The sequence below is a fragment of the Actinomadura macrotermitis genome, from assembly GCF_009604375.1.
Taxonomy (GTDB): domain Bacteria; phylum Actinomycetota; class Actinomycetes; order Streptosporangiales; family Streptosporangiaceae; genus Spirillospora; species Spirillospora macrotermitis.
The window spans coordinates 1,351,015-1,798,761 of the sequence record NZ_WEGH01000001.1; the positions used below are offsets into that span (position 1 = coordinate 1,351,015).

Consider the following 447,747-nt stretch of genomic DNA (forward strand, 5'->3'; position numbering starts at 1 on the left):
CCGGCGTGCCGAACAGGTAGAGGATCAGGTTGTCCTCCAGGGTGATCCGGCCGAAGTCCATCGCGACGGTCGTGGTGGCCTTGGCGTCCACGCCCGCGGTGTCGTCCACGCCGACGCTGCGGTCGGTGAGCACCTCCTCGGTGCGCAGCGGCCGGATCTCGCTGATCGCCCCCACCATCGTGGTCTTGCCGACCCCGAAGCCCCCCGCGATCAGGATCTTGGCGGTGACGGGGCGGTCCATGACCGCGCCGGCGCCGCGGTCAGAGTGCGCGTAGTCCATGCAGCAGCTTCCTCAGCACTAGCTCGTCGGGGGCGTCGCCGGCCGGGGTCGGCTTCAGCGCCCGCACCAGGTTCTCGTCGCGCAGGTCGTCGACGAGCACACGCACCACCCCGATCGGCAGGTCCACCTCCGACGCCAGGTCGGCGAAGGTGATCGGGCGGCGGCAGAGCGCCAGCAGCCGGCGGTGCTCGGGGCCGAGCCGCGCCCGCCGGCGCTCGGGCACGCCGGTCGCCTCCAGCACCACGATGAGGTCCAGGGAGTCGCCGCGCGGCCTGGTCCGGCCGCGGGTCAGGGTGTAGGGACGGACGACCGGGCCCGCCTCCCCGTCCAGCCATCGGTCCTTGGCCGTCATCGCGCGCTCACCCCGCCAGCCGCTCGGCCAGCTGCGCCAGCTCGTAGGCGATGGTGCCCGCGTCGCCGTCCGCGCGGCTGAGGACGGCGATCGTCTCCTCCCCGGCGGGCACCATGAACAGCAGCACGGTGTCCAGCTCGATGACGCTCTGCAGGACCTCGCCGCCGCCGAACCGGTGGCACGCGCCCCGGGCCAGGCCCTGCACGCCCGACACCAGCGCCGACAGCCGCTCCGCCGCCTCCTGCGCGAGCGCCGCGGTCGAGGCCACGACGATCCCCTCCCGGGACAGCACGATCGCGCCGTCCACCGAGTCCACCCGTTCGGCCATGCCGTCGAGCAGCCGTTCCACCTCACCGGCCGTGCGCGTCTCGGTCATCTCTCGTCCTGGTCCGCCGTCGTGTCGGGTTCCGTACCGTTCGCGGTGTCCTCGGCGCGGCCGCGCCGCCAGCCGCTCTGCATCGACGCCATGACCGACCGCGCCTGCTCCGGCGAGCGCCCCGCGCCCGGGCGGGGCGCCTCCCCCGCCGCGGCGGGCGGGTCCGGGGCGAACCGGCCGGAGCCGTCGGCGTGGTCGCGCAGCTGCGGCGCCAGGTGCGCGCGGCGGACGCGGCGCGGCATCCCGGCGTGGGTGCCGGCGGGCGCGGCGGCGGGCTCGGGCGGATGCGCCGTCGGGGCCACCGGGGCCGGGACGGGCACCGGCACGGGCACCGGCGCGGGCACCGGCACGGGCGGCGGGAAGGGCTCGAAGGCGGCGGAGTGCGGGGCGGGCACCGGCTGGGGGTCCGGTTCGGTGGCGGGCGCCGGTTCCGCGGCGGCCCGCTCGGCGGCGTCGGCCTGGTCCGCGGTGACCACCACCGCGTGCGGCATCAGCACGATCGTCTTCAGCCCGCCGTAGGCGTTGGGGACGAGCGACACCCGGATGCCGTGCTTGTGCGCGAGGTGACCGACGACGAACAGGCCGAGCTGGTCGCCGCCCGACAGGTCGAACCGCGGCGGCCGGGCGAGCCGCTCGTTGACCTCGGCGAGCCGCTCGTCGCTCATGCCGAGCCCGCGGTCCTGGATCTCCACCACGAAGCCGTTGCCGACCAGCCCCGCGTTGATCTCCACGTGGGTGTTCGGCGGGGAGAAGGCGACGGCGTTCTCCACCAGCTCGGCGATCAGGTGGATGATGTCGGCGACGGCGCCGCCGACGATCGCCTCCTCGGCGTCGGTGACCACCTCGACGCGGGCGTAGTCCTCGATCTCGCCGATCGCGCCGCGCAGCACGTCCACCACCCGGACCGGCCGGCGCCAGCCGCGGCCCGGCGTCGCGCCGGACAAGATGATCAGGCCCTCGGCGTGCCGCCGCATGCGGGTGGTCAGGTGGTCGATGCGGAACAGGTCCTCCAGCGCCTCGGGGTCGGCGGCCTTGCGCTCCAGCGTGTCCAGCATCGCCAGCTGGCGGTGCAGCAGCGACTGGTTGCGCCGGGCCAGGTTCTGGAACACCTGGTTGACGGCCTTGCGCAGGTCGGCCTGGCCGACGGCCGCGGAGATCGCCGTGCGCTGCACGGTCGAGAACGCCTCGGCGACGTCGGCCACCTCGGTGGTCCGGCCGACCCGCAGCGGCGGCGCCGCCTGCGTGGGGCACACGTCCTCGCCGCGGCTCAGCCGCTCCACGATCTGCGGCAGCCGCACCTGCGCCAGGTCGCGCGCCGCCGTCCGCAGCCCGTTCAGCTCCCGGCTGACGCGGCGGCCGAACCGCAGCATCAGGAACGCCGACAGCAGGACCGCGACGAGCCCGAGGCCGCCGACCAGGCCGAGCCGCAGCAGGATCGCGTCGCCGCCGGCCTTGCTCTTCGCGCCGAGGACGTTGCGGGTCTGCACCAGCGCCTGCGCGAGCCCGCCGATGTAGGTCTCCGACGTCGTCCGCCACTCGGCGGGGTCGACCCGGACGGTGACGGCGCCGTGCCGGCCGGTCGGCGCCGTCACGATGCGGTCCTCCAGCGCCCGGAACCGCTGGTAGTCCGGGGAGGCCAGCACCCGCTCGTACAGCGCGCGCAGCCGCGGCTCGAACTCGTTGAGGGACTCCTCCACCAGCAGCCGCTGCTCGAACACGTTCCGGGCGAACGCCAGCCGCTCGTCCGGCGCCATCCGCCCGTTCTGGATCAGCGCGCCGCCGACGAGCGTGGCCTCGCGCGCGGCGAGCTCCTGCGCGAACGACATCTCGATGAGGTGGTTGGCCTGCTGGTACACGGCCGCGTCCTTGACCACGATCATCAGCGAGACGAAGTCCATGTGCGCGTCGATGACGTCGTTGTAGGAGCCGAACGCGGTGAGCTTGGTGATCGTCCCGCCGTCGATGCCCTGCCGGACCGCCCGCATCTGGCCGATCTTGCTCACCAGCACGTCCAGCCGGTCCTTCATCGGCCCGGTGAGGGTGTCGCGCAGCTCGCTGGAGCGGGCCGCCTTCAGCAGCCGGTCGACCATGCCGTCGGTGCGGCGGCGCTGCGCGTCCATGGCGGTGCGCGGGATGCGGCCGCGGCCGCTCAGCCACGTCACCGACTCCAGCCGCTCCTGGCCGACCTGGACCAGCACCGGGGTCGCGGCGTCGCCGTAGATCCGGTTCATGGTGTCGAGGTTGCGCTTCTGCAGGGCGTCGGTGACCGTGCTCTGCGCCGCGAACGCCCACAGCGCGACCAGCGAGACGAGCGGGACCGCGAGCAGGCCGAAGAGGGTGAAGCGGATCGACCGGCGGCGCGACCGCGGCGGGCCGGGCTCCTCGTCCGCGGGGTCGGACGGGCGCACGGGCACTTCGTTCATGTGGCGTCTCTCAGTCGGTCATGCCGGTCATGCCGGACGGAACCCCGCGTTACGGTAGCGCTTTGGGCCGCACCGGGCCGTGCGCTCGACCGCGCTTCCCGCCCTTCCGGCGGCCGCTGGCGGACCTTTGGCCACATCTGGCCGGACCCCGGGCGCCCGCGGCGGCCCGTCCCCGCCGCCGCGCCGAAATGATCGGTGCCGGGACCGGACCGACGGGACGAAGGAGACGCACGTGACGACGCAGCGCGCCGAGCCGGCCGGCCGGCTCGACTGGCTGATCAACGGGCTCGTGGAGCGCGTGCCCGAGGTGAGGATGGCCGTCGTGCAGTCCGCCGACGGCCTGCTCATGGGCGCCTCGGCCGGCCTCGCCCGCGCCGACGCCGAGTACCTGTCCGCGCTGGCGGCCGGCCTGCAGAGCCTCGCCCAGGGCGCCCGCCGGCAGCTGGGCGGCGGCGAGGTCCACCAGACCATCATCGAGATGCGGGACGCGTTCCTGTTCGTCACCGCCGCCGGCGACGGGGCGTCCCTGACCGTGCTCAGCGACGCCGGCGCCGACCCGGGCACGATCAGCTACGAGATGGCCGTGCTGGTGAAGCGGGTGGGCGAGCACCTGTTCTCCCGCCCCCGCCCCACCGCTCCCTAGCCGGGCCGGCCCGTGCCGTGGGCGACCTCCAGCGGCGGCACCATCGTCGCCGGGTCGGCGCCGCCGAACCACAGGCCGATCATGAAGGCGGCGGTGGCCTCCAGCTGCCCCGCCCGGGCCAGGCCGCCGCCGTTCAGCGGCGCGCAGCCGAGGTCGCGCACCAGCCGCTCCACCGCGCCGACCGCCGCCGCGTCGTCGCCGCAGAGCGGCACGCCGAGCGGCCGGCCGCCGAACACCGGCGGGGTGAGCCGCCAGACGTCCACGTGGCAGAGGTTGAACGCCTTGACCACGTGCGCGCCGGGCGCCGCCGCGGCGATCCGCCCGGCCGCCGACGGGCCGTCACCGGTGTGCAGCGTCCAGTCGGGCGGGCCGGTGGGGTTGGTGCAGTCGATCAGCACCTTGCCCTCCAGCGCGCCCGCCGCGCGCACCGTGTCCAGCGCGCCCGCGTAGTGGACGGCCAGGAGCAGCACGTCGCCGAACGCGGCGGCGTCGTCCAGGCCGCCCGCCGCCGCGCCGATCCGTTCCGCCAGCGCCGCGGCCCGCTCCGGCCGCCGCGCGCCCACCATCACCTCGTGCCCGGCGCGCACCCACTGCGTGCCCAGGGCGTCCGCCATGTTCCCGGCGCCGAGAATCCCGATCCGCATACCTGCCTCCTTCGGTTACGGTCAGGACGTTAGGCATTCCGTTAGGCACCTTTAAGTGCGTATTGGAGGGGCTATGTTCATCGCCGACTGCCCCGCACGGCTCGGTTTCGACCTGCTCGCGGGGAACTGGACGAGCGTCGTCCTGTACGCGCTGCGCGGGGGGCCGCGGCGCCCCGGCGACCTGCGCGAGGAGATCGGCGGCATCAGCCAGAAGGTGCTCACCGAGACGCTGCGGCGCCTGGAGGCCAGCGGCCTGGTGGCCCGGCACCGGTACGCCGAGGCGCCGCCGCGCGTGGAGTACGAGCTGACCGAGCCGGGCCGGGCCCTGCTGGAGCCGATCCTCGCGCTCGGCCGCTGGACCGAGCGCTACGGCGAGCAGGTCCTGGCCGCGCAGGAGCGCGCCGAGCTCAGCGCCCGGTGAACTTGGCCTTGCCGGGGCCCTCCTCGACGAAGCTCTTCATCGCGTTCTTCTGGTCCTCGGTGGCGAACAGGGCCGCGAACTGGACCCGCTCGATCTCCAGGCCGGTGGCCAGGTCGACCTCCAGGCCGTTGTCGATGGCCTGCTTGGCGGCGCGCAGCGCGACGGCCGGGCCGCCGACGAACGTGGCCGCCCACTTCTTCGCCTCGGCGTAGACGTCGGCGTCGGGGACGACCCGGTCCACCAGCCCGATCAGCAGCGCCTCGGCCGACCTGACGTGCCGCCCCGAGAAGATCAGGTCCTTGGCCTTGGCCGGGCCGATCAGCCGGGCCAGGCGCTGGGTGCCGCCCGCGCCGGGGATGATGCCGAGCTGGATCTCCGGCTGCCCCACCTTGGCGCCCTCGCCGGCCACCCGGAAGTCGGCGGTGAGCGCCACCTCCAGGCCGCCGCCGAGCGCGTACCCGGTGATCGCCGCGATGACGGGCTTGGGGATCGCGGCGAGGGCCTTGGTGAAGTCCTGCAGCAGCCGCGAGTGCCCCGCCGACATCTCGGCATAGGACATCGGGGCCATCTCCTTGATGTCGGCGCCCGCCGCGAAGACCCGCTCGCCGCCGTACAGGACGACCGCGCCCACGGTGTCGTCCTCGCCCACCTGCCGCGCCGCCTCGATCAGCTCCCGCTGCATCTGCGCGTCGAGCGCGTTCATCTTCGGCCGGTCCAGCCGGATCGTCGCGACGCCGTCCTCTACTTCGACCCGCACGAACTCGCCCACGAAAGCCTCCTCAAAGCAGGAACAACGACTCCCGAGACTAACGAGCCCGATCAGGGGCGCCGGCCCTGGCCGGGCGGCGCCCAGACGGGGCGGCCGAGCGGGGCCGGCTTCGGCCTGCGCAGCGCGACGACCGCGGTCAGGCCGCCCGCCACGACGGGCACGACCAGGACCGACACCCAGTTCACCAGCGTGTAGACGTGGTACTGAGTGATCGAAATGCGGAAAGCGTTCGCGATCCCCTGACCGCTGAACCCGGTGAGGTGACCGGACGTCAGCGAACCCGCCCGCTCGGCGACGAGCGCCACGAGGGCGGCGGCGACGGGCGCGGCGGGCCCCTTGGCCTTGGCGATCAGGAAGACCGCGGCCATGGCCGCGCCGAGGACGACCGCGCAGACCAGCCTGGCGGCATCGAGCACCAGGATGAGGCCGCCGGCCGCCGAGCTCACCGCGTGCGACAGCACGGCGAGCACGAACGCGAGGGCGACGGTGACGGCGCCGCCGATGAGCGACGCGGCGACCAGACGGCCCGGCGAGCCGGACGCGGGGGTTGCGGCGGGGGGCTGGTGCATGGGGTCATTCAACACTTCGCCCGTCATTCCGGGCGACCCGTCCGGCGCGGTCAGTTCGTGGCGATGCCGGCGACGATGTTGACGGTCATGGCGAGGATGACCGTTCCGAAGGCGTAGGACAGCAGCGTGTGGCGCAGCACCACCGCGCGGATCTCGGTGCTGGAGACGTTCGTGTCCGACACCTGGTAGGCCATGCCCAGGTTGTAGCTGAAGTAGAAGAAGTCGCGGTACGACGGCGGGTCGTCGCTGTTGAAGTCGATCCCGCCCACGGGATGCCGGTAGTAGAGGTAGGCGTAGCGGACGGCGTACATCAGATGCAGCATCGCCCAGCTCATGAAGATGGCGAGCAGGCCGGCCACCACGGCCGGTTTGCGGTCATGCTGGTCGTGGATCAGGAGCACCGTGATGATCGCGGCGAGGCTCACCAGCGCCTCCAGGACGACGATCGTCTCCTCGAGGAGCGGCTTGAAGTCGTCGCGGCGCGCGTGGGCCCGGGTGCGCTCGGCGGTCATCGGCCAGAACAGCAGCACGCCGCCGAGGGCGAACACCCCCGCCTGCGCGGCGATCCCGGACAGCAGCCCCAGGGCGGGGTCCACCGTCAGGCCGACCACCAGGAAGACGACGACGCCGAGCAGGACGGCGACCGCCCGCCGGGCCCGCACGGACGGGAGCATCATCGCGGCGTCGCCCGCCGCGCGGGCCCGGGGCGTCCGGTCACCGAACACGAGTGCGCCATCGGAACCGCTCCACTTCTGTCCGGCGAACGATCAATGCGGGCACGGCCAGGATAAGTCGGCCGATCGGCGCCCCGCCGAATGCCCCTCTGGTGTGTTCCGTTTCGCCGCACCCCCGTTTCTGCATATCGCCATGAATAACCTCAATCGCCATTCCGGGGAGCGGGTACCGCGACCGCGCCGCACTGTCGGAGGGCACTGGTAGCTTCGGATGCCGTCGGTTCACTGGGGGGAGTCCACGTCATGCTCGTCGCGCACGCCACCTGGCACGGCGGCGCCCTCTGCCTGTGGGCCGAACGCACCGGCCCCCGCACCCCCGACGCCGACGCGCACCCCTTCGCCACCTGCGACTTCACCGGCACCTCCTACGAGCCGCTGCTCGGCGGCGCCTTCCGCGTCACGCTGCCGCTCGCGCTGCCGACGCACGGCGACCACCCGCAGCCGTCGGCCGAGCTCGGCCCCGAGCCCTACGACGGCCCGGTGGAGCTGCGCGTCTGGCGGGTGCCCGCGCTCGTCTTGGACCCCTTCGCCGCGATGGCGCTGCTGCAGGCCGCCGAGCACAGCGGCGACGTCATCGCGGGCACCGACCTGCGCTACCTCTGCCTGCTCGCCGACGAGGCCGCGCACCTGGCCCGGCGCGGGCAGGTGCTGCCCGCCCTGGTGCGCGAGGACGGCGACCTCGTCGCCCGCTGGCGGCCCGTGCTGGACGACCCGGCCCGGCTGCGCGCCCTCGTCCAGGCCATGCCCGCCGCCTGCCGCGCCGCCGAGGGCGGCCGGCCCGCCGCGGCGGTGCTGCGCGAGGCGCTGGACGGCCTCGTCGACACCGCGGTGCGCGGCGTCGTCCCGCACCCGCTGCTGCCCGAGCGCAAGGGCCGCGCCCCCGAGCGGCTCCCCCTCGCCGAGCGCTGGGTGGCGGCCCTCACCGGCCCGGACGCCGCCGTCCCCCGCGAGCCCCGCGACGACCCCGACGAGCTGATCGCCGAGCTGGACGCCTGGGCCGCCGCGTCCCGCCGCCCCGCCGGCCCGCTGCGCGTCTGCTTCCGCCTCGCCGAGCCCGGCGCCGAGGAGTTCGGCGAGACCGAGACCGAGGAGGCCGAGGACGGCGACCTGTGGCGGGTGGAGTTCGCCCTGCAGGGCACCGACGACCCGAGCCTCTACGTCCCGGCCGCCATGATGTGGGCGGGCGAGGCGCCCTCCGTCGAGAACGCCGAGGAGACGCTGCTGACGGGCCTCGGCCGGGCGCTGCGCCTGTTCCCCGACATGGCCCCCGCCCTGGACACCGCCACCCCGCACGAGCTGCCGCTCGACACCGCCGGGGCGTTCCGCTTCCTGCGGCAGGCCGCGCCGATGCTGGCGGCGGCCGGGTTCGGCGTGCTGCTCCCCCAGTGGGCCGGCAAGGCCAGGCTCGGCATGCGCTTCACCACCCGCGCCGACCCCGACGAGGGCGCGGGCGCCGCCGCGTCGTCGGGCTTCGACCTCAAGGGCATGGTCCGCTTCCGCTGGGACCTGGCGATCGGCGACGAGACCGTCGACGAGGAGGAGCTGGCCGAGCTGGCCCGGCTGAAGACGCCGCTGGTCCGGCTGCGCGGCCAGTGGGTCGAGCTCGACGAGGAGCAGCTCGAGGCGGCCCTGGACTTCCTGCGCCGCCCCCGCACCGGCACGATGACCGCCGCCCAGGCCATCCGCGCCGTCATCCACGCCGGCGAGAAGGCCCTCCCCCTCACCGATGTCGATGCCGACGGCGTCTTCGGCGACCTGCTCTCCGGCCGCGCCGACCGCGCCCTCACCCCGCTCGCCACGCCCGAGGACCTGGACGCCCGGCTGCGCCCCTACCAGGAGCGCGGCCTGGCCTGGCTGGCGTTCATGGACGGTCTGGGGCTCGGTGCCCTGCTCGCCGACGACATGGGGCTCGGTAAGACGATCTCGGTCCTGTCCCTTCTGCTGCATGAGCGGGAGAACGGCGCGGCGCCCGATCCCACCCTCGCCGTCCTGCCGATGTCGCTGGTGGGGAACTGGCAGCGGGAGGCCGCCCGGTTCGCGCCGAAGCTGCGCGTCTACGTGCACCACGGCACCGGGCGGCACCGCGACGACGACCTGGTCGCGGCGGCGCGGAGCGCCGACCTGGTCCTCACCACCTACGGCACCGCCGCGCGCGACGCCGAGATGCTCGCGCGCGTCGGCTGGGGCCGGGTCGTCTGCGACGAGGCGCAGGCCCTGAAGAACAGCGGGACGCGGCAGGCGCGGGCGGTGCGGAGCATCCCGGCGCGGACCCGGATCGCGATGACCGGCACGCCGGTGGAGAACCACCTGACCGAGCTGTGGTCGATCATGGAGTTCGCCAATCCCGGGCTGCTCGGCCCGCGCGCGCAGTTCCGGGAGCGGTTCGCGGTGCCGATCGAGCGCGAGGGCGACGAGCGGGCCGCGATGGCGCTGAAGCGGGCGACGCAGCCGTTCGTGCTGCGCCGCCTGAAGACCGACCGGTCGATCATCTCGGACCTGCCGGAGAAGCAGGAGATCAAGGTCTACTGCAACCTGACCACCGAGCAGGCGTCGCTGTACCGGGCGACGCTGGACGACATGCTCGCCCAGATCGCCGAGGCCGACGACAAGCAGCGGCGCGGCCTGGTCCTGTCGACCATGGCCAAGCTGAAGCAGGTCTGCAACCATCCGGCGCACCTGCTGAAGGACGGCTCTCGGCTGCCCGGCCGGTCGGGGAAGCTGGAGCGGCTGGAGGAGATCTGCGCCGAGGTGACCGGGCAGGGCGAGAAGGCGCTGGTGTTCACCCAGTACGCCGAGTTCGGCTCGATGCTCCAGCCCTACCTGGCGGCGCGGCTGGAGCGGCCCGTCCTGTGGCTGCACGGCGGCACGTCCAAGCAGGCCCGCGACGACCTGGTGCAGCACTTCCAGAGCGACCCCGGGCCGGCGGTGTTCCTGCTGTCGCTGAAGGCGGCCGGGACGGGCCTCACGCTGACCGCCGCCAACCACGTCGTGCACCTGGACCGGTGGTGGAACCCGGCGGTGGAGGACCAGGCGACCGACCGGGCGTTCCGCATCGGGCAGACCAGGAACGTGCAGGTCCGCAAGTTCATCTGCGTCGGCACGATGGAGGAGCGGGTGGACGAGATGATCGAGCGCAAGAAGGCCCTCGCCGAGTCGATCGTCGGCACCGGCGAGGAGTGGCTGGCCGACCTGTCGGTGGCCGAGCTGCGCGACGTGCTGCGGCTGTCGCCGGAGGCGGTGAGCGAATGACGATGGAGCACTGGTGGTCGCGGCGGTTCCTCGGCATGGTCGGGTCGTTCGCCGACCCGGAACGGCTGCGCGACCGGCAGGGCGCGATCACCGAGCTGCGCGTCGCGCCCTACGAGGTGACGGCCAAGGTCCGCGACGGCGGCGAGCGGCACGAGGTGGCGATCGGCATCGACGCCATCGGCGAGGAGGGCTGGCGGGTCGCCGAGGCCGCGCTGGCGGCCAAGGCGGTGTTCCGGGCGCGGCTGCTGGCCGGGGAGATGCCGCCGGAGATCGAGCTGGTGTTCGCCGAGTCGGGGCTGTCGCTGTTCCCGGCGTCGGCGGGCGCGCTGCACCTGATGTGCAGCTGCGACGACTGGGGCGACCCGTGCCCGCACGGCGCGACGGTGCTGCACGAGCTGGCGCGGGCGTTCGACAACGACCCGTTCCTGATCCTGGAGTGGAACGGCCGGCCCCGCGACCTGCTGCTGACCGCGCTGCGGCGCGCTCCCGAGGCGGCGCCCGACCCGTTCGAGGTCGAGGAGGAGCCGCTCACCGCCGACGGGTTCTGGACGCCGCCGTCCGGCCTGGCCCGGCTGCGCGAGCGGCCCGCCGCGCCGCCGGTGCCGCCCGGCTTCGTGCTGGAGCTGGCGACGCCGCCGCCGGTGAAGGTCCGCCGCCGCGACCTGGTCGACGTCCTCGCCCCGGCCTACGAGGCGCTGGCGGAGGAGTGATCGGTCAGCCGTAGTGGCGGCCGGTGCAGCCGACGTCGCCCGCGATGGTGGCGCAGACACCGAGCAGCCCGACGATCTGGGTGTAGTCATCGGTGGTGAACTCGGTGGTGCGCGGCCCGACGAGCTCCACGCCCGGGATGACCGCGCAGGACTGGGCGATGGCGGTGGCGTTCCACTCCACGCGCAGCGTGTAGGGCGGGTCGACCTCGCACGTCCGCCAGTTCGCCACCTCGCTCAGCGCGTCCCGGCCCGCCTCGTAGATCATCTGCTGGGCCCGGGCCGGCGGGACGAGCGCGGCGGCGTACCGGTCGCTGCCGGTCTTCACCGCGACCGCCGGCACGTCGCCGAGCACCTCGCGCGCCTCGGCGCAGGCCGCCGCGTCGCCGGTGACGAGCGCGACGGGCACGCCGAGCGTCCCGGCATAGGCCGCCATCAGCAGGATCTCCCCGGCGATCCGGCCGTTGAGGTGCACGTTGTGGATCTCGCGGCCCATCCAGGTGTGGTTCAGCACGCCGCGCGCCGTCCCGGCCCGCGCGTGGTAGCCGACGTACACGGCGGCGTCGAAGGAGGCGTCCAGCCCCTCGGCCATCCGCATCGGCTTGTAGGGTCCGCGCACCAGCGTGCAGCGCGGGTCGATCAGGTCGGCCCGCAGGTTGCGGCCGCCGCCGTGCGCGTCGGCGACGACGACCTCGGCGGCGCTCGCGTCGAAGGCGGCCCGGATCGCGGCGTTCGCGTCGCCGGTCATCAGCTCGCAGCCGCGCTCGTAGCCCCTGCCGCCCGCGCGCATCTCCTCGGGATCGGTGAGCCCGGAGACCCCCTCCATGTCGACCGAGACGAAGATCTTCACGGCGGCTCTCCTACCCGCGCCCGCCCCGCCCCAAAAACCTCTTTCCCGGACGCAACGCCCGGCGGGGTCCTGGCGGTAGTACCGGCGTAGGACACACGAGGGAGCGCGGATGGCGGACCGGACCGATTTCGGGGAGTACGCGGCACAGCGCTCGTCCCGGTTGCTGCGCACCGCGTACCTGCTGTGCCGGGACCGGGCGACCGCCGAGGACCTGGTGCAGACGGCGCTGACCAAGGCGTGGCTGACATGGCACCGCATCGGCGACGACCCCGACCCCTACGTCTACCGGATCCTGGTCAACACCCACGCGTCGTGGTGGCGCCGCCGGTGGCGCCGCGAGGTCCCGACCGAACGGATGCCGGACGCGCCCGCCGCGGCCGGGACCGGCGTCGAGGACCGCGACGCGCTCTGGCAGGCCCTCGCCAAGCTCGGCCGCCGCGAACGCGCCGCCGTGGTGCTGCGCTACTACGCCGACCTGGAGCACGCCGCGATCGCCGACGTGCTCGGCTGCTCGCCGGTGACGGTGCGCAGCCAGATCAGCCGGGCCCTCGCCAAGCTGCGCGTCGACCCCACGCTCGTCCCGGTTCGAGAGGAGAGCTGAGCCATGCCGTTCACCGAGGAGGACCTGCGGGAGACGCTGGCCGCGCACAGCGCGGGCGAGCACGTCCCGCCGTCGCTGGCCCCGGCCGCCGTCGCGCGGCGCGCCCGGACGGTCCGGCGGCGGCGCCGGGTCGCGGGCGGCGCGCTGACGGCGGCGGCCGTCGCCGCGATCGTGGCCGTGCCGAGCCTGGCGGGACCGGCCGGGCCGCAGCGCGCGCCCGTGCTCGCCGCACCGGCCGCGACGCTCGATCCGACCATCTTCCAGACACCTGGCATCGAACTCATGATCCTCCGGGACCCGGCCGACATCGCCAAGGAGTCCCAGTACGTGGTCACCGGAACGGTGGAGGGCTTCGCGCCCCGCTCCCCGGTCTCCGCCAAGGACGTGTCCGTGGTGATGCGCGTCCGCGTGGAGACCTGGGTGAAGGGCCGTCCCACCCCGGACGGGCGCCTCTACGTCGGTGTGGGCGGAGGCGACCGGAGCAAGACGCCCGAACGCTTCGCCCGCGCGGTCCCCGCCGGAAGCCGCCTCATGCTGTTCCTCCCCAAGTCCCGCACCCAACTGCTCGACGTCGACACGGGCCATCTCCTCCTTCCGATAGGCGGCTCCCAGAGCACCTACTTCGAGAAGGCGGACGGCCACCTGGTCGGCACGAACGGCGCTGAGCCCTCACCCGCGTTCGATCCCGGCGGCAGGTGGACCCTCCCCCTGCTCATCGCGGCCATTCGGCCAGAGCAGTGTGGGAGCACGCCCCTCATGGACAAGGAGAGGTGCCTTCGTGCTCTTCTCATCCAGTCGAGCGCGTTGCAGGACTGCGTCAACATCGCCACCGGCAAGGCGGATCACAGATCCGCTGCTCAGCTGCGCCGGCTGCTGAGCGCTTGTGCCCGCAAGGGCGGTTGACCAGGCCCCTTACCAAGAGGACAGGCGCGCGCTACGGTGACCTCGATCTTGGAGGTCCCCCCGATGCGCCGTCTTCTCGCCGCAGGCAGTGCCCTGCTCTCCAGCACCCTCGTGCTCTCCCCCGCCGCCGCGCAGGCCGCCGCGCCGAAACCCGGCACGGTCACCTCGGTGACGCCGCTGCCCGCGAACCTGTGGCTGCCCGGCACCGGCTCCGCCCAGCGGGTCACCTACACCACGACCGGCCCGGACGGGAAGGCCGCGCCGAGCACCGGCGCGGTGTTCGTCCCGAAGGGAACGCCGCCGCGCGGCGGGTGGCCGGTGCTGTCGTGGACGCACGGGACGGTCGGCATCGGCGACGCGTGCGCGCCGTCCACCGCCGGCCGCTCCGAGCGTGACATCACCTACCTGACCAAGTGGATGGCGCAGGGGTACGCGATCGTCGCGTCCGACTACGCCGGTCTCGGCACGCCCGGCGTGCACCCCTACCTCGATGGGAAGACCGCCGCGTACTCGGCGGTCGACATGGTGCGGGCGGCGCGCGGCCTGAACCGGTCGCTGGCGTCCAAGTGGGTGGTGATCGGGCAGTCGCAGGGCGGCCAGGCCGCGCTGTTCACCGCGAACCTGGCCACCAGGTACGCGCCCGAGCTGGACTTCCGGGGCGCGGTCGCGACCGGCCCGCCGTCCAATCTGGAGGGGATCGTCTCGCTCGCCGGTCCCTACATCCCCAAGCTGCCGCTCGCCGATCTGACCGGGTACACGGCCTACATCCTGGCCGGCCTGAAGGCCGCGCGGCCGGGGCTCGGCGTGGACGGCTACCTGACGCCGCTCGGCCGGCAGGTCGTCAAGGACGCCGAGACGCTCTGCTACGCCGACATGGTGAAGCGCACCGAGGGCATCGGCATCGGGCAGCTGCTCGCCAGGCCGCTGTTCGACGCGAAGTTCTTCGACCAGCTCCGCAGCGTCATGCAGGTGCCGGTGAAGGGCTACGACCGGCCGTTCTACATCGCGCAGGGCATGGTCGACACGACGGTGCCGATCCCGCTGACGCTGAAGCTCGTCGCCGACCTGAAGGCGAACCGGCAGCCGGTGACGTTCAAGGCGTACCCGGGCGCCGGGCACAGCGAGAACATGGCGGCCTCGCTGCCCGACACCACCAGGTTCGTCGCGGCCCTGTTCACGCGGTAGATCCCGCGCTCCGCGAGAGCCCGCCGGCCCCTGGCCGGCGGGCTCTTCGCTTGTGCCCCCACAACAGGATGTAGTACAACTACTATCAACAACAGCAGACATACGGAGGACGGTAGTGAGTGTCCAACGATAAGGAACAGGTCCACAACAGGATCGCGGTGCTGAGAGCCGAGCGCGGTGTCTCCCGCCGCGCCCTGGCCGACGCCCTCGGCGTCCACTACCAGACGATCGGCTACCTCGAACGCGGCGAGTACAGCCCGAGCCTGCACCTCGCCCTGCGCATCGCGGAGCACTTCGAGGTGCCCGTCGAGGTCGTCTTCTCCCTCACCCCCTTCCCCCGGCTCGGCAGCACGACTTGAAGGAGACCCCCATGGACACCGCCACCAAGAAGCAGGAACGCGACCGCAAGGCGATCGAGCGCAGCAACAGGCCCACGCGCTACGGCACCCGGAAGGGGCGCCGGATGCTCGCCCGCGCCGGCTTCGCCTGCCTCGCGCTGCTGTGGGCCGACGCCGCCGTGTCCTGGGCGCTCGCGCCGAGCGACGCCGCGATGTACACCAACCTCGCGGCGATCCTCATCGCCTTCCCGGTCGGGTTCTGGGTGTTCGGCAACCTCGTCCCGGCGACCCGGGGCACGGTCGGGCTCGCCGAGCACCTGCTGGACGAGCGGCAGGTGTCGGAGCGGCTGCGCGCGCACGCCATCGCGCACCGGCTCGGCCTCGGGCTGCTCGTGGTCGTCTTCGCCACCGTCATGAGCGCGATGCCCGGCGAGGGCCGCGCGTCGCACGTCGCGGGCGCGGCGGTCCTGCTGCTGTTCTTCGCCCTGCTGTTCTCGGTCGCCCTGCTCCCCTACCTGATCATCGCCTGGCGGCTCCCCGACTCCCCGCCCGAGGACGAGGAGTAGGGGAGCGCCTCAGCGCAGGTTCCCGTTGGTCATGCCCTGCGGGGCGGGCGGCAGGGCGACCAGCCCCAGCTCGGCCTGCCCCGCGAGGCCGGGGTCGCTCGGCACGACCCGGACGCTGTAGCCGAACGGGCCGCTGCGCGCCAGCGGGATCTCGCCCGCGTAGCGCAGCCGCCCGTCCTCGGCCTGCTCGGCCGCCGCCAGCTCCAGGTAGGACGGGGCGATGAACGCGTCGGCGGCGTCCACCCGCCCGTACACCGCCTCGACCGCCACGTCGCCGGGGTCCAGGCCGCCGAGGTCGACGACCACCCGGACCGCCAGCCGCGCCCCGACGTGCAGGGTCTCCTCGCCGGTGGACTCCACGTGCTCGACCGCGACGCCCGGCCAGGCCTTGCGGACCCGCTCCTTCCAGGCCGCCAGCCGCCGGGCGCCGCTGTACCCGCCCGCCGCCATCGCCCGCGCGGACGCGGCCGCCGGCACGTAGTACTCCTGGACGTAGTCGCGCAGCATCCGGCTCGCCAGCACCTTCGGGCCGAGCGTGGCGATGGTGTGCTTGACCATCTCCAGCCAGCGCCGCGGCGGCCCGCCGTCGCGGTCGTAGAACATCACCGCGACGTGGTCCTCGATGAGCTCGTACAGCGCGGCGGCCTCCAGCGCGTCGCGGCGCTCGGGGGCGGCCAGACCGTCGGCGGAGGGGATCGCCCAGCCGTTCTGCCCGTCGAACCACTCGTCCCACCAGCCGTCGCGGATGGACAGGTTCAGGCCGCCGTTCAGCGCCGCCTTCATCCCCGACGTCCCGCACGCCTCCAGCGGCCGCAGCGGGTTGTTCATCCACACGTCGCAGCCCTGCACCATGCACTGGCCGAGCGCCATGTCGTAGTCGGGCAGGAACACGATGCGCTGCCGCACGTCCTCGCCGTCGGCGAACCGGACGATCTCCTGGATCAGCCGCTTGCCGCCCTCGTCGGCCGGGTGCGCCTTGCCCGCGATGACGATCTGCACCGGCCGCTCGGGGTCCAGCAGGATCGCGCGCAGCCGCTCGGGGTCGCGCATCATCAGCGTGAGCCGCTTGTAGGACGGGACGCGCCGGGCGAACCCGATGGTGAGCACGTCCGGGTCGAGCGCGTCGTCGATCCACGACATCTCGGCGTCGCTGGCGCCGCGCTGGCGCCACGACGCGCGCAGCCGCCGCCGCGCCTCGGCGACCAGCCGCGCCCGCAGGGTGCGCCGCACCCGCCAGATGTCGCCCTCGGGGACGTCGCGCACGCCCTCCCAGCCCTGCGCGGACTCCAGCACCGACGGCACCCGGCGCGCCGCCAGCTCCAGCACCTCGCGGGCCACCCACGTCCCGGCGTGCACGCCGTTGGTGACCGACCCGATCGGCACCTCGGCGGTGTCGAAGCCGCCCCACAGGCCGCCGAACATCTCCCGGCTGACCTCGCCGTGCAGCCGGCTGACGCCGTTGACGCGCTGGGCGAGGCGCATGCCCATGACGGCCATGTTGAACACGGTGCGGTCGCCGCCGGGGTAGTCCTCGGCGCCGAGCTCCAGGACCCGGTCGGCGGGGATGCCCTTCTCCTCGTTGACGCCGCCGAAGTACTTGCGGACCAGCTCCCGGGGGAAGCGGTCGATGCCGGCCGGGACGGGGGTGTGCGTGGTGAACACCGTCCCGGCGCGGTTGGCCTCCAGCGCCTCGTCGAAGGTCAGCCCGGCCTCGGCGACCAGCTCGCGGATGCGTTCCAGGCCGAGGAACCCCGCGTGGCCCTCGTTGGTGTGGAACACCTCGGGGGCGGCGTGGCCGGTGATGCGGCAGTACGCGCGGATGGCGCGGACGCCGCCGATGCCGAGCAGCATCTCCTGGAGCAACCGGTGGTCGCCGCCGCCGCCGTACAGCCGGTCGGTGATGTCGCGGGCGGCCTGGTCGTTGTCCTCCACGTCGGAGTCCAGCAGCAGCTGCGGCACCCGCCCGACGCGCACCAGCCAGACCTGGGCGTGCAGGTCGCGGCCCTGCGGCAGGCCGATGGAGACGCGCACGGGCGTGCCGTCCTCCTCGCGCAGCAGGGTGAGCGGCAGGCCGTTCGGGTCGATCGGCGGGTAGCGTTCCAGCTGCCACCCGTCGGGCGACAGCGACTGGGTGAAGTAGCCGTGCCGGTACAGCAGCCCGACGCCGATGATCGGCACGCCGAGGTCGCTCGCGGTCTTCAGGTGGTCGCCCGCCAGGATGCCGAGGCCCCCGGAGTACTGCGGCAGCGACGTGGTGATCCCGTACTCGGGCGAGAAGTAGGCGATGGCCCGCGGCGCGTCGGGCAGCGACTGGTACCAGCGGTCGGCGGTCAGGTAGTCCTGCAGCTCGTCGGCGGCGTCGTGCAGCATCCGCAGGAAGCGGCGGTCGGAGGCCAGCCGGCGCAGCCGGTCGGGCGCGACCTCGCCGAGCAGCCGGACCGGGTCGTGGCCGACCGCCTCCCACAGGGCCGGATCGACCGAGCGGAACAGGTCGAGCGTCTCGTGGTGCCAGGACCAGCGCAGATTGAGGATCAGCTCCTCGAGCCGGCGCAGCGGTTCGGGAAGGACGGTACGTACGGTGAATCGTCGAATTGCCTTCACGCCCCGCCACGCTAAACGCTACGCACCCCAGGGCGCGACCTCGTACAGGACACCGTCACCTAAAGGACCGGTCTGTCTTCGGCACGCGCGGCCCGCAGCGCGCGCAGTCCGCGCAGGCCGGCGGCGGTGGCGGCGCCGAGGGCGATGCCGGCGGAGTTGTAGACGCAGTCGCCCGGATCGCACTCGCGGCCGGGGTCGAGCGTCTGCAGCAGCTCCACCGCCACGAAGATCCCGGCGAGGACGGCGGGCGCGGCGACCGCGCGGCGGGTCGCCAGGACCGCCAGCAGCCCGCACGGCACCCACAGCGCGACGTTCATGACGTCCTCCAGGCCGCGCGTCCCGAAGATCGAGACGGCCCAGGCGGCGTCGGACAGCGGATGCGCGACGCACACCGCGAGCCGCTCCCCCACGCCCGGTGCGACGGTCATCGGCAGCGTCATGCCGAGCACCAGCGCGGTCCAGGCGAGCAGCGCGAGCGTCGGCAGCGGCGCCCAGCCGGTGCGGCGGACCAGCGGCCGCCAGACCGCCAGGCCCGCGACGGCGACGAGCAGCAGCCACAGGGCGAGGGCGCGGACCGCCTCGAACGGCACATGGTGCGGCATGCCTGGGAAGACGCGCGGACCGCGCCAAGGGTTCGTCAGGAACGTGGCCGGAGCGGGTCAGCGCGGACCGGCCGGCCCGCCGGTGGATCAAGGTGGGCCGAAACCGGTCAACCCGGGTGAACCTCCCGATCTGGCAGCCGTTCGGTAGCGGAGATGTAGCCCAAAGTTTGGTGTGTCCACAAGGCAGTAAAGCGCGGATCGCGGGCATGGACGGTTTTGGGAATCACGAGCGGGTAGGGGATGGCGCATGCGAGACGGGTCCAAATCTTCCCTGAAGGCGGGTATGACGGAGATTGGCCGTATTCCTGTGCTGGACGTGGAGCCGCGGCCGAGCGGCGGGCGCTGGCCCGCCAAGGCCGTCCCGGGCGAGACCTTCCAGGTCAGCGCGACGGTATTCCGCGAAGGACACGAGATGCTCGGCGCCGCCGTGGTGCTGCGCGACCCGGACGGCGAGGTCGGGCCGCCCGTCCGGATGACCGAGATCGTCCCGGGCATGGACCGGCTCGCCGCCGACGTCACCCCGACCGCCACCGGCCGCTGGCACTTCCGGGTCGAGGCGTGGGGCGACCCGATCGCGCACTGGCGGCACGACGCGGAGATCAAGATCCCGCGCGGCCAGGACGTGGAGCTGATGCTCGCCGAGGGCTCGCTGCTGTTCGCCCGCGCCGCCGAGGGCCTGCCCGCCCACGACCGGCCCGCCTACACCCGCCTGGCCAAGCTGATGGCCGACCGTACCGTCCCCGCCGCGAAGCGGCTGGCCGCCGCGAGCACCCCCGACATCCGCGCCTTCGAGGAGCGCTACCCGCTGCGCGACCTGCTCACCGTCACCGACTGGTACCCGCTGACGGTGGAACGCGAGCGCGCGCTGTACGGGTCCTGGTACGAGTTCTTCCCCCGCTCCGAGGGGGCGTCCGTCGACCCGATGGGCCGGCGCGGCCCGATGTCGGGAACGTTCCGCACCGCGATGAAGCGGCTGCCCGCCGTCGCCGACATGGGGTTCGACGTCGTCTACCTGCCGCCGATCCACCCGATCGGCCGCACCTTCCGCAAGGGCCCGAACAACACCCTGGAGGCCGGCCCCTACGACCCCGGCTCGCCGTGGGCGATCGGCTCCCCCGACGGCGGCCACGACGCCGTCCACCCCGACCTCGGCACCATCGAGGACTTCGACGCCTTCGTCGCCTACGCCGGCGACCACGGGCTGGAGGTCGCCCTCGACCTCGCCCTGCAGTGCTCCCCCGACCACCCCTGGGTCGCCGCGCACCCCGAGTGGTTCACCACCCGCGCCGACGGCACCATCGCCTACGCCGAGAACCCGCCGAAGAAGTATCAGGACATCTACCCCCTGAACTTCGACAACGACCCCGAGGGCATCTACCAGGAGGTGCTGCGGGTCGTCCGGCACTGGATGGACCACGGCGTGCGGATCTTCCGGGTGGACAACCCGCACACCAAGCCCGTCGCGTTCTGGGAGCGGCTGCTCGGCGAGATCGCCCGGACCGACCCCGACGTGCTGTTCCTGGCCGAGGCCTTCACCCGCCCGGCGATGATGCACACCCTCGCCAAGATCGGCTTCCACCAGTCCTACACCTACTTCACCTGGAAGAACTCCCGCGCCGACCTGGAGGAGTACTTCACCGAGCTGTCCGGGCCCGCCGCCGCGTACATGCGGCCGAACGCCTTCGTCAACACCCCCGACATCCTCAACGAGTACCTGGTGCACGGCGGCCGCCCGGCGTTCGAGATCCGGGCGGTGCTGGCCGCGCTGCTGTCGCCCAGCTGGGGCGTCTACTCCGGCTACGAGCTGATCGAGAACACGCCCGTCCGTCCCGGCAGTGAGGAGTACCGCGACTCCGAGAAGTACCAGTACCGGCCGCGCGACTGGGAGGCCGCCGAGCGCGAGGGCCGCAGCATCGCCCCGCTCATCACCCGGCTGAACGGCCTGCGCCGCGCACACCCCGCGCTGCAGCGGCTGCGCGACCTGCACTTCCACCACGCCGACCAGGACGAGATCGTCTGCTTCTCCAAGCGGGTGCTGGACGACGTCGTCCTCGCCGTGGTGACCCTCAACCCGCACCAAGCCCGCGAGGCCACCGTCCACCTGGACCTGCCCGCCCTCGGCCTCGCCCCGGACGCCGAGTTCGCCGTCACCGACGAACTGTCCGGCGAGGAGTACACCTGGCGGCAGGCCAACTACGTGCGTCTCGATCCCCACGTACAGCCGGCCCACATCTTCACGCTGCGGAGAAACCCCAGTTGAGCGACACGCACGAGTCCCAGGACCCCGAGCAGACAGGCGCCGACACCACCCCGCCCACCTCCGAGCAGGCCGCCGCCGCGGCCTCCGACCGGCACTTCGCGCGCGCCCCCGGCCAGACCAGCCCCTACTCCGCGCCGGGCGTGCTGCCGCGCGGCGAGCCGATCCCCGAGATCCCGCCGGACGTGGTCCCGACGCCCTCTGGGCCGATCCCCGACTCCTTCGATCCGGAGACGCCGCGTGATCCGCATTGGTTCAAGACGGCGGTGTTCTATGAGGTGTCGGTACGGGGGTTCGCCGATTCCAACGGCGACGGCAACGGGGACCTGCGCGGGCTGATCTCCAAACTCGACCACCTGCAATGGCTCGGCATCGATTGCCTGTGGCTGCTGCCGATCTACCAGTCGCCCCTGCGTGACGGCGGCTACGACATCAGCGAATACACCAAGGTCCTGCCCGACTTCGGCGAACTCGGCGACTTCGTCGAACTCATCGAAGAAGCCCACGCTCGCGGCATCCGCGTCATCGCCGACCTGGTCATGAACCACACCTCTGATCAGCACCCCTGGTTCCAGGCCTCGCGCACCGACCCCGAAGGCCCGTTCGGGGACTTCTACATGTGGTCCGACACCGACACCAAGTACCCCGACGCCCGCATCATCTTCGTCGACACCGAGCAGTCCAACTGGGCCTACGACCCGGTGCGCGGGCAGTACTACTGGCACCGGTTCTTCTCCCACCAGCCCGACTTGAACTATGACAATCCCGCGGTGCAGGACGCCCTGCTGGAGGTGCTGCGGTTCTGGCTCGACCTGGGCATCGACGGGTTCCGCCTGGACGCGGTCCCCTACCTGTACGCGCGTGAGGGCACCAACTGCGAGAACCTGCCCGAGACCCACGCCTACCTCAAACGCGTGCGTGCCGAGGTCGACCGCCTCTACCCCGACCGCGTCCTGCTGGCCGAGGCCAACCAGTGGCCCGCCGACGTCGTCGACTACTTCGGCGATCCGGCCGCCGGCGGCGACGAGTGCCACATGGCGTTCCACTTCCCTGTCATGCCGCGGATCTTCATGGCGGTGCGGCGCGAACAGCGCTACCCCATCTCGGAGATCATGGCGCAGACACCCAAGATCCCCGCGAACTGCCAGTGGGGCATCTTCTTGCGTAACCATGACGAGCTCACGCTCGAGATGGTCACCGACGAAGAGCGCGACTACATGTACACCGAGTACGCCAAAGACCCCCGCATGAAGGCCAACATCGGCATCCGCCGCCGCCTCGCGCCCCTGCTGGACAACGACCGCAACCAACTCGAACTCTTCACCGCCTTGCTGCTGTCACTCCCCGGGTCGCCGGTGATGTACTACGGCGACGAGATCGGCATGGGCGACAACATCTGGCTCGGCGACCGCGACGGCGTCCGCACCCCCATGCAATGGACCCCCGACCGCAACGCCGGCTTCTCCACCTGCGACCCCGGACGCCTCTACCTGCCCGTCATCATGGACCCCATCTACGGGTACCAGGCCGTCAACGTCGAAGCCCAGCGCGACAACCCCGGGTCGCTGCTGCACTGGACCCGCAAAATGATCGAGATCCGCCAACGCCACCCCGTCTTCGGCGTCGGCGAATACGTCGAACTCTCCGCCTCCAACCCCTCGGTCCTGGCGTTCGTCCGCGAGATCGCCGAAGGCGAGTCCAACCACTGGGGCGGCATGGACACCATCCTGTGCGTCAACAACCTGTCCCGCTTCCCCCAGCCCGTCGAACTCGACCTGCGCCGCTTCCACGGCTCCACCCCCATCGAGTGCATGGGCGGGGTGCAGTTCCCCGCCATCGGCGAACTGCCCTACCTGCTCACCCTTCCCGGACACGGCTTCTACTGGTTCCTGCTCCCCCCGCCTCCGGACACCGGCGATGAGGTGATGTGACCGTGCACTCCCTGGCCGACCTGCTGCTGAGCTGGCTGCCGCAGCAACGATGGTTCGCCGGCAAGGACCGCCCGGTCGACGGGGTGTCGGTCGTCTCCGCCACCGAGCTGCGGGCGGGCGATCCGGGCCTGCGCCATCTGGTCCTGGAGGTCCGCCAGGGGCCGGTCGCCGACCGGTACCAGCTGTTCGCCGGCGTGCGGAGCGAGCTGCCCGACCGGGTGCGGCCGGGCCTGATCGGGCGGGTGCCGCTGGACGGCGGGCCGGTGCACGTCTACGACGCGATCCACGACCCGGAGCTGACCGGCCTGCTGCTGGCGGCGATCGAGAGCGGGGCGGAGGTGGGGCCGCTGCGCTTCCACCGCGTCCCCGGCGTGCCGATCGACGTGACGCTGCCGGGGGCGCCGACGTCGGCCGAGCAGAGCAACAGCTCGCTGATCTTCGGCGACGCGCACATCTGCAAGCTGTTCCGGCGGCTCTCGGCGGGCGTGAACCCCGATCTGGAGGTCAACCTCGCGCTGACCCGGCGCGGCAGCGCGCACGTCCCGGCCGTGCACGGCTGGTTCGAGCTGGTGGGGGACGACGGCGAGCCGGTCACGCTCGGGCTGCTGTCGGAGTTCGTGCCGGGCGCGACCGACGGCTGGCAGCTCGCCGTCACCAGCGTCCGCGACTGGTTCGCCCAGCCGCAGGAGCCGGGCGTGTTCCCCGACCCCGCGCTGGCGGGCGGCGACTTCGGGGGCGAGGCGGAGCGGCTCGGCGCGGCCACCGCGGAGGTGCACCGCGACCTGGCGGCGGAGTTCGGCGTGAGCGAGGTGCGGCCGCAGGACCTGGCCGGCCTGGTCCACGCCATGCGCGCCCAGCTGGCCGAGGTCGCCGAGGGCGTCCCGGATCTGAAGCCGTACGTCCCGGCGATCGGCGCGGCGTTCGACGCGCTGTCGGGGCTGACCGGCCCGCTGCCGTTCCAGCGGGTGCACGGCGACTACCACCTCGGCCAGGTGCTGCGCTCGGGCACCGGCTGGGTGCTGCTGGACTTCGAGGGCGAGCCGGCCCGCACGCCGCAGGAGCGCGTCGCGCCGGGGCATCCGCTGCGCGACGTCGCCGGGATGCTGCGCTCGTTCGAGTACGCGGCGCGTTTCCTGCACGCCGACGAGAACTACGTGACGCCGGACGCCGCGCACGCGCTGGAGGCGCGCTCGGAGGCGTGGGCCGAGCGGAACCGCCGGGCGTTCTGCCGCGGCTACGCGCAGGCGGGCGGGACGGACCCGGCCGCGCACGCGACGCTGCTGCGCGCCCTGGAGCTCGACAAGGCGGTCTACGAGATCCGGTACGAGGCCGGCAACCGCCCGTCGTGGCTGCCGGTTCCACTGCGGTCTCTGGCGCATCTCACCAGACGATAAAGATCACCCAAAACCACGCACGCCGGTACGGGACTGTCAAGCGAAGTGCACCTCCCTATATGCCGGAATTGATTGGATTTTACCTATCAATGCCGTGGATGAGAGTGATAGGTGTTGAAAGAAGTGACTGGTGATGAAAACATCAGAGCTTGAAGATCACGCTACGACCTGCAAGGACATGGCCGGAAGTGGCCACATCAGCTGCGATGTCTTGCCGGATTTATGGCCCGATGCCCGGCCAAGCGGTCCGTGATGGACCCCTTACCCGCCGGCGCGGTACGGGGGGCGTAGGCGAGCCTGCGCAACTTATGGGAGCCATAAGGCAAGAGGTCCAAACATGATGGGCTGACCCGACATCTAACGGGTCAAGACGTCAACGAATTACGGGGACTCCCATGCACACTCCTGATTCCTCCGTGCGTGTCGACGGCATGCTGAGGGCGGCCCCCCTCACACGCCCCGGCGCACTGCCCGCGATCGGCGGCCGGACCCGCCGATGGCCCACCGTCACCGCGGTCATCCCGACCCTGAACGAGGCCGAGAACCTGCGCTGGCTGATGCCGCGGCTGACCGCGGTGGACGAGATCGTCATCGTCGACGGCCGGTCCACCGACGGCACGGTCGAGTACGTGCTGTCGGTGCGCCCCGACGCCAAGATCATCAGCGAGCCGCCCACCGGCAAGGGCACCGCGATGCGGCAGGGGATGGCCGCGGCGACCGGCGAGATGATCATCATGCTGGACGCCGACGGCAGCATGGACCCGGCCGAGTTCGACTCCTTCCTGGCGCTGCTGTGCCGCGGCTACGACTTCGTCAAGGGCACCCGGTACGGCTGCGGGGGCGGCTCCGACGACCTCACCGGCCTGCGCCGGCTCGGCAACTCGGCCCTCACCTGGCTGGCCAACCGGCTCTACCGGCAGCGCTGGTCGGACCTGTGCTACGGCTACGTGGCCATGCGCCGCGACGCCGTCGGCCGGCTCGCGCTGCGCTCGACCGGGTTCGAGATCGAGACCGAGATGTGCGTCAACGCGGTGCGCGCGGGGCTGCGCATCGCCGAGGTCGCCAGCCACGAGACCGAGCGCCGCTTCGGCGAGTCCAACCTCAACACCTGGCGGGACGGCTGGCGGGTGCTGCGCACCATGGTCCGGCTGCGCTTCCAGGGCAGGCTGGAGCCGGCGCCGGACGCGGTGGACGTCACCGACGTCACCGTCGTGCACGGCCTGGTCCCGGCCGACCCGGTCCAGCTGGGCTGGCAGTCCGCGGCGTACGGCAGGACCGGCACCGAGTGAAGATCACCGTCACCCGCCCGCGCGACCTCGGCGAGGCCGAGATCAAGCGATGGCGCGATCTGCAGCTGACCGGCCGCGACCTGGGCAACCCGTTCCTGGCGCCGGAGTTCGCCCTCGGGGTGGACCGGTTCCGTGAGGGCGTGCGGGTCGCGGTCGTGGAGGACGCCTCCGGCATCGCCGGCTTCTTCCCCTTCGAGCGGGGCCCGCTCGGCGTCGGCCACCCGGTCGGGTTCGGCCTCACCGACCTGCAGGGCATCGTCGCGGACGACGACCTGCGGCTGGACGCGCGCACCCTGCTGCGGTCCTGCGGGCTCGCGGTCTGGGACTTCGACCACCTGATCGCCCGGCAGGCCCTGTTCGCCCCGTTCCACACCGCGCGGCGGGTGGAGCCGGTGATGGAGCTGGGCGAGGGGTTCGCCGCGTTCGAGGCGCACCTGAAGGAGGCCGCGCCGAAGACCCACAAGACCATCCGCTACAAGGAGCGCAAGCTCGGCCGCGACGTCGGGGAGCTGCGGTACGAGTTCGCCTCCGCCGACACCGCCGACCTGCGCCGGCTCATGGACTGGAAGTCCGACCAGTACAACCGGACCGGCCGCACCGACCGGTTCGCGCGGCCCTGGATCGTCCGGCTGGTGCGGCACTTCCACGAGACCGGCTTCGGCGTGCTGAGCGTGCTGTGGGCGGGCGAGGAGCCGGTGTCGGCGCACTTCGGGCTGCGCAGCGGGCCCGTCATGGCCGGCTGGTTCCCCGCCTACGACACCCGGTTCGGCAAGTACTCCCCCGGCATGATCGGGCACCTGCGGCTCGCCGAGGGCTGCGCCGCCAACGGGGTCGAGGAGATCGCGATGGGGCGCGGCGGCAAGGAGTTCAAGGAGGGGTTCAAGGGGCGCGAGATCCCCATCGCCGAGGGCCGGGTCGCCCGCCGCGCGCCGGGCGCGGCGCTGCACTGGGCGCGGACCACGCCGCTGAACCGGGCCCGCGCGGCGGTCCTGGACAACCCGGAGCTGTACAAGAGGGCCGACCGGGTGCTGAAGACCTACGCCCGGCTGAGGGGGCGGGTGTCGTGAGCGCGCTCCGGATCTCCGTCGTCATCTGCGCCTACACCGAGGAGCGGTGGGACGACGTGCACGCGGCCGTCGCCTCGGTGCGCGGCCAGGAGCACCCGGCCGAAGAGATCATCGTGGTCGTCGACCACAACCCGGCGCTGCACGCCCGGCTGAAGCGGTCGCTGGCCGACGCGGTCGTGGTGGAGAACCGCGAGGGCCGCGGCCTGTCGGGCGGCAAGAACACCGGCGTGGCGGTGGCGCGCGGCGACGTGGTCGCCTTCCTCGACGACGACGCGGTCGCCGCGCCCGGCTGGCTCGCCGGGATGGCCCGGCACTACGCCGACCCGCGGGTGGCCGGCGTCGGCGGGCTGACGCTGCCGCTCTGGCCCGGCTCCACCACCTCGGCCGAGCTGGTCGCCGCCCCGGTCCCCGCGGCCACCGGCACCCGGCCGGGCTGGTTCCCCGAGGAGTTCGACTGGACGGTCGGCTGCACCTACCGGGGCCTGCACCCGGGGCCGGTGCGCAACGTGATGGGCGGCAACGCCTCGTTCCGGCGGGAGATGTTCCCGCTCGCGGGCGGCTTCGACTCCCGCATCGGCCGCACCTTCCACAAGCGTCCCCTCGGCTGCGAGGAGACCGAGTTCTGCATCCGGCTGCGGCAGCGCTGCCCTGACGCCGAGCTGCTGTACGACGACGAGGCCGTCATCTGGCACCGGGTGCCGCCGCTGCGCGCGCGCTTCGCCTACTTCCGGCAGCGCTGCTACGCCGAGGGCCTGTCCAAGGCCCTGGTGACCGCGAGCGTCGGCTCCGCCGACGGGCTGTCCAGCGAGCGCACCCACGCGCTGGTCACGCTGCCGCGCGGCGCGCTGCGCGGCGTCACCGACGGCCTGAAGGGCGACCTGGCCGGCTTCGGCCGCGCCGGGGCCATCGTGCTCGGCCTGGCCTGGACGGCCTGGGGCTACGCCACCGGCCTGTACACCGCCCGCCTCCAGGCGCGCCGCGCCCGCCGCGCCGTCGCGGGCCAGGGAGCGGCATGACCCTGCGCAGCACCCCCTGGACCGGCGCCCTTCCGGTGCTGATGTACCACTCGATCAGCGAGCGGCCGCCGAAGGAGACGGCGGCGCTCGCGGTCACCCCCCGCGCCTTCGCCGCCCAGATGCGGCTGCTGAAGGAGCGCGGGCGCACGCCCGTCCCGTTCTCGGCCCTGTCTCCCACCACGGGGACTTCCACCGCCGGTCTCCCCGAGCGGCCCGTGGTGATCACCTTCGACGACGGGTACGCCGACTTCCACCGGCACGCGCTGCCGGTGCTGGACGACCTCGGCTTCACCGCGACGGTGTTCGTCACCACCGGCTGGCTCGCCGACGCCGGCCCGGACGCGGCGGGCCGCCCGCTGGACGCGATGCTGACCTGGTCGCAGGTGCGCGAGGCGGCGGCGCACGGCATCGAGCTCGGCGGGCACAGCCACAGCCACCCGCAGCTGGACCAGCTCGGCGACGCGGCGCTGCGCGACGAGCTCGCCCGCAACAAGGAGCTGCTGGAGGACCGGCTGGGCCGGGCCGTCACGACCATGGCCTACCCGTTCGGCTACTCCAGCGCGCGGGTGCGGCGGGCGGTGCGCGCGGCCGGCTACGACACCGCCTGCGCGGTCGCCAACCGGCTCGCCCCGGCGGGCACGGGCGCGCGGGCCGGCGACGTGCTGGCGATCCCGCGGCTGACCGTCGGCCCCCGGACCACCCCGGAGCTGTTCGCGCGGGTCGTCGAGGGCGCGGGCGTCCCGCGGGCCTACCTGCGCGAGCGCGCCTTCACCAAGGGCTACGCCGTGGTGCGGCGGGCCCGGTACGGCGCGCGGAAGGCGGCCCGCCGTGTCTGACCCGACGCTGGCCTCGCCGCCCGCCGGCGCGGCGCCCGGCTGGCTGCGCCGCGAGCTGTCCAACCCGCTGTTCCGCAACGCCTACGCGCTGATGCTGAACGGCGGCATCACCACCGCGCTCGGCGCCGCGTTCTGGCTGGTCGGGCCGTTCTTCTACGGCCCGGCCGACTACGGCCGCAACACCGCGATGAACCAGGCGATCATGTTCGTCGGCGGTGTGACCATGCTGAACTTCCTGCTGATCCGGTTCATCCCCGAGACGGCGCGCAGCACCCGCCGGCTGGTGCTGTCGTGCTACGCGCTCGGCGTCGCCGCCGCCGCCGTGGTCGGCGTCCTGTTCCTGGTGACGCTGAACGTGTGGGGGAAGGACTGGTCGAACTTCGACCGGCTGCGCGGGTTCGGCCCCGGTGCGCTGTTCGTGGCGATGGCGGTGGCGTGGAACCTGTGGAACGCGATGGAGGGCGTCTTCACCGGGCTGCGCCACGCGGGCTGGGTGCCGGTCGTCAACACCGTCTGGTCGCTGACCCGGCTCGGCCTGGTGATGGCGCTGGCCGGGGCGTTCCCGCACAACGGCATCGTGCTGGCCTGGTACGTGCCGGTGATGGTGCTGCTCGTCCCGGTGAACGCGCTGATCTTCGGGCGGATGATCCCCGGGCACGCCGCGGCCAACCGCGGCCGCGGCCACCGCTCCACCAAGAAGGAGATCGCCGCCTACCTGCGCACCGGCTACCTCGGCGGCGCGCTGCAGTTCGCCACCGTCAGCCTGGTGCCGCTGGTGGTCGCCACGCACCTGACGCCCTCGACCAACGCCTACTTCCAGATGGCGTGGGTGCCCGGCATGATGCTGGACCTGCTCGCGCTCACCCTGTCGTTCTCCCTCACCGTCGAGGGCTCCTTCGACCGGGACACCCTGGCCGAGTCGACGCGGGCGGCGCTGCGGCGCACCGTCATGCTGCTGGTGCCGGTGACGGTGCTGGTGGTCGCCGCCGCCCCGATCGGCCTGAGGATCTACGGCCACGGCTACGAGGCCGGCGCGCCGCTGCTGCAGGTGCTGGCCCTGGCGGTGCTGCCGAAGGCGGTGATCGAGCTGTACATCGGCGCGCTGCGGGTGCGCAACCGGACCCGGCTGATCGCGCTGCTGCAGGGGGTCCGGCTCGCGGGCGTCCTCGGGCTGGTCGTGCTGCTGATCGACCCGGCCCACCTGTACACGATCGGGGTGGCCGTGCTGGCGGTGAACGTGGCGGTCGCCGCCGCGATCTGGCCGGGACTGCGCCGGACCATCCGGCCCGAACGGCCCGCCGGCGGGTCTTCCACCGGCGACGGAGAGCGGGATATCTCTTGAGTGTGACGCTTCGCCAGGCACGCCAGCCGGAGGAGGGGGCCCCGCGGGGCGCCGGAGCCGCCCCGCCCGCCGTCCCGGGGACCGGGCGGCCGGTCCTGCTCGGCCTCACCGCGGCGATGCTGATCGGCACCGCGCTGTTCTGGCTGCCGCTCGGCGGCGTCGACATGGACGCGATCGGCGGCCACGGGCTGATCGCGGTGCTGCCGGTGGCGACGCTGCTCGGCGCGGCGGTGCTGGTGCTGACGTTCATGGCGACGCTGGCGCTGCCCCGGCCGCACCGGCTGCTGCTGAGCGTGCAGATCGGCATCCTGATCATGTCGCTGCACGGGGTGACGCTCGCGCTGGAGCCGGTCGCGCGGTTCTCCACCGTCTGGCAGACCGCCGGGTTCATCGAGTACGTCGAGCGCACCCACACCGTGAGCTGGTTCCTGGACGCCCGGTTCAGCACGCCCGGCTTCTTCGCCTTCGCCGCGTTCGTCCTGAAGGCGGTCGGGCAGCACGACATCGAGCCGGTGCTGCGCTGGGCGCCGCCGGTCACCAACCTGATGTACCTGCTGCCCTACATCCTCATCCTGCGGGTGCTGCGCGCGACGTGGCGGGCCAAGTGGTTCGCGGCGTGGCTGTTCATCGCGGCCAACTGGGTCGGGCAGGACTACCTGTCCCCGCAGGCGTTCGCCTACCTGCTCTACCTGTACTTCCTGGCGATCCTGGTCAACTGGTTCCGCCACCACGACGAGACGACCCGGCGCGCCGGGCGGCGCCGCGGCAGGGAGCCCGCGGAGCGCTCGGGCGTCCTGTGGCGCCTGTACGACTGGCTGTTCGCGGCCAAGGACCCCGGCGAGCTGCCCGCGCCGAAGGTGTCGCTGCGCGACCAGCGGATCCTTTTGTTCCTGCTGTTCGCGCTGCTGCTGGTCGGCACCGCGGCGCACCAGCTCACCCCGTTCCTGATGACCGCGGCCTGCGGCGGCCTGGTGCTGATGCGCCGGTGCAGCCTGCGCGGCATGCCGATCATCGCCGGGGTGGTGTACGCGGCGTGGGTCAGCTTCATGACCGTCGGGTACTGGGCCGGCCGCAAGAACGAGATCTTCGGCGGGCTCGGCAAGATCCTCACCAACTTCCAGCAGAGCACCGGCGGCCGGATCGGCAACGTCGACGGGGACACCCAGCAGATCCAGTACCTGCGCATCCTGATCGCGGCCGTGATCGTGGTGCTGGCGGTCGCCGGGCTGCTGCGGCGCCGCGCCCGCGGCATCGACGACCGGGTCGCGCTGGTGCTGATGCTGGTGCCGTTCGCCTCGCTCGGCCTGCAGAACTACGGCGGCGAGATCGGGCTGCGCATCTACTTCTTCATGCTGCCCGCGGCGTGCCTGCTGATCGCCTACCTGTTCTTCCCGGCGCCGTTCGACGCGCCCGCCGTGCGCGCGCCCCGGGTGCGGCCGTCCGGGCTCGCCCGGCTGCGCACCGGCACCCGCCGGCACTGGCCCGCGGTCGCCGCCGCGTCGGTGTTCGCGCTGCTGATGGCGGGCGGGTTCCTGACCGTCCGCTACGGCAACGAGAAGTACGAGCAGGTCCGCCGCAGCGACGTCAAGGCGTTCGACGTCATGCTGGACAACTACAAGACCGGCGTCGTCGGGGTGGTGTGGCTGAGCGCGGAGGACCCCAACCTGGCGGGCGGCACCCCGGTGATGCCCTGGTCCTACCGGGAGTGGGAGCGGTTCAACTACACGGCCGTGATCGCCGACCGCAACAACCCCGGGAACATCGCGCAGATCGTGCAGACGCTGAAGGAGCAGGGGCCGGGCGGCTTCTTCGTCACCACCCGCAGCCACGAGGACTTCCAGGTGCTGAACTCGGGCCTGGCGGCCGACTACGGCGTCCGGCTGCGGCGGGCGCTGGCGTCCTCTCCGGAGATCGCCACGGTGTTCGCCGACCGCGACGCCGCCGTCTACCGGCTGAAGGCGCCGCCCGCCGACCCGGTGCTGCCGACGCCGAAGCCGACCGGGCTCGGCCTGCGCTCCTCGCCGTGGACGCCGGCGGGCCTGATCTACCTGCCGGTGCTGCTGATGGTCCTGCTCGCCCGCGAGCTGCGGCGGCTGCGGCTGTTCGCCGGGTCCCCCGGCACCGCCCTGTCTCCCGCCGACGTGCGGCGGCGCCTGCTGCCCCTGACCGTGCTGGCGTTCCCGCTGCTGATCGCGGTCGTCGCGGTGGTCATAGAGAGGTTCGTCTTCATCAAATGACGCTGCTGCTGGCCCTGCTGCTGTTCGCCGCCCCGGGCGCGGCGTGCTGGATCCTGGTGCGCGCGCTGGACCCGGTCGGCCGCCTGGTCGTCGCCGCCGCCGGGAGCGTGGTGCTGGTCGCGGGCACCGCCCAGGCGATGCTGATGCTGGGCGCCTGGTCGCCCGGCACCGGCCTGGTCGCGGTGCTCGGGCTGAGCGCCGCGCTGGCCGCGCTCGGGTACGCGCACCGCCGCCGCAACCCCGCCGAGGAGCCCGCCGAGGCGGCGGCCGGGCCGGCGCCGGCGAACGTCACCCGCGCCGACATCCCCGTCCGCCGCCGCGAGGACGACGACGATGAGTGGCTGTACCGCGACTGAATTCTCACCCCTGCGGCGGCCGGTACCGGTCAGTGCGACAGGTCGATCGCGTAGTCCAGCACGACCCGGTCGGCGGGGATGACGATGTCGCGGCAGACCTCCAGCACCTCGGCCCCCGACAGCATGCGGCGGGTGACGGCGAACACCGGCACGCCGCCGGCCATGTTCAGGGTCTCGGCCTCCTCGGGCGTCGGCATCCGCGAGCGCACCGCCTCCTCCACCCGCGTCGGCGGGCGGCCGAGGAAGCTGAGCTGGGCCAGGGTGCCGCCGGGCCACGGCTCGCGGGCGGGATCGCTGACCGGGGTGTCGCCGACCAGGTCCCACGGCAGGTAGTTGACCGAGATCTGCTGCGGCTCGCCGCGCGAGTAGAAGACGAAGCGGCGGCGCAGCAGCTCGGTGCCGGCGGGCAGCTCGAACAGCTCGGCGAGCTCGCCGGTGGCGCGGGTACGGGTGAACTCCTTGTCCAGCCGGTACTCGTTCCAGCCGATCCCGTGGTCACGGGTGAACGTGGTGGCCGGCGCGGCGGGCGCGGCCGGCCGGGCGAAGGCGCGGTAGCGGTCCATCGCCACCCGGCGGGCGGGCGGCGTGACCCGCACGACGGTGCCGCCGCCCCGCCGCGTCTCGACCAGGCCCTCCCCGCGCAGCAGCGCGATCGCCTGCCGGACGACGATGCCCGACACCCCGTGCTCCGCGCCGAGCTCGGTCATCGTCGGCAGCCGCGCGCCCGGCGGGTGCACGCCGCCGCGGATCTGCTCGCGCAGGGCGTCGGCGATCCGCAGGTAGGCCGGGCGGTCCGGCACCGGCGCCACCTCCTTTCCCCCCGCTGCTCCCCCGCACCGATGCCTCCCGGGCGCTATCCCGAGGGGGACGGTCCGCTTACGGACAGCTTGACACTTCTTTGACCGCGTAAGACTTTTGTATACAGAAGTGCCGCCTCGGGGAAGGGACGACCTTGATGGGCGACTTCGCGGATCAGAAGACGGCCATCGAGCGGGAGTTCCCCGGCTGGCTGGTCTGGCGCAGTGACGCCGGGCGCTGGTACGCCACCCGGAGCGGCGACCTCACCGACGCGCAACTCCAGGCCGGATATGCGATGACGGTGGCGTCCGACGACGCGGACGGGCTCCGCGGGCTCCTGCGCGACCAGTCCCGGCGCGACGCGGAGGACCGGTGAGGCGGGGACGCCGGGGCCGGTGCGGCCCGGCCCGAGCACGGGGGCGGGCCGGGCTTGAAGGGCCCGGGACGGAAGGGACCTGTGTCGCTCAGGTGACACAGGAATGGAGGACCGGTCGGCGGGGTCGGGGTTACCCCGGTGGCCAGCCGGACGTGTCCGCACGGGCGGCGCAGCCGACGCGACCCCTGGCGAACAGTCGCGCCGCCCGTGCGGACGCAACATCCGGCAGCTGATCCTTTTCTGCCGGATTTGCGGCCTCGGAGCCGCTTTTCCCAACTGTCCCATTCCGGCCATTTATCCCACGGGTCGCCCGCCGTCCCGGACGTTACCCCCACCTGCGGGGACGGGTAGGAGAAGACAGCACGGCCAATTGTCCTCTCCGGCGAACCGGGACGCTGTTCCCGGCGTTCTAACCAAGTGCCGGCACCACCGCCCGGCACTCGTCGGCCGGCCCCTTCCTGGAGGCCTCTTTTGCAAGCGCAGCAGCGGACCCGCGCGTCCCGCCCGTTCCCCGCCTCCCTGTTCGGCAACCGGCAGGGCCGGCACGGCCGCCCGCGGCGGCGCCTGTTCCTCGTCGCGCTCGGTGCGGCCCTGGCCGGCGTGCTGACCGCCACCGGCGTCATCGCGGCGACCGGCTGGCGGCCCGGCGGCTCCGGCGGCGTCGCCGCGCCCGCCGCCCCGGCGACCGTGGTCGCGCCGAACGCGCCGGCCGGCTGGCCCTCCTGGGGCTTCACCCACACCCAGAACACCGTGGACCGCGAGGGCGGCCCCGCGGGCGCGCTCGCCGCGCTGACCGCGGCGCCGATGCCGCAGGTGACGCCGATCATGGGCTGGGGGGTGGACAACCCCGAGCCCAAGCCCGGCGAGTTCGACTGGGCCTCGCTGGACCGCCGGATGGAGGTGATCCGCCAGACCAGGGGGACGCCGATCGTCACGCTGTGCTGCGGCCCGGACTGGATGAAGGGCGGCGCGGCCGGCCGCACCGACTGGAGCAGGCTGGAGCTGGCGCCCGAGCCCGCGCACTTCGGCGACTACGCGAACCTGGCCGCCGCCGTCGCCAAGCGCTACCCGGACGTGAAGTACTACACCGTCTGGAACGAGTTCAAGGGCTTCTGGAACCAGCCGGCCAACCGCTGGGACTACGAGGGCTACACCGACCTCTACAACAAGGTGTACACGGCGCTGAAGAAGGTCGACCCCGACATCAAGGTCGGCGGCCCGTACATGGTGATGAACAGCAACGCGCCCGGCACCCGCCGCGACGGCCCGCCCTCGGAGCTGAGCGGCCCGTGGGGCGAGATGGACCAGCGCAACCTGGACGCGGTCAAGTACTGGTACGACCACAAGAAGGGCGCCGACTTCATCGCGGTCGACGGGCACGCCCTGCCCAACCAGCGCGACTACAAGATGGACGCGTTCGCGGCCCTGCGCAAATTCTCCGACACCACCCGCTGGCTGCGCGGCCTGGACGACAGGCTGCCCGTCTGGTGGGCCGAGTGGTACGTCGAACCGGACCCCTCGGCCTGGACCGACGAGCAGCGCGGCGCGGTCCAGGCGGCCGCGATGATGGAGTTCGTCAAGGGCGGCGCCGCCAGCGCGTTCTACTGGAGCCCGCAGACCGCCACCACCGGCACCTGCCCCGGCTGCCTGTGGACCGGGACGGCCGCGGGCGGCAGCGCCACGCCGACGCTGGTCAACCTGCAGAACTTCGACCGGTGGTTCCCGCCGGGGACGCGCCTGGAGGACGTGAAGTCGTCCAACGCCGCCGTCCGGGTGCTGGCGCAGAAGAAGCAGATGGTCGTGGTGAACACGACCGCGCAGCCGGCGGGCACCCGGATCGAGGGGCAGCCCCTCACGCTGGGGCCGTACGAGGTCAAGTGGCTCGGCCGCTGATGCGGGCGGCCCAGGAAAGAAGGCGGGACACCGTGGCCCTCAACTCCGCGCCTCCCTCGGGGAAGGCGGGCATCGACCTGGTGAGCATGGCGTTCTGGGACCGCCCGCCCGAGCAGCGGCTGGCCGACTTCGCCCGGCTGCGCGAGCTCGGCGAGCCGGTGTACTTCGCCGAGCCGCGGGTGCCGTTCGTCCGGTCCGGCACGGGCTTCTACGCCCTGGTCCGGCACGCCGACGTGGTGGCGGCGAGCCGCAACGCCAAGGTGTTCTCCAGCGAGCCCGCCGCGACGTCGCCGGAGCCGCCGCCGTGGCTGGCCAAGGTGTTCGGCACCCCGATGGTGAACATGGACGACCCCCGGCACGCCCGGCTGCGCCGGATCGTGTTCCGCGCGTTCACCCCCAAGATGCTCGCCAAGATCGAGGGCGACATCCAGGCGACCGCGACCCGGATCGTCGACGACGTGCTCGCCGAGGGCCCGCGCGACTTCGTCGCCCAGGTCGCGGCCCGGCTGCCGATCCACGTGATCTGCGCGATGATGGGCATCCCCGAGCGGGCCCGTCCCTACGTGCTGTCGCGCATCGACGCGATGACCGAGTACTCGGGGGTGCGCGGCTCGCTGGCCAGCCCGCGCACGCTGCGGCTGCTGTACGGCAACCTCAAGGCGATCGTGGACCTGCACCGGCTGGTCGCCCGGCTCGGCGAGGCGCGCCGCCGCGACCCGTCCGACGACCTGGTGTCGGCGCTGGTCAACGCCAACCCCGACGGCGAGCGGCTGTCGGTGAAGGAGCTCGGCTCGTTCTTCGACCTGCTGCTGGTCGCCGGCAACGAGACCACCCGCAACGCGCTCGCGCACGGCCTGAAGCTGTTCACCGACCACCCCGATCAGCGGGACCTGCTGCTCGGCGACTACGACGCGCGGATCGGCGGCGCGATCGAGGAGATCGTCCGGTACGTGTCGCCCATCATCCAGTTCCGCCGCACGCTCACCGAGGACCATGAGCTCGGCGGGCACCGGTTCCGGGCCGGCGACAAGGTGGTGCTGTTCTACCCGGCCGCCAACCGCGACCCCGAGGTGTTCGCCGACCCCGACGTCTTCGACATCACCCGCTCGCCGAACCCGCACGTCGGCTTCGGCGGGCCCGGCCCGCACCTGTGCCTCGGCGCGAACCTGGCCCGGATGGAACTGAAGATCATGTTCCGGGAGCTGTACACCCGGCTGCCCGGCCTGCGCGCGGACGGCGAGCCGGAGTACCTGCTGTCCGGCTTCGACAACGGCATCACCCGGCTGCCGTTCACCTACACCGGCTGAGCCCCTCGCCCGCCGGGGTCTTCCAAGCGTCAGCCCTTTTAACCCAGGGACTTCACAACAGAGGTGATATGCGCGGATCTCCGGGCAGTGATAGGAGGGTCCGGATCCCCGCAGAAGGAGGCCATGTACCCATGGCACGGGTGACGCGCGCTGAGATCGAGCAGCTCGTCGGTGGCGACCATCACGACCCGCACGCCGTCCTCGGGGCGCACCCGGGACGCGACGGCATCGTCGTACGGGCCCTGCGCCCGCTCGCGGAACGGGTCGAGGTGGTGCTGCCGAACGGGGAGCGGCACCGGCTGCGGCACTTCCACGAGGGCGTGTTCGCCGCGACGCTGCCCGCCGAGGCCTCCCTCGCCGGCGACAGCACCGAGGACGCGCCGCTGGCCGTCCCCGACTACCGGCTCGCGGTGACCTACGGCGACGGCGTCGAGCTCGTCCAGGACGACCCCTACCGCTACCTGCCGACGCTCGGCGACCTGGACCTGCACCTGATCGGCGAGGGCCGGCACGAGGAGCTGTGGCAGGCCCTCGGCGCCCGGGTGCGCGGCTACGCCTCGGCGTTCGGGCCGGTCACCGGCACCGCGTTCGCGGTGTGGGCGCCGACCGCGCGCGGCGTGCGGGTCATCGGCGACTTCAACCACTGGGACGGCCGCGCCCACCCGATGCGCTCGCTCGGCTCCACCGGCGTCTGGGAGCTGTTCGTGCCGGGCGTCGGCGACGGCGACACCTACAAGTTCGAGATCCTCGGCGCCGACGGGCAGTGGCGGGCCAAGGCCGACCCGATGGCCCAGTACACCGAGGTGCCGCCGCGAACCGCCTCGCGGGTGTTCACCTCCGCCTACGAGTGGGGCGACGGCGCGTGGATGGACCTGCGCAAGGACCGGCAGTGGGTGCACGAGCCGATGAGCGTGTACGAGGTGCACCTGGGGTCGTGGAAGCAGGGCCTCGGCTACCGCGAGCTCGCCGAGGAGCTGCCCGCCTACGTCAAGGAGATGGGCTTCACCCACGTGGAGTTCATGCCGGTCGCCGAGCACCCCTACGGGCCGTCCTGGGGCTACCAGGTGACCTCCTACTACGCGCCGACCTCCCGGTTCGGCGACCCCGACGACTTCCGGCACCTGGTCGACCGGCTGCACCAGGCCGGCATCGGCGTCATCGTCGACTGGGTGCCCGCGCACTTCCCCAAGGACGAGTGGGCCCTCGCCCGGTTCGACGGGACCGCCCTGTACGAGCACAGCGACCCCCGGCTCGGCGAGCACCCCGACTGGGGCACGCACGTGTTCAACTACGGCCGCTCGGAGGTCCGCAACTTCCTGGTCGCCAACGCCTGCTACTGGCTGGAGGAGTTCCACATCGACGGGCTGCGGGTGGACGCCGTCGCCTCGATGCTCTACCTGGACTACTCGCGCGAAGAGGGCGAGTGGACGCCGAACATCTACGGCGGCCGGGAGAACCTGGACGCGATCTCGTTCCTGCAGGAGATGAACGCGACCGTCTACAAGCGCGACCCGGGCGTCATGACGATCGCCGAGGAGTCGACGGCGTGGCCGGGCGTCACCCGCCCCACCCATCTCGGCGGGCTCGGCTTCGGCTTCAAGTGGAACATGGGCTGGATGCACGACACGCTCAGCTACCTCCAGCACGAGCCGGTCTTCCGCCACTACCACCACGGCGAGCTGACGTTCTCCCTGATCTACGCGTTCTCGGAGAACTACGTGCTGCCGCTGTCGCACGACGAGGTGGTGCACCTGAAGGGGTCGCTGCTCGGCAAGATGCCCGGCGACACCTGGCAGAAGTTCGCCGGGCTGCGGGTGCTGCTCGCCTACATGTGGTCCCATCCGGGCAAGCAGCTGCTGTTCATGGGCAGCGAGTTCGGGCAGGGCGCCGAGTGGGCGGAGTCGCGGCCGCTGGACTGGTGGCTGCTGGACAACGCCGCCGAGGGCGCGCACCACCTGGGCGTGCAGAAGTTCGTCCGCGACATGAACCACACCTACCGCAACGAGCCGGCGCTGTGGACGCGCGACAACGAGCCCGAGGGGTTCCGCTGGATCGACGCCAACGACGCCGGCGGGAACGTGCTGTCGTACCTGCGGTACGGGATGCAGCCGACCGCCGGGAGCTCGACCGAGCCGCCGGTGATGGCGTGCGTGGTCAACTTCTCCGGCGGGCCGCACGAGGACTACCGGGTGGGGCTGCCGTTCGCCGGCCCCTGGCGGGAGGTGCTGAACACCGACGCCTTCGAGTACGGCGGCAGCGGCGTCGGCAACCTCGGCCGGGTCGAGGCGGTCGAGGAGCCGCACCACGCGATGCCGGCGTCGGCGGTGATGCGGGTGCCGCCGCTCGGGGCGGTCTGGCTGGTCCCCGAACGCGAGCCCGAATAGGGTGACGGGGTGACCTCCCAGCACCTGAAGATCGTCCCCGGTTCGTTCGTCCTCGAGCACCTGCCGAACGCCACCCTGCCCGAGGACGACGAGTGGGTCGCGCTGGTGCGGGCCCCCGAGGGCCTCACCGTCGTGCGGGAGGCGCCCCCCTTCGGCGGCGCCGAGGAGTGGACCGGCTTCTACGGCGCCGAGAGCGCCCACGGCCTGGACGTGCCGGGGATGCTCGCGGCGCTGCTGACCCCGCTGGCCGAGGCGGGCATCTCGGTGTTCGTCGCCTCGACCTTCCACGCCGACCTGGTGCTGGTGCCGACGCGCAAGGCGGCCGACGCCGCCGCCGCGCTGAAGGCGGCGGGGCACCGGGTCAGCGAGCCGGCCTAGGCAGCCGGTCCAGCAGCAGGCGGGGGCCGGTGACGGCCGCGCCCGCCGCCTCGCAGCGCGCGCGCAGCTCCCGGTCGGCGGTCACCACCACGGGCACGGTGCCGGGGGCGGCGTCGGTGACCAGTTCGACGATGCGGTCGTCGCCGCTGCCGGGAGCCGCCACGACCCGCATCCCGTCCGCCGGCTCGTCCGCGACGGACCGGGCCGCGCCCTCCACGACCAGGACGACCTCGGGGAAGACCCGCTCGTAGGGCGCCCCGGGCAGCCCGACGAGGCCGTCCCGGAGGACGGCGAGATCGTCCCGCAGCCGGGCGTTGGCGCCGGCGCGGTCCTTCCACCAGCCGTCCGCGCGCGCTCCGACGACGTTGGCGGCGTCCACGACCAGCTCCACCCGCACCAGGGCGTCGCGGAGCAGCGGCCAGCTGCGGGCGAACGGCGCGAACAGCTTGCGGTCCTCGACCCGCTCGACCGGCACCCACGCGGCCCGGCGCGTCTCGCGGGACGCGGCGCGCACCTCGGTCATCGCCTCGGCCGCGGCGATGACCGAGGTGAAGGACCAGCCGCCGTGGTCCTCGGTGCGGGCGCCGAGGACCCGCACCGTGCCGGTGTCGAGGGTGGACTCCTCCTCGGTCTCGCGGAGCGCGCCGGCCACCGGGTCCTCGTGGCTGTGGATCGCGCCGCCGAACATGCCCCAGGTGCCGCCGCCGAGCCCCCACCACGCGCGCTGCTGCAGCAGGACGTGCACGTCCCCGTCCGGCCCGCGGTGGAACGGCAGCAGACCCGCCGCGCCGAACCTCCCCCAGTGCGTGTGCCCCTGCCCGCAGCGCGCCCAGCCGTCTCCGTCTCCCATGCGAGCGACGATATCGACCGGCCCCGGCCAGTACGGTGGACTCGTCGTTCGGGGGGATGGCACGCGAGTCCGATCGGAGCTCCACGATGTCCGCTGCGCCGCTCGACCACGCCGATCCCCGGCGGATCGGCCGCTACCGGCTGCTCGGGCGGCTCGGCGAGGGCGGCCAGGGCGTGGTCTACCTCGGCGAGGACCCGGCCGGGACGCCGGTCGCGGTGAAGGTGCTGAAGACCACCGACGCCACCGCCCGCGCCCGGTTCGCCCGGGAGATGCAGTCGGCCCGGCAGGTCGCGCCGTTCTGCACCGCCGCCGTCCTGGACTCCTCTGCCGACGGCCCGAACCCGTACGTGGTCAGCGAGTTCATCGACGGCCCCTCGCTGGCGCAGCGGGTCGCCGAGCGGGGGCCGCTGCGCGGCGGCGAGCTGCAGCGCCTAGCGGTCAACACCGCCAGCGCCCTCGCCGCCATCCACGGCGCGGGCATCGTGCACCGCGACCTGAAGCCCGCCAACGTGCTGCTCGGCCCCGACGGGCCGCGCGTGGTGGACTTCGGCATCGCGCGGGCGATCGACGCCGAGACGCACACGCAGCTGGTCGGCACGCCGTCCTACTTCGCGCCGGAGTGGCTGGAGGGGCGGCCGCCGTCGCAGGCGTCGGACGTGTTCGCGTGGGCGGGCACGATCGTCTACGCCGCGACCGGGCGGCCGCCGTTCGGGCCCGCCGACACCGTCCCGGCGATCATGTACCGGATCGCCAACGCCGAGCCCGACCTCACCGGCGTCCCGCCCGCGCTCGCGGGGCTGCTCGCCGAGTGCCTGGCCAAGGACCCGGCGCGGCGGCCGACGGCCCGCGACCTGATGGTCCGGCTGGTGGACCCGGGCGCCCCGGCCGCCTCGGCCGCGCCGCCGCCCTACACCCCGACCGCGCCGATCCTCCCCGCCGCGGCCAAGCCGGCCGCTCCGGTCCGGCGCCGTTCGCTGGGCACCCTGATCGCGCTGGCCGTCATCGTCGCGCTCGCGGTGGGGTTCACCATGTGGCCCGACGGCGACGACAAGCCCGGCTCCGGCGGCGGAGGGCCGGCGTCCCCGCCCGCCTCGTCGTCCACGGCGTCCGTACCGGCCGCGGGCCGGCAGGCCGGTGGCGGCGGGACGGTCCCGGCGGCGTTCGCCGGCACCTGGAAGGGCACCATCACCCAGACCGGCGGGGTCACCGTCTCGGGCACCAGCCAGACCACCGCGACGGTGACGCTGCCGTCCGGCGGGACGGCGGGCAGCGTCGACTACCCCTCCTGGGGCTGCTCGTTCGGGCTGCAGGTCGTCTCCGTCGCCGGGGACGCCATGCAGGTCCGCGAGACCGGCGACACCAAGGCCGGGACGACCGGCTACTGCGTCGGCGGCGCGGTGACGCTCACCCTGCGCAACGGGGCCCTGGACTACCACGCCGGCGACGGCGCGTCCGGGATCACCAACGGCACGCTGCGCAGGTCGTGAGGAAGGGCACGTCGCCGCCCCGGCCCGGACCGAATAGCATTCGGGGCGATATCCGTCCGACCGCGGGGAGAGTCAGTTGAGCGTCGAGGCCGAGGCCGCCGAGCTGTGGAACACCCTGTCCGGCGCCGAGCTGATCCAGGCGATCGCCGACGGCCGCTTCCCCGAGATCTCCGACGTCAACACCCACATCGGCCAGGTGCTGGTCACCGCCGAGCCCGGCCGGGTGGAGATCTCCTGGACGCCGGACGAGAAGCTGTGCAACCCCGGCGGGACCGTGCACGGCGGCTACATCGCGATGATCCTCGACAACGCGGTCTGCCTGGCCGGCGCCAGCACCTGCGAGCGCTTCATGCCGATGCTCACGCTGAACCTGAACGTCGACTACCTGCGCAGCGTCCTGGCGGGGCAGACCTACACGGTGACGGGCACCTGCGTGCACCCCGGGCGGACCCGGATGGTGTCCAACGCGGTCATCACCGACGCCGCCGGGCGCCCGGCGGCGCAGGCGTCGGCGAGCGTCCTGCCCAACAAGGCCTTCGCGCGCTGACCGCATAGGCTGGGCTCCATGGTGGATCCTGGTTCGGTCGTCAACGTCATCAAACAGGCCCGCGAGCGTCGCACCGCCCCGCTGATCCTGGAGCTCGACCTCGCCGACGGCATCGTGGAGACCCCGCCCGCCGACCCGGTCGCGGCCCTTTTGTCCATGCGCCGCACCCACCTGCGCGACGTGCTGGACGGCCTGCGCCGCGCCCGCTCCGACAGCCGGGTGAAGGCCGTGGTCGTCAAGGTCACCGGCGGCGTCGGGCTCGCCATGACCCAGGAGCTGCGCGCGGCCGTCCAGGCCGTCCGCGACGCCGGCAAGTACACCGTCGCCTGGGCCGAGACGTTCGGCGAGGGCGGCCGCGGGAGCGTGCCGTACTACCTGGCCACCGGCTTCGACAAGATCTGGCTGCAGCCGTCGGGCGAGGTCGGGCTGACCGGCGTGGCGCTGGAGGAGCCGTTCCTGGCGGGCGCGCTGGAGAAGGCCGGCGTCCAGCCGCGCTTCGCCAAGCGGCACGAGTACAAGACGATGGCCAACACCTTCATGGAGAAGGGCTACACCCCCGAGCACGAGGAGTCGTCCCGGCGCCTGGTGGCCTCCCTCGGCGAGCAGCTCACCGCCGGCATCGCCGCGGCCCGCGGGCTAACCGAGGAGCGGGTGCGCGAGCTGACCGACCGCGGCCCGCTGCTGGCCGCCGAGGCGCTGGAGGCCGGCCTCGTCGACGCCCTCGGCTACCGCGACGAGGTCTACGCCGAGCTGCGCGCGAAGGCCGGCCCGGGCGCGCAGCTGCGGTTCGTCACCCGCTACAGCCGCACCACGGGCCTGGCCAAGAAGCTGCCCAAGCCCGGCCACCAGGACACCGTCGCGCTGATCAACGGGCAGGGCGCGATCCGGCTCGGCCGCAGCGGCCGCGGCGGGCCGCTGCCCGCGCAGGGCCCGGCGATGGGCTCCGACACCATCGGCGCGGCGTTCCGCGCGGCCGTCCGCGACGACCGCGTCAAGGCGATCGTGTTCCGGGTGAACAGCCCCGGCGGCTCGGCCGTCGCCTCCGACGCGATCTGGCGCGAGGTCGTGCTGGCCCGCGAGGCGGGCAAGCCGGTCATCGTGTCGATGGGCAACGTCGCCGCCTCCGGCGGCTACTACGTGGCGATGGCGGCCGACACGATCGTCGCGCAGCCGGGCACCATCACCGGGTCCATCGGCGTCGTCGTCGGCAAGCCGGTGGTGTCGGGGCTGCTGGAGCGGCTCGGCATCGGGATGGGGCACGTCGCCGACGGCGACCACGCCCGGATGTTCTCCATCACCGAGGACTTCAGCGACTCCGAATGGGAGCGCATCAACGCCTCGCTCGACAGCATCTACGCCGACTTCACCGGCAAGGCCGCCGAAGGCCGCGGCCTGTCGCGCGAGCGCGTCCACGAGCTGGCCCGCGGCCGGGTCTGGACCGGCGCCGACGCCCGCGACAACGGCCTGGTCGACGAGCTCGGCGGCCTGGACCACGCGCTCGACCTGGCCCGCAAGAAGGCCGGCCTCGCCGCCGACGCGCCGGTCCGCACCTACCCGCACGCCTCGCCGCTGGACCGGCTGCGGCCGCCGGAGTCCAGCGAGGACCGCACGGCGGCGTCCGCCCGCTTCGACGGCTGGGGCTCGCTCGGCGGCGTCGCGGCCCGGCTCGGGCTGCCCGCGGCCGGCCCGCTCACCCTGCCCGGCTCCTGGGAGATCCGCTGAACACCGACTTCACCGAGGCGCTCGCCGGGTTCGCGACGGGGGTGGTGGTGCTGACCGTCCGCGACGGCCGCGACGACCTCGGCACCACCGTCACCTCGTTCATGTCGGTGTCGCTGGAGCCGCCGATGGTGCTGGCGGGCGTCGCCACCGGCTCCTACCTCAGCGAGGTGCTCGGCCGCCGGGACCGGTGGGCCGCGACCGTCCTGTCCAGCGAGCAGAAGGCCATCGCGGGACGGTTCGCGGCGGCGGGCCGCCCCGGCGCGAACCTGCTGCTGGCGAGCGCGCCGCACCACCGCGGCCCGCTCTCGGACGCGCTGATCCCCGACGACGGCCTGGCCGCGCTGGAGTGCCGGACGCGGCAGCGGATCGAGGCGGGCGACCACACGCTGTTCGTCGCCGAGGTCGAGTCGGCCGACTACATCGCGCGGCGCCGCACCCCGCTGATCCGCGTCAACCGCCGCTACCTCTGAAGCTCGCGCGGCAGCCGCTCCAGCAGGCCGCGCAGGTCGTCGGCGTGCTCCTCCTCCTGCGCGAGCAGCTGCTCGAAGACGCGCTTGGTGGTGGGGTCGCCGTCGCCGAGCCACTGCACGATCTCGGTGTAGGAGGCGATCGCGACCCGCTCCGCGACCAGGTCCTCCTTGATCATCTCGACCAGGTCGAGGCTGTCGTCGTAGTCGGCGTGCGACCGGGCCGTCAGCGTCTCGGGGTTGAAGTCGGGCTCCCCGCCGAGCTGCACGATCCGCTGCGCCAGCTTGTCGGCGTGCTCCTGCTCCTCGGCGGCGTGCTCGGCGAACTCGGCGGCGACGGTCTCGGAGTAGATGCCGGTCGCGGTGTAGTAGTGCCGCTTGTACCGCAGCACGCACACGAGCTCGGTGGCCAGCGCCTCGTTGCACACCTGGATCACCCGGTCCAGGTCGGCGCCGTACGCCTCGGTGATCGGCCCCTTGTCGATCTCCTGGCGGGCCCGCTCGCGCAACGTCTTGATGTCGGTCAGGAACTCGGCCATGAATACCCCTCTCTCATATGCAGGGGCCACGTTCCCGCCGAAGCCACCTTCACACCTCGCGTTGCCCGGCCTTCCACACCGCTGAGACCAACGGCACACCGGGCCGGTAAGCCAGGTGAATGTGCGAGGCGGCGTCCAGCACAAGCACGTCAGCGCGCGCGCCGGGCCCGAGCCGACCCACATCGGTACGCCGCAGCGCCCGCGCGCCCCCAGCCGTAGCCGCCCACACGGCCTCCGCAGGCGTCATCCCCATATCCCGAACCGCCACCGCGATACAGAACGCCATGCTGGAGCTGTAACAGGACCCAGGATTGCAGTCGCTAGCCAGGGCGACACTCGCCCCCGCATCAAGCAACCGCCGAGCGTCCGGATAAGGCTGCCGGGTAGAGAACTCCACCCCAGGCAAAAGCGTCGCGACAGTCTCAGAAGATGCGAGCGCATCCACATCAGCATCACTCAAAAAGGTGCAGTGATCGGCCGAAGCAGCCCCCAACTCCACCGCAAGCCGAACCCCCGGCCCCTCCCCCAACTGGTTGGCATGCAGGCGCGGCATCAGCCCAGCCCGCATCCCCGCCTCCAACACCTCACGGGCCTGATCGCCATCAAAGGCGCCCCGCTCACAGAAGACATCGACCCACCGAGCATGCGGCGCACACACAGCCAGCATCTCGGTAGAAACCACCCGCACATACTCCTGCGCCCTCCCCACGTACTCAGGAGGCACCACATGAGCCCCAAGGAAGGTCACCTCATCAACAACCTCGGCCGCAATCCGAACGGCCCGCTCTTCTTCCTCCACCGTGAGCCCGTAACCCGACTTGCACTCCACGGTCGTGGTCCCCTGCCGAGCCATCTCCCGAACAAGCCGCCGCAGATTCCCCCGCAGCTCCTCATCGGAAGCGGCCCGAGTCTTGGCCACAGTCGTCCGAATCCCGCCGGCCTCGTAGGACCGCCCGCTCATCCGCGCCGCGAACTCCTCGGCCCGCTCCCCCGCGAACACCAGATGCGCATGCGAGTCGACGAACCCAGGCAGCACGGCCCGCCCGCCCGCATCGAACTCTTCATCAGCCGCCGGCGCGTCCCCACTAGGACCAACCCAGGCGACCTCACTGCCATCCACCACAAGCGCCGCATCCCGCAGCACACCGAGAGGCCCCTCACCGCCCCCCGGCTCGTTGGTGACCAACTCCCCGATGTTCCTGATAACAGTGCTCACCCGCCCAGGATCGCACTGCGCCCAGCAGCCCCCAGCGCCCCCACACCCACCACCGTCTCAAATCCGAGACGGTGTATCGTCCGCCCCGGAGGCGGCAGGGCGCCTGGTGGCCCTCCCGGTCTTCAAAACCGATGGTCCCGAGCACCTCGGGACGGCGGGTTCGATTCCCGTCCGCCTCCGCCACCAGCGGAAACGCCGCTCCCCTGGCCCAGCCGCCCCGCCCACGAACGATCACCGGCGCTCTCATGGGAGCAATAGGGGAACACGCGGTCAAGATCCCGTTCCGGTGCCGTCCTCCGCCGAGCCGAGAAGCGCGACGATCTGCTCCGCCGCGGTCTCGTGGGATTTGGCCGCTGCGGTGGGCGGACAGGATGCCCCATGCAACAACGGGCACCTCGACTGCGAGTCCGCGGTCTCGGGCCCGATCCGCGAGAGGGTATCCAGCACGTGGCGACCATCCGCTGCTCCGCCTTGTCGACCACCAGAGGTCGCTGGACATCCCCGCCGCCACCCCGGACGCCGGTCGGGTCCTGCGCGATGACCAGGGCCGGCTGCGGAAGGCCCACCGGGTCTTCATCAACGGCGAGCTCGCGCAGGTCGATAACAGCACACCCCTGACCGGCAATGACGATGTCGAGTTTCTGACCGCCGTCGGCGTCCGCGGCGCTGCCGGCGTGAACCGCAGCCGCGCAACGCCCAGGCGACCGTGGTTCAGCCCGTCATAGAGCGAGCCGTGGCCATGCGGTAGGGGCTGTAATTTTCAGGGCTTGATGCCGTCTGATCGTCAGTGGTGTTCGTTGTGTGTGTCCTGACGGCGAATGAGTCACCCGCCTCGGCCCTTGTCGAGTGTTCTTCAGGTGGGTTTTCGAGCGATCACGACTCCGTTGGCGCCGGGGGCTTCGAAGTGCTCGACGCGGATTTGGGTGAAGCCGGTGTCTTTCAGCCAACTGCCGTACTCGGCTGCGGTGTAGTTGCGTCCCCAGGTCTCGACGAGCATCGTCAGGCTCATCAGGGCCGCGTCGGCGGGGCCGTCCTTGGCGTCGTTGACCAGCAGTTCGCTGATGAGGATCTGCCCGCCGGGGGCCAGGGCCCGGTAGCACTTGGCCAGCAGCTTCCTGCAGTCGTCCTCGGACCAGTCGTGGAGGATCATCGACAGCAGGCAGGCGTCGTACCCGCCGGGGAGCCGGGGCTCGGCGAAGAAGTCTCCGGAGATGAGTTCGATCCGTTCGGTGAGCCCGGCCTTGTCGATGACCGGACGGGTCAGGTCGCACACGAACGGCAGGTCGTAGATCGTGGTGGTCAGTTCGGGGTGGCGGCGGCACAGTTCGATGGCGTAGGCGGCTCCGCCGCCGCCTATGTCCAGCAGGTTCCTGACGCCACCGAGGTCCACCGAGTCGGCCAGGACACCGGCGGTGAAGACCGACAGCGAGTGCATCGCCTGCCAGAAGAAGTCGACCATGTCCGGGTCGCCGGGGTCGAACAGGCTGCTGCGTTCGTCAGGGTTCCAGGCGGTGGGCCGGTCGGTGCGCAGTGCGTCCATCAACCGCATCCAGCCGGGGTAGTCGTGGACGTCGACGCCCGTGACCCAGCCGCCGAAGTAGTAGCGCTTGCCCTTGACCAGGAACTCCTCGGACAGCGCGGAGTTGCCGTAGCGGCCGGCGTCGGCGTCCAGGAGGCCGAGGGAGGCGCAGGCGGTCACGAGCGTCTCGGTGGGGCGCGGCCGCAGGGCGAGCCGGTCGCCGATGGCCTGGAGGGTGAGCGGCCCGGTGGCCGACAGCTGAGTGAACAGTTCCAGCTCGCAGGCCGCGGCCAGGGTCTTGGAGGCCCACAGGCCGGAGACGATCTGCATGAGCGGTCGGGGCGTGAGCGGCTGGGGGGTGTCCATGGCGTCTCGTCTCCCTGGCTGCTGTCGGGGGTCGGTGCCGCCCGGTCCCGGGTTCGCGCGTCCTTTCGGGACCGGGCGCGGTGATCAGGGCGTCAGAAGGGCTTGTCCTTGGGGTCGGGCCAGACCAGGGCGGCCCGCCGGGCCCGCATCCGCTCCTCGTCCCGGTGGAACTCCACCCACTGGTCCACCAGCTCGTCGGGATGGCCGAACAGCCGGTTCATCGTGCGGATGCTGGCGAGCTCGTCCTCGTGGAGCACTCCGTCGGCGGCACACGCGCGGACGGCGTCGTGGATGATGCCGCGCGAGCAGGCGTTCGCCGCCTGGCTGCCGCTCAGGACGTCCTGGAGCGTGTCGCCGGCCTGGTACTCCTCCAGCTTTTCGGCCAGGCCGTCGGTGCAGCCGAAGGCGGCGAAGTAGCCGACGATCCATTCCCGCTCGGCCGGAGCGATCACGCCGTCTCCCTTGGCGCAGATCATCAGCGCCTTGGCGTACGCCTCGAAGTCGTCGATCGACGGTTTCGAGTCGAAGGACCAGTCCTTTTTGAAGAGCCACAGGGCTCCCTTTTCCCGGGTGTCCATCCCGATCTCCCTTCCGTATTGCTGTGTCGTCCGTCTCCCCGGCCCTCGGGACGGGCCGCGGAGACCGCGTCGTGCGTCCGGGCCGTCCTCGCCAGGGAACGGCCGGGCGTTTCAGTGATCTTCTATTCGTGGAAGCGGCACCATGTTCATGAAGGAGACGATGAGCCACCCGGCGCGTCCGTGTTCCAGGACCGCCTGTGCGTGCATCGTGTTCCCCGGGTTTCCGCCGAGGCCGAGCGCCGGCGAGCCGTCCAGGGTCAGCAGCGTCGAATCCACCTGCGAGACGGCCAGGCGCGGCGCACAATGCCTGACCCGCCGGACGGTCATCACCAGCCGGGTGCCGATGTAGACGGTCGCGAAGAGCCGGTCGTGTGCGGCGGCGATGGCGGCCCGGCCGGCGAGCCGGTCACCGCGTACGGAGGTGAAGTCGGCGTCGGGGGCGAAAGCGCGTGCGAAACGGTCCGCGTCCGCCTGCGCCCACGCCTTTTGCATCGCCGAGAACACCTCGCCCAGTCCGGCGTCGTTCATGGCTCGGCCCAGAAGCGAACATCAATGGCCGGACAGCAGGTCGCATCGATAGCGGGTGGCGGAGCCCATGCGCCGATGGCGTACTGGAATCCGCACCCTGAACGCTCTATGTAACAGATCATGTTGATCGGCCAGCCTGTGCTTCCGAACATGTAGACATCCATTGGTGTCGGTGCCTGGCTGAGGCGCAGTCCGCGCTCGTGAGGCGGGCCGATGCGATGCCAGTCCGGGTGCATGTGGATGGAGCCGAGGATGTCCCATCCCTGTTCCTCGGCCTCCCGGTGGATGCGCAGCAGGTCCTGTGGATCGGCCCAGAAACCCCGGTGCTCGTTCTCGTAGGCCATGCCGAAACGAGGGACGATCCCCGAGCGGAACTCCGCGGCGGCCGCCGGGTCGGTGGCCCGTACGCTCCGCCCCGGAGCGATCTGCCGGATCAGGGCCACGTCCTCGATGGCCTCTCCGACAAGGACGGCGAAGCATGACAGCGGCGTGCTGGGGGTGCACAGCTCATAGGTCCGCATCGCCGCGGTGAGGAACGGCCGCAGCACATGGTGGGCGACGACGGCCGTGCGGCAGTTCAGACTTCGACCGGTGATCGTCTCCGTCATCACTTCCCCTGACTCTCAGTAGCAACACTGCCGCATAGAGTGAGCAAGCTCAAGGCAAAGCTCACCTGTACCGGGGGTGCGACAACAGAGCCCTCGGCGCTACGTTTCCGCCGACCACACAGGGGCACGGCTCAATCGCACAGAGTGGCGGAACTGCGGTATGCCGCGAACGTCCGCATGGCGTCGAGGTGTGCCGTCCCTCAAAGCCGGGAGATCTCTTCGTTCGCGCCCGCGTCTCCGCTCACCAGCCGATCCAGGGAGGCATCACATGCCCCGGCCGACCATCCGGCACCTCGCCCTCTACGCCCGCGACCCCCAGGCTCTGGCGCGGTTCTACCGCGAGCACTTCGCCATGGACGTCATCCTCACCGACCCGGAGGGCAACCATTTCCTGGGCGACGGCTACCTGACGCTCGCCCTGCTGAAACTGCAGATGGCCGGCGAGGCCCCCGTCGGGATGAACCACTTCGGCTTCCACATATCCGACGCCGCCCGAACATGCGCGGAGCTGTCCGACGCCGGGCTCGAGCAGCCCGCGCTCCGCGCCTCGAAACGCCCCTTCGCCGAGTACCGGGCGATCGACCCCGAAGGCAACTGGTTCGACCTGTCCGAACACGGATACGGCATTCCCTGACCGCCATGATGCCGCAGGGCGTCGCCGTGGGCCGCGACGCGGACGCCCTGCAGCAGGTCGGCGGGTTCGGTGTCCTTCACCATGAAGCCGCACGCGCCGGCGCGCAGCGCGTTGAAGACGTACTCGTCGAGCCCGTAGTTGGTGAGGATCACGACGTGGACGCCGGACAGCCGTTCGTCGGCGGCGATGAGCCGGGTCGCCTCGATGCCGTCCAGCACCGGCATCTGCACGTCGAGCAGGACGACGTCGGGCCGGTGCTCGCGAGCGAGGGCGACACCCTGCTCGCCGTCGGCACCTTGCCCGTGTGGTGCGGGAACGGACCGAACTGGACCAGGGTGGAGCGCAGAGGCCCAGGTGGTCATCTTTAGCGCTCTGACCAGCCGGAACAGCACTGTGGCGGATGGCGGCGGACGGTGCTGTGGTGGTGCGTCGGACTCTAGAACCGCCGCTCTCATGGAACACGCAGTCAAGATCCCCTTTCGGTACCGTCCTCCACCGAGCCGACGGCGGCAGGCCGATCTCGTTGTTGAAGGAGCGGTCGTGCGCCACGGTCGGGGCGGGCCGCTGCGGGACTGGAACAGCAGGTCCTTTCGTGGACCTGCCGGTCGAGCCGGTGAGGGCGATCAGGGTGGTACTGGTCAGCCGGGCCGCGACGGCCTTGGCCACCAGGACCACTGATCGGCGGGCCGCCGCGTGGATGCCGGAACACCACCCCGAGGGGTTCGCGCGGCTGGGGCGTCGAGGGCGGAGAGCGTGCCGGTGGAGACGCCCGGCGAATGTGCGGACCCATGAACGAGCGGGGCGGTAACCTCCGCCGCTTCCGTTCGTTGATCATGGTGTAGGTGGTCGGGTGACAGGAGGTGTCCATGGCGGACGTGCGGGCGACGGTGTGGGGAGATGGCGCGGTCTCGGCGGTGTTCGTCCATGGGATCTTCAGCTGGGGTTCCGACGAGCTGTACGGGTTCGGCAACCAGCGGCCGCTGGCGGAGGAGTTCCGGCTGGTGATGATGGACCGGCGCGGCCACGGGGCGAGCCCGGACATCGAGGGCGGCGATTACGAGGTGGACGCCGACGACATCATCGCCCTGCTCGGGGACGGGGCCCATCTGGTGGCGCACTCCTACGGCGGTGCGGGCGCGATGCTCGCCGCCGCGCGCCGACCGGACCTGGTGTGGTCGCTGACGTTGATCCAGCCCGGCACCCTGCGGCCCGCGGCCGGGCATCCGGTGGTGGACCAGGCGCTGGAACGCGCCCGCGCCGGCACCGCCGGCCTGCCGGCCGAGATGACCCCGGAAGAGTATCTGCGGGCGTCCACCGAGGGCATCGGGATGCCGGTGCCGCCGGCTACGCCGGAGCGGCTGCGGGCGGTGCGCACCGCGATGCGCGAACGGCCCTGCTGGGACGCCGACATCCCGCTGGACCCGCTCGCCGAGGCGCCCTGGCCCAAGCTGATGATCTCAGGAACCTGGGAGGACGCCCCGGAGCTGTACCGCCGCTATGCGGGCGAGCCGTTGATCGCCGCCGCGGAGTTCATCGCCGACCGGATCGGCGCGCGGTATTTGAGGGTGCCCGGTTACTATCCGCAGGTCCAGCAGCCCGGCCTGGTCAACGATGCGCTGCGGGCGCTGTGGCGGGAAGCCCGCCCCGAGCAAAAGTAAGCTCGACGACCCCTCTCCCGGAGAATGCGGCAAAGCCCTCGGCCCAGGCCGAGCGCGCGGAAGGGCCGTTAGGAGCGAAGCAGCCGGGTGTGCTGTTCACGACGGGGGCATCGGCACCGCCTGCCTGGGCCGGTGAGCACGATCCGCGCCCGCCGCACCTTCCTTGCCGCCGAGCGAGGCTTTGCCGAGAACCTGGCCCGGCACTCGTTGGGGAAGTCGAACGCGACCTGGCGTGGAAGAAGCTGCCGGAGGTCGCCACCGCCGTGCAGCTCGCTCCGCGGTGGCTGCAGGTCGACGATGCCTTCAAGGCAGCCTGTGACGGCGGATGGTGTCGTGGTGGGGCTTCGGACTTCGAAACCCGGTGGTCCCGAGCATCTCGGGACAGCGGGTTCGATTCCCGTCCGCCTCCCGCCACCAGCGGAAATGCCGCTCCCCCGGCCCAGCGACCCCACCCAGGAACGATCACCGGCGCTCTCATGGGAACAATATGGGAACACGCGGTCAAGATCCCGTTCCGGTGCCGTCCTCCGCCGAACTGAGAAGCGCAACGATCCGCTCCGCCGCGGCCTCGTGCACCACCTTGGGGACGTGCGCGTGATCGCCGTGGTCAGCGTTCGAGCCGATCCATCATGACCTTGATGCCGAGCCGCTCTCCAACGCCGGCGAGGCCGCCGTGCCGCCCCTCATACGGCTTGGTCACAGGCAGCCCGGCCACCACGCGCAGTCGGCGAAAAAGCGCGCCGTCCAGCCAGAGGGGGCGCCCTTCCTCCCGGCAGATCGCCTACTTATGGTCTTTGTACACCTCCCCACAGTGAAGCACTCTTATTGCTATGGTTTCTGATGCACATAGCCAAGCCTAACTGGATAGCCGGCTCCCATAGCGCACAGGACCGGCCATTCGGTTTGAATACCGGTTCACGGCTGTCAGGCGACGGGATGGCAGAGGCGGGCGCGAATCAGGTCCGGTCTGCCGACGATGCTCCGCGGCTTCCGGTCACGTCGGGCCGGGCCGGCAGAAGCAGTTGCGGGAACTCCTGGTACAGGGTGGTGGGGCGTGACAACGGGCGCCGGGCCTTGACGTCGTAACGGACGCACAACTCCTTTCCGCACACCAGGACCAGATGTGGTTCGCCCACGAGGGGCTCGACCACCGACAGGGGAACGACATTGATGATTCCCTCGAGCATTTCCAGGGGAATCCCAGGGAACACCTCCGAGAAGGGGTCGGATCTCCGGACGATCGGCACGGCCTTCCGGCCGATGTCGACACTGAAAACCCTCAATCCTTGACTGAAAATGCCCCCGACGGCGGACACGATGTAGGCGCTACTCTTGGAAATTTCGAAGGCGGCCATCGGCCTGCTGTGCTCAAACTTATCTTCAACCTCCTCCGAGACGAATTTCCAGTAGCCGGAAGGGTGCCGCGCTATTCTCTCATACTTCATCGCTTCACCCAGCTTGCCCGCCTCCGCTCGAGCGGCAGTGCCGGAAGAAGTGACCAGCCACTCGTATTCACCGTCGGCGATGGGCCCGATGATATCCCCCCACTTGTCAGGAAGCCCATGCGGCGGTGGAGAACTTGAAACGTTCGGCGAAGGCGGCGGGGAAACGATGACGGGCCCAGACCCGTTCGACTCCACCTTCAGATATGAAGTGGTCTCTCGCGCCTTCTTGTATGCAACAGGATCCTTTCTGTACTGCTCCAGTTCCTCCTGGAACGATCTACGAATGTTTTTGAGTGGATTGTAGACGACGAGAAGCGCAGAGGTCCGCCTAAAGGGGAGTCGATAGATCTCGACGACATATCCCGGATGCGCTATTTTTTCCGGCTTATTGCTTCCCAGGGGAATCCATGTCCCTTTCAGTGCGGCAACTCCATTCTTTTTTCCGTCGGAATAAGGGATGAGGAGCAGCGAGTCACCGGGAAGCGGGAGGGAGGTGTGCGCCTTGGGGTCGTGATCATGTTTGTAGGCGTAGCGTCTAAGGGCATGATCCGTCGGCGAGGTGACCCAAAGGGCCTGTCCGTAGGTCGGCTCGGTGCGCAACTCGAACCCGGTGGCTCCACAGAGGAATATTCCATCATTCTTGATGTAGTAGTCAGTATACGGCTCAATGCTGATTTCGCGGGCCCCTCCTATCATCCGCGTGGCCTCGGTGACGTTCAGCGTATGGGCCTTGACGTCACCGTCCACCACATGGACTTGCGCGTCGAGGAAATGGACGGCCTTCTGCCCCTTCACCGGGGCGTAAGTCAGCGTCAGTCGGAAGGCGGTGTCGTGGTTCAGTGGCGGACTCTGGAAGCCGGTGTGGCCGGTCAGCGGGATGGCGCGGCCATCGTAAGCGAGCTCTACCGTGGCCGGTGAGGTCGGCAGAGTGGTGGTCGACCACGCCAGCTTGACTCTCTCGCCACGGCGCACGACCGGCTTTTCGGCACGGAAGTCGGAGATGGTCATGTTTTCCTCGAACTTACCCAGCATGTAGCGTGCAGTATTATTAGTCCATTGCTTCGCCCCTTCCTGCTCGTGAACTTTTTCAGTGATGTGCACCTCGGTCACGCCGACCACAGGGGTTACCTCGATGTCGGTGATGGTGAGCATCATTGTTTCATTGGGCAGTATGCGGACCTGGTCGCTTTGGCGCTCCCACGCGTACATACAGATGATGGAACCGGTCTTTTTCCCCTCTTTTTCTTCTTCTACTTCCCTGTAGACGCGCTTCCATCCTGGGAGCTCGTTCTGCCGGCAGTTCTCCGGAGGTCTCGGCGACAGGTCGCCTGCCTTGCCGCCGGCCCACAGGGCGACAAAGACCTGCTCGCAGTCGATGGCCTCCGTCGAGGCATTGGTGATCACCACGCTGAGGGTGGCCTGCGGCGATTCTCCGCCCATGGCGACCTGCAGGGGTTCGGGCAGGGTGGTCAGAGAGTGACTCAGCATGAGAGTGGTCGGCTCATGGCCGTCCGGCGGAGGCGGCTGCTGGTCGTCCTGGCCCTCTTCTGGACGGGAAGCGACGAGCAGGGCGGGACAGGCGCTTTCCTCGGTGTAGGCGTACATCGTTGAGTCCTTCGTTCGATCGCGGAAGCCGCTTGGTCACAGATCGCTTGCGGGGTGGGCGGGTGCGGACGTGGTGGCTCCGGTGAGCCGGAGCCTGCCGGTGCGCAGGGACGCCGGCGCGTCGCCGAGCCGGGCGAGGGCGTCGGTGGGCAGCAGTGCCAGCGGGGACGGCGAGTCGGGGTCGTGCCCGCTCCAACTCCAGGTGCCTTGCTCGATGACCGGCAGCGGCAGCGGGAAGGTCGTCGTCCTGCCAGATCGTTCATTGCCGGAAGCGAGGTTGAGGCACTGCTGGGTGCCCAGTGCCCACCGGATACGGAACACGGCCTCCATGCGTTGCGTGGCCTCGGCAACCAAGCGCTGGTCGAGTGCCAGCTCGGCCGCCGGCAGGATCGGCGTGGTGGCGTGCACGGCCGCCCAGGGGTCGGCCAGAAGGGTGACGCACCGCTGTTCACCGACACGGATGGACACCGGGCCGCCAGAGCTCTCCTGTTGCCGCACGTACTCGTGGTCAGCGCCCTGGGCCGGTTTGTGCACGGCGTGGAAAACGGCGTAGTCGGTGGAGATCTGCTGCGCCGATGAGGTGGTGCAGTCGCCGGTGAAGTAACCGATCAGGCCGTCGCTCAGCGAGTCGTCGTCTCCCAGCAGCACCGGCCAGGATCGCTTCAGGTGAGGGGGTTCCTGGCGGGAGGACAGCTGGTCGGCGACCGGTGGCACGGTCGGCCAGCCCTGCATCTCCAGGTGCAGGCGGGCGCGCACCAGCACCAGCGGCCGCCCGATCAGCCGCAGCAGCGGACGTCCCTGCTCGGGCACGGCGGGGTCGATGGTCACCAACGCCTCGTTGATGGTGGCGCGCAGCGCCTTGAAACGCTGCAGGCCGGCCGCGCGTGCTGCCTGGTCCAGCCGCTGGTGGGCGAGCGGCCCCCCGGTAGAGGTCAGGGCACGCAAGAAACCGGCCATATGCCGAAGTTCCGCGGAAGGGCTGGCGAGTTCCTCGAGCGGTGACCCGGGTTCTGGGAGCCAGGAGACGGCACCGTCGACGACGCCCACCGAGCCTGCCAGCGAGCCGTCGGCGGTGTAGGCGAGCAGCGTTCCTTCCAGATGGCTGGGAAGCAACCAGCCGCACGCCGGGGAGACCGCATCGTCGTCACTGTTCGACGTGCTCAGCACCGCGGTGTCATCGGCCGGGTCGACCAGGTCGAACCGCAGGCGGGCCGGCTGGGGCAGCCGGGGCGCCAGGCTGACCAGACGGCTGGTGCGGTGCGACCCCTCGGTCTTCGGGGGGATCACCGCCGGCGCCCGGACCAGCGGCGGATCATGTTTGTTGTCATCGTCGATGACGGTCAGGATGCGTCCGAAACGGTCGACGATGTGCAGGGCCGTGATCCAGAACCGCCCGCCGCGCAGGGGCCGGAAATCCTTGCGGACATGTTCGCTGATATGGCTGCTGGGCGCCTTGGACCAGTTCTTGTCCAGCCTCGCGGCGACCTGCCCGGGTGGGCTGCGCCGCAGCTCGGTCCGGTAGCCGACCAGCTGGTCGCTGAAGCCGTTGAGCGCTTGGGACAGCACGTCGCTGTCCCCCTGCCGCAGCAGCTGGTCGGCCAGGTCGTTCAGAGCAGACGAGGTGCCCGACGCCCCAGCCGCCGATCCGTTGATCGCGTCATGGCGGTCGGTATGGGAGCCGTCGGCGAGGACGCGCAGGCGGGAGGCAAGATTGAGCACCGCTTGCGGTGACAGCACCACGCGGCCCTTGAGCGTGACCTCGTTGTCGCCCCCGTAGTGCTCGTCGCGGCACACATTCTGGTACTTGGCCTCCCAGTACATGAACAAGGGAGTCCAGGGTTGCCGCCAGTTACCGGCGTAGACCCGCGGGGCGGGTGCATCCTCCGAGAGGACATCGCGATCGAGCCGGGCGAACTCCTTCCACAGTGCGTCGAAAAGGTCCTCCAGTTGCAGTCGCTTCGCCAGGCCGGTGAAACTCCGCATGACCGGGTCGTCCTGGCGGACCTTCGATCGGCCGGATTCCGTCTGCTGCTGACCGTCGCGCACGTCTTGGAGACGTCGGCAGGGCAGCGGTGCCCATTTGTCCTGCATCAGGTGGCCGAGCCCGGCGCCGCGGATCACCAGGACCGGGTCAGCGGCCCGATGGAACGGCTCATGGGCAAGGGCCTCGACGGTCCGTTCCGGTAGCCGGTCTTCCTCTGTGGCCTCACCTGACTGCGAAAGCTCTCGTGACAGCTCCTCGCAGCATTTCTTGACCTGGTCGGCGCTGTGATCGACCTTGGCCTGCTGCTCCTGCACCTGCTTGTCCAGCCGATCGTAGGTCGCCTTGATGTCACCGACTGGGGATTTGCCCTGTTGCCAACCGCCTCTGCCTCCTCTGCCTCCTCTGCCTCGCTGCGGGACGGGAGTGCCGGTGGCGTTTCTGTCCAGTTCCTGCTCCAACCACCACAGCGAGTACAGCCGTTCTTGCATGGTGGCCAAGTCCCAGCTCAGCCGGTCGTGGTGTTCCTGGGCCTTGTTCAGATTTTTCAGCAGCTCGCGTTCTCGATCCGACAGCGGCGGCGGGTCGGGGACATCGACCAGTGACTGGTACGGGCCGGGCTGCTGGGCGGGGTCCTCGGTGGTGATGCCCCACAAGGTGCCGCCCGGTACCGGTTCGAAACGAGCCTGTCGCGTGAGCCGCCGGACACGGGACACACCGTCGGGCTGGTCCAGTTCGTCCAGCAGCCCGTACTGAAGCGACTCCAGCATCCGGCACAGCGCCGCCCGCTCGGCAGAAGCACCGTCGTTCCCGGCATGCGGTTCCGAGGCGTCCTGGTGAGGCGCCGGCCTGCCGCCGGAAGCACGCAACTGGGCATCGACCATGGCGACCACCGCTTCGGCCGAGGTGTCGCCCACCGCAACGGCGACCTTCGCGGAGGCCGGCTTGTCGTCGTCCGTTTCTTCGATTTTGAGATCGTCGGTTTTTTCACCGGTCTTCCAGCCGACCCGCAACACGGTGCCGTAGAACACTGACCGGGTCGGCTTTCCGTCGCCCGTGGGCGCGAACGATCCCTCTGCACCGGGCGCACCGACCTGCCACCTCAGCCGTTCCAGCAGATCCCCCTCTTCCTGGCAGGCGCTCAGCGGGTCGCTCTCGGGATCGGAGTACCAGCCCACGACCAGGTAGCTGAGATTCACTCTCGTACCGGGTTCGGCAGCGGCAGCCTCAGGCAGGGCATTCAGCTCCGCGGCTCTGTCATGCAGGGAGAACACGCCACGGCAATAGCGCTGGAACAGCGAGAAAGTCGACACCCCTGGCCCCACGGCCGTCAGTTGGCATTGCTGTGAGTCCTTGAATTGCCGCCATTTGTCGTCGGTCAGGGCGAACCTGCGCCCGATGCGGTAGCGGCCCGTGGGCTGCAGCACGCCGACGCCCTCCCGCCCCGGACCGGGGACCACTGTCGGCCACGGATAAGGCGCGCTGTCCTGTCTGTAGTGAGCCGGAGGGTGCTTTTCAAAGGTCCAGATTGCATCGCTGTGGACGATCCATCCGGCGGTGGCCTGGCGCTGGTCATCGGTGTCGGTGTCGTCGCCGCTGTAGCGAATGACCACCCAGCGGTTGGGAACCTCACGAAAGGTGATCTCGCCGGTGTCGGGGTTCTGCTCTCCGTGGCGCAGCGCTTCGGGCAACTCCCAATGCAGATGCACTCCGTCCTCTTCTACGGCATCTGCCCCCGCTCCTCCCAAAGGGCCCAGCTTGGCCCAGGATTCGGGCGTGAGGTGCGCGGCGCGGCCGAAGTCCAGATCGGAGACGTTGAAGGGCCGGGCCCGAGTATGGGAGTTGACCACCAGGGCCTTGAGCCGCATCGGTACCACCAGAGGCTCTGGCCTCGGCGTGAGCGTGTCGGACATCTTCTTCCTTAGGCGTAGCGGGCGGTGGACGACGGATCAGCTGCGGCCCTGCGGAGGCCGATCCTGGGGACGGGCGACGCGGGCTCGATACGGGGCGCGGACCATCTGCAGGGCCAGTCCCGCGGGTCCGAACCCTTCACCGAGCTCGGACCGAAGCGCCGCCGCCAAGGCGTCGATGTCGATGACTCCGTAGGTGGGACAGGCGTCGTCAGCGCGCCGAAACGACACCTTCACTTCCTCCCCCCTGTCCGACTTCTCCGGAGCGTTACCGATACCGTCGGCGCCTTTGCCGTGTGCGTCGCCGGAATCATCGGATTTGCCGAGAAGGCGCCGTACCTTGACCTTGCCGAGGGATGTGATCCCCATATGCAGGCCGTGGAAGGGTTCGGTGATGGTGAGCGTGGACGGCAGCCGGTCGAACAGGACCATCAGCACGTTGTCGGCGCGCGTGGTGCGGTAGGGCCAGGCGGGAACGGACTCGTCCTGCGCCGTCCGGTGGTCGTGTTCACAGGAGGCGTCCGGGACGTGCGAGCCGCCGGGGTCCTCGACGGTGATCTGCACGGTCGGCCAGGCCGCGGCCAGCGTCGAGCGGATGAGCAGTCCGCAGACCGCCGCGGGACAGCCGGCGCGCGAGCGGTCGTACCATCCGCGCAGCCGAACGATCAGCCGGGAGTCGATCGCCGAGCAGGTCCCGATGCTCAGCGCCCCGTCCGTCAGCGCCTCCAGCCACGCACCGTCGACATGGAAGAAGCGCAGGCTTTCCTCCGGCAGCATCCGAGGATGCGGGACCAGGTAGTCGTAGGGGACCATCTCCAGCCGCCGCAACCGATCCAGCCAACGGCCGATGGCCTCCCGCTCTTCGTCGCAGGAGAGTGGCTGCTCCTCCGCCCCGGACGCATACCACCAGGCGGCGGGGTCGGCCATGGCACTGCGCAGCGTCCCGGTGCGCGGCTGGCTGAAGGAGATGGGCTCGGGGCCGGTGTCCGAAGAGGCGGACGGACTGGCGCCCGAGACCCGCATCGCCTTCTGGATGCCCGCGGACCAGTCCGGGTCAGCGGTCAGCTTCTCCTGGAACCAGGCCCGGTGCGGCATGGCCTCGGCCGTCGCGCCACCGGGCCGACCGGCACCGCGGTCATCGCCTGGATCGTCGTCCGCCCTTCGACGGCCCAGATGCCCGGTGTCGTCGGCGTGGCCGTGTTCCGGCCCGGCCGGCGCCGGAGCCGAGAAGAAGGCGGCCGGGTCGATGACCTCGCGGCTCTGGGCGAACTGCGCGCACTCCGCGCGGCAGGCGTCCAGGTAGCCGGCGACCGCTGTGGCGAATTCCTCGTCGGCCAGCGCCAGGCCACGTCCCAGCGTCCATGCGGCCGCGTAACCGACCATGTCGAGTTCGTCACTGCGCCGCCGATAGTCCAGCGCATTGGTCTCGCATTCGAAACTCTTCCCTTGCCGGGCTTGCCCCTCCTCGGCGTAGGGGATCAGTGGGCCCCGATACCACGTCACCTCTGTCCGGGGCGCCCGATCGTGAGTGTCGTCATAGTGCATCAGCGGGACATAACCCTGGGCCAGCCGGCGTCGCACATGCTGTACTACCTGGTTTTTGACGGCAGCCGGAACACCGGGGACGTCCTGCGGCATCGGTGCTGTGTCGACCGGAGGTCCCTGGAGCAGCAGCGATGCGGCATCGCCGCCTGCAGGTAGGGCGAGCAAGCCCTCGACAACACCTTCGAATGAAGGCTTGGAGTCGGGCACGGACGTGAAGGACCACGAGTAGAGCGACACCAGATGCACCGGCTTGTCGCCTGGCGGCGGGCATTTACCGGTGTCCTCGCCGATGCCGGCGAGGAGCTTTTCGTGCCCTTCCAGCGAGACGAGATGGGCGACGTACCTGCCGGCCCGGCCCTCGCCGGCGCGTGGCAGACGATTGGCCATGACGAAGGCGTATTCCTGATCCCGCCGCAACTCCTGGCCCTTCGGCCCGGCACCGGCCGCCTCTGATCCGCTTTCCCAGCCGCTGTCGTTGAGCGGGCTTCGGACATGGGCCAGAAAGCGCAACTCCTCGACCCGAGGCGCCAGGGTCCTGAGTCGCGACGCCGGCAAAGAGACGGTGGCGACAGTCGTCTTCGCCTCTTCCGCGGAGCAGGTCAGCTTCAGGCCGTTCAGTTTCATGAACTGCTCGACCGTACAGGTATCGGTACAACCCAGCGCTTGAGGATCGTTGCGAAGGTCGCCTTCGGCGAATACCAGGAGTGCCATCCAGGGCGTGACTTCACAGTCCTTCGCGGAGAACTTATCGGAAATCCTGCTATGGATATCGAGCCGCCGCTCCCAGGGCAGGACACGGCGTTCAAGCGCCACATGGGGAAGCAGGTCACCGTAAGCGCCGGTCGTTCCTGGAGGCGGGTAGGCGCCGTGCACCTCCTGCGGGCCCAGGGTGAAGCGCGCTCCCACGACCTCAAAATGCTGGGTGCGCGTCCTGAAGTAATCCTTGCTGTCCGCAAGTTTTCCAGCGCTCTTCTTGCTCTGCTCCAGCTTGTGTTCCACGGTGATTTTGTAGGTGCCGGCGGTCTTCGCCGGAATGAGATTGTCGACGAAGGTCAACCAGGGGTCGTCTTCTCCGGTCATCTCCACCCTCCCTGCGGGCGCCTGTGTCCTGTCGCTGTTCACTGGCTCATCTCCTGGACGTGAGCGGTTCGTTCAGTGGGCCTGAGCCGGGACCGGAGGTGGCCCGGCCGGCGGCGGACAGGTCGCGGGTGGGACGGGAGACGACGCCAGAGCGGTCAGATGACGGCACAAAGAACTGCGGAACGGCTCGCCGACGTCGGGACTGCGCTCTTCGCCCGTCGGTTCTCCGCCCCTGCCTGCCTGCGATGTGCGGAAAAGCGGGTTGATCCAGTGCTTCTTCGTCTGGAGATTCAATTCCGACAACTGAACCGAGTAGCAGCGCCCCTTGGGGACGGGGGCTGCCATCGTCACCCGCATCCCCATCCAGGCTTTCTCCAGCGGGGCATCAGGATCGGGCCGACGCATACGGTCCAGATCGGGCTTGCCCCATAGTGCGCGCGGCACCGGCCGGTACACCGCTTCGGCGAACCACTGCTTGCCGTTCTCCGACGTCTCGGTCAGCGCTGCCGCATCATCGGCCCAGTAGATCTGCTCGTCGGCGTGGTCGGCGTGGTCGGCGTGGTCGGCGTGATCGGCGTTCTGAGGATGCGGCTTCAGCGTGATGGTGTGGATCGACTGCGCGTTGCAAAGGCCCATCGGCCGGATGTTCAGGCCGCTGTCCGTGTTGCCGCCCGGAGCAACGCCCACGCATCCTTCGCTCCCGGTCAGCGGTACGGCCGAGCCCGTGGTGAAGCTGAACCCGTCGGTGCTGACCCGCCAAGGCATGCTCTGGTCAGCGGAGCCGGTGCCGGCCCCGGCCGCGTTGGAAGAAGCAGCGCCGGCCCCGGCCGACGGCAGCAGCAGGCCGTCGGTGGCAGCGATCTGCAACGCGGCATCGGGCAACTGCTTTCGCATCTCGGCCCAGCTCAGCGGCGGAGGCGGCGCGAGTACCCGGTCGTCGCCGAGCTTGACGGTGACCGTGAACGGGCCGATGTCCAGATGGGCCCGTCCCGCGATCGGAGGCCCCCACAGCTCCAGCCTGGCGCCGAGTTCGATGCGCAGCGCCTCACAGAAGCCGAGGATGCACGCGGTGTAGGAGGCGCCGACGGTGACGGCGATGCGGGCCTCGAAGAACAGCGGCGCCCACCGCACGAACACGTCGAACGACGCGGTCATCCAGGCCCGCACCCCGCCGGCGTCATAGACGATCTCCAAACGCCCGCCCAGCATGCCCGCATCGGGGGTGAGGGCCAGGTACATCCCGCCACGCACCACCACCGCGTCGCCGATCTTCCATTCCAGCCCCAGCCGCGGCACCTGCGGATAGTGGTCGGGGGCCGTGAAGTCGGGGTGGTAGCCGCCCAGCGTGTACACGAAGTCGCCCTCATGCCGGCTTCCCGGCAGCCACAGCGACAACGCCGCCCCGCCGGTGAGCCTGCAGTCCTCGTGGCCGATCCAGGAGTCCTCCGACAGCACCGAGGAGATCGCCAACATCCGCTCGGAATGCTGGTAGATCGCACGGAAACCCAGCTTGACCTTGGCGTAAGGCCTTCCGGACGTGGGGTACTCGGCGGCGCAACGGCCCAGTAGCGCCACCACGATGTCGCCGCCGAACTGCACCAGGAGCATGGCCTTGATCTGGACGAGTTCCGCGACCTCCATGCCCAGACCCGCAGCGAGCCAGATCTGCCCGCTGGCCGGCCTGAGCCAGGGGGCTTCGCCTTCGGTCAGGTCCTTGAGCACCTTCGTCGGCTCCAGCGCGCCCTTGCCGCCGGCCTTTCCGGGCTTGTCTCCGTCCTTGCCCTCCTTGCCGCCTTTGCGGGCCTTTTGTTCACCGTGGGCCGCGGGCTTCTTGGCCTTGGGCTTCTTCTTCTTGCTGCGCAGATCCTCGCTACCGGCCACACCGGCCATGAAGGGGAACTCCAGAACCTCGTCCAGCTCCGGCGGCCGGACGGCGCTGTTGTAACCAAACCCGGCGCAAAGACTGCTCAGGTTGATGGGTGGCACGATGGGAATCGTGGCCTGCAGCTCACCGAAGACGAACAATGAGGGAAAGGTCGCGCTCTTCCCCTTGGCCTTCTGGTAGGACGCCACGGCCATCAGGCCCCATTTGGTGGCCTTGATGAGCACCAGCCCCTGGTAACCCCATTCGACCTGCTCGTTCTCCCGTTGCTGGACCAGGGCACCGGCCAGCACCAGCGGGTCCCGGTCATAGGCGACCCCCAGGCCGTCCAGGCTCACCGAGTCGAACTTCAGCCCCTGCGCGCCGACCTTGCAGGTGATGCCCAGCCCGGCGGTGTCCAGGGTGAACCCCGCGACGACCAGCGCGGCGTCCATGACGACGGCCAGCCGCCCTGGCGTGTACCGCAGGTCGACGCGCCGCACATGCAGCGGTCCGACGGTGTGCTCGACCTGTGCGCTCGGCGCCTCGTCCTTGCCCTGTCCGCTCTCGTCCGCGCTCTTTCCGCCATCCGGGGTGGGATCGGCGAAAGCGCCCGCGGCACCGGTCCCCGCCCCGACGGCCGCCGCGCCCGTTGCCGAGGGCTTGCGGCGTCGCCAGCGCAGCGGGACCTGGCGGTCGGTCTTGCCGAGGGTCAGGTGCGCCACCAGGGTGAGCCCACCGGTGATCTTGATCTTTTCCGGCAACGGCACCGCGCCGCTCGGGGCCGGGGCCGCCTGGCCCTTGGAGTTCTGCTCGGGGCCGGTCTCCTTGGCCGGAGTCTCGGCGTAGTGCCCCGGTTCTCGATGGGCCGCCGCCAAGGCCGCGCCGCCGTCGGCGCCGGCCGGTTCGGCGAGAGCGGAGAGACGACGGCTGCCTTCGTCCGGGCTCTCGTCTCCCGGCTCCGCGGAAGAGCCGGTACCGAAGAGAGCGTTCATCGCCTCGATGTCCTGCTGGGACAGCGAGGCGGACGAGGCGATCATATGCGCGCCGGTGAAGGCCACATCGAGGTCGGCAGGCAGCAGGTTCTGCAGGAAGGCGAACTTCGACAGCCGCGCCTGATCAGCGGGTACCAGCAAACGAAACGCGAACACGTATCGTTTCTTGCCTTTTTTCTCCTTCCCCTTCCCCTTCTTTTTGGGGGCCGCCTCCCATCTTTCGCCTTGATCTTCTTCAGACCCGCCCTTCTCCTTTTTCTCTGCTTTACCGCCCAGGACGAATATCGTCCAGATGCCCCGCAGGGAGGTGTCGTCCTTCGGCGCCGCATCCGGCCACACGGCGACCTGGGACTTCTTCGCATCGAACAGCAGGCAGAACCCGCCCGTCACCAACGGCAGGGAGACCGGAATGCTGTCCGTCAGCGGACGGTCCTGTTCGTCGCGCCCAAGCCCCTCTTTGATGCCCAGCACCTGGGCGATGTCTGCCGTCGTCAGGTCGCCGCCCTTGGGAACCGCGCAATGGAATGTGAACCGGGTCTTTTCGGCTCCGCCGTCCAGAGTCGCGATCAACGACAATTTCACACGCTTTGCGGTACCCAAGGCCTGCCCGCCGGACGGGGCGGTGCCGAGGTCGGTCCGCGCGGTAAGGCGGTACTTCTTGTCCTTCCGGCGTTCATACGCCAGGCAGAGACAGGTGATGCCCAGCGAGGTCAGGAAGGCGAACCGTGCGGCCCTGGTCGAACGTCCGGACTCGTCGTCCAGGTCCAGGGAGATCGCCAGCTCGACGCCGTCGACCCCGGCCGCATCGTCGATCTTGGCAACTCCGTCGCCATCCCCTTGACCTTGGCTTTTGTTTTCCGTGCCACCAGGATCCGCGGCCTCGCCCTTCGAGTCTCCCTTCTCTTCCTCCTTCTCGGAGGATTCAGGGAGAAAGGTGAGGGTCGCATCGAACTCGCGTTCCGCCAGTTTCAGCTTACCGCTGACGCACAGACGCTCCTTATCTATCTTCGCACCGGTCAACGGGGGCACCAATTGCTGGTTCGCCTGACCAGATGCCCACCGCGCAAGTTCCTCCACACTCACAAGTTCGGCGAGGGTGTTCAGCTCCGGCGGGATCTTAAAGGTCGCACCGTCCTGCATGACCCCAAGGACATCACGGACTCTCTTGACCGTCACCTGGGACTTCTTGCTCTCGCTGGGCTTCTCACCCATAGCAGACCACATCTCAGATCGCTGCGGAAATAAATGGCCTCGCCGATGGCGCGCCCTCTCCCTCACATCACAGCAACCGATATTTAAAGACGCATACCGGTGGGCCCAAGAAAGGAGCAAAAAAGACCGCCAAGCTCATCGGCCTCGGCCAACGCCAAGACGGCGACGCCGCCGCAGATCCAAGGCATCTCGCCGCCGTACTCCCACACGGCCTGGCCTGCGCCGCTACGCTCCCTGTCTCCGCCTGGCGCTGTCGGCGAGAACCCCGGGCCCGGTCAGTCGAAGAAGCGGGGCTATGAGAGCGGCCGAACACGTCATCGGGTAGTGGATGCTTCCGATCCGGCGCAGGCGCGCTTGGAGGGAGCTGTCATAGGCGTGCTGCTCGTTGGACAAGACCGGCCATGGCCACAATTGGGGCCGGTCCTTCCATGCGTGGGCCGCTAGAACCCCCCTGCGTTTGGAGGAGCAGCGGCGCGCCGGGCGAGCAGGCGCAGAGAATCCACATCGTCGCCAGGTCCGTGACGTAGGCGCGTGCCGGCCTAGGCAGGCCGGCACGCGGCTTGGAAAGTACAGCCGAAGCGACCGGGATGTTGTGGCGTTCCCTGGCGCCCGCCCTGGGCCGAGTCGGTGCTTCGCGGTCTTGTTTCCGCATGTGGGTCGCACCGCCCGGCTGTTCGGTCAGATGTCGGGCATCTTGTCCAGCAGCCAGCGGACGCTGTTGTCGCCGCCCAGTTGCGGGAAGTGGGGGATGGCCTCGTCGCACAGCTTGATGAGGTGCTGTTTCTTGTCCTTGGAGGGCAGTTTTACGTATTCGAAGGTCGGGGCGATCTGGAGCTTGCGGTCGGCCAGCGGGCCGGTCTTGAAGGGGGTGGCCACCATGATCTCGGCGATGTTGGCCAGCAGCCCCTGCATGGCGGAGACGAACTGCCGCTCGTATCCGTAGCGCTTACTGCGCTTTCCCCGGACGACGTCGGTCGAGGGGGTGGTGTAGAGGACGTCGATCAGGTGGAGCACGTAGCAGTACGCCGCGTTGAACAGCTTGTTGATGCTGGTGGCCGCTTTGTCGTCGATGTACTGGGCGCCTTTGGGGTCGGTGGGGACCTTCCAGGTCGGGCCGATCGGTTCGATCCCGTCGGCGATGCGCTGGAACTTGGTGTAGTGCGGCAGCTCGTCCAGGCCGGGCCTGGGGTTGAGAGGGTCGATCGGCACCGACGGGTTGATCTGCTCGGCCCCCTCCCCTTGGTCGATGATCATCTTCAGTGCCTGGTGGGCGGTCTTCAGGTCCTCGACCAGGAGGGTGTCCCCGCCGCCGTCCTTGTTCCAGTAGGCGGCGGTGTACTGCAGGTCGGGGCGGTTGCCGTTCCACAGGGCCTCGCCGTACTGGTCGTTGAGCTTTTCCAGGCCCGCGCAGATGGACTTGTAGAACTCGCCGATGGTGGAGTACTGACCCTTGCGGGGTGGTGCGCCCTCGCCCTTTGCGGGGTGGGGGCGTTCGAACTCCATGAAGACCTTTCTGACGAGTGCCCTGTCACAGCGGCTCAGCCGCAGCAGCAGCGGCGGGTGGCGGTGCAGCATGTACTCGGGGTAGTCGGGCAGGAAGTCCTCGTCGTAGAACTTCACCTTGTCGCCGAAGCCCAGCGCCACCAGGATGTTGCGCACCAGGCACAGGTGGAGCATCTCCTCGATGACGATGCTGCGGATCAGGCGCTGGGCTCCCATGCCGGGGTCCCAGCGGGAGTGTCCCTGGCCGCCGATGGAGTACAGGGCGTACAGGTACATGGGAATGGTCTGGGTCTCCACGGCCGCGGCCTGGATGAGGTGGTTGCACAGGTCGTCCTTGGTGGTGACGCCCTCGGTGGCGTCCACCGGGTTGGCGGTCAGGATCGTCGGCAGGAACGAGCCGCCGTCGGAAGCGGGAGCGTCGTTGCTCACGGTGTGGTCTCCTTGAGGGCGCTGGATGCGGGCGGGTTCTTCTGTTCCGCGGCGGACGGTGCAACCCAGCCGCGAGCGGCCCAGTCGCGCAGATGGCGGTGGGCCTGGCCGAGGTCGATCGGGCCGGCGGCTGCCGCGTGTTCGAGGGACTCCCCTTGCGTCAGAGCGTCCAGCAGGGCGAAGGCGTCGGCGGGGAGCGGTGTGGTGATGACGCGGTAGTCGCGCCGGAACAGCACCAGGTAGGCCGGTTCGGGCGTGGGCGGCGGCGGGCGCAGGTCCCGGCGGACGTCGGCGTGGTAGCGGTGCACCGGCGCGCAGGCCCGCAGCAGCCGCAGGCAGGGTGCTGCCGTCGCCGACAGGGTTCCGGCGGGCGGCACCGGCGCCGGCGGTCCTGCTCGGCCTTCCAGGCCGGGGCCGTCGGTGACCTGTGCGAAGGCGTGTTCGTACCGCACCAGGTCGATCATGATGTCGATCCATGGCTCGCGTGCCGATGCGCGGTCGGGGCGGCGGGCGTCGAGGTGGTCGGCGAACCCCTCGCCCAGCCGCGCCAAGGTGTAGGTGCGGGACGGCCGCGCGTCCAGGTAGTCGGCGGCGAACTCGTCGAACAGCTGTGCGCCGAGCAGGTTCCGCAGCGCCGGGTACTGGTGGCGCATCGTCTCCAGCAGCCGTTCGCGGTAGCCGTGCCGGTAGATGTCCAGGCGCCGCTCGGCGCTGAGCGGCGGTGCGTCCGCCAGCATCGCGGCGGCCGCCTCGGCGGGTCCGGCGGGGGCGACGATGGCGTCGCGCAGCCAGCGCTGGGCCGCCGCCAGCGATGGCGCCCGGTCAGGGACGGCGGGGCGGGCGGCCGCGATGGACACCGCCGAGGCCGTTGTGTCGCTCCGGCCGGTGTCGGAGGCGGGCGTGCCGAGGTACCAGCGGGCCTTGTGGAGTTCGGCGAGCAGCTCGGGGAACGGGGGGAGGCGGTCGTCCCACTCCAGGAGCGTCGGAACGGGGCCGCTGAGGGCGGTGGCGAGCCGGTACAGGCGCCACACCGGCGGGGCGACGGGCCGGTCATGGGTGTCGATCAGGTGGGTCCCCTTGTCGGCGGAGCCCGCCAGGTGGATCTGCGCGATCCGGTCGTGGGGCAGCGCCCGGATGTACTCCTCGGGGTCGAAGCCGTGGTTGGTCGCGGAGACGAAGACGTTGTTGACGTCCAGCAGCAGCCGGCATCCGGTCTCCTCGCACAGCCGCGCCAGGAACTCCCATTCGGGCATCGTCGAGTGGGCGAAGGCGGCGTAGGTGCTGGGGTTCTCCAGCACCAGCGGCCGTTCCAGGACGTCTTGGACGACGCGGACGCGCCGGGCCAGGTGCCGCAGGGACCGCTCGGTGAACGGGATCGGCAGCAGCTCGTGGGTGTTCACCCCGGCCACGCCCGTGAAGCACACGTGGTCCGACACCCACCGCGCCCCGATCGAGCCGGCCAGGCTCCGCAGCCGGTGCAGGTAGTCCATGTCCAGCGGATCGGTGCCGCCGACCGACATCGAGACCCCGTGCATCACCACCGGGTACCGCTCGGCGATCCGGTCCAGGGCGTGCCGCGGGTAGCCGCCGGAGTCCATGAAGTTCTCGGAGATGATCTCGAACCACTCCACCGGCGGCCACGCCGACAGCACGTGCGGCAGGTGCGAGGAACGCAGCCCCAACCCCAGCCCCAGCCCGGAGCCCGCCGCCGCGCCGAGTCGGTCCTCGGTGCACGAGGGGGCGGCCGTCACTTCTTCTTCAGCTCCTCGACACGGCCGGGCTCGTACGAGGGGACCAGGTCGTCGGGGTACCCCTCGCCCGGCGACGGGCCGAACGGGACGCCCGCCTCGTACATGCGCTGCTCGAACACCTTGCGGGCGCGCTTCCACACGCTGGTGCCCCGGAAGGGCCCGGCCGCGTGCACCCGGCTGATGTTGATCGGGCTGGCGCAGCTGCCGGAGTAGCGGCAGTGCTGGGCGCCGGGGATGGCCTGCTCGGCCTCGTGGCCGGTGTAGCCGCAGCCGCCCTGGCCACGGCACTCGTTGGCGCCGTGGCACTCGTGGAAGACCGTGGCGCACTGGCCGGTGCCGGCCATCCAGCCGGTGCCGTCGCGCCCGAGGCCGGCGCAGGCGTTCAGCCCCATGCACACGTGCAGCTCATGGGCCTTGGGATCCCGTCCCGGCGTGGTGCGATGCGGACGCTTCTCCCACACCTTCGCGCGGGCTTTCTCGCCTTGCTCGCCGCCCTGGATGAACGATTCGGTGTCCTCGGTGAACATCCGCTCGCCCTGGCCCTGCGATGAGGTCATCGGCCTGCCTTCCATCGTGCCGTCATGAGTCGTCGGGACGCGGACCCGCGCCGTGGCGGGGCTCAGAAGGGGACGCAGTAGGTCCCGGTGACGCTTTCGGGCAGGTCCGCGTGCCCGGCCGGGTAGTAGTCCGGCGGCCGTTTCGTGCACTTCAGCTTGGGACCGGAGCCTGCCTTCGGCTTGATCAGGAAGGTGCCGTCGATCGGCCCCTTGCGGGGAGCGTTGCTCGGCGTGGCGGTGCAGTTCAGCCAGCCCATCCCCCTGTGCTTGTTCCCGGTGAAAGTGCGGTCGCAGGTGTAGGTGTAGGCGGGAGCGGGCGCGGCGTAAGCGGGCGCCGTCATGGCGGTCATGACGGCGGCGCCCGCGACGGCGGCCATCCGTGGCAGGAGCATCTTGCGTCCCTCGCGTTCCTTGAGTCAGGGTCATCCAGCAAAGTTCCCGACTCTATGCAGTCGAAGAGTTACGCATAGTAATGAAAGGGTGTCGCCAAGAGGTGATGAGTTGCCCTGCCGGCCAGCAGACCAAGAGGCGTGAAGCGCCCGGAACAACCACCGAACGGACCGCTCGCTTCTCGCCCGGTGTCCCGCTCCGGGCAGCGGCGGTGGAAGACGCTGTGGCCGGGCAAGAGGGCACGCCCGTGACATCACCGTGTGCTCTGGCGCTCGGCCGGGCATCGGGCGCTCTGCGCCCGGTCGCTGGAACGCTGCCCACCGTGGGTGGCCGGCGCATCGGCCGGCGGGGCATCCGTGGCTGCCCTAGGCCGGCATTTGCCTGGCGCGCCACACGCGCCCGTCACCACGTGGCCTTAGAGCCGGCATGCGGGGTCATTCACAAGTACGCAAAGCGGTGTAGCCCTGGCCGGGGAAGGCGGTGTACTTGGCGCCGCCGGTGAAGAAGTAGGTGACGTGTTCGGCGGGACGGCTGGATGTGGTGACCGCTTCGGGCACGCCCAGGATCTCGGGGGCGTTCAGAGCGAACGGCAGGGCCTTGTAACTGTGGACCAGGCCGGTGGCGAGCTGGGCGTCGGTGGGTTCCCAGCCTTCGGGCATGCCGGCCTTCAGCGCGATCCGGGTGTCGTCCCGGTAGATGGGCCCGTATCCGGGGTCGGCGATGGCCTCGTCGAGGTAGGCGCAGGCCCGGCGATAGGCAGGGGCGTCCGCCCAGTCGCCGAACTCGCTGACCCGGACGCCCGGATCGCCCGCCCGGCGCAGGGCGCGTTCGATCCGGTGCTTCATCTGCCGCACGTCGGCCTTGGCCTTCTTGCGCGCCCGGTGCTCGGGACGGCCCTGGCCCAGATAGGTGGCCGCCGTCATCTCCAGGTCCGACATCACCACGTCCACGCCCTGGAACCGGCGGGCCGCCCAGCCGAACATCACCGCCAGGCGGACGGTGGAGAAGTAGGGATTGCCGGGACTGACCTGGATCACCAGATGGCGGCCCCGGGCCAGGAGCTGAGCCGAACGCTCCCCGCACGGCTCCACCTCGACCTCGCTCCCGCTGCCGGGCGGGGACTCGGCACCGATCTCGTCGGGTTCGGACGTGCTCGGCACGGATGCGGCGTGGTGCACGGTGGACTCCTTGTCATGTCGTCCGGCCGCTCCGCCTCTGGCAGGCGCGGCGCGCAGGGCGGGTTCGTCCTGCAGCGCCGGCTGTTGCGCCACAGCCGCTCGCACGCGGCGCCCTCGCGCTTTCGGTATCGGTCGGAGCACGCCGATCAGCGTGCCGGCGCTGGATGAGCCGCCGGGGCAGAGCACCGCTGCGGCGACCAGGACGCACCGAAGGGCAGGGCTTTTCCGGCGATCACCATGATCGGGTCTCCCTACGCCGATGAGCACTGGCTGTGCCCCTGTCATATCCGCACGCGTCCGCTCGATCACACTAGGTGAGTAGATCGTGTGAAGATCTTCGCTTCCGCGGTGACCTGTGGATATGCCCGTCGGCGGGCCACCGCTCGGGCGGGGGTGCGCAGGTCATCGGGTTCGCGCGGGATGTGCGGGCCGGTGATGCACTTGGACGGTGGCCAGGCGGGCGGTACACCCGGCTTGAAGCCGGGTGTATCGGATCAGGCCCGAGCGGTCGAAGCCCTTGGTCGCGGCGCCACTGGGGCACGCGGCCCCGGGTGAAGGCAGGGACGCGGCTCGGCGGTGATGGGCCCGCCGGAGGGCGGCGGGCCCATCACCTTGTTCGAGCGGCGTTCGGTCACAGGCGGTTCGCCGTCGTCAGTTCTGTGCGCTCAGCTTGATGGTGAGGGGGTTGTCCTTGCCGCCGACGAGGGCGTTGATGATCGGGGTGTCGAAGAGGCAGCCCCATGACACCTCGGGGATCTGGTACTTGGCGGTGAGGGTGCCGCCGGTGGCCGGGTCGAAGGCGCCCTGCGAGGTGAGGTGGAGCTGCGCGGGCTTGGTCGTCTTGCAGTCCGGCAGCGGGATGGGGATGCCGAAGTGCCCGGTCTCCAGGATCTGGATGTCGACCGCGCCGGTGATGTCGGCCGTGCCGGACTTGAGGGTGCCGGTGAAGGCGCCGGCCTGGGTGATCTTGACCTTGATGTTGGTGGGCAGGACCCCGAACAGGTTGAAGTTGCTGCGCGCCTCCGGCACGGAGATCTTGACCGCGGAGACCTCGCCGGTCTCCAGGTCCGCGTCGACCTTGGCGGTGGTGGGCGTGAAGGCGATGTCGGCGCCCAGTCCGGTGATCTTGGTCTGGGCCGTGCCGCTGTAGTCGTACTCGCGCGGGGCGGCGTGGGCGGGCTGGCACATCATCGCCAGCAGGGCGGTGGTGGCGAGCGCGCCGGTCAGGACCGTGCTTCGGTTCGGCATGGGTGAAGTCCTCCATGGCGGGGGGTGAGTGGCGTGCGGCGCCTTCGCACGCCGTTGGCGAACCACAGTCTGTACCACACAGTGTTTCGTTCACTAGGAGACGACTGAGCAACTCGGGATCGGAGGTTGGTCGCGCGGTGACAAGCCCGCGCTCAGGGCCCGGCGTGTTCGCCCAGCAGGGCCCGGTAGCGGTCGCTGGTGTCGAGGAGTTCGTCGTGGCCGCCGGTGGCGACGATGCGGCCCTCGTCCAGGACGAGGACGAGGTCCGCCGCGCGGATGGTCGACATCCGGTGGGCGATGACCAGCAGCGCGCACTCGCCGGCGGTCTCCCGGATCGAGCGGCGCAGCGCCTCCTCGCTCGCCGCGTCCAGGTGGGCCGTCGGCTCGTCGAGCAGCAGCAGCTCGGGGCGGGCGAGCAGGGAGCGGGCGATCGCGATCCGCTGGCGTTCGCCGCCGGACAGCGCCATGCCGTGCTCGCCGGCGTCGGTGTCCAGGCCGTGCGGCAGCCGGGACAGCAGCTCGGTGAGGTGGGCCAGTTCGACGACCCGTGCCAGCTCCTCCGGGCCGGCCTCCGGGGCGGCGTAGGTGAGGTTCTCGCGCAGCGTCCCGTACATCACCGGGGTGTGCTGCTCCACCAGGCCGACGCGGGTGCGGTGCTCGGAGCGGCCGACGGCGGGCAGGTCGCGGCCGTCCAGGAGGATGCGGCCGCTGTCGGGGTCGTAGAAGCGCTCGATGAGCGCGAAGACGGTGGACTTGCCGGCGCCGGAGTGGCCGACCAGCGCCACGTGGGTCTTCGGCGGCACCTCGAAGCTCAGCCCGCGCAGGACGGGGCGGTGCGGCTCGTAGCGGAACCACACGTCGCGGAACTCCAGCAGCGGCGGCGCGGGCACCGGGGAGGCGGGCCGGGGAGCGGCGTCCCGCTCGGTGGGGATGGCCATCACTTCGGTGACCCGGCGGTACGCGCCCACGCCCTGCTGCATGGTGCTGAGGGACTGGAACAGCATGCCGACCGGCCCCACCAGGTAGATCATGTAGAGCAGGAACGCGGCGAGGTCGGCCAGCGAGCCCTTCCCGCCCGCGACGCGCAGCCCGCCGATGAGCAGGACGACGATGAACGACCCCTTGACGGCCAGCTGGATCGCCGGCGTCACCACCGCGTCGAGCCTGGCCATCCGGAGGCTGCCCTCGTACGCCGACCGGGCCCCGGCCGCGATGCGGTCGGTCTCGCGGTCCTCGGCGCGGCTGGCCCGGACGGTGCGGATCGCGGTGAGCGCCCGTTCCAGGTCGGCGGTCATGGCGCCGGCCGCCCGCTGGGCGTCCAGCGAGGCGACCCCGATGCCCCGCAGCACCACGGCCACGATCACCGCGGCGAGAGCCACCATGGCCAGCACGACCAGGAACAGCAGCCAGTCGAGCCACAGCATCAGCGCCACCACCCCGGCCAGGGTGATGGCGCCGGTCAGCGCGTCGGTGAGGCCCTCGGCGATGAGCAGCCGCAGGGTGGTGCTGTCGGTGCCGGTGCGCGAGAGGAGGTCGCCGACGCGGTGCCGGTCGTACGCGGCCATCGGCAGCCGCAGCAGGTGCCTGACGAGGCGCAGCCGGATGCCGAGGACGATGCCCTCGCCGGCCCGGGCCACGATGTACTGGGCGAGCCCCTGCACGATGACCTGGGCGGCGAACAGGCCGATCAGCAGCGCGATGACGGGCCCGGGCGAGGCCGATCCGATCACCCGCCTCACCAGCAGCGGCTGGACCAGGCTCAGCGCGGTGGCGGCCAGCGTCAGCAGCACCGCGAGGGCGACCCACCTGCGGTGCCCGCGCAGCAGCCGCAGGATGTCGCGCGGGCCGGCGCTCACCGGTCCGGGCGTACGGCCGGCACGGTCACCAGCGGCCGGAAGTAGTCGGGCGGATAGTCCTCGCCGACCGGCACCCCCTCCGCCTCCACCCAGGCGTGCGCGCCGAAGGGCGGCAGGCGCCGCGCGCCCACGCACCAGGTGGGCCACCGGCCGTGCAGGCGGCACAGCAGGGCCGTGGCCAGGGACCGGGGCAGGCATCCCTCCCTGCCGCCGCACGCCAGGCTGACCGCGACCACGTCGTCGCGGGCCGCCCGGGTCTGCGCCACGGTCGCCGGGCGGGCGCCGCGGCGCAGGGCGTCCAGTACGGCGCGGATGCGGCGGGGACGCTGGGTGGCCAGCAGCCGCGCGGCGCCCACGACGACCCGCACCAGGATCCGGCGCCGGAACGGCACCGAGCGCGGACGGTGGTAGATGGCCTCCGGTGTGCTCATCGGGCCTTCCCCAGTCGCCACCGGCGCGGGCCGCGCCGTCCCGCACCCTCCTCCTCGGCGAGCCCCGCCGCGCACAGTTCACCGACCAGGTCCCGCACGTCCTGCCGGGCGCTCGCGCCGTCCACCGCGTACTCGTCGGTGAGCGACCGTACGGCGTCGTCGTCCGTGCCGCCGTTCAACAGGGTCCGCAGGATGATCGCGGCACTGGGATTGAGGGTCCAGTACTGGTCGTGGTCCTCGTCGAGAAGGGCGATTCCGTATTCGGTGTCGGCGGTGAACACGCCGTCGCGCAGTTTGAGCGTCATGATCGGTCTCCCTCAGGCGGGGATGGCGGCGGCCTCCTGTGCGCGCAGCCACACTTCGCATGCCACGGTCTGGAACAGCGCGTCGAACTGCAGGTCCGGGGGCAGCGGCCGGGAGCACACCTCCCGCAGCGCGTCCGCGTCGATCAAGCCCATGCGGGCCAGCCGCGAGTCCTCGCACAGGGCCAGCAGCTCGCCCCGCTGCTCCCGCAGCCCTGTCTCCACCGCGTGGTCGCCGCTGTCCTTGGTGTGGCGGGTGAGGGACTCGCCGGGGACGATCCCGCGCATCGCCTCGACGATGAGCGGCTTGTACCGCCAAGGGGTGATCCTGTCCTGCGGCCGCACCGCCAGGCCGGCCTCGACCACGCGGTCGTCGTAGTACGGGGCGGCGACGGCGAGCCCGAGCGGGGCGGTCATCTGGCCGAGCTGCCGCACCATGCGGGCCGAGCCGCCCATGGCCTCCAGCTCGACGTGCTGTCCGCGCGTCCCGGCCAGCGGCTCGGCGGTCCGGGCCGCGGCGCGGATCAGTTCCCGCACCGCCCGCACCGTGTCCGGTGTCACCCACGGGGGCAGGCGCGGCGGTGTGCCCCAGCCCAGGGTGGGCGTCTCCAAGGGGGGCGGCGGGTCGGTGAGCCCGTCGCCGGCCCGGGCGAGCCACGCCCGGTAGGTGCTGCCGTCCCGCAGCTGCCGGAGCGTCTCCCGGTACGGCCACGGGCGCTGGGCGGCGAAGCCGCGCACGCGTTGCCACGCGACCCGGGGGTGCGTGCGCATCAGCGTGTGCAGGTGCGCGGGCGAGCCGGCGAGCAGCTCGTCCCCGCCGAAGCCGGTCAGGTGCAGCGTGGAGCCCTGTGCCGTGGCCAGCCGGGGGATGGCCAGCCAGCGGTCGCGCTGGGCGGCGACCGGGCTCGGCTCGTCGAGGTGGTCGCCGGTCTCCCGCATGCCCGCGTACACGGGCGGCACCTGGTCGCCGGGCATGACGTGGTGCTCGACCTCGTTCCCGAGCCCGGCGACCGTGCGGCGGGCCCAGGCCGCGTCCTCGCCCATGGGGTCGAGACCGTCGGAGGTGTAGGCGATGACCCGCCTGCCATTCCGGGCGGCAAGGGAGCACAGCGAGGTCGAGTCCAGCCCGCCCAGGTCGCAGCTCACCACGTCCCGCCCCTGCAGACGGGCCTCGACCGCGGCGGACAGCGCCTCCCGCAGCGCGGGTGCGCCCTCGGCCATCGGCACCACCGGCTCGGGGGCGGTCCACCACGCGACGGTCCGGGGCCGGCCGGCCTGGTCGAGCACCAGGTAGTGGGCGGGCCGGAGAGCCGTCACCGGACGCCAGACCGGCTCGCCGGTCACCGGATGCATCCCGAACGTGTTCAGCAGGTGGACCGCGAGCCGCTGCTCGTCGACGTCCGCCTCCAGCAGGCCGGCCAGCACGTCGGCCCGGTCGGCGGCCACGGTGACGTCGCCGACGCGGGCATGGAACAGCCTGCGGAGGCCGGTGACGGTCCCCTGCGCGCGTACGCATCCGGCGACCGAGGCGGCGAGGTGCGCGCTCCCGGTCAGGGACCTCGCCAGCGCGTCCAGGCCGGCGATCGTGTCCGTCCGGCGGGCGGCCGCGGCGAGCCGCTCGGCGGTGACCGCGTGCTCCCCCACGACCGCGATCTTCACCCGGCCCGCCTCGCCCACGGCGAGCGTGCCGGGAGACCAGTGGCCCAGCAGCCAGGGCCGGCCCGACGGGTGGGCGATCTCCTGGACCTCTTGCGCGCGGCCGCGCAGCGCGGCGCCGGCGGGGGCCGCCGCGGCGCAGTCCGGCAGGACGACGAACCAGTCGGCCATGACCGTCCTCTCCTGGCGCCCGGAATCAGAAGACGGGGGCTGCGGAAACCGCTACCGCAACCCGCCGTCTCAGGGGCTTGCTCACAGGCTGAACCGGAGGGCGAGGAGCCTTTCGGGGCCTCTGTTGGTGCCCAGGCCGGTCCTGCGGAAGCTACCTGCCGCGGTAAGCGTCGGACGCTCGTAAACACGCATGGTGTACACCTCCTTCCGTGCCTTGGGTGAACTCCCGTTACCTCAAGAGTTCATGCCCAGCACATCTATATCCAGCCTAGGCCTAATTTCCGTTACCACAATTCGGCTCCCTTCAAATGTTCCATGCAAGACCTTTAATCACTCTATGAAGTCGGCGGTTCTCCCCTTCGGACGGCAGGCCGCCCAGCGAGCGGACTTCCCGATGAGGCTGCGGCCTCGGCCCCGCAACTACCGGATCGGCCAGGACACCGGCGCGGCGCCACCAACGACGGACCGGCAGCGGCCGCCGTACGCTTCTGTGCCCACGACAGTCCCCGGCCGCGCCCGACTTTTAGAACGGTTCCACGATTACGGACGGCCGCCGGAATCTCCGGTGGAATTGTCATGGTACGAAGGAATGCGGTCCCGACGAGCAGGACACTGCGAGCCGCGGGACGCCTGCGCCAGCCCCGCGCCCGGAGCCTGCCCGCCGCCGTACCCACGGGGCGGCGGGCGGCCTCGGCGGGCACCCGACCGGACGGGCATCCGCGAAAGATCGTTCCGGAGCATATTTGATCAATGGTCCGTCGACATCGACATAGCGGCTGGGAAACCACTCTGATAACAATTCGGGAGCCGGGGGTGTCCTCATGCCGTCCGCTGCTGGATGCTGCTGGCGTGAGTGCGACCCCGGAAGTGCGGACATCGCCGGCCGACCGCACGATCCGGCACCTGAAAGGCTGGCCGGCCCTGCGGCTGTGCCGGGCCGACTGCGGCACCGGCAGGGCGTTCACGCTCGGCAGCGAGCAGATCCTGCATCTGCACGGACCGCACGAGGCCGAGCTCTACCTCACCGCGCCGATCGTGCAGCGCATCAACGGTGCTCTCGGAGAGTGCGCCATGGTCACGACGCGGCAGGGCAGCGGGTGGGTGCGGTTCCGGCTGGAGAGCGAGACCGACGTCGCGCTGCTGGTCTCCTTGGTCAGCGTGGCCATCAAGGCCAACACCGCGGCGGCGTCCTCCCCGTCCCGCCGGATAGCGCCCTGCTCACTGGGTATCCCTACATCGCGAAGAGAATGACACCGCGAACACCCAGGGAAAAGGGGATTCCGCCATGGCTCAGGCAGGGGAGCCCGAGGTGCGCGAGCAGCAGGCCATGAAGGAAGTGACCCGCCGTCTCACCACCACCTTCGCCGATTCCCACCCGCCCGAACAGGTGACCCACACCATCGATGCGGTCTACCACCGCTTCGACGAGCGCCCCATCCGCGACTTCGTGCCGATTCTGGTCGAACGGCTCACCCGCGAACGGCTCACCGCGTCGCGGCACTGAGCCCCTCGGTACCGGCGCCCTTCCGTGATCGCGCGGTCTCGGTACCGCACGTGGCCGCGCGATCACTCCCCCTTCCGTTCCGCTCAACGGCCTGACGAACCGCGGACCGGGAACGCAGGGGTGGTCGTAAGGTTGGCGGCGTGGAGGAGGCTACGGGCGATCTGGGTGACGTCACTCGCAAGCTCGCGAACATTCAGGCGATCACCGAGTCGTTCGCGTCCCTGGACGTCGACGAGTTCCTGAACGCCCTGCTGGAGCGGGTCCGCCACGTGCTCGACGTGGACACCGCGGTGGTGCTGCTGCTGGACGAGCAGTCGCAGATGCTGGTGGCGACCGCGGCCAAGGGCATCGAGGAAGAGGTCAACCAGGCCGCGCACGTGCCGGTGGGGCAGGGGTTCGCCGGGCAGGTGGCGGCCGAGCTGCGGCCGGTGTACATCGCCGACGTCGCCAGCGCCGGGGTGTTCAACCCGCTGCTGGTGCAGCGCGGGCTGCACTCGCTGCTGGGGGTGCCGCTGATCGCGGAGAACGCGCTGGTGGGGGTGCTGCACGTCGGGACGCTGAGCCCGCGGCGGTTCACCGCCGAGGAGGTCGAGCTGCTGCAGCTGGCCGCCGCCCGCGTCGCGCTGGCGGTGCAGTCCCTGCTGCACCGCGCCGAGCGGGCCGGTGCGCTGGAGCTGCAGCGCAGCCTGGTGCCCGCCGCGCCGCCGGCCGTGCCCGGCCTGGAGCTGGCCGCCCGGTACCGGGCCGGGGCGGCCGCCGTCGGCGGGGACTGGTACGACGCGTTCACCCTGCCGTCGGGCGAGGTCGGCATCGTCATCGGCGACGTGGTGGGGCACGGGCTGAAGGCCGCGGTGGTGATGGGCCGGATGCGCAGCGCCCTGCGCGCGTACGCGCTGGAGACCACCGACCCGGCCGACGTCCTGGAGCGGCTGGACCGCAAGATCCAGCACTTCGAGCCGGACGCGACCGCGACCGTGCTGTACGCGGTCTACGACCCGGGCACCGGCCGGATGCGCATCGCCTCGGCCGGCCACTGCCCGCCCGTGCTGGCCCTGCCGGGCGAGGAGGCCAGGCTGTTCGACATCAAGGGCGGCGTCCTGCTCGGGTTCAGCGCCGAACACCGCAGGTCCACCACCCTCGCCCTGCAGCCGGGCGCCGCGTTGTGCTTCTACACCGACGGCCTGGTGGAACGGCGCGACAGCACCATCATCGCCGGCATCGGCCGCCTGTGCCGGGCCGCCTACGCCGGCGAACCCGAGGCGGTCAGCGCGGCCATCATGGCCGAGCTGATCGGCCGGACGCCTGCCGACGACGACGTCGCCCTGCTGGTCATGCGCCGCAAGCCCTGAGGTGATCGGTGAGGAAACGGGCGATCTCGCCGTAGGCCTTGAGCTCGTTGTCGCGGTTGGTGAAGCCGTGGCCCTCGTCGGGGAAGACGTCGTAGCGGACCTGGACACCCCGTTCGCGCAGGCGGGAGACGAGCTGGTCGGATTCGCTGCGGGGCACCCGCGGATCGCGGGCGCCCTGGAGGACGAACAGCGGCGCCGTGATCGCGCCGGCGTGGGTGACCGGGGAGCGCCGCAGGAGGAACTCGGCGTCGGTGTCGGGGTCGCCGAGGACGGTGCGCACGAGTGTCTTCCAGGTCGGCGGCGCGCCCTTGGCGAGGGTGACCAGGTTGGTGGGCCCGCAGATGGAGACGCAGGCGGCCCACGGGTAGGGCAGTCGGGCGACGCAGGAGAGCGCGGCGAAGCCGCCGTAGGAGCCGCCCATCGCGGCGATCCGGCCGGCGTCCAGGCCCGGGCGGGTGCGTAGATGGCGGACGGCGTGGTCGAGGTCGTCCAGGTCGATGCCGCCCCAGTCGCGGTAGATGAGCTTCTGGTGCGCGATGCCGTAGCCGGTGGAGCCGGCGATGTTCGGCGCGAAGACCGCGATGCCCTGGTTCAGCAGGTGCTGGTAGAGGCCCGAACGCAGGTAGCCGGGGCGTTCCTGGCCTTCGGGGCCGCCGTGGATCGACAGCACCACCGGGTGGGGGCCGGGGCCGCCGGGCCGGTAGAGCAGGGCGTGGACCTCCCTGCCTCCGGACGCCGGGTAAGTGATCGACTCGGGTTCGACGGGGTCGATCACGCGCAGCGCGGGCGGACGGGCGTCGGTGAGGTAGCGGAAGCCCCCGGCGAGGTCGACGGCGGCCAGCTCGGTGGGGCGGGTGGCCGCGTCGATCAGCAGGACCGCTCCCCCGCCGTCGGGCGCCAGGGCCAGCGCGGTGATGACGCCCGGCGGCACGCCGGGGTGGATCACCGTGACGCCGTCGCGGCGCAGGTGCAGCACCGACCGCCCGGCCTCGTTGACCGCCCAGGCGAGCGTGTCGCCGGCGGCCTCCAGGAGCTCGACGTCCCAGTCGTACCGGGCCACCACCTCCAGGCCGTCCCGGTCCAGCGGCTGGAAGGCGGCGGCGGTGAACTCGCTCCACACGTTGGTGAGCAGGTAGAAGCCGCCGGAATCCGGCGCCCAGCCGCGCGGGGCGAAGATGCCCTGCCCGTGGCGGGCGGTGACGCAGCGCGCTTCGGAGGCCGGGTCGGTGAGGTCGACGAGGTAGGCGGCGACGTCGGTGTTGGAGGTGGAACCGGCGGCCAGCAGCCACCGTCCGTCCGGTGAGATGCCGGTGGGCTCGAACACCACGCCGTCCGGTGGGCTGATCCGCCGCTCGGTGCCCTCGTCCAGGTCCCGGACGAGGAGGTCCTGGACGGCCGGGTCCCGGTCGTTGGCGGCATAGGCCAGATACCGGCCGGTGGCGTCGAAGGGCGCGGCGGCCAGGATCCGCTGGCAGTCAGGGCCGCCGCCGATCTCGACGGGCTCAGCTCCGTCGGCCGCGGCGCGGTAGATCCGGTACTGCTCGTCGCCTTCAAGGTCGGCGGTGAAGACCAGGTCCTTGCCGTCGGGCGTCCAGGCGATCTGCCGGACGGCCCGTCCGGGCAGCTCGGCCACCCGCTGCGCCGGGCCGCCGGCGGCCGGCATCGTCCAGAGCCCGAAGTGGCCGCCGGCGTTGCCGGAGTAGGCCACCGTGCCCGCGTCCGGCGAGAGGGCGAGGGCCGGCTGGAAGCGTTGCCGGGGAACGAAGTCCAGGTACGTGTGCCGCGCCACGGCCTCCATCGACCCTCCAGCCACCGTCGGTGATGATGCGCAGCTGGAGGGTAACAACCCCTGCATGATCGAAGCCGGGGATCGCGGTCAGTGCCAGTCGCTGATGCGCACGTCGTTGGGGCTGGGCTCCCCCTTGCCGGTTTCCACGAGCCGCTTGAGGCTCATCAGGAAGGTCGCCCACTTGGTGCTGCAGTGGTTCATGAACTCGACCTGCTCGCGCCAGCCCTCGTGCTTGAACAGCACGATCGTGTAGTCGCCCTCCTGGTGCAGGTCCCACTGCACGGTGGTGCCGACCCACTCCGGCGGGCCGTCCACGATGTCCCAGCGGACGCGCCGGCCCGCGTCGAGCTCGGCGACCTTCATGTCGAAGCCGCCCTGGGGGAACCGGAACTGGATCACGCCGCCGGGCGAGGTGTCGCCCGTGGTGTTCTCGGTCCACCAGCCCGACAGGCCGTCCAGGGTGGTGATCGCGTCGTACACCTGCTGCGGCGCGGCCTGCTCGACGCCGATGCGGTGCAGGATGTCTGCCATTTCGGTGTTCCTCTCTACTGCTGTGATTCGCGCTGGATGGTCTCGGCGATGCGCTTGATGCGCCGGAGGCGGCCGTCCCAGGCCTCGCCGACCGCGGTGAGCTGGGCGACGGCGCGCGCGAGCCGCTCCTGGTCGACGCGGTACCGCTTCTCGCGGCCGGCGGCGGTGGCGTGCACCAGGCCGGCCCGGTCCAGGACGGCCAGGTGCTTGGCCACCGCCTGGCGGGTCACCGGCAGGTGCTCGCTGAGGCCGGTCGCGGTCCCGCCGCCCTCGTTCAGGAGCAGGTCGAGCAGCCGGCGCCGGGTCGGGTCGCCGACCGCCGACCACAGGTCGTCGTCCACCAGCACGCTCATGCGGCGGCCTTGGGGGCGTACACCTGCAGCCGGGGCAGGTAGAAGTCCCAGCCGGTGACGTGGTCGGCGTACTCGGCGGCGGTCTTCGCCTCGTCCCAGCCGCGCTCGCGGAAGCCGCTCTCGGTCATCCGCAGGAGCGTGCCGGTCCCGGCGGGCTCCAGTTCGAAGACGACCAGGAACGAGTTGCCCGGCGCGGCGGTCTCCCCCTCCTCGTGGGTCCACCGGAAGGAGAACAGCCGCGGCGGGGCGGCGTCGACGACGGTGAACCGCATCCAGGTGTCACCGAAGCCGATCCGCCCCGACCCTCCCGGCACGACCGGGTACTCCGCCTCGTCCGGCCACCACTCGCGCAGGTGCTCGGGGCTGCTCACCACGTCGAAGACGACCTCGGGTGAGGCGTCGATGTGGATCTCCCGCTCGATCGTTCCGTGCTCCATGCTCGCCACCTTCGTGCAACGTTCGGTTGCGCATCACGCTAGCCGACCCGGCAGGCATGCGCAACCATCGGTTGCATATCAAGGGGCGGCGGCGGCCGTCAGCCGGACTCCGGGCGCGGCCAGGGGCGGCCGCTGAGGCGCTCGATGTCGGTGTTGAAGCGCCGCAGGTAGGCGGCGAAGGTGGCGATGTCCTCGTCGGACCAGTCGGCCGTGACCCGGTCCAGGCCCTGGACGATGCTCTCGCGCTCGTCGTCGAGCATCCGCGCGCCCTTGTCGGTGATGCGGAACTTGCGGGCGATGCCGCCGTCCGGGTCGGGGATGCGCTCGACGAACCCGGCGCGCATCGCGGCGGCGGTCTGCCGGTTGAGGGTGGAGGCGTCGAGCCCGAAGGCGTCGCTCAGCTCGCCGATCGACATCGGGCCCTGGACGCGGATGCGGCTGAGCAGGACGTAGGTGCTGCGCTCCAGCACCCCGGGCCGGCGGCGCAGGAACTCGTGGCGGCTGAGCAGCATCTGCTCGTACTCGACCTCGTTCGTGGGCCTGACCATGCGCCTTGCGCCTCCTGTTCCCGCCGGGCCTGCACCGCCCCCATCCTCGCAGAGGGCGCCGCCCGGCCCGGGGACGTGCATCGAGCACATTGTGTGCATCATGCATTTCAAGTGTACGATGCACAGATCCATCCGGCCGCCGGCGCACAAGGACCCCTCTCATGACCGTCCCCCCACCCTCCACCAGGGCGAACGGCGTGGTCGCCACGCTCGCCCTGGCCGGCATCACCGCCGCGATCATGCAGACGCTGGTCACCCCGCTGCTGGCCGAACTGCCGCGCATCCTGCACACCACCCCCGGCAACTCCGCCTGGGTCATCACCGTCACCCTGCTGGTGGCGGCCGTCTGCGTGCCGGTCTTCGGCCGCCTGGGCGACCTGGTGGGCAAGCGCCGCATGCTCCTGGTCTGCGCGGTGCCGCTGGTCGCGGGCTCGGTGGTGTGCGCGCTGTCGTCCTCGGTCGTGCCGATGATCGTTGGGCGCGGCCTGCAGGGGATGGGCATGGGCATGGTGCCGCTCGGCATCGCCCTGCTGCGCGACGTGGTCCCGCAGGAGCGGCTCAGCTCCGCCATCGCGCTGGTCAGCGCGTCCATGGGCATCGGCGGCGGCCTCGGCCTGCCGATCGCCGCGGGGATCGCCGAGTACACCAGCTGGCGCGCGCTGTTCTGGGGGTCGGCCGGCCTGGCCGCGGTGGTCGCGGCGCTGATCTGGTTCCTGATCCCGGACGTGCCGGCCGGCGCCAGGGGGCAGCGCTTCGACGCGCCCGGCGCGCTCGGCCTCGGCGCCGGGCTGGTCTGCCTGCTGCTCGCGGTCTCCAAGGGCGCCGAGTGGGGCTGGACCTCGGCGACCACGCTCGGCCTGTTCGCCGCCGCCGTGGTGGTCCTGGCGGCCTGGGGCGTGTGGGAGGTGCGCAGCGACGAGCCGATCATCGACCTGCGCACCACGGCCCGCCCCCGGGTGCTGCTCACCAACCTCGCCTCGGTGTTCGTCGGCTTCGGCATGTACGCCTCGATGCTGGTGGTGCCGCAGCTGCTGATGTTCCCCGAGGCCACCGGCTACGGCCTCGGCCAGTCGATGCTCGCGGCGGGCCTGTGGCTGGCGCCCGGCGGCATCATGATGATGATCGTCTCCCCGCTGGGCGGGAAGCTCACCAACGCCCGCGGCCCGAAGTTCACCCTGGTCTGCGGCGCCCTGGTGCTGGCGGCCGGCTACGGCGCGGCGCTGGCGCTGCTCGGCTCGGCGTGGGGCCTGATGCTCGCCATCATGATCGCCAACAGCGGGGTGGGCCTCGCCTACGGCGCGATGCCCGCGCTGATCATGAGCTCGGTCCCGCTGCACGAGACCGCCGCCGCCAACGGCTTCAACGCGCTCATGCGGTCGCTCGGCACCTCGGTCGGCGCGGCCGTCGTCGGCGCGGTGCTGTCCCAGCTGACCGTCACCATGGGCGGCCACACCCTCACCTCCGAGGAGGGCTTCCGGGCCGGGCTGATGGTCGGCGGCGGCGTCGCGCTGCTGTCCGCGCTGATCGCCCTCGCCATCCCGGCCGCCCGCGACGCCGCCGCCCGGCAGGCCGCGGCCCCCGCGCCCGAGCAGGCCGCGGTCGAGGGCTGACCGGCGTCCCCGGGGCCCGGCCCTTGAAAGCGGGGGAAGCGGTAGGCGAAGATCGGCTTCGTGAAGCCCCCCAAGCACGTCGGCGGCCTGCTCGCCTGCGCCGTCCTGTCCGCCGCGTCGCTGTCGGCCTGCGCGGGCGCGCAGGACGGCTCGCTGCTCGGCAAGCCGACCCTGAAGGTCGGCGTCCGGCCCGACCTGCCCGGGCTCGGCCTGCGCCGCCCCGACGGCACCTTCGAGGGGTTCGACATCGACGTGGCCCGCTACATCGCGGGCCGGCTCGGGCGCAAGGTCGAGTTCGTCGCGGTGCCGGCCGCCGACCGCATCCCGGTGCTGCTGGACGGCCGCGCCGACATGGTGCTGGCCACCCTGTCGGTCACCCCCGAGCGCAAGACCAAGATCGCCTTCGCCGGGCCGTACTACAACTCCTACCAGGACGTGCTGGTGCGCGCCGGCGAGCGCGGCGTGCGCGGGGTCCGCGACCTGAAGGGCCGCCGGTTCTGCGCCGTGGCGGGCTCGGACACCACCCAGCGGCTGCTCGCGCTGCGCGGGATGACCGCGACGCTCGTCCCGGCCGCGACCTACGACGAGTGCATGACCAAGATCCAGTCGGGGCAGGTCGCGGCCATCTCCACCAACGACGTGATCCTGGCCGGCCTCAGCCGGCGCGCGGGCGGCGGCTACCGGCTGCTCGACGCCCGCATCAGCGAGCAGAACACCGGCATCGGCATCCGCCGCGGCGACCCCGACGGCTGCGAGGCGCTGAACCGCGCCATCACCCGCATGTACCAGGACGGCACGGCGGCGGGGCTGGTGCGCAAGTGGTTCGGCGGCACCGGGCTCGACCGCGCCGAGATCCAGGTCCCCCAGTTCGAGGGCTGCCTCTGACCCGGCGGGTCAGTCCTCGCGGGTGACGGCGGCGATGGCGTCGTTCAGTGCGGCGGCGACGTCGGGGACCAGCAGGTGCCGCCCGTCGCGGACGATCTCGCGGCCCGACACCACCACGTCGCGGACGTCGGCGGCGGTCGCGGCGAACACCGCCGCCTCGGCCGCGTGGTCAGCACCCGCGCCGGCCGTGCGGACGCTGCCCAGGTCGACCGTCACCAGGTCGGCGTAGGCGCCCGGCTCCAGCCGGCCCGCCTCGGGCCAGCCGAGGCCGTAGTGGCCCGCCGAGGTCGCCGCGGTGAGCAGCTCACCGGCGGTCCAGTGGCCGCGCTCGCGGGTGCGCAGCCGCTCGTCCAGCTCGACGGCGCGCGCCTCCTCGAACAGGTCGATCACCGCGTGCTGGTCCGAGCCGAGGCAGACCGGCGACCCGGCGGCGGCGAGGTCGCGGGCCGGGCCGATGCCGTCGGCCAGGTCGCGCTCGGTGGTCGGGCACATGCACACGCCGGTCATGGTGCCGCCGAGCAGGTCGATGTCGGCGGCGGTGAGGTGGGTGGCGTGCACCGCGACGGTGCGGGCGCCGAGCGCGCCGCACTCGGCCAGCAGCCGCGCCGGCGTCATCGCGTAGGCGTCCTCGCAGGCCTGGTTCTCGGCGGGCTGCTCCGACAGGTGGACGTGCAGCGGCGCCTGGCGCTCCTTGGCCCAGGACGCGACGGCGCAGATCTGCTCGCGCGGCACCGCGCGCACCGAGTGGATCGCGGCGCCGACGCGGGCGTGCGGGCGCTCGCGCTTGCCGGTCTCCTCGTACAGGTCGTCGACGCGGCGGGCCCAGTTCCCGGCCGAGCCGTCGCCGAACCGCAGCTGCGGGCCGGCCAGCGGCGTGCCGATGCCGCCGGTCAGGTAGCAGGTGTCCAGGAGGGTGATCCGGATGCCGGCGTCGGCGGCGGCGGCGATCAGCGCCTCGCCCATGGCGTTCGGGTCGTCGTAAGGGTCGCCGCCCGGCCGGTGGTGCAGGTAGTGGAACTCCCCGACGCAGCTGATCCCGGCGAGCGCCATCTCGGCGTACACGGCGGTGGCGAGGGCGCGGTAGGAGTCGGGGTCCAGGCGGGCCGCGACCTTGTACATCTGCTCGCGCCAGGTCCAGAACGTGCCGTGATCCGCTTGCACGCGGCCGCGCAGGGCGCGGTGGAAGGCGTGCGAGTGCGCGTTGGCCAGGCCCGGCAGGGCCAGGCCGCGCAGCCGCACCGCGTCCGGCGGGGCCGGCACGCCGGGGACGATCCGGGTGAAGCGCTCTCCGTCGGCCTCGATCAGGACGTCCCGGGCCAGGCCGTCCCCGAGCCAGGCCAGCTCGGCATGCCATCGCATAGTGGTCCCCTACCCTCGGGCCAGGTCGTCCAGTACAGCGGCGAGGGCCTCGACGCCGGCCAGGCAGTCGTCCGGCTCGGCGTGCTCGGCGGGGGCGTGCGAGACGCCCGTCGGGTTGCGGACGAACAGCATCGCGGTCGGCACCCGCGCCGCCAGGATGCCCGCGTCGTGCCCGGCGCCGGTCGGCAGGACGGGCGCGTCCGGCAGCACCTTCAGCAGCCGCTCGCGCAGCCCGGTGTCGAACGACACGACCTCGGTGTAGGACTCCTCGGCCAGCTCCACGGCCACGCCGTGCGCCCCGGCGGCGGCGCGGGCGGCCCGGCCGATCTCCTCGACGGTGCGCCGGACGGCGTCGTCGATCGGGCCGCGGCTGTCCAGCCACGCGGTGACCCGCGAGGGGATGGCGTTGACGCCGTTCGGGGTGACCGCGACCTTGCCGATGGTGGCGAGGGCGGCGTTGCGGTCGGCGGCCTGCCGGGCGGCCAGCACGGTGATCGCGAACGGCAGCATCGGGTCGCGGCGGTCGCGGATCAGCGTGGTGCCGGCGTGGTTGCCCTCGCCGGTGAAGTCCAGCCGCCAGCGGCCGTGCGGGACGATCGAGCTGGCCACGCCGACCGGCTGCTGCAGCGCCCGGCCCTGCTCGACGTGCAGCTCGACGTAGCAGCCGATCCGCGCGAGCAGGCCCTCGTCGGGGCCGATCCGGTCGGGGTCCATGCCGTGCGCGACCAGGACCTCGGCGAAGGAGCGGCCGTCGCCGTCGCGCAGGCCGCGGGCCCGCTCGGGGGCGATCGCGCCGGCCAGGAGCCGGGAGCCGAGGCAGGCGACGCCGAACCGGGCGCCCTCCTCCTCCGCGAACGCCGCGACGCCGATCGGGCGGGCCGGGACGTACCCGCGCTCGCGCAGCAGGTCGATCGCGGCGAACGCCGACACCACGCCGAGCGGCCCGTCGAACGCGCCGCCGCCGGGCACCGAGTCCAGGTGGCTGCCGGTGAGGACGGCATCCTCTCGGGAGCCGTCCGCGGGCAGCCACCAGGCGTACAGGTTGCCGTTGGCGTCCCGCTCGATCTCCAGATCGCGGCGGGCCGCCTCGTCGAGGAACCATGCGCGGCACTCCAGCTCCGGCGGGGTCCAGGCGAACCGGTGGTAACCGCCCGCGGCGTCCCGGCCGATCGGGAGCAGCTCCGCCCACATCTCCTCGAACGACATCAGCCCTCCGACATCGGGATGCGCACGCCGCGCTCGGCGGCGACGCGGTTGGCGATCTCGTAGCCGGCGTCGGCGTGCCGCATGACGCCGGTGCCCGGGTCGTTGGTCAGCACCCGCTGCAGCTTCTCGCCCGCGAGCGGGGTGCCGTCGACCAGGCAGACCTGGCCGGCGTGGATGGAGCGGCCGATGCCGACGCCGCCGCCGTGGTGGATCGACACCCAGGTGGCGCCGGAGGCGGTGTTCAGCAGCGCGTTCAGCAGCGGCCAGTCGGCGATGGCGTCCGAGCCGTCGGCCATCGCCTCGGTCTCGCGGTAGGGCGAGGCGACCGAGCCGGAGTCCAGGTGGTCGCGGCCGAGGACCAGCGGCGCGCTGATCTCGCCGCGCGCGACCAGGTCGTTGAAGACCGCGCCGGCCTTGTCGCGCTCGCCGTAGCCGAGCCAGCAGATCCGCGACGGCAGGCCCTGGAAGTGCACCTTCTCCCCCGCCATCTTGATCCAGCGGGTGAGCGGCTCGTTGTCGGGGAACAGCTCCATGATCGCCCGGTCGGTGCGCGCGATGTCCCTGGGGTCGCCCGACAGCGCCGCCCAGCGGAACGGGCCCTTGCCCTCGCAGAACAGCGGCCGGATGTAGGCGGGGACGAAGCCGGGGAAGTCGAACGCGCGGGCGTACCCGGCGAGCTCGGCCTCGCCGCGGATGGAGTTGCCGTAGTCGAAGACCTCGGCGCCGGCGTCCTGGAACCCGACCATGGCCTCCACGTGCGTCGCCATCGACTCGCGGGCGCGGGTGATGAAGCCGTCGCGGTCCTTGTCGCGGGCGGCGGCCATGTCCTCGAACGCGATGCCCGACGGCAGGTACATCGTCGGGTCGTGCGCGCTGGTCTGGTCGGTGACGATGTCGATCGGCGCGCCCCGGCGCAGCAGCTCGGGGAACACGTCGGCGGCGTTGCCGAGCAGGCCGATCGACAGCGGGCGGCGGGCGGCCTTGGCCTCCTCGGCCAGGCGCAGCGCCTCGTCCAGGGAGTCGGCGCGCACGTCGCAGTAGCGGTGCTCGACGCGGCGGTCGATGCGCGAGGGGTCGCACTCGACGCAGATCGCGACGCCGCCGTTCATGGTGACGGCGAGCGGCTGCGCGCCGCCCATGCCGCCGAGGCCGGCGGTCAGCGTGATCGTCCCGGCCAGGTCGCCGCCGAACCGCTTGGCCGCGACGGCGGCGAAGGTCTCGTAGGTGCCCTGGAGAATGCCCTGGGTGCCGATGTAGATCCACGAGCCGGCGGTCATCTGCCCGTACATGGTGAGGCCCTCGGCCTCCAGCCGGCGGAACTCCGGCCAGGTCGCCCACTGCGGCACCAGGTTGGAGTTGGCGATCAGCACCCGCGGCGCCCACTCGTGGGTGCGGAAGATGCCGACGGGCTTGCCGGACTGCACCAGCAGCGTCTCGTCGCCCTCGATGTCCTTCAGCGAGCGCACGATGCCGTCGAACGCGGCCCAGTTGCGCGCGGCCTTGCCGGTGCCGCCGTAGACGACGAGGTCGTCGGGGTGCTCGGCCACCTCGGGGTCGAGGTTGTTCATGAGCATCCGCAGGGCGGCCTCCTGCGGCCAGCCCTTGGTGTTCAGCTCGGTGCCGCGCGGGGCGCGCACGGGGCGGGGAGCGGACATGCCGGTTCTCCTCAGGATGGGAAGGGTCAGGACAGCGGGCCGGTGACGGCCTCGGCGGCGGTGAGCAGCGAGCCGTCGCGCACCAGTTCGGTGGCCGCCTCGATCTCGGGCGCCAGGAAGCGGTCCGGGCCGGGCCCGGGGACGCGCTCGCGCAGCGCGGCGACGACGGCGCCGGTGGCCGGGCCGGGGTTCAGCGGGGTGCGCAGGTCCAGCGCCCGCGCGGCGGTGACGAGCTCGACCGCGACGACCTGGGCGAGGCCCTCGACGCTGCGGCGCAGCTTGCGCGCGGCGTTCCAGCCCATCGACACGTGGTCCTCCTGCATCGCCGAACTCGGGATCGAGTCGGCCGAGGCGGGGGCGGCGCGGCGCTTGAGGTCCGACACGATCGCGGCCTGGGTGTACTGGGCGATCATGAGGCCGGAGTCGACGCCGGGGTCGTCGGCCAGGAACGGCGGCAGGCCGGCCGAGCGGGCCTTGTCCAGCATCCGGTCGGTGCGCCGCTCGGACATCGAGGCGACGTCGGCGGCGGGGATGGCCAGGAAGTCCAGCACGTAGGCGACGGGCGCGCCGTGGAAGTTGCCGTTGGACTCCACCCGGCCGTCGGGCAGCACCACCGGGTTGTCGACGGCCGAGGCCAGCTCGCGGGCGGCGACGAGCTCGGCGTGCGCGAGGGTGTCGCGGGCGGCGCCGTGCACCTGCGGGGCGCAGCGCAGCGAGTAGGCGTCCTGCACCCGGGTGCAGTCGGGGCCGCGGTGCGACTCCATCACCGCCGAGCCGGCCAGCAGCGCCCGCAGGTTCGCCGCGGACGCGGCCTGGCCCGGGTGCGGGCGCAGGTCCTGCAGGTCGGCGGCGAAGACGCGGTCGGTGCCGAGCAGCGCCTCGACCGACATGGCGGCGGCGAGGTCGGCGTGCTTCAGCAGCCCGCGCAGGTCGTGCATGGCGAGGACCAGCATGCCGAGCATGCCGTCGGTGCCGTTCAGCAGCGCGAGGCCCTCCTTGGCGCGCAGCGTGACCGGCTCGATGCCGGCCTCGGCGAGCGCGTCCGCGGCGTCGCGCAGCTCGCCCGTGGCGTCGCGCACCGGGCCCTCGCCGATCAGCGCGAGCGCGACGTGCGCGAGCGGCGCCAGGTCGCCCGAGCAGCCGAGGCTGCCGTGCTCGTGCACGATCGGGGTGATGCCGGCGTTCAGCAGCGCGGCCAGCGTCCGCGCGGTGACCGGCTGCACGCCGGTGCGGCCGGTGGCCAGGGTGCGCAGCCGCAGCAGCATCAGGGCGCGCACGACCTCGCGCTCGACCTCGGGGCCGGACCCGGCGGCGTGGGAGCGGACGATGTTCAGCTGCAGCTGCGCCCGCAGCTCCGGCGCGATGTGCCGGGTGGCGAGCGCGCCGAACCCGGTGGACACGCCGTAGACGGGCGTCGGCCGCTCGGCCAGCTCCTCGATGTGCGCGCGGGAGGCGGTCATCGCGGCGACCGCCTCGTCGCTGAGCGCCACCCGCGTCCCGTGCCGGGCCACCGCGACGACCTGATCGAAGGTCAGCGCTTCCGGCCCGACCGCGATGTCCTTGTCCCCCATGCCGAAACTCATACCCATCATCAGACCGCGGCGATCTGCGCGGCGGGAGGCCCCGCACCCGCGTTGTGTCTCGGATACGAGACAATGGCCGGCATGAGCCAGGTCCCCGCCGCACGGCGCGCCCTCGCGGTGCTGACGTTGCTGGCGGGGTCGGCGGGCCCGCTGCCGGCCTCATCGATCGCCCGGTCGCTCGGGCTGCCGCGCTCCAGCACCTACCACCTGCTGGCCGAGATGGCCGCGGACGGCTTCGTGGTCTACCTGCCCGAGGAGCGGCGCTGGGGCCTCGGCGTCGCGGCGTTCGAGATCGGCTCGGCCTACCTGCGGCACGGCCCGATCGAGCGGCTCGCCCGGCCGCTGCTGCGCCGCCTGGTCGACCGGGTCGGCGAGATCGCCCAGCTCGGCGTGCTGCACGGCGCCGAGACGCTGTACCTGCTGAAGGAGCAGCCGCCCCGGCACGCCACCGTGGTCACCGACGTCGGCGTGCGGATGCCCGCCCAGCTCACCGCGAGCGGCCGGTCGATGCTCGCGCAGCTGCCGCCCGCGCAGGTGCGGGCGCTGTTCCCCGGGCCGCTGGTGGACCGCACCGGGCAGGGCCCGGCGACGCTCAGCGCGCTGCGCCGCGAGCTGGCCGGCGACGCTCGGCGCGGCTGGTCGGTGGAGGACGGCCTGGTCACCGAGGGGTTCGCCAGCATCGCGGCGTGCGCGTTCGACCACACCGGGCACCCCGCCGCGGCCATCACCGTGACCTTCCGCCGGGACCGCTGGCCCGCCGAGACCTGGCCGCGGCTGGCCGGCCCGGTGCGCCGGGCCGCCGCCGATCTCACCGGGCGGCTCGGCGGTCATCCGCCGGTCATCTCTTCCTGAGCGTTCCGTCTCGGCGGCATCGCGCCGGGTTTGCCGGGCCGCCCGCCGGAAGACGATCAATGGTGGACCCGCATCGATCGGCAGACAGGCGGACACCCTTGGTGCACAGACTCATGAGGATCGGCATCGTGACGGCCTGCGCCGCGTCCCTGGTGACGGTCGTCCCCGGCGCCGCGTCGCCGGCCGCGGCCTACTGCTTCAAGGGCATCGGCCGGTGGAAGGGGGACCGCTACACCCTGCACGTCCGCCGCGACATCCCGCGCGGCTGGCGCTCGTCCGTCCGCAACGCGATGCGGCAGTGGAGCGGGATCAAGGGGTCCAAACTGCGCTACGCCGGGCCGCGTTTCGCCAGCACCGCCCGCTCCCCGGCATTCCAGATCTTCCGGGCGAACTTCGCCGACGCCGGGCTTCCCGACGTGCCCGGCATCGCGTTCGGCACGGACACGCCGCGGCACACCAGCAGCTCGGTCGCGCTGAACACCCGGTTCCACTGGAACACCAAAGGAAGGATGAGCCAGCGCGCGCGCAGGACCGACGTGTGGACGATCGCCGTCCACGAGATGGGCCACTCCTCGGGGCTCGCCCATCCCTACGCGTCCGGCGGCTGCGGCCGTCCTACGGCCGCGGAGAAGGCCGGCGTCATGTACGTGAACTGGACCAGGAAGCGCTACCCCAACGCCGACGACAGGGCCGGGATAGCGCGGCGTTACTGACACAGGGGGCAGACAGCCAGCATGAAGGGCATCATCATCGGCACCGGTGCGGCGGCGGCACTCGCCGTCGGCGCGGGCTACACGGCGATCGCGGACGAGGGCCGGGACCGGCCCGCGGCGGCGGCGCAGCGGCAGGAGCGGACCGTCACCACGCTGAGCGGCTACGAGCTCGACGCCGACGTCAAGAGCGCCGCCGCGTTCAGCGGCAACGACCTGATCTTCGACGGCACCGTCGCCGGCCCGGCCGAGCAGCCGCGCCGCGTGGTGCGCCGGCTGCCGAGCGGCGGCACCATCGACTACGTCTACACGCCCGTCCCGGTCCGGGTGGACCGGGTGCGCAAGGGCAAGGGCATCGCCCCCGGCCAGGTCGTGCGGGTGCGCGCGCTCGGCGGGACGTCGGGGTCGCACAGCACCTTCAGCAGCCTCGGCCCGCGCGCGGCGGAGTTCGGCAACGGCCTCAGGGTCACGCTGTTCACCCAGCCGCAGCTGGACGCCGGGGACGGGCAGCCAGCGATCACGCCGAACTTCAGCTTCGGCTACACGGCCGACCAGAAGACCGTCTACAACCTGGGCGGCGAGCACCGCAAGACGACGACCGCCCAGCACTTCCAGCAGGCGCTGCGCCGGGTCCGCTGACCGCACCCGCCGAGGCCCGCACCCCGCGACCGGGGTGCGGGCCTTTTTCTTCCCGGATGGCCGCAGTAGGCCACCGGTCCGCAGGTCCCCGGACGACCTACATGATCATCTGCCAGGAAGGACACGGCTCACCCGTCCCACAAGTTCACCTATGTCTCTTTAACCAGGGTTGACCCTTTTGTAACCGCGCCTTCAAGATCGTTCTGCACTGTTCCCACGCACAGAGGCAGGCATCCAGGGATCATGAAGACGCTCATGAAGATCGGCCTCGCGGCGGCCGTGGCCGCCGGCCCGCTGGTCGTCGTCTCGGCCGCGACGCCCGCCGCCGCCTACTGCTTCAACGGCATCGGCCGCTGGTACTACAACGGTTACACCCTCCACGCCCGCACCAGCATCCCCTCGAGCTGGAACGGCTCCATCAAGAGCGCGATGAAGCAGTGGAGCGGCATCAGGGGCTCCTCGCTGCGCTACTACGGGCCCCAGTTCCGCAGCAACGTCCCCAACCCCGAGTTCCAGATCGACCGCGGCAACTTCCAGCGCCTCGGCCTGCCGGACGTGCCGGGCATCGCCGTCGGCTCGACCACCCAGCGCCACCGCTCGACCGCGGTCATGCTGAACTCGCAGTTCCGCTGGTACACCAACGGCACGATGAACCAGAGCCAGCGCAAGGTGGACGTCTGGACCATCGCCGTGCACGAGATGGGACACGCCTCGGGCCTCGCCCACCCCTACCCGAGCAGCGGCTGCGGGCAGCCGACCCAGGCGGAGAAGGCCGGCGTCATGTACGTGACGTGGAAGAAGAAGCGCTACCCCAACTCCGACGACAAAGCCGGCATCGCGCGGCGATACTGAGAGCGAGGGCAGGTCATCATCATGAAGCGGATCATCATCGGCGCCGGAGCCGCGGGCGTCCTGGCCCTCGGCATCGGCTACGTCGCGAAGGACGACGGCGGCACGGCCGTCCCCGCGGCCGCGCAGGCCCCCCGGCCCGCCGCCGGCGACGCCGTCACCACGCTCAGCGGCTACGAGCTGAGCACCGACGTCAAGAGCGCGACGGCCTACACCGGCAACGAGCTGATCTTCACCGGCACCGTCGCCGGGCCGGCCGAGCAGCCGCGCCGCGTGGCGCGCACGCTGCCGGGCGGCTCGAAGATCGACTACGTGTACACCCCGATCCCGGTCCGGGTGGAATCCGTCCGCAAGGGCACCGGGATCAAGGCCGGCCAGATCGTCCGGGTGCGGGCGCTCGGCGGCTCGGTCGGCGGCCACGCCACGGTCAGCGAGCTCGGCCCGCAGGCCAGCGACTTCCGCAGCGGCCTCAAGGTGACGCTGTTCACCCAGCCGCTGCTGGACGCCGGTGACGGGCTGAAGGCCGTCACCCCGAACTTCAGCTTCGGCTACGCGCCGCGGCAGGCGGGCGTGTACGCGCTCGGCGGCCACGACCGCCAGGCCACCGGCGTGAAGGCGTTCCAGCAGGCCCTGACCCAGGCCAAGTAACGACCGAAGGCCCGCGCCATCCTCTTCTGGAGGGGCGCGGGCCCTCGCGCGTCCGCCAAGGATCAGGCACGCCGGCCCTGCCGGAACGACGCCGCTTCCTCGATCATCCGCACCGCCCGCTCCAGCTCGTTCGCCGGGCACAGCGACTCGCCCGTACCGACCTGGTAGAAGCACCACAGACCGCCCTGCCTGTCGTACCGGCAGCCCACCGACAGCGCCTTGAGAAACGCCCGCCGCCGGACGGGGATCACATTCAGGACGAGTTCCTGCTCGATCACCCCGAAGCCCGTGGTGAAGCCTGGGACGCGGCCGAGCCGGACCTGCAGATGGGACAGGTACGTCACCCGCTCGCGCTGCGGCATCGGGACCCGCAGGTCGGGCCGCACCACGTCCTCCGGCGGCGGGGCCGCCAGATGCCCGCCAGACCGGCCGCTGTGCCTGCCGGGCATTATGCCGTCGGGTTGATCACGCGGCGGATGGCGGCGGCGGCCTCGCCGGGGTGGACGGGCAGCTCCTCGCTCCACGACCACACGGCGCGGACCTCACCACCCCGGCGGACGACATTGATCTCCTCGTTGAACCGCGGCAGTACGCCGATGGCGCAGAGGAACGGACGCCCCTCACCCGTCCGGCGGATCATGACCCGCTCGCCCAGGGCTGTCAGCTCCACCGCGATGCCCTGAAGGAGCGCCTCCTCCGCGCCGTAGCCGGACCCGCCCGCCGGGGCCGGGTCGAGCGCGGGCGCGGGACGTGCCGGGATGTCGAAGCTCATGGTCTGATCTCCATCGCTGAGGTTCGGCCGATCGGGCTTCAACCATCTGGTCCGGCGGTTACAGTCGCCATAGCTTCACCTCCACAAGTCACCGGACGCCTACACAACGTCATGTGCGGGCGGTGGGAGGCCCCCATGACGACGATCGACCCGGCAGAGTCGGCCCGTGCGTACCTCGCGTATCACCTCAAGCGGCTGCGGGACGAACGCCAGTGGTCACAGCCCACGCTCGGGAGCAAGATCCACATCTCCGGCAGCCTCATCAGCGGCATCGAGACCATGCAGCGCCGCCCCACCCGCAAGGGCCTCCAGGCACTCGACCGGGCGTTCGGACTGGACCAGTTCTTCGCACCGCTGTACCCGCGCATCCTGGAGGAGACAGGTTTGCCGGCGGGGTTCCCCGAGTACGCCGACGCAGAGGCCGAAGCGGGGATGATCAGGATCTACCAGAACTTCGTGGTTGCCGGTCTGTTTCAGACCTCGGAATACGCGCAGGCCGTCCTGGCCGCCGGCGAGCAGCCGGGCAAGCTGGAGAAGCTGGTCAATACCCGACTGGAGCGCCAGGCGTTGCTGAATCGGGAAGATCCACCCGTGATCATCGCCCTGCTTGACGCCTCAACGCTCCGCCGCCCGTTCGGTGGCCGCGAAGTCATGCGAGGACAGTTTGAACGGCTGCTGGAGCTGGCCGCGCTGCCTCACGTTTACATCCATATCGTCCCCGAGAACGCCGAACTTTGCCCCGAAGGGGCGTTCACTTTGCTGTCCTCGCCTGGGGAGCCGGACGTAAGCTACGCGGAGATGGCAGGCGGTTGGGGGCAACTGATCGACGACGCTGATTACGTCGCCAAGCTTGGCATATTGTTCGAGCTGATCCGTTCTAAAGCACTCACCGCTGAAGACTCTGTCATCGCTATCCGCAAGGTGTTGGAGGAACCCTCGTGAACATGGACAGCACGACTTTCACCCAGTGGCGTAAGAGCAGTTACAGCGGCGGCGACAGTGGGCAGTGCGTGGAGATCGCACAGGTCACCGCGCTGATCGGTCTCCGAGACAGCAAAAACCCTGACTCGGGCCACCTGGCCTTGGACCGCGCCACCTTCGCCACCCTCATCGACCACGTGAAGGCCGGCGCACTCGACCTCTGACCACCTCCGGCCCCAGGGTGTGGTTCCTCGACGAACCCGGGAACGACCCCACGAGGAACCACATCCGGGAGGCATGGCATGGAAGAACCGGGAGGCAGGGCGTGGAGGAACGCGGACTCGTCTGGCGCAAGAGCAGCCACAGCGGCGGCAGCTCCGGTCAATGCGTGGAGGTCACACGCAGCTCCGCGCTGATCAACCTCCGAGACAGCAAGAAGCCCGACGCCGGACACCTGACCCTGGCCCACACCACCTTCGCCACCCTCATCGACCACATGAAAGCCGGAGCCCTCGACCTGTGATCACCCAATGGCGTAAGAGCAGCCACAGCCAGGGCGGGGCCCAAGGCGAGTGTGTCGAGCTTTCGACCAACATCGTCGACACCACCCTGATCCAGGACTCCAAGAATCCGGGTTCCCACCTGTCGCTGGACCGATCCGGGCTGGCGGCTCTCCTCCAGGAGATCAAGGCGGGCATGCTGGACCTCTGACCGCCTCTGGCCGGAGGAGTGCGGTTCCTCGGCGAAGCCGGGAACTACTCGCCGAGGAACCACACAGGAGGCGGTATGGAGAAGCACGATCTCATCTGGCGCAAGAGCAGCCACAGCGGCGGCAACTCCGGACAGTGCGTGGAGATCGCACAGTCCCCCACGCTGATCGGCATCCGAGACAGCAAGAACCCCGACGCCGGACACCTGGCACTGGACCACACCACCTTCGCCGCCCTCATCGACCACCTGAAGGCCAGCGCACTCGACCTCTGACCGCCTCCGGCCCGGCGGCCCCGGCCGGTCCTTCCGCCGGAGGCGTCGCGGGCCTTCGCGTGTCAATCCCCCGGGCTCCGGGGTGCGTCATTCCTGCACTTACCTTGTCGCCACAGCATGCCACGGATCGTTTACTTTCAGTAATCACCGGTGAGCATTCCGGCAAGAACCGTGCTGCAGGAAGGACATCTCATGGGCGGACGCGTCATCGACATCCACGCCAACCAGGGCTGGCAGGACACCGGGTTCGCGCTACCGGCGCATCAGGCCGACACGGGGTGGATCCTGAGGTCCGAGGGCGCCTGGTGCTTCAACACCGGCGCCCGGGACTTCGCCACCCGCGACGCCAATGCCCGCAAGCCCAACGACACCCGGTTCTTCGACGCCGCCACCTCCGGCCGCACCGAGTACCCCTACCACGGGGAGGGTGGCCAGGTGGGGCAGCTGATCGGGCGTTGGGGCACCAGCGGGCAGCCTTTCGTGGTCGGCACGCACGCCAACCTGGAGGACACCGGCCACGCCGGAGGCGGGACGCTGTGGCTGAGGATCAACGACGACGACAAGGGGCTGCGCGACAACGACGGGCACCTGACCGTCACCATCGCCACCTACGACCGCACCCGGCGCACCCAGTGGAACACCGTCGAGAAGCGGTGGGAGTACTCCGACGACCACTCGCCCGTCAGGTGAACTCCAGCATCGGCCACCGGCCGGGCGCGGGCGCCCGGCACGGCTGAGGTCCCGCGGCCCTGCCGGGAAGGCAGGGCCGCGGAACCTCGGGTGCGAGCGCGGGGGCAAGGGCCAGGACGGCCTTGGGTCACACCGCCTTCGCCGGTCTCAGGGGCAGCTGACCAGGAGGATGGAGGTGACGTTGCAGGACGCGGAGGCGGTGTCGTTGGCGGCGTTGGGATCGGTGGGCGCGCTGGTGGTGCGCACGCCGGTGACCGTCACCTTGCCGGCCGACAGCAGCGACAGCGGTACCCGGAAGGTCTTGTCGACGGCCGCGCCGTTGGCGATGGCGCCGTAGTCGCAGGTGACCGTCGCCCCGGCCGTGGTGCAGCCGGACGCCAGGTCGGTCGCGGTCGCGCCCGGCGGGAGGGTGGCGGTCAGGGCGGCGGAGGTGACCGCGCCGGGGCCGGTGTTGCGGGCGGTCAGGGTGTAGAGCAGGTTGGGCACCAGAATGCCGAGCTTGGGCGATGCGGTCAGGCCCACGGCGATGTCGGCGGGCGGAGCGACGATGCTCAGCGGCGGGCCCTGCTGCGTGCCGGCGTTCCCCTGGCCCGAGGTCAGGAACTGGTAGCGGACGGCGAAGCTCTGCGGCGGTGTGCCGGGATCGACCTGCAGCGTGATCGAGGCGCTGAAGGGGGCGCCGGGAGCGAGGTTGCCGACGGAGACGAAGTACCCGAGGCCGGCCAGTTCGGTGCAGGTGGTGGGGCAGTTGCTGATCGAGGTGATCTCGTCCAGGCCGCCGCCTCCGGTCTTGTAGAAGCCGATGCGCACGTTGGTGTAGGAGGCGTCCGCGGTTCCCGACGCGGTGATCGTGAAGGTGTCGCCCGGGGCGACCGACGACGGGGTCACCGTCACCGACATGCCGGGATAGGCCCAGGCCGGCGTGATCCCGGCCCAGGCGAACGCCAGGATCATCGCCAGGAGAACGGCGCAGGCCCGGTACGACCGGATACCTAATATCGCCATTAACGTGTCCTTTCTGTGGGTTGCCACGGGTAAGTGTGTGTCCACCGAGAGTCCGCACCTATGGCCTGGAAGCGAGATCATTACTCCCAGCCGGTTGCGGCCACCGACCGGTAATGATCATGGCCGGGTAGGGTGGGGGCATGGCCTGACGCCTGCCCTCTGCCCGGGCACCTCCGCGATCTCCTTCGTTCATCGCACCTGAGAGTGAGCCGACGAAGGAGGATCTCCGTGACCAGAACGATCGATGTCCCGGACGCGTTCGCGGCGTCCTATGGCGGGAACGGCGCCGAGGCGCGTGCGTGGATCGCCGGGCTGCCCCGGCTGGGCGGCGAGTTCCTGGACCGCTGGGAGCTGCGGCCCGACGGCCCGCCCGCCTACGGCATGGCCTCGCTGGTCCTGCCCGTGCTCCGCTCCGACGGGTCCCCCGCCGTCCTGAAGCTCCAGCAGCGGCGGGAGGAGACCATCGGCATCGCCACCGGCCTGCGGGCATGGGACGGCGACGGCATGGTCCGCCTGCTCGACCATGACGAGGACAGCACCACGCAGCTGCTGGAGCGGCTGGACGCGGCCCGGTCCCTGTCCTCGGTGGCCGACGACGCCGTGGCCGTGCAGATCCTGGCCGAACTGATGGCGCGGCTGACCTCGGTCCCCGCCCCGGAGGGCCTGCGGCGGCTGTCCGACATCGCCGCCGCGATGCTGGACCAGGTTCCGCAGCTGGTGCCGGCACTGCACGACCCCGGCGAACGGCGTCTCGTGCGTACCTGCGCGTCCGCCATGGCCGAGTTGGTCGATGCACCCGGCGACCGGCTGCTGCACTGGGATCTGCACTACGACAACGTCCTCGCCGGTGAGCGGGAACCTTGGCTGGCGATCGACCCTGAACCGCTGGCCGGCGACCCCGGGTTCGAGCTGCTGCCCGCGCTGGTCAACCGGTGGGACGAGGCGGAGGCCACCGGCGATGCGGCCCGCGCGGTGCTCCGGCGCTTCGACCTGCTGACCGAGGTCCTCGGCCTCGACCGCGAGCGGGCGACCGGCTGGACCCTCGGCCGCGTGCTGCAGAACGCCCTGTGGGACATCGAAGACGGCGAGGCGGCGCTGGGCCCCGCCCAGGTCGTCATCACAACGGCCCTGCTGGGCCGGTAGTAGACGCGCGAAGGCCCGCGGCCCACCGGGAGGCGGGGCGCGGGCCTTCGGGCGTCAGTGCCGGATCAGGCCAGGCCGGCCTTCTTCAGCCAGGTGGCGGCCACGTCCTTCGGGTCGGCCTTGTCGACCGACATCGAGGTGTTCATGTCCAGCAGGTCCTGCGTCGTCAGCTTCGCCGAGATCGCGTTCAGCACCTCCTGGGCCTTGGCGTCGACCTTGGACTTGTAGATCAGCGGCGTCACGTTCTGCGCCGGGAAGACGAACTTGGGGTCCTCCAGCGCCACGAACTTGTTGCGGGTGATCGCGGCGTCGGTGCTGAACAGGTTCGCGGCCTGGACAGAGCCCTGCTTCAGGCGCGCCACGGTGATCGGGCCGGCGGTGTCCAGGGACTTGAACTCCTTGAACTCCACCCCGTACTTCTCCTTGATGCCGACCAGGCCGGACTGGCGGGTCTTGAACTCCGACGGCCCGCCGATGGTGAGCTGCCCGGCCACCGGCTTGAGGTCGGCGATGGTCTTCAGCTTGTACTTGGTCGCGGTCTCCTGGGTGACCACGACCGCGTCCTTGTCCTCGGCCTGCGCCGAGTTCAGGATGCTCAGCGCCGCCGGCAGCTTGGACTTCAGGGCCTCGTTCACCTGGTCGGTGGTGGTGGCCGTGGCCTTCTTGTCGATGTGCAGCAGCAGGTTGCCGTTGTAGTCGGGCACGACCGAGAGCTGGCCCTCGGAGATGGCCTTGAAGTAGGCCTCCCGGGTGCCGGCCATCTTGACGTCGGAGGAGATGCCCTTGGCCTTCAGCGCCTGGGCGTAGACCTCGCCGAGCGCCTGGCTCTCGGGGAAGTCCGCAGTGCCGATCACCAGGCCGCCGCCACCGCCGCTGCTCTTCTTCAGCGGGTCGCCCCCGCCGTCCTTGCTGTCGCCGCACGCGGACAGGGCCAGCACGCCGGCGAGCAGCAGCGCCGCGCCACGGGTCATACGAAGCATCCGTCAGATTCCTTTCGAAAAAACCGATAAGCCGGTGTCAGGAGCCCGCCGTCCGCCGCAGGCCCGGGGAGACGGCCGTGCGCGACAGCAGGCTGAACAGGAACTGGATGAGGAAGGCCAGCAGGATCACCAGGATCGCGCCGCCCGCGGTGGTGTCGTACTCCTGGCGCTTCAGGCCGTCGATGATGAACCGGCCGAGGCCGCCGAGGCCGACGAACGCCGCGATCGCCGCGGTCGACACGATCTGGATCGCGGCGGTGCGCAGCCCGAGCAGGACCAGCGGCAGCGCCAGCGGCGTCTCCACCCGCCACAGCACCTGCCGGCCGGTCATCCCCATGCCCTCGGCGGCGTCGCGCAGCTCCGGCTCGACCTGCTGGACGCCGGTGTAGGCGTTCACCAGGACCGGCGGGACCGCCAGCACCACCAGCGGGATCAAGATCGGCACCAGGTCGCTGGCGCTCAGCGTGACCACCAGCGTCAGCAGGCCGAGCGTCGGCAGCGCGCGGGCGCCGTTGGCCGACAGCAGCACCGACAGGCCGAGCCCCGACGACGCGCGGCCGCGCACGTGCCCGAGCAGCAGGCCGAGCGGCAGCGCGATCACCACGGTGATCGCGAAGGCGAGGGCGGAGTAGTACAGGTGCTCCAGCAGCCGGTGCGGGATGCCGTCGGGCCCGTGCCACTGCGCGGACTCCCCGAACCAGCGCAGCGCGTTCCAGATCGCGTTCACAGCGCGCCCTTTCCGGTCGGTGCGGCATCGGCGTGCGCGGGCGCGGCGACCTCGCGCGCGGCCTCCCGGGCGGCGCGGCGCCCGGCCCGGCCGCCTCCGCCGCGTGCCCGGGTCCACGGGGTGAGCAGCCGCTGCAGCACGACCAGCAGCACGTCCGCGACGAGCGCGAGCGCGATGGTGAGGACGATGCCGGCCAGGATCGGAGTGAGGAAGTCGCGGTTCAGGCCGTCGGTGAACAGCTGGCCGAGGCCGCCGACGCCGATCAGCGCGCCGACGCTGACCAGGCTGATGTTGGAGACCGTGGTGACCCGCAGGCCCGCCATGACGACCGGCAGCGCGATCGGCAGCTCCACCTGGACCAGCCGGCGCAGCGTGCCGAAGCCCATCGCGACAGCCGACAGCCGCACGTGCTCGGGCACCGACCGCAGCCCGTCCACCACCGCCGGGAGCAGCACCGACAGGGTGTACATGGTCAGCGGGATCATCACGGTGGTGCGGGTCAGCCCGGTGAACGGGATGAGCACGATGAACAGCGCGATCGCCGGCAGCGCGTACAGGGCGCTGGTGAGGCCGGTGACCGGCGCGTACAGCCGCCGCCACCGCACGCAGGCCAGACCGGCCGGCAGCGCGATCGCCAGGCCGATCAGGATCGGCACCACCGACATGAGCACGTGGTCGGACAGCAGCGAGCCGATCTCGTCGGTGTTGCGGTCCAGCCAGTTCCAGTTGATGAGCGGCTCGCCGTCGTCGCCGAACGCGAGCGGGCTCACCGGTCGGCCGCCTGGGGGCCGGCGACCGGGCGCTCGGCGGCGGCCTCGGCGTCCAGCTCCTGGGTGAAGCGCAGCCGGCGGATGCCGCGCTCGCCGCCGAGGAAGTCGCGGACGAAGTCGTTGGCCGGGGCGTCCAGCAGCTCGTCGGGCGTCGCGTACTGGGCGAGCTTCCCGCCGACCTGGAACACCGCGATGCGGTTGCCGAGCTTGATCGCCTCGTCGATGTCGTGGGTGACGAACACGATCGTCTTCTCCACCTCGCTCTGCAGCCGCAGGAACTCCTCCTGCAGGCTGGCGCGCACGATGGGGTCGACGGCGCTGAACGGCTCGTCCATCAGCAGGATCGGCGGGTCGGCCGCGAGCGCGCGGGCGACGCCGACGCGCTGCTGCTGGCCGCCCGACAGCTGCGCCGGGTAACGCTTGGCGAGCCCCTGGTCGAGGCCGACGCGCTCCATCAGCTCGTAGGCGTGCGCGCGGGCCTTCTTCTTGTCCTGGCCGAGCAGGAACGGCACGGTGGCGATGTTGTCGACGATCGTGCGGTGCGGGAACAGGCCTGCCTGCTGGATGACGTAGCCGATGCCGCGGCGCAGCGTGGGCGGGTCGACGTCGCGGATGTTCTTCCCGTCCACGCTGATGGTGCCCGAGGTGGCCTCGACCATCCTGTTGACCATCCGCAGCGTGGTGGTCTTGCCGCAGCCCGACGGGCCGACCAGCACGGTCAGGCTGCCCGCGGGGATCTCCAGGTCCAGCTCGTCGACGGCCACGGTGCCGTCGGGGTAGCGCTTGGTCACGCCCTCGAAGGTGATCAAACGATTCACGTCCTCATCGGGCGTCGTGGCAACGCCTTCGGTCCGCTCTGACAGGTGATGATCGGTCAGGTGATGATCGGTTACGGCTTCTACCCAACAGTAGACATCCGACACTCTCCCGCCGACCGGCGGACCCGCCGGGATGCCTCATCCTGATCATAACTACCGGAATACTCAGGAAAGTAGCGTGTCGCCGTGGAGCACAGCCGAATCGTTATCGACGGCACCGGTCTGGACTGCGGTCTGGTGGCCCGTGCGGCGCGCACGGACGTGATGATCGCCATATCCCCCGCCGGGCTGGACCGGGCCCGCGCGGCGGCGGAGACGGCCCGCGCGGTGGCCGCCGAGCGGCCGGTGTACGGGCGCACCACCGGCGTCGGCGCGAACCGGATGGTGAACGTGGAGTGGGAGGACGCCGACGCGCACGGCCTGCGGCTGCTGCGCAGCCACGCCGCCGGGGCCGGGCCGCTGGTCGCGCCCGAGATCGTGCGGGCGATGCTGACGGTCCGGCTGAACCAGCTCGCCGCCGGCGGCTCGGGCGTCGACCCGGGCGTGCTGCAGCCGCTCGCCGACGCGCTGAACCTCGGGCTGCTGCCGCCCGTCCCGGTGTACGGCGCGATCGGCACCGGCGACCTGACCGCGCTCGCCTCCACCGCGCTCTGCCTGCTCGGCGAGCGGGCCTGGCTGGGCGGCGTGGACGACGGGCCCGCGCGCGGCCCCGGCTTCCGGCTGCGCTCCTCCGACGCGCTGGCCTTCATCAGCTCCAACGCCGCCACCCTCGGCGAGGCCGCGCTCGCCGCCGCTGACCTGCGCACGCTGGTCGCCGCGTCCACCGCCGTCGCGGCGCTGTCGCTGCTGGCGGTGCGCGGCTCGGAGGAGCCCTACGTCCCGGCCGTGCACGACGCCTGCCCGCACCCGGGCCAGCAGGAGGTCGCCGCGGCCATGCGCGCGCTGCTGGCCTTCGACCACCCCGCCCCTGGCCGGATCCAGGACCCCTACGGCTACCGGGCGTTCCCGCAGGTGCACGGGCCGGCGCTGGAGGCCGCCCGGTACGCCGAGGGCGTGGTCACCCGGGAGATCAACGCCCGCGCGGAGAACCCGCTGGTCGACGTGGCGGGCCGCACGGTGTGGCACAACGGCAACTTCCACACCGCCTACGTCGGCCTCGCCCTGGACGCCGCGCGGGCCGCGCTGTTCCAGACGATGGCGCTGTCGGCGGCCCGGCTCGGCACGCTCACCGAGCCGTCCTTCACCGGCCTGTACCCGTTCCAGGCGGCCACCGAGGCGTCCTCGGGGATCATGATCCTGGAGTACGTGGCGCACTCGGCGCTCGCCGACGTGCGGCGGCTGGCCACCCCCGCGGCGCTCGGCAGCGCGGTGCTGTCGCGCGGCGTGGAGGAGCACGCGGGCTTCTCCACCCAGGCGGCGCGGGCCACCACCGACGCGCTCGCGGCGTACCGGATCGGCCTCGGCTGCGAGCTGGTCGCGGCGGTGCGGGCGCTGCGGCTGCAGGGCCGCGCCCCGGCGGGCGGGCCGCTGAAGGACGGCTACGACCTGGCGGCGCAGGTGCTGGACGAGCGGGTGGAGGACCGCCCGCTCGACGCCGACATCGCGGCGGCCGCCGACCTGCTGCCCCGCCTCGCCGAGCTGATCGGGGAGCCGGACCCGGCCCCCTGACCGCGCTCGCGTGCCCATGCGGCCCGCCCGCTCAGAGCCGGCCGGTGGAGTCGCGGACGCACAGGGAGGGCTCGCGCACGACCCGGCGTTTGCGCGGTTTGCCGTCGATGACGTCGACGACCAGGCGGACCGCGGAGTGCACGATGCCGTCGATGTCCCAGTCGACGGTGGTGAGCGGCGGCGTCAGCAGCGCCGACATCGGGTGGTTGTCGTAGCCGCAGACGGCCACATCGCCGGGGGTGGCCAGGCCGAGCTCGCGGGTGGCGGCGTACACGCCGTAGGCGATGACGTCGGAGAAGCAGAACACCGCCGAGGGGCGGTCGGAGCGGTCCAGCACCCCCAGCGCGGCGGCGGTGGCGCCGGCCAGCGACTGCGGCGCGACGGCGACGTCGACGCGCAGGCCGAGCCGCTCGGCCTCGGCCTCCACGTGCACGTCGGCGGGCCGGTCGGGGGTGCCGGCGCGGGTCGGGGTGAGCACCCCGACGCGGCGGTGCCCGAGGTCGCGCAGGTGCTCCAGGGCGAGGGTGACGCCGCGCCGGTTGTCGAAGACGACCTCGCCCTGCGCCTGGCCGCCGTGCAGGCCGTCGCCGATCGACACGACCGGGACGGACTCGGCCAGCTCGGCCCACAGCGGCGCGGACGGGTCGAGCGGCTGCACGATCAGGCCGTCGACCCGCTGGTCGCGCAGCCGGCGGGCGAGGGCCAGCTCGCGCTCGGGGTCGCCGCCGGCGTCGACCAGCAGCGCGTACCGGCCGCGGGCGAGCAGCGCGCGGCCGATGCCGACGGCCAGCGACTGCTGCCAGTAGTCCTCCAGCGAGCCGCAGAGCAGCCCGACCATGTCGGTGCGGCCGCTGGCCAGGGCGCGCGCGATCGGGTGCGCCTCGTAGCCGAGCTCCTCGGCCGCGGCGCGGACCCGCTCCTGGGTCTCCTCGCTGGTCTGGATGCCGCGCAGCGCGTACGACACCGCGGCAGGCGACAGCCCCGTCGCCTGCGCGACCTCCCGGATGGTCGTGCGCTTACGCCTGTCCGCCACGCCCCCAACCTTACGGGCCGCCGCTGACGATTCCAGGGCCCGTACTTGACGGCGCGTCGTCTGAACCGGTTCACTGAAGCGGTTAACTGATGCGGTTCAGCAAAAGGGAGGGAGACCCGTGCCCGGCGTCGACGTGCACCAGCACCTGTGGAGCACGCCGTTCACCGAGGCGCTGCGCGCCCGCACGGAATTTCCTTACCTGCGCGGCTGGACGCTCCATCTGGAGGGCGAGCCGCCCTACGAGGTGGACCCCGCCGACCACGACGCCGACCGGCGCGCCGCGCTCGCCCGCGCCGACGGCCTGGACCGCGCCCTGGTCTCCCTGTCCACCCCGCTCGGCATCGAGTGGCTGCCGCCGGACGAGGCGCGCCCCCTGCTGGACGCCTACCACCGGGGCGCCGCCGCGCTGCCCGCGCCGTTCGGCGCCTGGGCCGCCGCGAACGTCCACACGGTCGACGCGGACGCCGTCGCCGCCGACCTCGACCTCGGCTTCGCCGGCCTGCAGCTCCCCGCGTCCGCGCTGACCGACCCGGCCGGCTACGAGCGCTGCGCGCCGCTCCTCTCCCTGCTCGAGGAGCGCGGCCTGCCGCTCTTCCTGCACCCGGGGCCGGCGCCGGCCGTGCCGGGCGTCCCGGCGTGGTGGGCGGCGCTCGTCCCCTACGCGCAGCAGATGCACGCCGCCTGGTTCGCCTTCCGCGCGTTCGGCCGTCCCCGCCATCCTCACCTGCGCATATGCTTCGCCATGCTGGCCGGGCTCGCCCCCCTGCACGGCGAACGGCTCTCCGCGCGCGGCGGCGGGCGGGGCGAGATCGACCCGGCCGCGTTCGTCGAGACCTCCTCCTACGGCCCGCGCGCCGCCGACGCCGCCGTCCGCGCGCTCGGCGTCGACGTGGTCGTCCACGGCACCGACCGGCCCTACGCGGGCCCCCGCGACCTCGGCCTCGGCGAGGCCGCCGCCCACGCGTTCCGCGTGGCCAACCCGTACCGCCTGCTCACCGGAAAGGAGCGAAGCAATGCCGCCTGAGACCCTCACCCCTGGTGCCACGACGTGTCTGGCCGAGCTGCCCGCGCGCGCGCTCGACAAACGCGAACTGCGCGAGCTGGTGGACGCCCTGGCCGACGAACCGGGCCTGTGGCGGCAGCACGTCGCCTTCTCCGACGACGAGCGGCACTACGCCTCGCTCTACCGCGACGAGCACGTGGACGTGTGGCTGCTCTGCTGGACGCCGCAGAACGACACCGGCTGGCACGACCACGACATCTCCTCGGGCGCCGTCCGGGTCGTCGCGGGCGAGCTGGCCGAGTGCAACCCGCGCATCGGCGGCGAGCACGCCGAGACCCGGATCGGCGAGGGCGCCTCGTTCTGCTTCGGCCCCGACCACATCCACCGGCTCGTCGGATCGGCCCCGGCGAGCGTGTCGATCCACGCCTACTCGCCGCCGCTGTGGCGGCTCGGCCAGTACTCCATCAGCGACGGCGGCGTGATGCGCCGGCTGTCGGTCAGCTACGCCGACGAGCTGCGCCCCGTCGACGAGCCCGCGACGGCGACCACCGCCGCGAACCCGGCGGCGAGCCCGCGCAGCAACCCCGCCTCGTAGTAGGCGTCGGTCACCAGGCGCACCGACGCGTAAGCGGCGGCGGCGCCCACCACGGCGGCGAGCGTGAGGCGTCCGGCCGGAAGGCCCGGCGCCTCACGCACCGCCGCCGCTGCGGCGGCCCCGGCGACCAGCAGCCCGGCGGCGGCGGCGACCGCCGGGTGCCCGAACGTCACGCCGTAGCGGATCGCCAGCGCCGGGACGAAGAAGAAGGCCAGCCCCCACCGCAGCCCGCCCGCGATCACCTCTGTGGCCGCCGTCGCCCGTCCGCGCACCGGCAGGCACCGCGACCAGGCTCACCGCGACCGACGCGACCACCACGGCCGTGACCACCCACGCGATCACGTGAGCCCGGCCGGCGGTCCGGGGATCGGCACGCCCATCACTGATGCCCCTTCCCGTTCCTAGAGGACGGCGAGATCGCTCGCCTTGACCGCCGTGAGGGCGAGCAGCACCGCGAGCAGGGCCACGCCCGCCGCCGCCTGGACCAGGACCCGGTACCTGCCGGGGGCGTAGGCGAACGCCAGGGCGATCACGCCACCGGCCAGGAAGCCGCCCAGGTGGCCCTGCCAGGAGGTGAACCCGGCCGAGACGACCAGCCAGACCAGCGACAGGATCGTCAGCTGGTTGGCCTCGGTCATGTCGTGGCCGAGGCGGCGGCTGAACACCCAGTAGGCGGCGGTGAGGCCGAAGACGGCGCCGGACGCGCCGAGGGCGCCGGTGTGCGGGGAGACGAGGAAGGCCAGCACCGAGCCGCCGAGCGCCGCCAGCAGGTAGAGGGCGGCGAAGCGGGTGCGGCCGAGCATCTCCTCCAGCGGGCGGCCGAGGCGCCAGATCCACCACATGTTGAGCGCGATGTGCAGCACCCCGAAGCCCTGGCCGGGCGGCTGGTGCAGGAAGGCCGAGGTGAGCAGCCGGTCCCATTCGCCGTGCGCGATGCCGACCAGGTGGTAGCCGGGGTCGGTGGTGGCGCTCGGGACGTAGTACCCGCCGTCGGGGCCGACCATGCCCGAGCCCAGGCCGTCGAAGCGCTCCAGCAGGGACGGCCTGGCCAGCTCGGCGAGGTAGGCCAGCACGTTCAGCGCGATCAGGACGTAGGTGACCCACGGCGTCACCGTGACGCGCCCGCCGAAGACCGACCGCGCCTGCCGGACGCCCTTGTTGCCCTCCCGCACGCATTCGGCGCACTGCTGGCCGACGGCCGCGTCCCGCATGCAGTCCGCGCAGATGTACCGGTCGCACCGGACACAGCGGACATAGGTCTCGCGTTTGGGGTGGCGGTAGCAGGCGGGAGCGGCCTCCTGCTGAGGGACGGGGTCGACAGCGGTCATGGTGGTCTCCGGCGGGCGCGCTCGTCAGGGGGCGGCCGATCTTAACCGGAGCTTAAGAGCCGGGCTTAATCGAAGCTTAAGAATCGGTCAGCACCAGCGGCTTGCCCGACGCGTCCGCGGCGACTGCCCAGACCTTGCCCGTGCCCGGGACGACGGCCAGCCGGTGCGGCCGGGCGCCCGTCGGGACCGTCGCCGCCTCCCACACGCCGTCGACGTAGCGGTAGGGCCGCCCCGCCGCAGGTTCGGCGCCGCTCAGCGCCCACAGGGTGCCGTCGCCGGCCGGCGCCAGGTCCAGCACGTCCTCGCCCGCGACGGGGACCGTCATCCTGGTCCAGGCGCCGTCCTTCAGGTGCACGAGCGCGCCCGGGCCGATCAGCCACGCCTCGCCGGGGCCGCCCGGCACGACGGCGGTGAAGTTCACGGTGCTCGGCCGCATGTCCTCCGGCACGGGGATCTCATGCCAGGCGGCACCGTCCCAGTGGGCGAGGGTGGGGTAGCCGAAGCCGCCGGTCCGGTAGCCGGTGCCCACCGCGTAGGCGTCGTCGGCGGCGCGGCCCTGCAGGTCGATGAGGTTGGCGAAGGTGCCGGGCAGTGAGGCCTCCTGCCAGGCGTTCCCGCTGCGGCGGTACAGCGGGGCGGCGAGTCCCTCGACCCGGGCCCAGGCCCCGGCGGCGCTCGCCCGGAACCACGTGTAGGTGTGCCCGGCGGGTGCGGCGACGGGCTGGAACGCCGTGCCGTCGAAACGGAAGACCTGCGGGGTCGAGTTCCCGCTGGCGGCCCAGGTCTCCGTGGCCGTGCCGCCGACCGCGACCACGGCGCCCTGGCCCTGCCAGCCGTTGATCGGGTACTCCTTCCAGGCCGAGCCGGTCCACTGGCGGATCACCGGGTTGCCGTTGCTGCCCACGGCGCACGGCGTCCACGGCACCCAGACGGCGCAGAACGCGCCCTGGCGGCCGGCGGCCCACACCTTGGCGGGCGAGACGGCGTCGACGTCGTACAGGTCCGCGTTCGGCCAGAGGAACGGCAGCGCGACCGGGTGGAGGGAGGCGGGGGCGGCGTGGGCGGGGGCGGGGGCGGCGAGGAGGGCGCACGCGGCTGCGGCCGCTGCGGCGGCGAGGCGTTTCATGGTCATCACTATGCCAATGAACGACGTTGTCTGCCAGTGGTCACTGGCATGATCCGGCGCGCGGGTCACGGTCGCGCAACCGGGGCGGATCAGTAAAATCGGCCGATCGTTCTCCCCGAAACGGTGGTTCACCATGCGCTTTCGCCGTGCCCTGCTGCTCGCCGGCCTGGCCTGCCTGACCCTGGCCGGGTGCGAGGCGGCGGGCGGCCCGGCGACCGCGCGCAAGGCGCCCGTGCCGGTCCGGCCCGCCGCCGCCGGGCCGCCGCTGGTGATGTTCCTCGGCGACTCCTACACCGTCGGCGAGCGCGGCGCGCTGCCGGAGAACACCTACGCCTCGGCGACGGCGCGGCTGCTCGGCTGGCAGGTCGTGGTCGGCGGCCGGGGCGGCACCGGGTTCGTGGCGACCGGGCTGCGCGGGCAGACGTTCGGGGCGATGTTCGAGAGCCAGCTCGGCTGGCGGCCCGCGCCCGACCTGCTGGTGGTGTCGGGCGGCCACAACGACGCGCGGTACCCGGCGGCGCGGGCCGGCGCGGGGGCCCGCGAGCTGCTGGGCCGGGCCGGGCAGCGCTGGCCCGGCACCCGGCAGGTGCTGATCGGGCCGCTGTGGGGCAACGAGCGCCCGTCCGCCGCCGTGCTCGCCGTCCGCGACGCGCTGCGGGGCGTCGCCGGCGAGCTGCGCGTCCCGTTCGTCGACCCGATCGCCGAGCGGTGGATCACCGGTGACCACCGCGACGGCACCGGCAACGCCCGGCGCTACATCAAGCCCGACGGGGTGCACCCGACCGTGCCGGGCCACCGGTACCTGGCCTCCCGGCTGGCCCAGGACCTGCGCCGGCTCGGCCTGGCGCACCCCCTCCGCACGCGTTAGGCGGGACGGGCCAGCGTGAGCGAGAAGTCGCCCGCCTCGTCGGTCCAGAACTCCGCGAGCGCGAGCCCGGCGGCGCCGAGCTCGGCCTCCATCCGCTCGCGCCGGAACTTGGCCGAGATCTCGGTGCGCGTCTCCTCCCCGGCGGCGAACTCCACCTCCAGGTCCAGGCCGCCGATCCGCACCCGCTGGTCGCGGGCCGAGCGCAGCCGCATCTCGATCCACTCCTCGGCCTCGTTCCAGACCGCGACGTGCGCGAAGGCGGCCACGTCGAAGTCGGCGTCCAGCTCCCGGTTGATCACGTGCAGGACGTTGCGGTTGAACTCGGCGGTGACCCCGGCGGCGTCGTCGTAGGCGCGCACCAGCCGGCCGGCGTCCTTGACCAGGTCGGCGCCGAGCAGCAGCGCGTCGTCCGGCGCCATGGTGGCGCGCAGCCCGCCGAGGAAGCCGATCCGCTCGGCGGGCGGCATGTTGCCGAGCGTCCCGCCGAGGAAGGCGATCAGCCGCCGCTCGCCGGCGGGCAGCTGGTGCAGGTGCCGCTCGTAGTCGGCGACGACCGGGTGGACGGTGAGGCCCGGATGGTCGGCGGCGATCCCGGCGGCGGCGCCCTCCAGGAAGTCGCCGCTGACGTCCACCGGCACGTAGGTGCGCAGGGTGCCCGCGAGGGCGTCCAGCAGCAGCCGGGTCTTCTCCCCCGAGCCGGCGCCGAGCTCCAGCAGCGTCCGGGCGCCGGTGACCGCGGCGATCTCGGGCGCGCGGGCGGCGAGGATCTCGCGTTCGCGGCGGGTCGGGTAGTACTCCTCCAGCGCGGTGATCTGCTCGAACAGCTCGCTGCCGCGCTCGTCGTAGAACCATTTGGGCGGGAGCGTCTTCGGTGTCGCGGTGAGGCCGTCGTGCACGTCCAGGCGCAGCGCCTTGGCCAGGTCGTCCGGTGTCAGGAAGCGGTCCATGCGGGTTCCCCTCAGAGCGGTGTGATCTGGACGCCGGCGGCGGGCGCGGCGGTGACCAGCGAGCGGTCGGGCACGGCCCGCCAGCCGGGGCCGTCGTCCAGGGGCTCGGACGCGAGCGTGATCGCGTCCGGGCTCTCCCGGACGAACAGCGAGTCGCCCCAGGTGGTGGCGGCGAGCGCGGTCCCGTCGGCGGCGAGCAGGTTGTAGCGGCCGGGCGCCAGGCCGGTGATCGCCTGGACGACGGCGGCCAGGCCGTCGCCGAGGCCGCCGCCCTCGCGCCAGTGCCGGGCGGCGAGCGCGAACAGCAGCGCCGAGTCGACGGGCGCGCGGGCGTCCGGGATGTCCGCCAGGTCGCCGGCCAGCTCGCGCAGCTTGCCCTCGATCCCGCCGAATCCGGTGACCTTGCCGTTGTGGCTGAACAGGCGGGCGCCGGCGCGGAACGGCTGGGCGCACGACTCGTCCACCGGGAAGCCCGACGTCGCCGACCGGACCGCCGCGACCGCGCAGGACGCCCGGACGGCCCCGGCGATCTCCCGGAACGACTGGTCGGTCCACAGCGGCTGCGCCCGCCGGAACCGGATCGGCTCGGGCGCCTCCCCGTACCAGCCGACGCCGAACCCGTCCGCGTTGAGCAGGTTGCCCTGCGTCATGCGGGGCGCGTACGTCTGGTGCTCCAGGGAGTGGTCGCCGCCGTAGATCAGCTCGTGCAGTGTGCGCGCGGGGCCGAGGTAGCCGACGTGGCGGCACATCAGGCGGCGTCCCTGGCACAGCGGAAACCGGAGAAGATCTGGCGGCGGATGGGGTAGTCCCAGTTGCGGAAGGTGTTGCGCACCGCCAGCGGGTGGGTCGCCCAGGAGCCGCCCCGCAGAACCTTGTACTCCGGCCCGAAGAAGACTTCCGAGTACTCCTTGTAGGGGAAGGAGCGGAAACCGGGGTAGCCGTGGAAGTCCGAGGACGTCCACTCCCACACGTCGCCGACCATACGGCGCACCCCGTATGCGGACGCGCCCGAGGCGTACGCCCCCTTCACCGAGGGGCGGTGTGCGCGCTGCCCGAGGTTCGCGTGGTCTTCCGCGTAGTCGTCTCCCCAGGGGTAGCGGCGCGCGTGCTGCGCGTCCGGCCCCCAGCTCGCGGCCTTCTCCCACTCGGCCTCGGTGGGCAGCCGCTTGCCCGCCCAGCGGGCGTAGGCGTCGGCCTCGTACCAGCACACGTGCTGGACGGCCTCGGCGAGCGGAATCGGCTCGACGTGCCCGAAACGCCGCCGCACCCACTGCTCCCCCTCGCGCGTCCAGAACGCGGGCGCGCGCTTGCCGCCGGACTGGCGCCACTCCCAGCCCTTGGGGTCCCACCAGCGCGGGTCGTCGTAGCCACCCGCTTCCATGAACGCCAGGTATTCGGCGTTGCTGACGGGTTCGGTGTCGATGTAGTAGGCAGGCAGGTCCACCAGGTGCCTGGGGCGCTCGTTGTCGTAGGACCAGTGGTCGTCGGAAGTGCCCATGACGAACGGCCCGGCACCGATCAGCACCTCGGACGCCGCCGCCGGGGCGATGTGGCCGGCCGGCTCCGGCGGGTCGAGCAGGGCGGGCCCGTCCTTGCGGAGCTGGTGTGTGGCGAGCATGGTCTCGTCGTGCATGTGCTCGTGCTGCAGGACCATCCCGTACACGAAGCCGCCGCCGGTCAGCCGGTCCGGACCGTCGAAGCGAACCTTGTCCAGGGAGTCCAGGACCTTGGCACGGACGGTGGCGATGTAGGTGGCCGCCTCCGCCGGGGGCAGCAGCGGCAGCGTGGGGCGGGTAGCCCGGGGGTGTTCGAACGCGTCGTACAGCCCGTCGATCTCGGGCCGCATCGGCGCGGTCCCGGCGGCGGCGCGCAGCAACCACAGTTCTTCGTAGTTGCCGATGTGCGCCAGGTCCCAGACGAGCGGGGACATCAGCGGCGAGACCTGGGCGGTGAGGCGGGTGTCGTCGAGCACGCCGGTGGTGAGGCCGTGGCTGCGGTCGCGGGCCGCGCCGAGCTCTCCGGCGATGCGTTCCTTCAGCGCGTGCTCGTCCAGCGTGTTCAGCGGGGCCATGCGGTGTTCTCCTCGCTCGGCAGGTCGTCGGCGGGGCAGCGCCCGCGTTCGACGTAGCGGGCGGCGTACTCGGCCACCAGCGGGACCAGCCCGGCGGCGCCGAGCCGGGGCAGCGCGTCCAGCGCCGCGGCGAAGCAGGCGCGGGCCGCGGCGGCCAGGGGCGGATCGGTGAGGGCGTCGCGGGCGGCCTCGGCCCAGCGGCCGGCGACCGGTTCGACGGCGGCGTCCGCGGCGGCCGCGGCCGCCGGGTCCTCCAGCAGGGCGGTGGCGACGGCGACCGGCACCGGCCAGTACCGGCCGGGCAGCGCGTCGATCATCCGCAGCTCCAGCCAGCCGCGCGGCCGCACCGGCGGGAACAGCGTGGACAGGTGGTAGTCCAGGTCGGACAGGGTCGGCTCGCCCTTGTCCAGCCACTCGGCGAAGGTCATGCCGGGATCGGCGAGCCACTCCCCGGCGGCGGTACGGATCACCATGACGCGGGCGTCCAGCGCGTACCGGGCCCACTCCTCGGCGGGGTCGCCGCCGTCGTGGACCGGGCCCGTGGTGACAGGTGCCGTGCGGCAGGGGTCCAGTTCGGTCCAGACGCCCTGCCTGGACGAGCGCAGGCCGGTCCGGCGGCCCGCGCACAGCGGCGAGTTGGCGAACGCGGCGACCAGCACCGGGCCGAGCGCGTGGGTGCGCCGCCAGCGCCGGGCGGCGTCGGCCGCGTCGGCGCCGATGTCCAGGCAGACCTGCACCGAGGCCGTCGAGCACATCATGGCGAGCCCGGCACCGGCGAAGCCGGTGGCGTCGAAGTAGTCGCGCATGCACCCGTAGCGCGGATGCTCGGCCTGGAACAGGGGCCGCCGCAGCGGGTCGGCGCCGTGTCCGACCAGGTCCAGGCCGGCCGGGACGAGGGCGGCCCGCACGTGCGCGATGTCGGCGGCGAGCCCCTCGTGCAGGGCCGCGAGGCCCGTGGGGAACGGCGCGGAGCTGAGCTCCAGCTGCCCGCCCGGCTCGTAGCTGATCCGGCTGCCGCACGGCGGCGGCCCGGCGGCCTCGACGAGCGCGCGCACCCGGGCGCCGGGCGGGTGGGCGGCCGGGTCGTCGGCGCAGGTGACGAACCACTCGGTCTCCGCGCCGACCGTGCCGGGCGGGCCGTTCTTGAAGCAGACGCCGTGCAGGTACTGGTGGACGTCGTCCACGGTGAGCCGGGTCATCCGGGGCCGCCTTTCGAGATCGACAACAAGTTCGAATCCTTCCCTGCTGAACCGGATCAGCAATCCAACCAATTCCTGAAATTTGTCTACGTCTGAGCGAACACCGACCATGCGGCGCAGCACCCCGTTCCGTGCACTAGAGTCCCGGTCACCCCCTTTTGTCCGGAGGTCACATGCGCGCAGACCTGGGCTCCCTTTACGCCGCGCACGCCGATCGTCTTTACGCTCACTGCTGGTCGCTGCTCGGCGACGAGCAGGCCGCCGCCGCCGTCACCGACACCTTCGCCGCCGCCGTCCGGCATCCGCCGCGCGGCGACAGCGTGCTCTGGCTCTACGCGCTGTCGCGTTCGGCCTGCACCGAGCGCGGCGCCTTCGACGAGCCCGTGTTCACCGCGGGCGACGACCCACTGCTGCGCGCGGCCGCCACGCTGCGCGCCGACCACCGTGAGGCGCTGCTGCTGTGGGCGGGCGAATGGCTGGAGGTGCCCGACATCGCGCGGGTCCTCGGCATCGCGCCCGACACCGCACGGCAGCTGCTGCACGCCGCCCGCGCCCGCCTGGAACGCGGCGTGCTGGACACGCTGATGCGCAGCACCACCGGCGGCGACCTGGAACTGATCGAGGCGTTCGAGAAGGGCCGGCTGCACCAGCTGCTCGCCCACCGCGCGCCCGCGCAGGCCCCCGGGACGCTGCGCGACCGGATCCTCGCGCTCGCCGAGGAGGGCGCCGTCCAGCCCCTGGCGACGCTCGCCGCGCCGGCCCCGCCGCTGGTGGTCGTCGGCGCGCCCGCCGCCACGGACCGGCCGCGCCGCGGCCTGGCCAGGGGCATCGCGGTCATCGCGGGCGCGGCGGCCTCGGTCGCCGCCGCGATCGGGATGCTGGTGTCGTGGCCGGCCGCGCGGGGCGTCGGCGTCAGCTCGGTGACCCCGTCGTCGTCGGACGGCGTGCACGGCGACCCCGCCCTCACGGGCACCTCGGCGGCGCCGCTCGGCGACAGCGCCGTCCCGACCAAGTCCGGGGAGGCGCCGACCACGCAGTACGACCAGTCCCCGGCGCCGGCGACCTCTCCGCAGCCGGTCGCCCAGCCGACGCAGGGCGGCGGTGGCGGTGGGAAGCAGCCGTCCGGCAAGCCGGAGCACGGCAGGAAGCCCGCCGAGACGACGCCGCCTCCCTCGGCGACGAACCCGCCGCCGAGCACTCCCCCGCCCACCACGGACCCGGCGCCGGAGCCGACTCCGCCGCCGCCGACCACCGAGGAGCCGTCGACCCCGCCGCCGGCGCCGACGCCGGCCGAGCCGCCCGCCGAGACGCCCGAGCCGACGTCCAACCCGACGCCCTCCCCCGGCGGCTAGCCGGGTTCTGGCGCGAGCGCCCCGCGGCGCTCGCGCCAGAGCAGCAGGCCGCCGACCAGGCCGCCGCTCACCATGGCGACGACGTGGCCGACGGCGGCGACCTCCAGCGTGCCGATGCCCTCGAACAGCACCGGCGCGAGCCCGCACCACCCGGCGAGGGCGAGCAGCCGCGGCAGCCGCCCCGGCCCGTACAGGACCGCCGCGACCAGCGCGGCCGACAGCACGTAGGACGGGCCGACGTCGGGGATGGTGCGGACCGAGGCCGACAGCAGCCCCGCCTCCAGCCGCACCAGCGCGACGCCCTGGCTGACCAGGGTGCCGAGCACGTGCGCGACCGCGATCAGCAGCACCGCGCGCAGGTTCCCGAACCGGCGCGCGACCGGGAACAGCCCGACCGCGGCGAGCGCCAGCAGCACCGGCTGGGCGCTCTCGGCGACGAAGGCCGAGACGACCATCGTGCCGACCGGGTTGACGGCGAGGTTGGCCAGGTTGGTGCTCGCCCAGCCGACCAGCGCCCGCTCCCCCTCGGGGGACAGGACGCAGACCTGCACCACCGCCATGGCGGCGAAGAGACCGAGGAACGTGAGGGGCGTCGCGTAGCGCCGGAGGAAGCCGTCCATCACCGCGAAGGCTAGGACATCCGGCGGGCGGTACGCCCGGAGATCCATGGAAATCCGCCTCGGGTCAGGCGGGCACCGCGTCGACCGGGGACTGGCCGCGCCGCACCAGCAGCGCCGCCGCGATCGCGATGGCCGACACCACGCCCGCGACGGTCAGCGCGGACTGGAAGCCGTCCATGAACGCCTGGTGGCTGCCGTCGGTGATCGCGGCGGCGGTGCGCGCGGACGTTCCGGGCGGGACGGGCGCGACGCCCTGCGCGACCAGCCCGGCCTGCCCCGACAGCGGCCCGGCCGCCCGCTCGGGCACGCCCGCCTCGGTCAGCCGGCCGAACAGCACGTCGCCGACCCGGCCCGACAGCAGCGTGCCGAGCACGGCGGTGCCGAGGACCCCGCCGACCTGGGAGGCGGTCTGCTGGAGGCCGCCCGCGACGCCCGCCAGGTGCTCGGGCGCGTTGCCGACGATCGCCTCGGTCCCGGCGACCAGCACCATCCCGAACGCCAGCCCGATCAGCACGAACCACGGCCAGATCTGCAGGTAGGGGGCGTCCACCCCGATCCGGGCGAGGCCGAACATGGCGGCGGCGGTGAACACCATGCCGATGACCAGCGGGACGCGCGGGCCGAACCGGCTGGTCAGCGCCCCGGCGATGGGCGAGGCGACGATGAACACCGCGGTCATCGGCAGCATCCGCACGCCCGCCTGCACCGGGCTCATCCCGTGCACCTGCTGCAGGTAGAGGGTGACGAAGAAGATCGTGCCGAACATGCCGAAGAACGCCAGCACGATCAGCCCGGTGGCGGCCGACAGCGACACCGACCGGAACAGCCCGAGCGGCAGCAGCGGGTGCGCGGCGCGCAGCTCGTTCACCGCGAAGGCGGCGAACAGCACCACCGCGACGGCGAACGACACCAGCGGGACGGCGGCGCCGAAGCCGTGCTCGCCCGCCTTGATCAGGCCCCAGACCAGGGCGAACAGGGCACCGGTCAGCAGGGCGACGCCGGGCAGGTCGAACGACCCGGCGGCCTGCTCGTCGCGGGACTCGCGGATCACCCAGAGGCCGACCAGCAGCGCGACCAGGCCGAGCGGCGCGTTGAGGAAGAACACCGACTCCCAGCTGACGTTCTCCACCAGCAGCCCGGCCACGATCGGGCCGCCCGCGATGGAGATACCGACGGTGGCGCCCCACACGCCGATCGCGGTGTTCAGCCGCTCGGCGGGGAAGGTGCTGCGCAGGATGGCCAGGCTGGCCGGTTGCAGGAGGGCCCCCGCGAACCCCTGCACCACGCGCCAGAAGATGACCATCCCGAGGCCGCCGGACAGGCCGATGAGCAGCGAGGCGATGGCGAAGCCGACCACGCCGGCCAGGAAGGTGCGGCGCCGCCCGAACCGGTCGGCGATCTTGCCGGCCGGGATGAGGGTGACCGCGAGCGCGAGCAGGTAGGCGTTGGTGACCCACTGCAGGCCCGACAGGGAGGCGCCGAGGTCCTTGGCGATGGCGGGGTTGGCGATGGAGACGACGGTGGCGTCCAGGCCGACCATCATCACGCCGAGCGCGACGGCGACCAGGGTCAGCCAGGGATGGCCGTGCCCGGCGCGGGCGGGCCGTACGGGCGGGGCGCCGGGCTCCAGGAGCCCGGCGCTCGGGGACTGCGACATGGTGCGTCCTCCGGGACGAGGGAAGTGGAGCCCTAAAAGTGTCATGCCATGACACTTGTCGTCAAGCGACTCTCGTCATCGCGCGACGGTTGGCACGCGGTGGCTTCCCGGTTACACTTCGCCCATGACCGCGACCGACGCCCTCCCCGCGGGCCGGCGCGAACGCAAGAAGCAGCAGACCCGCGAGGCGCTCATCGACGCCGCGTTCCGCCTCTTCGCCGACAAGGGCTTCGACGCCACCACCGTCGAGGAGATCGCCGACGCGGTGGACGTGTCCTCACGCACCTTCTTCCGCTACTTCGCCTCCAAAGAGGACGTCGCGCTCACCTTCCAGGAGGAGCAGCACCGGGCGGTGCTGGCCGCCCTGGCCGCCCGCCCCGCCGACGAGCCGATCATGACGGCGCTGCGCCGCACCGTGGTCGGCATCGCGCGGGCCTGCGAGCGCGGCGAACTCGGCTTCGACCCGTCCCGCTTCCAGTGCATGATGGAGCTGATGTCGCGCAGCGACACGCTGCTGGCGGGCAGCCTGGAGCACGCCCAGCGCAAGCAGGCCGCCGTCGTCGCGGCGATCGCCGACCGGATGGGCGTGGACCCGGCCGCCGACCTGCGGCCGCACGTCATCGGCGCGGTGATCCACAGCGCCTTCCGCGCCGCCTCCGACATCCTCGCCACGCCCGAGATGGGCTACACGACGCTGTCCGAGGCGGCCGACGCGGTCTTCGCCATCCTCGAAGAGGGCTTCGACACCCCGCGGTGATCCCCGGCGCTCAGCGCGGCGGGCCGGCCAGCCCCAGCTCGTAGGCGATGATCACCAGGTGCACGCGGTCGCGGGCGTCCAGCTTGGCGAACAGCCGCGCCACGTGCGCCTTGGCCGTCGCCGCGCTGATGCACAGCTCCGCGGCGATCTCGCCGTTGGACAGGCCGCGGCCGACCAGCGCCAGCACCTCACGCTCGCGCTCGGTGATGCCCGGGACCGGACGCCGCGCCGGCGCCGGCTCGGGCCGGGCGGCGAACTCGGCGATCAGGCGGCCGGTGACGCTCGGCGCGATCAGCCCGTCGCCGGCGGCGACGACCCGGATGCCGGCCAGGATCTCCTCCAGCGCCATGTCCTTGACCAGGAAGCCGCTCGCGCCCGCGCGCAGCGCGCCGTAGACGTACTCGTCGTCGTCGAAGGTGGTGAGGACCAGCACCCGCGCCGCCCCCGCCTCCGCGGTGATCCGCCGGGTGGCCTCGATGCCGTCCATGCCGGGCATCCGGATGTCCATCACGACCACGTCGGGCCGCGTCTCGCGCGCCAGCCGGACCGCCTCGGCGCCCGTCCCGGCCTCCCCGGCGAGCTCCAGGCCGGGGGTGTCGGCGATGAGCACGCGCAGGCCGGCGCGGATGAGGGGCTGGTCGTCCACCAGCGCGACGCGGATCACCGCGGCACCGGCAGCCGCGCCGCCACCCGGAAGCCGCCGCCGGGCCGCGGCCCGGCGGCGAAGTCGCCGTGCAGCAGGCCGACCCGCTCGCGCATGCCGACGATCCCGTAGCCGGCGCCGCCCGGCCCGCCGCCGCTCCCCTCGTCCAGGACCTCCACGGCCAGCTCCCCCGCGCGCTGCTCGATCGTCACCCGGCACTCGGGCACCCCGGCGTGCCGCACCACGTTCGTGACCGCCTCCTGCACGATGCGGAACGCCGACTGCTCGATCTCGGCGGGCAGCGGCCGCCGCTCGCCGCGCCAGCGCACCTCCACCCGCACCCCCGCGCCCGCCGTCGCCTCGGCCAGCCGCGCCACGTCGGCCAGGCCCGGCGCGGAGCCGAGCGGGACGGGCCCGGCCTGGCGCAGCGCGCCGAGCATCCGGCGCAGCCCGGCCAGGGTCTCCCGGCTGGTCGCCTCGATCGCGCTCAGCGCGTTGCGCGCCTCGGCCGGCTGGGTCTCGATCACCCGGCTGCCGACCCCGGCCTGGATCGCGATGATCCCGATGCTGTGCGCGACCATGTCGTGCAGCTCGCGGGCGATCCGCAGCCGCTCCTCGGTGACGGCCTGCGCGGCGGCCCGGTCGCGCAGCTGCCCGGCGTGCTCGCGGCGCTCGCGGGCCGAGTCGCCGGCCGTCCAGGCCACCAGGACGCCCAGCACGATGATCACGACCGTGCGGGAGAGGCCGGCCGGGCCGGAGATGTAGGCGAACGCGGCGACGAGCTGCACCGCGGCCGTCAGCGCGGCGGCGGCGGCCGAGGTCCGGCGCGGCCGGGTCGCCGCGATGAGGGCGACCGCCAGGTCGTCCATCAGGATCATCACGTAGCCGACGCCCCACGAGGTGACGGTCACCGCCCCGCCGGCCCAGCAGGCGAGCATCAGCGCGAGGGCGGGCAGCGGCCGGCGGAGCAGCAGGCCGACGGGCAGCAGCATGAGCAGCAGCACCATGAGCAGGCCCCAGCCGTCGCGGTCGCCCTTGACCAGCTGCGCCAGCGCGGCCAGGAGCAGCGGGAACGCCAGGGCGCCGCACCAGCGCAGGGCCGTCCGCACGACCGGCGGCAGCGAACGCGGCATAACGGACATGCGGCGATCGTAGCCACATGATCACCCCGGCACATCGGCCCGCGGGCGTACGCCCCAGGGCCACTGTCGCGCCGGGGATTGCCGCCGCCGGCCCGATGCCCCGCGAGGGGCGCTCACGACAACGTTGACCGCCCTGCCCCCATGGACGGAACGATGCCGTGAGACGTTCGCCCTTCCCCGCTGTTTATGGACTGCTGGCCGCCCAGATCGTGGCCGTGCTGCTGTTCGCCGCCTTCTGGGATTCCTTGGATTTCCGCATTTACCGGCTTGGCGGGGATGCGGTCACTCAGGGCGCGGACCTCTATCTGAAACGGCACGCCGGTCTCTGGTACACCAACACGCCCTTCGCGGCCACGCTGTTCATTCCTCTCGCGGAACTGCCGCTCGCCGTCGCGCGTGTCCTGTGGCAGTCGGCGTCGGTCGGGGCGTTCGCCTGGGCCTGCGCGATGGCGCTCAAGCTCGCAGGTCACCGCCCATCGAGGCGGGTGATCGCCACCACTGTGGCCCTCGGCCTCCTGCTTCAGCCCATGTGGCAGTCCATCTTTCTGGGGCAGGTGAACCCTTTCCTGCTGGCTCTCGTGCTCACCGATATCCGGCGCGTTTCCCTGAACCGAGCCGCGGGCATCGGAATCGGCATCGCCGCAGCCATCAAGCTGACCCCGGGCATCTTCATCGTCATGCTTTTGGTGACGCGGCGCTTCAAGGACGCGTTCATAGCCGGCGGCACTTTCGCCCTCTGCACCTCCATCGCCTACCTCATCGCGCCGGAAGCGTCCCGTGTCTATTGGAAGGGCACCTTCTGCGACACCTCACGTGTGGGCGTCACCTACATCAGCAACCAGTCCCCGTTCGCCGCGGCGGCCCGCATCCTCGGTAGTGCGAACGACGTGCCCGGCTGGTTCTTCGCCGTGCCGTTGGCGCTCGGGCTCGCCGGTCTGGCCGTCGCGGCACTGTGGGCGCGCCGGAACGACTGGCTGGCCGCTGCGGCGGTGACGGGGACAACGGGACTGCTGGTCTCCCCGATCTCCTGGGCGCACCACTGGCTGTGGGTCGTGCCGGCGCTGCTCGTGCTCGTCCGGAACGGCGCCCGCGTCCCGGCGGCGGGTGCGTACCTGCTCTTCGCCCTGTCGCCGCTGTGGTGGACGCCGCACGGCGGCCACCGGCTGCAGTTCGGGTTCCACGGGCCGCTGACGCTCGTCGCCAACTGCTACCTGGTGGCCGGGCTCGCGTTCCTCGCCTATATGGCCGCCGCCCTGCGCGGACCGGCCGGACGCGGTCAGGTGGTGCGGCGGGAGCGGGACAGGGACAGGCCGCCGAGGATCACGGCGACCAGCCCCAGCATCAGGGCGAAGATACCGCCGCCCAGGCCGTTGCCGGTGCCGAGGCCGCCGTCGGCGGTGACCACGACGAGCCCGCCGGCGACCATGGCGACCACGCCCGCGCCGAGGGCCGCGACGGCTCCGTTCCGGCCGAAGCGGGCGGCGCGGGCCAGGGCGAGGCCGCCGGCGACCACGCCGGCCAGCCCCGACAGCGCGGCCACGATGGCCCCGATCCGGCCGGGGCCCATGGAGTAGGCGTCGGCGGCGAGCAGGAACGTGTCTGGCATGAGGGGCTCCTTCGGGTACGGCGGGGTGTGACGTGATCATGTCCGCCGGGCCCGCCTCCGGTCGTCCGCCCGGGGCGGGTGATCCGCCCTCCCGCCGGCGCCGCACCCGGCTACCGCGAACGCGGCACGGGCCGCGCGAGTACCGCGGCCGCGGTAGCCGGCCGGTCGTCCGCGCGCAGGAGCCGCCCGCGCCGCCGTCCGGCTAGGGTGCGCGCATGGGCAGCGGACAGATCGGCATGAAAGACTGGGCGATCGCCGTCGCCGTGGCGACGGTCCTGCTGGTCACCGGGCTGTCCGAGCAGGGCTTCGACCCGCTCGGCTGCGCGCTGCTGGCGGCCGGCGGCCTGGCGCTGGCCGCGCGCCGCCTCGCCCCGGTCCCCGTCCTCGCCGCCACCGGGCTGTGCACGGTGGGCTACCAGGCGGCCGGGTTCGACGTGCCCGCCGTCGCGTTCCTGTTCGCGGTGTACGCGGCCGTGCGGGCCGGGCACCGCGCCGTCACGGTGGCGGCGAGCGTGGCCATGCTGGCGGCGCTGCCCCTCGCGGCCGTGATCTCGGGCCTGCACGACACCGGCCGGGCGCTCGCGCAGGCCCGTGGCGCCCTGGAGATCGCCTGGCTCGTCGCCGCCGGCGCCGCGGGCGAGGCGCTGCGGCAGGCCGAGCGGCGCGCCGACGAGGCCGAGCGCACCCGGGAGGAGACCGCGCGGCGCCGCGCCGACGAGGAGCGGCTGCGCATCGCGCGCGAGCTGCACGACTCGCTCACCCACCAGATCTCGATCGTCAAGGTGCAGGCCGAGGTCGCGGTGCACGTGGCGCGCCGGCGCGGCGAGCAGGTGCCCGAGGCGCTGCTGGCGATCCAGGAGGCCGGGCGGGAGGCGGCCCGGGAGCTGCGCGCGACCCTGGAGGCGCTGCGCGACGACGGCACCGCCCCGCCGCGCGGGCTCGAGCACGTCCCCGAGCTGGTGGAGCGGGCCCGCGCCATCGGCCTGGACGCGACGCTGACGATCGAGGGGCGGCGGCAGGGCGTGCCGGCCGCGGTGGGCCGGACCGTCTACCGGATCGTCCAGGAGGCGCTCACCAACGTCGCCCGGCACGCGGGCGCCGCCTCCGCGTCGGTCCGGATCGACTGCCGCCCCGACGCCCTGGCGGTCCGCGTCGACGACGACGGCGCGGCCGGGCCGGGCACCGCGCCGCCCGGCGTCGGGCTGCTCGGCATGCGCGAGCGCGTCACCGCCCTCGGCGGCCGGCTGCACGCCGGGCCGCGCGGCGAGGGCGGCTTCACCGTCCAGGCCGAGCTCCCCGTGGAGCCGGCGCCGTGATCCGCGTCCTGCTGGTCGACGACCAGCCGCTGCTGCGCAGCGGGTTCCGCGCCCTGCTGGACCTCGAGGACGACATCGAGGTGGTCGCCGAGGCCGCCGACGGGGCGCAGGGCCTCGCCCTCGCCCGCGCGCACCTGCCCGACATCGCCCTCGTCGACATCCAGATGCCGGTCATGGACGGCATCGAGACGACCCGGCGCATCGCCGCGGACCCGGCCCTGGCCGGGGTGCACGTCGTCATCCTCACCAACTACGGCATGGACGAGCACGTCCTGGACGCGCTGCGCGCCGGCGCCGCCGGGTTCCTGGTCAAGGACATCCTGCCCGAGGACTTCCTGCACGCCGTGCGGGTCGCCGCGCGCGGCGACGCGCTGCTGGCGCCGTCGATCACCCGCCGGCTCATCGACCGGTTCGTCACCCAGCCGGTCCGCACCGGCCGCGGGCCGGAGGGGCTGACCGGCCGCGAACGCGAGGCCGTCGTCCTGGTCGCGCAGGGCCTGTCCAACGACCAGATCGCCGCCCGCATGGCGATCACCCCGCTGACCGCCAAGACCCACGTCAACCGGGCCATGGCCAAGCTCGGCGTCCGCGACCGCGCCCAGCTCGTCGTGCTCGCCTACGAGTCGGGCCTGGTGGTCCCCGCGCCGCGGAACAGTCCTTGACCATGTGATCCGTGTGGCCTTGGCGGCGAGAGGGCATCCGTCCTGGTGACGCGAGACGACCGGTAAGGCATGGGGCGTGGACTCAGAGCGACTTATCTCACGGCTGCCGTTGCGGCCCAGGCTGCGTCAGGTGTCCGTGCTCTGCGCGCTGGCGGTGTGCGCGGTGCTGGTCGCCCACCTCGGCGACCCCACCAGCGGCCACTGGCACGAGAAGGTGCTGTGCTGGAGCGGGGCGGTGGTCTTCCTGGTCGCCGCGCTCACCGCGACGGTCCGGCTCGGCAACGAGATGCGCCGGATCACGCTGCCCACCCTCGGCGACTCCCACGCGGCGCTGGTGCGCCTGACGATCGTGCTCACCGGCGGGCTGCTCACCGTGACCATGACGTTCAGCCTGCTGCGGGTGCCCATCGGCCAGCTGGTCCTCGGCGGCGCGGTCACCGGCGTGCTCCTCGGCATCGCCGGCCAGCAGACGCTGGCCAACATCTTCGCCGGGATCATGATCTTGTACGCGCACCCGTTCGACATCGGCGACCGGGTGAACGTCCGGTCCGGGCCGCTCGGCGGCGAGCTGGAGGGGACCGTGCACGGGATCGGCATCCTCTACGTGGAGATCGACAGCGCCGACGGCCGGTTCTCGGTCCCCAACTCCCTCATCCAGAAGGCCGCGGTGGCGCGGATCGAGGACGCCTCCGGCTGAGGGGTCACCACGGGACGTCCGGCGCGCCCTTGAGGATCCGGCGCGAGCCGGCGAAGTTGCCCAGCACCACCCCCACCCCGATCGCGGCCGTGGTGATCAGCGCGCCGCCCAGCGCGTGGCCCGCGCCGCCGACGCCGGACGCGTAGCGGACCAGGCCGATGTAGACGTCGGGCCCGGGCAGCAGCGCACCGGTGACGCCGGGGATGACCAGCGCCGTCGAGGGCACCAGCAGCCGCGTCCCGGCCCAGGTCGCGACCGCCCCGAGGACGACCGCGGCCAGCAGCACCGACAGCGGCGCGCTCTGCCCGAGCACGTCGCGGGCCACGTTGTTGACCGCCGCGGCCAGCAGCCCTGCCGCGACGCCGGCCGGGACGAGCCGGACCGCGCCGCCGTTGGCCAGCGTGTTGCCGGCCGCCCCCACCGCCGCCGCCAGCAGCCCGAGGAGCAGCGGCAGCGAGGCGAACTTCACCCCGTAGGCGACCTGCTCGAAGGCGGTGCCGGTCAGGATCAACCCGCCGGCGATCGCCACCCCGGCCACCAGCGCGCCGATCGCCATGATCACGCCGACCATGCGGCTGGCCGCGATCGAGTCGAACCCGGCGACGGCGTCCTCGACCAGCGACACCACCGACAGGATCGGCAGCATCAGCACCAGGTTGGCCGTCATCAGCCCCGCCACGGTCCGGCCCGACCCGCCGAGCAGGTAGCACACCAGGCCGGACACCACCACCAGCGCGGCCTGGAACATCGTGATGTAGAAGCCGGGCAGCCCGCCGCGCCGCAGCGCCGCGCCCGACCGGTCGACCAGCACCAGCACCGCCGCCGCCAGCACGGCGCCCACCGCCGTCCCGCCCGCCTGCAGGCTGATCATCGCCGCCAGCAGCGCGCTGCCGGCCACCCGCACCCACCAGGGCCACCGCCGCGCGTCCTCATCGATGCGGTCGATGCGGTCCTCGGCCTCGGCCACCCCGATCCGCTCCGTGGCGATGTCGGTGACGAGCCGGTGCAGCAGGCTCATCCGCACCAGGTCCTTGTCGTCGCCGGACTGCGTCGGCTGCAGCATCACCAGCGGCCGGTCCCGCTCCACGGCGTTCTGCAGGTGGATGCACCGCGCCGCCAGGTCGATCGTCAGCCCGGGCATCCCGAACCGCCGGGCGACCACGTCGAGCGCCATCACCACGGTCCGCGTCTCGGCGCCCGCCGCCAGCATCTCGTCCCCGAGCCGCGCCGCGAGCCGCATCACCCGCGCGGCCTCCCCCTCGTCCAGCGCCCCGTCCTCAGCCCCCATGCGCCGCCTCCCCCGATCCCCCACAGTGATCAAGGCCGTACCCTCGCCCGGCCCCCGCCGAACGAGCATCCTCGGCGCAGCCCGGAGTGCCGGGCAAGGTCAGACGGCACCTTGAGGAATGTGTGGCCGTTCCTGTGAACGGCTTCGGCGCCGAGCGCCGAGGACCGGATTTCGTGCGTCTACAGACGGTCGGTGGACAGCGGCATGAAGAACACCGAGCCGGGACAGGGGGTCAGGGTGAACTGCGTGGAACCATGCCGCCAGGCGCGGGCGTATGTGCGGGGCTGCCGACGCCGGTGGCGCGCAAGACCCGAGCCTGCCTGAAATCCCCGCCGGGCAGCGTTCCCACAGGCCAGTGTGCCGTCATGGACTTAGGGGATGAGGATTTCAGGCAAGCATCGTTGAAATGCTCGGTCAGGGTTTGACGCAGATTCCCTTCCCGTTCTTCTTGAATGCCTTGGCGAGGCTGCGGGCGGACAGGGTCGCCGACGGAGGGGTGTACCGCGGGGGGAACTTGATGACCACGCGGCCCACGGCCTGGTAGGCGCGCTTGCTCTTCACACAGGCGAGGTCGCCGCCGGTCCGGGCCTTGCCCCAGCCGCTGCCCGTACTCGCCTTGCCCGCCCGGTGGCCATCGATCATCACGGAACTGACCGTGACGCGCGTCGCGCCGGCACCCGTGCCGGTGCAGGTGACCGACAGGTGTGCGTTGATCTTCCGCTTCTTCGAGCTCGCCCCGGGATGCGGAGCGTCATAGGGCTTGCCGCCCTTGAACGAGCCCCTGCAGGTGATCACCGAGGCGGCGCTGCTCTGGATGCCGGCCGCGGTCGACCGGGCCGTGAAAGTGAAGGCCTGATCGTCATCCAGGCTTGCGGCGACGGGCCTGGCCGGAGAGGCGGTCTCGGCGTGAACGGGTGCCGGAGAGAACGAGATCGCGCTGATCGCGAGGGCTGCGGAAAAGCAGGTCATCCTCGATAGCGTCTTCATTTTTCCTCCTGCTGTGTCGGACAGTCAGGGGGAAAGTATCAGGAGTTGATCACATTCTCAACCGGCTAGACCGAGTGCCATGAGGGGCGATGGAAATTATCACGGGCACATCGGTTCGCTTTGACAGATCCAGCCTTCCCGAAGCAACTCCCACCACCTCGCCGCGGAACGGGGGCGCGATAGCCGACATGGCCGCGGGCACGCATCATCGTATCGGCAAAGAGACCAATGGACGAGATGATTTTCGGCAATCACCCGTCCCATAGGGCTTTGTCGCAGGTCAGGCCGCCGGATATTCCGAGAATGCGATCGACCCTGGGGCGATATAGGTTTGTCCCATGCTCGAACGCATCACCCCGGATCAGCTCGCCTGGTTCGCCGCCTGGGTCGCCGTCTCGGCCGAACAGGCTGACGGCCCTCCGCTGCCGGCGGCCTACGACCATACGATCGCGGTGCTTCACCCCGGTGCCGAACCGGCCACCAGCGACCTGACCGCGCCCTTCCATGGGCCGTCCTCAACCGAAGGACACCCGTCGGACAGGCAGAAGACCGTCCTCGACCGGATCCTCCTCACCACCACCGGCCCCGGCGCCCCGGCCTGCCTGGCGTCCTATGACGCCGACCCCGGCTCCGGCACGGAACTCCTCATCACTTCCACCGGTCCCGGTCCGGCGTCGCCGCCGGAAGACGCCGTGTCCGCCGACAGCCCCGGCGACATCGCCGAGCGGGTAAGCGGGCACATCACCTACCTCCTGGTCGCCGGCCCCCTCCAGGACCTGGTGTACACCGCATGGGAGGCCCGCTGGGACTACGAACAGCCTGTGACGATGCTCTGGCCCGCCGACCGCACCTGGTGCCTGTCAAGCGACCCCGACCTCTCGTACACCGTGCTCGGCTGCGACCGTACGCTCGCCGCCCGCCTCCTCGCCGAGCCCGTCCTACGCGCACGACAGATGTGATCCGACGATCGCACCTCGTTTCCCGGGCTCCACGGGCCGGACCGGCAGACGGCACGGCCGGATCACATGGCGGCGTTGGCGTGCAGGCCGGCATCGACGCCGGAACCCCGAGGAACCGCGCACCGAGATCGCCGAGTTCGAGCGGGAACAGCCGGTGCGGAACTGATGGCGGCCAAGGCGAAACACCACCACTGCGGCCTGCCGACTGGGCCGGCGTACCAGATCCTGATCCCAAGTGAGCAGGCAGGAACTTCAGCCTTTCCGTGAAAGCCGTTCTGTCGGTGGCGGGTGCCACGGTGGCCTGACCGACGCGGAAGGGGCCAGCGTGGAGAAGCTGTTCGACGGCGTAGTGCATGTGAGCTATGGCCAGATCTATGTGCAGAGCGCCGACGATTTCGAGATGGACCTCCATGAAGATCTCGCTGGGCAGCAGAACGGCCTGTGCGGGGCCGCGACACCGGGGCGGCTGTTCCTGATCACCAGCACGCACACCGGGAGCATCGCCTTCACTGTCGAACTGCACGACGGCCCGCCGCCGCTCGATCCGAGCTGGGAAGACGTGGTGGAAGCGTCCTTCGCACCGACCAATGACGATGTCGCCCTGGTGCAGTGGGCCGGTGAGGACGCATGGGAACTGGACCTGGAGGCCACGGACTATCGCGTCCGTTATTGCGCGCATGGGATGGATGAGGCTCATGGCGCCGATATCCGCTTCGACGGCCGGCCACAGCCTGACCGCTACCTCCTCCAGTTCTGGCCCGCGCCCTCGGCCCCGGATCAGGTCCTGAAACAGACGAGCGAGGCCGCCGCGTACTGGCACAGGGTGGCCCGGGAGCTGCCTCCGCCGCCGACTCCCGAAGATCGGGCGGCCGCTGCCGAGCAGGCGCGGCTGGAGGAGGAACGCGCCCAACGGCTGCGGGCAGAGGAGGCGGAGGTGGCGGACTGGGGCGGGCGCTTACCCAGTGAGCGGCTACGGCGGATACCGGGCAACGTCTACGGTCTGGTCGAACTGGACCACGGCCTGGCCGAGGCGCTGGCCGCTGCCGGGTCTGATCTGCAGCGCCGGGTTGCGTGCTGGGCCGCGCGGCGGGCCTGTGACGAGGCCGGGCTGGCGCGGATCGACTGGATCGCCGCGGCCCTGGAAGCCGCCGATGCCGGCCGGAGCCTGCCCGCGCCGTTCGATGACGAAGAACGGGCTTGGGACAGGTTGTTCGCCGATGAGCGCGTGCCGTCCACGGGGGTGACGCTTCCAGAAACCACCATCGACGACTTCTCGCAGCAGGCGGCGGCGCTCCCTGCGGTGTGGGCGGCAGTCGAAGCCGATCCGCTGCACGGGGCCGTCGACGCGCTGTTCGCGGCGGCGGCCGCCTTCGGGGCGGACGGCTACCGCCGTCTATTCAGCGAGGCGCGCGCGGCGTTCTCTCTGTGAGCCGCCCGGTGGCCCCGGCCTGCGCCGAGGCACCGGATGACGGTCAGCGGTGGGTGATCCACCAGATGAGGGCGCCGCCCGCGCCGGTGCCGGCCGCGTAGGCCAGGCCGCGCACGGCGGCGAAGAGGGCTGCGTGCATCAACCGCCGACCCGTCCGCTTGAGTCTGCGGGTCCGGTCGGGCCGCTGAGGGGTCAGGACGGTCATCGTCTCTCCTTGTCCGGCCGCCGGGCGGGTGCGCCGGCGTGCAGGGAGAGCGTGCGACCACGGGCTGTTCAGGTTCGAGGAGATCGCGTTCACTTGGCGAAGCTGTTCGTCTGCGCCGGTCGTCGCTCATGGTGTGTGCTGGTTTGTGAACGAAGATGAACAGAGATGCCTGGTCGGGGGGAAAGGGCGTGAGGGTGGCGCAGATCGATCCGGCGCAGATCCGCACCCGGCAGGAGCTGGTGGAGCAGCTGGGGCTGCTGTTCGTCCGGGATGGGTGGAGCCACCACCGGCTCGCGGAGGCGGCGGACGGACTGAGCCCGGCGACGGTGCGCAAGGCCGTCAGTGATGTGACCGCTTTGCCTCGGCCCAGCACGTTGAAGGCACTTGCCAAGGCGTTCGGGAGGGATGCGGGGCCTTGGCTGGAGGCGCGGGACCGTATCCAGCGTCTGGAGAAGAACAGCTCTGCGCCGGAGGGAACCGGTTCGGCGCCACGGGTGCAGGTCGGGGTGGTGCCACGGGCCGCCGACTGCTTCCAGCGGCGCGAGGCCGCGTCCAAGCTGGAGAAGATGGCCGCCGGCGGCGGCACGGTGGTGCTCTGCCAGGTGCTCGCCGGGATGGGAGGCGTCGGCAAGACCCAGCTCGCCGCCGCATACGCCCGCGAACAGCAAGTGGACGTGCTGGTGTGGGTGACCGCGTCCTCGACCGTGGAGATCGTGGCCGCTTATGCGGACGCCGCAACCGCGCTGGGCCTGCCGGCCGTCCCCGGCGACCAGAAGCAGGAGGCGCGGCGCTTCCTGGAGTGGGCGGCCACCACCGACGACCGCTGGCTGATCGTGCTGGACGACGTGCAGGAACCCGGTGACCTGCGCGGCTGGTGGCCGCCGGACAGCGGGAACGGCCGGGTCGTGGTGACCACCCGCCGTCGTGACGCCGTGCTCAGCGGGCAGGGACGGCGGCTGATCGACGTCGAGCTGTTCACCCCGGATGAGGCTCGCGCCTACCTGACCGCCAAGCTCGCCGTGCACGGTCTGGACGATGACAGCGCGCAGGTGGACGGGCTCGCCGAGGACGTCGGGTGGCTGCCGCTGGCGTTGGCGCAGGCGGCGGCCTACATGGTGGACGCGGGCCTTGACTGTGCCGGCTACCGGGCGCGGCTGGCCGATCGACGCCGTGAGCTACCGGACGTCCTTCCTGAGCCTGGGTGCCTACCGGACGACCATCAGGCAGTGGTCGCAGCGGCCTGGTCGCTGTCCATCGAGCGAGCCGACCGGGCCCGTCCTGCGGGGCTGGCCCGGCCGTTGCTGTGGCTCTGCTCGATGCTGGACCCGAACGGCATCCCGGCTGTTGTGCTGACCAGTGAAGCCGCGTTGACCTATCTCGCCGAGCACCGGCCCAGCGAACAGGAAGTCGAGAGCGATCTGGTGTGGGACGCACTGCGTGTCCTGCATCGGTTCAGTCTTATCGACCACACCCCTGAGGCCTTCGCGCAGGAAGTGCGCGTGCACAACCTCGTCCAACGCGCCACTCGAGAAAGCCTCACTCCGGAACAACGCGCCGCCACCGTGCAGGCCGCTGCCGATGCATTGCTGGAGGTGTGGCCGGAGGTGGAACGTGGACAGCTTGCTCCGATCTTGCGCGCCAATACCATGCCCCTGCGGCATGCTGCTGGCTCCTTGCTTTGGCAGGGGGAAATGCATGGGGTGCTGTTCTGCGCGGTTGAGAGCCTTGGTGCAGCTGGGCAGCCAAGTGGCGCCGCAACCGAATGCATCGAATTGCTGACCATTTGCGATCAACTACTCGGCTCTGCTCACTCTGACACGCTGGACATCCGCCACAACCTCGCGTACTGGCGCGGGGAGGCAGGCGACCCCGCAGGCGCCACCGACGCCTTCCAAGGACTCCTCACCGACCGCCTTCGCATCCTGGGCCCCGATCACCCCGACACCCTCACCACCCGCGGCAACCTGGCGCGCTGGCGCGGGGAGGCAGGCGACCCCGCAGGTGCCGCCGACGCGCTCCAAGAACTGCTCACCGACCGCCTTCGCATCCTGGGCCCCGACCACCCCGACACCCTCGCCACCCGCAGCAACCTCGCGTACTGGCGCGGGGGATCAGGCGACCCCGCAGGTGCCGCCGACGCGCTCCAAGAACTGCTCACCGACCACCTTCGCATCCTGGGCCCCGACCACCCCGACACCCTCGCCACCCGCCACAACCTCGCGTACTGGCGCGGGGGATCAGGCGACCCCGCAGGTGCCGCCGACGCCTTCCAAGAACTGCTCACCGACCACCTTCGCATCCTGGGCCCCGATCACCCCGACACCCTCACCACCCGCAGCAACCTGGCGCGCTGGCGCGGGGAGGCAGGCGACCCCGCAGGTGCCGCCGACGCCTTCCAAGAACTGCTCACCGACCGCCTTCGCATCCTGGGCCCCGACCACCCCCACACCCTCACCACCCGCAGCAACCTCGCGTACTGGCGCGGGGGATCAGGCGACCCCGCAGGTGCCGCCGACGCCTTCCAAGAACTGCTCACCGACCGCCTTCGCATCCTGGGCCCCGACCACCCCGACACCCTCACCACCCGCAACAACCTCGCGTACTGGCGCGGATACGCGGGCGATCCCGCAGTCGCGGTGGAAGCGTTCGCGGAGCTACTGGTCGACTGCCAGCGGGTGCTCGGCTCCGAGCACCCGCTCATCAGCAGCGTGCAAGACAATCTGTCCTACTGGCGGAAGCAGGCGGACCCCTCGTAACCGTTTGTACGATCTTGTGGCATGTCTGTGAATCGCCGTTCCGTGCCCGAGTCCGCCGTGCGCAAGGCGCTGGACGCCGTCCCCGACGAGCTCGACCGGACGGTGAAGCTCGCCCAGTACGGCGGCCCCTACAGCATCGAGCTGATCAGCGACATGCTGCTGGAGTACGTCGCGGCCCTCTCGGTGACCGACGATCCGGGGATCGAGCGGCGTGACACCTGGAAGGCGCTGCGCAGCGCCGCCGAGCTGGCCGCCGAGTACGTCCAGGCGTGCGCCACGCCGGTGGGCGAGGAGGCCCGGGGGTGGGTGGAGTACCTCGGGGTCGGGTTCGGGTTCACCGTCGAGGACGAGGAGACCATCTTCGCGAGCGACTGGGCGCACGCCTTCCACCTGGCGTTGATCTGCCGGGACGAGCGGAAGCTGAAGCGCCTCTCCTACTCCTACCTGCACCCCGACGATGATGCGCAGGCGAAGGCGCTTTTGGCTTACCAGGCGGGCGCCCCGCTGGACGACGGTTTCCAGGCCATGGTGGACGCGGCCGTGCAGCGATGGCAGGCGGACACGACGCGGGTGAAGGACCTGCTGCCCTGGGAGCTGCTCGGTCTCGCCGCTCTCGCCCACGATCGGGGTGAGCCCCTGGAGATCGACGGGCTGCCCGAGCGGCTTGTGACCGGCGCGGGTCCGAAGAAGGCGGAGGCGGCCGGGCCGGTGCCCCGTCACCCGTTCGAGGCGGAGTTCGCCGAAAGGTGGCTGGGGAGCAGCGCCGAGCTCGATCAGGGCTCGATCAAGAAGTGCTTCCGGCCCGAGGTCATCGTCTCCATGCGCGGCTCGGCCTTCCATCACTTCCTTCAGGACCGGCTGATGACCTTCCGGTTCCGGTCCGTGCTCGACCCGGCCGCCGAGGACGTGCGGCAGTGGACGGAGCTGGTGCTGGCCGGCCAGGCCTACGTCGCCTACTTCCGGCTGGAGCGGGAGACGCGCGGCACGGAAGTCGAGATCGCGCTCGGCGACCACACGCAGGTGCTCACCGCCAGTGGCTCGCGGATCAGCTCGCCCGCCTGGGAGTACCGCACCGCCGTCGCGGTCGCGCTCGCCACGCGGGACCGGGCGACCCTCGACTTCCTCGCCGGGCTGGACGAGGGCGTGCTCCGGTCCGGACACGACCTTCCGGACACGTTGGAGTACGCCCTCGCTCTGCGCGCCCTTCTGGCCGGCGAGGACCCGCGTCCCCATGTGGATCGGGCTCTTGCCAAGGGCGGCGACGAGCACTGGGAGTGCCTGCGCGACCCCTACGTGCGGCTCCTGGACCGGCTTGTCGCGGATGACCCGGAAGGCTTCGACACCGTCCTGGCCGAGGCGCTGAACCTCTACCGCGACTACTACCCGTCCAACGACGTCGACATCGACTCGATGTTCTCCTTCGACGCCCTCGGCCTCGCCTGCCTTGCGCACGACCGGGGCTGGCCCGTCGCGGTCGAGTCGGACTTCCTGCCCCGGCGCCTGGTGGAGGGCGCCTGGCTCGGCACTCCCCCGGACCTCAGCCGGTACTGAGCACCAGGCCGCTCGTCGGGACGCCCGTGCCCGCCGTGACCAGGACGTTCCGCACGTCCGCGACCTGGTTCGCGGCGGTGCCCCGGATCTGGCGCACTCCTTCTGTGATGCCGTTCATCCCGTGGATGTAGGCCTCGCCGAGCTGGCCTCCGTGCGGGTTGACCGGCAGGTGGCCGTCCAGCTCGATGCCGCCGTCCTTGATGAAGTCGCGCGCCTCGCCGCGTCCGCAGAAGCCCAGCTCCTCGAGCTGCACCAGGACGAACGGCGTGAAGTGGTCGTAGAGGATCGCGGTCTGGACGTCGGCGGCGGTCAGGCCCGACTGCCGCCACAGCGTGTCGCCCACGTTGCCCATGGCGGGCAGGGCGGCCAGGTCGCCCGAGTAGTACCCGAACATCATCATCTGGTCGGGCCCGGTGCCCTGCGCGGCCGCCTGGATCACGGCGGGCGGGTGCGGCAGGTCGCGGGCCCGCTCCGCGCTGGTGACGACGACGGCCACGCCGCCGTCGGACTCCTGGCAGCAGTCCAGCAGGTGCAGCGGGTCGACGATCCAGCGGGACGCCTGGTGCTCCTCCAGGGTGATCGGCCGGCCGTGGAACCAGGCGGCGGGGTTGGTCGCGGCGTGGCGGCGCATCGCGACGGCGACGCGGCCGAAGTCCTCGCTGGTCGCGCCGTACTCGTGCATGTAGCGGCGGGCGTGCATGGCGACCCAGGCCGCCGGTGTCGCGAACCCGTACGGCAGGTGCCAGGAGAACTCCAGGCCGGTCGAGTCGGCGCGTGAGGACGGGCTGGCCTGCCCGAACCGGTGCCCGGAGCGCTCGTTGAACGCCCGGTAGCAGACGACGACGTCGGCCTGGCCCGTCGCGACGGCCATCGCGGCGTGCGCGACGGTCCCGCAGGCCGCGCCGCCGCCGTAGTCGACGCGGGAGAAGAACCGCAGCGCCGGGATGCCGAGCTCGCGCTGGACGGCGATCTCGGAGTTGACGTCGGCGGTGAAGGTGACCAGGCCGTCCACGTCGGCGGGGGCGAGGCCGGCGTCGCGGATCGCGGCCAGGCACGCCTCGGCGGCGAGCCGCAGCTCGGAGCGGCCGGACTCCTTGGAGAACTCGGTGGCGCCGATCCCGGCGATCGCGGCCCTGCCGGAGAGCGTCATGCGTCCTCCTTGAATCGGACGGTGGCGGTGACGTGGTCGCCGAGGCTCACCGCGCCGCGCACCGTGAGGGTGTGCTCGTCCACGCGCTCGCCGGTGAGGGTGAGGGTGTCGCCCGCGTAGGCGGGGACGCCGAGCCGCACCGCGATGCCCGCCAGGGTCGCGCCCGGGACGGTCTCCAGGGCGTGGCGCTGCACGAGGCCCATGGTGGTGAGGATGTTGAGGAAGATGTCCTTGGAGCCCTGCGCGCGGGCGAGGGCGGTGTCGTGGTGCACCGGGGTGAAGTCGCGGGTGGCGAGCGCCGACGCGATCACGAAGGTGGGGGTGAGCGGGATCGGCCGGCCCTCGGGTTCGGGCGGCTCCTCCACGACGGGGTCCGGGGCGTCCGCCGGGGTCCACTGCGGCAGGACGAGCTCGTCGTCCATCCGCTCGAAGACCAGCCGGACCGGCATGCCGATCCCCACGTCGTCCGGCGGGCATCCGTTGACGTTGCCGACGACGCGGACGCCCTCGGCCAGCTCGACCACCGCGACGACGTAGGGCGGCGTGCGGCCCGGCACCGGCGGGTGGTGGTGCACGACGTAGGAGTGGACGACGCCCCGGCCCGAGGCCACGATGAAGTCGCGGTTCACCGAGTGGCAGGACGGGCACATCGGCCCCGGCGGGTGCCGGAGCGTTCCACAGTCCGCGCACCGCTGGATCCGCAGCTCACCGGCGTTGACGCCGTCCCAGTAGAACTGCGTGTCGCGTCCGATCGCGGGCTGCATCGGGTACTTGCCGCTTTTCTTCGGGGCGGCGGCGGAGCGCTTGCGCGGCTGGAACTTCAGCACCCGGAACAGCATCTCGGCGACGCGCTCGTCGTTCTCGTCGTACCAGGACTGGTACCAGGTGACGAAGTAGCCCTCGCCCATCGCGGTCTTCTTCGGCCCGGCGACGCCCCCGAACCGCATGGTGGAGGTGAGCCGCTCGCCGATCTTCACATAGCGGTCGTAGGTCTGCTCGCAGTTGGTCGCGACGACGCCGGTGTAGCCGCTGGCGTTCAGCAGCCGGAGGGGTTCGTCGGCGATCGAGCCCTGCTTGGGGACGCCGAGCCCCGGCATCGACCAGACCTGGATCATCGCGGGCGGCGCGACGTCGTCCCAGGTCCCGGTGTCGCCGAGGGCCTGCGTCCAGTTGCGGATCATGGCCGCGTTCACCGGGTCCGGGCACGGCGCGGCGGGCTGCTCGCCGAGCGCGGTGAGGCGTTCGGCGAGCGCGGTCAGCTCGTGGTGCACCAGGTCTCCTTAACGCGGGGCGCGGGGCAGGCCGAGGCCGATCATCGCGATCAGCTCGCGCTGGATCTCGTTGACGCCGCCGCCGAAGGTCAGCACGACGGCGCCCTTGACGCCGTGGTCGAGGCGCTCGACGAAGTCCGCGGTCGCCGGGTCGCCCGGGTCGCCGTAGCGGGCGAGGACGTCGCCGACGATCCGGCCGACGTCCTGCATCCGCTCCGAGCCGTAGATCTTGGTGGCGGACGCGTCGGCGGCGCCCAGCCAGCCGAGGTCCATGTTCGCCGCGACCTGCCAGTTGAGGAACTCGTTGACGCGCAGGTAGGCGTACACCTGCGCGACCGCGCGCCGCACGGCCGGCTCCTCGATCAGCGGCCGGCCGTCGCGGCCGGCGGCGGTGCGCGCCCATTTCTCGAACCGGTCGTAGGTGTGGCCGATGTTGCCGGCCGGGCCGAGCGTGACGCGCTCGTGGTTGAGCTGGTTGACGATCAGGTCCCAGCCCTTGTTCTCCTCGCCGACGACCATGTCCACCGGGACGCGCACGTCGCTGTAGTAGGTGGAGTTGGTGTGGTGGCGGCCGTCCATCGTCACGATCGGCGTCCAGGAGAAGCCCGGGTCGGCGCAGTCGACGATGAGCATCGTGATGCCCTTGTGCTTCTTGGCGTCGGGGTCGGTGCGGGCGGCGAGCCAGATGTAGTCGGAGTAGTGCGCCCCCGACGTGAAGATCTTCTGGCCGTTGACGACGTAGTGGTCGCCGTCCTTGACGGCCGTGGTGCGCAGCGACGCCAGGTCGGTGCCGGCGCCGGGCTCGCTGTAGCCGATGGCGAAGTGGCACTCCCCGGCCAGGATCCGCGGCAGGAAGAACGCCTTCTGCTCGTCGGTGCCGTACTGCAGGATCGTCGGCGCGACCGAGTTCAGCGTGATGATCGGGTAGGGCACCTCGGCGCGGGCGATCTCGTTGGCGAAGATCTGCTGCTCCATCGGGCCGTAGCCGCGCCCGCCGTACTCCTTCGGCCAGGCGACGCCGAGCATGCCGTCACGGCCGAGGCGCTTGCAGTGCGCCATGTAGTGCTCGCCGAACGGGTCGCCCGCGATCTGCGCGCGCTGCTCGGCGGTCAGGCAGGCGCGGAAGTACTCGCGCAGCTCGGCGCGCAGCTTCTTCTGCTCGTCGGTCAGGTCGATGAACATCACGCCTCCTGCGCGACGAGGGTGCCGAGGGTGTCGAGCTGCTGCTCCGCGCCGCCGAGCAGGTGCCCGGCCTGTTTGGCCCAGGCGAAGTAGCGGTGCAGGGGGTAGGTGACGTCCAGGCCGATACCGCCGTGCAGGTGCTGGCAGGTGTACAGGGCCTTGACGACGGCGTCGGCGGCGTTGAACGCGGCGATCGTGAGGACCTCGTCGACGTCGTCCCAGCCTTCGGCGAGGCGCCAGGCGCCCGCCCAGACGGCCACGTCCAGCGCGCGCTTGGCGATGTAGACGTCGCCGATGTTCATGGTGACGGCCTGGAACTGCGCGAGCGGCCGGTCGAACTGCTCGCGGGTCTTGACGTATTCGGTGGTGAGTTTCAGCGCGCCCTCGATGACGCCGGAGGACAGCGCGACCGCGCCCGCGACGGCCGAGCGGCGCAGGGTGTCCCAGGCGCCGTCGCCGAGCAGCGCGTCCGGGCCGACGCGCACGTCGTTCAGCTCCACGCGCGAAAGGGGCTCGGTCGTCGCCGACGGCTGCGGCGTGAGGGTCGTCGCGCCGGGCTCGACGAGGAAGACGCGGACGGCTCCGTCCAGCACGGCCGGGACCAGGATGCGCTCGGCCTCGGCGGCGTAGGGGACGAAGGTCTTCACACCGTTCAGGACGTGGCCGTCGCCGTCCGCGCGGGCGGTGGCGCGGACCTCGCCCGCCGGACCGGGCTCCCGGTAGGCGCCCGTGAAGATCGCCTCGCCTTCGGTGAGCGGCGCGAGCAGCGCGATCTGCGCGTCGGTGCCGTGCGCGGCGATCGGCGCGGCGGCCAGCGCCAGCGACGCGTATGCCGGGACGGGCGCGACGTGCGCGCCGATCTCGCGCAGGATCACCGTCAGCTCGACCGGGCCGAGGCCCGCCCCGCCGGCCCGCTCGGGCAGCACCGCGCCGAGCAGCCCGGCCTGCGCGAGGGCCTTCCAGACCGCGCCGTCGTAGCCGGCGCCGCCCTTCTCGAAGGCCTCCAGGCGCTGCGGGGCGGCCTCGCGCGCGAGCAGGCCGGCGGCGAGACCCTGCAGCTCACGCTGCGCCTCGTCGAGGTTGAAGTCCACTCATCCGCTCCCTTCCAGGAGGTGCAGGCGGCCGCGCCGCGCGAACTCCTCGCGCAGGCGGGCCGCGTCGCCAGGGGTCATGCGGCGGTAGGCCAGGTCGCGGCCGGGCCGCCACCACACGGGGTCGCCGGTGCGCCAGCCGTCGCGCGCCAGCCGGCGTTTGAGGATCTTGTTGGACGCGGTCGCGGGCAGCTCCGCGGCGACCCGCACGTACCGGGGCGGCCACTTGGCGCCGAGGCCGGGCAGGGCGCGCAGGTGCGCGGCGAACGCCTCGGGGTCGAAGGAGTCGGCGGCCAGGGCGAGCATCACCTGGTCGCCGGACGCGGCGTCGGGCACCCCGTAGACGGCGAGCTGGCGGACGCCGGGCAGGCCCGCCAGGGCGCGCTCCACCTGGACGGCGCCGAAGTTCTCGCCGTCCACGCGGAGCCGGTCGGCGGTGCGGCCGACGAAGAACGCGTACCCGTTCTCGTCGGCGTAGGCGTGGTCGCCGCTCCAGAACATGCCGTCGCGCAGGCGGTCGGGGGCGTCCTCGTTGTAGTAGCCGTCGAACAGGCCGGGGCCCGCGGTGCCGACGAGCTCGCCGACGGCCTCGTCGGGGTTGAGCAGGCGGCCCGCGTCGTCGAACCGGGCGGGCGGGCACTCCGCGCCGGTGTCGGGGTTCAGCACGCGGACGCCGTCGGTCAGCCTGCCGAGCGCGCCGGGCGGGCCGGACGGGTCCGGGGAGAAGGCGATGGCGGTCTCGGAGGAGCCGTAGGCGTCGATGACGTAGCAGCCGAAGCGCTCCTTGAACGCGGCCTGCTCGGCGGGGGCGGCCTCGTTACCGAAGGCGATCTTCAGGGGGTTGTCGGCGTCGTCCGGTTTCGCCGGAGTGGCCAGCGCGTAGGACAGGGCCTTGCCGACGTAGTGCAGGTAGGTGCAGCCGTGCGCGCGGACGTCCGGGAGCAGGCCGGAGGCGGAGAACTTCGAGCGGACGACGAGGGTGGCGCCGGCGGCGAGCGCGGGCGCGTACGCCGCCATGATCGCGCCGGAGTGGAACAGCGGCATCGGGCAGTAGACGACGTCATCGGCCTTCAGCAGCCGGCCCGCCAGGTTCTCCCCGGGGACGACGACCTTGCGGTGCGTGACCCGGACGGCGCGCGGGCGGCCGGAGGTGCCCGACGTGAAGATCAGCATGAGCAGCGTGGCGTCGGTGATGCCCGAGATGTCGGGCAGCGGCGCCTGGCCGGGCAGCGCGTATCCGGGGCCGTCGATGTCGATCACGGTGCCCAGCCCCTCGGCCAGGCCGGCGTGGCAGGCCTGGGTCAGGACCAGGTCGCAGTCGGCGCGGGCGGCGTCCTCGGCCAGCTCGGCGGCACTGCGGGTCGGGTTCAGCGCGACGATCACGTCACCCGACAGGGCCGCCCCGCCGATGAGGAACACCAGCTCGGGGACGTTGTCGAGCAGGACGCCGGCGTGCACGGGCCGGCCGCCGGCGCGGCGGGCGGTGAGCCAGGCGGCGCGGCGGGCGCACTCGGCCACGACCTCGGCCCAGCTCCACGAGCGGCCGTCGCCGGCGTGGACCAGCCCGGTCCGCCCGTCGGCCGCGCGGGCCGCCAGCAGCCTGCCCACCGTCATCGGCGACCACCTCCCGGCGGCAAAACTAGAACAGATTCTAGTCTGTGTCCAGGGGCGTGATCACCGCCGGAAGGACCCCGGTTCGCCACGGATGTCAGGGTTCACTGACCGGCCGCCGCAAACCCTCGCGCACGCAATCAGATAACACGTTCTCACCGGCCCTGTAAGCTGTCCCGCAAGCGGGCGCGACGGCCCGCGCGACCGTTGAGGGGACCGACCGTGACCGCAGAGCCGACAGCGACCGAGGACAAGCCGTCCGGCGCGCGGTCCCGCAGCCAGCACCAGCGGCGCAAGCGCATCGTGCAGGCGGCCGCCGCGCTCGCCTCGCGCGGCGGCGTGGAGGCCATGCAGATGCGCACGGTCGCCGAGCGCGCGGGCGTCGCGCTCGGCACCCTGTACCGGTACTTCCCGTCCAAGATGGACCTGGTCGTCGCGGTCGTCAGCGAGGAGCTGGACCTGCTGGAGGGCAGCATCGAGCGCCGCCCGCCGCGCACCGACGCGCCGCCGCAGCGCGCGGTCGACGTGCTGATGCGCGCCACCCGCGGCCTGATGCGCGAGCCGGAGCTGGCCGAGGCGCTGATCCGCTCGCTGCTGCTGTCGGACGTCAAGACCGACTTCGGCGACCGGATGACCGGCCTGCTGCTGCGCGCCTCCGTCGGCCCCGACAGCGAGGTGCCCGCGGGCGACCGGCGGCGGGTGCTGGCCAAGGCACTGTCCAGCGTGTGGACGATGGAGATGATCGAGATGCTCCGCGGCCACGCCACCGCCGAGGAGATCCAGGTCCGCCTGGAGACCGCCGCCGCCCGCCTCCTCGCCGACTTCTGACCGTGCTGACGGCCCTGCGGGGCGCGGCTCCGAGGTGGGCGCACCCCGCAGGGGCGTCGTTCTAGGGACGTTGGCCAGGGCGGTCGACCACCGCCACCTTGGTGCGGGCGGCGATGAGCTGGATCGTGCCCTTCTTGACCGTCGAGGTGCCGTCCATGCCCGTGCTCGTGTGGTCCTTGATCGCGATGGAGCGCTCGCCGACGTAGGCGTAGGTCCTGGCGTCCAGCAGCACCTCCTCGCGGAGCCAGCCCTCGGTGACCCGGCCGACCGCGATCGCCGGGTGCCCGAGTGCGTCCACCCGGCCGGGGACGAGCTTGACGCCGGGTATCAGGGCGATCGCCTTGAACACCAGCGACAGCCGCCGCGCCGGCACCTCGTGCTCGCGCACCATGGCGTTCAGCCGGCCGAACACCTCGCCCTGCACGACCGGGTCGCGTTCGTCCTCCCTACCGCCGGGGACCTGGCCGTAGGCCCAGTGCAGCATGGTGCGGCCGTCGGTCACGTCCGCCGGAACCGGGTCGCTCAGCGGCCTGGTCGTGAGCCTGCCCGCATCCTCCTCCGCCGCCTCCTTCCCGTCGGCCCGCCACCACGAGCGAACCACCCGGGTCCGTAGTCCGTCTGTAGGCCGCTCCACACGCGCCTTGTGGGCGGTGCCGGGGTAGCGGTCGGTGACCTCGGTGTAGATCCACTGCTCGGGGCGGGCGGCGGTGCCCTGAGCGGCGAGCGCCGCGCGGTCCAGCGCCTCGGCGGCGTTGGCGACGGGGCCGGGCGGGATGCCCGGGATGACCGGGCGGGGGCGGCCGTGCCCGTCCGAGCCGCCGGTCTGCACCACCGTCACGCCCGCGACGGCCGCGGCGGCGACCGCGCCGACGACGGCGACGCGCAGGCCGAGCCGGCGCCGCCGCCGGGCGGGCGCGGGTGCGAGCGCGGCCGTCCCGGCGGCGCGGGCGAGGAGGGCGGCGCGGGCGGCGTCGTGCGCGGCGCGCGACGGCGGCGCCGGGGCCTCCCAGGCGTCGTGCAGGATGTCCAGGTCGTTCATCGGTCGAGGTCCTCTCCGAGTGAGGTGGGGTCGGTGTCGCCCAGCGCGGCGCGGATCTTCTTGCGGGCCCGGTGCAGCCGCGACCGCGCCGTCCCGGCGGGGACGCCGAGCGCCTCGCCCGCCTCCTGCACCGACAGCTGCGCCCAGGCGACGAGCAGCAGCACGTCCCGGTCACCGTCCGCGATACCCGCCAGCGCCCGCGCCAGCGGGCCGCGCACGGCGCGGGCGTCGAGCCGCCCGGCGACCCCGTCGGCGTGGCCCTCGGTGACCTCGTCCGCGCCGGACCGGGCGAGCGCCCGGTACAGGCGGACCTCGGCGCGGTGGTGGCGCGCGACGAGGTTGGACGCGATCCCGTACAGCCAGGGCCGGGCGTCGGGGCGGGCGGTGTCGTAGCGGTCGCGCCGGTCGAACGCGATCAGGAACGTCTCGGCCGCCACGTCGTCGGCGAGCGCCGGGCCGAGCCGGCGCGCCGCGTACCCGTGGACCGCGGTGTAGTGGCGGTCGAAGAGGGCGGCGAACGCCTCGGGCTCGCGCCGGGACCGGCCGATGACGCCGGCGTCGCTCTCCCGGCCGGCGGCGGGGGGCCGGGTCACCGCGGCCATGTTCGGTTTCGTGTCATCTGCGTGCCTTCCGCATGCGGTGGGGGTCGTTGTTGGTTCGCCGTTTCCCCACGGCGCGTTCGCACCGCATTAGCCTTGGAGGGACCCCAGCTTTGGGAACGAGGAGGGTGCGCCAGTGACCGAGCAGGAGCCGTTCATCAGCGACGGCGTCATCATCGAGTTCATCGACGGCAAGGACGTGCCGGTGGACCACAAGGACTTCGGTGAGCGCGCCGTCGTCATGCGCGACGCCAAGAACGAGGACGGGCCGATCCTCTACTTCACCGAGGCCGAGTGGGACGCCTTCGTCGCCGGCGTCAAGGACGGCGAGTTCGACGACCTCCTGGAGGAGGAGCCCCCCGCCACGGTGTGAACCGCCCACGATCTTGTTGAGCGCGCGCGTTACCGGCCCGGGGTGAGGCGAGCCTCACCCCGGGCCGATGTCGCTACGGCGCCTCAGCTCACCTTGGCCTTGGTGGAGTCGCCCAGCAGGGTGAGCTGCCCGTCGTGGACCTGGTAGGCGTAGCTGACGCCCTCGGTCAGCTCGCCGGTGTCGGTGAAGCGCAGGCGCTGGGTGACGCCCGGGATGTCGACCTTGGCCAGGCAGGCCTCGATCTGGGCGCTGGTGCGGGCGCCCTTGCGCAGGGCCTCCAGCACGGCCTTCGCCGCGTCGTAGGCCTCGGCGGTGTAGATGGCCGGCTCCTTGCCGTCGTGGGCCTTGGCGTAGCGGGCGGCGAACGCGGCGTAGGCGGGCACGGCGCCGCCCGACGAGCCGGGCTGCAGGCAGGAGCAGGTCAGCAGGGTCCCTTCGGCCGCCTGCGGGCCGGCCTCCTTGGCCAGGGCCGGGTCCAGGGCGAGGTCGCTCAGGTAGAAGCGGGCGGTGATCCCGGCGGTGCGGGCGGCCTTGATGAGCCGGCCGGCGGTGGTGGCCAGGCCGCCGACGAAGACGGTGTCGGCGCCGCGCATCTTGGGGACGAGGGCGGTCTCGCCCTCCTTCAGGGAGGCGGTCGTGACGGTGGCGCCGCGGGCCTCCAGGGCGGCCTTGAAGTAGTTGGCGTCGGTCCGGCCCTCGTCGGAGTCGTCGCCGATGGCGAGGGCCTTCTTGGCGCCGGTGCGCAGTGCGAGGTCGCCGAGCGCGCCGGCGGCGACGCGGCTGTTTGGCACCGTGCCGTGCCAGTACTTCCAGCCGTTGCGCGACAGGTTGCCGCCCGCCGCCGCCGGTGAGACGGCGGGGATGCGCGCCTTTTCCAGGATCGGCATCGCCTTCATGGTCTCCCCGGTCAGGGTGGGGCCGATGACGGCGGCGGTGTTCTGGGCCACCGCCGCCTGCGCCACCGGCTCGGCGCCCTCGGGTGTGCTGTGGGTGTCGAGCGCCACCAGTTCCGCCTTCAGCGGGCGGCCTTCGCGGTTGTACTCGTCGACGGCGAACCGGACGCCCGCCAGCATCGGCTCCCCGAAGGCGGCGAGGTCGCCGGTGATCGGGCCCATGTAGGCGATCTTGACGGTGCCCCGGGCGCCGGAGGCGGCGGCGCCGGGCGAGTCCGTCAGGAACCGGGGCACCACGAAGACGGCCGCCGCCACCACGGCGATCACGGCGACCGCCGCCAGGGCGGTCACGGCGGCCCCGGTCAGGCCGAGCGCGGCGGCGCCGGCGAGCACGAGGCGCCGCCGGCGGCTGCCGAGCTGGGACGGCACGCGGTTGAACAGCGACTTGCCGAACACCCCCTGCCTGCCGAGCACCAGGGTGTGCCCGTGCGCCAGCGGGTCGGCCGTCCCCGGGTCGGCGCCGATCATGGCGAGCAGCCGGCCCACCGCGTCGGCGCTGGTCGGGCGGCGGGCCGGGTCCTTGGCCAGGCAGGCGGCGACGAGGGCGGCGAGCGGGCCGGGCAGCGCCGACACGTCGGCCTCGGACTTGAGGATGCGGTGGATGATCGCGGGGATCGAGTCGCCCTCGAACGGCAGCCGCCCGGTGGCGGCGAACAGCAGCGTCCCGGCCCAGGCGAACATGTCGGCGGCCGGGCCGACGGCGGTGCCGGCGAGCTGCTCGGGCGCCATGTAGGCCGGGGTGCCGACGACCTGGCTGGTCATGGTGAGCGCCTCGGAGTCCAGGGCGCGCGCGATGCCGAAGTCGATGACGCGCGGGCCGCCGGGGCCGACCAGCACGTTCGGCGGCTTGAAGTCGCGGTGCACGATCCCGGCGCGGTGGATGGCCGCGAGCGCGGTCGCGGTGCCGAGCGCGAGCCGCATGAGGGACCCCTCGTCGAGAGGCCCCTCCTCGCGCACCAGCCTGATCAGCGAGGGGCCGTCGACGAACTCGCTGACGATGTAGGGGGTGTCGCCGTCGATGTCGGCGTCCAGCACCTGCGCGGTGCAGAACCCCGAGACGCGCTCGGCGACCTCCAGCTCGCGGACGAACCGGGCGCGCGCCTCGGCGGACCGGCTGAGCCGGGCGTGCAGGATCTTGACCGCGACGCGCCGGCCGTCCGGGGCGCGGCCCTCGTAGACCGCGCCCTGGCCGCCCTCGCCGAGCCGCCCGGTCAGCGCGTACGGCCCGACCTGCTCGGGATCTTCGGGCAGTAACCGGTCGGCCATCGTTCCTCCGCGGGGGCGAGGATCACAGTTGTCGCCCCTTAGACGCGCCCTGGAACGGTTTCGTTGGCTCCTCAGGTCAGTTCGCGCCAGCGGACGGTGAGGGCCTCCTCACCCGCGGGGGTGAGGTCGCCGAGCAGGCGGAGCCGGGCGAGGCCGCCGTCGGGGTGCAGGTCGAGGCGGACGTGGGTGACCTCGGGCGCGTCCGCCAGGCGGAAGCGGTGGCGGCCGTCGGGCTGGACGCGGGTGCGCGGCAGCAGCCCGGTCCACGCGGCGGCGTCGTCCAGGCGCGCGGTGCGGGCGTCGATGCCGGACAGGGCCACCTGGCCGGGGGCGTTGAACTTCAGGTTGGAGGTGTCGAACTCGGCGAGGCGGATCACGCCGGGCGCGGCGAGGCGGATCAGGGCCCATTCGTTGCCCGGCTCGCGGCGGCGCGCGGTCTCCCAGCCCTCGGCCTGGTTGCGGGCCAGGCCGGGGAACAGCATGTTGTCGGGCCGGGAGTAGAACATGTTCGAGCATTCCAGGACGCGGGCGCCGTTCTCCAGCGCCGCGAGGTCGACGGTCAGCCCGGTGAGCAGGCGCGGGTCGGGGACGACCTCGCCGTGCACGCGCAGCCGGGCGATGCCGCCGTCGGGGAACATGTTCAGCCGGACGTGCGTGAAGCGCCGGGCGATGTCGACGGGGAAGGCGTGCGCGGAGTCGCCCTTCAGCGGGCTCTTCGGGACGATCTCCACCCAGTCGGCCGTCTCCAGCTCGGCCGCCGACGGGTGGCCGTCCACATGGCAGGCCTCGACGGAGGCGTGCGGCGGGTAGTTGCCCTTGAACCAGGCGGTGTCGATGACGACGCCGCGGATCACGCCGGGCAGCCCGAGCCGGACCAGCGCCCAGTCGTGGCCGAGCTCGCCGGACGCGTCCGGGCGGCGGCGCGCGGTCTCCCACCCGTCGTACTCCTGGCCCTTGGTGCCGAAGGTCTCGGGATGGAAGGCCGGCGCCCACGGGTTGATCAGGTTCTCCTTCTCCTCGAAGGACTCGTCGCTGGCGGCGAGCACCGAGCCGCCGAGGGCGCGGCCGGCCAGGTCGGGGAAGGCGGCGAAGTCGGTCATGCGGGGTCTCCGTTCAGGGGCGGGTCAGCAGGGCGCCGCGCGGGACGTCGTCGACGATCTCGCCGCGCAGCCAGGTGGCCTGCACGAGGCCGGTGAGCGCGCGGCCGGCGTAGGGGGTGACGGGGTTGCGGTGCCGCAGGCCGGCGGCGTCGACCAGGTAGGCCTCGTCGGCGGCGAAGGCGGTGAGGTCGGCGTCGGCGCCGAGCGCGATGCGGCCCTTGCGGCCGGTCAGGCCGGCGAGGGCGGCGGGGCCCTCGGCCATCCAGCGCACCACGTCGGACAGGGCGTGGCCGCGGGCGCGGGCCGCGGTCCACACCGCCGACAGGCCGAGCTGGAGGGAGGAGATCCCGCCCCAGGCGGTGGCGAAGTCGCCCCGCTTGAGGTCGGGCGTGCAGGGCGAGTGGTCGGTGACGACGCAGGAGATCACGCCGTCGGCGAGGCCCCGCCACAGTTCGTCGCGGTTGCCGGCGTCGCGGATCGGCGGGCAGCACTTGTAGGCGGTCGAGGCGGGGCCGGGGACGTCCTCGGCGGCGAGGGCGAGGTAGTGCGGGCAGGTCTCGGCGGTGATCCGCAGGCCGCGCGCCCGCGCCTCGGCGAGCGGCTTCAGGCAGTCGGCGGCCGACAGGTGCAGGATGTGCGCGCGGACGCCGGTCTCCTCGGCGATCCGGATGACCTGCTCGACGGCGAGCCGCTCGGCTGACGGCGGCCGGGACGCCAGGAAGGCCGGGTAGTCGCCGGTTTCAGGTGTGGTGAGCGCGCCGGGGTCTTCGGCGTGCACGATGACCAGGCCGTCGAAGGAGGCGATCTCGCGGAACGCCGCGTACTGCTCTTTCTCCGACAACGGTGGGAACTCCGGCACGCCCGAGTCGGCGGTGAAGCATTTGAAACCGAACACGCCCGCGTCGTGCAGGGGCCGCAGCGCGGGCACGTTGCCGGGGATCGCGCCGCCCCAGAAGCCGACGTCGACGAACACCTTGTCACGTGCGACATCCCGCTTCACCCGCAGGTTCTCCGGCAGGGTCGTCGGCGGCAGCGAGTTCAGCGGCATGTCGATCAGGGTGGTGACGCCCCCGGCGGCGGCGGCGCGGGTCGCGGTGTCGAACCCCTCCCACTCGGTGCGGCCCGGCTCGTTGATGTGGACGTGGGTGTCCACCAGGCCGGGCAGCAGCGCGATGTCGCCGAGGTCGACCTCGGCGGCGGCGGGCAGCCGCGCGTCCGCGTCCTCGATGGCGGCGACGCGCCCGTCGCGGACGCCGACGGCGGCGGGCCGCTCCCCGTAGGGCAGCACCGCCCTGCGGGATCGGATCACCAGGTCGTAACGGTCGCTCACGCCACCCCTCCCACGGGTTCGGCCAGCCAGTCCCGGCCGATCTGTTCGGCCAGTCGTTCGAGCAGCGGCCCGGCCTCGGCCATGCACCGCCCGAGGTCGGGTTCGATGTCGGTGAGGGCGTAGGCGCGCTGCAGCCGGGCCTTGCGCAGCTGCTCGCCGGTGAGGGAGCGGCGCCCGGCGACGGCGACGGCGGGCACGCCCGCGCGGGCGGCGGCGCGGGCGACGCCGACCGGGGCCTTGCCGCGCAGCGACTGGCGGTCCAGCGAGCCCTCGCCGGTGATCACCAGCCGGGCGCCGGCCGCCTGCCCGGCGAAGCCGAGCAGCTCCAGCAGGTAGGCGATGCCGGGCCGGACGGCGGCGCCGAGGAAGGCCAGCGCGCCGTACCCGGCGCCGCCCGCCGCGCCCGCGCCCGGCCGCTTGGCGGCGTAGACGCCGAGGTCGCGGCGGACGACGGTGTCCAGCCGGGCGAGGCCGCTCTCCAGGATCCGCACCTCGGCCGGGGAGGCGCCCTTCTGCGGCGCGAACACCGCCGCGGCGCCGTCGGGGCCGAGCAGCGGGCTGTCCACGTCGCTCGCCACGACGAACTCCACGCCGGGCGGGCGGCGGCCCGGTTCGATCCGGGCCAGGGTGCGCAGCGCCGCGCCGCCGGGCGGCAGCTCGTCCCCGGCGACGTCCAGGAAGCGGAAGCCGAGCGCGGCGGCGAGGCCGGTGCCGCCGTCGGTGCAGGCGCTGCCGCCGAGCCCGAGGACGATCCGGGACGCGCCGCCGCGCACCGCCGCGTCGATCAGCTCGCCGGTGCCGCGGCTGGTCGCGGTGAGCGGCGCGGGCTCGCCGCCGGGCAGCCGGCGCAGCCCGGACGCCTCGGCCAGCTCGATCACCGCGGTGCCGCCGCGGACCGCGTAGCAGGCGGTGACCGGATCGCCGGCCGGCCCGGTGACGATCGTGCTCAGCCGGGCGAAGCCGGCCGCGACGGCCGCGTCGACCGTGCCGTCGCCGCCGTCGGCGACCGGCAGGGCGACGATGGGCAGGCCGGGGACGGCGCGGCGCAGCCCGGCCGCGAGGTGCGCGGCGACCTCGCCGGCGGTCAGCGACCCCTTGAACTTGTCGGGCGCGATGACGACGTGCCCCTGCCTGTCCATGTCTTCCCCCTTGCCTAGGAGACGGGCTCGAACTCGCGGATCGCGTCGATCCGCACGCCGTTGGCGGTGTCCGCCTCCCGCTCGATCATGATCTCGACGAGGACGGGACGCGAGGTCCGGCCCGCCTCCTTGCGCGCCCACTCCAGCGCCGGCCGGATCCCGCCGGGCTCCACCACCCGGGTGCCGGCGCACCCGTACGCCTCCATGATCTTGACGTTGTCGGTGCCGGCCTCGTCGTAGTGGATGTCGACCTGGTAGTTCATGGCGTACCCGCCGTGGTCGGCGGCCTGCCGGATCAACCCCAGGTACTCGTTGTTGATCATGATGAGCACGAACGGGATGTCGTACTGCGCGGCGACCGCCAGCTCCTCCACCAGGAACTGGAAGCCGTAGTCGCCGACGATCCCGACGACCTCGGCGTCCGGCTCGGTCCTGGCCAGGGCGGTCTTCACCCCGATCGCGGCCGGGATCTCCCAGCCGAGCGGGCCGGCCTGCCCGCACACCTGGTAGTGGCGGGGCCGGAACGCCTTCTGGTGCTGGCCGCCCCAGATCTGGTAGAGCCCGATCGCGGTGACGAAGTAGGTGTCGGCCGAGTAGAACTCGTTGATCTCCTTGTAGATGCGCGGCGCCTTGATCGGGACGTTGTCGAAATCCTCGCGCCGCGTCAGCGTCGCCTTCAGCTCCCGCACCCGGGAGACCCAGGCGCCGGCCTCGCGACGGACGCCGCGGGCGCGGGCCAGGTCCAGGATCGCGCGCAGGAACAGCCGGGTGTCGGAGACGACGCCGAGGTCGGGGCCGAAGACCTTGCCGATCTGGGTCGGCTCGATGTCGACGTGGATGAACCTGCGGTCGCCGCGGTAGACGTCCAGGTCGCCGGTGTGCCGGTCGCCGAACCGGGCGCCGAGGGCCAGCACCAGGTCCGACTCCAGGAACGAGGCGTTGCCGTAGCGCTGCGAGGTCTGCACGCCGGTCATGCCCGCGTACAGCGGGTGGTCCTCGTCCAGCGCGCCCTTGCCCATCAGGGTGGCCTGCACCGGGACCTGCAGCAGCTCGGCGAGCTCGCGCAGCTCGGCGTGCGCGTCCGCGATGATGACGCCGCCGCCCGCCAGGATCAGCGGCCGCTCGGCCGCCAGCAGCAGGTCCAGGGCGCGCTCGACGCGCGGCGGGTGCGGCTCGACGGGGACGACCGGCAGCGGCGCGTCGATCGAGGCGTCCCACTCGATCTCCTGCTTCTGCACGTCGATCGGCAGGTCGATCAGCACCGGTCCCGGCCGGCCCGAGCGCGCGATCCGGAACGCCTCGCGGAAGACCCACGGGACCTGCGCGGCCTCCTTGACCTGCACCGCCCACTTGGTGACGGGCTCGGCGACGCCGACGATGTCGACCGCCTGGAACGCCTCCTGGTGCAGCTTGGCGGTGGCGGCCTGCCCGGTGATGCAGATGATCGGGACCGAGTCGGCCTGCGCGGTGTACAGCCCGGTGATCATGTTGGTGCCGGCCGGGCCGGAGGTGCCGACCGCCACGCCGACGCCGCCGGTCGTGCGCGACCAGCCGTCGGCCATGTGGGTGGCGCCCTCCTCGTGCCGGACGATCAGGTGCGCGATGCCGCCGTCCTGCTCCATCGCCTTGTACAGCGGCAGGATCGCGGCGCCGGGGCACCCGTAGACGATGTCGACGCCCTCGGACTTGAGGATCTCCACCACCGCCTGCATGACGGGAATCTTCGCCATGATGAAATATCCCTTCTGGGGCGGACGGCCGGTCTCCGGTTCGGAGTTGGCGCTCGGCTGGAAGCCGGCCGTCCGTTCTGGTGCGGAAAGCTAGGAGGCGCGGCCGGACAGGTCCTCGACGACCTTCAGCAGCGCGGAGTGGTCGAGCGCGCCGTGCCCTTGCGCGCGGGCGGCGGCGACGAGCTGGGCGACCATGCCGGTGAGCGGCAGGGACACCCCGGCGGTGCGGGCCGCGGCGGTCGCGATGCCCATGTCCTTGTGGTGCAGGTCGATGCGGAACCCCGGCTCGAACCGGCGGGCGAGCATCGAGCCGCGCTTGAGCTCCAGGATGCGGCTGGCGGCCAGCCCCCCGGCGATCACGTCGAGGCCGGCCCCGGCGTCCACGCCCGCGGCCTCCATCAGCACGATCGCCTCGGCGACCAGGCCGTAGGTGCCGCCGACGATGAGCTGGTTGGCGGCCTTGACGTACTGGCCGGCGCCGTTGCCGCCGACCCGCTCGAAGGTCTTGCCGACGGCCGCGAAGACCGGCCTGGCCGCCTCGAAGTCCGCCTCCGCGCCGCCGACCATGATGGACAGCACCGCGTCGACGGCGCCCTTCTCACCGCCGCTGACCGGCGCGTCCAGCACCCGCAGGCCGCGCTCGCGGCCCGCCTCGGCGACCCTGATCGAGGTCTCCGGGCGGATGGTGGAGAAGTCGATGTAGAGGGCGCCGGGCCCGGCGGCGTCCAGCAGGCCGCCGAACACCACCTCCTCGACGTGCTCGTCCTGCGGCAGCATCGTGATGACGATCTCGGCGCCGGCGACGGCGCCCGCGACGTCCCCGGCCGCCGAGCCGCCCGCCGCGACCAGCGCGTCCAGGCCCTTCGGCGCGACGTCGTAGCCGGTGACCTCGTGCCCGGCGCGGACCAGGTGGGCGGCCATGGGCGCGCCCATGATGCCGAGGCCGATGAATGCGATCTTGCTCATGTGAACGTCTCCATCCAGGCGAACTCCTGGCCGGACGGGCCCTGCGGCGTGTACTCCAGGGCGGTCCAGCCGGCGTAGCCGGTCTCGTCGAGCACGCCGAACAGCGCGCCGAAGTCGATGCCGCCGGTGCCGGGGCGGCCCCGGCCGGGGGCGTCGGCGATCTGCACGTGGCCGATGTCGGCGGCGTGCGCGCGCACGGCCTTGACCAGGTCCTCGCCGTTGCCGGCGAGGTGGAAGCTGTCGAACAGGAACCTGACGTTGGGCTCGCCGACCCGGCGGAGGACGGTGACCGCGTCGGCGGCCGTCTCCAGCGGGTAGGCGCCGTTCAGGCCGCGGGTGAGCGGCTCGATCAGCAGCGTGCCGCCGAACTCGGCGACCCGGCGGGCGGCGTAGCCGAGGTTCTCGGCGGCCGCCTCGTCCTGTTCATCGGCCGTGAGCCCGTCCAGGCGCTGCCCGTACAGGGCGTTGAACATACGGACGCCGGTGCGTTCGGCGATCAGGCAGGTCACTTCGAGGCTCTGCCGGAACTCGCCGCCGCGGGCGGGGTCGGACAGAATGCCGCGCTCCCCCGCCGCCATGTCACCGGCGTACAGGTTCAGGCCGATCAGCTGGACGCCCGCGTCCTCGATGGCCTGGCAGAACGCGTCCACCTCGGCATCGGAGGGCACCGGGACGCCGTTCCACGGCCACCAGAACTCGACCGCCCCGAACCCGGCGTCGCGGGCGGCGGAAGGCCGCTCCAGCAGCGGCAGCTCGGCGAACAGCAGCGAGCAGTTGACGGCGTACTTCCGCTTCATGCGGCTTTCTCCCTGGCGTCTAGGTAGGCCTGCCAGCTGCCATGTTCGGTGATGTCGGTCAGCCGGGCGAAGGACGCCCCGGGCCGGCGGAGCAGCATGGCGAGCGCGGACGACCCGTCGGCCAGCTCGACCACGCCGAGCTCCAGCTCGGGCGGCTCGGCGGGCAGCAGCCGGTCGCGCAGGACGTCCATCGGGACGTCGTACACCTCCCCGGCGACCTCGGCGCCGCCGTGCGCGACCGGCGACAGCGCCGGGCACTGCCCCGCGACGGAGTAGAAGCGGTAGCGGGGCGCGGTCGTCGTCGCGGCGACGAGCGGCGCGCCGTCCAGCAGGTGGTGCAGCGGTCCCCCGCGCATCGCCCCGCCGTTGAGAAAGATCAGTGGCATCGATTCCTCCAGGGCTCAGGCCACGACGGCCTGGTGGTCATGGTGGATCGGCCCGTGGGTCTGCCCGAGGGGCAGCGCGGTACCTCCGCGGCGTGCGGCGACGAACTCCGCCGCGATCGCCACGGCCGTCTCCTCGGGGGTGCGGGCCCCGAGGTCGAGCCCGATCGGGGAGCGCAGCCGCGCCAGTTCCCGATCGGCCAGCCCGGCCGCGCGCAGCCGGGCGAGTCTGTCGTGGTGCGTGCGCCGCGAGCCCATGGCGCCGACGTAGGCGACGGGCAGGCGGAGCGCGACCTCCAGGAGGGGGACGTCGAACTTGGCGTCGTGGGTGAGCACGCAGACGACGGTCCGGCCGTCCACGGCGCCGCGTTCGGCCTCGTTGTCCAGGTAGCGGTGCGGCCAGTCGACCACGACCTCGTCGGCGCCGGGGAAGCGCGCCGGCGTCGCGAAGACGGGCCGGGCGTCGCACACGGTGACGCGGTAGCCGAGGAAGGCCCCGATGCGGGCGACGGCCGCCGCGTGGTCGATGGCGCCGAAGACCAGCAGCCGGGGCGCGGGGGCGAAGGACTGCACGAACACGTCCAGGTCGTCCTCGCAGCGCACCGAGATGGAGCCGGTGCGGCCGGCGTCGAGCATGGCGCGGGTCTCGCCGATGACGACGGAGTCGACGTCGGCGCGGCCGGTGGTGCCCTCGTGGCGGTCCGGCCGGACCACCAGCAGCCCGTCGCCGGGCGGCAGCACGTGCGCGAACGCCACGTGCTCGTCGCGTGAGACCGCCGCCAGGCCCGCGTCCGGGACGGGTCCGGGCCGGACGACCACCTCGATCGTCCCGCCGCAGGTCAGCCCCACCGCGAAGGCGTCGCTATCCGAGTAACCGAAGGACTCGCGCGCCGCCTCACCGGTGCGCAGGGCCTCGCGGCACAGCTCGTACACGGCGCCCTCGACGCAGCCGCCGGACACGCTGCCGACGGCCTCGCCGTCCGCCGACACCGCCATGGCGGCGCCGGGCAGGCGCGGGGCGCTGCCTCCGACGGCGACGACGGTGGCGACGGCGTAGCCGGTTCCGGACTCGTGCCAGGCGCGGAGCCGGGCGGCGATCTCACGCATGCGACCTCCTATTTGATGCCCAGCGCCTCTTCGATCGGGTGCAGCGCGAAGTAGGCGATGAAGACCAGGGACAGCGGCCAGAGCAGCCAGTGGATCTCGGCGAACCTGCCGCGGGCGAGTTTCAGCAGGGTGTAGGCGAGCACGCCGGCCGCGACGCCGACGGTGATGGAGTAGGTGAACGGCATGAGGACGATGGTGAGGAACGCCGGCACGGCGATCTCCAGGTCCTCCCAGTCGATCTTGCGGGCGTGCGTCATCATCAGCGCGCCGACCAGCACCAGCGCGGGCGCGGCGGCGCCGACCGGGACGACCCCGGCCAGCGGCGTCAGGAAGATCAGCGCGGTGAGCAGCGCGCCGGTGACCACGCTGGCCAGGCCGGTGCGGGCGCCCTCGGCGACGCCGGCGGCCGACTCCACCACGGCGGTGTTGGCCGAGCCGTTGACGCCGCCGCCGATGATGGCACCGAAGCCGTCCACGGTGAGGATCTTCGACAGGCCGGGCAGCCGACCGTTCTCGTCGGTCATCTTCGCTTCCTCGCAGACGCCGAGGATGGTGCCCATGGCGTCGAAGAAGCCCGACAGCACGAGGGTGAACAGCACGACCGTCGCGGTGACCACGCCGGCCCTGCCGAAGCCGCCGAACAGGTCGACCTGGAACAGCAGCCCGAAGTCGGGCGTCGCGACGATCTTGTCCGGCAGCGTCGGCGCGACCGGCCCCCAGGACTTGGGGTCGATCGTCGCGGTCTCGTTGACCACGATCGCGAAGACCGTGGCGGCCACGATGCCGATCAGCATGGCGCCCGGCACCCGGCGCACGAACAGCACCAGGGTGACGACGAGACCGGCGCAGAACACCAGCACCGGCCAGCCGGCCAGCTTGCCGAACACGCCGAGCGTGACGGGGGTGGCCGCGGCGGCGTGGTGGCCGACGAACCCGGCGTCCACCAGGCCGATCAGCGCGATGAACGCGCCGATGCCGACGCCGATCGCCTGCTTGAGCGCCAGCGGGATGGCGTCCATGATCAGCTGCCGGATACCGGTGAGCGCGAACAGCACGATCACCACGCCCTCCAGCACCACCAGGCCCATCGCCTGCGGCCAGGTCATGTGCGGCGCGGCCTGGAAGACCACGATCGGGGTGACGCCGAGGCCGGCGGCCATGGCGAGCGGCGCGTTGCCGACCAGGCCCATCAGGACGGTGGACAGGCCGGCCGACAGCGCGACCATGGTGGTCAGCTGCGCCGGGTCGAGCCTGGCGCCGGTGACGTCCTTGGCGTCACCGATGATCAGCGGGATCAGCACCACCAGGTAGGCCATCGCCACGAAGGTGGTGAGGCCGCCGCGGATCTCGCGCGGCACGGTGGTGCCGCGCCCGGACAGGTCGAAGAAGCGGTCCAGCGCGGACCGGGGGGCGGCCGGTGCGGCCGGCTCGGGACGGGGTGACTTGGGGGGCGGGGCCTGGGTCTCGGTCACGGTTCGTGCCCTTCTGAAGGCGTGATCGACCCGCGTGCGGCGCCGGTGGCGCCGCCCGTCGTCTCGATCGGTGCGGTTGTGGGGTCCGTCCCCGCCGTCCCCCAACGGCGGGGCTGCCCCTGTTGATCAACAGCTGCCGGAACCTCGCGTGTCGGCCGGTCAGGCCACGATGTGCTCCGGTCGTACCGGCACCCGGGTGAGCGCCCTGCCGGTGGCGTCGCGGACGGCCGCGACGATCGCCGGGGTGGAGGAGAGCGTGGGTGGCTCTCCGGCGCCCCGCAGCCCGTATGGGGCGTCAGGGTCGGGGTTCTCGACGATGTCCAGCCGCATCGGCGGCATGTCGAGGATGGTCGGGATGAGGTAGTCGGTGAAGGAGGGGTTGCGGACCAGGCCGCCGGAGACGACGATCTCCTCCATCACCGCCAGGCCGAGGCCCTGCGCGGAGCCGCCATGGATCTGGCCCTCCAGCGACAGCCGGTTGAGGATCTTGCCGACGTCCTGGACGGCGGCCAGCTCCACCACCTTGACCAGGCCGAGGTCGACGTCGACGTCCACCACGGCGCGGTGCACGCAGATCGCCAGCTGGGTGTGGCTGGCGCCCTGCCCGGTGACCGGGTCCATGCCGGTGGTCGGCCGGTGGTGGTACTCGCGGGTCTCCTCGATGACCTCGTCGCCGAGGACCTCCTCGATGGTGGCCAGCACCCCCTGCGACCGCGAGACGATCTTGCCGCCGACCACGTTCAGGTCGCCGAAGGAGCGCAGCCAGCGGCCCAGCTTGCGCTCGGCCATGGCCAGCAGCCTGGCGCGGACCGCCTCGCAGGCCGTCTTGACGGCGCCGCCGGTCATGTACGACTGGCGGGAGGCGCTGGAGGAGCCGGCGTCGCCGACGGTGTTGTCGGCGGGCGCGATGGTGACGCGCTGGACGCCGAGCTCGGTGCGGGCGATCTGCGCCTTGAGGGTGACCAGGCCCTGCCCGACCTCGGCGGCGGCGGTGTGCACCAGCGCGGTGGCCTCGCCGCCGATCACCTCCAGCCGGACGCGGGCGGTGGAGTAGTCGTCGAAGCCCTCGGAAAAGCAGATGTTCTTGATGCCGACGCCGTAGCCGACGCCGCGCACCACGCCCTCGCCGTGGGTGGTCTGGGACGCGCCGCCCGGCAGGTCGCGGATGTCGGAGGCGTCCAGCTCCGCCGGCATCGGCATCGCCTCCAGCCGGGTCAGCATCTCCGCCAGCGGCGCGGGCGACTCGATGACCTGGCCGGTGGCGAGTTTGGAGCCCTGGCTGACGGCGTTGCGGCGCCGCACCTCGACCGGGCTGATCCCGCAGGCGGCGGCAAGCTTGTCCATCATCGATTCGTAGGCGAAGCACGCCTGGACCGCGCCGAAGCCGCGCATCGCGCCGCACGGCGGGTTGTTGGTGTAGACGCCGTACGCGTCGATCCTGATGTTGGGGATCTCGTAGGGGCCGACGCCGAGCGAGGCGGCGTTGCCGGTGACGTTGAGCGTCGCCGAGGTGTAGGCGCCGCCGTCCAGGACGATCTCGACGTCGGCGTACAGGATCCTGCCGTCGGCGGTCGCGCCGTACTCGTAGCGCATGTCGGCGGGGTGCCGGTGCACGTGCCCGAAGAACGACTCGTACCGGTTGTAGGACATCTTGACGGGCTTGCCGGTGTGCAGCGCGAGCAGGCCCGCGTGGATCTGCATCGACAGGTCCTCGCGGCCGCCGAACGCGCCGCCGACGCCGGCCAGCGTCATGCGGATCTGCTCCTCGGCCAGGCCGAGGCAGGGCGCGATCTGCTTGAGGTCGTTGTGCATCCACTGGGTGGACACGTACATGTCCAGGCCGCCGGCCTCGTTCGGCACGGCGAGGCCGGACTCGGGGCCGAGGAACGCCTGGTCCTGGATGCCGACCTGGTACTCGCCCGACACCACGACGTCGGCCCGCGCGCGCGCCGCCTCGACGTCGCCGACGCGGACCGGCTGGTGGCGGGCGATACCGCCGCGCTCCTGCACCTTCAGGTTCGCCGGGTCGGCGATCACGGCGCGGGGGTCGGTGATGGGCGTCAGCACCTCCCACTCGATCGCGATGCGCTCCAGGGCGCGGCGGGCGATCTCGGGATGGTCGGCGGCGACGAGCGCGATCGGCTCGCCCTGGTGGCGGACCTCGCCGAAGGCCAGGACGGGCTGGTCCTCGGTGTGGTCCAGGCCGTACACCTTGCGGCCGGGCACGTCCTCGTGGGTGAGGACGGCGTGCACGCCGGGCGTGGCGAGGGCCGGGCCGATGTCGACGGACAGGATCCTGGCGCGGGGGTGCGGGCTGCGCAGGGTGGCGCCCCACAGCATCCCGTCCATCCACAGGTCCGAGGAGTAGGCGAACTCGCCGGTCACCTTCAGCGTGCCGTCGGGGCGCAGCGGGCTGTCGCCGACGCCGCCCTGGCCGGGGGCCGCGACATGGCCCGGGCTCTTGATCGGGGTCGCCATCTACAGGACCTCCTCCGCGAGCTTCATCAGACGGCGGTGCGCGGCGGCGCCGCGGCGGCCGACCTCGTCCTGGGGGACGGTGACCAGGGCGTCGTCCTGCACCACGGTGCGGCCGCCGACCAGCAGGGTCTTCAGCGGCGGGGTCTGGCCGAAGGCGAACGCGACGACCGGGTCGTCGATCGCGGCGTAGAAGCCGTCGACCTTCCAGAGCGCGATGTCGGCGAGCTTGCCGACCTCGATGGTGCCGATCTCGTCCTGGCGGCCGAGGCAGCGGGCGCCGCCGAGGGTGCCGGCCTCCAGGGCCTGGCGGGCGGTCAGCGCGGTCGGGCCGTAGCGCGCGCGCTGCATGTACACCGCTTGGCGGATCTCGCCGACGAGCGGCACCATCTCGGCCGACGCCGAGCCGTCCACGCCGAGGCCGACGGGGGCGCCGGCCCGCATCAGGTCGGAGACGCGGGCGATGCCGGCGCCGAGCCGGGCGTTGGAGCTCGGGCAGTGCGCGGTGCCGGTCTGGGTCTCGGCCAGGCGCTTGATGTCGGTGTCGTGCAGGTGGACGCAGTGCGCCAGCCACACGTCGGGGCCGAGCCAGCCGATGGTGTCCATGTACTCGACCGGCGTCATGCCGAACTGCGCGAGGGTGTGCTCCTCCTCGTCCAGGGTCTCGGCGAGGTGGGTGTGCAGGCGGACGCCCTTGGCGCGGGCCAGCTCGGCGGACTTCACGAGCAGGTCCTTGCTGACCGAGAACGGCGAGCAGGGGGCGACGGCGACGCGCAGCATCGAGCCGAACGAGGCGTCGTGGTAGCGGTCGATCACGTCCGCGGTCTCGGCGAGGATCGTGTCCAGATCCTCGACGACCTCGTCCGGCGGCAGCCCGCCCTGCGACTGGCCGCGGTCCATCGAGCCCCGGCAGGGGTTGAAGCGGATGCCGAGCTCGGCGGCGGCGTCGACCTCGGCGGCGAACAGGTCGCCGCGGCCCTTGGGGAAGATGTAGTGGTGGTCCGAAGCGGTGGTGCAGCCCGACTTCAGGAGCCAGCCGAGCCCGGCGCTCGCGGCGCCCGACACGACCTCGGCGTCCATCTTCGACCACGGCCGGTACAGCGTCACCAGCCACTCGAACAGCGTGTTGTCGCTGGCCAGGCCCTGGCTCGCCCACTGGTACAGGTGGTGGTGGGTGTTGACCAGGCCGGGCGTGGCCAGGCAGCCGGTGCCGTCGATGCGCTCCGCGCCCTCGATGTGCGGGGCGGGGCCGGCGCCCACCGCGGTGATCTTGTCGCCGGTGATGACGATGTGGCCGCCGGGGTACTCGGCGCCGGCCACCGTGGCCACGTGGGCGTTCTCAATGATCCGAACGGTCATCGCGCTGCCTCCGCCTTGCGCCGGGCGGCGAGCCGGACGGCGTCCAGGATCTTCTCGTAGCCGGTGCACCGGCACAGGTTGCCCGCGAGCGCCTCGCGGATCTCGGCGTCGCTCGGGTCGGGGACCCGCGCGATCAGGTCGTGCGACTGGACGATCAGGCCCGGCGTGCAGAACCCGCACTGGACCGCGCCCGCCTCCACGAACGCCTCCTGGACCGGGTCGAGCTTCTCGTCCACCCCGGACGAGCCCTCCGCCAGGCCCTCTACGGTGCGCACCTCGCGGCCTTCGGCCTGCCCGGCGGCGACCAGGCAGGAACACGCCGGGACGCCGTCCAGGTAGACGGTGCACGAGCCGCATTCGCCCTGCTCACAGGCGTTCTTGGAGCCGGGCAGCCCCATCCGCTCGCGCAGCATGTACAGGAGGCTCTCGCCCTCCCACACGTCGTCCACGGTCTCGCGCGAGCCGTTCACGGTGAAGTTCACGCGCATGGCTAGGACGCCTCCTTACGGCTCTTGCCCATGTAGTCGTTCCAGGCCCAGGTGAGGGTGCGGCGGGCCATCACCGACAGGGCGTGCCTGCGGTAGTCGGCGGTGCCGCGCACGTCGTCGATGGGCGAGGCGGCCTCCTTGACCAGCTCGCCGAAGCGCTGCGCGGCCGAGACCGCGAGCGGCGTGCGGTTCTCCCAGTCCAGCTCGGCGGCCAGGAACTCCTCGGCGGCGGTGGCGCGGCGCGGCGTCGGCGCGGCCGAGCCGACGCCGGTGCCGACGCGGCGCTCGGCCGGGTGCAGCGCGATCGCGAACGAGCAGACCGCGATGACCATGGCGTTCCGGGTGCCGATCTTGGAGAAGTACTGCGGGCCGGGCGCCGGGTCGGTCCAGAACGCGCGGATCAGCTCGTCCGGCTCCAGCGCGTTGCGCTTCACACCCAGGTAGAACTCGGTGGCCGGGATCATCCGGACGCCCCGGGCGGCCGACTCGACCTCGATCACCGCGTCGCCGGCCAGCAGCGGCGGGTGGCTGTCGCCGGCGGGCGAGGCCGCGCCGAGGTTGCCGCCGACCGAGCCGCGGTTGCGGATCTGCGGCGAGCCGACGGTGCGCGACGCCTGGGCCAGGCCGGGCAGCCGGTCCCCCAGCTCGGAGATCACCCGGACGTAGGGGACGCCCGCGCCGACGCGCAGCCGCCCGTCCACGGTGTCCCATTCGGCCAGCTCGCGGACCGGGTTCAGGTCCAGCAGCGCGTCCGGCCGGTGCACGTCGAAGTTGATCTCGACCATCACGTCGGTGCCGCCCTGGATGGGCAGCGCGCCGGGATGCTCGGCCCGGGCGGCGAGCGCGTCCGCCCAGCTCATGGGGCGCAGGAAGTCCATGTCTTCTACATTCCCTCTAATTCCAGGCGGCCGGCGCGTCGGGGGCGTCATCGGTGAGGACGCTGCCCTCGATCAGCCCGTAGGGGCGGTCGGCCGCGAAGAAGACCTCGTTGTCGTTGTCCATGCCGAACGGCGACAGGTCCACCGCGAAGTGGTGCTTGTTCGGCATCACCATGCGCACTTCGCAGACCTCGCGGCGCTCGTTCAGCACGCGGCGGCCCATCTGGTAGAGCGTCTGCTGCAGCGAGAGGCTGTGGGTCTCGGCGAACGCCTCCAGGAGGCAGCGGCGGGCGTCGCGGTAGGAGCGGCCCCAGGACGAGTCGGTGCCCCGGTGCCGCCACTGCGCGGTGACGGCGGTCGCCAGCACCCGGTCGTCGGTCGGGGCGAGGGTGGTGTACTCGTCCTCGATGTAGCCGTGGAACTCGCTGCCGGTCGAGTTGAGCACGACCAGGTCCGTCAGCCCCGACACGACCGACTCGGCGCCGCCGGTCCCGTCGCTGTGGACCAGCGCGGTGCGGACCTCGCCGCCGTTGCGGACGAAGGAGTGCTGCCGGTGGCGCAGGCCGAGGTGCGGGCCCTCCTCGACCGGGATGCGGTCCCAGGAGTACTCCTCGATCTCCACCCGGGCGTGGTGGATCGTCGGCTGGGAGTCCACGAAGTGCCGGGCGAGCAGCAGCCCGAACTCCTCGATCTCCCCGATGCCGTACTTCTTGGCGAAGGCGAACACCGTGTTCTTCTGCGTGTCGGTGGGGAGCACCGGCGCGTTGTCGCCGCGCAGATGGACCTGCTCCATCTCGCCCGACAGGGAGACGCCGACGTTCAGGTCCTTGATGTGGTGGACCCCGCCGTCCTTGGTGACGCGGACGACGCGCGTCTCCGCCTTCCCGTAGCGGTTGGGACCGAGCACGATGGCCATCTGGGGTTAGCTCCCTCGGTAGGTGGAGTAGGCGAACGGGCTGAGCAGCAGCGGCACGTGGTGGTGCCGGGCCGGGTCGGCGACGGTGAAGGCCACCGCCACCTCGGGGTAGAAATCGGACAGCCCGGCGGTGTCGAAGGTGAGCCGGTAGGTCCCGGCGGGCAGCGGGCCGGCGCCCGGCCAGTCCTTGATCCGCCCGTCGGCGTCGGTCCTGGCCGCGGCCAGCGGGTGCCAGGCGCCGGCGTCGTCCCGGCGGTCCAGGCGGACGGCCAGGTCCGGCGCGGGCAGGCCGCGCGCGGCGTCGAGCACGTGCGTGGAGAGCGACATTCAGCCTTCCTCCGTCAGTTTCGCCAGCCGGATGTCCACGATCTTGGCCAGTTCGGCGCGGACCACACCCCGCTCGGTCTCGGCGTCGTTGTCCAAACGCCTGGTCAAAGCCGCGAGCATCTCGCCGGCGCCGAGGCCGGTCGCGCAGATCAGGTAGACGTGCCCGAACCGCTCCTCGTAGGCCTTGTTGCCCTCCAGCAGGGCCCGGCGGGTCGCCTCGCCCGCGTCGTCGACGCCGGCCTGCTCGCGCCGCGACCAGGCGGCCTCGCGGTCTTGGCCCGCGGCCCGCTCCCCGATCCGGGGGTGGGCGGCCAGGGCCTCCGCCACGTCGCTCCAGTCCAGTTCGGCCAGGGCCCGCGCCGAGGCCGCGCGCAGGCCGGCCAGGTCGCCGTAGGGCCGGCCCGCGGCGACCGCGGCGGCCCAGCGGCGGGAGGCGCAGCAGGTCAGCAGCTCGTTCTCGGCGTTCACCGCGGAGAGCGCGTTCAGCCGTTCCATCGTCACCTCCTCGTCGGTGGTTCTTGCAGTACACCCGCCGGGACCGGGCACGGTCGAGAGACAGGAAGTCCGAACTGTGCGCCTCCGTTCCGGCCGGTTTTCGTGTGTTGCTCCAAGAGGGACCGCGGCCCCCGCTCTTGTAACCTCCCCGTTCATGAGGCTGCGATCGCTGCTCGCCCTGCCCGGCCTGCGGCTGGAGCCCGTCCTCGGCGAGGACGGGCTGGACCGCGCGGTCCGCTGGGTCGTCACCACCGACATGCCCGATCCCGGCCGCTACCTGAGCGGCGGGGAGCTGGTGCTGACCGGGCTGGTGTGGCGCTCGGGCCCGGCGGACTCCGAGATCTTCGTCGGCGCCCTCGCCAAGGCCGGGGTGTCGGCGCTGGCCGCCTGGGACGCCGCCGCCGGGACCATCCCCGCCGACCTGGTGGAGGCGTGCCGGCGGCACCGCATCCCGCTGTTCCGGGTGCCCGAGGACGTGGCGTTCGCGACCGTCACCGAGACCGTCGTGCGGCATCTGTCCACCGCCCGCGCCGCCGACCTGTCCGCGGTGCTGGACCGGCACCGGCAGCTGGTCGCCGGGGTCACCGAGGGCGCCGGGCTCGGGCCCGTCCTGGAGCTGGTCGGCGGCGACCTCGGCATGCGCTGCTGGGTGCTCACCCCGGCCGGCCGCGTCGTCGCCGGCGGCCACCCGCTGCCCGCCGGGACCACCCCGGCCGCGCTCGCCCGCGCGTTCCTGACCGCGCCCCGGCTGCCGCACCGGCTCGCCGGGCCCGGCCTGTCGGTCTTCCCGGTGGCGCCCGACACCACCTCGCGCGTCGCCGACTGGTTCATCGCCTGCGAGGGCGACTGGGAGGAGTGGCCGCCCGAGCGGCGCGCGCTCACCGGCGAGCTCGCCGCGATCGTCGCGCTGGAGCGGGCCCGGCTGGACGACCGGCTGAGCGTCGAGGGCCGGCTCGCCCAGGAGCTGGTGCGGCTGGTGGTGTCGGCGGCGGGCGCCGAAGAGGTCGTGCCCCGGCTGGAGCTGACCGGCCTGGACGCCCGCGAGGCGTTCGTCGCCGTCGCCGCCGTCGCCCGCGGCTCGCTGCGCCCCGGCGAGCTGCGGGTGCTGCTGCGCGAGGCGCTGCCGGGGCCGCGCCCGGTCGTCGGGCTGCTGGAGGACGAGGCGATCGCGCTGATCCCGGCGCCCCGCGAGTCCGCGCACGACGTGGCGGGCGACGTCCACCGGGCGCTGCTCGCGCTCGCGCCCGGCCTGGCCGGCAGCGGCCTGGCCGTCGGCGTCAGCGACGTGGTGGAGGCGGGCGGGCTGCGCGGCGCGGTCGAGGAGGCCCGCTACGCCCGCCGGCTCGCCACCGGCCGCGCCGACCCGGTCTGCGTCGTCGGGCACGACGAGCTCGCCACCCACGTGCTGCTGCTGGCCAGCGTGCCCGACGACGTCAGGCAGATGTTCAAGGTGCGGCTGCTGGACCCGCTGCGCACCTACGACGAGGTCCACAAGGCCGACCTCATCCGCACCCTGGAGACCTTCCTGCAGAACTCCGGGTCATGGACGCGCTGCGCCGAGCAGCTGCACCTGCACGTCAACTCCGTCCGCTACCGCATCCAGCGGATCGAGGAGCTGACCGGCCGGAACCTGTCCCGGCTGGAGGACCGGGTGGACTTCTTCCTGGCCCTCCGCCTCGGCTGATCACTGCGGGACCGAGGCCACCAGATCGCCCCACTCGGGGTACAGGGCGATCTTCTTCTCGACCAGCTCCGCGATCTTCTCGGCGAGCCGGGGATCGGGGTCGTCGGAGAACCGGACATGGGTCAGCCGGGCGAAGTGCGGCAGGATCTCGGGGTCGCCGGCCAGGTGCACCGGCTCGTGCAGGTAGCGCTCCAGCGCCGCCAGGCCGGGGATGGCGACGGTGTAGGCGTGGGACAGGCCGTCCACCGGGCCGCCGATGAGCGGCCCGACGGTCGAGAACACCACGGACTCCACGTTCGCCGTGCGCCGCATCAGCTCCAGGACGCGGTCGCGGGTGGGCTCGTCGGTCCCGGGCCGGAACCCGAACCGCAGCACCAGAACGATCATGTTTCCTCCTTTGCCGGTGTACATGACCGTAGATCCGGGGTGCTGGACGGCCAATGCTCCACAATCCGCTTTCGATGTGCGATCGTCCATCCATGGACGTGCTCAGCGATGTGATCACGGTGCTGCGGACCGGCGCCCCGCAGTCGGGGCGCTTCGAGCGGGCGGCGCCGTGGAGCGAGCGGTTCCGGCTGCCGCCCGGCGCGTCCGGGTTCGAGGTCGTCCTGGAGGGGGCCTACACCCTCACCCCCGGCGGCGGCGCGCCCGTGGCGATGCGCACCGGCGACGTGGCGTTCCTGCCGCGCCCCGGCGAGTACGAGATCACCGCGCCGTCCGGGCCCGGCAGCGTCGTGCTGTGCGGCGCGTACCTGCTCGGCGCGGACCGGGGGCACCCGCTGCTGGAGGAGCTGCCGGACGTCGTCCACCTGCCCGCCCGGCCCGGCCGGCATCCCCGGCTGCGCGCGACCGTCGAGCTCCTCGGGACCGAGCTGGAGCGCCCCGGGCCGGGCGCGGCCGCGATCGTGCCTTCCTTGCTGGATACCCTGCTGCTCTACATCCTGCGCGGCTGGCTGGAGCAGGCGCCCGCCTGCCCGGACGGGCCCTACCGCTGGGCGGCGGCGCTGGCCGACCCCGCGATCGGCGCGGCGCTGGACGCGATCCACGACGCGCCCGCGCGCCCGTGGACCGTCCAGGAGCTCGGCGCGCGGGCGGGCCTGTCCCGCTCGGCGTTCGCGCAGCGCTTCACCGCCCTCGTCGGGCGGCCGCCGCTGGCGTACCTGACGTGGTGGCGGCTGACGACGGCGGCGCGGCTGCTGCGCTCCTCCGACGCGCCGCTGAACGCGGTCGCCGAACGCGTCGGCTACGGCTCGGAGTACGCGTTCGCGCACGCCTTCAAGCGCGAGTTCGCCGTCTCGCCCGGCCGGTACCGGGCCGGTTTGGAGGATCGTGTGGACTTCGCCGCGGCGGCCCCGCCCGGCTGAGGAGCATCCTCCAGAGTTGCCGCCGCGTCCTTGACCGGCCCGGGGCGGGCGCACGTACGGTCGCCTCACCTTTGGAGGTGACCCGAGTGACCAGCCGACCGACCCTGACGACCGAGTCCGGCGCCCCCGTCGCGGACAACCAGAACAGCCAGTCCGCGGGGCCCGGCGGGCCGCTGCTCATCCAGGACCAGCAGCTCATCGAGAAGCTGGCCAGGTTCAACCGCGAGCGCATCCCCGAACGCGTCGTCCACGCCCGTGGCGCGGGGGCGTACGGGTACCTGGAGGTGACCGACGACGTCACGTCCTTCACGCACGCCGCGTTCCTGGCCGAGGTCGGCAGGCGCACCGAGGTGTTCCTGCGCTTCTCCACCGTCGCCGACAGCCTGGGCGGCGCGGACGCCGTCCGCGACCCGCGCGGCTTCGCGGTGAAGTTCTACACCGAGGAGGGCAACTACGACCTCGTCGGCAACAACACCCCGGTGTTCTTCATCAAGGACCCGCTGAAGTTCCCCGACTTCATCCACTCGCAGAAGCGCGACCCGTTCACCGGCGTCCAGGAGCCCGACAACGTCTGGGACTTCTGGAGCCGCTCCCCCGAGGCGACGCACCAGGTCACCTGGCTGATGGGCGACCGCGGCATCCCGGCCTCCTACCGGCACATGCACGGGTTCGGGTCGCACACCTACCAGTGGGTCAACGCCGAGGGCCGCGCGCACTGGGTGAAGTACCACTTCAAGTCCGACCAGGGCATCCGCTGCCTGACCTCGGAGGAGGCGGCCGAGCTCGCGGGCCGGGACGGCGACTCGCACCAGCAGGACCTGCACCGGGCCATCGAGCGGGGCCTGTTCCCGTCGTGGACGCTGTACGTGCAGCTCATGCCGGTCGAGGACGCGGCGGGCTACCGGTTCAACCCGTTCGACCTGACGAAGGTGTGGCCGCACGCGGACTACCCGCTGCAGCGCGTCGGCAGGCTCGTCCTGGACCGCAATCCGGACAACATCTTCGCGGAGGTCGAGCAGAGCGCGTTCTCGCCGAACAACTTCGTGCCGGGCATCGGGCCCTCTCCGGACAAGATGCTGCAGGGCCGCCTGTTCGCCTACGGGGACGCGCACCGCTACCGGCTCGGCGTCAACCACACGCAACTGCCGGTGAACGCGCCGCACGCCACGACCGCCGTCAACAACGGACGGGACGGCGCGATGCGCTTCGACGGCAACGGCGGCCGGGCCAAGAACTACGAGCCCGACGGGTTCGGCGGGCCGGTCCAGACGGGGCGTCCCCTCGCCGCGGGGATCGAGGTCGCGGGGGCGACGGGCAACCACGCGCCCGTGCTGCACCGCGACGACGACCACTTCTCGCAGGCCGGGGCGCTGTTCCGCCTGATGGGACCGGCCGAGCAGGCCCGCCTGGTCGCCAACATCGCGGGCGGCCTGTCGCGGGTGTCCGACGACGCCATCGTGGACCGCATGGTCGCCCACTTCCGCGCGGCCGACCCGGCCTACGGCCACGCCGTCGAAGTGGCGGTCAAGGAACTCCGCGCCTGACCCGGACGGCTCCGCCCTATCCGGGTGGGGCCGTCCGCCGCCGGACATCGACGGTCAGCTTCTCCAGCAGGCCCGCGAGCGCGTCCCGCTCCGCCGGGGACAGCCCCGCGACCAGGGACGCCTCGCGGCCGAGGACCGAGTCGACCGACCGCTCGATGAGCGCGTGCCCCTCGTCGGTCAGCGTCACCGCGACGCTCTTCGGCCCGGTGCCGCCGGGGCCGCGCCGCACCAGGCCCGCGCGCTCGGCGCGGGCCACCCGCTGGGAGATCGCGCCGGCCGTCACCAGCGTGCGGCCGGCCAGCTCGCGGGTGCCCAGCCGGTAGGGCGGGCCGGAGCGGCGCAGCACCGAGAGCAGGTCGAGCGTGGCCGCGTCGATCCCGGCGGCGCGCAGGACGCGGGCGCGGTCGTCGGCGAACATCTTGGCCAGCCGCCAGATGGGCGTCACGATCTCGATGGAGTCGGTGGGCGTGCCGGGACGCTCGCGCTGCCAGGCCGCCGCGATCTCGGCGGGGCTGGTCGGGATGTCGGCCATGGTGGTCCTCTGCTACGTTTAGACCTAAACATAGCAGCCGACGGGAGGAACCATGGGCAGGAACGTACTCGTCACCGGCGGGACCGGCGGTATCGGCCGGGCCGTCGCCGCCCGCTTCGCCGCCGACGGCGCCGACGTCGTCATCACCGGCCGCCGCTTCGAGACCGTCGGGCCGGCCGCCGCGGAGCTGGGCGTGCGCGGGCTGGCCTGCGACGCCTCACGGCCCGAGCAGGTCGCCGCCCTGGCCGCGGAACTGGACGGGCCGCTCGACGTGCTCGTCAACGCCGCCGGCGGCCTGCCCGCCGACGCGCCCGCCGGAACGCCGCCGCTGGAGGCGCTCGCCCGGCAGTGGGAGTCCAGCGTTTCCGGCAATGTGCTCACCGCGGTCCTGACCACGGCCGCGGTCCGCGACCGGCTCGCCCCGGGCGGCGCGGTCGTCAGCATCGGGTCGATCGGCGCTGAACGGCGCGGCGGGTCCTACGGCGCCGCCAAGGCCGCGCTCGCCGCCTGGAACACCGGCCTCGCCGCCGAACTGGGCCCGCAGGACGTCACCTGCAACGTCATCTCCTCCGGCTACGTCGCCGGGACCGGCTTCTTCGGCGACGGGATGACCGAGGAACGCCACCGGGCCCTGGTGGAGGAGACGCTGCTCAAGCGGCCGGGCACCCCGGACGACATCGCCCAGACCATCTTCTTCCTCGCGTCCCCCGGGGCCCGGCACATCACCGGCCAGACCATCCACGTGAACGGCGGGGCCTTCACGACCCGCTGACGCCGCTCGCGGGCTCAGGGGTCCGGGGGCGGAGGCCGTCGAACACCAGGTTCAGGATGACTTCGACCTGTTCGGGCGCGGTTGGACGGGTTCCCAGCAGCAGGCGGTAGTAGAGCGGGGCGTAGATGAGCTCCACGACGTCATCCAGATCGGCGTCGGCGCGGATCTGCCCCTGCTGCTGCGCCCGCTCCAGCCGGCGCCGGCAATCCTGGACGCGAGGGGTGACCAGCGTGTCCAGGATGGCCTGCGCCGCCGCCGGATCGGACTGCGCGGCGCCGATGACCTCCCGGTAGGTCGAGGACTCCGTCGTGCGGAAGTACTCCGCGACGGCGACCATCTGGGTACGCAGGTCGGCGTAGATGTCGCCGGTGTCGGGGAACCCGACGCTCGTCGCGCCCAGCCGATTGATCGCCTCGACCAGCACCGCGGTCTTGGACGGCCACCAGCGGTAGATCGTCTGCTTGCCCACCCCGGCTTCCTTGGCGATCGCGTCGACGCTGGTCTTGGCGAAGCCCTGCTCCAGGCACAGCTTCAGCGCGGCGTCGAGGATCGCCTTGTGGGAGCGCTCGCTCCGGTAGCGGGGATTCGCCGACTGGGTGGTCATGTTCCGCGAGTCTAACCGAAACGAGACGACTCGTCTTGACCGGGCGCGGTGCCGGGCCTAGCCTCGATGGAAACGAGACGTCTTGTCTCGTCACCGTCGGAGGTGCACGATGTCCCAGCAGATGTCCCGCCGCCACGCGCTGGCCGCGGGCCTCGCCGCCGGCACGGCGGCGCTCGGCGCCACCGCGATCGGCGCGGCCCCCGCCATGGCCGCCCCGCGCGGACGCGGCAGCGGAAACCCCTTCCTCGAAGGCGCGTTCGCGCCGGTCCCGTTCGAGGTGACCGAGTTCGACCTGCCGGTCACCGGCACCGTCCCCAAGGAGCTGACCGGCCGTCTGCTGCGCAACGGCCCCAACGTGCTCGGGCTGGAGGACCCGCGCGCCCACCACTGGCTGGTCGGCGACGGCATGGTCCACGGCGTCCGGCTCCGCGACGGTAAGGCCGAGTGGTACCGCAGCCGCTGGGTCCGCGCGAAGGGCACCGCCGAGAAGCTCGGCGAGCCGGTGCGCGGCGTCCCCGCCGAGACCGACTACGCCTCGAACATCAACGTGATCGGGTTCCGCGGCAAGACCCTCGCGCTACAGGAGGGCACCGCCCGCCCGCAGGAGCTCACCGACGAGCTCTACACGGTCGGGCCGTGCGACTTCGACGGCACCTGGGCCGGGACCATGTCGGCCCACACCAAGCTCGACCCGGACAGCGGCGAACTGCACTCGGTGAGCTACGACGAGAGCACCGACCACGTCCAGTACGTCGTGATCAGCGCGGCCGGCAAGGTGACGTCCACCCGCAAGATCCCCATGGGCGGGACGCTCCTGATGCACGACTTCGCCCTCACCGAGAAGTACGTCGTCCTCTACGACCAGCCGATCCTGTTCGACCTGGACGCCATGAAGCACGGGCAGAAGATCCCCTGGGTCTGGGACACCAAGCGCCCCAGCCGGGTCGGCTACTTCCCGCGCGCCGGCGGACCGGTCACCTGGATCAGCGTGCCGCCGTCCTACATCTCGCACACGCTCAACTCCTACGACGACGGCGGCGCCATCGTGGTCGACTTCGTGGAGTTCCCCGCACCGTTCAGCGCCGACCGGCTGTCGTCCAGCGCGCCGCCCTCGCTGGTGCGCTGGACGATCGACCGGGCCCGCGGCACCGTCCGCCGCACTCAACTCGACGACCGGCCGCAGGAGTTCCCCCGCGTCCCCGACGCGCGGGTCGGCCGCAAGCACCGGTACGGCTACACCGCCGCGACCGCCGACTTCCTGAAGGCCTACGGGCACGGCTCGACGCCCGACTCGGCGTTCAGCAACGGCCTGGTCAAGCACGACCTGGCCACCGGGCGGTCGCAGTTCCACCGGTTCCCCGAGCACGCCAGCGCGAGCGAGGCGGTCTTCGTCCCGCGCTCAGGCGCCCGCGCCGAGGACGACGGCTACGTCCTGTCCTATGTGCACAACCCGGACCGGAACGCCTCGGACCTGGTGATCCTGTCGGCGCAGGACTTCACCGGCAAGCCGGTCGCCCGGATCCACCTGCCGAGCCGCATCCCGCTCGGGCTGCACGGAAGCTGGATCGCCGACGCCTGATCAGAGGCCGGGCGGCGGGCCGAGGATCTCGATGCCGTGCAGGGCGGCCGCGTGGCCGAGGGCGGCGGGGTCGACGGGTTCGGGTTCGGGAAGGGCCCGGCTCGAAGCGGGATGGCCTGCGGTCGCGACGAAGTCCTCGAAGCCGCCGGGCGTGGTGATCTGGAGGACGTGCAGGGGTTCGCCGGGCCCGACGAGGAAGGTGTGCGGCAGCCCGGCGGGCAGGAGGACGAAGTCACCGGGGGCGGCGTGGAGGATCTCGCCGTCGCAGTGGAAGTCGGCGCTGCCGGACAGGAGGTGGAACAGCTCGTCCTCCTCCTTGTGGCGGTGCAGCGGCGGGGCGAAGCCGGGCGGGTTCAGGAACTCGACCACGCTGACCCGTCGGGACGCGGCCTTGATGGTGACGAGGCTGCCCAGGAACGCGAAGGCCTCACCCTCGTCGGGTCCGAGCAAGTAGGGGCGTACGGACATGTCCGCCCTCTTTCGATAGACGCTGTTATATTCAATACTGCTCTAGTATGGCCGACATGGTCAAGCGTCAGTACGCCTCCCCGGTGCGGGAGGAGAGCGCCCGGCGTACCCGGCAGGCCATCGTGGCGGCGGCGGCCGAGCTGTTCGTCGCCCACGGCTACGCCGGGACCTCGCTGGCCGACGTCGCCCTGGCCGCGGGCGTCGCCCGGCCCACCGTCACCGCCGCGACCGGGTCCAAGCCGGCCCTGCTCAAGCTCGTGCTCGACCAGGCGCTCGCCGGCGACGACGACCCGGTGCCCGTGGCGGACCGCCCCTGGTTCCGCCCGGTCTGGGACGCGCGCTCCCCCGGCGAGGCCCTGGACGCCTACGCCGCCGTCTGCACCCTGATCGGCGGCCGGGCCGGGCCCGTCTTCGAGGTCGTCCGCCGCTCCGCCGACAGCTCCCCGGAACTGGCGGACCTCTGGCGAACCCTGCAGAACAACCGCAAGGCGGGCGCCCGCATGGTGATCCTCCACGCCCAGGCCCTCGGCCCCTTGGCCCTGGAGACCACTCCTGCCATCGACGTGCTCTGGCTGCTGAACGACCCTGCCCACCACCTGGCCCTGGTCACCGAGCAGGGCTGGTCGCCCGACGCCTACCAGGAGTGGCTCGCCGCCACCATGCGCAAATCCCTGCTCCCTGAGTGAGCACCCCGCCGCTACGCGTGGGCATGCGCCTCGGCTTGCGCCTCCCGGTACTCGCCGAGCCACTCCGCGTCGCGCTGGTCCGCGGGCATCCCACGCAGGCCTTCGCCGAGCAGCGCGGCGGCGTCGGCGTGCTCGCCGATCCGGTTGAGCACCATCCCGATGTTGAGCTGGAAGAACGGCGCCGAGTACCAGTAGATCGGCGGCGGCGGTTCGATGGCGTCGGCCGCGCGCTCGGCGGCCTGGTCCAGCAGGCGGCGCGCCTGCGCGCGGTCGCCGAGCATGGCGTGGCCCTGCGCGGCCTGCAGCAGGTCGAAGGTGCGTTGCGCGGGGTGCGCGCCGGGTGAGGCGAGCGCGGCGTGCGAGGCGCGGACGACGCCTTGGGGGCGGCCCTGCCGGCGTGCGACATAACCGCGGAAACTGGTGGCGACGGCCGCGATCACGCCGTCCTCGAACTCGTCGGCGAGGTCCTCGCCCCGGCCGAACAGCCCCAGCGCGCCGGCGTCCTGGCGGATCGCCGCGTGCAGCCATCCGGCGTAGACCGTCCACTCGGCGACCGCGCTGCCGAGCCGGTCGCGCAGCGGGCCGGACGCTTCGCGCAGCATGGCTGTGATCGCGTCGAGCTGCTCGCGGACCGGCGACAGCAGCGCGGCCGGCCCGGTCGCGTCCTCGAACCGGCGCTGCGCTGCCAGCACCGTGGCGAGCACGTCCAGCGTTCCCGCGTCCAACCGCACCGGCCGCGCCACGGCCTGCGTGATCCGCTCCTCGTCGTCGGGGGTGACGGCGCCGTCCAAGCCCGCCGGACGCCAGGTGTGATCGCGCGGAACGTGCTCGGCGGGGAACAGCGCGTCTTCGGGCCGGTCGAGCACTCGGGCGTACAGCGCCCGGTAACGACGGCCGGGGACGTACTTCCCCGCCTCCCACTGCTTGATCATGCCGACCAGCGACGCGACGTGCGGAAGGCCAGGCCGCTCGCGCGGGTCGGCGGCGGCGCGCAGCCGCCGGGCCAGCTCCGCGCGCGACCAGTACGGCACCGCCTCCCGGGCGGCGCGCAGCCGCGCACCGATGAGCTTCTTGTCGGCGGACATGTTGCAACGCACCTCTCGCCGGCGTCGGGGTGGCCGGGCGAACCCACCCCCTTCGCACCTCATCCTGCCCCTGTCTGGCGCCCGCAGTCACGGCTTCACTGAACGTGACCGATTCGCCACCCACGTTGCGTCAGGGGACCATCATGCCGACCGACTTCCTGAATCCTGGGGCGCTGCGTGGGCATGCCGCGCGGGGCGTTGAGGAGCGCTTTCCTGGCGTCCGTGCCTGGTGGGGTCATTCGACCCGCAAGTACTGGGCCTACATCCCACCCGCGCGTGGCGGGTGGGGGCGCCTGGTCGAAGCCGACCACCCCGGGCGGCTCGCCGAGCTGGTCGCATCCGCGCGGGAGGCGTGGTGAGCGACGAGACGGAGCAGCAGCGCATCGCGCGCAGGGCCGATGCCTTCGAGATGTTGATGATGAACATCCCGACCGCCGCACATCCCCATCGGGGCGATCCCGAGCTCGCCGCGCGGGCGCTGGAGATCCTCAGCGAACCCGTCCCGGACGCCAAAGAACCCGACGAGACCTAGCTCGGTGCAACCTTCCCGGGGGCCGGCGCATCCCATAGAAAGGGATCTTTCCGACCCTCCGGGAGCGGCCGTGCCCTTCAGTGAACTCTCCGAGGCCGAGCAGGCCGTGTGGGACGCCTTTCCCGAGGCGCTTCCCATCGATCTGGCGGGAGCGCCGGTGCGGGCCGGGGTGATCGCGGCGCTGCTGCTCGGCGGGGGCGAGGCCGCGCCGGGGCGGGTGCCGGCCGTCCGCGTGTCGGGCGCGCGGATCACCGGCGTGCTGGACCTTTCGTATGCCGAGGCGCGATACGCCTTATTGCTCACCGACTGCGAGTTCGAGGACGGCCTGGACTTCACCGAGGCGCGGACCGGGATGCTCCGCCTCGCCCGCTGCCGCTCGGACGCCCCGCTGCGCATGCCCGGCGCGCAGGTGTCCGGCACGCTCGACCTGGCCGGCGCGGTGCTGCGCGGCGATCCCGCCCTCGACGTCGCCGGGCTCTCCGTGGAGCGCGACCTGGTCCTGCGCGGCGCCCGGCTTTTGAACCCCGGCGGCGTGAGCCTGCACGGCGACGGCATGAGCGTCGGCGGCGGCCTGACCGCCGACCAGGGGTTGGACTCCGAAGGCGAGTTCTGCCTGCAAGATGCCCGCATCGGCGGTCGCTGCACGCTGGTGGACGCCCGGCTCACCAACCCCGGCGGCCGGGCGCTGAACGCCGAGTACCTCGTCACCGAAGGCGCCCTCGTTATGGACCGCATGGTCGCCGAAGGCCAGACGCGCCTACAGGACGCCCGGATCGGCGGCTGGTGCAGCTTCGGCGGCGCCACCCTCAAAAACCCCCGCGACGCGGCGCTGTTCGCCGGGCACCTCGTCGTCGAAGGGACGCTCTACCTGAACCACGGCTTCAACTCGGACGGCGTGGTGACGCTGCGCGGCGCCGCGATCCGCAACTCGCTGTCCCTGGAGAACGCCCGGCTCAGCAACCCGGACGAGACCGCGTTCCGGGGCCGGCTGATGTCCATCGGCGGCGGCTTCTTCGCCCACGGCCTGGTCGCGCACGGCAAGGTCTCGCTGGGCTCGGCCGAGGTGCGCGGCTCAGTCTCGCTGGACGGCGCGGCGCTGTCGGCTCCCGGCCGCACCGCGCTCTCCCTGTGGCGGGCGGACGTGAAGGGCATGGTCGCCTGCAACGAGGGCTTCACCGCCGCAGGGAAGATCATCCTCGACGACGCCCAGATCGGCGCGGGCGTGGAGTTCAAGGGCGCGAGGATCGAGCAGCCCGGCGGTGTCGCCCTCTCGCTCGTCCGGGCGCACGTGATCGGCTCGCTGAACTGCAACGACGGCTTCCAGGCGACCGGCGGCATCGTCATGGAGGACGCCAAGATCGGCGCCGCCGTCGAGTTCCGGGGCGCCCGGATCAGCGCACCCGGCGCCCGCGCGCTCACCGGCTGGGGCCTGTCGGTCGGCAGCATCCTCTGCTGCTGCGAGGGCTTCACCGCCGAGGGCAAGGTGTCCTTCGCCAGTGCCCGGGTCGGCAGCGAGCTCTGTTTCGACGAGGCCACCATCGACGGCGAGCTGAGCCTGCGCGCGATGAAGGTCGGCAGCCTGCGGACCGGCTCCGCGTCGGCCTTCGGCGGCGGGGTGGATCTGCGGCACGCCACCGTCGGCGTGCTCAACGACCGGCCGGAGCGCTGGCCCGCGCCGATCCGGCTGAACGGCATGGTCTACGACAGCCTGCGCCGCCCGCTTCCGGTGCGCGACCGGCTCGCCGTCCTGGACCGGGGCCTCGGCTTCCGGCCGCAGCCCTACGAGCAGCTCGCCGCCGCCTACCGCCGGCAGGGCCACGACGCCGCCGCCCGCCGAGTGCTGCTCACCAAGCACCGGCGGCACCGCGCCGGGCAGCCGGTGGTGCTGCGGCTCTGGAGCCTGGTGCAGGACTGGACGGTCGGCTACGGCTTCCGCCCCTACCGGGCGGCGGGCTGGCTGGCGGCGCTGCTGCTCGTCGGGACGATCGCGTTCGGCCTGGAGCACCCGCCCGCCGCCAAGCCTGCGGAGGCCCCGCCGTTCAACCCGTTCCTGTTCACCCTGGACCTGCTGCTGCCGGTGATCGGGTTCGGGCAGGAGGGGGCGTTCAATCCGCGCGGCTGGCAGCAGTGGCTCGCGGCGGCGCTGATCGCGGCGGGCTGGGTGCTGGCGACCACGATCGTCGCCGGGGTCAGCCGGAACCTGTCGCGCCAATAGTCGGAACGGGCGTTGACAGGGGTCGCCGCACTCCCTAATCTCTTCCTCAATGAAGAGAAATCTTCAGAGAAGCAAATGCCTCAATGAAGTCTTATCGGGAGCCCCCATGTCCGCACCGCCCCGCCGCCGCATCAAGCGCGCCCTCGCCGTCACCGCCCTGACCACCGGTCTCGCCGCCACCGGCGGCTACCTCTGGCTCAGCGGCACCACCGACGTCCGCAACACCGGCGTCGCCGACTGCGCCGCCGTCACTCCGGCCGGCCCCGAGCAGCAGCAGGTCTGCGGGGTGCTGGAGCAGCTGACCGGCGCCTGGGCGCGCGGCGACGCCGACGCCTACGGCGCGCTGTTCACCGAGGACGCCACCTACACCACCTACGTCGGCACCTACTACCAGGGCCGCCGCGACATCACCGAGGGCCACCGCGCCCTGTTCCGCGGGTTCGTCAAGGGCACCAAGCTGGCCGACTCCTACCTGGGCGTCCGCTTCTACGGCCCCGGCACCGCCGTCGTCACCAGCCGCGGCGACACCTACGAGGGCAAGGCCCCCAAGCCGGACGAGCTGTCCAAGACCCAGACCTACACGCTGGTCCGCCAGGGCGACGGCGCCTGGCGCATCGCCGCCTTCCACAACACCAAGCGCCGGTCGGTCATGGAGCGCATCTCGTTCCTGTTCGACCCCGCCACCAAGCCCGCCGCCGAGAAGTGAAAGAGGACATGACCATGAACGAGATCCACGCCCTGCTGCAGCGCACCCAGGACGCCTGGAACCGCGGCGACGGCGCCGCCTACGGCGCCTGCTTCACCGACGACGCCACCGACGTCACCTTCGTCGGCACCGTCTACCACGGCGGCGAGGAGATCGGCCGCGCCCACCAGGCCCTGTTCGACAGCTTCCTGAAGGGCACCCGGCTGTTCGTCCAGGTCGACGACGTCCGCTGCTACGGCGACACCGCGATCGTCGTCACCCGCGGCGCCGTCGCCAAGAGCGAGCCGAAGAGGCTGGACAAGCTCGCCACCTACACCCTGGTCCGTGTGGACGGCGCCTGGCGCATCGCCGCGGTGCAGAAGACCAAGCACAAGAGCCTCATGGAGGCCGTCTCCTTCCGGTTCCAGCCCGCCACCAAGCCGACCGCGAGCTGACCGCCATGTCGCGTATCGCCGTCATCGGCGCGGCCGGCCGGACCGGGCGCCTCGTCGCCCAGCAGGCCCGCGCCGCCGGCCACCACGGCACCGCGATCACCCGCCAGGACGCCGACCCGCGGGTCCCCGGCTCGCTCCGCGGGCTGCTGGACGGCCACGACGCGGTCGTCTCCGCGCTCGGCGCCGCCGGGCGCGGCCCCACCGACGTCTACTCCGCCGGCACCGCCGCGATCGCCGCCGCGGACGACCCGCGCACCCACCGCGCCGTCGTCGGCCCCTCCGTCAGGGGACGATGACCAGCTTGCCGCGGGTGTGCCCGGACCGGCTCTGCTCGAACGCGTCGCCGACCCGCTCCAGCGGGAAGGTCCCGGCCACCTCGACGGTGAGCCGCCCCTGCTCGGCGAGCTCGCCGAGCCCGGCCAGCCGCTCGCCGTCGGGCCGCACCCACACCCACGTCCCGCCGTGCTCGCGGACCGACGGGTCGGCGGTCGAGGCGTTGCGGCCGCCCTCCGCCAGCACCTTCACGGTGACGTCGAGCTGCCCGCCGACGAAGTCGGCCACCGCGTCCACGCCGCCGGGCGCCAGCTCCCGCACCCGCCGCACGACGTCGTCCTTGTAGTCGACCGGTTCGGCGCCGAGCTCGCGCAGGTAGTCGTGGTTGCGCCCGGACGCGGTGCCGATCACCCGGGCGCCGCGGGCGCGGGCGAGCTGCACGGCGAACGCGCCGACCCCGCCGGACGCGCCGAGGACCAGCAGCGTCTCGCCGTCGCGGACGGCCAGGTGGTCCAGGGTGCGCAGCGCGGTCAGCCCGGCCAGCGGCAGCCCGGCGGCCTGCTCGAAGCTGAGCCCGGCGGGCTTGCGGGCGACGTGGGCGGCGCTCACCGCGACCTGCTCGGCGAACGTGCCGGCGTGCACGATGTCCTTGCGGGCGTAGGACATCACCTCGTCGCCGGGCTCGAACTCGGGGGTGTCGGGGCCGACCGCCCGGACGACGCCCGCGACGTCCCAGCCGGGGATGGCGGGGAACACCGTGTCCATCATCGGGTCCAGGCCGCCCGCCATCACCTTCCAGTCGACCGGGTTGACGCCGGCCGCCCGGACCTCGATGAGCACCGTCCCCGGCCCCACCTTGGGATCGTCGACCTCCCCGACGGTGAGGCGGGAATCGTCCTTGCTGTAGCTGTCGTAGGTCACTGCGCGCATGCGGGCGGCATGCCCGTTCCCGGGCGCTCTGTACCCATGGGCACGATCAAGGATTCGTCACCAGTCGGCGGCGCCGGCGAAGGAGGTGGGGGCCGGGACGTAGCCGAGGACGTCGCGGGCGGCGGAGATGTCCAGGGTCCGCTCGACCGCCAGATGGCCGATCGCGTAGCGGGTGAGGCGCGGCGGCTCGGGGCGGCGGGCCAGCAGGAACGCGCCCTCGACGGCGGCGGCGAGCGGGTGGGCGAGCCGGTGCGGCGCGTAGACGGGCCGGGCCCGGATGCCGCGCTCGGCGAGGATGGCGCGCAGCGCGTCGTCGAGCACGACCGGCTCGGCGTCGGTGACGTTGAAGATCCCGGAGGCGACCGGGCCGGTGGCGGCGAGCACGCACGCCCGCACCAGGTTGGCGACGGAGGTGAGGCTGACCGGCTGGCGGCCGGTGCCGACGGCGGGCAGCAGCGGCCCCCGCACCGATGACAGCACGCGCGGCAGCAGTGTGGTGTCGCCCGGCCCGTAGACGGCGTGCGGGCGCAGGACGATCGCGTCGCGGCGGGCCCGCAGCACGGCGCGTTCGGCGGCGGCCTTGGACGCGCCGTAGGCGTTGAGGTAGCGGGCGACGGGCGCCTGGTCCTCGGTCGCCCGCACCGTCGGCCGGAACGGGTCGTACACGCTGGCCGTGCTGACGTGCACGAACCGCGCGCCGGGGAACGCGGCGAGGGCGCGGCGGGTGCCGTCCAGGTTGACGGCGAAGAACCCGGCGGCGGGCCCCCAGTCGGTGACGCTGCCCGCGCAGTGCACGACGGCGTCGACCTCGGGCGCGTCCCGCAGCGGCCCGCGGGCGAGGTCCCAGGAGCGGTAGGCGGCGCCGCCGAGGTGGCCGGGCGCGACCTCGGCGCGGCGCCCGAACGCCAGCGTCTCCACGCCCTGCCCGGTGAGGGCGCGGCAGACCGCTCCCCCGACGAACCCGGACGCGCCGGTCACCGCCACCCTCATCTGACGAGCTCCCGCAGCCGGTCCCGGTCGAGCTTGCGGCCCCGGCCCGAGCGCGGCAGCTCCGGCAGCGCGACGATCCGGTCCGGCAGCGCGTCGTGGTCGATCACCTCGGGCAGCCGCCGCGCCAGGCCGGCGGTGTCGCCGACGACGGCGAGGACGACCTGCTCGTCGCCGGTCTCGGGGTCGGGCAGCCCGACGATCGCGGCCTCCTGCACACCGTCCAGCGCGGCGATCGCCGGTTCGTACAGGCCCGGGTAGAGGTTGAACTTGCCCCGGATCAGCATGTCCTTCTTGCGGCCGAGCAGGACCAGGCGGCCGTCGTCGAGCCGGGCCAGGTCGCCGGTCGGCAGTTCCTTCAGGGGCGGGTCGCCGAGGTAGCCGCGGCACAGGTTCGGCCCCGCCAGCAGCAGCTCGCCGTCCTCGGCGAAGGACGTGCCGGTCAGCGGCGCGCCGAGCAGGTCGCCCTCGGCGCCGGACTCGGTGTGCGCGAGCTTGTCCTGCGCGGACGCGATCGCGACCGGCAGGATCTCGGTCATCGCGTACACCGACAGCACCTCGGCGTCCGGCGCGGCCGCGACGGCGCGGCGCAGGATCCCGGCGGGCGCGGGCGCCGCGCCGAGCAGCACGTACCGCAGACCCGGCGGCAGCACCGGCGCGGCGTCCAGGATCTCGGCGAGGTGGACCGGCACGCAGAAGGTGTGGGTGGCGCCGCGCTCGGCGAGCTGGCGGGCGAAGTCGGCGGGCGCGCAGAACAGCGGCGGCATCGACCAGCGCGCCCCCGAGATGAGGGTGGGCAGGCCGAGCATGAGCTGGTCGGTGTGCACCACGTCGCCGGGCCCGAGCGGCAGCCGGGCGCGGAACAGCTCCAGCGCCGCCGCCAGCGACGCCTGGGTGTGCACGACGGCGCGCGGGTTGGCGGTGGTGCCCGACGTGAAGATCACGGCGGCGGGCGCGTCCGGGTCGCCGAGATCGTCCGGCTCGGGCGCGTCCCCCTGCAGCAGGCGGGCGAACGACAGGGCACCGCGCGGCACGCCCGGCAGCCGCCGCCCGACGTACAGGTGCCGCATCGGGGCGGTATCGTCGGGAATCTGCAGGTCGGCGAGGTTCGGCAGCAGCAGGCCGCGGCGGCGGGCGTAGGCGCGCACGAGGCGCAGGCGGCTGCCCGCGTACAGCAGCGATTCGGCCGCCGACCAGCGCGGACGCGCCAGCCGCAGCCGGGCGGTGAACATCTCCGGCCCGGCGCCGGGGTCGGCGAACACCACCACGCCGCGCGCCGCGACGACGCCGAGCGCGAGCACCAGCGACTCGGGCGACGGCCGGACCGAGAACAGCACGCCGTCGCCGGGCTCCAGGCCCGCCGCCAGCAGCCCGTGCCGGACGGCGAGGACCTGCCGGCGCAGCTCCCCGTAGGTCAGCTCGGCGCCGTCGCCCGCGACGAGCGCCACGCCGTCCGGGGTAGCGGCGGCCTGGTCGAGCAGTTGCCGGACGAGCGTCATGATGCTGTGCCTCCCGCTCGCTTCCAGGGCGCCTTTTCGGCGCCGTCTTCCCTCGTCGCAGGCTCCTCGGTCCAGACGACGCCGCGCCCTTCCAGCGAGCTCATCTCATCCTCCGAACGGTGAGGGTGCGGTAGGTCGGGATGAGGACGCCGCGAGCGGCGGCCCGGCCGGTGATCGTCAGCGGGGCGGCGTCCAGCAGCGTCCCGGCGACGAGCCGGATCTCGGCCATGGCGAGGGGGTAGCCGATGCAGAAGTGCGGGCCGGCGCCGAACCACAGGCGCCGCAGCTCGGGCGGCTGCGGCCGGTCCGGGTCGAACGGGCCGTAGGCGCGGCAGCAGTTGTGCGTGGCGATCAGCACCCGGTCGCCGGGGCGGACCGGCACGCCGCCGACGTCGGTCTCGCGGTGCACGCTGCGCAGCATCACCGGGGTCGGGGTGGTGACGCGCATGGCCTCGTCGATCGCGGGGTCCAGCCGGGAGCGGTCGGCGGCGACGGCGTCCAGCAGCCCGGCGTCGTGCAGCAGCGCGACCAGGCGCGGCACCAGCGTCGCGACGGTCTCGGTGCCGGTGAGGAAGAACGCGCCGGCGGCGCCGCGCGCCTCGTCCTCCGACAGGCCGAGCGCGCGCATCCGGCCCATGACGGTGCTCTCGTCGCCCGCCGCGTAGGACTTGGCGGCGATGTCGCCGAGCGGGTCCAGCACTTCGCGGGCGCGGGCGACCTGGTCCGGGGACAGCCGCCGGGTGCGCAGCGAGATCATCGACACGATCCGCTCGCCCTGCTCGAACAGGTGCCGGTAGGCGGCCTCGCCGCCGGTCTCCAGCCCGATGACCTCGCCGATCACCGCGCCCGCCATCAGCCGCATCGTGTCGACCAGGTCGACCTCGGCGCCCGCCGCGAGCCTGCCCGCCAGGTCCGCGAGGGGCCCGGCGAGGACGCGGGCGCACAGCGCGTCGCTGTAGGCGGGAGTGAACAGCTCGGTGAGGCGGCGGCGGAGCGCCCGGTGGCCCTCGCCCTCCATGTTGAGCAGCACCGACGGGCCGAGGACGGGCGTCCACAGGTCGCCGGGCGAGCCGGGGCCGTCCTTGCGGAACGTCTCGCCGTCCATCAGGACCCGCCGGGCCAGGGACGCCTCGCTCACCACCACGCCGACGCCCGGCACCCGCACGACCGGGCCGCGCCGCGCCAGGCCGCGCAGCAACGGGTAGGCGAACGGGTGCGTGGTCAGGTACAGGCGCTGTTCCCAATCCAACACAGCCCAGTTCACCGGATGTCCACGACGTCGGGCCGGTAGCGGTGGTCGGCGTACCAGCCGAGGGTCCGGACCAGGCCGAACGCGCGCAGCCGCCGCACCGACCCGTACACCGTGACGTCCTTGCGCAGCCCGTAGTCGGTGGTGAGGTAGCGGACCTGGTTGACCAGGGCGCGGTCCTCGTGGACGTCCTCGATGCGGGTGCGCGGGAACCCGCCCGCCCGTTCGTACAGGCTCGCGGTGATGGCCATGTTGCAGCCCGGCATCATCACGTAGGGGCCGAGGTAGAGCGGGTCCTGGTTGCCCGGGCGGAACCGCCCGAACGTCGCGGCGAGCTGCACGACGGCGGGCAGCAGCCGGCGCTCCCAGAACTTCAGCGGGAACTCGTCGGTGCGCGGCAGCAGCGGCCCGCTGACCATCTCCAGCCCGTCGTCGAACGCCCGCTTCACCGCCGCGACCCAGTCGCGGTCGGGCAGGCAGTCGGCGTCGGTGCGGGCGAGGTGGGTGGCGCCGGCGAGGATGGCGTGCCGGATGCCGGTGTCGGCGGCGGCGCCGGTGCCCTTCTCCAGTTCCCCGATCAGCCGCACGTCCACCTTGGGGTGGTCGGCGGCGAACGCCCGGACGACGGCGCAGGTGCCGTCGGTGCTGGCGTTGTCGACCACGACCAGCGTGTAGTCCAGGTCGGTCTGCTCGGCGAGGCGGCGCAGCGTGGCGCCGATCGAGCGCTCCTCGTTGTAGGCGGGGACGACGATCCACAGCTCCATGGTCACAGCTCCGCGAACAGCACGCCGAGGCTGACGCCGCCGGCCAGCCCGACCATGGCGATCTTGTCGCCGGAGCGGCAGCGGCCCTGCTCCAGCGCGGTGGCGATCTGCAGCGGCAGCGTCGCCGACGCGACGTTGCCGTGCTCGGGCAGCGTCACCACCAGCTTCTCCGCCGGGATGCCGAGGACCTGCCGCAGCACCTCCAGGTAAGGGACGGTCACCTGATGCACGGCGACGACGGCGAAGTCGTCCCAGGTCAGGCCGGTCTTGGCGAGCGCGTCCACGAAGATCTGCGGGCCGTTGTCCAGGAAGACGTCCTTCAGCTTGCGCCCGTCGCCGCTGAAGTAGGTGTACTCGGGGTCGCGCGGGTGCCGCGAGCCGCCCGCCGGGAGGGTGCCGACGCGCCAGGCCGCCGACACCGCGGCGAAGTCGCGGTAGAAGATCCCGCCGTCGGCGGCGGCCTCCACCAGCATCGCCGCGCCGCCGTCGGACAGGGTGTACCCGGCGAAGGAGTCGACGAACTGGGCCCGGTCGCGCACCCGCCAGCGGATCGCCCGCGACGGGCTCTCGCCGGTGCAGACCAGCACCCGCTCGTGCTGGCCGGTGCGGATCAGCGCGTCGGCGAGCTGCAGCCCGTTGAGGAAGCTGTTGCAGGCGTTCTTGACGTCGAAGACCGGGCAGGTGAGGCCGAGCGCGTCGGCGACGATGTGCGCGGTGGCGGGCTCGATCAGGTCCTGCGACGCCGATCCGAAGATCAGCAGGTCCGGGGTGACGCCCCGCTGCGCCAGCACCGTGCGCGCGGCGGCGGCGGCGAGGTCGGAGGCCTGCTCGTCGTCGCCCATGACGTGGCGGCGGCGGATGCCGGTCATCCGCTCCACGATCGTCGGGTGCGGCCGGTAGCCGCCGCTCTCGGCGGTGACGCGCGCCTCGACCTCGGCGCTGGTGAGCGTCCGTTCGGGCAGGTGAGCGGCGGCCGCGGTGATGCGGGCTCTCATACAGGGCTCCCCCGGGGTTACGGTGACTGCGTGGTGTCCGGCCTCCAGGCTCGCCCACCCCGGCCGCACGCGAATAGGGCACATTAGCCGGTTCCCGATGAGTACTTGCACCTATGTCCTATGAGTCGGATGCCGTTTCCCTTGTGCCACAGGCGTCCCGGAGAATCCTTTTTGTGAGCAGAATGACGGACGACGACGCGACCCGGCACGAGGCCCGCCTGCTGTGGCACGCCAACCCCGGGCTGTTCGCCCTGCTGGAGGCGGCCCGGCACACCGGCCCGATCGCCCGGGTGCCCCGGCTCGGCTGGGTGGTGACCGACCCGGTGCTGGCGCGGCGGGTGCTGAACGACCACGGCACGTTCACCATGGGCGGCGAGGGCGGCGTCGGCCACCTGTGGACACAGCTGTTCGGCGACGAGATGGGGGAGTTCTTCGGCGGCGCCCGGCACGCCGAGGTGCGCACCCGCGCCCGCGACCTGTTCACCGAGGACGCCGCCCGCGACCTGGTCGAACGCGCGCAGGGCGCGCATCTGGCGCAGCTCGCCGGACAGCTCGCGGACGGCGGCTCCGTGGACGTCGCCGACAGCGCGCGGGTGCTCGGCGGGCGGCTCGTCGCCGACCTGCTCGGCCTCCCCGCCGACCGGCCCGACGACGACTACCGCGGCCTGTTCGCCGCCGGGGAGCGCCTGGCCGCCCTCGCGCTCGGCACCACCGCGTCCACCGAACTCGCCCCCGACCTGCTGGAACGCGCCCACGAGATCGTGGACGGCCTGACCACCGGCGTCCCGGACGCCTACCGCGCCGCCGGTCCGGACACCCTGCTCGGCCGCTGCCGCGAGATGGGCCTCGGCCTGCCGATGGCGCGCGGCCTGGCCACCCTGCTCGTCATCGCGGGCACCGAGACCGGCGCGTCGGGCACCACCCGCACCGTCGCGCTGCTGCACGACACCGGCCAGCAGCACGCGCTGCTGCGCGACCCGGGCCTGACGGCGAACGCGGTCCGCGAGGGCCTGCGGGTGGCGGCGCCCGCGCCGGTGATCGGCCGGCACGTGGCGCGCGACGCCGACCTGGCCGGCCGGGCGCTGCGCGCGGGCGACCGCGTCCTGCTGCTCACCTACCGCGCCACCAACGGCGCCGGGCCGTTCGAGGTGACCCGCGACTACGTCCCCGAGACCCGCCAGCTGTGGTTCGGCGGCGGCCGCCACCTCTGCCTCGGCGCGGCGGTCGCCCGCACCCAGATCGCGCGGATGCTCGGGGCGCTGCACTCCACCGGCCGCCCGTACCGGGTGGTGTCGCGGCGCGCGGCCCGCCGGGTGCTGGTGCCGTCGTACGCCTCCCTGGTGGTGAAACCGGCGTGAAGCCGTCGTGAAACCGGCGCCCCGCACGATCGGGGCATGACGACGACACCCCTACCGCCGGCGATCGAGGCGAGCGGCCTGCGCCGGTCGTTCGGCGGCACGGCCGTGCTCGACGGCGTCGACCTGTCCGTGCCGGCCGGCACGGTCTTCGCGCTGCTCGGGCCGAACGGCGCCGGCAAGACCACCATCGTGAAGATCTTGACCACGCTGCTGCGCGCGGACGGCGGCCGGGCCCGCGTCGCCGGGCACCCGGTGGACACCGAGCCGGACGCGGTGCGCGCCGCGATCGGCGTCACCGGCCAGTACGCGGCGGTGGACCGGCTGCTCACCGCGCACGAGAACCTCGTGCTGATGGCGGACCTGCTGCACCTCGGCCGCGCCGAGGGCCGCCGCCGCGCGGCCGGGCTGCTCGCCCGGTTCGACCTGGAGGACGCGGCGCGCCGGCCCGTCGCGACCTTCTCCGGCGGCATGCGGCGGCGCCTGGACCTGGCGATGACGCTGGTCGGCCGGCCCCGGGTGATCTTCCTGGACGAGCCGACCACCGGCCTGGACCCGCGCAGCCGCCGCGGCATGTGGCAGATCGTCCGGGAGCTGGTCGCGGACGGCGTCACGATCTTCCTGACCACCCAGTACCTGGACGAGGCCGACCGGCTCGCGGACCGGATCGCGGTGCTGGACCGCGGCCGGATCGTCGCCGAGGGCACCGCCGCCGAGCTGAAGCGGCTGGTCCCCGGCGGCCACATCCGGCTGCGCTTCGCCGAGGAGGCCGGGTTCACCGCCGCGGCCGGGCTGCTGCCGGCGGCGGTGCTCGACGACGAGGAGCTGACGCTGCAGGTGCCGGGCGACGGCGACGTCCGCGCGCTACAGGACGTCCTCGGCCGGCTCGGGTCCGCCGGGATCGCCGCCGCCGAGCTGGCCGTGCACACCCCCGACCTCGACGACGTCTTCCTCGCCCTCACCGACCGGAAGGTGCCGGCCCCGTGACCGCTCTGAACCACGCCGCCCGCGACTCGGCCACGATGCTGCGCCGCAACCTGCGGCACGCCCTGCGCTACCCGGCCATGACGTTCACCGGCCTGATCACCCCGGTCCTGATCATGCTGCTGTTCGTCGGCGTGTTCGGTCGCGCGCTCGGCGCCGGCATCCCCGGCGGCGGCCGCTACGTCGACTACATCGCGCCCGGCATCATCGTGATGGGGGTGACGTCGGGCTGCATGGCGACGTCGGTGGCCGTCTGCGTGGACATGACCGAGGGCGTCACCGACCGGTTCCGCACCATGCCGATCGCGCGGGTGTCGCTGCTCACCGGGCACGTCGCCGCCGGGGTGATCCAGACGATGGCCAGCACGGTGCTGGTCGTCGCCGCCGCGCTCGCGCTCGGGTTCCGGCCCGGCGCGGGCGTCGCCGGCTGGCTCGGCGCCGCCGGGCTGCTGGTGCTGCTGGCCTTCGCGCTCACCTGGTTCGCGGTCGCGCTCGGCCTGGTCGCCAAGACGCCCGAGGCGGCCAGCAACTCGCCGATGACGGTCCAGTTCCTGCCGTTCCTCGGCAGCGCGATCGTGCCGACGGCGACCATGCCGGCCGGGGTGCGCTGGTTCGCCGAGTACCAGCCGTTCACCCCGATCAACGAGGCGCTGCGGGCACTGCTGGCGGGCCACTCCCCCGGGACCGACGGGATCGTCTCGCTCGCCTGGTGCGGCGGGGTCGCCCTCGGCGGCTACTTGTGGTCGAAGCGGCTGTTCAACCGCGTGCCCTGAGCGCCGCCAGCGCCGCCTCCCGCAACTGCTCGCGGCCCCGCAGGCGGGCGTACTCCGACACCGCATCGGCGTACGCCCGCCGGTCGGCCTTCTCGGCGTCGGCGCGGGCGCGGGCGGTGGACATGGTCGGCTGGAAGTTGCGCAGGAAGCCCAGGCGCTCGGCCAGGGCGACCATCCGGACGGCGCGCGCGTCGCCGCCGTGCAGGTCCGTCATCGCGACGGCCAGCAGCACCGCGCCCCACAGCGGCGGCTCCACCACGAACGCCGGCTGCGCGGCGTCCGGGTCGCCCAGCAGCATGGCCAGCCGCTCCGGCAGCTCCGCGGCGATCTCCCCCACGAGGTCGGCCCGCCCGTGCCGGGCGTGCGCGACCAGCGCCGCGGACCGGACCTCCAGCGCCCACGCGTCCAGGGCCGGGTTCTGGCCGGGCGGCTGGATCCCCGAGGCCGTCAGCCGCTCGACGGCGCCCCGCCAGAGCCGCAGCCCCTCCCCGGTCCGGCCGCGCGCGAGCGCGATCTCCGCCTGCGCGCCCAGCTTGAACGACACCGCGCCGAACGCGTCGCTCATCTCGTCGCGGTCCGCCAGCTCCAGCCACCGCTCGGCCTCGTCCACGTCGCCCGACTGCAGCGTCGCCAGCACCATCCCCCAGCGCAGGCCGCCCACCTCCGGCCACGCCCGCAGGGACTCCAGCATCCGCTGCGCCGACCGCATGTGCCGCCGGGCCTCCTCGCCCCGGTCGGCGCGCAGGCACAGCTCGCTGTAGCGCGAGTGGGCCATGGCGAGCATCCACGGGGTCTCCGGGCCGGCGAAGGCCGTGAGCGCCCGCCCGGTCGCGGCGAGCGCGGCGTCCAGGTCGTCGTCGTGCTCGTGCAGGTAGCCGCCGACCATGTTGGCGACGCCCGCCAGCAGCGGCTCGGGCCTGTCGCACAGCGCGCGCAGCGCCGGACGGCCCGGCGCGGCCAGGCCCGGCGCCTCGCCCACCACGACCGCGGCGGCGCGGATCAGCGTGTCGGGCGGGGCGGGCGGCAGCGCGCGCAGCGGCTCCACCGCGCCGAGCCCGCGCGCCCCCTGCCCGGCGATGGCGATCCCGGCGCTCAGGACCAGCGCCGCGCGGGTCGCCTCCACCAGCCCCGGCTCCGGCCGGAACCGCGTCAGCACCGCGGCGACCTCCTCGGGCAGCCGCGCCAGCCGCAGGTAGTCGGAGTCGACGATCCACAGGCCGATGAGGACGGCGGCCACCGCGACCACGGACGCGTCGGCGTCCGGCCGCGCCAGGCCGAGCCGGAGCGCCAGCGCGAGGTTGTCCTGCTCGGCGCGGACGAGCTCGACGGCCCGCAGCGGGTCGGGGCCGAAGATCGCCGCGTGGTGCGCCGCGCCGAAGTCGCGGGCCCAGGCGAGCAGCCGCCGGGCCGCGTCCTCGTCCGCGCCGGCGGCGGCCCGCTGGAGCGCGCCGAACTCGCGGACGGTCTCCAGCATCCGGAAGCGGACGCCGGCGCCGGTGTCGGCGACCTTCAGCAGCGACTGGCCGGCCAGGTCCTCCAGCACCGCGTCGTCGCCGAGCAGGTGCCGGGCGGTGTCCGCGGTGAACCCGCCGGGCAGGATCGACAGCGTGCGCAGCGCGGCCCGCCCGTCCGGGCCGAGCAGGTTCCAGCTCCAGTCGACGACGGCGCGCAGCGTGTGGTGCCGCTCCGGCGCGTCGCGCGCGCCGCCGCGCAGCAGCGCGAACCGGTCGTCCAGCCGCCGGGTGATCTCGGGGACCGACATGACCCGCACCCGCGCCGCCGCCAGCTCCACCGCGAGCGGCAGCCCGTCCAGGCGGCGGCACAGCTCCACGGCGCCGGACAGGTCCGCGTCCGGCCGCGCCGCCCGCGCCCGCTGGCCGAACAGCTCCACGGCCGTGTCCAGGTCCAGCTCCGGCAGCGGGTAGACCGCCTCCGAGGACAATCCGAGCGGGGCCCGGCTCGTGGTGAGGATCCGCAGGTCCCGCGTCATCGCGACGAGGGCGCGCGCCAGCTCGGCCGCGGCGGCCACGACATGCTCGCAGTTGTCCAGCACCAGCAGCGCCGGGCCGGGACCGAGCGCCCGGACGATGCCGGTGAGCGGGTCGGCGGGGCCGCCGAGCCCGCGCCGGGCGTCCCCGGCGCCGAGGACCGCGGCGACCTCGGCGGCGACGTCCTCGTCCCGCGCCGCCCCGGCGAGGGCGACGACGTGCACGACCCGCTGCCCGGCCTCGCGGGCCACGGCGTGCGCGAGCCGGGTCTTGCCGAGGCCGCCGGGGCCGGTGATCGACACGACCCGCGAGCTGCGCAGCAGGGCGGCCACGTTGGCGAGGTCGGCGTCCCGGCCGAGCAGCGGGTTCGGTTCGTGGGGGATCCCGTGCCGCACGGCGGGCGCGTCGTCCTGCAGCAGCCGCAGGTTCAGTTCCCGCAGCGCGTCGCCGGGGTCGGTGCCGAGTTCGTCGCGCAGGGCGCGGCGGTAGGCGTCGTAGCGGACGAGCGCGGCGGACGGGCCCGCTGTCGCGGCTTCGCATCGCAACAGTTCAAGCAGCAGTTCCTCGTCGCGGGGGTGGTCGTCGACGAGCTTCGTGAGGGCGTCGAACGCCTCCGCGTGGCGTCCGAGCCGGGCCAGAGCGAGTGCCCGCGTGCGCACGAGCGCCCGGTAGGCGGACGCCCGATCCGCCCGCAACGCCGCCACCGGATCGTCTTCCCCCACCTCCGGAGCGCCGTCCCAGAGCGCAAGGCCCGCCTCGGCATGAGCGAGCGCGCCCGCGTGGTCGCCGTCCCGCGAGGCTTTGGCGCTCGCGGCGGCTTCGAGCAGCACAGCGGAGGCGTCGATCTGCTCCTCGGCCAGCGTCAGCCGGTATCCGGTGGGGGTGCCGGCGATGACGTCGGCGCCGAGCTGTGCGCGGGCCCTGGAGACCACGACCTGCAGCGCCTTGGCCGGGTTGGCGGGACGCTCGTCAGGCCAGAGCCCTTCGACCAGGCGCGCGGTGCTGCATCCGGTGCGCGGCCCGCCGGCCAGCAACGCGAGCAGCCCGCGCGACCGAGGCCCGGTGATCTCCCGCCCCTGGTAGGCCACCCGCGACAAAAGGGTCAGCTCGGTGGTCACACCGGCACACTAGCGGGCCGGGCGCCGGCCCGTCCGGGGTGCGTCCCGGCGGGGCCGGCCCCGCCGTCAGGTGACCGCCCGCAGGAAGGTCGCGGCGATCCGCCGGTAGCCCTCGGGGGTGGCGTGGCCGTCGTTGTGGGTGCACTGGTAGGTCCAGGCGCAGATGCGGGCGACGTTCAGCGGGACGGTCCCGTACGGCTTCAGCTCGGCCTGGGTGAAGAAGTCGTGGGTGTCGAAGGCGGCGTTGACGTCGGCGACCTTGAAGCCGCTCGCCGCGTAGACGCCGCTCTCCCAGGTGTTGAAGATGTCGACCAGGCCCACCGAGCCGATGGCCACGGCCTTCCCGGCATCGCTCTGCACCCACGAGGCCAGGCCCGGGTCGTAGTAGGTCATGCCCGCGTAGACCGGGCCGTCGCCGCCGGCCGACCGGAGCCCGGTGGTGATCTGCGGCAGGTTGCCGATGACCGCGCCCACCCCCTGCACGCCGCAGAGGAGGTCGCCGCCGAGGGTGCAGGCGGTGTCGTTGGCGCCGATGTTCAGGGTGACGTACCGGACGTGGCCGCGGTGCTCCTTGAGGAAGGCCACCGCCGCGTTCATCTGCGACCCGGCCGGATAGGCGCAGATGCCGCCCTTGAGCAGGGTGGTGGTCGTCTCGCCGCCGCAGCCCAGCTTCACCAGCCGCAGGTTCGGGTCGCGGGTCTTCAGGTCGGCGTAGAGGCGGTCGGTGTAGCCCTCGTCGGTGGGGCCCTTCCCGGGCTGGGCGCCCACCGACAGGGAGTCGCCGAGGGCCAGGTAGTACTCCTCCTCGGCCGCGTGGGCGGGCGGGGCGGCGAAGAGGAGCAGCAGGGACGACACGAGGATCGCGAGGCGGGCCGGGCGCATGGGCGCTCCATGGGGGTCTCGGGGGGCACCGGGAACCTCCTCATCGTGCCGCCTTCTCCCCTCCGATTACATACAAACAACTACGGCTTTTTAAGGGATCGTTGTGCCCGGGTGCGCGTCCGGAAGTTGCCGTTTGCCGCGTTGATGGCGTTTCTTGTTATCCGCGGTTTCCTGGGGGGTCTCCAGAAGGACCGACGGTGACCCTCTGGAGGAACGGCGATGCGCACGGACAAGGACGTGGACCTGCTGGTCCGGGCGGCGCAGGACGGGGACCCCGCCGCCCGCGAGCAACTGGCCGCCGAGTACCTGCCGCTGCTCTACAACGTGGTCGGCTGGGCCCTGGACGGCCACGCCGACGTGGACGACGTCGTCCAGGACTCGCTGCTGCGCGCGCTCGGCGGCCTGGACGGGCTGCGCGACCCGGCGCGGTTCCGGTCCTGGCTCATCTCCATCGCCATGAACCAGGTGCGCCGCCGCTGGACGTCGCTGCGGCGCCGGACCCCGGTGGACACCGAGACCCTGGCGCGGCTGGCCCCGCCCGAGGACGACTTCGCCGGGCTGGCCGTCCTGCGCCTGGAGCTGTCGGGGCAGCGGCGGGAGATCGCCGAGGCGACGCGCTGGCTGGACCCGGGCGAGCGCGAGCTGCTCGCGCTGTGGTGGCTGGAGGCGTCGGGGCATCTCACCCGGGGCGAGCTGGCCGAGGCGCTCGGGCTGCCCGGGCCGCACGCGGCCGTGCGGGTGCAGCGGATGAAGGAGCAGCTGGCGGCGTGCCGCGCCGTCGTCCGGGCGCTGGCGGCGGGACGGCGCTGCGACGCGCTCGCCGCGGCGCTGGACGGCTGGGACGGGCGGCCGTCCCCGCAGTGGCGCAAGCGGATCGCCCGGCATGTCCGCGGCTGCCGCGCCTGCGCGGACCACCGGCGCGACCTCGTGCCGCCCGAGGCCCTGCTGGCGGGCCTGGTCATGGTGCCGCCGCCCGCTTCGCACGGGCTCGACGTCGCGTTGAAGGCGTCCTGGAAGGGGTTGCGGCTGGCGGGGGCGGGCGCGGCGGCGGGCGCCGTCGTGGTCGCCGCGGCCGTCTGGGGGCTTCAGGACGCGCCCGCCACCGCGCCGCCCGGGAGCGATCCCGTCGTGCCGGTGCGGCAGCCGCCGTCGCACGCGCCCGCCCCGAAGGCGACGCCGGCGCAGGATCGCCTCGTCCGGCGGCCCGCCGCGCGGCCGTCCAGCAGCACGCCGCCCTCCGTCGAGCAGCAGGTCGTGCGGCTGGCCAACGCCGAGCGGAGCCGGGCCGGGTGCCCGCCGCTCCGCGTCTCGCCGGCCCTGCACCAGGCCGCCCAGCGGCATTCGGCGGACATGGCGGCCCGCCGCGTCCTCGACCACCGCGGGGCCGGCGGGGACGACCCGGGCGACCGGATCACCGCCGCCGGGTTCCGCTGGAGCGCGTGGGCGGAGAACATCGCGCAGGGCCAGGCGACGCCGCCCGCCGTCGTCAGCGCCTGGATGAACAGCCAGGGGCACCGCGCCAACATCTTGAACTGCCGGTCCACGATGGTCGGGGTCGGCGTCGTCCGGGGCGCCGGCGGCCCCTGGTGGACGCAGGTGTTCGCGGCGCCCCGCTGATCAGCGGGTGGCGCCGAAGTCCTGCGTCCAGTACGGGCCGCCCGACAGCGCCACCCCGACGCCGATCTCCTTGAAGGCGCAGTTCAGGATGTTCGCGCGGTGGCCGGAGCTGTTCATCCACGCGTTCATCACGCTCGCCGGGGTCTGCTGCCCCATCGCGATGTTCTCGCCGTAGGTGATCCAGCGGTATCCGGCGGCGGTGATGCGGTCGCCGGGGCTCCGGCCGTCCTTGCTCGTGTGGTCGAAGTAGTGGCGCGCGGCCATGTCGGCCGAGTGCGCCTGCGCCGCCCGTCCCAGCTTGGCGTTGACGGTCAGCGGGCGGCAGCCGTTCTTGGCCCGCTGCGCGTTCACCAGCGTGACGACCTGGGACGCGTACCGCCCGGCCTTGCCGCCCACCGGCGCGGCGACGACCGGCTTCTTCTTGACGGGGGCGGGCTTGGCCTTGCGCACCGGCTTGCGCGCCGGGGCCCGCTTGCGGGTCGGCTTGGCCTTGCCGGCGGGCGTCCGGCTCGCCTTGGCGGTGGGCGTCGCCGCGGGCGCGTCACCGGCGGGCCGGGCCGCGGCGGCGACCGGGGACGGTGCCGCACCGCTCGCCGTCAGGGCGCCGTCGCTGTTCTGGAAAGCACCGCCGGCCAGCCCGGCCGCCGCGCCGGTCACCACCAGGCCGGCCACCCCCGCGGCCGTCCACGCGGCGGCACGGCCGCTCATCCGCCGCGGCCGCCGGGTCTCCCAGAACGGGTCTCGGTTCGTCATGGCGCTGCCACATCCTTCGCTCGTCTGCGGTGTACGGGACACCTGGGAGACCTACGACAGGATGCGCGATAACAGGAAAAATCCAAAAATCTGAGACGGCTGGGGGCGGTGATCGCCCGCCCCGCCCCGCCCCAGGCCGGTCACGCCGCCGGACGGCCGGCGACCGCCGGACCGGCGCGCCGGCCGCGGGGACCCGCTGCTACGAGAATCCCCATCGACGGCCGAAGGAATAGGCCGCGATGACCAAAATCGCATTGCCCCCGGAAGGCATCCGGCAATTAAGGCCACCGCGCACGCCATGCGAGAACCGTGTCAGGCGCGAGAAATCCGCGCCCGACACAATGCGCACCGAAAACTTCGGCTATCTAACCGAGAGGGCGTAGGGAGGGTAGAGGCCGGTGTAGATGCACCTGTATTCGTGGAAGCCCTCACGCACGTACTGCTGGCCCGCGTCCACGCACCGGGATTGGGTGGTGTAGCTGGCGATGGGGATCCAGTTCGCCGAGGCGCTCCTGGTGGGCTGCGCGGGGGCGGCCTGGGCGGGCGCGCTCATCGAGGTGACCGCCAGGGCGACGATCCCGGCGCTGACGGCCGCTGCGCGTAGGCGCATTCATGCCTTCCTTTCGGATGGGGGCGTCGCGGCGGGGCGCCGTCCTCCCCGGCGCCGCGCCGGGGAACGCCCCGGACGGGGAGCAGGACCGCCCCAACCGGAACGATCTTGCCTCCATAACCGAAAGTATGATCAGCCAAGATCAAAAAACAAGGGCCCGCAGGAAATCGAGCGGCTTTTCCCCTCCAGGCGCCATCACCGTGTTCGCGCCACTACCAGGAGAGAGCAATTCGGGCCCCGGCGCCTTTCCCCGATACCGCGGGTCAGGTGCGTAGGGCCGTCTGGCAGCCGGCGGCGGTGTCGATCGGCTTGGACAGGTTGTAGGGGTCGGTGGTCTGGCCGCCCTGCCCGCTCGCGGTGAAGTCGGGGTGGATCAGCGCGTCGCCGTACTGGCAGCTCGTCGGGGCGGCCGCGCTGTCGGCCCGGGTGATCCAGACCTTGACCGTCGCGCCGTCCCGGTAGACGAAGTACTCGTTCGCCCACCGCTGCACGACCCGCAGCACCTGCTGGGAGCCCGGCTTCTCGCGGACGGCGTAGACGAAGTTGTGGTCGGTCTTCACCAGCACCCCGTTCCGGCCCTGCCGCCTGGCCGGGCGCGCCGAGCTGGCGCCGTGCACCTTGATCGCCGTCCCGACCTGGACGGCGCTGCCGGGCGCGAACGTCGTCACCCAGGCCCGTGCGCCCTTGGCGGCGGGGTTGTCCAGGTCGCGCTTGAGGTCGGGGAGCTGCGCCGGGTCGACGAGCGCGCGGAAGGTGTCGTTCTTGCCGCCGAAGACCGTGTTCGTGTCCAGGGCGCCCGCCACCAGCATCTTCTTGATCTGCTCGTAGGCCAGGCCGAGCTGGGCCGCGCTCAGCCCGTTCAGCGCCTCGGGCACGGGCAGCGTGATGCCCTCGTCGCCCGTCGCGTACCGCGCGGCCGGGGAGCCGGCGAACGGGTCGCCCGCGGCCGGCGCCGGCGGCCCGCCGGCCGGCGGGCGCAGCGCCGTGATCGGCTCGGGCCGGTTGAACCACCACAGCGCGGTGGAGATGGCCAGCAGCGCCAGCACGCCCGCGATCACCTGGACGACCGCCGTGCGGCTGCCGCGCGCCGGGTCCGCCTCGGCCCGGTAGCGGCGCGCGGTCCGGCGGGCGCGCAGCCGCTCGCGGCGCCCGGGCCTGCGCGCCCGCTCCTCGGCCGACGGCTCGGTGAACGTGGCGCCCTTGACGAAGTTCTCGTCGAACACGGGCTGCGGATCGGGGTCGGCCATGGGCATTCAGTTCTCCGAGGCGGGGGGCGGAACGCGGTTACCTCACCACGGCGGCGCTCACCGAACGCCCCCGTGCGCCCAGATTAAGGGACGCCGCGCCCCCGCACCCGCCACGGTGGCCGGCGGCGGCGCCGCGACCTGCCCGGACATGAACGAGAACGAGTTCTAGTTAAACTCGGCGATAAACGTGACGAAGCTCACGACCTAGGGCCCCTTGCAGTTGCGGACGGGATGAGGCATGGCGAGGTCCATCCCGCTTTCGGCAGGTGAAAGACCGGCCCTTCCGCTCATTACCAACCAAGCGATTGGCCGAGACTCCTGTTGAGACTGGTGTCTCATTTGCTCTTGTGGCGGCCCTGGAATGGGTTCTAGCTTGGCCCCGATCGACATCGCCGCGAGGGCAAGGAGCGCGCATGACCGCCACCGCACCCGAGACCGCCGTCCCCGACGGCTTCGACTTCAGCTGCCCCGACCTGATGACCGAGCGCGTCCCGCTGGCCGAGTTCGCCGCGCTGCGCCGCACCGCGCGGCCCTGGTGGAACGCCCAGCCGCGCGGCCGCACCGGCTTCGACGACGACGGCTTCTGGGTGGTCAGCAAGCACGCCCACATCAAGGAGATCTCGCGCGACCACGAGCTGTTCTCCGCCGCCGCGAACGGCTCGGTGATCCGGTTCAACGAGTCGTTCGGGGCCGCGGAGCTGGAGCTGCAGCGCGAGAGCCTGCTGCTGCACATGGACCCGCCGCAGCACGCCAAGCTCCGCAAGATCGTGTCGCGCGGCTTCACCCCGCGGGTGATCAACGGCCTGCACGACGCGCTGCACGAGCGGGCCGGGCGGATCGTGGCCGAGGCGCGGCGGCGCGGCGGCGAGGGCGACTTCGTCACCGAGATCGCCGCCGAGCTGCCGCTGCAGGCGATCGCCGAGCTGATGGGCGTGCCGCAGCAGGACCGGCGCCGGCTGTTCGAGTGGTCCAACCAGATGCTCGGCTACGACGACCCCGAGTACGACGCCGACCCGGCCTGCGCCGCCGCCGAGATCATCGGCTACTCGATGGGCCTGGCCGAGCGGCGGCGGGGCTGCCCCGCGCACGACATCGTCACCAGGCTGGTGCAGGCCGACGTGGACGGGCGCGGCCTGAGCGACGACGAGTTCGGCTACTTCATGATCCTGCTGGCGGTGGCCGGGAACGAGACCACCCGCAACGCGATCACGCACGGGATGCTGGCCTTCTTCGACCACCCCGGGCAGTGGGAGCTGTACAAGGCCGGGCGGCCCGAGACCGCGGCCGACGAGATCGTCCGCTGGGCGACGCCGGTGACGGCGTTCCAGCGCACCGCCGTGCGCGACACCGAGCTCGGCGGGGTGCCGATCCGGGCGGGCGACCGGCTGGCCATGTACTACAGCTCGGCCAACTTCGACGAGGAGGTCTTCGACGAGCCCGGCCGCTTCGACGTCACCCGCTCGCCCAACCCGCACCTGGGGTTCGGCGGGACCGGCGCCCACTACTGCATCGGCGCGAACCTGGCCCGGCTGGAGATCCGGCTGATGTTCGACGCGATCGCCGAGCAGATGCCGCACATCGCTCAGGCGGGCGAGCCGCGGCGGCTGCGGTCGGCCTGGCTGAACGGGATCAAGGAGCTGCGGGTCCGCTACTGAGCCCCTTCCACACAAAACTAGAACTCGTTACAGTTAGGAGCGAATCTCGTTCTAGAAGGAGACCGCATGGGCACCCCGGTGATCGTCGAGGCGGTACGCACGCCGCTCGGTAAGCGCAACGGCTGGCTGGCCGGGCTGAAGGCCCAGGCCGTGCTGGCGCACGCGCTGAACGCGGTGGTGGCGCGGAGCGGCATCGACCCCGGGCTGGTGGAACAGGTTTTCGCGGGCTGCGTGACGCAGGCGGGCGAGCAGGGCGGGCACGTCGGCCGGTACGCCTGGCTGTACGCGGGCCTGCCCTGGCAGACCGGCGTCACCACGATCGACGCCCAGTGCGGCTCGGCCCAGCAGGCCGTGCACCTGGCCGCGGCGCAGGTCGCGGCCGGGGTGGTCGACGTGGCGATCGGCTGCGGCGTGGAGGTGATGAGCCGGGCGCCCCTCGGCAGCAACGTGCTGCCGGCCAACCCGCGCCCGGCCGACTGGTCGATCGACATGCCGAACCAGTTCGAGGCCGCCGAGCGGATCGCCCAGCGGCGCGGCCTCACCCGTGAGGACCTGGACGCGTTCGGCGCCCGCTCCCAGCAGCTGGCCGCCAAGGCGTGGGCGGACGGCCGCTTCGAGCGGGAGATCGCCCCCATCGAGGCGCCGGTGCTGGACGCCGAGGGGAACGAGACCGGGGAGACCCGGACCGTCACCCGCGACCAGGGCCTGCGCGAGACGACCACGCAGGGCCTGGCCAAGCTGAAGCCCGTCATGGGCGAGGGCGCCCTGCACACCGCCGGGACGTCGTCGCAGATCTCCGACGGCGCGTCCGCCGTGCTGGTGATGTCGGAGGAGATGGCGCACCAGCTCGGGCTGCGCCCGCGCGCGCGCATCCGGGCGCAGGCGCTGGTCGGGGCCGAGCCGTACTACCACCTGGACGGCCCGGTGCAGTCGACCGAGCGGGTCCTCGCCCGCGCCGGGATGGCGATGGGCGACATCGACCTCACCGAGATCAACGAGGCGTTCGCGGCCGTCGTGCTGTCCTGGGCGTCGGTGCACGAACCGGACATGGACCGGGTGAACGTCAACGGCGGCGCGATCGCGCTCGGCCACCCGGTCGGCGCGACCGGCGCGCGGCTGCTCACCAGCGCGCTGCACGAGCTGGAGCGCCGCGACGCGGGCACCGCGCTGGTCACCATGTGCTGCGGCGGGGCGCTGTCCAGCGCGACGATCATCGAGCGGGTCTGACGCCGGTGGCGCCGGCTCCGGCGGATCTCGGCGGGGGCGTGTGGAGCGTTCCGGTGCCGATCCCGGGCAATCCGCTCGCCTACACGCTCGTCTACGCCCTGGAGGGGCCGCGCGGGCCCGTCCTGATCGACGCGGGCTGGGAGCACGAGGACGCCTGGTCCGCGCTGAAGGACGGCCTCGGCGGCTTCGGCATGGACATCGCGGACGTGGCCGGGGTGGTCGTCACGCACTACCACCCCGACCACGCCGGCCTCGCCGGGCGGATCCGCGCGACCTCGGGCGCGTGGATCGCGATGCACCGCGACGACGCCGAGATCGTCCGGCTGTTCCGCGCGGCCGTCGCGCAGGACGCCGGCCGCACCTGGGAGCTCGGCTCGATGCGCCGCGCCGGGGCCGCCGAGGGCGACCTGGCCGGCCACGCGCGCCGCGAGCACGTCGACCCGCCCGCCGAGCCCGACCGGGAGCTGGCCGACGGCGACCTGGTCGACCTGCCCGGCCGCCGGCTGCGCGCGATCTGGACGCCCGGCCACTCCCCCGGGCACATCTGCCTGCACCTGGAGGACGGCGACCGGATCTTCACCGGCGACCACGTGCTGCCGCGGATCACCCCGCACATCGGCCTGTACCCCTACGACCGCACCGACACCGACCCGCTCGGCGACTTCCTGCGCTCGCTCGGCCGGGTCGGCGCGATGGCGGTGGGCGAGGTGCTGCCGGCCCACCAGCACCGCTTCACCGGCCTCGGCGAGCGGGTGCGGGAGATCGCCCGGCACCACGAGGAGCGGCTGGCCGAGGTGCGCGCGCTGCTGTCGGCGGCGCCGGTGTCGCTGTGGGACCTGACGGCCGCGCTGACCTGGCGGCACCCGTGGGCGGACATGCCGCTGCAGGCGCGCCAGATGGCGGCGGGCGAGGCGGCGGCGCACCTGCGGGTGCTGGAGACCCGGGGCGTCGCCCGGCGCGAGGGGGACCGCGACCCGCTGCGTTTCGTCCTTCGCTAGCTGTCACGACAGCGTGCGACGCACGTCACACCCCGAGTCTGGACCCTTGATGAGACTCCAGTCTCATGTTAGAACCGGGACGTATCCGCTTACCAAGCAAGCGCTAGACAGACGATTCCGTGCGGCGCGACGCGGAACGCGGAGAGGACGGGCGTGACCCAGCAGGATGTGACCCTCAGCGGGCGAGAGGCCCTCGCGCACCCCACCGGCACCGCCCCCGAGATCGACATCATCGACCCGGCCGTCTATGAGCGGGGCGGCATCCCGCACGACCGGTTCGCCTGGCTGCGCGACAACGACCCCGTGCACTGGCACCGCGACCTGGACGAGCGCGTGCCCGGCTTCTGGGCCGTCACCCGCCACGAGGACGTGGTCACGGTGTCGCGCAACCCCCAGATCTACTCCAGCCACGTGCGCACCTCGATGTACGAGGAGTTCACCGACGACGAGATCCTGCTCTACGGCATGATGATGCTGTTCCAGGACCCGCCCGACCACACCCGCAACCGGGCCAAGGTCAACCGCGGCTTCACGCCCCGGATGATCAAGCAGCTGGAAGCACACATCCGCGACATCTGCCACGAGCTGATCGACGACGTGGTGGAGCGCGGCGAGGCCTGCTTCGTCGAGGACATCGCGGCCCACCTGCCCGCCTACGTCATCTGCGAGCTGCTCGGCGCCCCCGTCACCGACCGGCAGAAGATCTGCGACTGGTCCAACCGCATCATCGGGTTCGCCGACCCCGAGCTGAACGGCGCGAAGGACCAGGCCAAGCTCTTCGCCGGCGAGCTGATGGACTACGCCGCCGCCCTCGCCGCCGAACGCGAGGCCGACCCCCGCGACGACATCGCCACCAAGCTCCTGCAGCCCGACGAGAACGGCGTGCGCCTCAGCACCGAGGAGTTCCAGCTCTTCCTGCTGATGCTGGTCATCGCCGGGCACGAGACCACCCGCAACGGCTCGGTCGGCGGCATGCTCGCCTTCTTCGAGCACCCCGACCAGTGGGCCCGGCTGCAGGCCGACCGGTCGCTGCTGCGCACCACGCCCGACGAGATCGTCCGCTGGACCTCCCCCATCAACCTGTTCCGCCGCACCGCCGTCCAGGACACCGAGCTCGGCGGCAAGCAGATCCGCGCGGGCGACAAGGTCGTGCTCTTCTACGGCTCGGCCAACCGCGACGAGCGGGTGATCGACGACCCGTTCGCCTTCGACATCGGCCGCGACCCCAACCCCCATGTCGGCTTCGGGGGCGGCGGGCCCCACTTCTGCCTCGGCACCCACCTGGCCCGCCTGGAGCTCAGCGTGCTGTTCGAGGCGATCCTCGACCGGATGCCCGACATCCGCCCCGCCGGCGAGGCCCGCCGGCTCCGCTCCAACTTCGTCAACGGCGTCAAGGAGCTGCGCGTGGAGTTCACCCCCTCCGCCCGCCGCCCCCGGTAGCCCCCAAGGAGGCGCGACGATGAGCACCCCCGGCATCGACCTGGTCGACCCCGCCCGCTACGAGAGCGGCGGCGTCCCCCACGACCGGCTCGCCTGGCTGCGCGAGCACGACCCCGTCCACTGGCACCAGGGCGACCCCGGCCGCGGCTACCCGCCGTTCTGGGCGATCACCCGGCACGAGGACGTGGTGCACGTGTCGCGCCACCCGGAGGTGTTCTCGTCCCACGAACGGCTCGCGCTGTTCGACGAGCCCGACCCCGACCACCTGGTGCTGCAGCGGATGATGATGCTGAACCAGGACCCGCCGGACCACACCCGCAAGCGCGGCATCGTCAACCGGGGCTTCACCCCGCGCGCGATCGGCGCCCTGGAGGAGCACATCCGCGACATCTGCCGCGACCTGGTCGCCCAGGCCCCGGACGAGGCCGACTTCGTCCGGGACCTGGCGGCCCCGCTGCCCCTCTACGTCATCTGCGAGCTGCTCGGCGCCCCGCCCGAGGACCGCGACAAGATCTTCCACTGGTCCAACACCCTCATCGGCATCGACGACCCCGAGTTCCAGGCCACCCGCGCCGACGGCGAGCGCGCGGCCGCCGAGCTGTACGCCTACGCCAACGAGCTGGCCGCCGCCCGCCGGCGGAACCCCCGCGACGACATCGTCACCAGGCTCCTGGACCCCGGCCCCGACGGCAGCGTGCTGAGCGGCGACGAGTTCGAGCTGTTCGTCCTCCTGCTGTCCGTCGCCGGCAACGAGACCACCCGCAACGCCGCCTCCGGCGGCATGCTCGCCTTCTTCGAGCACCCGGAGCAGTGGGCCCGGCTCCGGGCCGACCCCTCCCTGGTGCGCACCGCCGCCGACGAGATCGTGCGCTGGGTCACCCCGGTCAACCTGTTCCGCCGCACCGCCGTCCGCGACACCGAGCTGCGCGGCCGCAAGATCGCCGCCGGCGACAAGGTCGTCGTCTTCTACGCCTCCGCCAACCGCGACGAGGCCGTCTTCGCCGCCCCCTTCACCTTCGACGTCGCCCGCGACCCCAACCCCCACCTGGGCTTCGGCGGCGGCGGTCCTCACTTCTGTCTAGGTGCCCACCTGGCCCGCCTCGAGCTCCGTGTGCTTTTCGAAACACTTTTGGACGCTATGCCCAATATTGAACTCTCGGGTAACGTGCGCAGGCTAAGGTCTAGCTTCATAAACGGGATAAAGGAGATGCCGGTGCGACCGGGGTCTCGTGACTGACAGGAGTGGTGCGTGAGCAGGGGCTGGCGTGTCTGAGGCAGTTGAGCCGTCGGTTGGCCCGCTCCGCGTGGCCCTGCTCTCCTACCGGAGCAAACCGCACTGTGGCGGCCAGGGCGTCTACCTCCGGCACCTCAGCCGGGAACTCGTGGATCTCGGGCACGCCGTGGAGGTGTTCTCCGGGCAGCCCTATCCCGAGCTGGACCGGGAGGAGATCGTCCTCACCAAGGTGCCGAGCCTGGACCTGTACCGGGACGAGGACCCCTTCCGCACGCCGGCGCGCGAGGAGTTCCGCGACTGGATCGACGTGCTGGAGTTCGCGCACATGAAGACCGGCGGCTTCCCCGAGCCGCTGACGTTCAGCCTGCGGGTGCTGCGCGAGCTGCGCCGCCGCCGGCGCGACTTCGACGTGGTGCACGACAACCAGGTGCTCGGGCTCGGCAACCTGGCCATCTCCCGCACCGGGCTGCCGCTGGTGACCAGCATCCACCACCCGATCAGCGTGGACCGGCGGATCGAGCTGGAGGCGGCCGAGGGGCCGCTGCAAAAGCTCGGCAAGCGCCGCTGGTACGGGTTCGTCGGCATGCAGTCGCAGGTGGCGCGGCGGGTCGGGCCGATCCTGACGGTGTCGGGGTCGTCCAAGGTCGACATCGTCAAGGACTTCAAGGTCGACCCGCGCGACATCGAGATCCTGCCGCTCGGCGTGGACACCTCGATCTTCCACCCGCGCGGCGAGCGGGTGCCGGGCCGGATCGTGGCGATGGCGAGCGCGGACGCGCCGATCAAGGGCGTGGACGTGCTGCTGCGCGCCGTGGCCAAGGTCGCCACCGAGCGCGACGTGCACGTGATCGTGGTGAGCCGGCCGCGCGAGGACGGGCCGACCGCCAAGCTGGTGCGCGAGCTGGCCCTCGGCGACCGGGTACGGTTCGTGAGCGGGATCAGCGACGACGAGCTCGGCGAGCTGCTGGCGTCGGCCGAGGTCGCGGTCGTCCCCTCGCGCTACGAGGGCTTCTCGCTGCCGGCCGTGGAGCACATGGCGTCCGGCACGCCGCTGGTGGCGAGCCGGGCGGGCGCGCTGCCCGAGGTCGTCGGCGACGCGGCCGAACTGGTCGAGCCCGGCGACGTCGAGGAGCTGGCGTCGGTGCTGCGCCGTCTGCACGACTCCCCCGAGGAGCGGGCGAAGATCGGCGCGGCGGGCCTGGCGCGGGTGCTGGAGCGGTATACGTGGCGGGCGGTGGCGCAGGCCACGGTCGACCACTACCGGGCCGCCATCACCCAGCGGAACTACCTGCGGCTGGCCGCGGGCAAGGCATGAGGGACCGCCGCCCGGCGGCCCCCTGTACGGAAGGAGCACGACCCTGCTGACCGTGGATTTCCAGCGGTTCCGCGTCACCCCCGGAGAACGCATCATGGACATGGGGTGCGGCGCCGGACGGCATGCTTTCGAGCTGTACCGCAGGGGTGCCAACGTCGTGGCCTTCGACCTCGACGCCGAGGAGCTGGCGGGCGTCGAGAAGATGTTCGGGGCGATGCGGCTGGAGGGCGAGGTGCCCGCGGGCGCGTCCGCCGAGACCGTGCAGGGAAACGCGCTGGACCTGCCGTTCCCCGACGACCACTTCGACAAGATCATCGCGTCGGAGGTGCTGGAGCACATCCCCGACGACATGAGCGCGATGGCCGAGCTGCTGCGGGTGCTGAAGCCCGGCGGGCAGCTGGCCGTGACGGTGCCGTCCTGGCTGCCCGAGCGGGTCTGCTGGGCGCTGTCGGAGGACTACCACACCGCCCCGGGCGGGCACGTGCGCATCTACACCCGCGCCGAGCTGGAGGCCAAGCTGAAGGCCACCGGGTTCCGGGTGGACGGCCACCACCACGCGCACGGGCTGCACGCCCCGTACTGGTGGATCAAGTGCGCGGTGGGCGTCGACAACAACGACAACCCGCTGGCCAAGGCCTACCACCAGATCCTGGTGTGGGACATCATGAAGCGCCCGCTGGCGACCCGGCTGGCCGAGCGGGTGATGAACCCGCTGATCGGCAAGAGCGTCGTGGTGTACTTCACCAAGCCCGCGCAGCCGGCGAAGGCGGCCGCGAAGGAGACGGTGGATGCGGTCTGAGGTCCCGTCCGTACCCGGCGTCCTGACCTCGGCCGACATCGTCGCCACCGCGCAGAGCATCGTCCGCCAGCAGGAGGACTCGGGGGCGATCCCCTGGTTCTCGCCGACGCACGGCGTGGCCGGCCACGTGGACGCCTGGAACCATGTCGAGGCCGCGATGGCGCTGCGCGTCGCCGGTCTCGGCGAGCACGCCCGGCGCGCGTACGCGTGGCTGGCGGGCGTGCAGCGCCCGGACGGGTCCTGGCCCGCCAAGTGGGTGCTGGGCGAGGTCACCGAGCCCGGCGGCGAGTCCAACCACGCCGCCTACGTGGCGGTGGGGGTCTGGCACGAGCTGCTGATGACCGGCGACGAGGCGTTCGCGCAGGAGATGTGGCCGGTCGTGCAGGCGGCGATCCAGTTCACGCTGGGGCTGCAGACACTGCGCGGCGAGATCCGGTGGATCCGGCACGAGAACGGCGAGGTCGCCGACGAGGCGCTGCTGACCGGCTGCTCGTCGATCCACCAGTCGCTGCGCTGCGCGGTGGCGCTCGCCGAGCGGCTCGGCGAGCCGCGCCCGGAGTGGGAGCTGGCCGCCGACCAGCTCGGCCATGTCGTGGCCGCGCACCCCGAGGCGTTCTCCGACAAGAGCCGCTGGTCGATGGACTGGTACTACCCGGTCCTCGGCGGGCCGGTGCGGGGCGAGGCGGCCGCGCGCCGCATCGCCGAGCGCTGGGACGCGTTCGTGGTGCCGGGCCTCGGCTGCCGCTGCGTGCACGACCAGCCGTGGGTGACCGCGGCCGAGAGCAGCGAGCTGGTCATGGCGCTGGACGCGGCCGGGCAGCGGGACCGGGCGCTGGAGCTGTTCACCACGATCCAGCACCTGCGGCACGAGGACGGCTCGTACTGGACCGGCTGGCAGTTCGAGAACCAGCGGCACTTCCCCGGGGACCGCTCCACCTACACCGCGGCCGCCGTCATCCTGGCGGCGGACGTGCTGGAGGGCGTCTCGCCGGGCGCGGGGATCTTCAAGGAGATCGCGGGGCGGCCGCTCGGGCCGTCCACCGCCGCCGACCCGGGCGCCTGCGGCTGCGCCCTGGCCTCGGTGGCCAACCCGGTGCGCACCCGCCTGTAGCGGGCGTACAGAAGCCGCGGAACCTGTTCTGGTTCCGCGGCTTTCGCGTGTCCGTCAGGCGGGGGTGAGCGGGTCGGTGTCGCCGGTGCGCTCCAGCACGCGCAGCGAGCCCCGCGCGCGGCGCTCGGTGAACGCGCCGCTCGCCAGCGCCCGCTGGTAGACGTGGTAGGGGGCCTGCCCGCCGTCGGCGGGGTCGGCGAACACGTCGTGGATGACCAGCGCGCCGCCGACGGCCAGGTGCGGCGCCCAGCCCTCGTAGTCGCCCTGGGCGTACTCCTCGGCGTGGCCGCCGTCGATGAACAGCAGGGCGAGCGGGGTGCGCCAGAAGGACGCGACGGTGCGGGAGGTGCCGACGATCGCGACGACCTCGTCCTCCAGGCCGGCGAACGCGATCGTCTTGCGGAACGTCGGCAGGGTGTCCATCCGGCCGGTGCGCGGGTCGACCAGGGACGGGTCGTGGTGCTCCCAGCCCGCCTGGTTCTCCTCCGAGCCGTGGTGGTGGTCGACGGTGACGACGGTGGCGCCGGTCTCCCGGGCCGCCGCCCCCAGGTAGATCGCCGACTTGCCGCAGTAGGTGCCCACCTCCAGCAGCGGGCCGGTCGCGCCGAGGCGGGCGCCGTACTCCAGCGCCGTCTCGTACAAGGCGAGGCCCTCGTCCTCGGGCATGAACCCCTTCGCCGCGCGCGCGCAGCGCAGCAGGTCCGAGGGCATTTCCGGGGTGCTGGTCGTCCCCGCGGGGGTGGACGCCGTTGTCTCAGTCATTGATCTCCTCCGCCGCGCACTTTATCCGAGATCACTTCCGCCGGATCACGCTCTTGCCGCCTGATACTGAAACGTGTTCTACTTTTGTCGCGAGCGGGCCCCGATCCGGCCGCCCCGGACCGAAGTAGGTTGACGTTCACCGCACGCGACGTGAACGGAGAAGGCGATGAGAGTAGAAGTCGACCCCCTGGTGTGCGAGGCCAACGCGGTCTGCGTCGGCCTGGCCCCCGAGGTCTTCGACCTCACCGATGACGACGAGCTCGAGATCCTCCGGCCCGAGGTGCCGGCCGCCGAGGCCGACCGCGTCCGCCACGCGGTGCGGTCCTGCCCGAAGGCCGCGCTCAGCCTGGAGGAGTAGCGCCGCCGTCCCGCCGCCGCCGGATCGAGGCCACCCACCCCAACCCCCCTCTCAGTGGAGGCAGCCATGGCACGCGCCGCGGTTCTGCATGCGGTCGGCGACAAGGAACTGGACCTGCGCGACGACGTGAGCACCGTCGATCCCGGGCCCGGCCAGGTGAAGGTCAAGATCAGGGCGACCGGCGTCTGCCACTCGGACCTGTCCACGATGTCGGGCGTGCTGCCCTCGGTGCCGCCGACGGTGGTCGGCCACGAGGGCGCGGGCGTCGTCGTGGAGGCCGGCGCGCACGTCACCGACGTCCAGGTGGGCGACCACGTGGTCATCAACTGGACGCCCGACTGCGGCACCTGTGCCGAGTGCCGGCGCGGCGAGCCGTACCTGTGCATGACCTTCATCGCGCAGGCGTTCGGCGACCCGGCGTTCCGGATGGCCGACGGCACGCCGGTGTTCGGCATGGCGGGCGTCGGCACCTGGGCCGAGGAGATCGTGGTGCCCCACCAGGGCGTCATCAAGATCGACGAGGACGTGCCGTTCGAGTACGCGGCGCTGCTCGGCTGCGGCATCCCGACCGGCGTCGGCGCGGTGTTCAACACCGCCAAGCTGCGGCCGGGCGCCAAGGTCGCGGTGGTCGGCGCGGGCGGCGTCGGGCTGTCGGTGATCCAGGGCGCCAAGATCGCCGGGGCGTCCACCATCCTGGCGATCGACCCGAACGAGGCCAAGCACCCGATCGCCAAGCAGTTCGGCGCCACGCACACCGCGACGCTGGACGACTTGGACGAGACCAAGGGGCTGCTCACCGGCGGCCAGGGCTTCGACACCGTCTTCGAGGTCGTCGGCCGGTCCGCCGCGATCACCACCGCCTGGAACGCCACCCGGCGCGGCGGCGAGGTGATCGTGGTCGGCGCGGGCGCGGCCGACGACGACTGGTCGCAGAGCGCGTTCGGGCTGCTGTTCGACGGCAAGACGCTGAAGGCGTCGCTGTACGGCGGCTGCGACCTCAAGCGCGACGTGCCGATGTTCGTGGACCTGTGGCGGTCCGGCAAGCTCGACATCGACGGCCTGATCAGCCGCCGCATCCGGTTCGAGGAGCTGAACGGCGCGCTGCGCGCGCTGGAGGCCGGCGAGGTCATCCGGCAGGTCGTGCTCTTCGACTGAAAAATCCGCGTAGATCCCGTTCAACGGCATCGGTCCCTTCACGGGCCCGATGCCGTTATCTTTGGGAGAACCTTGATCGAGACGGCCGCGACCGGCCCGGCCGGGCGGCCCGCCCCGCATGCCATCCTGCCTCGTGCCCCCGCAGGCACGAGCCGAGTCGATCCTGGAGGGTGGGTGGCGTACCCAGCGTTCCGGCGCCGCACGGCGATCCTCGCGACGGTCCTGTCCGCGGGCACGGCACTCCTGCCGGTCCCCGCGTCCGCCGACCCCGCACCGCCGCCGCCGGCCCTGCAGGGCAAGCGCATCCACGACGTGCAGGGCGCCGGCCACCTGTCGCCGCTGAACGGCCGGGACGTCGCCGGGGTCCCCGGCGTGGTCACCGCGGTGACCGGCAACGGCTTCTGGATGCAGGACCCGAGCCCCGACCGCAGCGACGCCACCTCCGAGGGCGTGTTCGTGTTCACCCGCACCCGGCCGGTCGCGCGCGTCGGCGACGCCGTCCGGGTCGACGGGCGGATCAGTGAGTTCCGCCCCGGCGGCTCGGCCTCGGCCAGCCTCACCCGCACCGAGATCGACGCGACCGGGACGGCCATCGACGCGCACGGCGTCCCGCTGCCGCCGCCGGTGCTGCTCGGCCCGAAGGGGCGCCGGGCCCCCGCCGCCGTCGTGCGCCGGACCGCCGGCGCGACCGACGTGGAGACCGCCAAGGGCGGCTTCGACCCCGCCCGCAACGGGCTCGACTTCTACGAGTCGCTGGAGGGCATGCGCCTGCGGGTGGACGACGCCGTCGCCGTCGGCCCGTCCCGGTACGGCGAGGTGCCCGTGCTGCCCGCCGGCGGCGCGGGCGCGGGGACCCGCACCCGGCGCGGCGGCATCCTGCTGCGCGCGGGCGACCCCAACCCCGAGCGGATCCTGCTGGACGACGTGCTCGCGCCGCTGCCCGCCATGAACGTCGGCGACCGGCTGCCCGGCGCCAACGACGGCGTGCTGGACTACGGCCTCGGCGACTTCACGCTGCTGCTCACCGCCGCCCCGGCCCGCCAGGACGGCGGGCTGCCGCGCGAGGCGACCCGCCCGCAGCGGCCCGGCGAGCTGGCCGTCGCGACCGTCAGCATGGACGGGCTGAGCCCCGACTCCCCCGAGGGCCGCTTCCAGGCGCTCGCCGCCGACATCGTCGAGGGGCTGCGCTCCCCCGACCTGATCACCGTGTCCGGGCTGCAGGACAACAGCGGCATCGCCGACGACGGCACCGTCGCCGCCGACCAGACCGTCGCCGAGCTGATCACCGCGCTCAGCGAGGCGGGCGGCCCGGCCTACGACTGGCGCTCCATCGCGCCGCGCAACAACGCCGACGGCGGCGAGCCGGGCGGCAACAACCGCGTCGGGTTCCTGTTCCGCACCGACCGCGGCCTCGGCTTCACCGACCGGCCCGGCGGCGACCAGGCGGACGGGAACCCGCCCGACGCCGCCGTGCAGCCGGTGCGCGTGGACGGGCAGGCGGGCCTGTCGCTCAGCCCCGGCCGGATCGCGCCCGCCGACCCCGCCTGGAGCGGCACCCGCAAGCCGCTGGCCGGCGAGGTCACCTGGCAGGGCCGCCGCATCATCGTGGTCGCGAACCACTGGTACCCGCGCACCGCCGAGGACCAGCCGGTGTTCGGCCGCGCCCAGCCGCCGCTCCGGCCCTCGGAGTGGCGCCGCGACGCGCAGGCCAAGGTGGTGGCGGGGTTCGTCCGGTCGGTCCGGGCGCAGGACCGCGACGCCGCCGTGATCGTCGCGGGCGACCTGAACGAGCGCGACTTCGCGCCGCCGGTGCGCACCCTGGCCAAGGAGGGCGACCTGCGCGACGCGGCGGACGAGGTCCCGGCCGACCGGCGCTACACCGCGGTGACGGGCGGCAACGCCCAGACCCTCGACCACATCCTGCTGAGCCCGGCGCTGCAGCGCCGCCGGCACGAGGTCGCGATCGTGCACCGCAACGCCGAGTTCGCCGACCGGGCCGGGGACCGCGACCCGACGGTGGTCCGCATCGACCTGACCGGCAAGGCGCCCGCGAAGTAGCCGGTCGTGAAGCGGTGACCGGCGAGCGCTGCCCAGTGCCGCCGGCCACCGCCGACCATCCGGTTATCGCCCTGGATGCCGGATTCGCTACACCGGCCGGCCGAGACGCCCCATCCGCAACCGCCCGCGCGCCCGCAGCGCCGTCCGAAGCGGGCAAACCCCCGGGGCACTTGGGGAAGGGCATAACGCCGGCGGCGGCACCGTACCGAAAGTCCTTCGTGTTTTGCCCGGCTTCGTCCGGGGATCGGTGCGGCGAGACACCCCCTGCGACAAGGAGCCGCCGCCATGGCGCGACGATACGGCCGTTCCGGCATCAGCCTCGTCGGACTGATCTACATCCTGATCGGGATCTTCGTGGCCTGGGACCGGGGCTACATCAACCCCGACCTCATCCGCCGCGTGGTCAGCGCGCTGCTGGCCATCTTCCTGTGGTTCCTGGTCCTGCTTGGCGTGGACCTGCACATCCACACCTGATCCCGCCCCGTCCCGGACTATGTGGCCGCGAGGGCATAGACCCAGTGGAAGGGCGGAGGTACGTTCCGTGCATGGCTAAAGGTGGATGCAGTTGCGGTCACGGCGGTTCCTGCTCTTGCCCGAAGGGCTGTTCCTGCGGCTGCAACGGGTAGCCCGCTCACGGCGCCGCCATGCGCAGCAGCGTGAGCCGGGTGCCGCGGTGATCGGCCGCCGCGCCGATCCCGAGCAGCTCGCGGCCCGCTGAGGCCAGCGCGGTGATCCGCTGCTCGCCCGTCCCGGCGCCGCGCACCGGGACACGCCGCCAGGTCAGCCCGTCGGCGGAGGCGAGGACGACCGGGGCCTTCGCGGCGGGCGCGGCCAGCACGAACCCGGCGGGCGTCGCGGTCACCGCGACCGGCGCCGCCGGGGCCGGCAGCGGCCTGGTCTGCCAGGTCCGGCCGGCGTCGGCGGAGACCGCGAGGAAGGACGCCGGGGCGCCGCCCGCGCGGCCCTCGCCGACCGCCAGCACCCGGCCGCCGGCCGCGACGACGCGGGCGAACGACGCGCCGGTGACGCCGGGCGGCGGCGCCGGGGCGGTCGCGGCCGTCCAGGTGGCGCCGTCGGGCGAGGTGAGCACGGCCGGGACGTCGGCGTCGCCGCTGCGGCGCGCGCCGACCGCCACGTAGCCCTGGCCGGCCGCGGCGACGTCGCGCAGCCGGAGCGGCCCGGCGAGGACGCCCCGGGCGGCGGTGCCGCGCGTCCAGGTCTTCAGGTCGGCCGAGCGCCAGACCGCCGCCGCGCCGCGGCCCGTGCCGACCGCGACGTAGCCGCCGGGGCCTGCGGCGACGGCCTGCGGGGCACCGTCCATGGCCGGGGCCTTCGCCCAGGTCGCGCCGTCCGGCGAGGTCAGCATCAGCGGTGCCGCGACGCCCCGGACCGGCTGGGCGCGGCCGAGCGCGACCCATCCCGCCGGGCCGAAGGCGATCTCGGTGAGCCGCCGCCGGGGCTGGCCCGGCCCGCCCGCCGGGCCGCCGGGGCCGGGAAGCTGCACGCGGGCCCAGCGGGCGCCCCCGGTCGCGCTCCACACCGCGGCCTCGCCGTTGGCGCTGCCGACCGCGACCGTCCGGCCGCCGCCGGACGCCACCGCCGCGACCGTGCGCTCGGGCCGGACCGCCCCGGGGACGCCGCGCAGGTCGACGGGCCCGTTGAACATCAGGTAGGGGTCGTCGCCGGCCCGCCCGGCCAGCACCGGGACGCCGCCGTCGGCCACGGCGAGGTCGCCGACGGCCGGGGCCGGCGCCTGTGCCGGGCCGCCGAGCGAGACGTCGGGACGCCAGGCGCGGCCGTCCTGGCTGCGCAGCAGGACATGGGTGCCGCCGGCGCCGCGCACCAGGGCGGCGAACCCGCCGCCCGCCCCGGCGAGCCGCTCGGTCCCGGCGTAACCGGGCACGCCGATCTCCCCGGCGGGCGTCCACGCCCGGCCGTCCGGGGAGGTGACGACCGCGCCGTAGCGGGTCGTCGCCCGGCGCTTCCCGCGCCCGGTGCTCCGCTGCGCCTCGCGGACGGCGACGAAGCCGCCGGGGCCCGCCACGGGGCCGGAGGCGGCGCCCGGGCCCGGCAGGGCCGTCCAGGTCGCGCCGCCGTCCTCCGAGCGCCACAGCGCCTCGCCGCGCGAGACGACCGAGACCTTGCGCTTCTTCTTCCCCTTGCCGGCCGTCCGGCTCGTCAGCCGCGCGAACGTGCCGTGCGCGACCAGGACGTCGCCGGACGCGGCGACCCGGTCCAGGCCCGTGACGTCGGCGGGGCGCTCGTCGCGCCGCCAGGCCCGGCCGTCCGCCGAGGTCCACACCACGGCCCGGCCCTTGGCCGCGCCGACCGCGACGAACCCGGTCGCGGTGCGCGCCAGCGCGGCGACCCGGTCGGCGGGGCCGAACGCCGCGCCGCCGGGTGCCGCGGTCCAGGTGCGGGCGTCGTGGCTGGTCCAGGCGGTGACGGCGCCGGCGGGGTCGGCGCCGAGCGCGGCCCACCGGCCCGCGCCGCCGGCGAGCAGGCGCGGCCGGGCGCCGGGCAGGGGCTCGGCGCCGTCGGCGCCGCGCACGGCGGCCGGCTGCCAGCCCTTGCCCGCGGAGACGAGGAACTGGGCGCGGGCGCGGCCGTCGCCCTCCACCTCGCCGCCGGCCGCCACCAGCGTGCCGCCGGAGGCGGCCACGGCGGCGAGGTCCTGCACGAGCCCGTCGGCCCGCGCGGCGGGGTCGGCGGCGAAGGAGTCGTCGGCGACGGTCAGGGCGGGCGCGGCGGGCCCGGTCTCGCCGCCGTCCATCAGCGCGTAGGCGCCGCCGCCGGCCGCGGCGACCGCCAGCGCCACCGCGGCCGCGGCCGCGGCCGCGATCGCCGGGCGCCGCCGGGAGCGGCCCCGGGCGGGCGCGAGCACCAGCGGGAACGGGGCCTTCTCCTCCCCCTCGAACCAGGCCAGCCCGGCGCGCTCCCACACCTCGGCGGAGTGCAGCCAGGGCGAGGCGGCGGGCTTGGCGTCCTCCTCGAAGGAGAGCCGGTGCCGTGCCTGCCGGGACGCGTTCGCCGCGCCGAGGTCCTCCCCTCCGGCGTCCTCCCGCTCCAGGAAGGCGCCGTCCTGCTCAGGGCTCCTCGCCGTCACTCCCGCTCCCATCGGCCGCCGGTCGTCAGTGCGTCCCCATCCAACCGTGTGGGAGCGCTACCTGCACGGACATTGGCCCGAACAACGCCCGATAGCGCCGTGCAAGGCTCATACCGGCTGGCCGGGCCCCGTCACCGCCTCGACGCAGCCCTTGTAGGCAAGGCCGCGGACGTGCACGAGCGGGGCATCGGCCGGCGCGTCGCCGTGCACCTCGCCGGACACGCCGAGACCTTCGACCTCCACCCGCACGCCGGGCGGGACGATGATCCGCACGGTGGACTTGTAGGCGAGCACCCGCAGCCGGGTGACCGGCCCGGCCAACTCGGCGGCGCGCAGGTCCAGCAGGCACTCGCCCTTGTAGACGACGACTTGGTAGGTCTCGGGCAGGCGCCAGTGGCCGGTGCGGCGCACCGCGCTCTTGTAGGCGACCTGCAGCCGTCCCGGCGGCGGCCCGGCCGGTCCGGCGGGGCGCGCGGCGGCGGGCAGGTCGGCGGAGATCGCGGCCAGCTCGCCGTGGGTGCGGGCCTCCAGTGTGCGATCGATCCGCTCGTCCAGCTCGCCGTCGGTCAGCCGGCCCTCGGCGTAGGCGTCGTGCAGCAGGACCAGCAGCTCATCGCGGTCGCGGTCGGAGGCACGCATGTCCGCGGGCGGCGCCGGCGCGCGGGTCGTGGGGGCGGGGCGCTGGTCCAGGCTCATCACGGGTCTCTCCTTCGGCGTCGGCACCGCCGAGCCTGCACCCTCACGCGGGGAGAGGGTCAAGGCGGATCTCGCGATGTATCTTAACTCGACATCCCTCCTTTTTCGAGAGAAACGCCCCCGGCACGCCCGGATCGCCGCCGCGCGGAACCGGCCGCCCCCGTCGGTTACATTCGGCGCGGAGGTGATCATGTGAACACACTGGCCGGTCACGCCCACGGCCCCTACACCCTGTACGACCTGGACGCGCTGCCCGAGGAGGGCGCCCGGCACGAGCTGGCCGACGGCTGGCTGACCGAGCTGCCCGGCGACCTGTGGCACGACAACGCCGCCGACCAGCTGCGCGCGATCCTCAAGCAGGGCGCCCGGCAGGACGACGCCGACGTGCACGTGGCGGCGCCGCAGCAGTACGTCACCACCCCGGCGGGCATCCGCAAGCCCGACGTGTTCATGGTCGCCCGGGACGTGGCCCGGCTCGCGCTGGAGCGGCAGAGCCGCACCTACTACGGCCCCGACCTGGTGCTGGTCGCCGAGATCGTGACGCCGCGCACCGCCAGCGAGCGGATCGACCGGGTGCAGAAGGTCGCCGAGTACGCCGCGACCGGCATCCCGCACTACTGGATCGTCGATCTGGAGCCGCGCCCGGCGGTGACGCTGCTGGAGCTGGCGGGCGGCGCCTACCGCACGGTGCGCAAGGTCAAGTCCGGCGAGCCCGTCGTGGTGGAGCGGCCGTTCCCGCTCACCTTCGACCCGGCCCGGCTCTCGGAGATGGAGTGAGGCCCGCGGGCTGACCGCGCCGCTGGCCGGATCCTTGCGAACCTTGGCGATCCGGCCGCTTTCGCGGGATTCGGCGGCCCGGCAGAGTCGTCGGCATGACGAAGATGCGCGCGATCGGCCAGGACGTCCTCGGCGGCCCCGAGGTCCTGAAGGAGATCGAGATCGACAAGCCCGAGCCCGGCCCCGCCGAGGTGCTGGTCCGGGTGCACGCGGCCGGGGTGAACCCGACCGACTGGAAGCACCGCACGCACGGCGGGCTCCTCGGCGCGCCGCCGTTCGTGCTCGGCTGGGACGTGTCGGGCGTGGTGGAGGCGACCGGCCTCGGCGCCGCCCTGCACAAGCCCGGCGACGAGGTCTTCGGCATGCTGCCCTACCCGTACGGCGTCGGCGCGCACGCCGAGTACGTGACGGCGCCGTCCCGGACCTTCGTCCGCAAGCCCGCGAACATCGACCACGTGCAGGCCGCCGCGCTGCCGCTCGCCGCGCTCACCGCCTGGCAGGCCCTGATCGACGTGGGCGGGCTGCGGGCCGGGCAGCGGGTGCTGATCCACGCGGCCGCGGGCGGCGTCGGCCATCTGGCGGTGCAGATCGCCAAGGCCCACGGCGCCTACGTCATCGGCACCGCCCGCGCGGCCAAGCACGACTTCGTCCGCGGCCTCGGCGCCGACGAGGTGATCGACTACACCGCCGTCGACTTCGCCGAGGCCGTCCAGGGCGTCGACGTCGTCCTGGACGGCATCGGCGGCGACTACGGCCCCCGCTCGCTGCGCACCCTGCGCCCCGGCGGCACGCTCGTGTCGATCGCGCTCAGCAACCTGGCCGACATGGACGCCGCGGCCGCCGGGGTGCGCGGCGAGGTCGTGCTGGTCGAGCCCGACCACGCGATCATGAAGGAGATCGCCGCGCTCGCCGAGGCCGGCCGGCTGCGCGCCGAACTCGACACGGTGCTGCCCCTGGCCGACGCCGCCAAGGCGCACGAGCGCGGCGAGACCGGCCGGGTCCAGGGCAAGATCGTCCTCACCGTGGTGGACTAGCGCGCCGATGGTCCGGGCACGGGGATGACCGCGCCGCTACGCTCGGTGCCGTGCTGCTGCTCACGACACTCGACGGCTGGCGTGCCCAGCCCGGCCCGCGGTTCGTCCTCGGCGACGCCGGCGCCGTCTGGGGACCCGACGCCGAGCCCGACCCCGCCGACACCCTCGCGCTCGCCGACGAGGTCTTCCCCGCCGGGCAGGTGCTCGCGGTGGAGCTGACCGGTCCCGGGCTGTCCCCCGGCGTGATCGACCGGACCCGCGCGGCGCGCGTCCGCTACCTGCGGCGCGGCCCCGACGGGCGGCACGTGGCGATCCTGGACCGGCCCGCCACCGCCGCCGCGCTGGACCTGCTGCCGCACCCCGAGGGCGGCTGGTACCGGCAGACCTGGCGCACCGGCCCCGCGTTCACCCCGCCCGGCTACCCCGGCGAGCGCGCCGCCGCGACCGGCATCTACTTCCTGCTGCCGCCCGGCGAGGAGTCGGTCTGGCACGCGGTCCGCTCCGACGAGCTGTGGCTCTGGCACCGGGGTGGGCCGCTCGCGCTCCGCGTCGGCGGCACCGGCGACCGGCCCGGCGACGCCGCGACGGTCGTGCTCGGCCCCGATCTGGAGGCGGGGCAGGCCCCGCAGGCGCTCGTCCCGGCGGGCGCGTGGCAGGCCGCGCGCCCCGCCGGGGACGAGGAGGTCCTGGTGAGCTGCGTGGTCGCGCCCGGCTTCGACTTCGCCGACTTCCGGACGCTGTAGGCCGGCCGGCGGACCGCGTCAGCGGGCGAGCGCGCCCCGGCCGCTCATCGAGCGCATGATGTGCTCCACCAGCGTGATCAGCACCTGCTTGGCCGACTCGCGGTCGCGCACGTCGCAGTCCACCACCGGGATGTCCTCGGGCAGGTCCAGCGCGTCGCGGACCTGCTGCGGGGTGTGCTGCCCCGCCCCGTCGAACCGGTTCACGCCGATGATGAACGGCACGCCGCGCCGCTCGAAGTAGTCGACCGAGGGGAAGCAGTCGGCGAGCCGGCGGGTGTCGACCAGCACGACCGCGCCGAGCGCGCCCTTGGCCAGCTCGTCCCACATGAACCAGAAGCGGTCCTGGCCCGGGGTGCCGAACACGAACAGCACCAGCCCGTTCGGCAGGGTGATCCGGCCGAAGTCCATCGCGACCGTGGTGGTGGTCTTGCTCGCCACCGCCGAGGTGTCGTCGATGCCGATGCTCTTCTCGGTCAGCGCCTCCTCGGTCCGCAGCGGCCGGATCTCGCTGACCGCGCTGACCAGGGTGGTCTTGCCGACGCCGAAACCGCCGGCGACAAGGATCTTGACCGTCAGCGCGGATTCGCCGCCGCCGGCGGAGCCGGGGTCAGAGCGCACGGATTCCATCGATCACTTCCTTGAGTACGCGCTCGCTCGGGAACTGGGCCACCGGCGCGGGCCGGCGGACCTCGATCAACGAGCGGTCGAGCAGGTCGCCGAGCATGACCCGGACGACCCCGAGGGGGAGTTCAAGTTCCGACGCTATCTCGACCACCGACAGCGGCGTACGGCAAAGACTCAAGATCATTTCATGTTCCGGGTCGGGCGCCCACTGCGGCTGCGGGGCCCCGCCCGGGCCGGCCCGGTGCTCGTCGGGGACGCCCGGGGCGTCCCGGGTGACGATCAGCGCGACGAGGTCGAACTCGGCGGCGTCGTAGTGGGTGCGGCCGCCGGTGAGCGCGTAGGGGCGCACCACCGGCCCGGCGTCGTCGTCGTACCAGGAGGAGTCGGGCATGTCAGCCGCCCAGCGCGTCGCCCGCGGCCACCCGCGGGTTCGCCGACAGGTGCTGGCCGACCCGGGTCACCAGCATCGCCATCTCGTAGGCGATGATCCCCAGGTCGGCGTCGGCGTCGGCGAGCACCGCCAGGCACGCGCCGCGGCCGGCCGCGGTGACGAACAGGAACGCCGACTCCATCTCCACGATGGTCTGCCGGACCGCGCCGCCGCCGAACGACTCGCCGGCGCCGCGGGCCAGGCTCTGGAAGCTCGCCGCGACCGCCGCCAGGTGGTCGGAGTCCTCCCGGGCCAGGCCGCTGGAGGCGGCCATCCGCAGCCCGTCGCTGGACAGCACGACGGCGTTCTGCACCTGGGTGACCCGCTGGACCAGGCTGTCGAGCAGCCAGTTCAGCTCGCCGCCCGCGCCCCCGCCCGCATCCAGACCGGCCTGCTGAGGTGATGTCATGGGGTGTCGTCCTCCTGCTCGGGGTGGGATGGGCCGGAGTCGTCCTGGCCGGCCTCGTGCCGGCCTCGTCTCCATCCGGCCTGCATCGCCGACATCATCGACCGCATCGCCTCGGGCGAGCGCGGCGCGTCAGGGTCGGCCTCCGCCTCGGACGGCGGGACCGGTGCGGCGAGGGGCATGCTCGGTTCGGCGGGCTCGGGCGCCGGGTCCGGCTCGGGAGCCGGAGCCGGGGCGGGCGCCGGGGCGCGGCCCTCGGCGGCCAGCCGGGCGTCCACGCGCTCGCGCAGCTGCGGGGCCAGGTTCGCCTGCCGGCGGCGGCGCGGCAGGCCGTCGGCGGTGAGCGCCGGCGGCTCGTCGGCCGCGGGCTCGGGGGCCTGCGCGGTGGCCGGGGCGGGAGCCGGAGCCGGGGAGGCGGGAGCGGGCTCGAACTCGGCCTGGACCGGGTCGGCGACCAGCCGCACCACGCCCTCGGCGGGCGCGGCGTCGGCGACGGCCTGCGGCGGCGCGATCACCTTCATCGGGCCGGTGGAGCGGCGCAGCGCCTGGTCGGGGCCCGGGTCCTCCACGATGAGCGAGGCGGGCAGCAGCGCGATCGCGGTGGTGCCGCCGTAGGGGGACGGCCGCAGCGTGACCTTGATGCCGTGCCGCTGGGCCAGCCGCGCCACGACGAACAGGCCGAGCTGGGCGCTGTCGGCCGGGTCGAACTCCGGCGGGTCGGCCAGGCGGCGGTTGGCGTTGCGCACCTGGTCCTCGTCCATGCCGAGGCCGCGGTCCTCGACCTCCAGCACGTAGCCGTTGCCGACGGCGTGCCCGCTGACCAGCACCGGCGCCTGCGGCGGGGAGAAGGTGGTGGCGTTCTCCACGATCTCGGCGATCAGGTGGATGACGTCGGCGACGGCCGAGCCGAGCAGCGCGATGCGCGGCAGCGGCTGCACCCGCACCCGCGGGTAGTCCTCGACCTCGGCGACGGCGCCGCGGACCACGTCCACCAGCGGGACGGGCTTGCGCCAGCCGCGCCCGGCGGTCTTGCCGGCCAGGATGACCAGGCCCTCGGCGTGCCGGCGCATGCGGGTGGCCAGGTGGTCCAGCCGGAACAGGTCCGACAGCTCCGAGGGGTCCTCGACGCGCCGTTCCATGGTGTCCAGCAGGCTGAGCTGGCGGTGCAGCAGCGCCTGGTTGCGGCGGGCCAGGTTGACGAAGACCTCGCTGAGGCCGCGGCGGGCCGCGACCTCGCCGGACGCGGCGATCAGCACCGCGCGGCGGGTGCGCGCGAACGAGCTGGAGATCTGCCGGATCTCCTTGATCTCGTAGCGGTCGTCGTAGACCTCCTCGGCGGAGGGGTCGATGTCGCCGCCGGCGCGGACCTGCTCGGCCAGGGCGGGCAGCCGGAACGAGGCGAACTCCACCACCCGGCCGGCCAGCGTGCGGCACTCGCGCACCAGCCGCCGCGCCACCCGCCAGGCGATCAGCGCGGAGACGACCACCGCGAGCAGGCCGAGGCCGCCGGCGATGGCCAGCCGGGTCAGCACGCCGCCCGCCATGCCCTCGGCGCGCTCGGTGACGCCCGCCAGGACCTGGTTCTCGAACTCCAGCAGCCGGGTGGTGACCACCTCGGCCGAGCTGCGCCAGCTCCCCGCGGTGACGGCCTGGCCGGCCCGCGCGTTCTTGCCGGGCTTGGGCGCGCGGCCGCGGATGATCTCGTCCTCGAGCGTCTGCAGCCGCTGGAACTCCGGCGAGGCGGTCAGGCGCTGGTAGCGGTGCCGGTCGGCCGGGCGCAGGCCCGGCAGGGTGTCGTCGGCCAGGTAGCGGCGGGCGCCGACCAGCTGGGCGAACTGGGCGCGCTCGGCGCCGGTGACGCGGCCGGCCGCCTGCGCGCCGCTGATCAGCGCGTCCTCGCGGGCCAGGTACTCGTGGGCGCGGCCGAACGCGGTCAGGGTGCGCGCGTCGGAGGCGGTGGCGCCGTCCTTCGGCGCCACCGCGCTGTAGATCTCGAACCCGGCGTCGATCATGCCGGAGTAGACCCGCAGCACCTGCCCCCGGTCGGTGGTGCGCTCGTCGATGCCGCGGCGCACCGCGTCCAGGGTGTCCAGCCGCTGCAGCAGGCTGTCGATGCGGGCCGACACGGTGCGGTTCAGCGCCTTGCGCACCCCGCGGTCGGCGGCGCCGCTGCGCAGCTCGGCGCGGGCCTTGTCGGTCTGCGCCCGCTGCGCGGCGAGCGTGCTGCCGTCGGTCGGCGGCTCGGTCGAGCCGAGCCGCCAGGTGGACTGCCGCCGCTCCTTCTGCAGCGTGTCGACGACGCGCTGGGTGGGCAGCACCACCTTCTGCTGGAAGCTCCCGCTCTGCAGCAGGTTGTAGGCGTCCTCGAAGCTCACCCCGGTGACGAACGTCCAGAGGGCCACCAACGACAGCAGTGGCACGGAGACCAGCAGCGTGATCCGCGCGCGGATGGTGGAGAACCGACGAGTCATCACTGTTCGCAGACCATGCTGTCGAGGGTGGGCTTTACGGGGGTTCTGGGCGCCATGCGGGAAAACCCTCCCGATGCGGGTTGTGCGGGGGTCTGGGGAGCCTACTACGGGAACCGTTCCCAGGTACCGGACCTGTAGGACGTTTCACCAGGAGACCCTAGTTTCCTGCATTTGCCAACAAATACCCCACTGATCAGCACCGGCACGGCCGCCACAGTTCGCTCCAGAGGAGCGGCGGCATCTACAGCACCGCACCGACAGCGTTACCATTCGCGGCGTGAGTCCCGAAAGCCAGGCATCCGAGGCACTTCCGTCGCGCCGCCGCCGCACCCCCCGCGGCGGGCGGCACCGCGGCGACGAATCCTTCCTGCTGCCCCCCGGCTCCCCCGCCCTGGTCCTCGCGGTCCCCGCCCCCGCCCGCCACCCCGGCGCGGGCATCGCCGCCGAGATCGCCCGGCTGGTGGAGCTGGAGCACACCGGCCAGCCGGCCCTGGTCGGGCACCTGGACGGCGAGGAGGCGGCCCTCGGGCCGCTGCTGGCCGGCCTGCGGCAGCACCGTCCCGACGAGCCGGCCGCGGTGGTGGTGCCGTTCAGCACCGTCCCGGACCCGGCGGTGGACGCCGCGGTGCGCCACCACGCGGCGAACGCGCCGGTGCCGGTGCTGGCGGCCGAGCCGCTCGGCCCGCACCCGCTCATCGCCGAGGCGCTGCACGACCGGCTGGCCGACGCCGGCCTCGCCCGCGCCGACCGGATCCGGATGATGACGATGGTGACCGAGGCGGGCGGCGTGCTGGTGGGCACGCCGGGCGACCACGCCGCGGTGCGCCAGGCCGAGGTGACCAGCGTGCTGCTGGCCTCCCGGCTCGCCTCGCCGGTCTTCACCGCCCCGCTCGCCGACGAGGGCGCGCTGCGCGCCGCCGCCGGCCAGCTGCGCGCCTCCGGCGTGTCGACCGTCGCGATCGCCCCGCACCTGATCGGGCACGAGCCCGAGGTCGGGCGGCTCGCCGCGGCGGCCGCCGCGATCGGCGCCGGGCACTCCGCGCCGCTCGGCCCGCACCCGGCGCTCGCCCGGCTCGCCGCGCTGCGCTACGTCGAGGCCCTGGCCGGCGCGCTGGCCGGCTGACCGGCGCCGCCGGCCCGCACGCGCGTGCGGGCCGGCGGCGGTGTCAGCGGTTCTTGAACTCCGGCGGCCGCTTCCGCAGCCGCGCCGTCATGCCCTCGGCCAGGTCCTCGGTGAAGAAGGCCAGCGTCTGCACGCCGGTCTCCATCGCCAGCTGCCGGCGCAGGCCCGGCGCGTCCAGGGACGCGTTCAGCAGCTCCTTGGTGCGCCGCAGGCCGTAGGGGGACTTGGTGAGCAGTTCCGCGGCGAGCGCGCGGGCTCCTGCCAGGTCCCCGCCCTCCTCGGTGATCTCGGTGACGAGGCCGAGGGCGTCCGCCCGCGCCACGTCCAGCCGCTGCGCGCGGTAGCCGAGCTCGGCCGCGCGGGCGGGGCCGACCAGCCGGGGCAGCAGCCACGACAGGCCGCAGTCCCCCGCTGACAGGCCGAGATCGGTGAACGGCAGCACGAACCGGGTGGTCGGGTCGGCCACCCGCAGGTCGCAGGCGAGCGCCCAGGCCACGCCCATCCCGGCCACCGGGCCGTGCAGCGCCGCGATGACCGGCTGCGGGATCTCCCGCAGCCGCGCCGTCACCTCGCCGCCGCGCGCGATGCCCCGATAGATCCGTTGGACCCTGCCCTCGTCACCGCTGCCGGGGTCGCCGCCCTGCAGGTCCATCCCCGAGCAGAAGCCGCGCCCCTCGCCGGTGAGCACGACGACGCCGGTCGCCTCGTCGCGCATCAGCCCGTGCAGGACGTCGAGCATCTCCTCGGTGACTTCTCCGTCGACGGCGTTCAGGCGCTCCGGGCGGGACAGGGTGATGGTGAGCACCCCGTCCCCCCGGTCCAGCCGCAGACCAGCCAACGGCTCAGGAGGTGAGCTGCTGGATCAGCGGCCCCATCTGCTCGCCGACGTTCTTGAACACCGTGAGCGGGTCGGCCGAGTTGATCGCGGCCCAGTTGTCGCGGACGGCCTCCACCGACAGCGTCTCCTTCTGGCCGTAGCCGGGGCCCTCCGCCACGAAGATCTTGGCGATGCGGCCGCCGCCGACGGTGTAGACCTCGCCCGAGTCGGGGTTCTCCTCGTGCGCCAGGTAGGCCACCAGCGGGGTGACCTGGTCCACGCCGAGCTTGTCGGCGAAGTCGGCCGGCAGCAGGTCCTCGGTCATCCGGGTCCAGGCGACCGGGGCGATCGCGTTGGCCTTGATGTTGTACTTGGCGCCCTCGTGCGCGAGCGTCTTGGTGAAGCCGACCAGGCCCATCTTGGCGGTGGCGTAGTTGGCCTGGCCGAAGTTGCCGAACAGGCCGGCCGGCGAGGAGGTGTTGACGATGCGGCCGTAGCCCTGCTCGCGCAGGTGCGCCCAGGCGGCGCTGGCGACCAGGAACGAGCCGCGCAGGTGCACCGCGATGACCGAGTCGAACTCCTCGACCGACATGTTCTTGAACGACTTGTCGCGCAGGATGCCCGCGTTGTTGATGACGATGTCGACCTTGCCGAAGGTGTCCAGCGCGGCCTGGATCAGGCCCTGCGCGCCCTCGGTGGTGGCCACGTTGCCGGCGTCGGCGACGGCCTCGCCGCCGTTCTTCCTGATCTCCTCCACGACCTGCTCGGCCGGGCCCGCCGAGGCGCCGGCGCCGGTGCGGTCGCCGCCCAGGTCGTTGACGACGACCTTGGCGCCGCGCGCGGCCAGCTCCAGCGCGTGCTGGCGGCCCAGGCCGTGCCCGGCCCCGGTCACGACCGCGACGCGGCCGTCGTAGCGCAGTTCCGTCATCCCTGTTCTCCTCACATCGCACCGACTGCGTGCCCCGGAGGTAATCACCCACGGGTTACCCAGTGGTACCACGCCGACCGAACGCCGCTCGGCTTCGCCCCCCGGATTTCGGGGAATCCCTGGGGAAGTTGACCTGAATACCGGTTTCGGACGGTCTGTCGGCGTAGTGTCCTCACCCACCCCGCCTGCCCGCGAGCCTGGAGGTCCCCGGTATGAGCGCTCGTCCTCTCCGGGTCGTGCAGTGGGCGACCGGCGCCCTCGGCCGCAGCGTGATCCGCGGCGTGCTGGAGCGGCCGGACCTGGAACTGGCGGGCGTGCGGGTGTACGACGAGGCCAAGGCGGGCGTGGACGCCGGCACGCTGGCCGGGCGCGGCCCGGCGGGCGTCGCGGCGACCGCCGACCCCGGCGAGATCCTGGAGCTGGACGCCGACTGCGTCGTCTACGCCCCCGCCCCCGGCGATCCGTTCGCCGACCTGGAGACCGTCTGCGCGCTGCTCGCCTCGGGCAAGAACGTCGTCGCCACCAACGGCTACGTCTACCCGCACGCGCACGGCCCGCGCCTGGTCGCCGAGCTGACCGACGCCTGCAAGCGCGGCGGGACCTCGCTGCACGGCACCGGCGTCAACCCCGGCTTCATGTCGGACCTGATGCCGCTGATGCTGTCGCGGCTGTCCCGGCAGATCACCCACGTGTACGCCCGCGAGTGCTCGGACTTCGCCGGCCACCCGTCCTGGCGGATGGTGCACGACATGGTCGGCTTCGGCCGGGACGAGGACGCCTACCTGCGCGCGCTGCGGCCCGCCCGCGCCATCATGCGGTCGCTGTTCGGCGACAGCCTGCACCTGGTCGCGGCCGGGCTCGGGCTGGAGCTGGACGAGGTGGACCTGGACGTCGACCACCGGCTGACCGGCCAGGACCTCACCGTCGCGGCCGGGACGATCCCGGCGGGCACCGTCGCCGCCGCGCGCTGGACGTTCTCGGGGATGGCGGGCGGGCGGCCCGTCATCACCCTGGAGGTGGTGCACAAGGCCGACGCCGCGCGCAGCCACGAGTGGGGGCCGCCGGGCTACGCGGTCCGGGTGGAGGGCCGCCCGTCGATCACGCTGACCACCGGCGGGGACTGGGTGACCAGCGGCATCGCGGCGGCGGCCGCGCACGCGCTGAACGCGGTCCCGGTGGTGTGCGCCGCCGAACCGGGCATCCGCACCTTCCTGGACCTGCCGCCGATCACCGGCCGCTGCCTGGGCGGATGAGCGCCGGTCAGGTGCCGGTCTGGGCGGGCTCGGGCGCGGTGGCCTCGGCCTCCTCCTCCACGGCGTTCTCGCGGCGGTGCTTGCGCACGCTCCACACCACGATCGCCGCGACCACCGCGACGGCCAGCGCGATCGCCAGCCCGCGCCCGGCGAGCTTGGCGGCGTGGTCGAACGCCTCGCCCGCGTAGTAGCCGCCGAGGGTGAAGGTGCACACCCACACCACGCCGCCGATGACGTTGAACAGCAGGAACTTGGAATAGGGCAGCCGCGAGGCGCCGACCAGGGCCGGCATCAGGGCGCGCAGCAGCGCGGTGAACCGGCCGATGAACACCGCGAACGCGCCGCGCCGCCGGATCAGGTCCTGGGCCTTGCCGACCTTGACCCGGTGCTTGGTCATCGGCTTGGTGTCCAGCAGCCGGACGCCGTAGCGGCGGCCGATCTCGTACCCGACCGAGTCGCCGACGACCGCCGCGGCCACCGAGATCGCCAGCAGCAGCGGCAGCGACAGCTTGCCCTGGCTGGCCAGCACGCCGCCGACCACGATCGCGGTCTCGCCGGGGAACACGAAGCCGAAGAACAGGGCGGCCTCGGCGAACACCAGGAACGCGATGAGGAGGTAGATCAGCCCTGGCGGCAGCCCGTCCACCAAGACGTTGAATTGCTCCAGCATGCGTCCCCCGCTCGCCTTTCGTCCGCCGGCCTGCCTGACGCCGCAATCGTATCCGCGGCCTTCCGGGCCCGGATCCCCCTGAGGTTGGATGGATGTGCGCCCCATAGGAGGAGACGAACATGAGCGTTCAGGAGTTCGCGGGCGGTTCGTTCGTCCGCCAGGCCAACCGCTTCACCGACCGCATAACGGCCGACGGGGGCAGCGGCTTCCCGGCCGAGCCGGGCCGGTACCGGCTGCTGGTCTCCTACGCCTGCCCGTGGGCGCACCGGACGCTGATCGTCCGCCGCCTGCTCGGGCTGGAGGACGCCATCGGCGTCGGCGTGGTCGACCCGATCCGCGACGAGCGCGGCTGGCGCTTCCCCGAACCCGACCCGGTCACCGGCGCGACGTTCCTGTCCGAGCTGTACCTGGCCACCGACCCCGGCTACCAGGGCCGCTACACCGTCCCCTGCGTGTGGGACACCGGCACCGGCCGGCTGGTCACCAACGACTTCCCCGCCATCACCACGATGATGGAGACCGAGTTCACCGCCTGGCACGCGCCCGGCGCGCCCGACCTGTACCCGGCGGCGCTGCGCGCGGAGATCGACGAGCTGAACGCGCTGGTCTACGCGACCGTCAACAACGGCGTCTACAAGGCGGGCTTCGCCACCGCCCAGGCCGCCTACGAAGAAGCGGTGACGGCGCTGTTCGCGTCCCTGGACGCGCTGGAGGAGCGCCTGGCCGGCCGCCGCTTCCTGTTCGGCGACGACCTCACCGAGTCCGACGTGCGCCTCTATCCGACGCTCGCGCGGTTCGACACCGTCTACCACGCGCACTTCAAGTGCAACCTGCGGCGCCTGGCCGACTACCCGAACCTGTGGCGTTACGCACGCGACCTGCACGCGATCCCGGCGTTCGGCGAGACCACCGACCTGGACCAGATCAAACGGCACTACTACGCGACGCAGCGCAACGTGAACCCGTCGGGCGTGGTGCCGCTCGGCCCGAAGATCGACTGGTCTCGCTGAACCCGGCGGATCATCCCGGAGACGTCATTATGCTGGCGCTTCGTCCGTTCGATCTTCGAGGAGAGGCCCAGCGATGCGCAGCTCGTTCTTCGGCAACATGGACCAGGAGCAGCTTCCCGGTCACTTCGCCCTGCAGAATTCCAAGATGCTCCGGGTGCACCTGAACGGGGACGTCATCGCCCGCCAGGGCTCCATGGTCGCCTTCCAGGGCCAGATGGACTTCGAGTACCAGGGCGCCGGCGGCGTCGGCAAGTTCCTGAAGAAGGCCCTGACCGGCGAGGGCGCGCCGCTGATGCGCGCCAAGGGCCAGGGGCTGCTGTTCCTCGCGCACAACGCCGAGGACATCCACCTTTTCTACCTGGAGAACGAGCAGATCACCGTCAACGGCGCGAACATCCTCGCCTACGACGCGCACCTGCAGGCCGACATCCAGCGGGTGCAGGGCGCCGGCATCGCGGCGGGCGGGCTGTTCAACACCACCATCGGCGGCACCGGCTGGGTCGCGCTGCACGCCCTCGGCACCCCGGTCATGCTGGACGCCGGCCGCGCCCCCACGTTCGCCGACGGCCAGTCCGCGGTGGCCTGGAGCACCAGCCTGCAGGTCGGCGTGAACCGCACCTTCAAGGCGGGCGCGCTGATCGGCCGCGGCAGCGGCGAGGCCATGCAGCTGGCCTTCCAGGGGCAGGGCTTCGTGCTGGTGCAGGCGAGCGAGGGCCCGACCGTCGCGCCGCACAGCCACTGACCCGGCGCGGACGGGGATCCCACCGCTGCCTGATCGGCGGAGGTCGCCCGCACTGGACCGGGTGTGTCGCAAGTGAGAGTAGCCTTGACTCGTCTCAGAACTCACCTGCGAGCTGCGGAAGAGGGCGATCTCCGCCGTGTCGACAGAGTCGTCGCATACAAGTGCCGACCCAAAGATGACCGACTTCGGTGCCAACGAGTGGCTGGTCGACGAGCTGTACCAGAAGTACCTCGAAGACCCGAACTCGGTTGATGAAGCCTGGTGGAACTTCTTCGCGGACTACCAGCCGGACTCCCGGCCGGCCGCGACGACCGCCGAGGCCCCGAAGGCCAGCGCCGACGGCGCGCCCCCCAAGGCCGCCAACGGCAGCGCGGCCGCTCCGCCGACAGCGCAGCAGGCGCCGGCCAAGGCCCCCGCGAAGGCGGAGCCGAAGCCCCCCGCGACGCCGGCCGCGACCAAGCCCGCCCCGCCCCCGGTGCCCGCGGGCGCCGAGGAGGTCCGGTTGCGCGGCGTGGCGGCCCGGACCGCCACCAACATGGAGGCCAGCCTGGCGGTCCCCACCGCCACCAGCGTGCGGGCGATCCCGGCCAAGCTGCTGATCGACAACCGCATCGTGATCAACAATCACCTCAAGCGCGGTCGCGGCGGCAAGGTCTCCTTCACCCACCTGATCGGCTACGCCATCGTCAAGGCCCTGGCCGCGATGCCGGAGATGAACGCCGCGTTCACCGAGGTCGACGGCAAGCCGGTGCTGATCCGGCCCGAGCACGTCAACTTCGGCCTCGCCATCGACCTGCAGAAGAGCGACGGCCAGCGCCAGCTCGTGGTGCCGAGCATCAAGGCCGCCGAGACGCTGGACTTCCGCCAGTTCTGGGCCGCCTACGAGGAGATCGTGCGCAAGGCGCGCGGCAACAAGCTCACCCTGGAGGACTTCCAGGGCACCACGATCAGCCTGACCAACCCCGGCACCATCGGCACCGTGCACTCGGTGCCGCGCCTCATGCCGGGGCAGGGCACGATCATCGGCGTCGGCGCGATGGAGTACCCGGCCGAGTTCGCCGGCGCGTCCGAGGACACCCTGGCCCGGATGGGCATCAGCAAGGTCATGACGGTCACCTCGACCTACGACCACCGGATCATCCAGGGCGCCCAGTCGGGCGACTTCCTGCGCCGGATCCACCAGCTGCTGCTCGGCGAGGACGGCTTCTACGACGAGATCTTCGAGGCGCTGCGCATCCCGTACGAGCCGGTGCGCTGGGTCAAGGACATCTCGGCCAGCCACGAGGACGACGTGGCCAAGGTCGCCCGGGTGCACGAGCTGATCCACGCCTACCGGGTCCGCGGCCACCTGATGGCCGACACCGACCCGCTGGAGTACAAGCAGCGCCGCCACCCCGACCTGGACATCCTGCAGCACGGCCTGACCCTGTGGGACCTGGAGCGCGAGTTCGCCACCGGCGGGTTCGGCGGCGAGCCGACGATGAAGCTGCGCGACATCCTCGGCGTGCTGCGCATGGCCTACTGCCGCACCGTCGGCATCGAGTACATGCACATCCAGGACCCCGAGGAGCGCGCCTGGATCCAGGAGCGCGTGGAGGTCCCGCACGACAAGCCCTCGCGCGAGGAGCAGCTGCACGTGCTGCGCCGGCTGAACAGCGCCGAGGCGTTCGAGACGTTCCTGCAGACCAAGTTCGTCGGCCAGAAGCGGTTCTCGCTGGAGGGCGGCGAGTCGGTCATCCCGCTGCTGGACTCGGTGATCTCCGCCGCGGCCAAGGCGCACCTGGACGAGGTCGTCATCGGCATGGCCCACCGCGGCCGGCTGAACGTCCTGGCCAACATCGTCGGCAAGTCCTACGGGCAGATCTTCGGCGAGTTCGAGGGCAACCTGGACCCGCGCAGCGCGCAGGGCTCGGGCGACGTGAAGTACCACCTGGGCGCCTCGGGCGACTTCGTGGCCGACGACGGCTCCAAGATCCACACCGAGCTGGTCGCCAACCCCTCGCACCTGGAGACCGTCGACCCGGTCCTGGAGGGCGTCGTGCGCGCCAAGCAGGACCTGCTGGACGTCGGCGAGGCCGGCTTCAGCGTGCTGCCGGTGCTGATCCACGGCGACGCCGCGTTCGCCGGCCAGGGCGTGGTCGCCGAGACCCTGAACCTGTCGCAGCTGCGCGGCTACCGCACCGGCGGCACCGTGCACGTGGTGATCAACAACCAGGTGGGCTTCACCACCGCCCCCGAGTACTCGCGCTCGTCGGTGTACTCCACCGACGTGGCCCGGATGATCCAGGCGCCGATCTTCCACGTCAACGGCGACGACCCCGAGGCCTGCGCCCGCGTGGCGCGGCTGGCCTTCGAGTACCGCCAGACGTTCAAGAAGGACGTCGTCATCGACATGGTCTGCTACCGGCGGCGCGGCCACAACGAGTCGGACAACCCCTCGTTCACCCAGCCGCTGATGTACGACCTGATCGACGCCAAGCGCTCGGTGCGCAAGCTCTACACCGAGGCGCTGATCGGCCGCGGCGACATCACCGTCGAGGAGGCCGAGGCGGCGCTGCGCGACTACCAGGAGCAGCTGGAGCGCGCCTTCACCGAGACCCGCGAGGCGGTCAAGAAGCCGCTGGAGCCCGGCTCGGTCGTCAAGCCCGACGTGGAGGAGCGCATCCCGATCGACCACGCGTCGGCGGGCACCGCGATCTCCCCCGAGACCGTCAAGCAGATCATCCAGACGCAGGTCGCGCTGCCCGAGGGCTTCAGCGTGCACCCGCGCCTGCAGCCGATCCTGCAGCGCCGGGTCCAGTCCATCGAGGACGACGCGCTGGACTGGGCGACCGGCGAGCTGCTGGCGATCGGCTCGCTGCTGATCGACGGCCACCCGGTGCGGCTGGTCGGCCAGGACTCGCGCCGCGGCACCTTCGGCCAGCGGCACGCGGTGCTGGTGGACCGCAAGTCCGGCGAGGAGTACACCCCGCTCAAGCAGTTCGGCCAGGGCGTGTCGAAGTTCTACGTGCACGACTCGCTGCTCAGCGAGTACGCCGCGATGGGCTTCGAGTACGGCTACTCCATGACCCGCCCCGACGCCCTGGTGGCGTGGGAGGCGCAGTTCGGCGACTTCGCCAACGGCGCCCAGTCGGTGCTGGACGAGTACATCTCCTCCGGTGAGCAGAAGTGGGGGCAGCGCTCCAGCGTCGTGCTGCTGCTGCCGCACGGCTACGAGGGCCAGGGCCCCGACCACTCCTCCGCGCGCATCGAGCGCTACCTGCAGATGTGCGCGCAGGACAACATGACCGTGGTCTACCCGACCACCCCGGCGAACTACTTCCACCTGCTGCGCTGGCAGGTGCTGTCGGGGCGGGGCAAGCCGCTCATCGTGTTCACGCCGAAGTCGCTGCTGCGGCTGAAGGCGGCGACCTCCACGGTCGAGCAGATCACCGACGGCGTGTTCCAGCCGGTCATCCCCGAGTCCAACCCGGCGGTCGACCCGGCCGGGGTGAAGCGGGTGCTGCTGACCACCGGCAAGATCTACTACGACGTGGCCGCCGCGCGGGACGCCAAGGGCGCCACCGACACCGCGGTGGTGCGGGTCGAGCGGCTCTACCCGCCGCCGGTCGACGAGATCAAGGCCGAGCTGGCCAAGTACCCGGCGCACACCGAGGTCGTGTTCGTCCAGGACGAGCCGGCCAACATGGGCGCCTGGCCGTTCATGGCGCTGAAGCTGCCGCACCACATCGAGGGGCTGAAGATGTCGCGGGTGTCGCGCCCGGCGTCGTCGTCCCCGGCGGTGGGGTCGGCCAAGCTGCACCAGGCCGAGCAGGAGGCCCTGCTGGCCCGCCTGTTCGGTGCGGACGAGCAGTAAGCACGCGGTAACGCTGACGGCCGAAGGCTCCGGTGCGCGGTCGCGCACCGGGGCCTTCGCCGTTGCGCACACGAGGAGGGGCGGATGTACTTCACCGACCGGGGCATCGAGGAGCTGGCGGACCGGCGCGGCGCCGAGGAGGTCAGCCTGCAGTGGCTGGCCGAGCGGCTGCGCGAGTTCGTCGATCTCAACCCCGAGTTCGAGACGCCGGTCGAGCGGTTGGCGACCTGGCTGGCCCGGCTGGACGACGAGGACGACGACGAATAACGCGATACATCTTGACTTTCCCGTGACGCGACATATCGTGTTATCGACGGCGGGTCCCCCGCCTCGGTGACACGAGCGCCCGGACGAAAGGCATCCCGCGATGTCGCGATGGACCATCGAGGAACCGACCACCCTGGACTTCGACGGGGTGGTGGCGCTGCGCACCACCCTCATCGCCGGCAGCATCTCGGTGCTGGCCTCCGACGAGCGGCCCTCGGTGCAGATCAGCCGGGTCGACGGCGCGCCGCTGACGGTGACGCACGAGGCCGGCATGCTGACGATCAGCCACGAGCGGCTGCTGGAGGGCGTGCTCAGCCTGCTGCGCTCCCACCGGGTGCGCGCCGACATCACCGTCACCGTGCCGCGCGAGTGCCCGGTCACGCTGAACCTGGTGTCGGCCGACGCGGTGGTGAGCGGGGTCGTCGCCCGCACCTCGGTCAAGAGCGCCTCCGGCCTGGTCACCATCGACGGCGTCACCGGCCGGGTGGACGCCAACACCGTGTCCGGCGCGGTCGAGGCGCAGGGCCTGGACGGCTCGATCGACTTCGTGTCGATCTCGGGCGACCTGTCCCTGGCCGGCGGCACCGTGCAGCGGTTGTCGGCCCGCTCGGTCAGCGGCCGGATCGCCGCCGACGTCGAGCTCGGCGACTCCGGCAGCGTCGAGGTCAACACGGTGTCGGGCGAGGTGACGCTGCGCGTCCCCGAGAGCACCGGCGCGACCGTCACGCTGAACTCGGCGTCCGGGCGGATCGCCAGCTCCTTCGCCGGGCTCGGCCGCGCGGAGCGGCCCGTCGCCCAGCAGCTCTCCGGCGAGATCGGCGACGGCTCGGGACGGCTGGCGGTGCTCACCGTGTCCGGCGGCGTCACCTTGCTCGCCCGCCCCGGCGACGACGCCGGAGAGATCACCACCCCGCGAATGGAGAAGTGAGTTGAGCCCCGTCTTCGGCCACGGCCGCCTGCGGCTGTACCTGCTCAAGCTGCTGGAGGAGAGCCCGCGGCACGGCTACGAGGTGATCCGGCTCCTGCAGGACCGGTTCCTCGGGGTCTACTCCCCCTCCCCCGGCACCATCTACCCCCGGCTCGCCCGGCTGGAGGCCGAGGGCCTGGTCAGCCACGAGGTGGTGCGCGGCAAGAAGGTCTACACCCTCACCGACAAGGGCCGCGCCGAGCTGGAGCGCCGGATGGACGAGCTCGCCGAGCTGGAGGAGGAGATCTCCGCCTCGGCGCAGGAGTTCGCCCGCGAGGTGCAGCAGGACGTCCGGCAGACCGTCCGCTCGCTGCGCGAGGAGCTCACCCAGGCCGCCCGCACGATGCGCGCCGAGAACACCGTCGCCTCCAAGGACGCCTGGAAGGAGACGACCGAGCGCCAGAAGGAGGAGTGGCGCCGCCAGAAGGAGCACTGGCGGGAGCAGAAGCAGAGCTGGAAGGAGGAGTGGCGCCGCAACTGGGAGGAGGCGTGGAAGTCCGCGACCGGCACCAGGGACGACGTCATCCGGCTGAAGCTGGAGCGCGTCCTCGGCCGGTTCGTCGAGGACGTCCGCGAGCAGGCCAAGGGGGCCGGCCTGGACGAGGAGGGGCTGGCCGCCGCCGAGGCCCTCCTCGCCGAGACCCGCGAGCGCCTGCGCCGGGAGATCTTCCGCAAGGACTGACCCGTCAGAGGGTGAAGACGACCTTGCCGAACAGGTCGCCCCCGGCCATCGCGGCGAACCCCTCGCGGGCCTGCGCCAGCGGCAGCACCCGGTCGATGTGCGGCCGGACGCCGGTCTTCACCAGGAACCGCGCCAGCCGCTCCAGCTGGTCGCGGGTGCCCATGGTGGAGCCGGCCACCGACAGCTGCAGGAAGAAGACCCGGTTCAGCTCGGCCGGCGGCACCTGGCCGCTGGTCGCGCCCGCCACCACGATCCGGCCGCCGGGCCGCAGCGACTTCAGCGAGTGCGACCAGGTCGCCTCGCCGACGGTCTCGATGACCGCGTCGACCCGCTCGGGCAGCCGGGCGCCCGGCTCGAACACCCCGTCGGCGCCGAGCCCGGCGGCCCGCTCGCGCTTGGCCTCGTCGCGGCTGGTGGCGTAGACGCGGAAGCCCGCCGCGGCGGCCAGGGCGATCGCGGCGGTGGCGACGCCGCCGCCCGCGCCCTGCACCAGCACGGTGCCGCCCGGCTGCAGGCCGGCCTTGTCGAACAGCATCCGGTAGGCCGTCAGCCACGCCGTCGGCAGGCACGCGGCCTCCTCGAACGACAGCTCGGCGGGCTTCGGCACCAGGTTGCGGCGCGGCACCGCGACCTTCTCGGCGAACGTGCCGGGGTGCACCTCCGACAGCAGCGACCGCTTGGGGTCCAGCGTCTCGTCGCCGCCGCCGCGGGCCGGGTCGCCGATCACCGCGTGCACGATGACCTCGTTGCCGTCCTCGTCGACGCCGGCGGCGTCGCAGCCGAGGATCATCGGCAGCCTGTCCTCGCCGAGGCCGACGCCCTTCAGCGACCACAGGTCGTGGTGGTTGAGCGCGGCGGCCTTCACCGTGACCGTCGTCCAGCCGTCGGGCACGACGGGCTCGGGCCGCTCCCCGAGCTCCAGGCCGTCCAGGGGGTTGTCTTTGTCGAAACGCGAAGCCGTGACAGCGAACATGGCGCCCACCCTACGCAGCCGGACGGCCCGCACCCGGAGCCGGGTGCGGGCCGTCCGGACCGCTGCTACAGGACCTTGGAGAGGAAGTCCTGGGTGCGCGGGTGCTGCGGGTTGGCCAGCACCTCGCGGGGGTTGCCCTTCTCCACCACGATGCCGTCGTCCATGAACACCAGCGAGTCGCCGACCTCGCGGGCGAAGCCGATCTCGTGGGTGACCACGACCATCGTCATGCCGTCCAGGGCGAGCTGCTTCATGACCGCCAGCACGTCCCCGACCAGCTCGGGGTCGAGCGCGGAGGTCGGCTCGTCGAACAGCATCAGCGCCGGCTCCATGGCCAGGGCGCGCGCGATCGCGACGCGCTGCTGCTGGCCGCCCGACAGCTGCGCGGGGTAGCTGCGCGCCTTGTCGCCGAGCCCGACCTGCTCCAGCAGCGCGCCGGCGCGCTCGCGGGCCTGCGCCTTGGACTGCCTCTTCACCCGGACCGGCGCCTCGATGATGTTCTCCAGCGCCGTCATGTGCGGGAACAGGTTGAAGCGCTGGAACACCATGCCGATCTCGCGGCGCTGCGCCGACACCTCCTTGTCGCGCAGCTCGTAGAGCTTGTCGCCCTTCTGCCGGTAGCCGACCAGGTGGCCGTTCACCCACAGCCGGCCCGCGTCGATCTTCTCCAGGTGGTTGATGCAGCGCAGGAAGGTCGACTTGCCGGAGCCGGACGGGCCGATGACGCACATCACCTCACCGGGCTTGACCTCCAGGTCGATGCCCTTCAGCACCTCCACCCGGCCGAAGGACTTGTGCACCTTCTCGGCCTTGACCATCAGGCCGTCGGTCTCGGGAACCGTGTCGGTCATCCCCCACCTCCTAGGCGCAGCATGCCGAGGGTGCGCAGCCGCGACCGGCCGGCCCGCGACCGGGACGTGCCCCGGCCGAAGTAGCGCTCCAGGTAGAACTGCCCGATCATCATCAGCGAGGACAGGAACAGGTACCACAGGCACGCCATCACCAGCATCGGGATGACCTGGTAGGTCTCGGCGTAGATCGTCTGGGACGTCCAGGTGAGCTCGGCGTAGGGCACCGCCGCCACCAGCGAGGTGTTCTTCAGCATGGAGATCGTCTCGTTGCCGGTCGGCGGCACGATCACCCGCATCGCCTGCGGGAGCACGATGCGGCGCATCGTCTGCATCCGCGACATGCCGAGCGCGCTCGCGGCCTCCTGCTGGCCCTCGTCCACCGACAGGATGCCGGCCCGGACGATCTCGGCCATGTAGGCGGCCTCGTTCAGGATCAGGCCGAGCGCCGCGGCCAGCGCCGCGTTGATCAGCTTCTGGGTCTGCCAGGTGTGGAACTCCGGGCCGAACGGGATGCCGATGCTGATCGTCGGCAGCAGCGCGCCGATCGCGCCCCAGATGAGCAGCTGGGTGTAGAGCGGGGTGCCGCGGAAGAACCACAGGTACACCCAGGAGGCGCCGCTCATCAGCGGGTTCGGCGACATCCGCATCAGCGCGAGGATCACGCCGAGGGTGACGCCGCCGACCATGGCCGCCAGCGTCAGCCAGATCGTGTTCCACAGGCCGTGCAGCACGGCCGAGGAGAACAGGAACTTGCCCTGCTCGGGCCAGTTGAGCGCCTTGTTGGTCAGCAGGAAGTGGACGAACATCGCCGCCAGGACGAGCACGACCAGCGCGCCCGCCCAGCGGCCGGGGTGGCGGACCGGGACGGCCCGGATGGTCTCGGGCCGCCCGCCGCCGTCGTCCTTGGAGACGGAGACTGTCATGACGTCAGCTCTGGGCTCCGTTGAGGACCGGTTCGGTGATGGCGCCCTGCTCGACGCCCCACTTCTCCAGGATCTTCTTGTAGGTGCCGTCGGCGATGAGGGACTTGACCGCGCCGAGCACGGCCTCCTTCATCTGGCCGGCGTTCTTGCCGATCGCGTAGCCGTAGGGCGCGGTGTCGTAGGCCTGGCCGATGATGTCCAGCTTGCCGGTCTTCTTGGCGGCGCCGCCCACGATCGGGGAGTCGGCGGCCATCGCGTCGACCTTGCCCGCGACCAGGTCGTTGTTGACCTCGGTCTGCTGCTTGCGGACCACCGCGTTGATGGCGGGCTTGCCGGCGTCGGTGCACTTCTTGCTGCGCGCCTTCAGGTCCTCGACCTGGACGGTGCCCTGCTGCACGCCGATGTTCTTGCCGCAGGCGTCGTCGGGGTTGACGCCCTTGGGGTTGCCCTTCAGCGCCGCCCAGGAGGTGCCGGCCGAGTAGTAGGTGACGAAGTCGACGACCTTCTCGCGCTCCTTGTTGTCGGTGAACGAGGAGACGCCGAGCTCGTACTTGCCCGACTGCACGCCCGGGATGATGGTGTCGAAGCCGGCGTTCTCGAACTGGGTCTTCAGGCCGAGCTTCACCCCGATCGCCTCGGCCAGCTCCACGTCCCAGCCGGTGATCTTGCGGGTGGCCGCGTCCACCGACTCGTTGGGCGGGTAGGACGCGTCGGTGCCGATGACGATCTTGCCGTCGGACTTGATCGAGTCCGGCACCAGCGCGGTCAGCTTGGCGTCGGCTCCGCCCTGCGGGGTGACCTTGGCGCCACCGCCGGGACCGGAGGCCTTGTCGTCGCCACAGGCCGTGAGCGCGAGGGCGCCCGTCAGCACGAGAGCGCCAGCCGCGATGGCGTGACGGCGCAGAGAACCGGTCATCACAGGTCCCCCTCCAGATGAGTCGCCGGATCCGGACAGATCCGCGGGTTAAGTGCACATTTTGGCGCACATATGGCGTGTTCTGGATTAAGGGTCCGAAACGATCGCACAACAACGCGACCCAGCGAATGATCACCGCCCACCTGGGAATATTACGGTACGCGAGCATCTCCGCACGAAAAGTCAACAGTGACGGCCGCCACCCGGTTCCGCCCTGGACCCGGCCGGACGATGTGGCACAATCGGACAACGGGTGACCCCCGTACGTCGCGAGAGATGTCCGCACAGGTGACGGCCACCACACCACCACCGCCTCGGCATCGCCCGGAACTTCTATTTCTCTGACAGGGGTCGCTGTGACTGCTGAGTCCGTTCCCGCCGAACCGTCCTTCCTCGATACCGACCCGGCCTTCCCGCTGCACCGCGGCGGCAAGCTGGAGGTCCGCTCGACCATCCCGGTCCGCAACGCCGACGACCTGTCGCTCGCCTACACCCCCGGTGTGGCCCGCGTCTGCACCGCGATCGCCGAGAACCCCGACCTGGCCTACGACTACACCTGGACCTCCAAGGTCGTCGCGGTCGTCACCGACGGCACCGCCGTGCTCGGCCTCGGCGACATCGGCCCGGCCGCCTCCATGCCGGTCATGGAGGGCAAGTCACTGCTGTTCAAGGAGTTCGCCGGGGTCGACTCGGTGCCGATCGCGCTCGCCACCACCGACGTGGACGAGATCGTCGACACCGTCATCCGGATCGCGCCGAGCTTCGGCGGCATCAACCTCGAGGACATCAGCGCCCCCCGCTGCTTCGAGATCGAGGACCGGCTGCGCGAGGCGCTGGACATCCCGGTCTTCCACGACGACCAGCACGGCACCGCCATCGTCACCCTGGCCGCCCTGAAGAACGCCGCCCGCCTGGTCGGCAAGCCGCTGTCGGAGCTGCGCGCGGTGGTCGCCGGCGCGGGCGCGTCGGGCATCGCGGTCTCCACCATGCTGATCGAGGCCGGCATCGGCGACATCGCGCTGTCGGACAGCAAGGGCCTGATCTACGAGGGCCGCGACGGGCTCAACCCGATCAAGGAGCGGATCGCCAAGATCAGCAACCGCTCCCGGCTGACCGGCTCCACCGAGGAGGCGCTGCGCGGCGCCGACGTGTTCATCGGCCTGTCCGGCAGCACCGTCGAGGAGTCCTGCGTCGCCACGATGAGCGAGAACGCCATCGTGTTCGCGCTGTCCAACCCCACCCCCGAGGTGCACCCCGAGGTCGCCCGCAGGCACGCCCGCGTCGTGGCCACCGGCCGCAGCGACTTCCCGAACCAGATCAACAACGTGCTCGCCTTCCCCGGGATCTTCCGTGGCGCGATGAACGTGCGCGCCCACTCGATCACCGAGGGGATGAAGCTCGCCGCCGCGGACGCGCTGGCCGCGATCGTCGGTGACGACCTCACCGCCGACTACGTGATCCCCGGCCCGTTCGACGAGCGCGTCGCCCCCGCGGTCACCACCGCGGTCGCCGAGAAGGCGCGCGAAGAGGGCGTCGCCCGGATCTGACCCCCCGGGCGGCAGCGCCCGACACGCGGACGGCCCGTGACCACCCGACCGGTGGCACGGGCCGCAGCGTTTCCTACGGACCGTCGGGTCGGCCGTGGAACATGCGCCCGCCGGGCCGTTCGGCGAATGATTTAATGGTCACCACGCGCATCGCCCGGATGATATTTCATATCCTGACGAGACTCGCGCTCCCTTCCCCATGGCTTCGAGGTGTAATACTCGACATAGGGGAATCACACCTACGTTTCACACATCAGGTCGACTCCGTCAGGGAGCGCACGTGGACCTCGGCTCTTACGCAGACCTGGCGATCGAGCTCGTCAACACGCAGCAGCGCGACGCCGACACCCTCGGTGACCTCGATGGGCTGCGCGAGGTGCTCGCGCCCCATCCGCACATGGTCGGCCGGCTCGCCCACCGCGACCTGGACGCCATGCGGGGGCTGCGCGCCCAGCTGCGCGAGATCTTCGTCGCCGCCGACGCCGGCGACGAGGAGGGCGCCATCGATCGCCTGAACACCCTGCTGATCCAGCACCCCGTCCACCCGCAGGTGTCGGGCCACGACGGCCTCGGCTGGCACCTGCACGTCAACGAGGGCGGCTCGATCCCGGACCGGTTCGCGGCCCGGGCCGCGATGGGCCTCGCCGTCAAGATCAGCGACCAGGGCCTGGACCGGCTCGGCGTCTGCCGCGCCGACGGCTGCGGCCGGGTCTTCTTCGACGCGACGGCCGACCGCGCCCGCCGGCACTGCCCGCGGCACCACGCGGACCGGCCGAACGTCGCCGCCCACCGGTCCCCGCGCAACGGCGTGACCGCCGAGGTACCGCCGGACTAGCCGCGCCGCAGCAGGCCCGCCCGCGCGAGCGGGCGGTACCGGGCGACGACCCGCCCGCGCACCAGCCGGTCGGGCACCGCGTCGAAGTCCCAGCTGTCCTGGCGGCCCGCCGCCCGCTGGTTGTCGCTCTCCAGCCACCAGCCGTCGCCGCTGCGGTGCGCCGCCCGCTTGACGATGAGCCGCCCCGGCTCGCGCGGGTGCCCGGCGACCACGATGTCCCCGGGCGCGACCCGGCCGCCGGCCAGCACCAGCAGCCAGTCGCCGGGCCGCAGCGCGGGCAGCATCGACTCCCCGCTGACCTCGACCCGGATGAGCCGCCGCCGCGCCATCTTCGTCCCCCGATCCACGCATGACCGTCCGGCCAGTGGTGATGTTCTCCACACGAGGGGCCTAAGTCGAATTACCGAGCGCCCTGGCCGGACCGGCCGGTCGCCACAACGGTAATGTCGGTCCCCTGAGCATGATCCGTAACGAGGGAAGGGAATCAGGTGCTCGTCAACCTTCTGCGCCCGAAGACCACCGTCTCCGCGCACTGCGACCTGCCGTGCGGCGTCTACGACCCGGCCCAGGCCCGCATCGAGGCCGAGTCGGTCAAGGCCATCATCGAGAAGTACCACGCCAACGAGGACCCGGCCTTCCGCGTCCGCGCCATCCAGATCAAGGAGCAGCGCTCCAACCTGGTCAAGGAGCACCTGTGGGTGCTGTGGACGGACTACTTCAAGCCGCCGCACTTCGAGAAGTACCCGCAGCTGAACGAGCTGTTCAACCAGGCCACCAAGCTGGCCGGCGCGGCCGGCACCAAGGGCAGCGTCGACGTCAAGGTCGCCGACGACCTGCTGGCGAAGATCGCCGAGATCGACTCGATCTTCTGGGAGACCAAGAAGGCCGCCTGACCTTCTGAGCTGCCCGAGGCCCGCCCCCGCCGCGCGCGGGGGCGGGCCTCGTCATGGGTACGGGCCGGTCACCTTGCCGGTTCGGTCTACATCACTGACAAACGCGGCAAGACGTGATCTTCTATGGCGCACAAGTCATAGAAAGGGTGATCCATGCCCCCCAGGATCCGTACCTCGTCCCGGCTCGGCACCGCCGCCCTGACCGCGGGCGCCTGCCTGCTGGCCACGGCGGTGCCGGCGTCGGCCGCGCCGCACGGCTTCACGCCGGGCGCCCCGGGAGCCGGCGACTCCTACTTCCCCGCCGAGGGCAACGGCGGCTACGACGTCGGGCACTACGACCTGACGCTCGACTACGACCCGGCCGGCAACGCGCTGAAGGCGACCGCCCGCATCAAGGCGCGCGCGACGCAGAACCTGTCCCGGTTCGACCTGGACCTGAAGCAGCTCACGGTCAAGAGCGTGCTGGTGAACGGGAAGAAGGCCCGGTTCACGCGCAGCGGCCAGGAGCTGGTCGTCAAGCCCGCCAAGGGGCTGCGCAAGGGCCGCCACTTCGACGTGACGGTCGTCTACGCCGGCACGCCGAAGCCGATCGAGCGGCCCGACATCGGCAAGTTCGGGTGGATCAAGACGCCCGACGGCGCGTACGTGGTGAGCGAGCCCGACGGCGCGTCCACCTGGTTCCCCTCCAACGACCACCCGCAGGACAAGGCGACCTACACCTACCGGGTGACGGTCCCCAAGGGCACCCAGGTGCTGTCCAACGGCGAGCCGGGCGGGGAGTCCACCCGCGGCGGCAAGTCGACGTTCGTGTGGAACGAGCGGACGCCGATGGCCAGCTACCTGGCGATGCTGGCGATCGGCAAGTTCCAGGTGAAGAAGGGCAGGACCGCGAGCGGCGTGCCCGTCATCACCGCCGTCGCGCCGAACCGCGCGAGCGAGCTGAAGCCCATCCACGAGGGCACCATCAAGGCCATCGACTGGGAGGAGAAGGTCTTCGGCAAGTACCCGTTCCAGTCGACCGGCGGCATCCGGGTCGGCGTGGACGTGGAGTTCTCGCTGGAGACCCAGAGCCGGCCGATCTACGGGTTCCAGCCGGACCAGGACGTCATCGTCCACGAGCTGGCCCACCAGTGGTTCGGCGACAGCGTGAGCGTCAAGCGCTGGAAGGACATCTGGCTGAACGAGGGCTTCGCCACCTACGCCGAGTGGCTCTACCAGGAGCAGCACGGCGGCCCGACGGCCAAGCAGACGTTCGACAACCTGTACAAGCAGCCCGAGAGCTGGAAGTACTACAAGGAGCTGTGGACCGCCCGCAAGACGGGCGACCCGGGCGCGAACCAGATGTTCACCCTCACCCCCTACTACCGGGGCGGGATGACGCTGCAGGCGCTGCGCGAGCGGATCGGCGACAAGGCGTTCTTCGCGCTGCTGAAGGCGTGGACGAAGGCCAACCGCAACGGCAACGTCACGACGGCGCAGTTCGTGGCGCTGGCCGAGCGGATCTCGCACAAGCAGCTGGACGGCCTGTTCAACGCGTGGCTGTACACGCAGACCAAGCCGACCACCTGGTAGCCGGCTGAGCGCGCCGCCGGGGGCGGCGGGTAGCCTGAGCTGCATGATCAGGTTTGCTGCCCCCGGCGACGTGCCCGCCATCCTGCGCCTCGTGCGCGACCTCGCCGAGTACGAGCGCGCCCTGCACGAGGTGCGGGCCACCGAGGAGGACCTGCGCGCCGCGCTGTTCGGCCCCGAGCCGAAGGTGTTCGCCAACGTCGTGGAGCACGACGGCGAGGTGGTGGGGTTCGCGCTGTGGTTCCTGACCTTCTCGACCTGGCTCGGCCGGCACGGCATCTACCTGGAGGACCTGTACGTCGACCCGGCGATGCGCGGGAAGGGGTACGGCAAGGCGCTGCTGGCGGAGCTGGCGCGGATCGCCGACGAGCGCGGCTACGGGCGCGTGGAGTGGTCGGTCCTCGACTGGAACACCCCCTCGATCGAGTTCTACCGGGCGGCCGGGGCGCGGCCGCAGGACGAGTGGACCGTCTACCGGCTGACCGGGGACGCGATCCCCGCGCTCGCCCGGGAGCGGTCGGCGGAACTGCCGGGGTGAGTGATGTTTTTCTCCCGTGATGCCGGTTTGCGGCGCGTTCGAACACGTCGGCGCGGACATTGGTGGGAAAGCCACGCGCGGCGAATGACCGATCCGCGGCCCGCAGGCGGTACTTTCGAAGCAGCGGGACCATCCCACGAGGAGTGACGTGACCGAGGAAACCGCTGCAATGGCGGCCAGTACGAAGTTGTCCGTGCGCGATGTGGTGACCGTGAAGCTGCCGGCGGCCGGCGCGTACCTTTCGGTGCTGCGCACGGCGACCGCCGGTCTCGCCGCGCGGCTCGACTTCACGCTGGACGAGATCGAGGACCTGCGCATCGCCATCGACGAGGCGTGCGCGATGCTGCTTCCGCAGGCGGTCCCCGGAACCGATCTGACCTGCCAGTTCGAGCTGACCGGCGATGCGATGAGCATCTCGGTGTCGGTGCTGACGGTGGACGGGCAGGAGCCCAGCCGCGACACCTTCGCCTGGACGGTGCTGTCGTCGCTGGCCGGCGAGGTGGACGCGCAGGCCGGCGCGGACGACCGGGTGACCGTGACGCTGCAGAAGCGCCGCGGTGCGGCGGGGGCCCCGTGACGGAGAAGACGACGGTGGCGGGCGAGAGCACCGCGGTAGAGCGCTCCGACACGAGCGCGGTCCCCGACCGCGCCCGGGCCCGGGCCCTGTTCGTACGGCTCGCCGAACTGCCCGAGGGCGACCCCGAGCGCCAGCGCATCCGCGATCAGCTGGTCGAGCTGCACCTGCCGCTGGTGGAGTACCTGGCCCGGCGGTTCCGCAACCGCGGCGAGTGGCTGGACGACCTGATCCAGGTCGCCACGATCGGGCTGATCAAGTCGATCGACCGGTTCGACCTGGAGCGCGGGGTGGAGTTCTCCACCTACGCGACCCCGACGATCGTCGGCGAGATCAAGCGGCACTTCCGCGACAAGGGCTGGGCGGTGCGGGTGCCGCGCCGGCTGCAGGAGCTGAAGCTGTCGCTGACCAAGGCGATCAGCGAGCTGGCGCAGCGCGAGGGCCGGGCGCCCACGGTCAGCGAGCTGGCGGCGCACCTGCAGATGAGCGAGGAGGAGGTGCTGGAGGGACTGGAGTCGGCCAACGCCTACTCCACGGTGTCCCTGGACGCGCCCGACTCCGGCGACGAGGACGCGCCGGCGGTCGCCGACTCGCTCGGCATGATCGACGAGTCGCTGGAGGGCGTGGAGTACCGCGAGTCCCTCAAGCCGCTGCTGGAGAAGCTGCCCGCACGGGAGAAGAAGATCCTGCTGCTGCGCTTCTTCGGCAACATGACGCAGTCGCAGATCGCGGCGGAGCTCGGCATCTCGCAGATGCACGTGTCGCGCCTGCTGGCGCGCACGCTGGCACAGCTGCGCGACGGCCTGACCGCCGACGAGTAACAGCCCGCAGAACGAAGAACGGGGCCCCGCGCACACACGCGGGGCCCGTTCGCCGTTCGAAGGTCCGTCCCGAGGAGCCGCAGCCCCAAGCCGCCCGGCGCGGCCTCGGCCTCCCAGAGGGACGCCGCCGCGCAGGAAAAGGCCCGGCCTCACAGAGAGAAGCCGCCTCGCAAGGGCCCGACCTCAGAGAAGAGGCAGCTTGGAAGGGCACGCCTTCAGGGGCGCGGCCTCAGGAGGCGCGGCCTAGGAGAGCGTAGTCGCAGAGAGAACGCTGTTTCAAAGAGGGCGCGGCCTCAGAGGAGAGGCCTCAGAGGAGAGGCAGCTTGGAAGGGCGCGCCCTCAGAGGGGCGCTGCCTAGGAGAGCGCGGCCGCAGAAAGAACGCCGTTTCAAAGGGGGCGCTGCTTCAAAGGGGGCGCGGCCTCAGAGAGGGCGCGGGCTCAGAGAGGGCGCGGCCTCTGAAGATCCGCCGTCTCAGGAGTCGTGGCGCTGGGGGCCGCCGGCCGGTGAGTCCGCGGCCTCGTCCTCGCCCCCGGATTCGGCCTCGTCCGCGTCGTGCTCCTGGACGAGCCAGGCGGTGCTCGGGGGGCTGAGCGTCAGCACCAGGGTGGCGATCGCCACGATGCCGAGCGGGATCGCGATGAGAGGCTGGTCACTTTGCCAGAGGGACCAGGCGACCGGCAGCGCGAACAGCTGGGTGAGCACCGTGGGGGCGCGGCTGCCCTGGGCGCCGGCCAGCAGGCCGCGGGCGCAGAACAGCATGGCGATGCCGCCGGCGAGGGCCAGCACGGTGACGCCGATGGCGCTGGCTGGGTCGACGGCCGATCCGATGGCCGTCTCCACGCCGACGAAGACGCCGAATCCGACGGCGGCGAGGCCCTCCGCGCCCTCGAGGGCGGCGGCGGCGTAGACGGTGGCAGGACGCTTCGACACAACCCGAAACCCTACTCGCCTGTCCGGGTGCGGCCCCCACCGGAACCGGGGCAGGGCCGACCGGTCGGTACCCTGACGCCGTGCGCGCGATGCTCATCGCCAATCCCAAGGCGACCTCCACCTCCCGAACCGCCCGTGACGTGCTGGTGCGGGCCTTCTCCGGCGACCTCGACCTGGCCGTGGCCGAGACGGGCCACCGCGGGCACGCGACCGAGCTGGCCCGGCAGGCCACCGTCGAGGGTTACGACGTCGTGGTGGCGCTCGGCGGCGACGGCACCGTGAACGAGGCGGTGAACGGGCTGCTGGCCGAGGGGCCGTCGCCGAAGGTCCCCGCGCTGGCCGTGCTGCCGTGCGGCAGCGCCAACGTGTTCGCGCGTGCGCTCGGGCTGCCCAACGACCCCGTCGCGGCGATCCGGACGGTCCTGTCGGCGCTGCGGGCGGGCCGGCACCGCACGGTGGGGCTCGGCACGGCGTCGCTGCCGGACGGCACCGACCGCTATTTCACGTTCTGCGCGGGGGTCGGGCTGGACGCCGAGGTCGTCCGGGAGGTGGAGCGGCGGCGCCTGGCGGGCGCCCGCGCCGACCCTTCGCTGTATGTGCGCACCGCCGTCCGGCATTTCTATGCCGGAACCGATCGGCGCCGTCCCGCGCTAACGGTGGAAGTTCCCGGGCGCCCCGATCAATCGGGTTTGTTTCTTGCGTTCGTCTCCAATACCTCCCCGTGGACCTTTCTCGGCCCCCTTCCGGTGAATCCGAGCCCGAAGGCGAACTTCACCGGCGGGCTGGAGGTGTTCGGGGTCCGCTCGCTCGGGACGATGCCGGTGCTCGGCACGGTCGGCCGGATGCTGACGGCGCGCACCCATCCGGTCCGGGGACGCCATGTCACCAATGTGCATGATGCGTCGCAGGTCACACTGCGTGCGGAGCGTCCGATCGCCTTCCAGTTGGACGGCGATTACCTGGGCGAGCAGGAGAGCATCACCTTCCGTTCGGTGCCGAAGGCGATACGTATCGTCATCTGAGGCCGCGCCCGCCTTCTGTTAACAGGAAAGCAACGGTCGCGACCCGCCGATGTGACACATGCGACACCCATACTTTGCGAAACATTTCTCCAAGGCCTTGCGTGTGCCCGCGCGCCCCTGACACGCTCAAAGTGCGCCGGCCGACAGGGCCACTGTGCCGTCAGCACCCTGACCGCGGCGCCGCCTGACAATCTCCCATGACTCAAATTTTTGTGTCCTGGGGTGTTCGCGACATGTGAAACCGTTCACAAGTTGAGTGGACGACCGCCACCGCTGACGAAGGAGTGGACCGCATGGACTGGCGCCACGAGGCAGCCTGCCGTGACGTGGATCCCGAGCTGTTCTTCCCGATCGGCAACACCGGGCCGGCGCTCCTGCAGATCGAGGAGGCCAAGCAGGTCTGCCGACGCTGCGACGTGTCCGACGCCTGCCTGCGCTGGGCGCTGGAGTCCGGCCAGGACTCGGGCGTGTGGGGCGCGATGGGCGAGGACGAGCGCCGCGCGCTGAAGCGCCGCACGGCCCGCGCCCGGGCCCGCGCCAACGCCGGCGCCTGACCGCCCGCGAACAGGAACGGCCCGACCACGATCCGCGAAGCACCGAGCCCGCGCCGCGTCCGAACCCCAGGCCGGACAGCATCCAGCGCGACGACGAACCAGAGCCCGTGGCACCCGCCACGGGCTCTCGTCGTTCCCGCTACCGCGGTGGGCCCGGGCGGTGCTGCTGGTCGAGGGGGACGTCCACCACGACCTCGGTGCCGCCGCCGTCGCGGCGGCGGAACTCCAGCCGGCCGCCGAGCTCGCCCACGATGAGCGTGCGCACGATCTGCAGGCCGAGGCTGTCGCTGCTGTCCATGTCGAAGTCGGCGGGCAGTCCGACGCCGTCGTCGCTGACGACCGTCACCAGGCGGCGGCCCTCGCCCTCGGCGGGCGCCGCCGGGCCGTCGGCGACGCCGTCGGCGGCGGTGCCCGGCCAGTCGCCCCACACCCGCACGCCGCCCGGCCCCGGCGCGCCCTCGCCGTAGCGGGCGGCGACGACCTCCAGGGTGCCGTCCCGCTTGGCCAGGCCGTGCTCCAGCGCGTTCTGCAGCAGCTCGGTGAGCGCCATCGCCAGCGGGGTGGCGATCTCGGCGGGCAGCACCCCGAACGAGCCGGTCCGCTTCGGCACCACCCGCGTCTCGGGGGTGGACACCTCGCCCGCCATGGTGATGACGCGGTCGGCGATGTCGTCGAAGTCGATCAGCTCGTCGGGGGTGTGCGACAGCGTCTCGTGCACGATCGCGATGGAGCCGACGCGGCGCACCGCCTCGTCCAGCGCGGCCCGGCCCTCGGGGATCTGCAGCCGCCGCGCCTGCAGCCGCAGCAGTGCCGCGACCGTCTGCAGGTTGTTCTTCACCCGGTGGTGGATCTCGCGGATGGTGGCGTCCTTGGTCATCAGCTCCCGGTCGCGCCAGCGCAGCTCGGTGACGTCGCGGCACAGCATGATCGCGCCGATCCGGGTGCCGGCGACCACCAGCGGGATGGTGCGCAGCTGCATGACCGACCCGTGCGCCTCCACCTCCACCTCGCGCGGGGCGCGGCCCGACAAGACCACGGTCAGCGCCTCCTCCAGCGGCTCGCCGGTGTCGCAGAGGCGCGCGGTGACCTCGCCGATGGACTCCCCGACCAGGTCGGCGGGGAAGCCGAGCCGCCGGTAGGCCGACTGGGCGTTCGGGCTGGCGTAACTGACCTTGCCGCTACGGTCCAGCCGGATCAGGCCGTCGCCGACGCGCGGCGAGCGCACCAGGTTCGGCTCCTCCCCCGGCACCGGGAACCGGCCCTCGGCGATCATCTGGGCGAGGTCGCTGGCGCTCTGCAGGTAGGTCAGCTCCAGCCGGGACGGCGTCCGCGCCGACGACAGGTTCGTGCTGCGCTGGATCACCCCGAGCATCTTGGCGCCGCGCCGGACCGGGATCGACTCCTCGCGGACCGGGATGCCGCTGCCCCACTCCGGGTCGCCCTCGCGCACGATGCGCCGCTCCCGCCAGGCCACGTCGATCAGGCCGCGCCGGCCCGTCCGCACCACCTTGCCGACCAGGTCCTCGGGGTAGGCCGTCGGGCCGGTGGTCGGGCGCATCTGCGCGATCGCCACCCAGCCGGGCACGCCGTCGCGCACCGGGGGGCGGGGCCGGCCCGCCTCGGCGGGCGGCGTCGCAGACGCGCTGAGCGGCACCCACAGCAGCAGGTCGGCGAACGACAGGTCGGCCAGCAGCTGCCAGTCCGAGACCAGCGCGTGCAGCCATTCCAGGTCGTTGTCGGTGAGGTCGGTGTGGTCGCGCACCAGATCGGTCAACGTAGGCACCCTCCAATCATCGCGCACCCGATCCGGTACCGCCGACCCGGCGATGACCTGGCAGGATCGGGGGCATGACCGCCGCACGCGACCCCCTGGCCCGGCTGCGGGCCGCCGCCGACCGCCGCGCCGAGGCGGGCCTGCGCCGCACGTTGCGGCCGCGCGCCGCCGACCACGACGGCCTGCTCGACCTGGCCTCCAACGACTACCTCGGGCTGTCGCGCGACCCCCGGCTGGTCGCCGGGGCCGTCGCCGCGGCCCGCGCGTGGGGCACCGGGTCCACCGGGTCGCGGCTGGTCACCGGCACCACCGCGCTGCACGCCGAGCTGGACCGGCGGCTGGCCGCCCTCACCGGCAGCGCCGCCGGGCTGGTGTTCTCCTCGGGGTACCTGGCCAACCTCGGCGCCGTCGCCGGCCTCGCCGGGCCGGGCGTGCTGGTGGTGTCCGACCAGGTCAACCACGCCTCGATCGTGGACGCCTGCCGGCTGTCGCGGTCGCGGGTGGTGGTCGTCCCGCACGGCGACACCGGCGCCGTCGCGCAGACCCTCGCCGAGCGCGAGGAGGAGGACGCCCTCGTCGTCACCGACGCGGTCTTCTCGGTGGACGGCGACGTCGCGCCGCTCGCCGAGCTGCACCGGGTGGCGCGCGCGCACGGCGCGCTGCTGGTGGTGGACGAGGCGCACGCGCTCGGCGTCGTCGGCGACGGCGGCGCGGGCGCCGCGCACGCCGCCGGGCTCGCCGGCGAGCCGGACGTGGTGCTCACCCTCACCCTGTCCAAGTCGCTGGCCGCGCAGGGCGGCGCCGTCCTCGGCGCCCCCGAGGTGATCGACGCCCTGGTCGACACCGGCCGCGCGTTCATCTTCGACACCGGCCTGAACCCGGCCGCCGCCGGCGCCGCCCTCGCCGCGCTGGACGTGCTGGCCGCCGAGCCGGACCTGCCCGGCCGCGCCCGCGACCGCGCCGCCCGCATCGCCGCGATGGCCGCCGGGCTCGGCCTGGAGACGGCCCCGCCGGCCGCCGCCGTCGTCCCGGTCTTCCTCGGCGAACCGCACGCCGCCCTCGACGCGCAGCGGATCTGCGCCGGGCACGGCGCCCGCGTCGGCTGCTTCCGGCCACCGTCGGTGCCGAAGGGACGGGCCTGCCTGCGCATCACCGCACGTGCCACACTGGGCGAGGCCGACCTCACAACGCTCCACGGAGCCCTGGCGGCGGTCGCACGCTCTACCGGCCGTAGTCTTCACACGTAACATCGGGGACAACCGGTGATGAACGTGAGGAGAGGCCGTGACGGAGGTCAGGGGCGGGCCCCGGCACGGGGGCGAATTCGAGCGGGCCGGCTACGAGCGCGCCTCACTCGGTGAGTTCGGCAAGCACTACGCCACCCCGGCCCCCCGCATCCCCAAGTACTACAAGCTGAAAGAGCTGCTGGTCGAGCTGATCCAGTCGCTCCCGCCGGGCAGCCCGCTGCCGCCCGAGCGCGCCCTGGCCGAGAAGTACGAGACCTCCCGCACCACGGTCCGCCAGGCGCTCGCCGAGCTCGTCGTCGAGGGCCGCCTGCAGCGCATCCAGGGCAAGGGCACCTTCGTCGCCAAGCCGAAGGTGTCGCAGGAACTGCAGTTGGTCAGCTACACCGAGGACATGCGGCACCACGGGCTGCACCCCGAGACCCGCATCCTGGAGATCGGCTACGTCAGCGCCGACGAGCGGCTGGCCGCCCTGCTCGGCATCCGCCCCGGCGGCCGTGTGCTGCGCATCCACCGGCTCCGCCTCGCCGACGGCGAGGCCATGTCGATCGACACCTCGCACCTGCCGGCCCGCCGCTTCCCCGGCCTGCGCCGCGAGCTGCCCCGCCACCGCTCCCTGTACGAGACGCTCGCGACGGCCTACGACGTCCACCTGGCCGAGGCCGAGGAGACCATCGAGACCGTCCTGGCGACCCCGCACGACGCGCAGCTGCTCGCGGTGGACGTCGGCCTGCCGATGCTGCTGCTGTCGCGGCACGCGTTCGATTCCACGGGACAGCCGGTGGAGTGGGCGCAGTCGCTGTACCGGGGCGACCGGTACAAGTTCATCACCCGCCTGCGCCGCCACTGAGCCTGCTCGGCGGCGGGCCGCTTACTTTCCGCGACGGCTCCTTGCGTTCTGGGTACGCTCAGAACACGTGTTCCCTACGATGACCGGAGCAGATCGTGAGGGAGGAGTCGCCGAACGTGAAGACGAAGGTCGAGCCGGAGAGCATGCTGGTCCGCTACCAGGACCCGACGGCTTTGCCGGACTTGTATGAGCTTTGGGTGGACGACGAACTCGGTGATCACTTTTTCATCCCTGAAGGTTCGAGGGTTGAAGTCATCGGAGATGAGGTCGTCGTGTCCCCCGCCCCGACCCCCCAGCACAACGGGATGGTCCGTGACATCGTGCGCGAGATAGATCGCGCCGCCATGCTCCGGCCGGATTTCCCCTGGGACGCAGACATCGGCAGTGGAGTGTCCCTCGTCGGCGCGCGCAAGGGCCCCGTTCCGGACCTGAGCATCCTCGACAAGCAGATGGCCCTCGCCGTCCGCAGGGACCGGGTGAAGAAACTCGTTGCCGACCAGGTCGAACTGGTCGTGGAGATCACCTCGCCGCGCAATGCGACGACCGACCGGCGGCCTGCGGCACGGAGCCTCAAGAACAAATGGAATCTGTACTCCGCGTCAGGGATTCCCTACTACCTGCTCATCGACCGCGACCCGAAGGTGGCCCGTACCTTCCTCTACTCCATCCCGGATGAGGAGTCAGCGGCCTATCTGCATGAGGAATCGTGGAAGTTCAGTGAGACCGTCCACCTCCCGGAACCCATCGACCTGGAGATCCCGACCGTGCATTGGAACACGTGGGACGAGTGCTGATCTTCCATATCCGGAATGCGAATCCGCGCAAGCCCACCTTGGCATCCGATGAGCCCGTCTCCCCTGCCGAAGGCAGGTTGAAGCCGCTCACACTGCACGTGCGATACCACGGCATCGTCTATCCCGAGAACGCCAGGACGATGACAGGCGAGGAGATGAGGGATTACCTCTGCTTCCCCCGACAAAGCCGACGTGCTTGTGGAGCCGCTGGAGGATCCGGACGACCCGGATGCCGTCTGCGTACAGGTCTCGCTCGATGCTCTGTCCCGCGCCGACGCCCTTGTCTGCCTGGAACAGGCCGGGCATTGGATGGCCCCTGGCAGGTGAGGCGGCCTCGCGAAGAGGCCGCACTCACCTCCGCAGGCTGATCAGAGGGTCTTGGAAAGGGCCTTGATGGGCATCTGGAGCTCGACCAGCAGGTCCAGGTCCTTCTCCGCCGGGCGGCCGAGCGTCGTCAGGTAGTTGCCGACGATCAGGGCGTTGATGCCGCCCAGCATGCCGCCGCGGGTGCCGAGGTCGCCGAGGGTGAGCTCGCGGCCGCCGGCGTAGCGCAGGATCGTGCGCGGCAGGGTGAGGCGGAAGGTGGCGATGGTCTTCAGGGCCTCGGTGCCCTCGACCAGGGGCATGTCGGCGAACGGGGTGCCCGGGCGCGGCGCCAGGAAGTTCAGCGGGACCTCGTCGGGCTCCAACTCGGCGAGCTGGGCGGCGAACTCGGCGCGCTGCTCGACGGTCTCGCCCATGCCGACGATGCCGCCGCAGCACACCTCCATCCCGGCCTCCTTGACCATGCGCAGGGTCTCCCAGCGCTCCTCCCACGAGTGGGTGGTGACCACGTTGGGGAAGTGGGAGCGGGCCGTCTCCAGGTTGTGGTTGTAGCGGTGCACGCCCATCGCGGCGAGCTCGTCGACCTGCTCCTGGGTGAGCATGCCGAGCGAGCAGGCGATGTTGATCTCGACGGCCTCGTTGATGGCCTTGATCCCGTCGCGGACCTGGCTCATCAGGCGCTCGTCGGGGCCGCGGACGGCGGCGACGATGCAGAACTCGGTGGCGCCGGTCTTGGCGGTCTCCTTGGCGGCCTCGACCAGCTCGGGGATGTTCAGCCACACCGAGCGGACCGGGGACTCGAACTGCCCCGACTGGGAGCAGAAGTGGCAGTCCTCGGGGCAGCCGCCGGTCTTCAGGGAGATGATCCCCTCGACCTCGACCTCCGGGCCGCACCAGCGCATGCGCACCTCGTGCGCGAGCGCCAGCAGCTCCTCCAGCCGGTCGTCGGGCAGCGTCAGGCACTCCAGGGCCTGGGCGGCGGTCAGCCCCGTGCCCTCCTCCAGCACCTGGCGGCGGGCGACCTCGAGAATGTCGGTCACTGGTTCTCCTTGTTGGGGCCATTGCTGTCGCGGAAGGTAGCAGCGTTGAAAGAGCCGCCGAACGCCGGGGCGAGCGCGGCGTGCGCGGCCGTCAGGAACTCGGCGGGGTCCAGGGCGCCCGCGCCGGCCGGCAGCGCGCCGGCGAGCGGGCGGGCCGCGATGGTCTCCAGGTCCCGGATGTTGCTGCGCATGGCCAGGTCGGGCGCGGCCGGCCAGGAGCCGATCACCACGCCGGCGAGCTGGACGCCGCGGTGCGCCATCGCCTCCAGGGTGAGCGCGGTGTGGTTGAGGGTGCCGAGGTCGGCGCGGGCGGTGACGACGGCGGCGGCGCCGAGCCAGCGCGCCAGGTCGGCGATGGTGGCGCCCTCCTCGTCGTAGCGGACGAGCAGGCCGCCCGCGCCCTCCACCAGCACCAGGTCGCGGGTCCCGGCCAGCTCGCGGACGCGGCCCGCCACGTCGGCGAGGCGCACCGGCGGCAGCCCGGCGTGCCGCGCGGCGGCGGCCGGCGACAGCGGGTCGGGGAACCGCGCGAACTCGTGCAGGTCGTCGACGGCGGCGAGCCGGCGCACGTCGTCCAGGTCGCCGGCCTCGCCGGGGAGCATCCCGGTCTGGCCGGGTTTGACGACGGCGACCGACGCCCCGCGCGCCGCGGCCAGCGCGGCCAGGGCGGCGGTGACGACGGTCTTGCCGACCCCGGTGCAGGTCCCGGTCACCACGAGCACACTCACGTGCCGCAGAGTAGCGCGCGCCCGGACCGGCGGCGCCAGCCGATCCCCACAGTCTTGGCGGCGCCTTTTTGTACGGGCCGGGAACCGGCGGTTCCGGCGGGCCGTCCAAGGCGTATGGCCGATCCATCCGCATCACTCAGGAACGTGTTCGGACGGGGGATCGTGGTGGCGCTCGTCGCGGGGGCGGCGCTCACCGCCTGTGACAGGCCGGGGCCGAAGGAGTCGTACTCCGCGCTGCCGGCTACGCCCGAGCCGGTCTCCGGGGACGGGCTGGTGCTGCGCTGGCGGATGACCGGGGGCATCGCCGGTCTCGGCGGTCCGGGCACCATGCCGGAGTTCTCCCTGTACGGGGACGGGCGCGCGGTCGCGGGCGGCAAGGAGTACCGCCTGAGACCGGAGGCGCTGCGCAGGCTGCTGGCCGACGCGCGCGCCGCCGGCCTCGCCCGGCCGAGGAGCGTCGACTCCCCCGAGGTGTCCGACGCGCTGGTGCTGCAGATCCGCTTCCAGGGCGCCACGACCAAGGTCGCCCAGCCGAACGAGCACGGCGGCCTCCCGGCGGTGCGGTTCTGGAAGCGGCTCGACCCGAGGGGCTGGCCGGCGTCGGACCAGGCGGCGCCCGCACGCGCGTACACGCCGGCGCGGCTGGCGGTGCTCACCGGGGAACTGGCCGACCAGTCCGCCTACGGCAGGCCGTGGCCCTACGCGCCGCTCGGCAAGGGCGTGCCGGCCGCCGGCGGCCGCTGCACGGTCCTCACCGGCAAGGACGCCGGGGCCGCGCAGCGGCTCGCCGGGCAGGGCGACCGCTGGCGCAGCGAGGGCAAGGTCTACTCGGTGCGTCTCCGGCCGCTGCTCCCCGACGAGTCCACCTGCGCGGACCTCACCCGGTCCTAACCGGCGTCGAGTTCGTCCGCGACCTCGCGGGCGACGGCGGCCAGTTCGGGGTCAAGCTGGTCCAGCCGCTCGTCGAGGTCGTCGGCGAAGCGCAGCCGGTCCAGGCCGGCGGGCGCGGGCACGGCTGCGGGCATCCACGCGGCGTGGATGAGGAACGGCACGGTCGTGCCGTGCGGCGGCGCGAGGACGGCGACCGGGCCGCGCGAGACGTCGGCCGCGTCGAAGACCTCGACGCGGAACCGGTCGTCGTTGTGCACGGCCACCACCAGGTAGCCGTCGTGGCCGCCGGGGTCGGCGCCCGCGTACCGGCTGCGGCCGGGCGCGCCGAGGCCGCGCGGGACGAAGACCGGCGAGGTCGGGTAGTCGTCGAGCGCGAACGTCCACTCGCTGAGCGGCTTCAGGTCGTCGCGGTCCAGGCTCGCCAGCACCGCCGGGGTCTCCTCCTTGGGGAACAGCGCGCGGTCGACGCGGTCGCCGTAGTTGGCGAGCGCGCGCTGGTTGACCGCCTCGGGGTGGAAGCCGAGGAAGACCAGGTGGTGGCGGGTGGGGTTCAGCTGCCCCTCCATGCTCCAGTCGATCGCCGACAGCTCGGCCTGCCACCAGCGCTCGGGGTCGCGGGCGCGGGCGTGCTCGGTGACGCGGCCGGTCGCGGGGTCGAACCGCAGCACGGTGGTGAGGGCCGGGGTCATGCCGTGGCAGTACATGCCGCGCAGCGCCGGGTCGACGGGGCGGCCGAACGCGTCCAGGTCGTCCTCGCGCAGGTACATGCCGATGTCGACACCCGGCGTGTGCTCCATGACGACGTCGATGCCGACCGAGTCGTCGTAGCGGGCGTAGAAGTGGTTGACCTCGGGCGCGATGCGGAACCGCGTGCAGGCGACGCTGTCGCGGCCGGGGACCAGGTCGTCCTTGCGGATCAGCAGGACGGGCCCGTCGGGGTTGTTGGCCGCGGTCCGCTCGCCGCCGAAGATCTCCTCGGCGTCGACCTTGTAGGCGGTGTCGGCGAGGACCAGCCAGTCGCGGGTCTGGGTGATGGTGTGGGTGGCCTGCGGCAGCGCCGCGTCCTCGACCCGCCAGCGCCGGACGTGCTTGCCTTCGCCGTCGTAGCGGATCACCCACACGGTGCCGGTCATCACGTCGCGGCTGACCGTCCACAGGCAGTCGCGCTCGGGGTCGACGACCGGGTGCGCGGAGGTGGAGACCAGCGGCAGCACCGCCTGGTCCAGCGCGGGCTTCCAGCCGTCGCGCTGCCCGACCTCGGCGACGAACCCCAGCGTGACCGGGTCGACCTCGACGGGGCGGCCCGCGTCCCAGGTGGCGAACAGCCGGTCGCCCCACGGCAGCGGCGCGGTGTTGGCGGCGTTGACGAACCCCCACGGCGAACTGGTGCCGACCGGCCCGGCGGTGAACAGGTCGGGGCGCTTGCGGCGCAGCCGGACCGACGGGGTGTCGATGACGCGCGGCCGCCACGCGAACCGGCCCGCGGGGGCGCCGTCGGTGCCGGGGCGCAGCGCCAGCCGGATCATGATGCCGTCGCCGAAGAACGCGTGCACGGGGTGGGTGCGCTGGTCGGAGGTGCTGATCACGACGTGCCCGGTCAGGCCCGCGGGCCAGGCCCCGGCCACGACCGCCAGGTCCAGGTCGGCGACGTCGCCCTTGCCGAGGATGGAGCGGGGAACCGGCATGACGCCTCCAGAGCGGTGCAGGGGACCGGCCATCTGCCAATCAACCGGGCGCCGCGGGCGTCGTCAAGACCCTAACGACTACGAGCTTCCCACGGCGGCCCGCCGGTACCCTGATCCGGCCCAGCATGTCCGGAATGGGGGAAAAGACCGGTGCCTGAGACGTCCGTCGTGGTCCGCGAGGCGCGGGCCGCCGACTACGCGAAGGTCGGCGAGCTGACCGTCGAGGTGTACGTGCACAGCGGCCTCATCGACGCCGCGTCCGGCTACGTGGCGACGCTGCGCGACGCCGCCGACCGCGCCGCCAAGGCCGAACTGCTCGTCGCCGAACTGGCGGGCGACCTCGTCGGGGCCGTCGCCTACTGCCCGCCCGGCAGCCCCTACGCCGAGCTCGCCGGGCCCGGCGAGGGCGAGTTCCGGATGCTGGCCGTACTGGGCCGGGCCCGCGGCCAGGGCGTGGGGCGCGCGCTCGTGCAGGCGTGCGCCGACCGCGCCCGCGCCGCCGGGCTGCGCGGCCTGCGCCTGTCGACCCAGCGGAACATGGTGGACGCGCACCGCATGTACGAGCGCATGGGCTTTGTCCGCACCCCCGACCGCGACTGGGCCCCGCTGCCGGGCGTCGACCTGGTCACCTACGCGCTGGACTTCTGACCAGCCGGGCTAGGCCGGGGTGCTGTGCACCTCGCCGTGGCGCGAACAACGCGCGGTCCAGCCCGTCGGCGTCACCTGGACGATCAGCCGGCGGCGGCACTCGGCGCAATAGCGCGGCGGTTCCATGGCCCGCGCCACCAGGCACGTCTCGTGCCCGCCGGCCGCGGCGGGCTCGCCGCACCGGTCACAGTAGGTCTCCACGAGCGGCACCTTACCCGCACCCGGCGCCGTGGTGGCCGGAAGGCCCCCGCGGGGGCTCATCGCGCGCGCATGCGCGCGATGAGCCCGGTGTCGTAGGTGCCGGCCACGAACTCGGGGTCGTCCAGCAGCTCGGCCAGGAACGGCAGGTTCGTGGTCGGGCCGACGATGCGGAACGCCGCGACGGCGGCACGGGCCCGCTCCAGCGCGGCCGGCCGGTCGGCGCCGTGCACGCACAGCTTGGCCAGCAGCGGGTCGTAGAACGGGGTGACGGTGTTGCCCTCGGCGTACCCGGCGTCGATGCGGATGCCCTCGCCGACCGGCTCCTCCCACACCCGGATCCGGCCGGGGCTCGGCAGGAACCGGCGCGGGTCCTCGGCGTACACGCGCAGCTCGATCGCGTGCCCGGACGGCTGCGGCTCGTCGAAGGAGACGGGCTTGCCGGCCGCGATCAGCAGCTGCTGCTCGACGATGTCGATGCCGGTGACCAGCTCGGTGACGGGGTGCTCGACCTGCAGCCGGGTGTTCATCTCCAGGAAGTAGAACTCCTGCGCGGCCGGGTCGACCAGGCACTCCACCGTCCCGGCGCCCTGGTAGCCGACGGTCTGGCCGGCCTGGATCGCGGCGGCCAGCATCCGGGCGCGCAGTTCGGGCGACAACGCGGGCGAGGGCGTCTCCTCGGCGACCTTCTGGTGCCGGCGCTGCACCGAGCAGTCGCGGTCGCCGAGGGCGAGGACGGTGCCGTCGGCCAGGCCGAGGATCTGGACCTCCACGTGCCGGGCGCCCTCGATGTAGCGCTCCACCAGGATGTCGGGGCCGGCGAAGAAGCGCTCGGCGCGGCTGCGGGCCGTCCGGTACGCGGCGCGCAGCTCGGCCTCGTCGCGGGCGGCGCCCATCCCGATGCCGCCGCCCCCGGCGGCGGCCTTCACCATCACCGGGTAGCCGATGCGCTCGGCCTCCTCGGCGGCGGTGTCCTCGTCGGGCACCGGCTCCCAGACGCCGGGCGCGACCGGCAGGCCCGCCTCCTTCATCAGGTTCCGGGCGTTGATCTTGTTGCCCATGCGGGCGATGGCCAGCGGCGGCGGGCCGACCCAGGCCAGGCCCGCGTCCAGCACCGCCTGGGCGAACTCGGCGTTCTCCGACAGGAAGCCGTAGCCGGGGTGGATCGCCTGCGCGTTGGTGCGGACGGCCGCCTCCAGGATCGCGGGCGCGTTCAGGTAGCTGCGCGCGGGCTGCGGCGGGCCGATCAGGATCGCCTCGTCGGCCTCGGCCACGTACGGCAGGCCGGCGTCGGCTTCGGAGTACACCGCGATGGCCTTCAGGCCCATCGCGCGCACGGTGTGGACGATACGGCTGGCCACCTCGCCGCGATTGGCCACGAGGACGGACTCGAACACCTGCGGACTCTCCTTCATGGGTTCTGGCGGGACCGCACCATCCTGGCCGACGTCAGGGGGGTCGCGGCCCCCGAACCGGCCATGTCTGCGACAAGGACGCGTCCCGAGTTGCGTCAGGGCCGGTGCTTCCCGGGCATGACGGGAGGAAACGCGGAGCGGCCCGCGGCGGTGCCGCGCGGCGGCGGGCCCGTCACAGGCGAGGCCGCCGGTCGACCACCCGGCTGAGCGCCTCCACCACGGCCGGGTCGTACTCGGCGGCCGAGTCCAGCCGCAGCCGCTCCAGCACGGCCGCGCCGCGGTCGCGGTCGGCCGAGTCGCCGACCAGGTCGTCGTAGGCGTTGGCGACCTTGATGATGCGGCTGGCCAGCGGCGGCGGCAGCGGCCGGCCCGGCGCGGGCTCGGCGGCCGGCCCGGGCGGTTCGCCGTGCCCGGTGCGGTAGGGGTGCGACGACAGCCGGACGATGTGCGCGACCCGGTCCAGCACCCCGGTCTGGCGGATCACCTCGGCGCCGAGCTCGGCGATGCGGCGCTGCTCGGCCGGGGAGGCGAGCACGGTCGCGCCGCCGGGGATCGGGTCGCCGAGCGACAGCTGCCCGATGTCGTGCATCAGCGCGGCGTACTCCAGCTCCAGCAGGTCCTCCTCGGACATGCCGAGCTCGCGGCCCATCGCGACCGCCAGCCGCGACACCCGGCGCGAGTGCCCGGTCTCCACGTACCCGCCGACCTCGGTGACCCGCGACAGCGCCCGCACCGTCTGCAGGTAGGTGGCGCGGATGCCGGCGTAGCGGCGGAACGCGAACTGCGTCACCAGGATCGGGACGGTGAACACCAGCAGCGCGGCCGGGCCCATCACCGTGGTGGCGACCGCGATCAGCATGGCGGTGGCGCTGGTCGCCGCGCACAGCGGCGCCTTGACCGAGATCTCGTCGCGCACCGCGATGCCGAACCGGGCCCGCACCGCCTCGGCCCGGATCATCGCGGCGATCAGCACGTCGGCGAAGCAGGACGCCACCACGACCATGCCCATCAGCACGAGCAGCAGCGGCCAGTCCAGGCCGAGCGCGAGCAGCGGCCGGAAGCACACCGCGACGAGCGCGACGGTGATCAGCCGCCGGGCCATCGCGTCCATCCGGAACGCGCGGCCGACCAGCACGTGCGGCAGCGACCCGACGGCCATCCCGGCGGCGGTCACCACCACCACCTGGAACGCCGAGTGCACGGCCGGGACGACGTCGAGCGCGGCGATGCGGCCGCCGCCCTCGGGGCCGACGCCGACCAGCAGCGCGTAGCCGATGGCGCCGGCGGCGGCGACGGGGGCGACCTCGCGGTTGCCCGGCATGACCATCCGGAACAGCTCGCCGAGCGCGATCAGCACGCCGAACACCACCGCGACGTCGGTCTGCACCGGGTGCACCACCGCGACCTCGGTGACCGACACCAGCACGCCGAGCGCGGCGAACGCGGCCAGCAGCACCTGGCCGGAGTCGACGGTCTGCCAGCCGGGCCGCCCCGCGGTCTCCATCCGGCCGGCGGCCAGCGCCCCGGCGCGGGCCCGCCGGGGATCCATCCGCATCGTCATCGCGGCACCCCGTCGCGGGCGACGCGGATCGGCTCGCTCGGGTCGTCGTGGTCCTGGCGGGTGGTCTCCACCACGTCGTCGTCGGGCAGCACCGGCGGGTCGGGCAGCTCCCAGCCGTCGCGCTCCAGCGCGCGCAGGAACGCCTCGACGATCTCGGGGTCGAAGTGGTCGCCGGCGCTGGCGCGCAGCTCCTGGACGGCCTCCTCGACGCTGCGCGCGGCCCGGTAGGCGCGGGTGGAGGTCATCGCGTCGAAGGCGTCGGCGACCGAGATGACCCGGGCGAACTCGGGGATCTCGTCGCCGGCCAGGCCCATCGGGTAGCCGCGGCCGTTCATCTTCTCGTGGTGGTGCATGATCCCGGCGAGCGCCTCGTCCAGGAAGCCGATCTCGCGGACGATCTCCAGCCCGCGCATCGGGTGCAGCTGGATCGCGGCGAACTCCTCCTCGGTCATCGGGCCGTCCTTCTGCAGCACCTTGGTCGGCACGCCGAGCTTGCCGACGTCGTGCAGCATGCCCGCCATCCGGATCGCCTCGACCCGGTCGGCGCGCATCCCGATCTCCTGCGCGATCATCACCGAGCCGCGCGACACCCGCTCGGAGTGGCCGCGGGTGTAGTAGTCCTTGGTCTCCACCGCCTGGCAGAGCGCGGCGAGGGTGGCGGCGTGCGCCTGCTGCTGGGCGTGCGCCTGCTCCAACGCCCAGCGGGCGATGAACAGCGGCAGCAGCACCAGCACCGCGGCGAACGCCTGGATGCCGGGCCACAGGCCCGCGATGAGCAGGCCGAACATGCCGTAGCCGAGGCAGCCGACGGCGAGCTGGCCGCTCTCGCGCAGCAGCACCCGCGGCGTCTCCTGCTTGGCCAGCAGCAGGATGCCGGCCGTCAGCGTCAGGTTGACCAGCACGAACACGCAGAGCGCGCCGAGGAAGGGGCCGATGACGCTGACCACCCAGTCGCCCTGGCCGCGCTCGAAGCGGTGCCCGCCGAGCAGGTCGAACACGACCCCGGCGGTGTAGCCGCTGAGCGCGAACTGCGCGCCGTTGAACAGCCGCTTGACCGGCGCGAAGATCCGCTGGCCGGTGACGACGGCGACGGCGCCGAGCACCGCCGCGCCGGCCGGGCCGAGCAGCACCACGGCGGCCAGGCCGGCCGCGAAGCTCAGCGAGACGCGGGCGCGCGCCACGTTGAGCCGGGCGGGCGCGGAGTCGCAGACCAGGAACAGCACGGCGAGCACGGCGAGCGTGCGCCAGTCCAGGGCGGTGAGGGGCGCCGTCGCGATGAGGCAGGCCGCCAGCGCGACCACCCCGCAGACGTACACCCAGGCAGCCAGAGGGAGTCCACGCATCGCCGCCTCCGTCGGGAGTGACTCATGAGCGGGCCGCCGCGGGTCGTCAGACCCAGGACACGCCCATGGGCTTGGATATCAGCGACGCCGGTGCCCCGGCCTGCCCGCAGGTGCCGCGACCGATCCGCACGAGACCGAGCATGACTGCGATTCTCCCCCCAGGCGCATGGGGACCCCGGGCCGTACCGGCCCGGACGGGCGAGCTCCGCCGGGGCGGGGGCGCACCCGGTCCCCCTCACTGATTTCGGCCCAAGCCTAACGCGAGAGACGCAGGTCACACAGGCATGACGGGAATCGTGAGCAAAGCGTGAACTAATCGTCACCACGTGTCACCAATGGCCCCGAAAATGGACCGAGAGTGTGCGCACAAACGCTTTGCACGTGCATTCTTGACGTGGCCATGAATTTCACCGCCGCCATCGGTCAGCCCGTCCGCTCGCGGGCCCAGCGGACGGTCTCGGCGAGGCCCGCGCGCAGGTCCGTCCGGGCCGTCCAGCCGAGCTCGCGCTCGGTCGCCGCCGGGTCGACCGCCATCGCGGGCAGGTCGCCGAGGCGCGGCGGCGCGAACGCGGGGTCGTCGGGCGCGCCCGCCGCCCGCGCGACCAGGGTGTGCAGCTCGCGGTCGGTGGTCTGCAGGCCGGTGCCGACGTTGAAGCGCCGCCCGCCGCCGTCGGGGCCGGCGGCGCGGGCGAAGGCGTCCACCACGTCCAGCACGTAGACGTAGTCGCGGGTCTGCGTGCCGTCGCCGAACACCGTGGTCGGGCGGCCCGCCAGCAGCGCGTCGGTGAAGATCGAGATGACGCCGGCCTCGCCCTCGGGCGTCTGCCGCGGCCCGTAGACGTTGGCGAGGGTCAGCGTGGTGAAGTCCAGCCCGTGCAGCCTGCGGTACATCCGCGCGTACAGCTCGCCGGAGACCTTGGACGCGGCGTACGGCGAGGCGGGCCGCAGCTCGGCGTCCGCGGGGACCGGCAGCGCGTCCGGCACCCCGTACACCGCGCAGCTGGAGGTGAACACCACCTTGCGGGCGCCGGCGGCGCGGGCGGCCTCCAGCACGTTGGCGGTGCCGAGCACGTTGACGCGGGCGTCGTGCCGCGGGTCGTCCACGCTCTTGCGCACGCTGACCTGGGCCGCCAGGTGGCACACGACCTCGGGGGCGAACCCGGCGAGCCGCCCGGCGAGGGCCGGGTCGGCCACGTCCATCCGCCACAGCTCGACGTCCGCGCGCTCGTTGGCGCCGCCGGACATGTCGTCGAGGCCGGCGACCTCGTGCCCGTCGGCGACGAGCCGGTCGACGAGATGGGAGCCGATGAACCCGGCGGCGCCGGTGACGAGTACGCGCATCCCCGCACGATACCGAGGTCGGGGCGGCCGCACCGGCCCGTGGTGGTCAGCTCGGGGTGATCAGCTCGGGGCGGTCAGCTCGGGGCGGTCAGCCCGTGGTGGTCGTCCCGGGGCGGTCAGCCCGCGTCGGCGGCCTCGGCCGGGGCGTCGGCCTGCTTGATCTCGCTGCACAGCTGCTCGATCCGGCCGAGCACCTTGGCCCGCAGGTCGCCGGGCACCGGCTCGCAGCCGCAGGACTTGCCCACCAGTTTCTTGACGACCTCTTCCAGGCCGTACTCGCGCAGGCACGGGCCGCACTCGTCCAGGTGCTGCTTGATCTCACCGCAGCCGCTCTGGTCGAGCTCCCCGTCCAGGTAGGTGTAGACACGCGCCAGCACCTCGGTGCAGGGCGTCTCGTGAGGGTCGCCACAGCTCATGGCTACTCACCCTTCCCGTTCGCCGACGTCCGGGACAGTCCCCTGCCCTCGGCGTAGTGCTCCAGCATCCCGCGCAGCTGCCTGCGCCCCCGGTGCAACCGCGACATCACCGTGCCGATGGGCGTGCCCATGATCTCGGCGATCTCCTTGTAGGCGAAGCCCTCGACATCGGCGAGGTAGACCGCGATGCGGAACTCCTCGGGCAGCTCCTGCAGCGCCTGCTTGACGTCGGAGTCGGGCAGGTGCTCCAGCGCCTCGGCCTCGGCCGACTTCAGGCCGCTGGAGGTGTGCGACTCCGCCCGCGCCAGCTGCCAGTCCTCGATCTCCTCCGTCGCCGCCTGCTGCGGCTGCCGCTGCTTCTTGCGGTAGGAGTTGATGAAGGTGTTGGTCAGGATCCGGTAGAGCCACGCCTTGAGGTTGGTGCCTTCCTTGAACTGGTGGAAGGACGCGAACGCCTTGGCGAAGGTCTCCTGGACGAGGTCCTCGGCATCGGCGGGGTTGCGCGTCATGCGCAGCGCGGCCGAATACAACTGGTCCAAGAACGGGAGCACATCGCGCTGGAACCGCTCCTGGCGCTGCTCCACGGTTTCCGCGGTGCCCGGAACCTGACCCACCCCCTCGGCTGTGGCGACGCCGGTGGCGTCGTAGGACACAGACGATATCGGTCCGCGCGGCACCGGGACGCCTCCGGGTGCGGTCGCGTCGCCGGCCGGCGGCCGGACCACGGCCTCCGGTCGTTCGGCAACGAGTGCGCTCATCAAGGATCCTCCATCGCGCGGCGGCACTGCAGGACAGGTTGTGAGACGGTGCAACACCGGTAACGGCGTTACGATTCCCGGCCGGGCGCACGTGGCGCGGAGCGCGGGGAACAGGAGTCGAGGGCAGGACCCGCGCGCCGCCGGTGGATCACCTCCCGTTCTGCACGGAGGGTGATGACGGCCCGGACGGGGAAGAAGTCACATACACGGCTAGAACAGGAGCAAACCCTTGCTACCGGTGCCGGCGCGTCCTCCCGAGCCCACCGCCCCCGCCGGCCTGTCCGGCGGGCCCGGCGACGGCGACCCTCTCGCGCTCTACTGGGACTTCTACTGGGCGGTGGCCGAGGCGCAGCTGGCCGAATGGCTGCCCGCCCGGCCCGCGCGGGTGCTGGACGTGTCCGGCGGCGCCGGGCGCAGCGCCGCGCAGGCCGCCACCGCCGGGCACACCGTGATCGAGGTGCTGGAGCCCGGGCCGCCCGCGCCGCCCGGCCCCCCGGCGCCGCACGCCCCGCACGTTCCCCAGCCCCCGCACGCCCCCCAGGACCGGCCCGGCCCGCACGCCCGCAACGGGCACCGCGGCCGGCCCCCCGGGCAGGTGCACCGGGTGATCGCCGACTCCGGCACGCTGGGGTTCCTGGCCGACGGCTGCGTGGACGCGGTGATCGCCGAGAACCGGGCGCTGTCGCGGCAGCTGGTCACCGAGGCCGCGGTCGGCGAGATCGCCCGGGTGCTGCGGCCGGGCGGGCGGCTGCTGCTGTCGGTCGACTCGCTCACCCTCGGCATGGCGCTGCTGGCCGAGCGCAACTACTGGGCGCACCTGTCGGACGTGCCGGCCGCCGAGGTGCTGCTGATCCCCTGGCCGGACGGCACGATCACCCGCTGCTTCGGCGGCGACCAGCTGCGCGAGCTGCTGGTCGACGCGGGCCTGGACGTGGAGTGGGTGCGGCCGCGCACGGTGCTGTCGCCGTCGACGGTGGAGCACCTGCTGAAGCGCTCCCCGGGCACGCTGGAGCCGCTGGTGCGCACCGAGCTGACCGCCCCCGTCGGCGACGACTCGCTCGGCGTGCAGCTGCTGGCGAGCGCGCGCCGGTCCTGACCGCTGGGCGGCTCAGCGCATGGCGCGGTCGTGCCTGGCCTGGCAGGGCACGCAGCGGGCGGCGTCGGGACGCGCCTCCAGCCGGCCCTCGGGGACGGGCTTCCCGCAGCCGGCGCAGCGCCCGTAGCTGCCCTCGTCGAGCCGCGCCAGCGCCGCGAGGACGGCCGCCCGGTGCCGCTCCATGGAGGTCAGGGCGGCCTCGACGCGGTCGCTGTCGGTCAGGTTCGTCCCGGCGTCGGCGGCCGAGGCCTCCCGTCCGGGGTGCTCCCCTTTCAAGATGGCGATCGAACGGTCCAGCTCGGCGAGCATGGTCTCCAGGCGGGAGCGGGGGGTGGCGTCGTCCACGGTGCGCTGGACTCCTCCCGGTAGGCCCCGGGAACGGGGGGATGTCACCGCTGACCGCGCCCCCGCCGCGATCAGAACATCGGTTCGGAACGGTTGCCTGAACTATCCCCACTTACCGCCGGTTGTATGAGTTCCGGGCCGTTGTTCTTCACGTTGTTGACGGCCTTGGAGACCGCGTAGGCGTCCATCGTGCCCGCCATCGCCGGGACGAGCAGCGAGCGCACCTCGTCGGCGTCGGTCAGGTCCGGGTCGAGCCAGGCCTCCCACCGCCCCGGCTCCACGATCATCGGCATCCGGTCGTGGATGCGGCCGAGGTCGTCGGGCGCGTCGGTGGTGAGCACGGTGCAGGTCCAGACCCACTCGTCCTCGGGTGATTTCCACAGCTCGTACAGGCCCGCCATCGCCATCACGCCGCCGTCCTTGGGGTGGATGAAGAAGGGCTGCTTGCGCTGCTTCTTCTTGTCCAGCCCCTCTTGCCCCTCCATGACGTACCACTCGAAGTAGCCGTCGGCGGGCAGCAGGCAGCGGCGCTTGGCGAAGGCGCGCCGGTAGGACGGCTTCTCGTGCGCCGTCTCCGCCCGCGCGTTGATCATCCGGCTGCCGATGGACAGGTCCTTGGCCCAGGACGGCACCAGGCCCCAGCGCAGCGTGCGCAGCTGCCGCACCGGCTCGGCGTCCTCCCCCTCCCCCGCCGGGCGCTCCAGGATCGCGGGGACCTGCTTGGTCGGCGCGACGTTGTAGTCGGGTTCCAGCTCCTTGTCGACGGCGTCGAGCCGCACCTGGAACTCGTCGAGGAGCTCCGTGCGGGCCCGGGCCGTGGCATAACGACCGCACATGCCCCTCATCCTGCCCGCCGGGGACGACATCCAGCGCGCTTGAGGGGCGAACCGGTGGGCATGAAGCCCGCATGCGACCCTTCACCACTCTGGCCCGCCCGCTGGTGGCGGCCCCGTACATCATCACCGGCCTGGAGACGCTGCGTGATCCGCGTCCGCGCGCCGAGCTGGTCGCCCCCGCCGTCAAGCCGATCGCCGACCGGCTGGACTGGCTGCCGACCAAGGACCCCGAGACGCTGGTGCGGATCGAGGGCGCGCTCAGCCTCGGCACCGGGATGCTGCTGCTGTCGGGCCGGTTCCGCCGGCTGACGACGCTGCTGCTGGCCGCGCAGCTGGTCCCGTCGCTGGCGACCGAGCACCACTACTGGACCGAGGACGACCCCGAGCGGCGCGCCGGCGAGCGCTCCCACCTGCTGAAGAACGCCAGCCTGTTCGGTGCGCTGCTGATGACGGCGGCCGAGCCGCGCCGCTCGCCGCGCACCGCCGCGCTGCGCCGCCAGGTGCACGACGCGCGGGTGCAGGCCGGCGCCGAGAGCAAGATCCTGCGCAAGCAGGCCGCGGCGGAGCTGAAGAACGCCAAGCGGGAGGCGGCCCGGCAGGTGCGCGAGGCGCGCCGCGGCGGCCGGCGGACGGCCCGGAGCCTGAAGCACTGACGCTTGGCGCACCGACCCCGAAGGGGCGCTTAACGCAGCCTCAAGTGCCTTGAACCGGGCCGGCCGGCGGGCGCGTACTGCTTCTCATGGCAGTGCCCGTAGCGTCCGGCGGCCCGGCGGTGGCCGAGCTGTACCGGCAGTACCAGCGTCCCCTGTCGTCGTTCGTGCGGCGGCTGACCGGCGGCGACCGCCAGTGGGCCGAGGACGTGGTCCAGGAGACCATGATCAGGGCCTGGCGCGGCGCGGGCCGGCTGGACCCGGCCGCGCCCTCGCTCATGCCCTGGCTCACCACGGTCGCCCGCCGTATCGTGATCGACGACCGGCGGCGGCGCGGCGCGCGGCCGGCGGAGTCCGGCGCGGGCCCGCTGGAGAACGTGCCGGTGCGCGACGAGTACGAGGGCGTGCTGCGCCGGCTGGCGGTGGCCGACGCGCTGGCGGCGCTGTCGCCCGCGCACCGGGAGGTCCTCACCGAGACGGTGCTGCGGGACCGCACGGTGAACCAGGCGGCGGAGGCGCTCGGCGTCCCCGTCGGCACGGTCAAGTCCCGCGTGTACTACGCCATGCGTGCGCTCCGTGCCTCGCTGCAGGAAAAAGGGGAGACCTCGTGAACCCTCAGGTCGAGCACACCGATGTCGGCGCTTATGCCCTCGGCCTGCTGGAGGAGCCCGATCGGCGGGCGTTCGAGGGGCATCTGCGCGGTTGCCCGCCGTGCCGCGCCGAGCTGGCGGAGATGGCCGGGCTGGCGGACACGCTCGCCGACCTCGGGCCCGAGGAGGGTGTGATCGAGGAGCCGCCCGTGCGGCTGCACAGGCGGCGGGCACGGCGCGGCACCTATGCGGTCGGCGCCGCGGCGGCGGCCGTGCTGCTGGCGGCGGGCGTCGCGGTGGGCGCGTCCCTGGGCGGCGACCCGGCGCCCGCCGGGCGTGACCGCGCGCCCGTCCAGGCGGTCGCGGGCGAGCAGCACGCCGCGAGCGACCCGAGGACGGGCGTGTCGGGCCGGGTGGGGCTGGCCGGCAAGGGCTGGGGCACCCAGATCGGGCTGGAACTGAAGGGCGTGCGCGGCCCGCTGCGCTGCTACCTGGAGGCCGTGTCGCGCAGCGGCGAGCGCAGCGTCGTCATGGGCTGGCAGGTTCCGGCCAAGGGGTACGGGCTGCCGGGGTCGCCGCTGCCCGCGCTCGTCGCGCAGGGCGGTACCGCCACGTTCCCGCAGGACCTGGACCGGCTGGAGGTGCGGGTCGACGGCGGCGGGACGTTGCTGACGATCCCGGTCGCCCGCGCCTGACCCCGGGCGGATCACGGCCCGATATCCTGGCCGCATGCCCTCTGAGCCCTGGTCCGCGCCCGTCGCCGCCGGTCCCGTCGACGCCACCGTCCGGCTGCCCGGCTCCAAGTCGATGACCAACCGGGCGCTGATCCTGGCCGCGCTGGCGGACGGCCCGTCCCGCCTCGTCCGGCCGCTGCGCAGCCGCGACTCCGAGCTGATGGCCGGCGCGCTGCGCGCCCTCGGCGCGGACGTCGCGGAGGACGGCGACGACTGGCTGGTACGGCCCGGCGGGCTGCGCGGCCCGGCGGACGTGCAGGTCGGCCTGGCGGGCACGGTGATGCGCTTCCTGCCGCCGGTCGCGGCCCTGGCCACCGGCGACGTCGCGATCGACGGCGACCCCTACGCCCGCAAGCGCCCGATGGGGCCGATCCTGGAGGCGCTGCGCGCGCTCGGCGTGCGGATCGACGACGACGGGCGCGGCGCGCTGCCGTTCACCGTCCGCGGGCGCGGCGAGGTCGAGGGCGGCCCGGTCACCATCGACGCGTCCGGCTCGTCCCAGCTGATCTCGGGGCTGCTGCTGGCGGCGCCGCGCTTCGCCAAGGGCGTGGAGGTCCGGCACGAGGGCCCGCCGGTGCCGTCGGCGCCGCACCTGGAGATGACGGTGCGGATGCTGCGCGAGGCCGGCGTGACCGTGGAGACCGAACCGGACGTGTGGCGGGTCGCGCCCGGCGCGATCGCCGCCCGCGAGTGGGTGATCGAGCCCGATCTGTCCAACGCGGCGCAGTTCCTCGGCGCCGCCCTGGTCACCGGCGGCCGGGTGTCGGTGCCGGGCTGGCCGGCGGACACCGCCCAGCCGGGCGACGCGCTGCGCGGCCTGCTCGCCGCGATGGGCGCCGAGGTCTCCTACGCCGGCGGCACGCTGACGGTGGCCGGCACGGGCGCCTTCACCGGGCTGGAGGCCGACCTGCACGAGGTCGGCGAGCTGACCCCGGTGCTGGCCGCGCTCGCCGCGCTCGCCTCCACCCCGTCGCGGCTCACCGGCATCGCGCACCTGCGCGGCCACGAGACCGACCGGCTCGCCGCGCTGGTCGCCGAGTTGAACGGGCTCGGCGGCGACGTCCGCGAGCTGCCCGACGGGCTGGAGATCCGGCCGCGCCCGCTGCACGGCGGCCTGTTCCGCACCTACGACGACCACCGGATGGTGATGGCCGCCGCGCTGCTCGGCCTCGCCCTTCCCGGCGTGCAGGTGGAGAACCCCGCCACGGTGGGCAAGACACTCCCGAACTTCACCACGATGTGGGCGGCCATGCTGGCGCCCGGCACACGACAGGGGTAGGACCACTGGCACGCCGAGCACGCGACTACGACGAGGACGACGTCCGGGTCCGGCCGAGCCGCCGCGGCTCGCGCCCGCGCACCCGCATCCGTCCCGCGCACGACGAGGCCGTCCAGGCGCTGGTGACGGCGGTGGACCGCGGCCGCTACCGCTGCCTGGTCGGCGCCGGCACCCCCGAGGAGCGGGGGGGCGGTGCCGCCCGTGGGGGGGCGGCCCCCCACACCCCCCGAAGCGCGAAGGAGGCGGCTCCGCCGCCGGACTCGCGCCGCGTCACCGCGATGCGCGCCCGCGAGCTCGGCCGCAAGGGCGTCGTGGTCGGCGACCATGTCGCGCTCGTCGGGGACGTGTCGGGCGATCCCGACACCCTGGCCCGGATCGTGCGGGTCGAGCCGCGCACCTCCGCGCTGCGGCGCACCGCCGACGACACCGACCCGTTCGAGCGGATCATCGTCGCCAACGCCGACCAGCTGGTGATCGTCACCGCGCTCGCCGACCCCGAGCCGCGCCCCCGGATGATCGACCGGCAGCTCGTCGCCGCCTACGACGCGGGCATGGAGCCGCTGCTCTGCCTCACCAAGGCCGACCTGGCCGACCCGGCCGGCCTCGTCGCGGCCTACGCGCCGCTCGGCGTCCCCTACGTGGTCACCGAGCGCGGCGGCGACCCGGCGGCGCTGCTGGAGCTGCTGGCCGGGCACACCAGCGTGCTGGTCGGGCACTCGGGCGTCGGCAAGTCCACGCTGGTCAACGCCCTGGTCCCGGACGCCGAGCGGGCGGTCAGCCACGTCAACGCGGTGACCGGGCGGGGCCGGCACACCTCCTCGTCGGCGATCGCGCTGGAGCTGCCCGGCCGCGACGGCTGGATCATCGACACACCGGGGGTGCGCAGCTTCGGCCTCGCGCACGTCAAGCCGGAGAACGTGATCAACGCGTTCGAGGACCTGGCCGAGGGCGCCGCCGAGCGCTGCCCGCCGCTCTGCGACCACCGCCAGGCCGACTGCGGCCTGGACTCCTGGGTCGCGGACGGCCACGCCAGCCGGGCCCGGCTGGACTCCCTGCGCCGGCTGCTCGCCGCCCGCGACGGAGAACCCGACTAAGTCCCCCACACCGGGCGCCGACGCCGTAAAGTGCTGATCATGTCGCAGGTGATCGCGGGCCGGTACCAGCTGCTGGAGCCGCTCGGCCACGGCGGGCGCGGCACGGTCCGCCGCGCCCGCGACCGCGTGCTCGGCCGCACCGTCGCCGTCAAGGAGGTGCCGCTGCCGCCCGGGCTGGACCGCGCCGGGCTGGAGCGGATGTACGACCGCGCGTTCCGTGAGGCGCGCGCCCTGGCCGGGCTCGACCATCCCGGCGTCGTCGCCGTCCACGACGTGGTCCGCGACGACGACCGGCCCTGGATCGTGATGCCGCTGGTGCGCGCCGCGTCGCTGGACCGGGTCGTCATCGAGGAGGGCCTGCTGCCGCCCGCGCGGATCGCCGCGATCGGGCTGGACCTGCTGGACGCGCTGCGCGCCGCGCACGCCGCCGGGGTGGTGCACCGCGACGTCAAGCCCCGCAACGTGCTGCTCACCACCGACCGCGCGGTGCTCACCGGCTTCGACGTCACCGCGGCGACCGACGACGGGCAGGGCGGCACCGCCGCCTACCGCTCCCCCGAGCAGCACCGCCGGCAGAAGGCCACGCCCGTCTCGGACCTGTGGTCGCTCGGCGCGACGCTGAACTACGCCGCCGCGCCGGACGACGGCCTGCGCTCGGTGCTGCGCGGCCTGCTGCGCGAGGACCCCTCCCGGCGGATGGGCCGGGAGGAGACCGAGTCGCTGCTGCGGCGGATCGCCGACGGCGGCGAGACCGGCGGCCGGTCCGGGCGCGGCCACCCGCTGCCCGTGGTCAGCCGGACCGGCCGCACCGTGGCGTTCGGCAGCCGCCGCGCCGACGGCGGCGGGGTCAGGCCGCGACCTGACGGGTCGGCAGCACGGTGATCTCGGACAGGTTGACGTGCCGGGGCCGGGCCGCCGCGAACGCGATGACCTCCGCCACCTCGGTGTCCTCGATCGCCACCCCGGCCTCCAGGGTCTGCGCGAGCCAGGCCGCGGCGCCCGGGTCGGTGATGTGGTCGCCCAGCTCGGTGCGCACGATGCCGGGCTCGATGTTGGTGACCCGCACGTCCTTCGGGCCCAGCTCGGCGCGCAGGTTCCGCGAGTAGTGCGAGATCGCGGCCTTGGTGGCGCAGTAGGCCGCGAAGCTCGGGAAGACCATGGTGGCCGCGATCGAGGAGATGTTGAACAGGTCGGCCGGGCGGCCGTCCGCCGCCGCCTTGACCAGGTCCGGGACGAACGCGTCCACGACCCGCAGCGCGCCGGTCAGGTTCACCTCGATCATCCGCTGCCACAGGTCGGACCGGCCCTGCTCCAGCGGCGCGGGCAGCATCACCCCGGCGTTGTTGAGGACCAGGTCGGCGGGGCCGAGCCGGTCCGCGACGCGCTCGGCGGCGGCCAGGACCGCGTCCGCGTCGGTGACGTCCACCGGGATCGCGACGCCGCCGGTCTCGGCGGCGAGCGCCTCCAGCCGGTCGGCGCGGCGGGCCAGCAGCGCCACCTTGGCGCCGCGTGCGGCCAGCAGGCGGGCGGTGGCGGCGCCGATCCCGCTGGACGCGCCGGTCACGACGGCGACGCGGCCGGCCAGGGTGTCGTTCTGGGTGCTCATCGGTTGCTCCGTTTCGCTGTGGTGTGGGCTCCACCCTGCGCCGGGCGCGGCGGGCCGCCCAGTGCCCTGCCCATCCCTGGGTCTGACAGGACCACCCTGCGCGGGCCGCGCGGGCCGATACTGGGGTCATGGAGAGAAGGTCCGAGCTCGCCGAGTTCCTGCGTTCCCGCCGCGCCCGGCTGACCCCCGAGGAGGCGGGCCTTCCCCCGTTCGGCGGCCGGCGCCGCGTCCCGGGGCTGCGCCGCGAGGAGCTGGCGCAGCTGGCCGGGGTGAGCGTCGACTACTACGTCCGGCTGGAGCAGGGCCGGGCGGCCAACGTGTCGCAGGAGGTGCTCGGGGCGGTGGCGCGGGCGCTGCGCCTGGACGACGCCGAGCACGCCCACCTGCGCAACCTGGCGCAGCCGCGGCGGCGGGCGCCGGTCCGGCGCGAGCGGGTGCGGCCGCAGGTGCAGCGGCTGCTGGACGTCGCCGAGGGCGCCCCCTCCTACGTGATCGGGCAGTGGGGCGACACCCTGGCCTGGAACCGGCTGGCCGCCGCCCTGTTCGTCGACTTCGGCGCGCTGGCGCCCCGCGACCGCAACTGGCTGCGGATGGTCTTCCTCAACGAGGAGATGCGGTCCCGGTTCACCGACTGGCCCACCAAGGCCCGCGAGACCGTCGCCTTCCTGCGGATGCGCGCCGGCGAGGACCCCGAGGACCCCTACCTGACCGAGCTGGTCGGCGAGCTGTCGCTGAAGAGCCCCGACTTCCGGCGCTGGTGGGCCGGGCACGACGTGAAGGAGAAGGGCCGCGGCCGCAAGCCGCTGCGCCACCCGATCGTCGGAGACCTGGTGCTGGACTACGAGACGCTGCGGCTGCCCGAGGATCCCGGTCAGACGCTGGTCACCTATCTGGCCGAGGCCGGGTCGCCCGCGGAGGAGGCGCTGCGGCTGCTGGGGAGCTGGGCGGCGCCCGCCGCGGCCGAGCGGGAGTCCTCGCGGTGAGGCCCGCGCGGCGGACGTTCCTGCTGGCCGGCCTCGCCGCCGCCGGCTGCTCCTCCTCGCCGCCGCCGCGCAAGAGCGCGCCGCCGTCCTCGCCCGTGGCCACCACGCCGGCCGGCCCCGCCGACTGGACGGCCCTCGGGCGCGGGCTGGACGGGCGGCTGGTCCGTCCCGGCGACGCCGCCTACGGGCAGGCCCGGCGCCTGTACATCCCGCGCTTCGACCGGATCCGCCCGGCGGGCATCGCCTACTGCGCGAACCCGCAGGACGTCGCCGAGTGCGTGGCGTTCGCGCAGCGGATGCGGCTGCCGGTCGCGGTGCGCTGCGGCGGCCACAACTACGCGGGCTGGTCCACCGGGACCGGCCTGGTCGTCGACGTCTCCCCCATGGACCGGATCCGCACGGACGGCGAGCGCGCCGTGGTGGGCGCGGGCGTCCGGCTCATCGACCTGTACGCGGACGGTCCCGGCGTCCCGGCCGGCACCTGCCCGACCGTGGGCGTCGCCGGGCTGACGCTCGGCGGCGGCCTCGGCCCGATGACCCGCGCGCACGGGCTGACCTGCGACGCGCTGGAGGCGGTCCGGATCGTCACCGCCGACGGCCGGATCCGCGACTGCGACGCGGGCCGCGACGCCGACCTGCTGTGGGCGTCGCGGGGCGGCGGGGGCGGCGCGTTCGGCGTGGCCGTGGAGTTCACGTTCCGCACCTTCGGCCGGGAGGACCTGACCTGGTTCTCGGCCCGGTGGCCGTGGTCGAAGGCCGCCGCGGTCATCTCCGGCTGGCAGCGGTGGGCGCCGCCCGACGAGCTGTGGAGCAGCCTGCAGCTCGACACCCCGTCCGTGGAGGTCGTCGGCGTCTCCCTGGCCGACCCCGGCAAGGAGCTGGACCGGCTGGCGGGCCTGGCCGGCGGCGACCCCGAGGAGCTGAACAGCCGCCGCATGCCCTACGTCGACGCGATGAAGCTGCTGGCGGGCTGCGCGGGACGCTCCGTCGCACAGTGCCACGCGCCCGGCGGCCTGCCCGGGCAGCGCCGCGACGGCACCTACCCGCGCACCGAGTACGCCGCCAAGTCGCACATCGCCTACCGGCCGCTGCCCGGCGACGCGATCGACGCCCTCGTGGCGCGGCTGTCGGGCGACGCCGAAGGCCGCTCGGTGCTGCTGGACGCCATGGGCGGCGCCGTCGCCCGCCTGAAGCCCGACGAGACCGCCTTCCCGCACCGCGCCGGGCTGTTCTGCGTCCAGTACCTCGCCGCCACCGGCGACCGCGACTGGCTGCGCGGCACGCACCGCGCGATGGAGCCGCACCTCGGCGGCGCCGCCTACGTCAACTACGCCGACCCCGAGCTGGCCGACTGGCGGCGCGCCTACTACGGCGGCAACGCCGACCGCCTCGCCAGGATCAAGGCGGCCTATGACCCCGGCCGCCTGTTCCGCTTCCCGCAGGCGGTCTAGCTAGGCCGACTCTTCGAACAGGGTGCGCGCCCGGTCCTCGGCCTCCTTCAGCGCCCGCATGTGCTCGGGCGCCAGCTCCTCCACGCAGCGCGTCATCTCCGCGGTGACCCGGCTGTAGGCGCTCTCCTCGGCGCCGCGCAGCGCGGCCCGCACCGTCGCCGACCGCGCGCCGAGCGCCGCCCACTCCAGCTCCAGCCGCCCGACGGCCTCCTCGAACGCCTGCGAGGTCTGCGTCCCGGCGTCCTTCAGCTGCGGCGGGATCGGGCCGCGGCCGCCCTGGCGGGCGCGCAGCGACAGCGCCGAGATGCGGCTGGCCAGGGTGAGCCCCTCGCGGGCCAGCGGCAGCACCTCGTGGATCAGCGCGGTGACGGCCTTGGCCAGCTCCTCCACCTGGGTGAGCAGCCGCTGGGTGGCGTCCTCCAGCGCGGCCGAGGTGCGCGCCGCGACCTCGCCGGCGACCCGCGCGCGGTGCCGGTCCAGGTCGGCGACGACCTCGGCGTCCAGCCGGCGGCGCAGCTCCAGCGTGCGCGCGTGCCCGGCCCGCTCGGCGAAGGACGAGCAGATCCGCTCGATCCGGTCGGTGCCGGACCCGGCGATCTCCGCGGTGATCTCGTCCAGCGCCTCGCCGGCCCGCGACTTCAGCCGCTCCACCCTCCCGTACAGGGCCTCGCGCTTGAACGGGTCGTTGAGCTCGCTGAGCTGGGTCTGCAGCCGCCGGGACACATCGATGGCGTGCTCGGCCAGCGGGACGAGCCGGTCGGCGAGCTCGTCCAGCGTCCCCGCGCGCCGCGGATCGGTCAGCTCGGCAACCCAGCCGGGTAGGTCGTGCGCCATGCGCCCATGTTTTCACCCCGCTCCCCCCGCGCGCCCGACGCCACGCTCCGGCGATCCCGGGGTTTCCCACCTGTACGTATGTCGGCGCGGCCGGTGATCGCGGTAGCGTGGCACGCCGTGGCGGGCTATTCGGATGACCTGCGTCTGGCGCACGTGCTCGCGGACGGGGCCGACGACATCACGACCAGGCACTTTCGCGCGCTCGAACTGGACGCCCGCGCCAAGCCGGACCCGGCCCCGGTCGACGACGCCGAGCGCAGCGTGGAGGAGCAGATCCGCGGCACGCTGAAGCGGGCCCGGCCCCGCGACGCCATCCTCGGCCCCGAGTACGGGCGCACCGGCTACGGCCAGCGCTACTGGATCATCGACCCGATCGACGCCACCGACAACTTCGTGCGCGGCGTCCCGGTGTGGGCGACGCTGATCGCGCTGATGGAGCACGACGAGATCGTGGTCGGGGTGGCGTCCGCGCCGGCGCTGAACCGCCGCTGGTGGGCGGCGCGCGGCGACGGCGCCTGGACCGGCCGCAACCTCAACCGGGCCGGCCGGATCCAGGTGTCGTCGGTGTCGGAGCTGGCCGACGCCTCGCTGTCGTACTCGGGCCTCGGCGGCTGGGAGGAGCAGGGCCGGCTGGACCGGTTCCTGGACCTCACCCGGTCGGTGTGGCGGACCCGGGCGTTCGGCGACTTCTGGTCGCACATGATGGTCGCCGAGGGCGTCGTCGACATCTCCGCCGCGCCGGAGGCGTCGCTGTGGGACCTGGCCGCGCTGCAGGTGATCGTCGAGGAGGCGGGCGGGATGTTCACCGACCTGGCCGGGGTGCCCGGCCCCGACGGCGGCAGCGTGGTGTGCACCAACGGGCGGCTGCACGCCGAGACGCTGCGCACGCTCGGCGGCGGGCGGCTCTCCCTGCGGCTCTGATCAGCGCGCCGGCCTGCCGCTGGCTTTCCGAGCAACTCGCGACATATCGTGGAACGGCGGTCGTGGTCCGGCCGTTGTCCCTACAGGGCGGCCGTTCGGAGGTAGCGAGAGATGTCCACCCAGACCAAAGTCGTGATCGCCGGGGTCGTGGTCGGCTTCCTGACCCTGTTCGTCTTCCCGTGGTGGCTGAGCGCGCTGATCATCCTCGGCGCCGTCGCGCTGCCCGCGGCCGGCTACCTGATGCTCGACCCGTCGCAGCGGCGCCGGGTGCGGGCGCAGGGCCGCAAGCGCATCGGCAGCTGAGCGGGGAACGTGTGCGGGGCCCGCACCGATCTCCCGTGAAGATGCGAGCCCCGCGCCTTCTATGACGGCGCCCGGCCCGCACGGGTTCCGGCGATCTTCGGGGCGTATGCTCCCGGCGTGACCGAACTGCGAATCGGCGTGGTGGGCGCGGGCATCCTCGGCCTCGCCGTCGCGCGGCGGCTGGCCGAGACGCGCCCGGGCGCGCACGTGACCGTCCTGGACAAGGAGGACCGCGTCGCGGTCCACCAGACCGGGCACAACAGCGGCGTCGCGCACGCGGGCCTGTACTACGCGCCCGGCTCGCTGAAGGCCACGCTCTGCCGCCGCGGCATCGGGCTGCTGAAGGACTACTGCGCCGAGAAGGGCCTGCCCTACGACGAGTGCGGCAAGGTCGTCGTCGCGCGCGGCGAGGCCGAGCTGGGGCCGCTGGCGGAGATCGAGCGGCGCGCGGCCGCCAACGGCGTGCCGGGGCTGCGCCGGCTGGACGCGGCCGGGCTGCGCGAGATCGAGCCGCACGCCGCCGGCGTCGCGGCGCTGCACTCCCCCACCACCGCGATCGTGGACTTCCCGGCCGTCGCCCGCGCCTATGCCGACGACGTGCGGGCCGGCGGCGGCGAGATCCGGCTGGGCTTCGAGGTGGTGCGGCTGCGGCGGGCCGGGGAGCGGGTCGTGGTGGCGTCCCCGCACGAGGAGCTGGCCTTCGACCGGCTGGTGGTGTGCGCGGGCCTGCAGTCCGACCGGGTGGCGCGGTTGGCGGGCGACGCCGCGGGCCCGGCGATCGTGCCGTTCCGCGGCGAGTACTACCGGCTGGTCCCCGGCCGCACCGACCTGGTCCGCGGCCTGATCTACCCGGTGCCCGACCCGCGCTACCCCTTCCTCGGCGTGCACTTCACCCGCCGGGTGGACGGCGGCGTCGACGTCGGCCCGAACGCCGTCCTCGCCCTGGCCCGCGAGGGCTACCGGTGGCGCGACGTCCAGGCCGCCGACCTGCTGGAGACGCTGCGCTGGCCCGGCTTCCGGCACCTGGCGCGGCGGCACTGGCGCACCGGGATCAAGGAGCTGTACGGGTCGGCGGTCAAGCGGGCGTTCCTTGCCGAGGCGCGGGCGTTCGTGCCGGAGCTGGCGGCGGCCGACATGGTGCCGGCCCCGGCCGGGGTGCGGGCGCAGGCGGTGGACCCCGACGGGTCGCTGGTCGACGACTTCCGGATCGGCCGGATCGGACCCGTCGTCACCGTCCGCAACGCGCCCTCCCCGGCCGCGACCTCGTCGCTGGCCATCGCCGAGCACGTCGTCAAGGAGCTGTGAACCACAGCCTGCGGTCGTCGGCGCGCGGGTCCGGGACGACCTCGTCGGCCGCGCCGTCGAAGACCCGCACGGCCCGCCCCGGCCCGTAGCGCCGCCAGCCGGGGTCGCCGTGCACCGCGAAATCGATCCAGGCGCGGTGCATGGCGTCGGCGAGGCCCTGCGGCGGGTTCGGCCCGGCCAGCCCCTCGGCCTCGGGCGAGCGCAGGTTGTCGAAGACGAACCCGAGCTCCAGCGCGTGGCAGGCGCCGAGGCCGGGCTCCGGCGAGCGCCAGGCGAACTCGTACATCCACGTCCGCTCCCCGTGGCCCTCGGCGACGCGGATGGAGGGCATCCGGAACATGCCGTCGGTGCACAGGGCGGCGATCAGCTCCCCGGCGGTCAGCTCGGGGTGGGCGGCGCGGTAGCCGGCGATGACCTCCGGCGGGAAGCCCATTCCGGCCGCGACCGGCCCGATGAGGTCGTGGGTGGCCACCGCGGCGAGGCCGTTCGGCATGAGGAACAGCCGGAACTCGTCGGTGGTGGTGCCGATGAGCAGGTCCACGTCCCGGCCGGCGCCCGCCGCGATGGCGTCCTCGGGACGGTGCGGGAGCGACTCCCCGTCCAGCACCGGGACGAGCGACATGGCGGTCGCGGCGGTACTGGCGCCCCAGCGGCCCGGGTCGGGCAGCATGGCGACCTCGGCGGCGACGGCCGCCTGCACCGGCAGGATCGCCGCCGGGTCGAGCGCGGCGAAGCCCGCCGCCGTGGGCTCGACGCCGAGCCGGGCGGCCATCTCGGTGGTGACCAGCAGCGCGTCCTCGGGCTTCTGCGCCACCGCGCCCGAGCCGCTCTGCGCGATGGCGCGGCGGAACAGGCCGAGGTCCAGCGACAGCAGCGTGAGCACGCTCATCGCCCCGGCGGACTCGCCGAACACCGTCACCTGGCCGGGGTCGCCGCCGAACGCGGCGATGTTGTCGCGCACCCACTCCAGCGCGGCGATCTGGTCGCGCAGGCCCCGGTTCGCGGGGGCGCCGGGCAGGTGCGCGAAGCCCTCCACGCCGAGCCGGTAGTTGAGGGTCACGCAGACGACGCCGTCGCGGGCGAAGTTCGCGCCGTTGTAGATGTCGACGGCCCCCGACCCGTTGCGAAAGGCGCCGCCGTGGATCCACACCATGACGGGCAGGCCGGTGGCGCCGGGGTCGGGCGTCCACACGTTCAGGTTCAGGCAGTCCTCGCCCGGGATGGCGGGGTCGGGCAGCAGCCGGTCATAGGGACGGGGGTAGGGCGGCTTCGGCGCGGTCGGCCCGTAGGCGGTCGCGTCGCGGACGCCGTCCCACGGCCGCGGCGGCTGCGGCGGCCGGAACCGGTTCGCCCCGAAGGGCGGGGCGGCGTAGGGGATGCCGAGGTAGGCGCTGACGCCTCCCGTGACCGAGCCGCGGACCTTGCCGTACGCCGTCTGGACGACCGCGGCCCCCGTGTCCGTGGCCTCTGTGGCCGCCATCGCCATGCACCCCTCCGATTTTAGAACGAGATTCAACATGCCGAGCGTACGTGACGACCGGCACATATCGGAATGTCCAAACGGAGCATGATGGGCGGCGAGTTGTGGCCCGTCAGGGCTTGCGCAGCATCCGGGTCAGGTAGTCGCGGGCGAACGCGCGCATGCTCGCCTCGTCCTCCAGCGCCAGCCCGGGGCCGGGGACGAGCAGCAGCGAGAACGCCAGCCGGAGCAGCACCTCGGCGACCGTCGCGTGGTCCTCGCCCTCGTCCCGGCCGCCGGGCCGGGCCCGCCGCAGCCGGTCCGCCAGGATGTCGCGCGCCGCCGTCATCACGGCGCCGCCGTTCATGGTGAGCTGCGGCAGGAACACCTCGGGCTCGCTCTGCACCACCCGGGCCAGCAGCGGGTGCCGGCGGGCCGCCTGCAGGCCGACGGCGAAGCCCTCCACGACGGCGTCCTCGGCGCTGTCCAGCTCCGCGGTGGCCTCGTCGATGGCCAGCAGGAAGAGCCGCACCTCGCGCAGGATGACCGCCTGCACGAGCTGGTCCTTGTTGGTGAAGCGCCGGTAGATGGTGGTGCGGGCGACCCCCGCCCGGCGGGCGACGTCCTCCACCCCGACCCGGCGCAGCCCGTGCTCCTCGAACTCGGCGAGGGCCGCGTCCAGGATGCGGGTGTCCAGGCCGTCGGTGGCGGGGGCGGCGGCCAGCTGCGACGCGTCCAGGGTCATGCCCCCGAGATTAAGCCCCGAGCAGGTCGCGCAGGGCCTTCGCGACGACGTCCGGGGCCTCCTCGGCCATGAAGTGGCCGCAGGTGACGGTGGCGTGCCGCAGGTCGGGCGCCCAGGCGCCCCACAGCGCCGCCGCGTCGAAGCCGAGCGCGGCGCCCCAGTCCTGCTGGAGGACCGCGACGGGCATCCGCAGCCGGTTGCCGGCGTCGCGGTCGACCTGGTCGTGCTCGACGTCGACGCCGGCCGAGGCCCGGTAGTCGGCGACGATCGAGGGGACGGCCTCGCGGCAGGCGTCCAGGTAGGCGGCGCGGACATCGGCGGGGATCGCCGCCGGGTCGTTGATCCAGATGTCGAGGAAGTGGCCGAAGAAGGCGTCCGCGCTGGCCGCGATCATCTGCTCGGGCAGGCCGGGCGGCTGCGCCATCAGGTAGAGGTGGAAGCCGACGGCGGCGGTGACGCCGTGCATCACCTCCCACATGTCCAGGGTCGGCAGCACGTCCAGGCAGGCCAGGTGGGTGATCGTCTCGGGGTGGTCGAGGCCGGCGCGGAAAGCGACCAGGGCGCCGCGGTCGTGACCGGCCAGCGCGAACCGCTCGTGGCCGAGCGCGCGGGCGAGGTTGACGATGTCGGCGGCCATGGTGCGCTTGGCGTAGTCGTCCAGGGGCTTGTCGCTGGCGCCGTAGCCGCGCAGGTCGGGGCAGATCACGGTGTGGTCGGCGGCCAGGTCGGCGGCGACGTGCCGCCACATCAGGTGGGTCTGGGGGAAGCCGTGCAGGAGCACGATCGGGCTGCCCGAGCCGCCGACGGCGGCGTTCAGGGACACGCCGTCCGCGACGGGGACACGGTGGTACTCGAAACCGGGAATGACGGGAGTCATGGACTTTCCTTTCTGTGGAACACCCTCAGCCTGCCGGGCGCGAATGAGCATCCGGTCAGCGCGCTAACGTGGCCGGGATGCGGTTCGGGGTGCTGGGGCCGGTGGCCGCCTGGGACGGCTCCGGCGAGGCGGTGGCGCTGCGGGGGCCGCGGCATCGCGCCGTCCTGGCCCGGCTGATCATCGCGCGCGGCCGGGTCGTCCCGGTCGCGCATCTGGCCGAGGACCTGTGGGAGGTGCCGCCGCCCGGCGCGGTCGGCGCGCTGCGCACCTTCGTCGCCGCGCTCCGCCGCGCGCTGGAGCCGGACCGTCCGCCCCGCACGCCGGCGCGGCTGCTGGTCACCGAAGGGCCGGGCTACGCGCTGCGCACGGACGCCGTGGACGCCTGGGAGTTCGAGCGCGCGGTGGCCGCCTCGCTCCCGCCCCGCGAGATGGCCGCGCGGCTGGAGGAGGCCCTCGGCCTGTGGCGCGGCCCCGCCTATGCCGAGTTCGCCGACGAGCCGTGGGCCCGCGCCGAGTGCGCCCGCCTGGCGGAGCTGCGGCTGCGCGCCGTCGAGCGCCTGGCCGAGGCCCGGCTCGACCTCGGCCGCGCCGCCGAGGCGGTGCCGGACCTGGACGCGCACGCCGCCGCGCACCCCTGGCGCGAGGACGCCTGGCAGCTGCTGGCACTCGCGCTGTACCGCAGCGGCCGGCAGGCCGACGCGCTCGCGGTGCTGCGCCGCGCCCGCACCCTGCTCGCCGAGCAGCTCGGCCTGGATCCGGGCCCCGAACTTCGCCGCCTGGAGGCCGACATCCTCGGCCACGCCCCGCGGCTCGCCCCCACCGAGGTGTGGGAGCAGGCGGCGGCTGCCTACGACCGCACCGTGGCGGCCGGCTCCCGCGCCCGGCTGGAGTCGACGGTCGGGCTGCTGCGCACGCTCGCGGTGACCGGCGGCGCCGGCCTGGAGACGGCCCGGCGGCACCGGCTGGACGCCATCGCCGCAGCCCAGGAGCTGGGCGACGCCGAGCTGACGGCCCGCGTGATCGGCGCCTACGACGTCCCGGCGATCTGGACCCGCGCCGACGACCCGGCCCAGGCGGCGCAGATCGTCGCGGCGGCCGAACGCGCCCTGCCCGGCGCGCCCGAGCCCACGCGGGCCCGTCTGCTGGCCACCATCGCCCTGGAGTCGCGCGGCACCCGCTCCCCACGCGGCCCGGAGGCGGCCCGCGAAGCCGAAGAGATCGCCCGCCGCTTGAACGACCCCGCGCTGCTGGGGTTCGCCCTGAACGGCGTGTTCATGCAGACCTTCGACCGCACGGGCCTCGCTCCGCGCAGAGACGCGATCGGCACCGAACTGATCGACCTGTCCACTCGGCACGGCCTGGTCGGCTACGAGGTGCTCGGCCACCTCATCCGGATCCAGGCCCGCAGCGCACTCGCCGACTTCACAACGGCCTCCGCCCACGCCACCGCGGTGGACCACCTAGCGGAACGCCACGAACTGCCGCTGGTGAGCGTCTTCACCGAGTGGTACCGAGCCCTCGAACACGCCGCGACAGGCCACCCCGCAGAAGATGCCTACCGAGCCGCCGCCGCCCACCTGGACGGCGCAGGCATGCCCGGCCTACAGGAAGGCCTGCTCCCCCTAGCCCTACTGTCCCTGGGAATCATCGAGCCGAACGCCGACTGGGGCCCGTACGCGCCCTGGGTTCGTCCCCTCCTGCTCCTAACGGAGAACCGTCCCGAAGAAGCCGCAGCCGCCCTGCGCGAAACACCTGCCCCACCCCGCGACCTGATGCTCGAAGCCATGTGGGCCTTGACCGCAAAGGCAGCCATCGCCCTGGACGACCGGGAGGCCATGAACCGCGCCCGCACCGCCCTGGCCCCCGCCGCAGGCGAACTCGCCGGAGCGGGCAGCGGCCTGCTCACCTTCGGCCCGGTCTCCGACTACCTGGGTCCGGCGCGCTAAGGGCGACCGCCTGGCCGCAATGCGCCATGCCCATTCCCCTACGAGCATGGACGGCGCCGGGCCCCGAGGTTACGTTCGCGGCAGAACGCCGACGTTGCGCATCGGGGGCTGGCATGGCCAAATGCAAGCATTGCGGATCCAAGAAGCTCATCGAGTACGGCGACTGGATGGACCGGGGCCCCCACCGCACGCCGATGATGATGGCCAACCCGGCCAACTGGATCCGGTCCGGCGCCTCCATCGCCGAGGACCTCGGCCGGATGGCCTCCGGCCGGGAGGTCACGCTGCCCGCCATCGTCGAGTACTGCAAGAGCTGCCACGGCTGGACCATCGAGTGCGGTGAGTGCGACAAGCGGTGGGCGGCCGACAAGCGCCCGAAGATGGGCAAGTTCATCCACTGCCCGCGCTGCGGCGAGCGCCTCTCGAACTAGCCCCCGCCCTTCAGGCGCGCGCCAACCGGACACGTGCCTGGGACGTCCCCTAGGCGGGGGTGACCATGATCGCGGACCATCAGGTCGCGTTCTTCCTGCGGGAGATCGGCGCGGACGACCCGGCGCGCCGGGCCGCCGCGGCCAAGGGGCTGGGCCGCGTTCCCGGGCGCGCCGCCGAGCTGGCCGCCCTGACCCAGGACCCGGCGCCGCAGGTGCGCGCGGCGGCCGCGCAGGGCCTCGGCCGCCAAGGCGAACAAGCACCGGTAGATCCGCTGGTGGCGCTGTGCTCCGATCCCGACGCCGAGGTGCGGCGGCGGGCGGCGAACGTGCTGGACCGGCTCGGCGCGTCCGGCCCCGAGGTGGCTGCGGCCTTCGCCCGGCTGGCCGGGGATGCCGAACTGCGCAACCGGCTCCTGGTGCTCACCTGGCTGCGGCGGGCCGAGGTCCCGGTGCCGCCCGGAACGCTGACGCCCCTGCTCGCCGACCCCGGCGCCGATGCCGGGCTCTGGGCGGCCGCGGCGTCCCTGCTGCGGCTGCTGCCCGAGGCCGACGCCGCCTTCGCCGACCTGGTGCGCACCGCGCCGGCCGAGCCCCGGCGGCGGGCGCTGGACATGCTGGCCGCACCCCAGGCCGGCATCCCCGGCATCGGGCCGGACTCCGAGCCCGCCGCGCGCGAGGCGGCCTGGCTCCGGCTCTGGACGCCCAACCCGCGAGTGGTGCAAGCACTCTTGGCCGCCTTTGACGCCGAGACCGAGCCGCCCGCTCGCAACATCCTCTTCCGTGCGCTAGCCGCGCACCGCGTGCCCGAGGCCGTGGCGCCGGCCGCCGCCTGGCTGGCCGATCCCGACTGCGGGTCCAGCGCGGCGATGGCATTAGGCCAGGCCGGCACGGCCGAGGCGGTGGAGCTGCTGCGGCGGTCCGTCAGGAAACCCGCGGCGGCCTGCGCGCTGGGCGCCGCCGGCGGCGTCCCCGACGCCGAACTGCTGCTCGGCCTGCTCGACGACCCGGACGAGCCGGTGCGCCTGGGCGCGGTCGACGGCCTCGGCGCCTTCTTCCAGCGGTTCGACAGCCCCCTGCGCAGCCGACTGGAGCGGTGGCGGGCCGAGCGGGTGCCCGGCGTGCCGGAGCCGCCCGCCGCCGACGACCCCGCGCTGCGCGCACTGGCGAACCAGACGGCGGAACGCCTGACCCTCCTCCTCACCCAGGACACCGAACACGCCGACGCCTACCACGACGCCCTGTGGCACCTCCCCGAAGTGCGCCCCCTGTTGCCGACACTGCTCCAGAACCCCGCCGGGAAGGTGCGTTCCACCGCCCTGCACCTCGCCGAACGGTTCGGCGAGGTCGGCTTCACCGCCCGGCTGCGCCTGCTGGAGGACCCGTACCACGCGGTACGTCAAGGCGCGGCGATGGGCTTCCTCCAATTGGCCAAGCAGCGGAAGCTGACGCCGGACGAGCAAGAAGCACTGCGCCCGCACCTCGAACACGCGCAGGACGACCCCGACCACTACGTCCGCACCTTCACCGCCACCGCGCTGGAACACCTGGACCAGGCACCCTGAGGCCGATCATGGTTCAGTGTCGATACGGCGTCATTACCTGCCCGCGCATGGCGTGAGCTTCAGCCGCGGGTTCGGTCGCCATAGGCCTGGCAGGCTTCCGAAACATCATCCAGGAATGCCCTGCCGTGCTTGTAACAGCGCATAGTGGCCACGCAAGCCCGACGCGGCAGCAGGGCGCCGATGCTCGATGCATCACGGCCACCGAGTACCTCCGTCGAGCCGACAGCCCGCCACCTGTCATTCGATTAACAATCCAGCGTACATGGCGAGCAGCGAAAGCCTCACAAACTGATAAGCAATCTCTAAGTCACTTTCATTGTCAGTGATTTCCACAATCCTGCATTTATTTCAGGCAGTGCTATTTGTGTAGTCACATCGATGTGATCACAGTCAGCAATGATCAACCTTGGTGTTGTCCATGCGGATCCCTTTGACAGGAGCTCCCAGCATGAAAGTCACCACCGCGCTGACCTCGGCCGCTGTCGCCGCCGGTGCAGTGCTCGCACTGCCGGCGCCCTCGGCGCAGGCCGACGTCTCCCCCAAGCCCGTCCAGCCCACGCCGGCCGCCGCCGGAAAGGCTCCCGTGATCAAGGTTCAGGTGACCCCGGGGGCCCATCAGATGCGGATCCGGATCCCGGTGTCCCCGAGCGCCCAGACCCCTCCGGCGGTCCGGCCCGAGGCTCGCCCCGAGGCCCGCAAGGGCAAGAAGTCGGTCAAGCCCCGGGTCAACTGCGGCGGCTTCAACGGATGGATCGAGTGGGGCGGCTGGGGAAGCATCGCGATTCCCGCCTACATCGACGTCTGGGGCAAGGTGTGGAGCACCTGCAACAGCACCACGTACCTGTACCTGGACTACTCGCACTTCACCAGTCCCCACCACAAGAAGATCAGCCAGGCCGGTCCGCACAGCACCCACGGGGTCAACTGGGACACCGACAGCCACTCGGCCACCTTCGGGCAAATCAAGATCACCACCTGCAGCACCTACCGGGGCTGGAGCTGCGGGAAGCCGGAGAAGGTCTGATTCGGGCCGGCCTCGCTCAGGCCATGGCCGGCATCACCTGGATCGTGGCCGCACGGACCGCGGAATGGACGAGGTGCTCCTGCTCATCGTGAGCGGAATCGGGTGTGCGCCACTCATAGACCGCGCGCCGCTCATCGTGCTCGGGGTCGGAGGTCCAGGTCACCTGGTCGAGATTGCGAATCAGGTACCGGATCCGGGACACCGCGTCATCGGGCTGGAAGCGTCCAGCGGGACTCAGATCCACCTCGACAGTGACCCACCAACGGTGTTCGTCGCCGTCCGCAGGAGCCACCCGAGGCTCCCCGCGGGCGGCGACGTCCATTTCCCGCATGATCTGGCAGCCGATGTCGGCCGCGTCCGCCACATCTTCAGCGGCCACGATAAATTTCGCGGTAGCGTCCCATCGCTTTTCAGGCATCGTCTTCTCCGCCTCCGCTCTTCCCTTGGACTTCGGATAAGCCCGGCAGCGCCCACTCGGTTCCGGTCAGCACGCGGTGCAGGAACTCACGGGAGACGCCGATGGCATGGGCCACCGAACTGATCTGCCGATGGGCCCTCATCTGGTCCGAGGCACGCCGCACCGCCATCCCCAGAGCCAAGCGGGTCACCTGGCCCCGCGCACGTGCGGCTTGATGGCGCAGATGTGCAGCCACGATGTCGGGGTAATCGCTGATGCGGCCTCGCTCTACCTCATCGGCAACCTGCTCGCACCGGTCGCTGAATGCCCCGGCCGCCATCTCCACATCATCGAATCCCGTCAGGCAGTAGTGCTCCTCCGCTTTCAGCCCGATGTGCTCGGCCAGCAGGAACCGCTTGCCGTCCCCCTCCACAATCCGGCCATCGAGCACCGCAGCGTCATACAGCAGGCGGGACCCGCCTGGCTCCAGCACGGTCACGCCCATTACCCGGCTGCTTTCGGGCACCGTCAGCAGCGCTTGCGCCAGCCGGCCCCGAACAAAGTGCCGGGTGGCCTGCTCATCCGGCAACACGAAGACCTGCGCATGCCCCTCCCGTACCAGCCAGCCGTAATGGATCCCGGCATGACCGACCACATAGAACGCATCACCCGCCAAGACCCATGATGCTTGGGCGTGATCCGACGGCACGATCCTCGGAGGAGTCTCGAGCTCTTGAGGTTCCACCAACACCACCTAACTGTGAACCTGACTCCACAGTCCCCCTACGGCGCGCGTCTGTCAACTGCAGTTCACACTTTTGGACCCGCCCATGGCGTCCGGCAACGATGCCCGAGGTTCGGATGCCGAGGCGCCAGGCCCGCGCGACGCGCCCTCCGGGCATGACGGCAGCAGGCCCCGTCGAGGATGGGCGCGAGTGGCACCTCCGCATCCGACAACCGCTTCCGCGTCGTCATCATCGACTACGGCGCGGCCAGGCCGCATCCCCGCATCCAGGAGCTGGCGGTGCTGGCGGCGAACCTGACCGCCGGATCGCCGCTCCTCCTACCCAGCGCATCACGCTGCCCTCGCCAGCGTGAGCCTGGCGAGGGCGCCACCCTGTTGGCCGCGCCCCGATTCCCGGCGGTAGGTGACCCTTGACCCTGCCGTCGCCCCGCATGAAGGTTGGACCTGGCTGTTCAGGTGCCACCAGCCAGGGAGGAAGCAGTCCCATGCGAACACCTGCCGACGACGGCCTGATCGCTACTTTTGTGTGCAAGGACCCTGGTAGTGGGGATCTGGACGACTGCCCGGCCTTCTACCGGACCAACCGGGGAAGCTGGATCGCACAGGGCAAGAGTCACGGCGAAGAAGTGGCGGCTCAACTTCATTCCCTGGCGGACGATGAGACGTTCTGTGAGATCCCTGGTCCGCTGATGGACCTCATCGCGCGGACGTACGTCAAGGAGCACTATGGAATTGATCTCGACGGAGCGACGCAGCGAGCTCCTGCGCTCCGCCCGAACCATCCTCAAGCTTGAGCTGAGGGACAACTACGACGTCGACGCCGAACTGTTCAGCGCGTGGCGGGCGGGGCAGTCCATAGAGGACGTGGCGAGCGCCTGGGGGGAACGAGCGGCGGCAAGGGTCGCGGCGGGCGTCGTCACTCGTCGGGTGAAAGTAGTCTCCGAGCCTTTGTCGGACTACCACCGCTTCATCCTTGAGGCCAGCAAACCTGCGATAGACGCGGGTGAAGCCATGCGGTGGCTGCCCCGGCGTCTCGTCTCGCCGGTCCCGCTCCCAGGTAATGACTTCTTCGTTCTTGACGGCGCCATCGTGATCTTCAACGTCTTCGGCGGTGACGACCAGCGGGCGGAGATACAGCTCTTCCATGACCCCGAGGTCGTGCGGCTCTGCATCGGCGCCTTCGAGACCGCGTGGGCGCTGGCGACCCCCTATGACGAGTACCGCGCAGGCGCCTGAGCCGAAAGATGTCAGACAGCGCAGCCGCCGCCAAGAAGGCGTTCGGCATCCGGCTCCGTGACATCCGCTTGGACGCCGGCCTGAACGGGCAGGAACTCGCCGCCCGGTCAGGGATGCGCAACACCAAGATCTCCAGACTTGAGCACGCCCGGCAGAGCCCCTCTGAGGACGACGTCAGGAAGTGGTGTGACGCTTGCGGCGTCCCCCATCTGATCCCGGAACTGATCGCGGTTCTTCGGGAGATCGAACAGATGTGGGTGGAGTACCGGCGGGAGATGCGTGCCGGCCAAATCCACATCCAGTCGCGCAGCACTCCCTTGTATGAGAGCACTGAACTGCTCCGGGCCTACGAGGCGAACATGGTGCCCGGCATCCTCCAGACACGCGCCTACACCGTCGCGGTGCTCACCGCCAGCGCCCGGCTTCACGGGACCCCTCTCACGGATGTTGAGGCCGCCGCCGACGCTCGCCTGTCCCGGCAACATCTCGTCACAGCGGGGAGCGGACGGAACAACTACTCCTTCGTGATCGAGCATGGAGTCCTTGAACACGGATTCGGGGGCGCCGGTGTGATGGAGGAGCAACTCACGTTCCTGCTTCGGGTCATGCACCTGCCGAACGTGGCTCTTGGCCTCATCCCGCCGTGGGGAGAGCGAACCGTCCGGGCCGGCGAAGGCTTCTACCTCTTTGATGAGCAGTTGGTACGTAGCGAGATGTGGACAGGGGGCTTCCGTACGAGGCGTCCGGAGGAACTGGCCTTCTTTGTCAAGTTGTTCGCTCGGCTTCGCGATATGGCGGTATATGGCGATGCCGCCCGTGCCTTGATCGAGGCAGCACGAAGTAGCTACGCGCAAACTCGGGAAAACTCCTAGCCGTCGCCGACCAGGGCTTTCTAATCTCACAGCCATGAGCTCCGGCAGCCCGTAGCACCCGAGATCTCCGCTGATCGGCCAGCACTCACGGGTGAGCACCGCTCCAGCGGGACGGTCCGGGGACTCCACGGCGCAGCATCGGGCCGCGCCAGGCAGTGAAGGGAGCACGGTCGATGGGAAAGCACGACGCGCCGAAGGAGAAGCCGCAGCCGATCAAGCTGCCCAAGCCGACGACGGACGGGGACCGTCCGATCAAGAAGGGCGGGAAGTGAGGCCGGTATCCCGCTACATCGAGGAGTTGGCCGACCGGCTTGCCGCCTCAGGCCACCTGAGCGATCCGCAGTGGCGCGCGGCGCTGCATGCCGTGCCCCGGCATCTGTTCGCTCCGTCGATGGTGTGGGTCAATGGCGGGGACGGGCCGGGCCGGCTCCTCGACCGGGGCACCGATGAAGCCGCATGGCTGGCGGCGGTCTACTCAGATACCTCGATCGTCACCCAGCTTGATGATGGCGCGACCGCACTGGAGGCGGGCGGGGAGAATTTCACTTCTTCGCTTTCGGCCCCCGGGATCGTGATCGCCTTCCTCGAACTGCTCGGTTTGATGGATCACCACCGGGTCCTGGAGATCGGCACCGGGACCGGGTGGACCAGCGGGTTGCTGGCGCAGCGGCTCGGGGACCAGAACGTCACCAGCCTGGAGATCGACCCCGCGGTGTCCAGCAGCGCGAGCGAGAACTTGAAGAGGGCCGGGCGCTGCCCGCGCCTGATCCAGGCGGACGGCGCGGACGGCTGGCCGGAGGGAGCGCCCTACGATCGGGTGCACGTCACGTGCGGTGTCCGGGAGGTTCCGTATGCCTGGGTGCGGCAACTGCGTCCCGGCGGGCGGGTGGTGTTCCCCTGGATGCCCGGCTTTGCCTTCGGGCATCGGACGCGGCTGACCGCCACCGCAGACGGCCGGGCCGTCGGCCGTTTCACCGGCAACGCCGGGTACATGATGCTGCGCTCCCAAAGGTTCGAGAACTATGCCCCCGCCGTCCAGCAGGAGGGCGAGCAGAGCAGGACGAAGGTGGACCCGCGAACGGTTGCGGGGGACTCCTACGGCTGTGATGTGGCCGTGGCCGGGATGGTGCCCGGTGTGGCATCGGTCGAGGAGGAGATCGGCGACGGGCGCGTCCGGCTGTACTTGCGCGACCCTGACGGCTCCTGGGCCGTCGCCGACTACGAACCGGGTCATGACGACTACGCGGTATCCCAGGCCGGAGAACGGCGGCTTTGGACCGAGGTGGAAGCCGCCTACCTACGCTGGGTCTCTTGGGGCTGTCCAGAGCGCGAGCGCTTCGGAATGACCGTCATGCCCGAGGGCCAGCACCTCTGGCTGGATTCCCCGGACAACCCGATCGGCCCCTGAAAGGAAGGCAGGCCCCGCCGGAGCGAGGCCTTGCGGGAAACTCAGGTCAGAGATCGAGCATGCCTGCGCGAACGGCCTCCAGGATGCCGCGAAAACGCTCTGTCTCGATGACGATGGCTCCACCGGCACGGTTGGTTGTGTCCCGGATGCCCACCTGGCCGTGGTCCGAGCCCGCCTCGACGCACCCACCGTGCTCACTGCCCGAATACGAAGCCTTACGCCAGTTGCTCGCGGAGAATTCGGCCAAAATTCCTCCATCACTTTCCTACCAGAGTCCCGTTGGAGCAGGTCCCTGACGTCTTACGGGACTACAGGCTCAGTTCGCCGCCCTTGATGCGACGGACGAGAACTGCCAGCTCATCACGGCCGATAACCAGCTTGCCAGCAGAGGGGCTCTTGGAGTCCCGCACCCCCACCTTTCCAGACAGGTCGGCAAGTTCGACGCAATCGCCACCGGTGGAGCTGCTGCGGGACGACTTACGCCACCGTGTGGCCATGTCACGCTCTCCATGATCGAGAGGATCAGGGCCCTTGAGGGCCCTTCGAGCAAGGCTTTTGCCCCGATTCGGCCTATCGCTTTCCTTGTCAAGGCCCCACTGGAGCAAGAACTTGCGGGAAACTCAGGTCAGAGATCGAGCTTTCCTGCGCGAACGGCCTCCAGGATCCCGCGGAAACGCTCTGCCTCGATGACGATGGATCCGCCGGCGCGGTTGGTCGTGTCCCGGATGCCCACCTGGCCGCGGTCGGAGCCCGCCTCGACGCACCCGCCGTGCTCACCGCCTGAATACGAAGCTTTACGCCAGTTGCTCGCGGAGAATTCGGTCACAATGACTCCTGGATCTTCGTAAGTATCCGTTCGGTCTCGTCAGCGGGTAGAGCCGCCGTCCGAATCAGATCGTATGCGTCTTCAAGGCCTTGAACAATGCCCAGATCCTCGATGATCCGACCGCTCCCCGCCACCCCTTCCTGCCAGGCAACACGGGGCCCTCGGTGAGGTTCGATCAGCATGAACCCGCCTGACAGGCCAGCGTACGCCGCCATGCGTTCCGGCACGACTTGGATACGAATGTTGCGCTGCCGCAGGTGCCCTTTGAGTGCTTCGAGCTGCTTGGAGAGGATCTCAGGCCCTCCGACCTGCCGGGTGAGCGCCGCGTAGTCCATGATCGCATTAAGGCGGACAGGCGCCTCCCCTTGCAGGATCTTTTGTCGGCGCAGACGCTCGTCGACGATCTCGTCCGCTAGATGGGGCGTCGTGCTGGCACCTGCCAGGGCTCGAATGTAGGGCTCGATCTGCAAGAGCCCCACGACCAGCGTGGGCATGAACGCCTGAATCACCCTCGCGCGCTCCTCCTGCTTGGCCAGCGACCGAGCAGCCTGCGGGATCCGCTCCCGGGAGACCACTTCCTGATGCTCTGTGAAGTAGTCAGTGGCGAAGGCATTGTCGAGCAGCTTGGCCGTCGCCTTGTCAGGGGAAGTCTCCCCTAGTTCCAGGCGGCTGACCTGAGAATTTCCGCAGTTCAGCTCACGAGCCAACTCCTCCTGACTCCACCCCTTCCGCTCCCGCAGCGTCCTGATCTTCCACCCATAGTGCTTGGCGAACGATTCGTCGGGATTGAGGTCCTTTGGGGGGCGACCCATGTTTTCCCAGCCTTCGATCTCGGGGGAAAAGCGCCTTCCAACGATACGACAACTGGCGTCACTGTGGGGCTACGCGAAGTCAGGATGAATGGAAGTTTCGATGATCTTCGACAGACCCCATAGCAATGATTCTTCCGCTCTGATGATGGCTCAGGACGAGATCATCCTCCGTCCCAAGCAGCTGCCGGCCCGACTGCACCGGGTGTCGTCGTGACAACCGCGCTGACCGGCCTGATGGCCGAGATGATCCGGGAGCGAACGCTTGCGGTCGTCCTCACGCTGGTTGCCGGGGCCGTGATGGGTGCTGTGATCACGTATCTGCTTTTGGTGCTGCGTCGGGAGGCACACGGATCTCACGCCCGGCGCCAGGCGGCCCTTCCGCGAAACCCGCAGGCCCGATCGTCCGGGAGCGGCCGGCACGCCATCACTCCGATGCCTCCCTACAAGTCGGACGGGTGGAGGTGAGGTCGGTGATGATGACGCCGGATCAGTTCTCCTCCTTGACGAAAGCCATCAAGCCGGGCCCCCTTCTTCTCCCCGCCGATTCCGCAGAAGAGATGTGGCGGACCGCTTACACCACCGCCATGCGCCGGTATGGCCTCCCAGAAGGCGCCATCCGGGCGATCAACGTCCTTGCCGCCGCCGAACTGGAGGGCAGTTAGCCCCCGGCCCCCTCCAGCCCGATCCGTAAGTCCGCCAGGGCACGACCGACGGGCAGAACGAAGGCCGCAGTTTCCCCGGGACAGGACACACCCTGCTCCGGCCTAGCACCCGTATCGAGCCGTCATGGGGCGGCCGCTCCTGGAGGCGATCATGTCCGGACCGTGCGCCACGATGCTCACGGCGCATCCTGAGTCGATCAAGCGGGCCCGCGATTTCGTCGGCAAGGCCGTTGAGTCATGGGGCGTGGACGTCGACATCGCCCGGCTGGTGATCTCCGAGCTGGCCACCAACGCCGTCACGCACGCCTGCGGTGACTGCATCGTCGTCCGGGCGAGCCTGAACGACGATGGTTCGGTGACGCTCGAGGCCTGGGACAAGGACGCCGGCAGGATCCCCGAGCCTCGACGTCCGGACCTGCATGCCACCTCGGGCCGCGGCCTGTGCCTGATCGAGAACCTGACCCGGTCCTGGGGCGTTCGCCCGCTGGCCGACCAGGCCGGAAAGATCGTGTATGCCGTCCTGGCCCCGATCAACGCATGAACGCCGGAGACGAGGTCGCCCACGCCCTGCCGCTGATAACGCTGGCACAAGCGCTGCAGAACATCCCCGGAGTGGAGGCATGGTTGGTGTCCCCTGCCCAGTCGGCGCCTCACCTGATCGTCCGCAACACGGCGCCACGGGCCTTCAACCGGCTGCACGTGTCGGTGTTCGAGTTGCTGTTCGTGTGGCCGGACGGGTGTGCCCCTTGCGCATCGGCCGAGTTGGCGGCCCGCGCCATCTTCATTGCGTTGAACGCTCCCCATGAGCCAGGGCATCGGGACGTGCGGGCCGGTTGCGCGATCCGCTGCCTGGGGCTGGACGAGAACACCGACCGCCCTCTGCACCAGGCCGGACTGCGCACCATCGACGACCTGCTGAAGGTCGCCCGTAAAGGCGGGCTGCGCGACATCCGCAAGATCGGCGTCATTCGCGCCGTACACATCCACGGCGCCCTCCTGCGCGCGGGGTTCACGATCCCGCCGCCCTGAACCCGGCACGGCCGCGCCCTCCCCTGCGCGCATCCGTGCCGCCGGCCCCCGGCAGCCTCACCCCCGTGGCTGCCGGGGGCCTTCCATCGGTATCGGCGCGGCTCCGGGCGGCATGGGTGCAACCGCCAGGCGGGTGGTGGTGTCGTACCGGGCATGATCGATTCACTGAGTGCGCTCAAGGACTTCTTCGCGGCCGAGGCCGCCTACGTGACCGCCGGTGGCCCCGGGAAGGCCGACTTCGCCGGGATGGCCGCACATCTCTCCCCCGACGTCGTCATGTACCAGGCCGAGAGCCTGCCGTACGGCGGCGCCTGGACCGGCCCGGACGGGATCGAGCGGTTCATGGCGGCGATGAGCGAGGCGTGGACGTCGCTGGAGTTCCTCGAGCAGCGCTTCGCCGCCGACGGGCCCGTGGCCGTCGTCCGCAACCGGGGAGTCCTGCGGGCCCGCGCGACCGGCCGGGCACTGGAGACCTCGGTGATGCAGTGGTTCACCTTCGAGGACGGGCTGATCAGCGAGATCCGCCCCTTCTACCTGGACACCGCCGCCGTGCTCGACGTGCTCGGGACGGCCGCCGCGCTGTAGCCGGTCATGGTTCGGTGGTGGCGAGCGGTTCGGGGATGTCGAAGTAGACGGTGTCCGTGCGCGGGTCGAGGTGGAACGCACCCTGGTAACTGCCGGCCGCCAGGTGGTCGTCGAAGTCTCTGCTCCGGACCCATTTCGCGTTGCCGGGCATGAACGCGGCGAGTTCCGGGGTGGGCTCGGCCGGCGCCTCGGGCCGGAAGTGCCACCGCGGCGCCGCGGTGATGGCGGCCACGGTGCCCGCTTTCAGCCGGACGGTCCCCACCATATGGAAATCGGTCGGGCCCGGAATGGTCACCCGCGACTTCGGCCGGTCGGCACCCAGCCTCTTGGGGAGCCAGTGCGCGCCGGTCATCGGGCCGAGTCCGCCGAACCAGCCTTTCAGCGGCGCGAGGTCGGTCCGGAGCTTGACGGCCTCGGGCTTCTCCGTGGACTTCTCGGTGGATGTGCACGCCGCGAGCACCAGCACCGCGCCGAGCGCCAGCACTCCCCGGCGGCCGAGTCCTGTCATGCCGTTCACAGTCCGCCCCCAGGGTTCCGCGCCGTACGCCCGCCGGATGATCGACGTCACGTGGACATCAAGCACACATTGCTGTTTATTTGAAAAGGGCCCGCCCGGTGGAGCACCGGCGTCTCGCGGGCCCTTGCGTTCCGTGCTCACTCCGACCATTTGGATGGTCATGGCTCCCAAGGAGTTCACAGTGAACGAGCAGCATCGGTTGTCACGGCGCGGCGTCCTGAAGGCCGCCGGCGGCGTCACCGCGGCGCTGGCCCTCGGCGGCGCGGGCGCCGTCGCGTCCGCGACGGCGGCGGGCGCGGCGCCCGGTGACGGGTCCGGCCTGCGGATCGTCGACCGCAACGAGGGCGACCCCCGCATGAAGTACTACCGGTTCGCCACCAGCGCGATCGGCTGGAATCCCGGCGTCAACGTCCTGCTCCCCGACGACTACGACAGCGGCCGCACCTACCCCGTCCTGTACCTGCTGCACGGCGGCGGCGGGGACTTCATCGAGTTCGACCGGGCCGGCATCCGGGACTGGACGGCCGGCAAGCCCATCATCGTGGTGATGCCCGACGGCGGGCACGCCGGCTGGTACTCCAACCCCGTCACCTCCAACGTCGGCCCCCGCAACTGGGAGACCTTCCACATCTCCCAGCTGATCCCCTGGGTGGAGGCGAACTTCCGCGTCTACGCCGAGTACGACGGCCGCGCCGTCGCCGGGTTCTCCATGGGCGGCTTCGGCGCGCTGAAGTACGCGGCCAAGTACTACGGGCACTTCGCCTCGGTGAGCACCCATTCCGGCCCGGCCAGCCTGCGCGGCTTCGGCGGGCTGGTCACGCACTGGGCCAACGCCTCCTCGGCCGCCGCGGACCTGGCCGGCGGGACCGTCTACGGCGTGCCGTGGGACGAGGCGCGGGTCACCGCGGACAACCCCATGGAGCGCGTCCCGAGCTACCGCGACAAGCGGATCCTCCTGGTCGCCGGGACGACCCCCGAGGGCATCTGGCAGCAGGTCAACGAGGTCACCGTCCTCAACACCCAGCGGGAGTTCCGCGGCGCCCTCGACCGGGCCGGCATCCCCTACGAGGCCCACGAGGAGTCCGGCGGGCACGAGATCCGCCCCGACATGTTCCGGCACGACATCGACGGCATCATCGACCGTCTACGTAAGGCTTAGCCGCGGATTCGGTCGTCGTAAGCCTTACGGGCCTCCGGGTCGTAGTCCAGGAACACCCTGTCGAGCTCGTAACGGCGCATGGTGGCCTCGCGGACCCGGTCCGGCAGCAGGGCGCCGATCCGCGCCTGGCGGCCGATGCCGGCCGGGACCGTGACCGCCGAGCGGGGCCTGCCGATCAGCGCGACGACGGCCGCCGCGATGTCCGCGGGCTCGCAGTTCTTCTGCCCCTTCGGGTTGCGGGTGCCCGCGATCAGCTCGGTGTTGGTGAACGTCGGCAGCACCGCGCTGACGTGCACGCCCGTCCCGAGGACCTCCAGCCGCGCGGCCTCGGTGAAGGCGACGACGGCGGCCTTGCTGGCGTTGTAGAGGGCCAGGCCCGGGGTGGGCAGCAGGCCCGCGACCGAGGCGATGTTGATGACGTGGCCCCGGCCGCGCGGCAGCATCCGCTCCAGCGCGAGCTTGGTGCCGAGCATGACGCCGTGCACGTTGATGTCCATGCAGCGGCGGGCGTCCTCGTCGCTCTCGCCGGTGACGGGCCCGATCGGCATGATGCCCGCGTTGTTGACCAGGACGTCGACCGGCCCGGCCTGCTCCAGGAAGGCGGTGAAGGACGCGCGGTCGGTCACGTCCAGGTGGTGGGCGGCGCAGCCGAGCCTGTCCCCCGCCGCCTTCACCGCGAGCTCGTCGATGTCGCCGATGACGACCGTGGCGCCCTTGGCCTGAACGGCCTGGGCGGTGGCGAACCCGATGCCGCGGGCGGCTCCGGTGATGGCGATGACCTTGCTCATCGAGGCTCCAGACGGTCGAGGCGGACGGGCAGCCCGTCCTTCGGGGACGGCAGGGAGGTGGTGTCGAGCGGCCAGGTGTAGCGGCCCGGGACGCTCCACCGGCGGGTCAGCAGCAGCTGGTGCATGATGCTCTTGACCTGCATGCCGGCGAAGTGCAGCCCGATGCACTTGTGGGCGCCGCCGCCGAACGGCGCCCAGGCGTACTTGTGCGCCTTGTCCTCGCGCCGCTCGGGTGCGAAGCGCTCGGGGTCGAACCGGTCGGGCTCGGGCCACCACTCGGGCATGTGGTGGTTGGTGAGCAGCGGCACGACGATGGTGGTCCCGGCGGGGATGTGGAAGCCGAGGACGGAGGTGTCCTTGACGACGCGGCGCGGCAGCGCGGGCACCGGCGCGACGAGCCGCAGCGCCTCCTTCATCACCATGTCGATGCCGGTCATCGTGTCCAGGTCGTCGAACTCCAGCGCGGGCTTGCCGAGGGCGAGCGACTCGTCGCGCAGCCGCTCCTGCCACTCGGGGTGCTTGGCCAGGTAGTAGGCCATGGTGGTGAGCGTGATGGTGGTGGTGTCGTGCGCCGCCATCAGCGCGAAGATCATGTGGTTGACGACGTCGTCGTCGGTGAAGCGGTGCCCGTCGTCGGTCTCGGCCTGGCAGAGCGCGGCGAACAGGTCGTCGCCGCCGTCGCGGCGCTTGGCGGGCAGGTGCCGCCGGAAGAACTCCTCCAGCACCGCGCGGGCCCGCACCCCCTTGTGCCAGCGCAGCCCGGGGACGGGGCGGCGCACGTAGGCGGTGCCGGCGCGGACGGCGTCGATGAACGCGCCGTTGATGCGGTCGGCCTCGGCGCGGTCCAGCGCGACGCCCATGAACACGTCGGTGGCCAGGTCCAGGGTGAGCTGCTTGACGTGGTCGTAGAACCTGAAGCCGTGGCCGGGTTCCCAGGCGTCCAGGCCCTTGGCGATGCCGGGGGCCATGGCGTCCATGTAGGTGCGCAGCCGGGGCTTGTTGAACGCCTGCTGCATGATGCGCCGGTGGTGCAGGTGCTCGTCGAAGTCCAGCAGCATGATGCCGCGGTGGAAGAACGGCCCGATGAAGTAGCTCCAGGCGGGGCCGTTGGCGAACGCCTTGTCCCGGTTGACCAGCACGGCCTCGGCCGCCTCGGGTCCCTGTGCGGTGATGGTCTGCTGGCCGAGCAGCCAGCTCCAGCTGACGGGGCCGAAGCGGGCGTAGCGCTCGCGCGACACCTTGAACGGCTGCCGCATGACCTGCAGCGTGTTGCCGATGTAGGGGAGGCCGGGATCGCCGACGACCGGCTTGAGGCCGCTGCCGGGGGGCGGCGTGGCGAGGACGCGCAGGGCCATGGGACCTCCGGTGGAACAGAGGGACAAAAAGTCGATTTCTGTAACTTTGTTCTAGCGCACCGCGCGGACGTAAGTCCATACTTGCACGCGGTAAAGCTTGCGCCGGGTAGCCGTGTCGCGCGGCGCGCCCCGGCGCCGCCCCTCCTACCGTCCGGGCATGCCCGTCATGATCGGCTACCCGGCCGGGCGGCCGCCGCCCGTCCACGGCCCCGCCACCGTGCGGCCCGGCGACAGCGGCCCGGCCGTCCGCGCGCTCCAGGAGCGGCTGCGCGCGCTGGCCTACGACCCCGGCGCGGTGAACGGCCGTTACGGCGACGACACCCGCGCCGCCGTGTGGGCGTTCCAGAAGGTCCAGCGGATGCTGCCGGACGGCGTCGTCGACGGGCCCGTCTGGAGCGCCCTCGCCGCCCCGCGCACACCGCGGACGCCCGGCAGGGAGCGCAACCGCGTCGAGGTCGACCTGCGGCGCCAGCTCCTGGTCGCCTACCGGCGCGGGCACGTCGTCCTCATCACCCACGTCGCGACCGGGAAGCCGGGTTGGCGCACGCCCGCCGGCGACTTCCACGTGACGCGCCGCGTCGCCGGCTGGCGGCACGCGCCGCTCGGCTACATGTACCGGCCCCTGTACTTCTACCGGGGCTACGCCATGCACGGCTCCCGCAACGTGCCGCTGCACCCGGCGTCGCACGGCTGCGTCCGGATCCCGATGCACACCGCGGACCTGCTTCCCAAGCTCGTCCGCGACGGCGAGCCGGTCCACGTGCGCCGCTAGAGCGCCTGGCGGAGCTCCTCGGTGAGGGGCCGGTAGGCGCCCGCGTCGTCGCGGACGAAGGTGCGGCCGTCGGCCTTGTCCGGCACGCCCTCCGCACGCAGCGGCGCGGTGGCCAGCCGGCGCCCGCCGGTCACCGGGATGTCGTCGACCACGCGCACCAGCGCGGGCCGCAGCTCCGGCTCGACCCGCAGCAGCGCCTCCGACAGGTCGACCGGCTTGACCTGGCAGTCCTCGCGCAGCGTGATCGCGGCGGCGGCCAGCTCGGCGTCGCCGGACGGGATGCCGTAGACCGCGACGGCGTCCACGTACGGCAGGTCGCCGAGCGCGTCGCGGGCCGGGCCCGGCGGGACGATGCCGTCGGCGGTGCGGATCAGCTCGGCGTCCCGGCCGACCAGCCAGTAGTCGCCGTCGGCGTCGCGCCGGAACAGGTCGCCGGTGATGGCCCAGGCGTCCTCGGGCCGGAACACCCCGCGCACCGGCCGCGCCGCCGACGCGATCATCGCCGGGCGGATCCGCGTCAGCAGCATGCCGATCTCGTCGGGGCCGCACTCCTCGGCGAAGCCGTCCGGGCCGGTGACGAGCTCGGCGGCCTCCAGGTCGTAGCGGGCGAGCCGCACCTCGGCGCTGCCGGGCAGCGGGCGGCCGAGCGAGCCGGCCTTCTTGGCGCGCAGGTTGACCAGGATCGCCTCGCCGGAGGTGGAGGCGTAGAACTCCAGCACCCGCGCGGGCGTGAAGCGCTCCTCCACCCGCCGCCACAGGCCGCGCGGCATGCCCGAGCCGATGAACAGCCGGATCGCGTGGTGCCGCTCCCCCGGGTGCTGCGGCGCGTTCACCAGGTCGCGCAGCAGCGTCCAGGTGTAGGACGCCACGGTCACCCCGTAGCGGCGCGCCTCGTCCCAGAAGGTCTCGGGGTCGTAGGCGGTGGCGAGCGCCAGGCGCGCGCCGCTCGCGACCGCGCCGCCGAGGCTCATCAGCAGCGCCGACGGGTGCTGCAGCGGGGTGATGCTGTAGACGGTGTCGGCCGGGGACAGCGACGCCGAGGACGCGGTGCCGAACGCCGACAGCGCCCAGCGCCGGTTGGTGACGCGGGTGGCGCGCAGGTGCTCGCCGTCGCCGGTGAACAGCACGAACGCCACGTCGCCCGCACGGCCGGGGTTCGGCCGGTACCAGCCGGGCAGCTCGACCTCGTCGGGGTCGATCCGCTCCATGTCCATCAGCGACAGGCCGCGCAGCTTGCGGTCGGCGCCGCCACCGCCGAGCAGGAACGTCTCGACGCCGCCCAGGCTCGCGGCGCACTCGGCGTTCTCGGGGTCGGCGATGATGCGGGTGAGGCGGGTCAGCGCCGCCTCGCGCGCCAGGTCGCCGTCGGGGCGCAGCAGCACCGCGACGGCGCCGAGCCGGCTGAGCGCCGCGACGAGCGCGAGCGCCGTCGGCCGGGTGTTCATCAGCACGCCGACCTCGTCGCCCTGCCGGACGCCGATGTGGACCAGGCCCCGGACGATCGCGTCGATGCGCCGCTTGCCCGCGGTGTGGGTGTGCGCGCGGCCCTGCCAGAGGAAGAAGACCTCCTTGGGCCGGTCGCGGGCCTGCTCGTCCAGCAGCAGGCCGAGCGACATGCGGGTGTTGGAGTGGATGCGCTCCAGGCGGGCCAGGCGCGGCAGGTTCTGCGCCGCCTCCTTGGCGATCTGCTGCGTGCCGCGCACCGCGCGGGTGGCGGTGCCCGCCGCCGACCGGACCGCGCTCGTGCCGACGCCGAGCGCCAGCTGCAGCCCGTACCCGGCGGGCCCGCCGGGCAGGCTCGGCGCGGGCGACTCCTCGTCGCCGGTGACCCGGGTGACGATCTCGGGCAGCTGCGCGTCGCCGGCCCGCCACCGGGCCCAGGCCGCGACGGCGGGCCAGGTCTGCGCGACCGCGAGGCTGCCGACGACCAGGCCGAAGTGCCCGGCGCGCAGCGACGCCTCGTACACCTGCGCGCGCGGCGCGGCCCGGCGGATGCCGCGCACCATCGGCGGCGCCGCGATCTCGTCGACCTCGCCGACGAACGTCAGCACCGGGCAGGAGATGTCGGCCAGGGTGACGAGCCGGTCGCCGATGACGAAGCCGCCGGTCATCATCCGGTTGTGCTGGATGAACTGGCGCACGAACTCCGCCAGCGCCGGGCCGGGCCACGACACCCAGCCCTCGCGCTCCAGGAAGCGGCGCTGGCGCTCGCGCGGCGCGAGCCGCTCGCGGTCGTGCAGCTGGCGCACGAAGTCGACCCGGCTGCGCACCGACTTGACCGGGCTGAGCAGCTGGAACCCGGTGCGGGTGACCCAGCCGGGCACCGCGATGCCGCCGAGCAGCGCGTCGGGGATGCGCTCGGCGGCGTCGGCGGCCAGCCAGCTCGGCAGCCCGAACGGCAGGCCGACGCTGGTGTCGGCCGGGCTGCCGAAGGTGACCAGCGAGGCGATGCCCGCGCTGCGCCGGTAGGCGGCGGCCTGGTAGACGAACATGCCGCCCTGGGAGTAGCCGGCCAGGTGCACGTCCCGGCCGGTGAGCTCGCGGACCCGGTCGACGGCGTCGCTGACCGCGACCACGTGGTCGGTGACGGTGCGCTCCAGGCCGCCCGGCTCGCGCTCGGGGGCGCCGAAGTCGACCACCCACGGGTCCACGCCGCGCCGGTACAGCTCGCCGACCGCGCTCACCCGGGACGAGATGTCGTACACCTCGGCGCTGATCATCAGCGGCGGGACCAGCACCATCACCGGTCTGTCCTCGCCCGTGCCCGCCGGGAAGTAGTGCCGCAGGCGGTAGACGCGCTGCTCGGTCACGACCTCGTAGGGGGAGGCGTCCTCGTCGGTGTCCAGGCCGCCGAACCGGGCGACCTCGAGGGCGTTCTGGGCGGTGGCTCCCAGGCGGGAACCCAGGCGGTGGAGCACGTTGGCAACTGGGGGCATCGTCGACCTCTCACGGGTTGACGACATGGTGTCCAATAACCCGGGGATTATCAATAAATGATCTTACAAAGTGACGCACGTCCTGTCAGAGGGCGGACGTTGTCAGAAGACGAGCACGCCCGCCCCGCCGCGAGGGCGGGACGGGCGCGCCCGGTTCAGGCCGTTCAGTCCACGACGCGGGCGCCGTCCATCCGGCCCGCCTGGAACTGCTCCCACATGAAGCGGCGGCGCGGCTTGCCGCTGGAGGTGCGCTGGATCAGGCCGCTGCCGATGATGAGGGTCACCTCGACGTCCTCGCCGACGCGGCGGCGCAGCGTCTCGCGGACGTCGGCCGCCCACGGCGCGTCGTTGGTCTCGGCGAACAGCGCGAGGCCCTTGCTGCCCGCGCCGGGCACCGCCACGACGGTGATGCGGCCCTTGCCGAGCTTGGTGACCTCGGCGAGCTTGGCCTCCAGGTCCTCCACGTACACCGAGCGGCCGCGCACCTTGATGCTGTCGCCCATGCGGCCGAGCACGAACAGCTGGCCCTCGTGGAAGAACCCGGCGTCGCCGGTGTAGACCTTGCCGTCCGCGAACCGGGTCGACTTGCCCTCGGCGCCCGCGTAGTAGCCCTGGCAGGCCGACTCGCCGCCGACGACGATCTCGCCGAGGCGGCCGGGCTCCAGCTCGCGGCCCTCGTCGTCGACGATCGCGACCGGCACGTCCTCCTCGGGGGTGCCGCAGCCGACGACCCAGCCGGCCTTCGCGCCGACCGAGTCGGCGCCGAGGACGTGCTGGTCCAGGATGCGCACGGGCTCGCCGAACGCCAGCGACTCGCTGTCGGGGCGGATGGCGAGCGGGTCGCGCTGCACGTGGTCCATCGTGACCAGCAGCGTCGTCTCGGCCATGCCGTAGGCGGGCTTGAACGTCGAGCGCTCGAACCCGAACGGCTCCAGCAGCCGCGCGAAGACCTCCAGCGAGTGCGGGTCGATCGGCTCGGCGCCGATCAGCGCGGTCTTCCAGCCCGACAGGTCCAGGCCCTCCAGCTGCTCGGGCTTGATCCGGCGCGCGGCGTAGGCGTAGGCGAACGGCGGCGCGGCGGTGTGGTGCGACTCGGCGAAGCAGCGGATCCAGCGTGCGGGGTCGCGGATGAAGTGGTCGGGGCGCATCAGCCGCAGCCGGCCCTGCCGGGAGATCGGGGTGAGGAAGCAGCCGATCAGGCCCATGTCGTGGTAGAGCGGCAGCCAGGACGCGACCTCGTCCTCGTCGTCGTAGCCGGCCATCCGGGCGATCAGCTCGCAGTTGGCCTCCAGGTTCTCCCAGGTGACCATGACGCCGCGCGGGGCGCCGCTGGAGCCGGAGGTGAACTGCAGCAGCGCGAGCTCGCCGGCGGGCTGCACCGGCGCCTCGGCCTCGGCCTGGCGCGGCTCGCGCGAGCGGCCCTCCAGCCCGGCCTCGGCCAGCGCGCGGTCGGCGAGCGGCGCCAGGTCGGCGGAGGCGATGGTGAGCACCGGCCTGGCCTGGCGCAGGATGGCCGCGACGTGGGTGACGTAGTCGTCGCCGTCCTGGAACAGCGGCGGGGTGATCAGGCAGACGGTGCCGCCGGCGGCCCAGACGCCGAAGTAGGTCTCCACGCAGGTGAAGTCGGTGGGCAGCACGACGCAGACGACGTCGCCGGGCTTGACGCCCTCCTCCAGCAGCGCGGCGGCGGTGCGGCGCGCGGCGGCGGCGATGTCGCCGTAGTCGCGGAACTCCCACGTCCCGTCGTCGGCGGCCAGGTGGACGCCGCGTCCGATGTGCGGCTTGTCCAGCCAGTCGCGCAGCGCAGATGCCATCGTCTCCCCTTCAAACGTGCCCACCGTCACACACGTGACCAGTGGGTAACTTCACCAGTGACGGGATGTTCGCGTCAACCGGGACATCGCACTGGAACGTGCCATCACGGGCCGGAACGCTTGTGACGTCCCTGACAAGGTAAGCGGGAAAATAGTTCGCTCTGAACCGTTCCGCCCCAGCATGCGCCCTTGTTACCGTCGCGCAACCAGCACGGACCGCACCATCAGGCCCGAGGAGTCCCCCGTGAAGAACCGGCGCGCCTTCCGCCGAACCGCCGTCCTGACGACGGCCACGGCGCTCACCGCCGGCCTCCTGGCCGCCCCCGCGGACGCGGCCACCGTGCAGGAGAAGCGGATCGCCTCCCACGCACTGGACCTCACCATCGCCTCCAAGGCGATGCGCAAGTCGGTGAAGGTGCGGCTGCTGCTGCCGAAGGGCTGGTCGCGCACGTCCCGCCGCACCTGGCCGGTGGTGTGGGCGCTGCACGGCGGCAACGACCGCTACGACGCCTGGTACCGGCGCACCGACATCGCCAAGCTGGCCGCGCGCAGCCAGGTCATCGTCGTCATGCCCGAGGGCGGGTACGCGGGCGGCTACACCGACTGGTGGAACTACGGCCGCGGCGGCAGCCCGGCCTGGGAGACCTTCCACCTGACCGAGCTGCGCAGGCTGCTGGAGAGCAGGTACCGGGCGGGGACGAAGCGCGCGGTGCTCGGGCAGTCGTCCGGCGGCTACGGCGCGATGATCTACGCGGCGCGGCACCCCGGCATGTTCCGGTTCGCCGCCTCCTACAGCGGCTTCCTGTCCACCCTCTCCCCCGGCGCGCCCGAGGTCCTGCAGACCGGCCTGGCGGGCCTCGGCCCCTTCACCGACAAGAACGCCATGTGGGGCGACCCGGTCTTCCAACGCAAGATCTGGCAGCAGCACGACCCGGTCGCCCAGGCCGCCCGCCTACGCGGCACGAAGCTCTACGTCGCCGTCGCCAAGGACGGCAAGAAGGGGCCCCTCGACCGCCGCGACGCCCAGGCAGCCGACCCGGCCGAGGCGTTCTGCTACTACACCGCCAAGCCGTTCCTGGCCAGGCTGAAGGCGCAGCGCATCCCGGTGACCACCCACCTGTACCCGAAGGGCACGCACAGCTGGGTCTACTGGCAGGACGAACTGCACCGCTCCTGGCCCCTGGCCCTGAAGGCCATCGGCGCCTGACCCCGCGTCAGCCGGCTTCGCTGTCCTGCTGGGCGATCCACAGCAGGTGAGCGGTGTCGGCGCCGCCGATCTGGACGGTGCGGGTCCCGTTCATCAGCACGCCCAGGCCATGTTCGTCGTCCCACGGACAGGCGAACACCAGACCGACATAGGGGTGGCCCCCGTGGAGGATCTGATGGACCATCACCTCGCTGAGCTCCATCAGCGCCAGCACGTCATCACCCGACGCGGCCGCCGGCAGATCCTCGGGATCCAGCCCGCCGGGCTCGGCGCGCAACTCCTCGTAGTGCGTCAGCAGCGGTGCCTTGAGCGCCTGCCACAGGACGGGCAGGTCGTCCACCGCGGTGCCGATCGTGTGGAGTTCGGCCTCTGACAGCGGCTCATCGCCCCGCGCCTCCGGCGCGTAGACCAACGGCACCGGGTCCGGGTGATCGGGCGCGGTGATGCGCGTGGTCCAGTAGAACTCGTCCCAGACGAACGTCAGGTCCCGCACCGGCATCTTCAGCCCGCCTTCTGTGCGGAGAGCCGCGCGCCCACCAGGCGCGTGACCAGCCGCCAGCCGAGCAGCACCAGCGCGAGGAACAGGCAGGCGACGATCACGAACGCGAAGGCGATGCCCTGCCCGGACACCGCCCGCAACGCCATGCCGCCCGCAACGGCCGCGGCCCAGATCCCGACCCCGCTCGGCACCAACGCCAGGGGACGCCGCCAAGCCCGGGTGACGGCCCACCCGATCGCCAGCCCCACCAGGAACGGCCATGCCGTCGTGGCGAACCCGGTCAGGCTGGCCGCCTCCTCGTGGTTGGCCCGCCCGATCGCGACGAACACCAGCACACAGCACACATCGACGACCGCCGCCACCGCCACATTCCGCATTCACCCAGGGTATCCACGCCCTCCGAAGCCGAAGGCGAGAGCAATGCCCGAACCCAAACCAGGCACCACCCGCACAGAATCCGAAAAGCCCAGCCAACGTGGGGGGCGTGGGGGCGGAGCCCCCACATCAGGGGGCTCCGGGGGTCGTCCCCCGGGTGAAATGCGAAAAGGTCCGCCTGGGGAGCAAGCACAGCTTGCGACCAGACGGACCTTTTACCTGGTAGCGGGGGCAGGATTTGAACCTGCGACCTCTGGGTTATGAGCCCAGCGAGCTACCGAACTGCTCCACCCCGCGGCGATGTCTTAACTGTATGGGGTGGCCTGGGCTTACGCAAACTCATTAGGTTGGCCGCCTGATGAGTACATGGAGATGGGCGCTGGTGGGCGCGGCGGTCGTGCTGGTGGCGGGCGGCTGTGGGGGCGACGGGGACCGCAAGGGCGGCGGCGCGCGGCCGGCGGCGGGCGGGGCGGTGACGATCAAGCCGGGCGAGCTGCTCTTCCGGGACGCGCGTCCCGGTCCCGGGAACGGGATGGTCGCGTCCAGTTCCCGTGATGCGCCGGACGGGGCGCGGCAGGTCGGGCGGCTCGACTGCGTGCGGGTCTACGCGGCCGGCGGTACCGGGGTCTGCCTGACGGTGAAGCGGGGCGCGACCTCGGTCACCGAGCTGGTGGTGCTCGACCGGGGGTTCCGGGAGACGCGGCGGATCCCGCTCAGCGGGCTGCCGAGCCGGGCGCGGGTGTCGCCGAGCGGGCGCATGGTGTCCTGGACGATCTTCATCAGCGGCGAGTCGTACACCGGGCAGGGCATGTCCACCCGGACCGGGATCCTGGACACGCGGACCGGCGCCGAGCTGTCGTCGCTGGAGTCCTTCACGCTCATCAGGGACGGCGCGCGCGACCGGTCCACCGATCTGAACTACTGGGGCGTCACCTTCGCGCGGGACGACGACCGGTTCTACGCGACCGCCAAGAGCCGCGGCACGACGTATCTGGTGGAGGGCCGGATGTCGACGCGGACCTTGAAGGAGCTGCGCACCAACGTCGAGTGCCCCTCCCTGTCGCCGGACGGGACGCGGCTGGCGTTCAAGAAGGCGACCGGCGACAAGCAGCGGCCCTGGCGGCTGCACGTGCTGGATCTGAAGTCGATGCGGGAGACGCCGCTCGCCGAGCCGCAGAGCATCGACGACCAGGCGGCGTGGCTCGACGACGGAACGGTCATGTACGGGCGGGTCGACGGTGTCACCACGGACGTGTGGGCGGTCCCCGCGGACGGGACGGGCCGGCCGCGCAAGCTGATCAGCGACGCCTTCTCTCCCGCCGCGCCCTGACCAAGCGGTTCGGACTTTTCTGACCAGGTCATTCGGACGCCCGGACGGGCGTTCCGGTTTACCGGCCGCCAGGTCCAATCAAGGCCACTTTGCCTTTGCTTTACCTACTTACCTCGCTGCACGGATGCGGGCACGATGAGTCAGGAAAACTTGCCAACCTGCCGGGCGGGCGCGGGGAGGCCTTTCGGCGTCCGCCGGATCATGCGCGTTCGCCCCCAGGGTGAATCGGGGGCAATGCGTGACCGAACCTCCTTCCCGTGCCGCGCTGGTCGCCGGCCCGGACGCCGAGACCCATGAGCTCATCGACCGGCTGGTCGCCGTCGCCCTGCGCGGCCTGCCCCGCATGCAGGTGGACGGGGAGTTCGTCTTCACGCTGCGCGGTGTGCCGGACGGCGCGGGCGGCTGGCGCACCGAGCCCGCCGGCCGCAGCCTGCGCTACGCCGCGATCACCGCGCTCGGCGTGCAGCGCCTCGGCCCCTACGAGCAGAGCGCGGTGCTCGCCGGCGGCGACCTCACCGGGCTGACGGGGCGGCTGGTCGCGCGGCTGGACGAGACGTCCTCGCTCGGCGACAAGGCGCTGATCACCTGGGCCGCCGCCGCGACCGGCCACGAGATGCTGCCGTGGGCGCTGGAGCGGCTGGAGCACGCCGACACCGGCGGCGCGGTGTTCACCGTCGACGCGGCCTGGGTGCTGTCCGCGCTCGCCGCCGCCCGTGACGCCGGCGCGGACGCCGAGGCGCACTACGAGCGGGCCCGCCGCCGCCTGGTGGACGGCGCCGGCCAGGGCGGCCTGTACAGCCACCAGGTCGGCGGGACGGGCCTGGTGCCCGGTTACCGCGCGCACGTCGGCTGCTTCGCCGACCAGGTGTACCCGATCCAGGCGCTGGCGCGGGCGGGCGATCCCGAGGCGGTCAAGCTCGCCGGGATCGCCGCCGACCGCATCGTCGCCGCGCAGGGCGACGGCGGCCAGTGGTGGTGGCACTACGACGCGCGGACCGGCGGGGTCGTCGAGGGCTTCCCCGTCTACAGCGTGCACCAGCACGCGATGGCGCCGATGGCGCTGCTGGACCTGGCCGAGGCGGGCGGCCCGGACCACACCGCCGCGATCCGCCGCGGCCTGCACTGGATGGTCCGCCCGGCCGAGACCGACGAGCCGATGATCCTGGACGAGCTCGGCGTGACCTGGCGCAAGACGGCCCGCGCCGACCCGCGCAAGGTCGTGCGCGGGGCCCGCGCGGCCACCACCGGGGTGCGGGAGGGGTGGCGGGTCGGCGTGCTGGACCGGGTGTTCCCGCCGACGGCCGTCGACCGCGAGTGCCGTCCCTACGAGTTCGGCTGGCTGCTGTTCACCTGGCGGGAGGGCTCATGACCATCGAGAGCGCGATCGGGCCGCGCCGCCGCTTCCTCGGGGTGTGGCTGGCGCCGCTGAGCATCGCCGAGACCGTCGCGCTCTGCGTGAAGGCGGTCGAGGAGCGCGCGCAGGTGCGGGTGGGCGTGCTGAACGCCGCCAAGATCGTCAAGATGCGGTCCGACCGGCGGCTGCGCGAGGCGGTGCTCGGCTGCGACCTGTGCGTGGCCGATGGGCAGTCGGTGGTGTGGGCGGGGAACCTGCTCGGCCAGGGGCTGCCCGAGCGGGTCGCCGGGATCGACCTGATGCTGGAGCTGCTCGCCGAGGCCGAGCGGCACGGGCATTCGGTCTACTTCCTCGGCGCCCGCGAGGACGTGCTGAACGGCATGCTCGCCGAGGTGCGCCGCCGCCACCCCGCGCTGAAGATCGCCGGGTCCCGCAACGGCTACTTCGACCAGGACGAGGACGCCGGCGTCGCCGAGACCGTCCGGATGTCCGGCGCGGACCTGCTGTTCATCGGGGTGTCCTCGCCGAAGAAGGAGATGTTCGTGCACGAGTGGGGCGCGCGGACGGGCGCGTCGGTCGTGCACGGCGTCGGCGGCTCGTTCGACGTGCTGGCCGGGAAGGTGCAGCGCGCGCCGTCGTTCTGGCGGAAGAACGGGCTGGAGTGGCTGTACCGGGCGCTGCAGGAGCCGAAGCGGCTCGGCCCGCGCTACCTGACGACGAACACGGTGTTCCTGGCGCTGCTCGGCCGCGAGCTGCTGCAGCGCAGGCTTCGGGGGGCGGGCAAGTGAAGGTCGTCGTCATCGGCCTCGGCTACGTGGGGCTGCCGATCGCGGTGCGCGCCGCGCAGGTCGGGCACCGGGTCGTCGGGTTCGACGTGGACGAGGCGCGGGTCAAGACGCTGAACGCGGGCGAGTCCTACATCGAGGACGTCCCGGCGGAGCAGCTGGCCGCCGTGCTGAAGGACGGCGCGTTCACCGCCTCGTCGGCCGCCCGCGACGTCGCCGGCTTCGACGTGGCGCTGATCGCGGTGCCGACGCCGCTGCGCGAGGGCCTGCCGGACCTGGACTACATCGTCGGCGCCGCCGAGACCCTGGCCCGGTTCCTGCGGCCGGGCGCGACCGTGGTGGTGGAGTCGACCACCTACCCTGGCACCACCGAGGAGCTGGTCGCGCCGATCCTGGAGAACGGGTCGGGCCTGGTCGCCGGCGGCGACTTCCACCTCGGCTACAGCCCCGAGCGCATCGACCCGGGCAACACCGAGTGGACGCTCACCAGCACCCCCAAGATCGTCGCGGGGGTGGACGAGGCGTCGCTGAAGGCCGTCCAGGACTTCTACGAGACGATCGTGGAGTCGACGGTGCCGGTGTCCTCGACCCGCTCGGCCGAGCTGGCCAAGCTGCTGGAGAACACCTTCCGGCACGTCAACATCGCGCTGGTCAACGAGATCGCGATGTTCGCCGACGGGCTCGGCATCGACGTGTGGGAGGCCATCGACGCGGCCGCCACCAAGCCGTACGGGTTCATGCGGTTCACGCCGGGGCCGGGCGTCGGCGGGCACTGCCTGCCGATCGACCCGTCGTACCTGTCGTGGCACGTGGAGCGCAAGCTCGGGCAGAGCTTCCGGTTCGTGGAGCTGGCCAACGACATCAACGGGCACATGCCCGACTACGTGGTCCGGCGGATCGCCGCGGCGCTGAACGCGCGGCGGCAGACCGTGAACGGGTCGCGGATCCTGCTGCTCGGCCTGGCCTACAAGAAGAACACCGGCGACGCCCGCGAGTCCCCGGCGGTGCGCGTCGCGCAGCTGCTCACCGGGATGGGCGCGCAGGTGCGCGGGGTGGACCCGCACGTGGTGGAGTCGACGCCGCTGGACGGGCTCGTGCCGCGCGCCGAGGCCACGAAGGAGGAGCTGGCCGCGGCCACCGCCGTGGTGCTGCTGACCGACCACGACGCCTTCGACTACGACGCCGTCGTCGAGCACGCGCGGCTGGTCATCGACTGCCGGCACCGCGTCCGCGGGCCGCATGTGGAGCATCTGTAGGCCGTGCCTGACGAGCGTGTGCTCCGGGGGGAGCGGTCAGCCGGCGGCGGGACGAGCCGCGCGGGCCCGAAGGCGCAGCCGCGGTGCGAACCGGTCGGCCAGCAGCGCGGCGTAGACGGTGCCGAGCAGGCCGAGCAGGAGCACGCCGGCCAGCTGCCGGGACGGCTTGCCGGTGTCGGCGAGCGGCTGCGAGGTGCTGGCGGTGATCCGCCAGCTGATCAGGGAGCGGGGGTCGGCGCCCGCCTTCAGCTGCCGGGTGCGCAGCTCCTGGTGCAGCACCTGCTGGACCAGGACGAGGGTGCGCTGCGCGGCGGCGCGGCTGGTGGAACGTGTCACAACGGTGAGGTAGGGCTGATCATGGATGGGGACCTCCTGGCTCCCCCGGTTCGCCAGCAGGACCTGGAAGTCGGCGGTGCCGCCCTGGCGGCGCACCGCGCGGTGTCCGACGGGCGAGGCGAGCACGCGGGCCGACACGTCGGCCATCAGCACCAGGTAGGGCGGGAAGTTGGAGAAGGCGTTCTGCGGGGCCTTCAGCGGCGACAGGAAGGTCAGCACGCTGCGCGCCTCGTAGGTGGGGCTGCGGGCGACGGTCTGGAACGCGAGCGCCGCGGTGAGCGCGACCATCACCAGCGCCACCAGGGGCCGCCGGAACACCGCGGCGACGAAATCCCGAAGGGTCACAAATCACTCCAGATCCGGACGGCTCCGCTATCGTGGCACGCTGCCGGTGATCCTCGGAAGCGTTCGGCACAGAAGCCTGCCGCACATTCAGGATCCGGTACTGGGGAGGGCACATGGACCTGCTCGACTCGCTGAACATCCTGCTGCGCAGATGGGTCCTCACCGTCCCGCTGCTGCTGCTGACGATCTCCGGCGTCGTCGCGGCCTTCCTGCTGCTGCCGTGGAGCTACGAGGCCAAGGCGAACGCGGTCTTCCTGGCGTCGCCGCTGCAGGCCAAGCAGGCGGGCGGCAACCCGTGGCTGGTCTTCGACGGGTCGCTCACCGTCACCGCCGAGGTCGTCGGCCGCGAGATGATGGACGCCCGGACCGTCGCGGACCTGAAGGCGCGCGGGCTGACCTCGGAGTACCTGGTCGCGGTCGCCGCCAACACCACCGGCCCGGTGCTGGAGATCACCGTGACCGGCTCGGACGCGCGCAACACCGAGGGCACGCTCGCCGCGCTGACCGCGATGATCCCGCAGAAGCTGGAGCGCATCCAGGCCGAGAACGGGGTCACCCCGCGGGCCCGGATCACCTCCAAGGTGGTGACCTCCTCGCCGCGCGCCGACCTGAAGGCCACCGACAAGATCCGCAACGTGGCGCTGCTGCTGTTCGTCGGCGGCGCGATGACGGTGGCGGTGCCGCTGTTCGTGGAGTCGGTCGCGTCCCGGCGGCAGCAGCGCGACCGGGACCGGCGGCCCGCCCCGTTCCAGCCGCCGGCGCTGCCCCCGGGCAACGGCGGCGGGGACGAGGTCCGCAGCGGGAACGGCTCGTTCGCGCCGCCCCCGGACCCGCGGCCCACGCCGCGCGCGGCCCGGGCGCCGCGCAACGGCACGGCCGGGCCGCCCGCGCAGCGGCGCGACCCGCGGCGCTGATGACCCGCGTCGACGACCGCCTGACGGCAGCGCCGGCCCTGGACCGGCCGGCGCTCGGGCAGATCGACCCGGTCACCGTCCTCAGCGTGTTCGTGGTGGCGCTGCTGGTGCTGCCGGCCCGCTACGTCCTCGGCCCGCTCGGCGCGGCCGGCACCCCGGCGGGCGTGATGGCCGTGCTCTGCCTGCTGTGGTACCTCAGCTCGCTGATCACGCCGTCCACCACGCCGATCCGCGGCCCGCAGCCGGTGCGGTCGGTGATGCTGCTGTTCTTCGCCGCGATGCTCGCCACCTACACCGTGAACATGGGCCGCAACCTGCCCTCGCTGGAGGCCAACGGCCTGGACCGCGGCATGATCATGGTGGCGGGGTGGATCGGCGTCGCGCTGCTGGCCGCCGACGGCATCCCCCGGCTGGACCGGCTGGAGGACATCCGGCGCCGGATGGTGGTGCTCACCGCCGGCGTCGCGGTGCTCGGGCTGGTGCAGTTCTTCACCGGCTTCGACCTCGCCGAGCACATGGCGGTGCCGGGCCTGGAGGCCAACCGGTCGTTCTCCTCGGTGCTGGCCCGCGACGGCTTCAACCGCCCGATGGCGACCGCCACGCACCCGATCGAGCTCGGCGTCGTGCTGGTGATGATGCTGCCGCTGGCCCTGCACGGCCTGATCTTCGCCGAGCCCGGGCGGCGCGGCCGGCGCTGGTTCCCGGTCGCGGCGATCATGGTGACGATCCCGCTGACGCTGTCGCGGTCGGCGATCCTCGGCATGGTCATCGCGGCGCTGGTCATGCTGCCGGTGTGGCCGGCGCGGCTGCGGTTCTGGGCGCTGGTCGTCGGCGGCGGCGGGACGGTGGCGATGTCGGCGGTGGTGCCCGGCCTGATCGGGACGCTGTCCAAGCTCGTCCTGCACATCGGCTCCGACTCCAGCACCACCGCCCGCACCGACGACTACGCCGCCGTCGCGCGCTCGGTCGGCGACCGGCCCTGGTTCGGGCAGGGCTTCGGCACCTACCTGCCGCGCGTCTACCGCATCCTGGACAACCAGTACCTCAGCTCGCTGGTGGAGACCGGCGTGGTCGGGCTGCTGGTGCTGCTCGTGGTGCTGTTCTCGGGCTGGTTCCTGGCCCGCGGCGCCCGCCGCGCGTCCCGGGACGAGCCGGTGCGGCACCTGGCGCAGTGCTTCGCCGCCGCGATCGCGGTCGCCGCGTTCGCCTACGGCACCTTCGACGCGTTCAGCTTCCCGATGGTCGCCACGCTCACCTTCCTCATGATCGGCTGCTCGGCCGCGATGCGGCGGCTGGCCAGGCAGGACCCGGACGCCGGACTGGAACTCCGCGCCCCCGCTGTCACACCGGGCCGCGCCGATCCGTCAGAGTGACGACGGACGGCGACGGAGGAACGTGACCGATGCATGAGACCCTGGCGGACCGCTTCGAGGAGCACCGGCCCCACCTGCGGGCGGTGGCCTACCGCATGCTCGGCTCGCTGAGCGAGGCCGAGGACGCCGTCCAGGAGGCGTGGATCAAACTCGGCCGCGCCGACACCGCCGAGGTGCGCAACCTCGGCGGCTGGCTGACCACCGTGGTCGGGCGGGTCTGCCTGGACATGCTGCGCTCGCGCGCGTCGCGCCGCGAGGAGCCCCTGGAGCAGCGGCTGCCCGATCCCGTGGTGACCGGCGCCGACGGCGCCGACCCCGAGCACGAGGCGATGCTGGCCGACTCGGTCGGCCTCGCGCTGATGGTGGTGCTGCAGACGCTCGCGCCGGCCGAGCGGCTGGCGTTCGTCCTGCACGACATGTTCGCGGTGTCCTTCGACGAGATCGCGCCGATCGTGGACCGCTCCCCGGCGGCGACGCGCCAGCTCGCCAGCCGCGCCCGGCGGCGGGTGCGGGCCGCCGAGGGCCCCGCCCCCGAACCCGACCCCGGCCGCCAGCGCAAGGTCGTGGACGCCTTCCTGGCCGCGGCGCGCGGCGGCGACTTCGACGCGCTCGTCGCGGTGCTCGACCCGGACGTGCTGCTGCGTGCCGACACCGGCACCGACCTGCGCCTGCTGCGCGGCGCCGCCGCGGTCGCCGGCCAGGCCCTCACCTTCCGCAACGCCGCCGGCGCCGGCCTGCCGGTGCTGGTCAACGGCGCCGCCGGCCTCGTCAACGTCTCCGACGGCCGACCGCGGGGCCTGCTGGCCTTCACGGTCGCGGGCGACCGCATCGTCGAGATCGACATCATCGCCGACCCGGCCCGCCTGGCCGCCCTGCCGATGCCGCCGCTCAGGGGTTGACGGGCTTGCCGTTGTCCCAGATGTTGCCGCGCCACAGGTTGCCCGGGCCGGACGGGTCGAAGGCCGTCACCGGGCCGTAGTAGCCGCCCTTCTTGTGGTAGCGGGTGCTGAACACGTTGCCGATGACGCGGATGTTGGACGAGCGGCCGTGCTTGCCCTTGCCGCCGTACAGCGTGTAGCCGCCGCCCGCCAGGTAGTTCTGCTGGACGGTGACGTCGTGGGCGCGGCCGAAGTCCTGGAACAGCGCGATCGCCGAGGTCTGGTTCAGCGGGTTGAGGATGACGTTGTGCCGGATCACCAGGGAGGTGCCCGGCGCGGGGCCGGAGGCGGCGGCGATGGCGTCGTTGTGGTCGCCGGCGTAGCGCTTGAGGCCCATGATGATGGAGTCCTCGACCAGGCCCTGGTCGGTGTTGACGCCGTCGCTGACGGTGTGGATGTAGGCGGCGCGGACGGTGAGGGTGCCGCCGAAGTTGAGGATGCCGGCCTGGGACTTGGTGCGGCCGTTGCCGTTGATCTCGGTGCGCTCCACCCGCAGCCCGCTGTGCCCCTTGCGCTGGATGATCACCCAGTCGCCGCCCTCGCCGACGATGTGGGAGTTGCGGATGGTGACGTTGTCGGCCTCGATGCTGATCTCGCCGTGGATCAGCCGGCCGTCGATGACGGTGCCGTTCTTCTTGATCCGCAGCGGCCCGCTGCGGGCCAGCCTCCGCCCGTTCGGGACGCCGGCGGTGCCGAACGTCGGCCAGGCGAGCTGCGCGCCCTCGCCGCCGGACGCCTTGGCGCCGCTCTTGCTCTTCAGCTTCAGCGGCGGCACGCTCTGCCGGCTCGGCACCGGGTCGGGTTCGGTCGGCCGGGGCTGGACGACCGGCTGGGTGCTGCCCTTCTTGGCGGCTTCCTTGGCGTCACCGCCGCAGGCCGCCGCCGTACCCGCCACAAGGAGAATGGCCAGTGCGCTGCGTGCGTTCATGGTCGCCTTCCCGCCGATCGATCCGCCTGCTGGTGCTCGAGTGTGCCATTCGCCTTTTACCGGCATTCTCATTGGCCGCGTTAGGCCATTCCCGTCACCGGCTTCAGCCGAGGATTTTGCGCAGCGCCTGTGCCACCCGCTCCTGCTGTTCCTCGCTGAGCTGCGGGAACATCGGGAGGGAAAGGATTTCAGCGGCGGCGCTCTCGGATGTCGGAAAATCCCCGCGCGCATATCCGAGCGACCGGAACGCGGGGGTCAGGTGCACCGGAACCGGGTAGTGGACGCCGCAGCCGACGCCGAGTTCGCCGAGCGCCTCGGCGACGCGGTCGCGGTCCGGGACGCGCACGACGTACAGGTGCCACACGTGCCGGTTGCCCGGCGCCTCCTTCGGCAGGACGAGCCCGGGGATGCCGGCGAGCAGGTCGGCGTACCGGGCGGCGGCGGCGCAGCGCAGGTCGTTCCAGGCGTGCAGCCGGCGCAGCTTGGCGCGCAGCACGACGGCCTGGAGGGTGTCGAGCCGGGAGTTGAAGCCGAGCGTCTCGTGGACGTACTTGACCTCGCTGCCGTGGTTGGCCAGCAGCCGGACGGCGCGGGCGTGCCCGGCCGAGCCGGTGACGACGGCGCCCGCGTCGCCGTAGGCGCCGAGGTTCTTGCCGGGGTAGAAGCTGGTCGCGGCGAGGTCGCCGTAAATGCTCTGCCCGTCCCGGGCGGCGCCCTGCGACTGCGCGGCGTCCTCGACGACCGGCACGTCCACCTCGGGGCGCGGCGCCATCTGCCCGTACAGGTGCACCGGGACGACGGCGGCGGTGGCCGGTCCGACGGCCGCGCGCGCGGCGCCGGGGTCCATGAGCAGGTGCTCGGGGTCGACGTCGACCAGGACGGGCGTCGCGCCGGTGCGGGCGACGGCCTCGGCGGTGGCGACGAAGGTGTTGGCGGGCAGCACGACCTCGCGGCCCGGCCCGGCGCCGGCCGCGCGCAGCGCGAACTCCACGGCGTCGGTGCCGTTGCCGAGGCCGACGCAGTGCGCGGCGCCCGCGAACGCGGCGTACTCGCGCTCGAACTCGGCGACGTCGGGCCCCTGCACGAACGCGGTCGCGGCGAGGACGCGGTCGAACCCGGCGCGCACCTCGGCCGCCACCTCGGCGTGCGCGGCGGCCAGGTCGACGAACGGGACGCGGGTCATGAGGGGTCTCCTTGGGTGCGCAGGCGGTGTGCGGGGCTGCCGATCCAGACCTCGCGGGGCGGCACGTCGTGCAGCACGACGGCGCCCATCCCGACCAGGGCGCCGGCGCCGACGGTGCGGCCCTCGCGGACGAGCGCGCCCGCGCCGACGTAGGCGCCGGGCCCGACGCGCACGTTGCCGCTCAGCCGGGCGCCGGAGGCGATGGTGGTGTAGTCGTGCACGACGTCGTCGTGGGTGAGCGTCACGTGCGGCATCACGCTGACGTGCGCGCCGACGGTGACCGACGCCGTCAGCACCACCCCGGCGAGCAGCACGGTGCCCGGCCCGAGGGTGGAGTTCCGCGACACCCACGCGGTCGGGTGCACGAGCGTGGCGTACCGGTCGGCGGGCAGGCCGAGCCGGTTCACGATGCGCTCGCGGCTGCCGTAGTCGCGGGTGTTGCCGGTGCACACCACGACGGCGGCGCCGGGGCGGCGGGCGATGTTCTCGGCGGGGTCGCCGAGCACCGGCACCCCGTCGACGAGCTCGCCGACGCGGGTGGAGTCGTCCTCCAGGAAGCCGGCCAGCCTCCACTCGGGCAGCCCGGCGACCATCTGGGCGGTCTCGCGGCCGAAGCCTCCCCCGCCGACGATCAGCAGTTCACGCATCCGCGCCCTCCAGAGCCGGTGTTCCAAGAGCACGCAGGCCGTGCAGCGTGCCGCGCATCCGCAGGAACAGCGCGGCCACCGCGGCGAGCGCGACGGTCCCCGCGACGCACAGCGCGGCGAAGTCGACCGAGATCATCCGGTGCGCGCCGAACGCGGCGGCGCCGACCAGCGCGGCGATCAGCACCGGCGGCCCGACCCGGGCCGCGAACGCGCCCGCGCCGATCCCGGCGCGGTGCAGCTCCCACAGGTAGCACGGCAGCACGACGAGCGCGGCGACGAGCACATGCGCGACGCCGACGCCGGCCAGCCCGTCCAGCCGGGCCCCGGCGATCAGCGCCGGGACGAGCGCGACCAGCCACCCGAGCTGCACGGTGAACACCGCGCGGGACCGGCCGAGCACCACGAAGTAGTCGTAGACCAGCTCGAACAGGATGCGGAACCCGCCGAGGACGGCCAGCCAGAACAGCGCGGTCGACGCGGGCGCCCAGTCGGCCCCGTAGACGAACCGGACGAGCGGCTGCGCGGCGCCGCTCAGCAGCAGGCAGACCGGCAGGGTGATCCCGGCGAGCAGCCCGGCCAGCGACAGGAACGCGCCGCGCATCGCGGGCGGGTCGTGCTGGAGCCGCGCGAACGCGGCGGGCGCGACGCTGCGCACCGGCTGGGAGAACATGCCGACCGGCCAGTTCGACAGGTTGAACGCGAGCACGAAGAAGCCGAGCGCGGTCGGGCCGAGCACGTCGCCGACGATGAGCTGGTCGACGTTGGCGACCGCGAAGACGACGAGGCTGGACCCGGCGAGGGGCGTCCCGAACTTCAGCAGCGCGCGCGCCTTGGCCGGGTCGAACCCGAACCGCAGCGGCTGCGGGGAGAAGGCGACGAACAGCGCGCCGGTGGCGACCGAGCCCGCGAGCCGCCCGACGGCGAGGCTCATCGCGCCCATGCCGGTGAGCGCGAGGCCGATCGACAGGAGCGTGCCGCCCCAGCTGCCGACCTGGTCGGCGATCATCTTGTGGCCCTGCCGGAACTCGCGCTGCATCAGCGCGTGCGGGACGGCGGTGACGCCGTCGACGAGCACGCTCAGCGTCAGCAGCCGCACCACCGGCGTCGCCGCGGGCGCGCCCATCGCGGCGGTGAACGCCGGCGCGGCCAGGTAGCAGCCGAGGTAGACCAGCGCGCTCGACACCGCCGAGATCGTCGCGACGGTCGGCGCGATCGCGCGCGGGTCGCCGGGCCAGCGCACGATCGCCAGGCTGACGCCGAGCTCGTTGAAGCTGAGCACCGCCAGCAGCGCGACGAGCGCGACCGCGAACACCCCGAACTCGTGCGGCCCGAGCAGCCGGGCGAGCGCGATCCCGATGGCCAGGGTGCCGAGCCGCCCGACGACGGTGTTGAGGAAGCTCCACCCGAGCGCCCGGGAGGCCTTGGCGTACAGGCTCGCCATCAGGTCTTCCCCGGTGCCACGGCGTTGAAGTCGTCGCGGGCGGCGGTGCCGCGCAGCCGCTGGTAGCGGCGGCCGACCTTGTAGGCGACGACGCCGCCGGTGCTGCTCAGCGCGTCGCGGCGGGCCCGCCCCCCGGCGGCGGCGAGCGCCTTGCGGTAGATCTCCTCCTGCTCGCGGGCGGCGCGCTCCAGGCTGAACCGGTCGGTGACCAGGCGCCGCCCGTAGGTGCCGAGCTCGGCGCGGCGGCCGGGGTCGGCGGCCAGCTCGCGCAGGATCGCCTCCAGCGCCTCGGCGCCGGTGCCGCCGAGGCCGTACCAGCCCTGGCGCAGGAACGTGTCGACCGAGCCGGGGGTGAGCAGCTCGAAGAAGCCGTCCTCGCCCTGCACGATCAGCGGCTTGGCGAACGCCAGGGCGCGCAGCGCCGAGCCGCCCATGCCGAGCGCGATGGACGCGGCGGCGTAGGCGGGGCGCGGGTCGTCCAGCTGCCCGGTCAGCACGACGCGGCCGCCGGCCTTGGCGGCGCGCTCCTCGACCTGCGCGCGGGCCGGGCCGTCGCCGACGATGACGAGCCGGAGCGGCAGCTCGGCCGACAGCCGCCCGACCACGTCGATCGCGGTCAGCACGCCCTCCAGCTTGAGCTGCGGCACCAGGCGGCACACCACCACGACGTCGAGCACGTCGTCGTCCAGCCCGTACTCGGCGCGGAACTCCTGCGCGGGATGGTCGGGCGCGTTGGCCCGCACGTCCACCGGCGGCTCGATGAGGTGGACGGCGCCGGTGCGCTGCCCGCGCCGCTCCAGCACCGAGCGGCGGATGTCCTCGGTGCCGACGACGAGCGGCAGCGACGGCGGCAGGAACGGCGCCACCGCCATCGACATCACCGTGCAGACCGCCGCGACGTCGGAACGGCCGCGCGCGGCGTGGAAGGACTCCAGGCCGGGCGGCCACTCGTAGCCGTGCACGACGTCGATCCCGCGCTCGGCGATCAGGCCGCGCAGCAGCCGGACCGTCGCCGGCGACGGGCGGCGCCGGCCCGGGTCGAGCCCGACGTGCTCCATCCCGGCGGCGGTGACGCGCGCGACGAGCGGCCCCGGCTCGCTGACGACGAGCACCTCGTGGCCGAGGTCGCGGACGGCGCCGGCGATCTCGACCGCGTTGAGCTGACTGCCGCCGAGCTCCATCGCGTGCGGGTAGACCAGGATCCTCATGCGGACGCCGTGATGACCTTGACGACCGTGTCCTGCTCGGCCTCGGTCAGCTCGTGGAACAGCGGCAGGATCAGCGACCGGTCGGTGAACCAGTCGGTCACCGGCAGGTCGGCGACGGTCCCGGCGTAGGCGGGCTCGCGGTGCGCGGCCATGATGCCGCGCCGCGCGGACACGCCCGCGTCGAACAGCCGCTGCAGCAGCTCGTCGCGGCCGACCGGGAACCCGTCGGGCAGGACGATCCAGAACGACTGGTAGTTGGTCTCCCCGTATCCGGGGTCGCGGGCGGTACGGAACCCCGGCAGCAGCTCCTGGTAGCGGGCGGCCAGCTCGCGGCGGCGCGCGACGACGCCGGGCAGGCGGCCGAGCTGCACCAGCCCGATCGCCGCCTGCAGGTCGGTCATCCGGTAGTTGTAGCCGGTCTCCAGGTACTCCTCGATGATCACCTTGCCGGCGGCGTGCCGGTCGGCGGCGCTCACGCTCATGCCGTGCTCGCGCAGCCGCCGCGCCCGCACCGCCCAGTCCTCGCGGGCGGTGGTGAGCATGCCGCCCTCGCCGGTGGTGAGCAGCTTGCGCGGGTGGAACGACCAGGCGGCGACCTCGGCGCCCGCGCCGACCGGGCGGCCCTTGTAGACGGCGCCGGCGGCGCACGCGGCGTCCTCCACGACGGTGATCCCGCGCGGGTCGCACACCGCGCGCACGCCGTCCAGGTCGACCGGGACGCCGCCCTGGTCGACGGCGACGACGGCCTTGGTGCGCTCGGTGAGCACGCTCTCGACGGTCGTGCCGGTGATGTTCGCGGTGGCCGGGTCGATGTCGGCGAACACCGGTGTCGCGCCGACGTACCGGACGGCGTTGGCGGTGGCGATGAACGACAGCGACGGCACCACGACCTCGTCGCCCGGCCCGGCGCCGGCGAGCAGCAGCGCCAGGTGCAGCGCGGTGGTGCACGAGCTGGTCGCGACCCCGTGCCCGGACTCCGTCGCGGCGGCGAAGGCGGCCTCGAACTCGGCGACCCGCGGCCCCTGCGCCACCCAGCCGGAGCGCACGACCGCCGCGACGGCCTCGGCCTCCTCGTCGCCGAGCACGGGCCTGATGACTGGAATCACTGGGCTACTCCAAGGATGTCGATGAGGGAGCGGGCGCGCCGTTCCCAGGCGTGCCGTTCGGCGAACCGGCGCCGCCGGTCCTGCAGTCCGGGGGTGCGGGGCGTCGCCAGCTCCTCCTCCGCCGCCTTGACGAACGCCTCGGCGTCCGCGGCGGACCGGATCAGCGCCGCCCCTTCGGGGTCCTCGCGCAGCCACGCGGTCGCGGGCAGGCCGGTGGCGACGACGCCGCGCCCGGCGGCGAGGTACTCCAGCGTCTTGAGCGGGAAGCTGGCCCGGTTGAACCCGTCCGGCGCGTACGGGGTGAGCCCGACGTCCAGGACGCGCAGGTAGGACGGCAGCTCCGCGAACGCCTTGTGCCCGACCCAGTGCACGTCGGGGCGGCCGGTCAGCCTGGCGAACCGGTCCGGGTCGCAGGTGTCCTGGTGCTTGCCGACCAGGACGAGGGGGTGCCCGGCGTCGGCGACGCCGTCCAGCATGTCCAGGTCGATGCGGCCGTTGATGTTGCCGACGAACCCGGCCACCGGGCGGTCGAAGCGCGGCAGGTCGGCGGGCCACGGCGCGGCGTCCAGGTCCGCGAACGCCGCCGGCGCGCAGCCGTTCGGGACGAACGCGGCGTCCCGGCCGAGCCCGGCGAACCGGTCGCGCAGCACCGGCGACACCACCGCGACCGCGTCCGCGCGGGCCAGGTGGTCGGCCTCGGCCGCCTCCAGCCGCCTGCGCGGCAGCCCGAGCAGCTCCGCGCCCGCCACCAGGTCGTCGGTGGCGTAGTAGAGCGTGCGGGCGCCGGGCGCGGTGCCGAGCAGGTCGCCCGGCACCGTGACGATCACCCCGGTGATCGCCTGGCCGAGCTCCGCCGCCGCGCGCCGCACCCGCCGCCGCATGAGCGCCCACGTCAGGTGGTGCATGCCGGGACGCTCGGCGCCGGGCAGCACCCGCGGCGACAGCCGCCACAGGTTCGCGTGCACCGCCCGCAGCTCCGGCTCGCGCCGGGTGTCGGCGACCTCGGGGTGCAGCAGCCGGGTCAGCGCCGACGACGGCGGGTCGACGAACAGCACCGGCGCGAGGGCGCTCAGCGCGTCGGTGACGTGCCGGTCGGTCCCCGCCCGGCCGTCGTAACGGGTCCCGGCGAAGTAGACGATCACCGTTCCGCGCGCCACCAGGAGACGAGCCGGCGCAGCCCCTCGTCCAGCCCGACCTCGGGCTTCCAGCCGAGCCGGTCGGCGGCGGCGGAGATGTCGGCGAGCCGCCGCGTCACGCCGTTGACGGCGCGCGCCGGGCCGAACTCCAGGCCGAGGTCGGCGGGGGCGTCCATCGCGCGCAGCAGCGCCTCGGCGAGCTCGCGCAGGCTCGTCTCGGCGCGGTTGCCGATGTTGAAGACCTCGTCGGTCGCGTCGGCCTCGGCGGCGAGCAGGTTGGCGCGCGCGATGTCCTCGGTGTAGACGAAGTCCATCGTCTGCAGCCCGTCGCCGAGGATCAGCGGGGCCTTGCCGTCGGTGATGCGCTCCATCCACCGGATCAGCACCTCGGTGTACAGGCCGTGGATGTCCATCCGGGGCCCGTACACGTTGAAGTACCGCAGCGCGACGTAGTCCAGGCCGCGCATCGCGTGGAAGCTGCGCAGCATGCCCTCGTTGAAGGTCTTGGCGGCGCCGTAGAAGGTGTCGTTGTCGTAGGGGTGCTGGGTCTCGGGCGTCGGGAACTCGGTGGCCAGCCCGTACACCGACGCCGACGACGCCGCGACGACCTTGCGCACGCCCGCGTCGGCGGCGGCCTCGATCACCTCGTAGGTGCCGTCGACCAGCACCTCCAGCGCCAGCCGCGGCTCCTCGGCGCACTGGGTGATGCGGATGGCGGCCTGGTGGAAGACGGTGTCGACGCCCTCGGTCAGCCGGCGCACCACCGCGCGGTCGCGGATGTCGCCCTCGACGAGGCGGACCCGGCCCGACTCCAGCGCCCGTGCCAGGTTGGCGCGGCGGCCCCGCACCAGGTTGTCCAGCACGACGACCTCGGCGGCGCCCGCCTCGACCAGCTGGTCCACGATCGTGGACCCGATGGTCCCGGCGCCGCCGGTCACCAGGTGCCTGTTGCCTCGGATCACTGCTCTCCCCCGATCTCGATACGCGCGCCGCCGGCGGCGACGCTGCGGCCCGCGGCCTCCAGCAGCCGGACGACCCGCAGGCCCGCCCGCCCGTCGGTGAGGGCCGGGCGGCCCTCGGCGATGGCCGCGGCGAACTCCGTCATGACCCCGCGCAGCGCCTCGTGCTCGGGCAGCGCGGGCACCTGCACGTCGCCGACCCGGTAGGAGATCAGCGCGGCGCGCCGCTCCTCGGGGCCGAGCGAGGCGGCCGGGGTGAGGTCCACGCCCCGGTCGTACACCGCGACCCGCTGCTGCGGGTTCAGGTCGTCCCACACGATGGTGCGGCGGGACCCGCCGAGCACCGTGGTGCGGATCTTGGTGGGGCTGAGCCAGTTCACGTGCACGTGCGCCATCGACCCGCTGGACAGCCAGATCGTCAGGTACGCCACGCAGGCGTGGCCCGCGTTGATCGGGTCGCTGCCGTGCGCGGCGACCGCGACCGGCCGCACGTCCTCGGGCAGCACGAAGTCCAGGATGGACAGGTCGTGCGGCGCCAGGTCCCACAGCACGTCCACGTCGGGCTGGACGAGGCCGAGGTTGATGCGGACCGAGTCGACGAACTGCACGTCGCCGATCTCGCCGCCGCGCACCAGCTCGCGGATCTTGCGGACGGCCGGGGTGTAGCAGTAGGTGTGGTCGCACATCAGCACGACCCCGGCGGCGTCGGCCAGCTCCACCAGCTTGGCGCTCTCGTCGCCCGACGGGGTGAGCGGCTTCTCCACCAGCACGTGCTTGCCGGCCTCGATCGCGGCCCGCACCAGGTCGAAGTGCGTCCCGGCGGGCGTCGCGATCGCCACGGCCCGCACCGCCGGGTCGGCCAGGACCTGCTCGTACGACCCGGTCGCGCGCACCGTGGTGTAGGGGCCGAGGACGCCGCGCGCCCGCTCCTCGTCCAGGTCGCACAGCCACTCCAGCCGCAGCTGCGGGGTGGCCTGGGCGGTCCGGACGAGGTTGGGACCCCAGTATCCGGCGCCTACTACGGCGAGGCCGATCGGCTCCATGTGCTCCCTCACGGTGTTGGCGGTCACGGGGTCGTGAACATGACGTCGACCCAGTAGTTCGTGGTGCCGCCGGTGGACGGGAAGCCGCCGGCGCCGTAGCGGTAGACGCCGTTCGGTCCGTCCACGCCGCTCTTCAGCGCGTGCAGCGGCGGGTTGTCGGCCCCGGCGGACCCGAAGCCGCCGGTGGTGGCCGAGTAGTGGCCGTTCGGGGCGGTGTAGGCCACCGTGTAGGTGAGCCCCGCCGTGACGTCCACCGGCGTGGAGAAGGTCGCCTGCTGCCAGCCGGCCGCGGACTCGCCGCCGAAGGCGACCTGCGCGAGCAGGTTCCCGTCGGCGTCGTAGAGCTTGCCGACGTGGGTGCCGGTGTTCTGCGAGCCCTTGTAGAAGCGGACGCCGGTGATCTTGCCGTCGCTGTCGGCGCGGAACTTGGTGCCGACCTCGATGGCCGCGGCGTCGGAGGCGTTCGGCGTCGCCGGGACGGCCTCGTTGCTCCAGATCGTCGACGTGCCCGCCGGGATCTGCGCGGCGGTGGCGAACGACCAGGTGTAGGGGTTCGCCAGGGTGTTGCCCGCGGTGTCCTTCACGCCCTGCACCTTGGCGGTGTAGGGGGTGTTCCAGTCGAGCGCGCCGGAGGGGTCGAACGTCGCCGTCCTCGTCGCCGCGTCGTAGGACACCGTGCCGGGGACGGTCACGCCGCCGGGCCCGGTCAGGGTGAAGTCGATCGTGCCCGCCTGCACGGCCTCGTTGAAGACGACCTTCGGCTTGGCCGCGCGCGGCACGCTCGTGGTGCCCTGCTCGGGTGCGGCGTCGTCGACCACCGGCGGGGTGTCGTCGCCCGGGTCGGCCGTGGTGAAGACCGGGTCGACCCAGTAGTTCGCGCCGTTGTAGGTCTGGTTCGGGTAGACGGTCGCCGAGCCGTACCGGTAGACGCCGTTGCCGCCGGTGACCGACTTGGCCGGGGCGTGCAGCGGCGCGTTGTCGAGGGCGCCGTTGAAGTAGTTGCCGTCGGCGGCGTACCGGCCGTTCGGGGCGTGGTACGAGGCGACGTACTGCGTCCCGGCGGTGAGCTGGACGGGCGCGGAGAACTTCAGCGTCTGCCAGCCGCTCGCGGACTCGTTCGTGAACGTGCCGGTCGCCAGGCGCGTCTGGTCGCTCGCCCGCCACAGACTGCCGGTGTGGCCACCGGTGTTGCCGGCGCCCTTGTAGAACCGCACGCCCGTCACCCAGCCGGCGGTGTCGGCGGTGAACTTGACGCCGAGCTCCACCGACGCGGTGTCGGTGTTGGTGGGGTTGGTGGGTGTGGCGTCACTCGGCCACAGCGTGCACGGGCAGGCGCCCGCGGTGGTGAACGAGGTGGTCGTGGTGGTCGCCATCGTGTTGCCGGCGTTGTCCTTGGCGCCCGACACCCGCACGGTCAGCTTGGTCGCGGCGGGCAGCGGGCCGGACGGGGTGAACCGCAGCACGCGGCGGCTCGCGTCGAGCGACGCGGTCCCGGCGATCGCGGTCGTGCCGTTCTTGACGGTGACGACGGCGGAGCCGGGCTGGACGGCCTCGTTGAAGGTGGCCGTCACCGTCGTGTCGACCGGCACGCTGGTGGCGTCGTCGGACGGGCCCACCCCGACGACGCTCGGCGGCATCACGTCCGGCGGGAGGGTGAACACCACGTCCACCCAGTAGTTCGTCGCGCCCCAGCTCTGGTCGGGGAAGCCGCGCGGGCCGTACTTGTAGATGCCGTTGCCCGCGGTGCCGGTGTTGGCGAGCGCGTGCAGCGGCGGGTTGTCCACGGCGCTCGCCAAGCCGTTGGCCGTCGAGGAGTACCAGCCCTTGGTCGTGTGGTACGAGGCGACGTAGGTGGTGTTCGCCGTCACCTGGACGGGCGTGGAGAAGACGACCTCCTGCCAGCCCATCGCCGACTCGTTCTGGAACGTCGCGGTCGCGATCTGGCCGCGGTCGGCCGACCAGAGCGTGCCGACGTGCGGGCCGTCGTTGTTGCGGCCCTTGTAGAAGCGGATGCCCTTGATGAACCCGGTGGTGTCGGGGGTGAACCGGACGCCGAGCTCGATCTCCTTCGGGTCGTTGACGCCCTCGACCGCCGGGGCGGTGTCGTCGGTCCACAAGCTGCACGGGCAGACGCCCGGCGCGGGGGCCGCCTTGGCGGTGCGGAAGGAGTAGGAGTAGGACGCCATGGTGTTGCCCGCGTCGTCCTTGGCGCCGGCGACGGTCACCGTGAGGTCGGCGTCGTTCGGCAGCGCGGCCGACGGGGTGAAGGTCAGCACGGTCCGGCCGGAGTCGAGCGCGGCGGTGCCCGCGATCGCCGTGGTGCCGTTCTTGACGGTGACGACGGGCGTGCCCGCCTGCACCGGCTCGCTGAACGTCACGGCCGGCTTGGTACCGGTCTTGTTGCTGGACGAGCCGGTCAGCGGCGTCGCGTCCAGGACGATCGGCGCGACCGTGTCCGGCGGCTTGACCGTCGAGAACAGCACGTCCACGTAGTAGTTGCCGCCGCCGTAGGTCGCGTTCGGCACGCCCGAGCTGCCCGCCCGGTACACGCCGTTGCCGCCGCTGATGCCCGCGTCGGGCGCGGAGAGCGGGCCGTTGGTCAGCCCCGATTTGGCGAAGTAGCCGGGATCGGCGGCGTAGTGCCCGTTCGGGGCGAAGTAGGAGATCGTGTAGGTGGTGCCGGGCTGGATCTGCACGGCGGTGCCGAACGTGGCCTGCTGCCAGCCGGTCGCGGTCTCGTTCTGGAACGTCGTCGTGGCGAGCTTGGTGCCGTTGGAGTCCCACAGGTTGCCGGTGTGGGTGCCGGTGTTGCCGGTGCCCTTGTAGAACCGCACGCCCGTCACCCAGCCGCCGGTGTTCGTGGTGAACTTCAGCCCGGCCTCGATCGGGGTGGTGTCGCTGTCGGCGGGCTTGGCCGGGACGGTCGAGTCGCCGAACAGCCGGCACGGGCAGTTGACGTTGACCGAGACGCCGGTGCCGGGCGTCTCGATGTTGCCGCTGTCGTCGACCGCGCGGGACTTGATCGCGACCGGGCCGCTGCCCGCCGCGTCCCAGCTGTAGCTCCACGAGCCGCGCCCGGTCGCCGGGTGCCAGGTGGTGCCGCCGTCGGTGGACACCTCCACGCCCGCGACCTGCCCGCCGGAGTCGGTGGCGGTGCCGGTGACCGTGGTCTTGCCGCCGTTGCCGAGGTTGGTGCCGCCGGCCGGCGAGGTGATGGTGGAGACGGGCTTGACGGTGTCGGTGGTCTTGGCGGCGGCGGCCAGGTCGCTCTGCCGGGTGGCGGGCTGCACGCCCATGTCGGCGAACAGGTTGACGGTCGCCTGCCGCATCGCCGCGTCCGCCGAGGTCGGCGCGTCACCGTTGGCGTCGTGCTCGGGGTCCAGGCCCCACGACCATTGGACCGTGCCCGCGCCGAACACCAGCGCGCCGCTCGGCGCCTTGTACATCGTCAGGTGGTGGGTGGCGGTGCCGGGCGCCACGTTCGGGCCGTAGCCGACGAGCTTCTCCTGCACGTTCGCCGTCGTGGTGGACAGCTGGAACAGCCCGGCGGGGCGGGCGCCGTTGTCCAGGTCCTCGTCCCACTCGTAGCCGACGGTCTGGTCGGCCAGCGTCGCGGTCGCGCCGGGCAGCTGGGACGCCACGCTCGTGCCGCGCCACAGCCGCATCTTGCCGTCCGCCGCCGGGACCTTCAGCGCGACGCCGCAGCAGTTCACCGTGAAGATCGTGCCGGTGAGGCCGTTCTCGGGACGGCCGCCTTCGGGCGGGTCCATGAACCGCGGGTCGCGCCAGGTGCCGGTCCAGGCCGGCGTCGGGTCGGTCTTGGCGCCCGCCGTCGTCTCCTTGTAGGTGACGAGCGTGCGGTACGGGGTGCCCGACCCGTCGATCGCGTTCTCCCAGCGGGTCTTCCAGTAGACCTCGTTGCCGCTGAAGAACGCCAGGTTCACGCCCGCGTCCCGGGCGGCCTCGACGTTCTCGCGCTCGTTCTTGCTCCAGTACTCGTCGTGCCCGACCGACAGGAACGTCTTGTGGTTCTTCAGCAGGGCGCCGTTGCCGTCGGCGTCCATGCTGGCCAGGTAGCTGACGTCGTACCCGTTGCCCTCCAGGAAGCGGATCATCGGGTACTCGTTGGCGAACACGAAGTCGCGGCCCCACGGGCTGGTGTCGCGGGTGGTGAACGGCCGGTTGTAGCTGACCTTGACCGCGCGGCCCGAGGCGACGGCGCTGTCCCCGTGGTACAGGCTGTTGCCGCCCCACTGGTTGTAGGCCTGCCAGGTGGAGTCGGAGGTCTTGAACACCATGTCGGAGTGGCTCGCGTCGTTGCGGACGACGAACACGATGTGGTTGTCGTCGTTGACGCCGTCGGTGCGGGTGAGGTGCGCGAAGTAGACGCCCGACACCGCGTCGGACGGGATCGCCCAGCTCGCCGACACCGCCCAGTTGCCGCAGTCGACCAGGCCGGTGGTGTTGTCGGACATGCAGTTCGGCTGGGTCTGCGGCAGGGGCGCCTCGGGGACCAGCGACTTGACCTTCCGGGCGCCGCTTCCGCCGTAGTAGCCCATCCGGTAGATGTCGATGGAGTACTGGCTCGCCGGAGTATTGATCTTGAACTGCACGGTGGTGCCGACGTTCACGCTGAACCTCGTGGTGAAGCCCTCGATCGTCTGGCCACCGCCGGAGATCTTGTCCCACTCCGACTTCGGCGCGCCCGGCTTGCTGTTCTCGCAGGCCACCGGGTTGCCGCCGACGTCGCACGGCCCCGCCGCGCGCGCCTTCGGCGCGAACACCCCGGCCAGGCCGGCCAGCAACAACGTCAGCACGACCAGCAGTCGCGTCACGGCCGTTCTCGCGGTCGTTCCTGCACTTGCCCCCGCGCCCGTCCGCATACGCGACATGGCACCCACCCCCGAGCCCGCGCACAGGCGGGCCGTCTTCGCACAATAAAAAAGGGAGCCGGACCACTCATCACCCTGTGGTCGAACAGTCAGACCCTAGAGGTGAGGCGGGTCGCAGGTAAATGTTTGGCCAAGTATGGACTGCGAGGAGAAAGTGCCAGGTCGCTGTCAACGGGGCGGGGGTGTCAGGCGTCCGTCCCGCTCGGTGTAGACCTCGCCTGTCCTGGGACAACGCCACTTTCCGCCGCCCTCGTCGGCCAGCGGCTCCCCCGCCCGGCCGACCCAGCCGATCCGGCGGGCGGGACTGCCGACGACGAGCGCGTGGTCCGGGACGTCCTTGGTGACGCTCGCGCCCGCGCCGACCAGCGCCCAGCGGCCGATGGTGCGGCCCGCGACGACGACGGCGCGCGCGCCGATCGAGGCGCCCTCGCGGACGGTGACGCCGAGCGCCTCCCAGTCGTCGGTGCGCTTCAGCCTCCCGTCGACGTCCACCGAACGCGGGTACAGGTCGTTGGTCAGCACGACGGCGGGGCCGATGAACACCCCGTCCTCCAGCACCGCCGGCTCGTACACCAGCGCGTGGTTCTGCAGCTTGACGTTGTCGCCGATGCGCACGCCCGGCCCGACGTAGGCGCCGCGCCCCACGATGCAGCCGCGCCCGAGGACGGCGTCCTCGCGCACCTGCGCCAGATGCCAGACCGTGGTGCCCTCGCCGAGGACCGCGCGCGGGTCCACGTCCGCGCTCGGCTCGACCCTTGCCTGCGTCATGTCATCTCCTGTCGCCGATGATCGGTCATACTCCCCCATGTGCTGAGCATCGTGATCCCCGCGCACAACGAGGAGCGCGTCATCGGGCGGCTGCTGGACGGCCTGCTGGACGGCGCCGAGCCCGGCGAGTTCGACATCGTCGTCGTCCCGAACGGCTGCACCGACCGGACCGCGCAGGTCGCGGCGCGCCACCCGGTCCGGCTGGTCGAGGCGCCCGAGGCGTCCAAGGCGATCGCGCTGCGCACCGGCGACGAGGCGGCGCGCGGCCACCCGCGCTTCTACGTGGACGCCGACGTGGAGCTGCGCGCCGCCGACGTGCGCGCGCTCGCCGCCGCGCTCGCCGAGCCCGGCGTGCTGGCCGTCGCGCCCGGCCGCCGGCTGGAGACCGCCGGGCGGCCCTGGCGCGTCCGCGCCTACTACCGGGTCTGGTCGCGGCTGCCGGAGGTGCGGCGCGGCCTGTTCGGGCGCGGCGTGATCGGCGTCGGCGCAGCGGGGCACGAGCGGCTGCGCGCGCTCCCCCAGGTGATCGCCGACGACCTGGCCGCGTCCCAGGCGTTCGCCCCCGGCGAGCGGCGGATCGTGACGTCCGCGCAGGTCACCGTGCATCCGCCGCGCACCTGGGAGGACCTGCTGAAGCGGCGGGTGCGCGCGGTCGTGGGGACCGGGCAGCTGGCGGACGCGGCCGACTCGGCCCGCACCGGGCTGCGCGACCTGGCCGTCATGGGCCTGCGCGACCCGCGGCTCGTGCCGTCGCTGGCGGTGTTCGTGGCCGTCGCGCTGATCTCGCGGCGGCGCGCCCGGACGGCCGATACCGGCCAGTGGCTCCGCGACGACAGCAGCCGCTCCTAGCTACCAACCACTGCGCCACTCCTTGCGGGCCTGCCACAGGCCGCGCCAGGCGTCGCCCTCGGTCGTCGGGCGGCCCTGGCGCGCGCTCTTCACACGCACGAAGCGGCTGAGCAGCGCGCGGTTGAACACGCCGAGGAGCAGCAGACCGACGCCGAGCGTGCGCGTCCCGCGCGGGAAGTGGCGGCGGACCAGGGTGGCCTTGCCGGTGAACAGCAGCACCTGCTTGCGGACGCTGCTGGAGGACGCGCCGCCCTCGTGCCGGAACGCCGCGTCCGCCGTGACGACCGACCGGAAACCCTCCGCCGCCGCGCGCAGGCACAGGTCGGCGTCCTCGCCGTACATGAAGAAGGCGGTGTCGAAGCCCTCGGTGCGCTCCCACGCCTCCCGCGTCACCAGCATGAACGCGCCGGTCACGATGGGGACGGCCCGCACGCCGTCCCAGCGGGCCGGCGACTCGGGATCGAAGTGGCGGCTGCCGGGGAACGCCGTGCTGAGCAGCAGCGCGAAGCAGAGCAGCGACCAGGGCGTGGGGCGCCCCCACCAGGAGCGCGGGTCGTCGGTGCCGTCCTCCCGGACGCACCGGCCGCCGACGATCCCGACACCGTCCCGCACCTGCGCCAGCAGCGCGTCGATGCTGCCGGGCAGCGGCTGCGCGTCGGGATTGAGGAACAGCAGCCACTTCCCCCGGGCCTCCGCGGCGCCGGTCTGGCAGCCGAACGCGAACCCGCCGTTGCAGCCGCTCTCGATCACCCGCGCGTCCGGGGCGGCCTTGCGGGCCAGTTCGGCGGTGTCGTCGCCGGAGTCGTTGTCCACCACGATCAGCTCTAACGGCACCTTCGGCGCGGCGGCCCGCAGCGCCGCCGCGCACCCCTCGATATGGACCGCGTTCCGGTAGGTGACCACCACGACCGAAACCCCGTCCTCGGTCATGGGCTCCCGCTCACCGATGAATTCCACGCCCCGCCCCTCCGCCGTCCCCGCTCAGAGTGCGCCATCATTCCTCCATATCGGTCCGCGCCGCCACCGGCCCGGACGAGCTCGACCAAGGGGGAGCCTGTGTTCGGTCCGATCGTCCATGCCCTCGGGGCGCGCCCCAACTTCGTCAAGGCGGCGCCGGTGATCGGCGCGCTGGCGGGGGTGGAGCAGGCGGTGGTGCACACCGGCCAGCACTACGACGAGCGGATGTCGGAGATCTTCTTCCGCGAGCTCGGGCTGCCCGAGCCCGACGTCAACCTCGGCGTCGGGTCCGGCTCGCACGCGGCGCAGACCGCCGCCCTCATGCCCCGGCTGGAGCAGGAGTTCCTGGCCCGCTCGCCCGGCCTGATCGTCGTGTACGGCGACGTGAACTCCACCATCGCCGCCGCGCTCGTCGCCGCCAAGCTGCACATCCCGGTCGCGCACGTCGAGGCGGGCCTGCGCTCGTTCGACATGACGATGCCCGAGGAGGTCAACCGGCGCCTCACCGACCAGCTGTCGGACCTGTGCTTCGTGACCAGCCCCGAAGCGGTCGGCCACCTGGCCCGCGAGGGCGTGCCCGTCGACCGGGTGCACTTCGTCGGCAACCCGATGATCGACACGCTGCTGCGCAACCTGGACCGGTTCGACACCGCCGCCGTCCGCGCCGCCTACGACCTGCCGGAGCGGTACGTGCTGGCGACCATGCACCGCCCGGCCAACGTCGACGACCCCGACGTCGCGGGCGTCCTCGTCCGGCGGCTGCACGAGGTCGCCGACCTGACCGACCTGGTGATCCCGCTGCACCCGCGCGGGCGCGAGGTGCTGCTGGCCGCCGGGCTCGCCGACCACCCGCGCGTCCGCCCGCTGGAGCCGCTCGGATACCTGGAGTTCATCGCGGCCGTCCGGGGCGCGGCGGCGACCGTCACCGACTCGGGCGGCCTCCAGGAGGAGACGACGATCCTCGGCGTCCCCTGCCTGACCGTCCGCCCGAACACCGAGCGGCCCATCACCATCACCCACGGCACCAACCGGCTCGTCACCTTCGACGAGCTCGTCCCGGCCGCCCGCAAGGCGCTGCAGGCCGACCCGTCCTCCCACCGCACCCCGCCGCTGTGGGACGGCCAGGCCGGCCCCCGCATCGCCCAGGTCATCAAGGAATGGATGCCGTGACCTGGCGGAACCGGCGCCGCGCCGCGGCCGCCTTCGCCGCGGCCGCGGCGCTCCTCTTCCTGACGGGCCTCTTCCGGACCGCCTCACTGGAGCGCGAGTACCACACCTGCACCCAGTGGCGTTACGGCGTGCCCGACGGCCGCTTCCCGGACCTGATCGACATGGACCGCAGGCTGTTCCCGCCCCAGGCGACCTGCCGCTGGAAGGACGGCCACACCCTGAACCGCGTCCCCTGGCCCATCGGTGCCGGCCTGCCCTTGCTCCTCGCGGCCTCGGCCATCACCGCCGCATCCGCCCGCCACTCCAAACGAAAGACCCCTGCGGCCTAGAACGGGCCCATCCCGTATCACGCGGCGCCCAGACGAACGCCTGGACACCGCACAAACCTGCAAAGCGCTGAGACGCTGTCAGAAGCGACAACCACTCACATGCAGGTGAGCACCCACCAACCAACAGCTGATCACGCACAGGCGACCGCCAAGCACTCATATGCAGAGGAGCACGCAAGTGCTGGCAGACGCCCACTAACCAGTGGCCACTCACGCGCAGGTGGCTGCCCCAACCGGGGACGCTCACACGCCAGTGGCGACTAAGCGTTGGCGGCGGGGGCGGTCAGGGCGGCGCTCAGCATGGCGGTCAGCTCGGCCCTGAACTCCTCGTGACCGAGCAGCGGCGCGGCCTGGCCCGTGGTGACTTGGACGGCGCGGTCGGCGAGGGCGGCGGTGAGGAAGGCGATCATCATCGCGATCCGCTCCAACGCGACCGGCTCGGGCAGGGAGCCGAGCAGGTTCTTCTCCAGCAGTTCCAGCTGGCGGGCGATCGCGGTGCCCGCGATCAGCTCGGGCACGGTGTGGCCGCGCACGCCGGAGCGGCCGGCCACCTGCGCCACGATCCGCAGGAAGTGCCGGCCCTCCTCGGTGCGCAGCTCGTCGGCGATCGGGCCGACGACGGCCGCGACGAGGGCGTGCGGGTCGGCGCCGTCCAGGGTCTCCAGCGCCGCCTGCCGGGCGGGCTCCATCCGGGCCACGCCCGCGCCGAGGATCGCCGCCAGCAGGCCGCGCCGCGAGCCGAAGTGGTAGGTGATCGCCGAGTCGTTGCCCTGGCCGGCCAGCGCGACGATGTCGCGGGTGCGGGCGGCGTCGATGCCCTGCTCGGCGAACAGCCGGGCGCCCGCCCGCAGCAGGCTCGCGCGGGTGGTCCTTGCGTCTCTCGGCACGCCGGTGATATTAACAGTGTTCGTTACTAACGGGCTGTGTTAATAACGGAGGTCGTCATCTACGATCCGTTCGCCCCCGAGTTCCAGGCCGACCCGTACCCCGTCTACCGACACCTGCGCGACGAGGAGCCCGTCCACCACCATCAGAGCGACCCGCCGTTCTGGGTGCTCTCCCGCTTCGCCGACATCTGGGACGCCGTCCGCGACACCGCGACGTTCTCCTCCGCGCAGGGCCTCACCTTCTACCCCGACGAGATCGGCGCCCTCGGCCTCGCGCCCACCATCGTCATGCTCGACCCGCCCCGCCACACCGAGCTGCGCCGCCTGATCAGCCACGGCTTCACGCCCCGCCGGATCGCCGCACTGGAGGAGCTGCTGCGCGCGTTCGTCCGCGATCGGCTGGCCGACATGGCGTGCCGCGCCGCGGACGGCGAGACCGTCGACCTGCACCGCGACCTCTCCTCCCCGCTGCCGACCTTCGCCCTCGCGCACCTGCTCGGCGTGCCCGCCGCCGACCGGGCGCGGTTCGACCCGTGGGTGGCGGCCCTCACCACCCTGCAGGACGACGGCTTCGACGCGAAGGCGCTGACGGCGGGCTCCGCCGCCGAGGCCGTCGCGGAGATGTTCGGCTACTTCGGCGACCTGATCACCGCGCGCCGCGCCGACCCGGGCGACGACCTGGTCAGCGCCCTCGCCGCCGTCGAGCACCTCACCGACTGGGACGTCCTCGGCTTCTGCTTCGTGATGGTCGCGGGCGGCAACGACACCACGGGCAACCTGATCTCGCACGGCGTCATGCTGCTGGACGCGCACCACGACCAGCGCGAGAGGCTCGCCGCCGAGCCGTCCCTCATCCCGAACGCGCTGCTGGAGTTCCTGCGGCTGGAGGGCTCGGTGCAGTCCCTCGGCCGCACCACGACGCGCCCGGTGGTCCTGCACGGCGTGGAGATCCCCGAGGGTACGAAGGTGATGATGCTCTACGGGTCGGGCAACCGCGACGAACGCGAGTTCGGGCCGTCCGCGGACCGCCTGGACATCACCCGCCGGATCCCCCGCCACCTCGGCTTCGCGACCGGTCCGCACTTCTGCATCGGCTCCCACCTGGCCAAGCTCCAGGCCCGCGTCGCGTTCGAGGAACTCCTGCGGGCATATCCGCACATCGGCGTCGACCTGTCCCGCGCCGAGCGGATCGCCTCCCCCTTCACCCGGGGCTGGCGGTCTCTTCCCGCAACCGGTCTATGACCCGCCGCAGGACGGGCCGGTCGCTCGCAGAAGCGCGGCCGACCAGCTCGTCCGCGAAGCGCCCGACGGAATCCGGAGGGTGCTCGATGAGAAGCTCAGGCCCGATGAGCTCCGCGACGGTCTCGTAGTCGTCGCCGTGGTCGGTGAGGGTCCACCCGGGCCAGATCGCGGGCAGCCGGCGGGGATCCAGCCCGCAGTCGATCGACCACCAGTCGGCCCGCCGGGCCGGCGCGTCCATGTAGAGCCCGCTCCAGGGGACCTCGATCATGTTCGCCGAGGGCATGGCCCTGTCCTGCGGCACGAGCAGCGCTTCGGGCCCGGCCAGCAGGTAGGGGCCCAGATCGCCCTCCCAGCCTCCCGTGAAGGACAGCCGGCCCGCCGCGTCCCGTATGGCGAGCAGATCGGCGGAGCTCTCGGGCAGGTCGACCTCCAGCATGGGCTCGAAGCCCCACTGATCTGTCAGCTCGGACGGCTCGTCCAGGTACATGACGGTGCTGTAGGGCAGCCCCAGGTAGTCCATCACCTCGTACAGGCCGCGCGTCGCCCAGGTGACCTGCCAGCGCGGCCACATCTCGCGGAGGATCCGCAGCCAGAACCGCAACTCCGGGATGGAGCCGAGCGGCTCGCATTCGATGAACAGCTGCGAATACACGAGCAGGTGCCGCTTGCGCAGATCGACCAGCACCGCGCCCTGCCACCAGACGGAGTTCATCCAGTGGTCGGGAGTGCCGCCGTCCTGCCGTTCGATGAACCCGACCGTGCGCTCCGGCCCCCACAGCACGTCGTGCTGGATCGAGTGGGCGCCCCTGTGCCCCGACCAAACGCGATATCCATTCGCATCCACGATGACGTAGTGGGCATGCCCGCCGCTCATCCCCTCACCGTAGACCGCGCGGCGCCTGGGAGCCGGCGCAGTGCGACGGCCCCGAGCGCGGCGTGCAGCACGGCGGCCACCGCGGCGACGGCGTGCAGGCCGGTGACGAAGGCCGCCTTCGCGCCGTGGGCCGCCGCGGGGGCGAGGCCGGGCAGCCGGAGGGTCTCCTCGAGCGTCAGGGCGAGGCCCGGGCCCCGCAGCCGGAAGACCAGCGCGACGAGCGAGCCGAGGAGCGCGATGCCGAGGGCGTTGCCGATCTCGTTGCTGGTCTCGGCGATCGCGCCCGCCGATCCCGCCCGTTCCGCGGGGACGGCCGCGACCGCGGTGTCGGCGACCACGCTGAAGGAGATGCCGTAGCCGACGCCCGCGACCACCGTCGAGGCGACGTACCAGCCGACCCCGCCCGTGGCCGTGGTGGGGAGCAGCAGCGCCAGGCCGGCCGCGACGCAGAAGTGGCAGGCGACGAGCGCGGCCCGCTTGCCGACGCGGTCGACGAGCGCCGGCGTGACCACGCACGTCACCGTGAGGACGGCCGCGCCGGGCAGGGCCAGCAGCGCCGTGCGCAGCACGGGCAGGCCGAGGACCGACTGGAGGTGGACGCCGGTCAGGTACGCCGCCGCCGACCACGCCGCCAGGGGCAGCAGCCCGGTGATGATCGCGATGGCGAAGACGGGGTCGCGGAACAGCGAGAAGTCGATCAGCGGGTCGTCCAGGCGCCGCTGGCGGCGGGCGAACCACGCCAGCAGCGCGACGCCGAGGACCATCGCCCCGATCGGCGCGACCGCCGCCCCCTCCGCGGCCACGTGCTTCAGGCCGTAGATCGTGAGCAGGAGCCCCGCGGCGGAGAGCGCGACGCTGAGCGCGTCGACGCGTCCCGGCCGGGTCGCGCGCACCTCGCGCAGCAGGAACGGCGCGGCCGCCAGGAACACGGCGACGACCGGAAGAGCGACCAGGAAGACCGAACCCCACCCGAACCGCTCCAGCAGGACACCGCCGACGACCGGGCCGGCCGCGAACCCCGCGGCGAACGCGGCGGCGAAAATGCCGATGGCCTGCGCCCGGCGCCGCGGGTCGGGGAACAGCCCGCTCAGCACGGCCAGCGCCGAGGGCAGCAGGGTCGCGCCGGCCACGCCCATGAGCGCCCGGAACGCGATGAGCAGCTCCGCGCTCGGCGCGAACGCCGCCCCGGCGGACCCGGCCCCGAACACGGCAGCGCCGATCATCAGCAGCCTCAGCCGGCCGTAGCGGTCACCGACGGCACCGAAGGCGATCAGCAGGGAGCCGACGGCGAAGCCGTAGCCGTCCAGGATCCACAGCGCCTGGTCCGCGGTCGGGGTGAGGGCCTGGTTGATCCGGGGCATCGCCAGGAACAGGATCGACCCGTCCATGGAGACCAGGAGCACCGGGCCGAGGATCACCACGAGCCCGAGCCACGAGCGCAGGCCGGGCGGGTCGTACACGTGCTGTCGGTTCATGGCGCCGACGCTCGGGCACCCCGCGCCCGGCGGCCATCCCCCTGCCGTGGGTACACCTGGCAGGTACACCCGCCCGGCCGGTCGGCGGCCTAATCTCGGACGTGTGGAGAGCCTGGGCACGTTCCTGAAGAACCGCCGCGACCGGATCACCCCGGACGAGATCGGCCTGCGCACCTACGGCGCCTCCCGCCGCGTCCCCGGCCTGCGGCGCGAGGAGCTCGCCCAGCTCGCCGGGGTGAGCGCGGGCTACTACACGCGCCTGGAGCAGGGCCTGGCCGAGGCGGCCTCCGCGCAGGTCCTGGACGCGCTCGCCCGCGTGCTGCGGCTCGACCGGGTCGAGACCGTCCACCTGCACAACCTCGCCCGGCGGTCCGCGCGGCCCGGCCTCACCGAACCGCCTCCGGAAGAGGCGCACCCGCGTGTCCTGGCGCTCCTTGCGTCCCTCGGCGAGACCACACCGGCGGTCGTCCTCGGCAGGCGCGGCGACGTGCTCGCCTGGAACCGGGCCGGGCACGCGCTCGTCGCCGAGCACACCCCGTTCGACGCGCCGCGGGACCCGGCGCGGCGGCCGTCGATCCCACGGATGTTCTTCCTCGATCCCCCCACCCGCGACATGTACCTCAACTGGCACGAACTCGCTCGTATCCACGTCGCCTACCTGCGCCTCACCGCGGGCCGCCACCCCACCGACGCGCGCCTGGCCGGGCTGATCGGGGAGATCACGATGCACAGCGACGACTTCGCGGCGCTGTGGGCCACCGGCGACGTCGCCGACTGCACCGTCGGGGACATGCACCTGCGGCACGCCACCGTCGGCGCCGTGAACGTGGCCTACCAGGTGTGGCTGCAGCCCGACAGCCCCGACCACCGGCTCGAGATCTACACCCCGAACGACCCGGCCTCCGCCGACGCGCTACGCGTCCTGGCCCACCAGAGCAGCAGATGAGCGGCGTGCTCCGAGGTCCGTCACCGGGCAGCGGCGCGTAGGCCCCGAATGTACCGATTGAAGCGTGTGCCGTCTTTGCCGTGCGCCGGCTCGGCGACGGCGGGACGGGCATCGCCGGGATGCGGGTCGCCACCCAGCGGGACACCGCCACCACGCCGGCCACGCGCAGCATGGTCTTCCAGCCGGCGTTCAGCCCGGACGGCGACCGTGGCCGGTACCGCTGTCAAGGCCGACGTGGCGATCTGGAACGTCGCCACGCACAAGCCCGGCAGGTGCTTCTCCGGCGGCACGAGCGGCAAGGTCGCGTTCAGCCCCAACGGCCGCTACCTGGCTGTTTGCGATGAGGAGAACGGCTCGTCCACCACGGTCTGGGACGCGCGGACCGGCAAGGAGGTCCGCGCGTTCGGCTCGACGACCGGTTTCTCGGTGGCGTTCAGCCCGGACGGCCGCATCCACCGTCGGCGGCTGTGAGGCTTCGGACCGCGCAGACCCGCGACCACAACCGGTCCGTATCACCGGGTCGACGCGATGGCACGCTTTCAGCCACCTTGGAAGGGCGATGCCATAGGCGGGGGGCAAGAGATGGCCGATGTGTCCGACATCCTGCTCAAGCATTGGGAAGATCAGCGCGCGAAGTCCCGGCACTCAGAAGACCAGCGCGCGACCCTCACGAACATGATCCTGGTGCTCTCCTCTTTGGGATTCGCTCTCATCGGGCAGCGAGGGCTACGGGACCCCATGCTCGCGGTGACGATCCCGCTCATCGCACTGGGCGCCTACGGTGCGCTCGCCACGGCCAAACTGGCCGAACGCGCCACGATCCACAACAGGCAAGGCCGCGAGTTCGCCGATCGCCTGGACGAACTCATGCCCGAACTGCGGCTGAAGCAGACCTACGCCGCCGCCAGGGAGAGCCACCGCGCCGAGTATGGAAAGCTCGCCCGACTGCGCCTGCGTCACCTCTGGACAGCACTCCACGGGGGCATCGCCACGGCCGGGCTCGTGCTCACCGCCGTGATCCTCCTCAAATAGCGTCCCCGATCGTGACTGGCCCGTCATCCGGCTCGGCCAGGCCATTGGCTGCTCAGTCGTCCAGCTCGAAGAACCAGTGGTAGCTCAATCGGTGCTGAGTCGCCAGATCCGGATTCTCGGACCAGGCCAGGATCCACATCTGCGCGCGCGGCGTCCAGGGGTCTCCGGCGAGGGTGAGTGCAACGATGTCCTTTGTGGTGCGTTCTGCGCAGGTCACGGTGAACTGGCCGACTCGGCGTTCGGTGAACTTCGTTGAATCGCACCCCTTGCCGACCGGGAGCTTGTCGAGGGCCCTGACATAGGCGTCCAGGCTCGGCTTGGACATCGTGAACCGCACCTTCATGGGCAGCTCGCCGATCATCGCGACCAGGCCGCCGATCAGCAGCACCGAGCAGATGATCCCTTGCAGCGAGGTCCGCCAGGGCTTGTGCAGATACTTGTACGCCAAACCGGTCTTGACCAGGCAGATCAGAAGCAGGACCACAGACCCCAAGGCCAAGAGGAGGATGTCAGACCGCAGGTAGCCGCCCAGGTTCCAATAGGCGAAGACCTCGACCGCGCACACCGCCATCGACAACACGATCAGGATCGGACCGGGGGGCTCGCGTTGTGATACCAGCCAATCACTCCGTCGAGACATGGCGCCCATCATAAAAGAGACACACGTGTTCGTTCGAGATCCCGGGGCGCGACCGCGTCCAACCGGCGAGGGCGGACGGCCATCGCAAGCAACGCAGCCCCGAGCCCATCAGCGATCCGGGCGGCGCAGCTGAATCAGGTCCCAGCGGTTTCCGTACAGGTCGCGGAAGACCGCGACCGTGCCGTAAGGCTCCCGTCGAGGCGCTTCCTCGAACACGACCCCGGCCGCCCGCATCCGCTCGTAGTCGTGCTCGAACATGTCGGTGTTCAGGAACCAGCCGACCCGGCCACCGGTCTGATCCCCGACGCGGGCCTCCTGCTCGTCGGTCACCGCCCTGGCCAGAAGCACCGCCGTTTCCCGCGCGCCCGGCGGGGCGACCACCACCCACCGCTTCTCGCCGTCGATGCGGGTGTCCTCCAGGAGTTCGAACCCGAGGACGTCCCGGTAGAAGGCGATGGCCTCGTCGTAGTCACGCACGACAACGGTCACCAGTCCGAGACGAGTCATCAGACGATCCTGCCTGCACGCCGTACAAGCGGGCTATCCGACCCGGCCGGCATGGGCCGAACCGACACCATGAAGGCCATGGCAGCGGCCAGACCGCGAAACCGCTGGATTGAACGAGAGGAAGAAGCAGCCCGATGCCCCCCTCCGAGCCGTTGACCGATGAGGAACTGGCCACGATCGAAGAACTCGCCGAGGCCGCAACCCCTGGTCCCTGGTTCGTCCGGAACCTCGACGACGACCATGCCATGAGCCTCGTCGCCATCAGCACCGCCCCCGACACCGGTCACGGCGAACGGTGGCCAGGTTTCGATCACCGCGAAATCGTGGCCGCGACCCTCGTCCAAGCACCTCGCTACGTCGACGTCGCCGACGAACGCTGGGACACCAACGCCCTGTTCATCGCCAACGCCCGCCAGGACATCCCCCGCCTGATCGACGAGATCAAACGGCTCCGCCGGCAACTTGCTTCGAGCCGTCATCAAGCCTCCGAAGCGCAATGACATCGGTCATCGATCCACACGGGTGTTCCGGCAATGGGGGACGCTGCGACGCTAACTCGGGCCTGCTCAGTGTTCGGCGTTCTTCCAGAGTTTCAGCTTTTTGGATTTGCCGGGGAAGACCTCGATGAGGTGATGTTCTGCGGGTGGCTCGGGAAAGGACGTCTCGGGCTCGCCGCGGCCGCGGACGTAGAGCCGGAGGCGGTAGGGGCCGGGGCCGGCTGCGGTGACGACGGGCAGTGTCAGCGGCATGTCCATCGAGGCGAGCTCGCTGCGGCCGTCCGGGCTGTCGAAGCCGACCTCGACGACGCGGTCCCAGCCCTTGAGGTCGGGAGGTGGTGCTGTGCGGTAGGCGCGCACGGTCAGGCACAGCGAGCCCTGGGTGCCGGTTATGACGGTGACCACGCCGTTCACGACGGCGATCAGGCCGTCCTTGAGGGCCGCGTTGAAGGGGGCGCTGTCCTCTGGCATTCCCAGGGAGTAGCTGCCGCTTTCGCCGCCGAATATGGCCTGGGTCGCTTGGCGGACGGGGCGGGGGCCGGGCGGGACACCCCGACGGCATTGGGCGTTGGTCTTGGCTTCTTCTCTGTCGTTCTCCGCTTTGCGTTCGGCTTCTGAACGCTTCAGGATGGGAGATTGTGCCGCTGCTGCTTCTGGGCATAGGTAGGCGATCTCTCCGGGGGATGGTCCGCGGAGTTCTGGTTTTCCGCTGCAGGCGCGTTTTCCCTGGTTGAGCAGGTCGCCATCCGCTATCTCTTTGTCTTTGAACGCTGTTTCTTGGGGGTAGCCACGGCGTGTGCACAGGTAGGCCAGTACGCGTTCTTGCTGCGAGAGCTTGGACACCGCCTGGATGAACGTCTCGTGTTCACCTGGGGCGGCGTATCTGGCCTTTTGGCAGTCGCTGCGGCTGGTCACCTTTATCTGCGGGCGTCCTTGGTCGGCGCTCGTGAGGATCAGTAGCCCGGTGGCCAGGGTTGCGCTGACGCAGCGGATCATGCGGGTGCCTGGGCGGTAGGTCGCTGCCAGGATCAGCACCACGGGTAAAAGGTTGTAGGCCCACCATATGAACTGCCGGCCGTTCAGGGGGACCCAGCCCTGAACGCATATTTGCCCCCAACGGGCTACGTCATAGCCGAACAGCAGGGGCTCGGCGGCGGCCACCGTTCCTAAGAGCGCGACCGCTGTCCAGCCCACGGCGCGGCGTTTGGTGGCCAGCCACAGCACGAAAGCCGGCACGACGACCAGGAACGGCATGCCTTTCAGCAGGTTGTAACCCGGCAGCATCCACAGGGTCATCTGCAGCCGCAGGCCTTCGCAGTAGTCGCTGTTAAAGGCGGAACTATAGGTTTCCCTGCCTCCTGATATCGCGTTCAGGATGGTCGGGGCCACGCTCGCTATGACCGCGGCCGTCCACCATCGTGTCTGCGCCCGGCGGCTCTGCTGCGGCATGTCAGGCGAGGTGGGTGCGGAGCATCGTCTGGAAGCCGGTGAGGGCCGGTTTCGTCGAGTTGCGGTCCAGCCAGGTCATCGTGATCGGGGTGCCCAGGTCCGCGTCGGCGATCTCCACCAGGGCCACCTCGCCGCGGGCGGCCTGGGCGCGGACGGCGAGCAGCGGCAGCAGCGCGCAGCCCATGCCCGCCGCGACGCAGGCGCCGAGCGCGCCGATGCTCGACACCTCCAGGACGGGCGCGCGCCCCGCGAAGGCGCCGTCGTACATCTCCCGGAAGCCGCAGCCCTGCTCGGTGGCCAGGAAGGGCTCCTCGGTCAGCTCTGTCAGGGGTGCCTTGCCGCGGCCGGCCAGCGGGTGATCGGGCGGGACGATGGCCACCAGCGGCTCGACGGTCAGCTTCTCGCTGCGCAGGGCCGGGTCGGGCGGTGCGTCGCCGAAGGTCAGGCAGAGGTCCAGGTCGCCGCGCAGTACGGAGCCGTACAGCTCGCCGCGGTTGCTCTGCCCGATCCTCACGCGCGCCTGCGGGAACGTCGCGCGGTAGTGCGCGAGCGGCTCCGGCAGGCGGTGCGTGCACAGGGTCTCCAGCGCGCCGACCGCCAGTTCGCCGTCCGGGCGGGCGACGGCCCACCGCGCCTCTTCGACCAGCGTGAAGATGCGGCCCGTGTATTCGGCCAGCGTCTCGCCCTGCGGGGTCAGCCGCACCCGGCGCTGCGACCGGTCCAGGAGCTCGACGCCCAGTTCGCGCTCGAGCGCCTGGATCTGGTCGCTGACGCTCGACTGCGCGTAGTGGAGCTCCCGGGCCGCCTGGGTGAGGTTGAGCGTGCGGGCCACCACTTCGAACGTGCGCAGGAGCCTCAATTCCACGGCCTCATGCTACCCCCGGCGAAGTATCGGCTCAGCCGATGACAGCCATAGGCAATTCCCATTATCGGCGGGACGGAAATGGGCGATGGATTCGATTGAATGGTGACGGCAGTTCAAGAGGCAAGCGAATCAGAGGAATGAAATGGCGATACGAACCGCCGCCGTGCCGTCGGTGGGCAGCCCTTCGCGGGCCATGCTCGTCGGCCTGTCGCTCGGCTACTTCATGGTCCTGCTGGACATGACCGTCGTCACCGTGGCGCTGCCGGACATCGGCCATGACCTGCACACCGGCCTGAGCGGGCTGCAGTGGGTCACCAACGGCTACACCATCACCTTCGCCGCGCTGCTGCTCACGGCGGGCTGGCTGTCCGACCGTTATGGGGGACGCCGGGTCTTTCTTTGGGGGACGGCGGTCTTCGGGGTGCTCTCCGGGATTTCGGCCGCTTCGACCTCCCTTTCCATGCTGGTCGTCCTGCGGTTGCTGCTCGGCGCCGCCGGGGCCCTGCTGCTGCCGGCCTCCTTCGCGGTGATCACCACCGTGCACGCGGACGCGGCCGAGCGCGCGCGGGCGGTGGGGACGTGGGCGGCGATCACCGGGGCGGCGCTGGCCGCCGGGCCGCTGGTCGGCGGCGTCCTCACCGACACGGTGGGGTGGCGCGCCATCTTCCTGATCAACGTGCCGCTGGCGCTCGTCAGCCTGGCCGTCACCGCGCGGCTGGCTCCGGAGACGGCGCGCAAGCAGCGCAGCGGGCTGGACCTGCCCGGGCAGGCCGGCGGTGTCGTCGCGCTGGCGGCGCTGGTGTACGCGCTGATCGAGGGCCCGGAGCGGGGCTGGACGGACGCCGTGGTCCTGGCCGCGTTCGCGCTGGCGGTGGTCGCGGCCGTCGTCTTCGTCCTCGCCGAGCGGCGCGCCGGGGACGCCGCGATGCTGCCGCCGCGCCTGTTCCGCAGCGGCGGCTTCTCGGCCGCGCTGGTGGCGGGCCTGCTCGCCAACTTCGGGTTGGCGGGGCTGCTGTTCGTGCTGTCGCTGTTCTTCCAGGAGTCGCGCGGCTACACCTCGCTGAGCGCGGGCCTGGCCTTCCTGCCGCTCACGCTGCCGACCGCCTTCAACCCCGTCTACACCGGGCGCCTGGTCGGGCGGATCGGCCCGCACCGCCCGGCCACGGCCGGTTTCGTGCTGATGGCGGCGGGCGCGCTGCTCCAGGCGCCCTTCACCGATCATCTCGCCGTCACCGCGGCCGGTCTGCTGGTCTTCGGGTTCGGGGTCTCCTTCGCGCTGCCCGCCCTGGCCGCCGGGGTCGCCGGTTCGGCTCCGGCGGATCTGGCGGGCATCGGCGCGGGCGCGCTCAACTCCGCCCGCCAGGTCGGCGCCTCGCTGGGCGTGGCCGTCCTCGGCGCGGTGCTCGGCCTGTCCTCCACCGGGACGCGCTGGGCGCTGCTCACCGCCGGTCTGGCCCTGCTGGCGGGGGCGGTGATCGCCGGGATCGGGCTGCGGCCCCGGCGCTGACCCCCTTTTGTGTCGGTACTCACCTGAATACGGAGTAGCCGCCCGAACCTTGGCTGTGGTTGAGTGCCCGCGTAAAAACATGAGCGTCTATCTGCAGGAGCCTGATCGTGGCCCATCGTCTCATCCTCGGAGCCGCCGCGTTGATCGCGGTCGCCGGCCTCACCACCGCCTGCGGCAAGTCCGCCAGCAGCGCCAAGGAGGGCGACTGTCTCGACAACGGCGGGATGATGGCCGACCTGAACAAGACCAAGATCGTCGCCTGTGACTCCGCGAAGGCCAAGTACCGGGTCTCGGCGATCCTCGGCCCGAACCGCAAGCAGGACTGCCCGAAGGGCGGCATGTTCACCTTCTCCTGGCAGGCCGACGGCAAGACGATCTGCATCCTGCCGGTGAAGAAGTAGGCGGGGCGCAGAAGCGGGGCCGGCGGCCCGTCGCGGGTGAGCGCGCGACGGGCCGTTGCCTCGCCCGCACTCACCTACCTCCACAAGGTAACCACTTTCTTACTCAATGCCTGACAAATGTGGCATATGCAGTAAGACTTAACATGGATTTCACACACTCGCCTTCCCTCGCCAATTAGCGCCCTCTTATACTCTCTGTCACAGGTGAAAACGCACTGTCGACGCAACCGCCGTTGACGCGGGCACTCCGCCGGCGCGACGGCCTGTTGCCGGAAACGGCCTGTTGGCGACGCGGAGGGGCAGGCGGTGACGCGACGCGGAACGCAGGAGCGCCGGGATCACGCGCCCGGTGCCCGGGTGCGCGGTGGCGCTGCCCTGGCGGTGCTGCTGACCATCGCCCTGCTGGCGGTCACCGGCCTGTACGCGCGCGTCGCGACCTCCGTCACCGAGCGGGGAACCGTCTCCGCCGCGCAGCCCGCCGGGCTGCAGATGCGCGAAGGCTCCGCCGACCAGGACCGGCGTCTCCTCGACGAGGAGGCGCAGGGCCCTTCCTCCGTACGCCTCCGCCGGCCGGACCAGGCCCCTGCCAGGCCGAACCGCGCCGTCGTCGCGCCAGCCCTCGCCCGCCCCGCCGCCCCGCCGGAGCAGGCGGGCCCCTCACCCGCGCCCGTCGCACGGCCCGCCGCGCGGACGTGCGCCCTGTTGCAGGTCTTCCGCTGCTGACGCGCCCCGGCGAGTGACCGGCTTTCCGGCCGCCCTCTTCCTTTTCCTTTCCTTTTCTTTCGCTCCATCGACCCGGCCGTAACGCGGCCGGCGCCCCTGGAGGTCTTTCGCATGCAGACGTTCATCGACCATGCCCGCAATTTCCGTGCCCGCGCGGCCCGGGAAAGCCACGAGTTCGAGCGGCTGGCGCAGGGACAGGCGCCGCTCGCCCTGTTCATCACCTGCTCGGACTCCCGGGTCATCCCGTCCCTGATCACCGGTTCCCGGCCCGGCGAGCTGTTCGAGCTGCGCACGGCCGGCAACATCGTCCCGCCGTACCGGCTCGACCGCCCGAGCGGGGAGGCCGCCACCATCGAGTTCGCCGTGCAGGTGCTCGGTGTCTCCGACATCGTCGTCTGCGGGCACTCGCACTGCGGGGCCGTCGGCGCGCTGGTGCGCCGCGACGACCTGGCCGCCGTGCCCGCCCTGCGCGGCTGGCTCGCCGACGCCGTGCCGGCGCCGCCCGGCCAGGACGGCGCCCGCCCGCGGGTCGCCCTCCCGCAGGACGACTACGCCGACGCGGTCCAGGCGCACGTGCTCGACCAGCTGGACCGGCTGCGCGGCTACCCCGCCGTCCGGGACCGGCTGGCCGCCGGGCGGATCGGCCTGCACGCCTGGTTCTACGAGGTGCACACCGGGGCCGTGCTCGCACACCGGTCCGGCGCCTTCCTTCCGCTCTGAGCACCGGGAACGAGGACACGATGAAACCCCCCACCGCTCTGCGCCTGCCCTTCCCCCGCCGCGACGTCGCGGCCTCCCTGGTGGTCTTCCTGGTCGCCCTGCCGCTCTGCGTGGGGGTGGCGGTCGCGTCCGGCGTGCCGGCCGAGCTCGGCCTGATCACCGGAATCGTCGGCGGGCTGGTGACGGGCCTGCTGCCCGGCAGCAGCCTGCAGGTCAGCGGCCCGGCCGCGGGCCTGACCGTGCTGGTCTTCGAGGCCGTGCAGCGGTTCGGCCTCGGCGCCCTCGGCGCGATCGTGCTGGCGGCCGGGCTGCTGCAGGTGGCCCTCGGCCTGCTGCGCATGGGCCGCTGGTTCCGGGCCATCTCGGTGGCCGTCGTGGAGGGCATGCTCGCCGGCATCGGCCTGACGATCATCGCGGGGCAGCTGTACGCGATGGCCGACGCCAAGGCGCCCGGCACCGGGCACGGCAAGCTGACGGGCCTGCCCGGCCTGTTCACCGGCGGCCTCGGCTCCCGGCCCGCGCTGACCGCGTTCGCGCTCGGCGCCGCCACGATCGCGCTGCTGGCGCTGTGGCCGCGGCTGCCCGCCAAGGTCCGCGCCGTCCCGGCGCCGCTCGCGGCGGTGCTGCTGGCGACGGCGGCGACGGCGGCGTTCGACCTGCCGGTGCACAAGCTGAACGTGCAGGGCCTGCTCGGCGCGGTCCAGCCGCCCGGCGCCGGCGAGCTGGCGCGGCTGCTGGAGGCAGGCGTGCTCGGCACCGTCCTGGCGTTCGCCCTGATCTCCTCGGCGGAGAGCCTGTTCAGCGCCGCGGCGATCGACCGCATGCACGACGGGCCGCGCACCCGCTACGACAAGGAACTGGTCGCCCAGGGGGTGGGCAACACCGTCTGCGGCGCACTCGGGGCGCTGCCGATGACGTCGGTGATCGTGCGCAGCTCCGCCAACGTGCACGCCGGGGCGCGGACGAAGGCGTCCCGGGTGCTGCACGGCCTGTGGCTGCTGCTGTTCGCGGCGCTGCTGCCCGGCGTGCTGGAGCTCATCCCGCTCGCCTCGCTCGCGGGCGTCCTGGTCTACACCGGCTGGCGGCTGATGCCGCTGCGGCAGCTCCCGCCGCTCTGGCGCGACCACCGCGGCGAGGCGGTGATCCTGGTGGTGACCGCGCTCGCCGTGGTCATGCTGAACCTCTTCGAAGGGGTGCTGCTCGGCCTGCTGCTCGCCGTGGTCAAGTCGGCCTGGGAGACCTCGCACGTCCATCTGGAGGTGGACGACTCGGGGACCGGTGCCGTCAACGTCAAGGTCCTCGGGAACGCCACGTTCCTGCGGCTGCCGAAGATGCTCGACACCCTGGAGGCGCTCCCCGCGGACCGGCCGGTCGTGCTCGACCTGTCCGGCCTGCGCCACCTCGACCACGCCTGCCGCACCGCGCTGCTCGCCTGGAGCGAGGAGCACAACCGCCCCCACCTGCAGGCCCCGCTGCTCACACCGCTCGTTCCCCGGTGAGAGCAGCGGGTCCCAGCCGGCCTCAGCCCATGTGCGGGTAGCGGTAGTCCGTCGGCGGCACGAACGTCTCCTTGATGGAGCGCGGGGACGTCCAGCGCAGCAGGTTCAGCGCCGAACCGGCCTTGTCGTTGGTGCCCGACGCCCGGCCGCCGCCGAACGGCTGCTGCCCGACGACCGCGCCGGTCGGCTTGTCGTTGATGTAGAAGTTGCCCGCGGCGAACCGCAGCACCTCGGCGGTGTGCGCCGCGGCGGCGCGGTCGCCGGCGATGACGGCGCCGGTCAGCGCGTACGCCGACACCGACTCCAGCTGCGCCAGCACCTCGTCGTAGCGCTCGTCGTCATAGACGAGCACGCCGATGATCGGGCCGAAGTACTCGGTCTTGAAGATCTCGTCGTCGGGGTCGGCGGAGACCAGCACGGTCGGCCGGACGAACCAGCCGGTCGAGTCGTCGTAGGTGCCGCCCGCGACGACCTCGATCGACGGGTCGGCCTGGGCACGGTCGATCGCGGCCTTGCACTTGGCGAACGCGCGCTCGTCGATGACCGCGCCCATGAAGTTGGACAGGTCGGCGACGTCGCCCATGGTGAGGCCGTCGACCTCGGCGGCGAGCTCGTCCTTGAAGCCCGACTCCCAGATGGAGCGCGGGACGTAGGCGCGGGACGCCGCCGAGCACTTCTGGCCCTGGTACTCGAACGCGCCGCGCACGATGGCGGTCTTCAGCACCGCCGGGTCGGCCGACGGGTGCGCGACGATGAAGTCCTTGCCGCCGGTCTCGCCGACCAGCCGCGGGTAGGTCTTGAACCTGTCGATGTTGGTGCCGACCGTCTTCCACAGGTGCTGGAAGGTGGCGGTGGAGCCGGTGAAGTGGATGCCGGCGAGGTCGGGGTGGGTCAGCGCGACCTGCGAGACCGCCAGGCCGTCCCCGGTGACCAGGTTGATCACGCCGGCGGGCAGGCCGGCCTCGGTCAGCAGCCGCATGAACAGCACCGCGGCGAACGTCTGCGTCGGCGACGGCTTCCACACCACGACGTTGCCCATCAGCGCGGGCGCGGTCGGCAGGTTCCCGGCGATCGCGGTGAAGTTGAACGGGGTGATCGCGTAGACGAACCCCTCCAGCGGCCGGTGGTCGCTGCGGTTCCACACGCCGGGGCCGCTGATCGGCTGCTCGGCCAGGATCTGCCGGGCGAAGTGCACGTTGAACCGCAGGAAGTCGACCAGCTCGCAGGGGGTGTCGATCTCGCCCTGCTGGGCGGTCTTGGACTGGCCGAGCATGGTCGCGGCCAGCATCGTCTCGCGCCAGGGGCCGGCCAGCAGGTCGGCGGCCCGCAGGAAGATCGCGGCGCGGTCGTCGAAGGACAGCGCGCGCCACGCGGGGGCGGCGTCCAAGGCGGCCTGGACGGCGTCGCGGGCGTCGTCCTCGGTCGCGGTGCCGAAGGTGCCGAGCACCGAGGAGCGCTTGTGCGGCTGCACCACGTCGACCTTGGCGCCCGCGCCGAGCCGCTCGGCGCCGCCGATCGTCATCGGCAGGTCCATCGGCGCGGCGGACAGCTCGGCCAGCCTGGTCTCCAGGCGGGCCCGCTCGGGGCTGCCGGGCGCGTAGCCGCGCACCGGCTCGTTGACCGGCGTCGGGACGTTGGTCACGGCGTCCATGGGGGCTCCTTAGCGAGAGACGAACGAGCGGAGGAAGAAGGCGAGGTTCGCCGGGCGCTCGGCGAGGCGGCGCATGAAGTAGCCGTACCAGTCGCCGCCGTAGGGGACGTAGACGCGCATCCGCTGCCCGTCCTGCACCAGCCGGCGCTGCTCGGCGGCGCGGATGCCGTACAGCATCTGGAACTCGTACGAGCCGGGCGTGCGGCCGGTGCGGCGGGCCAGCTCCAGCGCGATCTCGATGATGCGCGGGTCGTGGCTGGCGACCATCGGGTGCCCGTCGCCCTCCATGAGCAGCCGCAGGTCCCGCACGTAGGCGCGGTCGACCTCGTCCCTGCCCTGGTAGGCGACCGACGCGGGCTCGGCGTAGGCGCCCTTGACCAGCCGGACCCGCGAGCCCTCGTGGACCAGGTCCCGCAGGTCGCCCTCGGTGCGGCGCAGCATCGCCTGGATCGCGACGCCCGTCGCGGGGAAGTCGGCGCGCAGCTTGCCGAGGATGCCGAGGGTGGAGTCGACCGTGGTGTGGTCCTCCATGTCTAGGGTGACCGTCATGCCGAGCCGGTGCGCGGCCTCGGCGACGCGGTGCGCGTTGTCGAGCGCGATCGCCTCGCCGTCCGGCAGCGCCTGCCCGACGGCCGACAGCTTCACCGACGCCTCGGCGCCCTCGGTCAGGCCCTGCGCGGCCAGCGCGTCGAACAGCGCCAGGTAGGCGTCCCGCGTCCGCGCGGCCTGCGCCCGGTCCAGGGTGTCCTCGCCCAGGTGGTCGAGGGTGACCTGGAGCCCGTCGCCGGTCAGCTCGCGGACGGCCCGGACGGCGGCGTCCAGGTCCTCCCCGGCCACGAACCGGTCCACCACGCCCCGCGTCAGGGGCACCGCGGTGATCACGTCACGCATCCGCTCACTGCGCGCGGACGCCAGAAGAAGGCGGCTGAGCATGGAGGACCCCTCCCGATCGGCGATGTCCCCTCCACGCTAAGAGCCGTCTCACCCACTGAGATACAGTCGAATGTCACCCTGCGAGGCCGATTTCTTCATACATGTGTCACAGGAGCCGCCATGCCGCGCGACCTGCAGGACCTCGTCGAGGAGGCCGCGGACCTGCTCGGCGCGCCGGCGACGCTGGAGGACCGCGACTTCCACCTGGTCGGCTACGCCGCGCACGGCGACACCATCGACCCGGTCCGGCTCGACTCGATCCTGCACCGGCGCGCCACCGACGCCGTCCGGCTGCGCTTCGAGAAGCACGGCATCGCCCGCGCCACCGGCCCGGTCCGCATCCCCGCCGACCACGACGCGGGCCTGCTCGGCCGCCTCTGCCTGCCCGTCCGCTGGAACAACGTCACCTACGGCTACCTGTGGCTGCTGGACGACGACGAGCGCATCGGCGCCGCCCAGATCGCCCAGGCGGCGCCCCTCTGCGAACGCGCGGGCCTGCTCATGGCCCGCCAGGCCCGCGAGCGCGACGACCTCGGCTGGAAACTGGCCGACCTGCTGTCGGCCCAGGCCGACGTGCGCGCCCAGGCCGCCGACGAGCTCGCCGAGCACGGCGCCCTGACGGCGCCCCTCGCGGTCGCCGTCCTGCACTCCGCCGGCCCCGGCCCGCAGCCCCTGAACCCGTGGCTGCTGCCCCGCGCGATCCTCACCACCGTCTGGGAGGGCGACCACGTCCTGGTGACGACGGCGGCCTCCCCGCTCGCCGCCGTCGACCGCGCCCGCCGCGTCCTGCAGGACCGCAGCCCGGCCCCGGTGGCCGCCGGCCTCTACACGCCCTGCGACTCCCTGGCCGAGGTCCGCGAAGGCTGGCTGCGCGCCCGCGTCGCCGCCCGCGTGGCCGCGCCCGGCGAAACCCGCGACTGGTCGTCCCTGGGCGCCCTGCGCCTCCTGCGCTGCGCAGGCGACGAGGCCCTGGCCCAGGCCACGCTGACCCCCGGCATCGAGTCCCTGCTGCGCCACCCCGACCTGGCCGCCACCGCCCGCCTCTTCCTGGACCACGCGGGCAGCGTCCAGACCACGGCCGCGGCCCTGGGCATCCACCGCCAGACCCTCTACCACCGCCTGCACAGAATCGAGGCCCTGACAGGCCTCACCCTGTCAACCGGCCAAGACCGCCTCACCCTCCACCTGGCCCTCACCCTGTCCCCCCACTTCAACACCTCCTAAGACCACGCTCGATCAAAGCGGGCCGTTGCCGGTGGGGCCGGGAACAGGACTACGCAGACTCCGGCACGGTTCCCGATCCGGCGGAAGGTCCTCAAGGGTGACAACACCGGAAGCGCCGAGCGGCAAACTGAACGTATAGCGGACGCAGATGTGCGGACTCGCTGTACTCGAAATGAAGAGACCCTCGATCACGAGGCGGCCATCGCGGCGTCCGGCCCGCCAGAACTTCACGACCCTGCTCACCTCGGCACGGGTGAGGGTCCCATCTGCGGCGGCCGTGCGCAGGTCATCGACCGACTTGTCGGCTAAGCGCGCAGGACCTCATCGGATTTCCGATCCGCCCGTCCCTGCCCCTCGGGCAGCCCGGTCGCCAACCACCACAACACCAGATCGCCCAGCACGAGCGCGATGGCAAACACCAATCCGCCGATGCCCAGAAGGCCCCGAAAAACGAGACGTCCTCCCATGAGCCGTCGACGATTCGGCGTTTGCCTCTCGCTCATCACCACATCATGATCAGGGATAATCGATCTGACCGAGTCGCGTTCGCATGACGCCAGCATAACCTGCGGTCCCCGCGCCCTTCGGATGGAACGCCTCACGGCTCAGGCAGCCGACCAGCCAACTCAGCGCACAGGTGTTGGTACTTCTCGCCCATCAGATGAACCCGTTCAGCAGGACCGTTGTGTTCACATGAAGTGAGGTGTTCACGGTCGCGACTTGGCGACGACGGAACTTCGAGGCGGAGCCGGCGCAAGCCAGCGCGAGTCGACGACAGCCGCCCACGCCGTGCCGGACCTTCCGCCGCGACCGCCCATCATCGGTCGCACACCACCGAACGTGGCTCGACTACCAGGTCATGACATGCAGGAACACATCAGCAGAGGCTTGTTATCACGCATGCGCATTGCGACGTCCACGTGACCAGCATGACCGGGATGGAACGGAACCACTGCGGGCGCAGGCCCACTGCAGCAGATCAGAATATTTCACCCCCCCAACAGAAGCCATCAACTGCCTTGATGACAGAGAGTAACGAAACGTTGCACTAAACGATCTTTACAACCTCTTCCATCATTGCCAAGATCAGCGTCAGACGGCTCCGGTGAAGTGGCGGGACCCCCAACCGCCACTCGTTAATCCATGTAGGGGAATGATGAAATCTCAATCGATCCTCAGCACGGCACTGCGACAACAGGGGCCCTGTCGGACTTTGTACGAGATCCTGGGTCGCCAGTGTGAGCTGGCGGAAGAGTGACCCGGAAAAATGCCGTACATGATAATTGCCTAGAGGCCGAAGAGGCCTCGAAGGGCAATAGGGCCGTCACCGAAATCTGACCTGCGAATTTTTCAGTGCCCAATTCACGACGAGATTATATAGGTCGATAAGACCTCAAAGTCCCGTCAACGCAAAAAATAGCGAGGAACGCAGATGGAGTTTAAGATGCCTAATCGAGTGCTCAGGTTTACTGCTGCTCTGGCAATGCCTTGCCTCCTGTCCTTGTCGACGACATACGGCGCTGTGGCCGAAGCGGCCTCGTCGGCTCGTACGGCGGCGAGTACTGTGAACGGATGCCCGACCCCGGTCGAGCCCTACGGTCTCGGGTGGGTCTGTTTCTACTCCGAACGGGACTACGGTGGCAGCAAGATCGCCATCGACCTGAGCAAGATTCCGACCGCTTCCGGGTCGCCGAAACAGAGCCTGGCGACATGGGGGTTTGCCTATAAGGCCACCTCCTGGACGTTCACTGACAAGTACTGCCAAGGAACCGTCTTCAACTCCAGCGGGGCACTCCTGTGGTACATGGGGAACGGGTCCGGTTCCAGTTCTCCCTTCGTGGGAGCTACAAACGACAACAAGGCAACCAGCTTCCGCGTCGTATGTGACTGATCGCCCTTCCTGCTCTCCTGGGCCCTCTTCGATCGGGACGAGTTCGCTTGAGGGGGGGGCGGCCTGCCGTCCGGCCCGGACGGAGCTGAGAAGAAGCCTCCTCAGGGTCCCCGAGCCCCTCCCATGGGCTTGGGGGCCAAGTTGGTCGTCCCTGGGCGCCCTGCGCCTCCTGCGCTGCGCAGGCGACGAGGCCCTGGCCCAGGCCACGCTGACCCCCGGCATCGAGACCCTGCTGCACCACCCCGACCTGGCCGCCACCGCCCGCCTCTTCCTGGACCACGCGGGCAGCGTCCAGACCACGGCCGCGGCCCTGGGCATCCACCGCCAGACCCTCTACCACCGCCTGCACAGAATCGAGGCCCTGACAGGCCTCACCCTGTCCCCCCACCTCAACCCTCCGTGAGCGCCGGAGAAATGTAGGGGCGAAGCCCCACGTTGCCGAAGCCAAAGGCGAGAGCAATGCCCGAACCCAAACCAGGCTCTATCCGCACGGAAACCGGGAAGCCCAGCCAACGTGGGGGGCGTGGGGGCGGAGCCCCCACATCGGGGGGCTCCGGGGGGTCGTCCCCCCGGGTGAAATGCGAAAAGGTCCGCCTGGGAGCAAGCACAGCTTGCGACCAGACGGACCTTTACCTGGTAGCGGGGGCAGGATTTGAACCTGCGACCTCTGGGTTATGAGCCCAGCGAGCTACCGAACTGCTCCACCCCGCGGCGATGTCTTAACTGTATGGGGTGGTCTGGAGTTACGCAAACCGATTGCAGGTCAGCCCTTGGTGCAGGCGGGGACCGGCTTGTTCGCCTGGAGGTCCTCCAGGGCTTGGCGGGCGTTGTGCAGGGTGTCGGCGCGGATGAGGCGCAGGCCGTCGGGCTTGGCGGCGAGGGCGTCGGCGCAGTTGTCGGCGGGGGTCATGAAGACGGTGGCGCCGGCGCGGCGGGCGGCGACCATCTTCTGCTGGATGCCGCCGATGGGGCCGACCTTGCCGTCGGGGGTGATGGTGCCGGTGCCGGCGATGAAGCGGCCGCCGGTGAGGGAGCCCGGGGTGAGCTTGTCGACGATGGCGAGGGAGAACATCAGGCCCGCGGAGGGGCCGCCGACGTCGCCGACGCTGATGTCGATCTTGAAGGGGAACTTGTACTGCTCGCCGAGGACGATGCCGATCACCGCGCGCTTGCCGTCGGCGGACGCGACGGTGGTGAGGGGGATCTTCTCCTCCTTGCCGTCGCGGCGCACGGCGAGCGCGACGGCGGCGCCCGGCTTGCGGCGCGCCATCGACTCGGTGACCTGGCCGACGCCGGTGACCTTGGCGCCGTCGACGCCGAGGACCTCGTCGCCGGGCCTGACCTTGCCGTCGGCGGGCTTGCCCTTCTGCACCGCGTCGACGACGACCTGGGTGGCGATCGGGATCTTCAGCTCCTGCAGCGCCGCCGCCTCGGCGTTCTGCTGCGAGTCGCGCATCTGGCGGGTGTTCTCCTCGTCGACCTGCTTGGCCGACTCGTTCTTGGGGAACAGCGTCTCCTCGGGGACGATCGCGACGTCGTCCTCGATCCAGCCGCGCAGCGCGGTGAACAGGTCGATGCGGTTGCCCGGCCCGCCCCGGTAGGTGACCGTGGTGAAGTTCAGGTGCCCGGTCGCGGGGTAGACCTGCCGCCCGTCGATCTTGATGAGCGGCTCGTGCTTGTCGTTCACCCCGAGGGTGTTGCTCGTCGGCCCCGGCATCAGCGCGACGTAGGGCACCGGCATGAACGAGCCCGCCAGGGCGAAGACGAGGACGAGCACGCTCGCGAGCGTGAGCGTGACGGCACGACGAGACATGCCGGAGACTCTATGCGCAATCGGGCCTTCAGCAGGCGCCGACCCACTCGTCCCCGCCGTCGGCGAAAAGCTGGTGCTTCCAGATCGGCACCTGCGCCTTGAGGTCGTCGATGAGCCGCCGGCACGCCTGGAACGCCTCGCCGCGGTGCGGGCAGGACGCCGCGACGACCACGGCGAGGTCGCCGATCTCCAGGTCGCCGACGCGGTGCACCGCGGCCAGCGCCTTGACCGGGAAGTCCGCCGCCACCTTCTCCATCACCCGGCGCAGCTCCTGCTCGACGGTCGGGTGCGCGCTGTAGGACAGGCGGCGGACGGCCCGCGCGTGGTCGGAGTCGCGGACGGTGCCGACGAACACGGTGGTGCCGCCCGCGCCCGGGTCGCAGGCGGCCTGGAAGACCTCGTCGACCGACAGCGGGGTGTCGCGGACGCCGACCAGTTTGATGACCTCGCTCACACGCGCAGGCTACCCGGCGCCGGGGACATGCCCGTCGATGGGCCCGTGCGCGTGGTCGATCACCGGCTCGTCGGGCTCGAGGGTGGCGGCGAGCGCCTCGGCCAGCGCGGGCACCAGGTCGGGTCCGACCAGGACCTCGTCGTCGGCGTCGTGGCGGCGCAGCCGCAGCGCGGAGTGGCGGGCGCCGTCGCGCAGCACCCCGACGACCATCCGCACGTCCTCGCGCAGCGGGTGGGCCGCGGCCCAGGCGGCGGCCTCGCCCTCGTCCTCGGGGATCTCCTCCTCGGCCTCGGGCGGCAGCACGACCCGCTCGATCACCAGCGCGCAGCCGGCGACGGCGTCGGGCCAGGCGATGGCGGCGAGCGCCTCCTCCACCGCGGCCTCGGGGGGCAGGCCGGGCTGCTCCAGCGCGGCGAGGGTGTCGGCGTCGCCGGTCAGCCCGAGCTCGGCGGCGAGCTCGGGCTCGGCCTGGCGCAGCTCGGAACTGCGCACGAGGGCGTACAGGCGCGGCGGCGCGTCCCAGCCCTCCTGCGCGGAATGACGTTCAAGGTCGAGTACGACTTCTTCCAGAAGGCTCACGAAGACCATCTTTCCCGTAACCGGGGCGGGGAAATGCGGGAACCCCCCGCCAACTCGATAAGTTGCATACACAGCACCGGCGGGCCGCCGGTGGGCGCGACCATGAACGGAGGGGCCCTTGACCTTCCGGACTCCCGGAATCGGGCGCCGGCTGGGCGGCGGGCGGAACAGGCCGGTGCTTCCGGTCCTGGTGACACTGGCGGTGCTGCTCATCGCCTTCATGGTGTTCACCGCGATCTGGACGGACCTGCTCTGGTACCGCTCGGTCGGCTTCAGCTCGGTGTACACGACGCGGCTGCTGGCGCGGACGGTGCTGTTCGCCGGGGCGGGGCTGCTGATGGCCCTGGTCGTGGGCGCGAACGTGGTGATCGCCTACCGGCTGCGGCCGGCCTACCGGCCGCTGTCGGTCGAGCAGCGGGGGCTGGAACGGTACCGGGAGGTCATCGACCCCCGCCGCCGGCTGATCACGGTGGTGTCGCTCGGCCTGCTGGCGGTGCTGACGGGCTCGTCGGTGTCGGGCCGGTGGCAGGTGTGGCTCGCTTTTCTCAACCGGACGCCGTTCGGGCAGGTCGATCCCCAGTTCCACAAGGACATCTCGTTCTACGTCTTCACCTATCCGTTCCTGCGGCTGGTCCTCGGCGTGGTGTTCGCGACCGCGATCCTGTCGATCCTGGCCGCGGCAATGGTGCATTACCTGTACGGAGGGCTGCGGATCCAGGGCGCGGGCGACAAGGCCAGTCCGGCGGCGCGCGCGCACCTGTCGGTGCTGGTCGGCCTGTTCGTGCTGCTGAAGGCGTTCGCCTACTGGTTCGACCGGTACGGCCTGGTGCACTCCGAGCGGGGCGTCACGACGGGCGCGTCCTATACCGACGTCAACGCGCTGCTGCCCGCCAAGACGATCCTGGCGGTCATCGCGCTCATCTGCGTGGTGATGTTCTTCGGCAACATCGTGCGGCGCGGCATGATGCTGCCGGGCGTCGCGCTGATCCTGCTGGTGCTGTCGGCGGTGCTGCTCGGCGGCCTGTACCCGCTGCTGATCCAGCAGTTCCAGGTGCGGCCGGACGAGTTGGCCAAGGAGCGCCGCTACATCCAGCGCAACATCGACGCGACCCGCGCCGCGTACGGGGTGCAGGACGTCAGGCCCGAGCCCTACGGCGCGACGCCCGAGAGGAACGCGGCCAAGCTGAACGCCGAGAAGAAGAACCTGACGGGCGTGCGGCTGCTCGACCCGACCGTGGTCGGCCCGACGTTCCAGCAGCTCCAGCAGTTCCGCGAGTTCTACCGGTTCCCCGACACCCTGGACGTGGACCGCTACCGGAGCCAGGGCCGCACCGAGGACTCGGTGGTCGCGGTCCGCGAGCTGTCGGGGGCGCCCAGCGACCAGAAGGGCTGGGTCAAGGACCGGCTGATCTACACGCACGGGTACGGGTTCGTGCGGGCCTCCGGCGACACCCTGGACGCCGACAAGCCGCTGTTCCTGCAGAGCGACGTCCCGCAGCGGCAGGACGGCTCGCCCGCCGTCACCCGCCCGCAGATCTACTTCGGGGAGCGGTCGGCGCACTACTCGATCGTCGGCGGCGAGGGGCAGCGGGAGCTGGACTTCCCCAAGGGCAGCGCGGGCGAGCAGGCCGACACGACCTACTCCGGCAGCGGCGGCGTGCCGATCGACTCGTTCTTCAACAAGCTGATGTTCGCGGCGAGGTTCCAGGACAAGAACCTGCTGCTGTCGGGCGCCATCAAGAAGAAGGCCCGCATCCTGTACAACCGGACGCCGCGGCAGATGGTGCAGCGCGCCGCGCCGTGGCTGACGCTGGACGGCAACCCCTACCCCACCGTCGTCGACGGCCGGATCCTGTGGGTGGTGGACGGCTACACCACCTCCAGCGGCTACCCCTACGCCGAGACGGTCGGGCTGAAGGACGCCACCCGCGACACCATCACCGACACCCGCTCGGCGGTGGCCCGCCAGTCCGACCAGCACGTCAACTACCTGCGCAACTCGATCAAGGCGACGGTGGACGCCTACGACGGCACGGTCAGGCTCTACCAGTGGGACGAGGACGACCCGGTCGCCAAGACCTGGATGAAGGTGTTCAAGGGCACCGTCCAGCCGAAGTCGGCGATCCCGGCCGGCCTGCTCGGCCATCTGCGCTACCCCGAGGACCTGTTCAAGGTGCAGCGGCGCATCCTGGCCAAGTACCACGTGACGCAGGCCGACTCCTTCTACAACGGGCAGGGCTTCTGGGACGTCCCCGAGGACCCCAACCCGGTGAACAAGGGCAAGACGCAGCCGCCGTACTACCTGACGCTGCGGCTGCCGAAGGAGGCGGGCGCCGCCCCGCAGGACGACGCCCCGCGCTTCTCGCTGACCTCGACGTTCACCCCGCGCAACCAGCGGTTCCTGGCGGCGTTCCTGGCGGCCGACTCGGCGCCCACCGACGACGCGGGCCGTCCCCGCGCGGGCTACGGGAAGCTGCGGCTGCTGGAGATGCCGAGCGCGGAGCAGGCGCGGCCGCAGGGGCCGGGCCAGGTGCAGAACGCGTTCGAGTCCAACAACGCCGTCAAGACGGTGCTGTTCCCGCAGCGTGGCACGGGGACCGAGACCAAGCTGGGGAACCTGCTGACGCTGCCGTTCGCGGGCGGCCTGCTGTACGTGGAGCCGGTGTTCGCGCAGAGCACGCAGAGCAACGCGACGCCCTATCCGACGCTGCAGCAGGTGCTGGTGAAGTACGGCAACGGCAACGAGGTCGCGGTCGCCAAGACCCTGGACGCGGCGCTCAAGCAGCTCTTCCAGGGCGATCTGTCCGCGGCGCCGAAGCCCGGTGAGCAGGGCCGGCCGGGCGCGGTGTCCCCGCAGCTGCAGCAGGCCATCGACGACCTGAACAAGGCGCTGGCCGACTTCAAGACCGCGCAGAGCAAGAGCGACTACACGGCGATGGGCGACGCGTGGAAGCGCATCGAGGAGGCGCAGAAGGCGCTGGCCGCGGCCCGCGACGCCGCGGCCAAGGCGCCCGCGTCGCCGGCGCCGTCGGCCTCGCCGAGCCCGAGCGCCTCGAAGACGAACTGATCGGTGCGGGCCCGCCCGGCGGCCGGGCGGGCCTGCATGGATCAGCGGCGGCGCTTGCGGGCGCGGCGGATCGCGGCGGCCGCGCCGATCGCCGCGACGGTCGCGCCCGCGGCCGTCGCCATGGTGGCCTCCTTGCCGCCGACGCGGCGGCCGGCGACGGCGTGCCGCCCGGCGCCCTCCTCCATCAGCACCCGCAGCGCGGCGGCGTTGTCGTAGCGCGGCTTCCAGCCGGCGTCGCGCAGCCGGGCGCCGTCCACCACCCACGGGTAGGCGGCGTAGTGCAGGTCGGTGGCGGGCGCCGGGGTCATGCCGAGCCGGTGCAGCCGCTGCGCCATGCCGAAGGTGAGCGCGGCGGGCAGCTCGAACCGGCGCCGCCCGGTGATCTGGGCGACCTCCTCGGCGCCGAGCCAGCCGGCGCAGCCGACGCCGAGCGGGCCGCGCACGTCCTCGGCCACCACGACCTCCAGCGCCGCGGCCAGGTCCTCGATGTGGCAGAACTGCCAGGCGGGCGCGCTGCCCTTGACCGACAGCAGCCGGGGCGCCTCGAAGTGCCGGGTGATCACGGTGTCGACGCCGGGGCCGACCAGCGCGGCGGGGCGCACCACGGTGACGTCCAGGCCGGGGTGCACCGCGGGCGCGTTGGCGGCCAGCTCCTCGATCTCCAGGTGGTCGCCGGCGATGCTCTCGTCGGCCTCGGCGCGCAGCGGCGCGTCCTCGGCGAGCGGCACCGGGTTGTCCGGGCGCGCCCCGTAGACCATGGCACTGGTCACCAGGACGACGCGGCGCACCCGGGCCGCGGCGCCGGCGAGCACGACGGTCTGCGCGCCGCGCACGTTGTGGGTGCGGCGCTCGCGCGGGTCCAGGTCGGGCGAGCGGGCGATGTCCAGGTGGACGAGCACGTCCACGTCCGACAGCCGGTTGCTCAGCAGCGGGTCGCGGATGTCGACCACGCGCCAGGTCACCCCCGGCACGTCGCCGCGCTGCGCGTCGATGGCGACGACCTTGCGGACGTCCTGGCGCTCGGCGAGCCGGGCGGCCAGCAGCCGTCCCGCCCCGGTGGCCGCCCCGGTGACGGCGACGACCGGGCCCTTGCTACGCCGAGGGCGAACCTTGCCCGTTGCCACGGGGGTGCCCCCTTCCTTGTGTACGCGACCTCGCCGGGACCGGCTAACGTTGCGGATATGAGCCCATCATGCATCCCAGGGGCAAACCGATGAGTGACAATCCCTTCGGGTTCAACCGTCCGGGCGACGGAGACGACGACAAGCCCAAGGACCCCTTCGCGGCCATGGGCGGCGGCGACATGCGGCAGTTCGCCGACATGCTGCACCGCTTCGCCGACATGATCGGCGGCCAGGGCACCGGCGGCCCCGGCGGCGGCCCGGTGAACTGGGACATGGCCCGCGACATCGCCCGCCACACGGTGGTCGAGCAGGGCGACCCCTCCATCGTGGACGCCGAGCGGCGCCAGGTGACCGAGGCGCTGCGGCTGGCCGACCTGTGGCTGGACGAGGGGACCACGCTGCCGGCGGGCATCCGCTCCCCGCAGGCGTGGAGCCGCTCGGAGTGGATCGAGCAGACGCTGCCGGTGTGGGCCAAGGTGTGCGACCCGATCGCGGCGCGCATGGTCGAGTCGATGGGCGGCGCGCTCGGCGGCGCCGGGCTCGGCGGCGGTGAGCTGCCCGCCGAGATGCAGGCGATGGCCGGTCCGCTGATCGGCATGGTGCAGCAGATGGCCGGCGCGATGGTCGCCGGGCAGGCCGGGCAGGCGCTCGGCGCGCTGGCCCGCGAGGTCGTCGGCTCGGCCGACGTCGGGCTGCCGCTCGCCCCGGACGGCGCGGGCGCGCTGCTGCCGGCGGGCGTCGAGGAGTTCGGCAAGGGCCTGGAGGTCGCCGAGGACGAGGTCCGGCTGTACCTGGCGCTGCGCGAGGCCGCCCACCAGCGGCTGTTCGCGCACGTCCCGTGGCTGCGCGCGCACCTGCTGGGCGCGGTCGAGGACTACGCGCGCGGCATCACCGTCGACCTGTCGGGCATCGAGGAGGCCGTCCAGGGCCTGGACCTGGCCGACCCCGAGGCGCTGCAGCAGGCGCTCGGCGGCGAGATCTCGCTGCAGCCGGAGGAGACGCCGCAGCAGAAGGCGGCGCTGGCCCGGCTGGAGACGGCGCTGGCCCTCGTCGAGGGCTGGGTCGACACGGTCGTCGGCCAGGTCGCGCAGGAGCGGCTGCCGAGCTCGGTGAAGCTGGGCGAGGCGGTGCGGCGGCGCCGCGCCACCGGCGGGCCGGCCGAGCGTACCTTCGCCACGCTGGTCGGGCTGGAGCTGCGGCCGCGGCGGCTGCGCGAGGCCGCGGCGCTGTGGCGCAGCCTGACCGAGACGCGCGAGGCCTCCGGCCGGGACGCGCTGTGGGAGCACCCCGACCTGCTGCCGACCGCGGACGATCTGGAGAATCCCGACGCGTTCGTGCACGGCGGCGAGGGCCTGTCGGACCTGGACATCTCCTCGCTGACCGCGGTCCAGGACGACGCGGCGGACGACAAGGGCGCCGAGAAGCCCGACGACGGCGGGGACGCCGGCGACGACACGGGGAAGCGGCCGTGAGGATCCGGCCGGAGTCCCACGTCAACGGCTGCCGGTTCGAGCACGGCGCGGCCGCCACGGCGCTGCGCCGCCGCGCGGGCCGGTCCGGGCTGTGCTGGGAGCGGCCGAGCGACCAGGAGCGGCGCCGCCGCGCGGCGGGCTCGCGCTACCCGCGCGTCGGCCGCCTGTGACGCTGCACGCCGACGCGGTCCGGGTGCTGCGGGAGTGGCCCGCGCCGGACGCCGCGCAGGACGCGGTCCGGCGCGGGTTCCTGGAGCACCTGGCCGGGCACGCCGACGGGACGTGGCGTGCATGCGTCCCGGGGCACATCACCGCCAGCGCCGCCGTGCTGAGCGACGACGGGACGCGGGTCCTGCTGACGCTGCACCGCAAGCTGAAGGCATGGCTGCAGCTCGGCGGGCACTGCGAGCCGGGCGACGCGACGCTCGCGGCGGCCGCGCTGCGCGAGGCCACCGAGGAGTCGGGCATCGCGGGGCTGCGGCTGGATCCGGTGCCGGTCGCGCTCGACCGGCACCGGGTGCCGTGTCATCCGGGCGGGTCGTGGCATCTGGACGTCCAGTACGTGGCCTATGCCCCGCCGGGCGCCCGGCACGTGATCAGTGACGAGTCCGACGACCTGCGCTGGTTCCCGGTGGACGCGCTGCCGGAGCCGACCGACGACGCCCTGCGCCGTCTCGTCACCCGCGCGGCGGCGCTAACGCGGTAGCGGCTGGCCTTCCAGCACGGCGCGCGTGTTCTCCCAGCCCTCCAGGCCGGGGTCGAGCAGGCGCAGGTCGGCGGGGGTGCGCAGCCGGTGCCAGGCGGGGCCTTGCGGCACCGAGCCGGGCCTCGGCGCGGCGGCGCGCAGCCGGGCCAGCGCGTCGGGGGTGTCCAGATCGGTCTCGTCCAGGGCGGTGGCCAGCCAGGACGGGAGCGGCAAGTGGGCGGCGAGGGCGACCAGGCCGCCGTCGTGCGCCTGGCAGGCCGCCGCGGGGGCGTTGCCGAGGGCGCGGAAGAGCTTGCCGATCAGCAGCGGCGGCAGGTCGGGCGCGTCCCCGGCCAGCAGCACCGCCTCGGTCGCGCCGAGGGCGTGCAGGGCGGCGAACGCGCCGGGCGGCGTGCGCTCGCGGACGATCGGGGTGCCCGGCCAGGTGATCGCCTCCAGCTCGGGGGCGCCGGGCGGGTCGACGACGAGCGCGGGTGTGACCAGCTCCAGACCGGCCGCGACCTCGTAGGTGTCCTCCAGCAGCGCGAGCCGGAACTGCGCGGGGTCGGCGCCGGGCGGGTGCGCGCCGCCGGGGACGGCGGACAGCACCGCCACGTAGCGGGCCGAGCTCACCCGGCGGCCCCGTGGCGCAGGCCGTGCTGGAAGTCCCGCTCCTGGTGCTTGCCGTCGGAGTACTGGCGCGGCAGGCCGTCCGCGCGGTCCAGGCCGTCGGCGGCGTCGTCCTCGGCGAGCGGCAGGTGCGCCGTGGCGGCGACGCCCTCCAGGTAGCCGCGGGCCCGCTCGGCCTTGGGGTAGTTGCCGACCAGCGCCCAGAAGTCGGTGCCGTGGCCGGGGATGAGCAGGTGCGCCAGCTCGTGCACCAGGACGTAGTCGACGACCCAGGCGGGCATGCCGCGCAGCCGGGTGGACAGCCGGATGGTGGCGTCGTCGGGTGTGCACGACCCCCAGCGGGTGCGCTGGTTCTCCACCCAGCGGACGCTCGCAGGCTCGGCCCGGCCGCTCAGGTAGCGGCGCGACAGCTCGCGCGCGCGCAGCTCCAGGTCGGCGTCGCTCGGCCGGCGGCGGCGTTCGCGTTCCGCGAGCCGTTCGAGGAGGGTCGCGATCCACCGCTCCTCCTCGGCCTTGCTGAGCCGGGAGGGCAGCATCACCACGACCTTGTCCCCGTCGCGGTAGGCGGACACCGTCCGCCGACGCCTGCTACTGCGGCGGACCTCAACGTTAGGGGGCACGCTTGAAACCGTACCCAAAAATTTGCTCCGGCCACAGGGGGCCTTTGATGTTTTAGCAGGTCAGACCCGATGTTTTTACTCTCCAGTAATGGGGCTCCACTTAAACATCACCTGCTTTCCACCAGTGCGGTCAGAGCCGTACCCGGCGGCCGGACAGGCTTCGCTTTGCGTTGATTCGGGTACGTAGGGTGACGAGTCACGTCCGAAGGGAGACTTAAGGTGCACAAACGCAAGAGGGAAAGGCGTCGCGCGCGGCGCGGCGGAATGGTCATGCGGCTGGCGGGCGGCGTCGCCGGCGCCGTCGCGGGGCGGGCGGCGAGCCGGGTGATGCGGCCCGTGGCCGCCAAGGCCGCCACCCGGCTGGGCCTGCCGGCCGCCACGCTCGCCAAGGTGATCGACGTGGCCGCGCCGGTCGCGCTCAGCGTCGGCATGTCGCAGATCGGGCGCCTGCGGGCGCGCCGCCGCGCCGACGCGCCGGGGCCGGTGGCGCTGCGGGGCCGGGCCCGGATGCGCCGGTCGCGCCAGCCGATGGGCCGCGCCGCGGAGCGGATCGGCCGCACCCGCGACCCGATGAGCCGCTCCCGGGAGCGGGCGCGCCGGTCCCGGGAACGCGTCAGCGCCTGGTGAGACCCGTCTTCCGGGGGCTCAGGCCCCGGTGAAGCGGGGGCGCCGCTTCTCCTGCTGGGCCCGGATGCCCTCCAGCATGTCCTGCGAGGACATGGTGACCGGCTGGGCGAGGGACTCCCAGCGCAGGGCGGCGTCCATGTCGGGGTGGCCGCCGCCCGACAGCGCGACCTTGGTGAGCCGGGTCGCGATCGGGGCCTGCTCGGCGATCCGGGCGGCCACCTCCAGCGCCTCGGCCAGCACCCGCTCGCGCGGGACGGCCCGGTTGACCAGGCCGTGCCCGGCGGCCTCGGTGCCGGTGACGGCGCGTCCGGTGAACAGCAGCTCGCGGGCGAGCGGCAGCCCGGCGACCTCGGGCAGCAGCCAGGTCGCGGCCATGCCCGGGTGCAGGCCGAGGGCGGTGAACGGCACCAGCAGCTTGGCGTCCGCGGCGGCGTAGCGCAGATCGCAGGCGAGGGCGAGGCAGAACCCGGCGCCGACGGCGTGCCCGTTCACCGCCGCGATCGTCGGCACCTCCAGCGCGCGGATCGCCAGCCAGGTCCGGTAGAACTCCAGCATCCGGTCGCGCAGCACCGGGACCGCCACGTCGTTCTTCTCGGCGAGCCATGACAGGTTGCCGCCGGAGGTGAAGGCCGAGCCGGCGCCGGTGACGACGACGCAGCGCAGGCCGGCGTCGGCGCGCAGCGCCGCGACGGCGTCCCGCCAGGCCAGCGTCATCTCGTCGGACATCGCGTTGCGCCGGTCCGGGTCGTTCAGGGTGAGGACGGCGACGCCGTCGTCGCGGCGGTCGACCAGCAGGACGTCCGCAGATGGGGTGTCGGTGCGCTCATCGGACATGGCCCGCACCGTACCGCGCGGCCCGGCCGGGCCCCGCCGCCAGGGTGAGAAAGCGCACACTTACCACAAAGGCGCAGGTGGCGGCGGTGCGTTGACAGGGCGGGATTTTTGTTCATGCGGACGCTGTGGCGGTGGCCGATCCCATCCCTGACAATGGTCGGCGTGAGCGATCTTCCCCGCCGCGCGGTGACGCGGTCCGCAAAGCTGGCGTCCCTGCCCCTCGGCTTCGCCGGGCGTACCGCCCTCGGCGTGGGGAAGCGGACGCTCGGCAGGCCGGCCGAGGCCGTCGCCATGGAGATCCAGACGCGCACCGCCGAGCAGCTGTTCAAGGTGCTCGGCGAGCTCAAGGGCGGCGCGATGAAGCTCGGCCAGATGCTGTCGATCTTCGAGGCGGCGCTGCCGCCGGAGATCGCCGGCCCCTACCGGGCCACGCTGACCCGGCTGCAGGAGGCCGCGCCGCCGCTGCCGGCCGCCGCCGTCCACAAGGTCCTCGCCGAGGGGCTCGGCCCGGACTGGCGCGAGCGGTTCGCCTCGTTCGACGACAAGCCCGCCGCCGCCGCGTCGATCGGGCAGGTGCACAAGGCCGTCTGGGCGGACGGCCGCGCCGTCGCGGTGAAGGTCCAGTACCCCGGCGCGGGCAAGGCCCTGATCAGCGACTTCAACCAGCTCGCCCGCCTCGGCCGGCTGTTCGGCATCCTGATGCCGGGCCTGGACGTGAAGTCCATGCTGGCCGAGCTGAAGGAGCGGGTGGTCGAGGAGCTCGACTACACCATCGAGGCCGACTCGCAGGCCAGGATGCGCGCCGCCTACCCGGCCGACGACCCCGACTTCTACATCCCCGAGGTCGTCGCGCAGGCCGGCAACGTGCTGGTCACCGAGTGGATCGACGGCACCCCGCTCTCCAAGATCATCAGCGAGGGCGACCAGGAGACCCGGAACCGCGCGGCGCTGCTGTACTGCCGGTTCCTGCTGTCGGGCGCCAAGCGCTCGGGCATGCTGCACGGCGACCCGCACCCGGGCAACTTCCGGCTGCTGGACGACGGCCGCCTCGGCGTCCTGGACTTCGGCGCCGTCGACCGCATCCCGCCCGAGTTCCTGCACCGGATGGGCCGGCTGCTGCGCATCGGCACGATGGCCGACATCACCGAGGTGGAGCAGGCGCTGCGCGCGGAGGAGTTCATCCTGGAGGGCGTGGAGGTCGACACCGACTCGCTGCAGGGGTTCCTCGCCCCGATCACCGAGCCGTTCGTCACCGAGACCTTCCGGTTCAGCCGCGAGTGGCTGCGCGACATGGCCGCGCGGGTCACCGACCTGCGGCCGACCAACATCGTCCGCCAGCTGAACCTGCCGCCCGAGTACGTGATCGTGCACCGGGTGCTGTCGGCCGGCACCGGCGTGCTCTGCCAGCTGGAGTGCGAGATCCCCGCCCGCGCGGAGTCGGTCAAGTGGATCCCGGGCTTCGCCGACGAGGTCGACCCCGAGCCGGTCGGCTGAGCCGCCGCGAACACAGCGAAGCGGGGTCCCGCGCATTGATGAGATGCGCGGGACCCCGCTTTTTCGCGCCCCCCGTGAAGGGGCGCCGTTCGCCCGGCCGGGAGGCGCGCGGCCCCCGCCAAACCATCCAAGAAGGACGGGCGGCACCTGCGACCGGCCGGGCCCTGTGGTCTCGTGGGCCGCGTGCCGTCCGGTTCCGGACGGCACGCGGCCGCGGATCAGTGGGCGCGCCTCGGCACGCTCACCTCGGGCTGCACGGCCTGCGGCGCGAGCAGCAGGGCGCGCCGCACACGGGCGGCCCGCGTGTGGGCATCCCGGCGGGCCCGGCGCAGCGCACGGACCCGCGCCATCGTCTGGCGCAGCTGCGCCTCCCGCTCGGCGTCCTGTATTCGGACCCGGGACAGTTCCTGGCTGAGCAAGATCATCTCGTTCTCCTCGATGGCCCGGGGGCGCATCCCCTGCGCGGGGATCGCGGCCCCCGGGGCACTACGGCCGAGTTCCGGCATGGTCGTCATCAGGGCCCTCACACGGCCGCTTCGTCCGGGAGCGGGTGCTTGCGCGGACGGCCGCGCGGGCGCTTGCGCGCCACGATCACGCCGCGGACGAACAGCTCGCCGCCCCAGACGCCCCAGGGCTCCTGGCGCTCCAGCGCGCCGGCGAGGCACTCCTTGCGGAGCGGGCACTCCAGGCAGAGCGCCTTGGCCAGCTCCACGTCGGCGGGCGCCTCGGCGAAGAAGAGCTCCGGGTCGGTCCGGCACGGAAGGGTGAGGTCCTCCTCGCTCACGGCGAGGGCCCCCTGCATCACGGTCACCCTGGTTCCTCTCGTTGGATCTCAACGGGTGTGTCGACGGGTTCTTCGGGCGAAATACGAAAGGCCGCGGATCCGATGTGCGGATCCGCGGCCTGGGGGCTGTGCCGGTGCTCTTCTAGACCGGTCGCCTCCAGGGATGCGGACCCCACATACCGCCGTCGTTGGACGGCATGTCCACGTGGGCCGTGGCCGGAGCGCTGGGCTTGGCGGCTTCGCGTCCTGCGAAGACACTGCGCCCCTGCGCGTCCTGGATCGGCTGCTCGATGAACAGACCGCGCAGCCGCAGGCCGAACGCCTGCGCCAGATCAGCGGTCTGCCGGCCGCCGCCATAGCGCGCCGACTCGCCACCGAGGACGGTGGTCAGCGACGCGGACGCGAGGGGAAGCCGGATCGAGGCGCCAGGGCAGGCTGCCGCCCAGGACTGCCGCGAGATTCTCGACGTGTTGATCACCGGACTGCACACCACCTTCCTGGCTCCTCGGGGCCTCGCTCGCGGATTCAAGATCCAACCGAGTTCGGCCGTTTGATTGCTCGCGTTGAGCGTACGGCGACCCGCCTAAGATCGGCAAGATATTTTTGACCTGCGGTTTTGTGGTTCGCTTCACCGCCGATGCGCGGAACCCCGGCCGTCCCGCCGGCGTCGAAACGTTCAACCGGGTGTGCCCTTCGCCATAATCGAGGAAATTCGGCTCCGACGAGAGGCCGGGCACATGACCGACGAACCAGGCGTCCTGCTTGCCCCGCACCTCACGGCCGACCTCGCCGAGCACGCCGTCGGAGCCACGATGCTGCGCGTCGCGGCGCACGCGCTGGCCACCCTCGCCACCGACGCGATCGAGTCGTACCTGTACTTCAGCGCGACGATCGCGGACGCGGCGGCCACCGCGCAGGACGGCGAGACGTGGCAGGCGTTCCTGCTCCGCGCCGAGCAGGCCGTCACCGAACGCGTGCTGCGCACCAACCGGGACTTCCTGCGGTTCGGGGACATCAGCGTCCTGCTCGGGTTCGAGCAGGTCCGTCCCCAACTGGCCACGCTCGCCCAGCCGCTGCTGGAGGACATCAGGAACCGGCTGAGCGGCACGGAGGCGCCGGCCTCCGACGAGCCGGAGCAGACCTGGCCGCCGCCCACCCCCGATCCGGCGCCGTCCCCGGGAGAGCCCTGCCACGAAGACGAGGCGGCGGAGGCCGTCGAGCGGGCCCGGCGGTTCTCGGCCGAGCTGAACAGGCACTACAAGGCGGCGGAGAACAGGGCGGCCGCCTTACAGGCCATGGAGAAGGAGATCCAGCAGCGGCTGGACGGGCTGTCCACCGCCGCCGAGGAGCTCTACGAGAAGATGGACCAGGCGTTCCAGCAGGCCGCGGACCGGCATGCCGAGGAACTCGCGACGGCACAGGAACAGATGCGGCAGACCGCCGAACGGACACGCGCCATGGCCGCCGGGCACGCCGACTTCATCGTCCGCCATCCCGTGGCCGCCCGCCTGGTCTCCCGGGAGGACGACGTCGAGATGGGACGCGCGCTGCGCGGAGCCCTCGTGCACGCCCTCCGCGCCCAGGACTTCACCGAGGTCTTCGCGTCGTCCTTCCTCGCCGCCGTCCTTCCCGCGCCCCGCACTCCCGTGCGGGCGCCGGAGCGGCCCGAGGAGGAACTGGCCGCCGCCGTCGCGGACCTGCGGGAGCTGGCGAAGACGCTGCTGGAGCCGTCGCGGGTCTGGACGCTGCGGCTCACCGAGCGGCTGGCCGGGGCGGGCGCGCCGATCTTCGCGCGTCCCGCCCGCGTCTCCCCCGCGGCCGCCGCCGCGTTCCGGCTGACCGCGGCCTGCCTGGCCGCCGAGCTGCGGGGGCTTCCCGAACCGGGGCCGGCCACCGCCGCCCGGCTGCGCGCCCTCATCGCGGCGACGCTGCTCCCGCCTTCCTGACGGGGCCGCGTACATCCTTCGGCGGACCCCGGAACCCTCACGGCGGCCGAGGCCGGGCCGGACACCGCACGCGACGATGAAGGAGGACGCCGAAGGAGGGAGCGCCGTGCTGATCGCCGTCATCGCCGGATGCGAGATCGGGTTCTGGGTCGTGCTGCTGGCCGGGCTCGTCGCCCGCTACCCGCTGCGGATGCGGCGGACGGGCGCGGCGCTGCTGCTCGGCGTCCCGCTGGTCGACGTCGTCCTGCTGGCCGCCACGCTGGTCGACCTGCGGAACGGGGCGACCGCCGGAACCGGCCACGGCCTCGCCGCCGTCTACCTCGGTTACTCGGTCGCGTTCGGCCACAGCATGATGCGGTGGGCGGACCAGCGGTTCGCCCACCGCTTCGCCGGCGGCCCGCCGCCACCGCCCAAGCCGAAGTACGGCGCGGCCCGCGTCCGCTACGAATGGCGCGAATGGGGCAAGGCCCTCCTCGCCACCGCGATCGCCTGCGCCGTCCTCCTCGGCATGATCGCCCTGGTGGGCGACGCGCACCGCACCGAGGCCCTCGCCGGCTGGCCGGCCCGCCTCGGCGCGGTCCTGGCGATCTGGTCACTGTGGCCGATCACCACCACCCTCTGGCCGCCCCGCCCGAAAAAGACCGCGGCCCCCCGGCCCTGAGCGGCCGGGGCGGCGGTCATCCGTGACCGGGACGGTCGGACCGGTCCCGGTGCGCAGGATGGTGGCCGACCGCCTCGGCCAGCCGGCGGCGCGCGGTCGCGGTGTCCCCGGCCATGGACGTGGCCACGCTGCCGCCGTGGGCCAGCGGCGTCAGTGACCACCAGTCCCCGCTGGACGGCGCCGCGGGATCGCGGTCCCACACCAGGATCTCCGAACCCAGCACCCGGGCGCCGGCCAGGTGGCCGGCGCTGGCGGCGAGCCTCGGCCGGCCGACCTCCAGCCGCTGCCGGAGCAGTGGCGCGCCGTCCCGCAGGACGTGCGTCGTGCTGCTGCCCCGGCCGGGGAGCTCCCCGTGCCGGCCCAGCACCAGCAGCTCGCGGCAGCGCGCCCGCGCGCCGGCGGCCAGGTCCAGCCGCGTCTCGGCCCGGTGATCGGCCCGCGCGCCGATGACGGTCGCCTCCGGCAGGTACTCCACGGTGCCCGCCGGATCGACCCGCAGGTGGACCCGGACGCGGCTGTGGTCGCCGTCGTGGCCGGGCAGCGCCAGGGTGGCGCCGGTGCCGACCAGCCGCAGCCACGCGCCGGCGCCGACCCGGACGTGCAGGTCGAGCCGGTCGCCGCCGATCGGCGCCGCGGCCGACTCGACCAGGCACACCGTGAGGGCGCCGCCGGGGGCGGCGACCTTGCCGCGGCGCGGCACCAGCCTGATCGGCGAGGCCGACCGCAGGTCGCCGATGACGGTGCGCCGCCGGTGCGCGTCGAGTTCGACGCGCAGGCTCGCCGCGGCCTTCACCGCTCACGCACCGGCGGGCGTGCGCGCCGACAGCCGCCCTCTCACCCAGGCCGCCACCTCGGGCGCGTCCGGGGTGTGCACCAGGGACTGGGCGACGACCGGGAGGTCGCCGCGCATCCGGTGCGCGTCGCCGACCATGACCCGCATGTCCGCGCCGACCCGCTCGGCCAGATCCACCTTGTTGATCACCAGCAGGTCCGCGGTGGTGACGCCGGGGCCGCCCTTGCGCGGCACCTTGTCGCCGCCGGCGACGTCCACGACGAAGATCTGGGAGTCGACCAGGCCGCGGCTGAACACCGCGGTGAGGTTGTCGCCGCCGCTCTCCACGATCACCAGCTCCACGCCGGGGTGGCGTTCCTCCAGCCGCTCCACCGCGTCCAGGTTGGCGGTGATGTCGTCCCGGATCGCGGTGTGGGGGCAGGCGCCGGTCTGCACCGCCTCGATCCGGTCGGTGGCGAGGACGCCGGTCCGGCGCAGGAAGTCGGCGTCCTCGGTGGTGTAGATGTCGTTGGTGACGACCGCCAGCCGGAGCTCCCGGCCGAGCGCCCGGCACAGCGCCGCGGTCAGCGCGGTCTTGCCGCTGCCGACCGGTCCGCCGATGCCGAGCCGGAACGCCCGCCCGGGAAGCGGCGGGCCGCGGTGCGGGTCGGGTTCGGCGGGCGCGGCCGGGTCGAGGCTGACGGGGTGCCGGTGGCCGTGCCCGTGGCCGTGGTCTCGTCCATGGCTGTCAGGAGGCAAAGAGGCGTCCTTTCTCCCGGTGGTGTCGATCGTGGGCTTCGGCGAGCAGGTCCAGGGCGGGGGCGCTCGGGGCGGGCAGGTCGGCCGGGTCCAGCGCGGCGGCGGCCGCCGCGTCGCCGGCGACGCCGTCCAGCTCGGCGGCCAGCCCCGCCACCACGGCGTTCACCGCGAGCGGGTCGAGGCCGAGGAGCCGGACCGCCGCCGACGACGGGCCGCTGACCGCCAGGTAACCGGCGACCAGGGCGGCGCCCCGGGGATCGGCACCGGCCGCGGCGGCCAGCACGCCGAGCACGACCGGGTGGTGCGGCCGCGGGGTCGCGACCGCCAGCCGTGCCAGCGCGCCGGAGCTCCAGGCGGCCCGGCCGGCGCGCAGCGTGCCCCGTCCCTGCGCCCGGGAGGCGGCGCGTTGCGCGCAGGACGGGGTACGGGCGTCGAGTTCGGCGTCCAGCCGCGTCCAGTACTCCCGGCCGGCGTCGCCGGCGGCCGCGTGGGCCGCCGCGGCGGCGAACACCGCCTGGAGACGGCCCGCGGCGTGCAACCGCCCGAACAGGAACTCCCGCAGGTCGGCGACGCCGGTGATCAGACCGGCGGCCACGGCCTCCTCGACCCCGCCCGAGTGCACGTGGCCGCCGCCGGGGAACCGGGCGTCCGCGAGCGCGAGCACCGCCGTCCCGGCACCGAGACCCGCCATCAGAACAGGTGGTAGCGCTGGGCGAGGGGCAGCTCCGACACCGGTTGCTCCTCGACGCGGACGCCGTCGACCGTCACCGTGAAGGTGCGGGGGTCGACGTGGATGTCCGGGGTCTCGGCGTTGTTCCTCATGTGCTCCTTGCCCACGTCGCGGGTGTCGTCGATCGGTTCCAGCCGCGACCGCAGCCCCAGTTCCTCGCGCAGCCGGCCGGTCTCGGCCTGCCGCGCCACGAAGAAGGTGCTGGACGCCGCCGCGGCGCGGGGCAGCGCGCCGAACATGGGGCGGCCGATGAAGGGCTGCGGCGTCGGGATCGCGGCGTTGGCGTCGCCCATCGCCGCCCACGCCGCGAACCCGCCCTTCAGCACGATGTGCGGGCGCACGCCGAAGAACTTGGGGTCCCACAGCACCAGGTCGGCCATCTTGCCGACCTCGACCGAGCCGACGTGCCGGTCGATGCCGTGCGCGATCGCCGGATTGATCGTGTACTTGGCGACGTAGCGCTGCGCGCGCTCGTTGTCGGCCTCGCGGGGGGCCTGCGCGGTCCGGGCCTTCATCACGTGCGCGGTCTGCCAGGTGCGGGTGACGACCTCGCCGATGCGTCCCATCGCCTGGGCGTCCGAACTCATGATCGAGATCGCGCCCATGTCCTGGAGGACGTCCTCGGCCGCGATCGTCCAGCCCCTGATCCGGCTGTTGGCGAAGGCCATGTCCTCCGGCACCGCCTTGTTGAGGTGGTGGCAGACGATCACCATGTCCAGGTGCTCGGCGACGGTGTTGACGGTGTGCGGCCGGGTCGGGTTGGTCGAGGACGGCAGCACGTTCGGCAGCGCCGCCACCTTGATGATGTCGGGCGCGTGCCCGCCGCCGGCGCCCTCGGCGTGGAAGACCGCGATGGAGCGGCCGTTGATCGCCGCCCGGGTGGACTCGTAGAAGCCCGCCTCGTTGAGGGTGTCGGCGTGCAGCGCGACCTGGACGCCGGTCTCCTCGGCCACCCGCAGGGCGCCGTCCAGCGCCGCCGGGGTAGCCCCCCAGTCCTCGTGCACCTTGAAGCCGCCCGCGCCCGCCCGCAGCTGCTCGCGCAGCGCGCCGGGGTCGGTGGAGCAGCCGTTGCCGAACAGCAGCACGTTGACCGGCAGGTGGTCCAGCGACTGCATCATGCGGCCGAGGTTCCAGGCGCCCGGGGTGACGGTGGTGGCCTTGCTGCCCTCGCCGGGGCCGGCACCGCCGCCGATCAGCGTGGTCAGCCCGGACGCGAGCGCGACCTCGGCCGACTGGGGGCAGATGAAGTGCACGTGGCAGTCCACGCCGCCGGCCGTCACGATCTTGCCGTTGCCCGCGATGATCTCGGTCGACGGCCCGATGACGATGTCGTCGCCCGCGCCCGCGGGCGCGTTCTGGGCGTCGGGGTTGCGGATCTTGCCGATGCCGGCGATCAGGCCGTCGCGGACGGCGATGTCGGCCTTGACCACGCCCCAGTGGTCCAGGATCACCGCGCCGGTGATCACCACGTCCGGGGTGCCCTCGGCGCGGGTGCGCGTCGACAGCCCCATGGACTCGCGGACGAACTTGCCGCCGCCGAAGACCGCCTCGCTGCCCGAGCCGTCCGCGCCCCGGCTGCGGTCCTCGGTCACCTCGATGAACAGGTCGGTGTCGGCGAGCCTGATCCGGTCACCGGTGGTCGGCCCGAACAGGTCGATGTACTTGGCCCGGTCGATGTGCTTGCCGCCGGGGCCGGCCGGAGCGCTCATCGCAGGGGCCCCTCCCCCTTGCGCCCGTAAACGGGCTCGGGCGGCTCCCGGTACCCCTCGTCCAGCTCGCCCGCGTACTCCACCCGCAGGCCGCGGACGATCCGGTCGCCCTCGATGGGCACCAGATCGACGTCGTCGTCATGGCCCGGCTCGAACCGCACCGCGGTCCCGGCGGGGATGTCCAGCCGGTGGCCCCAGGCACGCTCACGATCTCCGCCGTCGATCCTCAGTTCCGGATTCACCGCGGCGAAATGGTAGTGCGAACCCACCTGAACGGCGCGGTCGCTGATATTGGCGACGTGAACGGTCCTGCGCTCCCGCCCGGGGTTCAGCGGAATATCCTCATCGCCGGGGATGATCTCTCCTGGTCGCATTACCGGTGGCCTCCTGCGAGGGTCGGGGGAATCGGCACCGTGCCGGACGGCCCGCCGTCCGGACACCGCTTTTCACGTCACCGCAGCGGGCTCTCCACGGCCACGAGCTTGGTGCCGTCGGGAAAGGTCGCCTCCACGTGCACCTCGTCCACCATGTCGGGCACCCCTTCCATCACCTGGTGCGCGCACAGCACGTGACGTGCGGACTCGGCCAGCTCCTCGACGCTGCGCCCGTCCCGGGCGCCCTCCACGACGTGGTCGGCGATCAGGGCCACCGCCTCCGGATGGTTCAGTTTCACACCGCGGCTCAGGCGTTCTCGCGCGAGCCGCGCCGCGACGTACAGCAGAAGCTTGTCGCGCTCATGGGGGGCAAGATGCATATCCATTGCTTAGCACGGCTTCCCCTTGATCAGCAGGGCCGTTCTTCCGGGAATGGCGCCGCCTCCCATGTACGGAATTGCCCTGATTTAAAGTTATCGCCCCCTATTTAGAGAGCTGCTCTCCGGGGCGGTGACCGCGCCGATCACCGGTGCACGCCGGACCCGAAGGAGTGATTTTTCAGCACAGAACCACCCGCGCCGGATCCGCACAGCGCGCACCTGACGCAAGCGCTCTACTTTGATGGCCGCCTGGGGTGCAGACCCTGCCGGACGGACGCGCGGAAGGTGCGCTCCAAGACGCAGGCGGGCCGGCTCATCCCGCTGTCGGCCGGGTAGGTTCCGGTTCCGCCGGTACCGCCCGCCACGACGACGGTGAGCGTGCCGTCAGTGGGCGAGGCGGTCACGACGCCGCGCGCGTAAGCGCCCGGCCCGCCCGCGCCTCCTGCGCCGCCGACGCATATCGCCGTGGAGTTGACACAGCCGCTCGCCTCCCCAGGCCTCCACGAGCACGCGGTCGGCCTCAGCGGAGATGCGGACGGGGATCCATGGCGTCGTCGCGCTCAGCCGTCGTTTATCGATCACTTCACCAGGAAATCGTCACTTTGCGTATCTGTAATTTCACCTAAAGCAAGGGGCGATGATGAAACTCGCACGCCGGGCCCTGTTCGCTCTCGCCATCGCCGCCCTGGCCGGGGCGCCGACCGCTGCTCCGGCGCTCGCCGACGCCACAACCGTCCGGGCTGACGGCGAGTACTGGGTGCGTGACCTCAAGGTCGGCTCCGGCCGGGTCACCGCGGACGCGCGCTGCAAGCCCGGCGACCATGTGATCGGCGGGCACACCGTCTACGACGCCGAACATGGCAAGGTCGTCCACCAGGGCCCCGATCCCGACGGCGGTGGCTGGTCGAGCACGGTCGTCGGAGACGGCCAGTTCTACGTCGCCGCCTACGCACACTGCGCAGGCCAGTGACATCACGATTCGCACCCACAGGTACGCACAAGACGAGGGGCGCCACCTCCGGCGCCCGGCAGTTCACCCGGTCTCGCCGGCCGTGCACCAGATCGCCCAGGCTCTAACTCGGTCCGACGCCGGGAAGGCAGGACACAAGTTGCCAGGAGGGCCGCGAGCGCTCAGTCGATCGGATATCACGAAGACCCGCGAGACCCGGCCGCCATCATTGTTCTTCGCCATGAGGTGGCAGTTCGGCCAGCCAAGGACGGGTACGTGGTCGGGCGCCGGACCCGCCGCTACCGCAACCCTGCGACCGGGCGCGTGGTGGAGGAGACGACGGAGCGCATCGCGCCGCCGGACAGGCGGGGGCACTGCGTGGATGCTGGAGCGCCGTCACTCCGACGGGTTCGCTCGGGCGGCGCGGTTGGAGGCGCCGGCCGAACTGGCCGGCTGGGCCTCTGACAGCAACGTCAACGACGACCTGGTGGACACCGACCCGGCCTTCGTTCCGACGCACGTCTCCGCCTCGCCGAAAACCCTGTTCCGTAAGGCTTTTGCGCGTTTTGGACGCCCCTGCGAAGCTATGATGCGGGAGTTAAACCTCCCTGAGCCTTGAGGTGCACATGGCCGAGACTTCCCCGCAGATTCCCACCGGCGTTCCGACCGCGGCACGCGTCTACGACGTGATGCTCGGCGGCAAGGACAACTACGCGGTGGACCGTGCCGTCGCCGAGGCGAGCCTCGCGATCATGCCGGAGCTGCGGGACATCGCCCTGCACAACCGCGCCATGCTGCACCGCGTCGTCCGCCATCTCGCCGTGAACGAGGGGATCACCCAGTTCCTGGACCTGGGATCGGGCCTGCCGACCGTTCGCAACACCCACGAGGTCGCCCAGGAGGTCAACCCGCAGGCGCGCGTGGTCTACGTCGACATCGACCCGATCGTCCTGGCGCACGGCCGCGCGATCCTGGCCGACAACGCCAACACGACCGTGGTCACCGCCGACATCCGCGAGCCCGAGCAACTGCTGGACCTCCCGGACGTTCGCGGGCTCATCGACTTCGAGCAGCCCGTCTGCGTGATGCTCGTCGGCATCCTGCACCACCTCGCCGACGAGGAGGGGCCGGGCCGGATCGTCGAGGTGCTGCGCGACGCCGTGCCCAGCGGCTCGTTCTTCTTCATCACCAACTTCACCCGCCTGGGCGACGCCCCCGAGTCCGTCGCGCTGGAGAAGCAGCTCCTGGAGCAGCTCGGCACCGGCCGCGTCCGGACCCCGGAGGAACTGGCCGCCTTCTTCGACGGCCTGGAGATCCTGCCGCCCGGCCTCGTCCCGCTGCCGCTGTGGCGCCCCGAGCAGGCCATCCTCGACGCCAGCACCATCGACGTCCGCTTCATGACGGGCGGTGTCGGCCGCAAGCCCTGACGTTCACGCCGACCCGGTCCGGGGGTGTCACACTCCCCGGACTGGCGAATCGGGTGAGGCGATCCAGGTATCGCCATCGGCCAGGTCGTCGAGACCGCGCGCCAGGGCGTCACCGTCCTCGGCACCCCAGCCGCCCGTCTGGAGAGCGCCGCCCGGACTTCGTCCGCTCCGCCGGTGCGAACGATCTGCTGACGACAGCCACCTTGCGGCCCGCCGTGAAGCAGATCCGGGTCGGCGACTTCCCCGCCACCGATGAGATCTGCGCCCCCGAGGGGTAGCCCACCGGCGATGGTCTAGACCATTGCCCTGCGTTGGCTCGTGATCACTGGTTCATGGTCGGTGTCGGCGGCTCAAAGCGAGACGCAGTGAGATCTGGGCCGATCCGCCTCTGGATCAGTGGAAGCGCTTGGTCGCACCGCTGGCGGCCTGCGCTCGAACGCGGCCCCGGGATTGCTTCCGGGGCCGCGTTTTCGCTGGTCAGGAGTCGGTGACGCGGATCATGCCTTCCTGCATGACCGAGACGACCAGGTCGCCGTCGCGGGTGTAGACCTGGCCGTGGGCCAGGCCGCGGGCGTTGCCGGCGAAGGGGGTGTCCTGCGCGTACAGGAGCCAGTCGTCGACGCGGAAGGGCTTGTGGAACCACATGGCGTGGTCGAGGCTGGCGCCCATCGTGCGCTTGTCGCCCCAGGCCAGGCCGTGGTTCAGCAGGACGGTGTCCAGCAGCGTCATGTCCGAGGCATAGGTCATCAGGCAGACGTGCAGCAGCGGGTCGTCGGGCAGGTCGCCGTCGACCTTCAGCCACACCTTGGACTCGGGCGTGGCCAGCGCCGGGTCCTTGGCGGCCTCCCAGGTCAGCGGGGTGGCGTGCCGGACGTCGAAGGGGCGGCGGTTGACGAACTCGGTGGCGAAGCGCTCGCCGAACAGCGGGGTGAGGCGCTCCAGCGAGGTCGGCAGCGTCTCCGGCGCCGGGGCCTCGGGCATCGGGGCCTGGTGGGCGGGGCCGTCCTCGACGATCTGGAACGACGCTGACAGGCTGAAGATCGCCTTGCCGTGCTGGATGGCCAGCACCCGGCGGGTGGTGAAGGAGCGGCCGTCCCGGACCCGGTCGACGGTGTAGACGATCGGGACGAGCGGGTCGCCCGGGCGGATGAAGTAGGCGTGCAGCGAGTGCACCGGCCGGTTGACCGGGACGGTGCGACCGGCCGCGACCAGCGCCTGTCCGGCCACCTGCCCGCCGAAGACGCGCTGCTGGCGGTCCTCGGGGCTGCGGCCGCGGAAAATGTCGTTCTCGATCTGCTCGAGGTCCAGCAGGTCGAGCAGTGCCTTCAGAGACTCCTTCACCAGGGCAGTGTCCCAAACGGGGGCGTGTGAGCGGGCTCTCACCCCCGGTGTGGCGGGTCAGCCCGTGCAAAGGGCGAGGACGGCCTCGCCGTAGCGGTCGAGCTTGGTCTTGCCGACGCCGGAGATGCGGGCCAGTTCCTCGGCGCTGCCGGGGTTGCGTTCGGCGATGGCCTGCAGCGTCGCGTCGGTGAACACCACGTAGGCGGGGACCTTCTGGTCCGCGGCGACACCGGCCCGCCAGTCCTTCAGGGCGGCCAGCAGGTCCTCGTTCAGCTCGACGGGGCAGTCCTCGCAGCGGCCGAGCTTGCGTTCGACGGCGGCGGTGAGGGGGCGGCCGCAGACCCGGCACGGCTGCGGGCCCTTGGCGGCGGGGCGCCGCTTGGCGCGGTCGACGCGGGCGGGGGCGCTGGTGCCCGTCCGGCCGTTCACCCCTTCCAGGAAGCGCGACGGGCGGCGGAAGCGGGCGCCGCCGGGCGTGCGCGCCAGCGCCCACGACAGCGACAGGTGCACGCGGGCGCGGGTGATGCCGACGTACAGCAGCCGGCGCTCCTCCTCGACCTGCTCGGCCGTCTCGGCGTAGATGATCGGCAGGGTGCCCTCGACCAGGCCGACCAGGAACACCGCGTCCCACTCCAGGCCCTTGGCCGAGTGCAGCGACGCCAGCGTGACGCCCTCCAGCGGCGGGGCGTGCTGGGCCGCCGCGCGCTCCTCCAGCTCGGCGACGAACTCCGGCAGCCCGGCCTGCGGGTTGTCGGCGGCCATGTCCTCGGCGAGCTGGGCGAGCGCGGCGAGGGACTCCCAGCGGGCGCGGACCGCGCCCGCGCCCTCGGGCGGCCGGTCGCTGAAGCCCGCGCCCGACAGCACGTGCCGCACCGTCATGATCAGGCCGGTGCCGTCGGTCTCGGCGTCGGCGCCCGCGCGGGCCGCGCCGCGCAACCGGACCACGGCCTCGCGGACCTCGGGCCGCTCGAAGAACCGCTCGGCGCCGCGCAGCACGTAGGGGACGCCCGCCGCCGCGAACGCCGCCTCGTAGGCCTCGGACTGGGCGTTGATCCGGAACAGGACGGCGATCTCGCGCGCGGGGACGCCCTCGTCGATGAGCTTGCGGGCGCGCCGCGCGACGTCGTCGGCCTCGGCGACCTCGTCGTCGTACTCGGCGAAGGACGGCTCGGGGCCGTTGTCGCGCTGCGCGACCAGCTCCAGCTTGTGCCGCTTGGCGGCCTCGCCCTTCGCCTGGCCGATGACGCCGTTGGCCAGGCCGACGACCTGCGGCGTGGACCGGTAGTCGCGCACCAGCTTGACCACGGTGGCGCCGGGATGGTCGGCGGTGAAGTCGAGCAGGTAGGAGGGGGTGGCGCCGGTGAAGGAGTAGATCGTCTGGTTGGGGTCGCCGACGACGCAGATGTCGTCGCGGTCGCCGAGCCAGGTGTCGAGCAGGAGCTTCTGCAGCGGGTTGACGTCCTGGAACTCGTCCACCACGAAGTAGCGGTACTGCTCGCGGACCTGCTGGGCGACCTCGCGGTGCTCGGTGAGGACGGCGGCGGTCAGCTCCAGCATGCCCTCGAAGTCGAGCAGGTTGCGCTCGCGCCGCAGCTCCTCGTACATGACGTAGACGCGGGCGATGTCGACGACGTCGGCGGGCGCCTTGCGCGCGGACCGGGCGACGGCGGCCGCGTAGTCCTCGGGGCGGCACTGGGTGACCTTGGCCCACTCGATCTCGGAGGCGACGTCGCGCAGCTCGGTGCCGCCGAACGACAGCCGGCAGGCCCGCGCGGCCTCCTTGATCAGCCCGATCTTGGACTCCAGGATCCGCGGCGGGTCGCCGCCGATCACCCGGGGCCAGAAGTACGACAGCTGCCGCAGCGCGGCGGCGTGGAACGTGCGGGCCTGCACGCCGGGCGCGCCGAGCTGCCGCAGCCGCCCGCGCAGCTCGCCCGCGGCGCGGGTGGTGAACGTCACCGCCAGCACCCGCTGCGGCGCGACGACCCCGGTCAGCGTGGCGTACGCGATCCGGTGGGTGATCGCCCTGGTCTTGCCGGTGCCGGCCCCCGCCAGCACGCAGACCGGGCCCCGCACGGCCTCGGCGACCGCGCGCTGCTCCGGATCGAGCCCGGCCAGCACCCCCTCAGCGTCCATGCCTTCCATCTTGGCAGCCACCACCCACCACACGCGCCGATCCCCGCACCTGTGGACAACTCCCCCGGCCGCTACGTAGCGGACCCGGCGGCTTGGAGCTTCTCCGCGAGGGCGTGGCAGCGGGTTTTGAGCTCTGGGGGGTCCAGGACCTCGAAGGCGTGGCCCAGGAGGAGGACGTGCATGAGCACGGCGTCCAGGGTGGCGGCGCCGCTGAGTACTTCGCAGGACTCGTCTCCCCGGGGGTGGACGACGGCTGCCGCCGCCGGGATCTGCGCGCGGACCGTGGCGGCCGGGGCGTGGACGAGGAAGCGGGCCCGGTGCGGGTAGACGCGGTTCGACACGCCCTCCTGCACGTACTTCGCCGCGTCGGGGGCGGGGCGGGGGACGAAGCGCAGGGTGCGCGCGGTCACCCCGGCCATCCGGTCGACGCGGAAGCTGCGCCAGCCGTCGCGGTCGAGGTCGTAGGCGAGGAGGTACCAGCGCCGGTCGGAGGCGACCAGGCGGTAGGGCTCGACGCGCCGATGCCGCACCTCGTTTCTGGAGGGGTAGTCGAAACCGGCCTCGACCTCGTCGCGGCAGGCGCGGGCCAGCGTCATGAGCGCCTCGGGGTCGACCGGTGTGCGGCCGCCGTCGAAGGACTCCACCGAGCCGGAGAGCGCGCGCACCTCGTGCCGCAGCCGGGCGGGCAGGACCCGGTCGAGCTTGGTCAGCGCCCGCAGCGCGGCGTCGCCGGCGCCGGCGAGCGCGCCCCCGGCGCCGGCGAGCAGCGAGACCGCGGTGGCGATGGCCTCGTCGTCGTCGAGGAGCAGCGGCGGCAGGTCCTTTCCGGGGCCGAGCCGGTAGCCGCCGCCGACGCCCTGTTCGGCGTGCACCGGATAGCCGAGTGTGCGCAGGCGTTCGACATCGCGCCGGACCGTGCGGGAGGTGACTCCCAGGCGCTCGGCGAGTTCGGGGCCGGTCCAGACCTGGCGCTGCTGCAGCAGTGACAGCAGGGTGAGCACCCGTTCCGTTGTGCCTCGCTCTTCACCGTTCACGGCACCACTCTTCCCTATTGCGGACCGATGCTGTCCGCTAGGCGTGTCAGAGTGGCTGCGTTGGAAATGCGTGACGAACGGAGCAATCCCATGAGCCGCCACATTCAGGTCACCTTCGACGCCCACGACCCGCGCGGGCTGTCGACCTTCTGGCGCGACGCCCTCGGCTACGTCCACCCCGCCCCGCCCGGGGTCGAGGTGCCCGAGGGCGGCGACGTGCTGGCCGCGTGGGACGTCTTCCTCGCGCGGGTCGGCGTGCCGGAGGACATGCGCAACGTGGGGTCGGCCATCGAGGACCCCGACGGCCACGGTCCGCGGATCTTCTTCCAGCAGGTGCCGGAGGACAAGGTGGTCAAGAACCGGGTCCACCTCGACGTCCGCGCGGCCCCCGGGCTGCAGGGCGAGGAGCGGATGGCGGCACTGGAGGCCGAGTGCGAACGGCTCGTCGCGCTGGGGGCGGCGCGGGTGCGCCGGTTCGAGCCCGCTCCCCCGCTGGGGGCCGGCCACATCGTGATGACCGACCCCGAGGGCAACGAGTTCTGCCTGGACTGACGCGGCACGGCCGATAGTCTCCGGAATGCATCACGGCGCCTCAGTGTTCTTTTGAACGCTGATGACCGGATCTTTCCGAACAAGGGAGACGACGCACCGATGGCGACGCCGACCACCGACGCGGCCAAGGGCTCCACGCGCGAGCTCACTATGTACACCACCACCTGGTGCGGTTTCTGCCGCCGGCTGAAGAGCCAGCTCGCCCGGGACGGCATCGAGATGGTGGAGATCGACATCGAGCGCGACCCGGCCGCGGCCGACTTCGTGATGAGCGTCAACGGCGGCAACCAGACCGTCCCCACCGTGGTCCTGGAGACCCCCGAGGCCGGGCGCCACGTGCTGACCAACCCCAGCGCCAAGGAGGTCAAGCGCCTCCTCGGCGTCTGACCCGCGGGCCCCGCGCGCGCCGCCGAGCGCGCGCGGGTTCATGTCCCGAGATAGTGCAGCACGGCCAGCACCCGGCGGCTGTAGCCGGTGGTGTGCGACAGCTCCAGCTTGTCGAACAGCGCGTTGACGTGCTTTTCCACCGCGCTCTGCGACACGTGCAGCGCCTGCGCGATCGAGCCGTTGGTCAGGCCCTGGGCCATCAGTTCCAGGACCTCGCGCTCGCGGGGCGTCAGCCGGGCCAGCGGGTCGGCGTGGCTGGTGCGGGCGAGCAGCTGGCGCACCACCTCCGGGTCGAACGCCGCGCCGCCGGCGCCCACCCGCTCCAGGGCGTCCAGGAAGTCGCCCACCTGCGCCACCCGGTCCTTGAGCAGGTAGCCGACGCCTGCGACGTCGGCGCTCATCAGCTCGGTGGCGTACTTCTTCTCCACGTACTGCGACAGCACCAGCACCCGGACCGACGGGTGCCGCCGCCTGATCTCCAGGGCGGCGCGCAGGCCCTCGTCGGTGTGGGTGGGCGGCATCCGCACGTCGGCCACGACGACGTCGGGTTCGTCCGCGGCGACCGCCGCGACCAGCGCCCCGGCGTCCGCGACGGCGGCGAGCACCTGGTGGCCCTCCTCGGCCAGCAGGCGCACCAGTCCTTCGCGCAGCAGGGTGGAGTCCTCGGCCAGGATCACCCGCACGGCAGCTCCGCCTCGATCACGGTGGGCCCGCCGGGCGGGCTGGCCACCGTGAAGCGGCCGTCCAGGGCGGCCACCCGCCGCGCCAGCCCGGACAGGCCGCCGCCCGCCGGGTCCGCGCCGCCCGCTCCGTCGTCCCGCACCCGCACGGTGATCATTGTGCCGTGCCCGCGGACCTCGACGGCGACCGCGGTGGCGCGGGCGTGCTTGGCCGCGTTGGTCACCGCCTCGCTGACCACGAAGTAGGTCGCCGTCTCCACCGCCGCCGGCGGCCGTCCGGGCAGGTCGCAGACGACCGCGACCGGGACGCCGGCGCGTTCGGCCACGCCGGCCAGCGCGTCGGCGAGCCCGAGGGCGTCCAGCCCGGACGGGTAGACCCGCCAGGCCACCTCGCGCAGTTCGGCCAGTGCCTGCTGCGCCTGCTCGTGCGCCTGGGCGAGGAGTTCGGGGCGCCCCCTGCGGGCGCGGCCGATCAGCATGGACAGCGCCACCAGCCGCTGCTGCAGCCCGTCGTGCAGGTCCCGCTCGATCCGGCGCCGCTCGGCGTCGACGGCCGTCAGCACGCCGGCGCGGCTCTCGGCCAGTTCGGCGATGCGGTGCCGCAGCGCCGCGGTGGGGTCGGGGCCGAGCATGCGCGCGGCCAGGCGCCGCTCCAGCGCGTGCACCCCCACCAGGCCCGACACGTTCAGGAACAGCAGGACCAGGCCCGCCAGGCAGAAGTAGGCGATGAGCGGCGCGCCCGGCGCCATGCCGTCGACCGGCCGGCCCCGCCCCCAGGTCCAGGCGGCCCGGCCGGCCGTCGCGGCGCCGTAGCCGAGCAGGGCGGCGACCAGGCCGCCGAGCAGGCCGAGCGGCACCCGGGCCGCCAGGTAGCGCGGCGCCCGTTCGTCGAGGTGGCCGAGGCCGACGCGCAGCCGGCGGGCCTCCAGCGCGGCCAGCCGCCGGGCCGCCCGCCGCACCGCCGGGCGTCCGGCGAACGGCAGCGCGGGCAGCAGGACGAGGCCGAGCAGGGCGGTGACCGTCCCGGCGACCACCGCCCCCAGCCCCTCAGCGGCGCGTCGCATGCCGTCCCTTGCGCCGCTCCGCGAGCCGGACGCCGGCGAACACCGCCAGCGCCAGCGCCACCAGCGCGATCACCACGTTGGTGCCGAGGCCGACGTAGGTGCCGACCAGCTCCCAGTTCTCGCCGAGGGTGTAGCCGGCCAGCACGAACACGGTGTTCCAGATGAGGCTGCCGGCCGTGGTCAGCACCGTGAAGGTGGCGACCGGCATCCGCTCCACGCCCGCCGGGATCGAGATCAGGCTGCGGAAGAGCGGGATCATCCGCCCGAAGAACACCGCCTTGTGGCCGTGCCGCAGGAACCACGCCTCGGTCCGGTCGATGTCGGAGACCTTCAGCAGCGGGACGCGGGCGGCGAGGGCCAGCGTGCGGTCGCGGCCGAGCAGCGCGCCCGCCCAGTACAGCGCGAGCGCGCCGAGGACCGAGCCCGCCGTGGTCCACAGCAGCACGGCGGCCAGGTTCATCTCCCCCTTGGACGCGGTGAACCCGGCCAGCGGCAGGATCACCTCGCTGGGCAGCGGCGGGAAGAGGTTCTCCAGCGCGATCGCCAGGCCCGCGCCGGGGGCGCCGAGGGTCTCCATGAGGTCGAGCAGCCAGTCCGTCATGCCCTGAACGTTATAAATGATCAAGCCATGCCCGGAATGAGGCGAATGGCCGGACCGGGGTGCGGAGAACCACAGGTACGGCCGGAGACCGTCCTCAGCCGGCCCCGGCGGTGTCGATGCGGCGGGCGGCCAAGGCGGCCACGAGGCGGCCGACGGCCGGGAGTTCGAGCGGCAGCCGCGAGTAGGAGGGGTGGACGACCCGGGCGCGGCCCGTCTCCAGGGCGCGGACGACGGCCGCCGCCACCGCCTCCGGCGTCGTCGGGGGAAGGGTGCGCGGCGGCCGTCCGCTCCGCCAGGGCAGGCGGTCCAGGTCGCGCAGCGCGGTGTCGGTCGAGCCGGGCACGACCTCGACGACCTGGATCCGGGTGTCGCGCAGTTCGTGCCGCAGGGAGCGGGTGGCCTGGGCGAGGGCGGACTTGGCGGCGCCGTAGTAGCCGGCCATGGGCAGCGGCACCGCCTGGAGGGTCGAGGTCACGTTGACGATGACGCCCCGGTCGGCGGCGCGCAGGGCCGGGAGCAGCGCCGCGGTCAGGGCCAGCGGCGTCCAGAGGTTGGTCTCGAACCAGGCGCGGGCCTCGGCGTCGTCGCCGTGCGCCGCCACGCTCCCGGTGGCGGGCACGCCGGCGTTGTTGATCAGGATGTCGGCGCCGCCCAGGGCGTCGCGGGCCTGGGCGGCGAGGCCCGCCGCCGCGCCGGGGCGGGAGAGGTCGGCCGGGAGGATGTGCGGGGCGGGGCCGCCCGCGCCGGTGATCTCGGTGGCCAGCTCGCGCAGGAGGGGTTCGCGGCGGGCGGTCACCGCCAGTTCGGCGCCGCGCCGGGCGAGCGCGACGGCGAGGGCGCGGCCGATGCCGCTGGAGGCGCCGGTGAGGACGATCCGCCTGCCGCGCAGGGATGCTGCGGCCATGATGGCCTCCCTAGATTGACTGATAATCAGTCAATCTAGGGAGGCGGCCCCCCGGTGTCAACGGGCGCTCAGAGCCGCTCGATCAGCTCCGGCGCGATGCCGATCCCGGGGTCCAGGGCGTGCGCGGTGCGCAGCGCCGCGGCGAGGGTCGCCGCCGCCAGGTCGGCCAGGGCGTCCCGGCTGAGCTCGCGGTGCCGCAGATGGTCGATGACGATCTCGTTCAGGAAGCCGACCCAGCCCCGCATCGCGGTGCGCAGCGCGGGCCGGACCGGCTCGGTGACGCCGGCCGCGCGCAGCACGCGCAGCGCGCCCTGCCAGCGGTAGTCGTCGATGATCGCGCGGACCTCGGCGTCGGAGCCCTGCGCGCTGCGCATGAGGGCCAGGTAGCCCTCGGCGTTGGCCTCCAGGTGGGCGATGTGGCGGGTCAGCGCGTCGTGCAGCCGCGCGGCCGGGGTGCCCCCGGCGGGCGCGGTCTCGTGGACGGCCCGCAGCCGCTCGGCCGCCGCCCGGATCGTGGCCAGGTACAGGCCGCGCTTGTTGGCGAAGTGGTGCGCGATCAGGCCGTAGGCGACGCCCGCCCTCCTGGCGATCTCGGTGGTGGTCACCTCGTCGTAGGGCCGCTCGGTGAACAGCTCGGCGGCGGCGTCGACCAGGAGGGCGCGGCGGTCCACGGCCATCTCAGAAGTCGGGCATCTTCGGCAGCGGGCCGCCGTACCAGCGCATGATGAGCTGGGCGGCGATGGACAGCGGGCCGGGCGCCACGATCGCGTCGGAGTCGATCGCCGCGCGCAGCTCCTCGCGGCTGTACCAGGCGGCGTCCAGGATCTCCTCCGCATCCGGGGTGAGCGCCGGGCGCGCGCCGGCCGCGCGGGCGAAGAAGCCGATCATGAGGCTCTGCGGCAGCGGCCAGGGCTGGCTGCCGAGGTAGCGGATGTCGTGGACGGCGATCCCGACCTCCTCGTCGACCTCGCGGACGACGGCCTGCTCCAGGGACTCGCCCGGCTCGACGAACCCGGCCAGGATCGAGCGCCGGTCGGCCGGCCACTGCGGGCCGCGGGCGAGCAGCACGTTGCCCTCGTCGTCCTCGACCAGCATGATCACGGCCGGGTCGAGGCGGGGGAACCACTCGCTCCCGTCGGCCGGGCAGCGGCGGACGTGCCCGGCCGCGACGGTCTCGGTCGGACCGCCGCAGCGCGGGCAGTACCGGTGCGTGGCATGCCAGTGCTCCAGCGCGACGGCATGGGTGAGCAGGCCCGACTCCAGGTCGTTCAGGGCGACGCCGACCCGGCGCAGCCCCGCCGGCTCGGCGCCTTCGATCGCGGGCAGCGGCGCCGGGACGGCGAAGTAGGCCGTCCCGTCCTCGTCCAGCCCGAGCAGCCAGCGGTCGCCTTCCGGCGCGTCGGCGGGCGGCCGCAGCAGCAGGGCCGGGCCGGGGGTGACCAGCGCGCGGCCCCCCTCGACGACCAGCACCCGGGTGCGCGGATCGGCCCATGCGGCGGCGAGGAAGTCCTCGTCGCGGCGGCGCAGGGCGGCGCGGTCCAGCGTGCCGCGGGCCAGGGCGAGCCATTCGAGGGGGGTCTCCACGGGCGTTTCCTTCTCAGCGCAGGGCGGTGGCGAGTTCGTCCCACAGGTAGGCCGCCGCTTCGGCGCCCTTCAGCAGGAGGGGCATCTCGACCTTCTCGTTGGGGGCGTGGATGCGGTCGTCGTCCAGGCCCACCGCGACGAAGATCAGGGGCGCGCCCAGGATGTCGGCCAGGTCGGCCTCGGGGCCGCTGCCGCCCTCGCGGGTGAACAGCACCTCGGTGCCGAACGCGCGCTCCATGGCGCGGCGGGCGGCCTTGACGCCGGCCGAGTCGATCGGCGAGAAGCACGGGCGGACGCCGCCGCCGGGGACGCTCACCTCGGCGCGCAGGCCGGGCGGGGTGTTGGCGGCGACCCACGCCGTGAGCTGCTCCTGCACCTTCACCGGGTCCTGTCCGGCGACCAGGCGGAACGACAGCTTGGCGTGCGCGGAGCGCGGCACGATCGTCTTGGTGCCCGGCCCGGTGTGCCCGCCCCACATGCCGTTGATCTCGGCGGTCGGGCGCGCCCAGACGCGCTCCAGCGTGCTGTACCCGGCCTCGCCGTAGGCGGCCTGGCTGTCGCCGGCGGTGCGCAGCCACTCGGCCTCGTCGAAGGGGAGCTTGGCGAACAGCGCGCGCTCCTCGTCGGTCAGCGCGACGACGTCGTCGTAGAAGCCGGGCAGCGTGACGCGGCCCTGGTCGTCGTGCAGCGCGGCGAGCATCGTCGCCATGCCCTGCAGCGGGTTCGGGACGGCGCCGCCGAACGAGCCCGAGTGCAGGTCGCCGGACGGCCCGTGCAGCGCCAGCTCGGCCTCGGCAAGACCGCGCATGCCGGTGCACATCGAGGGGAACTCCGCGCTCCACATGGTGGTGTCGCTGATGACGATCGCGTCGCACGCGAGCCGGTCGCGGCGCGCGCGCAGCAGCTCGGCGAAGTGCACCGAGCCCGACTCCTCCTCGCCCTCGACCAGCAGCTTGATGGTGACGGGCGGCGCGTCGGCACCGGCGGCGGCCATCCCGGCGCGCACGCCGAGGGTGTGGAAGAAGACCTGGCCCTTGTCGTCGGAGGCGCCGCGCCCGTACAGGGCGTCGCCCTTCTCGGTCGGGACGAACGGGTCGGTGTCCCACTCCTCCAGCGGCTCGACCGGCTGCACGTCGTGGTGCCCGTAGATGACGACGGCGGGCGCGTCCGGGGAGGCGGCGGGCCATTCGGCGAAGACGGCGGGCAGCCCGCCGGTCTCCCAGACCTCCACGGTCGGGAAGCCGAGGCCGGTCAGGTACTCGGCGAGCCATGCGGCCGAGCGCCGCACGTCACCGGCGTGCGCGGGGTTCCCGGAGACGGACGGGATCGCCAGCCACTCCTTCAGGTCCGCGAAGAACCGGGCCTTGTGGGCCTCGATGTAGGTGACCACGTCCACCTGTCATGCTCCTTTGCATGTCGTTTCCGTCCGGCACTCTAAGGGAGCCGTCGTGATCCTGATCGATCCGCCCCTGTGGCCGGCGCGCGGCCGCGTGTGGTCGCACATGGTCAGTGACGTGTCGTTCGCCGAGCTGCACGCGTTCGCCGCCGGCCTCGGCCTGCCGACCCGGGCGTTCGACCGCGACCACTACGACGTGCCCGAGGAACTCTACGAGGCGGCGGTGGCGCGCGGGGCGCAGGCGGTCGGCTGCCAGGAGCTGGTGGCGCGCCTGACCCGGGCCGGGCTGCGCCGCCGCAAGGTCAGGTCCGCAGGAGCATGAGCTCGGTCTCCATGTTACGGCGCGCCTGCTCCTCGAAGCGGTCCCGGGCCTGCGGCGTGTGGAACAGGGCGGGCAGGTCGAGCAGGCCGCGCAGCACCTCGGCGCGGCCGGCGCGGAAGAACTCCTCGGGGACGAAGGCGTACTCCTCGCGGACGGCGGCGGCGTAGGCGGCGTACGCCTCGGGCGGCGCGCCGAGGACGCCGAGGTCGGCGTCGCACAGCACCTGCCCGTTGCGGTCGTCCGGCGCGGGCGCGTGCGTGGCGGTGAGCACGACCAGCCGGGCGACCTCGGCGACGGCCCCGGCGGGCAGGTCGGTGTCGGCGAGCATCCGCTCGGCGAGGCGGGCGCTGCGCTCCTCGTTGTCGGCGCGCTCGGGGTCGTAGACGGCGTCGTGGAACCAGGCCGCGAGCCGGACCAGGTCGGGGTCGGCGGCGTGGCCGGCCAGCTCGTCCACCAGGTCGAGCACGGCGGTCAGGTGGCGGCGGGTGTGGTAGCGGCGGTGCGCCTCGCCGTAGCGGGCGTCCAGGTCCGTCCCGATGTGGCGGGTGTCCGGACCGGCGAGCGCGGTCCACCGGTCGACGAGATCCATCCCCCCATCCTGGCGGATCGCCGGACGGCCGGGGACACGCGGTGCCATCGTTCTTGCACGCGCCGGACGCCCCCGCCACTATGGGACCGCGTAACTTAGGCAAGGCTTACCTCACCCTAGGAGTGATCGTGCCCGCCGCGCTCCACCTCGCCGCCGGCAAGGTCACCGACTCGGTGACGCGCGGCTTCCTGCCCGCCGCCCGCGCGCTCGGCCTGCCGGTGGTGCTCCTCACCGACCGGCCCGAGGCCTACGCGGGTCTTGGGGACGCGGTCGTCGGCTGCGACGTCACCGACTACCGGCGGATCATCGCCGCCACCGGCGAGGCCGCCGCGCTCTTCACCAACGGCGACTTCCTCCAGGCCCCGGTGGCCCTCGCCGCCGACTGCCTCGGGCTGCCCGGCAAGGACTGGAAGGCCGCGACCCGCGCCAAGGACAAGGCCCTCATGCGGCGGCATCTGGCGCACATCGACCCGGTGTTCTCGGCCGACGCCTGGCACGTCCCGGGCGACGCCCCCTATCCGCTGGTCCTCAAGCCGCGCGGGGGCGTGGCCAGCGAGGACGTCTTCCTCGTCGCCGACCCGGCGGAGCTGGCCGCACGGCGTGCCGAGATCCGCGCCCGCCGCGACGATCCCCTGGTCGCCGAGGAGTACCTGCCGGGGCGGCTGCACACGCTGGAGACGCTCGGCGACGGCCGTGAGCTGCGGGTCCTCGGCTCGTTCCGCACCCGGCTGTCCCCTCCCCCGCACTTCGTGGAGGAGCGCCTGGAATGGGCGCCGCCCCCGCCCGAGACCGATCAGGTGCTCGCGCAGCTGCGGGCGCTCGGCGTCGGGTTCGGGGCCTGCCACACCGAGTTCGTCGTGCACGAGGGCCGGGCGCGGATCATCGAGGTCAACTACCGGGTGATCGGCGATCACTGCGACTTCCTGCTCGCCGACCTGCTCGGGGTGCCGCTGTTCGAGCACATCCTGCGCGTCCACCTGGGCGAGCCGCTGCCCGCCGTCGCGCCGCCGCCGCAGCGGCACGCGGTCGCCGAGGCCGTCCTGGCCGCGCGCGGCGGGACGCTGACCGCCGCGCCGGCGGCGGCGGAGCTGGCCGACGGCCGGGTCCGGCTCTCCTACCTGCCGCAGCGCGCCGTCGGCAGCACCGCGGAGCTGACCCGCACCAACCGCGACTACCTCGGCACGATCCGCGCCATCGGCCCCGACCGCGGCGAGGTGGACGCCGCCGTCGCCCGGTTCCGCGCCGGGAACGCCTGGACGATCGCGTGAACGCCGGTGTCAACGCCCGGGTGAACGACCCAGAGGCGGCGCTCGCCGCCCGCGTCCTGGACGCCCTGCTGCGCGAGGACTACGGCGGTGTCCGAGCCCGTGTCGGCGACCTGTTCGGCCGGCCGGTGCGGCTGTGCGGGCCGGGGTTCCTCGCCGAACGGGCCGTCGACCCGGCGCAGGGGCTGCGGCTCGCCGACGTGTTCGGCGCCGTCCGCGCGCTCGCCCATCCCGACGACGACGTCGCCGCGTTCGAGCGCGAATGCCGCGAGGCCCTCGCCGCCATCCGGCTGCACGAGGAGATCCGCCCCCGGACGCTGGCGCGGCTCGCGGGCCTGCCGCGCCGCGGACCCGGCACGTTCTACGACACGCTCGCGGCGTTCACCGACCACCCCGTCCACCCGGCGGGCCGGTGCCGGCTCGGGCTCGGCCGCGGCGACCTCGAACGGTACGCGCCGGAGTTCGCGCCCTCGTTCGAGCTGCGCTGGGCCGCCGTCCCGCAGGAGAAGATCACCGCCGTGGGCGCGCGGCCGCTGTGGTGGCCGGAGGCGCCGCGGGCCGGCCACGCGATGCTGCCGGTGCACCCGCTGACGGCGCCGCTCGTGCGCGAGCACCTCGTCCCGGCCCCGTATCTGCGGGTCGGCCCGACGCTGTCGATGCGGACGGTCGCCGCCGCGCCGTTCACCCACCTGAAGATGCCGCTGCCGACCAGCACCCTCGGGCTGCGCAACCGGCGGACCATCGTCCCCGGCACGCTGCCGGACGGCGCGCTCGCCGAACGCCTCCTGCGCGGGGTGCTGGAGCGCGAGCCGCACCTGCCGGTCCTGCTCCCCGACGAGCAGACCTGGGGGCACGCCGGCTCGCCGCTGCTCGGCTACCTGATCCGCCGCTTCCCCGCCGCGCTCGCGCGCGCCGAGGTGGTGCCGGTCGCGGCGCTGCTCGCGGACGACCCGGCGGGCGGCGCGGTGATCGAGCGCTGGGACGTGGCGGCGCTGTTCGGCGAGTACCTGGACGCCCTGCTCGCCTGGAACATCACGCTGTTCCGGTACGGGATCGCGCTGGAGGCCCACCAGCAGAACGTCTCGCTGGTGCTGGACGGCGGCCCGCTCCGGCTGCTGGTCAAGGACAACGACGGCGCGCTGGTGGACCCCGGCACGCTGGCCGAGACGCTCGGTGCGGAAGCACCCTTCGAAGACCACCGGATGCGCACCCGCGACCCCGAGGCGCTCGCCCGCGTGTTCGTCACGATCACCCTGCACCTGTGCGCCGCCGCCGTCGCGCACGGTCTCGCAGCGCGCGCGCTGCTGCCGCTGCGCACCGGCCTGGCGATGATCCGCGAGCGGCTGGACGCCCTGCTCGGCCCCGAGGACGCGTTCCTGCGCGCGCGCACCCTGGACGCCCCGCTGCTGCCGACCAAGGCGATGGTCACCGCCGGGACCCTGGTCTGTAAGGAGCGCACCGGCGCCGCCGACATCAACAAGCACTACGGGCCGCCCTGCCCCAACTACCTGCAGGCCTAACTACGTATGGGACTGACACGTGCTCCTCACCAGTCGTGCCCTGTCGGCCGGCGACGCCACCGCCACCGCGCTGCTGAACTGCCTCGTCCGGGAGGTCGGCGTCCCCGAGCAGCAGGTGCGGGTGGAGGGCCCGCACCTGGTCGTGCGGCTGGCGCGGGTCGGGGTGGAGCTGCGCGCCGGCCTCGCCCGGCCGCCGGTCGGCCCCACCTACCGGATCGCGCCGCCGTACGAGGAGCGGCGCGGCGGCGCGTGGATCGACGCGGGCTGGGCGCGGCTCGCCGACCTGGTCGCCGGGGAGCTGCAGCTCGCCTCCGGGCACGCCAACCCCGAGTTCCTGGCGCAGGTCGCCGACAGCCACGCGGCGCTGGAGGCGATGCTGGCGGCCCGCCCGGACGCCCCGGCCGGCGACCCCTACATCGAGTCGGAGCAGGCGCTGCTCGCCGGGCACCGGTTCCACCCGTCCCCGAAGGCGCGGCAGGGCGCGCCCGGCGACTGGCTGCCGTACGCGCCCGAGACGCGCGCCCGGTTCCGGCCGCACTGGCTGGCGGTGCGCGCGGACGCGCTCGCCGAGGAGGGCGACCCGGACGCGTTCGCCGCGCTGGGCATGCCCGAGGTGCCCGGCCACCGGCTGCTGCCCGCCCACCCGTGGCAGCTGGCGCTGCTGGCCGACCGGCCCGTCTACCGGCAGGCCGTCGCGGCGGGCGTGCTGCGCGACCTCGGCCCGGCCGGGCCCGAGGCGGTGCCGACGTCGTCGGTGCGCACCGCCTATCTCCCGGGCGCCGACGTGTTCTGCAAGTTCAGCCTGGACGTGCGGATCACCAACTGCGTCCGCAGGAACGCCTGGTACGAACTGGCGGGCGCGGTCGTCCTGGACCGGCTGCTGCGCCCGGTCTTCGCCGGTTTCGACGACTGCGTACTGCTGTCCGAACCGGCCTACCGCAGCGTCGCCCTCGCCGATCGCCGCCTGCACGAGAGCCTCGGGGTGATCCTGCGGCAGGGCGTCCGCGGCCTGGCGGGCACGCCGCTGCTCGCGGCGGCCCTCGCCGACCCCTATGGCACGTTCCTGCCGGGCCTGCCCGCGCTCGCCACCCCGGCGGGCGCGCGGGAGTGGTGGGCGGCGTACGTACGGCTCGTCGCACGGCCCGTCCTGCGCGCCTACCTCGACCACGGCGTGGTGCTGGAGCCGCACCTGCAGAACGTGCTGGTCGCGGTCGACGGCGACGGCATGCCCGTGCGGGCGGCGTTCCGCGACCTGGAGGGCACCAAGCTGACCGAGGGCCGCTGGGACCTTTCCGGCGTCCCGGCGCGGGTGCGCGAGGCGATCACCTATGACGCCGGGCGCGGCTGGAACCGCGTCGTGTACTGCCTGCTGGTGAACCATCTGGCCGAGGTCGCCGCCGCCGTCGCCGACCTGCACCCGGTGCTGGAGCGGGAGCTGTGGGGGACGCTCGCCCGCGACCTGGCCGGCTCGGGGCACGGCGACCGGCCGCAGGTGCGGGCGCTGCTGGCGGGCGTCCCGTTCCCGGCGAAGGCGAACCTGCGGGCCCGCTGGGCCCGCGCCGCCGACCGCCGCGCGGCCTACGTCCCGGCGGGCAACCCGCTGGGCACGGACACGGGCGCACCTGCTATTCAACTACATATCTAACTGAAAGCCGGGTATGCCCTGGCTCGTCCCCCAACGCAAGGAGAGGTCCCGTGCCGTTCGAGCGGGTGCGAACGCTGGCAGACCAGGGCAGGCGAGCCGGGAGGGCGCTGCGCGACGTCGGCGCGTTCCAGCCGGTGCGCCCCGACCGGGCGATCCGGATGCTGTTCCCCTACGTGCGCTACGGCCCGGTGCCGGCGACCGTCGGGGCGATGGCCGCACTGCGCTTCCCCGACCGGACCGCGCTGATCGACGAGCGCGGCTCCCTCACCTACGCCGAACTGGAGCGCCGCTGCGCCGCGCTCGCCACCGCGCTGCGCGGCCGGGCCCGCGAGGGCGACCGGATCGGCGTCCTCTGCCGCAACCACCGCGGCTTCGTCGAGACCGTGCTCGCCGCGTCCCGCCTCGGCAACGACGTCGTGCTGCTGAACACCGACTTCTCCGGCACCCAGCTCGGCGAGGTCGCCGAGCGCGAGGGCGTCGGCCTGCTCGTCCACGACGAGGAGTTCGACCAGGTCGTGGACGACTCGTCCTACGAGGGGCGGCGGCTGCACGCCTGGCGCGACGGGCGCGGCACCTACCCCTCGCTGGACGACCTGATCTCCGAGACCGTGGCCGAGCCGATCTCCCCCGGCGCGGTCAGCAAGGTCATCGTGATGACGTCCGGGACGACCGGCACGCCGAAGGGCGCCCGGCACGACATCTCGATCGGCTCGCTGCTGCCGGCCGCGCTCAGCCACCTGATGCGCGTCCCGGTCCGCTCCGGCGAGCCCCTGGTCATCGCGCCGCCGCTGTTCCACGTGCTCGGCTTCGCCTACTGCTCGGTCGGCCTCGGCATGGGCATGCCGCTGGTGCTGTTCCGCCGGTTCGACCCCGAGCAGATCCTGCGGGGGATCGAGGAGCACCGGGCGCAGACCCTGGTCGCCGTCCCGGTGATGCTGCAGCGCCTGCTGGACGTGCCGGACGGCCCGCGCCCGTCCTCGCTGGAGGTCGTGGTCTGCGGCGGCTCGGCGCTGCACCCGCACCTGTCGGAGGCGTTCATGGACGCGTTCGGCGACGTGGTGCACAACGTCTACGGCGCGACCGAGACCGGCTGGGCCACCATCGCCACCCCGCAGGACCTGCGCGAGGCACCGGGCACCGTCGGCAGGCCGTCGTTCCGGCTCACCATCAAGATCCTGGACGAGGACGGCAACGAGCTGCCGCCCGGCGAGACCGGCGAGATCTACACCGGCGGCGGGCTGCGCTTCGCCGGCTACACCGGCGGCGGCACCAAGCAGGTCCGCGACGGCCTGACCAGCACCGGCGACCTCGGCCACTTCGACGAGGCGGGCCGGATGTTCATCGACGGCCGCGCCGACGACATGATCGTCTCCGGCGGCGAGAACGTGTTCCCCGGCGAGGTCGAGGACCTGCTCGGCCGGCACGAGGGCGTCGCCGAGGTCGCGGTCACCGGCGCCGACGACGAGAAGTTCGGGCAGCGCCTGGTCGCCTACGTGGTGCGCGCGCCCGGCTCGCAGGTCGGCGAGGACGAGCTGAAGGCCTACGTGAAGAAGAACCTGGCCCGCTACAAGGTGCCGCGCGACGTCCACTTCGTCGACGAGCTCCCCCGCACCAGCACCGGCAAGGTCCGCGCGAAGGCGCTGAAGGGCTAGACCGCCCCGGCGCGCTGCTTGGCCGCCATGCAGATGCGCGCCAGGTCGTTGAGGGCGTCGGCGCGGCGCTCGTCGAGGGGGCGGGCGTCGCCCGGGGCCGCCTCGGCGAGGGTGTCGATCACCAGGGAGAACACCGGCCACTCGGCCGGGGCGATCGCGCCCTGGAAGTCGACGGCGCCGTCCGCCAGGTCGTCCAGGTCCAGGTTGCGCGCGAACGTGGCCAGCGCGGCCTCGGCCGCGACGACGCCGATGCGCATCGCCAGCGCGGCGGGCTCGCGGACGGCCGAAGTGGCAGTGCTAGAACTCATGTTCGGCAAGATAGAACACACGAGCGATCTTCGTCGAACGTTTGGTCGAAGAAGTCGCCCTTTTCACCCCACGATCGCCTGGAGGAAGAAATTCGTGTGGGTGAAGTGCAGTTCGCCGTCCTGGAGGACGGGCCGCATGCCGGTGGCGGGGCCGCCGTCCAGCTCGGCGGTCAGCTCCTTGCGGATCTGCGCGGCGGCCTCGTCGGGGGTCTGCGCGAGCGCCAGCCAGGCCTCCAGCGGGCGGACGTGGTCGAACCGGTCGGTGCGCTTGACCTCGGCGCCGGCGGCGGCGACCAGCCCGGCGATCTCCTCCTCGGTGCGCAGCGTGCCGTGCGAGGGGTCGCGCAGCCGCTCGATCCGGTCGGGGTCGCCGTCCAGGCCGGCCGGGCGGACGAGGTCGGCGATGATCAGCGCGGCGCCGGGCCGGCCGACCCGCGTCATCTCCCGCACGACGGCGGCGGGGTCGGCGACCTGGTGCAGCGAGAAGCGGGTGACGACCAGGGTGAAGGACCGGTCGAGGTAGGGCAGGTCCGCGGCGTCGCCGCGGGTGAAGGTGACGTTGGTGACGCCCTCGGCGTCGGCGTCGCGCTTGCCCTGCGCGAGCATCGCCGGGGTGAGGTCGAGCGCGGTGACGTGCCGGACGCGGCGGGCGACCGCGCGGGACACCAGGGCGGTCCCGGCGGCGACCTCCAGGGTGACGTCCTCCAGGTCCAGCTCGGGCTCCATGAAGCGCACGAGGCGGTCCAGGTGGCGGGTGAACGCGGCGTTCACGCCCGGGTCGGCGAACGCGGCCGCCTGCTTGGAGAACTCCCGTACGACCTTCTCGTCATGGGTCACCGTCACGCCGCCTCCTCGTTCACTTGTTGACCGGGATCATCCCTGAAAGAGCACGCGGTGAACAGAGGCGAGCGGCGGCCGTCACCCCGCCGGGACGCTCTCCAGCAGCGCGACGAGCCCGGCGGCGTCGAGCAGGTCGGCCGGGCGGACGGTCTGGTTGGCGCGCACGTAGTGGAAGGCGGCGCCGACCTTCTCCACCGGGACGCCCGCCAGCTCGGCCCAGGCGAGCCGGTACGCGGCGAGCTGCACGCCCACGTGCGCGGCCTCCTCGGCCGAGGGCGGCGAGCCGGTCTTCCAGTCGACGACGACGTAGCCGCCGTCGTCCTCGCGGAACACCGCGTCCATCCGGCCGCGGACCAGCCGGTCGCCGAGCATCGTCTCGAACGGGACCTCGAAGTCGACCGGCTCGCGCGCCGCCCACTCCGACGCCTCGAACCGCTCCTGCAGGTAGGCCAGGCCCGCCTCGCCGGCGGCGGCCTCGTCGGCGGCGCCGGGCAGCTCGTCGGGGTCCAGCAGCCGCTGCTGGCCCCAGCGGCTCTCCAGCCAGGCGTGGAAGGCGGTGCCGCGCCGGGTGTAGGGGGACGGCGGCCGCGGCATCGGGCGGCGGATCTGCCGGGCGAGGGCGGCCGGGTCGCGGGCGAGGGTGACCAGCGAGGACACCGACAGGTTGGCGGGCAGCTCGACCAGCAGCCCGTCGCCGCCGCGGCCCCGGTCGCGTTCGGCGAGCAGCAGCTCGACGTCGCGCGCCCACGCCGACATGCGCTGCCGCTCGGGTTCGGCGAGGCCGGTGTCGCCGGCCCAGGGGCGGGTGCGGCCGAGCATGGCGTCCTCGACCATCCGGGCGGCCTCGACGGTCGCCTCGTAGCGGGCGCGGGCGCCGGCCTCGTGGCCGTGCGCGCCGGGCGGGACCGGCCAGAGCGCCTCGTCGTCGCCGGTGAGCAGCGGGTTGGCGGCGTCGGGCGCGGGCGGGTCGGTCCAGGCGACGACCTGCCCGGCGCCCGCCAGGCACATCTCGCGGGCCTCGGTGAGGAACGGCGACGGGCCGAGGGGGCGGCCGGACGCGCCCCACCAGTAGCCGGTGACGATCAGCAGGCTGGACGCGCGGGTGACCGCGACGTAGGCGAGGCGGCGCTCCTCCAGCAGCTCGCGGTCGGCGCACGCCTCGTCGAAGGCGAGCAGGTCCTCCTTCTCCAGGCCGGTGAGGTCGGGCAGGTCGTGGCGGTCGCCGCGCAGCATGAACGGCAGCACGCGCGGGTTGGCCGTCCAGCGGGTGGCGTTCTGCGGCGGCGAGGGGAAGATCGAGCCCTTGGCGGGGCCGCCGTTCTTCTGCGGTGTGTAGGACAGGCCCGGCACGACCACCACCGGCCACTCCAGGCCCTTGGAGGCGTGCACGGTGAGCAGCTTGACGCTGTCGGTGTCGCCGACGCGGCCGGCGGCCAGGCCGAACTCCTCGCTCTCGGCGGCCTTGAGGTAGGCCAGGAACGCGCCGAGGGTGGCCTCCTCGGCGTCGCCGGCGAAGTCGGCGGCGGCGTCGACGAAGGCGTCCAGGTCGGCGCGGGCGGTGACCGGGTCCAGGCCGGAGCGGGCGGCGACCTCGATGTCCAGGCCGAGCGCCCACTCGACCTCGTTGACCAGGTCGGGCAGCGGCAGGCCGACCTGGGTGCGCAGCGCGCGCAGCTCGTCGCGCAGCCGGCGCAGCCGGCCGTAGCCCTCGGGCGAGTAGGCGGCGGGGTCGCCGAGGTCGTCGAGCGCGTCGACGAGGCTGCCGGTCTCCTGGTTCAGCTCCGTCACCAGCTGGCGCAGCGGGTCGTCGGCGGGCGCGGGCTCGGCCGCCTCGGGGTCGCCCGGGGCCGTGCCCTCGGGCGGGGTGACGTCGCGGGCCGACTCCTGGGCCAGGGCGCGGGCGCGGCGGCCGAGCGCGACCAGGTCGCGCGGACCGAGCCGCCAGCGCGGGCCGGTCAGCAGCCGGGCCAGGGACGCCCCCGACGTCGGGTCGTGCATGACCCGCAGCGTCGCGACGACGTCCTGCACCTCCGGGACGGTGAGCAGCCCGCCGAGGCCGACGACCTCGACCGGGATGCCGCGCGCCTCCAGCGCCCGCCGGATCAGCGGGAACTGCGACCGCTTGCGGGCCAGCACGGCGATGTCGGCGTAGCGGAGCGCGTCGGGTTGCGGGCCGCCGTCGGGCGCCACGCCCGGCTCGCCGCGCATCAGCAGCGCGATGCGCGCGGCGATCCGCTCGGCCTCGTCCTCGACGGTCTCGAACAGCCCGCACTCGACCCGGCCGCGCGCCTCGCGGCCGGCGCCGGGGGTGAGGACCGGCACCTCGCGCGTCTCGGCGCGCAGCTCGCGCTGGATGCGGGCGGCGACGTCCAGGACGCGCTCGCCGTTGCGGAAGCTGCGGCTCAGCTGCCGGATCGGCGCGGGCAGCGGCGGCGCCGCCGACCCCGGCGAGCGCAGCGGGAAGTCGTAGGCGAAACGGCGCAGGTTGCCCGCGCTCGCGCCGCGCCACCCGTAGATCGACTGGCACGGGTCGCCGACCGCGGTGACCGGGTGCCCGCCGGCGAACAGCGAGGTCAGCAGGACCAGCTGGGCCTGGCTGGTGTCCTGGTACTCGTCGAGCAGCACCACCGAGAACCGGGACCGCTCGATCATGCCGACCTCGGGGTGGCGGCGCGCGATCCGCGCGGCGAGCGCCATCTGGTCGCCGTGGTCGATGACCTCGCGATTGCGCTTGGCGGCGTGGTAGGCCTCCACCAGCGGCATCAGCTCGGTGCGCACCGCGTGCTTGGCGAGGATGTCGCGCTGCGCGGCGAGGGGCTTGCGGACGGCGGCGAACCGCTCGTCCAGCCACGCCCCGACGCGGTGGATGTCGGCCGGGGTGCGCAGGTGCTCCGACAGGTCGCCGGCCAGCTCCATCACGGCCTTGGTGACGGTGTCGGGCGACCAGTCGACGTGGTCCATCGGGCCGTCGTAGGCGTCGACGACGCGCGAGCAGATCTGCCAGGCGACCGCCGGGGAGATCAGCCGCATCGTCGGCTCCAGGCCCTCGCGCAGCGCGTGGTCGCCGAACAGCCGGGCCGCGTAGGAGTGGTAGGTCGACACCATCGGCTCGCCGTCGAACAGCTGCTCGCCGCCGAGCCGCTCGATGTCGGCCTGCGGGAGCGCCTCGCGCAGCGTGTCCAGCCGGCGCCGCACCCGCGCGCCGAGCTCGGCGGCGGCCTTGCGGGTGAAGGTCAGCCCGAGGACGCGCTCGGGCCGCACGAACCCGTTGGCGACCAGCCACACCACGCGCGCCGCCATCGTCTCGCTCTTGCCCGAACCGGCGCCCGCGATGACCGCCATCGGCGCCAGCGGCGCCTCGATCACCCGGGCCTGCTCGTCGGTCGGCGGGGGGACCTCCAGCAGCCCCGCCAGCTCGGCAGGAGTGATCAAAATCCCCCCGTCATGCCACCCTCGTCCTGCACCGGACAGCAGGACCGTACCGGGCAGCTGCGACACTTCTCGTTCACCCGCGCCTGGAAGACCTCGCTGGCCATCCCGGTCGCGACGATCTCCACCAGCTTCTTCGGCCACTCGGGGTCGGGGTCCTCGGCGACCGGCGGCTGCTCCTGCTCGCGCACCCGGCCCGAGAACGCCGCCTTGCCGACCTGGATCAGCTTGGCGCCGCCCGGCTCCAGCAGCCCGTGCCGCTCGAACGCGCCCAGCATCACCGCGTACTGGTAGACGCCGAGCTGCGGGTTGCGCGCCAGGTCGCCCTTGGCGACCGGGGTGTTGGAGGTCTTGATGTCGATGATGACGGCGCGGCCCTCGGCGTCGCGCTCGGCCCGGTCGATCCGGCCCTTGATGGTGACGCGGCCGAGGTCGACCTTGAACGACTCCTCCAGCGCGACGACCTCGTTGGGGTTGTCGCGGTGCCAGGCCAGGAACTTGTCGACCATCTGCGCGGCCTGCTCGCGCTGCTTGTCGGAGTACCAGGAGCTGCGGAAGTCCAGGTCGTGCCAGATCTCGTCGAGGCGGCGCGCCACGTCGACCTCGGTGACGCCGTCGTCGGCGCCGGCCATCTCGGCGACCGCGTGCACCACCTTGCCCATGGTGGAGAACTCGTTCGGGCCGCCCTCCTGCGCGCCGACCGCGGAGGTGAGCAGCCAGCGCAGGCCGCAGGTGGTGAACGTCTCCACCTGCGACGGCGAGATGGTGATGTCCTCGTCCTCGCGGAACGCCGGGCCCGAGTCCGACAGCGCGGTGATGGCGTACCAGTTCTCCGGCTTGGCGCCGCGCACGCCGGCGCGGGCGAGGCGGGCCAGGTGGCCGGCGGCGGCGCGGCGCATCGGCAGCGGCCGCGTCGGGTCGGTGACGGTGGCGCGCAGGTCGGCGACCAGCGACGACAGCGACAGCCAGCGGGTCTTCTCGTCCAGCTGCGACTGCTCCAGCGCGCCCGGCAGCAGCTCGTTGAGGAACCGCGACGGGCGCTCCTCGGTGTCGTCGCCGCCGATCGCGGTGACGACCAGGCGCTTGCGCGCGCGCGTGACCGCGACGTAGAACAGCCGCCGCTCCTCGTCGAGCATCTTGGCCGCCATCGACCAGCCCGCCGCGCCCGCGCCCTCGTCGCCGGGCAGGTCGTTGCCCGCCGCGTGCTCGATCAGCTCGCCGACGCCGAGCAGCGAGCCGCGCAGCCGCTGGTCGGGCCAGATGCCCTCCTGCACCCCGGCGACGACGACCACGTCCCACTCCAGGCCCTTGGCGCGGTGCGCGGTGAGGATGCGCACCGCCTCGCCCTCGGGGGCGTGCTCGGCGAGGGTGGTCGCGGCGATCTCCTGCGCGGCGATGTCGTCGACGAACAGCTCGGGCCCGGCCTGCGGCAGCCGGTCGACGAACCGCGCCGCGTGGTCGAACAGCGCGACGACGGCGTCCAGGTCGCGGTCGGCAGCGGTGCCGCGGGTGCCGCCCTTGACGCTGCGCTCCAGCAGGTGCTCGGGCAGGCCGCTGGCCTCCCACACCGCCCACAGCACCTCTTCGGCGGTGCCGTGCTCGGCCGCCTTGTCCCGCGCGATCTGGATCAGGTTCGCGATGCGCTCGGCAGGCGCGCGGACCTTCTCGTGCACCGGGATCAGCTCGCGGCCGTCGTCCAGCGCCGCGACGATCAGCTCGTGCAGGGGGCGGTCGCCGCCCGACAGCTCCTCCAGGTCGCGCAGCGCGCGCTTGAGGCGGCGCATGGCGAGCGCGTCGGCGCCGCCGAGCGGGCCGGTCAGCAGCTCCTCGGCGACCTCGGCGTCCAGGAACTCCTTCTTCAGCGCCGCGCGCAGCAGCACCAGGATGGGGCGCACGGCGGGCTCGCCCATCAGCGGCACCTCGTCGCCCGCGACGACGACGGGCACGCCCGCCTGCGCGAGCGCCCGGCGGATCGGCGGGATCTGCAGGACGGTGCTGCGCACCAGCACCGCCATCCGCGACCACGGCACGCCGTCCAGCAGGTGCGCGCGGCGCAGCTCGTCGGCGACGAGCGCGGCCTGCTGGCTCTCGGAGTCGGCGACGATCGCGTGGACCTCGCCGTCCTCGGCGTCGTCCAGCGGCACCAGCGCGCGGTGCTCGGCGGCGACCGACGATCCCGCGGGCAGCCGCTTGGCGATCCGCCGCGACGCCGTCAGGATCTCCGCGCCCATCCGGCGGCTGGTGCGCAGCGCCACGACCGGCGCCGGGTCGCCGTCGATGGTGCGGAACCGCTCGGGGAACTCCAGGATGCCGCGCACGTCCGCGCCGCGGAAGCCGTAGATCGACTGGTCGGGGTCGCCGACCACGACCAGGTCGCGGCCGTCGCCGGCCAGGTGGCGCAGCAGCTCCTCCTGGGCGGGGTCGGTGTCCTGGTACTCGTCGACGAACACCACGTCGTAGGCGTTGCGCTCCAGGATGCGCACCTCGTCCTCGGCCAGCAGCCGGGCGGCGAGGCGGATCAGCTCGCCGTAGTCGTAGGTCGGCGTCGGGTCGAGCGCGAACCGGTCGATGTAGCGGCCCATGAACCCGCCGATGGCGGGCCAGTCGTCGCGGCCGCGCAGCCGGCCCGCGTCGACGAGGTCGTCGGGGTCGTAGCCGCGTTCGGCGGCGCGCATCATGAAGTCGCGCACCTCCTCTGCGAATCCGCGGGTGGCCATCGCCTGGTGCAGCCGGGCGGGCCAGCCGCGCGCGCCGTCGATGAGCTCGCCCTCCAGCAGCCGCCGCACCTCCAGCAGCTGCTCGGGCCCCGACAGCAGCCGCGGCGCCGGCTCCTCGTTCAGCACCGCGTCGCGGCGCAGCAGCGCGTAGGCGTAGCTGTGGAACGTCAGCGCCAGCGGCGAGCGGGTGGTGCGCCGCATCCGGCCGGTGATGCGGTGCCGCAGCTCCTCGGCGGCCTTGCGGCTGAAGGTGAGGACGAGCACCCGCTCGGGGTCGGTGCCGCGGTTCTCGATGCGGTCGACGACCGACTCCACGATCGTGGTGGTCTTGCCGGTGCCCGGCCCGGCCAGCACCAGCAGCGGCCCGCCGGGGTGGTCCACCACCCGGCGTTGCCGGTCGTCGAGCACGGGCGCGGCGGCCCGCCCGGGACCGGCGCGCCGCACGAGACGATAGGACGCTGCCGGCACAAGAGAAGATTCCAGCAGATGATCGGGGCTCCTCGGACCACATCGCACGCATGTCGCGAATGAGGCGCACGGTAACGTCCCACCCCCAGTTCAGCGTACTGGTCAAGGGGTTTCGGACATGCCGGGTGAGCAGCGAGTGAACGCCGCGGCAACGGGGACGGGCCGTTCGCGTGAAGAGTGACTTACCCCACAATCGCACCGGCCGGCCGAACCCGGGCTTTGCCGCGCCGCTCGTAGGGAATGCGGATCACGTTCCGCAGGGACGGCCGAAGGACGGTGGGAGCGACGGACCCGAACGAGCACCCGGGAATGAGCCGGCGCCGGTTCCTCGGCGTCATCACGGCGGCCGGGTTCACCGGGGCGGCGACACTGGGCGCCGGGATCGCGCTCGAGGACCGGTACGGCGGACGCTCCGGCTCCGGTGCCGCCACCGCCCGGCACGCGTCCCTGGCCCACCCCAAGCCGAAGACTGCGCCGCCGCCCGGCTGGACGCAGGCGCGGCTGCAGACCACGGCCACCCCCGTGCACACCCTGCGCGAGTTCCAGCCTCCGCCGCCGCCGAACGCGGTCGCGCTCACCATCGACGACGGGCCGCACCCCGAGTGGACGCCCCGCATGCTCGACCTGCTGGCCAAGCACGACGTCAAGGCGACGTTCTCGCTCATCGGCGTCCAGGTGAAGGAGCAGCCGAAGATCGTCGAGCGGATCGTCGCGGCCGGGCACCAGATCTCCAACCACACCATGAACCACCCGACGCCGTTCACCGCGATCGGCCGCGAACGCATCCACGCCGAGATCACCGAGGCGCGGGTGCGGATCGAGGAGGCCACCGGGTTCGCGCCGCGCTACTTCCGCTCCCCCGGCGGCGCCTGGAACCCCTACACCCTCCAGCTGTGCGCCGAGCAGGGGATGACCCCGATCGACTGGGACATCGACCCGCGCGACTGGGCGCGGCCCGGCACCGCGCACATCGAGCGCGCCATGCTGGCCGCCGCGCCCGGCGCCATCCTGCTCTGCCACGACGGCGGCGGCGACCGCGCCCAGACGCTCCTGGCGCTGGACCGTGTGCTGCCCGCCCTCAAGGCACGCGGGCTGAAGTTCGTCTCACTCTGACGGGCCGCCCGGCTCCTCGTCCGGCCACCACCGCGCCCGGCGCATGTCGACGCGGCGGCCGTCCGGGCGCAGCGGGGTGCCCTCGACGCGGTACTCCTCCAGCGCCCGGACCTCGTGCCCGGACGGCGGCCCGCCGTCGGCGCGCACCACCCGCCACCACGGGACGCCGCCGCCGAACAGCGACATCACCCGCCCGACCTGGCGCGGCCCGCCCTGCCCGACCAGCTCGGCGATGTCGCCGTAGGCGAGCACCCGGCCGGGCGGGATCCGCTCGACGGTGTCCAGCACCAGCTCGGCGTACTCGTCAGGCTCCGACGGCATCCCCCGGTTCATCCGCCGATTCTGGCGCGTCCCTACGACGGAACGCGAGCCACCCGGCTCAGTCGCGGTTGCGGGCCGCGTACATCAGGGACCCCACCAGCCCGACCAGGGCCAGCGCGCCCGTGACCACGTACGCCAGGATCGGGCCGCTCGGGTGGTGGACGACCCGGATCGGCCCCTCGTCGTCCGCACCGAACCGCCGGTCGCCCGCCAGCCCCATCCCGTCCGCGCGGAAGCCCGCGATCCGGTCGGACTCCGTCAGCGCCGACAGCGCGTCCACCCGCCCGAACCCGACGCCGAGGTCGTAGCCGCGCGCCGGGCGCTGCTGCGGCCCCGCGACGAGGGCCTGCGCGACGAGCGCGGGCGCCATCTTGGGATGCCGGGACCGGATCAGCGCGGCCACCCCGGACACGAACGCGGTGGCGGGGCTGGTGCCGTCGCCGATCCAGTACCGGCTGCCCGGCCCCGCGCCGATGATCTGCACGCCCGGCGCCGACACCACCACGGCGGAGTTGCGGTTGGAGAACCCGGCGTGGCGGCCCGCCGCGTCGACGGCGGCGACCGAGATGACGCCGGGGAACGACGCCGGATAGGTGAACTCGGCGTGCCCGCCGCGCCTGGCCGAGCGCTCCGCGCCGCCGTTCCCGGCGGCGGCGACCACCACGACGCCGCGGCCGATCGCGTACGCGACGGCCTGGCGCTCGTCGCGGGTCGGGTAGGAGCGGCCGAGCGACAGGTTGATCACGTCGGCGCCGTGGTCGACGGCGTAGCGGATGCCCTGCGCGATCGTGCCCTCGTAGCGGCGGTCGCCGCCGAAGGCGGCGAAGCCGGGTTCGTCGCGCTCCAGGATCACCCGCAGCGACAGCAGCCGCGCCTCGGGCGCGACGCCGATCATGCCGTCCGCGGCGCCGGGGCCGTGGCCGTGCCCGGCGATGATCGAGGCCATGTTGGTGCCGTGCAGCCGCTTGGGCTCGGTGCCGGGCGGGTTGGCGCCCGCGGTGTAGTCGGGGCCGACGGTGACCGAGCCGGCCAGGTCGGCCTGGGTGTCGTCGACGCCGGAGTCCAGCACCGCGACCGTCACGCCGCGGCCCCGGCTGAGCGACCAGGCGCGCGGCACGTTCAGCGAGTCCAGCACGGGCGTCACCGCGTCGCGGACCTGGTCGGCGCGCGCGGGCGGCGCCGGCGGCAGGAGGGTCGGCAGGGCGAGCGCCAGCGCGGCGGCGGCCGCGGCGGCGCGGGTCAGCACGACCACTCCGGGGTGCCGCAGCGGACCGCGGCGGGCCTGGTGAGCGGGCGCAGCACCGCCTCGGCGAGCTGCGGGCCGAGCGCCGCCAGGTCCTCCTGGCGGCGAGCGCGGACGGCGGGCCGCCCGTCGGCGTACCCGACGGTCGCCGCGACCACGTACGGACCGTGCTGGCGGACCGCCGACGCCTGCCGGGCCGCGTCGCCGAACCGGGCGGTGACCGACCCGGGGAACGACAGCGCGCGCAGCCCGGGGCCGGGCGGCCCGGCGGCGAACCAGTGCGCGGCCTCGCGGGCGCGGGCCTCGTCGGGGAAGGCGACGACGCCGACGGTGACGGCGAGGCCCTGCAGCTGGTCCAGGTAGCCGGCCCGCAGCACCGCGCGGCAGCGGCGCGCGGTCAGGGTCGCGCCGAGCCGCGGGTCGACGCCGTCGGCGCAGCCCGCGCCGGGGTCGATGCCGACCCGCCGCGCCGTCTCGGCCGGGCCGAGGTCCAGGGTGTAGCCGATCCGCTCGGGGAAGATCCGCCCGGCGGGCCAGGTGCGGTAGCGGGCGGCGATCTCGGCTGTGCCGGCGGCGGCGACCTCGGCGGGCGTGGGGTCGCGGGTGAGCTCGCCGGCCAGCCGCGCCCCGGCCGCCACCAGCACGGCGGCGCAGCCCGCGGCGGCGACGAGCGCGACCACGGCGCGTCCCCCGCGCCGCGCGGGGTCCGGCTCGTCGTCGGCCTCGGGGGGACGGATCTCGGCGCGCGACACGACGGGAGAGTAACCGACCGGGGACGCCGGTGGGGCGCGCGGATCAGTCCGGGCGGCGCGGCGCGCGGCGGGCCAGCGCCACCGCGATGACCAGCGCGGCGCCGGCGCCGATGACGCCGCCCGCGGTGACCGCCGCGATCAGCGGCCGGAACCAGGCGGGGTGCGGCACGACCGCGACCGGGCCGGGGCTGCCGTCGCCGAACCGCTCGCCGGCCGCCTTGCCGCCGGTGCCGCCGGGCCTGGCCGCGGTGAGCCGGCCCGCGGCGCTCAGCGCGCGGAACGCGCTGACCTCGCCGAACCCGGTGCCGACCTCGTACTTGCCGCCGTCGTTGCGGCTGCCGGCGATGAGCGCCTGCGCGACGAGCGCGGGCGGCATCTTGGGGTGCCGGGACCGGATCAGCGCGGCGATGCCCGACACCACGGCGCTGGCGTCGCTGGTGCCGTCGCTGAGGTAGTACCTGCGGCCGGGCCCGGCGACCGGCAGCCCGGCGCCCGGCGCGGAGATCACCACCGAGTAGTTGCGGTTGGAGAACCCGGCGCGGGCGTGGTCGGGGTCGGTCGCGGCGACCGCGATGACGCCGGGGTAGGACGCGGGGTAGGAGTAGGGCGCGAAGCCGTCCTCGTCGAGCCTGCGCTGCTTGTCGCCGTCGTTGCCGACGGCCGACACCACCACGACGCCCTTGCCGATGGCGTAGCCGATGGCGGCGCGCTCCTCGGGGGCCTCCTCGTACTTGCCGAGGGACAGGTTGATCACGTCGGCGCCGTGGTCGGCGGCGTAGCGGATGCCGCGGGCGACGGCGTCGTCCGCGCCGTCGGAGACCCGGTAGCGGCCGTAGCTGGCGTCCTCGGGCTCGCCGATCGCGCGGATCGCCAGGACGCGGGCCTGCGGCGCGATCCCGATGATCCCGGCGCCGCCGCCGGGGCCGTGGCCGTGCCCGGCGATGATCGAGGCCATGCCGGTGCCGTGCCGGCGGACGCCCCGGGTGCCGGCGTCGACCTCGGCGAGCATGTTGGGGCCGGTGGTGACCGAGCCGGTCAGGTCGGCCTGGGTCGCGTCCACGCCGGAGTCGACGACGGCGACGGTGACGCCCGCGCCGCGGGTGATCTTCCAGGCGCCGTCGGTCTCCAGCAGCTTCAGGATGGGTTCCTGCCGGTCGCGGACCTCGTCGGCGCGGGCGGGCGCGGGGGCCAGGACCGTCCCGGCGAGGGCGGCGGCGGCGAGCCCGGCGGCGGCGCGGCGGAGCCTCGGCCCCGTGGCGGCTAGCACTGCCACTCCTTCTTCGCCGCGCAGTCGGGCAGCGGCCGGGTCGCCAGCGGCCGGGCGACCTCCTCGGCCAGCTGCGGCGCCAGCGCGAACGGCGACCCGGGCCGCCGCTTGGTGACCGCGGCGGCGGGGCGGCCGTCGGCCTGGCCGGCCGCGGTCAGCACCACGTAGGGCCCGGCGCGGCCGGCGAAGCGCTGCTGGCGGGCGGCGTCGGTGAACCGCGCGGACGCGGTGCCGGGGAAGGCGACGGCGTGCAGCGCGGGCGTCACCGGCACGGGCCGGTCGGCGTCGGGGGCGGAGGAGGGCGGCATCTCCTTCAGCGCCGCGTCGGCCTTCCAGGCGTCGGGGAAGGCGACCACGCCGACGGTGACCACGACGCCCTGCAGCTGGTCGGTGTAGGTGGCGCGCAGCGCCGCGCGGCAGCCGTGCCTGCGCAGCACCTCGCCGACCTGGTCGTCGGCGGCGCCCGCGCAGGAGGTGTCGGGGAGCACGCCGACGCGGGCGGCGTACTCGGTGCGGCCGCCGGGCAGGGCGTAGGCGAGCCGTTCGGGGAAGATCCGCCCGGCGGGCCAGGTGCGCCAGCGGCGGGCCACCTCGGCGTCGGCGGCGCGCTGCAGTTCGGCGTTGGTGGGGGGCCGGGTCAGCGCGGCCCAGGCCACGGTGAGGGCGCCGCCGCTCAGCGCCGAGAAGCACACGCCGAGGAGGATCGCCACGACCATCCACTGGCGGGCGTGCAGGCCGAGCACCGTGGGCCGCGCGGGAGGTCCGGGGAACCGGCCGCCCGGCGCGGGCGGCGGGACCGGAGGCTGAGGTGGAACAGGCCAGGACGCCACAACCGTCAAGATTAGCTGTGCTTTGTCACGATCCGCCCGCCAGGTAAGGGGCCTGTACGGAAAAGGGCCCCCGCACCGGGGGCCCTTTCCTGGTCTGCTCGCGAATGCGGCGGATCACCGCTCGAAGGTCCGCTTGGCCTCCTTGCCGGCGTCCTTCAACCGCTCACCGACCTGCTTGGCACCGCCGGACACCCGGTCCTTGCGGCCCTCGGCCTCCAGGTAGGGGTCGCCGGTCTGGTAGCCGGCCTCTTCCTTGCCCCGGCCCTTGGCCTGCTGCGCCTTGTTCTTCAGCTTGTCGAGGAAACCCATGGTCCCTTCCTTCGTACGATGGCCGTACGGCAGGCGGGATGCCCGCCCTAAGGCGATCTATGCACCGGTCCTGATGTCGCGCCGGATCTTCGCCGCCTCCTCGTGGATGCGGACCTCGGTCTCCAGCAGCTTCGCCTCGGCCTTCTCGGTCCGCAGCCGCGCGCGCATCTCCCGGAAGCTCGGCGTGCGGCGCCGCTCGCGAACGGCCGTCCGGCGCCCCGCCCGTGCCCGTGCGTACCGGTCCAGCAGCCCCATGACCCTCACCTCTCCGCTCGGTTCAGCGAGCGGACGGTTCCCCCGTTTCCCCCGTTCATGCACGTACCCGCCCTGACGTGCGCGTTCAGCCGGTGAGACGGGGTTCGGGGAATGCCGGGCGGCATGGCAAGGTTGACCCGTGACAGGACGACGGAGTCCCGCCAGCACCCCCTGATACCCCGAATCAGCCGAGCGCAGCACAGGAGCACCCACCGTGTCGTTGCCACCTCTGGTCGAGCCCGCAGCGGAGCTCACCCGTGACGAGGTCAATCGTTACTCGCGGCACCTGATCATCCCCGACGTCGGGATGGCCGGGCAGAAGCGACTGAAGAACGCCAAGGTCCTCTGTGTGGGCGCGGGCGGCCTCGGCTCCCCGGCCCTGATGTACCTGGCCGCGGCGGGTGTCGGCACGCTCGGCGTCATCGACTTCGACGTCGTCGACGAGTCCAACCTGCAGCGCCAGATCATCCACCGGCAGTCCACCCTCGGCCTGCCGAAGGCCGAGTCGGCCGCCGCCACGGTCCGCGAGATCAACCCGCTGATCGACGTGGTGGTGCACAACGTCGCGCTCGACCGCGACAACGTGACCGAGATCTTCTCCCAGTACGACCTGATCGTGGACGGCACCGACAACTTCGCCACCCGCTACATGGTCAACGACGCGGCCGTGCTGCTCGGCAAGCCGTACGTGTGGGGCTCGATCTACCGCTTCGACGGCCAGGCCAGCGTGTTCTGGGCCGAGCACGGCCCGTGCTACCGCTGCCTGTACCCCGAGCCCCCGCCGCCCGGCATGGTGCCCTCGTGCGCCGAGGGCGGCGTGCTCGGCGTGCTGTGCGCCTCCATCGGCTCCATCCAGGTGAACGAGGCCATCAAGCTGATCGCCGGCATCGGCGAGCCGCTGGTCGGCCGGCTGATGGTCTACGACGCCCTGGAGATGAGCTACCGCCAGGTCAAGGTCCGCAAGGACCCCGACTGCCCGCTGTGCGGGGAGAACCCGACGCAGACCGAGCTGCTGGAGGACTACGAGGCGTTCTGCGGCGCGGTGTCGGCCGAGGCCACCGAGGCGGCCAAGGACTCCACCATCTCGGTGCAGGACCTGAAGGCGATGCAGGACAAGGGCGAGGAGATCTTCCTGGTCGACGTCCGCGAGCCCAACGAGTACGAGATCGTCTCGATCCCGGGTGCCACGCTGATCCCCAAGGGCGAGTTCCTGAACGGCTCGGCGCTGGAGCGGCTGCCGCAGGACCGCAAGATCGTCCTGCACTGCAAGTCGGGCGTCCGCTCGGCCGAGGCGCTCGCGGTGGTGAAGCAGGCGGGCTTCGGCGACGCGGTGCACGTCGGCGGCGGCGTGCTGGCCTGGGTCAAGCAGATCGACCCGAGCCAGCCGACCTACTGACGCGCCTGCCCGCACGGGCCCGTTTCACCCGGTGCCCGCCAGGGCACGAAGACCGGCGTCGGGGCGATGACCTCCCCTGACGATGTCGTGGGGCGAGGAGTGGACACCACCCTCGCCCCACGTCCTTTTCGGCGGGCCCCGCTCAGGACCGCGGCGCGGGCGGCGTGTAGGTGATGCCGATCAGCCGGGCGAGGTCCTTCAGCGTCAGCTCGAACAGCGGCTCGGCGTCGCTCAGCGAGAACTCCAGGTGCTTGAACACCTCCAGGCTGATGGAGCCGCCGAGCCGGACCCAGCACTCCAGGAAGCGCTGGATCACCCCGAGGGGCAACCCCACCTCCAGCACCTCGTCGCGGTAGGAGCGCAGCTGCTCGCGCAGGGAGGGGTCGATGTCCTCGTCGTCCGGGACGGGGAACGGCTGCTTGCGCCACAGGTCCAGGAACAGCGACAGGAACGTCCCGCCGAACCTGCGGCCGCACTCCTCGGCGAAGTCCTGCCGCCCGTCGTCGCCGAGGCCGGGCAGCGGCGCGCCGAACACCAGCGCGTACTCGGGCGGGTGGGCGAGCGCCCAGCGCCGGAACACCCGCGCCGAGGCGAGGAACTTGCCGCTCATGTCGCCGGCCGCGGCGATCCCGGCCTCCAGCTCGCCGACGAGCTCGATGTAGATCTCACCGACCAGGTGCCGCAGCAGCTCCTCGTGGCTGCCGAAGTAGCGGTACAGGCCGGGCGCGGTCATCCCCATCCGGCGGGCGATGGCGCGCAGCGACACCGCGTCCGCCCCCTCCGCCACCAGGAGCTCCCGGGCGGTCTGGGCGATCTCCCTGATCGTGGCGGCGCGCAGCCGCTCCCGCCGTGATTCCACCGGTCTCTCCATCCGAGCCGCCTTCTTCCTCCCCGTGTCCGGGACCCTCACCCGCCGTCTCCGCATGATTCCGCAAGAACGGCATTGACGGAAGCTAGCGCCGTATGCAACGTTAACGCCGTAAGCAAGTTTACGGCGTTCACGAACGTGATCGCCCATCACAGCGCGTGGGAGAGGCGATGTTCGAAAGCTGGGGACACCTGATGTACCGGCGGCGGCGGCCGGTACTGCTGCTCGCCGCCGCGTTCCTCGTCGTCGCGGCCGTGTGGGGCACCGGCGTGTTCGGCGCGCTGACCTCGGGCGGCGGCTTCGACACACCGGGCAGCGAAAGCGACCGGGCCGCCCGCACCGCCGCGCGCGACCTCGGCCGCGACCAGGCCGACCTCGTCGTGCTCTACCGCAGCACCGACGGGCGCAAGGTCGACGACCCGGCCTACCGGCAGGCGGTGCAGACCTCGCTCGCCGCGCTGCCGCCCGGCAAGGCCGCCGCGACGCGCACCTACTGGACGACCGGCGCCCCGCAGTTCGTCAGCGCCGACCGCACCGCCACCTACGCGGTGCTCAGCCTGGCGGGCGCGGACGACGCCGCCCGCGCCGACCTCTACCAGGACGTCAAGGACGGCCTCGCCCGGGCCGGCGCCGGGCTGACCGTCAAGATCGGCGGCCGGATCGGCACCGAGACCGCGATCAACGACCGGGTGAGCGCCGACATCGGCCGCGCCGAGGCGATGGCCATGCCGGTGCTGCTGGTCCTGCTGGTGCTCATCTTCGGCGGCCTGGTCTCCGCGTCGCTGCCGCTGGTGGTCGGCGGCCTGGCGATCCTCGGCTCGTTCACCGCGCTGCACCTGCTCACCTACGCCACCGACGTGTCGATCTTCGCGATCAACATCACCACCTTCCTCGGCCTCGGCCTGGCCATCGACTACGGGCTGTTCATGGTCGGCCGGTTCCGCGAGGAGCTGGCCCGCGACGGCGCCTCCACCGAGGACGCGCTGGCCGCCACGGTGGCCACGGCCGGCCGCACCGTCGCGGTCTCGGGGATCACCGTCGCGGTCTCGCTCGCCGGGCTGCTGCTGTTCGACCAGAACTTCCTGCGCTCGATGGGCTACGGCGGCGTCGCGACCGTGTTCGTCTGCATGCTCGGCGCCCTCACCGTGCTGCCCGCGCTGCTGGCGGTGCTCGGCCCGCGCGTCAACGCGCTGCGGGTGCGGGGCCGCCGCGCCGAGACCGCGCCGGCCGCTGCCCGCGAGGGCGGCTGGTGGTACCGGCTCGCGCACAGCGTCATGCGCCGCCCGGTCGTCTACACCGTCGCCACCGTGGCGCTGCTGCTGGCGCTCGGCGCCCCGTTCCTGCGCATCAACTGGGGCGGCGTGGACGCCGAGGCGCTGCCGAAGGGAACCGACGCGCGGGTCGTCACCGAGGCGCTGCGTTCGGACTTCCCCGGCAACGTCACCGACCCGATCGAGGTCGTGGTCACCGGCACCGCCGACCAGGCCGCCGTCAAGGCCTACGCCGCCCGGCTGGACGCGCTGCCCGGCGTCACCGGCGCGACCGTGACGGGCGCCAAGGGGGCCACCACCCGCCTCGCCCTCGCCTACTCCCCCGCCCCGCACTCCGACGAGGCGCGCGCGCTGGTCGGCAAGGTCCGCGCCGTCGCGCCCCCGCCCGGCGGCACCGCCCTGGTCGGCGGCTCGCCCGCCCGCGTGGTGGACCTGCTGGACAGCCTCGCCGCGGCGCTGCCATGGCTGGCCCTCACCGTCGGCGGCGCCACCTTCGTGCTGCTGTTCCTGGCCTTCGGGTCGGTGGTGCTGCCGCTGAAGGCGGTGCTGATGAACCTGCTGTCGCTGTCGGCGACGTTCGGCGCGATCGTGGTGGTCTTCCAGGACGGCCACCTGTCCGGCCTGCTGGACTTCACCGCCACCGGCTCGATCGACCCGACCATGCCGATCCTGATGCTGGCGATGCTGTTCGGGATCTCCATGGACTACGAGGTGTTCCTGCTGTCGCGGGTCCGCGAGCAGTACGACCTGACCGGCGACAACACCGCCGCCGTCGCCACCGGCCTGCAGCGCACCGGCGGCGTCATCACCAGCGCCGCGCTGCTGTTCGTCGTGGTGATCGGGGCGTTCGCCACCTCCGGCATCTCCTTCATCAAGCTGGTCGGCGTCGGCATGGTCATCGCGATCGCGGTGGACGCCACCGTCGTGCGGGCGCTGCTGGTGCCGGCCACGATGCGGCTGCTCGGCCGCGCCAACTGGTGGGCGCCGGGCCCGCTGGCGCGCGTCTACCGCCGCTACGGCATCCGCGAGGAGGAGGCGCCAGCGCGCCGCGCCCGGCCGGAGCCGGTTTCTTCTACACCCTGACCGCGACATTACGCATTCGGGTTGTGATCTGTAACACCGTGCCGGAAGACTGGACGCGTCCCGGGCCGCGCCGGCGGAAGCCGCGCCGTTCCTGCCCGGGACGCGTCTTTGTCCTCTTGCCGTACGGCATGTCCAGGAGGCGTGATGTCCACGCAGGTGATCACCGATGCGGAGGTGGCGCTCGGGCACCTGGAGCGCCTGACCGCCGAGCTGCGCTCGCTCGGCCTGCTGGTGGAGGTGGCCGCTCCGGCCGACCGCCGCCCGACGGCGCTGGTGGCCAATTCCGAGCTGACCGGCCTCAACGAGACCGTCATCGCCGCGCCCGAGAGCTCGCCGTCCGCAGGCACCGGGGACGGCTGGGCCTACTACTACGGCTGGGGCGAGCGGATCGCCCCGTGCACCGAGCCGGCCCGCGCCGCGGCGCTGCTCGGGCGCGTGCTGGCGACCCGCCGGGACGGCTAGCACACGCTTCGCGGCGGCGCGGCGCGGAGGGCCCGCGCCGCCGCGAACCCATGCCCGGAGGCTACCCCCGGGCCGGGTCTTCGCGCAGGTCAAATAGCATGGCGTCCATGGTTTGGACGCGTTATGCAGCGATCGGGGACTCCTTCACCGAGGGCATCGGGGACCTGCATCCCGACGGCACCCCGCGCGGATGGGCCGACCGCGCCGCCGAGGCCCTGAGCACCCGCGCCGAGGGGTTCGGCTACGCCAACCTCGCTGTCCGCGGCAAGCTGCTCGACCAGATCCTGGACGTCCAGCTGCCCGCGGCGCTCGCGCTGAAGCCCGACCTGGTGTCGGTGTCGGGCGGCGGCAACGACCTTCTGCGCCCCGGCACCGACGTCGACGTGCTCGCCGCCCGGATGGACGAGGGCGTCGCCCGGCTGCGCGCGGCCGGCGCCGACGTGGTGCTGTTCACCGGCGTCGACCCGGCCGGCTCGGCGGTGATCCGGCGCACCCGCGGCCGCGTCGCGCTGTTCAACGAGCTGCTGCGCGCCACCGCCGTCCGGCACGGCGCGCACATCGTCGACCAGTGGTCGATGGACGTGCTGCGCGACTGGAGGTGCTGGAGCATCGACCGCCTGCACATGTCGCCCGAGGGGCACCGCCGTGTCGCCCTGGCCATGCTGGAGTCGCTCGGCGTCCAGGACGCCGGCGACTGGCGCGAGCCCGAGCTGGCGCCGCTGCCCGCGCTGAGCCGCGGCGCCCGGCTGCTGTTCGACGCCCGCTGGGCGCGCGGCTACCTGGCCCCCTGGATCGGCCGCCGCCTGCGCGGACGCTCCTCGGGCGACCTGGTCACCGCCAAGCGCCCCGGCCTGTCCCCTGTCGGGAAGTAGCCGTCCCGCTCGCCTTTGCCCCCGCCTGACGAGAAAGACCCCTTTTTGTGGGATGCCCGTGGGGGGTAGGACGGCGGTATGACCATGCCGTGGCCGATCGAGCCGATGATGGCCGTCGCCGGGGACCTGCCGGTGGACGGCGAGCACTGGGGCCTTGAGCTCAAGTGGGACGGTATGCGCGTGCTGACCTACGTCTCGGCCGACGGCGTCCGGGCGTCCGGGCGCCGGCCGGGCGAGCTGTCGGGGCACTACCCCGAGCTGTCCGGGCTCGCCGACCTGCTCCCTCATCACGACGTGGTCCTGGACGGCGAGGTCGTCGCCTTCCAGGAGGGCCGGCCGAGCTTCGAGCGGCTGCAGCGCCGGATGCACGTCGCCCGCCCGAGCGCCCGCCTGGTCCGCGAGGTGCCCGTCCGCTACGTGGTCTTCGACCTGCTGTTCCTGGACGGCGACCTGCTCTACGACCTGCCCTACGCCGAGCGCCGGGCGCTGCTGGCCGGCCTGGACCTCGCCGCGACCGGCCCGGTGGAGGTCCCCCCGTACCTGGACGGCAGCGACACCGCGCAGGTCACCGAGCTGCTGGAGTTCACCCGCGAGCAGCGGATGGAGGGCCTGCTGGCCAAGCGCCTGGACTCCCCCTACCTGCCGGGCGTGCGGAGCGGGAACTGGCGCAAGGTCCGCAACTTCCACACCTGCGAGGTGGTCGTCTGCGGCTGGCGGCCCGGGCTCGGCCGCCGCGAGGGCGGCGTCGGGTCGCTGCTGCTCGGCGAGTACGACGACAAGGGCCGGCTCTGCTTCGCCGGGCACGTCGAGACCGGGTTCACCGACCGCGCCCTGGACGACCTGTACGCGATGCTGTGGCCGCTGCGCCGCCTCACCTCCCCCTACGACGAACCGGTGCCGCACGACCTGGAGCACGACGCGCAGTGGGTTGAGCCGCGCCTGGTCGGGGAGGTGGCCTACAGCGTCCGCGGCCGGGACGGCAGGCTGCGCTTCCCGGTCTGGCGGGGACTGTGCGACGACAAGGACCCGACGGAGGTCGTCCGTGACCCCTGAGAAGACCAAGGTGCGGATCGAGGGCCGGGAGCTGGCCCTGTCCAACCCCGGCAAGGAGCTGTACCCGGGGTTCACCAAAGAGCAGGTCATCGACTACTACACGCGGATCGCGCCGGTGATGCTGCCGCACCTGCGGGACCGCCCGGCGACCCGCATCCGCTTCCCCGACGGGGTCGGCGGCGGCTCCTTCTTCGAGAAGAACGCCCCGTCCCACACCCCGGACTGGGTCCGCACCGTCACGCTCGCGACGCCGGGCAGCTCGCGCGGCCGCGACGCCCTGGACTTCGTGGTGGTCGACGACCTGCCGACGCTGGTGTGGTGCGCCAACCTCGCCGCGCTGGAGCTGCACGTCCCGCAGTGGACGGTCGGGCCGCGCGGCGGCGTGCACGATCCCGGCCTGATGGTGTTCGACCTGGACCCCGGCGCGCCCGCCACGCTCATGGAGGCGATCGAGGTCGCCGGGCTGCTGCGCGACCTGCTGGCCGCCGACGGGCTGACCGCCTACCCGAAGACCAGCGGCAAGAAGGGCCTGCACCTGTACGTGCCCGTCGAGCCGACCGGCCGGACCGAGGAGTACGCCAGGGCCGCTGCCGAACGCCTCGCCGCCGAGCACGGCGGCCTGGTCGTCTCCACGATGGAGCGCAGCCTGCGCAAGGGCAAGGTGCTGGTGGACTGGAGCCAGAACAACCCGGCCAAGACGACCGTCGCGCCCTACTCGCTGCGCGGATCGGAGCGGCCGTCGGTGTCCACGCCGGTCACCTGGGAGGAGCTGACGGGCGCCCGCCGGCCGTCCGACCTGGCCTTCGGTCCCACCGAGGCGCTGGCCCGGGTCGACGAGCACGGCGACCTGTTCGCCCCGCTGCTGAAGGACGCGGCGCCGCTGCCCTCAAAGTCCCCTCCGCAGCCCTAAGTATCCGAATCGGCACTCTCCGCCACCGTTTTCCGTCACCATGTTGGGGGCGGGGACACAGCGAGGTCTGTGAGTGGGGGATCAAGTGCCGCAGGATCACTACGACGTCATGGTGCTGGGCGGGGGGACCGCGGGCGGGCTCGCGGCCGTCGAGCTGTCCCGGTCCGGGCGCGACGTCGCGCTCGTGGAGAACCGGCTGGTCGGCGGGGAATCGGCGTACTTCGCCTGCGTCCCGTCCAAGTCGCTGCTGCTGTCGGCGCGGCGCGGGGAGCGCTGGGACCTGGCCGTCGCCCGCCGCGACCACGTCACCGGCCACCTGGCCGACGACCGCGCGGCGGCGCGGCTGACCGAGGCCGGCGTCACCGTGCTGCGCGGCCGGGGGCACCTGCTCGGGCCGGGCCGGATGGAGGTCGACGGCGCCGAGATCGGCTTCGGCGACCTGGTCATCAGCACCGGCAGCGAACCGGTGGTACCGGGCGTCGACGGCCTGGCGGGCGTGCCGACCTGGACCAGCGACGAGGCGCTGTCGCTGCCGGTGCTGCCGCGCCGCCTGGTCGTGCTCGGCGGCGGCCCGGTCGGCTGCGAGATGGCGCAGGTGTACGCCTCGTTCGGGACGCAGGTGACGGTGGTGGAGGCGTCGGGGCGGCTGCTGGCCGCCGAGGCGCCGTTCGCCGGCGAGGTACTGGCGGGCGCGCTCCGCCGCATGGGCGTGGACCTGCGGCTCGGCGCCGAGCCGGCCCGGGTCGAACGCGCCGCCGGCGGGCTGCTGGTGTGGCTGTCGGACGGCGGCCGGCTGGAGGCCGACCGGATCCTCATCGCGGCCGGCCGGGTGCCGCGCGTGCAGGGCTACGGGGTGGAGAACCTCGGCGTCGCGGTGACGCCCGGGCACGGCCTGCCGGTCGACGAGACCTGCCGGGTCACCGACGGGGTGTGGGCGTGCGGCGACGTGACCGGCATCGCCCGCACCGCGCACGCCGCCCGCTACCAGGCCCGCGTCGTCGTCGACAACGTGCTCGGCAAGCACCGTGAGGCCGACTACCGGGCCGTCCCGCGTGTCGTGCACACCTCCCCGGCCGTCTACGCGGCCGGGATCTCCCCGATCCAGGCGGCCGAACTGGGCATCGATCTCCTCACCGCCGGGTACGACCTGGCCGCGACCGCCCGCGCGGTGGTGGAGGCCGACGAACGGGGCCGGGTGGAGCTGTACGCCGACCGGTCCCGGGGTGTGCTCGTCGGCGCCGCCGCGGCCGGGCTCTACGCTGAGGAATGGATGAGTGAGGTCACCCTGGCCATCCGCGCCGAGACGCCGCTCAGCCTGCTCACCGACGTGGTGCACGCGTTCCCGACGTTCGGCGAGGCGATCGAGGCGCCGCTGCGGGAACTGGCCGGGCGGCTCTGAGACCTCACGCCGGGACACGCTGCCTACAGGAGGAACACCGGATGAGCGAGACCGAGAGCCCGCTGGACGCCCCCGAGGCGGACGCGCTGGAGCAGAACGCGCCGCTGCTGGACGACGAGGAGCAGACGGCGGTGGAGGGCTCGGGCGAGGTCCCCTTCGACGCGAACGAGGCGGACGCGGCCGAGCAGAGCCGGGTCGTCGAGCTGGACGAGGACGACTACCGGTAGGGCGGCCGCCGCCGGATCGCGATCCGGCGCGCCCGATAGAGGTGACCTGCGAGGTTACCGGCGCGTAGGATGGTGGGATTGGTTCCTGCGACGGCGACCCCCTTCCGTCGCACATTGATCGGTGATCGGAGTGTGTGGTGACCGCGACCCCGGACGCCCGCCCCCGTGGCACGAGGCTGCCGCGACTGGCGCGCCGCAGGCAGTTGCTCGGCGCGGCCCAGGAGGTGTTCGTCGCCCAGGGCTATCACGCCGCGGCGATGGACGAGATCGCCGAACGGGCAGGTGTCAGCAAGCCGGTGCTCTATCAGCACTTCCCCGGCAAGCTGGAGCTGTACCTGGCGCTGCTGGACGAGCACGCCGAGGCGCTGGTGAAGGCGGTGCGCGACGCGCTCGGCTCGACCACCGACAACAAGCTGCGCGTGCAGGCCAGCATGCAGGCCTTCTACGACTTCGTCGCCGGCGACGGCGAGGCGTACCGGCTGGTGTTCGAGTCCGACCTGCGCAACGTGGCCCCGGTGCGGGCCCGCGTCGAGCGCGCCAACCAGCAGTGCGCCGAGATGATCGCACAGGTGATCGCCGAGGACACCGGCGCGGCCGAGGACGAGGCGCACCTGCTCGGCATGGGCCTGGTCGGCATGGCCGAGGTGAGCGCCCGCTACTGGCTGTCGCAGCACCGGGCCATCCCCAAGGACACCGCCGAGAAGATCATCGCCCGGCTGGCCTGGCGCGGCATCTCCGGCTTCCCGCGCACCGGCTGACATTCCGCGCGGCGGCCGGGCCCGGGCCGGGCCGCCGCGCGCCCATGCCCCGGGCCCGCATGGCACCATCGGAGGAGACGTCCCGCCGGACCGGCGGGGCCGGCCGACTGAGGGAGCATCACGTGCAGGTTCGGATCGGCGTGCAGTTCGTGCCCAGGGAGCTGGTCGTGGAGACCCGGCAGAGCGCCGAGGAGGTGCAGCGGGCCGTCACCGACGCGCTCGCCGAGGAGCGCGGCGTCCTGGTGCTGAACGACACCAAGGGCGGCCGGGTCGTCATCCCGGCGGACCGGATCGGTTATCTGGAAATCGGCGAGGACGAGGGGCGCAGCGTCGGCTTCGGCGGCACGCAGTACACCTGACCTGGCTTTTCCTAATTTTTTGTTTTAGGCCGGTACAGCGGGCATATCGATCACCGTACGACGGATCGTGACGCGAACGCGGCACGCGAAGCGCATAGGAATGGTGATCGGAAATGGTCCTGACGATTCTTTACTTCATCGTCGTCGGCGCGATCGTGGGCGCCCTCGCCCGGCTGCTGGTCCCGGGCCGCAACCCGATGGGCATCCTGCTCACCGTGCTGGTCGGCATCGCCGGCGCCGTCCTCGGCGGTGTCGTGGCGCACGCCATCGGTGCGGGCTCGGTGATCGCCTTCATCCTCGCCATCGTGATCGCGGCGATCGCGGTGGCCGCGCTCACCGGCTACCAGACGCGCGGCGGCGGCCGTCGCGGCTTCGGCCGCACCCGCCACCACAACTACTGACCGGGATGCCGGTGCACACCGGCCCGGCCGGTGCACTCCGGAAGCCCCCGCTGCGAGAGCGCGCGGGGGCTTCCGCGTGCCCGGGGTCACTCGGTCGGCGACGGGGACGGCGAGGGCGTGGCCGACCGCATCTCGGCGACGACCCGGGGCGCCAGGAAGTCGGCGATCCTGTCCACCGGCACGTCGGTCGAGGTCATCCGGCAGGCCATGGACACGTCCGGGTTGAGCGCGGACATGTTGATCATGAAGCGGGCCTCCCGGGGCCGCAGCGTGATCTGGATCTTCGGGTTCTCGCCCTGGAAGTCCTGCGGCCGGAACGCCGGCCGGGTGGTCTCCTCCTCGTTCAGGCAGCTCTCCGGGTCGGCGGCCGCGATGCGGTCGCGCAGCCTGTTGGCGCCCTCGGGCGTCAGCGCGGCGGGCGCGAGGACGTCGCTCGGGCCGAGCGCCTTCCCGTCGGCGAGGTCCACGGTGACCGCGCCGTAGCTGAAGAAGTTCTTCACCCAGTTGCCGAAGGTGCCGGGCTTCGGCGTGACGGAGTAGACCGAGGAGACCGAGAGCAGCCGGGTGGTGTGCAGGCCGATCTCGGTGGTCGTGGCGACCGCCGACACATCGTCGCGGCCGGTGTAGTTCTTGCGGTAGGTGGCCATGGCGCGGTCGGCGGGGGCGCGCAGCGCGGCGTTGATCCGGCGCAGCACCGCGGGATCGCGGCGCCCCTCCACGGTGACGTACTGCTCCTGCACCGCCGGCGCGCCCGCCTGCTGGAAGTTCACCAGCTTCGCGTTCAGCGGGACGGCCTTGGACTGTCCGGCGGGCTTGTCGCCCTGCGCGGCGTAGACGCCGACGCCACCGGCCGTCACCAGGGTGGCCGCAGCCACCCCGATCGCGACCTTCGCGCCGGTCGCGGCGAGCAGCCCGCCCCCGGCGGCCGCGCCGGACCCGGCGGCGGCCGTCCCGGAGCCCGCGGCGGCCGTGCCACCGGCCACCGCGGCGCCCGCCCCCGCGCCACCCGCCGCAGTGCCTCCCACCACGGCGCCGCCAGGTGCGAGCCCGGCCGCCAGCAGCGGGAACAGCGCGGCGAGCCCCACCGTCGCGGCGCCGGCGAGCTGCAGTCCGCGGCGCTCCCAGTCGGGGCCGTAGGCGGCGGACGCGGCGGCCTCCAGCTCGCGGGCGAACTCGGCGGCGCCCGCCGGGCGCTCCTCGGCCCGCTTGGCCATGCCGCGCTCCAGCAGCGGCCGCAGCGGCGGCGGTAGCCGGTCCGCGGGCGGCGGCGCGGTCAGGTGCAGGTTCATCAGCGCGGCCTGGTTCGCCGCCTGGAAGGGCCGGCCGCCCGTCACGCACTCGAAGAACACGCACGTCGCGGCGTACACGTCGGTCGCCGGGGAGGCGGGCGCGCCCTCCCACTGCTCGGGCGCCATGTAGAACGGCGTGCCCGACCTGGACTCGGCGCCGGTCACCGTCGCGATGCCGAAGTCGATGAGCTTGCTGAGACCGTCGGCCCGCACCACCACGTTCGCGGGCTTGTAGTCGCGGTGGACCACGCCGGCGGCGTGCGCGGCGGCGAGGCCGAGCAGCGAGCCCTTCAGCACGGTCAGCGCGGCCTCCGGCGCGAGCGCGCCGTGCTCGTCCAGGACGGCCCGCAGCGAGACGCCGTCGACCGCCTCCATCACCAGCGCCGCGCCCTGCTCGCCGCGCACGAACCGGAACAGGCGCACCACGTGCGGGTCGCCGACGCGGCCGAGCATCTCCGCCTCGGCGCGCAGCCGGTCCAGCGCGGCCGGGTCGCCCCGGTACAGGTACTTGATCGCCACGGGGGTGCCGGCGGTGGCGTGCCGGGCGAGGACGACCCGGCCCTGCGCGCCCGCGCCGAGCTCGCGGACCTCGGTGAAGCCCTGCAGCCGCCAGGGCGGCGCCGCGGTCACTTCACGGCCGCGGCGCTCTGCAGCCGCGGGAACAGCTCCGGCCGGACCAGGTCCTTGATCTTGTCGTAGCCGGCGCTGAAGACGAAGTTGTTGCAGTCGGTGCCGGTGGTGGACCAGATCAGCTCAAGGCCCTGCGGGGTGAACATGAGCCCGGCGGCCGGCGGCGACTCGATCGGGTCGCCGTTCTCCTTGGCCGGGAAGAGCGCGCCGCGCTGCAGGTCGCCGAGGTCGCACTCCTTCCAGTCCTCCTTCGGGCCCTGCAGCCGGCCGAACAGGTCCTTCAGGCCGTCCTTGTCCAGCGCCTTGTCGGTGAGGATGTCGGAGGCGGTGAGCGCCTTGCCGGCCTTGGTGTCCACCACGACCGGGATCGTCGGCAGCTGCCCCTCGCCCTCGTAGCAGGGGATCATCTGGACCGCGTTGGTGGCCGAGACGATCTCGCCGCGCAGCCCGATCCGCACCTTGGTCTGGATAACGCTGTTGCGGCCGCCGCACTGCTTCTTCTGCTCGGGCTCCAGCGTCGCGCCCGCCCACTTCACCGCCCAGTCCAGCGGGCCGCGCAGCGCCGCGTCCAGCTTCTGCGCCATGGCCTGGTCGGCCAGCCCGGCGATCTTGACGTACTCGGCGTTCTTCAGCTCCACCTGCTGGCCGGCGTGCACGGAACTGTCGGTGGCGACCACCGGCCCCTTGGCCGGTCCGCCGCCGGAGGACTTGCCGTCCGACGAGGAGCACCCCGCCAGCCCGGCCGCCAGCACCATGGCCAGCACGCCCGTGTACCTCGCCCGCATACGTTCCGTCCCTCTCGCCGAGCCGATCTGCCGCGATTGTGGCGGAGTACAGAATGTCAGGATCTCCGCCCCGGCGCTCGGCACTGTCCGGACCCGCCCGCAACACCCGCCGGTGGCCGACTGTGGCCGCTTGCGGACACCCGCCCGCACCGCATGGAATAGCCGGTACGGGGGAAGCGTTAGGACCAGTGATCGGCTATTGGTGTAGTCATTCCAAGGTCGGTACACTGCGTGGCGGAGTGTGACCGCACGCAGCCACAGCGAGTGACTGCTTTCAACCCCTGACTGCGGTCGCCGAAATTTTGATCGACGGCTGGTCCCTCCCGCGCGAGCGCGCGGCCACCGGATCGGCGGGCCCGTCCCCGGACCCGCCCGGTGGTTCGGCGCAGCGCCGCGCAACGGAGTGAGGACCCCGCATATTGGAGGCTGAAAGCCCTGACTACCTTTCGTGAACTCGGAGTCGTACCCGAGATAAGCGACGCCCTCGCAGCCGAGGGCATCGTGGACGCATTCCCCATCCAGGAGCTCGCCCTGCCGATCGCGATCGGCGGGCACGACATCATCGGCCAGGCGCGCACCGGCACCGGCAAGACCCTCGCCTTCGGCGTCGCGCTGCTGCAGCGCATCACGCACGGCGGCAAGAAGCCGCAGGCGCTCGTCGTCGCCCCGACCCGCGAGCTGGCCTCGCAGGTGACCGACGACCTGCTGGTGGCGGGCGGCAAGCTCGGCACCCGCGTGCTGTCGGTCTACGGCGGCCGCGCCTACGAGCCGCAGATCGAGGCCCTCAAGGAGGGCGTCGACGTGGTCGTCGGCACCCCGGGCCGGCTGCTGGACCTGGTCAAGCAGAAGCACCTGGACCTGTCCGAGGTCGGCGTGCTGGTGCTGGACGAGGCCGACCGCATGCTCGACCTGGGCTTCCTGCCCGACATCGAGCGGATCGTCGAGCGCATCCCGGCCAAGCGGCAGACCATGCTGTTCTCGGCCACCATGCCCGGCGAGATCGTGGCGCTGTCGCGCCGCTACCTGACCCGCCCGACCAACGTGCGGGCCGAGTCCCACGCCGAGTCCGAGGCGACCCCGCAGGTCGTCCAGCACGTGTTCCAGGCGCACCAGATGGACAAGCCCGAGATGCTCGCGCGCCTGCTGCAGGCCGAGGGCCGCGGCCTGACCATGGTGTTCTGCCAGACCAAGCGGGCCTGCGACCGCGTCGCGGCCGACCTGGTCCAGCGCGGCTTCGACGCCGCCGCGGTGCACGGCGACCTCGGCCAGTCCCAGCGCGAGCGGGCGCTGCGCGCGTTCCGCAACGGCAAGATCGACATCCTGGTGGCCACCGACGTGGCGGCCCGCGGCTTGGACGTCGACGACGTCACCCACGTCGTCAACTACGAGTGCCCCGACTCCGCGGACACCTACGTGCACCGCATCGGCCGCACCGGCCGCGCCGGCAAGGAGGGCATCTCGGTCACCCTGGTCGACTGGTCCGACCTGTCCCGGTGGAAGCTCATCAACGGCGCCCTCGGCCTGGACTTCGCCACGCCGGAGGAGACCTACTCCACCTCCGAGCACTTCTTCGCCACGCTCGGCATCCCGGCCGGCACCACCGGCAAGCTGCCGAAGGCCCAGCGCCACGAGCGCGCGGGGCTGGACGCGGAGGAGCTGGAGGACATCGGCGAGACGGGCAAGACCCGCTCCACCACGCCGCGCGGCGTGGACCGCGGCCGTGACCGCGACCGTGACCGCGAGGAGGAGCGCCCGGCGCGCCCGCGCCGCAAGCGCTCGCGTACCCGGACCCGCAACGGCCAGCCGGTCGAGGCGACCGCCGAGGCGCCCGTGGTCGAGGCCGCGGCGGCCGAGGCGGCCGTGATCGAGGCACCCGTGGTCGAGGCGACCGTGACGGAAGAGGCGCCTGCCAAGCGCACCCGCCGCCGCGTGACCAAGACCGAGGAGACCGCGGCTCCGGCCGAGGCCCCCGTGGTCGAGAACACCGTGGTCGAGAGCCCCGTGGTCGAGGCGACCGTGACGGAGGAGGCGCCCGCCAAGCGCACCCGCCGCCGCAGCACCAAGGCCGCCGACGCCGAGGCCGTGGTCGAGGCCCCCGTGGTCGAGAGCGCCGTGGCCGAGACCGTGGCCGAGGAGGCGCCGGCCAAGCGCACCCGCCGCCGCGCCACCAAGACCGACGAGACCGCGGCTCCGGCCGAGGCCCCCGTGGTCGAAGGCACTGCGGTGGAGGAGGCGCCGGTCAAGCGCACCCGTCGCCGCGCCGCCAAGCCGGCCGAGGCCGCTGTGGCCGAGAGCACCGTGGTCGAAGCCCCCGTGGCGGAGAGCACCGTGGCCGAGAACACCGTGACGGAGGAGGCGCCCGCCAAGCGCACCCGCCGCCGCGCCCCCAAGGCCACCGAGACCGCGGCTCCGGCCGAGGTCCAGGCCGAGGAGGCACCGGCCAAGCGCACGCGCCGTCCGGCCGCCAAGGCGCCCGTGGTGGAGGCCGCCGCGGACGAGGCTCCGGCCAAGCCGGCTCGCCGCCGCGCCGCCAAGCCGGCCGAGTCCGACGAGGCGCCGGCCGCGCGCACCGCCGCGCCCCGCCGCCGGGCCGCCAAGACCGGTGGCAAGGTGTCCTCGCTGAACACCTGACAAGGCAACTGCGAGATCACGTGAGCCGACCGTGATCTCGCGGTTGTTCCGTCCGTAGCCGGGGCGACGCTTCTCCCACGTCGCCCCGCCGGACTCCCCCGAACCCGCCCCTATCGGGCGGGTTCTTCGCGTTCCGGGGGCGGGTCGCCCCCTTGACCAATGCGAGGTTTTCTCAGATATTCGCGGGACCGTGCCGCCCGGGAGCCGTCCGGCGGTGACCGGCTCCGAGGAGAGTCATGGCCGTCGACCGTCGCTCGTTCCTGCGCCTCACCGCCGTCGCCGGCGGCACGACCGCACTCTCCGGCGCCCTCTGGCAGCAGGCCCTCGCCGCCGGGCCCGCGCAGCCCGGCCCCGGCCCCTACGGCCCGCCGCAGGCCGCGGACGGCAACGGGCTGCAGCTGCCGCAAGGGTTCACCGGCCGGATCGTGGCGCGTTCGATGCAGCGCGTCGAGGGGACGCGGCACGTCTGGCACCCCGCGCCCGACGGCGGCGCGTGCTTCGCCGACGGGGACGGCTGGATCTACGTCAGCAACTCCGAGGTTCCCCTGGTCGGCGGGGCGTCCGCGGTGCGGTTCGACGCGTCCGGGAAGGTCGCCTCCGCCAGCCGGATCCTGAACGGCACCACGCTGAACTGCGCCGGCGGGGCGACGCCGTGGGACACCTGGCTGTCGTGCGAGGAGCACGACTACGGGCTGGTGTACGAGACCGACCCGCGCGGGCGGCGGTCCGCGGTGGCGCGCCCGGCGCTCGGCCGCTTCAAGCACGAGGCCGCCGCCTCCGATCCCGTGCGGAAGGTCGTCTACCTGACCGAGGACCAGCCGGACGGGTGCTTCTACCGGTTCCGGCCGGCGACGTGGGGCGACCTGTCGTCCGGGACGCTCGAAGTGCTGGTCGGCTCCGGGACGGGCCCCGTCCGGTGGGCGGAGGTGCCCAGCCCGCAGCTCTGGTTCACGCCGACCCGGAACCAGGTGGGCGGCGCCATGCGCTTCAACGGCGGCGAGGGCTGCTACTACACCCATGGCGTCTGCTACTTCACCACCAAGGGCGACAACCGCGTGTGGGCCTACGACGCGGCCGCCGGGAGCCTGGACATCGCCTACGACGACGATCTCGTCACCGGCGGCGAGCCCCCGCTGCGCGGCGTCGACAACGTGACCGCCGCGGCGTCCGGCGACCTGTACGTCGCCGAGGACGGCGGCAACATGGAGATCAACCTCATCACCGCCGACGGCGTCGTGACGCCGTTCCTGCGCGTCGTGGGGCACGACAAGTCGGAGATCACCGGCCCGGCGTTCAGCCCGGACGGCTCGCGCCTGTACTTCTCGTCCCAGCGCGGCAAGAGCGGCTTCATCGGCGGCACCGACGGCTGCACCTTCGAGGTGACCGGCCCGTTCCGCCGCTAGCGGGCCTGCAGACGCTCCGCCATCAGGACGGTCCCCGGCCCGTTCGAGCCGCCGGGCCCGGCCTCGGCGCGCACCTCGGAGGCGTGCAGCGGCTCCCCGCACTCCGAGCAGCAGACCCGGGCGCGGGTCAGCGAGCCGCAGCGCTCATGGCGGAGCAGCGCCGGCGGGCCGGCCTCCCCGGCGGTCCACCTGTCCCCCCACGCGACGATCGCGAACATGACCTCGCAGAGTTCCAGCCCCTTGGGCGTGAGGTGGTACTCGTGCCGCGGCGGGTGCTCCGAATAGGCGCGGCGCTCCAGCACCCCCTCGTCGGCCAGTCGCTGCAGCCGCTCGGACAGCACCTTCCGGGAGATGCCGAGGTCGCGGCGCAGCGCGTCGAACCGGTTGATGCCGACGAACACGTCGCGGACGACCAGCAGCGACCACGGCTCGCCGGCCAGGTCGAGGGTCCGCGCGACGGAGCAGGCGATGGAGCCGAACGAGGTGCGCTGCATGCCCCCCACCCTAGTTCCCTGAGGAGACCGACCCGGCTACAGTAAGTCTCCTTAAGAGACTCATGGAGGTGCCGATGTACAAGGCGATCGTGGCGCGCAGGGTACGGACCGCGTGGGACCACCTCAACGACAGGGACATCGAGTACGTGCTGACGATGTTCGCGCCGTCGTTCACCCACCGCTTCGCCGGCGAGAACGCCATGGGCGGCACGCGCGACCGCATCGACTCCCAGCGCCGCTGGTTCGAGCGGCTGTTCCGGCTGCTCGCCGACATCCGGTTCACCGTCGACGACGTCCTGGTCGGCGGCTGGCCCTGGCGCACCCGCGTCGTGGCGCTCCTGCGCACCAGCGGAACCGCGGCCGGCCAGCCGTTCCGCAACGAGTTCGCCCAGACGATCGAGCTCCGCTGGGGCCGGATCACCCGCGTCAACGTCGTGGAGGACACCGAGAAGATGGCCGAGATCATGGGCCGCCTCATCGCGGGCGGCGTCGAAGAGGCCGCCGCCGCCCCGATCAGCGACCGCCCCCGCTGACCCGGCGCCTCAGCGCCGTCCGCCGAACTCCCAGGCGTGGACCTCGATGCCGGCGTACCGGCCGGGGGCCAGAACGGCGCGTGCCGCGTCCGGATCCGGCGTCCTGACGAGTGCCGCCGTGCCCACCCAGACGGTGCCGTCGTCGGACAGCAGCGGCCCGTAGGCGACCAGTCCGTCCTGGCCTGACGGAACGTCTAGGTCGGCGGCAGGCCCCGCTCCGAGGCCGAGTACCAGGTAGCCGTCGTCCTCGGTCCAGCCGCCGGGGAACTCCCACATGGTGCGCCCCAGCATGTTGCGCCACCGGCGGATCAGCACGTCCCGGTACGCGCCGGCCTGGTAGCAGGGCTCGTCGAAGGCGAACGCGCGGGCGGCGGCGGCATCGGGCAGGTCAAGAATGTGCACGCTGCCGGTGAGGGTGTCGCCGTCGAAGGTCGGGCCGCGGGCGATCATCCGCGCCGCGTAGGGGTCCATGTAGGTCTGGTGCTCTTCGTTGAGCTCCATGCGCAGAGCCGTCGAACCGGGCCGATCACGGTGATAGCAGAAGAACTCCATGATCAGGATCCCTATCACGCGGGCGGCAGGGCGAGGAGCAGCCGGCCCCAGGCGTCGGCCAGCCAGGCGGCGAACCGCTCGGGCAGCCAGCCCCGGTCCTCCACCAGCAGGCAGTAGAACTCCGGGGAGTTGGTCGCCCAGACGACGTCGGCGATCTCGTCCACGCCGAGCCCGGGGCGCAGCTGCCCGGTGTCCAGGAGGTCCCGGGCCAGCTCGCGCATGTTGGCGGCCCGGCGGTGGGCGATGTCCTGCCAGATCCCGCGAACCTGCGGATCGGCCGCCGTCTGGGCGACGCGCAGCAGCGGGGCCATCCTGCCGTGGATGCCGGCGATCGCGTGCGCGTAGATCTCCAGCTTGCGCGCGGCGGCGGGCTCGGCGCGTATCGCCTGTACATACTCGCGCTGCCGCGCCGGGACGGCCTGGTCGGTGCCAGACAGCGCCGTCTCCACCAGTTCCAGGAAGACCGCGGGCTTGCGGCCCACCGCGGCGTAGACGGTGTCCAGGGAGACGCCGGCCCGTTCGGCGATGCCGTTCATGGTCGTGGCGGCGTAGCCGCGCGCGGTGAACAGCTCGCGGGCCGCCTCCAGAATGGCCCGCCGGTTTGCCTCCGCCGCTCGCCGCCGCCCACTGGTGTCGTATCGCCTCTTGACCTGGTCTGCCACGGAGCCCATGCTAGCCATATTCATCCGAAATAGCTTCGGGTGAAAATGACGAGGGGGACCCCATGTCCTACGCCTTCACCTACGAGGTCCCGATCGGGCCCGACGTGTACGCCCGCATCAAGGAGGGGCTCGGCGCCGAACCGCCCAAGGGGCTCGTCGCGCACCTGGCCTACCGCACCGAAGCCGGCCTGCGGTACGTCGATGTGTGGGAGTCCGAGGCCGACTGGGAGGCGTTCGTCGAGGAGCGCCTGCACCCGGTCGTCGACGGCGTCCTGACCGAGACGCTCGGGTTCCGCCCGCCCGAGCCCCCGCTCGAACGACTCGACCTCGTCGACGCCTGGATCGGGGAAAGAGCACGCGGCACCATGGGCTAATGCCCGACGTTGAATACGCGCGCCTGGACGCGCCCGCGACACGCGCGATCCTGAAAGAGATCCGGCCTGTTTACGCCGCCGGATTCCCCGGCTACAGCCTGGACGACTGGGAGACGCGCACCACCCGTCAGGTCGGCTACCCCGGGTTCGAGACCATCACCGCCCGCGACGGTGATGGCTCGCTGATCGGGTTCGTCTACGGATTCCCGCTGGCGTCCTCGTCCTGGTGGGAGGGCCTCACCCCGGCCCCGCCGCCCGGGTACACCGACGAGGACGGGACGCGCACCGTCGCGGTGATCGACCTGGTCGTCCTGCCCGCCTTCCGCAGTCGCGGCATCGGCCGCCGCCTAGTGGACCTCTACTTGAGCGACCGCGCCCAAAGGCGCGCGACGCTCACCACCAGCCCCGCCAAGCCCGACATCCAGCGCATGTACGAGCGGTGGGGCTGGACGCAGGTCGGCCGGGTCCCCGGCGGCCCTCTGGCGACGGCCGAGTACTACGACGTCTATGTGATCGACCTGGGGCCGGCGGAGCCGACCAGCTCCCGGTAGGCGGACACCGGCCGGGAGGTGCGGGCGTCGTCCGGAACCGAGGCCAGTACCTCCCCGGCCAGCCGCGACATCATCATGGCCCGCTGCCCGGGCGGGAAGCCGCTGTAGACCTCGTGGGCGTGGTCCACACCTTCCAGCACGTCGCCGCCCCGGACCTGACTGAGCGCGCCGAGCAGCCGGAGCTGGCCGCTCATCCGCCACCCCGTGGGCATCAGCTCCTCGACCTGCCGGACCGCGACGGCCGCTTCCTGATGCTGTCCTAGGTAGGCGAGCACGTACGCCTCGAAGTAGCCTCGCCGGTCGGGTCCGGTGTTCCAGATCGAGTGGATATCGGCGGTGTCGGAGTCGGGCAGTTCGTCAAAGACGTTCCGGTAGGCGTCGAGCACGTCGAGCGCAGCGGGGTCGCCCTGCGCCGCCAGCAGTTGCCCGCGGGCGGCCAGCGTCTTCGCCAGGCCCGCGCCTCCCCCGGAAGAAGGGGCACACGTCAGCAGCGCGTCAGCCTCGCGCAGCAGCAGTGTCACCGGCCGCCGCTCGTACAGGCCGTGGATGAGGCGCTCCCCGCCGATCCACAACTCCACGTCACGGTCGCCCGAACGCGCCGCCGCGCGCTTGGCGGTCTTCCACCAGCGCTGAGCCGCCCGCCGCTCCCCCACGTTCGACAGCGTCTTGGCCAGCAGTGTCTCCAGGCCCGCCAGCACACGGCACCACTGGGGGTAGAGCGGGTCGCCCTCACCGACGCCCTCCATGTCGCGGTGCACCTCCAGCAGATCCCGGACCAGCATCCGGTACAGCTCCGCCGGGTGGATATCCGGGTAGGAGTGGCCGTACTCGACGACCACCTCCTGCCAGTCCTCCACCGCCGCAGCACCACGAGGACCGACCAGGTCCTCCAGGCCGCCTTGCATGACCCTCAGCGCGTCAAGCCCAGGGGATGACGCGGCCACTCCCAACGCTGCTAGATCTGCCAGAAAACGCCGTCGTTGCACTTCGCTCTCATCCTCGCCGCCGGCCCCGTCCGCGGCCGGCATCTCGCTTCCGGCGCCCAGCCGCAGCGCGGCGAGTTCGCCGCGCTGCTCCAAGAACCGGTCCAGCGACCACGCCAGCTTCTCCGAAGGCCGCCGGTCGCCGTTCTCGATCTTGGAGAGCGTCCCCTTGTCGTAAGGGATCACCGCAGCAAGCGCTGCCAGAGACATACCCCGGGCGTTCCGCAGTTCCCGCAGCTTCGCACCGAACTCCATGGTCGCTGCTCCCGGAAGGTGAAGGCGAACGTTGGCAACGGTTGGCGAGTTGGCTTTTCGACTGCCAACCCACCAACCCCTTCCACGATACGAGAGTGAGCGTTTCCATACGCAAGGAAGCATTTTTCTGGGCGCGACTGAACGAGTAAATGTTCATCCGTTTCCCCATTAAGGACATATCTCCATGAGCTGGTCAACGACGGCGGCGGACCTCGAACGTCTCTCGCCATCGGGATCCGCGACGCCCCCGCCGCCGCGCGACCGGCTCCGCACCGTCCCGACCCCGATCACGCTGGAACCGCCACGACCATGACTCCTGAACAGACAGCCGAAGCCAAAGCCGCTCTCAGCGACCGGTTTCCCAACTGGTCGATCATTCAGTCCGACCGAGGTAGGTGGTGGGCCACCCGCGGCCCACTCTCCCGCGACCGGGCGCACCTGCGCGCCGACGCCGACGCCGACACCCCGGCCGAACTCGGCGCCATGCTCGCCCAGATCGAAGCCGACGGCTCGGGACGGGAGCACGGCCTGTGAACATCAGCGGCGGGCACCCGACCTGGTCGAATCAGGCACGCCGGCGGGCTGACACCCTCCACGATGGTGACCATGTTCCTCATGCATGATCACCCCGGTTGGGAGATCACCGCCGATAACCCCGCACCGGTCCGCGCGGTCGATTCCCGGAATGGCTCTGCGGCGCTGCTGAACGCGAGCGCCCGCCCTGAAGTGTTCCGGCTGCCGGCCGGCGCATGCGCGGCTTTGCCGCCGCCGCTTGCGGCCGCGCTGCGCGACCTGGGGCCGGTCGCACGGTTCCGCACACCGAGCCTGTGGGACGCGATCGCCACCGCGATCATCCGGCAGGTCATCCGCGCCGGGCAGGCCCGCCTCCAGCACCAGCGGCTGCGGACCGCCCACGGCCCTGCCGTCGCCACCGAGCGCGGGCCCGTGCACGCCCTCCCGTCCCCGCAGACGATCCTGGAGATGACCGACGACGACTTCGCCGCGTTGGGCATGACGTTCAAGGCCCGGCCGTTGCGCAACGCCGCCGCCGCCTACCTCGACCACAGCCCCAAATGGGCCGAACTGCCTCCCGGCCGACTGGTCGAGGAGTTGCAGACCGTACCGCGGATCGGCCCCTGGACCGCCGGTGCCGCGACCGCCGACTTCACCCACGACTGGTCTCTCTACCCCTACGGCGATCTGGCCGTGCGGACCTGGGCCGCCACAGCCGCCCCCGACCACCCCTGGCCCGCCGACGAGCACGGCTTCGCCGCGCACTGGCGCGCCCTGACCGGCGAACACGTCGGTGTCCTGACCCTGTTCACCCTCGCTCTGGGAGCCCACCATGCAGGAGCACCCGCACCCTCTCCCCCTCCAAGGAGCTGACCCCGCCCGCCCGCTCGACCTTCTGCTGATCAACGCGCCGCTGCGCGACTACGCCGACCGCCTCCGCGTCAACGACTTCACCCTGCCGGTCCTGGGCATGGCCTACATCGCCACCGTCGCCACCGCCGCCGGCCACAACGTCGCGGTCCTGGACGCCGAAGCCCACGGCCTTGCTGTCGCCGACGTCGCCCGCATCGTCAACGACGCCGCGCCCCGCTGGGCCGGGTTCAACCTCCTGGCCCCCACCTACGAGATCAGCGCGACCATCGCCGACCGGCTTGCGCCCGACATCAAGGTCATGCTCGGTGGCCACCAGGCCAAGGCCATGCCGGCCCAGATCCTGGCCGACCCGCGGATGCGCCGCTGCGAGGCGCTCGTGCTCGGTGAGGCCGAGACCCGCGTCCAGATCCTGCTCGGCGACCACCGGTCCCGGGCCGAACTGCCCGGCGTGATGTGGCTCGACCCGGTCATGCACACGCCCGTCACCGGCGGCATGCCCGGCAACAGCCAGCACCTGGCGCCCGACCTGGACGCCCTGCCGTTCGTCGACCGCGCGTTCCTGGCCCAAGACCCCTACCCGGCCGGCGACCGGCGTAAGGCCAGCATGGTCGGGGCCCGCGGCTGCCCCTACGACTGCTCGTTCTGCGGCGCCGCGGTGTCGGCCAACTCCGACGTCACCATCCGCACCCGCTCTCCCCGCGACATCCTGGACGAGATGCACCAGCTCCGCGACCGGCAGCAGGTGACGGCGTTCCGGTTCGTCGACGACCTGTTCCTGGGGGCGCGCCGCATCATCGAGCCGATGATGGCCGCGTTCGCCGATGCCGGCGTCGGCGACTGGGCCGTGTGGGACGCCACCGGCCGCATCAACGTCCTGGCCCGCCTGTCCGACCAGGCCCTGGACCAGATGGTCCGTGCCGGCCTGCACGAGGTCGCCCTGGGCATCGAGTCCGGCAGCGAACGCGTCCTGCACTACATCGACAAGCGCATCAACCCCGACATGATCCGTACCGTCGTGCGGCGCCTCGCTGAGCGCGGCATCGCCGTCAAGGGCTACTTCATCCTGGGGTTCCCCGGCGAGACCCGCGCGGAGATGGCCGCCACCGTCCGCCTCGTCCACGACCTGTGGGCCCTCACCGACCCGCTGCCCGGCGACTTCCGCGCCTCGGTGTTCCAGTTCCGCCCCTACCCCGGCACCCCCGAATGGGGCCGGCTCATGGCCACCGGCGACTACCGGCCCGAGGACCTGCTGGCCTACGAGCCGGTCGACCTCACCAGCGGCGGCGTGGACCAGGCCTTGTACGGCCGCGACGAGTTCAACTTCCAGTCGGGCATCCAGTTCGGCGAAGCCACCATCAAGGAGATCCACGCCGCGCTGGTCGAGCTGGCACACGCCCAGCACACACGCACCCGGGCCGCGGCATGACCGCCCCCGACCACGCCCAGGCCCGCTGCAGTGAGGGGCGGCGCGGCCTGCTGGTGTCGCTCGACGGCCCCGGCGGTGCCGGCAAGACCACGCTGGCCGCCGCGATCACCGCCCGCCTCCACCGCGACGGCATCGCCGCCACTCACACCACCCAACCCTCCCACGGCCCGATCGGACAGCTCGCCCGCGCCGGAACCCATCAGTACCGCGGCCTCACCCTGGCGTGCCTGGTCGCCGCCGACCGCTACCACCACCTCGACACCCAGATCCGGCCCGCGCTGGCCGCCGGCCACATCGTGATCTGCGACCGCTACACGCCGTCCTCCCACGTGCTGCAGGTCCTCGACGGCGTCGACCCCGCCTTCGTCGCCCTGCTCAACCAGCACGCCGACCCGCCCGACCTGGCCGTGATCCTCACCTGCGACCCGGGCGAACTCACCCGCCGCCTGACCGCCCGCGGCTCCCACGGCCGCTTCGAGGACGACCCCGGCCTGCCCGCGCTGGAGGCCACCGCCTACCGCCGCGTCATCGACCGGCTGACCTGCCCCGCCCTGGTCCTGGACTCCACCGACTCCGATACCCGGTCCCTCACAACCCAGGTGGTCAACGCCATCAAGGCACTACCCTCAGCCCCTTGACCACCGGAAACACCAGGAGCTGAGCATGCCCGAGCGGTACCGGCCGATCGTCGACGTCCACGTCATCCTCGAACACGGCTCCGAAATCCTGCTGCTGGAGCGTCAGGGAACCGGCTACTGCGACGGGCAGCTCCACCTACCGTCCGGCCATCTGGAGGCCGGCGAAACCCTCATCGAAGGGGCCGTCCGCGAACTCGGCGAAGAGGTCGGCGTGCGCGCCGCGGCCGTCGACCTCCGCCTCGCCGCTGTCGTCCACCACCGCCAGAACAGCGACCTGGCCCGCATCGGGTTCTTCTTCGCCACATCCCGATGGGAGGGCGAACCCTTCAACGCCGAACCCCACAAGTGCGGCAAGTTGCTGTGGTGTGACCCCCGCGTCCTGCCGACCAATACCATCGCCTATCCCGCCGCTGGCATCACCGCCTACCTGGAAGGCGAACCTTTGGTGACGCACGGCTGGTGACGCCAACGCCATGACGCCAGCCAAGCTCGTGCCTCCTCCGGGGCCGAACCTGTAGGACCGGGCATGTAAGGGGCATGATCCAGGTCGCAGTGTGCGGGCCGCGGGACGCGAGCGAGGCCGAGCGAGCCCAGGCCCGGGAAGTCGGGCGGCTGCTGGCCGGGCGGGGCGCCGTCGTCGTCTGCGGCGGGTACGGCGGCGTCATGGAGGCCGTCGCGGCGGGGGCCTCGGGGGCAGGCGGCCTGGTGGTCGGGGTGCTCTCGCTGTCCACGAGGGAAGGTGCAAATCCCCACCTGACGGTCGCCATCCCTACCGGCATCGGGGAGGCGCGGAACGCGGCCGTCGTCAACGCCGGGGACGCCGTCATCGTCGTCGGCGGCTCGTGGGGCACTCTGTCGGAGCTGGCCCTGGCGCTGCGGTCCGGCAAGCGGGTCGTGCAGCTCGGCGGCTGGCGGATCGCCGACGCGGAGGGCGCGCCCCTGGACGGGATCACGCGGGCTGGCAGCCCCGCCGAGGCGGTGGCGGCCACCGGCCTGTTTGTGTGAATCTCTTTCACATTCGTAACCGGGGCGTCATCACCCCGGCCCCGGCCCGTTACGCGGCGGCCCCACCGTTGCGATCATGAGCCTGTCCCGCCGCTCCTTCCTCGCCGCCGCCGGGGGCGCCGCCGGCGCCACCCTGCTGCCGCCGTCCGTGCACGCCGCGCTCGCCCGCCCGCTGCCCCCGGGCGGCCTGGGCGCGATCAAGCACGTCGTCTTCCTCATGCAGGAGAACCGCAGCTTCGACCACTACTTCGGGACGCTGCGCGGCGTGCGCGGCTACGGCGACCGCAACGCGATCGAGCTCCCCGACGGCCGGACGGTCTTCGAGCAGCCCGGCCCGCTGCGGCACGTCAAGCCCTTCCTGGCGCGGCAGGCGATCGGGCACGGCCCGCTGACCGACGTCAACTACATCGCCGGGCTCGACCACTCCTGGGACGGCGGCCAGAAGGCCCGCGGCGACGGCTGGCACAACGCCTGGACCGCCGCCAAGACGACGGCGACGATGGTCCACTACGACCGCCGCGACCTGCCCTTCCAGTACGAGCTGGCCGACACCTTCACCATCTGCGACGCCTACCACTCCTCGGTGTTCGGCCCGACCAACCCCAACCGGACCTACCACTGGACCGGCACGATCGGCCACGAGCCGAACGGGCACCGGGCCGTCGAGAACGACGCCTACAGCGAGGACACCCACCCCGGCTACGCGCTCACCTCCTACGCAGAGCGCCTCTCCGCGGCGGGCAAGTCGTGGCGGGTCTACCAGGGCTGGGACAACTTCACCGACAACGCCCTGGAGTTCCTCACCACGTTCAAGCAGGTCATGCGCACGGCCCTCAAGCCCGTCGGCCCCTATAAGAGCATGACCGCCTTCTACGGCGCCGTCGCCAAGGCCGAGCCGGGCGAGCGCACGGCCCTCCTCGCCGCCCTGGACAAGTCGGTCGCGGCGCTCCCGCCCAAGGACCGCGACCTGTTCGAGCGCGGCCTGCGCCGCGTCCCGGACGGCACCCTCGGCCAGACGTTCCGGGACGACGTCGCCCACGGCCGCCTCCCCCAGGTCTCCTACATCGTCGCCTCGGCCGCCGAGTCCGAGCACCCCGGCTCGGGCAGCCCGGTCCAGGGCGCCGGGATCACCTACCAGGTGCTCGACGCGATCGCCTCCCACCCGCAGGTGTGGGAGTCCACCGCGCTGTTCCTGCTGTTCGACGAGAACGACGGCTACTTCGACCACGTCCCGCCGCCGCTGCCGCCCGCCGGGGAGGCCGGCGAGCACGTGGACGGCAAGCCCATCGGCCTCGGCTTCCGCGTCCCCATGACGATCGTCTCGCCGTGGACGGCCGGCGGGTTCGTCTGCTCGGAGGTGTTCGACCACACCTCCACGATCCGGTTCGTGGAGCGCTGGCTGGGCGTGCGCGAGCCGAACATCGGCCGCTGGCGCCGGACCGTCGCGGGCGACCTGACCTCGGCGTTCGACTTCCGTACCGCCGCCCGGCCCGCCAAGCCCGCCAAACCGGGCACGCCGCCGCGGTTCTACTTCCGCTGGCCCGCGCTGCCGCCGATCGTCCAGCACGACGCCGTCCAGGAGCCCGGCACCCGGCCCGCGCGCCCGCTGCCCTACCGCCCCGAGGCGTCCGCGCGCCTGTCCGGCACCACCTTGACGATCACCCTCGCCGACACGGGCCCCCGTTCCACCCATTTCGCCCTCTACCCCTACGCCAAGGAGTTCGGCACGCCGCGCCACTTCGACGTGGCGGGCAGGCAGACCCACCAGGTGAAGCTGAACGGCGACCGCTACCGCCTGACGCTGACCGGCCCGAACGGCTTCCGCCGCGTCTTCGCCGGCTCCGCGACGGGCAAGGCCGCCCAGGCCGGCGTCGCCTCGTCCGCCGCCGGGCAGCACCTGGCGATCACCCTGGAGAACCCCGGCCCGGCGCCGCTCACCTTCACCCTCGCCGCCCTCGCCTACGGCAAGGAGGCGCGGCAGGTGACGCTCCAGCCGGGCAAGCGCACGACCGTGCGGTGGCCCACGAAGCACGGCTGGTACGACGTCGACATCCGCGCCAAGGAGGACCAGGCGTTCCGCCGCCGCCTCATGGGCCACCTGGAGAACGGCAAGCCCAGCGTCAGCGGTTGACCGGCAACCTGAGTGATCACGCGAGTGCGTTACCAACCCGGCACGGCGATGCCGAAGGCGAGCCACGCCGGGTTGATCGCGAAGCGATGCAGCACTCGCCCAGGCATGGTCAAGGGTGAGCCGCTAGGCGAACCCTTGGGCCAGGCTTGCCCTTAAACACAGCGCCGTCCTCGGGTGGTCGGTGATCAGCACGGCCACCCGGGGGTCGGCCAGGAAGCGGCGCATCAGCGGTTCGGCGTTGACCGTCCAGATCATCGCGGGGAACCCGGCGCGGGCGCACTGGCGCAGCACCCCGGCGCGGGCGAGGCGGTGGTTCAGCGCGACCATGTCCGCGCCGGACGCGCGGATGGTGCGCAGCGGCGCGAAGTCGCGGTGCGCGCCGCGTTCCCAGAGCGCCCGGCCGACCGAGATGGCGGCCTTGACCTGCGGGAACTCGCGTTTGATGGCGACGATGGAGGCGACCTCGCGGGTGGTGACGACGAACCCGTCCGGGCCGAAGGCGTCCAGGGCCAGGCCGACGGTCTCGCGCTCGACGCCCCGTTCCTTCAGGTCCAGATGGCCGATCGCGCGCCCGGCGATGATCTGCATGGCGGCGGCGGCCGGCGGGATCGGGCGGCCCGCCAGCTCCTGCGCGCGCGGGTGCGTCAGCCGGGCGAGCGGGACGCCGCCGACGGCGGGGTCGTGGTGCACGACCAGCAGGCCGTCGCCGGTGCGGCGGACGTCGATCTCGACGTACTCGGCGCCGGAGGCGACGGCCTCGTGCAGCCCGGTGAGGCCCGCCTCGTCGCGGCGGTGCGCGGAGATCGCCGTGGACACACCCGGGACGTTACCACCGAACCGGCTACGCCGGTGTCGGCGAAGGCGAGTTCGGTATGGTGGCGCTCTGTGAGTACGCCCCCGTTCCTGACCTTGCCCGCAGGTGTCCGCCGGACGTCCCTGGAGACCTCCCGCGGCACCTTCGCGGTGCTGGAGGCGCTCCCGGGGTCGGGGGTGTCCGACCGCTGCCCCGCCCTCCTGGTGCCCGGTTACACCGGCAGCAAGGAGGACTTCATCGCCGTGCTGCAGACGCTGGCCGCGCCGGGCCGGCGGGTCGTGGCGATCGACATGCGCGGGCAGTACGAGACGCCCGGCGCGGGCGACGACCCGGCCGCCTACACCCGCGCCGCGCTCGGCGCGGACGTCGCCGCGCTGCTGGAGGCGCTCGGCCCGGACCCGGTGCACCTGGTGGGGCACTCCTTCGGCGGCCTGGTGACGCGCGAGGCGGTGCTGGACGGCCCGGTGCGGCCCGCGTCCTACACGCTGATGAGCTCGGGCCCGGCCGCGCTCACCGGCCCGTCGGCGGCCAAGGCGCGGGCGCTGCGCGAGGCGATCCCCCAGCTCGGCATGGCGCAGATCTGGGAGCTCAGCATCGGCCCGGACGCGATCGCGCGGGGCGTCGCCCCCGAGATCGTCGACTTCCTGAAGGCGCGCACGCTCGGCAACTGCCCGGCCGGCCTGATGGCGATGGCGCACGAGCTGGTCACCGCGCCCGACCGGGTCGACGAGCTCGCCAAGCTCGGCACGGAGACCGGCCTGCGGATGCTGGTGCTGTACGGGGAGGACGACGACGTCTGGGACCCGCGCGAGCAGGCCGTGATGGCCGAGCGGCTGAACGCGGCCCGCGTGGTGATCCCGAGCGCCGCGCACTCCCCCGCCGTGGACGCGCCGGAGACCACGGCCGCCGCGCTGACCGCGTTCTGGCGCCAGTGCGAGCGGGCACAGCGATAGTCGTGGACCCGTATCTGCTGCCGACCGCCACCTCCGCCGACGAGCGCGCCCGCGCGGCCGAGGTGGCGCTGCTGCCGGTCGGCAGCTTCGAGCAGCACGGCGGCTCCCTGCCGCTGGCGACCGACACCGTGGTCGCCTGCACGGTCGCGCGGGAGATCGCCGCCGCGCACCCGGTGCTGCTGCTCCCGCCGGTGACGATCTCCTGCTCGCACGAGCACGCGGGCTGGCCGGGGACGGTGAGCATCTCGGCGGCGACGCTGTACGCGGTCGTCCGCGACATCGCCGGGTCGCTGCGCCGGTCGGGCGTGGAGCGGCTGGTGCTGATCAGCGGGCACGGCGGCAACTACGTGCTCGGCAACGTCGTCCAGGAGGCGGGTGGCGCGATGGCGCTGTTCCCGGACCTGCTGGACTGGGCGGAGGCGCGGAACGCGGCCGGCCTGGAGTCTCCCGCCGACGGCGACATGCACGCCGGGGAGCTGGAGACCTCGATCCTGCTGCACGCCCACCCCGGCCTGGTGAGACCCGGGGCGCAGGACGTGGCCGCGGACGACCGGCGGCATCTGCTCACGCTCGGGATGTCCGCCTACACCGCCTCCGGGGTGATCGGCTACCCGTCACTGGCGTCCGCCGACAAGGGCCGGAAGCTGCTCGCCGCCCTGGTCGAGGCGTTCGGCGGGTGCCTGGCGGCGCTGACGCGGGAGTAGCGCGGCGACGCCGGGCAGGCACGCGACGAGCACGAGCACCCCGTAGACCACGGACGTGGCGAGCCCCTGCGCGGCGCCCATCCCGGCCGCGCCGAACGCCGACGCGGTGACGGCCTCGCGCGGCCCCCAGCCGCCGATGTTCACCGGCAGCGACATCGCCAGCAGCGCTAGGAGAGCCATCGGGACGAGCCGTCCGATCGGTGCCGCTGCCCCTGCCGAGCGGGCCGCGACGATGAACAGGGCGATGTGCCCGGCCAGCGCGACGGCCGACAGCAGCAGCACCAGCACCCAGGTGCCGAGCCGCAGATCGGTCAAAGCCCGGCGCGCCCGCCCCCACAGGAGAACCGCAGGCAGCAGCGCCAGAACAGCAAGCCAAGGCCCCCGGAACAGAAACGCCGCCCCAGCGGAAATCAGCACGACCTGGCCCGCCACCCGTTCCAGCACCACCGCCCGAACGCCTCGTCCAACGTCTCCGGCCTGCCGTCCGTGGTCAACAGCCCGGTGCACGTCTCCCAGCACTCCCGCCGGGAGCACCGCGTTCAGCAGTTGCGCCCGGTAGTAGCCCAGGAGGGCCGTCATCGGAGCGAGCCGCAGGCCGAGGCGGCGCGCGACCAGCCACCAGCGCGCGGCGCTGCACGCCGTCGTCAGCAGGCCGATGCCGAGGGCCGCGGCGATCGCCGGCGCGCTGACGGCCCGGAACCCGTCGGCGAACGCGTCCGTGCCGAGCCGCCACACCACGAGGGCGAGGATCACCGCACCGGCCAGTGAGCGTTTCATCGCAGGTCCTGCTCCAGCACGGCGTCCAACTGTCGGGCGGCCTCGGCCCAGCCGTCCAGCGTGCCGCGCCGGGCCCGCGCGGACGCCCGCAGGTCCGTGCGCAGCGCGGGTTCGGTGAGCCAGCGGCGCAGCGCCGCCGAAAGCGCCGGGACGTCATCGGGCGGGGCGAGCAGCCCGGCCCCGCCGAGCGCCTCCGGCACGCCGCCCACGTCCGAGGCGAGGACGGGCACGCCGCGCGCCAGCGCCTCGGTCACCACCATCCCGAACGTCTCGACGCGCGACGGCAGCACCAGCAGGTCGGCGGTGTCCAGGCACGCGCGCGGGCGCACGCCGGTCAGGTGGACCCGGCCGTCCAGCCCGCAGCCGGTGATCAGGGCCCGCAGCCGGGCGACGTGATCGGGGGCGCGGGTCAGCGGCCCGGCCAGCTCGCACGTCCACGGCAGGTCCGCGACGCCGGCGAGCGCGCGGACGAGCACGTCCTGGCCCTTGGCGGGCGTCACCGAGCCGAGGCAGAGCAGCCGCGACACGCCGTCGGTGCCGGGGGCGAGCGGCGCCGGGTCGGTGCCCGGCCGCACCACGCGCACCCGCTCCAGGCCGTGCCGCGCGGCCAGCCGGCGGGCGCCCCAGCCGCTGGTCGCCACGACCGCCCGCACCGCCCGCAGCGTCGCGCGCTCCCGGGCGTCCAGGTCCGCCGCCCGGTCCGGCGGCAGCCCGGTCTCGTCGGCGAGCGGCAGGTGCACCAGCACGCCGGCGCGCAGCCGCGCCGCCTGCGGCACCACGATCTCGGGGACGCCGCACGCCACCAGGCCGTCCATCAGCACCGCCGCGCCGTCGGGCAGCGCGGCGAGCGCCCCGGCCCCGGCGACCTCGCGCACCGCCCGGCCGCGCGCCGCGAGCGCCGCGCAGATCCGGCGGTCGTAGACGTTGCCGCCGCTCGGCGCGCCCATGTCCTCAGGAACCACGAAGTACAAGGTCATAGCTCGCCCACGCCACATGCGACTCGTGCAGGGTGACGGAGATGCCGGTGATCCCGCGCGCGCCCTCGCCGAGCGCGCCCTCGGCCAGCCGCGCGGCGAGCCGGTCGGCGATGACCTTGGCCAGGTACTCGGTGCTGGTGTTGACGCCGGCGAAATCGGGCTCGTCGTCGAGGTTGCGGTAGTTGAGCGCGGCGACGACGGCGCCGAGCTCCTGCGTGGCGCGGCCGATGTCGACGACGATGTTGTCGGCGTCCAGCTCGGGGCGCCGGAACGTGGCGTCGACCAGGAACGTCGCGCCGTGCAGGCGCTGCGCCGGGCCGAAGACCTCGCCGCGGAAGCTGTGCGCGACCATCAGGTGGTCGCGGACGGTCACACTGAACACGCGGGGTCCTCTCGGTAGGCGATGCGGTGGCAGAGGGGCGGCAGTCCCTCCGCGGCGAGCCGGGGCAGGTCGGCGAAGGCGCTCTCGCCGGGGATCAGCGCGTCGAACGCCGGGTCGGCGAGCAGCCGCAGCGCGAGCGCCATCCGCCCGGCGAACCCGCGCCGCGTCCGGCGGGCGGGGGCGACCATGCCGACCTGGCTCGCGCGCACGGCGAGGCGCCCGGAGTGGAACGCCTCGCCGAGCGGCACGCTGACCGCGCGGTCGCCGTACCAGCTCATCTCGACGACCTCGCCCTCGGCGGCGAGCAGTTCCAGCGACCGGACGAGCCCGGCCTCGGTGGCGCTGGTGTGGAAGACCAGGTCGCGGTCGCCCTCGGCGTCCTCGGGCGCCGCGAAACGCACACCGAGCCGCTCGGCGGTCTCGGCGCGCGCCGGATCGACGTCGACAAGCTGCACTTCGGCACCGGGAATGCCCGCGAGCAGCCGGGCGACGGCGCAGCCGACCATCCCGGCGCCGATGACGGCGACCCGGTCGCCGACGAGCGGCGCGGCGTCCCAGAGCGCGTTCACCGCCGTCTCCACGGTCCCGGCGAGCACCGCCCGCGCGGGCGGCACGTCATCGGGGACCACGGTCACGGCGTCAGCGGGAACGACATAGCGGGTCTGATGCGGATACAGGCAGAAAACGACCCGCCCCTCCAGCGGCCCTTCCTCGACGACCCCCACATTGAGGTAGCCGTACTTCACCGGCCCCGGAAAGTCACCCTCCTGAAAGGGCGCCCGCATCGCCTCGTACTGGCTCTCCGGCACACCACCCCGCAGGACGAGCGACTCCGTCCCCCGGCTCACTCCCGAATACAGGGTGCGCACCAGAACCTCATCGGAGCCGGGCGCGCGCAGCGAGACGTCCCGGATCTCGCCCTTGCCTGGGGACGTGACCCAGAAGGCGCGAGCGGTCGGTTCCATTGCCCCTCCTCTTGTATAGCCACACCACGTCACGCCCGAAGGACCACACCAGCAGCAGCAGTGCCACCGCCACCGCATACCCCAGGAATGCCGTGGAAACGACTCCGGCGCAAGCGACCGTGAGGACGATTCCCTGAATCGCGGCCACGACCTTGCGCGCGTAGCTCACCGGCACGGCGCCGCGCAACCACGGCAGCACCCGGCCCGCCGCGACGTACGCGTACCGCATGAGCCCGATCGCCAGCACCCAGACCCCGAGGACGAAGGCCGCCCGCACGCTCAGCACGAGGATGAGGAAGGCGTCCACCTCCATGTCGAACCGGGCGCCTTCGGGGGTGACGGTGCCGGTGGAGCGGGCGACCCGGCCGTCCACCCCGTCCAGGACCAGCGCCACCGCCGCCAGCGCGACCAGGACCGCCCCGCTCCGCGACTGGCCGGCCACCAGCGCCGTGACCCCGCCGGCCAGCACCGCCCGCGCCAGCGTGACCAGGTCGGCGGGCCCGAGCGCGTCACGCCCGGCCCGCCGCAACGCGACGGCGAGGATCGCCCACAGCACGAGCGCGTGCACGACCCCCGCCACCAGGCCCGCCGCCCCCAGCCCGGTGCCGCCCCGCAGCACGGCGAGCAGCAGCAGCTCCAGCGCCGCGGCGACGGCGAGCTGCCCGCACCACCGGGGCGGCACCGCGGGAAGCGGACGGGCCTGGTCAACCATGGCAGCCGTCCGGCCTGGTGAGCTGGGGCAGGTCGTGGCCGAGGCGGTCGCGCTTGGCCGTCAGGTAGCCGACGTTGTTCTCATGGACCGGCGCCAGGAGCGGGACCCGCCCGGCGACCCGGAGCCCGTGGTCGCGCAGCCCGGCGATCTTGCCGGGGTTGTTGGACAGCAGCCGCAGCGAGCGGACCCCGAGGTGGCGCAGGATCCGCGCCGCCGGACCGTAGTCGCGGACGTCCACCGGCAGGCCGAGCGCGGTGGCCGAGTCGATCGTGTCCAGGCCCTGCTCGTCCTGCAGGATGTGCGTGCGCACCTTCGCCACCAGCCCGATCCCGCGGCCCTCGTGCCCGCGCAGGTAGACCAGGACGCCGGTGCCCTCCCGGGCGATCGCGTCCAGCGCCGCGTTGAGCTGCTCGCCGCACTCGCAGCGCAGCGCGCCGAAGATGTCGCCGGTCATGCACTCCGAATGCACCCGCACGAGGACCTCCTCCCGGGCCGCGACCCGGCCGGCCACCACGGCCAGATGCTCGTGGCGGTCGACCGGGTCGCGGAAGGCGACGGCCCGGAAGGTGCCGCGCCGGGTCACCAGGTCGGACTCGGCGATCTCGGTGGAGTCGATCTCACGGTCGCGCATCCTGCTCCTCGTCGTTTCCCTGGAGAACGGCCGCCGGGGGGACGGCGTTCAATCGAACGGGTACGAGGAGCTTCTTTCCCTCAGTCTCCGCCCCTCCCCTGGCGCGCCTGGCCGGTGGAGGACGGCGCCGGGCTCCCGGTGCCGGTGACCTGCGGCGCGTCCGGCACGACGTGGTCCTCGAAGAACGGGAAGGCGGAGTAGAAGGCGACGCAGGCGGCGATCGCGGCGGTCGCGATCCGCTGGCGCTCGGTCAGCGCGGCGCCCGTCACGTAGACCAGCCCGAACGCCACCACGGCGACCAGGCCGGCGGCGACCAGCACGACGAAGGTGTGGGATCCGACGCCGGCGGCCCCGGCGTCGGCGAGGGGAACGGCACGCATGGCCGTCAGTCCTTTCGCAGGTGAGCAACGTGCAGGAACCGGGCGCGCGCGTAGGACGACCGCGCTCGGTGAGGGGTTAGGACGTTGCTCCGGACTGGGCTATCGTGCGGAGGGTCGCGTCCTATGGATGCGTGCACAGGTGCGTCGTCGTGCTGCTTTTGGCCGGGCTACACGGCGGCGCACTGTCATTCTCGTCAGGGGAACTTCAGCGGCGGCACCTCTTTCCGCAGTGCGGCGCGCGCGTCCTCGGTGAGGTGCTCCAGCTCCTCGACGAGGCCGGGCTCGCCGGCGGCGATACGGGCGGTCAGGATGCGCAGATACTCCCGCCGGGTCTGCTTCAGCAGCGGGTGATCCGCGCCGAGGACCCGCTCCCCCCGGTCCAGCACCTCTTTGAGGGCCTGCTGCGCGGAGTCCCGGTCGCCGTTCTCCTCCTGCCAGTGGGCCAGGAGGTACTGGGTCTCCAGGGTGTCGGGGTGGTCGGGGCCGAGGAGCCGGCGCCGAATGTTCCACACCCGCCCGAGTTCATGGAACGCATGGGCCGGTCTGCCGTTCTCGCCCCTCAGCACCGCCCAGGTCTGCAATGCGGCCAGCACCCGCGGATGCTCAGGACCGTACATCTCCATCCAGCGGTGGTAGAGGCGCTGGGCCATGTCGATGCACTCAAGGAGGAGGGCGGAATCACCCGAAAGCTCGTACTTCTCGTACAGACAGGGCATGAGGCCTTCGGCGGCCTCGTCCCGAGTGGCCAGCCGATCGCTCATGTTCCGGGCCTGCCGGAAGAGCGTGATCGCCTCGTCCAGGACACCGTGGTCGACGCCGTCGTAGTAGGCCAGCAGCGTCCAGGCGAGGGTCATCCTCAGCCGGGTCCCCTCCTCCAGGGAGCCGGCCGACCGCAGCGCCGCCCGGTAAGCAGCGATCATCTCCCGGACGTACTCCCGGTCGGGCGGGTCCGGGACGGCGGACGGCTGCTGCACGATGTGCACGTCGCCATGGACCGAGCCGACCTGGAACATGCCGCCACTGACACTGACGCCGAAGTCACCGTGGGCCGAACCGAGGTAGTTGTCGGCCGCGGCCGGCTCGTCCCGCTCCGCACCGGCGCGCGAGGCGATCTCGCGCAGCCTGCTCTCCACCCGCACCCGCGTGCCGGCGCCGTCGAGCATCACGAGCGTCTCGGCCGCCGCGAGGCGGACCTCGACGTCCATGGCCCCGTTCAGCACCAGGTCCCGAAGCCGCCGGGCCGTCTCCCCGCGCACGGTGGGCTCCAGCTGCGCGGCGTCGTGCGTGAGCGGGGCGAGGTGCCGCTCGGCAAGTTCGAGGATCTTGCGCCACTCGGCGCGCAGCGCCTCCTCGCGGGCGGGCCCGTCTTCTTCCGTGGCGTCGGCGAAGCGGCCGTGCGCCGACGAGCGGGTGATGCCGAGCGTGTCGCCGATGGTCTGCCAGGACACGCCCCGGGAACGTTCTGCGGCC

436 protein-coding genes, 3 tRNA genes and 3 pseudogenes (2 of these 442 cut by a window edge) are annotated in these 447,747 nt (G+C 72.8%); 209 read left to right on the forward strand and 233 right to left on the reverse strand.

From position 1 onward, the window contains the following. The 4 genes in view from ACRB68_RS06010 to ACRB68_RS06025 are tightly spaced (at most 7 nt apart) and all read right to left on the reverse strand, a layout consistent with a single transcriptional unit that may run on beyond the window. A protein-coding gene (locus ACRB68_RS06010) for a GTP-binding protein (protein WP_153531166.1) crosses the window boundary here: on the reverse strand, nucleotides 1–280 show its 5' portion. The gene continues 314 nt to the left of window position 1, outside the view; the window shows 280 of its 594 coding nt (coding positions 1–280); it begins with the start codon at nucleotides 278–280; its stop codon lies beyond the left edge, outside the window. Further along, nucleotides 261–632, reverse strand: a complete 372-nt coding sequence (locus ACRB68_RS06015; protein WP_153531167.1) for a DUF742 domain-containing protein — start codon at nucleotides 630–632, stop codon at nucleotides 261–263. The genes ACRB68_RS06010 and ACRB68_RS06015 overlap by 20 nt, the downstream gene beginning before the upstream one ends. A gap of 7 nt (nucleotides 633–639) precedes the next feature. Continuing rightward, nucleotides 640–1,008, reverse strand: a complete 369-nt coding sequence (locus tag ACRB68_RS06020; RefSeq protein WP_153531168.1) for a roadblock/LC7 domain-containing protein — start codon at nucleotides 1,006–1,008, stop codon at nucleotides 640–642. Next, entirely contained in the window at nucleotides 1,005–3,431 is a 2,427-nt protein-coding gene (locus tag ACRB68_RS06025) for a sensor histidine kinase (RefSeq protein WP_153531169.1), read from the reverse strand. Before ACRB68_RS06025 ends, ACRB68_RS06020 begins: the two co-directional genes overlap by 4 nt. Nucleotides 3,432–3,663: 232 nt before the next feature. On the opposite strand from ACRB68_RS06025, the gene ACRB68_RS06030 reads away from it, so the two are divergent. Further along, a complete protein-coding gene (locus ACRB68_RS06030) occupies nucleotides 3,664–4,074 on the forward strand; it encodes a roadblock/LC7 domain-containing protein (protein WP_328593815.1) in 411 nt (136 codons plus the stop codon). Here the strand turns inward: ACRB68_RS06030 and ACRB68_RS06035 are convergent. Beyond that, nucleotides 4,071–4,718, reverse strand: coding sequence for an NADPH-dependent F420 reductase (locus ACRB68_RS06035; RefSeq protein ID WP_153531170.1), 648 nt, complete (start codon nucleotides 4,716–4,718; stop codon nucleotides 4,071–4,073). The genes ACRB68_RS06030 and ACRB68_RS06035 overlap by 4 nt on opposite strands. Before the next feature lie 73 nt (nucleotides 4,719–4,791). Here ACRB68_RS06035 and ACRB68_RS06040 point away from each other — a divergent pair, with 73 nt between their 5' ends. Continuing rightward, entirely contained in the window at nucleotides 4,792–5,139 is a 348-nt protein-coding gene (locus tag ACRB68_RS06040) for a winged helix-turn-helix transcriptional regulator (protein ID WP_153531171.1), read from the forward strand. On the opposite strand, the gene ACRB68_RS06045 is transcribed toward ACRB68_RS06040, so the two are convergent. From ACRB68_RS06045 to ACRB68_RS06055, 3 genes are read right to left on the reverse strand one after another with little or no spacing between them, the layout of a single operon-like run. Continuing rightward, complete coding sequence (locus ACRB68_RS06045; protein WP_328593816.1) at nucleotides 5,126–5,908, reverse strand: enoyl-CoA hydratase/isomerase family protein; 783 nt, start codon at nucleotides 5,906–5,908, stop codon at nucleotides 5,126–5,128. The two genes, ACRB68_RS06040 and ACRB68_RS06045, sit on opposite strands and share 14 nt — an antisense overlap. 50 nt (nucleotides 5,909–5,958) lie before the next feature. After that, on the reverse strand, nucleotides 5,959–6,477 hold the full coding sequence (locus tag ACRB68_RS06050) for a hypothetical protein (protein WP_153531173.1): 519 nt from the start codon (nucleotides 6,475–6,477) through the stop codon (nucleotides 5,959–5,961). Between the two features lie 50 nt (nucleotides 6,478–6,527). After that, nucleotides 6,528–7,202 carry a DUF1345 domain-containing protein gene (locus ACRB68_RS06055; RefSeq protein WP_207709582.1) on the reverse strand — a complete coding sequence of 225 codons (675 nt, stop codon included), beginning with the start codon at nucleotides 7,200–7,202 and terminating at the stop codon, nucleotides 6,528–6,530. Nucleotides 7,203–7,454: 252 nt separating this feature from the next. Here ACRB68_RS06055 and ACRB68_RS06060 point away from each other — a divergent pair, with 252 nt between their 5' ends. Both ACRB68_RS06060 and ACRB68_RS06065 read left to right on the forward strand, forming a co-directional pair. Beyond that, the gene (locus ACRB68_RS06060) at nucleotides 7,455–10,460 is read left to right on the forward strand and encodes a DEAD/DEAH box helicase (protein WP_153531174.1); all 3,006 of its coding nucleotides are present in this window, start codon (nucleotides 7,455–7,457) and stop codon (nucleotides 10,458–10,460) included. Further along, entirely contained in the window at nucleotides 10,457–11,170 is a 714-nt protein-coding gene (locus ACRB68_RS06065) for an SWIM zinc finger family protein (RefSeq protein ID WP_153531175.1), read from the forward strand. Before ACRB68_RS06060 ends, ACRB68_RS06065 begins: the two co-directional genes overlap by 4 nt. 4 nt (nucleotides 11,171–11,174) lie before the next feature. On the opposite strand, the gene ACRB68_RS06070 is transcribed toward ACRB68_RS06065, so the two are convergent. Then, nucleotides 11,175–12,017 (reverse strand): M55 family metallopeptidase, encoded by an 843-nt coding sequence (locus tag ACRB68_RS06070; protein WP_328593817.1) that lies wholly within the window; start codon nucleotides 12,015–12,017, stop codon nucleotides 11,175–11,177. Nucleotides 12,018–12,126: 109 nt separating this feature from the next. Here ACRB68_RS06070 and ACRB68_RS06075 point away from each other — a divergent pair, with 109 nt between their 5' ends. The 5 genes from ACRB68_RS06075 (at nucleotide 12,127) to ACRB68_RS06095 (ending at nucleotide 15,610) form a co-directional block, all read left to right on the forward strand. Further along, nucleotides 12,127–12,618 (forward strand): SigE family RNA polymerase sigma factor, encoded by a 492-nt coding sequence (locus ACRB68_RS06075; protein WP_153531176.1) that lies wholly within the window; start codon nucleotides 12,127–12,129, stop codon nucleotides 12,616–12,618. Between the two features lie 3 nt (nucleotides 12,619–12,621). Then, nucleotides 12,622–13,521: a hypothetical protein gene (locus ACRB68_RS06080; protein ID WP_153531177.1), complete on the forward strand. Its 900-nt coding sequence runs from the start codon at nucleotides 12,622–12,624 to the stop codon at nucleotides 13,519–13,521. 63 nt (nucleotides 13,522–13,584) lie between these two features. Next, the gene (locus ACRB68_RS06085) at nucleotides 13,585–14,706 is read left to right on the forward strand and encodes a lipase family protein (RefSeq protein ID WP_153531178.1); all 1,122 of its coding nucleotides are present in this window, start codon (nucleotides 13,585–13,587) and stop codon (nucleotides 14,704–14,706) included. A 119-nt stretch (nucleotides 14,707–14,825) separates the two neighbouring features. After that, entirely contained in the window at nucleotides 14,826–15,065 is a 240-nt protein-coding gene (locus tag ACRB68_RS06090; protein ID WP_328593818.1) for a helix-turn-helix transcriptional regulator, read from the forward strand. A gap of 11 nt (nucleotides 15,066–15,076) precedes the next feature. Next, a complete protein-coding gene (locus tag ACRB68_RS06095; RefSeq protein WP_153531179.1) occupies nucleotides 15,077–15,610 on the forward strand; it encodes a hypothetical protein in 534 nt (177 codons plus the stop codon). Nucleotides 15,611–15,619: 9 nt separating this feature from the next. Here the strand turns inward: ACRB68_RS06095 and glgP are convergent, their stop codons facing one another. Next, nucleotides 15,620–18,211, reverse strand: coding sequence for an alpha-glucan family phosphorylase (glgP, locus tag ACRB68_RS06100; protein WP_328593819.1), 2,592 nt, complete (start codon nucleotides 18,209–18,211; stop codon nucleotides 15,620–15,622). Between the two features lie 59 nt (nucleotides 18,212–18,270). Further along, entirely contained in the window at nucleotides 18,271–18,813 is a 543-nt protein-coding gene (locus tag ACRB68_RS06105) for a VanZ family protein (RefSeq protein ID WP_153531180.1), read from the reverse strand. A 283-nt stretch (nucleotides 18,814–19,096) separates the two neighbouring features. On the opposite strand from ACRB68_RS06105, the gene ACRB68_RS06110 reads away from it, so the two are divergent. The 10 genes from ACRB68_RS06110 (at nucleotide 19,097) to ACRB68_RS06155 (ending at nucleotide 32,538) form a co-directional block, all read left to right on the forward strand. Further along, the gene (locus ACRB68_RS06110) at nucleotides 19,097–21,073 is read left to right on the forward strand and encodes an alpha-1,4-glucan--maltose-1-phosphate maltosyltransferase (RefSeq protein ID WP_194293194.1); all 1,977 of its coding nucleotides are present in this window, start codon (nucleotides 19,097–19,099) and stop codon (nucleotides 21,071–21,073) included. A 182-nt stretch (nucleotides 21,074–21,255) separates the two neighbouring features. Further along, nucleotides 21,256–23,001 carry a maltose alpha-D-glucosyltransferase gene (gene treS / locus ACRB68_RS06115; RefSeq protein WP_328594075.1) on the forward strand — a complete coding sequence of 582 codons (1,746 nt, stop codon included), beginning with the start codon at nucleotides 21,256–21,258 and terminating at the stop codon, nucleotides 22,999–23,001. Then, nucleotides 22,998–24,395, forward strand: coding sequence for a maltokinase N-terminal cap-like domain-containing protein (locus tag ACRB68_RS06120; protein ID WP_328593820.1), 1,398 nt, complete (start codon nucleotides 22,998–23,000; stop codon nucleotides 24,393–24,395). Before treS ends, ACRB68_RS06120 begins: the two co-directional genes overlap by 4 nt. A 416-nt stretch (nucleotides 24,396–24,811) precedes the next feature. After that, a complete protein-coding gene (locus tag ACRB68_RS06125; protein WP_328593821.1) occupies nucleotides 24,812–25,684 on the forward strand; it encodes a glycosyltransferase family 2 protein in 873 nt (290 codons plus the stop codon). Further along, nucleotides 25,681–26,751, forward strand: coding sequence for a GNAT family N-acetyltransferase (locus ACRB68_RS06130; RefSeq protein ID WP_328593822.1), 1,071 nt, complete (start codon nucleotides 25,681–25,683; stop codon nucleotides 26,749–26,751). The genes ACRB68_RS06125 and ACRB68_RS06130 overlap by 4 nt, the downstream gene beginning before the upstream one ends. Beyond that, nucleotides 26,748–27,767: a glycosyltransferase family 2 protein gene (locus tag ACRB68_RS06135; protein WP_194293283.1), complete on the forward strand. Its 1,020-nt coding sequence runs from the start codon at nucleotides 26,748–26,750 to the stop codon at nucleotides 27,765–27,767. The genes ACRB68_RS06130 and ACRB68_RS06135 overlap by 4 nt, the downstream gene beginning before the upstream one ends. Next, entirely contained in the window at nucleotides 27,764–28,603 is an 840-nt protein-coding gene (locus tag ACRB68_RS06140; protein ID WP_153531182.1) for a polysaccharide deacetylase family protein, read from the forward strand. The genes ACRB68_RS06135 and ACRB68_RS06140 overlap by 4 nt, the downstream gene beginning before the upstream one ends. After that, nucleotides 28,596–29,945 carry a polysaccharide biosynthesis protein gene (locus tag ACRB68_RS06145; RefSeq protein WP_153531183.1) on the forward strand — a complete coding sequence of 450 codons (1,350 nt, stop codon included), beginning with the start codon at nucleotides 28,596–28,598 and terminating at the stop codon, nucleotides 29,943–29,945. The genes ACRB68_RS06140 and ACRB68_RS06145 overlap by 8 nt, the downstream gene beginning before the upstream one ends. Further along, entirely contained in the window at nucleotides 29,942–32,182 is a 2,241-nt protein-coding gene (locus tag ACRB68_RS06150) for a hypothetical protein (RefSeq protein ID WP_194293195.1), read from the forward strand. Before ACRB68_RS06145 ends, ACRB68_RS06150 begins: the two co-directional genes overlap by 4 nt. Further along, nucleotides 32,179–32,538 carry a hypothetical protein gene (locus ACRB68_RS06155; RefSeq protein ID WP_153531185.1) on the forward strand — a complete coding sequence of 120 codons (360 nt, stop codon included), beginning with the start codon at nucleotides 32,179–32,181 and terminating at the stop codon, nucleotides 32,536–32,538. The genes ACRB68_RS06150 and ACRB68_RS06155 overlap by 4 nt, the downstream gene beginning before the upstream one ends. 29 nt (nucleotides 32,539–32,567) lie before the next feature. On the opposite strand, the gene ACRB68_RS06160 is transcribed toward ACRB68_RS06155, so the two are convergent. Then, nucleotides 32,568–33,338, reverse strand: coding sequence for a GntR family transcriptional regulator (locus ACRB68_RS06160; RefSeq protein WP_328593823.1), 771 nt, complete (start codon nucleotides 33,336–33,338; stop codon nucleotides 32,568–32,570). Nucleotides 33,339–33,493: 155 nt separating this feature from the next. On the opposite strand from ACRB68_RS06160, the gene ACRB68_RS06165 reads away from it, so the two are divergent. The 5 genes from ACRB68_RS06165 to ACRB68_RS06185 all read left to right on the forward strand — a co-directional run bounded on the left by ACRB68_RS06165 (nucleotide 33,494) and on the right by ACRB68_RS06185 (nucleotide 39,674). Beyond that, nucleotides 33,494–33,712 carry a hypothetical protein gene (locus tag ACRB68_RS06165; protein ID WP_153531186.1) on the forward strand — a complete coding sequence of 73 codons (219 nt, stop codon included), beginning with the start codon at nucleotides 33,494–33,496 and terminating at the stop codon, nucleotides 33,710–33,712. A gap of 471 nt (nucleotides 33,713–34,183) precedes the next feature. Then, nucleotides 34,184–35,605: a glycoside hydrolase family protein gene (locus ACRB68_RS06170; RefSeq protein ID WP_235958751.1), complete on the forward strand. Its 1,422-nt coding sequence runs from the start codon at nucleotides 34,184–34,186 to the stop codon at nucleotides 35,603–35,605. Nucleotides 35,606–35,691: 86 nt separating this feature from the next. Beyond that, on the forward strand, nucleotides 35,692–36,912 hold the full coding sequence (locus tag ACRB68_RS06175; protein ID WP_235959072.1) for a cytochrome P450: 1,221 nt from the start codon (nucleotides 35,692–35,694) through the stop codon (nucleotides 36,910–36,912). A gap of 131 nt (nucleotides 36,913–37,043) precedes the next feature. Next, nucleotides 37,044–39,296: a 1,4-alpha-glucan branching protein GlgB gene (glgB, locus tag ACRB68_RS06180; RefSeq protein WP_153531187.1), complete on the forward strand. Its 2,253-nt coding sequence runs from the start codon at nucleotides 37,044–37,046 to the stop codon at nucleotides 39,294–39,296. 9 nt (nucleotides 39,297–39,305) lie between these two features. Continuing rightward, complete coding sequence (locus ACRB68_RS06185; protein WP_328593824.1) at nucleotides 39,306–39,674, forward strand: ACT domain-containing protein; 369 nt, start codon at nucleotides 39,306–39,308, stop codon at nucleotides 39,672–39,674. Here ACRB68_RS06185 and ACRB68_RS06190 read toward each other — a convergent pair. Beyond that, nucleotides 39,658–40,524 carry an NUDIX domain-containing protein gene (locus tag ACRB68_RS06190; protein WP_153531188.1) on the reverse strand — a complete coding sequence of 289 codons (867 nt, stop codon included), beginning with the start codon at nucleotides 40,522–40,524 and terminating at the stop codon, nucleotides 39,658–39,660. The genes ACRB68_RS06185 and ACRB68_RS06190 overlap by 17 nt on opposite strands. Before the next feature lie 86 nt (nucleotides 40,525–40,610). Here ACRB68_RS06190 and ACRB68_RS06195 point away from each other — a divergent pair, with 86 nt between their 5' ends. From ACRB68_RS06195 to ACRB68_RS06210, 4 genes are all read left to right on the forward strand, one after another. Beyond that, nucleotides 40,611–42,011 (forward strand): serine/threonine-protein kinase, encoded by a 1,401-nt coding sequence (locus ACRB68_RS06195; RefSeq protein WP_194293196.1) that lies wholly within the window; start codon nucleotides 40,611–40,613, stop codon nucleotides 42,009–42,011. Nucleotides 42,012–42,087: 76 nt separating this feature from the next. Further along, nucleotides 42,088–42,558 (forward strand): PaaI family thioesterase, encoded by a 471-nt coding sequence (locus tag ACRB68_RS06200; protein ID WP_153531190.1) that lies wholly within the window; start codon nucleotides 42,088–42,090, stop codon nucleotides 42,556–42,558. A gap of 18 nt (nucleotides 42,559–42,576) precedes the next feature. Continuing rightward, a complete protein-coding gene (sppA, locus tag ACRB68_RS06205) occupies nucleotides 42,577–44,280 on the forward strand; it encodes a signal peptide peptidase SppA (protein ID WP_153531191.1) in 1,704 nt (567 codons plus the stop codon). Nucleotides 44,281–44,327: 47 nt separating this feature from the next. Beyond that, nucleotides 44,328–44,750, forward strand: a complete 423-nt coding sequence (locus ACRB68_RS06210) for a flavin reductase family protein (protein ID WP_328593825.1) — start codon at nucleotides 44,328–44,330, stop codon at nucleotides 44,748–44,750. On the opposite strand, the gene ACRB68_RS06215 is transcribed toward ACRB68_RS06210, so the two are convergent. Together ACRB68_RS06215 and hutI are read right to left on the reverse strand one after the other, a co-directional pair. Beyond that, entirely contained in the window at nucleotides 44,741–45,286 is a 546-nt protein-coding gene (locus tag ACRB68_RS06215) for a ferritin-like domain-containing protein (RefSeq protein WP_153531192.1), read from the reverse strand. The genes ACRB68_RS06210 and ACRB68_RS06215 overlap by 10 nt on opposite strands. A 49-nt stretch (nucleotides 45,287–45,335) precedes the next feature. Continuing rightward, complete coding sequence (gene hutI, locus ACRB68_RS06220; protein ID WP_328593826.1) at nucleotides 45,336–46,502, reverse strand: imidazolonepropionase; 1,167 nt, start codon at nucleotides 46,500–46,502, stop codon at nucleotides 45,336–45,338. Between the two features lie 87 nt (nucleotides 46,503–46,589). Between hutI and ACRB68_RS06225 the strand changes: the two genes are divergently transcribed. Beyond that, a tRNA-Sec gene (locus ACRB68_RS06225) sits at nucleotides 46,590–46,685 on the forward strand. 670 nt (nucleotides 46,686–47,355) lie between these two features. On the opposite strand, the gene ACRB68_RS06230 is transcribed toward ACRB68_RS06225, so the two are convergent. The 4 genes from ACRB68_RS06230 to ACRB68_RS06245 form a co-directional block, all read right to left on the reverse strand. Beyond that, on the reverse strand, nucleotides 47,356–48,387 hold the full coding sequence (locus ACRB68_RS06230; RefSeq protein WP_153531193.1) for a methyltransferase: 1,032 nt from the start codon (nucleotides 48,385–48,387) through the stop codon (nucleotides 47,356–47,358). A gap of 92 nt (nucleotides 48,388–48,479) precedes the next feature. Further along, a complete protein-coding gene (locus tag ACRB68_RS06235) occupies nucleotides 48,480–48,965 on the reverse strand; it encodes a tellurite resistance TerB family protein (protein ID WP_153531194.1) in 486 nt (161 codons plus the stop codon). A 111-nt stretch (nucleotides 48,966–49,076) separates the two neighbouring features. After that, entirely contained in the window at nucleotides 49,077–49,493 is a 417-nt protein-coding gene (locus ACRB68_RS06240) for an SgcJ/EcaC family oxidoreductase (RefSeq protein WP_153531195.1), read from the reverse strand. Then, nucleotides 49,490–50,101 (reverse strand): MPN domain-containing protein, encoded by a 612-nt coding sequence (locus tag ACRB68_RS06245; protein WP_153531196.1) that lies wholly within the window; start codon nucleotides 50,099–50,101, stop codon nucleotides 49,490–49,492. Before ACRB68_RS06245 ends, ACRB68_RS06240 begins: the two co-directional genes overlap by 4 nt. 268 nt (nucleotides 50,102–50,369) lie before the next feature. On the opposite strand from ACRB68_RS06245, the gene ACRB68_RS06250 reads away from it, so the two are divergent. After that, complete coding sequence (locus tag ACRB68_RS06250) at nucleotides 50,370–50,735, forward strand: VOC family protein (protein ID WP_207709583.1); 366 nt, start codon at nucleotides 50,370–50,372, stop codon at nucleotides 50,733–50,735. A gap of 14 nt (nucleotides 50,736–50,749) precedes the next feature. On the opposite strand, the pseudogene ACRB68_RS06255 reads toward ACRB68_RS06250, so the two are convergent. Then, nucleotides 50,750–51,097 (reverse strand): annotated as a pseudogene (locus ACRB68_RS06255) (response regulator); the annotation flags it as partial. A 504-nt stretch (nucleotides 51,098–51,601) separates the two neighbouring features. Between ACRB68_RS06255 and ACRB68_RS06260 the strand changes: the two are divergent. Next, nucleotides 51,602–52,393 carry an alpha/beta fold hydrolase gene (locus ACRB68_RS06260; RefSeq protein WP_153531198.1) on the forward strand — a complete coding sequence of 264 codons (792 nt, stop codon included), beginning with the start codon at nucleotides 51,602–51,604 and terminating at the stop codon, nucleotides 52,391–52,393. 956 nt (nucleotides 52,394–53,349) lie between these two features. On the opposite strand, the gene ACRB68_RS06265 is transcribed toward ACRB68_RS06260, so the two are convergent. The 15 genes from ACRB68_RS06265 to ACRB68_RS42785 all read right to left on the reverse strand — a co-directional run bounded on the left by ACRB68_RS06265 (nucleotide 53,350) and on the right by ACRB68_RS42785 (nucleotide 77,691). Then, a complete protein-coding gene (locus tag ACRB68_RS06265) occupies nucleotides 53,350–55,443 on the reverse strand; it encodes a hypothetical protein (RefSeq protein ID WP_153531199.1) in 2,094 nt (697 codons plus the stop codon). Nucleotides 55,444–55,479: 36 nt separating this feature from the next. After that, nucleotides 55,480–59,337, reverse strand: a complete 3,858-nt coding sequence (locus ACRB68_RS06270; RefSeq protein ID WP_153531200.1) for a hypothetical protein — start codon at nucleotides 59,335–59,337, stop codon at nucleotides 55,480–55,482. Nucleotides 59,338–59,373: 36 nt separating this feature from the next. After that, the gene (locus ACRB68_RS06275; RefSeq protein ID WP_153531201.1) at nucleotides 59,374–61,959 is read right to left on the reverse strand and encodes a hypothetical protein; all 2,586 of its coding nucleotides are present in this window, start codon (nucleotides 61,957–61,959) and stop codon (nucleotides 59,374–59,376) included. 72 nt (nucleotides 61,960–62,031) lie between these two features. Next, nucleotides 62,032–66,027, reverse strand: coding sequence for a DUF6603 domain-containing protein (locus tag ACRB68_RS06280; RefSeq protein WP_153531202.1), 3,996 nt, complete (start codon nucleotides 66,025–66,027; stop codon nucleotides 62,032–62,034). Between the two features lie 678 nt (nucleotides 66,028–66,705). After that, on the reverse strand, nucleotides 66,706–67,959 hold the full coding sequence (locus tag ACRB68_RS06285) for a ferritin-like domain-containing protein (RefSeq protein WP_153531203.1): 1,254 nt from the start codon (nucleotides 67,957–67,959) through the stop codon (nucleotides 66,706–66,708). After that, nucleotides 67,956–69,710, reverse strand: a complete 1,755-nt coding sequence (bufB, locus tag ACRB68_RS06290; RefSeq protein ID WP_153531204.1) for an MNIO family bufferin maturase — start codon at nucleotides 69,708–69,710, stop codon at nucleotides 67,956–67,958. The genes ACRB68_RS06285 and bufB overlap by 4 nt, the downstream gene beginning before the upstream one ends. Then, nucleotides 69,707–70,267 (reverse strand): hypothetical protein, encoded by a 561-nt coding sequence (locus ACRB68_RS06295; protein ID WP_153531205.1) that lies wholly within the window; start codon nucleotides 70,265–70,267, stop codon nucleotides 69,707–69,709. Before ACRB68_RS06295 ends, bufB begins: the two co-directional genes overlap by 4 nt. Before the next feature lie 62 nt (nucleotides 70,268–70,329). Next, complete coding sequence (locus ACRB68_RS06300) at nucleotides 70,330–70,659, reverse strand: hypothetical protein (protein ID WP_153531206.1); 330 nt, start codon at nucleotides 70,657–70,659, stop codon at nucleotides 70,330–70,332. Nucleotides 70,660–71,091: 432 nt separating this feature from the next. Then, the gene (locus ACRB68_RS06305) at nucleotides 71,092–71,835 is read right to left on the reverse strand and encodes a tRNA-dependent cyclodipeptide synthase (RefSeq protein ID WP_194293197.1); all 744 of its coding nucleotides are present in this window, start codon (nucleotides 71,833–71,835) and stop codon (nucleotides 71,092–71,094) included. 651 nt (nucleotides 71,836–72,486) lie between these two features. After that, entirely contained in the window at nucleotides 72,487–73,083 is a 597-nt protein-coding gene (locus ACRB68_RS06310; protein ID WP_153531208.1) for a hypothetical protein, read from the reverse strand. A 152-nt stretch (nucleotides 73,084–73,235) separates the two neighbouring features. Then, complete coding sequence (locus ACRB68_RS06315) at nucleotides 73,236–74,939, reverse strand: ABC transporter ATP-binding protein (RefSeq protein WP_207709584.1); 1,704 nt, start codon at nucleotides 74,937–74,939, stop codon at nucleotides 73,236–73,238. After that, a complete protein-coding gene (locus ACRB68_RS06320; protein ID WP_153531209.1) occupies nucleotides 74,936–75,370 on the reverse strand; it encodes a lasso peptide biosynthesis B2 protein in 435 nt (144 codons plus the stop codon). The genes ACRB68_RS06315 and ACRB68_RS06320 overlap by 4 nt, the downstream gene beginning before the upstream one ends. Further along, entirely contained in the window at nucleotides 75,367–75,675 is a 309-nt protein-coding gene (locus ACRB68_RS06325; RefSeq protein ID WP_153531210.1) for a lasso peptide biosynthesis PqqD family chaperone, read from the reverse strand. Before ACRB68_RS06325 ends, ACRB68_RS06320 begins: the two co-directional genes overlap by 4 nt. 12 nt (nucleotides 75,676–75,687) lie before the next feature. Continuing rightward, complete coding sequence (locus tag ACRB68_RS06330; protein ID WP_153531211.1) at nucleotides 75,688–77,499, reverse strand: lasso peptide isopeptide bond-forming cyclase; 1,812 nt, start codon at nucleotides 77,497–77,499, stop codon at nucleotides 75,688–75,690. Between the two features lie 81 nt (nucleotides 77,500–77,580). Then, the gene (locus ACRB68_RS42785; protein WP_407924277.1) at nucleotides 77,581–77,691 is read right to left on the reverse strand and encodes a keywimysin-related RiPP; all 111 of its coding nucleotides are present in this window, start codon (nucleotides 77,689–77,691) and stop codon (nucleotides 77,581–77,583) included. Nucleotides 77,692–78,348: 657 nt separating this feature from the next. Here ACRB68_RS42785 and ACRB68_RS06335 point away from each other — a divergent pair. From ACRB68_RS06335 to ACRB68_RS06345, 3 genes are all read left to right on the forward strand, one after another. Then, nucleotides 78,349–78,750 (forward strand): luciferase domain-containing protein, encoded by a 402-nt coding sequence (locus ACRB68_RS06335; RefSeq protein WP_153531212.1) that lies wholly within the window; start codon nucleotides 78,349–78,351, stop codon nucleotides 78,748–78,750. A gap of 58 nt (nucleotides 78,751–78,808) precedes the next feature. Beyond that, nucleotides 78,809–79,003 carry a three-helix bundle dimerization domain-containing protein gene (locus tag ACRB68_RS06340; RefSeq protein ID WP_153531213.1) on the forward strand — a complete coding sequence of 65 codons (195 nt, stop codon included), beginning with the start codon at nucleotides 78,809–78,811 and terminating at the stop codon, nucleotides 79,001–79,003. 140 nt (nucleotides 79,004–79,143) lie between these two features. Then, the gene (locus tag ACRB68_RS06345; protein ID WP_207709585.1) at nucleotides 79,144–80,352 is read left to right on the forward strand and encodes a PP2C family protein-serine/threonine phosphatase; all 1,209 of its coding nucleotides are present in this window, start codon (nucleotides 79,144–79,146) and stop codon (nucleotides 80,350–80,352) included. On the opposite strand, the gene ACRB68_RS06350 is transcribed toward ACRB68_RS06345, so the two are convergent. From ACRB68_RS06350 to ACRB68_RS06370, 5 genes are all read right to left on the reverse strand, one after another. Continuing rightward, the gene (locus ACRB68_RS06350) at nucleotides 80,333–82,141 is read right to left on the reverse strand and encodes a S9 family peptidase (RefSeq protein ID WP_194293198.1); all 1,809 of its coding nucleotides are present in this window, start codon (nucleotides 82,139–82,141) and stop codon (nucleotides 80,333–80,335) included. The genes ACRB68_RS06345 and ACRB68_RS06350 overlap by 20 nt on opposite strands. A gap of 87 nt (nucleotides 82,142–82,228) precedes the next feature. Further along, nucleotides 82,229–82,672, reverse strand: coding sequence for an SRPBCC family protein (locus ACRB68_RS06355; RefSeq protein ID WP_153531215.1), 444 nt, complete (start codon nucleotides 82,670–82,672; stop codon nucleotides 82,229–82,231). A gap of 14 nt (nucleotides 82,673–82,686) precedes the next feature. Next, a complete protein-coding gene (locus ACRB68_RS06360; protein ID WP_153531216.1) occupies nucleotides 82,687–83,025 on the reverse strand; it encodes an ArsR/SmtB family transcription factor in 339 nt (112 codons plus the stop codon). After that, nucleotides 83,022–83,462, reverse strand: coding sequence for an SRPBCC domain-containing protein (locus ACRB68_RS06365; RefSeq protein WP_153531217.1), 441 nt, complete (start codon nucleotides 83,460–83,462; stop codon nucleotides 83,022–83,024). The genes ACRB68_RS06360 and ACRB68_RS06365 overlap by 4 nt, the downstream gene beginning before the upstream one ends. Nucleotides 83,463–83,560: 98 nt before the next feature. Continuing rightward, complete coding sequence (locus ACRB68_RS06370) at nucleotides 83,561–84,010, reverse strand: MarR family winged helix-turn-helix transcriptional regulator (protein WP_153531218.1); 450 nt, start codon at nucleotides 84,008–84,010, stop codon at nucleotides 83,561–83,563. A 161-nt stretch (nucleotides 84,011–84,171) separates the two neighbouring features. Here ACRB68_RS06370 and ACRB68_RS06375 point away from each other — a divergent pair, with 161 nt between their 5' ends. Beyond that, entirely contained in the window at nucleotides 84,172–85,620 is a 1,449-nt protein-coding gene (locus ACRB68_RS06375) for an MFS transporter (protein ID WP_153531219.1), read from the forward strand. Nucleotides 85,621–85,680: 60 nt separating this feature from the next. Next, nucleotides 85,681–86,505: a glutamate ABC transporter substrate-binding protein gene (locus tag ACRB68_RS06380; protein ID WP_328593828.1), complete on the forward strand. Its 825-nt coding sequence runs from the start codon at nucleotides 85,681–85,683 to the stop codon at nucleotides 86,503–86,505. Between the two features lie 9 nt (nucleotides 86,506–86,514). On the opposite strand, the gene ACRB68_RS06385 is transcribed toward ACRB68_RS06380, so the two are convergent. Genes ACRB68_RS06385 through hutH form a run of 4 tightly spaced genes read right to left on the reverse strand, consistent with a single transcriptional unit; the run spans nucleotide 86,515 to nucleotide 92,296 of the window. Next, nucleotides 86,515–87,864, reverse strand: coding sequence for a formimidoylglutamate deiminase (locus tag ACRB68_RS06385; RefSeq protein WP_153531220.1), 1,350 nt, complete (start codon nucleotides 87,862–87,864; stop codon nucleotides 86,515–86,517). Between the two features lie 9 nt (nucleotides 87,865–87,873). Further along, the gene (locus ACRB68_RS06390) at nucleotides 87,874–89,070 is read right to left on the reverse strand and encodes an allantoate amidohydrolase (RefSeq protein ID WP_153531221.1); all 1,197 of its coding nucleotides are present in this window, start codon (nucleotides 89,068–89,070) and stop codon (nucleotides 87,874–87,876) included. Then, a complete protein-coding gene (gene hutU, locus ACRB68_RS06395) occupies nucleotides 89,070–90,725 on the reverse strand; it encodes a urocanate hydratase (protein WP_153531222.1) in 1,656 nt (551 codons plus the stop codon). The genes ACRB68_RS06390 and hutU overlap by 1 nt, the downstream gene beginning before the upstream one ends. A 26-nt stretch (nucleotides 90,726–90,751) precedes the next feature. Further along, nucleotides 90,752–92,296, reverse strand: coding sequence for a histidine ammonia-lyase (gene hutH, locus ACRB68_RS06400; RefSeq protein ID WP_153532358.1), 1,545 nt, complete (start codon nucleotides 92,294–92,296; stop codon nucleotides 90,752–90,754). 93 nt (nucleotides 92,297–92,389) lie between these two features. Here hutH and ACRB68_RS06405 point away from each other — a divergent pair, with 93 nt between their 5' ends. The 5 genes from ACRB68_RS06405 (at nucleotide 92,390) to ACRB68_RS06425 (ending at nucleotide 96,006) form a co-directional block, all read left to right on the forward strand. Further along, complete coding sequence (locus tag ACRB68_RS06405; RefSeq protein ID WP_153531223.1) at nucleotides 92,390–93,160, forward strand: IclR family transcriptional regulator; 771 nt, start codon at nucleotides 92,390–92,392, stop codon at nucleotides 93,158–93,160. Between the two features lie 113 nt (nucleotides 93,161–93,273). Continuing rightward, entirely contained in the window at nucleotides 93,274–93,873 is a 600-nt protein-coding gene (locus ACRB68_RS06410; RefSeq protein ID WP_153531224.1) for a matrixin family metalloprotease, read from the forward strand. A gap of 21 nt (nucleotides 93,874–93,894) precedes the next feature. After that, complete coding sequence (locus ACRB68_RS06415) at nucleotides 93,895–94,509, forward strand: hypothetical protein (RefSeq protein WP_153531225.1); 615 nt, start codon at nucleotides 93,895–93,897, stop codon at nucleotides 94,507–94,509. Nucleotides 94,510–94,752: 243 nt separating this feature from the next. Further along, nucleotides 94,753–95,361 carry a matrixin family metalloprotease gene (locus tag ACRB68_RS06420; RefSeq protein WP_153531226.1) on the forward strand — a complete coding sequence of 203 codons (609 nt, stop codon included), beginning with the start codon at nucleotides 94,753–94,755 and terminating at the stop codon, nucleotides 95,359–95,361. Between the two features lie 21 nt (nucleotides 95,362–95,382). Then, on the forward strand, nucleotides 95,383–96,006 hold the full coding sequence (locus ACRB68_RS06425) for a hypothetical protein (RefSeq protein WP_153531227.1): 624 nt from the start codon (nucleotides 95,383–95,385) through the stop codon (nucleotides 96,004–96,006). Nucleotides 96,007–96,068: 62 nt separating this feature from the next. Here the strand turns inward: ACRB68_RS06425 and ACRB68_RS06430 are convergent, their stop codons facing one another. Together ACRB68_RS06430 and ACRB68_RS06435 are read right to left on the reverse strand one after the other, a co-directional pair. Then, entirely contained in the window at nucleotides 96,069–96,455 is a 387-nt protein-coding gene (locus ACRB68_RS06430) for a hypothetical protein (protein ID WP_153531228.1), read from the reverse strand. Continuing rightward, a complete protein-coding gene (locus tag ACRB68_RS06435; RefSeq protein WP_153531229.1) occupies nucleotides 96,455–96,778 on the reverse strand; it encodes a hypothetical protein in 324 nt (107 codons plus the stop codon). Before ACRB68_RS06435 ends, ACRB68_RS06430 begins: the two co-directional genes overlap by 1 nt. A 135-nt stretch (nucleotides 96,779–96,913) precedes the next feature. Here ACRB68_RS06435 and ACRB68_RS06440 point away from each other — a divergent pair, with 135 nt between their 5' ends. The 6 genes from ACRB68_RS06440 to ACRB68_RS06465 all read left to right on the forward strand — a co-directional run bounded on the left by ACRB68_RS06440 (nucleotide 96,914) and on the right by ACRB68_RS06465 (nucleotide 99,373). Further along, the gene (locus ACRB68_RS06440; RefSeq protein ID WP_194293200.1) at nucleotides 96,914–97,720 is read left to right on the forward strand and encodes a helix-turn-helix domain-containing protein; all 807 of its coding nucleotides are present in this window, start codon (nucleotides 96,914–96,916) and stop codon (nucleotides 97,718–97,720) included. A gap of 2 nt (nucleotides 97,721–97,722) precedes the next feature. Then, nucleotides 97,723–97,923 (forward strand): DUF397 domain-containing protein, encoded by a 201-nt coding sequence (locus tag ACRB68_RS06445; RefSeq protein ID WP_153532359.1) that lies wholly within the window; start codon nucleotides 97,723–97,725, stop codon nucleotides 97,921–97,923. A gap of 101 nt (nucleotides 97,924–98,024) precedes the next feature. Next, nucleotides 98,025–98,222 carry a DUF397 domain-containing protein gene (locus tag ACRB68_RS41000; protein ID WP_328593829.1) on the forward strand — a complete coding sequence of 66 codons (198 nt, stop codon included), beginning with the start codon at nucleotides 98,025–98,027 and terminating at the stop codon, nucleotides 98,220–98,222. Then, nucleotides 98,219–98,410, forward strand: coding sequence for a DUF397 domain-containing protein (locus ACRB68_RS06455; RefSeq protein WP_328593830.1), 192 nt, complete (start codon nucleotides 98,219–98,221; stop codon nucleotides 98,408–98,410). The genes ACRB68_RS41000 and ACRB68_RS06455 overlap by 4 nt, the downstream gene beginning before the upstream one ends. Nucleotides 98,411–98,485: 75 nt before the next feature. Then, nucleotides 98,486–98,683, forward strand: a complete 198-nt coding sequence (locus ACRB68_RS06460; RefSeq protein ID WP_153531232.1) for a DUF397 domain-containing protein — start codon at nucleotides 98,486–98,488, stop codon at nucleotides 98,681–98,683. A 192-nt stretch (nucleotides 98,684–98,875) separates the two neighbouring features. Further along, nucleotides 98,876–99,373, forward strand: coding sequence for a hypothetical protein (locus ACRB68_RS06465; protein ID WP_153531233.1), 498 nt, complete (start codon nucleotides 98,876–98,878; stop codon nucleotides 99,371–99,373). Nucleotides 99,374–99,520: 147 nt separating this feature from the next. Here the strand turns inward: ACRB68_RS06465 and ACRB68_RS06470 are convergent, their stop codons facing one another. Next, nucleotides 99,521–100,378 carry a DUF11 domain-containing protein gene (locus ACRB68_RS06470; protein WP_153531234.1) on the reverse strand — a complete coding sequence of 286 codons (858 nt, stop codon included), beginning with the start codon at nucleotides 100,376–100,378 and terminating at the stop codon, nucleotides 99,521–99,523. A gap of 222 nt (nucleotides 100,379–100,600) precedes the next feature. On the opposite strand from ACRB68_RS06470, the gene ACRB68_RS06475 reads away from it, so the two are divergent. Further along, nucleotides 100,601–101,521, forward strand: a complete 921-nt coding sequence (locus ACRB68_RS06475; protein ID WP_407924286.1) for an aminoglycoside phosphotransferase family protein — start codon at nucleotides 100,601–100,603, stop codon at nucleotides 101,519–101,521. Between the two features lie 65 nt (nucleotides 101,522–101,586). Here the strand turns inward: ACRB68_RS06475 and ACRB68_RS06480 are convergent, their stop codons facing one another. From ACRB68_RS06480 to ACRB68_RS06495, 4 genes and pseudogenes are all read right to left on the reverse strand, one after another. Then, nucleotides 101,587–102,492 carry an ABC transporter substrate-binding protein gene (locus ACRB68_RS06480; RefSeq protein ID WP_235958755.1) on the reverse strand — a complete coding sequence of 302 codons (906 nt, stop codon included), beginning with the start codon at nucleotides 102,490–102,492 and terminating at the stop codon, nucleotides 101,587–101,589. 46 nt (nucleotides 102,493–102,538) lie between these two features. Next, nucleotides 102,539–103,228, reverse strand: a complete 690-nt coding sequence (locus tag ACRB68_RS06485) for an ABC transporter permease (protein WP_328593832.1) — start codon at nucleotides 103,226–103,228, stop codon at nucleotides 102,539–102,541. Then, a complete protein-coding gene (locus tag ACRB68_RS06490; RefSeq protein WP_328593833.1) occupies nucleotides 103,225–103,998 on the reverse strand; it encodes an ABC transporter permease in 774 nt (257 codons plus the stop codon). Before ACRB68_RS06490 ends, ACRB68_RS06485 begins: the two co-directional genes overlap by 4 nt. Nucleotides 103,999–104,063: 65 nt before the next feature. Then, nucleotides 104,064–104,807, reverse strand: a pseudogene (locus tag ACRB68_RS06495) (ABC transporter ATP-binding protein); the annotation flags it as partial. A gap of 195 nt (nucleotides 104,808–105,002) precedes the next feature. Here ACRB68_RS06495 and ACRB68_RS06500 point away from each other — a divergent pair. Further along, complete coding sequence (locus ACRB68_RS06500; protein ID WP_328593834.1) at nucleotides 105,003–106,484, forward strand: aromatic amino acid ammonia-lyase; 1,482 nt, start codon at nucleotides 105,003–105,005, stop codon at nucleotides 106,482–106,484. A gap of 31 nt (nucleotides 106,485–106,515) precedes the next feature. Here the strand turns inward: ACRB68_RS06500 and ACRB68_RS06505 are convergent, their stop codons facing one another. Beyond that, complete coding sequence (locus tag ACRB68_RS06505) at nucleotides 106,516–107,517, reverse strand: LacI family DNA-binding transcriptional regulator (RefSeq protein ID WP_328593835.1); 1,002 nt, start codon at nucleotides 107,515–107,517, stop codon at nucleotides 106,516–106,518. A gap of 118 nt (nucleotides 107,518–107,635) precedes the next feature. On the opposite strand from ACRB68_RS06505, the gene ACRB68_RS06510 reads away from it, so the two are divergent. Next, entirely contained in the window at nucleotides 107,636–108,541 is a 906-nt protein-coding gene (locus tag ACRB68_RS06510; protein ID WP_328593836.1) for an amidohydrolase family protein, read from the forward strand. Beyond that, nucleotides 108,531–109,115 carry a cysteine dioxygenase gene (locus tag ACRB68_RS06515; protein WP_153531238.1) on the forward strand — a complete coding sequence of 195 codons (585 nt, stop codon included), beginning with the start codon at nucleotides 108,531–108,533 and terminating at the stop codon, nucleotides 109,113–109,115. The genes ACRB68_RS06510 and ACRB68_RS06515 overlap by 11 nt, the downstream gene beginning before the upstream one ends. Here ACRB68_RS06515 and ACRB68_RS06520 read toward each other — a convergent pair. The 3 genes from ACRB68_RS06520 to ACRB68_RS06530 form a co-directional block, all read right to left on the reverse strand. Further along, nucleotides 109,022–109,387, reverse strand: a complete 366-nt coding sequence (locus tag ACRB68_RS06520) for a hypothetical protein (RefSeq protein WP_153531239.1) — start codon at nucleotides 109,385–109,387, stop codon at nucleotides 109,022–109,024. The two genes, ACRB68_RS06515 and ACRB68_RS06520, sit on opposite strands and share 94 nt — an antisense overlap. A gap of 129 nt (nucleotides 109,388–109,516) precedes the next feature. Further along, nucleotides 109,517–110,443 (reverse strand): rhomboid family intramembrane serine protease, encoded by a 927-nt coding sequence (locus ACRB68_RS06525; RefSeq protein ID WP_153531240.1) that lies wholly within the window; start codon nucleotides 110,441–110,443, stop codon nucleotides 109,517–109,519. A gap of 76 nt (nucleotides 110,444–110,519) precedes the next feature. Then, nucleotides 110,520–111,569 (reverse strand): hypothetical protein, encoded by a 1,050-nt coding sequence (locus ACRB68_RS06530; protein ID WP_153531241.1) that lies wholly within the window; start codon nucleotides 111,567–111,569, stop codon nucleotides 110,520–110,522. Nucleotides 111,570–111,702: 133 nt separating this feature from the next. On the opposite strand from ACRB68_RS06530, the gene ACRB68_RS06535 reads away from it, so the two are divergent. Beyond that, nucleotides 111,703–112,437, forward strand: coding sequence for an SGNH/GDSL hydrolase family protein (locus ACRB68_RS06535; RefSeq protein WP_153531242.1), 735 nt, complete (start codon nucleotides 111,703–111,705; stop codon nucleotides 112,435–112,437). On the opposite strand, the gene egtD is transcribed toward ACRB68_RS06535, so the two are convergent. From egtD to egtA, 4 genes are read right to left on the reverse strand one after another with little or no spacing between them, the layout of a single operon-like run. Beyond that, entirely contained in the window at nucleotides 112,434–113,384 is a 951-nt protein-coding gene (egtD, locus tag ACRB68_RS06540; protein WP_153531243.1) for an L-histidine N(alpha)-methyltransferase, read from the reverse strand. The two genes, ACRB68_RS06535 and egtD, sit on opposite strands and share 4 nt — an antisense overlap. Before the next feature lie 11 nt (nucleotides 113,385–113,395). Next, nucleotides 113,396–114,133, reverse strand: a complete 738-nt coding sequence (gene egtC / locus ACRB68_RS06545; protein ID WP_153531244.1) for an ergothioneine biosynthesis protein EgtC — start codon at nucleotides 114,131–114,133, stop codon at nucleotides 113,396–113,398. Next, the gene (gene egtB, locus ACRB68_RS06550) at nucleotides 114,133–115,455 is read right to left on the reverse strand and encodes an ergothioneine biosynthesis protein EgtB (protein ID WP_153531245.1); all 1,323 of its coding nucleotides are present in this window, start codon (nucleotides 115,453–115,455) and stop codon (nucleotides 114,133–114,135) included. The genes egtC and egtB overlap by 1 nt, the downstream gene beginning before the upstream one ends. Further along, on the reverse strand, nucleotides 115,443–116,654 hold the full coding sequence (gene egtA, locus ACRB68_RS06555) for an ergothioneine biosynthesis glutamate--cysteine ligase EgtA (RefSeq protein ID WP_153531246.1): 1,212 nt from the start codon (nucleotides 116,652–116,654) through the stop codon (nucleotides 115,443–115,445). Before egtA ends, egtB begins: the two co-directional genes overlap by 13 nt. A 173-nt stretch (nucleotides 116,655–116,827) precedes the next feature. Here egtA and ACRB68_RS40080 point away from each other — a divergent pair, with 173 nt between their 5' ends. After that, complete coding sequence (locus ACRB68_RS40080; RefSeq protein ID WP_194293201.1) at nucleotides 116,828–118,006, forward strand: RNA polymerase sigma factor; 1,179 nt, start codon at nucleotides 116,828–116,830, stop codon at nucleotides 118,004–118,006. Here ACRB68_RS40080 and ACRB68_RS06565 read toward each other — a convergent pair. Then, on the reverse strand, nucleotides 118,003–118,626 hold the full coding sequence (locus ACRB68_RS06565; protein ID WP_194293202.1) for a rhomboid-like protein: 624 nt from the start codon (nucleotides 118,624–118,626) through the stop codon (nucleotides 118,003–118,005). The two genes, ACRB68_RS40080 and ACRB68_RS06565, sit on opposite strands and share 4 nt — an antisense overlap. A 64-nt stretch (nucleotides 118,627–118,690) precedes the next feature. Further along, a complete protein-coding gene (locus ACRB68_RS06570; protein ID WP_153531248.1) occupies nucleotides 118,691–120,283 on the reverse strand; it encodes an MFS transporter in 1,593 nt (530 codons plus the stop codon). 124 nt (nucleotides 120,284–120,407) lie between these two features. On the opposite strand from ACRB68_RS06570, the gene ACRB68_RS06575 reads away from it, so the two are divergent. Next, a complete protein-coding gene (locus tag ACRB68_RS06575; protein WP_153531249.1) occupies nucleotides 120,408–121,040 on the forward strand; it encodes a TetR family transcriptional regulator in 633 nt (210 codons plus the stop codon). Nucleotides 121,041–121,050: 10 nt separating this feature from the next. Here the strand turns inward: ACRB68_RS06575 and ACRB68_RS41005 are convergent, their stop codons facing one another. Next, on the reverse strand, nucleotides 121,051–121,704 hold the full coding sequence (locus tag ACRB68_RS41005; protein WP_328593837.1) for a response regulator transcription factor: 654 nt from the start codon (nucleotides 121,702–121,704) through the stop codon (nucleotides 121,051–121,053). Beyond that, nucleotides 121,701–122,825, reverse strand: a complete 1,125-nt coding sequence (locus ACRB68_RS41010; RefSeq protein WP_235958756.1) for a sensor histidine kinase — start codon at nucleotides 122,823–122,825, stop codon at nucleotides 121,701–121,703. Before ACRB68_RS41010 ends, ACRB68_RS41005 begins: the two co-directional genes overlap by 4 nt. Before the next feature lie 215 nt (nucleotides 122,826–123,040). On the opposite strand from ACRB68_RS41010, the pseudogene ACRB68_RS41015 reads away from it, so the two are divergent. Beyond that, nucleotides 123,041–123,835 (forward strand): annotated as a pseudogene (locus ACRB68_RS41015) (glycosyltransferase 87 family protein); the annotation flags it as partial. 266 nt (nucleotides 123,836–124,101) lie between these two features. Here the strand turns inward: ACRB68_RS41015 and ACRB68_RS41020 are convergent. Further along, nucleotides 124,102–124,431, reverse strand: a complete 330-nt coding sequence (locus ACRB68_RS41020) for a DUF6223 family protein (protein WP_328593838.1) — start codon at nucleotides 124,429–124,431, stop codon at nucleotides 124,102–124,104. Between the two features lie 215 nt (nucleotides 124,432–124,646). Here ACRB68_RS41020 and ACRB68_RS06595 point away from each other — a divergent pair, with 215 nt between their 5' ends. From ACRB68_RS06595 to ACRB68_RS06605, 3 genes are all read left to right on the forward strand, one after another. Continuing rightward, complete coding sequence (locus ACRB68_RS06595) at nucleotides 124,647–125,747, forward strand: sensor histidine kinase (RefSeq protein WP_153531251.1); 1,101 nt, start codon at nucleotides 124,647–124,649, stop codon at nucleotides 125,745–125,747. Continuing rightward, entirely contained in the window at nucleotides 125,744–126,409 is a 666-nt protein-coding gene (locus ACRB68_RS06600) for a response regulator transcription factor (RefSeq protein ID WP_328593839.1), read from the forward strand. The genes ACRB68_RS06595 and ACRB68_RS06600 overlap by 4 nt, the downstream gene beginning before the upstream one ends. Before the next feature lie 130 nt (nucleotides 126,410–126,539). Further along, nucleotides 126,540–127,106, forward strand: coding sequence for a mechanosensitive ion channel domain-containing protein (locus tag ACRB68_RS06605; RefSeq protein WP_328593841.1), 567 nt, complete (start codon nucleotides 126,540–126,542; stop codon nucleotides 127,104–127,106). Between the two features lie 4 nt (nucleotides 127,107–127,110). On the opposite strand, the gene ACRB68_RS06610 is transcribed toward ACRB68_RS06605, so the two are convergent. Next, nucleotides 127,111–128,394: a threonine/serine exporter family protein gene (locus ACRB68_RS06610; protein ID WP_194293203.1), complete on the reverse strand. Its 1,284-nt coding sequence runs from the start codon at nucleotides 128,392–128,394 to the stop codon at nucleotides 127,111–127,113. A 414-nt stretch (nucleotides 128,395–128,808) separates the two neighbouring features. Next, nucleotides 128,809–129,381 (reverse strand): hypothetical protein, encoded by a 573-nt coding sequence (locus ACRB68_RS06615; protein ID WP_153531253.1) that lies wholly within the window; start codon nucleotides 129,379–129,381, stop codon nucleotides 128,809–128,811. Between the two features lie 338 nt (nucleotides 129,382–129,719). Here ACRB68_RS06615 and ACRB68_RS06620 point away from each other — a divergent pair, with 338 nt between their 5' ends. Then, complete coding sequence (locus tag ACRB68_RS06620) at nucleotides 129,720–130,340, forward strand: hypothetical protein (RefSeq protein ID WP_153531254.1); 621 nt, start codon at nucleotides 129,720–129,722, stop codon at nucleotides 130,338–130,340. A 325-nt stretch (nucleotides 130,341–130,665) separates the two neighbouring features. Continuing rightward, nucleotides 130,666–131,769, forward strand: coding sequence for a hypothetical protein (locus tag ACRB68_RS06625; RefSeq protein WP_207709586.1), 1,104 nt, complete (start codon nucleotides 130,666–130,668; stop codon nucleotides 131,767–131,769). 43 nt (nucleotides 131,770–131,812) lie between these two features. Here ACRB68_RS06625 and ACRB68_RS40085 read toward each other — a convergent pair whose 3' ends face one another. Next, nucleotides 131,813–131,974, reverse strand: coding sequence for a hypothetical protein (locus tag ACRB68_RS40085; RefSeq protein WP_194293204.1), 162 nt, complete (start codon nucleotides 131,972–131,974; stop codon nucleotides 131,813–131,815). A gap of 194 nt (nucleotides 131,975–132,168) precedes the next feature. Here ACRB68_RS40085 and ACRB68_RS06630 point away from each other — a divergent pair, with 194 nt between their 5' ends. Both ACRB68_RS06630 and ACRB68_RS06635 read left to right on the forward strand, forming a co-directional pair. Then, nucleotides 132,169–134,730: a tetratricopeptide repeat protein gene (locus ACRB68_RS06630; RefSeq protein WP_207709587.1), complete on the forward strand. Its 2,562-nt coding sequence runs from the start codon at nucleotides 132,169–132,171 to the stop codon at nucleotides 134,728–134,730. Nucleotides 134,731–134,751: 21 nt separating this feature from the next. Next, nucleotides 134,752–136,281: an Imm49 family immunity protein gene (locus ACRB68_RS06635; protein WP_153531255.1), complete on the forward strand. Its 1,530-nt coding sequence runs from the start codon at nucleotides 134,752–134,754 to the stop codon at nucleotides 136,279–136,281. On the opposite strand, the gene ACRB68_RS06640 is transcribed toward ACRB68_RS06635, so the two are convergent. The 5 genes from ACRB68_RS06640 to ACRB68_RS06660 are packed head-to-tail and all read right to left on the reverse strand — an operon-like array spanning nucleotide 136,268 to nucleotide 142,589. Next, nucleotides 136,268–137,431, reverse strand: coding sequence for a lipid-transfer protein (locus ACRB68_RS06640; protein ID WP_153531256.1), 1,164 nt, complete (start codon nucleotides 137,429–137,431; stop codon nucleotides 136,268–136,270). The two genes, ACRB68_RS06635 and ACRB68_RS06640, sit on opposite strands and share 14 nt — an antisense overlap. Continuing rightward, nucleotides 137,428–138,702: an OB-fold domain-containing protein gene (locus ACRB68_RS42380; RefSeq protein ID WP_328593842.1), complete on the reverse strand. Its 1,275-nt coding sequence runs from the start codon at nucleotides 138,700–138,702 to the stop codon at nucleotides 137,428–137,430. Before ACRB68_RS42380 ends, ACRB68_RS06640 begins: the two co-directional genes overlap by 4 nt. A gap of 9 nt (nucleotides 138,703–138,711) precedes the next feature. Continuing rightward, nucleotides 138,712–139,884, reverse strand: coding sequence for an acyl-CoA dehydrogenase family protein (locus tag ACRB68_RS06650; RefSeq protein ID WP_153531258.1), 1,173 nt, complete (start codon nucleotides 139,882–139,884; stop codon nucleotides 138,712–138,714). After that, nucleotides 139,884–140,975 (reverse strand): acyl-CoA dehydrogenase family protein, encoded by a 1,092-nt coding sequence (locus tag ACRB68_RS06655; protein ID WP_328593843.1) that lies wholly within the window; start codon nucleotides 140,973–140,975, stop codon nucleotides 139,884–139,886. The genes ACRB68_RS06650 and ACRB68_RS06655 overlap by 1 nt, the downstream gene beginning before the upstream one ends. Then, nucleotides 140,976–142,589, reverse strand: a complete 1,614-nt coding sequence (locus tag ACRB68_RS06660; RefSeq protein ID WP_153531259.1) for an AMP-binding protein — start codon at nucleotides 142,587–142,589, stop codon at nucleotides 140,976–140,978. A 219-nt stretch (nucleotides 142,590–142,808) separates the two neighbouring features. Here ACRB68_RS06660 and ACRB68_RS06665 point away from each other — a divergent pair, with 219 nt between their 5' ends. Further along, nucleotides 142,809–143,414, forward strand: coding sequence for a TetR family transcriptional regulator (locus tag ACRB68_RS06665; RefSeq protein ID WP_328593844.1), 606 nt, complete (start codon nucleotides 142,809–142,811; stop codon nucleotides 143,412–143,414). A 61-nt stretch (nucleotides 143,415–143,475) separates the two neighbouring features. On the opposite strand, the gene ACRB68_RS06670 is transcribed toward ACRB68_RS06665, so the two are convergent. Continuing rightward, nucleotides 143,476–144,453, reverse strand: a complete 978-nt coding sequence (locus tag ACRB68_RS06670) for a hypothetical protein (protein ID WP_153531261.1) — start codon at nucleotides 144,451–144,453, stop codon at nucleotides 143,476–143,478. Next, nucleotides 144,450–145,055 carry an RNA polymerase sigma factor gene (locus ACRB68_RS06675; protein ID WP_153531262.1) on the reverse strand — a complete coding sequence of 202 codons (606 nt, stop codon included), beginning with the start codon at nucleotides 145,053–145,055 and terminating at the stop codon, nucleotides 144,450–144,452. The genes ACRB68_RS06670 and ACRB68_RS06675 overlap by 4 nt, the downstream gene beginning before the upstream one ends. A 133-nt stretch (nucleotides 145,056–145,188) precedes the next feature. Here ACRB68_RS06675 and ACRB68_RS41035 point away from each other — a divergent pair, with 133 nt between their 5' ends. Continuing rightward, entirely contained in the window at nucleotides 145,189–145,425 is a 237-nt protein-coding gene (locus ACRB68_RS41035) for a DUF397 domain-containing protein (RefSeq protein WP_328593845.1), read from the forward strand. Nucleotides 145,426–145,508: 83 nt separating this feature from the next. Here the strand turns inward: ACRB68_RS41035 and ACRB68_RS06685 are convergent, their stop codons facing one another. The 17 genes from ACRB68_RS06685 to uraD all read right to left on the reverse strand — a co-directional run bounded on the left by ACRB68_RS06685 (nucleotide 145,509) and on the right by uraD (nucleotide 164,657). Continuing rightward, the gene (locus tag ACRB68_RS06685; protein ID WP_153531263.1) at nucleotides 145,509–147,644 is read right to left on the reverse strand and encodes a bifunctional serine/threonine-protein kinase/ABC transporter substrate-binding protein; all 2,136 of its coding nucleotides are present in this window, start codon (nucleotides 147,642–147,644) and stop codon (nucleotides 145,509–145,511) included. Nucleotides 147,645–147,715: 71 nt separating this feature from the next. Further along, complete coding sequence (alc, locus tag ACRB68_RS06690; protein WP_153531264.1) at nucleotides 147,716–148,744, reverse strand: allantoicase; 1,029 nt, start codon at nucleotides 148,742–148,744, stop codon at nucleotides 147,716–147,718. Nucleotides 148,745–148,757: 13 nt separating this feature from the next. Continuing rightward, on the reverse strand, nucleotides 148,758–150,074 hold the full coding sequence (allB, locus tag ACRB68_RS06695; protein ID WP_328593846.1) for an allantoinase AllB: 1,317 nt from the start codon (nucleotides 150,072–150,074) through the stop codon (nucleotides 148,758–148,760). Next, nucleotides 150,071–151,213 (reverse strand): glycerate kinase, encoded by a 1,143-nt coding sequence (locus ACRB68_RS06700; protein WP_153531265.1) that lies wholly within the window; start codon nucleotides 151,211–151,213, stop codon nucleotides 150,071–150,073. The genes allB and ACRB68_RS06700 overlap by 4 nt, the downstream gene beginning before the upstream one ends. A 14-nt stretch (nucleotides 151,214–151,227) precedes the next feature. Continuing rightward, a complete protein-coding gene (gcl, locus tag ACRB68_RS06705) occupies nucleotides 151,228–152,943 on the reverse strand; it encodes a glyoxylate carboligase (protein ID WP_153531266.1) in 1,716 nt (571 codons plus the stop codon). Between the two features lie 90 nt (nucleotides 152,944–153,033). Further along, entirely contained in the window at nucleotides 153,034–153,909 is an 876-nt protein-coding gene (locus ACRB68_RS06710; protein ID WP_153531267.1) for an NAD(P)-dependent oxidoreductase, read from the reverse strand. Then, entirely contained in the window at nucleotides 153,906–154,706 is an 801-nt protein-coding gene (locus ACRB68_RS06715) for a hydroxypyruvate isomerase family protein (RefSeq protein WP_153531268.1), read from the reverse strand. Before ACRB68_RS06715 ends, ACRB68_RS06710 begins: the two co-directional genes overlap by 4 nt. Continuing rightward, nucleotides 154,703–155,092, reverse strand: coding sequence for an allophanate hydrolase-related protein (locus ACRB68_RS06720; RefSeq protein WP_153531269.1), 390 nt, complete (start codon nucleotides 155,090–155,092; stop codon nucleotides 154,703–154,705). Before ACRB68_RS06720 ends, ACRB68_RS06715 begins: the two co-directional genes overlap by 4 nt. A gap of 15 nt (nucleotides 155,093–155,107) precedes the next feature. Beyond that, nucleotides 155,108–156,196 (reverse strand): XdhC family protein, encoded by a 1,089-nt coding sequence (locus ACRB68_RS06725; RefSeq protein ID WP_153531270.1) that lies wholly within the window; start codon nucleotides 156,194–156,196, stop codon nucleotides 155,108–155,110. Between the two features lie 8 nt (nucleotides 156,197–156,204). After that, entirely contained in the window at nucleotides 156,205–157,668 is a 1,464-nt protein-coding gene (locus tag ACRB68_RS06730; protein WP_328593847.1) for an NCS2 family permease, read from the reverse strand. A 159-nt stretch (nucleotides 157,669–157,827) separates the two neighbouring features. After that, nucleotides 157,828–160,146 carry a xanthine dehydrogenase subunit D gene (gene pucD / locus ACRB68_RS06735; protein ID WP_194293205.1) on the reverse strand — a complete coding sequence of 773 codons (2,319 nt, stop codon included), beginning with the start codon at nucleotides 160,144–160,146 and terminating at the stop codon, nucleotides 157,828–157,830. Continuing rightward, nucleotides 160,147–161,502 carry an 8-oxoguanine deaminase gene (locus ACRB68_RS06740; protein WP_153531271.1) on the reverse strand — a complete coding sequence of 452 codons (1,356 nt, stop codon included), beginning with the start codon at nucleotides 161,500–161,502 and terminating at the stop codon, nucleotides 160,147–160,149. After that, the gene (locus tag ACRB68_RS06745) at nucleotides 161,499–161,990 is read right to left on the reverse strand and encodes a (2Fe-2S)-binding protein (RefSeq protein WP_153531272.1); all 492 of its coding nucleotides are present in this window, start codon (nucleotides 161,988–161,990) and stop codon (nucleotides 161,499–161,501) included. The genes ACRB68_RS06740 and ACRB68_RS06745 overlap by 4 nt, the downstream gene beginning before the upstream one ends. A 2-nt stretch (nucleotides 161,991–161,992) precedes the next feature. Further along, nucleotides 161,993–162,868: an FAD binding domain-containing protein gene (locus ACRB68_RS06750; RefSeq protein ID WP_153531273.1), complete on the reverse strand. Its 876-nt coding sequence runs from the start codon at nucleotides 162,866–162,868 to the stop codon at nucleotides 161,993–161,995. 16 nt (nucleotides 162,869–162,884) lie between these two features. Next, nucleotides 162,885–163,784: a factor-independent urate hydroxylase gene (gene pucL, locus ACRB68_RS06755; RefSeq protein ID WP_153531274.1), complete on the reverse strand. Its 900-nt coding sequence runs from the start codon at nucleotides 163,782–163,784 to the stop codon at nucleotides 162,885–162,887. Between the two features lie 6 nt (nucleotides 163,785–163,790). Then, nucleotides 163,791–164,111: a hydroxyisourate hydrolase gene (gene uraH, locus ACRB68_RS06760; RefSeq protein WP_153531275.1), complete on the reverse strand. Its 321-nt coding sequence runs from the start codon at nucleotides 164,109–164,111 to the stop codon at nucleotides 163,791–163,793. Next, on the reverse strand, nucleotides 164,112–164,657 hold the full coding sequence (gene uraD / locus ACRB68_RS06765) for a 2-oxo-4-hydroxy-4-carboxy-5-ureidoimidazoline decarboxylase (protein WP_328593848.1): 546 nt from the start codon (nucleotides 164,655–164,657) through the stop codon (nucleotides 164,112–164,114). Nucleotides 164,658–164,760: 103 nt separating this feature from the next. On the opposite strand from uraD, the gene ACRB68_RS06770 reads away from it, so the two are divergent. Next, nucleotides 164,761–166,290 carry a PucR family transcriptional regulator gene (locus ACRB68_RS06770; RefSeq protein ID WP_153531277.1) on the forward strand — a complete coding sequence of 510 codons (1,530 nt, stop codon included), beginning with the start codon at nucleotides 164,761–164,763 and terminating at the stop codon, nucleotides 166,288–166,290. On the opposite strand, the gene ACRB68_RS06775 is transcribed toward ACRB68_RS06770, so the two are convergent. Beyond that, nucleotides 166,291–166,677 carry an antibiotic biosynthesis monooxygenase family protein gene (locus ACRB68_RS06775; protein WP_153531278.1) on the reverse strand — a complete coding sequence of 129 codons (387 nt, stop codon included), beginning with the start codon at nucleotides 166,675–166,677 and terminating at the stop codon, nucleotides 166,291–166,293. It lies immediately after the preceding gene. A 92-nt stretch (nucleotides 166,678–166,769) separates the two neighbouring features. Here ACRB68_RS06775 and ACRB68_RS06780 point away from each other — a divergent pair, with 92 nt between their 5' ends. Together ACRB68_RS06780 and ACRB68_RS06785 are read left to right on the forward strand one after the other, a co-directional pair. Next, nucleotides 166,770–167,654 carry an AraC family transcriptional regulator gene (locus ACRB68_RS06780; RefSeq protein ID WP_153531279.1) on the forward strand — a complete coding sequence of 295 codons (885 nt, stop codon included), beginning with the start codon at nucleotides 166,770–166,772 and terminating at the stop codon, nucleotides 167,652–167,654. An 86-nt stretch (nucleotides 167,655–167,740) separates the two neighbouring features. Then, entirely contained in the window at nucleotides 167,741–169,198 is a 1,458-nt protein-coding gene (locus ACRB68_RS06785; protein WP_328593849.1) for a catalase, read from the forward strand. 16 nt (nucleotides 169,199–169,214) lie between these two features. On the opposite strand, the gene ACRB68_RS06790 is transcribed toward ACRB68_RS06785, so the two are convergent. After that, nucleotides 169,215–169,730, reverse strand: a complete 516-nt coding sequence (locus ACRB68_RS06790) for a MarR family winged helix-turn-helix transcriptional regulator (RefSeq protein ID WP_153531280.1) — start codon at nucleotides 169,728–169,730, stop codon at nucleotides 169,215–169,217. Nucleotides 169,731–169,782: 52 nt separating this feature from the next. On the opposite strand from ACRB68_RS06790, the gene ACRB68_RS06795 reads away from it, so the two are divergent. Continuing rightward, nucleotides 169,783–170,502 carry an SDR family NAD(P)-dependent oxidoreductase gene (locus tag ACRB68_RS06795; protein ID WP_153531281.1) on the forward strand — a complete coding sequence of 240 codons (720 nt, stop codon included), beginning with the start codon at nucleotides 169,783–169,785 and terminating at the stop codon, nucleotides 170,500–170,502. Here the strand turns inward: ACRB68_RS06795 and ACRB68_RS06800 are convergent. Beyond that, a complete protein-coding gene (locus ACRB68_RS06800; RefSeq protein WP_153531282.1) occupies nucleotides 170,489–171,106 on the reverse strand; it encodes a TetR/AcrR family transcriptional regulator in 618 nt (205 codons plus the stop codon). The genes ACRB68_RS06795 and ACRB68_RS06800 overlap by 14 nt on opposite strands. A 109-nt stretch (nucleotides 171,107–171,215) precedes the next feature. Between ACRB68_RS06800 and ACRB68_RS06805 the strand changes: the two genes are divergently transcribed. Beyond that, complete coding sequence (locus ACRB68_RS06805; RefSeq protein WP_153531283.1) at nucleotides 171,216–172,685, forward strand: carotenoid oxygenase family protein; 1,470 nt, start codon at nucleotides 171,216–171,218, stop codon at nucleotides 172,683–172,685. On the opposite strand, the gene ACRB68_RS06810 is transcribed toward ACRB68_RS06805, so the two are convergent. Continuing rightward, on the reverse strand, nucleotides 172,686–173,153 hold the full coding sequence (locus ACRB68_RS06810; RefSeq protein ID WP_153531284.1) for a cupin domain-containing protein: 468 nt from the start codon (nucleotides 173,151–173,153) through the stop codon (nucleotides 172,686–172,688). Nucleotides 173,154–173,209: 56 nt separating this feature from the next. Between ACRB68_RS06810 and ACRB68_RS06815 the strand changes: the two genes are divergently transcribed. Next, a complete protein-coding gene (locus tag ACRB68_RS06815; RefSeq protein WP_207709589.1) occupies nucleotides 173,210–173,839 on the forward strand; it encodes a TetR/AcrR family transcriptional regulator in 630 nt (209 codons plus the stop codon). A gap of 11 nt (nucleotides 173,840–173,850) precedes the next feature. On the opposite strand, the gene ACRB68_RS06820 is transcribed toward ACRB68_RS06815, so the two are convergent. Next, nucleotides 173,851–174,924, reverse strand: a complete 1,074-nt coding sequence (locus ACRB68_RS06820) for a transcriptional regulator (RefSeq protein WP_153531286.1) — start codon at nucleotides 174,922–174,924, stop codon at nucleotides 173,851–173,853. Between the two features lie 355 nt (nucleotides 174,925–175,279). On the opposite strand from ACRB68_RS06820, the gene ACRB68_RS06825 reads away from it, so the two are divergent. From ACRB68_RS06825 to ACRB68_RS06845, 5 genes are all read left to right on the forward strand, one after another. Then, a complete protein-coding gene (locus ACRB68_RS06825) occupies nucleotides 175,280–175,456 on the forward strand; it encodes a hypothetical protein (RefSeq protein WP_153531287.1) in 177 nt (58 codons plus the stop codon). Between the two features lie 70 nt (nucleotides 175,457–175,526). Next, complete coding sequence (locus tag ACRB68_RS06830) at nucleotides 175,527–177,671, forward strand: hypothetical protein (protein ID WP_153531288.1); 2,145 nt, start codon at nucleotides 175,527–175,529, stop codon at nucleotides 177,669–177,671. A gap of 106 nt (nucleotides 177,672–177,777) precedes the next feature. Beyond that, entirely contained in the window at nucleotides 177,778–178,377 is a 600-nt protein-coding gene (locus ACRB68_RS06835) for an SgcJ/EcaC family oxidoreductase (RefSeq protein WP_153531289.1), read from the forward strand. Between the two features lie 14 nt (nucleotides 178,378–178,391). After that, the gene (locus tag ACRB68_RS06840; RefSeq protein ID WP_235958760.1) at nucleotides 178,392–178,811 is read left to right on the forward strand and encodes an SgcJ/EcaC family oxidoreductase; all 420 of its coding nucleotides are present in this window, start codon (nucleotides 178,392–178,394) and stop codon (nucleotides 178,809–178,811) included. Nucleotides 178,812–178,816: 5 nt separating this feature from the next. Next, nucleotides 178,817–179,107, forward strand: coding sequence for an NAD(P)-dependent oxidoreductase (locus tag ACRB68_RS06845; RefSeq protein WP_153531291.1), 291 nt, complete (start codon nucleotides 178,817–178,819; stop codon nucleotides 179,105–179,107). Here the strand turns inward: ACRB68_RS06845 and ACRB68_RS06850 are convergent. The 6 genes from ACRB68_RS06850 to ACRB68_RS06875 all read right to left on the reverse strand — a co-directional run bounded on the left by ACRB68_RS06850 (nucleotide 179,094) and on the right by ACRB68_RS06875 (nucleotide 185,508). Beyond that, complete coding sequence (locus ACRB68_RS06850) at nucleotides 179,094–180,014, reverse strand: NADP-dependent oxidoreductase (RefSeq protein ID WP_153531292.1); 921 nt, start codon at nucleotides 180,012–180,014, stop codon at nucleotides 179,094–179,096. The genes ACRB68_RS06845 and ACRB68_RS06850 overlap by 14 nt on opposite strands. 57 nt (nucleotides 180,015–180,071) lie before the next feature. Then, the gene (locus tag ACRB68_RS06855; RefSeq protein WP_153531293.1) at nucleotides 180,072–181,004 is read right to left on the reverse strand and encodes an NAD-dependent epimerase/dehydratase family protein; all 933 of its coding nucleotides are present in this window, start codon (nucleotides 181,002–181,004) and stop codon (nucleotides 180,072–180,074) included. Beyond that, the gene (locus ACRB68_RS06860) at nucleotides 181,001–182,500 is read right to left on the reverse strand and encodes a class I adenylate-forming enzyme family protein (RefSeq protein WP_153531294.1); all 1,500 of its coding nucleotides are present in this window, start codon (nucleotides 182,498–182,500) and stop codon (nucleotides 181,001–181,003) included. Before ACRB68_RS06860 ends, ACRB68_RS06855 begins: the two co-directional genes overlap by 4 nt. A gap of 100 nt (nucleotides 182,501–182,600) precedes the next feature. After that, complete coding sequence (locus tag ACRB68_RS06865) at nucleotides 182,601–183,764, reverse strand: cytochrome P450 (protein ID WP_328593850.1); 1,164 nt, start codon at nucleotides 183,762–183,764, stop codon at nucleotides 182,601–182,603. After that, the gene (locus ACRB68_RS06870; RefSeq protein ID WP_153531295.1) at nucleotides 183,761–184,513 is read right to left on the reverse strand and encodes a glycosyltransferase family 2 protein; all 753 of its coding nucleotides are present in this window, start codon (nucleotides 184,511–184,513) and stop codon (nucleotides 183,761–183,763) included. The genes ACRB68_RS06865 and ACRB68_RS06870 overlap by 4 nt, the downstream gene beginning before the upstream one ends. Before the next feature lie 2 nt (nucleotides 184,514–184,515). After that, complete coding sequence (locus ACRB68_RS06875; protein WP_153531296.1) at nucleotides 184,516–185,508, reverse strand: 3-oxoacyl-ACP synthase III family protein; 993 nt, start codon at nucleotides 185,506–185,508, stop codon at nucleotides 184,516–184,518. 182 nt (nucleotides 185,509–185,690) lie between these two features. Here ACRB68_RS06875 and ACRB68_RS06880 point away from each other — a divergent pair, with 182 nt between their 5' ends. From ACRB68_RS06880 to ACRB68_RS06890, 3 genes are read left to right on the forward strand one after another with little or no spacing between them, the layout of a single operon-like run. After that, complete coding sequence (locus tag ACRB68_RS06880; protein WP_153532378.1) at nucleotides 185,691–186,866, forward strand: cytochrome P450; 1,176 nt, start codon at nucleotides 185,691–185,693, stop codon at nucleotides 186,864–186,866. 36 nt (nucleotides 186,867–186,902) lie between these two features. After that, nucleotides 186,903–187,850, forward strand: coding sequence for an ATP-binding cassette domain-containing protein (locus tag ACRB68_RS06885; protein WP_153531297.1), 948 nt, complete (start codon nucleotides 186,903–186,905; stop codon nucleotides 187,848–187,850). Continuing rightward, nucleotides 187,847–188,620, forward strand: coding sequence for an ABC transporter permease (locus tag ACRB68_RS06890; protein ID WP_328593851.1), 774 nt, complete (start codon nucleotides 187,847–187,849; stop codon nucleotides 188,618–188,620). The genes ACRB68_RS06885 and ACRB68_RS06890 overlap by 4 nt, the downstream gene beginning before the upstream one ends. Here ACRB68_RS06890 and ACRB68_RS06895 read toward each other — a convergent pair. Together ACRB68_RS06895 and ACRB68_RS06900 are read right to left on the reverse strand one after the other, a co-directional pair. After that, the gene (locus ACRB68_RS06895; protein ID WP_328593852.1) at nucleotides 188,604–191,726 is read right to left on the reverse strand and encodes an ATP-binding protein; all 3,123 of its coding nucleotides are present in this window, start codon (nucleotides 191,724–191,726) and stop codon (nucleotides 188,604–188,606) included. The two genes, ACRB68_RS06890 and ACRB68_RS06895, sit on opposite strands and share 17 nt — an antisense overlap. A gap of 66 nt (nucleotides 191,727–191,792) precedes the next feature. Next, nucleotides 191,793–192,608, reverse strand: coding sequence for an SGNH/GDSL hydrolase family protein (locus tag ACRB68_RS06900; RefSeq protein ID WP_153531298.1), 816 nt, complete (start codon nucleotides 192,606–192,608; stop codon nucleotides 191,793–191,795). Nucleotides 192,609–192,827: 219 nt separating this feature from the next. Between ACRB68_RS06900 and ACRB68_RS06905 the strand changes: the two genes are divergently transcribed. Continuing rightward, nucleotides 192,828–194,225 (forward strand): sigma-70 family RNA polymerase sigma factor, encoded by a 1,398-nt coding sequence (locus ACRB68_RS06905; RefSeq protein WP_153531299.1) that lies wholly within the window; start codon nucleotides 192,828–192,830, stop codon nucleotides 194,223–194,225. Here ACRB68_RS06905 and ACRB68_RS06910 read toward each other — a convergent pair whose 3' ends face one another. From ACRB68_RS06910 to ACRB68_RS06920, 3 genes are all read right to left on the reverse strand, one after another. Next, on the reverse strand, nucleotides 194,226–194,978 hold the full coding sequence (locus ACRB68_RS06910) for a CAP domain-containing protein (RefSeq protein ID WP_153531300.1): 753 nt from the start codon (nucleotides 194,976–194,978) through the stop codon (nucleotides 194,226–194,228). Nucleotides 194,979–195,339: 361 nt separating this feature from the next. After that, nucleotides 195,340–195,588 carry a hypothetical protein gene (locus tag ACRB68_RS06915; protein ID WP_153531301.1) on the reverse strand — a complete coding sequence of 83 codons (249 nt, stop codon included), beginning with the start codon at nucleotides 195,586–195,588 and terminating at the stop codon, nucleotides 195,340–195,342. 263 nt (nucleotides 195,589–195,851) lie between these two features. Next, on the reverse strand, nucleotides 195,852–196,841 hold the full coding sequence (locus ACRB68_RS06920) for a hypothetical protein (protein WP_153531302.1): 990 nt from the start codon (nucleotides 196,839–196,841) through the stop codon (nucleotides 195,852–195,854). A 407-nt stretch (nucleotides 196,842–197,248) separates the two neighbouring features. Between ACRB68_RS06920 and ACRB68_RS06925 the strand changes: the two genes are divergently transcribed. The 8 genes from ACRB68_RS06925 (at nucleotide 197,249) to ACRB68_RS06960 (ending at nucleotide 206,614) form a co-directional block, all read left to right on the forward strand. Further along, complete coding sequence (locus ACRB68_RS06925) at nucleotides 197,249–198,490, forward strand: cytochrome P450 (RefSeq protein ID WP_153531303.1); 1,242 nt, start codon at nucleotides 197,249–197,251, stop codon at nucleotides 198,488–198,490. 66 nt (nucleotides 198,491–198,556) lie between these two features. Next, on the forward strand, nucleotides 198,557–199,717 hold the full coding sequence (locus ACRB68_RS06930) for a steroid 3-ketoacyl-CoA thiolase (RefSeq protein ID WP_153531304.1): 1,161 nt from the start codon (nucleotides 198,557–198,559) through the stop codon (nucleotides 199,715–199,717). Nucleotides 199,718–199,770: 53 nt separating this feature from the next. Next, on the forward strand, nucleotides 199,771–200,715 hold the full coding sequence (locus ACRB68_RS06935; RefSeq protein WP_328593853.1) for an MBL fold metallo-hydrolase: 945 nt from the start codon (nucleotides 199,771–199,773) through the stop codon (nucleotides 200,713–200,715). A 153-nt stretch (nucleotides 200,716–200,868) separates the two neighbouring features. Continuing rightward, entirely contained in the window at nucleotides 200,869–202,155 is a 1,287-nt protein-coding gene (locus ACRB68_RS42385) for a cytochrome P450 (protein WP_328593854.1), read from the forward strand. Between the two features lie 19 nt (nucleotides 202,156–202,174). Then, on the forward strand, nucleotides 202,175–203,392 hold the full coding sequence (locus tag ACRB68_RS06945; protein ID WP_153531305.1) for a cytochrome P450: 1,218 nt from the start codon (nucleotides 202,175–202,177) through the stop codon (nucleotides 203,390–203,392). A 28-nt stretch (nucleotides 203,393–203,420) separates the two neighbouring features. Further along, entirely contained in the window at nucleotides 203,421–204,704 is a 1,284-nt protein-coding gene (locus tag ACRB68_RS06950) for a glycosyltransferase family 4 protein (protein ID WP_328593855.1), read from the forward strand. A 43-nt stretch (nucleotides 204,705–204,747) separates the two neighbouring features. Beyond that, nucleotides 204,748–205,503, forward strand: coding sequence for a class I SAM-dependent methyltransferase (locus ACRB68_RS06955; protein ID WP_153531306.1), 756 nt, complete (start codon nucleotides 204,748–204,750; stop codon nucleotides 205,501–205,503). Further along, nucleotides 205,493–206,614 (forward strand): prenyltransferase, encoded by a 1,122-nt coding sequence (locus ACRB68_RS06960; protein ID WP_153531307.1) that lies wholly within the window; start codon nucleotides 205,493–205,495, stop codon nucleotides 206,612–206,614. Before ACRB68_RS06955 ends, ACRB68_RS06960 begins: the two co-directional genes overlap by 11 nt. A 54-nt stretch (nucleotides 206,615–206,668) precedes the next feature. Here the strand turns inward: ACRB68_RS06960 and ACRB68_RS06965 are convergent, their stop codons facing one another. Further along, nucleotides 206,669–207,376 carry a class I SAM-dependent methyltransferase gene (locus ACRB68_RS06965; RefSeq protein WP_153531308.1) on the reverse strand — a complete coding sequence of 236 codons (708 nt, stop codon included), beginning with the start codon at nucleotides 207,374–207,376 and terminating at the stop codon, nucleotides 206,669–206,671. 166 nt (nucleotides 207,377–207,542) lie between these two features. Between ACRB68_RS06965 and ACRB68_RS06970 the strand changes: the two genes are divergently transcribed. The 4 genes from ACRB68_RS06970 (at nucleotide 207,543) to ACRB68_RS06985 (ending at nucleotide 211,421) form a co-directional block, all read left to right on the forward strand. After that, nucleotides 207,543–207,734 carry a ferredoxin gene (locus ACRB68_RS06970; RefSeq protein ID WP_153531309.1) on the forward strand — a complete coding sequence of 64 codons (192 nt, stop codon included), beginning with the start codon at nucleotides 207,543–207,545 and terminating at the stop codon, nucleotides 207,732–207,734. 66 nt (nucleotides 207,735–207,800) lie between these two features. Further along, nucleotides 207,801–208,889 (forward strand): alcohol dehydrogenase catalytic domain-containing protein, encoded by a 1,089-nt coding sequence (locus ACRB68_RS06975; protein WP_153531310.1) that lies wholly within the window; start codon nucleotides 207,801–207,803, stop codon nucleotides 208,887–208,889. 174 nt (nucleotides 208,890–209,063) lie between these two features. Then, entirely contained in the window at nucleotides 209,064–210,947 is a 1,884-nt protein-coding gene (locus ACRB68_RS06980; RefSeq protein WP_328593856.1) for an endonuclease/exonuclease/phosphatase family protein, read from the forward strand. Nucleotides 210,948–211,232: 285 nt separating this feature from the next. Further along, nucleotides 211,233–211,421, forward strand: a complete 189-nt coding sequence (locus ACRB68_RS06985) for a hypothetical protein (protein WP_153531311.1) — start codon at nucleotides 211,233–211,235, stop codon at nucleotides 211,419–211,421. A gap of 157 nt (nucleotides 211,422–211,578) precedes the next feature. On the opposite strand, the gene ACRB68_RS06990 is transcribed toward ACRB68_RS06985, so the two are convergent. Together ACRB68_RS06990 and ACRB68_RS06995 are read right to left on the reverse strand one after the other, a co-directional pair. Then, nucleotides 211,579–214,053: a hypothetical protein gene (locus ACRB68_RS06990; protein WP_153531312.1), complete on the reverse strand. Its 2,475-nt coding sequence runs from the start codon at nucleotides 214,051–214,053 to the stop codon at nucleotides 211,579–211,581. Nucleotides 214,054–214,161: 108 nt separating this feature from the next. Then, complete coding sequence (locus tag ACRB68_RS06995; RefSeq protein ID WP_153531313.1) at nucleotides 214,162–214,749, reverse strand: DUF1707 SHOCT-like domain-containing protein; 588 nt, start codon at nucleotides 214,747–214,749, stop codon at nucleotides 214,162–214,164. Between the two features lie 192 nt (nucleotides 214,750–214,941). Between ACRB68_RS06995 and ACRB68_RS07000 the strand changes: the two genes are divergently transcribed. From ACRB68_RS07000 to ACRB68_RS07010, 3 genes are all read left to right on the forward strand, one after another. Beyond that, complete coding sequence (locus tag ACRB68_RS07000) at nucleotides 214,942–215,526, forward strand: Uma2 family endonuclease (protein WP_328593857.1); 585 nt, start codon at nucleotides 214,942–214,944, stop codon at nucleotides 215,524–215,526. A gap of 104 nt (nucleotides 215,527–215,630) precedes the next feature. After that, nucleotides 215,631–216,560 carry an NADP-dependent oxidoreductase gene (locus ACRB68_RS07005; RefSeq protein WP_153532385.1) on the forward strand — a complete coding sequence of 310 codons (930 nt, stop codon included), beginning with the start codon at nucleotides 215,631–215,633 and terminating at the stop codon, nucleotides 216,558–216,560. Nucleotides 216,561–216,613: 53 nt separating this feature from the next. Continuing rightward, nucleotides 216,614–217,303, forward strand: coding sequence for a cupin domain-containing protein (locus ACRB68_RS07010; RefSeq protein ID WP_153532386.1), 690 nt, complete (start codon nucleotides 216,614–216,616; stop codon nucleotides 217,301–217,303). A gap of 18 nt (nucleotides 217,304–217,321) precedes the next feature. On the opposite strand, the gene ACRB68_RS07015 is transcribed toward ACRB68_RS07010, so the two are convergent. From ACRB68_RS07015 to ACRB68_RS07030, 4 genes are read right to left on the reverse strand one after another with little or no spacing between them, the layout of a single operon-like run. Further along, on the reverse strand, nucleotides 217,322–217,930 hold the full coding sequence (locus tag ACRB68_RS07015; protein ID WP_153531314.1) for a GTP-binding protein: 609 nt from the start codon (nucleotides 217,928–217,930) through the stop codon (nucleotides 217,322–217,324). After that, complete coding sequence (locus ACRB68_RS07020; protein WP_153531315.1) at nucleotides 217,911–218,318, reverse strand: DUF742 domain-containing protein; 408 nt, start codon at nucleotides 218,316–218,318, stop codon at nucleotides 217,911–217,913. Before ACRB68_RS07020 ends, ACRB68_RS07015 begins: the two co-directional genes overlap by 20 nt. Before the next feature lies 1 nt (nucleotide 218,319). Then, nucleotides 218,320–218,766, reverse strand: coding sequence for a roadblock/LC7 domain-containing protein (locus ACRB68_RS07025; protein ID WP_153531316.1), 447 nt, complete (start codon nucleotides 218,764–218,766; stop codon nucleotides 218,320–218,322). Then, nucleotides 218,763–221,234 carry a sensor histidine kinase gene (locus ACRB68_RS07030; protein ID WP_153531317.1) on the reverse strand — a complete coding sequence of 824 codons (2,472 nt, stop codon included), beginning with the start codon at nucleotides 221,232–221,234 and terminating at the stop codon, nucleotides 218,763–218,765. Before ACRB68_RS07030 ends, ACRB68_RS07025 begins: the two co-directional genes overlap by 4 nt. A 277-nt stretch (nucleotides 221,235–221,511) precedes the next feature. Here ACRB68_RS07030 and ACRB68_RS07035 point away from each other — a divergent pair, with 277 nt between their 5' ends. Beyond that, nucleotides 221,512–222,357 (forward strand): sirohydrochlorin chelatase, encoded by an 846-nt coding sequence (locus ACRB68_RS07035; RefSeq protein ID WP_235958763.1) that lies wholly within the window; start codon nucleotides 221,512–221,514, stop codon nucleotides 222,355–222,357. A 43-nt stretch (nucleotides 222,358–222,400) separates the two neighbouring features. On the opposite strand, the gene ACRB68_RS07040 is transcribed toward ACRB68_RS07035, so the two are convergent. Continuing rightward, the gene (locus ACRB68_RS07040) at nucleotides 222,401–223,195 is read right to left on the reverse strand and encodes an enoyl-CoA hydratase/isomerase family protein (protein WP_153531318.1); all 795 of its coding nucleotides are present in this window, start codon (nucleotides 223,193–223,195) and stop codon (nucleotides 222,401–222,403) included. A 4-nt stretch (nucleotides 223,196–223,199) separates the two neighbouring features. Next, nucleotides 223,200–224,102, reverse strand: coding sequence for an SDR family oxidoreductase (locus ACRB68_RS07045; protein ID WP_153531319.1), 903 nt, complete (start codon nucleotides 224,100–224,102; stop codon nucleotides 223,200–223,202). Between the two features lie 212 nt (nucleotides 224,103–224,314). Between ACRB68_RS07045 and ACRB68_RS07050 the strand changes: the two genes are divergently transcribed. Then, entirely contained in the window at nucleotides 224,315–225,355 is a 1,041-nt protein-coding gene (locus ACRB68_RS07050; protein ID WP_153531320.1) for an NAD(P)H-dependent amine dehydrogenase family protein, read from the forward strand. Between the two features lie 7 nt (nucleotides 225,356–225,362). Here the strand turns inward: ACRB68_RS07050 and ACRB68_RS07055 are convergent, their stop codons facing one another. Beyond that, nucleotides 225,363–226,025 (reverse strand): DedA family protein, encoded by a 663-nt coding sequence (locus tag ACRB68_RS07055; RefSeq protein ID WP_153531321.1) that lies wholly within the window; start codon nucleotides 226,023–226,025, stop codon nucleotides 225,363–225,365. Nucleotides 226,026–226,144: 119 nt separating this feature from the next. Here ACRB68_RS07055 and ACRB68_RS07060 point away from each other — a divergent pair, with 119 nt between their 5' ends. The 6 genes from ACRB68_RS07060 (at nucleotide 226,145) to ACRB68_RS07085 (ending at nucleotide 233,549) form a co-directional block, all read left to right on the forward strand. Continuing rightward, nucleotides 226,145–227,035: a glutathione S-transferase family protein gene (locus ACRB68_RS07060; RefSeq protein ID WP_153531322.1), complete on the forward strand. Its 891-nt coding sequence runs from the start codon at nucleotides 226,145–226,147 to the stop codon at nucleotides 227,033–227,035. A gap of 73 nt (nucleotides 227,036–227,108) precedes the next feature. Then, nucleotides 227,109–227,777 (forward strand): AIM24 family protein, encoded by a 669-nt coding sequence (locus ACRB68_RS07065; protein WP_153531323.1) that lies wholly within the window; start codon nucleotides 227,109–227,111, stop codon nucleotides 227,775–227,777. Between the two features lie 175 nt (nucleotides 227,778–227,952). Further along, nucleotides 227,953–231,633, forward strand: coding sequence for a multifunctional oxoglutarate decarboxylase/oxoglutarate dehydrogenase thiamine pyrophosphate-binding subunit/dihydrolipoyllysine-residue succinyltransferase subunit (locus tag ACRB68_RS07070; RefSeq protein WP_235958766.1), 3,681 nt, complete (start codon nucleotides 227,953–227,955; stop codon nucleotides 231,631–231,633). Nucleotides 231,634–231,717: 84 nt separating this feature from the next. Next, the gene (locus tag ACRB68_RS07075; protein WP_153531325.1) at nucleotides 231,718–231,900 is read left to right on the forward strand and encodes a DUF6104 family protein; all 183 of its coding nucleotides are present in this window, start codon (nucleotides 231,718–231,720) and stop codon (nucleotides 231,898–231,900) included. Between the two features lie 100 nt (nucleotides 231,901–232,000). Further along, nucleotides 232,001–232,828 (forward strand): DUF4097 family beta strand repeat-containing protein, encoded by an 828-nt coding sequence (locus tag ACRB68_RS07080; RefSeq protein ID WP_153531326.1) that lies wholly within the window; start codon nucleotides 232,001–232,003, stop codon nucleotides 232,826–232,828. A 1-nt stretch (nucleotide 232,829) separates the two neighbouring features. Next, nucleotides 232,830–233,549: a PadR family transcriptional regulator gene (locus ACRB68_RS07085; protein WP_153531327.1), complete on the forward strand. Its 720-nt coding sequence runs from the start codon at nucleotides 232,830–232,832 to the stop codon at nucleotides 233,547–233,549. A 4-nt stretch (nucleotides 233,550–233,553) separates the two neighbouring features. Here the strand turns inward: ACRB68_RS07085 and ACRB68_RS07090 are convergent, their stop codons facing one another. From ACRB68_RS07090 to ACRB68_RS07105, 4 genes are all read right to left on the reverse strand, one after another. After that, nucleotides 233,554–234,522, reverse strand: coding sequence for a zinc-binding dehydrogenase (locus ACRB68_RS07090; protein WP_153531328.1), 969 nt, complete (start codon nucleotides 234,520–234,522; stop codon nucleotides 233,554–233,556). A 65-nt stretch (nucleotides 234,523–234,587) separates the two neighbouring features. Beyond that, complete coding sequence (locus ACRB68_RS07095) at nucleotides 234,588–235,373, reverse strand: amino acid ABC transporter ATP-binding protein (protein ID WP_328593860.1); 786 nt, start codon at nucleotides 235,371–235,373, stop codon at nucleotides 234,588–234,590. Beyond that, the gene (locus tag ACRB68_RS07100; RefSeq protein ID WP_153531329.1) at nucleotides 235,370–236,296 is read right to left on the reverse strand and encodes an amino acid ABC transporter permease; all 927 of its coding nucleotides are present in this window, start codon (nucleotides 236,294–236,296) and stop codon (nucleotides 235,370–235,372) included. Before ACRB68_RS07100 ends, ACRB68_RS07095 begins: the two co-directional genes overlap by 4 nt. Before the next feature lie 4 nt (nucleotides 236,297–236,300). After that, complete coding sequence (locus tag ACRB68_RS07105; RefSeq protein ID WP_153531330.1) at nucleotides 236,301–237,212, reverse strand: ABC transporter substrate-binding protein; 912 nt, start codon at nucleotides 237,210–237,212, stop codon at nucleotides 236,301–236,303. A 356-nt stretch (nucleotides 237,213–237,568) separates the two neighbouring features. Here ACRB68_RS07105 and ACRB68_RS07110 point away from each other — a divergent pair, with 356 nt between their 5' ends. Both ACRB68_RS07110 and ACRB68_RS07115 read left to right on the forward strand, forming a co-directional pair. Then, the gene (locus ACRB68_RS07110) at nucleotides 237,569–238,759 is read left to right on the forward strand and encodes an NAD(P)-dependent malic enzyme (protein ID WP_328593861.1); all 1,191 of its coding nucleotides are present in this window, start codon (nucleotides 237,569–237,571) and stop codon (nucleotides 238,757–238,759) included. 280 nt (nucleotides 238,760–239,039) lie between these two features. Then, nucleotides 239,040–239,594: an ABATE domain-containing protein gene (locus tag ACRB68_RS07115; RefSeq protein WP_328593862.1), complete on the forward strand. Its 555-nt coding sequence runs from the start codon at nucleotides 239,040–239,042 to the stop codon at nucleotides 239,592–239,594. Here ACRB68_RS07115 and ACRB68_RS07120 read toward each other — a convergent pair. Beyond that, the gene (locus ACRB68_RS07120) at nucleotides 239,591–239,941 is read right to left on the reverse strand and encodes a S24 family peptidase (protein WP_328593863.1); all 351 of its coding nucleotides are present in this window, start codon (nucleotides 239,939–239,941) and stop codon (nucleotides 239,591–239,593) included. The genes ACRB68_RS07115 and ACRB68_RS07120 overlap by 4 nt on opposite strands. Before the next feature lie 141 nt (nucleotides 239,942–240,082). Here ACRB68_RS07120 and sodN point away from each other — a divergent pair, with 141 nt between their 5' ends. The 5 genes from sodN to ACRB68_RS07145 all read left to right on the forward strand — a co-directional run bounded on the left by sodN (nucleotide 240,083) and on the right by ACRB68_RS07145 (nucleotide 243,989). Further along, nucleotides 240,083–240,487, forward strand: a complete 405-nt coding sequence (sodN, locus tag ACRB68_RS07125) for a superoxide dismutase, Ni (protein WP_328593864.1) — start codon at nucleotides 240,083–240,085, stop codon at nucleotides 240,485–240,487. Between the two features lie 153 nt (nucleotides 240,488–240,640). Then, nucleotides 240,641–242,059: a M1 family metallopeptidase gene (locus ACRB68_RS07130; RefSeq protein ID WP_153531333.1), complete on the forward strand. Its 1,419-nt coding sequence runs from the start codon at nucleotides 240,641–240,643 to the stop codon at nucleotides 242,057–242,059. Between the two features lie 43 nt (nucleotides 242,060–242,102). Then, nucleotides 242,103–242,594 (forward strand): GNAT family N-acetyltransferase, encoded by a 492-nt coding sequence (locus ACRB68_RS07135; RefSeq protein ID WP_153531334.1) that lies wholly within the window; start codon nucleotides 242,103–242,105, stop codon nucleotides 242,592–242,594. Between the two features lie 148 nt (nucleotides 242,595–242,742). After that, entirely contained in the window at nucleotides 242,743–243,171 is a 429-nt protein-coding gene (locus ACRB68_RS07140) for an ATP-binding protein (RefSeq protein WP_407924278.1), read from the forward strand. 14 nt (nucleotides 243,172–243,185) lie between these two features. Further along, nucleotides 243,186–243,989 carry an RNA polymerase sigma factor SigF gene (locus tag ACRB68_RS07145; protein WP_328594076.1) on the forward strand — a complete coding sequence of 268 codons (804 nt, stop codon included), beginning with the start codon at nucleotides 243,186–243,188 and terminating at the stop codon, nucleotides 243,987–243,989. A gap of 472 nt (nucleotides 243,990–244,461) precedes the next feature. Here ACRB68_RS07145 and ACRB68_RS07150 read toward each other — a convergent pair whose 3' ends face one another. Beyond that, on the reverse strand, nucleotides 244,462–244,920 hold the full coding sequence (locus ACRB68_RS07150) for a hypothetical protein (protein ID WP_235958768.1): 459 nt from the start codon (nucleotides 244,918–244,920) through the stop codon (nucleotides 244,462–244,464). Between the two features lie 80 nt (nucleotides 244,921–245,000). Here ACRB68_RS07150 and ACRB68_RS07155 point away from each other — a divergent pair, with 80 nt between their 5' ends. After that, nucleotides 245,001–245,942 (forward strand): diacylglycerol/lipid kinase family protein, encoded by a 942-nt coding sequence (locus tag ACRB68_RS07155; RefSeq protein ID WP_328593865.1) that lies wholly within the window; start codon nucleotides 245,001–245,003, stop codon nucleotides 245,940–245,942. Between the two features lie 293 nt (nucleotides 245,943–246,235). After that, nucleotides 246,236–246,496: a WhiB family transcriptional regulator gene (locus ACRB68_RS07160; RefSeq protein WP_153531335.1), complete on the forward strand. Its 261-nt coding sequence runs from the start codon at nucleotides 246,236–246,238 to the stop codon at nucleotides 246,494–246,496. 139 nt (nucleotides 246,497–246,635) lie between these two features. Here the strand turns inward: ACRB68_RS07160 and ACRB68_RS07165 are convergent, their stop codons facing one another. Beyond that, a complete protein-coding gene (locus ACRB68_RS07165) occupies nucleotides 246,636–248,279 on the reverse strand; it encodes a sensor histidine kinase (RefSeq protein WP_328593866.1) in 1,644 nt (547 codons plus the stop codon). Between the two features lie 65 nt (nucleotides 248,280–248,344). On the opposite strand from ACRB68_RS07165, the gene ACRB68_RS07170 reads away from it, so the two are divergent. The 3 genes from ACRB68_RS07170 to ACRB68_RS07180 all read left to right on the forward strand — a co-directional run bounded on the left by ACRB68_RS07170 (nucleotide 248,345) and on the right by ACRB68_RS07180 (nucleotide 251,158). Then, a complete protein-coding gene (locus ACRB68_RS07170) occupies nucleotides 248,345–249,517 on the forward strand; it encodes an aminotransferase class I/II-fold pyridoxal phosphate-dependent enzyme (protein WP_153531337.1) in 1,173 nt (390 codons plus the stop codon). A gap of 37 nt (nucleotides 249,518–249,554) precedes the next feature. Continuing rightward, the gene (locus ACRB68_RS07175; protein ID WP_328593867.1) at nucleotides 249,555–250,364 is read left to right on the forward strand and encodes a GntR family transcriptional regulator; all 810 of its coding nucleotides are present in this window, start codon (nucleotides 249,555–249,557) and stop codon (nucleotides 250,362–250,364) included. A 116-nt stretch (nucleotides 250,365–250,480) separates the two neighbouring features. Further along, nucleotides 250,481–251,158 (forward strand): Uma2 family endonuclease, encoded by a 678-nt coding sequence (locus ACRB68_RS07180; RefSeq protein WP_153531338.1) that lies wholly within the window; start codon nucleotides 250,481–250,483, stop codon nucleotides 251,156–251,158. A gap of 368 nt (nucleotides 251,159–251,526) precedes the next feature. On the opposite strand, the gene bioB is transcribed toward ACRB68_RS07180, so the two are convergent. Next, on the reverse strand, nucleotides 251,527–252,522 hold the full coding sequence (bioB, locus tag ACRB68_RS07185; protein ID WP_328593868.1) for a biotin synthase BioB: 996 nt from the start codon (nucleotides 252,520–252,522) through the stop codon (nucleotides 251,527–251,529). Further along, nucleotides 252,519–253,250, reverse strand: coding sequence for a dethiobiotin synthase (gene bioD, locus ACRB68_RS07190; RefSeq protein WP_328593869.1), 732 nt, complete (start codon nucleotides 253,248–253,250; stop codon nucleotides 252,519–252,521). Before bioD ends, bioB begins: the two co-directional genes overlap by 4 nt. Nucleotides 253,251–253,394: 144 nt before the next feature. On the opposite strand from bioD, the gene ACRB68_RS07195 reads away from it, so the two are divergent. Next, nucleotides 253,395–254,141: a heme-degrading domain-containing protein gene (locus ACRB68_RS07195; RefSeq protein ID WP_153531340.1), complete on the forward strand. Its 747-nt coding sequence runs from the start codon at nucleotides 253,395–253,397 to the stop codon at nucleotides 254,139–254,141. Here ACRB68_RS07195 and ACRB68_RS07200 read toward each other — a convergent pair. Next, nucleotides 254,138–255,826: a carotenoid oxygenase family protein gene (locus ACRB68_RS07200; RefSeq protein ID WP_153531341.1), complete on the reverse strand. Its 1,689-nt coding sequence runs from the start codon at nucleotides 255,824–255,826 to the stop codon at nucleotides 254,138–254,140. The genes ACRB68_RS07195 and ACRB68_RS07200 overlap by 4 nt on opposite strands. A gap of 150 nt (nucleotides 255,827–255,976) precedes the next feature. On the opposite strand from ACRB68_RS07200, the gene ACRB68_RS07205 reads away from it, so the two are divergent. Next, nucleotides 255,977–256,474 carry a GNAT family N-acetyltransferase gene (locus tag ACRB68_RS07205; RefSeq protein ID WP_328593870.1) on the forward strand — a complete coding sequence of 166 codons (498 nt, stop codon included), beginning with the start codon at nucleotides 255,977–255,979 and terminating at the stop codon, nucleotides 256,472–256,474. A gap of 9 nt (nucleotides 256,475–256,483) precedes the next feature. On the opposite strand, the gene bsaP is transcribed toward ACRB68_RS07205, so the two are convergent. The 7 genes from bsaP to ACRB68_RS07240 all read right to left on the reverse strand — a co-directional run bounded on the left by bsaP (nucleotide 256,484) and on the right by ACRB68_RS07240 (nucleotide 263,362). After that, nucleotides 256,484–256,675: a biotin synthase auxiliary protein BsaP gene (gene bsaP, locus ACRB68_RS07210; protein ID WP_235958770.1), complete on the reverse strand. Its 192-nt coding sequence runs from the start codon at nucleotides 256,673–256,675 to the stop codon at nucleotides 256,484–256,486. A 56-nt stretch (nucleotides 256,676–256,731) separates the two neighbouring features. Then, nucleotides 256,732–258,069: an acetyl-CoA carboxylase biotin carboxylase subunit gene (locus tag ACRB68_RS07215; protein ID WP_328593871.1), complete on the reverse strand. Its 1,338-nt coding sequence runs from the start codon at nucleotides 258,067–258,069 to the stop codon at nucleotides 256,732–256,734. A gap of 190 nt (nucleotides 258,070–258,259) precedes the next feature. After that, on the reverse strand, nucleotides 258,260–259,591 hold the full coding sequence (locus ACRB68_RS07220) for an HD-GYP domain-containing protein (protein ID WP_153532396.1): 1,332 nt from the start codon (nucleotides 259,589–259,591) through the stop codon (nucleotides 258,260–258,262). Between the two features lie 53 nt (nucleotides 259,592–259,644). Further along, nucleotides 259,645–260,991 (reverse strand): HD-GYP domain-containing protein, encoded by a 1,347-nt coding sequence (locus ACRB68_RS07225; protein WP_153531344.1) that lies wholly within the window; start codon nucleotides 260,989–260,991, stop codon nucleotides 259,645–259,647. A 423-nt stretch (nucleotides 260,992–261,414) separates the two neighbouring features. Beyond that, nucleotides 261,415–262,332 (reverse strand): NAD-dependent epimerase/dehydratase family protein, encoded by a 918-nt coding sequence (locus ACRB68_RS07230; protein ID WP_153531345.1) that lies wholly within the window; start codon nucleotides 262,330–262,332, stop codon nucleotides 261,415–261,417. A 116-nt stretch (nucleotides 262,333–262,448) separates the two neighbouring features. Then, nucleotides 262,449–262,748, reverse strand: a complete 300-nt coding sequence (gene rsrA / locus ACRB68_RS07235; RefSeq protein WP_153531346.1) for a mycothiol system anti-sigma-R factor — start codon at nucleotides 262,746–262,748, stop codon at nucleotides 262,449–262,451. Nucleotides 262,749–262,750: 2 nt separating this feature from the next. Then, nucleotides 262,751–263,362: a sigma-70 family RNA polymerase sigma factor gene (locus ACRB68_RS07240; protein ID WP_328594077.1), complete on the reverse strand. Its 612-nt coding sequence runs from the start codon at nucleotides 263,360–263,362 to the stop codon at nucleotides 262,751–262,753. Between the two features lie 382 nt (nucleotides 263,363–263,744). On the opposite strand from ACRB68_RS07240, the gene ACRB68_RS07245 reads away from it, so the two are divergent. After that, entirely contained in the window at nucleotides 263,745–264,602 is an 858-nt protein-coding gene (locus ACRB68_RS07245; RefSeq protein WP_328593872.1) for a class I SAM-dependent methyltransferase, read from the forward strand. 12 nt (nucleotides 264,603–264,614) lie between these two features. On the opposite strand, the gene ACRB68_RS07250 is transcribed toward ACRB68_RS07245, so the two are convergent. Both ACRB68_RS07250 and ACRB68_RS07255 read right to left on the reverse strand, forming a co-directional pair. After that, nucleotides 264,615–264,947, reverse strand: a complete 333-nt coding sequence (locus ACRB68_RS07250) for a TraR/DksA family transcriptional regulator (RefSeq protein ID WP_328593873.1) — start codon at nucleotides 264,945–264,947, stop codon at nucleotides 264,615–264,617. Between the two features lie 71 nt (nucleotides 264,948–265,018). After that, a complete protein-coding gene (locus tag ACRB68_RS07255; RefSeq protein ID WP_194293206.1) occupies nucleotides 265,019–265,783 on the reverse strand; it encodes an SOS response-associated peptidase in 765 nt (254 codons plus the stop codon). A gap of 71 nt (nucleotides 265,784–265,854) precedes the next feature. On the opposite strand from ACRB68_RS07255, the gene ACRB68_RS07260 reads away from it, so the two are divergent. The 6 genes from ACRB68_RS07260 (at nucleotide 265,855) to ACRB68_RS07285 (ending at nucleotide 271,012) form a co-directional block, all read left to right on the forward strand. Further along, nucleotides 265,855–266,436 (forward strand): DoxX family membrane protein, encoded by a 582-nt coding sequence (locus tag ACRB68_RS07260; protein WP_153531350.1) that lies wholly within the window; start codon nucleotides 265,855–265,857, stop codon nucleotides 266,434–266,436. An 86-nt stretch (nucleotides 266,437–266,522) separates the two neighbouring features. Next, entirely contained in the window at nucleotides 266,523–267,044 is a 522-nt protein-coding gene (locus ACRB68_RS07265; protein ID WP_153531351.1) for a sigma-70 family RNA polymerase sigma factor, read from the forward strand. Then, nucleotides 267,041–267,718 carry an anti-sigma factor family protein gene (locus tag ACRB68_RS41045; RefSeq protein ID WP_153531352.1) on the forward strand — a complete coding sequence of 226 codons (678 nt, stop codon included), beginning with the start codon at nucleotides 267,041–267,043 and terminating at the stop codon, nucleotides 267,716–267,718. Before ACRB68_RS07265 ends, ACRB68_RS41045 begins: the two co-directional genes overlap by 4 nt. A 34-nt stretch (nucleotides 267,719–267,752) precedes the next feature. Then, nucleotides 267,753–269,036: a 3-phosphoshikimate 1-carboxyvinyltransferase gene (gene aroA, locus ACRB68_RS07275; protein ID WP_153531353.1), complete on the forward strand. Its 1,284-nt coding sequence runs from the start codon at nucleotides 267,753–267,755 to the stop codon at nucleotides 269,034–269,036. After that, nucleotides 268,997–270,130: a ribosome small subunit-dependent GTPase A gene (gene rsgA, locus ACRB68_RS07280; protein ID WP_407924279.1), complete on the forward strand. Its 1,134-nt coding sequence runs from the start codon at nucleotides 268,997–268,999 to the stop codon at nucleotides 270,128–270,130. Before aroA ends, rsgA begins: the two co-directional genes overlap by 40 nt. A gap of 39 nt (nucleotides 270,131–270,169) precedes the next feature. Next, on the forward strand, nucleotides 270,170–271,012 hold the full coding sequence (locus ACRB68_RS07285; RefSeq protein WP_153531354.1) for a serine/threonine-protein kinase: 843 nt from the start codon (nucleotides 270,170–270,172) through the stop codon (nucleotides 271,010–271,012). Here the strand turns inward: ACRB68_RS07285 and ACRB68_RS07290 are convergent. Further along, complete coding sequence (locus tag ACRB68_RS07290) at nucleotides 270,978–271,736, reverse strand: SDR family oxidoreductase (RefSeq protein ID WP_153531355.1); 759 nt, start codon at nucleotides 271,734–271,736, stop codon at nucleotides 270,978–270,980. The two genes, ACRB68_RS07285 and ACRB68_RS07290, sit on opposite strands and share 35 nt — an antisense overlap. 128 nt (nucleotides 271,737–271,864) lie before the next feature. Between ACRB68_RS07290 and ACRB68_RS07295 the strand changes: the two genes are divergently transcribed. Then, a complete protein-coding gene (locus ACRB68_RS07295; protein ID WP_153531356.1) occupies nucleotides 271,865–272,719 on the forward strand; it encodes a helix-turn-helix transcriptional regulator in 855 nt (284 codons plus the stop codon). Next, nucleotides 272,716–274,170 (forward strand): FAD-binding oxidoreductase, encoded by a 1,455-nt coding sequence (locus ACRB68_RS07300; RefSeq protein WP_207709590.1) that lies wholly within the window; start codon nucleotides 272,716–272,718, stop codon nucleotides 274,168–274,170. The genes ACRB68_RS07295 and ACRB68_RS07300 overlap by 4 nt, the downstream gene beginning before the upstream one ends. On the opposite strand, the gene ACRB68_RS07305 is transcribed toward ACRB68_RS07300, so the two are convergent. Further along, entirely contained in the window at nucleotides 274,171–275,004 is an 834-nt protein-coding gene (locus tag ACRB68_RS07305) for a hypothetical protein (protein WP_153531357.1), read from the reverse strand. A gap of 117 nt (nucleotides 275,005–275,121) precedes the next feature. On the opposite strand from ACRB68_RS07305, the gene ACRB68_RS07310 reads away from it, so the two are divergent. The 3 genes from ACRB68_RS07310 (at nucleotide 275,122) to lhgO (ending at nucleotide 277,533) form a co-directional block, all read left to right on the forward strand. After that, on the forward strand, nucleotides 275,122–275,925 hold the full coding sequence (locus ACRB68_RS07310) for an inositol monophosphatase family protein (protein WP_328593874.1): 804 nt from the start codon (nucleotides 275,122–275,124) through the stop codon (nucleotides 275,923–275,925). 111 nt (nucleotides 275,926–276,036) lie between these two features. Beyond that, entirely contained in the window at nucleotides 276,037–276,228 is a 192-nt protein-coding gene (locus ACRB68_RS07315; protein ID WP_153531359.1) for a hypothetical protein, read from the forward strand. 117 nt (nucleotides 276,229–276,345) lie between these two features. Then, nucleotides 276,346–277,533, forward strand: a complete 1,188-nt coding sequence (gene lhgO / locus ACRB68_RS07320; RefSeq protein ID WP_328593875.1) for an L-2-hydroxyglutarate oxidase — start codon at nucleotides 276,346–276,348, stop codon at nucleotides 277,531–277,533. On the opposite strand, the gene ACRB68_RS07325 is transcribed toward lhgO, so the two are convergent. From ACRB68_RS07325 to ACRB68_RS07335, 3 genes are all read right to left on the reverse strand, one after another. Continuing rightward, nucleotides 277,520–279,013: a carboxylesterase/lipase family protein gene (locus ACRB68_RS07325; protein ID WP_153531360.1), complete on the reverse strand. Its 1,494-nt coding sequence runs from the start codon at nucleotides 279,011–279,013 to the stop codon at nucleotides 277,520–277,522. The two genes, lhgO and ACRB68_RS07325, sit on opposite strands and share 14 nt — an antisense overlap. A gap of 112 nt (nucleotides 279,014–279,125) precedes the next feature. Next, nucleotides 279,126–279,737, reverse strand: coding sequence for a TetR/AcrR family transcriptional regulator (locus ACRB68_RS07330; RefSeq protein ID WP_153531361.1), 612 nt, complete (start codon nucleotides 279,735–279,737; stop codon nucleotides 279,126–279,128). A gap of 10 nt (nucleotides 279,738–279,747) precedes the next feature. Next, nucleotides 279,748–280,614: an alpha/beta fold hydrolase gene (locus ACRB68_RS07335; RefSeq protein WP_153531362.1), complete on the reverse strand. Its 867-nt coding sequence runs from the start codon at nucleotides 280,612–280,614 to the stop codon at nucleotides 279,748–279,750. A 77-nt stretch (nucleotides 280,615–280,691) separates the two neighbouring features. On the opposite strand from ACRB68_RS07335, the gene ACRB68_RS07340 reads away from it, so the two are divergent. From ACRB68_RS07340 to ACRB68_RS07355, 4 genes are all read left to right on the forward strand, one after another. Then, complete coding sequence (locus tag ACRB68_RS07340; RefSeq protein ID WP_153531363.1) at nucleotides 280,692–282,560, forward strand: AfsR/SARP family transcriptional regulator; 1,869 nt, start codon at nucleotides 280,692–280,694, stop codon at nucleotides 282,558–282,560. A gap of 113 nt (nucleotides 282,561–282,673) precedes the next feature. Continuing rightward, entirely contained in the window at nucleotides 282,674–282,991 is a 318-nt protein-coding gene (locus tag ACRB68_RS07345) for a hypothetical protein (RefSeq protein ID WP_153531364.1), read from the forward strand. Between the two features lie 65 nt (nucleotides 282,992–283,056). Then, complete coding sequence (locus ACRB68_RS07350; RefSeq protein ID WP_153531365.1) at nucleotides 283,057–284,553, forward strand: HEAT repeat domain-containing protein; 1,497 nt, start codon at nucleotides 283,057–283,059, stop codon at nucleotides 284,551–284,553. 448 nt (nucleotides 284,554–285,001) lie between these two features. Beyond that, entirely contained in the window at nucleotides 285,002–285,577 is a 576-nt protein-coding gene (locus ACRB68_RS07355) for a hypothetical protein (protein ID WP_153531366.1), read from the forward strand. A 16-nt stretch (nucleotides 285,578–285,593) separates the two neighbouring features. Here ACRB68_RS07355 and ACRB68_RS07360 read toward each other — a convergent pair whose 3' ends face one another. After that, complete coding sequence (locus ACRB68_RS07360) at nucleotides 285,594–285,995, reverse strand: hypothetical protein (protein ID WP_153531367.1); 402 nt, start codon at nucleotides 285,993–285,995, stop codon at nucleotides 285,594–285,596. After that, a complete protein-coding gene (locus ACRB68_RS07365) occupies nucleotides 285,988–286,650 on the reverse strand; it encodes a hypothetical protein (RefSeq protein WP_153531368.1) in 663 nt (220 codons plus the stop codon). Before ACRB68_RS07365 ends, ACRB68_RS07360 begins: the two co-directional genes overlap by 8 nt. Before the next feature lie 795 nt (nucleotides 286,651–287,445). Between ACRB68_RS07365 and ACRB68_RS07370 the strand changes: the two genes are divergently transcribed. The 3 genes from ACRB68_RS07370 to ACRB68_RS07380 all read left to right on the forward strand — a co-directional run bounded on the left by ACRB68_RS07370 (nucleotide 287,446) and on the right by ACRB68_RS07380 (nucleotide 290,235). Further along, a complete protein-coding gene (locus ACRB68_RS07370) occupies nucleotides 287,446–287,955 on the forward strand; it encodes a DUF6879 family protein (protein ID WP_153531369.1) in 510 nt (169 codons plus the stop codon). An 8-nt stretch (nucleotides 287,956–287,963) separates the two neighbouring features. Next, nucleotides 287,964–288,827 (forward strand): helix-turn-helix domain-containing protein, encoded by an 864-nt coding sequence (locus ACRB68_RS07375; RefSeq protein WP_153531370.1) that lies wholly within the window; start codon nucleotides 287,964–287,966, stop codon nucleotides 288,825–288,827. A 268-nt stretch (nucleotides 288,828–289,095) separates the two neighbouring features. Beyond that, the gene (locus tag ACRB68_RS07380; protein ID WP_328593876.1) at nucleotides 289,096–290,235 is read left to right on the forward strand and encodes a methyltransferase domain-containing protein; all 1,140 of its coding nucleotides are present in this window, start codon (nucleotides 289,096–289,098) and stop codon (nucleotides 290,233–290,235) included. Between the two features lie 46 nt (nucleotides 290,236–290,281). Here ACRB68_RS07380 and ACRB68_RS07385 read toward each other — a convergent pair whose 3' ends face one another. The 4 genes from ACRB68_RS07385 to ACRB68_RS07400 form a co-directional block, all read right to left on the reverse strand. Beyond that, nucleotides 290,282–290,482 (reverse strand): DUF397 domain-containing protein, encoded by a 201-nt coding sequence (locus ACRB68_RS07385; RefSeq protein WP_153531371.1) that lies wholly within the window; start codon nucleotides 290,480–290,482, stop codon nucleotides 290,282–290,284. 61 nt (nucleotides 290,483–290,543) lie between these two features. Next, the gene (locus tag ACRB68_RS07390) at nucleotides 290,544–290,732 is read right to left on the reverse strand and encodes a DUF397 domain-containing protein (protein WP_153531372.1); all 189 of its coding nucleotides are present in this window, start codon (nucleotides 290,730–290,732) and stop codon (nucleotides 290,544–290,546) included. Nucleotides 290,733–290,860: 128 nt separating this feature from the next. Further along, the gene (locus ACRB68_RS07395; RefSeq protein ID WP_328593877.1) at nucleotides 290,861–291,061 is read right to left on the reverse strand and encodes a DUF397 domain-containing protein; all 201 of its coding nucleotides are present in this window, start codon (nucleotides 291,059–291,061) and stop codon (nucleotides 290,861–290,863) included. Beyond that, the gene (locus ACRB68_RS07400) at nucleotides 291,058–291,873 is read right to left on the reverse strand and encodes a helix-turn-helix domain-containing protein (RefSeq protein WP_153531373.1); all 816 of its coding nucleotides are present in this window, start codon (nucleotides 291,871–291,873) and stop codon (nucleotides 291,058–291,060) included. The genes ACRB68_RS07395 and ACRB68_RS07400 overlap by 4 nt, the downstream gene beginning before the upstream one ends. 470 nt (nucleotides 291,874–292,343) lie before the next feature. On the opposite strand from ACRB68_RS07400, the gene ACRB68_RS07405 reads away from it, so the two are divergent. From ACRB68_RS07405 to ACRB68_RS07420, 4 genes are all read left to right on the forward strand, one after another. Beyond that, nucleotides 292,344–292,535, forward strand: a complete 192-nt coding sequence (locus ACRB68_RS07405) for a hypothetical protein (protein WP_153531374.1) — start codon at nucleotides 292,344–292,346, stop codon at nucleotides 292,533–292,535. 124 nt (nucleotides 292,536–292,659) lie between these two features. Further along, a complete protein-coding gene (locus ACRB68_RS07410) occupies nucleotides 292,660–293,076 on the forward strand; it encodes an ATP-binding protein (protein ID WP_153531375.1) in 417 nt (138 codons plus the stop codon). Further along, nucleotides 293,073–293,564 carry a hypothetical protein gene (locus ACRB68_RS07415; protein ID WP_153531376.1) on the forward strand — a complete coding sequence of 164 codons (492 nt, stop codon included), beginning with the start codon at nucleotides 293,073–293,075 and terminating at the stop codon, nucleotides 293,562–293,564. Before ACRB68_RS07410 ends, ACRB68_RS07415 begins: the two co-directional genes overlap by 4 nt. Nucleotides 293,565–293,717: 153 nt before the next feature. After that, entirely contained in the window at nucleotides 293,718–294,149 is a 432-nt protein-coding gene (locus ACRB68_RS07420; RefSeq protein WP_153531377.1) for a nuclear transport factor 2 family protein, read from the forward strand. A gap of 4 nt (nucleotides 294,150–294,153) precedes the next feature. Here the strand turns inward: ACRB68_RS07420 and ACRB68_RS07425 are convergent, their stop codons facing one another. Next, on the reverse strand, nucleotides 294,154–294,657 hold the full coding sequence (locus tag ACRB68_RS07425) for a hypothetical protein (protein ID WP_194293207.1): 504 nt from the start codon (nucleotides 294,655–294,657) through the stop codon (nucleotides 294,154–294,156). A gap of 190 nt (nucleotides 294,658–294,847) precedes the next feature. On the opposite strand from ACRB68_RS07425, the gene ACRB68_RS07430 reads away from it, so the two are divergent. Next, complete coding sequence (locus ACRB68_RS07430; RefSeq protein ID WP_328593878.1) at nucleotides 294,848–295,825, forward strand: alpha/beta hydrolase; 978 nt, start codon at nucleotides 294,848–294,850, stop codon at nucleotides 295,823–295,825. Here the strand turns inward: ACRB68_RS07430 and ACRB68_RS07435 are convergent. Beyond that, nucleotides 295,822–296,613 carry an SDR family oxidoreductase gene (locus ACRB68_RS07435; RefSeq protein WP_153531380.1) on the reverse strand — a complete coding sequence of 264 codons (792 nt, stop codon included), beginning with the start codon at nucleotides 296,611–296,613 and terminating at the stop codon, nucleotides 295,822–295,824. The genes ACRB68_RS07430 and ACRB68_RS07435 overlap by 4 nt on opposite strands. Next, nucleotides 296,610–297,968 carry a cytochrome P450 gene (locus ACRB68_RS07440; protein ID WP_153531381.1) on the reverse strand — a complete coding sequence of 453 codons (1,359 nt, stop codon included), beginning with the start codon at nucleotides 297,966–297,968 and terminating at the stop codon, nucleotides 296,610–296,612. The genes ACRB68_RS07435 and ACRB68_RS07440 overlap by 4 nt, the downstream gene beginning before the upstream one ends. Nucleotides 297,969–298,125: 157 nt before the next feature. Here ACRB68_RS07440 and ACRB68_RS07445 point away from each other — a divergent pair, with 157 nt between their 5' ends. Continuing rightward, nucleotides 298,126–298,740 carry a L,D-transpeptidase family protein gene (locus ACRB68_RS07445; RefSeq protein ID WP_235958775.1) on the forward strand — a complete coding sequence of 205 codons (615 nt, stop codon included), beginning with the start codon at nucleotides 298,126–298,128 and terminating at the stop codon, nucleotides 298,738–298,740. Here ACRB68_RS07445 and ACRB68_RS07450 read toward each other — a convergent pair. Then, nucleotides 298,737–301,658 carry an AMP-binding protein gene (locus ACRB68_RS07450; RefSeq protein ID WP_328593879.1) on the reverse strand — a complete coding sequence of 974 codons (2,922 nt, stop codon included), beginning with the start codon at nucleotides 301,656–301,658 and terminating at the stop codon, nucleotides 298,737–298,739. The genes ACRB68_RS07445 and ACRB68_RS07450 overlap by 4 nt on opposite strands. Nucleotides 301,659–301,840: 182 nt before the next feature. After that, nucleotides 301,841–303,490 carry an AMP-binding protein gene (locus ACRB68_RS07455; RefSeq protein ID WP_153531383.1) on the reverse strand — a complete coding sequence of 550 codons (1,650 nt, stop codon included), beginning with the start codon at nucleotides 303,488–303,490 and terminating at the stop codon, nucleotides 301,841–301,843. A 244-nt stretch (nucleotides 303,491–303,734) separates the two neighbouring features. On the opposite strand from ACRB68_RS07455, the gene ACRB68_RS07460 reads away from it, so the two are divergent. Then, nucleotides 303,735–304,697, forward strand: coding sequence for an alpha/beta hydrolase (locus tag ACRB68_RS07460; protein ID WP_328593880.1), 963 nt, complete (start codon nucleotides 303,735–303,737; stop codon nucleotides 304,695–304,697). A 7-nt stretch (nucleotides 304,698–304,704) separates the two neighbouring features. Here the strand turns inward: ACRB68_RS07460 and ACRB68_RS07465 are convergent, their stop codons facing one another. From ACRB68_RS07465 to ACRB68_RS07475, 3 genes are all read right to left on the reverse strand, one after another. Beyond that, nucleotides 304,705–305,196 (reverse strand): DUF6985 domain-containing protein, encoded by a 492-nt coding sequence (locus tag ACRB68_RS07465; RefSeq protein ID WP_153531385.1) that lies wholly within the window; start codon nucleotides 305,194–305,196, stop codon nucleotides 304,705–304,707. 2 nt (nucleotides 305,197–305,198) lie between these two features. Further along, nucleotides 305,199–305,573, reverse strand: coding sequence for a DUF3054 domain-containing protein (locus ACRB68_RS07470; RefSeq protein ID WP_153531386.1), 375 nt, complete (start codon nucleotides 305,571–305,573; stop codon nucleotides 305,199–305,201). 218 nt (nucleotides 305,574–305,791) lie between these two features. Next, nucleotides 305,792–305,868, reverse strand: a tRNA-Met gene (locus ACRB68_RS07475). Nucleotides 305,869–305,929: 61 nt separating this feature from the next. Here ACRB68_RS07475 and ACRB68_RS07480 point away from each other — a divergent pair. The 4 genes from ACRB68_RS07480 (at nucleotide 305,930) to ACRB68_RS07495 (ending at nucleotide 310,296) form a co-directional block, all read left to right on the forward strand. Next, on the forward strand, nucleotides 305,930–306,901 hold the full coding sequence (locus ACRB68_RS07480; RefSeq protein WP_153531387.1) for a TolB family protein: 972 nt from the start codon (nucleotides 305,930–305,932) through the stop codon (nucleotides 306,899–306,901). A gap of 238 nt (nucleotides 306,902–307,139) precedes the next feature. Next, a complete protein-coding gene (locus ACRB68_RS07485) occupies nucleotides 307,140–308,270 on the forward strand; it encodes a hypothetical protein (RefSeq protein ID WP_153531388.1) in 1,131 nt (376 codons plus the stop codon). Beyond that, nucleotides 308,267–309,043, forward strand: coding sequence for a WecB/TagA/CpsF family glycosyltransferase (locus tag ACRB68_RS41050; RefSeq protein WP_153531389.1), 777 nt, complete (start codon nucleotides 308,267–308,269; stop codon nucleotides 309,041–309,043). The genes ACRB68_RS07485 and ACRB68_RS41050 overlap by 4 nt, the downstream gene beginning before the upstream one ends. Continuing rightward, nucleotides 309,040–310,296, forward strand: coding sequence for a nucleotide sugar dehydrogenase (locus ACRB68_RS07495; RefSeq protein ID WP_328593881.1), 1,257 nt, complete (start codon nucleotides 309,040–309,042; stop codon nucleotides 310,294–310,296). The genes ACRB68_RS41050 and ACRB68_RS07495 overlap by 4 nt, the downstream gene beginning before the upstream one ends. Before the next feature lie 36 nt (nucleotides 310,297–310,332). On the opposite strand, the gene ACRB68_RS07500 is transcribed toward ACRB68_RS07495, so the two are convergent. Then, nucleotides 310,333–310,977, reverse strand: coding sequence for a hypothetical protein (locus tag ACRB68_RS07500; RefSeq protein WP_153531390.1), 645 nt, complete (start codon nucleotides 310,975–310,977; stop codon nucleotides 310,333–310,335). A gap of 113 nt (nucleotides 310,978–311,090) precedes the next feature. Between ACRB68_RS07500 and ACRB68_RS07505 the strand changes: the two genes are divergently transcribed. The 3 genes from ACRB68_RS07505 to ACRB68_RS07515 are packed head-to-tail and all read left to right on the forward strand — an operon-like array spanning nucleotide 311,091 to nucleotide 314,163. Then, nucleotides 311,091–311,891, forward strand: a complete 801-nt coding sequence (locus ACRB68_RS07505) for a YveK family protein (RefSeq protein WP_153531391.1) — start codon at nucleotides 311,091–311,093, stop codon at nucleotides 311,889–311,891. Then, the gene (locus tag ACRB68_RS07510) at nucleotides 311,891–313,264 is read left to right on the forward strand and encodes an O-antigen ligase family protein (protein WP_153531392.1); all 1,374 of its coding nucleotides are present in this window, start codon (nucleotides 311,891–311,893) and stop codon (nucleotides 313,262–313,264) included. Before ACRB68_RS07505 ends, ACRB68_RS07510 begins: the two co-directional genes overlap by 1 nt. A gap of 29 nt (nucleotides 313,265–313,293) precedes the next feature. Further along, nucleotides 313,294–314,163, forward strand: a complete 870-nt coding sequence (locus tag ACRB68_RS07515) for a sigma-70 family RNA polymerase sigma factor (RefSeq protein ID WP_153531393.1) — start codon at nucleotides 313,294–313,296, stop codon at nucleotides 314,161–314,163. Here ACRB68_RS07515 and ACRB68_RS07520 read toward each other — a convergent pair. From ACRB68_RS07520 to ACRB68_RS07570, 11 genes are all read right to left on the reverse strand, one after another. Continuing rightward, nucleotides 314,153–315,130 (reverse strand): right-handed parallel beta-helix repeat-containing protein, encoded by a 978-nt coding sequence (locus tag ACRB68_RS07520; protein ID WP_153531394.1) that lies wholly within the window; start codon nucleotides 315,128–315,130, stop codon nucleotides 314,153–314,155. The genes ACRB68_RS07515 and ACRB68_RS07520 overlap by 11 nt on opposite strands. 103 nt (nucleotides 315,131–315,233) lie before the next feature. After that, nucleotides 315,234–316,313 (reverse strand): DegT/DnrJ/EryC1/StrS family aminotransferase, encoded by a 1,080-nt coding sequence (locus ACRB68_RS07525; protein WP_153531395.1) that lies wholly within the window; start codon nucleotides 316,311–316,313, stop codon nucleotides 315,234–315,236. Then, a complete protein-coding gene (locus ACRB68_RS07530) occupies nucleotides 316,310–316,960 on the reverse strand; it encodes an acetyltransferase (protein WP_153531396.1) in 651 nt (216 codons plus the stop codon). Before ACRB68_RS07530 ends, ACRB68_RS07525 begins: the two co-directional genes overlap by 4 nt. After that, nucleotides 316,953–318,401 carry a lipopolysaccharide biosynthesis protein gene (locus ACRB68_RS07535; RefSeq protein ID WP_153531397.1) on the reverse strand — a complete coding sequence of 483 codons (1,449 nt, stop codon included), beginning with the start codon at nucleotides 318,399–318,401 and terminating at the stop codon, nucleotides 316,953–316,955. Before ACRB68_RS07535 ends, ACRB68_RS07530 begins: the two co-directional genes overlap by 8 nt. Further along, entirely contained in the window at nucleotides 318,401–319,609 is a 1,209-nt protein-coding gene (locus tag ACRB68_RS07540) for a glycosyltransferase family 4 protein (protein WP_153531398.1), read from the reverse strand. The genes ACRB68_RS07535 and ACRB68_RS07540 overlap by 1 nt, the downstream gene beginning before the upstream one ends. Continuing rightward, nucleotides 319,606–320,715, reverse strand: coding sequence for a DegT/DnrJ/EryC1/StrS family aminotransferase (locus ACRB68_RS07545; protein ID WP_207709591.1), 1,110 nt, complete (start codon nucleotides 320,713–320,715; stop codon nucleotides 319,606–319,608). Before ACRB68_RS07545 ends, ACRB68_RS07540 begins: the two co-directional genes overlap by 4 nt. Further along, nucleotides 320,712–321,872, reverse strand: a complete 1,161-nt coding sequence (locus ACRB68_RS42390; RefSeq protein WP_153531399.1) for a glycosyltransferase — start codon at nucleotides 321,870–321,872, stop codon at nucleotides 320,712–320,714. Before ACRB68_RS42390 ends, ACRB68_RS07545 begins: the two co-directional genes overlap by 4 nt. Further along, nucleotides 321,854–322,813, reverse strand: coding sequence for an SDR family NAD(P)-dependent oxidoreductase (locus tag ACRB68_RS07555; RefSeq protein ID WP_207709592.1), 960 nt, complete (start codon nucleotides 322,811–322,813; stop codon nucleotides 321,854–321,856). The genes ACRB68_RS42390 and ACRB68_RS07555 overlap by 19 nt, the downstream gene beginning before the upstream one ends. Further along, nucleotides 322,810–323,853, reverse strand: coding sequence for a Gfo/Idh/MocA family protein (locus tag ACRB68_RS07560; RefSeq protein WP_153532406.1), 1,044 nt, complete (start codon nucleotides 323,851–323,853; stop codon nucleotides 322,810–322,812). The genes ACRB68_RS07555 and ACRB68_RS07560 overlap by 4 nt, the downstream gene beginning before the upstream one ends. A gap of 23 nt (nucleotides 323,854–323,876) precedes the next feature. Then, nucleotides 323,877–328,688: a DUF4082 domain-containing protein gene (locus ACRB68_RS07565; protein WP_153531400.1), complete on the reverse strand. Its 4,812-nt coding sequence runs from the start codon at nucleotides 328,686–328,688 to the stop codon at nucleotides 323,877–323,879. Between the two features lie 225 nt (nucleotides 328,689–328,913). Further along, entirely contained in the window at nucleotides 328,914–329,513 is a 600-nt protein-coding gene (locus ACRB68_RS07570) for an acyltransferase (RefSeq protein WP_153531401.1), read from the reverse strand. A 39-nt stretch (nucleotides 329,514–329,552) separates the two neighbouring features. On the opposite strand from ACRB68_RS07570, the gene ACRB68_RS07575 reads away from it, so the two are divergent. Beyond that, on the forward strand, nucleotides 329,553–330,362 hold the full coding sequence (locus ACRB68_RS07575; RefSeq protein ID WP_207709593.1) for a glycosyltransferase family 2 protein: 810 nt from the start codon (nucleotides 329,553–329,555) through the stop codon (nucleotides 330,360–330,362). Here the strand turns inward: ACRB68_RS07575 and ACRB68_RS07580 are convergent, their stop codons facing one another. Then, nucleotides 330,363–331,319 (reverse strand): glycosyltransferase family 2 protein, encoded by a 957-nt coding sequence (locus ACRB68_RS07580; protein WP_328593882.1) that lies wholly within the window; start codon nucleotides 331,317–331,319, stop codon nucleotides 330,363–330,365. It abuts the gene before it with no gap. 99 nt (nucleotides 331,320–331,418) lie between these two features. Between ACRB68_RS07580 and wecB the strand changes: the two genes are divergently transcribed. Together wecB and ACRB68_RS07590 are read left to right on the forward strand one after the other, a co-directional pair. Beyond that, nucleotides 331,419–332,489: a non-hydrolyzing UDP-N-acetylglucosamine 2-epimerase gene (wecB, locus tag ACRB68_RS07585; protein WP_328593883.1), complete on the forward strand. Its 1,071-nt coding sequence runs from the start codon at nucleotides 331,419–331,421 to the stop codon at nucleotides 332,487–332,489. Continuing rightward, nucleotides 332,486–332,818 carry a hypothetical protein gene (locus ACRB68_RS07590; RefSeq protein ID WP_153531404.1) on the forward strand — a complete coding sequence of 111 codons (333 nt, stop codon included), beginning with the start codon at nucleotides 332,486–332,488 and terminating at the stop codon, nucleotides 332,816–332,818. Before wecB ends, ACRB68_RS07590 begins: the two co-directional genes overlap by 4 nt. A 260-nt stretch (nucleotides 332,819–333,078) precedes the next feature. On the opposite strand, the gene ACRB68_RS07595 is transcribed toward ACRB68_RS07590, so the two are convergent. Continuing rightward, on the reverse strand, nucleotides 333,079–333,705 hold the full coding sequence (locus ACRB68_RS07595) for a TetR/AcrR family transcriptional regulator (RefSeq protein ID WP_207709594.1): 627 nt from the start codon (nucleotides 333,703–333,705) through the stop codon (nucleotides 333,079–333,081). A gap of 36 nt (nucleotides 333,706–333,741) precedes the next feature. Here ACRB68_RS07595 and ACRB68_RS07600 point away from each other — a divergent pair, with 36 nt between their 5' ends. Further along, on the forward strand, nucleotides 333,742–334,947 hold the full coding sequence (locus ACRB68_RS07600; RefSeq protein ID WP_328593884.1) for a cytochrome P450: 1,206 nt from the start codon (nucleotides 333,742–333,744) through the stop codon (nucleotides 334,945–334,947). Here ACRB68_RS07600 and ACRB68_RS07605 read toward each other — a convergent pair. Both ACRB68_RS07605 and ACRB68_RS07610 read right to left on the reverse strand, forming a co-directional pair. After that, nucleotides 334,907–335,821, reverse strand: a complete 915-nt coding sequence (locus ACRB68_RS07605; RefSeq protein ID WP_153531405.1) for a hypothetical protein — start codon at nucleotides 335,819–335,821, stop codon at nucleotides 334,907–334,909. The genes ACRB68_RS07600 and ACRB68_RS07605 overlap by 41 nt on opposite strands. After that, entirely contained in the window at nucleotides 335,818–337,296 is a 1,479-nt protein-coding gene (locus tag ACRB68_RS07610) for an MFS transporter (RefSeq protein WP_153531406.1), read from the reverse strand. Before ACRB68_RS07610 ends, ACRB68_RS07605 begins: the two co-directional genes overlap by 4 nt. 103 nt (nucleotides 337,297–337,399) lie before the next feature. On the opposite strand from ACRB68_RS07610, the gene ACRB68_RS07615 reads away from it, so the two are divergent. The 3 genes from ACRB68_RS07615 (at nucleotide 337,400) to ACRB68_RS07625 (ending at nucleotide 339,274) form a co-directional block, all read left to right on the forward strand. Further along, nucleotides 337,400–338,242, forward strand: a complete 843-nt coding sequence (locus tag ACRB68_RS07615; protein ID WP_328593885.1) for a helix-turn-helix transcriptional regulator — start codon at nucleotides 337,400–337,402, stop codon at nucleotides 338,240–338,242. Nucleotides 338,243–338,449: 207 nt separating this feature from the next. Then, nucleotides 338,450–338,713, forward strand: a complete 264-nt coding sequence (locus ACRB68_RS07620) for a WD40 repeat domain-containing protein (RefSeq protein WP_153531408.1) — start codon at nucleotides 338,450–338,452, stop codon at nucleotides 338,711–338,713. A 111-nt stretch (nucleotides 338,714–338,824) separates the two neighbouring features. Then, nucleotides 338,825–339,274: a hypothetical protein gene (locus ACRB68_RS07625; protein ID WP_153531409.1), complete on the forward strand. Its 450-nt coding sequence runs from the start codon at nucleotides 338,825–338,827 to the stop codon at nucleotides 339,272–339,274. 52 nt (nucleotides 339,275–339,326) lie between these two features. Here the strand turns inward: ACRB68_RS07625 and ACRB68_RS07630 are convergent, their stop codons facing one another. Together ACRB68_RS07630 and ACRB68_RS07635 are read right to left on the reverse strand one after the other, a co-directional pair. Continuing rightward, a complete protein-coding gene (locus ACRB68_RS07630; RefSeq protein ID WP_153531410.1) occupies nucleotides 339,327–339,914 on the reverse strand; it encodes a hypothetical protein in 588 nt (195 codons plus the stop codon). A 108-nt stretch (nucleotides 339,915–340,022) separates the two neighbouring features. Further along, nucleotides 340,023–340,421: a VOC family protein gene (locus ACRB68_RS07635; RefSeq protein WP_153531411.1), complete on the reverse strand. Its 399-nt coding sequence runs from the start codon at nucleotides 340,419–340,421 to the stop codon at nucleotides 340,023–340,025. 134 nt (nucleotides 340,422–340,555) lie between these two features. Here ACRB68_RS07635 and ACRB68_RS07640 point away from each other — a divergent pair, with 134 nt between their 5' ends. Beyond that, nucleotides 340,556–340,921 carry a hypothetical protein gene (locus ACRB68_RS07640; RefSeq protein ID WP_153531412.1) on the forward strand — a complete coding sequence of 122 codons (366 nt, stop codon included), beginning with the start codon at nucleotides 340,556–340,558 and terminating at the stop codon, nucleotides 340,919–340,921. A 66-nt stretch (nucleotides 340,922–340,987) separates the two neighbouring features. On the opposite strand, the gene ACRB68_RS07645 is transcribed toward ACRB68_RS07640, so the two are convergent. Together ACRB68_RS07645 and ACRB68_RS07650 are read right to left on the reverse strand one after the other, a co-directional pair. Continuing rightward, a complete protein-coding gene (locus tag ACRB68_RS07645; protein WP_153531413.1) occupies nucleotides 340,988–342,307 on the reverse strand; it encodes a hypothetical protein in 1,320 nt (439 codons plus the stop codon). Nucleotides 342,308–342,368: 61 nt separating this feature from the next. Then, nucleotides 342,369–343,232: a LysR family transcriptional regulator gene (locus ACRB68_RS07650; RefSeq protein WP_207709595.1), complete on the reverse strand. Its 864-nt coding sequence runs from the start codon at nucleotides 343,230–343,232 to the stop codon at nucleotides 342,369–342,371. A gap of 142 nt (nucleotides 343,233–343,374) precedes the next feature. Between ACRB68_RS07650 and ACRB68_RS07655 the strand changes: the two genes are divergently transcribed. The 5 genes from ACRB68_RS07655 (at nucleotide 343,375) to ACRB68_RS07675 (ending at nucleotide 348,082) form a co-directional block, all read left to right on the forward strand. Next, the gene (locus tag ACRB68_RS07655) at nucleotides 343,375–344,739 is read left to right on the forward strand and encodes an MFS transporter (protein ID WP_207709596.1); all 1,365 of its coding nucleotides are present in this window, start codon (nucleotides 343,375–343,377) and stop codon (nucleotides 344,737–344,739) included. 107 nt (nucleotides 344,740–344,846) lie between these two features. Then, nucleotides 344,847–345,140, forward strand: a complete 294-nt coding sequence (locus ACRB68_RS07660) for an LppU/SCO3897 family protein (RefSeq protein ID WP_153531414.1) — start codon at nucleotides 344,847–344,849, stop codon at nucleotides 345,138–345,140. 357 nt (nucleotides 345,141–345,497) lie between these two features. Continuing rightward, a complete protein-coding gene (locus ACRB68_RS07665) occupies nucleotides 345,498–345,863 on the forward strand; it encodes a hypothetical protein (RefSeq protein WP_153531415.1) in 366 nt (121 codons plus the stop codon). 111 nt (nucleotides 345,864–345,974) lie between these two features. Continuing rightward, nucleotides 345,975–346,583 carry a carbonic anhydrase gene (locus tag ACRB68_RS07670; RefSeq protein WP_153531416.1) on the forward strand — a complete coding sequence of 203 codons (609 nt, stop codon included), beginning with the start codon at nucleotides 345,975–345,977 and terminating at the stop codon, nucleotides 346,581–346,583. 20 nt (nucleotides 346,584–346,603) lie between these two features. Further along, entirely contained in the window at nucleotides 346,604–348,082 is a 1,479-nt protein-coding gene (locus tag ACRB68_RS07675; protein ID WP_153531417.1) for a SulP family inorganic anion transporter, read from the forward strand. A 22-nt stretch (nucleotides 348,083–348,104) separates the two neighbouring features. Here the strand turns inward: ACRB68_RS07675 and pruA are convergent, their stop codons facing one another. Next, nucleotides 348,105–349,733 carry an L-glutamate gamma-semialdehyde dehydrogenase gene (pruA, locus tag ACRB68_RS07680; RefSeq protein WP_153531418.1) on the reverse strand — a complete coding sequence of 543 codons (1,629 nt, stop codon included), beginning with the start codon at nucleotides 349,731–349,733 and terminating at the stop codon, nucleotides 348,105–348,107. Nucleotides 349,734–349,742: 9 nt separating this feature from the next. Then, nucleotides 349,743–350,666: a proline dehydrogenase family protein gene (locus tag ACRB68_RS07685; RefSeq protein WP_153531419.1), complete on the reverse strand. Its 924-nt coding sequence runs from the start codon at nucleotides 350,664–350,666 to the stop codon at nucleotides 349,743–349,745. 120 nt (nucleotides 350,667–350,786) lie between these two features. Between ACRB68_RS07685 and ACRB68_RS07690 the strand changes: the two genes are divergently transcribed. Continuing rightward, a complete protein-coding gene (locus ACRB68_RS07690) occupies nucleotides 350,787–351,890 on the forward strand; it encodes a PucR family transcriptional regulator (protein WP_153531420.1) in 1,104 nt (367 codons plus the stop codon). Between the two features lie 305 nt (nucleotides 351,891–352,195). On the opposite strand, the gene ACRB68_RS07695 is transcribed toward ACRB68_RS07690, so the two are convergent. Beyond that, nucleotides 352,196–352,393 (reverse strand): hypothetical protein, encoded by a 198-nt coding sequence (locus ACRB68_RS07695; protein WP_153531421.1) that lies wholly within the window; start codon nucleotides 352,391–352,393, stop codon nucleotides 352,196–352,198. A 929-nt stretch (nucleotides 352,394–353,322) separates the two neighbouring features. Between ACRB68_RS07695 and ACRB68_RS41060 the strand changes: the two genes are divergently transcribed. Together ACRB68_RS41060 and ACRB68_RS42395 are read left to right on the forward strand one after the other, a co-directional pair. Then, nucleotides 353,323–353,781, forward strand: a complete 459-nt coding sequence (locus ACRB68_RS41060; protein WP_235958778.1) for a hypothetical protein — start codon at nucleotides 353,323–353,325, stop codon at nucleotides 353,779–353,781. Next, the gene (locus ACRB68_RS42395; RefSeq protein WP_328593886.1) at nucleotides 353,774–354,184 is read left to right on the forward strand and encodes a PucR family transcriptional regulator; all 411 of its coding nucleotides are present in this window, start codon (nucleotides 353,774–353,776) and stop codon (nucleotides 354,182–354,184) included. The genes ACRB68_RS41060 and ACRB68_RS42395 overlap by 8 nt, the downstream gene beginning before the upstream one ends. A 231-nt stretch (nucleotides 354,185–354,415) precedes the next feature. Here ACRB68_RS42395 and ACRB68_RS07705 read toward each other — a convergent pair. The 4 genes from ACRB68_RS07705 to ACRB68_RS07720 form a co-directional block, all read right to left on the reverse strand. Then, a tRNA-Met gene (locus ACRB68_RS07705) sits at nucleotides 354,416–354,492 on the reverse strand. 52 nt (nucleotides 354,493–354,544) lie between these two features. Beyond that, the gene (locus ACRB68_RS07710; protein WP_153531423.1) at nucleotides 354,545–355,594 is read right to left on the reverse strand and encodes a YlbL family protein; all 1,050 of its coding nucleotides are present in this window, start codon (nucleotides 355,592–355,594) and stop codon (nucleotides 354,545–354,547) included. A gap of 28 nt (nucleotides 355,595–355,622) precedes the next feature. Continuing rightward, on the reverse strand, nucleotides 355,623–356,048 hold the full coding sequence (locus ACRB68_RS07715; RefSeq protein WP_328593887.1) for a molybdenum cofactor biosynthesis protein MoaE: 426 nt from the start codon (nucleotides 356,046–356,048) through the stop codon (nucleotides 355,623–355,625). 9 nt (nucleotides 356,049–356,057) lie between these two features. Further along, entirely contained in the window at nucleotides 356,058–356,627 is a 570-nt protein-coding gene (locus tag ACRB68_RS07720; protein WP_407924280.1) for a PPA1309 family protein, read from the reverse strand. 175 nt (nucleotides 356,628–356,802) lie between these two features. Here ACRB68_RS07720 and ACRB68_RS07725 point away from each other — a divergent pair, with 175 nt between their 5' ends. Next, nucleotides 356,803–359,694 carry a UPF0182 family membrane protein gene (locus ACRB68_RS07725; RefSeq protein WP_328593888.1) on the forward strand — a complete coding sequence of 964 codons (2,892 nt, stop codon included), beginning with the start codon at nucleotides 356,803–356,805 and terminating at the stop codon, nucleotides 359,692–359,694. A gap of 41 nt (nucleotides 359,695–359,735) precedes the next feature. On the opposite strand, the gene ACRB68_RS07730 is transcribed toward ACRB68_RS07725, so the two are convergent. Then, nucleotides 359,736–360,818 carry an NAD-dependent epimerase/dehydratase family protein gene (locus tag ACRB68_RS07730; RefSeq protein WP_328593889.1) on the reverse strand — a complete coding sequence of 361 codons (1,083 nt, stop codon included), beginning with the start codon at nucleotides 360,816–360,818 and terminating at the stop codon, nucleotides 359,736–359,738. Nucleotides 360,819–360,907: 89 nt separating this feature from the next. On the opposite strand from ACRB68_RS07730, the gene ACRB68_RS07735 reads away from it, so the two are divergent. The 3 genes from ACRB68_RS07735 to ACRB68_RS07745 are packed head-to-tail and all read left to right on the forward strand — an operon-like array spanning nucleotide 360,908 to nucleotide 362,996. Next, nucleotides 360,908–362,290, forward strand: coding sequence for a zinc-dependent metalloprotease (locus ACRB68_RS07735; protein ID WP_153531426.1), 1,383 nt, complete (start codon nucleotides 360,908–360,910; stop codon nucleotides 362,288–362,290). Continuing rightward, complete coding sequence (locus ACRB68_RS07740) at nucleotides 362,287–362,460, forward strand: hypothetical protein (RefSeq protein ID WP_153531427.1); 174 nt, start codon at nucleotides 362,287–362,289, stop codon at nucleotides 362,458–362,460. Before ACRB68_RS07735 ends, ACRB68_RS07740 begins: the two co-directional genes overlap by 4 nt. Next, complete coding sequence (locus ACRB68_RS07745; protein WP_328593890.1) at nucleotides 362,457–362,996, forward strand: NUDIX hydrolase; 540 nt, start codon at nucleotides 362,457–362,459, stop codon at nucleotides 362,994–362,996. Before ACRB68_RS07740 ends, ACRB68_RS07745 begins: the two co-directional genes overlap by 4 nt. On the opposite strand, the gene ACRB68_RS07750 is transcribed toward ACRB68_RS07745, so the two are convergent. Together ACRB68_RS07750 and ACRB68_RS07755 are read right to left on the reverse strand one after the other, a co-directional pair. Continuing rightward, a complete protein-coding gene (locus ACRB68_RS07750; protein ID WP_328593891.1) occupies nucleotides 362,985–363,608 on the reverse strand; it encodes a hypothetical protein in 624 nt (207 codons plus the stop codon). The genes ACRB68_RS07745 and ACRB68_RS07750 overlap by 12 nt on opposite strands. Beyond that, nucleotides 363,605–364,177 carry a M48 metallopeptidase family protein gene (locus ACRB68_RS07755; protein WP_328594079.1) on the reverse strand — a complete coding sequence of 191 codons (573 nt, stop codon included), beginning with the start codon at nucleotides 364,175–364,177 and terminating at the stop codon, nucleotides 363,605–363,607. The genes ACRB68_RS07750 and ACRB68_RS07755 overlap by 4 nt, the downstream gene beginning before the upstream one ends. A 318-nt stretch (nucleotides 364,178–364,495) precedes the next feature. Here ACRB68_RS07755 and ACRB68_RS07760 point away from each other — a divergent pair, with 318 nt between their 5' ends. Continuing rightward, nucleotides 364,496–364,852, forward strand: a complete 357-nt coding sequence (locus ACRB68_RS07760; RefSeq protein WP_153531429.1) for a hypothetical protein — start codon at nucleotides 364,496–364,498, stop codon at nucleotides 364,850–364,852. Between the two features lie 18 nt (nucleotides 364,853–364,870). Here ACRB68_RS07760 and ACRB68_RS07765 read toward each other — a convergent pair whose 3' ends face one another. Then, a complete protein-coding gene (locus ACRB68_RS07765) occupies nucleotides 364,871–365,686 on the reverse strand; it encodes an enoyl-CoA hydratase/isomerase family protein (protein ID WP_153531430.1) in 816 nt (271 codons plus the stop codon). A 162-nt stretch (nucleotides 365,687–365,848) separates the two neighbouring features. On the opposite strand from ACRB68_RS07765, the gene ACRB68_RS07770 reads away from it, so the two are divergent. Beyond that, nucleotides 365,849–367,180, forward strand: coding sequence for an ABC1 kinase family protein (locus tag ACRB68_RS07770; protein WP_328593892.1), 1,332 nt, complete (start codon nucleotides 365,849–365,851; stop codon nucleotides 367,178–367,180). Between the two features lie 218 nt (nucleotides 367,181–367,398). Here ACRB68_RS07770 and ACRB68_RS07775 read toward each other — a convergent pair whose 3' ends face one another. From ACRB68_RS07775 to ACRB68_RS07785, 3 genes are all read right to left on the reverse strand, one after another. Beyond that, on the reverse strand, nucleotides 367,399–367,695 hold the full coding sequence (locus ACRB68_RS07775; RefSeq protein WP_153531432.1) for a hypothetical protein: 297 nt from the start codon (nucleotides 367,693–367,695) through the stop codon (nucleotides 367,399–367,401). Nucleotides 367,696–367,703: 8 nt separating this feature from the next. Further along, nucleotides 367,704–367,982: a WhiB family transcriptional regulator gene (locus tag ACRB68_RS07780; protein ID WP_153532416.1), complete on the reverse strand. Its 279-nt coding sequence runs from the start codon at nucleotides 367,980–367,982 to the stop codon at nucleotides 367,704–367,706. A 124-nt stretch (nucleotides 367,983–368,106) separates the two neighbouring features. Next, complete coding sequence (locus ACRB68_RS07785; protein ID WP_153531433.1) at nucleotides 368,107–368,442, reverse strand: hypothetical protein; 336 nt, start codon at nucleotides 368,440–368,442, stop codon at nucleotides 368,107–368,109. Nucleotides 368,443–368,701: 259 nt separating this feature from the next. Between ACRB68_RS07785 and ACRB68_RS07790 the strand changes: the two genes are divergently transcribed. Then, complete coding sequence (locus ACRB68_RS07790; protein ID WP_153531434.1) at nucleotides 368,702–369,910, forward strand: OmpH family outer membrane protein; 1,209 nt, start codon at nucleotides 368,702–368,704, stop codon at nucleotides 369,908–369,910. A gap of 106 nt (nucleotides 369,911–370,016) precedes the next feature. Then, the gene (locus ACRB68_RS07795) at nucleotides 370,017–370,571 is read left to right on the forward strand and encodes a hypothetical protein (RefSeq protein WP_328593893.1); all 555 of its coding nucleotides are present in this window, start codon (nucleotides 370,017–370,019) and stop codon (nucleotides 370,569–370,571) included. A 16-nt stretch (nucleotides 370,572–370,587) separates the two neighbouring features. Here ACRB68_RS07795 and ACRB68_RS07800 read toward each other — a convergent pair whose 3' ends face one another. The 6 genes from ACRB68_RS07800 to ACRB68_RS07825 all read right to left on the reverse strand — a co-directional run bounded on the left by ACRB68_RS07800 (nucleotide 370,588) and on the right by ACRB68_RS07825 (nucleotide 375,295). Continuing rightward, nucleotides 370,588–371,364, reverse strand: coding sequence for an urease accessory protein UreD (locus ACRB68_RS07800; RefSeq protein ID WP_207709597.1), 777 nt, complete (start codon nucleotides 371,362–371,364; stop codon nucleotides 370,588–370,590). Between the two features lie 3 nt (nucleotides 371,365–371,367). Beyond that, nucleotides 371,368–371,964, reverse strand: a complete 597-nt coding sequence (gene ureG, locus ACRB68_RS07805) for an urease accessory protein UreG (RefSeq protein WP_328594081.1) — start codon at nucleotides 371,962–371,964, stop codon at nucleotides 371,368–371,370. Nucleotides 371,965–372,091: 127 nt separating this feature from the next. Further along, entirely contained in the window at nucleotides 372,092–372,793 is a 702-nt protein-coding gene (locus tag ACRB68_RS07810; RefSeq protein WP_153531437.1) for an urease accessory protein UreF, read from the reverse strand. Continuing rightward, nucleotides 372,793–374,541, reverse strand: a complete 1,749-nt coding sequence (locus ACRB68_RS07815; RefSeq protein WP_153531438.1) for an urease subunit alpha — start codon at nucleotides 374,539–374,541, stop codon at nucleotides 372,793–372,795. The genes ACRB68_RS07810 and ACRB68_RS07815 overlap by 1 nt, the downstream gene beginning before the upstream one ends. Next, the gene (locus ACRB68_RS07820; protein ID WP_153531439.1) at nucleotides 374,538–374,915 is read right to left on the reverse strand and encodes an urease subunit beta; all 378 of its coding nucleotides are present in this window, start codon (nucleotides 374,913–374,915) and stop codon (nucleotides 374,538–374,540) included. Before ACRB68_RS07820 ends, ACRB68_RS07815 begins: the two co-directional genes overlap by 4 nt. A 77-nt stretch (nucleotides 374,916–374,992) precedes the next feature. Continuing rightward, the gene (locus ACRB68_RS07825) at nucleotides 374,993–375,295 is read right to left on the reverse strand and encodes an urease subunit gamma (RefSeq protein ID WP_153531440.1); all 303 of its coding nucleotides are present in this window, start codon (nucleotides 375,293–375,295) and stop codon (nucleotides 374,993–374,995) included. Between the two features lie 637 nt (nucleotides 375,296–375,932). On the opposite strand from ACRB68_RS07825, the gene ACRB68_RS07830 reads away from it, so the two are divergent. The 3 genes from ACRB68_RS07830 to ACRB68_RS07840 all read left to right on the forward strand — a co-directional run bounded on the left by ACRB68_RS07830 (nucleotide 375,933) and on the right by ACRB68_RS07840 (nucleotide 377,671). Beyond that, nucleotides 375,933–376,265 carry a hypothetical protein gene (locus ACRB68_RS07830; RefSeq protein ID WP_153531441.1) on the forward strand — a complete coding sequence of 111 codons (333 nt, stop codon included), beginning with the start codon at nucleotides 375,933–375,935 and terminating at the stop codon, nucleotides 376,263–376,265. A 361-nt stretch (nucleotides 376,266–376,626) separates the two neighbouring features. Further along, nucleotides 376,627–376,863, forward strand: coding sequence for a hypothetical protein (locus ACRB68_RS07835; protein ID WP_153531442.1), 237 nt, complete (start codon nucleotides 376,627–376,629; stop codon nucleotides 376,861–376,863). Between the two features lie 7 nt (nucleotides 376,864–376,870). Then, nucleotides 376,871–377,671 (forward strand): SAM-dependent methyltransferase, encoded by an 801-nt coding sequence (locus tag ACRB68_RS07840; RefSeq protein ID WP_153531443.1) that lies wholly within the window; start codon nucleotides 376,871–376,873, stop codon nucleotides 377,669–377,671. A gap of 477 nt (nucleotides 377,672–378,148) precedes the next feature. Here the strand turns inward: ACRB68_RS07840 and tesB are convergent, their stop codons facing one another. The 3 genes from tesB to ACRB68_RS07855 all read right to left on the reverse strand — a co-directional run bounded on the left by tesB (nucleotide 378,149) and on the right by ACRB68_RS07855 (nucleotide 382,182). Further along, on the reverse strand, nucleotides 378,149–379,012 hold the full coding sequence (gene tesB / locus ACRB68_RS07845) for an acyl-CoA thioesterase II (RefSeq protein WP_328593894.1): 864 nt from the start codon (nucleotides 379,010–379,012) through the stop codon (nucleotides 378,149–378,151). A gap of 57 nt (nucleotides 379,013–379,069) precedes the next feature. After that, on the reverse strand, nucleotides 379,070–381,148 hold the full coding sequence (locus ACRB68_RS07850; protein ID WP_153531444.1) for an ATP-dependent DNA helicase UvrD2: 2,079 nt from the start codon (nucleotides 381,146–381,148) through the stop codon (nucleotides 379,070–379,072). Nucleotides 381,149–381,219: 71 nt separating this feature from the next. Next, complete coding sequence (locus ACRB68_RS07855) at nucleotides 381,220–382,182, reverse strand: helix-turn-helix transcriptional regulator (RefSeq protein WP_328593895.1); 963 nt, start codon at nucleotides 382,180–382,182, stop codon at nucleotides 381,220–381,222. 90 nt (nucleotides 382,183–382,272) lie between these two features. Here ACRB68_RS07855 and ACRB68_RS07860 point away from each other — a divergent pair, with 90 nt between their 5' ends. Then, entirely contained in the window at nucleotides 382,273–382,734 is a 462-nt protein-coding gene (locus ACRB68_RS07860; RefSeq protein ID WP_153531445.1) for a VOC family protein, read from the forward strand. A 99-nt stretch (nucleotides 382,735–382,833) separates the two neighbouring features. Next, nucleotides 382,834–383,121 (forward strand): mycoredoxin, encoded by a 288-nt coding sequence (locus ACRB68_RS07865; RefSeq protein WP_153531446.1) that lies wholly within the window; start codon nucleotides 382,834–382,836, stop codon nucleotides 383,119–383,121. A 38-nt stretch (nucleotides 383,122–383,159) separates the two neighbouring features. Here ACRB68_RS07865 and ACRB68_RS07870 read toward each other — a convergent pair whose 3' ends face one another. The 7 genes from ACRB68_RS07870 to ACRB68_RS07900 form a co-directional block, all read right to left on the reverse strand. After that, nucleotides 383,160–383,804: a response regulator transcription factor gene (locus tag ACRB68_RS07870; RefSeq protein WP_328593896.1), complete on the reverse strand. Its 645-nt coding sequence runs from the start codon at nucleotides 383,802–383,804 to the stop codon at nucleotides 383,160–383,162. Beyond that, complete coding sequence (locus ACRB68_RS07875; RefSeq protein WP_153531447.1) at nucleotides 383,795–384,865, reverse strand: sensor histidine kinase; 1,071 nt, start codon at nucleotides 384,863–384,865, stop codon at nucleotides 383,795–383,797. Before ACRB68_RS07875 ends, ACRB68_RS07870 begins: the two co-directional genes overlap by 10 nt. Further along, nucleotides 384,849–385,466, reverse strand: a complete 618-nt coding sequence (locus ACRB68_RS07880) for a DedA family protein (RefSeq protein WP_153531448.1) — start codon at nucleotides 385,464–385,466, stop codon at nucleotides 384,849–384,851. Before ACRB68_RS07880 ends, ACRB68_RS07875 begins: the two co-directional genes overlap by 17 nt. Nucleotides 385,467–385,560: 94 nt before the next feature. Then, the gene (locus ACRB68_RS07885; protein WP_153531449.1) at nucleotides 385,561–386,370 is read right to left on the reverse strand and encodes an SDR family NAD(P)-dependent oxidoreductase; all 810 of its coding nucleotides are present in this window, start codon (nucleotides 386,368–386,370) and stop codon (nucleotides 385,561–385,563) included. A 68-nt stretch (nucleotides 386,371–386,438) separates the two neighbouring features. Next, on the reverse strand, nucleotides 386,439–387,047 hold the full coding sequence (locus ACRB68_RS07890) for a TetR/AcrR family transcriptional regulator (RefSeq protein WP_153531450.1): 609 nt from the start codon (nucleotides 387,045–387,047) through the stop codon (nucleotides 386,439–386,441). 1 nt (nucleotide 387,048) lies between these two features. After that, entirely contained in the window at nucleotides 387,049–387,954 is a 906-nt protein-coding gene (gene nudC / locus ACRB68_RS07895) for an NAD(+) diphosphatase (protein WP_328593897.1), read from the reverse strand. A gap of 13 nt (nucleotides 387,955–387,967) precedes the next feature. Then, on the reverse strand, nucleotides 387,968–389,350 hold the full coding sequence (locus ACRB68_RS07900) for a dipeptidase (RefSeq protein WP_328593898.1): 1,383 nt from the start codon (nucleotides 389,348–389,350) through the stop codon (nucleotides 387,968–387,970). Between the two features lie 52 nt (nucleotides 389,351–389,402). On the opposite strand from ACRB68_RS07900, the gene ACRB68_RS07905 reads away from it, so the two are divergent. Beyond that, nucleotides 389,403–389,672, forward strand: coding sequence for a DUF4031 domain-containing protein (locus ACRB68_RS07905; RefSeq protein WP_328593899.1), 270 nt, complete (start codon nucleotides 389,403–389,405; stop codon nucleotides 389,670–389,672). On the opposite strand, the gene ACRB68_RS07910 is transcribed toward ACRB68_RS07905, so the two are convergent. Then, nucleotides 389,653–390,261: an HD domain-containing protein gene (locus ACRB68_RS07910; RefSeq protein WP_153531452.1), complete on the reverse strand. Its 609-nt coding sequence runs from the start codon at nucleotides 390,259–390,261 to the stop codon at nucleotides 389,653–389,655. The two genes, ACRB68_RS07905 and ACRB68_RS07910, sit on opposite strands and share 20 nt — an antisense overlap. A 128-nt stretch (nucleotides 390,262–390,389) precedes the next feature. On the opposite strand from ACRB68_RS07910, the gene ACRB68_RS07915 reads away from it, so the two are divergent. The 4 genes from ACRB68_RS07915 to ACRB68_RS07930 are packed head-to-tail and all read left to right on the forward strand — an operon-like array spanning nucleotide 390,390 to nucleotide 396,343. Beyond that, entirely contained in the window at nucleotides 390,390–391,529 is a 1,140-nt protein-coding gene (locus ACRB68_RS07915) for an ATP-grasp domain-containing protein (protein WP_328593900.1), read from the forward strand. A gap of 20 nt (nucleotides 391,530–391,549) precedes the next feature. After that, a complete protein-coding gene (locus tag ACRB68_RS07920; RefSeq protein ID WP_328593901.1) occupies nucleotides 391,550–393,046 on the forward strand; it encodes an IucA/IucC family protein in 1,497 nt (498 codons plus the stop codon). A gap of 19 nt (nucleotides 393,047–393,065) precedes the next feature. Continuing rightward, the gene (locus ACRB68_RS07925; RefSeq protein WP_328593902.1) at nucleotides 393,066–394,691 is read left to right on the forward strand and encodes an IucA/IucC family protein; all 1,626 of its coding nucleotides are present in this window, start codon (nucleotides 393,066–393,068) and stop codon (nucleotides 394,689–394,691) included. Between the two features lie 50 nt (nucleotides 394,692–394,741). Next, a complete protein-coding gene (locus tag ACRB68_RS07930; protein WP_328593903.1) occupies nucleotides 394,742–396,343 on the forward strand; it encodes an AMP-binding protein in 1,602 nt (533 codons plus the stop codon). On the opposite strand, the gene ACRB68_RS07935 is transcribed toward ACRB68_RS07930, so the two are convergent. From ACRB68_RS07935 to ACRB68_RS07950, 4 genes are all read right to left on the reverse strand, one after another. Then, complete coding sequence (locus ACRB68_RS07935; RefSeq protein ID WP_153531454.1) at nucleotides 396,340–396,651, reverse strand: hypothetical protein; 312 nt, start codon at nucleotides 396,649–396,651, stop codon at nucleotides 396,340–396,342. The two genes, ACRB68_RS07930 and ACRB68_RS07935, sit on opposite strands and share 4 nt — an antisense overlap. Nucleotides 396,652–396,714: 63 nt before the next feature. Further along, on the reverse strand, nucleotides 396,715–397,494 hold the full coding sequence (locus ACRB68_RS07940; RefSeq protein ID WP_328593904.1) for a class I SAM-dependent methyltransferase: 780 nt from the start codon (nucleotides 397,492–397,494) through the stop codon (nucleotides 396,715–396,717). Nucleotides 397,495–397,569: 75 nt separating this feature from the next. After that, nucleotides 397,570–400,923, reverse strand: a complete 3,354-nt coding sequence (locus tag ACRB68_RS07945) for an ATP-dependent helicase (protein ID WP_153531455.1) — start codon at nucleotides 400,921–400,923, stop codon at nucleotides 397,570–397,572. Next, on the reverse strand, nucleotides 400,920–404,081 hold the full coding sequence (locus ACRB68_RS07950; protein WP_328593905.1) for an ATP-dependent helicase: 3,162 nt from the start codon (nucleotides 404,079–404,081) through the stop codon (nucleotides 400,920–400,922). The genes ACRB68_RS07945 and ACRB68_RS07950 overlap by 4 nt, the downstream gene beginning before the upstream one ends. 333 nt (nucleotides 404,082–404,414) lie before the next feature. On the opposite strand from ACRB68_RS07950, the gene ACRB68_RS07955 reads away from it, so the two are divergent. Next, entirely contained in the window at nucleotides 404,415–405,218 is an 804-nt protein-coding gene (locus ACRB68_RS07955) for a polysaccharide deacetylase family protein (protein WP_153531456.1), read from the forward strand. Here the strand turns inward: ACRB68_RS07955 and ACRB68_RS07960 are convergent. From ACRB68_RS07960 to ACRB68_RS07990, 7 genes are all read right to left on the reverse strand, one after another. Beyond that, complete coding sequence (locus ACRB68_RS07960; protein ID WP_153532427.1) at nucleotides 405,210–405,539, reverse strand: MGMT family protein; 330 nt, start codon at nucleotides 405,537–405,539, stop codon at nucleotides 405,210–405,212. The genes ACRB68_RS07955 and ACRB68_RS07960 overlap by 9 nt on opposite strands. A gap of 58 nt (nucleotides 405,540–405,597) precedes the next feature. Further along, entirely contained in the window at nucleotides 405,598–406,785 is a 1,188-nt protein-coding gene (locus ACRB68_RS07965) for a S8 family serine peptidase (RefSeq protein ID WP_328593906.1), read from the reverse strand. After that, complete coding sequence (locus tag ACRB68_RS07970; protein WP_194293209.1) at nucleotides 406,779–407,534, reverse strand: hypothetical protein; 756 nt, start codon at nucleotides 407,532–407,534, stop codon at nucleotides 406,779–406,781. The genes ACRB68_RS07965 and ACRB68_RS07970 overlap by 7 nt, the downstream gene beginning before the upstream one ends. Before the next feature lie 43 nt (nucleotides 407,535–407,577). Further along, on the reverse strand, nucleotides 407,578–408,801 hold the full coding sequence (locus tag ACRB68_RS07975; protein WP_328593907.1) for a S8 family serine peptidase: 1,224 nt from the start codon (nucleotides 408,799–408,801) through the stop codon (nucleotides 407,578–407,580). Next, complete coding sequence (locus tag ACRB68_RS07980; RefSeq protein ID WP_328593908.1) at nucleotides 408,795–409,631, reverse strand: hypothetical protein; 837 nt, start codon at nucleotides 409,629–409,631, stop codon at nucleotides 408,795–408,797. Before ACRB68_RS07980 ends, ACRB68_RS07975 begins: the two co-directional genes overlap by 7 nt. Nucleotides 409,632–409,745: 114 nt before the next feature. Further along, the gene (locus ACRB68_RS07985) at nucleotides 409,746–409,940 is read right to left on the reverse strand and encodes a CsbD family protein (protein WP_153531457.1); all 195 of its coding nucleotides are present in this window, start codon (nucleotides 409,938–409,940) and stop codon (nucleotides 409,746–409,748) included. 57 nt (nucleotides 409,941–409,997) lie between these two features. Beyond that, nucleotides 409,998–410,195: a hypothetical protein gene (locus ACRB68_RS07990; protein WP_153531458.1), complete on the reverse strand. Its 198-nt coding sequence runs from the start codon at nucleotides 410,193–410,195 to the stop codon at nucleotides 409,998–410,000. Between the two features lie 214 nt (nucleotides 410,196–410,409). Here ACRB68_RS07990 and moeZ point away from each other — a divergent pair, with 214 nt between their 5' ends. After that, nucleotides 410,410–411,591, forward strand: coding sequence for an adenylyltransferase/sulfurtransferase MoeZ (gene moeZ / locus ACRB68_RS07995; RefSeq protein ID WP_328593909.1), 1,182 nt, complete (start codon nucleotides 410,410–410,412; stop codon nucleotides 411,589–411,591). Between the two features lie 142 nt (nucleotides 411,592–411,733). On the opposite strand, the gene ACRB68_RS08000 is transcribed toward moeZ, so the two are convergent. Continuing rightward, entirely contained in the window at nucleotides 411,734–412,450 is a 717-nt protein-coding gene (locus ACRB68_RS08000) for a TetR/AcrR family transcriptional regulator (protein WP_328593910.1), read from the reverse strand. A 179-nt stretch (nucleotides 412,451–412,629) separates the two neighbouring features. Between ACRB68_RS08000 and ACRB68_RS08005 the strand changes: the two genes are divergently transcribed. The 10 genes from ACRB68_RS08005 (at nucleotide 412,630) to ACRB68_RS08050 (ending at nucleotide 421,254) form a co-directional block, all read left to right on the forward strand. Next, entirely contained in the window at nucleotides 412,630–414,813 is a 2,184-nt protein-coding gene (locus ACRB68_RS08005; RefSeq protein WP_153531460.1) for an MMPL family transporter, read from the forward strand. Between the two features lie 144 nt (nucleotides 414,814–414,957). Then, entirely contained in the window at nucleotides 414,958–415,275 is a 318-nt protein-coding gene (locus ACRB68_RS08010; protein WP_153531461.1) for a hypothetical protein, read from the forward strand. 107 nt (nucleotides 415,276–415,382) lie between these two features. Continuing rightward, complete coding sequence (locus tag ACRB68_RS08015) at nucleotides 415,383–416,147, forward strand: SGNH/GDSL hydrolase family protein (protein ID WP_207709598.1); 765 nt, start codon at nucleotides 415,383–415,385, stop codon at nucleotides 416,145–416,147. A 78-nt stretch (nucleotides 416,148–416,225) separates the two neighbouring features. Beyond that, a complete protein-coding gene (gene ligD, locus ACRB68_RS08020) occupies nucleotides 416,226–417,200 on the forward strand; it encodes a non-homologous end-joining DNA ligase (protein ID WP_153531463.1) in 975 nt (324 codons plus the stop codon). Further along, complete coding sequence (gene ligD / locus ACRB68_RS08025) at nucleotides 417,190–418,110, forward strand: non-homologous end-joining DNA ligase (RefSeq protein WP_328593911.1); 921 nt, start codon at nucleotides 417,190–417,192, stop codon at nucleotides 418,108–418,110. Before ligD (ACRB68_RS08020) ends, ligD (ACRB68_RS08025) begins: the two co-directional genes overlap by 11 nt. Before the next feature lie 85 nt (nucleotides 418,111–418,195). After that, nucleotides 418,196–419,509, forward strand: coding sequence for a dihydrolipoyl dehydrogenase family protein (locus ACRB68_RS08030; protein WP_328593912.1), 1,314 nt, complete (start codon nucleotides 418,196–418,198; stop codon nucleotides 419,507–419,509). Between the two features lie 41 nt (nucleotides 419,510–419,550). Continuing rightward, the gene (locus ACRB68_RS08035; RefSeq protein WP_153531464.1) at nucleotides 419,551–419,736 is read left to right on the forward strand and encodes a hypothetical protein; all 186 of its coding nucleotides are present in this window, start codon (nucleotides 419,551–419,553) and stop codon (nucleotides 419,734–419,736) included. A 137-nt stretch (nucleotides 419,737–419,873) separates the two neighbouring features. Next, nucleotides 419,874–420,494: a TetR/AcrR family transcriptional regulator gene (locus ACRB68_RS08040; RefSeq protein WP_328593913.1), complete on the forward strand. Its 621-nt coding sequence runs from the start codon at nucleotides 419,874–419,876 to the stop codon at nucleotides 420,492–420,494. Between the two features lie 122 nt (nucleotides 420,495–420,616). Continuing rightward, entirely contained in the window at nucleotides 420,617–420,853 is a 237-nt protein-coding gene (locus ACRB68_RS08045) for a DUF3107 domain-containing protein (RefSeq protein WP_328593914.1), read from the forward strand. Between the two features lie 113 nt (nucleotides 420,854–420,966). Next, nucleotides 420,967–421,254 carry a GlsB/YeaQ/YmgE family stress response membrane protein gene (locus tag ACRB68_RS08050; protein WP_235958783.1) on the forward strand — a complete coding sequence of 96 codons (288 nt, stop codon included), beginning with the start codon at nucleotides 420,967–420,969 and terminating at the stop codon, nucleotides 421,252–421,254. 86 nt (nucleotides 421,255–421,340) lie between these two features. On the opposite strand, the gene ACRB68_RS40465 is transcribed toward ACRB68_RS08050, so the two are convergent. Further along, a complete protein-coding gene (locus ACRB68_RS40465; RefSeq protein WP_328593915.1) occupies nucleotides 421,341–423,173 on the reverse strand; it encodes a serine/threonine-protein kinase in 1,833 nt (610 codons plus the stop codon). Continuing rightward, the gene (locus tag ACRB68_RS08060) at nucleotides 423,170–423,958 is read right to left on the reverse strand and encodes a hypothetical protein (protein WP_153531466.1); all 789 of its coding nucleotides are present in this window, start codon (nucleotides 423,956–423,958) and stop codon (nucleotides 423,170–423,172) included. The genes ACRB68_RS40465 and ACRB68_RS08060 overlap by 4 nt, the downstream gene beginning before the upstream one ends. 501 nt (nucleotides 423,959–424,459) lie before the next feature. Here ACRB68_RS08060 and ACRB68_RS08065 point away from each other — a divergent pair. Continuing rightward, entirely contained in the window at nucleotides 424,460–426,589 is a 2,130-nt protein-coding gene (locus ACRB68_RS08065; protein ID WP_328593916.1) for a DEAD/DEAH box helicase, read from the forward strand. 236 nt (nucleotides 426,590–426,825) lie between these two features. Beyond that, on the forward strand, nucleotides 426,826–427,992 hold the full coding sequence (locus ACRB68_RS08070; protein ID WP_153531467.1) for an alkaline phosphatase PhoX: 1,167 nt from the start codon (nucleotides 426,826–426,828) through the stop codon (nucleotides 427,990–427,992). On the opposite strand, the gene ACRB68_RS08075 is transcribed toward ACRB68_RS08070, so the two are convergent. Further along, nucleotides 427,989–428,486 carry a winged helix-turn-helix transcriptional regulator gene (locus ACRB68_RS08075; protein WP_153531468.1) on the reverse strand — a complete coding sequence of 166 codons (498 nt, stop codon included), beginning with the start codon at nucleotides 428,484–428,486 and terminating at the stop codon, nucleotides 427,989–427,991. The genes ACRB68_RS08070 and ACRB68_RS08075 overlap by 4 nt on opposite strands. A gap of 74 nt (nucleotides 428,487–428,560) precedes the next feature. Between ACRB68_RS08075 and ACRB68_RS08080 the strand changes: the two genes are divergently transcribed. Further along, nucleotides 428,561–429,019, forward strand: a complete 459-nt coding sequence (locus ACRB68_RS08080; protein WP_194293210.1) for a nuclear transport factor 2 family protein — start codon at nucleotides 428,561–428,563, stop codon at nucleotides 429,017–429,019. Nucleotides 429,020–429,028: 9 nt separating this feature from the next. On the opposite strand, the gene ACRB68_RS08085 is transcribed toward ACRB68_RS08080, so the two are convergent. Further along, a complete protein-coding gene (locus ACRB68_RS08085) occupies nucleotides 429,029–429,571 on the reverse strand; it encodes a YciI family protein (RefSeq protein ID WP_153531470.1) in 543 nt (180 codons plus the stop codon). A gap of 14 nt (nucleotides 429,572–429,585) precedes the next feature. Continuing rightward, entirely contained in the window at nucleotides 429,586–430,242 is a 657-nt protein-coding gene (locus ACRB68_RS08090; protein WP_153531471.1) for a TetR/AcrR family transcriptional regulator, read from the reverse strand. 53 nt (nucleotides 430,243–430,295) lie between these two features. Between ACRB68_RS08090 and ACRB68_RS08095 the strand changes: the two genes are divergently transcribed. Then, on the forward strand, nucleotides 430,296–430,607 hold the full coding sequence (locus ACRB68_RS08095) for a hypothetical protein (protein ID WP_153531472.1): 312 nt from the start codon (nucleotides 430,296–430,298) through the stop codon (nucleotides 430,605–430,607). Next, on the forward strand, nucleotides 430,607–431,158 hold the full coding sequence (locus ACRB68_RS08100) for a GNAT family N-acetyltransferase (protein WP_153531473.1): 552 nt from the start codon (nucleotides 430,607–430,609) through the stop codon (nucleotides 431,156–431,158). Before ACRB68_RS08095 ends, ACRB68_RS08100 begins: the two co-directional genes overlap by 1 nt. On the opposite strand, the gene ACRB68_RS08105 is transcribed toward ACRB68_RS08100, so the two are convergent. Beyond that, the gene (locus ACRB68_RS08105; protein WP_194293211.1) at nucleotides 431,113–432,396 is read right to left on the reverse strand and encodes a helix-turn-helix transcriptional regulator; all 1,284 of its coding nucleotides are present in this window, start codon (nucleotides 432,394–432,396) and stop codon (nucleotides 431,113–431,115) included. The genes ACRB68_RS08100 and ACRB68_RS08105 overlap by 46 nt on opposite strands. Nucleotides 432,397–432,705: 309 nt before the next feature. Between ACRB68_RS08105 and ACRB68_RS08110 the strand changes: the two genes are divergently transcribed. The 7 genes from ACRB68_RS08110 (at nucleotide 432,706) to ACRB68_RS08140 (ending at nucleotide 438,982) form a co-directional block, all read left to right on the forward strand. Then, nucleotides 432,706–432,930 carry a hypothetical protein gene (locus tag ACRB68_RS08110; protein ID WP_153531475.1) on the forward strand — a complete coding sequence of 75 codons (225 nt, stop codon included), beginning with the start codon at nucleotides 432,706–432,708 and terminating at the stop codon, nucleotides 432,928–432,930. Nucleotides 432,931–433,155: 225 nt separating this feature from the next. After that, entirely contained in the window at nucleotides 433,156–433,782 is a 627-nt protein-coding gene (locus ACRB68_RS08115) for a DNA glycosylase family protein (protein ID WP_207709599.1), read from the forward strand. After that, nucleotides 433,742–435,208, forward strand: coding sequence for a B12-binding domain-containing radical SAM protein (locus tag ACRB68_RS08120; protein WP_153531476.1), 1,467 nt, complete (start codon nucleotides 433,742–433,744; stop codon nucleotides 435,206–435,208). Before ACRB68_RS08115 ends, ACRB68_RS08120 begins: the two co-directional genes overlap by 41 nt. Then, a complete protein-coding gene (gene tmk, locus ACRB68_RS08125; protein ID WP_153531477.1) occupies nucleotides 435,205–435,846 on the forward strand; it encodes a dTMP kinase in 642 nt (213 codons plus the stop codon). The genes ACRB68_RS08120 and tmk overlap by 4 nt, the downstream gene beginning before the upstream one ends. Nucleotides 435,847–435,871: 25 nt before the next feature. Further along, nucleotides 435,872–436,309 carry an NUDIX hydrolase gene (locus ACRB68_RS08130; RefSeq protein WP_153531478.1) on the forward strand — a complete coding sequence of 146 codons (438 nt, stop codon included), beginning with the start codon at nucleotides 435,872–435,874 and terminating at the stop codon, nucleotides 436,307–436,309. Between the two features lie 74 nt (nucleotides 436,310–436,383). Further along, complete coding sequence (locus ACRB68_RS08135) at nucleotides 436,384–436,851, forward strand: TIGR00725 family protein (protein WP_153531479.1); 468 nt, start codon at nucleotides 436,384–436,386, stop codon at nucleotides 436,849–436,851. 76 nt (nucleotides 436,852–436,927) lie between these two features. Next, complete coding sequence (locus ACRB68_RS08140; protein WP_153531480.1) at nucleotides 436,928–438,982, forward strand: phosphocholine-specific phospholipase C; 2,055 nt, start codon at nucleotides 436,928–436,930, stop codon at nucleotides 438,980–438,982. 123 nt (nucleotides 438,983–439,105) lie between these two features. On the opposite strand, the gene ACRB68_RS08145 is transcribed toward ACRB68_RS08140, so the two are convergent. Beyond that, the gene (locus ACRB68_RS08145) at nucleotides 439,106–439,798 is read right to left on the reverse strand and encodes a glycerophosphodiester phosphodiesterase (protein ID WP_328593917.1); all 693 of its coding nucleotides are present in this window, start codon (nucleotides 439,796–439,798) and stop codon (nucleotides 439,106–439,108) included. 69 nt (nucleotides 439,799–439,867) lie between these two features. Between ACRB68_RS08145 and ACRB68_RS08150 the strand changes: the two genes are divergently transcribed. Continuing rightward, complete coding sequence (locus ACRB68_RS08150; protein ID WP_328593918.1) at nucleotides 439,868–440,749, forward strand: alpha/beta fold hydrolase; 882 nt, start codon at nucleotides 439,868–439,870, stop codon at nucleotides 440,747–440,749. Between the two features lie 2 nt (nucleotides 440,750–440,751). Next, nucleotides 440,752–441,453: a creatininase family protein gene (locus ACRB68_RS08155; protein WP_328593919.1), complete on the forward strand. Its 702-nt coding sequence runs from the start codon at nucleotides 440,752–440,754 to the stop codon at nucleotides 441,451–441,453. On the opposite strand, the gene ACRB68_RS08160 is transcribed toward ACRB68_RS08155, so the two are convergent. The 8 genes from ACRB68_RS08160 to ACRB68_RS08195 form a co-directional block, all read right to left on the reverse strand. After that, the gene (locus tag ACRB68_RS08160; RefSeq protein WP_153531481.1) at nucleotides 441,364–442,230 is read right to left on the reverse strand and encodes a lysylphosphatidylglycerol synthase domain-containing protein; all 867 of its coding nucleotides are present in this window, start codon (nucleotides 442,228–442,230) and stop codon (nucleotides 441,364–441,366) included. The genes ACRB68_RS08155 and ACRB68_RS08160 overlap by 90 nt on opposite strands. Continuing rightward, on the reverse strand, nucleotides 442,227–443,207 hold the full coding sequence (locus ACRB68_RS08165) for a glycosyltransferase family 4 protein (protein WP_207709600.1): 981 nt from the start codon (nucleotides 443,205–443,207) through the stop codon (nucleotides 442,227–442,229). Before ACRB68_RS08165 ends, ACRB68_RS08160 begins: the two co-directional genes overlap by 4 nt. After that, nucleotides 443,182–443,589, reverse strand: coding sequence for a 6-pyruvoyl trahydropterin synthase family protein (locus ACRB68_RS08170; protein WP_328593920.1), 408 nt, complete (start codon nucleotides 443,587–443,589; stop codon nucleotides 443,182–443,184). The genes ACRB68_RS08165 and ACRB68_RS08170 overlap by 26 nt, the downstream gene beginning before the upstream one ends. Further along, nucleotides 443,577–444,554: a zinc-dependent alcohol dehydrogenase gene (locus ACRB68_RS08175; RefSeq protein WP_153531484.1), complete on the reverse strand. Its 978-nt coding sequence runs from the start codon at nucleotides 444,552–444,554 to the stop codon at nucleotides 443,577–443,579. The genes ACRB68_RS08170 and ACRB68_RS08175 overlap by 13 nt, the downstream gene beginning before the upstream one ends. Then, nucleotides 444,466–445,266, reverse strand: coding sequence for a CDP-alcohol phosphatidyltransferase family protein (locus ACRB68_RS08180; RefSeq protein WP_153531485.1), 801 nt, complete (start codon nucleotides 445,264–445,266; stop codon nucleotides 444,466–444,468). The genes ACRB68_RS08175 and ACRB68_RS08180 overlap by 89 nt, the downstream gene beginning before the upstream one ends. Further along, on the reverse strand, nucleotides 445,259–445,897 hold the full coding sequence (ribA, locus tag ACRB68_RS08185) for a GTP cyclohydrolase II (protein ID WP_153531486.1): 639 nt from the start codon (nucleotides 445,895–445,897) through the stop codon (nucleotides 445,259–445,261). The genes ACRB68_RS08180 and ribA overlap by 8 nt, the downstream gene beginning before the upstream one ends. A gap of 80 nt (nucleotides 445,898–445,977) precedes the next feature. Continuing rightward, nucleotides 445,978–446,277, reverse strand: a complete 300-nt coding sequence (locus tag ACRB68_RS08190; RefSeq protein WP_153531487.1) for a hypothetical protein — start codon at nucleotides 446,275–446,277, stop codon at nucleotides 445,978–445,980. 194 nt (nucleotides 446,278–446,471) lie between these two features. Then, nucleotides 446,472–447,747 carry the 3' portion of a tetratricopeptide repeat protein gene (locus ACRB68_RS08195; protein ID WP_153531488.1) on the reverse strand. The gene runs 167 nt beyond the window's last position, so 1,276 of the gene's 1,443 nt are visible here — the last part of the coding sequence; its start codon lies off the right edge, out of view — the gene reads right to left on this strand; it ends in the stop codon at nucleotides 446,472–446,474.

Coding starts and splice junctions, on each gene's coding strand:
- ACRB68_RS06015 (WP_153531167.1), bottom strand. CDS start 632: ATGACGGCCAAGGACCGATGGCTGGACGGGGAGGCGGGCCCGGTCGTC.
- ACRB68_RS06020 (WP_153531168.1), bottom strand. CDS start 1,008: ATGACCGAGACGCGCACGGCCGGTGAGGTGGAACGGCTGCTCGACGGC.
- ACRB68_RS06025 (WP_153531169.1), bottom strand. CDS start 3,431: ATGAACGAAGTGCCCGTGCGCCCGTCCGACCCCGCGGACGAGGAGCCC.
- ACRB68_RS06035 (WP_153531170.1), bottom strand. CDS start 4,718: ATGCGGATCGGGATTCTCGGCGCCGGGAACATGGCGGACGCCCTGGGC.
- ACRB68_RS06040 (WP_153531171.1), top strand. CDS start 4,792: ATGTTCATCGCCGACTGCCCCGCACGGCTCGGTTTCGACCTGCTCGCG.
- ACRB68_RS06050 (WP_153531173.1), bottom strand. CDS start 6,477: ATGCACCAGCCCCCCGCCGCAACCCCCGCGTCCGGCTCGCCGGGCCGT.
- ACRB68_RS06060 (WP_153531174.1), top strand. CDS start 7,455: ATGCTCGTCGCGCACGCCACCTGGCACGGCGGCGCCCTCTGCCTGTGG.
- ACRB68_RS06065 (WP_153531175.1), top strand. CDS start 10,457: ATGACGATGGAGCACTGGTGGTCGCGGCGGTTCCTCGGCATGGTCGGG.
- ACRB68_RS06075 (WP_153531176.1), top strand. CDS start 12,127: ATGGCGGACCGGACCGATTTCGGGGAGTACGCGGCACAGCGCTCGTCC.
- ACRB68_RS06080 (WP_153531177.1), top strand. CDS start 12,622: ATGCCGTTCACCGAGGAGGACCTGCGGGAGACGCTGGCCGCGCACAGC.
- ACRB68_RS06085 (WP_153531178.1), top strand. CDS start 13,585: ATGCGCCGTCTTCTCGCCGCAGGCAGTGCCCTGCTCTCCAGCACCCTC.
- ACRB68_RS06095 (WP_153531179.1), top strand. CDS start 15,077: ATGGACACCGCCACCAAGAAGCAGGAACGCGACCGCAAGGCGATCGAG.
- ACRB68_RS06105 (WP_153531180.1), bottom strand. CDS start 18,813: ATGCCGCACCATGTGCCGTTCGAGGCGGTCCGCGCCCTCGCCCTGTGG.
- ACRB68_RS06110 (WP_194293194.1), top strand. CDS start 19,097: ATGACGGAGATTGGCCGTATTCCTGTGCTGGACGTGGAGCCGCGGCCG.
- ACRB68_RS06140 (WP_153531182.1), top strand. CDS start 27,764: ATGACCCTGCGCAGCACCCCCTGGACCGGCGCCCTTCCGGTGCTGATG.
- ACRB68_RS06155 (WP_153531185.1), top strand. CDS start 32,179: ATGACGCTGCTGCTGGCCCTGCTGCTGTTCGCCGCCCCGGGCGCGGCG.
- ACRB68_RS06165 (WP_153531186.1), top strand. CDS start 33,494: ATGGGCGACTTCGCGGATCAGAAGACGGCCATCGAGCGGGAGTTCCCC.
- ACRB68_RS06175 (WP_235959072.1), top strand. CDS start 35,692: ATGGCGTTCTGGGACCGCCCGCCCGAGCAGCGGCTGGCCGACTTCGCC.
- glgB (WP_153531187.1), top strand. CDS start 37,044: ATGGCACGGGTGACGCGCGCTGAGATCGAGCAGCTCGTCGGTGGCGAC.
- ACRB68_RS06190 (WP_153531188.1), bottom strand. CDS start 40,524: ATGGGAGACGGAGACGGCTGGGCGCGCTGCGGGCAGGGGCACACGCAC.
- ACRB68_RS06195 (WP_194293196.1), top strand. CDS start 40,611: ATGTCCGCTGCGCCGCTCGACCACGCCGATCCCCGGCGGATCGGCCGC.
- sppA (WP_153531191.1), top strand. CDS start 42,577: ATGGTGGATCCTGGTTCGGTCGTCAACGTCATCAAACAGGCCCGCGAG.
- ACRB68_RS06215 (WP_153531192.1), bottom strand. CDS start 45,286: ATGGCCGAGTTCCTGACCGACATCAAGACGTTGCGCGAGCGGGCCCGC.
- ACRB68_RS06230 (WP_153531193.1), bottom strand. CDS start 48,387: ATGGACACCCCCCAGCCGCTCACGCCCCGACCGCTCATGCAGATCGTC.
- ACRB68_RS06235 (WP_153531194.1), bottom strand. CDS start 48,965: ATGGACACCCGGGAAAAGGGAGCCCTGTGGCTCTTCAAAAAGGACTGG.
- ACRB68_RS06240 (WP_153531195.1), bottom strand. CDS start 49,493: ATGAACGACGCCGGACTGGGCGAGGTGTTCTCGGCGATGCAAAAGGCG.
- ACRB68_RS06245 (WP_153531196.1), bottom strand. CDS start 50,101: ATGACGGAGACGATCACCGGTCGAAGTCTGAACTGCCGCACGGCCGTC.
- ACRB68_RS06250 (WP_207709583.1), top strand. CDS start 50,370: ATGCCCCGGCCGACCATCCGGCACCTCGCCCTCTACGCCCGCGACCCC.
- ACRB68_RS06260 (WP_153531198.1), top strand. CDS start 51,602: ATGGCGGACGTGCGGGCGACGGTGTGGGGAGATGGCGCGGTCTCGGCG.
- ACRB68_RS06265 (WP_153531199.1), bottom strand. CDS start 55,443: ATGTACGCCTACACCGAGGAAAGCGCCTGTCCCGCCCTGCTCGTCGCT.
- ACRB68_RS06270 (WP_153531200.1), bottom strand. CDS start 59,337: ATGTCCGACACGCTCACGCCGAGGCCAGAGCCTCTGGTGGTACCGATG.
- ACRB68_RS06275 (WP_153531201.1), bottom strand. CDS start 61,959: ATGACCGGAGAAGACGACCCCTGGTTGACCTTCGTCGACAATCTCATT.
- ACRB68_RS06280 (WP_153531202.1), bottom strand. CDS start 66,027: ATGGGTGAGAAGCCCAGCGAGAGCAAGAAGTCCCAGGTGACGGTCAAG.
- ACRB68_RS06295 (WP_153531205.1), bottom strand. CDS start 70,267: ATGACCTCATCGCAGGGCCAGGGCGAGCGGATGTTCACCGAGGACACC.
- ACRB68_RS06300 (WP_153531206.1), bottom strand. CDS start 70,659: ATGCTCCTGCCACGGATGGCCGCCGTCGCGGGCGCCGCCGTCATGACC.
- ACRB68_RS06310 (WP_153531208.1), bottom strand. CDS start 73,083: ATGCCGAACCGAAGCACGGTCCTGACCGGCGCGCTCGCCACCACCGCC.
- ACRB68_RS06320 (WP_153531209.1), bottom strand. CDS start 75,370: ATGAGCACACCGGAGGCCATCTACCACCGTCCGCGCTCGGTGCCGTTC.
- ACRB68_RS06325 (WP_153531210.1), bottom strand. CDS start 75,675: ATGACGCTCAAACTGCGCGACGGCGTGTTCACCGCCGACACCGAATAC.
- ACRB68_RS06330 (WP_153531211.1), bottom strand. CDS start 77,499: ATGGCCGACTGGTTCGTCGTCCTGCCGGACTGCGCCGCGGCGGCCCCC.
- ACRB68_RS42785 (WP_407924277.1), bottom strand. CDS start 77,691: ATGCGTGTTTACGAGCGTCCGACGCTTACCGCGGCAGGTAGCTTCCGC.
- ACRB68_RS06355 (WP_153531215.1), bottom strand. CDS start 82,672: ATGGCAGACATCCTGCACCGCATCGGCGTCGAGCAGGCCGCGCCGCAG.
- ACRB68_RS06360 (WP_153531216.1), bottom strand. CDS start 83,025: ATGAGCGTGCTGGTGGACGACGACCTGTGGTCGGCGGTCGGCGACCCG.
- ACRB68_RS06365 (WP_153531217.1), bottom strand. CDS start 83,462: ATGGAGCACGGAACGATCGAGCGGGAGATCCACATCGACGCCTCACCC.
- ACRB68_RS06370 (WP_153531218.1), bottom strand. CDS start 84,010: ATGGTCAGGCCCACGAACGAGGTCGAGTACGAGCAGATGCTGCTCAGC.
- ACRB68_RS06375 (WP_153531219.1), top strand. CDS start 84,172: ATGACCGTCCCCCCACCCTCCACCAGGGCGAACGGCGTGGTCGCCACG.
- ACRB68_RS06385 (WP_153531220.1), bottom strand. CDS start 87,864: ATGCGATGGCATGCCGAGCTGGCCTGGCTCGGGGACGGCCTGGCCCGG.
- ACRB68_RS06390 (WP_153531221.1), bottom strand. CDS start 89,070: ATGTCGTTCGAGGAGATGTGGGCGGAGCTGCTCCCGATCGGCCGGGAC.
- hutU (WP_153531222.1), bottom strand. CDS start 90,725: ATGTCCGCTCCCCGCCCCGTGCGCGCCCCGCGCGGCACCGAGCTGAAC.
- hutH (WP_153532358.1), bottom strand. CDS start 92,296: ATGGGGGACAAGGACATCGCGGTCGGGCCGGAAGCGCTGACCTTCGAT.
- ACRB68_RS06405 (WP_153531223.1), top strand. CDS start 92,390: ATGAGCCAGGTCCCCGCCGCACGGCGCGCCCTCGCGGTGCTGACGTTG.
- ACRB68_RS06410 (WP_153531224.1), top strand. CDS start 93,274: ATGAGGATCGGCATCGTGACGGCCTGCGCCGCGTCCCTGGTGACGGTC.
- ACRB68_RS06415 (WP_153531225.1), top strand. CDS start 93,895: ATGAAGGGCATCATCATCGGCACCGGTGCGGCGGCGGCACTCGCCGTC.
- ACRB68_RS06420 (WP_153531226.1), top strand. CDS start 94,753: ATGAAGACGCTCATGAAGATCGGCCTCGCGGCGGCCGTGGCCGCCGGC.
- ACRB68_RS06425 (WP_153531227.1), top strand. CDS start 95,383: ATGAAGCGGATCATCATCGGCGCCGGAGCCGCGGGCGTCCTGGCCCTC.
- ACRB68_RS06430 (WP_153531228.1), bottom strand. CDS start 96,455: ATGCCCGGCAGGCACAGCGGCCGGTCTGGCGGGCATCTGGCGGCCCCG.
- ACRB68_RS06435 (WP_153531229.1), bottom strand. CDS start 96,778: ATGAGCTTCGACATCCCGGCACGTCCCGCGCCCGCGCTCGACCCGGCC.
- ACRB68_RS06440 (WP_194293200.1), top strand. CDS start 96,914: ATGACGACGATCGACCCGGCAGAGTCGGCCCGTGCGTACCTCGCGTAT.
- ACRB68_RS06445 (WP_153532359.1), top strand. CDS start 97,723: ATGGACAGCACGACTTTCACCCAGTGGCGTAAGAGCAGTTACAGCGGC.
- ACRB68_RS06460 (WP_153531232.1), top strand. CDS start 98,486: ATGGAGAAGCACGATCTCATCTGGCGCAAGAGCAGCCACAGCGGCGGC.
- ACRB68_RS06465 (WP_153531233.1), top strand. CDS start 98,876: ATGGGCGGACGCGTCATCGACATCCACGCCAACCAGGGCTGGCAGGAC.
- ACRB68_RS06470 (WP_153531234.1), bottom strand. CDS start 100,378: ATGGCGATATTAGGTATCCGGTCGTACCGGGCCTGCGCCGTTCTCCTG.
- ACRB68_RS06480 (WP_235958755.1), bottom strand. CDS start 102,492: ATGACCCGTGGCGCGGCGCTGCTGCTCGCCGGCGTGCTGGCCCTGTCC.
- ACRB68_RS06515 (WP_153531238.1), top strand. CDS start 108,531: ATGCCGCCTGAGACCCTCACCCCTGGTGCCACGACGTGTCTGGCCGAG.
- ACRB68_RS06525 (WP_153531240.1), bottom strand. CDS start 110,443: ATGACCGCTGTCGACCCCGTCCCTCAGCAGGAGGCCGCTCCCGCCTGC.
- ACRB68_RS06530 (WP_153531241.1), bottom strand. CDS start 111,569: ATGAAACGCCTCGCCGCCGCAGCGGCCGCAGCCGCGTGCGCCCTCCTC.
- ACRB68_RS06535 (WP_153531242.1), top strand. CDS start 111,703: ATGCGCTTTCGCCGTGCCCTGCTGCTCGCCGGCCTGGCCTGCCTGACC.
- egtD (WP_153531243.1), bottom strand. CDS start 113,384: ATGGACCGCTTCCTGACACCGGACGACCTGGCCAAGGCGCTGCGCCTG.
- egtC (WP_153531244.1), bottom strand. CDS start 114,133: ATGTGCCGCCACGTCGGCTACCTCGGCCCCGCGCGCACACTGCACGAG.
- egtB (WP_153531245.1), bottom strand. CDS start 115,455: ATGGCCCCGCTGAACACGCTGGACGAGCACGCGCTGAAGGAACGCATC.
- egtA (WP_153531246.1), bottom strand. CDS start 116,654: ATGACCCGGCTCACCGTGGACGACGTCCACCAGTACCTGCACGGCGTC.
- ACRB68_RS40080 (WP_194293201.1), top strand. CDS start 116,828: ATGCGCGCAGACCTGGGCTCCCTTTACGCCGCGCACGCCGATCGTCTT.
- ACRB68_RS06565 (WP_194293202.1), bottom strand. CDS start 118,626: ATGGACGGCTTCCTCCGGCGCTACGCGACGCCCCTCACGTTCCTCGGT.
- ACRB68_RS06570 (WP_153531248.1), bottom strand. CDS start 120,283: ATGTCGCAGTCCCCGAGCGCCGGGCTCCTGGAGCCCGGCGCCCCGCCC.
- ACRB68_RS06575 (WP_153531249.1), top strand. CDS start 120,408: ATGACCGCGACCGACGCCCTCCCCGCGGGCCGGCGCGAACGCAAGAAG.
- ACRB68_RS41010 (WP_235958756.1), bottom strand. CDS start 122,825: ATGTCCGTTATGCCGCGTTCGCTGCCGCCGGTCGTGCGGACGGCCCTG.
- ACRB68_RS41020 (WP_328593838.1), bottom strand. CDS start 124,431: ATGCCAGACACGTTCCTGCTCGCCGCCGACGCCTACTCCATGGGCCCC.
- ACRB68_RS06595 (WP_153531251.1), top strand. CDS start 124,647: ATGGGCAGCGGACAGATCGGCATGAAAGACTGGGCGATCGCCGTCGCC.
- ACRB68_RS06610 (WP_194293203.1), bottom strand. CDS start 128,394: ATGGGGGCTGAGGACGGGGCGCTGGACGAGGGGGAGGCCGCGCGGGTG.
- ACRB68_RS06615 (WP_153531253.1), bottom strand. CDS start 129,381: ATGAAGACGCTATCGAGGATGACCTGCTTTTCCGCAGCCCTCGCGATC.
- ACRB68_RS06620 (WP_153531254.1), top strand. CDS start 129,720: ATGCTCGAACGCATCACCCCGGATCAGCTCGCCTGGTTCGCCGCCTGG.
- ACRB68_RS40085 (WP_194293204.1), bottom strand. CDS start 131,974: ATGACCGTCCTGACCCCTCAGCGGCCCGACCGGACCCGCAGACTCAAG.
- ACRB68_RS06635 (WP_153531255.1), top strand. CDS start 134,752: ATGTCTGTGAATCGCCGTTCCGTGCCCGAGTCCGCCGTGCGCAAGGCG.
- ACRB68_RS06640 (WP_153531256.1), bottom strand. CDS start 137,431: ATGACGCTCTCCGGCAGGGCCGCGATCGCCGGGATCGGCGCCACCGAG.
- ACRB68_RS06650 (WP_153531258.1), bottom strand. CDS start 139,884: ATGTTCATCGACCTGACCGACGAGCAGAAGAAGCTGCGCGCCGAGCTG.
- ACRB68_RS06660 (WP_153531259.1), bottom strand. CDS start 142,589: ATGACGGTGGGCAGGCTGCTGGCGGCCCGCGCGGCCGACGGGCGGACC.
- ACRB68_RS06670 (WP_153531261.1), bottom strand. CDS start 144,453: ATGAACGACCTGGACATCCTGCACGACGCCTGGGAGGCCCCGGCGCCG.
- ACRB68_RS06675 (WP_153531262.1), bottom strand. CDS start 145,055: ATGGCCGCGGTGACCCGGCCCCCCGCCGCCGGCCGGGAGAGCGACGCC.
- ACRB68_RS06685 (WP_153531263.1), bottom strand. CDS start 147,644: ATGGCCGACCGGTTACTGCCCGAAGATCCCGAGCAGGTCGGGCCGTAC.
- alc (WP_153531264.1), bottom strand. CDS start 148,744: ATGACCGACTTCGCCGCCTTCCCCGACCTGGCCGGCCGCGCCCTCGGC.
- ACRB68_RS06700 (WP_153531265.1), bottom strand. CDS start 151,213: ATGGACAGGCAGGGGCACGTCGTCATCGCGCCCGACAAGTTCAAGGGG.
- gcl (WP_153531266.1), bottom strand. CDS start 152,943: ATGGCGAAGATTCCCGTCATGCAGGCGGTGGTGGAGATCCTCAAGTCC.
- ACRB68_RS06710 (WP_153531267.1), bottom strand. CDS start 153,909: ATGAGCAAGATCGCATTCATCGGCCTCGGCATCATGGGCGCGCCCATG.
- ACRB68_RS06715 (WP_153531268.1), bottom strand. CDS start 154,706: ATGAAGCGGAAGTACGCCGTCAACTGCTCGCTGCTGTTCGCCGAGCTG.
- ACRB68_RS06720 (WP_153531269.1), bottom strand. CDS start 155,092: ATGCCACTGATCTTTCTCAACGGCGGGGCGATGCGCGGGGGACCGCTG.
- ACRB68_RS06725 (WP_153531270.1), bottom strand. CDS start 156,196: ATGCGTGAGATCGCCGCCCGGCTCCGCGCCTGGCACGAGTCCGGAACC.
- pucD (WP_194293205.1), bottom strand. CDS start 160,146: ATGGCGACCCCGATCAAGAGCCCGGGCCATGTCGCGGCCCCCGGCCAG.
- ACRB68_RS06740 (WP_153531271.1), bottom strand. CDS start 161,502: ATGACCGTTCGGATCATTGAGAACGCCCACGTGGCCACGGTGGCCGGC.
- ACRB68_RS06745 (WP_153531272.1), bottom strand. CDS start 161,990: ATGCGCGTGAACTTCACCGTGAACGGCTCGCGCGAGACCGTGGACGAC.
- ACRB68_RS06750 (WP_153531273.1), bottom strand. CDS start 162,868: ATGGACTTCCTGCGCCCCATGAGCTGGGCGGACGCGCTCGCCGCCCGG.
- pucL (WP_153531274.1), bottom strand. CDS start 163,784: ATGGCCATCGTGCTCGGTCCCAACCGCTACGGGAAGGCGGAGACGCGC.
- uraH (WP_153531275.1), bottom strand. CDS start 164,111: ATGTCGCTCTCCACGCACGTGCTCGACGCCGCGCGCGGCCTGCCCGCG.
- ACRB68_RS06770 (WP_153531277.1), top strand. CDS start 164,761: ATGAGGCTGCGATCGCTGCTCGCCCTGCCCGGCCTGCGGCTGGAGCCC.
- ACRB68_RS06775 (WP_153531278.1), bottom strand. CDS start 166,677: ATGATCGTTCTGGTGCTGCGGTTCGGGTTCCGGCCCGGGACCGACGAG.
- ACRB68_RS06780 (WP_153531279.1), top strand. CDS start 166,770: ATGGACGTGCTCAGCGATGTGATCACGGTGCTGCGGACCGGCGCCCCG.
- ACRB68_RS06790 (WP_153531280.1), bottom strand. CDS start 169,730: ATGGCCGACATCCCGACCAGCCCCGCCGAGATCGCGGCGGCCTGGCAG.
- ACRB68_RS06795 (WP_153531281.1), top strand. CDS start 169,783: ATGGGCAGGAACGTACTCGTCACCGGCGGGACCGGCGGTATCGGCCGG.
- ACRB68_RS06800 (WP_153531282.1), bottom strand. CDS start 171,106: ATGACCACCCAGTCGGCGAATCCCCGCTACCGGAGCGAGCGCTCCCAC.
- ACRB68_RS06805 (WP_153531283.1), top strand. CDS start 171,216: ATGTCCCAGCAGATGTCCCGCCGCCACGCGCTGGCCGCGGGCCTCGCC.
- ACRB68_RS06810 (WP_153531284.1), bottom strand. CDS start 173,153: ATGTCCGTACGCCCCTACTTGCTCGGACCCGACGAGGGTGAGGCCTTC.
- ACRB68_RS06815 (WP_207709589.1), top strand. CDS start 173,210: ATGGTCAAGCGTCAGTACGCCTCCCCGGTGCGGGAGGAGAGCGCCCGG.
- ACRB68_RS06820 (WP_153531286.1), bottom strand. CDS start 174,924: ATGTCCGCCGACAAGAAGCTCATCGGTGCGCGGCTGCGCGCCGCCCGG.
- ACRB68_RS06835 (WP_153531289.1), top strand. CDS start 177,778: ATGTCCGCACCGCCCCGCCGCCGCATCAAGCGCGCCCTCGCCGTCACC.
- ACRB68_RS06840 (WP_235958760.1), top strand. CDS start 178,392: ATGAACGAGATCCACGCCCTGCTGCAGCGCACCCAGGACGCCTGGAAC.
- ACRB68_RS06845 (WP_153531291.1), top strand. CDS start 178,817: ATGTCGCGTATCGCCGTCATCGGCGCGGCCGGCCGGACCGGGCGCCTC.
- ACRB68_RS06850 (WP_153531292.1), bottom strand. CDS start 180,014: ATGCGCGCAGTGACCTACGACAGCTACAGCAAGGACGATTCCCGCCTC.
- ACRB68_RS06855 (WP_153531293.1), bottom strand. CDS start 181,004: ATGAGGGTGGCGGTGACCGGCGCGTCCGGGTTCGTCGGGGGAGCGGTC.
- ACRB68_RS06860 (WP_153531294.1), bottom strand. CDS start 182,500: ATGACGCTCGTCCGGCAACTGCTCGACCAGGCCGCCGCTACCCCGGAC.
- ACRB68_RS06870 (WP_153531295.1), bottom strand. CDS start 184,513: ATGGAGCTGTGGATCGTCGTCCCCGCCTACAACGAGGAGCGCTCGATC.
- ACRB68_RS06875 (WP_153531296.1), bottom strand. CDS start 185,508: ATGAGAGCCCGCATCACCGCGGCCGCCGCTCACCTGCCCGAACGGACG.
- ACRB68_RS06880 (WP_153532378.1), top strand. CDS start 185,691: ATGACGGACGACGACGCGACCCGGCACGAGGCCCGCCTGCTGTGGCAC.
- ACRB68_RS06885 (WP_153531297.1), top strand. CDS start 186,903: ATGACGACGACACCCCTACCGCCGGCGATCGAGGCGAGCGGCCTGCGC.
- ACRB68_RS06900 (WP_153531298.1), bottom strand. CDS start 192,608: ATGCGCCCGGCCCGCCTCGCGATCCTCGTGTCGTCCCTGCTGCTCCTC.
- ACRB68_RS06905 (WP_153531299.1), top strand. CDS start 192,828: ATGCGCACGGACAAGGACGTGGACCTGCTGGTCCGGGCGGCGCAGGAC.
- ACRB68_RS06910 (WP_153531300.1), bottom strand. CDS start 194,978: ATGACGAACCGAGACCCGTTCTGGGAGACCCGGCGGCCGCGGCGGATG.
- ACRB68_RS06915 (WP_153531301.1), bottom strand. CDS start 195,588: ATGCGCCTACGCGCAGCGGCCGTCAGCGCCGGGATCGTCGCCCTGGCG.
- ACRB68_RS06920 (WP_153531302.1), bottom strand. CDS start 196,841: ATGCCCATGGCCGACCCCGATCCGCAGCCCGTGTTCGACGAGAACTTC.
- ACRB68_RS06925 (WP_153531303.1), top strand. CDS start 197,249: ATGACCGCCACCGCACCCGAGACCGCCGTCCCCGACGGCTTCGACTTC.
- ACRB68_RS06930 (WP_153531304.1), top strand. CDS start 198,557: ATGGGCACCCCGGTGATCGTCGAGGCGGTACGCACGCCGCTCGGTAAG.
- ACRB68_RS06945 (WP_153531305.1), top strand. CDS start 202,175: ATGAGCACCCCCGGCATCGACCTGGTCGACCCCGCCCGCTACGAGAGC.
- ACRB68_RS06960 (WP_153531307.1), top strand. CDS start 205,493: ATGCGGTCTGAGGTCCCGTCCGTACCCGGCGTCCTGACCTCGGCCGAC.
- ACRB68_RS06965 (WP_153531308.1), bottom strand. CDS start 207,376: ATGACTGAGACAACGGCGTCCACCCCCGCGGGGACGACCAGCACCCCG.
- ACRB68_RS06970 (WP_153531309.1), top strand. CDS start 207,543: ATGAGAGTAGAAGTCGACCCCCTGGTGTGCGAGGCCAACGCGGTCTGC.
- ACRB68_RS06975 (WP_153531310.1), top strand. CDS start 207,801: ATGGCACGCGCCGCGGTTCTGCATGCGGTCGGCGACAAGGAACTGGAC.
- ACRB68_RS06985 (WP_153531311.1), top strand. CDS start 211,233: ATGGCGCGACGATACGGCCGTTCCGGCATCAGCCTCGTCGGACTGATC.
- ACRB68_RS06995 (WP_153531313.1), bottom strand. CDS start 214,749: ATGAGCCTGGACCAGCGCCCCGCCCCCACGACCCGCGCGCCGGCGCCG.
- ACRB68_RS07005 (WP_153532385.1), top strand. CDS start 215,631: ATGCGCGCGATCGGCCAGGACGTCCTCGGCGGCCCCGAGGTCCTGAAG.
- ACRB68_RS07015 (WP_153531314.1), bottom strand. CDS start 217,930: ATGGAATCCGTGCGCTCTGACCCCGGCTCCGCCGGCGGCGGCGAATCC.
- ACRB68_RS07020 (WP_153531315.1), bottom strand. CDS start 218,318: ATGCCCGACTCCTCCTGGTACGACGACGACGCCGGGCCGGTGGTGCGC.
- ACRB68_RS07025 (WP_153531316.1), bottom strand. CDS start 218,766: ATGACATCACCTCAGCAGGCCGGTCTGGATGCGGGCGGGGGCGCGGGC.
- ACRB68_RS07030 (WP_153531317.1), bottom strand. CDS start 221,234: ATGACTCGTCGGTTCTCCACCATCCGCGCGCGGATCACGCTGCTGGTC.
- ACRB68_RS07045 (WP_153531319.1), bottom strand. CDS start 224,102: ATGACGGAACTGCGCTACGACGGCCGCGTCGCGGTCGTGACCGGGGCC.
- ACRB68_RS07050 (WP_153531320.1), top strand. CDS start 224,315: ATGAGCGCTCGTCCTCTCCGGGTCGTGCAGTGGGCGACCGGCGCCCTC.
- ACRB68_RS07055 (WP_153531321.1), bottom strand. CDS start 226,025: ATGCTGGAGCAATTCAACGTCTTGGTGGACGGGCTGCCGCCAGGGCTG.
- ACRB68_RS07060 (WP_153531322.1), top strand. CDS start 226,145: ATGAGCGTTCAGGAGTTCGCGGGCGGTTCGTTCGTCCGCCAGGCCAAC.
- ACRB68_RS07065 (WP_153531323.1), top strand. CDS start 227,109: ATGCGCAGCTCGTTCTTCGGCAACATGGACCAGGAGCAGCTTCCCGGT.
- ACRB68_RS07070 (WP_235958766.1), top strand. CDS start 227,953: ATGACCGACTTCGGTGCCAACGAGTGGCTGGTCGACGAGCTGTACCAG.
- ACRB68_RS07075 (WP_153531325.1), top strand. CDS start 231,718: ATGTACTTCACCGACCGGGGCATCGAGGAGCTGGCGGACCGGCGCGGC.
- ACRB68_RS07080 (WP_153531326.1), top strand. CDS start 232,001: ATGTCGCGATGGACCATCGAGGAACCGACCACCCTGGACTTCGACGGG.
- ACRB68_RS07090 (WP_153531328.1), bottom strand. CDS start 234,522: ATGTTCGCTGTCACGGCTTCGCGTTTCGACAAAGACAACCCCCTGGAC.
- ACRB68_RS07095 (WP_328593860.1), bottom strand. CDS start 235,373: ATGACCGACACGGTTCCCGAGACCGACGGCCTGATGGTCAAGGCCGAG.
- ACRB68_RS07100 (WP_153531329.1), bottom strand. CDS start 236,296: ATGACAGTCTCCGTCTCCAAGGACGACGGCGGCGGGCGGCCCGAGACC.
- ACRB68_RS07105 (WP_153531330.1), bottom strand. CDS start 237,212: ATGACCGGTTCTCTGCGCCGTCACGCCATCGCGGCTGGCGCTCTCGTG.
- ACRB68_RS07130 (WP_153531333.1), top strand. CDS start 240,641: ATGCCCCCCAGGATCCGTACCTCGTCCCGGCTCGGCACCGCCGCCCTG.
- ACRB68_RS07135 (WP_153531334.1), top strand. CDS start 242,103: ATGATCAGGTTTGCTGCCCCCGGCGACGTGCCCGCCATCCTGCGCCTC.
- ACRB68_RS07160 (WP_153531335.1), top strand. CDS start 246,236: ATGGACTGGCGCCACGAGGCAGCCTGCCGTGACGTGGATCCCGAGCTG.
- ACRB68_RS07170 (WP_153531337.1), top strand. CDS start 248,345: ATGACCGCCGCACGCGACCCCCTGGCCCGGCTGCGGGCCGCCGCCGAC.
- ACRB68_RS07200 (WP_153531341.1), bottom strand. CDS start 255,826: ATGCCGGTTCCCCGCTCCATCCTCGGCAAGGGCGACGTCGCCGACCTG.
- ACRB68_RS07220 (WP_153532396.1), bottom strand. CDS start 259,591: ATGGAGACCGCGGGGCGGCCCGGCTGGCAGACCGTCGACTCCGGCCAG.
- ACRB68_RS07225 (WP_153531344.1), bottom strand. CDS start 260,991: ATGCGTGGACTCCCTCTGGCTGCCTGGGTGTACGTCTGCGGGGTGGTC.
- ACRB68_RS07230 (WP_153531345.1), bottom strand. CDS start 262,332: ATGCGCGTACTCGTCACCGGCGCCGCCGGGTTCATCGGCTCCCATCTC.
- rsrA (WP_153531346.1), bottom strand. CDS start 262,748: ATGAGCTGTGGCGACCCTCACGAGACGCCCTGCACCGAGGTGCTGGCG.
- ACRB68_RS07255 (WP_194293206.1), bottom strand. CDS start 265,783: ATGTGCGGTCGTTATGCCACGGCCCGGGCCCGCACGGAGCTCCTCGAC.
- ACRB68_RS07260 (WP_153531350.1), top strand. CDS start 265,855: ATGCGACCCTTCACCACTCTGGCCCGCCCGCTGGTGGCGGCCCCGTAC.
- ACRB68_RS07265 (WP_153531351.1), top strand. CDS start 266,523: ATGGCAGTGCCCGTAGCGTCCGGCGGCCCGGCGGTGGCCGAGCTGTAC.
- aroA (WP_153531353.1), top strand. CDS start 267,753: ATGCCCTCTGAGCCCTGGTCCGCGCCCGTCGCCGCCGGTCCCGTCGAC.
- ACRB68_RS07285 (WP_153531354.1), top strand. CDS start 270,170: ATGTCGCAGGTGATCGCGGGCCGGTACCAGCTGCTGGAGCCGCTCGGC.
- ACRB68_RS07290 (WP_153531355.1), bottom strand. CDS start 271,736: ATGAGCACCCAGAACGACACCCTGGCCGGCCGCGTCGCCGTCGTGACC.
- ACRB68_RS07295 (WP_153531356.1), top strand. CDS start 271,865: ATGGAGAGAAGGTCCGAGCTCGCCGAGTTCCTGCGTTCCCGCCGCGCC.
- ACRB68_RS07305 (WP_153531357.1), bottom strand. CDS start 275,004: ATGGCGCACGACCTACCCGGCTGGGTTGCCGAGCTGACCGATCCGCGG.
- ACRB68_RS07315 (WP_153531359.1), top strand. CDS start 276,037: ATGTCCACCCAGACCAAAGTCGTGATCGCCGGGGTCGTGGTCGGCTTC.
- ACRB68_RS07325 (WP_153531360.1), bottom strand. CDS start 279,013: ATGGCGGCCACAGAGGCCACGGACACGGGGGCCGCGGTCGTCCAGACG.
- ACRB68_RS07330 (WP_153531361.1), bottom strand. CDS start 279,737: ATGACCCTGGACGCGTCGCAGCTGGCCGCCGCCCCCGCCACCGACGGC.
- ACRB68_RS07335 (WP_153531362.1), bottom strand. CDS start 280,614: ATGACTCCCGTCATTCCCGGTTTCGAGTACCACCGTGTCCCCGTCGCG.
- ACRB68_RS07340 (WP_153531363.1), top strand. CDS start 280,692: ATGCGGTTCGGGGTGCTGGGGCCGGTGGCCGCCTGGGACGGCTCCGGC.
- ACRB68_RS07345 (WP_153531364.1), top strand. CDS start 282,674: ATGGCCAAATGCAAGCATTGCGGATCCAAGAAGCTCATCGAGTACGGC.
- ACRB68_RS07350 (WP_153531365.1), top strand. CDS start 283,057: ATGATCGCGGACCATCAGGTCGCGTTCTTCCTGCGGGAGATCGGCGCG.
- ACRB68_RS07355 (WP_153531366.1), top strand. CDS start 285,002: ATGAAAGTCACCACCGCGCTGACCTCGGCCGCTGTCGCCGCCGGTGCA.
- ACRB68_RS07360 (WP_153531367.1), bottom strand. CDS start 285,995: ATGCCTGAAAAGCGATGGGACGCTACCGCGAAATTTATCGTGGCCGCT.
- ACRB68_RS07370 (WP_153531369.1), top strand. CDS start 287,446: ATGGAATTGATCTCGACGGAGCGACGCAGCGAGCTCCTGCGCTCCGCC.
- ACRB68_RS07375 (WP_153531370.1), top strand. CDS start 287,964: ATGTCAGACAGCGCAGCCGCCGCCAAGAAGGCGTTCGGCATCCGGCTC.
- ACRB68_RS07390 (WP_153531372.1), bottom strand. CDS start 290,732: ATGGCCACACGGTGGCGTAAGTCGTCCCGCAGCAGCTCCACCGGTGGC.
- ACRB68_RS07400 (WP_153531373.1), bottom strand. CDS start 291,873: ATGGGTCGCCCCCCAAAGGACCTCAATCCCGACGAATCGTTCGCCAAG.
- ACRB68_RS07410 (WP_153531375.1), top strand. CDS start 292,660: ATGGGGCGGCCGCTCCTGGAGGCGATCATGTCCGGACCGTGCGCCACG.
- ACRB68_RS07415 (WP_153531376.1), top strand. CDS start 293,073: ATGAACGCCGGAGACGAGGTCGCCCACGCCCTGCCGCTGATAACGCTG.
- ACRB68_RS07420 (WP_153531377.1), top strand. CDS start 293,718: ATGATCGATTCACTGAGTGCGCTCAAGGACTTCTTCGCGGCCGAGGCC.
- ACRB68_RS07425 (WP_194293207.1), bottom strand. CDS start 294,657: ATGACAGGACTCGGCCGCCGGGGAGTGCTGGCGCTCGGCGCGGTGCTG.
- ACRB68_RS07435 (WP_153531380.1), bottom strand. CDS start 296,613: ATGAGCAAGGTCATCGCCATCACCGGAGCCGCCCGCGGCATCGGGTTC.
- ACRB68_RS07440 (WP_153531381.1), bottom strand. CDS start 297,968: ATGGCCCTGCGCGTCCTCGCCACGCCGCCCCCCGGCAGCGGCCTCAAG.
- ACRB68_RS07445 (WP_235958775.1), top strand. CDS start 298,126: ATGCCCGTCATGATCGGCTACCCGGCCGGGCGGCCGCCGCCCGTCCAC.
- ACRB68_RS07455 (WP_153531383.1), bottom strand. CDS start 303,490: ATGGCATCTGCGCTGCGCGACTGGCTGGACAAGCCGCACATCGGACGC.
- ACRB68_RS07465 (WP_153531385.1), bottom strand. CDS start 305,196: ATGCCGGTGCGGGACCTGACGTTCGTCTGGGACGAGTTCTACTGGACC.
- ACRB68_RS07470 (WP_153531386.1), bottom strand. CDS start 305,573: ATGCGGAATGTGGCGGTGGCGGCGGTCGTCGATGTGTGCTGTGTGCTG.
- ACRB68_RS07480 (WP_153531387.1), top strand. CDS start 305,930: ATGAGTACATGGAGATGGGCGCTGGTGGGCGCGGCGGTCGTGCTGGTG.
- ACRB68_RS41050 (WP_153531389.1), top strand. CDS start 308,267: ATGACCATCGAGAGCGCGATCGGGCCGCGCCGCCGCTTCCTCGGGGTG.
- ACRB68_RS07505 (WP_153531391.1), top strand. CDS start 311,091: ATGGACCTGCTCGACTCGCTGAACATCCTGCTGCGCAGATGGGTCCTC.
- ACRB68_RS07510 (WP_153531392.1), top strand. CDS start 311,891: ATGACCCGCGTCGACGACCGCCTGACGGCAGCGCCGGCCCTGGACCGG.
- ACRB68_RS07515 (WP_153531393.1), top strand. CDS start 313,294: ATGCATGAGACCCTGGCGGACCGCTTCGAGGAGCACCGGCCCCACCTG.
- ACRB68_RS07520 (WP_153531394.1), bottom strand. CDS start 315,130: ATGAACGCACGCAGCGCACTGGCCATTCTCCTTGTGGCGGGTACGGCG.
- ACRB68_RS07525 (WP_153531395.1), bottom strand. CDS start 316,313: ATGACCCGCGTCCCGTTCGTCGACCTGGCCGCCGCGCACGCCGAGGTG.
- ACRB68_RS07530 (WP_153531396.1), bottom strand. CDS start 316,960: ATGCGTGAACTGCTGATCGTCGGCGGGGGAGGCTTCGGCCGCGAGACC.
- ACRB68_RS07535 (WP_153531397.1), bottom strand. CDS start 318,401: ATGGCGAGCCTGTACGCCAAGGCCTCCCGGGCGCTCGGGTGGAGCTTC.
- ACRB68_RS07540 (WP_153531398.1), bottom strand. CDS start 319,609: ATGAGGATCCTGGTCTACCCGCACGCGATGGAGCTCGGCGGCAGTCAG.
- ACRB68_RS07560 (WP_153532406.1), bottom strand. CDS start 323,853: ATGGAGCCGATCGGCCTCGCCGTAGTAGGCGCCGGATACTGGGGTCCC.
- ACRB68_RS07570 (WP_153531401.1), bottom strand. CDS start 329,513: ATGACGCAGGCAAGGGTCGAGCCGAGCGCGGACGTGGACCCGCGCGCG.
- ACRB68_RS07605 (WP_153531405.1), bottom strand. CDS start 335,821: ATGAGCGGCGGGCATGCCCACTACGTCATCGTGGATGCGAATGGATAT.
- ACRB68_RS07610 (WP_153531406.1), bottom strand. CDS start 337,296: ATGAACCGACAGCACGTGTACGACCCGCCCGGCCTGCGCTCGTGGCTC.
- ACRB68_RS07625 (WP_153531409.1), top strand. CDS start 338,825: ATGGCCGATGTGTCCGACATCCTGCTCAAGCATTGGGAAGATCAGCGC.
- ACRB68_RS07630 (WP_153531410.1), bottom strand. CDS start 339,914: ATGTCTCGACGGAGTGATTGGCTGGTATCACAACGCGAGCCCCCCGGT.
- ACRB68_RS07635 (WP_153531411.1), bottom strand. CDS start 340,421: ATGACTCGTCTCGGACTGGTGACCGTTGTCGTGCGTGACTACGACGAG.
- ACRB68_RS07640 (WP_153531412.1), top strand. CDS start 340,556: ATGCCCCCCTCCGAGCCGTTGACCGATGAGGAACTGGCCACGATCGAA.
- ACRB68_RS07655 (WP_207709596.1), top strand. CDS start 343,375: ATGGCGATACGAACCGCCGCCGTGCCGTCGGTGGGCAGCCCTTCGCGG.
- ACRB68_RS07670 (WP_153531416.1), top strand. CDS start 345,975: ATGCAGACGTTCATCGACCATGCCCGCAATTTCCGTGCCCGCGCGGCC.
- ACRB68_RS07675 (WP_153531417.1), top strand. CDS start 346,604: ATGAAACCCCCCACCGCTCTGCGCCTGCCCTTCCCCCGCCGCGACGTC.
- pruA (WP_153531418.1), bottom strand. CDS start 349,733: ATGGACGCCGTGACCAACGTCCCGACGCCGGTCAACGAGCCGGTGCGC.
- ACRB68_RS07685 (WP_153531419.1), bottom strand. CDS start 350,666: ATGCTCAGCCGCCTTCTTCTGGCGTCCGCGCGCAGTGAGCGGATGCGT.
- ACRB68_RS07690 (WP_153531420.1), top strand. CDS start 350,787: ATGCCGCGCGACCTGCAGGACCTCGTCGAGGAGGCCGCGGACCTGCTC.
- ACRB68_RS07695 (WP_153531421.1), bottom strand. CDS start 352,393: ATGAGCGAGAGGCAAACGCCGAATCGTCGACGGCTCATGGGAGGACGT.
- ACRB68_RS41060 (WP_235958778.1), top strand. CDS start 353,323: ATGGAGTTTAAGATGCCTAATCGAGTGCTCAGGTTTACTGCTGCTCTG.
- ACRB68_RS07710 (WP_153531423.1), bottom strand. CDS start 355,594: ATGTCTCGTCGTGCCGTCACGCTCACGCTCGCGAGCGTGCTCGTCCTC.
- ACRB68_RS07735 (WP_153531426.1), top strand. CDS start 360,908: ATGAGTGACAATCCCTTCGGGTTCAACCGTCCGGGCGACGGAGACGAC.
- ACRB68_RS07760 (WP_153531429.1), top strand. CDS start 364,496: ATGCGGCTGGCGGGCGGCGTCGCCGGCGCCGTCGCGGGGCGGGCGGCG.
- ACRB68_RS07765 (WP_153531430.1), bottom strand. CDS start 365,686: ATGTCCGATGAGCGCACCGACACCCCATCTGCGGACGTCCTGCTGGTC.
- ACRB68_RS07775 (WP_153531432.1), bottom strand. CDS start 367,695: ATGACGACCATGCCGGAACTCGGCCGTAGTGCCCCGGGGGCCGCGATC.
- ACRB68_RS07780 (WP_153532416.1), bottom strand. CDS start 367,982: ATGCAGGGGGCCCTCGCCGTGAGCGAGGAGGACCTCACCCTTCCGTGC.
- ACRB68_RS07790 (WP_153531434.1), top strand. CDS start 368,702: ATGACCGACGAACCAGGCGTCCTGCTTGCCCCGCACCTCACGGCCGAC.
- ACRB68_RS07810 (WP_153531437.1), bottom strand. CDS start 372,793: ATGGCGGGTCTCGGTGCCGGGACGGCGGTGCTCGCGCTCGCGGACGCC.
- ACRB68_RS07815 (WP_153531438.1), bottom strand. CDS start 374,541: ATGAGCGCTCCGGCCGGCCCCGGCGGCAAGCACATCGACCGGGCCAAG.
- ACRB68_RS07820 (WP_153531439.1), bottom strand. CDS start 374,915: ATGCGACCAGGAGAGATCATCCCCGGCGATGAGGATATTCCGCTGAAC.
- ACRB68_RS07825 (WP_153531440.1), bottom strand. CDS start 375,295: ATGCATCTTGCCCCCCATGAGCGCGACAAGCTTCTGCTGTACGTCGCG.
- ACRB68_RS07830 (WP_153531441.1), top strand. CDS start 375,933: ATGATGAAACTCGCACGCCGGGCCCTGTTCGCTCTCGCCATCGCCGCC.
- ACRB68_RS07835 (WP_153531442.1), top strand. CDS start 376,627: ATGCTGGAGCGCCGTCACTCCGACGGGTTCGCTCGGGCGGCGCGGTTG.
- ACRB68_RS07840 (WP_153531443.1), top strand. CDS start 376,871: ATGGCCGAGACTTCCCCGCAGATTCCCACCGGCGTTCCGACCGCGGCA.
- ACRB68_RS07850 (WP_153531444.1), bottom strand. CDS start 381,148: ATGGACGCTGAGGGGGTGCTGGCCGGGCTCGATCCGGAGCAGCGCGCG.
- ACRB68_RS07860 (WP_153531445.1), top strand. CDS start 382,273: ATGAGCCGCCACATTCAGGTCACCTTCGACGCCCACGACCCGCGCGGG.
- ACRB68_RS07865 (WP_153531446.1), top strand. CDS start 382,834: ATGGCGACGCCGACCACCGACGCGGCCAAGGGCTCCACGCGCGAGCTC.
- ACRB68_RS07875 (WP_153531447.1), bottom strand. CDS start 384,865: ATGCGACGCGCCGCTGAGGGGCTGGGGGCGGTGGTCGCCGGGACGGTC.
- ACRB68_RS07880 (WP_153531448.1), bottom strand. CDS start 385,466: ATGACGGACTGGCTGCTCGACCTCATGGAGACCCTCGGCGCCCCCGGC.
- ACRB68_RS07885 (WP_153531449.1), bottom strand. CDS start 386,370: ATGGCCGCAGCATCCCTGCGCGGCAGGCGGATCGTCCTCACCGGCGCC.
- ACRB68_RS07890 (WP_153531450.1), bottom strand. CDS start 387,047: ATGGCCGTGGACCGCCGCGCCCTCCTGGTCGACGCCGCCGCCGAGCTG.
- ACRB68_RS07910 (WP_153531452.1), bottom strand. CDS start 390,261: ATGGATCTCGTCGACCGGTGGACCGCGCTCGCCGGTCCGGACACCCGC.
- ACRB68_RS07935 (WP_153531454.1), bottom strand. CDS start 396,651: ATGAGTTCTAGCACTGCCACTTCGGCCGTCCGCGAGCCCGCCGCGCTG.
- ACRB68_RS07955 (WP_153531456.1), top strand. CDS start 404,415: ATGAGCCGGCGCCGGTTCCTCGGCGTCATCACGGCGGCCGGGTTCACC.
- ACRB68_RS07960 (WP_153532427.1), bottom strand. CDS start 405,539: ATGCCGTCGGAGCCTGACGAGTACGCCGAGCTGGTGCTGGACACCGTC.
- ACRB68_RS07985 (WP_153531457.1), bottom strand. CDS start 409,940: ATGGGTTTCCTCGACAAGCTGAAGAACAAGGCGCAGCAGGCCAAGGGC.
- ACRB68_RS07990 (WP_153531458.1), bottom strand. CDS start 410,195: ATGGGGCTGCTGGACCGGTACGCACGGGCACGGGCGGGGCGCCGGACG.
- ACRB68_RS08005 (WP_153531460.1), top strand. CDS start 412,630: ATGTTCGAAAGCTGGGGACACCTGATGTACCGGCGGCGGCGGCCGGTA.
- ACRB68_RS08010 (WP_153531461.1), top strand. CDS start 414,958: ATGTCCACGCAGGTGATCACCGATGCGGAGGTGGCGCTCGGGCACCTG.
- ACRB68_RS08015 (WP_207709598.1), top strand. CDS start 415,383: ATGGTTTGGACGCGTTATGCAGCGATCGGGGACTCCTTCACCGAGGGC.
- ligD (WP_153531463.1), top strand. CDS start 416,226: ATGACCATGCCGTGGCCGATCGAGCCGATGATGGCCGTCGCCGGGGAC.
- ACRB68_RS08035 (WP_153531464.1), top strand. CDS start 419,551: ATGAGCGAGACCGAGAGCCCGCTGGACGCCCCCGAGGCGGACGCGCTG.
- ACRB68_RS08050 (WP_235958783.1), top strand. CDS start 420,967: ATGGTCCTGACGATTCTTTACTTCATCGTCGTCGGCGCGATCGTGGGC.
- ACRB68_RS08060 (WP_153531466.1), bottom strand. CDS start 423,958: ATGCGGGCGAGGTACACGGGCGTGCTGGCCATGGTGCTGGCGGCCGGG.
- ACRB68_RS08070 (WP_153531467.1), top strand. CDS start 426,826: ATGGCCGTCGACCGTCGCTCGTTCCTGCGCCTCACCGCCGTCGCCGGC.
- ACRB68_RS08075 (WP_153531468.1), bottom strand. CDS start 428,486: ATGCAGCGCACCTCGTTCGGCTCCATCGCCTGCTCCGTCGCGCGGACC.
- ACRB68_RS08080 (WP_194293210.1), top strand. CDS start 428,561: ATGTACAAGGCGATCGTGGCGCGCAGGGTACGGACCGCGTGGGACCAC.
- ACRB68_RS08085 (WP_153531470.1), bottom strand. CDS start 429,571: ATGGAGTTCTTCTGCTATCACCGTGATCGGCCCGGTTCGACGGCTCTG.
- ACRB68_RS08090 (WP_153531471.1), bottom strand. CDS start 430,242: ATGGGCTCCGTGGCAGACCAGGTCAAGAGGCGATACGACACCAGTGGG.
- ACRB68_RS08095 (WP_153531472.1), top strand. CDS start 430,296: ATGTCCTACGCCTTCACCTACGAGGTCCCGATCGGGCCCGACGTGTAC.
- ACRB68_RS08100 (WP_153531473.1), top strand. CDS start 430,607: ATGCCCGACGTTGAATACGCGCGCCTGGACGCGCCCGCGACACGCGCG.
- ACRB68_RS08105 (WP_194293211.1), bottom strand. CDS start 432,396: ATGGAGTTCGGTGCGAAGCTGCGGGAACTGCGGAACGCCCGGGGTATG.
- ACRB68_RS08110 (WP_153531475.1), top strand. CDS start 432,706: ATGACTCCTGAACAGACAGCCGAAGCCAAAGCCGCTCTCAGCGACCGG.
- ACRB68_RS08120 (WP_153531476.1), top strand. CDS start 433,742: ATGCAGGAGCACCCGCACCCTCTCCCCCTCCAAGGAGCTGACCCCGCC.
- tmk (WP_153531477.1), top strand. CDS start 435,205: ATGACCGCCCCCGACCACGCCCAGGCCCGCTGCAGTGAGGGGCGGCGC.
- ACRB68_RS08130 (WP_153531478.1), top strand. CDS start 435,872: ATGCCCGAGCGGTACCGGCCGATCGTCGACGTCCACGTCATCCTCGAA.
- ACRB68_RS08135 (WP_153531479.1), top strand. CDS start 436,384: ATGATCCAGGTCGCAGTGTGCGGGCCGCGGGACGCGAGCGAGGCCGAG.
- ACRB68_RS08140 (WP_153531480.1), top strand. CDS start 436,928: ATGAGCCTGTCCCGCCGCTCCTTCCTCGCCGCCGCCGGGGGCGCCGCC.
- ACRB68_RS08160 (WP_153531481.1), bottom strand. CDS start 442,230: ATGAAACGCTCACTGGCCGGTGCGGTGATCCTCGCCCTCGTGGTGTGG.
- ACRB68_RS08165 (WP_207709600.1), bottom strand. CDS start 443,207: ATGACCTTGTACTTCGTGGTTCCTGAGGACATGGGCGCGCCGAGCGGC.
- ACRB68_RS08175 (WP_153531484.1), bottom strand. CDS start 444,554: ATGGAACCGACCGCTCGCGCCTTCTGGGTCACGTCCCCAGGCAAGGGC.
- ACRB68_RS08180 (WP_153531485.1), bottom strand. CDS start 445,266: ATGGTTGACCAGGCCCGTCCGCTTCCCGCGGTGCCGCCCCGGTGGTGC.
- ribA (WP_153531486.1), bottom strand. CDS start 445,897: ATGCGCGACCGTGAGATCGACTCCACCGAGATCGCCGAGTCCGACCTG.
- ACRB68_RS08190 (WP_153531487.1), bottom strand. CDS start 446,277: ATGCGTGCCGTTCCCCTCGCCGACGCCGGGGCCGCCGGCGTCGGATCC.